Genomic DNA, 461373 nt, shown 5'->3' with positions numbered 1-461373 from the left:
GTCAACACTTTCCTGCGTCGCAAAGCCCTGGGCGTGGAAGCGAATATCATTAACAGCAACAATCCCACCAATGCCAGCTTCAAGTTGCGGCCATGGCTGGCAGTGGCTTCCTTCGTTAATCCACATGATATTGGTGCTTATCCTTTCCCTTGGCAGCCAGAAGTAGAATCAGCAACCACACCACCCACATTGGGTGAAATCATTGCGCCTTACGGTGCCCCTGTAAAGGGCACAATGAGCCTGCCACCAACCTATGGCAAGGCGCCCAATCAATTCAAGGCTACCTATTGTGTACCGCTGAACCCAGGCGGCTTCAAGCTGGGTGAAGTCAAACTGCCTGCCAGTTGGCGCGGTGACTTGTCCAGCAAACCAGATTGCCAGTACGATTATTCCTACAAATTCCAACTGGCGCTGACCACCTTGCGCGGCCAGCATGCCGTCATTCCTTCGCCCTATCCCTTCAAGATGCAAAGCAATGCCGAAGACTGGTATCGCAACTACCTGGCGTTTTATTTGTATCTGCAATACCTGGTGAATATCGAAGTCAGCAGCATACTTGAGCGCCTGTATGAATCCGGTCTCGATCAAAACACCATCGTCGTCTTTACCTCTGACCATGGCGAGTTGGCCGGTGCCCACGGCGGTCAGATAGAAAAATGGTATGGTGCCTATCAGGAAAGCATACATATCCCCGCCATCATTTCTTCGCCATTGGTAAATGGCGACAAAACCATGCGCACCGTGCAATGCCACACCACCCATGTCGACTGGGTGCCGACTTTGCTGGGCCTGGCAGGGTTTGACAAGAACGATAGACAGGCCCTGGCCAAATTCATCCAGGGCCATGATGTCAAGCCCCTGGCCGGCGAAGACCTGGCCCCCGTCATACGCGGCACAGTACACGACACAGAACGCAAAGGCGTGCTGTTTGTGTCCGACGACAACATCACCGCACCGCTGGACACCAATTACCTGCCCGATAAATACCAATGGTATGTGGATATCACAGAACGCCTGACCGGCCCCGACGGCCGGCCGACAGAAAAACGGCCACTGACAGCACCCGGCCCGGTAGTGCAGCCCAACCACGTGCAATCATATTTTGAGAACCCCTGGAAACTGGTACGTTACTGGGAGCCGAAAAATCACACCAACACCCAGTGGGAACTGTACAACCTTGACGTCGATGCCAATGAAAATCACAACCTGCTGCATTGGGACACAGCCACTGGTGCACCAGTACTGCGTGTCAAGGTGCTTACGGAACTGGGTTTGACGGTGCTACAAACCGAACACGCCCTGCACCACCTGCGCCAGGAACTCAATCACGCATTGCTCCATGCCGGCTATACGCCGCAAAATATGCAGGACATGGGCATCGTCGCGGATGGACAGGCTCCTACAACGTAAGCACAAACAGCGTTCATACTCCTCTCCCTCCAAGGGAGAGGCAGGGTAAGGGATAGGTGCAATTGAATATCTCATTGCGACAAGGCAAATTCCCGCCCCAAAAACTCGCTCATTGCATCCACTGTCGGTCCCAGCCAAGGATCAAACAACCAGAAACTATGCGGTGTATCCGGTATCAGCACTACCCGCGTCGGAATACCGAGCGCAGTCATCTGTTGCACCATCTCATCTCGCCCAAGGCTGAAACGTTTCTGTGCGCTGCCTATGAACAGGATAGGAGGCGTATTCTTGCCAACATGGCTTAGCGGAGACGCTTCTTTCCATAACGCCGTTTTCTCGGCATAGGTGCCGCCAAACCAGGCACCGGCTGATGATGGCTTTTTGGCAGGATCATCTTCATAACGACGTGCCTGCTCTGACGTAAAGTCAGACAAGCCGTCAATATTGATGATCGCCTGCACGGCACTGGATATCTGGCTGCCTTGTGCCTGTGGATCAAACTGTGGCATGTCATTGGTAACACCCACCAGTGCAGCAATTTGCCCGCCTGCCGAACCGCCGGCAACGGCCATATGCGCAGGATCGATATGGTAGTCGGCTGCATGGGAACGCATCCAGCGTATTGCTGCTTTTACATCATGTATCGCGGCGGGGTATGGTGCCTCTGCCGACAAGCGGTAACTGATGGCCGCCGCGACGTAGCCGCGCCCGGCCAGACGGATTGCCATGGCCGCCAGATTTTCCCTGGAGCCGGAACGCCAGCCACCGCCATGCACCAGCACGATACCGGGCAGAGCCTTCGACGATGCCTGGGCCGACATGAACAAATCCAGTTGCACCTCTCTGTCGCCATAGCTGACATAGGGAATATCCTTGATCACCTTGACAGATGCAGGTGCTGCCTGGCTGGCGATGTGTATAAAAGGATAAGTTACAATCAGCTTTTGATAGGTGGATGCAGCCGTATAGGCATTCTCGGCAGATGCAGGCTTGCCCGTGGTCGTACACGCCATCAGCAGCATAGCGGCACAAAACATGACCAGAATTGATTTCAAGCTCCACTCCTTCAATTGTCACCTCTTTACGGGCGTGGCATGCCCCCACTGGCCGCACTACGATCAGGAATTATCCCATAATCAAATTATAATTGGCTAGTCCACATTGCATTATTGGACAGGCCAATTTAGAATGGTCTGGCCAATTAAAAATACAATATCCAGGTATCTCATCAAAGAATGAAGAAAACACTTGTACATGGAGACACCACCATCACACATGAGCCCAGACTCTATCGTATCGTGGCGCACAAGATAGAAGAATTTATCCGGGATGAAAACATCCCGGCTGGCGAGCGCCTGCCTTCAGAGCGTGATTTGGCGCCCAAATTGAAAGTCAGCCGCTCTTCCCTGCGCGAAGCACTGATAGCGCTGGAACTAAGTGGCGTGATCGAGGTGCGTAGCGGTTCTGGTGTGTATGTCAAAACCCCGGACAGTCAAGCCCCCCCAACGCGTGAATTCGGACCTGGTCCGTTTGAAGTGCTGGCGGCAAGGCGACTGATCGAATCCGAAGTCGCCGCCATCGCTGCGCGCAAGGCAAGCGATCAGGCCATCGATGCCATTTTTGACGCCGTACTTGAAATGGAGAGAAATCACGATAATCTTTCCAGCAATGAACAGGCCGACCGAAATTTTCATATGGCGATAGCACGCGCCACCGGTGACAGTGCCTTGCTCGGTACTGTTGAGTATTTATGGTCACAACGTAACGGCCTCTGGCACAGATTGAAAAGCCACTACCACACCGAAGAATTACGCCAGGAAACCCTGACAGACCATAGAAATATCGCCAATGCCATCGCCTGCCATGACCCGGCTGCTGCACTGAAAGCCATGCGCGATCACCTGGAACGCGTTACCCGTACATTCTCCAGGGGATAGACACCTACATAAACCCAATAAAAAAACAAAAAAATCGCTCAACAACCTTACTCATGTTCAATCCATATGAAAATTAATTCCATTCTTATTCATGCTGTCATCACCTCCCTGGTCTTGTCAGGTACAGCCTATGCTGAAGGCCCCTACCGTAACAGGGACAATAAAGATTTAAAAGATGTGGGTGAAGGGACTTATCCAGTGCCTTACCAAAAACCGGATGTGGCTGAAATTACCGAAGCCTTGCATCGTGTGCGCGCCTATATGGAATCAGTCACGCCTACCCGTGTGATACAAAAAAGTAACGGCGCAGAAGTGACAGACTTCAGCAAGCCTCCCGTTGCCGATGCCATTATTGAGCCTGCCAAGGGCGATTTTGGTATCCTGGTGTATGAAATGGGCGTGGTGCATGCCGGCTTGATCAAGGCAGCTGAAGTCACTGGCGACAAGACATTTACTGCAATGACCGAACGCCATTTGCAGTTTTTCTCGAAAACCATGCCTTACTTTGAGGCACAAGAAAAAAAGTTCCACCTGGAACGCGCGAACAGCTTTGCCCGCTTCCTCGACCCACGCTCGCTGGATGACAGCGGGTCCATGTGTGCGGCACTGATCAGGGCGCGTTTTGCCCATATCGGGCCAGACCTCAGCAATATGATCAAGGTGTGCAGCAATTTCGTTTCCAAGCAGCAGTACCGGCTGGATGATGGCACCCTGGCCAGAAAACGCCCACAAGCGGCTTCCTTGTGGTCTGATGACATGTACATGGGTGTTATGCCATTGGCTGAAATTGGGCACTTGACCAAAGACAGCGCCTATTTTGATGACTCTGTCAAAAATGTCTTGCAAATGTCTGCCTATATGTTTAACAAGCAAGCCGGCATCTACACCCACGGCTGGAATGCCAACAACCCCGATGCACCGCGTTTTTACTGGGCACGTGCCAATGGCTGGGCAGTGCTGACCATGTCTGACCTGCTGGATGTGCTGCCTAAAGATCACCCTGGTTATCCCAAGGTGCTGGCGCAATTGCGGGCCACCCTGAATGGCGTTGCAGAATTGCAATCTGGCCAGGGCCTGTGGCATCAGATGCTGGACCGCAATGACTCCTATCTTGAAACCTCTGCCAGCGCCATATTCGTGTATGTATTTGCCCACGCCATCAATCAGGGCTGGGTCAGCCCGGCCACCTATGGCTCCATCGCCCAGGCTGGCTGGAATGCACTATCCACCCGCATCAATGCCAAAGGCCAGGTCGAAGGTACTTGCGTAGGCACGACCTTCGCCAGCGATCAAGTCTATTACTATAACCGCCCTACCAGTGTGGATGCCCTGCATGGTTACGGCCCGATGTTGCTGGCTGGCGCTGAAATGATCAAATTGTTGAAAAATCCGTCTATTGAAATTCAGCACAAGGTGCGCACGTACCACTATCTGCCTGCTGGCAACAGCAAGACGGATTATCGTGAACATCCATAATCTTGCATAAACACACCATGGAATCCCTATCTATGAAACAGACTCTGCGTCTTCTTGCCATTCCACTTGCCCTGCTTGCTGCAGGCCTGGCCAGCGCTGCCGACAAACTGACGATACAAGTCAGCCACGACCTGAATGCAGCGCGCCCGTCAGAAACCATTACCCTGCCCTGGTCAGAAGTCAACAAAGCCTTGCCCGGTGCGCTGATACAGCGGATAGCGGTCAAAGATGCCAAGGGTAAAGTACTGGCACATCAGGTCACCAATATCGCCCCCTTGTCGAAAGACCCCAAAGGAGAAGGCATCGCTTATGGCGAACTGATCTTCCAATATGACTTTGCCCCCGGTGAAAAACAGGCAGTGTTCAGCGTAGAAAAAATCGACACCCTGGTGCCGGTATTTGAATCCAAAGCGTATGGACGCTATATCCCCGAAAGGCTGGATGACTTCGCCTGGGAAAATGACAAAATCGGTCACCGTACCTATGGACCGGCGCTGGAAGCACCTGCCCCTCCAGGCAGCAATAAAGAAGTCTTACGTAGCAGCGGGCTGGACATCTGGTTCAAGCGCGTGCCGTATTCCATCGTCGATCGCTGGTACAACAAAGGCCATGACCATTACCACAAGGATGAAGGTGAAGGCTTGGACATGTACAACGTCGGCAGATCACGCGGCTGCGGTGGAACCGGTATCTGGGATGGTCAGACCCTGTACACCAGCGCCAACTACGCCACCTGGAAAGTCATCGCCAATGGCCCGGTACGCACGGTATTTGAGCTGGCCTACAGCAACTGGGATGCGGCGGGTGTCAAGGTATCCGAAGTCAAGCGCTTCACCGTCGATGCCGGTCATTATTTCGACCAGATAGAAAGCACCTTCACGTTCGCCGGGCCAGCGCAGTTGAAAGTCGCATTGGGTTTGAACAAGACACCGACCGACAAAGGCCAGAATCCTGTCATCAAGCTGGCTAAAAACCAGTCGAATCCATCACTGACGCAATGGGTAGATCAGGCCAGCAACGGCTCTATCGGTACTGCCATCATATTGCCAAATGCTGAAGGCTATGCCGAAGACAACCTGAACCACCTCATCCTGGCGACAGTTTCATCCGACAAACCATTACGCTACTATGTAGGCGCTGCCTGGGACAAAGCCAGCCCTTACAATAGCGATGAAAAATGGCAAGCCTATGTCAAAGAAACGGCCGAAAGAATGCAACACCCTATCAAGGTAACGCTTGGCAAGCCTTGATAAATTTTAATCAGACGAACAACATTTATTGTTCGCGCTGATTAAAAAGTGTTCAGTTTGGTGTTCGATTGAACCAAAACTTCCGCCGTCTGTCTGCATAAAATACGGCTCAGGCGGAATAAGTTGGTTTAACTGAACCCCGAACAGGGCACCCAGATATTATCTGGCGGTTTCTTTGAAGGAGGCCGCCAGATTGACTAAAGTGACCTAATTTCTAACAATGACCCTCAAGCGAAAAATTAATTACACCCTCGCTTATGCTCACATTAAATCACTAGCAAATAGCATACCCGCGCCAACCAGTTTGACTATTAAGTCATTCCCCGTTACCGCAGTTGAATTGTTTATGTGCTCATAAAGATAAGTACCTGCAGCTGTACCAGAAGCGACGTTCACAATGAACGCTTTGTTGTCGTTACTCGTCAATGTACCTGCACTGGACTGAATATTGTTAGCAAGACTGGCTAAGTCAGAAGAGACTATATTCATCTTGTTCAAAGAACTCGCAGGAGCTCTCCAATGTATTTGGTCTAAAGGGGATGCTTTGAAGTTCGTTATTGTAACTAGAGCGGATGTAATTGCTCCAAGCTGCGCACTCCCATTGCTATTCAAGAAAATACTGGTCGACCCGTTTCCACTTGCAGTTAGGTTAATGTTCGTTAAGTATGCCCCATCAAAACTAATCATTGCGTTATCCGACGCGCCGTTGTACGTGATCTTGCCAGTACCTGTAACAGTTACAAAATTATCCACGCCATTGATAGCATTGATGGTTGTATTGTGGTTCGCATTTGTTTTAATGTTCGTACCCCCAGTTCCCCCTGCTGTAAATGTCACTGCTCCAATGCCAATACTCTCTTCAAAATATGAAACTAAATGGGAACCTGTCGTAACAACATTCAAATCACCTTTCAAACCACCATCGGCTAATTGCACTGTTTGCAGTCCTGCACCCATTACCGTGAAGTTACCATTACCTGCCAAGGTATAAAAATGAAAATCAGCACCTGGGTTGTTGGCATCGATTGTAGTTGGGAGTGAACTTGTAATAGTAAGATGACTGGTAATAATTCGATTATTAGGCGTATCGATTACCTTTAAAGAACCGCCTGTGCCATTGGCTGTAATTTCTCCGAAACCATTCGTTGTGAATGCGCCAGTTGAACCACCCGAAACGGTGTAGTTTGCTGTGCCCCCCAAGGTGATATCTGAATCCAATGCCTGATGTATCGCCACGTTTTGCGGAGTATTAACAATCAACGTCGCTGCTGCGGCAGCCTGATTGATTATCAAATCGGCACCAGGGCTCAATGTCAGTACTTCACCTGTGTTGGAAGACAGGTTTATAGTTCTCACACCTTTCAATGCCGCTGCAGACAAAGCAGAATGCCCCGCATCAATCAAAGAGATACTTGCTCCACCAATTGCGTTCGTGCCGTTGACAATAAGACCCGAAGTGTTGGCGTTCGAGGTAGTGACGTTAAGACTACCCGAAGTTATCGCTACCTGGTTAACCGATTGATTCGGTCCGCCAACGACGACGACGTCACTCCCTGAGGTGTTGTAGAGATTAGCTGTCTGCGTGCCAGTCCCCAAAGTGACGGTATCGCCACCAGTAAGTTTATAGCTATTCGTGGTTGTGGCTAAAACTCCAATCGCTGCTGCACCGGTTGACGCATCCACAACACCTGCCAACCATGCTTTAGCAGCTGAGAAAGACCCATTTGATGAGTTGTATGCTGCCTGTGCTGTGGTCGTCATAGAAGTTGTAAATGCGGTCGCAGCAACATTTTTTGCTTGTATTGTTGTTTGGTCGGCACCTGTTGCGCCCCCAAGAATAGCAATCGCCGCGGCACCAATACCGACCGCGCCACTATCAATCTGGCCGACCCAGTAGGCCAGGCCCGCAGAATCTGCGTTATGGTTAAACAGATTTGCATAAAGGGCGTTGACGGTTTGTTTGGTCGTAAAACCGGTAAAGGCACTCGCGTACTCTACTTGCTGAGAAAAACTTTGGGCAATCTGCACAAGAGGCATTGAGGAAGTTTGCCAGTAAGCCAAACCTGCAACGTCTGCAGGACGGTTGAAATAAGCGATGTAGAGATTTTGGATATCGTTAGCTGTTGTCATGTAGGACGCTGTTAAAGAATAATAATAATGAAAGAATCAGTGTTTCGCAGTAAAAATTTCAGGCCGGCATGAAGGAATTGGGAATACACCAGGAATTCAGCAAGCCAGGCAAGCCATGGCAGAAAGGCAGGATTGAACGCTTCTTTTTAACGTTGAAGCAAAAGCTGAATATGACCATACCTGTCAATGGCTTGATGCTGGATAATTTGCTGAGAGATTTTACGACTTGGTATAACGTAATCAGGCCGCATCATACCAGTATTTGCATTGCCGTACGCTTGCTGAGGTGTGGCATGGTGTTAGTCCTTATACTTGTGCACCAAAATCAGTTCAGCACTTTGGGAGCCTGTTACCGCCGCTTGTGCTCAAGCGCAATACAGCTACAAATATTGCTGCGAATGCCGCCACGAATGCAGTTAAGAACAACAGAACAAATAAGTCTAGCAATGAATTGTCCGCATCCAATAAAAGTAAATCAATCGCGCACTTACGCTTACTCGCCAACTCCCCCTGCAAGCGTGATGCAGCGATGAATGTAAAACAGATTTGCGAAATGAAACCGCAAGTCTGCCAGTCTCATAATGACATTACGCCAGGGAGGTTTTGCCTGGAACTTATAGCGCAAGTTCAGCATATTTAACGTCCTGTGACCTCGTTGAACATTACATCATTCTTGTTTTATCCGGGAACACGGGGGAAAATTCGAGTAAACACAACAAAAACAACAACAATTGGTCCTACCAATATTTTTTTGGTCGGACAATTAATTTGCAATTGGGCAGACCGGATATAATTTAAATTTCACATCAGCCATCGCTTCTGCAAGTGCTCAAAGCGACTATTCGACCCTATTCGTGTATGGCAATATCATGAAAATCATCCCTCGCCATCACATGCTGCCGTGTACGCTCCGGCAATCCGGCTTTACCTATGTGGGGGCAATGATAGTGGTCGCCATCATCGGTGTCGCCACGGTTGCAACGGCGACGGTTGCTGACACGGTCAGACGGCGGACTGCGGAAGAAGAATTGCTGACCGTGGGCCAGCAATACATCAAAGCCATACTCGAATACGAATTGAATACACCAGCAGGTAACGCCAATCGTGCCCCGTCACGCCTGGAAGATTTATTGCGCGATCCCAGGCAGGCAGGCGTAAAACGCTACATCAGGCAGCTTTATCCTGATCCCATTACCGGCAAACTGGATTGGCAACTGGTGGCGGCACCTGGTGGCGGCATTATGGGGATCAAAAGCAGCTCATGTGCGACCAGCATCAAACGCAGTTTTACCCATGGTGATTTTACTTATCTTGATGGACAAAAACGCTATTGCGACTGGATTTTTGCGTATGTTATGGCATGCGGTGCAAATTGCAAGGATGGCGAAAAACCGCAGCGTGAAAGCAGTGAAAGCAATTAAAAATTACACCCGCCAGTGCAGCATTCCATGTCGCAACGAAGCTGTACCACCGACAAAAAGACGCCATCATTACTTGACAGCGTCTTTTTTCATTCCTTAGTCACTGAATCTCACGAACAAAATCTCACTAAGCAAATCTTACCAAGCGAATCCTGCCGATCGATCACTTGGAGACTTTGCAGGAACGGGCTACGTTAGCTGCATTGGTATCGTCTTTAGGCTCATTCCCGGAAACAGTGCCTACACTGCCACTACAAACAGGCGTGATATTGGAGTTCAGATCCTTGATCGTAGCAACATCAAAGGCATCCTTCAGGCCCGGCAGTTTGCTGCTGTTAAAGCTGCTATTGACAAGAACAGGATGATTGACATTGAAGACCGTCACATTGCTGATATCAGCAAAACGTGCGCTTTGCTTTGACGCGCTACAATTACCGCAAGAGCGATACAGCTTGCCACCTTCTTCAGCATAAAAATTGGTGATGACAATTTTCCCGCCCTTACCATTATTCTGGAAAATTTTGTCCGCAGCTTTGTAGGCGGCACCGCCGGTAACCGTCATTGTGCCAGGGCCTTTCAGCGTGGCCGCGTCTTCACCGACATCACCCCAATATACATTTTCTATCCTGCAATTGCCACTGCAATGCACACCATCCGCACCACCTGCCTTCAGGTCCCGACCTGATCCAAAATCAGGGTCACCCAATACAACATTTTTCAGCGTCGCACCCTCTTCCAGGATGAAATGCGGGATTTGATTTTCACTTTGATCGCCAGCCATACTTTTGCCAGTACCTACCAGGCAAACCATCTTGCCGAATTTGACCAGGCCATCAAACACTGTGTTGGCAGGCACTGTCGTAGAGGATGAAACAGACTGCTTGGTACAGGCAGGTATCGCCCTTTTTCCTGGTGCAGCATAGGCATTGACAGCAAACGCGAATCCCAGGACCGCAAGGAGTAAACCATGTGATTTTTTCATTTGTATCTCTTTTCAAATTAGGTAGTCAAAAGCGCGACCCGGGCATTGTGAGTATTGTGCGTACTGTGAATACTGCCAATCAATCAGCGGCCCGAATCGGCTATGTCAACATTGTTGAATGAGGCTTATTGAGCCAGATTGGTACGCGCACCAGCCGTAGCAATTGCCTTGGCTTTCACGCCGGCCGCTGCTGCAGCGCTATAAGAATAACCGGTGGCCCCATATGCCTTGGTCGTCGTCCAGTCTGTCGCATTGACGTAAGGCTTGGAAGTACTGTCAGGTACAGTCCAGGTAATGCCACTGCCAACAAAATTGTTTTTCAACTCCCAATAGCCGATCGCACTACTGTCGCGAGAGGTGACAGGATTGGCGACATTTTCAAAATAATTGGACTCGACCAACACCTGGGCACCCATACGCGGATTGATGCCAGAGGTATGGACATTGCCGAAGTAATTATTGAACAGATGTGCCTTGCCGTAACGCAGCAAAGGCAGACGCGATTTGACGTTTTCGAAGCGGTTGTTGTGATAGGTGGTGCGTGAACCGGCATTCAGCGTATCGCTATCGCTGTAACCATTCAGTGCCACTTTTTGATAGTCATATATGTAGTTGTAAGAGACAGTGATATTGTTTGCCCCTTTTTTCATGTCAATGCCACCATCAAAGGAAGCATCACCAGCGCCCGAACACATCGTCAGCGAAGCGAAGATCGTGTTGTGATCAATCCAGACATTGCTGGGTTTGCCGGTAGAATTGCCTTCTATCGAAATGGAATCTGCAGCTTCACCACCTTGCAGCAGGCCTATGGTCATGTTTTGTATGATGACATTATGCGCATCACCGACAACGTGAATACCAAAATTGGCACTTGAATCGCCTGTGCCCTTAATCGTGACATCACTTTTGTTTTTAATCTCGACTATTTGCGCTGGCTTTTGCCATTGCGCGCACACGTCGGTGATGGTGGCATAGTTGAATTTACCTGTGTAGCTCAACACCAGGCCACCACTGCCAGAATACTTGTCAATCTCGGCCTGCATCGCAGCCATGGTAGCAACAACTATCGGTGTTTTGTTACCACCACCCGTGGTCGCCGCACCGTAACCAACCGGTCCGGCAATTGCATGTGCACCAGCGGCAATACTTGCTGCCAGCACTGTCAGCTTCAGAAAATTTACCTTCATTTTTATGTCTCCGTTTATATTGATGGATGATTTGCCCATGCTCTGGGCAAGCGATCATCTGTCGCGCGATAGGTAGATAATCGCTCTCGCTGCTCGTTCGGCAACGTTATTTCCCTGCATGGGAGAGACCAGACATGCCGCTTCAATTTCCTCACAAAACCCGACCTGAACATCGCTTGACACTACTTTCTGGCGGGATATTTAAAGATTTTTAACGTTTTGCCGATCTGGGTTGAGAATGCGCGCCAATATGGTGCCCTGTCAATCGGGTTCATAGCATGCATATGCGAAAAAATCATTAGTAGGCGCGTGCTTAAGCGACAATTTTAATGCTTTAAAAATTCACATTTAAATTAACATCGCCTATTTATCAATTAAAATCATTTAAATAAAGCATAAATTAATAAAATTCGCCCATAAGTAATTAAACAAAAATCTCTTATTTTTAACAAACATGTTGATTATATAAATAATTTGCACCCCAAATTTATCTTGCAAATAAGATCAAAAAACAACAATTGGTCTAGCCAATATTAATTTTGATCCATCCAATATTATTTTTTGGCTGGACCAATAGTTAAAGTTAATGGAACGAATTGAGAATTTATAGATACTTCCTATAATTTGGTCAGACCAATATATAGTGAAGCCACTTATAGAAAAATGCCTTGCACATGGCCCGGCATCTACACTGCTCGCAGACTATTCGTCGCTTATTTACAGCCGGTTGAACGGCAAGCCATCGCGCGTGATGCCTTGTGCGCCGCTTTGAATGTCGTACACGCCACCACCCTTTTCCGGTGTGATGAGTAGCCAGGTAGCAGTGCTATCAGTCACCGGATCCACGGGCAGGGATCGCAAGTATCTTCTTTCAACCAGTTCATCCAGCGATTGCGGATAACGGCCTGTGTCACCATAAAACTTGTCAATGACCTCGCGTGTCACATGCAGGTTTTTTTTGAGCACCGCTTCCTTGGATTGCTGGACGCTATGAAAATACCGTGGCACAGCGATAGTCAGCAGCAACGACAGTATCGCCAGCACCACCAGCAATTCAATCAGGGTAAAGCCACGCCTGTCAGCGCGCTTACCATAGTATTTACCAGCGCAGATAGGGAATGCCATTCAGACCGACCAGTTCAGAATTGGAATGTATATCGTAGACATCATCACCCGGCGTGGGTTTGTCAGCTTCGCTTTGATAGGAACGCAACCCCCAGGTTTGCTCGTCAGGCAGACTGCTGTCTTCAGAAAATGGATCACGCGGTATACGGCGCAAGAAAAATATCTTCTTTGGCCGGGCACTACGCTGATCTGTTACCCCCTTCACCAGTTGCAGCAAATTCGGCGGGTAGCCACTACTGTCCGGTGTCGAGGAAATGCGTCCCTCACCGCTAGCGCGCTTGTAATCATCCAGCGCATTGCGGATTTCACGCAGTGCCAGGCGCAGTTCCTGCTCTTTCTGACGTTGCACCGCCACTTGCGCTACCGGCAAGGCAATGGCGGCCAGCAAAGAGACAATGACCAGCGTCACCATCAGCTCTATCAGGGTAAAACCCTGGTTGCGCATATCAGCCCCCCACTTTCTCACCCGCTGGCGGGTACAACATTGGTGGCTGAGTTGGCTGGGTTGATTGAAGCGGCACAGACTGTTGCTGCAAGACCGGTTGCTGCCCTGGCACGCCATCACGCCCACGCAAACTGGCATCGGTGCCAGCATCAAATTCAATATCGCCTGATGCCCCCAGAGGCTGATTACGGATGACGCGTGGTGTAATGGACAAGACAATTTCTGTCTTGGTTCTTTCTGCACCACGATTGCCGAACAAGCGATCCAGCACCGGCAACTCACCCAGGCCGGGCACGGCATTGACAGAACGTTTGTCGTTATCACTGATCAGGCCGGCCAGCACCTGGTTTTCACCATCACGCAAACGCAGGACCGTGGTGGCATTGCGGGCACCGATGCGATAACCATAGGGCTGATTGTTGCTGTCATAGATGGTGCCCAGAATACTGCTGACTTCGAGATTCAGCTTGATTGAAATCTCGTCATCCAGATACACCACAGGTTCCGCTTCCAGCTTCAGGCCAACATCAAGATAATTCACCGATTGCGACGTCACCCCGGTCGCCGTGACATTGGAAGATACGCTGGGAACCCGCTCCCCCACCTTGATCTGTGCCTTTTCCCGGCTCTTGATACGTATGCGCGGATTCGCCAGTACGCTGACATTTTCGCGGTTGACCGTGGCCGATAATTTCATCGCATCCACGGTTGCCAATACGCTGCGCGAATTGATATGCATCAAATCATGCAAGGTGAAAGCACCGCTGTTGATGCTGCCATCATCCCCCACGCCCGACTTTGCCAATGGGCTCAAACCGATATTCCCAGGCCACTTGACGCCCAGCGCTTCCAGGTCACTGCGCTGCACTTCCAGTATCTCCACTTCCAGCATCACCTCTGGCTCGGCCACATCATGCAGCGCCACCAGCTTGGCCGCCATGCGTATGGTTTCCGGTGTATCGCGTATCACCAGCATATTCAGTTTTTCATCCACCACCAGATCACGGGTCTTCAGCAATGTCCTCAGGCTATTCGCTACCAGTTTGGCCTCGGCATTGGCAATTTTAAAACTGCGTATGCTTAATTGCTGATAACTGCGCTGCTTGGCCTGGTCACTAGGGTAAATCAGGACTGTGCGCTCATCGACCACACGCTGCTCCAATTGCACGCTCATCAGCAAATTACGCAATGCCAGCTCTACCGTGGTATCGCGCAAATCCAGATTGACCCGCACATCGGAAGGCACATCCCGGTCCAGTGTGAAATTGATGCCGGATGAATGCGACATGGCCTCCAGCACAGCCCGCACCGGGGCATCACGGAACTGTAAGCTCAAGCGTTTCTGAAATGCTGCACTCAACACGGCATTTTGCATGCGCGCTTCAGGCTCACCAATTTTTCGCTGCAGTTGCAAGCCTTTGGCATGACGCGGGAATTCGGTGAGAAAGGCATGCAATTCCTTGCGGGCTTCATCCTGCTTGCCAGCATCCCACAATTCATTGACATTCTTCAACAACCTGGACTGGTACTGGCTGGCAGCCAGCGTGCGCACGCCCAGCATGGCCTGTTCCACCTCGCCAAGCACTGCAGCCTGCCGGTAGGCAGCCTGCGCCTCATCCCAGGCTTCGCGCCGCGTATCTTGGGCTGCCTTGTTCAGGAATTGCATCGCCAACTGACGTCGGGCATTGACCAGCAAAACACGGGCTTCAACGTGACCTGGTGTTTGTTTCAACAGGTCTTCCAGTTGTGCAATGCCCTCCTCCAGCCTGCCGGCATCCAGCAATGCACGAATTTCTGTTGGTTTTGTCTGGACAGGGGTGATCGCACATGCCGCAAGGCCCAGCAATCCCCCTATCAACAACACATTTCTCGCCATTCGTTTCATTGATTCACCCTGAAGCCGATCCGGATTTCCTGACCAGACTGATTGTCCCTGATATGTACACTGTCTTGCTGCAAGCCCATGACGCGATAACGCTTTTCAAACGTTGTCCCTGAACGGGCGATCAGCACTTCACCATTTCTCATCAAAAAAGCTTCGCGCCGGCCATTTTCTTCCTTGAAACCAAGTAAACTGAATTGCTGTTCCGCCGCAGCATCTTTCCCTTCTGCGCCGGTACTTTGCTGGGGCTGCTGATTCACTGCCGGGACTGCATGATCGGCAAACAAGTCGGGTATAGCCGCATCTGCCACAGCCTTCTGTTTTCCTGTCTTTATTTCAGGTGTGGCAACTGGTATGCGTGGTGACGGCCGGCTTGGCTCGACCTCAGCAACAACCGGCGGCGGTGGCCGATCCAACGCAATCAGCAGGCCAACACCCGCCAGTACTGCCAGCATCAGCACCAGTCGTTTTGACATCAGGCTCCTCCTTCCATGGCGGTCTCAATCGACTTTTCAATCGGCTTTTCCACTTCAAACCATATGGAAAATGACAGTCGCGCTTCGACGCCAGTTTCGCTGCCACGCAAGCCAAGCTCATCCATCGACAGGCCAGGAATATCCCGCGTCGCCCGTATAAAACGACGTATCTGCGGGTAACTGGCAGTAACGGGCAATTGCAGTTGCCAGCGCCCTATGTGCCCACTTTCATGTCGCTTGTAGTCAGCCTGAGCGATGCTTAAACCATGTTTTTTCGCCAGTAGTAAAATACCTTGCACACCTTCATTCGCCGTAGCTTCCAAAGGCAGGTTCAAGGCATTTGCGGTCTGCACCGACCTCCTTTCAAGTGCACTTTCCGGCTGTGCTGACAGTTCCTGCAACGCGGACTGTACACGGGCCTCCTGCACCGGCAACCATACCAGCCACAACAACAAGCTCAACAGCAATACTGCGGCACCAGACAAGGGCCACCAGCCATAGCGCAATACAAAAACATCCACATGCCAGCGCCAGTCAGCAAATCGTTTCATGGTGACTCCTTCGCCTCTGCAACAGACAGGCGATACGGCTCCGCCAGGATGACTTCAAAATGAAAATTCACTCGTGCGTCCTGTGTTGCCTGCGTTTCATGGCGCAACAAGTTCACTCTCAAAAAAACCGGGCTTTTCTGCAATTCACGCAGATAGGCCTGCATGGCAACAACATCGGCAATATGCGCCTGCACCCTGACGACCCCACGCGTCAGTTCAGGCTCAAAAGCATCCAGCCCTGCGCCGGGTACCGCTTCAAATGCCTGAAAGATTGCTTCCCAGCGCAGGTTCCGTAAAAATTCTGATTGACGCAATAACACGGCCTCGTCATTGCCAAGCTGCTTGCGTGCCTGATCAGCGCCCTGATCCTGACCAGCCTGCATCTGTGCGCGTTTTTCGTCCAGACGGACAAGTTCACTCTGCATGTCTTGCCAACCACGCCAGACCAGAATGGCCACGCATAAAGCCAGCGACATCAAGACAAGAAATACCTGCACACCACGGTTGCGAACATCCCAGCGCCAGGGATTATTTTTCTCTGCAAAGTTGATTTGCACAGGTTTCATACGGCAGCTTTCCGTGCCAGCCAGTGCGATGGCCTGGCATCGCCGGTCCAGAATCTGTCGGCGGGCAATTGCTCGCCCAGTCTGAGTAACTCCAGCGACAGCAAGGCATCCACATCATCACAACGCAACTGCCGCACCAGCCGCAATACCCCCTGCTGCCAATACAACAAGGTGCTAATGCCATCCTGCACGAAACACCAGGTACCGGTTGGTGGCAGACTTGCGCATTGCTGCCGCCAAACCGTCACCAGTTGTGGTACCAGGCTGCGCAGCGCATACATCTCCAACGCCTGCAACAGGCTGCGTGGCAATGCACAGGCCAGCATGGGTTCGCCCTTATGCCAGTCGGCTTGTATCATCCAGTCAGCCGCTGCTTGTCCATACAAATTTTCGAAGCGGGCATTCAACAACAGGAAAGAATCATTCAAGCTGGAGATTTCTTCCGGCAATTCCAACAAGAAATAGCGTACCCAGCAATCTGCAACAACAACGATCAAGGCGGCCTTTGTTGTCAGCAAGCCTGGCAGTTCTTCACGCAACGCTTGCCAATCCCCCGGCTTTGCAGCCAACTTGTGCGGCGCACTGCCGTCAGCGCGACTTAACCATATCTCCTGACCACCGATGTTCAAATGATTTTTTTCAACCTGCCAAAGTGACACGCTTAACCTCTTCTAATGTAGTTTGACCATTGGCTACCAGTTTCAATGCATCTTCAAACAAGCTGCGCATGCCGCCGGCACGTGCCATTTCCTTAATCTGTCGTAAAGGACGGCGTTCTATTACCAGTTCGGCCAATGCATCATCCAACGTCAATATTTCTGCCACCGCACGACGACCGCGATAACCCGTGCCACGGCAATCACCACATCCAATCCCGCGCCGGAAAATATAATTTTTCACCATGGTGCGATCCAGTCCGCTGCGCAGCAATTCTTCATCATCTGGTTCATAACTGGTGCTGCAATGCTTGCAATTGAGCCTGACCAGGCGTTGCGCGATGACGCCATTGAGAGATGAAACAAATGAATACGGATCTATTCCCATATGTGCAAAACGGCCAAATACGTCAAACACGCTATTCGCATGCACGGTGGACAAGACCAGATGCCCGGTCAGCGCTGATTGCACAGCTATTTCACCGGTTTCCTGGTCACGGATTTCGCCGACCATGATGATGTCGGGGTCGTGCCGTAATATGGAACGCAGGCCGCGCGCAAACGACAAACCTTTTTTGTCATTCACAGGTATCTGCAAAATGCCTGATAAATGGTATTCAACCGGATCTTCTATCGTGATGATTTTTGCCCGGCCGGTATTGATTTCGGTAATCGCACCATACAAGGTCGTGGTCTTGCCAGACCCGGTCGGCCCCGTCACCAGCACCATGCCATAGGGCTCTGCCACCAGGCGCCGTATGGTGGCCAGGTGATCATCAGCAAAACCCGACGCGTCCAGTGTCAGGCCACCATGCGCACTGACCATGGCTTGCTTGTCCAATATCCGTATGACGGCATCTTCACCATGCACGCTAGGCATGATGGATACCCGCAAATCGATCTCGCGCCCTTGTGCCTCTACCCGGAAACTGCCATCCTGCGGCACCCGGCGTTCAGAAATATCCAGCTCGGCCAATACCTTGATACGGGACACAGCCTGTTCAGCCAGCGCCCTGCCCGTCACCTGTGCCGCCTGATCCAGCACACCGTCTATCCGGTATTTGGTCAGCATGCCATTCGGTGTTGATTCAAAATGAATGTCAGATACACCCGTCTTCAAGGCATCATAGAGTGTCGAATTAACCAGCTTGACCGCCGGACTGGAAGCATCGCTCAAGGCTGCATAACTAAGATTTTCCAACAGGTTCTTATGCTCGCCATCGGCCTGCTGGTCATGAATCAGTACGTCAATGGAACGCACCGATTCTTCCTGCTTGGCCAGGTAAGCATGTACCTCGCCCGGCAAGGCAAGCCGCCATTGCAGTGGTTCTGCAGCCAGCGTTTCCAGCCAGATTTGCAGATTCTGGTCATAGGGGTCGCAGACCACGGCTGTCAGCCCCAGTGCATTGCGCAGCAACACACACTGTCTTACCTGGGCCCGTGCCAACGGCAGGCATTCAAACACAGGCTCATAGGCAAGCATGCCTGCCATGTCGATCACAGCCATGTGAAACAAGGCCGCCGTCTGCGACAACAAGACACGCGGTTCAAGTTGCGTCAGGGTTTCCAGCTCAATAAAAAAGCTTCCTCCCGAAAGCCGGGAATTGAGATGCGCGGTATGCGCGATACGCATGCTGTCCATCATACTCACAAGCTCCTTTCCTGACTTCGGACCACGCCTCCACACTGGTGCACTGCGTCCGTACTACGATCAAATCTGCAATTCCTTTATTGCAAGGTACCTGCCAGATCAAAGATGGGCATATACAACAACACCACGATCAAGCCAATCACGATACCTATCAGCGCCATCAACACCGGCTCAAAGGTCTTGCTGAATTTCTCTATCCAGAGTGTCGTTTCGGCATCGTAAAAAAGTGCCGCCCTTGTCAGCATCAAACCCAGTTGCCCAGAATGTTCGCCCACGCGCAACATGCGCAAGGCAATCGGCGTAGTCAAACCGTTTTTTTCAAAGGCATCAGAAAAATTACCACCCTGGACTATGCTGTAACGCGCCGCCGCCAGGGCCCTGGCCCTGTGCGCAGACAAAGTGCCACTGACCATTTCCAGCGCATTAACAACCGCAATACCGCCTTCCAGTAACATGCCCAGCGTCAGGTACAAGCGCGCCAGTTCAAGAATATTCACGCGCTGCGACACCCCGGGCAAACGCGTCAACATCTGCATCAAACGGCCAGAGCGCTTTAGCCGGCGCCACCAGGCAAACAAAACGAAGAGGATGCCCATCGCAGCGGCCAGCAACAACTTGCCATGCGCAGCCACCGCAGCCCCCCAGGCAATCAGCCATTGCGACATCAGTGGCAATTCCCTGCCACTGCCCTGGTACACCACAGAAAACCGGGGAACGACATAACCAAGCAAAAACATGCTGACCACACCACCGACGATCAACAATATCGCCGGATAGATTGCGGCACTGACGATGCGGTTACGAATACCATTAATACGCACCTGATATTCAATGTAACGCGACAGGGCCTGCGGCAAATCACTGGTACGTTCTGCCGCTTTGACGATACCGATAAACAAAGGTGGAAAATGCTCAGGTTCGGCAGCGACGGCAACTGAAAACCGCAAGCCATCCCGCATGCGCAGCAGCAAACGGGCGACGATGTTTGCTGTCTCGCTTTGCGCATCTTTCTCACCCAGGGCTTCCAGGCTTTCTATCAAACCCAGTCCGGCTTGCAGCAGCGCCAATAACTCTTGCGTAAACAAAACCAGCGAAAAATTCTTGCCACGCCTTTGCACCTGTGCCGACAGGGGCCGCACATCCAGCACCGTCATCTGCCTGGCCACCGCTGCACGCGACGCACCATCTGCATCCATGGCTTCCAGTTCCAGCATGTGCACGCGATTATCACGGCCTACTGCACGAACGGCGTAACGCATGCCTGGCCTCAGTGATCAGTTGGTAACGTCTGCCGCTTCGCCGGCACCACCGGCACGGCCATCTTCACCCAACGATGTCAGGTCAAATTCCTTGCCACTGCGCCCGGGGATACGATAAATATAGGCGTTGCCCCAGGGGTCCATAGGTACGGCTTTCTGCAGATAAGGTCCATTCCAACGAGCAACACCAACTGGTCTGACCAATAAGGCGTTCAAACCAGCATCCGCTGCCGGATAACGCCCGACATCGAGCCTGTAGTTATCCAGCGCCTTACTGAATGACTCGATCTGCGCCTTGGCTACTTTCTGCCGCGACTCACCTACCTTGGAAAAATATTTGGGTCCGACATATGCACTCAGCAAGCCGATAATGGCAATCACCACCAGCAATTCCAGTAGCGTAAACCCAGAAATGCGTGATGAACTCTGCCCGGTCTTGCGTGAATCATTTCTCATATGCGTGAACCACCCTTAAAAATAAGGCAATGAAATACCGATGGATTTCACTGCCTGGGCCTGCTTTATCAATACAGAAATAGTCGTTTCAAACACTGGATTATTGGCCAGACCGAATCGAATTTCGGTCTGACCAGTTTTTATTCTACTATGCAAATTTTCTTTTGTGAATGTCAATTACCATTAAATTATGTGCGTTCGCACAAGAGAATCCGGCGCGACTTTAGTGCAGTGTCTGAGCGCACTGCAGCAAAAGTGTTACTTTATGGTGCATGGTTTTGCCTGGTTTCCTGTAGCCAGGTAGCTCCACAGGTCTGAGCAATGCGACCGGCACAGGTACAGCGGATACTTTTAGTCAAAATGAAAGAAAAATATAAATGGTATAAAAATTGCTCTTTGAAAATACTACTTATGAGAGCAACCATGAATCTTTACGACATGCATGAATTTGTCTCCCCACCTCTACCCGGGCCTATCTGCATGCCAGTGCGCCATATCACACCTGAACTGAGCGAGATTCTGGCAAATTCCTGCCGCTATGACCCTATCGAAAGTGCCGCATCTTTTGGTCGCTGGTGGCTGGATGTCGACAGTGGAGAACTTGTGCTGTCCCAGCACGCAGCCGACCTGCTTTGGGTGGGTGCTGGCTGGTACGCGAACCTGGAAAGCGGTCTCAGCCATGCAGTACTGGAAGACTTGAGTACGCTGACGAATGCCTTAAAAACACCGCAAGTGAACAATCGGCCGGCCGAGTGCGACATACGTGTGATCAGCGAAATCCATGGCATGCGCTGGCTGCGCATGGTCATCATGCCAGAAGCGGCTTTTCATTCAAGCTTGGTTGCTGGCGTCTTGCTGGACATTACCGCCAGCAAACATGCAGCAATGCGCGAAAGATTAAGCTTTGAATCAACCCGCTTATTTGTCGGCACAGATACCCTTGGCACTGCCGTCACCAAACTGATACAACTGGTCTGCGAAAACCTGGGCTGGGAATGGGGTGCCTATTGGGCGCTGCAAGCCGACAACCAGGGAGAGCAAAAACTCAGTTGCCAACACTACTGGCACGGCGCGCAGGATGCCCTGAGCAGCTTTACCCAGGAAAGTCTCAGCATGCACATGACGCCCGGCGATGGCCTGGTCGGTCAGGTATGGCAAAGAGGTGAAGCACGCTGGGTGGAAGACATGCAAAGTGACCGTGAATTTTTACGCAACAACAGCGCCAGTCAATGCAAGCTGCGTTCGGGCTATGTCTTTCCGGTCGCGTATGTCACCGACGAAGGTGATCGTCACAGCCCCGGCGTGCTGGAATTCTACAGCTGTCTGTCGCGCCAGCGCGAAGCCCAGTTACCCACTGTTTCGGCCAGTATTGGTGCCCTGATCGCGCAAACGGCACAAAGGCTGGAACAGCAGGAAACCATACGCCAACTGGCACAGATAGATGGCTTGACCGAGTTGGCCAACCGCAGTCATTTTTATCGCATGCTGGACAAGACCTGCCTGGACAATAGCCGGAACAAAGCGCCGTTCGGTTTGATCTTTATCGACCTTGACCGCTTTAAACCGGTGAATGACGCCTTTGGTCATGAAGCCGGCAACGTGGTCCTGAAAGATTTTGCCCAACGCCTGCAGTCACTGGTATCCGGTCGCGACCTGGTTGGCCGGCTGGGGGGAGATGAATTCGCCATCCTGCTGCACCCGGATAATTCATCCACGCCATTTATAGAGCAACTGGACGTGCTGGCCAAAAAGGTACTGGATGCGGCCCAGGTGCCGGTATTATTCAACCACCATGAAGTCGCCATCTCGGCCAGCATAGGAATCAGCATTTTTCCTGAGAATGGCATGAACAGCCCCGATTTGTTGCGCAGCGCCGATACCGCCATGTACCGCATCAAGAAAACCGGTCGCAATGCGCTCAGCTTTTTCTCCACCAGCACCACGCAGACACTGGCAATGCAACAGTCTGATCTGGCCCAACGCCTGACCATGGAAGTAGAGCTGTATCAGGCCATGACGAATCAGAGTCTGTTTCTTGAATATCAACCAATCTTCAACGGCAGCCGCAGCATCGTCGCAGTAGAAGCCCTGCTGCGCTGGCGCCGTTTGAACGGTGAGATGGTCAGACCCGATATCTTCATTCCCATTGCGGAACAAAGCCACCTCATCGTGCAGATTGGTAGTTGGGTAGTCAAACAGGCATGCCATGACCTGGCCATTTTGCATCAGGCAGGGTTTCAGGATTTGAAGGTGCATGTCAATATGGCGCCATCCGAATTTACCAGCAACACCTTGCCGGAAGAACTCTGCAACGTGGTTCAGCAGTCCGGCATTGCATCGCATCATCTGTGTCTGGAACTGACCGAGAGTATGCTGATGCAACAGCCGGACCGCGTGATACCCATCATGCATAGCCTGCGACAACTGGGATTTGGCATCAGTCTCGATGATTTTGGCATGGGTTATTCATCACTGTCACGCCTGAAAAATCTGCCCATTTCTTCCATGAAGATAGACCGTTCGTTCGTCAGCGGCTTACCAGATCAGGCAGAAGATCGCGCCATCGTCCGCACCATCATAGAACTAGGGCGCAACCTGCATCTGGATATCATTGCCGAGGGTGTGGAAACCGATAGCCAGCTCGCTTTTCTGCGCCAGTTTGGCGATACCCAGATACAGGGCTTTGTGATGTGCCGTCCGCAACCATTGAATGAATTGATACGCCTGCATCAACCCACGCCCAAGCTTGTCGGCGAGGTAGCCTGATGACACTGCCTGCGCAACGAATAATGTCCATGGTCAGGTCGCCGACATGGCCAAAGTTGTAGATGTAAAGAAAACTGTTGTAACCAGCCGCCATTCTGTAAAGGAGGACTGTACGATCAGGCTGACAGGCGATTACAATGAGCATCCCGCTGGCCGGATTATGCAATACGCTTTATCTACTGAATGCAATATGGATATCCAGATACAGGATTTGGTTTTTCACCGACAGATTGCCCAGCTCATCAGTGCGCTTGATAAGCCCAACTTCTGGTTACTGCTGGTGAGAAGCCTGAAAAATTTCATTGAATTTGACAACTGGGTCGTGCTGCGTTTTTCAAATAATGAAAAGCCGGTGGTCTATATAGAAAACCCAACCGCCGATGGCAGCGCCGACCTGCTGTTTCAAGATTATTTGAACGGGCTCTACCTGTTCGATCCTTTTTTTGTCGCCAGCCGCGAACATTCACAATCAGGTCTGTTCATGCTCGACGAAGTAGCGCCAGAAAGCTTTATCAGCACTGATTACTATCGCCTGTATTTCCAGCTCAATATCGTGGCAGATGAAGTCCAGTTCAATTATGCCAGCCATGACGGGCAAACACTGTGCTTTTCCATGGGCAGAGGCAGTAAATTCAAACCTGAAGAAATCGCCTTCCTGTCCATCATCGCGCCCTGGGTGATTGCCCTGATGCAGCAGCGTGAACATGTGGAAGAACACGCCGTCACGCCAACTGAAACAGCCAAGCACACCGACTGGCAAAGCGGTGTCGAACGCGCCATCAGCCTGACCAAAGGCACCAAGTTAACCAGCCGTGAAATAGAGATCGGGCAATTGATGCTGAGCGGCTTCACTTCAAAAAATATTGCCGCAAAACTCAAGATTTCTGTTGAAACCGTGCGGGCACATAAAAAGCACATCTATACCAAACTGGAAATCAATTCGCAGTCAGAATTATTTGCGATTTTTTACCAGGCGCAAAATAAAAACGCATAAAGTAACTTAACTGTCCCCTATGCTTTTGCACAGACAGGTCCGGTTTGGCTTGCTTCAGACCGGTTTTTGCAAAGGTCCCAGGCTCTTCAAGTAATCATCAATTTTTTCTGAAGTCTGCGCTGCCGCAAAATCGACTGATCTGTCACGATAGCTCTTCAGTGGCTGTCCCAGAGACATCAAACCGCGGTCACGTTCACGCCTTACCCTGCCCAGATCCAGCTCCACAGGAATGATTTCGCGCCCACTACCAGCCTGATGAATCACATCACCTGCTGGTCCAACCACGATAGACAAGCCATTGCCACAATCGCCAACGCCATTCACATCGATAAAATAGCACTGGTTGATGGCCGCATTGGTGCGTGCAATAGTCAGTTCCAGTTCCCTGTCTATGGTATCCGTCATGGTGGGTTGCAAAATCACTTCGGCACCCATCATGACCATGGTGCGGGTAGTTTCAGGAAACCATTTGTCGTAACAGATGGAGATACCGAAACGCCCTACTTTTGGCACATCAAACACACAAAAATCTGTACCCGCCTCGACCCCGGTTTCATACGGCAGAAATGGAAACATCTTGCGGTAGCGTGCAACGATATCACCTTGTGGGTTGATGACTGGCGTCATATTGTAAATACGTTCGCCATCCTGTTCATAGACAGAACCAGGTATCAGCCAGACATTGTGCTGCATTGCCATCTCGCGAAAACGCTGTTCCAGTGGACCACCTGCTGGCTGCGCGTGGGTTTTAGCAGGACCATAAGCGCACAACTCACTGAATATTACCATTCTTACTGCCGGAAAACGCCGCATGATCGCATCCAGATTTTGCGTCATGGCAGTCAGGTTTTCAGTACTGGATGAAACCGGCATCTGTACGGCTGCTATTGTAAAAAATGTCATTTGAAGCTTGCCTCTCGCATTGGTAAAATCTTTATATCATATTCATGCCAGCGCAGGCATGGATCTGGACTATGCCTGCGCTGCGCTTACTAGTGTAGTGCTGCACTAGCAAAGTGTGCGTATCTTGTTCAATTCAATCAGCGTTTGTTTGAAGCCATATTCCTTGTTGTCACTGACAAAGTAATACACCATATTATTTGGCAGCAACACCACACCTATACCGCCAAAACCTGACATATAGGGTATCCATTTGGCGCTACCGCAAAGGGCGGTACCGGTATCAGTGCTGGCAGCATTCCAGGCCCAGAAACCATGCAGGTATTTGGAATTGACGCCACCGGCATCCAGACCATGATTCGAAGTTTTTTGCATGGCCTCGTTATACAGAGTGGTATCAAGCATGGCAGTGCCATTGATGGAGCCATTGTTTTTGTTCAAAAATTCCCCCATCTTGACCAGGTCATCATGATGGAAAGTCAGGCCATAACCGGTGAAAGGATACGCCACGCTGTCGATGGTACGGGCCGTGGTGTAGGTGGTTGGACTCATTTTCAAGGGCTTCCACAAATCTTCGACCAGCATATCTGTGTAATAGTCCTTGGTGCTGCCCGCCAGCGCTTTATAGGTGGTATTCAAAGCCGTGCCAAGCAAGAAGCTGTCGGATGTGTGGTACACCCATTTGCTACCGGGCGTTACCTTGCGTGTATAAGCGCAGGCATGGGTCGCCTTGGCATTATAGGTATCGACCAGGAAGAAGTTATTCAGTGCGGCAGTTGAACCTTCATCCACTTCATAACCGGCAGAGGTGTAATTGCCGGTGGCCATATCCAGCGCATTCAGCAAGGTCACATCAGCCCATTGGCTGCCAGAACATTTGGCAATCTGGTTTTTGATGATCAGCGTCGACTGCACCCCTCCATATTTTTGTTCCAGGCGCATCAGGCCGATAGCACCCGCTACCGATTTAGACACCGAATAAGATGGCAGATCCAATACTTCACAGTAGGGATAAGTGCCGTAGCGCGTATTGCAGCCCCCCACATAATTGGTACCGTCAACGGCAACCCCAAACACGGTCATATACGAAGCGGTCTGCTCGCTGCCGATATTGGCGACAGTGATGCCGGCGGATGGAAAGTCCACCGCCAGTTGCGCTATCGCCTTGGTCGGCATGCGTGCAGCTACCTCTGCTTCATACGCAGTGATGGCTGTCGCGGCAGTGCTGATGGTTTGCGGCGTGTAGGTGGCAGTTGCCAGCCCCCACATATTGAACTGGAAGTACTGGCAGGTTTCGCTGGCGATCTGATAAGCCACCTTGGAGATGCTGCCATCTGATTTGAAGAGGAAGCTCAAGACGCCATTATGGGTACAGTTGGCACCATTTTCTTGCAAGGAAAAAGGAATGGCTACCCTGGAGTATCCATTGTCCCCAGTCTCTTTCCAGACCCGGCCCGGTTCCAATATGTAGTACCAGTCCGCATGGCTTGTGGTCAGCAAACCACGGTTGATGGGAAATATATGCGTGCCGTCCTGAATAAATTGATAGCTGAACGCTGGCAAATGGGTGGGATTGACATACGAAGATTGCAAATTTGTCCCCACTTCGGTAAAGCTGCCGGTGGTGTTGACATTCGTCAACGTCAACGTGCCCTGGAAAGTAGAATCAGGATTTGCCGCATTCGCAGGTACCGCAAACGCACTATAGTCAACCAGGCTAGCTGTCGTGCCATTCAGATAGCTGGAACTCAAATTGCTGCGGCTGACAGCGCCACTGCCTGTTAGTGGTGCATAGACTGCCAGTGCATTATCTGTGGCAATCATGCCAAAGGCAAGACACAGGGCTAGCAGATAGTTTTTCATCGCTTCTCCAATCAATTCATACATGGTTTAACTTGGAATGTAAGTCGTGAGTCAATTCTTGATGCCCGCTGCATATGCCTAAAATCTGCCGGCTTATCGCTGCATGCAGATGCCATTGCGCAAAACACGGTGGCAAGTAAATTTTTTGCCCGGATGAACTATAAAACTTTGGAGGAATACCCCACAATTCCACAATCTGAGTACCACAATGGGGTAATTGACCAGAAGTCAGGTCATCGCGGATAGTTTGATGCATGGGCCGTGCTTAAGTCCGGATAAAGATATAAAAAATATAAATTTTACAAAACATCAAACCGCAACAAAAACCCAACTTCATCCAGAGAGAGAAAAATGAAATCAGAGAGTTTGTTACAGAAAAAACGTCTGGCATCTGCCATCGCGCTGGCCTTCGGTGTCGGGCATGCGATGACACTGCATGCACAAACCGCCGGCAAAGAAGAGATTTCCACGGTGACGGTAACGGCGCAAGGGCGCAAAGAAAACATTCTTAAAATCCCTTACAACATCTCATCTCTGAGCGGACAAGACCTGGAAGAAAAGAATATTACGGACCAGACCGAAATGTTGCGCAGCGTCGCCGGTGCATCCATCGTCGATCGCGGCAATCGCAACTCTGGGGTGATCAGCGGCGTGACCATGCGTGGGCTGAACGTCAACGGCTCGGCCCTGGGTGACTTCCAGACGTCGGCCGTACCAACGGTGTCCACTTACGTCAACAATACGCCTCTGTTTGCCAATTTTTTGATCAAGGATGTCGACCGGGTTGAAGTCTTGCGTGGCCCGCAAGGCACCCTGTATGGTTCTGGCTCGCTCGGTGGTACGGTACGCTATATTACCCGCCGTCCGGAGCTGAATACCTATTCAGCCAAGATTGACAGCAGCATCAGCCGTACCAATGGTTCTGAAGGCACCAATTACACGGCAGATGGTGTATTCAACGTGCCGCTGGGTGAGCTGTTCGCGCTGCGTCTTGCTGCCGGCAAGGTCAATAATGCCGGCGTGATTGATTACCCGAATGTGTATGTGCTCGACAGTAAGGGCGCACCCGTTGCACCTAACGGTATTCTCGACAAAACTGCCAGCTATCGCTCGGTCAAGGATGCCGATACCGTCAAAATTGACTACGCCCGCCTGTCCCTGCTGGCCAAACCGAACACGGACTTCCAGGCCCTGTTCACTTACCAGACCCAAACCGATGATGTCGGTGGCCGCCGCCAACCAACGATTGGCAACAACGGCTATGGCGTGCCATATGGTCAGTATGAAAATGGTTCGGTGCAGTTGGAACCATCTACCCGCGACGTCAAACTGGCCGCACTGGAAATGGATCTCGACCTGGGTTTTGCCACACTGTCCAGCGGCACATCACACTACGACCAGAAAGGCAGCAGTCTGTCAGAAAATACCGGCTTCTATGCAAAAAATGCCTGGCTGGCCAATTACTACTACAACTACCCGCGGCCTATGGCACAGGCGGTGCGCAGCTATGGCGACAAAGCCTTTGTACAGGAAATACGTCTGGTGTCTAAAAAAGGCAACAGCGTTGACTACATCGTCGGCGCCTATTATCAAAACCAGGATCTGAACGCAGCACAATTCAGTTACTTGCGTGGCCTGAAAGCCTGGTCCGATGTAGCGCAACCCAAAGCCGGTGTCACCAGCGACAATGATTTCGTCTTCCAGCGCGCCCAAAACTTCAAGGAACGGGCCCTGTTCGGCGAACTGACCTGGAATCTTTCCCCCGCGTTGCGGGTGACTGGCGGTATGCGGTCATTCAAGACCGATTTCAACAACGACTCCATTCTTGGTTCCGGGGTGATTGCCCCCTACAATGCAACGACACATACCGTCATCGAGCAAAATGATTCCGGTAATTTATATAAGGGAAATATCTCCTGGGATTTTGCTGATAAACAGATGCTGTACATGACTGCGTCTCAGGGCTACCGCCGCGCAGGTGCAAATGCCGTGCCGCTGACCGGCAATTTTGCAGAGAATAAGGCCTGGCAAACCTTCAAACCGGACACCAATACCAACGTGGAACTGGGTATCAAAGGTGCCAGCGGGTCAATGCGCTATAACGTATCCTTGTTCCACATTGACTGGAAAAACATACAGATCGATACGACTACACCGAACTGGGGTTTCTATGTCGCCCAAAATGGTGGCAAGGCCAGCAGCCAGGGCCTGGAGGCCGAACTGAGTGGCAGATTTGGTGAAGGCTGGCGCTATACGTTAAGTTACGCCTATGTCGACGCCAAGCTGGATGAAGATGTCCGCCGTGCAGACAACCCGGCTGTCATCACCGCAAAAGCAGGCACAGTATTGCCCGGCACCGCCAAAAATACCTTGAGTGCATCGCTTGAACACACCATGACGTTTGACAATGGTCTGTACTGGACTAACCGCATCAATGCCTATTATCAGGGTTCAACAGAAAACGCGATTTCTTCTTCAGCCCTGGTCAAAAAAACCTGGGACAGCTTTTCGCAATGGGGTCTGTCTTCTACGCTGATGGGTGGAAAATGGAGCGCCACCTTCTTTGTCAAGAACCTGACCAATAATGCTGGCATCACCGGCGGCTTCCTGGAAGCATCCATGGGAACCAGCCCATCGCAGAATTATTACGGTAATGGCTCAAAAGTATTGATTTCACAACCACGTACCATCGGTTTTTCTGCAAACTACAACTTCTGACTACAACTTCTAACTAACACTGCATTTTTCTTACCCCCTGTCCGGTGCTGTTTTCAGGCACCGGGCAAAAAAAACCATCGAAAAACCGTATCTACGAAATAAAGCCGCATAAACAATACACTGACAACACCATGACAACAGCCATGAATTCGCAATTGCAACAACTTGACCGGCACTTACGTCATGGTGAGCAGGCGGCAGCAGCCGTCTTGTGCCAGCAAATTATCGCTGCCGAACCACAATCACTTTCCCTGCATCTGACAGCCAGCCAGGTATGGCAACGACTGGGTAAGTTTGATGCCATGCTGGATATGGCAAGCAAGGCTGTTGCATTGTCCCCGTTTCACCCACCGGCGCTATTAAGGGAAGTGGAAAGCCTGGTGTATTGTGGACAGATTGCCGCCGCGCGTGAAAAAATAAAAACCCTGGAGCAGCTTGCCGACAATGACGCCGCCTTGTTGCAGGACGTTGCCCACATGTATCTGCATTGCGCCGCCCATCTTGATGCCGCGCGTTGTTATGAGCGCGCCGTTGCCTTGCAACCAGATCAGGCCCTGTATCTGTTCAACCTGGCGTCGTCCTGCGTTACTACTGGTGAGCTCAGCAAGGCAGAAACCTTGTTCAACCGTGTCATTGCACTTGACCCGGCAGACTTCGGTGCCTGTCTGAACCGCTCCATGCTCAAGACCTGGAAACCAGAGCAACACCATATTGCACAACTGGAACAACTGTTGCTGCGTCTGCCAAAACAACATCCGGGTGAAGTACCCTTATGTTATGCGCTGGCGAAGGAACATGAAGACCTGGGTGACGCCACCAGTTCATTTCAATACCTGAAACGTGGTGCCCTGCGTCGCCGCAATATGCTGGCGTATAAAGGAGAAAACGATGTCGCTGCCATGAAAAAAATCCGGCAGACCTTCACTGCCGAACTGTTCTCTTCCTTGTCATCGCCGCAGCCATCGCAGCTACCAACAACGACGGCAGAGCGCGCCCTGTTTGTTTTGGGCTTGCCACGCAGCGGCACAACCCTGGTAGAGCGCATACTCAGCTCACATAGCCAGGTCGGCAGCCTGGGTGAAATCAATAACCTCGCCTTCGCCATCATGCAAATGGCCGCTGGACCGGGCAATAAGCTGGACATGATAGAACGTTCGGCCCATATCAATATGTCACAACTGCGCGAGATCTATCAACATGGTATCGCGGGGTATGGCAATGACGCCCCCTGGCTGATCAACAAAACCCCAGAAAATTATCTGTATCTGGGGTTGATTCATCAGGCTATGCCACACGCCAGGATTATCCATTTGCGACGTCATCCGCTGGACAGTTGCTATGCCATGTACAAGACCCTGTTTCGCATGGGTTATCCATTTTCTTATAGCCTGGAAGACCTGGGGCATTACTACCTGGCCTACCATCAACTGATGCAACATTGGCGCGAAGTCTTGCCGGGCAGATTTCTCGACATCGACTATGAAGTGCTGGTTGATCAACAAGAAAGCAGCACCAGAGCCATGCTGGCCTACTGTGACCTGCCCTGGGAAGATGCCTGCCTGGATTTTCACAACAATACAGCACCCGCCGCCACTGCCAGTGCCGCTCAGGTACGTCAGCCTCTGTACCGCAGTTCAGTCCAGCGCTGGCGCAGCTATGAAGAACAGCTTGCACCACTGGCAGCATTCTTGACTGAACACGGTATCAACTGTGATTGACGCCGACATCGCTACCCACATCTCAACTTAAAATCAAACCAGACAGACCATGATCATTTCATCCCGCTTCCCCAAAGTTGCCCCCGACAGCATGACTGCGCGCGTGCTTTTGTCGTTTCTGGCAACTGCCGGTCTGTTTTACGTCAACATCATGCCGGCCCTGGTGGATGGGCTGAAGGAAGGCCTGGCATTCAGTAGCAAACAGGCGGGCATGGTAGGTTCTTTCAATATGTATGGTGGTGCCTGCGGTGCTTTTGTGATCGCCTTCATGGCCCGTCGCCTGAACTGGAAGCCGGCTGCGCTATGGATGCTGATTGGCTTGATCATCATGGATTTGCTTTCCATCCCCGTCAGCAAACCTGAGTTACTGATGGCCGTGCGTTTTGGCCACGGCCTGATCGGAGGTGCGCTGGTGGGCCTGGGGTTTTCCATCTTTGCCCGCACTGCTGCGCCTGATCGCACCTTTGGTGTATTACTACTGGTGCAGGCCGGTGCCGGCGGCCTGGGCGTCATGTGCCTGCCCTGGCTGGTATCGGTATTTGGTACGCCAGTCTTGTTTATCTGCCTGATTGCCTTTTCGATTGTCACGCTGCTGATGTTGCAGTTTTTGCCCGCCTATGAAGTCATCGCCCCCAAAGCCGACACAAAGGCAGCAGCACCCTTGATGCTAACACCCCTGCTGTTTGCGCTATGCAGCGTGTTTCTGTTCCAGGCGGCAAACATGGGCTTGTATGCCTTCATCATTGGCCTGGGGCGGCAAGCCGGACTGGAAATTGATTTCATCAGCGAAACCCTGGGCATCGCAAATTGGGTAGGCATGCTGGGTGCTTTGCTGGTGGTCATACTGTCCACCCACTACGGCATCTTCAAGCCTATCCTGGGCGGCATGTTGCTGGCCTTGCTGGGTAGCTGGGCCCTGGTCAGCAGTGATGTCAAATGGATCTGGATCGTTTCCAACCTGATTACCGGCATCACCTGGAATTTTGTCATCGCCTATTTATTGGGTATGTGCGCACGTTTTGATCAGACCGGGCAAACCGCAGTATGGGGTGGTTTTGCTTCCAAGATGGGTCTGGCTTCCGGACCGATGATAGGTTCCTTCATCCTGCATGAAACCCAGTACACCAGCCTGATCTGGGTGGCGTTGCTGATGCTGTTGTTGGCAAGCTTGTTTTCGGGCATACCCGCCTGGATACTGGACCGTGGGGTTGACAAAGAAGAACCTGCTCCCGTACCTGCACCTACGCCAGAGCCGGATAACGAAACGTACACAACGGCATCCTGATCAAAACCGCATTCGCCATCAAATCACGGTCACAAAAAATGCCCTTCAATATCAAGGGCATTTTCCTTTTCCGCTTATTTTCCTTTTCTGCTTATACACCGCCAACACACCAATACTTGATGACCAGATAGTCATCGATCCCGTATTTGGAACCCTCTCTCCCCATCCCTGATTGTTTAACACCGCCGAACGGCGCCACCTCATTCGAGATCAGGCCAGTATTGATGCCGACCATACCGTATTCCAGTTGCTCTGCCGCGCGAAACACGCGACCGATATCGCGGCTGTAAAAATACGATGCCAGGCCAAATTCCGTGTCATTCGCCATGGCGATCGCTTCTTCATCGGTCTTGAAACGAAACAATGGCGCTACCGGACCAAAGGTTTCTTCACGGGCGATCAGCATGTCTTGTCTGGCATCGGCGATGACCGTTGGTTCAAAAAAAGTACGGCCCAATACGTGGCGTTGACCACCAGTCAAAATCCGTGCCCCTTTCCCCACCGCATCTGCAATCTGCGTTTCCACCTTGCAGACAGCCGCTTCATTAATCAGCGGTCCTTGATTCACTCCAACATCCAAACCATTGCCAACGACAAGATTTTTGTTAACCGCTGCCACCAGTTTCCCGCTAAATACATCGTACACATCATCATGTACATAAATGCGGTTGACGCACACGCAGGTCTGGCCAGAATTTCTGTATTTCGATGCCAGCACGCCTTCCACTGCCGCATCCAGATCAGCATCACTAAACACGATGAAAGGCGCATTGCCGCCCAACTCCAGGGATAACTTTTTAAGATTGGGTGCCGACTGCTGCATCAGCAAACGGCCAACATCGGTAGAGCCAGTAAAGCTAAGCTTGCGCACCAGGGTATTGCTTGTGATTTCATGCCCTATCTCTTGCGGGTCACCAGTCACGACATTGAATACCCCTGGTGGCATGCCGGCGCGGCTGGCCAATTCGGCCAATGCCAGGGCAGAAAACGGTGTCAGTTCTGCTGGCTTCACTACCATGGTACATCCTGCCGCCAACGCCGGTGCCGCCTTGCGGGTAATCATCGCCGATGGAAAGTTCCAAGGTGTAATCGCTGCGCAAACACCAATAGGCTCTTTGCTTACCATAATGCGACGGCCATCTGCCGGTGACGGTATGGTATCGCCATAAATACGTTTGGCTTCTTCGGCAAACCATTCTATAAAAGACGCGGCATAGGCAATTTCCGCCCGCGCCTCGGCAATGGGCTTGCCCTGCTCTGCCGTCATGATATACGCCAGGTCATCGCTATGCTGCAAGATCAAGCCATGCCAGCGGCGCAATATGGCTGCACGCTCTTTCGCCAGCAGGTCGCGCCATTTCTTCAGTGCGACATGACTGGCGGTGATCGCCCTGCGAGTTTCATTCGCACCCATTTTGGGAACTTCACCAATCACCATGCCGGTTGCCGGGTTGATCACAGCAAAGCTGGCCCCCGTATCGGCAAGACACCATTCGCCATTGATATACGCCTGTTGCCGGAACAAGCCGGGGTCACGCAAGTTGGCAGTGAGGCTTTCGCTATGAATAAACATGAGAAAATCATTTTCAGGTGGGTACAGAATCAATCAGGCGCGCAAGGCTTCATCCAGAATATCCAGCGCTTCTGCCATGACGGCGTCGGGAATAGTCAGCGGATACAGGAAACGAATCACATTTCCATACACACCACAGGTCAGCAGCAGCAAGCCCTTTTTCATGGCGTGCGCCTGTACCTTCTTGGTGAATTCGGGGTTGGGCTTGCCTGAATCGGGGTGATGAAACTCCACTGCCACCATGCTGCCCAGACCACGCACATCTGCGATTTGTGCCACGCCTTGCTTCACCACCTGCAGACGTTCCTTCAATTGCGCACCCAACTGATTTGCTCTTGCACACAAGTGCTGTTCTTCAATAATGTCGAGCACAGCCAGCGCCGACACCACCGCCAGCGGGTTGCCCGCATAGGTGCCACCCAGGCCACCCGGTGCCGGTGCATCCATGACATCGGCACGGCCACAAACCGCCGACAACGGCAAGCCACCTGCCAGGCTTTTTGCCATAGTCATCAGGTCAGGCAAGACATCATAATGGGCCATGGCAAACATCTTGCCGGTGCGGGCAAAGCCGGTCTGAATTTCATCAGCGATCAGCAAAATACCGTGCTGGTCACACATATCACGCAAAGCCCGCATGAATTCTGGCGGTGCCACGTTAAAACCGCCCTCGCCCTGCACCGGCTCAAGAATGATGGCGGCAACCCGTTTCGGTTCAATATCAAATTTGAAGAGATGCTGAACCGCATCGATTGCCTGCTGCACACTGATACCATGTACCGCATTGGGAAACGGTGCGTGATACACCTCACCCGGAAAAGGACCAAAACCAATCTTGTAAGGTTCCACCTTGCCAGTCAGTGCCATGCCCATCATGGTACGACCATGAAAGCCGCCCGCAAAGGCGATCACGCCTGAACGACCAGTGGCCGCGCGGGCAATCTTGATGGCATTTTCAACCGCTTCAGCCCCGGTAGAAAAAAATGCCGTTTTCTTGGCATGTGTGCCCGGGCTGATCTGGTTGATTTTCTCCGCCAATTCAACGTAGCTGCCATACGGCACAATCTGATACGCCGTATGGGTAAACTGTTGCAGTTGTGCGCTGATGGCGGCGATGATCCTGGGATGTCTGTGCCCGGTATTCAAGACGGCAATGCCCGCCGCAAAATCGATATAACGTTTGCCTTCCACATCCCACAGTTCGGCATTCTCGGCACGCTCTGCATAAAAATCACACATCACACCAACACCACGCGGCGTTGCCTGGTCTTTACGGGTTTTCCATTCAAGATTGCTAGTCATCATTTGCCTTTATCAAAAACGCTGAAACACATCAAAACAGATTCATGGTGATTGCATGGTGGCGTATTTTGGCACCATTAAATAGTGCCAATTTCAAGTTTTTAATAGAACCACTTTGAAAAATATGGCTATAATGAATACAGCAAAACCCAGCAAAATCCAGGACCCACATCCTCACAAGCCAAGCCGCATGCAAACCTTCAATCTGTCTGACTACCTGCTGCAATATCTGGATAAAAATACCGCTATGCCGCGTAACCGCCAGTTGTACAGACTGATGCGGCAAGCCATCCTTGACCGGGTTTTACCTGTAGACACGCGCTTGCCGTCCAGCCGCGACGTCGCCAAAGAACTGGGCCTGTCACGCAATACCGTGCTGTATGCCTATGAACAATTATTGGCCGAAGGCTATGTAGAAACCCGTGCCGGCAGCGGCACTTATGTTGCAGACACCGTGCCCGACAGCGTTGAATTACCATCCGGCCTGATCCAGGCACCCAGGGCCAGCGTGCAATTGTCACGGCGTGGCCATGAACTGCTGGCGCAGGCCAGTGCATCCGCAAGGCAATGGGGGGCATTTGTGCCGGGAGTGCCAGACGTGACCCAGTTCCCCTACAAAATATGGAACAGCCTGCAAAACAAAATCTGGCGCAAACCACCGATAGCAGCCCTGACCTATGGTCAGGGTGGTGGTTACCACCCCCTGCGCGAAGCTGTGGCCGACTATCTGAAAGTGTCACGCTCAGTCGACTGCGACGCCAGCCAGGTCGTCATCACCAATGGTATTCATCAGTCCATCGATTTATGCCTGCGGCTGTTGAGTGATCCGGGTGATCTGGCCTGGGTAGAAGACCCCTGCTATTGGGGGGCGCGCAATTTACTCAAGGCATCCGGTGTCAACATACACCCTGTCAAGCTTGATGCAGAAGGCATCTGCCCCAATGCGGATGACCTGGCAGCCGTGCCGCGCTTCATTTTTGTCACACCATCGCATCAATATCCGCTCGGCATGGTCATGAGCCTGGCACGCCGCCGCAGTTTGCTTAACTATGCGCAAAGACATGAATGCTGGATCATGGAAGATGACTACGATAGCGAATTTCGCTATGGCGGCAGACCATTGGCATCCCTGCAGGGGATGGATAGTGGTGAACGTGTGCTCTACATGGGTACCTTCAGCAAAACCATGTTCCCCGGCTTGCGGCTTGGCTACCTGGTGCTGCCCAAAGCATTAAGCCAGCCCTTCATCACCGGCATGGAAGAACTGCACCGCTCCGGCCAGACAGCATTACATGCGACGATGGCTGAATTCATGACACAAGGCCATTTCAATTCCCATATCCGCCGCATGCGTCTACTGTATGGCAGCCGGCTTGAACTCTTGCAACAGCAAATCGCAAGACACTTTGATGCCGATCAGGTCTATGCATTAGGCAGTGATGCTGGCCTGCATTTGACGCTCAGGCTGCCAGCCAACTGTAATGACCAGCTTGTCGCCCAAGCGGCACAGGACAAAGGCATCGCGGTAAGGGCCCTATCCAGTTATTACCATGCACCCGCCCAGGCAACATCAGGCCTGGTGCTGGGTTACGCTTGCGTAGACAATAAGCAGATTGCCCCTGCGTTCGACCTACTCGCAGAGGTCATCAAAGCGCATTTATCAGCAGGCCTTGCTGGTGATAAAACGGGGTAGTGTCATGCAGTCAGCACCGCTATCGATACCCCTGATGTGCCAGCCAATAAATGTTTTTTTGCCAAGTCGACAATTTTTTTGCGCATGATCAATAGTGCGGCATGATGAAAGAGCTTATCTGCACATATAGGGCTACAATAGAAAGCATTCAGACATCATACCCGTGATGCCTTCTCCGCTTAAACTGTTACAGTCCACTGTTAAGGAGCAACGCGTATGCAACACTTGCATGACCGGTTCGGTGTACCAGATGAAAATCTGCTGGCAGCTCAAAATTCATCGTCAAAACAAAAAGGCCACACGTCCCAAACTTACGTCCCTACACGTAAGGAAGTTGCCAAACTGGGACGAAAAAAAATCACCTCAATATTAATCGACTGGATGTGCCGAAGCCCTACAGAAATCATTCCCAGCCGCACCCAGATTATCGAGGTAAGGGATATCCTGCTGACCAGAAAAGACGCCGACAAACTCAGCGGCTTGATCACCATGTGCAACTACTACATCACGAACGACTGACAGGCACACACCCATAAAGAAAAAAAGCAGCCCGAAGGCTGCTTAAAAAAACTTCAACACCGAGGAGATGTTTGGCGTAGTCTAGAGCAATAAGCTTACAAATTTGTGACATCGTGCGCGAATCGGTATTGTTCTCGTACGAAGAATAGAGTTATTTTTTACCAATATACGAAAATATCGTCAGCAAAAAATATCACTCAATGATTGCGCTGGCACGTACCTAGTGGACAATAACAGTTAAAAAATTCCTTCCGCTTGCGTGATGACAATAGTTGTGTTTATAGCTTCAGGTTACTTTACTACATTCACAAACAATTGTAGCGCTGCTCCATGATTGCGGTGTGTTGCCCAATCAATAGGCGATTGTCCTGCTGGATCGCATAAATATGGATTCGCACCAAACTCGATTAAAAGCCTTGAAATTGAAGCGCTTGGAACTGCGCCAAATTCTCCCTTATCGTATCGGCGGCATGACTCTTCACACTCGATATCAATTGAAAGATGTAAGGGCCGTGCACCACCAAATTCTGCATCTGGAACATTGGGATCAGCACCTGCTTCCAAAAGGCATTTTACCGAATCATAATCCATGGATTCAATGGCTTGATGCAGAGGATGCATGATCTATTTAATTTAAGGTAGATTTCATTGGAACTTCGCAAGTACAAACTGGGGGCCCATTTTATCTCAGAAGTAACCTGTGGTGACATAGCATTGGCCTTGCACAATCGAATGCATTTGGTGCGTGATACCAAAAATCATTAAACTCGCAGATCACTCCACATACTCAACCCGATTCCTGCCCTGCTGCTTGGACCGGTACAAAGCCTGATCCACGTTTGAGATTAGTTCAGCCGCTGTCATTGGTTTTTGTGGATCAAAGGCGATGACGCCGAAACTGCCGGTGACCCTGATTGATTGTTGTTCGCCAATGCTGATATCTTGTTCCCGGATTGATTGAAGCAATCGTTCAACCAGGCCTTTTCCATGGACTAAATCAAGCCCGGGGAGAATGATCAAAAATTCTTCGCCACCGTAACGGCCGACTGCATCATATTGACGTACCGTGGCATTCATGCGACGCACGACCTCTATCAACACTGCGTCGCCAGCAGGGTGACCATAGGTATCGTTAACCCGTTTAAAGTTATCCAGGTCCAGCAACACCACCAGCAAAGAGGTTTTCTGACGCCCCGCTTTTCCCAGTTCCATTTCCAGAATTTCCAGCATGGCGGAGCGATTCCAGGCCGATGTCAAGCCATCCCTCAAGGCGCGGACTTTGAGTTCTTCGCGAGAAAGCTCCAGTTCCCGTGTACGTTCTTTAACGATGGCTTCCGTCTTTGCCTGAAGTTCAGTCAGCTTGCGCAGTCGATAGGTATGAATGATAAAAACCAGAATCAGGAAAGCTGCACCTATCAACATATAAAACCATATGGTTTTCCACCATGGGGGCTGGATCACCAGTTCCAGATACTTGATAGCTGAAGATTGCTGGGCATCAGAATTGCTGACAAAATACTCAAAACGATAGCTGCCAGGTTCCAGCGCGGTATAGCGTATTTTTGGTGTCGTCGATGTTGACCAGGCTGTTTCCAGCCCACCAAGTCGGTAATGAAATTCAAGGGCACCACGATTGCTGAAATTGAGACTTGCCAACACAAACTCTATTGGCTGGTGTGACCAGGCCAGGTCAATCGGTTTGTTGACGGAATAGGATTCATCTTCCCGATGGACGCTTTCAATCAGGCTGCTGAGTTCCTGCGCATTAAATAACCGATCAGGACGAAGGATGTGTGAAATGCCGTTGCTTGTCGCAATCCACATTGCACCATCCGGGGCTTCAAAAAAACTGCGCCCATTGGTTTCATTCCAGACAAATCCATTACTTTGATTGAATACCCGCCACTGTTTCTTGTTTAAAACGGCGACACCGGCATCCGTACCCACCCATAACCAGCCCCGGCTATCTTCCTGCAAAGAAAATATGATCTTGTTTTTTAAGACGGGCGATTCTTGTTGCTGTAGTTGTAAATTTCCATTGTTGATGCTTGCGCGTATCAAGCCTGCCTTTAGCGTACCAAGCCACAAGTCATTATTGCCTGCACAACTCAGGCCTGCCATGTTAGGCGGCTCACCATTGAACCTCACCTGAAAATCATTCCAGACCTTGCCATCAAAGCGCAGTAACTGATTTCGCGCGAGAACCCAGATGTCTCCATTCGGGCTTTGGCACAAATCACGGAAATTCCCGGCTTTAGAAATTTCCAGACCATTCGGGCCAGCAGAACGCATCACATTCATTTTGCTGGCACTGGTATCAATGACAAACAAGCCATTGACAGTCACCACCCAGATATTGCCTTTGCGATCTGCCAGCATCCGAAAAATCTGGGGCAGCGTTGCTACCTGCGTATAGGTCCGGTTGGTCGCGTCGAAACGCATCAGTTGTCCGGAATAAGTACCGCCCCACACCGTACCAGTATCATCAACCACCATGCCTGACCACTGGTGGTCAATTTTCCCTAGCCCGTCTGTATTGGCGCTGAAATACTGTTGATCGGGCCCAAGCTGCGCCGGGCCAGAGCGCGTGCCTACATGCATAACCCCTCTCCTGTCCCTGGCCAGCGACAGCACAACGTCGTCAGGCATGCCCTGTGCCATGGTCCAGCTTTCCCAATTACCCGAACCCAGCCATTTGATCAGACCCAGCCCACGCGACCCCAGCCACATGCCTCCATCTTTATCAAAAAGAAGGCCAGTCAGTCCGCCGCCTATTTTCAATCCATTCTGCCTGTCAAAACTGTCCCAGTGATCCTCGTTCCAGCGTATCAGTGCCTGATCGGCATTGCTCAATATCCGGCCTTCGGCATCGGCAGATATCCAGATTACCAGCCCCTTCTTATGCAGGATATCGCCTGGAGGTGTTCTATCTTTGAAACGGTCATCGTTCGCCGGCAGGACGACAATATGTTGCTCGCCTCTCGCCCAAAGCTGTCCGCTACTGTCACGGTAAAAACTACGCCACTGGTCGTCCGGCACGCCCCGCGACGCATCCCACACACGCGTTTTTTTATCACTGTATTCACAAATTGATTGCCCACATCCCAGCCAGAAATCGCCGTTATTATCACGGTGGACACCAAACAAGGCATCGGGTGCTGGCTGCGCAAGGTTTTGCTGGTTAGGGAAAAGTACTTCAAACTGAGGTTTGTCGCCAGGCATGGTCAACGCATATAAGCGTTGCTGGCTGACGAAGAACAGCTTTCCATCAGGCGACGAGCTGAATGTTTGACCAGCAGAGATGGGAAGCTTCTTACCGTTATTCAAAATGGGAGCAAAACGCTCACCCGCCCTCACATACACGCTGTCACTATTGCCGACCCACAATCTATTTTGGGCATCCACATGCAAGGCTGTTACGAATACTTCAGCCAATCCTTCTTCTTTGGAATAGCGGCGAAATTCGGCACCGTTATAGCGAAATAGTCCATTTTCTGTACCAACCCAGATATAACCATCCATATCAGTCGCCATTGCGGTGACCGACAGATTACCTAGCCCATCTTGCTGCGTGAAGTAGCGCAGAGGCATTTGCTGTGACTGGGCTGGCGCAACCCACATCAGCACTACCAAAATTAATGGCATCCGGCGAGCAAACCAAGATAAAAATTTACCCACGTAACAATACAATTTCGCAGCTCCTTAAATTTGACGTAGTGTCATTTCGCTGAACACATAGTGCAATTTGAAATTCAAGCGAATTTTCTGGTAACGGTGAATATCATAGAGTTTGCCGGTACAAAACCTGCCGGTCGCCAGAGATTGGGAATTCAGCGCAGTGGGAGAAGCATGTCACAAAATAAACAAACACGCCATATACTTAGCGTCCATTTGATTAATAGGCGTGAAATGCCATCTTAGTGGACTTAAGCGCTTGTAGATGGTGACGAGGAAGGCACACTGAGCGTGACCTTGCTGGATAAGCTGGCAATCGATCGCGCAGACTTGCGGGGTGGTGAAGTGCATCATTGATGCGTAACCTGCTCGCGAGTGCCCTGTCCATGTTCCACAGGTCACAACGCACAGGCCGGGGCTAGCGTACCAGTCGCGCAAAAATCACACAAATATCATAAAAAAACAGTGGAAATTGGGAACAATCTGCCCCAATTTCCGCTAATAGTCATGTTCTTGCGCATGCCTTGACGTGCTTACATAATTTGTCTATTTTTTTTGGCATCACTGCTTTGCAGTTAAGTACGCGAGGTTTGAACTTGGATGTGTCGGCTACAAGGATATTTGCCTTATAGGTCGCAAGAATTTCTATGTCGCATATCTTCTTCACGGGAATAGCAGTCGGATCTTGACTCAGCATCACCATGTCCGCCACCATGCCTTCTTTCAATTTACCTTTGCTTGATTCTTCGTGGTACTGGTACGCACCATCAGATGTCAGCGCTTTAAGTCCCTGCATCACAGAAAGACGTTCGTTTTTACCGATGACCTTTCGATTGCGCGAGATACGATTGACCGATGTCCACAAAATAAAAATCGGATCAGGTGGTGTCACAAAGAAATCGCTGTGATTGGTCATATGCAAACCGAGCTTAGCCCCACTAGCCATTGGGGATAAGAAATTTGCACGTTCCCTGCCTAGATTCTTGACATGCAAGTCACCCCAGAAGTAGGTGTGATTGGTAAAAAACGAAGGTGTAAATCCGTATTCCGCGTAACTCTTTAACTGATCGGCAGTAACAAATTGCGAGTGAATCGGCGTTGTGCGCATATCTTTCGGTGCGCCGGCAGCTAGATGTGCGTCAAGCACCATCTGTACTGCTGCATCACCGTTAACGTGCGTCAAAACCTGCGCCTTGGCTTTATAGGCATCCGCAACATATTGATTTAAGTCGTCCTGCGAAGTGTTAGCCACCCCACCGCACCATGATTTTGCCAGGTTGGGGCCAGGGACCTTATAGGGTTGGCTAAATAGCGCAGTCAGCCCTTGCGGCGATCCGTCAACAATGATTTTGATGCCCGCGATTTTGAAATGATTGGTATAACTTGTCGTATATTGGTAGCGCGCTAAATCGGTCGGCACGGCGTAAGCAACGACATCCAAAAAGAGTGCCTTTTGTTCCGCGGCTTCCTGGTACGCCTGCATGACCTGCTTTGTGACGGGCGCATCATGTACAGTCGTGTAACCGTAACTTGCATACATCAACTGCGCAGCTGTCAGTTTGTCCTTAAAACTTTTTTCTACGCTTTGTAAATTCTGTAAGGCCTGCGCTTGACCTAATGCGTATTCCCATGCTTGTTCCATCAATAAGCCTGTCAATTCATTGCTTGGCTGATATTTACGTTCGCTATTGACATACAGTTTTTCGCCTGCTTCGGGCACTAAAGGGACACTCAGCTTTGCCATCGCGGCTTTATTGAGCAAACCACCATGCATGGAGACATGGATCAAGATCACAGGAATATCACCAAACACCTCATCGAGATCGTCATGCGACAAACCCTTCATACATTGCCCGGGGGGGGCGCCTACACTTCCTTCGCAAGTCATGGTCGTTGACGTTTGGTCATAGCCATAAGCGATTAAGAAATCCCCTTGTTGCAACTTGCTGAATTGATCGCTTTTTTTCAAGGCGTCGATGATGCTGCCCTTGTCGTTGCCAGTGCTGATGGGGGACGGTGAGATGTCAACAAAGCCAATACTTGCTGCAGCTTGCGAGAAATGGCTATGTCCATCAATAAAACCTGGCAAAACCGTTTTCTTGTAGAGATCAATGATGTCTGTGGGCTGATTTTTAAACTGCTCTTTGATATCTTTTGCCTTACCAACGCTAAGAATAATACCGTTCTTGATAGCCATTGCTTCGGCACGACTATTATCGTCGTCCATCGTAATCAGATTGCCGTTTGTATAAATGGTGATTTTATCTGCGGCCTGCTCATCTTGAAGTTTTTGCGCCATCGCCGTTGGCACTAATCCCGGTGATAAAAATAAGAAACTCACGAACAAGGTGACGCGCAGTGAAAAGTGGTTCTTTTTCATGTTTTATCCAGGTTAAAAGACGCAAAGCGTCGTGGGCGTGCGGTGAAGCAGACGTTCTTCTTAGAACGTGTTTACGATCTGTAGCGAGCGAGCGTCAGCGGGGTAAGGGTAACAAAAGCGCCGCGCAAAAAGCGGAATGTACTCTAAGTACATGAGCATTTTGAGCAGCACATGAGCCCCGCGTGGACTACGATCACGCTCGCGCAGTAAGATCGCAAACACGTTCTTATTCAAGATGATCAGGATGAAATCATCCGCGACGGACGACTCACACCTGTCAGCTATACGTTTTTTAAACGCAAATACCACCAACGGCCAAGAATGATTGACGCAAGTTCAACACGCCCTGGCACCTTAGTATTGGCAGCAAACAGAGCGTTGTAAATAGGGCAAAAGCACGAAGACTGGTACTAGTACTGTACCTAATACTGTACCTAACACCGCTGCCATGTTGCAATTTCGCTATCGTGCAGCGATAATGAAAGCATGAGTGCTACGCAACAACAATCCCGATGAAACTCTTGATCGTGGATGACCATCCAACGATGCGCGCCGGGCTGGCGGCGCTGCTTGGTCACGTCGAGGCGCACAGCACTATCCTGGAAGCAAGCAATGGCCAGGAAGCATTGACCTGTGTGGCACAACATCCGGATCTGGACGCAGCCTTCGTCGATTTGTACATGCCCGGCATGGACGGCATGCTACTGATCCAGGAACTGGTCAGGCATGATCCCCAATTACCCGTTATCGTCCTGTCGTCGTCAGAAAGTGCACAAGACGTGCGGCGTGCGCTTGCATTGGGTGCGCTGGGTTATTTGCCCAAATCCGCAAGCGCGCACACCATCCTGTCGGCGTTCAGGCTCGTCCTGTCCGGCGACATCTATGTACCGCCTTTCATGCTGGATTTCGTGACTCAAGATGCAGCGCCTCATGCACGCCAAGGCAGTTCCAAAAATGCCTTACGCCTGACTGCACGCCAATTAGAAGTATTGCTGTTGTTGCGCGATGGCCTGGTCAACAAGGAAATCGGCCGACGCTTAGGCTTGTCCGACAAGACCGTCAAGGCGCATGTGGCCAGCCTTTTTAAAGAGTTACGCGTCAACAACCGCGTGCAAGCAGTAAGCGCCGCAAGACAGGCTGGCCTGATTACCGATGCCAGCACATCGCCAAAGGACTAACCCTTCAGGCGATTGGCGTCATCACATTTTTTTCGTGCTCCCGTGTTGGCGCAGCAGCGCGCCAACAGTTGCACGCAACCTGGCATTAGGTACCGGCTTATGCAGCAAGACAAATCCGCTGGCCTGGGCTTCGCGCAAGCGATCGGTGGCCGTGTCGCCGGTAATCAACACACCAGGGATGTTGCGGTGGTAGTGCTGCTGCAGGTGATGAATCACATCGATGCCGTTTTCATCACCCTGCAGGCGGTAGTCGCAGACGATCAGATCAGGTGCTCTTGATAACGAAGACAGGCGTGTCAGCATGTCCTGGCCAGAGCCAGCCGTGACCACTTCCAAACCCCAGCCATGCAACAGGCTGAACATGGCGTTTTGAATCGAGTTTTCGTCGTCGATGACCAGCACCAGCCCTTGCAGATGCACGGCCAGCCTGTCTTCACTGGGCATCGCTGGTTCCGCCTCCGCTGCGACACGCAGGACATCGACGGCAAACATCGAACCCTGGCCAAGGCGCGAGCGAAATTGCATCGTGTGACCCAACAACTCCGTCAAGCGTTTAACGATAGGCAAGCCCAGGCCCATTCCCTGCGTGCGGTCATGACCGGCATTGGCGACTTGATAGAACTCCTGAAAAATACGGCCGTGATGTTCTGGCGCCACACCACGACCGCTATCCCACACCTGGATGCTGACCTGAGCACCACGGCTGCGGCAACCGATCACGATCTTGCCATGGTCCGTGTAACGCACCGCATTGGACACCAGGTTACCCAGGATGCGTCCCAACAACAGCGGATCACTATGCACGTAGTGCGAACAGGGGCGCACGATCAAGCGTACACCCTTGCTCAACGCTTCCTCCGCAAATTCGCGCTGAATGCGCTCCAGGATGGCTTGCAGGCGAATCGGTGCCGGGTGCGCCTCGACTATACCAGCGTCCAGCCGCGACACATCCAGCAGCGCGCTGAACAAGGCATTCATGGCCGCGATGGAATCATCCATATGGCCTATCATCTTGCGCGCCTCTTCATCCATCGCGCGTTCCTGCAGCGCGCCTACGAACATCCCAAGCGCGTGCATGGGCTGGCGCAAGTCGTGGCTGGCTGCCGCCAGAAAATGCGACTTGGCCAGACTGGCTTCCTCAGCCAGTTGCTTGGCAGCCCGCAAGGCATCTTCTTCAGCATGCCGGATAGAAACGTCGTGAGAACACATGATCAGGCAACGTCGCCCTTGATGCTCCAGAACGCGCAGCGAAACGGCCAACCACAAAACTGCGCCATCGAACGTACGTGCACGTATCTCGATATTGTCCACGCCCCCAGTCAATTGAACCTTGCCGATGATGTCGGACCGATCAGGCCGGTTTTCGTAAAAATCCGACGCCCTGGCTTCTTCTAATTGCGCAATGGACAAGCGAAACAGGTTCAAGAAAGCTTGATTGACCCGCAAGAAACGGCCATCATCGACCGTGGACAAGGCAAGCGGGATAGGTGTGACTTCAAACAACCGGGCAAGATATTGTTCACTTTCTGCAACCTGCGCATACAGCCGTTGGCGTTCAGCAATTTCCATCGACAATTGCGCATTGGCGGTACGTGCCTCAATCAGATGCGCATATTCCAGACGTCGCGAGCGCTCAAGATGAAACACCGCCAGGCTACCGACGACATTGACCATTACCATCGCCACCACGAAGGGCGTCATCTCTGCAACTGTATGGTTCATGGTCAGCACGGCGAGATAAGCAATGGCACTGCCTATCCCACAAATCAGACGATGCCGGTAGCGTAGCGGCACCACCAGATAGACGGCAAACAAGTGCGCCTGGTTGACCAGCACATGCAGCAAAAATACCGCAGGTCGCGTCGCGGCAACGGCCACCATGGTAAACAGCGTAAGCGATATCCACCAAAACATCGCAGCGTCAATCCAGCGATTGCTGGGTGTATGCCTGAAACCAGGCCATAAGCACAAGGTCAGCGTCAGGATAGACAGACGCAAAACAACGCAAAAAATCAGCAATCCAGTCGTTTTGACCAATAGAAAATCATTTGCAATCAGCATCAGATCAATCACCGTACCTGCGATGAGGACCCGGTAACCGCTTCTAACGGTATCCACGCGACCATGATCACGGTAAGCTTGTTCGTCCGCAGGCGAAAGAAACTCCGGTATTCGCCTGCGCAGAACCATCGTCATGGCATTTTCACTTGGGAAATTAAATTTACCCAAGTATAGCGACTCTGTTATTGCAAGCAAACAAGATTCATAACTGCCAGCAAAGCCCGCCCATCGTCGCGCTGGAACACCGCAGCAGCGATACACATCGCACTTCCCTGGACAGGCCAGACATGACGCCCATGATCAGCGTCACTATTCCGACCAATTTAAATGAGAAGGAAAATTTTGTAATTCAAGATTTGAATCTATCGAATGAAGTTCCGAAGCAACGACAATTTCGCCACCGTCAGCAACAGAGGACATTTTCCAGACACGTACTTTCTTAGGGCAACCACTTTCCTCATACGGACTTGGGCCGGTCTCATATTGCAGAGGAACACTTTGCACTACTCTAAAAAAGTACTCCATCTTAACCTGCTTGCCGCCGATTTTAACTAATAAGGTCGCGCGATCATTACCTATAAATCCTTTATTTGGAAGATATGAAAAATTTCCACCACCTTCGCTATTTAATATCCCGTTTGTTGGCATCTTTAAAACAGTTACTATTCCATCGCCACGAATAGTGGTTTTTTCTTTTGATAGATAATAATTTTTCAAATCTAAAACAGGACTCATACCATCCAATTCAGATAGCGTATTACCAGATTTTTCCAAATGACAGATACCAATAGTGCGGTCAATTTTCTCTACAGCTTGCGAAGCAGTTGTAATCGTTGAAGACTGAGTAGTCTCTTGAAATGAAGTAGTAGGTACGTCCATGAAAAACATCATAGTCTCCTGTTCTGAAGTAGATTGAATTTGGCCAAGCAATGTTTGCGCGTAACCGGTTCCTGAGCAGCGTTATTTTCAACGGAACCTAATACCGGCACAATCCCCATCACGGACAATAACGCGGAGTGTGGTGTGATATGGGCAAGCTAGTGTCAACGGTATCAAAAGAAACAACATGGCGCAATCACCTGACACGCCAAGCATCAAGCACGGATCGATTAGAATCGCGTAATCGTCCGCATGGTTGGAAATGTATGAATGTTGAGACCTGCCCGCGCCTTGGTTACCATTCTTGCTTCCGCCTCTGTCATTGCGAGCACTATTTTATAAGGACTAACACTCATGTCTGATAACTGGCTACAATACGTACCATGTGATCACTTGTATCAACCTGATCCAGATGCGGCAAAAAAAGCAGAAGAACGCCTGTATGCCTTTGTACCCGAAGCAGAAGAAGTAACGTCAACCTATCTGCAAGAGCCTGATTTATTTCACCCCGGTGCAAACTGGTCAGGCGTCAATTGCCCGGAATGTGGTACAGATGCAGAATCCTGGTGGAAAGACGCGGTGCAACTAGCCTCCGAAAGCAATTTCCGTCTATTGCAATGCCATGCCCCCTGCTGTCACAAACCAGTATCACTCAACCACATGCACTTTGCATGGCCTGCTGCATTCGGCAGCTTTGTACTGAAAGCGATGAACCCAAATATTAAGGGACTTGCTCAAACGCAGATTAAAGAACTGCAAGACATACTAGAGTGTGAATTGCGTGAAATCGCCCTGCATATCTAAGAGCATGTATAACCACAAAGAAATTCAACGGCCCGCATGGGAGCGATTAGAAGCGCGTAAAATGTATTAATGAAAGGCCGCCAGACTGCGCGCTCGCTCACGTGACGACTTTACACAGCCCACGTAGGTGCGAATAGCCTGCGTATTCGCACGCATTATTTCGTAATGATTATTGATATTTTTTAAGCTCGGTATATGTGCGACTACGTTTCACTAATCGCACAGCGGGCTAATACCCAATCAGGCGCCGCAGTGGCGAACGATACGCAAGGAAAGATCTCATTAACGCATTTACCAACAATTAAGTAGAGAATACATATGCCAATTTCATCTATTCGAATTAAGAACTACAAGTGTTTTTATGACTCTGGCGAAGTAGAACTCAGTCCCACATTTAATATCATTGTTGGTCGCAATGATGCGGGTAAAAGCGCTTTTGTCGAGGCACTAAGTTTGAACTTTAATTCGAGGCCAACCAAGATATTGGGAACTGTCAAGTTTAGAGGGGCAAATTTAGAACCAGATTCTCAAGTTTTCGTCAAATATAAATTGTCACCGGAAAATCTCCGCTCATTTTTTCTTTCACAGAGAACATTTTTTATACCCGAATCGATTTCAAATATTGCAGACCTAATTGAAAGCGAGCAAGAATATGTTACAACGTGGATCAAAGGCGGACCGCGCAATGGAAGATTCACGCATATAGACGACGATACGAGGCCCGAGCGTCGAGTCTTTGAAAATCGTGGTTGGCCGAACAATATAGAATTCGTTTTTGAGAGCATTACCAGAGAACAGAATCCTGACTACGCTCATTACTATGCAGTATTTCTGAAGGCAGCCTCCTATAGTTTTCGTGCTGAACGAATGTCATTAGGTGAGTGCAAAATTGCCGCTAGTTCTGAACTAGAATCCGATGCCAAAAATCTAGCAGATGTACTAAATCAACTGCATGGAAACCCTGGAAGATTGCAACGTCTAATTTCATTAGTAAAAACTGTCTTTCCTCACATTACCAGTATTACTGTCAAATCAGATAATGGAAATACAGTAAAAATATTTGTTTGGACTATTCCCGAGGAAGATGAGCGTGATGATCTTGCGGTGCCATTGAGCGAAAGCGGCACAGGTATCAGTCAAGTTCTCGCAATATTGTATGTTGTTGTTACGGCGGATACTCCTAAGACAATCATCATTGATGAACCGCAGAGTTTTTTGCACCCCGGTGCAGTTCGCAAATTACTGTCAATCCTGAGAAATCATCCGCAGCACCAATATATTATTACTACTCACTCTCCAGTGGCGTTGGACATTAATCCATCAGATAGGGTTCTTATGGTCCGACGTGGCGAGATGGGCAGCGAAATCAATACTATTGCATCTGATAACCAAGAAGCATTACGTGAGTTCATGGCTGAGGTAGGAGTGCGCCTTGGTGATGTCTTTGGAGCTGACTCCATTCTTTGGGTTGAAGGTAAGACGGAAGAAGTATGCTTTCCTCAATTAATTATGCGGCTTGGGAATCAACCGTTATTCGGTATTCAGATTCTGGGTGTTCATAGTACAGCCGACCTTACTCAAATTAAATTTAAGGAAAAGGTATACAACATTTATAGACGCTTATCTAAGGGATTCACTTTAATGCCACCGGCTTTATCTTTCATTTTTGACAGGGAAAATACTGATGAGAATCAACGCAAGGAAATTGAAAGCAAAAGCCAGAATCTGGTGAAATGGTTGCCTTGCAGAATGTACGAAAATTACTTAATTGAGTCGTTTGCAATCGAAAAAATTTTAAACCAAGAAGACACAGGCAAGACAGCACTCTACGCAAAAAATGCCATAGATGATTGGCTCCTGTTGAATGGTAAAAAGAATAAATATTTCCCAAAAAACCTGTCAAATGTAGCGTTCAATTCTGACGATTGGTTTGAAAAGGTGGATGGCGCTACTCTCTTGGCTGACATGTTTAACGAATTGACCAATAGTCGTGTGCCGTTCGACAAAGTAAGGCACGGCCTCTTATTGACAAATGAGTTAATTGAAAATCCATCGCCGAGAATTCAAGCGCTTTCTGCGTTTTTGGCTGAAATCGTTAGTTGATTAATTGTAGTTTTTTCTGGTCGATTGTTTCAGTTCGCATAGATGCGAATAGCCCCGTGTATTCGCACGCATGATTTAGTGATGGTTATTAATATTTTCAGTCTCGACATGCGTGCGATTAGGTTTCACTAATCGCACGCAGGCTACTGATCTCACGGTTTTAAGAAATAGGGTTCTAGTGAGCCCGTCAATACATGGGAACAGAGCTCGTCAATTTTCTTTTGCGGTTCTTGCAGTTCGAAATAATTCTCAAATCGCCCTTCAGGAATCACATACAATTTTTTGTCATGCGTGTTGTGATTGATGAGTACCAGATCATCCCATTCTGTCCAAATAATAATGTCGATATACTCAGGATCACCGAGTTCAGTGCGAATACGCAACAGGCGCTTCTTGGAAATTTTATAGTCTGAAGCAAAATCTGAGAGTCGTACCCATGTACCTACCTTAGCAGGTAAATTTAATGAGCAAAATGGCGAAATCACATTTTCGTATGACGCATGCATACCATTGAAATTCTGATAGTACCCATGCATAAATTCTGGTAAATCTGCAAAAATCCCGCTCCAATCTCGTAGATGAGCCCCTGGATCAAACCCTCCTATTTCTACCATCAAATCATTTGCAATCGTGTACGCCAGGTTCAAGGTCGGGTGTGTTTTAATCTGGGCAACAAATGGTGTCCCACATTGAAACATCAACGCATTCCAAGTCGCCGGCTGAGATAATCTTAGCGGCTCGAAAAAATAAGCAGCACCTTTTTCGAAGGCGTTTTTAAATTTAATCGTAAATTCATTTTTATTGAATAATTCTGCCGGTAGTGCTTGACCGATATCAGCAATCTTAAGATATTCGTCAGCACTATTACTCCATGTCCATACAACACTTCGTACTTTCATTATCGGCCTTTCAAGGTACTGGCAATCCAATCTTGCACTTTAGTCATAATCTCAAACTGAGTTCTCGATAAATTTCTCGGATATGTTGCATCCACCGCTTGCCCCTTATAGCCCGCAGGGCGATTAGCGGCGCGTATTCGCCCGTCGGGTTGGAAATGTATGAATATCAGGCCTGCCCCTGTGTCTCAGTATATCGATCCCGACCATCCGAAAGGACATATCGTAGAGCATCTTCAGTAACAGCACCAATGTTTTGGAAATTCTGCTGCGCATCACGTAGCGTCATATGATTTGGCCCACTGAGTCGATCAAATTCCGTTGTTCCGTCATCCTCCCAAAAACACACATGACAAATTTCATATGCTGCACTCACACGCAGGCTCTTGTATCTGCAACAGGGGCAAGCTGCTAGCACCTCAACGTCGCCTTCAATCGCGCCTTCCAACCCTAGAAGGGTAATCTGGTTTTTCAAATACGAGTTGATCACCCCTGTATAAGAATGTTTAAGAGCAATCTTTAGTAGAGGATCATATATCGCATTTTTCGTGTCGTCCGGCTCGTCAGTACCGGCAATCATCACCTTTAAAAGATCGGGAAGACCTTCATAGTCAGGATCACCTGCATCAATGGACCACCAATCTAGCAACAAGACTTCACGCTCCTCCTTGGAAAGCCGAGCAAGGTCGCGTCGCACTAAAAGATCAATTGCTTCATCTCTACCCATAGGAGTCACCATCTAAAATTATCGATCGTTCGCCGCGTCATCGCCCGCCGGGTTGGAAATGTATGAATGTCAGACCTGACCCCGCACCCCGCATCAATATGGGCTACGGGATAGGGTTGTGGCGGGTGGGGCTGAGGTGCAGTATGAAGAGAGGCGGTTTTTGGGGCTGCCAGATACAAGTGTCTTTGAACAAAATTTCATTTCTAAGTTGTATGAATTCAATCCGAAATGAACAGTTTTATTGTCAGGGGAAATTGCAAGGCGGTTAATTTCGATAGTAGAATGAAAATGATTCATCTCGCTTCTTTTGTAGACTCTGTTATACCGTCTATTTTTGAGGTATGACGGATTTGAGGCAGGCAACATCACGGTTTCCAGAGAAACGGAACGCTTGCTTTTGCGTGGCCAGTTTTGCGTGGCCAGTTAATTGACCATTTTAAAAAATTAAAACACGTTTGACGTCTAAAAATCATGTCCAGCGCAGTTAATGAAGCCAAGAGGGTGCTAGCCGAAAACTCAAGGGTCTTATTTGGTTTTTTTGGCGTAGTAGAAAACTCCGGGGTTTTCCCACCGCGGGATTTTCTAAACGAGTTCTTGTTAGTGGGTTACGATCCGTGTGATCAAGACGAGAGAATGGGAACCTGGTCTCCTTTCAGGCTCACTCGCGAAGAATATGCCCAAATCAAAGACTGGTGGCTTCAATTCCATCCTGGTGCACGCGAGGATTCGCTCGGGGAGTCTAGTTGGGACAACTGGGCTACTGCGCTACTGGAGCGTTTCGATTGAAATTGAAAAACCACCCTTATCTTTCTCGGCACACGCCTAACATGGCAGTCAAGACCGCCACGGCCTACGGCGTCCGATGGACCGCCCCCAAGCGGGCGTCCCCTTACCTGCAATGTTAAGCGCCGCATGAAACCAATCGTATCTCATCTATCCAGGTTCGATGTCTATCGTGATGGTGGCTCAGTCAGTGCTTCCTTCTTTGATCCATCTGGTAACGAATACATGCTGAGGTTCCCAGTCATTTTAGTATCCAGTTCATCAGGCCCCAAGCGTGTTGGCTATGGTGAGCCGATTGTCGAACACTTCGTGCCGTCTCAAAGGACAAGCCCGATAACGGGAATCACTCACACATCGTGGGATTCAGAGCAGTCTCCGACAAGCTGGCAAGAAGCAAGACAGTTGTTGGTCGAAATGCAACCGTTTGTCGATGGTTTCCTTACAGAGTACCAGGATGTCTACCCCAAGATGGTGAAGATCGCGGCTGCGGGCGGCGTGGAATGAATACATCTAGGTGCGAATAGCCCCGCGTATTCGCACACATAGTTTCAGGATAACTATTGAAATTTTTCAGTCTCGACATGCGTGCGATTACGTTTCACTAATCGCACCTACGCGGGCTACACATGATGGGTTTGGATATTAAATACAGTGTATCCAACACCCATGGCCAGCCGAAACCAGCAAGGAATTGGTAATAACCTATTGGGAGCCATCTATTATGGACAGCCTGTTCTAGGGCTATCGTGCTGAAGGGGACTAAGCCATTCTTGAGAGTAAAATGGCAACAGCAAAATTGCAGCTTACATTTACATAAAGTGTCGTTTTACTAACAAAATGCAATTTGTCTTTTATACTCGGAGGAAATATGACTAAGTCACCCCTGTTGGAAACTATTGATGCGCTCAAGAAACTTGACGATATTCGTAACGATATGCAGATTACTTTTGGTGGGCAAAAAAGACCTCGTCTGGCCACTTTACTTTTTGATATAGCATATGAACATTTTAAGGCAATTGTGACTCTGATTAATCATGACATGCCATCATCCGCAGCCGCTCTTATCCGAGTAATTTATGAGACGTATCTTCGGGGTCTCTGGTTGGCCCATTGTGCTACCGACAAGCAGGTAAGTGAGTTCTTGAAAGACAAATTAGAACTAAAAATGTCTGAAATGATTGCGGAGATTGAAAAGGTTGATGAATTTAACTCTGGAGAATTTTCTAAAATTCATAAGAAATACTGGGGGATGATGAATAGCTACACGCACTCTGGAATGTTCCAAATCAATTGTCGATGCACCGCTATAGATATCGGGCCAAACTTTACTGAAGAGGATAAAAAGGATGTCCTTGAGTACTCACTAATGATTGCCAAGCTAAGCGTTTATGAGTTTACAAAGCTAGCTAACGATTCAGCACGACTAGAGCGTATTAAACAGTTGATCTTGAATCATGGTGAGTAGGTAGTAATTTCAATATTGCGTGCAAACAAATGCAACGTTCGCTGCCGCCATACATTAGTGGTGGCCACCCAGGCGTAGTGACAATTAAGCCGCTAATTGAAGCGCTTCCCAGGGACAAAATTATTGCAAACGAGGGACAAAGCCGTCGCGCCCTTACAATATAAGAGAGAACTATGGAAAATTCATTTGGCCCATATGTGCCAGCATTGGCTACCCTTGCCGCAGCGCTCATTGCTGGAGTAATCGCACGCTCAAATTTAATTGCCTCCAAAGAAACGAAAATTTCTGAATTTCGTCAGGCGTGGATTGATTCCCTAAGAGAAGAACTTGCGATGTTTTTTTCAAGCGCACGGTTAATGGTGCGTTGGATGGAAGAGGCACGAGCTCGCCGCCCAGATGTAGTTCAAGAAAAATTTAATATAAGCTTAGAAAAAATAACAGAGATTCGGCATGCTGCTGCTGACACGTATTATAAAATCAAATTTCGTCTGAACTCCTCACAAGAAGGTCACGCACAATTACTTGGACTGATAGACGAGCTAATAAAGAAACAAAATAATTATCTGGTAGATGTCAATTCGAATATTGATGAAGTGTTTGAGTTGGCGGAAAAAGCTTCTCTGCAAGCAATAATAGTACTGAAGGGCGAGTGGGAAACGGTGAAAAGGGGTGAAAAAGAATATCAACAAGCGGTGCAAGCGACTAAGTCAGTTCCAACGGTAATTTGTGTTCTTCTTACTGCCCTCATGGTATACGTGTTTTTCGTGGATACCTCGCAGAAATCTAAAGGGGAGGTCAAAATCAATATACCTACCCCAGCATCTGCCTCCAAACCATTAACTTCGTCAAAGTGATTGGTACACTATCTCGTACAGCTAGAAAAAATAGCGCCCAAAGTGGGCTTAATTTAATTTTTAGAAATTCAATCTTGTTTGCAAATCTGTGCAAAGTTGTACGCGACCTTACACAAAGCCGCCGCGCCCGTACAACAGTAAGTCCTATCTATAATATACAGCACTGTGTTTGCGTTCAGTAATAAACGTAAGTCTTTGATTCAATTGGTCGGAGCGAGAGGATTCGAACCTCCGACACCGTGCGTCCCATGCATCAGTTTTTGCTACTCAACGCCTGCATGATCTCATTTGCCAGACATTCTGCCGCCGGTGAGCTGTTTTTTCGACCCTTGATGAGCACGATATCCAGCGGCTCTATCGATTTCAAGCCATCGGCTTTTCCCAGGCGCACCAGATGGGCGGGGGCGCTGCATTCGGCCAGGGCGGCTATTGCCAGGCCTGCTTCCACCATTGCCAGTATTCCCAGAAGGCTGGGGCTGCTATAGGTGGCGCAATAGGGACGGGCACTTTTCTCCAGTGCAGCAAGTGTTTGCTCACGGGCGACGCAACCTTTTTCATACAGGGCGATAGGAAGCGGGTTCTTCTTCCAGGCCGCATGCTTTTCTGCGCCTACCCAGACCATGGGTTCGCGGCGGATGAGCGTACCATCCAGGCCTTCACCACGGGTGACAAAAGCCAGGTCGATCGCGCCTTTCTTCAGCAAGGGTTTGAGCAAGATACTTTGCAGGCAAACCAGTTCTATTTCTACCTTGGCAAACCTCATCGCAAACCGCTCCAACACAGGAGGCAACAGGGACAATACATAATCGTCTGGCGCGCCCAACACCACTTTGCCAACCACTTCCTGCGTGCGCAAAGCGCTTAGTGCCGCATGCTCGATCTGCAATAACTGGCGCGCGTAAGGTAGCAGGGTTTCGCCTGCCAGTGTCAAGGCGATGCGCCGTGTATGTCTTTCAAACAGGGGCTGGTCCAGGCTGGCCTCGAGTTTGCTGATTTGCATGCTGACGGCTGCCTGCGATCTGTGCACAGTTTCTGCGGCGCTGACAAAACTCATGCGCTCTGCTGCAGCCACAAAGGTGCGCAACTGACCGAGGTTCAATTCAGGTAATTTCATGATTCAATTTTTCGAATGAATGACTTCAATTTAATCAGCTTGTCTGATGTGTGGCATAAGTCCATGATAGCGCAATAACCCAGAAGGGAGCAAAGCATGTCTGTATCACAAGTGATCTTTCCATACCAGCGTAATGCCACACTGGCCTACATCGCCGCCATGTTGATGCTGGCTACCTTAGGCATTTTTTTTCATGAGGCCGGGCTGGATGCGATTACAACTGTGTTCTTTCGCTGCCTGTTTGCAGCTATCGCGCTGGGGTTGTACTGCTGGTATCGCGGCATGTTCGTACGCGCCAATTTTTCTGGCAAGAACCTGGGGTTGGCTGTGTTTGGTGGCATGCTGATGGTCTTGAACTGGGTGAGTTTTTTTGCTGCGATAGAACGCATAGGCATTTCGGTTACTACTATCGTTTTCCACGTCCAGCCTTTCATTGTCTTGTTGCTCGGAGCAGTGTTTTTCCGTGAAAGAATTGCATCCAACAAACTGGCCTGGATGTGCCTGGGTTTTGCCGGGCTGGTGCTAGCCTGTGGTCTCCAAGGCAAAGGCATGCAGACGAGTCGGCTGTACCTGACAGGACTGTTGCTGACACTGACTGGCGCTCTCGCCTATGCCGGCGTCACCCTGACTACACGCGCCATGCGTGCCATGCCGCCGCATTTGATTGCACTCATTCATTGCCTGGTGGGAGTCATCCTGCTGGCAGGGTTGATTGCAATGCCCGCTGGCGGCTTGCGCACAGGGCAATGGGTTTGGCTGGCCGGGTTGGGTTTGCTGCCCACCGCACTAGCCTATGTGCTGATCTATGGAGCCTTGCCCAGGATGCCTACAAGTGCCATTGCCGTGCTGACATTTATTTACCCAGGGACCGCGGTCGGTTTTGATTATCTTGTGTATGGCCAACATATCAGCCTGGTGCAATTGGCAGGCTTGCTATTGATCGTGTTGGCCAGCCTGGGCGTCAATCTCAACTGGGGTTTGCGTTTCATCAGGAAAAAGCCGCTCATTGCTTAAGGAGAAAATATGTCTGAAGTTCCACATCCGTCCCACTACGCCGCCAGAAGAGCCAGGCTCATCGCCCACATGCGTGCTCAGGGTGGTGGTGTCGCCATTATTGCCAACGCGCCTGAGGTAATACGCAATCGCGATGTGGAATATCCGTACCGACATGACAGTTATTTTTATTACCTGTCTGGTTTTAGTGAGCCAGACGCGATCATTGTCATTGTAGTAGGTGAACAGGCGCAATCCATCCTGTTTTGCCGCGACAAAGATGCCGAACAGGCGATATGGCATGGCTTTCGCCATGGCCCCGAAGGTGCACGCGAGCATTTTGGTTTTAATGCTGCTTATTCCCTGTCCACACTTGATAACATGATGCCAACCCTCATCAAAAACGTTGCGGCGCTATACCATGCCCAGGGCAGCAATGCTGCACTTGATGCCCGCGTACAAACCTGGATGCATGCTGTACGCCTGCAGGCACGCACGGGCGTCCGGGCACCAGCCCACCTCCATGATGTGCATGCGGTATTGAATGAAATGCGCATCATCAAGGACAGTGCTGAGCTGGCGATCATGCGCCATGCTGCCAGTATATCGGCACAAGCACATTGCCGCGTCATGCGTTTTACGCGACCAGGGCAAACGGAATACCAGCTTGAGGCAGAGTTGCTGCATGAATTCCATCGCCAGGGTGCAACTGCACCTGCCTATCCAGCCATTGTTGCGGCTGGCGCACACGCCTGTGTCTTGCACCACAACCCCAGTGCCACACTGGCACAGGCAGGTGAGCTGATATTGGTTGATGCGGGTTGTGAATACCAGGGCTACGCATCTGACATTACCCGGACTTTTCCGGCTACGGGTAAGTTCACTGCTGCACAAGAGACCATGTATGAGCTGGTACTGGCCGCGCAATTGGCTGCAATTGCCGCTGTCAGGCCCGGTGCAAGTTTCATGGCGCCGCACGACGCAGCAGTGAGGGTACTCGCAGCAGGCATGCTCACTACCAGCCTGCTTGACAGCCAGCAATGTGGTACGGTGGAAGATGTTATCGCCAACGGTGATTATCGACAATTTTTCATGTGCAGGACCAGTCACTGGATAGGCATGGATGTACACGATGCTGGTGACTATCTTGAGCCGGTCAACGGCATTGCGCAAAGCGATAAAGAAATCCCCTGGCGCATCCTGCGTCCCGGCATGAGCCTGACCATAGAACCCGGTATTTACGTCCGCCCGACACCCGGCGTGCCTGAACAATACTGGAACATAGGCATTCGCATAGAAGACGATGTTGTCGTCACGGACGATGGCTGCGAAATATTGAGCAGTGCCGTGCCCAAGACAGTGGCGGCGATAGAGGAATTGATGGCGGGATAAACCTGCAACCGGGCTGGCTGGGGTGCAGCGTATGTTTAGCATTTGCCTAGGGCGTGTTGAATGTGTATTGCAGTGCTTTAAACTCTAATGCTTCGATACGGTTACAAGAGCGGCACTTCCATTCTAAATTCGCACCCTACTGACTGTTCCTCTGCGTTGAGTGGCCTTTACGTTTTGTGCGCACGGCATTATCAAGCAATCATATCCCAATACTTTTGCGCCATTGCATCGTCCTGCTCTACACCCTCGCCTTCTTCATACATGATGGCGAGTGTCTCGGCAGCTTTTGGGTGCCCGGCTTCGGCGGCGCGTTTGTACCAGGCTACTGATAGTGTCATGTCTTGTTCTACATAGCTGCCACTGGCGTGGAAAGCACCGAGGTTGTACATGGCACGCAGTTGTCCAGCTTCGGCTGCGCGGCGCAGGTAGATTACGGCCTTGTCGTCATTAACCTCTACGCCTATGCCCTGGGCATGGTAGATAAAGAGTTCAAACATGGCGTCGGTATTGCCCATGGAAGCTACCTTGTTGAGCATTTGCGCCGATCTGACCGGGTTTTCATCGGTACCAAAGCCGTGGCAGGTGACTAGCGCGAGCAGGTAGAGAGCATCGCTGTCATCCTGGTGTTGTATGCACCATCTACTGAGTAAGGTGAAGGATTGCTGCGCTTCTTCATCGCTACAGGTATCGCGCCGGTAAAACCAGCGATAGCGCATCAAGGTCTGACATGCTTCTGCTTTGCCTCGCGCTATCACTTCCAGCAAGACTTGTTCTGCCGCCGGGACATCGGCATCATCGGTAGGATTGCGCACCAGCCAGTCTGCCAGATGTATGCCCGCCTCTGCCAGCCCAAGATCAAACGCCTTACGCAGGGCCACCGGAACCTGGCGCGCTTCATCCAGTGGAAGGATGCCGATGTTGAGGTCACCGCGTTCTATCCTGGCTATCATGGAGATGGACCAGACTTGCAATTCATTGGCATCTTCCGGCGTGGTGCTGGATGCTATCCATTGCGGCACATCTTTGGGGGCTATATTTTTTTGCATTTTGTCTCCACCTTTAATTTCAACCCGCGTACAAGGGGCGATTAGCGGCGCGTAATCGCCCGTCGAGTTGGAAATATATGAATGTCAGACCTGCTCCTCGCACCCAGTTACGGGCCATCGACTGACTGAATTTTGTTATGATCGATAACCAATATTGATCATCCATCAAACCCATGTCAAACATACTGCTGGAAGGCTACACCACAGACGAAATCCTGAACCTTCCTGCTGAACTGATGCAATCCATCATACTCAGCGACGAAGCACTGGTCTTCAAGGCAGGATCAGCCAACATGCTGGGCCGCTTTTGCGTTTCTGGTGACACCCTCATTATGGAACTGGCGCACGTTGATGGCGGCGGCGAAGGCGCCTTACCCGCCCTGGCATCATTGGCTAACCGCTATGCACAACGCGAAGGTTTGCAGTTTCTCGAATGGCGTGTGCACGCCGTACATTGTGCCACGCCCAACCTGAAATTACGCCGCGTACTGGAAAGACGCGGCTTTGTCGTTCGTGAATTACCAGACGTGGGAGAATGTTTTTGGTTGAGGAGCGTGGTCAATACCTAACCCGCCTAGGGGCCATTAGCAGCGCATAATCGCCCGCCGGTTTGGAAATATATGAATGTCAGACCTGACCCCGCTCCCAATCGCGACTAAAGCCTGTATTCTACCTGCTATTACTATGGCGATCCGTCAAGACGGTGCTGATGAGGTGCTTACAAGTGAGCAGATCCATTCCAGTCGGCACAAAAAACAGATCAGCAAGTTAGCCGCTTCCCCTGCCTTAAAGCAGTTTTCAAATCAATACGGACTTGACGAAGCTTGCGAATTTTGAGCGATGATAAACCGACCCAAAAAAACAGCGAAAGAAAAATGACTGTATTCAGTATATCTGGGAAACCCCAAAAGGACAGTGTCAACATCACGGCTACGCAGCGTAATATGGTGTCCTTATGATAGCCAATACTTTTAACAGAAAATTCACCTGTATCGTGATTTATCCACCCTTGTATTGTCTTCCAGTTGCCTGACTGATCAAAAAACAAACTGATTAGGGCGCCCGCCTTTACGTCTGGCCAGCCTGGCACAACGACCTCATTTTGCTGCAACGTGTCCGATTCAAAACCGAATACCGTTCGTTGTTGATGTGCATGCATTGTGCGAGTCAGGTTAACAATCCTGACGAAACGAATGGTGATCATCGTCATCAATGAAGCCCTTAGAACCTGTTTACGATCTTATATTTCATTAAGTGCATATACGCCCCATTTCAGAGTGCATATTGTTGCATACTTTTATAAAAGACCACATTCCATCTTTTTGTTATGAAGTATCTGAAGTCATCACTTTGTCCCTGACAAACCAGCTATATTCCCGACAGCACGAGATTCATTTTTCGCCGCATGAGAAATCCGGGGTCACCCATTAGCTCCCGATAGTCGAGTAGTCGAACAACATACTCGCAACACACCGCGATCATATTAACAGTGCCATAACACGCCTTATTTTATGAGCATGTTGTTTATTACACACTTCATCAATCAATAATCATACACATTGCCAAGGCACAGCCCCCCGGCACCATGACCGTGGCAGACCGCCTGCGCGTACACCGCGCCCGCCATGACGTACTCAACAAACTAGAACCCACCACCCACGCCATCAAGCGCCAGGCGCTCTATGAAGAACTGACAGAACTCTCCACCCTTCTAGGCTACCCCGCGCCCGCACTGGCCGTCCTCGGCAGCACCGAGCCAGACGAACCCACCGTCATCACAGAATTCTGGGACGCCATCGAAGAACTCAACAACCTCGGCATAAAAACCAACCACGCCCGCGACAATGCCACCCTCGCCATAAACATCAACGAAGTGGTACGCCTGGCCCAAGAAAACAAAATCCCCCTCCCCGACCGCTAGGAGATCCGCCGCAACATCCCTCTGAGCAAATACAACACCTATCTAAAAAACACCGTCGTCAACAGCGCCATCGCTGGCAAGTCGATGAAGTGCTATATCTTCAAAGCGCGGGGGAATGGCTTGGTTGAGGCGTGATTCATCGATTGGCATTGATACTAGGTTTCAATGCCGGTCAAATTTTGTATGTTTTTTGCAAATTATCAAATTTTTAATGTTGTAAGTACTTGTAACATTGTAGCCATACACCTAATATTAAGTCATGCCTTAATGACATTTAATGAAGGCATACAAAGTGACATGAACTTTACGATCATACAAAGACCGTCACTTTTCATGCTCAATTAATAGATCCTATTAAGGAGAAGTGATGGCAACTGCACAATATCAGTGGAAAGCAAATAACGCATGCGTAGCCACATATAAGGTCCTTGAGGGCGATAATTTCTTGGATCAATTTGAAGACAAGGATATCCCTTTTGAAAAAGCTGGATCAGTCAAAATGGGGACACTCCGGTATTTCCCTAAAACCACAGGCAATATTGACATCATCGATGTCATATCAATGGGTATCGCCCGCGACTTCTTAAAAGGGGTTGTCAAAACGTATGTTGTTACAAAAGAAAAGCAAACAATCAATTCAGCAGACATTCTTACAGCAATCGCTGAAATATTTGGCGACGGGAAAAAGACTATATGCGACCTCGCCGAAGTTGTTGATGGATTGATTAAATTTCCAGATGAAATGTGAGATAAATAAAATGAAAAATTTTTTAATTTATGCAGCATTATTTTTCTTATCTCTCCCGGCGCATGCAGACGAAACTAAGGCAGCGCCAAATCCATCGTTGTCGATCAATCCTGTAATGATCGACTCTAAGAATGGGAGTGGTTCGACACTTGGGCTCGAATACGCGCTGTCAGGGAAATGGAAGAATCTAAATCTCGGTTCCAATGATGCGGGCACTGACAAAATTGACCCTGATGCTACAGTTGGTAACGCATTCGTCAATTACTCTGCAAAAGGCACAGTCGCAGCATCGAAAGATCGTAATCCCAAGAATTTGCTCGAGTTCGAGCTCAATGGAAAATATCGTTTTAGCGGTGAAATAGATGTACTTTCTGGTTTCTTTACAAAATATGAAACTGACCAAAGTTTCACAAACAAGCAGTTAGTGTACGGTGTCACTGCTACGATTGGGAAACGTAATCTCCTAGCTAAGAACGACGAGTTTGCATTCGATGCCTACTATGGACGCGTTGATCCAAAAGGTGACGATGAGAGGAAAAAAGCCCTAGGTACGACTGCGATGAATCCGTACAACAGATGGGATTTGGAACTTCTATATTTGGTTCAAGTTAAATCATCAATCATAGATACAGTTGAATTCAACTATAGATATTATTTGGAAAACGGAGCCTCAACTGCAATCAAAAATGCAGATCTGGACAAATTTCAACTAGCAACAATACGTATCGGATTACAAAAGGATTTATTCATAGCATATAGTGCCGGAAAACTTCCATTCAATAAAAAGAATGATCAAATTTTCCAGATTGGTTTGTCTTATAAATTTATGTGAATTAACAGCCTATGTGGTACGAATAGCCCCGCCTATTCGTACGCTTGTTACCTCAAAATATCTCACACCGCTCGCGCACGCGTAAAAGCCTCTGAGTTACTAAGCGTCTTAGCCCGCGTAGGTGCGAATAGCCCCGCGTATTCGCACGTATGATTTAGTGATGGCTATAGATATTTTCAGTCTCGACATGCGTGCGATTACGTTTCACTAATCGCACCTACGCGGACTGGCTGTAGTAGAATTCGCCGAAAAATATCCCACCCACACGCCTAAGAAATAAAGAACGAATTGGAGACTCAATTGGATGCTATAGACCTTCAGATAAAAATAGAGCAATCTGCAAAACTGGCTTTTTCGCAGGTCATGCATAAATATCCAAACGAAGATTTTTGCGCTTATGCACTTTATTCGGACGCCGATGCAACAACAATCTGCCCGTCAATGAATTCGACAAACCATTTGAGTATAAAAGTGGCCGAAGATGTTGATGATAAAGAATATTATCGATGGAGCCCGGCAGAATGGGCCTATGAGTTTGAGGGCGCAGAGCATTTTTCTAGGCTATCTCAATTCCTTTTGGCTGAGTTTTCGTCGATGAGTTCATCAACTGATCGAGATAAATTCAAACAGAAAGTTTACGAATGTTGTGTTTCGGCGCTAGAAAATTTAAAGAATGAGGGTTTTTTTGCCGCTGAAAAATTGTCGCCGATCGTCGTATTTTCTATCTCAGACTCAACCAACGAACAAGAAAATAATTGGATCTCGCGCTTGAATGATCCTGCTGCAGCGTCAGATTTTCGAAAGTGGTTGTCAAACACGTAGTATCGCATGCCTTGAGTTGATAAGCCGCATAGCAACCCCTCCCCGCGTGACTGGCTAGCCCGGTCACGTCACCATAGTAGGCATGGAATTCACCCTTGCCGACCTCTCCCGCCGCCTGCAAAATCTAGTTCGCTTTGGCACCATTGCCGAAGTCAAGCACGGCCGCGTACCGCAAGTGCGCCTGCAAATTGGTGATATCAAAACCGGTTTCTTGCCCATGGCAACGGCACGCGCTGGCAAAACAAAGACCTGGAACCCGCCGACTGTTGGAGAACAATGCGTTTTACTTTCGCCATCCGGTGAATTTGCGGGCGGCGTGGTCTTACCAGGCATCGCCAGCAACCACAACCCAGCACCAGACACCAACCCAGACAACACCCGCACCGAGTACCCAGACGGCGCGACGGCTGATTACAACCACGCCGAGCATCACTACATCATCACTTTGCCAGCAGAGGGCAAGTTTAGTTTTGTCGTTGGCGCAACCACGCTGGAACTGCGCAACGATGGCGTCACCTTGCGCACGCCTATGAAAAATGGGGTCAGGTCTTATATTACGACAATTCTACACTAATGAAATGTATGAATGTCAGACCTGACCCTGGCCTTGCGTTTGACCCTGGCCTTGCGTTAGGTCTGCACTGTATAGTACATCTGGCCCGGTTCATCCGTGGCGCCTACGAAGAGACATTATTTGAACCGCGTCTGCTTTGGATGAATGAAGGCCGGTTCATGCTCACTGGATTTCAAAGGCGTAAGACAGAAGATGGTATTGTAGAATATGCACAATCTTGGCTATGCCTCACTGAGGCTGCACCGAATTTGCCAGAGGGGAGATAGCAAACGTCTTATGCTGCAGATAGATTGCTGCCCTAATCACAAAGCATTTTGATTGCAACGGTAGTCTCATATAATTCCTATTTTTAAATGTTCTCCAAATCTGACTTAGACCAAATTGACATCAACATCTTCGGGCTTCATCGCTACCGGGGTCTATATTTTGTTACGTATCGTCAAGATGCATTTGCTGTACCGGACTCGGAAGAAAACATCTATATATCACGTGCCCCAAAATACCCCGGTGACAATGGCATACGCTTTTGGTTAGCTGCGGAAATGTCAAAAGGTGAAAAACTCTATGGACCATATTTACAAGAGGCGGAATTCAGGCCGATTCCCGAAGAGAAATTTAACGGATTAGTCGCGGAACAATGTTTTCACCTGATCCTCAAGCCCCAGCTCCCCCTGAATCAGTCAGGCCAATTTGTAGGCGCATTGCTCATGTACTCCATGGAAACCGAGTTTATCGTCGATCTTTTTGCGGAATATGAAGATGAATACATTCACTTCTACTGGCACACCACAGCTTGATTAGATCCCATTCCCCGCCCGAGCCCGTGCCGCCCTCTCCCTCTCAAAATCATCCCGACAATCCCGATCACAAAACAGCAGATCGGGCTTGACGGCTTCATCACAGAACCGACACCGCCCGGTCGTAAGCGTCCAACCGTCCCATCTATGAATTGATATTCAGTTTGATGATACTTCAGTTTTTTTAAACTGAGGAAATCAGGATGACACATGAAGAACGCAGAGCAATTTGGCAAGAGCGGATCAATCAATGGCAACAAAGCGGCTTGCGACCGGCAGCATTTGCCCGTCAGCATGCGCTTGATGTCAAACGGTTGGCCTACTGGCGCGCCCGGCTTAAGAGCAATGCGCCAGGTCCAGCACGGCGTCACAATCGTTGTTTTAACATGAGTCGTCTGCAATGCGAGCCACAAGGGGTTGGAACCGAATCCGGTAGCCACAGATCTGCCCATCACTTGGACGCAACGCGGTACTGAGATGCTTCTGGAGTAGCTGTGCTACTTGGGCGAAATCCAGGTTTGATGTTTCGCTAGATCCACATGGGTGACTGGTGCGATTCACGCAACCACACGTTGAAGCAAAAGGCACGACGGCATTTTGAAACAAGCGTGTGGTGGTGCAGTAAATATGATCGCACTGTGTTGCGAGTATGTTGTTCGACTACTTGACTACCGGGGGCTAATGGGTGAGCTTCCCCTGAAATTTAGTCTTCCATAGATGGCGTAAAATAACGTTACTTTGGAAGCACAAGAAATGAAGAAGATACCAAAACAGGCCTATACCGTCGAATACAAGGAACTCGCTATCAAACGGGTAGCAGAAGGAGATTCCATCCCGGCAACAGCCAAGGCACTCGGACTAAGTGACCAGACGCTACGCAACTGGGTGAAGGCTGCCGCTTCTGGCAAACTTAACGGTGTTGGCAGCAGAGTGGTGACTCCTGAAGAAATGGAATTGTCTCGACTGCGCGCTGAAGTTGCCCGTCTAAAACGGGAGAACGAAATCATAAAAAAAGCAGCGGCGTACTTTGCGAAGGATGTTCTGTAAAGTACGCCTGGATTGATGCGCAGGGTAAGTCGTTTGCGCTATCCGACATGTGTAAGATTCTGGAAGTCAGCATCAGTGGTTATCGTGCGTGGAAGCGTGGCGGCATACCTGACCGTAAGCGTTTAACAGACGAGCAAATGCTTGCATTGATACGCGCCATTCATGCTGAAATCAAGGGAGCCTACGGTAGTCCGCGTATGGTGCGGGAACTGCGATTACGTGGTTTCACGGCCAGCAAAGAACGTGTTGAGAGACTAATGCGTGAGAACAATATCCGAGCGCGCCACAAACGGCGCTACAAGGTCACTACAGACTCGAAACACCGCTTGCCAGTGGCAGAGAACCTGCTTGCCAGGAACTTCAGGCCAAGCACGCCTAATCAAGTATGGACGTCGGACATAACGTATTTGTGGACAGATGAAGGCTGGCTGTATCTGGCAATTGTTCTTGACCTGTTTAATCGCGAGGTGATCGGCTGGGCGCTCAGGCCACGCATGACAACGGATATCGTGACAGATGCACTGACCATGGCGTGGTTCCGGCGAAAGCCTGCAGCGGGAGTCATGCATCATTCAGACCGTGGCAGTCAGTATGCCAGCTACGCATTCCAGGAAAAACTCCAGCAATTCGGCATGACCTGCTCGATGAGTCGAAAAGGAAATTGCTGGGACAATGCCCCGACTGAGAGCTGGTTTAATAGCTTCAAGAATGAGCGTTACCATGGTCTGCGATACGCCAGCCACGATGAAATGAAATATGCGGCCTTCGATTACATCGAAGTATTTTATAATCGTCAACGGCAGCACTCAACGCTTGGTTACCGTTCACCAATCCAGTACCTCGAACAATGGGAAAGTGAACAAAGTCAGCAGAAACTGGCCGCATAGAATCCATCTGTTGGAAGACGAAATATCGAGGGAACCTCAGGGTGACCCCGCTCTCAACCATTTACTAAACCCAAAAACGTGGAAAATGGCTCTTCCACATTCCCCGCCCCCAGCAAATAATATTGCGGAACTTCTGGATGAAATGGATGCTCAATCCATGATTGCAGGCGTTTATGTAACTCAGTTTGAGATAAATACCCGAATTTCTCTAAAAGAATGCTATCTGAAACTTGTTCTTTCAATGAACAAATTCGCTTTTGTCTAGCTTCCTGAACAGCTTGTCGATTGAATTTATAAAAAGTTTCACACGTTTTCGATCTCACGTTTACATCGTCAATAGCTACATCCCATTTACTCAGAATATAACCAAGTTCATCGAGAGAAAAAAATTGCCAAATATCTTCATCAATCGGATTTATAAGAAGACTTGATCCATCAGAACTTAGGGGGAAATTATCCAATTTGCTTTGATTGCATACGCTACAAATCCAAATATAATTCTCCCACGCCATTGCTAGATGAGGGAAAGTTGCCTTAGGTTTAAAGTGATCTACCTGAGACGCTTCACTGCTGCCACAGAACATGCAGCGTTCACCTAATCCTGATAACTTTTTTAAAGAATCGACCACAGAACTCTTAAACCACACAGTGGTGCGTGATACTTTGTAAATTTCTTCAGCCCTTTTTTTCGGATCGTTGGAGGACGCAATTTCGGCAGTTTTGTCACTCAACTTATTTAAAGAAGTTAGTGACAGAGCTGGGCGAGGATCAAATTTTCTCATTAGCCCTCCAGTTCCGATACAGGCTCCAATGCAATTTCAAGTTGAGATTTTAAACTTTGAAGTTCCTCCTCTTCTGGTTTGGCAAGGGTACCAACGGCTTTCTTTTTAGCGGTTAATTTTTTCCATCTTTCAATTTGATCGTTCGCCCATTTAGATCTCGTAGTATCAAGGCCAAAGGCAGAGCCTAGAAGTGTCTTTTCTGCTCGTCCCCAACGAATCTTTTCGTACTCATCTTCGTCCAATAAACGCGGCTCACGATTTGTATCGAAAAGCGATGGCAGTACGAATATTCCATTTGGATCTGCCGCTTGAGCGACTAATGGGCTATGTGTGGTCACCAAGAACTGAATTTTAGGAAAATGTTTCCTTAACCAAATTGGAATATCTTTTTGCCAAGATGGATGTAAATGTGCCTCAATTTCATCTATAAGAACAACTCCTGGACGATCAATAAATATTTCGCCCTTTGCATTTTTTTTAAATAAGTTATCATAACCATATACTTCAAACAGACCATGAACAATATCGAGGATCGTCGCATAAATACTGCGGCACCCATCACTGATATCTCTCATTGGCAATTCGATTCCTCGATTATCGGACACATAAACATGATCAACTGAGAGGCGGCTAATTTTCATGTCGTAAGGGAGCAACCCGTCACCCAATAGCTCTTTAATTGATTCCAAAAGTTTTGAAAGATCTCCTATGTCTTTTTCAAGAGTTCTAGAATAATTTTTTCTCAACCACTCTTCACTTTCACTTAGTGCAGCATCTTCTCTGAACAAAGTTACAAAGCGCCCAACGGATCCGATTTCAGTAGCATATCGCATAGATTCAGAAGAGCTTCCAGACAGTCTTCGCATTGGCCCATAACCAGCCGAAAACCAACCTTTCGCCTTTGGATTCCATGGGCCACGGTCTGCAGGCTGAAGTCTGGTTCCTTGAGTAGTCCGCTTCTCTATAGGCTTAAATGTTGGTGAAGCATTTAGATCACTTGCATCCATTGTCCATTTCACACCTGCTTCAAACGATTCCTGTGGAGATTTCCCAGTAGATTTAAACCAGTCTTGACCAGTTTCCCAAGCGATGGAAACAATTGCCTCCGATTTCTTTTCCCCATTGCTTATCCATCCCAAGCTATTACCCATTAACTGACGACCTGAGTCCGGCCCCATTAGTGAAATCGCAATTGCTTTTAATAATGTAGATTTACCAGACGAATTCCCGCCCAAAAATACAGTCCAACCAGCAAATGATTTATCAGGTCTTTCAAAGTCAAAAGAAAGCTTTTTGAATGAACGCACATTTTCAAGTGTTAAGGATCTTACATACATAAATTGCTCCGAGAATGTCCGTCTGGACTTAAAAATTTATTGGGCCTAACGATTTACTTCACAAATCTAAAAGTCTTCGATGACTAGCGGATTCTTTCCCTCTTAAGCGCCCCCCACTGTGGCGCTCTATCCACTAATTGCACACATTCTTTATATTGACCGTTTTTCATTTTTGCAATGCTGCCGATTGAGTGCTGGTTATCATCAATATAGCAACTATCTAATAAACGATTTTCTTCTTTAGATTCTGCTAGTAAGGGTATAACTGTAATTTCTATCAAAGCAAAAAGCATTATTGCGCATAGAAAAATGGGGTCAGATCTCTTAAGCAAACATTCTAAGTCATTGATTTTCAATGAGTAAAAATCTCGTGTTTGCTTCGGGACGATTTTCGGCAGAGGCCGATTACAACGCTTATATTACGACAATTCTACACTGATGAAATGTATGAATGTACGACCTGACCCTGGCATTATTGATCCCAGCCTTACGATCCGCATCGCATGGATTTTTCAACGACCGCTTTGAATTCCTGAGCAAACAAACGCCCTATTGTTCTATGTACCTAGCACCAATTAATCCCGATCTTTAATTTCGGAAATCGCATAACTGATTCCGTTCAACGCAATAATTTAAGATTGAGGATTGCGTCTCTTATCTGTAGCGTATTTAAGGTAGTCATTGATAGAGGAATATACCCGATCGCATTCATGACGTTACCAGTCTGAAGATTCGCTACCGCAACATACATAGTATTGCCTCTTCCATCAGGTCCCGAGCCATCGCAAACACTTATGCCACCTTTAGTAGTTGTAAACGGCCCATCATACTTCTTTCCTGCGAACACGCGACTCAATGAATCTGTACACAATTTCGTAAATTCTGTAACGTTTAGCGCCCGAGAAAAAGGGAGTGCATTAACTTGAACGCTGGGTTTAGAGTCCCCAATCTCCCCAGTTTTATTGTAGGCCAACGCCCCAACTACTTTTTTTACCGGAACCATCCCAGGAATGGCGACCCTAGCTCCGAACGCGGTTTCACTGTCCAGCTTACTTTCATCCCATTCCAAATTGTCTAAAAAAAGTCGCATTCGTTTGAAGACTTCAGGCGAATCCTCTTGTGGGCCCTGGTTAAACACAATCAAGTCTAATTGCATATTAGATTTGGTGACGCTAAGCCAAATGCCATCCCAATTTCCAATACTTCCAACCCTAGAACGTTTATAGAGTTGCCCCTTCAATTTTCCATTTGTAAATAATTCCGGAGGATTCGGAAACGAATATTTCTGACTTTCGTGGAATCTATCGACATTGTTTTTGGTGATTTGCGCTGCAATTAATGTGACCCCGGCCGTACCAGTATCGTCTATTAGCAACGTTCCTAAACGCGGATACTTAAATCCATTAGGCAGAATTGATTTGATCCCCACCCCTTGCATTTCAATTTTTGAATTCGCTACATTGTCGGCAGCAGACAATTGGCCACTAAAAAATGCTAACAAGATTGAAAAAGTGAATATCTTCAAAATGATCTTTCGTTATTTTTGGGAGAAAATAATTTCATTTAGCGAATGAAAAAAAGAATCTAAAAAAAATACTACGCGTTAATGTGGCAGCTTTTTTTACCCAGCTCAAGATTGTAACCCGAAGTGATTTCAACTTACGCTTGAACAATTGTCATTTAAATTTACAGTGAAACTGTACATTTGATTTATCGATCGAACTGTCACGGAAATATTCAAACTCAACTCTTTCGAAGAAAATTTTTTCTTCGGATATTTCATAATAACTTTTCGGTACTGCAGGAAATGGGGCCGATGCTGCAACTACCTTTAATATATGACTATCTAATTCAGATACCCCACTTTTTCGAATAATTGTGTTGCTTACTAGACCTCCATCCTTGTCAAGTGTAAATCTGAGCATCCCACTGCCATATAATTCTTTTTCTTGAATTATCGAATAGTTCTCATTCATACAGTCCTCAAGCCTAGAATAAATTTCTTTCATATAGGCTTGGTATTCCTCATTTTTCGAAAGTGCTTTAACCCGACGGTTTGTATCAATAATGATTTCGTCCAACTGTTGTGGTGTCGGGCCATGCTCTGATATCGGATATGGTTTAGTTGTTAATAGCTCTAATAACTGACGCTGAATAGCCTCAAGCTTTTCAATTTTATCTCTTGTATGCTGATTATTTTCAGAAGTCTTCTCATCTGTACTTGCAGATATGTCTGCTGAAGTCACAACCATTGCTTGAAAGAACAGTACGCAGACGAGAATAACTTTTAAATTCATAATATATCGCATGAAATAGCAGATTCAAATTGATTGGAGAGTGTAACCCGAAGTGATTTCCACTTACACTTGAACGTTAAAATTAACACCCATACACGAACAAAAAAGCCCGCATGTAGCGGGCTTCAGAAATTAGGTATTAAACTCTTCAGACGTGTCTATCCCCTTTGAGGGGCAGACAGTAGGTGCGGGATACCGGCATGCGAGTCGTAGGTTCGAACTACAGCCGGACTTTTAAACTTTTCAAGCACTTGTTGAAACCGACCTTCGCACGGTCCAAAATCAAGCGCACGTTTTGTAAGCGACGCAGCCTCAATTTCTGCCTGATCTGCTCATCACCCCAGTGCATCACATACTTCAAGCGTAAAGCTCCTCAATATCGCGTAGCTTATATGGTTTCTCTTTTGGCTTTGCCGCCTCAATTTGTTTGGCAGTAAGTGACATCTTAGAATGTAGGTAAGTTTTTGTGCTTACCTACATTCTACCTATTTATCATTATTTACAATAGATTACGCAGAATTGCATAAAATCACGCTAAATCATTGATTTACAAAAGAAAAAGGGGTTAAACCTTACTAGATTTAACCCCTCTTTACATGTTATTGGCGGAAGCTGTGTCCGCCAAATTTAATTCCAACAGAGTCCAATTAAACACAATTAAAGCATACAAATCAATGACTTAACAATATTTCAGTCCAATACATTCCAACTTCATCTATTCAAATCCAGCTTAAAATGGCATACTGGATGGCATACCAGCTTTATTCATTTCAAGGATAGATTAAGATCATGGCTGTACTCACCGATTTAAAAGCCCGCAATATCAAGCCCAACTCAGCAGCCCTCGCCCATGGCGGAGTGACTGGTCTTGCATTACATCCATCCAATACAAAAGGAAGTGGCAAATGGGTGCTACGTTTCGTAAGTCCTGATTCGGGCAAACGTCGCAATGCCGGTTTAGGTAGCTATCCTGAAATTGGCATTGCTGAAGCAGCAAGAGTCGCCTTGCAAATGCGAGAGAAAATTGAGAAAGGGATTGACCCACTTGAGGAGAAAATTAAATCCAAAGCAAAATTGACCGTGCCAACATTTCAAGCGGCGGCTGAAGCGCTGCATGCAGAATTGTTACCTAGCTGGAAAAATGAAAAACATGGCCAGCAATGGATTAATACATTGACTGAATACGCCTTCCCTCTTCTGGGCGATCTGCCACTGGATAAAATCTTACCCAGGCATATTGCCGATACTTTGCGCCCCATCTGGTTAGAGAAAGCAGAAACGGCCAGCAGACTGAAGCAACGCATACATGCAGTGATGGCCTGGGGCTGGGCACATGAGTATTGCCAATCCAATCCTGTTACGGTAGTCAATCACTTGCTTCCTCAGCAACCGGGCAAATCGGTCAGGACAAAACATCATCCGGCCATGCCCTGGAAGGATATTCCTGCCTTTGTAGCGAAGCACTTACATAGCACTGAACGCTATGATGTCACAAGGCCGATGCTGGAATTCCTGATTCTGACGGCAGCACGCTCTGGGGAGGTCAGGGGCATGACCTGGTCGGAAGTGGATTGGGATAATACAATCTGGACAGTACCGGCAGAACGGATGAAAGCCAAGTTGTTACACAGGGTTCCATTGTCGGCATGCGCCATTGAGATTTTAAGGAAACAGCAAGGCTTGCATGACAAACTGGTATTTCCGTCACCGCGCGATCAGGTTGAATTGTCAGACATGACACTGACCAGTTTTTTGCGTCGTGTAAAAGCACTAAGCGACACACCAGGCCGTATAGCAACGGCGCATGGATTTCGGTCAAGTTTTCGGGACTGGTGCAGTGAGAATGGTCATTCACGCGATTTGGCTGAGCGCTCACTTGCTCATCAGGTGGAAAACAAAGTAGAGGCCGCCTATCATCGGACTGACTTATTGGACCAGCGTCGGCCATTGATGCAAGCTTGGGCAGATTTTCTGATGATTGCCTCGCCTATTAAAAGGGTGGATTGAAAATCCTTGTGTCGGTGGTTCGATTCCGCCCCAGGCCACCAAGTATTAGCATTAAAATCAAATGGTTACACTCTTTGGCATGTAACCATTTTTGTTTTGTCTTTCACTTTTTCTTTCCATGTAACCGCTGTGTAACCCAATCTCATCAACATCAAACCGCTCAAATCAACTTCTTATAAATTGAACAAACTGAGTCTTTCTTGATTGGAATGGTGAGATATGACTCGTCAATGCGCCAAATTGATTTTCTCACTGGCTTAGCCGGTTTATAAAATCGAATGTCACAACCAATCGCATAATGCAGCCTATCAAGGGGGAGGACTAATGACGCTGGGAGTTTAGCCAAGATTCTTGCTGTCGCACGATCTGGACAATATCCAATGAGGTAGCGGATAGAATAAGCAGGTTAGAACAGCAGAAGCAACAGTCAACTTAATAAGTTTGCAAAATGATACAAAATAAAGCTAGGATGATATCGACAACACTATATTAGAAATACTGATGGGCTATTAATACCAAATAGTTGAGGTTGCGTTACCGAATCCAAGACGGAATTGGGACCACATAACCATTGAGGTCAACAAATGAAAGTCGCTACGCTTAAGATTGAGAACTTTCGTGGAGTCCGGACTGGATTTGTGCGCTTTGGAAGGCATCCAGTTCTGGTTGGCGACAACAATACAGGCAAAACGACGCTGATCGAAGCACTTGCCTTACTCTTAGGGCGAGACCGACTGGTTCAGGAGTTGACCGAACATGATTTTTACGGGTCGTGCCCTCAGGCAACGGATCGCATCAAGATCATTGCCACCATAACCGATTTTAGGGATGACGACCCCGAACAAAGCAGTCAGTGGTTCCGAGAGGGGCGTGCTGTTGTCAAATGGTTGGACGAGGCAACCAGCGAAGTACATCCGCTTCGAAATTATCCGGCGTGGAAGCTATGTTGTCAGCTTGCCTTTCAAGCCAGATTTGATCAAGAATCACTTTCTGTTGAGACGTTCAGATATTTCCATGACCACGATGCTCCTCTCGATCCTTTCGCGGAGGACACACCTATTGCGGTGCCTGGAAAACTCATTCAAGAGATCAGTTTTTATCTCGTGAGAGCAAGCCGCACGTGGGACAAAGTATTTTCTTGGGGCAACGAATTGTTTAAACGTACAGTTCTTGCGGCTGCTGCCCAGCCCGCCGCTGCGTTACTGGCTGAACGGGATCGCCTTAGGAATCCCGTTCAACCTATCGACACAGATCCCGGTATCGAACCATTGATTCAAAACCTCAACAAGGAGCTTGCCCTCTCCTTCCCAAATGCACCACAAGTCCGCCTTCGATTAACTGGCACAGACAGCCGCTCAGTCATGGATGCCGTGTCGGCCCATTTCTCAACAACAGACGGGCTCAACATCCCAGCCGCGAGGCAAGGTAGTGGTTTGGTATCGATGCAAGGGTTGCTGCTGCTTCTCGAATTAGGGCGAGCGCGTGCAGCGGGAGGTGGTGAATTTTTGATGGCTTTGGAAGAACCAGAGCTTCATCTTCCCCCAGCAGCTCAGCAGCGTCTGATACAGCGTGTGCAGGCGCTCTCCACTCAGACTTTCGTCACCACTCATTCCCCACTTGTCGCGAGCATGGCGGACGCCACTTCCGTGCTGATCCTAAAGAAGCGCGACGGGATCCTATCCGCAGAACCATTTCTTGAAGCGCCTCTTCCAGCATCAGCACAGAACTGGCAGCGCAGATTCTTCCAGCACAGTCGGGTTGATGTACTCGGCGCGCTGATGCAACCGTCTCTACTCATCCCGGAAGGCAAAGCGGATTTCCATTTGTTTAGGTGCATCTTACGCCCCTTAGCATTGACATCTGGGTGGGTTGACTCCATGAGTCGGCCTTTTGGAATTGAGGTCGGGGTGGTTCCAACGGAAGACGCTAAGGTAATTGAAACGCATCAGCTGATGGCGCGACTGCATGGACACGTGTCCTGCTTGGTTGATGGAGATGAAGAAGGATTGCGCTACGTAGCGCGACTCAAGGCGACTCTAACCCCACCAGCAGCGATCATTCGCTGGAGCGATGGGGACATGATCGAGGATGCCGTCGGTTGGATTCTGATTGCAGACGAAACTGCCGTCATGGCCAAGCTCACCGACTTGTCCCAGGTACCACCCACCTCTGTAGCAGACGTCGTTGCTTACCTCAAGAAAAATAAGGTGGACATCATAGCTTACGAGCTTATAGCTGATGCAATTGCCACTACGTCGGCATGCAGGGAGCGCGCTGCAGATCTACTAAGCGGCCTTGCGTGCGCTTGTGCTGGATCTGCGGAGACACCGCGCTTTAGGCTTGATGACAATGGTGTATGGGTGTTTCAACCATGACGGTTCGTGCATTTATGGGTGGTGCTGGCTGCGGCAAAACGTATGAGCTGATGCGGTCACTGAGCGACCACTTGGTCAAGAATCCTCTCAAGAATGAACAAAAGGTTTTGGCATTGACGTTTATGCATGGCTCCCGAAGACGCTTGGAAGAGCGTCTGGGGCAACTGAAAGCCCTTAAGGGACGGACAGATTGCTCAACCATCGATAGCTTTGCATGGCACTTGGTGCGAAGGTGGGTAACTCTTGCCGCCGCGCTCGGATTTACGGACATTCAACCCAGTCAATACGAAAGAGTATGCGATGCAGCGGGAGCTCTCCTGCAGCTCACGCAGGTACGTAGTTGGGTGGCGGCCACATTTCCGATCCTCTTGGTAGATGAGGCACAGGACATGACTTCAAACCGTCTTCGGATAGTCGAGGGACTGGCGGGCTCGCTTGAGATCTTTGCTGCTGCAGACGAGTTTCAATGCCTCAAAGAGGAATTGCGCCCGAATCCCGCTTGTACATGGCTCAACCAAGTTTGCCAAGTGAAAGAACTCACTCAACCGCGACGTACAAACATCACTGAACTCCTTGATGCTGCGACCGCCATTCGCAGAGGAGAAGCGCCAAAATCGCAGAAGAATTTCATAGTTCAACTAACTTCGAAAGCACCGCTCGCTGGCGCTTGGCTGAATGGGAACTTGCAATGGTACGGTGGGGGTAAAAGCGTCGCCGTGATCACCCCTGCAGTCGGCACTTTTGCTCCGGCAGTGATGGCATGGGCAGCTCAGAACAAGACAAAAAGGGGATCTGGACCCTACTCGATCCTGTGGGAGAAATCTGAAGTAAAGACTGCAGCAAGTTTCCTTAAAAATATCGCGCTTGAGGATGAAAACGACGCTTCCTCCGTCATCGATCTTTTAACATTAGCCGGTGATTCCCGTGCGACACGAGATATTTCAAATTGGTTGGATATGCAACGTCGAGCCCGGGGCAAGACCGTTTTTTCCAAAGAAGAAATTGAACAAGCTATTGAGCACGGATTCTCTCAACGACAGCGGGACAGTAAAGGCGATGGAGGTGGCTGGAGGGGGATGACTGTTCACGGTGCAAAAAATCGCGAGTTTGATAACGTGATTGTGCTGTGGCCTGCAGCCATTGGAGGTAGTGACGATCAAAAGCGTAGACTCCTGTACAACGCAGTCACGCGCGCGAAGGAGCGCTGCCTCATTCTAGTGCAGGCCAAGGCCATATTTTCCCAAGCACCATTCGCATGACCGTTATTTATTCGCTTACCGGGGTCTATGATTGCAGCACAAATAGCACCGGACAGTGCTTCGAGAGATGCCCAGTCGTCTGGCGATCTCCCGTATTGGAATCTAGTCACGAATGTGCCAGCGTCAAATAATACCTAGTAATGCCACGTCAATCACTCCTACTCCCTACTCATCAAGATAAGTAGGATTGTGTGCTAAACGTGGGTCAATTTTAGATGCAAATTATCCAGCAAAGTGGGTCAATTTTCAGTGCAAATCAACAGCAGTTTTGCCAATTTATTGCTTTTAAACTAATTTCGACTTAAAATTCGAGCTAAATTTTGCTCTTCTTTGGATGTCACCAAGACCATGAAATTCTCATCCGGCGAACTCATGCCCTTCTCTGAGGTGCGCACTCGCATGCTCCACTCCTTGGTGAATAAAGAAATCATCATCACGCGACATGGCAAGCCGATAGCAGCACTAGTAGCTGCAACACAGTTATATCGCTACCGTGAACCAGATCGCATTGCCAATTAATTAACAATAGCAAATGCCATGGCACGCACGACAAGAAATAATAGTTTCAACGCTGTCTGCACTTGAAATTGCCCGACGGTTGCGAGCCGAAACACAACCAGCTATTGATACATTGTTGCCTTCAGTATTACAGAAGGCGCTATTCCAAACGAATGCTGTGAGGTAACAGATCAAGATGACCGATCAATCCGTACACACCTACAACGCTTCGGCCTCGATGCTGGGGTATTTATATCAAGTACGCGTCGCTCTGTTGTGGGCGCTGCAACAAGCAAAGGTTGGTGAATTTTCCGTCAGCTTGGAAACACTTGACGATGTGACACTTGAGGCGAATGGGATACCCATATCGGTACTTCAAACCAAGCATTCGATAGTTAAAAAGGCAAACCTTACTGACACGAGTGCTGACCTCTGGAAAACGCTACGAGTGTGGTTAGTCGGAAATGCCAGCGGGGAGGTTCCGATTGATACTTCTCTTTTCCTGATCACGACCGCCTCAATTACTGATGGCACGGCTGCACAAGCTTTGTGTGCTCATGCACCGGAACGCGACATAAAAATTGCAGGTAATCGATTAAGGCAAGCAGCCGCCAATTCGAGCAATGATGCGTTGAAGGACGTTTTTGCAGCGTTCCTTGCGTTGAGCCAGTCGGATCAAGAAAAGCTACTTAACCGGGTAGTGGTTGTTCCCGACGAAGGGAATGCGTCCGAAATACTGACAAAGATTGAACAGGAGCTTCATTGGATGACGCTTCACCACCAGAAGACAGCCCTCGAACTATTAGAAGGATGGTGGTTCAAGCGAGTTGTTCACGAACTGGTGAACGACGGATGTGGCATTTCCCGTACTGAGTTGGAAGCCCAGATATCTGATATTCAAGATTCACTCAAACCAGATGCACTGCCTATCGACGATGCGATTGAAAAGCTCATGGTTGCGCTGGATCAGTTACCAGAATTTTCTAGTCGAAACTTCTATCGTCAAGTCGAGTTGGTTGGGGCGGGCAAGAATAGAATTCTGAATGCCATCAATTCCTATCAGCGTGCTTTTGCACAACGTAGTCAATGGACACGCGACGAGCTTTTATTTGACACTGACATATCCAAGTACGAATGTACACTGAAAACGGAGTGGTTGCTCAAGCGTGACCAAATTTGCGATGAGCTTGGCGATTCACCTGCCGATGAAGCAATGGCAAAGGCCGGTCGAGAAGTTCTCAAGTGGGCAGAAGATGTCGTGCTTCCCATCCGGCCAAATGTTGCTACTCACTGGGTGTGCAGAGGGTCACTTCACATGCTCGCTGACGAATTGAAAATCGGATGGCACCCAAATTTTGAGGATCGTCTTTCTGAAATTCTTGCTGTGGAGAGCGGCCCTGTCGCTGGGACAGCATGACTCTTTGGAGTGAGAGAACTCTGGAAGAGCGCAATTTGCTGAATCCAGCCTTTGGTTCCATTCTTGTCTGGCATCTTGCGAAAGGCTATCAACAGGAAGCTACGTCGAATGGTGAACCAAAAAATATACCAATGGTTCTGACGTTTGTTGGGCTGAGTTTGGCGCTACGCGGCAAAACCAGGAACTCACTCCCATCTACAATCACAAGTTCGCTGGCGACTTGGGTAAATCAGAATCCGTTGCTTCGTTCGGCTGTCGCCAAGGGTGTCGGCGTCCTTCGTCCATACGTCAGGGAATCATTAATCTTTGGTGCAAATCATGCGTTGCTCACGTTTGATTCGGTTTCAGTTATTGGAACTACATCGAAGACGCGGCAAATCAATAAGTATTTAAAAACCTCTTCGGATGAGGTTCGTGAGTGTGCAAAAAAGGCGCTATTTATCGGTCGATGGTTGTACCGAAATGGTGATCCGCAAACTGTTATGGCAATGTTGGGAGTTTCCGCATGATTCAGATTAAAGAGATTGTGGCTTACAGCCATCACGGAGAAACGCGCAGTCTCCCGTTAAAACTTGGTGCTGTAAACATCATTTCAGGCGAATCCAAGGCTGGAAAATCCGCTGTACTGAAGATCATTGACTACTGCTTTGGTGCAAGCCTTTGTGATGTACCAGAGGGAAAAGTGCGCCGTAATGTGGCGTGGTTTGGCCTGCTACTTCAAACATCAAGTGGACAAGCATTTATCGCTCGCCAAGTACCATTGGGAGAAGCCAAGAGTTCTGAAGCCGTGTACACGTTAGTAGGCGCCGACATTACGATTCCCAATGGAGATATGCTACGGCAAACCACCAACGTTGAGGGATTACGGTCGCAATTAGCTTCGTGGACAGGCATATCTTCTTATCGGCACACTCCACCGGACGGTCAAACCAGAGATCATCTGGTTGCCTCAATTCGTCATGCTGTCGCTCTTTGTCTTCAGTCTCAGAATGAAATTGCTCAACAGAAGTGGCTTTTTCATGGAGCAAATGATCGAGATAAGGCACAGTCAATAAAAGATACATTGCCCTACTTCCTTGGTGCGGTATCCGACGAATATCTATCCCAACAAAGTGAACTGAAGGCTGTAAAAGCAGAAATTCGTCAAATTGAGCGGCGGAATAAGGAAGCGGCGAACATTCGAGGTGAAGGCACTACTCGCGCTGACACGCTCCTGTCTGAAGCGAAGGCTGTTGGTCTTTCCTCCGTATCTGATTTGATTTCATGGGCCGAAAAAGTTGCAGCCTTGACTGCCATTCAATCGACCCCGCTTTCCTTGTCCCTTGCAGAGGGCAATGATGCAACGGAATTCAATCGCCTAACTGGCATCCGAAATCAACTGCTAAAACAACAAAGCAATTTGCTCGGTACTTTAGAGCGTGCTCGTGCCTTTGAGGGCACAACCAAGAGTTATGCAATTGAAGCTGACGAACACATTGCCCGATTGAATGCAGTTTCTGTTTTTGATCCCAACTGTTCTGATCATTCATGCCCACTTTGCTTGCAAGAGCTGCCCTCAGAATCAGTTGCACCGTCTATCGCACAAATTAAGCAATCGGCAGCGCATCTTGGACAGGGTCGTGGCGCAGTAGATGCAACAACGCCTAAAATTGATTTCGCTATTGCAGAAGTTGAAACAGAATTAGCGTCTATTCGCCAGCAGCTTGGGCATAACCGAGAACTACTCTCTGCTGTTAAAAAGTCGAATGAGCGTCTCCAACTAGCCTCAGATGCGGATACCCGCAGGGCATTGATTTTGGGCCGAATTAGCCTATATCTGGAAAACATTCCTGCGGCGATCAACGTCTCAGTGCAGGATGAACGACTTCAAGCGTTGAAAATTCGAGAAACAGACTTGGAGATGTTACTCAGCAATGAAGCGATGCAGGAGCGTCTTGAGTCTTGTCTGTCTAACGTAAATAGAAACGTGTCAGCATTTGCCGGAAAGGTTAAGCTGGAATACTCAGATAGCCCACTACGCTTGGACACCAAGAATCTGACCATTGTTGCGGACACGCTTGAAAGGCCTGTGCCAATGTCTCAGATGGGAAGTGGGGAAAACCATGTTGGGTATCACATCGTCGCTCATCTAGCGTTGCATGACTGGTTCGCCCGACGCAAGCGGCCTGTTCCATCCTTCCTGATCTTCGATCAGTTATCCCAAGCCCACTTCTCACCGGACTCGGATGCGAAAGCGCCGAAGGAGAAAGTGGATGCAGACCGCTTAGCTGTTAAGGGTCTGTACGGATTGATATTTGATGTGACCAACGCATTGAACGGTGGGCTTCAAGTGCTGATTACCGACCATCCCTACTTCGATGACGATCAACGGTTCAAAGATGCAGTTGTAGAACGATGGATTGACGGCAAAAAACTTGTCCCTGATGCCTGGGCGACTGCCACAAAATAAATGCAGAGAGATTTTGATGGTTAGAAAACGGAAAACAAACCCCTTGGACGACATACTCGACTTGGTGTCGTTGTTGCCATGATGGGCAGGCATAGCAATTGCGGTGCAGTCTATTATTAGATTGGCTATCTGCTGGGCCGTTTTGGTTGAACAATACCGTCGAGAGATTTAGACACATCCGTGATCGGGGTGCACGGGCTCTGGCAGGACTAGAATAATGTCAGGTACATCATTGCTATCCGCATGGTGGACTTGTCGCATTTTCTGGACGAACTTGAGACAAAGAGCCGGGATTTTTGTTAGTCGCGTTGTCTTCGAGCTCAAGTCCGTGAAAAAAATCCACCTACGCTGTGCACTCAAGAAAAACAACCTCTGGCATTTGATCGACAATTTTAATCTGATGATAAAGAGTTGAGAAATACGGTGCGCGTCCCCAGTCTGCCACAGAGCCAATGACATAGATGCGTTTTTTTGCCCGTGTAAGTGCCACGTTGAGCAAATTAGGTTTTACCGCAGCAAATCCAGAAATGCTACCCGGACTCCCTCCCAACACAAGGATGACGACATCTGCTTCCTTCCCTTGGAACGTATGCACTGTTCCGTGTAAGCCCTTCAAATCATCCCGGTTCTGAATACGTCCACTCAGTCCTTCATAGAGCGCTTTATTGACATCCTTGAACGGAGTAATAACGTTGATGTTAAATTTACCTTCTTTCTTCAGGCCATAATGCCTCTCGAACTGCGCAACCATCTGTGTAGCAATCCGTATTTGCTCAGGTACGCAGTTGCCGCTCCTGGTTGTAGCTGGAACATCAATCCAGCAACTATCGCCAAACCACGAGTTACGCTTATCATCCTTTGCTCCATAAACCATCATACCGTCATAGGCAATCATGTTTGCCACAGAGAACATGGGATTGAGGCAACGCCGGTGCACGCGCAATGGACTTCCTACCCACTTGGCTTCGTCGCCTTTGCCAATGTGTGTACCGACATCATTGGCCATATCCGCAAGAACCTGAACCGAGTTGACTGCTGGATTATAGACGTGAGCTGCCTGACAACGATCTATCAGCGGTTCGATGATTTCAATAGGAAGCGAAACCACAGGCTCCAGTTGCTGAGGATCACCAACCACGACGACGCGCTTCGACCGCCAAATGGCACCGACAGCCGCCTGAGGCGTCGCTTGCCCGGCCTCATCGATCAACAGCCAACCAATAGTTTCCTTCTCCCATCCTGCAAACATGCGTGGGAAGGAGGCGAATGTGGTTGAGATTACTGGAACGACGAGAAACAGCGAATCCCACAACTGACTGACACCGCCTTTTATATTCTGCGGAGCGAGGTCTCCCTTGTTCAAAGCTTCAAGAACGGCCAGGTTGTTCTTAATTCGGCTCCATCCATGAGCAATGAAGCATTCATGTAGCTGCATCGCATGAGAAAAAAGCTGCTTTCGCGCGGAGAAAAATGCCTCATCAAACCATGGTGCACTGCGCTGAATGTCGTCCTCTGATAATCCAATATTGAGCCAGTTCTGTTCCTGCTGATCTGTCACGCCATAATTACCCAATATCTTCTGTGCACTGCATCTACCTTCTTCATGCACACGGAGTTGTTCTTCAATTTTTCGGAGCTGGGTCTGCGCTTGTCGCAGGGCTGTCTGAGATTTTTTCAGTTGATTGTTGGCCTCGTTCCATTGTTCTTTCAGCGCGGCAAGGCTTTTTTCATCTACGGGCACCAGAGCTGGATTGAGAATGCCAAGTGCTTTGCATTTTTGTGTTGCGTCCGCCAATTGGCTATCCAATTTCTCTTTCGCGGATATTAATTTTTCGCGGGATTTGATTTGAGTTCGAGTATTTTGCAATAGGTTTTCCGCCTCTGCCAACCTAACTAAGGCTCTTTTTAAATCGCCTTCTGCGATGCGCCCTTCTTCCTGCCATGCTTCTGTCTTTTTACCAAAGCTGAAAATTCTTGCGAATAAACCAGGCCTCCTATTCTCAACCCCAGTCAAAATACGCTGAGCAACATCCTTGGAATCTGCAGCTTGCTTTAGTTGAAGCTCTTGCCGCTCAACTTCGCTGTCAATATCTTGGTACTTGTCGCTTGCTATTTCTTTGGCCTTTTGTTGCGATTGAGTGTTGATCCATTGCCATTCAGTACATGTGGTGAAGATGGTATTGGCGTTAGTGAAATCGGCTTCAGCTTGTTTGAAAACCTGTTGCGCTTGCCGGAATCGATCTGACTCCAGTGAGACCTGCTCTTGCTGGGTAATACGCTGGGACTGCAAACGAGCGATTTCCTGTGTATCAATATACTTTTGCGCCACTGCCTCAGCAATCGCCTGCATCCGTGCTTGTGCTTTTTCTACCTTATTTAAAGCATCCTTGAAATTCGTGACTGCAACATCCCAAGACAATAGCGAACAGTCGCTTTGCTCCATCAAATCCCACAGCGAGAGAAGAGGTAATGAATTTTCATCTCTCTTGGCTTTAGGCGACCATCGGAGCCTATCAAAAAAAGCAGTGCGGTTGGCTTTACTTCCCATCACAGCCGCAATCATTCCCCAAGTTACGCCTTGCACTCTCGCTTTAGCATTCGGCGGGGAGGCAATAGAATCAGATAATTCGGATAAATAGCGTAATGGGTCCCCCTCTGGCAACGCTGCCATGGCAGGCAGTTCCTTGGTAATATTCTCGACAGCACCATTATTCGATGACGCAACAACGATACCTGTTTGACATAAGCTAGAATGGAGCGTCCAAAGCTTCCCATATTTCCAGCCTTCTGCCATTATCTGAGTCTGAAAAGCATCAAGAGGCGTCGAAAAACTGCTCAACGTCTTTGAGCGTTCGACCACAACGGCTGCAACAACATCCCGTAGCAGTGTTGTCTTCCCAGTGCCAGGTGGACCATTGACGGAAAAGATTCCTGCGGCATTGTGCAAACGCTTCATAAGCGTATTGACCGAAAACTGCTGCGCACGAACCAGACTGTGCTCGGACGGCCAGCACCCCAATGGCATCATATCCGGCATCACGCCACGGTGTACTGAAGAATTGCTTTTATCGCGAATGTCGTTGCGATGAGGAACCAACTGAGCGGTCAGAAAGGCATTTAGCGCCACACCGTAATTATTGGCCTTGATTTCATTGCGAATACAACCTAAGTCTTCAACATAAAAACTGTTTAGCAAATCAGTCGATGCAATTTCTTTTTCTGCTTGCTTGACAGAGACTATTTGCACCTGAAGCCGCATGGCGTTGGAGAACTTTTCTGGACGCCAACCACATCGCGCGTAGATTTGCTCGCACAAGAATTCCACCGCCCGCACATTAAACGGTTGTAGCTGAAAGTCATTTTCGCTGCTGGTGTCTGGTGACGTATTCTCCGTATCATTCACCTCTGGATTTTCTGCTTCAATCAATAGTAGATTTTCCATGGTTTGTCGCAACTCGGCTAGCATAGCCTCTTCTGTATTTTCCTTGCCGAAGAAGCCAGCAAAGTCCAGGCGTTGCTTGGGTTTCGTAGAAAGAATACGACCAATTGCCCAAGGTAAGCTACTGATGAACGGTTCGCCAACCACATAGCCTTGCGCATTGAGATTTAGGGAAAAAGTCGCAACCGGTTCTCCAGTACGGAGTTCGGCATATTTGTCTGCCTCACGTCCAAAATGATTGCGAATAGTCTCAATCACGTCTGGCATGGGAATCAGACCACAATATGCAGTGTACTGCGACGTCATATCGCCCCGATTCTTGGCTTTGGCCTCCTTCATGGCCTTAATCTGAAGCGTCTTGGACAAATCCACCCATGGCATCTCTGAATCAGTTGTAACCGCCCATGTCATGGGGCCTGTCGGCCCTTCCTTTTTGCATCGAGGAGCGCTGTTTGGACTTAAGCACTCAACCCCCATCCAGAATTCAGCCGCTGCAACGAATTCTTCTTGTTTTTTCTGAGTCATTACGATTGTTCTTCTTGCTTGTTTTTAAAGCGTCAACGATTAATTTGAGTAGTTGACTAAATACTCTTCTTTAAAGTTCTCACCACCCCGTAACGCGTCAAAAATATCTTGCTTGCCAGACATTCTGCGTTGAGCCACGTACAACGCGGAGATAGACCGTGCGCCTGTGTCCAAATTCAATCGGCAGCTATTAGCATGAGCCATCTTCCTTACGCTGCTTGGCTGTACATTTAGTGCTTAGACTATCGTTTTGCCGAAAAGTAGTAACTTCCCCGGCTTCTTACGCTTGACCGACTTTCGTAGCTTGCCGCAGCGACAAACCGGGCACCATGTCTTTTTGTATAAACATGTCCAGGTGTCGCTTGCCACTGATGGCCGTCTGCACACTCCCACAGCAGCTGCGTTTTGGTGTTGACATACGTAGTTGACAGACATCGACCGTCTCTGTCTAAAGCAATCTTTTGCATGTCCTCCAGCGTATACCTTGAACAGTGTTTGCACCAATGCCCTCGATTCTTCAGGTTGCCGAGGCGGAGTTCAAATAGGTGTCCTTGTCCACATCGGAATTGTAGGGGTGTCGTCTTTCCCCCATAGGCGGTACTCAGGCATACACCGCCTCGCGCTGCGGCCAATGCCTGTATCTCTGAAGCGGTGTCTTGCTCACAGCCCAGTAGCACTGAGGGCACCAGCCACCTTGTTGGATCTTATTTGGCGTCTCATCCCACACATGACCGTTTTTGCATTCAAACGTCAGCTTGGTTTGGAGATTGCGGTACGTCGTTGACAGGCACTTGCCGCTGTGCTGCGACGCCATCATCTGGACTTCCTCTAACGACCCTCGACGTGCATCATCGCGACACTGGCGACACCAGTAACCTTGCAAGACCTTATTGTAGGCCGCATCCCACTGATGACCATGAGCACATTGCAAAATGACCCTATCTCGACTGGTCTTGCATTCGGTTGATAAGCACTTGCCGCCCTTGGGTTCTACAACTGCACGGATTCTGTCAAGGTAGCGCTGACTGCGCTGTGTCACTTTCGAGGAAGTTTTTTGTGCATCAATATGGCAATGCCTGCACCACGCCCCTCTTAGTATGACTTGTGCAACAGTTTCCCAGGTGTGACCTTGCATACACTGCAAGATGACACGATCATGCGTAGTCTTACAATCAGCCGAAAGGCATTTACCGCCCCTAGCTTCTGCTGCCGCGCAGACCCGGGAAAGAGCGTACTCATTGCTTATTTTTTTCGTATCCATTTCCGCATACAACTGACTTGAATTTTTTATTCTGAAAAGTGATACGACAATCAGGCCCGTCTAGTGTTAAATCAGCTATCACAATTGTGACGCTCCGTATGCGACAAGGCAAACTCCCGCAATTCAGCCATTACATCATCTTCCAACCTGAATATATAAAACCGCCATATATAGCAACGAATAAAAAACCTACTCCAAATTTAGAATTCGGATTAATTGGAAGATAAAATGCAGAAATAAATCGTTCAATCTCGCCATCCCACACTTTGGCAAGAAATAAATTTCTCCAAAAGTTTCCTACGTCGAAGAAGAAAAGCCCAGCCCCTACACATAACAAAATCTGATTCAATATATCGCCCGCATTCATACTTCCGCCACTGAGAGCATATATTGGAAATAAGCAAATGAGAATTCGTTCAGATATCTTTGAAAAGAAATTTCGACCAAAGTCATTTTCCCAAATAATTACAAATGCCTTCGCAAGATAAAAAGGAACACCTGCCAGCATCAATGACAATGAAACGTCACTGGCAACATGCGCCCAATCGTCATGTGGAAATTGAGCGTGTCGATGCAATACGACACCGGCTATCATTGAAAGACCAGATAAAAGATTAATTAAAAATACCATACCATTGAATTAATTTTCCTTAGACAAAGTCAGAGGTTTATTGCTACAGACATCTCAAAGATGTTGACTACACGTGATCCATTTACGATGGCTACAGTGTCGTCTAGATTTGGCGATAACACTTATCTTCATGCCTTTTACTTCTGATGTTTACCCACGCCATTTCTTCATTTAGCCTGACTGTAGAGACAAAGTCGCTTCCTACCCAGCACACTACTCCTGTGTCAGTGAATGTGCCGTCCACACAACGCACTTCAGTCCAAGAAGTGTTTTGGAAAAGCGGTACTCAATCAAAAGGTTTTCTAAGGTTTGCCAATCCAACCTAAGAACACACTAAATGCCGTTGCCAACCATGAAGCAAGTTTAATATAGGTAACGCCAGCTATCTCGGGAATAAATCCCGCAGTCGTTGAAGACAATCCACCAAATAGCATCGCTGCAAGCGCGCCAAGAGCTTTAGTCGCAAGCAGTTGATTAAACTGGGTTGGATTAAGTACAGTTTTTAACCCCTGCAGTAGCCCAATATAATTCCAAACACCGAGACCAACCGCAATAACAACCCCAATCCCCGATGCAAGCAGAACTGCAGCATATGTCGCGACGACGATAAACGCAATTGCAATAACCAGCAACAGGAAGCCTCCATTTTCTCCGCTTGAAATTTTATAGGCTCCAGCCCCAGTGTCTGGATCAAACACGATGTAACCAGTAACTTTCCAGCCATTTACAGTGACATCTCGCTCGTGGACTGTGACCTCCTTACCTGCCGCCAACGCGTTTGCAATCTCATACTTGACGTCCATATCAATTTGCAGGCTTTGGAGCACAGAACTGTGTATGGCTTGATTGCTGGACTTGAGCGTATATATTTTTTGGCCTTCGTTCGCTGCGATCGCCAACGCTTTGACAGCAGACACCCCTTGTGGTTGACTAGAATCATTTATGTCCAAACTAATATTCTGGAATAAACTTTCTGGGATCAAATGTTCTGCTATTGAGCTTGCCAATCCAGATTGCCGCATGAAGTTAACACGTGATGTTTTGTCGGCGACCTTATCTTCTACACTCCCACTTAGATAGTCTACATCCATAGTTACACCAGGAAAATTGACTGCTCTGACCACCCCAAAAAAATAGCGTGCTTGAGCCGTCATCAAGAACCGCCCATAGCTCGGCTGGCGATAGCTCACAATAGTGTTCGACATAGAGGTACCGAGATTGTCACTTAAGTCAACCTGCGCAAAATAACTCAATATGCCAGTGTAAATAATATCTCCGGCAATGTCTTCTTTACTCACGCCACTAATGGATGCGGGATTGCCTGGGTTTTGTTGAAACAGACTAAATTTAGCCTTGGTCGCGGCAAGTCTGTCTTGCAAATCACTAAGCTGCTGTGGACTTATTCCCTGTAAATCCAGTCCAATAGCATCGTATTCACCAACTGTAATATCATTATCATCACCACCAACCCAGGCACCTGTACTTGGATTGAAATATTGATTTGCCTGCTTGACCGAGCTACCCATCGTGAAACTATTGTTGCTCGTAGCTATCACCTGCCCATCGACTCTAAACTCAGCCTTCATATTCAGCAAATAGCCTGGCAAAGAAGAAGGGAGTTCATTCGGTTGAATCGGCGTGCCGTCCGTATGTGCTTTGGGTACATAGCTGTTGATCAAATCCTGATCAGCTTGTGTCGCCGGTATAAAGCTTAAAGTGATTTTTTTGCCTGCCAGTTTTGGAGTGCTTTGATTCAGTTCAATGATGGCATTATCGCTGGAGCTGATGCCATCCGCCGGATAGATATTGGTCTTGAATTTCCAACGCAAATTATCTGGCAGCGTCTGGAATGAATTGCCTGTTGTGACAATCTGATATGGCAAGCTGCCCATCAAGATACTATAGGCTTCTGTCTTGATCTTTTGTGTACCAAGTACATCACCAATCGTGGCATTGGCTTTTTGGCTGCTGACATAGTTTTGTACTTGCGTCTGGTAGTTGTTCATCTGCGTTTGCAGATTGCCCTGATTCAGGTTTTGCACGTAACCACCAGCATCGTTAACGGTCGCACCTTGTTGTATCTGCGTCAGCAAGTCTTGGCTATTGAATGGGATTTTGTTCTTAATGTCCATACCTGCAGTAAACTCATACTGCTTAAAACTAGCATCCATAGGTACCCAGGTATTGGGATTTTTATTGATGGCCCCTCGGCTAGGCGTGTAATCCACAAATGCTTCCACCCACACATGCTCCATGCGGATGGTACTGATCTTGCCACCGCTGGCAAGTCCCGTGTTAGGTATGCCGCCTTGTCCCAACAGGCTTTGTGCTGCCTCTGCCTTGGTGACACCACCCACCCAGTTCATTACCTTATCTGCGGGCACGTCAATTGTCCCGTATACATAGCGTGCTGGCGTGCCTGCAGCTCTATATAAAGCGATGAGCAGGCTGGCAGTATCAAAAGCATTGCCGCGCCTATTTTGCAGCGTCAGCTCACTTCCTTGTATGCTGCCGTAGCTGGGGATGAAGCTGATATTGTTTCTAACCCAGTTGTAAATCTGGACGGGGTTGTTGTTTAAGGCTGCGGCTTGGGCTTTGACGGCTGGCGTCAGTTGTACGTCTTCTGTCTCTGCGGTGTCTTGGGCTGTTGGTACACCGGGCAGTGTCGCTTGCGCCAGTTGCAGGCCATCTGGTATTTTGCCAGCGAGCATGACTTTGTCGTATTTGGGCGGAAACAGGCTTGCCTGGTATTGGGCCTTGCTTTCGTTTGGTTTTCTGACTTTGTTGCTGGGGCTGCCAAATGGCAGTTTATTGGGGTCAGTATATTGATGTGGTTTCGCATTGGGATACTTGTCCATGAAGCTGCTCAGGTCTGCCAATGCTGCCTGACGATCACTGGACTGGCGTTTGTCATCGGCCTGGGCAACCCTATCCATAATTTTATCGAACTCGGCCTGGCGACTTTGATACAGTGCGACTGCCTTGCTATGACGCGCCAATATTTCAGGCGATAGCTTGGCATCTTTGAGGTGTTGCTCTGTGTCTTTGAAACTTTGGTCAATATCACTGTAGAGTGCTTTGATCTGGCTGTTTGCAGAACGGATAACATTGACGTGCTGGTTGACCAAGTCTGTGTTGTTGCTGGTTGCAGCGGCCAGGGCGAATAAGCCGGTTTTGGCTGGGGTGCTGATTGCAGTGTTAGAAGCTGGGGCAACAGCTTTGACTTCATCCTGGATTTGCTTGAGCAGTTGGCTCAGTCGTTCTTCTGAACTGTTGGTCTTTATGGCCGCCGTTGTATTGGTACTGCTTGCAAGCACCGGGAATTTGCTCGATATCCCGTTCAACGCGATGTCACTCTTTGCCTGACGGATGTTGTTCGCCAGGTCTGCGGCAGCGTGCACTTGGGCTGCTACAGCACAAGGGTACAGCGTCAGGCTGCTAAAGGTGATGAGAACCAGGCTGGAGATACTGCGTTGCACGGTGCTGTTGCGGAACATAGATTCACTCTTAATAAGGGGTGTTACTAACGGCATCATGCCGATATGTTGTTACTGGTTTATGCTGGCCGCTCTGGTACGGTGCAGTGCTGTGTGCTGTGCGCTGTACCGTAGCCTGTATTGCGTCCGTCCTGTCTAATTCGTCGGCACAAACAACGTCGACCCGACTGCCATGCCGGAGTCCCAACTGGCGGCAATGATGGTGCCTTCGATCTTGCCGCCGGAATTCTTGATGCAGGCATAGGGAGCCAGGATGCTGCCGAAGACACCTGCATTGTTGAAGTTGATCAACTCGGTGTCGTACATGTTGAACAGCACCTTGCTGTGGCGGTTGATGAATTCCGTCATGGTGATACCAAACTTGAGGGTGCGCTGGCTATCGCTGGCCACATTCAAGATGATATAGGCGCTGGGCTTGACGTTGACGAGGTCGAAGTCGTGGGTGTTGATGACATGGTCAGCAGTCAGGTTGAAGATCTCTATATCTTTGTTGCTGCCCGTCAGGGTGACCCTTGCATAGGTCTGGCTGACGGTGCCGGTTGCTGGTGTGGTGCGAATCTGCTGCGACAGGACACTCAGGTAGGTGCGCTCGGCATCGAAGTCGATGGGGCTGATGGCGACCTTGCGGAAGTCAAGATAGTTCGCGGCCTTGGAGCCCAGTGTACCTGCATATACGGCATAGCCGTTGCTTTGGCTATTGCCCAGGCTGCCGCCATAAGAGGTGAGGTTACCCGCTACGACTAGGACGGGGTTGGTGTCGTTATAGCTAACGCTACCACCAACGGTGCCACCGACGGTATTGAGGATGCCGCCGACTGCCATGCGGCCATCGACATTGGTGATGTTGCTGACATTGCCAAAGACGAAGGCGGCATATTGCCCGGCAACGCCCAGGTCTATTTGCTGGGCCTGGCCGGTGGTGGCTGTCAATAACAATCCCATGGCCAACCCCAGGCTCCGCCCTGCTCTCAAGACGAATCCCAAGACCCGACAGGTCGGGGAATTGGCTTTGCTGCGGCAGTGTGTGCTTACGTTCATGGTCATGATGAGTCTACTATTCTCTTTATTACGTCTGGTCGGCGTACCCTGTCTGCTGGGCGTGCTCTGTATCAAGGTGTCAATGCGCACTTTGTCGCTCCACCACGGCCATCAGGCTGGCCAGTGATTTGTTGACAGGGCCAACGCCGGTTTCTATATTTTTCAGCTTGGCCTGGACGGTGACCAGCAGGCGCAGGGCTTTGTCTGTGGTATTGCTGCTCAGGGCGGTGTTGACCTGGTTGAGCAAATCAATAATCGCGGTGCGTTGTGCAAGCTGTGCTGGTGTTGACAGGCTCAAACCCTGTATCAAAGTGATGGTTTGCGCATTGATCTGGCTGGCGCTTTGTACCTTGATGGCCTGGTCTTGTGATTTGTAAGGCGTGGCATTGCCACCGCTGACCATGCTGAGGGCGAGGTTGGCGTTGTAAGTACCAGCAGATACTGGTGCTTGCCAGCGCACTGATACCACGGTGTCGGCGGCAGAAGCGGCTGTCAGGTTCCAAGTGGCGGTGACGTCGCCATTGCCATTGCTGCCAAAGGTAGCGGCTGGCGTAGTGGACTTGATCACCGATCCGGCAGGAAAGCTTTGGACTATGCGCACAGGCTGGGCTGCACCGGCATTGGTGATGGTGCTGGTCAGTGTGCTGATGTCGCCTGGCAGCAATGCGTTCAGATCAACGGTTGCCGGGGTCAGGTAATCCAGGCTCTGCTTGATCATGGCAGGCCAGCGGCTTTCATTGGCTTGCGCTTTCAAGGTGTCATTCCAGTCAAAACCAAATGCCAGGGTTTTGCCATTGCCATAATTGGCGCTGACGATACCTGGGCTGGTGGTTGTGCCTTTCAGTGTTGCCTCTGTCGTGCCGCCTGCCGTTGCCAGTTTGGTCTGGGTAGCAGGCCCGGCCAGGTCAGCACCACTGAACACGCCACCAGCCAGGCTCATTTGTTGCAGGGCTGTGGCATAGGCACCGTTATTGGTGACGCCTGAACACTGCGCGAACTGGGTATTGGTTGCTGTCACCAGACTGTCAAGCATGAAGCCCTGACCACGTTTGATCGCGGCCAGCAATTCAGACGCAGCAGGCTCTGGCAATGCACTGGCACCGTTGCTGACCCAGTAGGTGCTGTAGTTACCGCTACGCAGTTGCGTCAGGAAAGTTACTGCATCAGTGCTGATAGTGTGGCTGATCCCCTGATTAGCCAGGACAGTGTCTAGTGCGCTTGCCCTGGTGGCATCACATTGTGCCAGGGTCGCCGCGTTTTCTGTCGGGAATTTGCTTGCCGCACATTTGCCCAGCAGTTCGTCAGCAGCGCGTTTGCAAGCGCTGTAGACAAGGACGTTTTGCCATGGGGCCGCGACTTGTTTGACGCTGAGGCTGACGACAGGTGCTGTCAGGGTGACGCTGACCTGCCCCAGAGTCAGGGTGTTGCTGCCGACTTTGGCGCTAAGAGTGGCCGTGTACTGACTGCCTGCTGTACCAGCAGTAACCCAGTCCGCTGTACCACTAAACTGTGCTGTCATGCCCAGATTAGTGTTATACGGGAAGCTGGTGAGCACTTTTTGCGTGCTGTCAGCAATGCTAATAGTCAGGGGAAGATTAGGCAAATCGGCATTACCCTGATTGCTGACAGTGAACGGGAAGCTGACTGTATTTCCAACTGGAACCTGGCTGGCAGAAGCGCTAATACTACCTTTGAGGCCACTACCGGTAGTGGCAGTTGAAGCGACCAGGAATCCACCACTCGCTTGTGCCAGAACAGTATTGCCCGCGCCACTGACAACAACTGATGTCGTGTATTGGCCAGCTGGCGCAGCACTAAGACTGATGCTGTAGTTATAGTCTTGTGCAGCATTGGCTGCAAGGCTAGTCAGGCTCTCTGTTTTGGTGAAGCGGGTACTTCCGTCAGGATTCTTGACGGTGACCTGTACTTGCAGGTTGCCCGCAGCAAGACTTGTCGAGAGGTTGCTGATTTTGTCGTGCAGCTTGACGGTATCAGTCGGTGCATAACTGGCTTTGTCATTGTCAATGACGGCACCGAGTTTGTACTGTGGAGCAGTTACGCTGATGTTGGTTTGGGCCAGTGTGATGGTATTGGCACCAAAACTGGCCGTCAGCGTAGCGACATACGTCGTATCATTGCTGGCGCCAGCCACCCAGCTAGTGCTGCCAGTGAAGATACCGCCTTTGTCGAGATTGGTAGTGTACGGGAACTGCACTATGACTTTTTGACCAACCGGATCAATGATGCTAACGCTGAGCGCCTGATTTGTCAGAGCGCTGTTACCCTGATTGTTAACACTGAAATTGAGCGTTAATGTGCTGCCCGCCTGTACCTTGGACGGAGTAACTGTCACAGTGCCAGTGAGGCCATTGCCGTTACTGGCAGAGGATGTCACTACAAAGCTAGTCGTGTATTGCACCGTGGTGGTGCCAGCAGTTGCAACTACCTTGACAACATACTGACCAGCAGGTGCCCCCGCCAGCGCAAGGCTATAGGCGTAATTTTTACTATTCGCTGACGACAGTTGTGCCAGAGTTTCTGTTTTACTGAAACGTACTGTGCCATCCGGGTTAGTCACGGTAGTGACAACCTGGATATTATCAACCGGCAGGTTTTGTGCAAGGTTGTTGATGGTATCGCTCAGTTGCACTGTATCTGACGGTGCGTAGCTAATCTTATCAACGGTGACTTTGGCACTCAGCACTGTGCTGGGGCTAACGATGTTCAATGCCGTCGCTGCCTGAACATACGGCTGACCATTGGCATCAAGGATCTGTGCCACCAGTTGGTACTTGCCTGAAAGGGTTGTACCTGTGTTCCAGACGGCATTGACGTTTGCCTGTGCGCCAGCCACAACTTTAATGGTCTGCGCAGGCAAACTCGCGACATTGATGCCATCTGTCGTTTGAATGCTGAATTGTATCTGCGCATTATTGTCTAGGCTGCCGAGATTGCTGACCACCGAGCTCACCTGCACATTGCTGTTGGATGAGTAGATGGGCTGATCGGACACTACTGTGATGCCGAATTTGCCAGGCAAATTGGCCAGATTCAAGGAAACGCTGTTATTGGTCGGATCAAAATCCTCAAAGGAGTGCGCGCCCGCGCCGTCATCATCTGCAACAACCACAAGTGTCTTGATGTCGGCAACTGCGCCTGTGAAACTGAGGCTGACATCCTGATATTCATTGACGTTCAGGTCAGCAGTGGTCACTGCTGTGCCCAGCAGGGTACCGCCTGCTCCAGCTTGTCCGCTGTAATAAGCCACTTTGGTGCCTGCCAATATAGGTAACAGGCCTGCATTGCCTATGCGAACAGTGAAAGTAGATGGTTTCGTAGCACCCTGATCATTCACCCGTATATAAGATGCAGTGATATCGGGCACTGCTGTGGCCGGCGCACCGACCCTGGCATTAAGACGATATGTATTGCTAACATCCCAGCTATTCTTTTCAAAACGCGGGACGCTGCCGTCGTCGTTAATATTGGTAATGTGATAGCTGTGCTGGTTCCAGATCTTACGGACGGCAACCCAGGAGTTATTCACATCACTAAATGCGCGCAGACCATGGAAGATGCCTGGACCATTAGGGAATGTCCATTGATTCGCAGCAATCAATATATCTGCATGTCCGTCACCGTCCACGTCAACGATGACGGGTTCTTCAAAGGCGGTACCGCTGGAATTGGGAGTTTCAAACAAAGATTTGCCGTCCGCACCACGAAATACGCGTAACGCTATCTCATCGCCATAGACAACCTGTGCCTGACCATTACCTGCAAAGTCAAATGCTGAAGACGAAGTGGCAGCAGAAGTCAGGTCTTGCACGCCGTTACTCCACAAGATCGAACCATCCGCCCGGAATACGGTATAACGAGTAGCAGACGCAACACCTATTTCAGGAATACCATCGCCATCAATATCGGCCACAATAGGCGCACCACCCTGCCCGCCACCAGGGATATTGACTGGTCCCCAGATGATGTTACCGTTGTGATCAAGCAAACTCAATTTACCATTGCCAACAACCGCAATTTGCGGGTACTTGTCGCCAGTAAAATTACCGACGGCATCAAGCCCGTCGCCAACCGTGGTGTTTTTCCATAAGGTAGCACCATCACTGCCGCGATAAGCTTGCGCACCAGCCAATACGACAGGATTACCGTCAACATTGATATCAGCCACGATAGACAGCGCACTGAATGAGTAGGCACCATAGCTGACACCCTTATAGTCACTACTACTGCCCTTCCAACGAGTAGAACCGTCCGAGTTGAAGACCATGTTACCAAGCACGATTTCAGGTTTACCGTCGTGATCAAGATCAGCAATAGATGCCCCCCCCCAGAACAGCCAGTCAGCGCCCATGGAACGGTCAGCACTGAGCCATTTGAGTTTGCCTGTGTTATCAATCGCCATCAAGCCGCCATTTTCTCGAACGGCAACGATGGACACTTTGCCATTGCCATCGAGGTCAGCACCGGCCAGTGTGGAATGTGGCATCGTGCGCAAGTTAGGGTCAGAAACTGTCCACAGATCGGAACCGTCCTTACCACTGACTGCACGCAAAACGCCATCGTAAAAACTGACACCCTTAAAGCTATTGAACACTACGCCTGGGATATCACGCTGGTCGTATTTTCCGTCACCGTTTGTGTCTTGTATCGGCAAGACGATGGGAGTGTTCATCACTTCCGTATATTCAGGCATGACGGGACTGCCTTTCCATTCCCATTTGATCTTGGGCTGGAACAAGTCAGGGTTAGGTTTGATTGCTGCGGCACTCGCAGTGGACCCTACGTTGTTGGCCTTGTTTGTTTCTATCAATACCTGATCACTGTCTGCCCAGACTGAAATAGGTGCATCCCTGAACGGCATCGTACCTTGTACCTGAAACTGGACAGTTTTGATTTCATTTACGGCAAGAGTCTCTGCAAAGACAATACTTCCTAACTGCTGGTCTATACCTGCATCGTAGTTGCCGTTCTTATTGGTATCCTGGAATGCCAGCAACTTCATACCTGCAGGAATATCAACAGCACCCTGATTCTGCAGGGAAACACTGACTTGACCCGTGAGTTTTAAGGACTGGGGATCGGTAATCGCAGTAACGCGACTGACATTGGTGACTACAACGTCAGGCAACAATTTGACTACCTTGACCTTGCGCAACCTGACCTGTCCCATATCGACGAGCGCGATGCCATCAATCAACACGTAATTGCTTGAATCAACATACTGTGCAATGGAGAATGTCAGGCCCACACCGCCGTTTTTATCTTTGACCAGATTGGAGAAAGTAAATTTACCCTGGGCATCGCTGGTTGTGGTGTGCGCGCCAGCGTTGTCAGTGGCAATAATAGCGACGCCAGGCAAAGGTGCATTTGTTCCGGCATCCAGCGCCAGCCCACTAACGGTAGAACTTGTTACAACTGGTGTCTCAACGGAAAGACTTGGAGAGAATACAAAATTAGAACCTGCACTGATACGAACCGGATTGGTGACTGGTTTAAATCCAGTTTTGCTTACTGTCAGTTGAATATCGCCTGGCGTTACACTGCTGATTTGATATGCGCCACTAGCATCTGTTGCAGTTGAAAACCCAGGACCTGAGACAGTCGCGCCCGCAATTGGCGTACCGTTTGCGGCATTGACAACCACGCCAGAAATACTGCCAGTAGCTGCATTACCTGCCTTTGTCAGTTTCAGTACACCCAAATCCATGGTCTGTCCACCAGCCAGAGTCAGTGTGGCGGTCAACGCGCCGTAATTCAGAGGAGCAATCGTCACCGTATAGCCACCCTGAGACTGCTGCCCGAACACAAAGCTACCGTCACTGCCTGTCACGATATCTACGTTGGCATTACCACTCAATACGACATGTACGCCCACTAACGGAGCGCCAGACTGGCTGTCCACAACCTGACCTTTGATGCTTGAAGGGGCAGACAACGCTGGCGAGAATGTCAAGGTTGCACCAGCGCTCGTATGCAGCGTACTGGTCATCGTCTGGAGTCCTGCATAACTGACAGTAACTACAATATCCCCAACTGGAACGTTCGCTATCTGGTAAGCGCCTTTTGCATCAGTGTTTACGGAGAAAGATGCGCCTGAAATTGTCGCACCAGCAATCGGTGAGCCAGTTGAGGCATTTGTCACAACACCATATATTGTTGCTGTTGTTGAGTTTCCGGCTTTAATTAATTTCAGAACACCCAGGTCCAGCGTCTGACCAGCTTTGAGAACAGTATTTGTGCTCAAGGGGCTATAGTTGGCCAGTGTGAAATTGACAGTGTAATTACCTGGTGCCTGATTATTGAACACAAACGTACCGTCGGCACTGGTGGTCAACTCGGCAGTTGCGGCACCGGACAAAGCAACTTTAACACCAGCAACCGGCAAACCTGTCTGACTTTCAAGCAACTGCCCTTTGATGATTCCCAGACTTGGATTTGTAGGACTCTGCTGGCTGGCACTCAGCGCACGCAAAGCCAAAGCCGTTTGATACGGGTCACCGCCCCAGCTACCATCGGGCATCTGCGTGCTTAAAATATAGTTTTGTAGCGCGCTCGCCATGGGCGCAGCAGGAATAAAGTCGTGGAGATTTTCGTAGGCAAGTGCACTGAGGAAGACTGAATTATTCCAGGCGCCAGGAGAGGACTGCTGACTCAGGAGGAAATCGACGCTGGACTGGATGGAACTGTTCAAAGCAAATGAGCTTGCATGCGCTCTATAGGCCGCAAGGGCATAAACACTACTATAGATATCCGTTCGCCCCATCAATTGAAACGATCCATCCATCTGTTGGGCCGCTTGCAGGTAGGCGATAGCATTTGCCACACCATCCGTTCGTCCGGCTCGTTTCAAGGCCAGCAAGGCAAGTGAAGTATCCAAAACAGAACTTGAATAGCCTGGTGCACTGGCAAAACCACCATCTGCATTAATACGGGTGGTCAATGCAGCTACTAAAGTAGATGTATCACCTTGAACAGCAGCCTGCGCGATGATTTTGCGTGTCAGATATTCTGTGCTGCCATCCTGATCGGAAACGATGAGGCTGTTCAGCGTACCGGGGGAGCTTGCCAATAATTGCAGAGTCTGCGCTGTCTCGCTACCAGCCTGCAGGGGTGTCGCGATAGAGGTCGTTTCAGATTTCAGGTGCCCATCAGTCTGTACTTGCTGATTCAGCCATTTAAAGCCGTTGGTAATAGATATAGAGGTTTGTGCTGAAGCACTACCTGCTGCAAAGAACATCAACACCGCAAAATAGACAAATACATTTCGTATGAATGTACGCAAAAATGGAAGCACAACAGACCCCTGGAGTAAACGATGTGAGTCTGAGCTTTAACTGAGGTGAAACAAGCGCGGCAGACGTCATTGAAAATTTGCAAACGCCGCATGGTAACAATTGCTACCAAAAGAGGCAAGTATTATTTAAAATGCCATCCAGGAAAATTGCCTTATGCTAAATGTTATTTATATTACATACAAATTTCTTTTATAGTATTTTTATAAGCTTTGCAATAATCGAAAGTCGCTTTTACGGCAATTTTTAAGGAGAAGGTTTGGTCGCATTATGTTTCCATGGCAAGAACGACATTATCATGGCAATAACACTTTAACTTGAAATGCTGCTTACCTGGGGTTTAGGGATTTCTAATTCATTCAGGTTGCACAAACCGGGGAGGTGTCTCAACATATCCTGATAATACGGATTGTTGAACATGCGTAGCTTGCCAATCAGGAGGTACAAGTTACGTTGAGGTGTCACACACAAATTTTCATAGCCAGCTTGCAAGATAAAACCACCCTCTTGTCTTGCTGTAGTTACTGCGTATAGCTTTAATATTGGATCGGTCATACGTTCATCACTAATCCAAGTCGCTGCAATGAGATCTGCTAGCGCATGTAGCTCTGTATGATCGCAACGGTTGAGAAATAAAACACCGTGAGGTGTCGGGATACCTATGCTGGGTGCATCCGTCGCGACTCCCACTAGCTCCATCAGTACAGGATACCAGGTGCTGACTGTACTTACCGCTGGCTTCAACTCAGTGAAAACAACCTGATGATCCAGATTTTTCAGGCGAAAGAACAAACGCCTGAGTGCATGGGCACTCATTTGCAACAAGCCCCCAGCGTCTCGGTATGCGCCATCCTGGGCTCACATAAGTCATCAACAAATCCAGGCGTTGCGACTGTGCCAGCGCGCGCCAATGCAAGACAGCGTATCCTGCGGCTTTGTCTAAACCTGTCTGCTTGCCGTGGCAAGCGTCCAGTATCAGTTGCCCAGGTGGCACCAGTCCTTTTGTGCGTTCACACAGCACGCGATAGGCCAGAGCACGCTTGCCTGGTAAACGCGGCAGGCACCGCTTCCCAGTCCGGTCTTTGCTGGCCAGATAAAGCTTGTCTTGCTCGTCCCATTCGGCCACCAGGCGAGCGACCAATCCACGTGCGAGTGAATCAGTCAGCGAAAAAGCTGAAGGTGGTCGATCAGGTTGAGTTCTCATGATGTTTTTATAAAAACTGCATTTCAATCATTTCATAAAGCAGATTTGTAAGCTTTAGTATACATTTCCTTCAGCTACTTCTTAAATAGCTCTGGGAAAAGAACCTCCAAAACAGGAAAGAACTTATCGTTTGAGATATAGCCTGGATCGTTTTTCTTAATAGCTGCCTTATAAATTTCCACGCGAACAGCCCAACGGCCAGATTTGTCTTCATCCATCAATTGCTGACCACGGTTGTAGACTTTCAGTGCTTCACGGAAAATCCACAAATAGGATTTGTATCCACCTGCAATTAGGTGTGCAACCTCAATAAAGCGAGTATATTTCCATCCAACCACGCGCCCGTACTTGGCAGAATAAATAGCATTGATCAAAATAGCGTGTAACTGATTGTGATATACAGGAAGCTGAACGCCCTGAGCACGGAACTCCTTACGAAAACTCCCCCACAATCTTGGCATTACTTCTCTATCGTCGAGAGAAGCCATCCACGCCTGCTCAAAGCGCTCACGCAGGCTGTCAGCGACTGTAGTTTTTTCTTTGGCTATTCTCTCGCACGCACCGGCATAATCGAAAAAGAAAGCACGCTGAGTCTGTCTGTTAAGTGTAAGTTCATTGAATAAAACCATCTTCCTTCTAAGCAATGAGCTTCCACCATTTGGTAATGGCTCAGACCAGACGCATGAAAGGCGAAATAAGCCTGCACTAATGGAAAATGCAGCACTTTCTTCATTCACGATGAATACGTTCTGATTGTTATTGTAAAACACGTCATCTTGAAGCAAACGGCGATTCTCATCATCAAATTCTGCAAAAATCCATATAAGTAACGCCCCTTCTCTCTGGTAAAAGAGCCTCCGCTCTACAATGACATCCAGGTAAGTCGTCGAAAGTTGAATTTCAAATACAATTTTTATTCCCCGATATGTCGCACAAATATCAGGCTGGCGCCATTCGCCGGACAGGCTTCCCTTCCACCTCTCTTCTACCTTGATGTCAGAAAATTCTTTGTCTGCCGCCAGAGATTGAGCTACTAAGGACTTCATTCTACGATGCAGTGCGCTTTCCTTTGCACCATTGTATTTGCGTGCATTGATCTCCTCTCTCGATAACTCACCGCGAGAAATTTGTGGACACCGCCCATCTTCCTTGACATGCCTAAAGAAAAAATGGCGACTAACTTTGTGCATGAGCAGGCTCACAGCAATTCCGCAAACTGAACAAGCATAGAGAGGCATCTCATTCTTTTGCATCTCTTTTATCTTCATACGAAGCTGGATGATTTTCTCATAGTCAGTACCAATGACTTGATGAGCTGACAGATGCAACCCAGACGACAAATCCAATACTTCCGGTATAGCCGGGTCTTCTACTGCGAGTATATTCATTGCGATTAAACAGAGTTTGAAAATTGCTGTCAGATTTCGTTATCAAGTGTTACTAGCGACTTCCAATACGCTTCATTTTTCAGAACTTTGGTCTTCCAGTAATCCTGCGCATAGCCAAGGGATGATTCTGCTTCCCCGAAAGAACTATTAAAATGAACCTGCTCCTCACCTACATCTGCTCCACGGATTGTTTGCAGGACTTCTTCCATATTTTTCAGTAAATCTTCTGGTTCGGTATTAAATATGTTGAGCATCTTCGGACGAATGGTTAAAGTTTGTTCCGTCAATCTAACTGCGTCACCATTTTCCGCACCTGCCCTCTGCAAATCACTGCTGTATTGTGTCAACAAACGGAGACAAGTATCGACAGCCTTATCCACCGGAAAAATAAGATCGATAAACACTGATCGATGCCAGGGCTGGCTGACTTCTTCCAGTTCTTCCGCAGACATTCCAATATCTGACAAATGGTTGAAAATTCTTTTAGCTTTCTCCAGGCTCTGCACTCTTGGCTCGGTTTCCCGCCGTCCAAGTAAAGACAATTGCTGAAACAAGAAGTTTGCATGAATTCGGGATGACTCAAGGAATTCTGCCTTTAATTGATCATGGAGATCATTCTTGGCCTCTCTCAATTTTGCTTCAAATCCTAAAGCCTTGAATGAATCGAATCGCTCTGGAATAGCCAATACTGATATCGCCATGCCTAACACAGCTAGGGCTGTGCCATTTGCTGTGAATCCATATAACAGATAGCCGATTCCGGCAACTAAAGCTATCCCACTGAGAATAAGCAGGAAGTACTTCCAGTAATTGGAAAGAACCCGATTGCTCATTTTATTTGAGCTCCTATTCTGTTTTGTATCGTTGTTAGCCATATCGCTTTTAATAACCTCAAATCAGTTCAACGGATATCTGCCAATTGCCGCCCTCACTGCGACGTCAAGAAACTATCGCGAGTGTGTACTAAATTATATCGCTGCCCAAATAATTTAGTAGCAGATTTCTAGTCGCTCCACGCTGTATTCTAAAAAATCTCAGTCACATATCACTGAATTGGAATCAGGCGTTGTATCTCACTGATACCCAGTCCCCTTCCCTCTTCAGAATATTCAATAAAGGAAATCCTCATGGATCACAACATTTTCTTCTCTATCATCAATGCCACACTCACCCTAGCTACTATTATCCTTTACCACCCGCTCCTTAATGCATCAAGCGCCGAGGCATTGCACGAAGTAATTAAGTCGCGCCCTGTCCTGGCAAGAGCCGTTGCCCGCGAGAGCAACCGCAGCTACTTCAGGGTCTGTCTGTATTTCTTTCTATCTTTGCCTGCCTACATGGCCATTGCTGTTGGAGAGTATGTCAATATGGACTTTGCAGCGTTCACGCTGTTTGTCTGGTTCCTAGTGTCCCTGTCCCGCGTCTGGATGCTGAGGATGATGTTGGGTAAGCCCTGAATCTGCTTTTGTTGACTGCTGTCCTGTAGTCCGCTCAGAGCATTTTTTCAGAGCTGCGTTTTTCCTCCTGATCTTACTGTTCCCTTTTATCTTTCTCTTTTTTCCAAAGGCATTTCATGTCAGAAATCAACACGTCCCTATCAGCTATTTCAACGTCCGGGCATGTATGTCCCTGTTGTCAATCATCACGCACCCGCATTAAAAATTACGGCAAGAAGACTGGCGGCACAGTCGGTGCAGTCGCTGGTGTCGCCGCAGGTACAGCCAGTTTGATTGGTGGCGCTGAAGTCGGTGCTTCCATTGGTGCTGCCGGTGGCCCTCTGGGTATCGCGCTTGGCACACTGGCCGGTGCCCTCATTGGCGGTCTGGTCGGTGGTGCCACCGGTTGCTCTGTCGGTGTCAAGCTGGGTCAGGTGGTAGATGACCGCATTCTGGACAATTACGAATGCAAGGATTGTGGTTATCACTTCAGTGCACAAACCCAGTGAAGCTGCCGTTTTTATTGCTGATCTGCTTTACCCTTCGCATTACCCTTTTCTTCATACCTTCATTTAATCCCCCTCGCGCATCGTCATCATTCAGCTGAATTGCTTCTGCTGCTCTGCTTTTCTGCCGTTCTGTCTCGGTTGCATGACTACGTGCGTTTATCTACTCTCAATTTAGGAAATCTCTTATGGCTCACCTCATCGAAACCATGGCTTACGTCAACGAAGTCCCCTGGCATGGCCTGGGCAATCAACTGACTGCCAAACAGCCCATTGAAGTATGGGCCAAACAAGCCGGTATGGCATTTGAAATTAAGGAATCCCCGGTACGCTTTATGACGGAAAGCGCTGGCAGTCTCGGTGCAATCATGACTTTCCCCGAGCAAAAGGTACTATACCGTTCTGATACCAAGGCAGCCTTGTCAGTCGTCTCCAACCGCTACCAGGTGGTACAGCCTCGCGAAATCCTTGAGTTTTACCGTGACCTGACTGAAGTATCGGGCTTCGAACTGGAAACTGCCGGTGTCCTCAAAGATGGCCGTAAGGTCTGGGCACTGGCTAAAACCAATCAGTCGGCCACGCTGAAGGGCAATGATGTCGTGAATGCCTATCTGTTGCTGGCAACTGCCTGTGATGGCAGTCTGGCGACCACGGCGCAATTCACCAGCATACGGGTGGTCTGCAATAACACACTGGCGGTAGCACTTAATAATAGCAGCGGTGCAGTCAAGGTGCCACATAACACCAACTTTGATGCACAGGCCGTCAAGCGTCAGTTAGGTATTTCTGTCGCTTCCTGGGATGCTTTCATGTACCGCATGAAAACCCTCTCTGAACGGAAAGTAAAATCGCACGAAGCCATGAACTACTTCCTGCGCGTCTTCACTGATCCCGGCAATACAGCTTCAGGCCTGACCAATGAACGTGCCATGAAGAAAGTGCAGGAGTTGTATGACGGCCAAGGCAAAGGCGCTGAACTAAGCTCTTCCAAGGGAACAGCCTTTGGTTTGCTGAATTCTGTCACCGAATATGTCGATCACCAGAAACGTGCACGTACCACTGACCACAGGCTGGAATCAGCCTGGTTTGGTCAGGGTGCGTCCCTGAAGCAGAAAGCGCTGGATCAGGCTTTGCTGATGGTGGCCTGAGCATATCCACGTCACTGGAAGAAACAGGCTTTGACAGAAAACTGCCAAGCAAGTGCATTTCATGGTAGTTCAGCAGTTCCAATAACAACAAGTGTCTTTGGGTGTTATGGGCACCAAAAACTGAAAACACCACTCCCCTGCCCGGCAGCATCCGCTTGCCGGGCTTTTTGCTGTTGATACCTGATTCTCCTTTATTCCTTTGTTTTTCTCTTCATCAATTCATCAAATTCAACCCGGAGCTTTTATGTCTGCCGCAGAAAAAACCGATGTACTCAAACCGAACCAGCCAGCCCTGAAACTGGTCAAGACCAAGGAACTCAGCCGAGACGACTGGCTGACTGTGCGCAAGCAAGGCATAGGCAGTAGTGATGCTGGCACAGCCGTAGGTCTGAATCCCTATCAGTCTCCACTGGAATTATGGATGGTCAAGACTGGCCGCGATGCAGGTTTGCCTAAAATTGATCCCAATGATGAAACCAGTCCCACTTATTGGGGAAGCTTGCTGGAACCTATAGTCGCAGCCCACTACACCCGGCGCACTGGCAACCGGGTACGCAAGATCAATGCCGTGCTCCAACATCCGGACCCGGACAAGTCCTGGATGCTGGCAAACATAGACCGGGAAGTGACTGGCGCACCAGATGTGCAGATACTGGAATGCAAGACCGCCGGTGAATTTGGTGTGCGCTTGTGGCGGGATGGTGTACCTGAATACATCGTCTGCCAGGTACAGCATCAACTGGCGGTCACCGGCAAGGCAGCAGCGGATGTCTGTGTATTGGTCTGCGGGCAGGAAATCAGGATTTACCGTATTGCCCGCGATGATGAACTGATTGCCCGCCTTATAGAACTGGAAAGGCAGTTCTGGCATTACGTGGAAACGGACTCCCCACCACCGGTAGATGGGTCAGAATCAGCAGATATGGCTTTGCGCTGCCTGTATCCGCAGGATTCTGGTAGTCATCTTGATTTCACTACTGATACGGAGATGTCTGCCATCTTTGCTGATCTGGTGAATCTGCGGGCGGATATCGACAGCCGCGAAGAACTGGCCGCTTTGCTGGCGCAGCAGATACAGCAACGCCTGGCGCAAGCGAGCACGGCCAGTTTTGATAGTGGGCGGGTCAGTTGGAAACGGGCCAAGGACAGCTTGCGTCTGGATGTGGAGAAGCTATTACAAGATCAGCCAGATTTGCTGGAGCGTTATCCTCTGGTCAGGCCAGGTAGTCGGCGGTTCTTGCTGACACCAAAACCAGTCGATGTAGAAGCTTGAATTGCTTTGTCACTCTGTGTTGAGCGACATAGTACGACGCCTCTCTGTACTGCAATGCAGCGCTGCTCACTCAAGTGTCTGCAACACTCTTTCCAGACATTTCTACAAAACATTTCCACAACCCAAACAAGCAGCCTGTTTCTGTCGTTAGCAGAGCAGGCTTTCTTTTTTATTTCGAGGATCACCATGATTAAAGGATTAGCCATCACGCCACCCATTCTGGGTCGCATTTCCATAGGCAGTGTCGTAGAGAAGAACGGCAAGCGTCTGCCAGTCAAGGAAGACTTTTTTACGATTACTTCCCAGGTGCAGGGGCGCAATGGCTGGGTCAATCACCCGCTGGATGAGGAATTGCGCAAGAAGGCTGGTACAGACAAGCTGCGTTCTATTCCTGTACGGGTCTTGTTCAATTCACCTGAATTGAATCTGCGGGCGGAATACAGTTTGTTTGACCGGCAGACCGGGCGACCTCTGTGTATGGGCAACGGAGAGACTTGCAGACGGTTCACAGACTCAGGCATGCAAAATCTGTCCTGCCCTTCGCCGGATAGCTGTGAGCTGGCGAAGGGTGGTGCTTGCAAGCCGTACGGGCGTCTGAATGTGCAGATCGGAGATGAGGATGAACTGGGTAGTTTTATTTTCAGGACGACCGGGTTTAACAGCATACGCACCCTGGCAGCACGTCTCAGTTATTACCAGGCAGTGTCTGGCAACCTGCTGGCCTGTCTGCCGCTGGAACTGCGGCTCAGGGGTAAGAGCACCACCATGAGCCACCGCTCTGCGATTTACTACGTCGATTTAACTGTGCGGGAAGGATTGACACTGGAGGCTGCCATTGCTGCTGCCAGAGAAACGGATCAGCGACGCAAGGAATGCGGGTTTGATCAGATTGCTCTGGATGAGGCTGCTGCGAACGGATTTGCCAATGGGGCCTTTGAGGAGAGTGCAGAAGAAATCTTGGAAACGCTGGAGGAATTTTATCCAGTGCCTGGGGATTCTGAATCCGCTGAGTCTGCTTCCTCAGTTGCACCACTTGACAGTCCGGCTGCGGGTAAGCCGCTTGCGGCACTGGTCAGGTCAAAACCCAGCCTGGTGGACAAGCTGGACAAGAAACTTGCTGCGCCACATTCTGCTTTGCTCACTCGGCCTTGAGCCGTGCACCTTTATATCAATGAATGATCAATGAATTCAAGGAGAAAATGCCATGGCAGGCATGGACATGACAGATTTTAGAATTGTGGATGACACGACGCTGTTTTTTGCGCCGGTGTCATCTGACCTGATTGATGGTCTGCTGGGGCAATACAACAATATGCGCCAGCGTATCACTCATATTGCTGGGATGATAGACGGCGAATTGTCGGCGGCTATGGAGTATTTTCTGGATGGAAATGGCGATGAACATAACCGCTTCACGCCCAGTGTCCAGAAGCTGTTCAATCCTGCAGGTGCGATTGCGGCCCTGAATGCAGCATATTGGTCAAAGACGCTGGCAATGACGGATGTGTTGAGTGTGATGCCGCAAAAGCGTCGTGATGAATGGAACAAGACCATCAGTGAGATGACAGCCCCCGATTTCACGGCTGAAGCAGTCCGTCCCACTATCGGTGATTTGCTGGCATCGCGCCAGAAGTTCTTTGCTGAGCGTGTGGAGGGAATATTCCGGGGTTTGTCCGGGGAGCACGTGACGAACTCGCCTGCGGGTTTCAGCAAACGGATGATTATTGGCTATGTCACCAGTGAGTGGAGTACCAATACCAGCAGGGCCGGGCTGATCAATGACCTGCGTGCGGTCATCGCTAAGTTCATGGGCAGGGATGAGCCTAAATGGAATGCGACTTCGGGAATTGTGAGCGTGGCGAGGCAGCGTCATGGTGAGTGGCTGGTCCTGGATGGAGGTGCATTGAAGATTCGTTGTTACCTGAAGGGAACAGCACATCTGGAGGTTCATCCTGAGATGGCCTGGCGGCTGAATCAGGTGTTGCATTCTCTCTATCCCATGGCAATTCCTGCACAGTTCCGCAAGAAGCCGGTGAAACAGGCGAAACACTATCAGTTGATGAACCGTCCATTGCCATTTGCTGTTATTGATGTGTTGTCTGAGTTGCGGGCCAGCCGACACTATCCGCTGGAGTTTCAGTTTGGTTATCAGCACTGCGGCTCTTCATCGGCCAAAGCGGAAGCAATCAGGGTATTGCAATATCTTGGTGGGGTCATCAATAAAAAGGGGAATGTCGAATTTGACTTTAAGCTGGATGGCGTACTCAATGAAGTGATTGCCAGCGGCTGCCTGCCTGACCGGGCGACCCATCAGTTTTTTGCGACTCCAGCAGAGATGGCAAAAGATGCGGCAACTGAGCTGGGCATCAACGAGGGGCACTTTTGTCTGGAGCCGAGTGCAGGTACAGGGAACCTGGCGACGCACTTGCCCAAAGAACGGACACGCTGTGTGGAGATCAGCAAATTACATGCGCACATCCTTGCTGAAAAGGGTTTTAGCGTGTTGCAGATGGATTTCCTGGAGTATGCCAGAACAACGGTAGAACGCTTTGACAAAGTGCTGATGAACCCGCCGTTTTCTGATGGGAGAGCGCTTGCGCATCTGGAGGCTGCGGCAAGTCTGGTGAAGCCGCAGGGGCGGATTGTGGCAATACTGCCTGCGTCAATGAAGGGGAAGGATGTGTTGCCAGGCTGGAATCTGAGCTGGGTGCGGGTTTATGAGAATGAATTCGCAGGGACCAGTGTTTCGGTGGTGATGTTGAGGGCAGAGAGGAAATAAGGATTCAATCCAATTCAATATCAAGACCCGGCGACCACCCGGAATCAAAACACTTTATTACATAATATCTTTTAGGAAAAGTTCAACGACTTTTCTGTCTTTTGGCTTCAGTTTTTCCAAACCAGTCGCAACCCTCCCCAAAAATTGAGTCAGTATTGCTCTTTGGCTGTCGGTCAGATTCTCCATTCTTCTCGCGAGTGACGATGCGTAATCAGATAATTCTGGGGAACTGTTTTTTAAAAGATCGCTCACATCACAGTCTAAAAACTTAGCTATTTGCGCCAGTCGGGCAAGTGTCGGCGAAATCACCCCAGTTTCCATACGGCTTATTGTTTCTTTCTCCACATCCATGTATTCAGCAAGCTGCGCCTGAGTCAATCCCTTCGCTTTCCTGTGCGCTGCAATAATTGACCCAACCATACGGGCAAATTGCTTTTCAGAATTCTCTACTTCTTGATTCATAAAACACTCAGCTTTGTAGCATAAAAGCAAAGTGTTATCTTTTTATGTCAACCATGGAATGGCGTTATACGTTATCAATTAGAATAACGTATTGCATCATTAAAAATATGACATTTAACATGCAATTACTTGGCCTCGTCCATTTTAGAAACAGTAGGAAATCACCACTGTGAACCACTTGATTAAAACTTTACGAAAGAGAAAATCACCATGAGCAAAACCGAAAAATGCCCTGAATGCAAAGGCAAAGGTGTCATCCCCTGCCCAATGGAATATGGCGATGACGATCACCCGAGTAACTGCCCTGTCTGTGCAGGCGATAAAAAAGCACGTGTCCCCTGCCCTGAATGCGAAGGCAGCGGCAAGGTGTAGCCGCCTTATTCAGCTTTAACCAGCTTTATTCCACTTAACCTTGACCAGGAGATAGTCACCATGAATGAAAGCGAAGAAGAAAAGAAACCCAGTTATTTCAATATGTCTGCTGCCGTTGACGAATTACGCTTCGAATCATTTGGCAAACGAGAGAAGGCAGTAGCCGGTCTCAAAATACTGGGTAAAGGATTGTTGAACGTCGTGAAATACACTGCCACGGAGGTACTGCCAGCGGTCACCAATGCTGCTGCGACATCAACGGCAAGACAGGCAGACAAGCAATTAAAAAACCCTGATCTCACAGACGCACAGCGGGCAAAGCTGGAAGACATTCGTTCAAAAGCATCTGATAAATCCAAAATCTAGTCACACAAGGGGATGGTGCATGTCACTCGCGTCATCCCTGGCATCCTACCTACATCATCTTTCATCGAGGGCGTTCTCTTGAAATCCACAATACAAAACATGGCAAGCATCGCAGTGGTGCTTGCCTTATCACTTCTCACGCAAGCCTGTTCACCTAAAATTGACTACCGACAAAAACAATCCATCAGCGGGCTGATCTACAAACTCAACGACAATGAGCCATTTAGTGGCACTGTCACTAACGAGCCCTGGGGAATTTCTGCTCCCGAACCTACGCATGGCACTTGTACCGTTGAATACAAGAAAGGCCTGAAAGACGGAAAAATGGTCTGTACCGCCCTGAACGGCACCAAGATGCTTGAATCTGAATGGGAGGGAGGTCAGAAAAACGGTCTGGAAAAAGTATGGGAATTCACGACTGGCAAGCTCTATTCCGAAATCCACTACAAAGCGAATCGGCGACACGGATTGGAAGAAATTCGCAATCCTTATCTTGACGTACTGATCAAGCGTGCCACCTGGGAAAATGATGAAGCGACTGAAATAAAACAATGGGACGTGACTGGCAAAACACTACTGGTCGATCTCACGTGGCGCGATGGGAAGAAATCTGGCTTTGAAAAAAGAAGCGGCAGCGAGAGCAATTATAAGGACGGTGCTCTTGACGGAGTCCAGCGAAGCTATTTATTACCACGCGATGAGTCACTCACAAAAACCGTTACAGATGGCATGAAAATGGTCGAAAAATTGCAGGCTGGTGCATATGACTGGTCAACCCTGCCTGGCGTCACGGTCAACAATGAGAAGCTCTATAAGGATGGCAAGTTTGTAGTCAAGCCAGAATTACAGCAATGTGTTAATCAAAAAATAGAGAAGCGTAATCAATTTGGCGGGAGTTATGATGATGAAATGATCGCCAGTTGGTCAGGAGAGTGTGAAAAAGAGAAATCCCTGAGTGCAACTGTCTCCCCGAATGAACAGGCTGCACCTGCCACCAGCAAAAAAGTCCAGCAGTGCGTTGATGCGAAAATAGCCAATTTCCATAAGCAGGAAGATGAAACGGCCCTCATCAATAACGATGTCCTGCAGGAATGGGAGGCAGCGTGTTCATCAGGGCTTTTCTGACAAACGCGGTTGGCAGCGCAGATGCCGCTTCATCTGTCACACTGGAGCGCATTAGCGATGGCAGGAAATAAAACCGTAACATTTCCAAAGAGCAATGCTGCGAAAATTGTTCCTGCTTATGGGAAAGGATTTAGCTGTAGCTGCAATTTGATGTGATATTGACAGGCTAAATCTGGTCGTGTGACATCTTCCGTTATCAACCTGCTGCAATTCGCTTGGTTGATAACGGTTTTTAGTATCACGACAACATTGACTCTTACCAGTGATGATGAAACCACCGCATAAAAATAGGAGTGCCTGATTTGCCATCCTCATTTATATGGCATTTTACGTTTGCCGCCAATGTCGCCATGGTTTTTGTGGGTCTGTCCACTGTCTTTTGGGGGGTGTTGCCCTGGTTTGGAGCAGTTAGTAGTTCGGTCTCCCTACTGGCTTGCATTGGGATGCATTACTTCAAATCGAAAATCCTATATGAAAACCCGACAACAGATACAGAAACTGTGGAACATAGCAAGAGGTGGAATGATACTTCACCAGGTTGATGATTTTTTTGCTGGCTGTGACTACAAATTGACATATTCCTGACGTGGCACGGACCATTCCTGCTGGCAGGCAGAGCATCGAATTTTAAGGCCTGACTGCGTTTCTACGAAATATCCTTCTGCCATACTGTCTTTTGATGTGGTTGCCCGCCAGACGTGGCCGCAAGAACAAGTGAAGTGTGCAGCCAGCAATCCGCCCTTTTTCTGCGCCTGCGCACCAGATATAGATGCATGGGTTGTGTAACTCCATTTGGCATCATCGATTTTCAGAGACATGATTTTTTACCTAAAAAGTGCTTCGCCTATCCCGCAACACTGGCGGCAATATTGATACTCAATCCAATAATTGCCACATTGAAAAAGAAACTGAGCACTGATTGTGCCAGTACTGTTTTTCTCATAGGGCGCGTTATCACTGCGACATCCGAGGTTTGCGCAGCAACGGCAATCGTGAATGAAAAATACATGAAATCCCAATAGTCGGGATTTTGTTCATCCTCCGGGAAGCGCAATGGATGCTGCGTTGCTGTCGATTTGTAAAACACGAGGGCATAGTGGAACGTGAACAAGATAGCGACTATCTGATTTTCGGATAACATTGCGCAATCGCAGTGCCACTTCCTGCAGAACTTTATCTCCTGCTGCATAGCCATAAGTATCATTGATTGGCTTGAACTCATCCAGATCGATAAACAGTATGGCGATGGATTGATTGTAGCGTTGATCCAGCGCTAAGGCCTGACTGAACAGATCTCCTCTCTCAATTTTGCTTGTTGGTCGTCGTACTTGGGGCAATCCCAGGCACGACGATCAGGTCAGGAATGTCGCAATGAAAGACCCCGGCTTTTGAATCCCCGTGACCTTGTCTGCTTATAAACCATTTTCCAGAAACAGCAGACCTTTTTTAGTAATGAAATACAGCGGCGCGGGGTAAGCCGGATCCAGTTTGGTCGCCAATAGACCCACTTTTATTAGTGCCTCAGCTTCAGCAACCGCATTCACCGTACCATCGCTCCCCCGACTAGTCAAAGCGCGTTCCAACTGATACCACGTCCACTTTCCGTTATTCTTCGCGATTAACTCAACGATAACTTTCTCAATATTCACTAGAACCCCATCAATTTGATTGCTTCAGGATGATAAGGGTGCGGAGTCATGTCTGGCCCACCAATACGATACTCCTCTAAAGTAGCTGTATGCGTGTTATTCCATAGAGTTCTTGATGCTGCCGAATCCATTGGCTGACCCGTTTCCCAACCTAGTCGTCGATAGCGAACAAATTCCCGTAATTCGTGAGTGTAGTAATTACGCTCCACTGCTGTTGCCTCTAGTTCTCCGTTGGCGATCTGCCGTATCCGATTACCCTACCTTTTTCAAGTGCAAGGTATCCTCTGCCCAGACCAAGTTACTCTCCACTGCACCTGCGTGAAAAATATGATCGGACTCTGTTTGATCGGTAAACTTTCCCGTGCTGTAGTCTGATCGATGAATAATTGGATCTCTGAACGCCTTTGCTGGCGGTCACGTTGGGCAATGTGTTCCCCCAAAAACAAAGGTCGGAAAAAATGGCAAGCTCGAATTTAAGAAGTCAGTTTTTCTGTTATCCAGTCCAAATTCAACAGACAAGCAAGAATTGAAGGGCTTTTCAACGTTTACTATCAAGGCAGAAGCGGACGGATACATTCAACTGGTGACTGTACCAGATTACGATCTGCCAGACCCGTCAAAAAGTGCAGGCAAGATCGTAGGCTGGGCCAAGCTTACTGATTTTGAATTTCAAGATTTAAGGAATTGTAACTAAGACAAACAGAGGTATTGGCCGCTATACATCGCGGCCAATACCTTCTTATTTTTTGAACATATTTCTTTGGTTGAGGGTAGATTTGACCAAAATCCACTTCATATTGCATATGGCATTGATCGCAAACATCAGCCTATAACATCTTGCATCATAGACTGTTAAGTTGTATTGCCTCCCCAGTCAGATACGCGCAGGCATCCACATATTGCTGGTACAAGTCAAATGCGCGACAATGAACAGCTTGTTGAAACGCTTTTAGGCGGTCTATATCCCATGTCCAATGGACATTATCGCTACTATCGTCTATTGGGTCAGGTGAAGCCCTGATCCAGAGTTCATTATTTTCAGGAAGCAGGCTGTCTGCTTCTTTCCATCCCACCTCTGGCTCCAATGATTTCTTTAATTTTCGTTCTAAGGGGTCGTCGCCAAAGCTTCTGTTGAGGCTGGAGTCGAGCACATGGAGATTGCCGATGCAATTACCCACATCCCCCCTGGCACGATAGAAGTGTTTTAACACCTCGACTTCACCTTTTAGCTTGCCATCTGAACTGCTTACTATTTTTCGCCAATCATTTCCCCAATGGTGTTGTGGACACAAATGGTCATAGTCGTAAGGAACGCTGTCTTCGTCGCCGTGTCCGACGACTTCATCTTTATATACCGAATACACATATCTTCTTTGTAGCCAAAGCAGACAGGTTTTACGGTTCCAGCCAAATCGTCGGTAGAGATTTCTCTCTTGCTCTGTAGCAATGAACTCACCTTCACGTTTGACAAAGATGTCTTCTCCTGCACGCAGGAAAGGAGATGGCTCCCCCAATAGTAATGACCCCTTTAACTTATCAGCAGGGATCAGAGGTAGTGCGATTCTAGTTTCACTTTCGGTGATTTTTATTAACTCATGATACATTTGTACCGCTGGGAAATTACCCTTCTTCACCAGAGAGAAACATAGTTTGCTGGCCTTGTCATCATGCAAGATACACAGATGCCAGAATAGAGAGAAAGTAATCAAATTGTGGCGGTTGTCATTAATTAAATTATCGTCGCTATCGTTGAGCACGAACCACCGCAGCATAACTTGGAGTAAGCCGCGTGACAGATGCGGCAACATCAGTCCAGGCAACCCTATGTCCTCGTCACCTTTAAATAGCAGCGTTTTATACAGTGCTTCAAAAGAACGCGATAGTCGTCCTTCTTTCAAGTAGCTGCGAAGAACGGACTGTGATGGAACACTATTGTCTTCTTTGAGGAGGGTAGTAAGATGGCGATGAAAATCACTCGCTTTGGGACGTGGCGAGTCTGCGATATCGAAGTGGGCATCAGCCGCAGCCAGACGATAAGCAGTCATAACATAATCGGTCGAACTCATCAAATGACCGGCTTTGCCTTCACGTATTCTTTCCACCAAGTCATGTGCTTCAGGCCACTGCTGTTTAATCATAGAGAACAACAAATCCTCAGCACTCAGAACGGCACCGTTACGGCCTATACGTTCAAATAACAGACTCAAGGGCGCTGGTGCGTCTTCTGGTACGTCTTGAGGTGTGCTGACATACTCAGGTATCAGGATCAGCGGCACTTCGATCTTGTCAAGGCGTTGAAAAGTTATATAGAGCTGATGTAACTTATCACTCAAATGCTTGTTCTCTGAACACGAGGTGTCGGGCAACAGACTACTCATGCAGCGGTCAGAAAAGGACGTCGCATCAGTATGTTGATCTTCACGATAAATTGCCCACAGATCCTTGATCGGTACGCAAAAATTGCGCCCTTGTCCTGCTTTCCATGGGAGCACTTTAGGGCTTGTAATCTCAAAAAACTCGAAATCACGTTTGTTTCTGCCGTTCGGGAATTGCAGATCGTACTGAATCCTAGCCTCTCTCCTATCATGCCTGGAAAGTTTGGTATGGTTATGTCGTTGATAACCAAACACTTGAGTCCTAGTGGAAATACGCAATTCAAAGGGAGAACCGTCCCGACCGTTCTCCCCCAGATCTATCCAAACACAATGATTACCCGCTGGCGCATTACTCCAACCTAGCAGCATGGCTAAGGTTCTTTGCTGACCATCTATGAGACCTATGGCATCACACACAAGTTCAGCCGTGTTTCGACTTACAGAACCAATATCGGTTGCTTTCTGCCCTTTGATTAATTTGCTCACCATTAGGCTGCCTATCGGCATACCGCGCAACAAAGAATCCCATAACTGCACGATCTGTAAAGGCTTCCAAACAAAGCCTCTCTGTATCGGTGGTAATAGCAATCTTTTCGTAAAGTTATTGCTACCCGCAGCCCACTCCAGATAAACGGGTAATGGCATTCCCATGACCTGGCTTTGATCTTTAAACGGCCAATTATTGTTTTCACTCATTGTGTATTTTAATTTTTAGAAGATGTCTTTTACTCGCGCTCATGAATTCCGATCCTAGCTACCCTTGCATTCCTTTGCAGAAATACCTTAGTCTATAACATGACTCAACCACATATTTCTTCATCTTGTTCGAAAGGTGCACAGGGATTCTCGGCCAGGTGAAATTAGCGGATGCGTTCAACATGAGATCACCCACTTTCCCAAGCAACAAGGCTTCTATTTTCTTCCATTGATCATCTCTTAACATCTTGCGGTCGCTTTGCATTTCGGTATCCTGTTTTTCAAATATCGAATATAAACACATTTTCTTGAATGTTAACAGCCCCTAGATTTTACTGGCACCAAAGCCATGACCACCACTTCCAAAAACCTTCGTCGCAGATTTGCATAGATAACTGGCCCGATAGAAAAACTCCGCGATGCTTGCGTTGTCATCGCGGCGTAAATGGTAATAGGGATTTTGTGGTATCTCAACCAAGCCTGTAACAGCGTCTGGAGAGAGTCCCAGAGCACTCGCCCAGGCATCATTCAAGCGATTGAACATGTTCTCCCTTCCAGTTGAGAATCTCCCCAAGGAACAGAAAGCATCGTAATTCAAAAGTATCGCGACATGATAGTGAGGTCGGCCTAGCTGTCCAACCTCTCTTGTCCACACGTATCGAACAACACTGTCGTGCGCATACTTGTTTTCACGGAATGCCATTTGTCGGTTATGTCTGATCTTTGCCTTAAACGATTCAATAAAGCGGTCAATAACTTCGTTTTCATAATTGAACGCACTGTGATTCATATCGGATGGAAAACGCAAATCAAACCGGAATGCAAATACACGGCTATATTGATTCATAGCCCGAGAGATTGTCTGATGCAGTCGATCAAGATATTCAACAATGAATGGACCTTTTTCTGCTTGTATTGGCATACCCAGATAAGTGTCTTGGTGCTGAAGTGTGAGATTTGTATTCAGTCGATGGCGGATCATTTTTAATACTCCTTGAGGTGAGGTTTCATACATTCATCACATGGAGTATTTTTTAATTTGATCTCCTCAGGAGATCATGAGATAAAGCAGATCACACATCTGACGCTGTAGCCAGCACTCTCTCCATTCAATCAGCATGATCAATGACGTATTCGTTGGCATGCAGGGTGGTGCTGCATCAGCAAGCTCCACAAATACACTTACACTAAGTCCTCCGTCTATATCAGATATTCGCTATAGAATGAGCTTCCCTCGGTAATTAGTTCACCATCAGGTGAATGTCATGCAGCCAGATTCTCTTGATTTTGTTTCTTCATCCAGTCGTCCATATATTGAACCGGCGAGCGATAACCTAATGTGGAGTGCTGGCGGGTTCGATTATAAAACACTTCAATATATTCAAAGCTTGCTGCCTTCATTGCGTCATGGGTTGCGTAACGAATTCCATGATATCGCTCATTCTTGAAGCTATTAAACCAGCTCTCGGTAGGTGCGTTATCCCAACAATTTCCTTTGCGGCTCATGGAACAAACCATGCCATATTCCTTGAGCTTGTTCTGAAACGCATTGCTGGCATATTGACTACCGCGATCTGAATGATGCATCACTCCGGCTGGTGGTCGGCGGCGGAACCATGCCATCGTTAAAGCATCCGTCACAATGTCGCTGGTCATGCGCGGTTTGAGGGACCAGCCAATCACTTCCCGGTTGAATAGATCAAGCACAATAGCCAGATAGAGCCAGCCTTCGTCCGTCCATAAGTAGGTGATATCAGAAGTCCACGCTTGATTCGGAGCTGTCGGCATAAAATTTCTATCGAGCAGATTGTCTGCGACAGGTAATGCATGTTTCGAGTCTGTCGTTACCTTGTAGCGGCGCTTATGCCGTGCGCGTATGCCATGCTCTCGCATTATTCTTTCGACACGTTCTTTGCTGGCTGTAAAGCCGCGCAATCTCAGTTCTCTGATCATGCGTGGGCTGCCATACGCGCCCTTGAGTTCAGCATGAATGGCACGAATGATTGCCAGCATCTGTACGTCCGTTAAGCGCTTTCTGCCAGGAATTCCACCTCGTTGCCAGGCGCGATAACCACTCACACTGACTTCAAATACGGCGCACATCTCTGCCAAAGAATAGGTTTTTCTGTTGCCAGCTATCCATGCATACTTCACAGAACATCTTTCGCGAAGTATGCCGCCGCCTTTTTTATGATTTCATTCTCCCGCTTGAGCCTGGCAACTTCTGCTCTTAATCGGGATAGCTCCATGGCTTCCGGTGTGATGACCTTCGTGCCTGCGCCTTTGAGTTTCCCGTCCGATGCAGCCTTGATCCAGTTTCGCAGCGTTTGGTCGCTTAAACCCAGTTCCTTGACGACTACGGAGATGGCTTCGCCGCCTGATACACGTTTGACGGCCAGTTCTTTGAATTCGGTCGTATAAGCTTTTTTTGGTATCCTGTTCATCATTTGTCTTTCCAACGTTACGTTTATTTTACGTCACCTTTGGGGAACTAAATTTCAGGGGAAGCTCAGAAAGCATATTACCAATACCGAAAACCCTCTGATGAAAAGCTGTACCCCTGACAGGAAAATGACGAACAAATGCATGTAATCAAGCAGATTGATTGCTCTGGCAAATTACCATCAAATTCTATCGAAAATTAAATCAACGAATGAAATATCTCAATTCAGTTGTCTGCTAATCGCAAATGCAAATATCGCAAAAAAAGACATTATGATCTGGAAAGAAATGAGAATCTAAAACATGCAGAAGCAACCGTAAGATTCACACAACATTCGAGAAATGGACTACTAAACTTGACTTGAGTCAAGTTTAGTAACATTGTTTCTTTGGTGAATACACATCAGGACTTTTCTGACAAACGCTATTTAGCCTGCCATCGCAAGCATTGGTGCGTTGCGCTGCTTGTCCTGTTCTTTACCCCGGCGCTGTACTTGGTTCTTTTAACTGGTAGTGCTTACTGGTCGATCTGAAATCGCAGCTTGAGTAAGGCTGGCTTGCTGGCCTTACTTCATGTCTGATTGCAAGGATGCGCCAGATTCACCACTCACCACCTGTTACGCCCCCTCGTCCAAATCGCTTGCCCGCATCACCCGCACCAAATCTCAGGTACTGATCCTTCATGGTCAAATAGTAGAATGCCTACCTTAGCTTGTTGCGCGATCCCTGCCGGGGTCATGTGGAGTTCGTATGAGCGGCCATTGCCCAAGTCCGTACAAATCTCAGAAAAAGATCACGAGGACTCAAGCTTGGATGTCCGGCGCAAAAGCCGCCAGGCCCTGAGTGATCGAGCGGTGGTGAGGTACTCGTGGACCAACGGCGTTAAGTCCACAGTGTCGGTATTTGCCTGCACCTCGCTCTGCGACGCCGTTTCATTATTGACTTCACGCAGATCAGGGATTTCTTCTACAGTGTGGACTTGCGACATTGACGCGCTCCAAAAAATAAACAACTTCTGCCGTGCGTATTTCACGCTTAAAGAAGATGGCTGACACGCGGACGCCTTCGTAGTCTTTAGCGGAACTGGCATAGCGCACCCTGCAATTCACATACGAACTGCGCCGGTTGCTCCATTGCCGCGAAATGGCCACCTTCCAGAATCTCGCTCCAGCAATAGAGATTTTTATAGGTAGGTTCGGCCCAAACCTTGGGTGGCGTAAAGGTCTCGCCCTTGAAGCTAGTGACCCCGACTGGTAGCCAGAGCTCCAGACTGTCCATGCTTAACCGCATAGAACGCAAACTGGTGAGGAATTAGGACGTCGGGCTCTGGATGACACGATTGACCCTATGCAATGAGGAACGCCAGTTTATTCATGCTCCCGTGCTTTTTCCTCTTGCTCCATCTCACGCGTCAGAAAATAGTTCAACGCTGTTCGAAGGACGGCGATCGCGCCTAGCTTTCCCAGCATGTCCCAACTAGGTGCGACGGACGTTGCGAGAATATCAGCGCCCAACTGAAATTCCAACGCGAGCGCCATGTATCGCGCCAGTGTCTGCCTCACCGAGTTGTTGTCACGAAGCTGATGCGCGACATAGCTTCGTGCGAACTCAACGAAAGAGGCTACCATCCCGATTCCGATAACGAGCGCACCCACACTCTCGACAACAAGCTTGAGCCACAAGACGCAATTGACGATAGCGTCTTCAGCGCCCACATCGAAAGGGGAAGGAATCATGATGATGCTTTCGCGTTTTATGTAACCGGAAATTTACGCCAAGCGCCCACTACGGAAATCGCTGACGGCCTGATTAATCTCTTCCTGGGTATTCATGACGAATGGCCCGTGTTGCACGATCGGTTGATGCAGCGGTCGTCCAGCGATCAGCAGTGCGCGGCAGGGTTCGGATGCCTGCAAGACGATGCCATCGCAATCTGCATCATTCCCGAATACCGCCATATGGCGAGCCGGTACGGTTTTCTTGCCAATCGATAATTCGCCGCGGTAGGGGAAAACAAATGCGTTGAATTCCGACGAAAGCGTCTGGGCAAAGCGCCCGCCAGCGGGCAGATGCAGGTCAAGATACAGTGGCTGCGTGATGTCGCGCTGTATCGTGCCCGCGACACCGTGACTGGCACCGGCGATGACGCGCACTGTCACACCTTCTGCGGTGACAAATTCCGGAATCTCGGTACTCTTGAAATCGCGGTACCAAGGCACGAGCATTTTGTCTTTAGCGGCGAGATTCAGCCAGAGTTGAAAACTCTCCAAGCGCCCTTCATGTTGCTCCGGCATTTCGGAGTGAACCACCCCACGACCGGCGGTCATCCACTGCATACCTCCGCTCTCAAGCAGGCCTTCGTTCCCGGCGCTGTCGCGGTGGCGCATACGCCCAGCGATCAAATAGGTGGCAATTTCAAAGCCGCGATGCGGATGATCGGGAAAGCCACCAAAGTAGTCTCCAGGATCATTGGAAGTAATGGCGTCGAGCATCAGGAAAGGGTCCAATCGGTGCTGCCACTCATGGGTCAGCACGCGCGTCAACTGCACGCCCGCGCCATCAGAAGTCAACTCACCTGTCACCAGATGCTCGACAGGGCGCGGTTTATGAACTATTTCCAAGTTGGGGGTAGTTTGCATGGTTACATCTCTTTAAAAAAATATTAATCGCTTATAGCTAACCTGGTAACAGGTTCCGCGGATCAGCAGTGCGTTTCGGATCGCTCAGGCAAACAGCCACCGCTTCACGAGCTTCGTATAGCGCGGCATGATGACGTAGACCATGAGCACAACGATGGTTCCTGTCACAACAAAAGTAGTGAACAAACGATGGTCGGGGATGCCCAGGAGCCGCAGCGCCGGCGAGACGATCATGGGAACGCCGAGGACTAGGGGATAAATCACAGACCAGGTCACCAAACTCTGCCGCCAACGAGCGGGCACCTTGGTCTTGGCTTCCATCGGGGCAAACCAGAAATCCAGACCGCTACTAATAAAGAAATCGTCGTCACTGGCAAGAAATGGCTTGACTCTTTCGATGAGCTGACTGCGAACTGGTGACTCCGTCCAGGCCCGCAGGTTGGCTGTCGTGTCAAACCGGATAATGACCGTGTAGGTCGAGGAAAAACCTGGAACCGGCGAGATGATCTGCCAATCAAGATTGCCAGCCGATGACCGGCAAAGCGGCCCGATTTCGCTCATCCATTTTTCATACTCACTCTGCCTGCCATCACGCACCCGATGAGTGATAACCACCGTTGCCCCCATGGCGTCATCGGTGCTGGTCAATTTCACGTTTGGCCTCATGGTTTCGTTAGCGTGATGTGGCATTCGTTTCAATCAATGAAGTGGTTTGGATATTTCAAATGCACAAGTGGATTCCATCTGAATTCTTGGCAATAAGCACACTGCTTTTTTTACAACTCACTCCAAGTTGAAGACTAAGAGGCCGCCTGCTCCCAGGTGGCCCAAGTTCAGTTTTTGCGTGGACTTATTTCACGCTTTTTTGTGCTGTGTCATAGCTCTCCATCAACGCCCCATAGGCGGGAACGATGTGATCGATCATGACCTTCGCGAAATCCATTGCTTCTGGGCGATTCCAAGTGTTCATCAACTCAGACATGACCGCGAATGTGTCAATCGGCATTGCTCCTGCCTGCGTGACCCGGGCAATGGTGAGGTCGGTTGCCATCTGAGAGTGGTTACCTGAGGCATCCACAATGCAGAACACCTTGTATCCTGCGGCAAGTGCGCTGAGTGCAGGGAAAGCCATGCAAATACTGGTAAGCGTGCCTGCGATGAGCAGTGTTTTCCGCTTGGTGCTTTCGATGGCTTCAACAAAGGGACGGTGATCCCACGCGTTGATCGGGCCGCTGCGCGGAACATGCACCGCATCGGGGTTGCTCTGATGAATCTCTGGAATGATTGGACCATTCGGACCTTCCGGAACCGATGCCGTTGTAATGGTTGGAATCTTTGCGATGTGCGCCACCTTCGCAAGCGTAGTCACGTTATTGCGAAGGGTCGTGTACTCTATATCGCGAACCAGTTGGAACAGCCCGCTCTGATGATCTATCAGCAGCAATACCGCATCCTTGGTGTCAATCATCCACTTGTTTGTTGTCATTTCATTTTCCTTTTGGCTTTGACTACTAAATTTGCTGCCCAAGGCAGCGGAGAGAGTCAGAAGATGGGGCTTGGCCTGATTCAAAGCCAATTCCGTATCCGAGTACTGTATTTAATCAGTTGCACAATGGAAGATAAACCCACAAAATATCAACTCATTATTTGATTTTCTAAAACAATATGACTATCGACATCGTAGTGAGCATGCGGGTCTTTACCGCAGTAGTGGATGCAGGGAGCTTTGCCGGTGCAGCGGACAAACTCGATCTATCGCGAGGCATGGCCACGCGTTATGTGGCGCAACTCGAAGAGCATTTGGGCGTTCTGCTGCTCCAGCGGACCACGCGCAAGCTCTCGCTCACGGAGGCCGGCAATGACTATTACGAGCGTGCGGTCCAGGTACTGACCATGATCGCGGAGGCCGAGAGTTCGGTGGCACAGGAAGTCTCTGTTCCGCGTGGAATTTTGAGAGTCAGTTCCTCGAATGCGTTTGGTGCCCGCCATTTGGGCTTGGCGATCACAGAATACCTGCAGCAATATCCGGGGGTTCAAGTCGATGTCACACTCAACGACCGGGTGGTCGACTTGGTTGAAGAAGGTTTTGATGTCGCGATACGCGTCGCAACAAAAATTGATCCAGGACTGGTTGCTCGCAAGCTGGCGAGCTCGCGCCTCGTGGTTTGTGCCTCGCCTGGCTATTTGAAAAAGCATGGAGTCCCCAAAGTGCCTGAAGATCTCGCCAACCACAAATGTCTTACCTACGCCTATGTGAGTTCACCAAACGAGTGGCACTTCAGACGCGAAGGTGTGGAAAAAAAGATTCTGGTTTCAGGTAGTCTATCTGGTAATAGTGGCGACATCCTGCGCAGTGCCGCCATCGAAGGCCTTGGCGTTACTCTGCAACCGGACTTCCTGATCCATGAGACGCTACGTGAACGGAAGCTGGTGCGCGTTCTCTCGGACTGGGAAACTGACGATCTCGCTGTATTTGCCGTTTATCCTAATCGCAAGTTTCTGCCGCCCAAGGTGCGCAGCTTCATCGATTTTCTCGTTGAGCGTTTCGGTCCCGAGCCCTATTGGAATATTTAAGTGGGTGCCCGCTAAAAGTTGATAGTGTGGACCTGCGAATAACTGAAGAAAGCTGGATTGAGTGTGCCCGCGAGTCTTTCGCGAAGGTCGGACACATTCTTATCGTCGCTTTGCCAATGGAGGCTGGAGGACTGTTTTTGCTACTCTAAGCTATTGCTTAAGCGCACGCTGAATGGATCATCTGCAATTGCCGTATCCTTACAAACCAAAACTCCATTGTTTTTTTGCATTTCCCTCTCAATCTTAAAGCCCGGCACTTTACTGCCAATCATTCTTTCTACCGTTTGTAGCACATTGCATCGTCGCCCGATCAGTCGCGATCAGCCGAGTAGGCGACGTCTGCCGAGCCTGACTTCTGGCACGTCAGGGTATTGGCCGCGACGGATCAGCTTGGCTTTGGGGAGTAATAAAGACCGGAAACACTGATCTTGTTTACAGATATAACCGACAACGTGCTCTAAAAGGTTATTGCGCAAATCCATTTCATTCCAGCGAATCAAACCCACACCCAGACGCCCCATCTTGTGGTAATTTTTAGCCTCCTTGTTGCAGTTCCAATAGCCACCACGTCCTCTCGTAACGACCTCGCTCCAGTATTGCCCAATCTGCATGGCATGAAAAATATGGCTGCTGCCATTCCGCGCTGACCCATTAAAAAACAGCACCAGATGAAAATGAATTCCCCTCTCTATGCCGTACTCAGTTTTGACAATATAGCCTTCCAGAGACTCAAATAGGTAGTTGTTGCGCATATTAGCAAATAGCCTATCCAAGTCAGCCAGCGCCATTTCCAGAGACATTTTGCAAGTCAGTTCTTTGCAATAAGCCAGGTCCACCCGTAATACGACTAACCGGTCACAGCAATCAAATAAAGCATTTACATAGTTGCAATAGTCCGTGTAACGCTCGTTCGCTTCCTTGGCTTGCAAACGCAATTTTGCCTTGAATTCAGCCGTCCTGCTTTTTGCATACATCACCTCCAATAACCGACAAAAACCATCCCAGTCAGGCACTACATAGCGCAGTTGAGTTGACGATGAATGAGGAACTTCCTTTACAACGCTCCCATTCTTTTTTGTCAATATCAGTAACTGAAGACAGCTTTCTATAAAGACGTTCAGATATTCGCTGTATTCAAACTCCATTGGCAAAAGGACGACCGTAGCCAAATAGACATCAATGCGTTCAAACATGGCCTGATACTTCAGGCACGAACTCAGTGAAATTGATGGGGCAACATGATTACCTGAAACATGGTCAATCTCCCTCATTCGACATAGTTGTTTAATCCAGTCCTGCAATTCTGCGAGACGTTCGCTGAAAAACAGTCGCGGCATTTGAGGTTCAGTGCCCAAGTCAGATTGCTGATAGAGCAATTGACCAGGCAAACCCTGGTTATTCAATTCAGGTAAAAAAGAAAGATGTCGGTACGGCATGATTATTACTCCTGAGAAAAATACTTAACCGGTCAAGCGAGATGAAAAAGTCATGACGACTCATCTGGTTAAAGCCAGATGAGCTAAGGTGAGTGAGGGATGGATACAGCTGATCTGAAAATTGAACAGATCAAACTTTGCAATTTTGTCTGTTTGATCAAAAAGTCAATATCGTCAGTGATTTGTCACTTACGCTACTTCATGGACTTGAATTGTCATTCAACTATGATGGACTGATATTAGAAAAACATTCTTTACCAATTAGTGAATTGGGATTTGATACGCTTTTAAGCTAGTGAAGACAGATTGATATTTGATCATCTTCCCCAGAGTAAATGTTTGGCAAGCTCACTGACGTTTGATGTGTCAGTTGCCTATTGGTTATTTAATTTCTTATTTAATAACATAAATAACCGAAATCTTGGATCAATGAAATCAGCGCGCTGGACACTCCTCTTGGCAAAAATACAGCATTTAAGCCATGTTTAAAGGACAGGGACAATATGCAGAGTTAGCTCCCAAAGTTAGCAGAATAAAAAATGATTATCTTACTTTGAACCTACCGCACCGCCACGACTCGCTGCTATACGTACCTCGATCCATGCCGTTACTTCCGACGCGACCCAGGCGACGCCGCCTTTGGCGCCGATCGATAAAGATATTGGCTTGGGGAAAGCCGGGTCGTATTGTTTGCAGTCAGGGTTAATCCTGCCATAGATACTACTGCGCTTAAGACCTGTCAAAATTTCTACTTGTTGACGACGCAGCAATAGGGGTTGAATTGGGGTTTGCATTGTTATGGCTCCAGGATTGAGTTATGCAGGTCGCCGGTGCGCTCTGCACATCATGGACTGAAGGCATATTTTTTAACTAATTCTGGGTTGATTTGGAAGCCTCCAATGAGCGTCATTTACCCTTACTAAGAAAGCAACTCTGTAGTTCAAAGATCAATGCTGAAGATATACAAACGTCCAGTTTTTGAAAGCTCATTACAATCAATGTACCGCTATTTTTCTGGAAGATAAGCGTCGAATCGTATGTTTCAAAAAGGAACGCATTGAAATCCCACCATTTCATATGTAAACCCACTCTCATTAATCATCTAAAGTTTCTCTAGAGACTCTCTAGAATAACTCTATATTTACTGCAAAATACCGCTAAAATAACACTAAAAAACATCTCAAACTTTAAGATAAAAATTACTAGGAAGTAACTTTTTGGTTCGATTTTATTTACTTGATTGGAAAGCAATATGGGGATAACGGACACAACTTCATCAGCCACCTTGGTGTACAAAAATCCAGTTGAGAAGCGCACCGATACTTGGCTATGGTTCTGGTTATTTAGCAAGGGATGTAGCCTCACGCAGGATAGCTATTTAGCACCGGACATGAGGGAGCAGATCACCAGCGCCCTAAACTCAAATCCCAACTTCGCGCAATCGAGTCGAACTGATCAAGGGCGCTTTTTACTACTAAATGAACGTTTAGCCTGGATCACCGGCGAAGTTAGACAGATCCAATGGTTGCTTTCACGCTTCTTTCGAATTACTAACTATCAGATACATATGCCCCCACCACGACTAGAGGGGCGTGATTTGGTAATTGCAACCATTGATACTTGGAATGTAGATCTCACCCACAAAAACAATGCGGTTGGTCAACTAGAGCGCGATTGGAATCAGCACACACAAAATGACCGACAGTTTGAATGGTTCAAGGGAGATGATGAAAATTCTCGTTGTGCGCTAGCCTGGGATTGGCTGAAAGAGAAGAACAATTATGCACTCTTTGGCTCAACTGCCCCCTCCAACCATGAAAGCTTGCTTATGCTCTTTGATCGCCTGCAAAAGAGTGATGCCGAGATGAAACTTATTATTGATGCAATTAAGAAGCGCTGGAGCCAGCAACAATATCGCAAGAAAAATAATGGCAAAAAGCAGTGTAACTTATTGCTATCACCTGAAGCTTTTGACAGCCTTGATAAATTGGCGATGAAATATAACTTAAGCAGAGCTCAAATCGTTGAAGTTCTAATTCGACTTGAAACAGAGCGAGGCGCTTATCTTCCAGAAAAAATGAAGGCGATGAAATTTGAATGGCGCCAAATGACTTCTTCTGACACCCAAAAATCTGCAGACGCAACAACGAACCAATAGCATCCAATTTATTCCAACACAAAATGGCATACTGGATGGCATACTGAGAAATATAGAAAAAGAAAAATCCCTTTAAAATCAAGGGCTTTTTCGTATTCCGTGGCGGAAGCTGTGAGATTCGAACTCACGAAGGCTATAACACCTCGCCAGTTTTCAAGACTGGTGCATTCAACCGCTCTGCCAAGCTTCCGAGCCGATGATTATACCCGGATTATGCTTCTTCAACAAGGCTCAAATTTCCGTATGAAAATTCTTGTCCAGCAGGTTGATAATCTGTTCCGGGCTGACGGGTTTGGAATACAGGTAGCCTTGCACCTCGTCACAGCCAGCCTTGATCAAAAAATCAAGTTGTTCGCGGGTTTCCACGCCTTCGGCGATGACTTTGTGGTGTAGCTGTTTGGCCATAAGGATGATGGCGCTGGCGATGGCGCAATCGTTGGGGTCGGTGGGGATGCTTTGTATGAAGGACCGGTCGATTTTAAGCGTATCAATAGGGAAACGTTTCAGGTACGACAAGCTGGAATAGCCGGTGCCAAAGTCGTCCAGTGCCAGCACCACGTCTTGTGCGGTGATTTGTTCCATGATGGCGATCACGCTTTCCGAGCTATGCATGAGCATGCCTTCGGTAATTTCCAGTTCCAGCCACTGGGGTGATATCTGGTAACGCTGCAAGGCTTCTTTGACGCGCACTGGCAGGTTATTGGTAAATTCCCTGGCTGACACGTTGACGGCAATGCGGAAAGGCGCAATGCCGCTGTCTTGCCAGGCTTTGGCCTGGGCGCAGGCGGTTTCCAGTACCCATTCATCAATTTGCAGGATCAAGCCAGTTTCTTCGGCAACGGGGATGAACTCTACTGGTGAGATGAAGCCTTTGTCTGGATGTTGCCAGCGCAATAGCGCTTCGGCACCGATGATTTTGCCGCTGGCCAGGTCTACCTTGGGTTGATACACCAGATAAAATTCCTGGTTTTCCAGCGCCTTGCGCATGGCGGATTCCAGGTACAGCCTGCCGGCGATGCTCTGGTTCATGCTGTCGCTGTAAAACAAGAAGCTGCCGGATACGTTGCCGGCACTGCGCTTGGCTTTCACCATGGCGATATCGGCTTTTTGCAGCAGGGTGTCAGCACCGCTACCATCTTGCGGGTAGACGCTGATGCCTATGCTGGCCCCTACCCGCAGTTCATGCCCATCCACTACGAATGCATTCTCTAGCGCGTGCAACAGCTTTTGCACCACCAGGCTGGCATGAAAATGCTGGCTGATATCCAGCAAGGCAATCGCAAACTCATCACCCCCCAGACGGGCGACGATGTCGTTTTCGCGCAAGGTGGTCAAAAACCGGGACGAGACCTGGCGCAGCAGTTCATTGCCTATATCATGGCCCAGGGTGTCATTGATGAGCTTGAAACGGTTCAGGTCAATAAAGATGATGGCGGCGCTGGTGTTATTGCGTTGTGACTGCAACAGGGCCTTGTCCACCAATTGCTTGAACAGGCTGCGGTTGGGCAGGCTGGTCAGCGCATCGTAATAGGCCAGGTAATTGATTTTGTCTTCGGCTTCTTTACGCGCAGTAATGTCGCTTAAATAGCCGATGATGCCGATGGGCATGCCATGGGTATCACACAAAGGTGACAGGCTGAGGCTGGCCCAGAACACTGCACCGGATTTCTTTTTGCGGCGCACTTCCATCTCGCGCCCGCCCTGCTCCAGAAAACTGTCATATAGCTTGAGGCCATCGATGTCTTCGTCGTCATACAGAAAAAGAATATTCTTGCCGATGACTTCCTGGGCGTCATAACCAAACAGTTTTTCTGCACCACGGTTCCAACTGATGATGAAGCCTGCCAGATCCATGGTAATGACGGATTCATGAATCTGATCAAGTATCTGCGTCTGTTGCAGTTGCGCCTGGGCGGATGCCTGGTATTGCTTGTCCAGCAAAGCACGGCGTGAAAACAGGCTGGCTGTCAGCGCAGCCAATATGTTCAGTTTTTGTATGTCTGCCTGGTTGATGCGTCCCATTTTGCCGGACAGCACATAGTAACTTTCGGCATTAGCGGCACAATGTATTGCGCCCTGCATCTGTCCTGGGTCGGGCAAACCGCGTTTGAAAGCGACATTGGCATCGTTAAAAATGGCACTGACGATACGGTTCAATTCTGCATCCAGCGCTTCGCCTTGCAGGCACAATACGGCCTCGCTCAGGCTGACGCCGATTTCCAGTTCGTTGATCGCGGGCGGCATGCTCATGGTCACATATCCTGGCAAACCTGGTTGACCCATGCATAGGCAGAGATCACACAGTCATAATACTCATCCGGCTTAAGGCCGATTTCGCCCATCAACGCCATGTCAAAGTGCGCATGCGCACGGTCGGCCCGCTCTACCAGGTCCAGGCATTTGCCCAGTTGCCCGGATTTGTGCAGCAAGGCATCCAGCACGTCGGTATGCAAGTTCAGCGACTGCAATACTTCCGCCAATGGGTTGCCAAACAGTTTGTCCAGCAATGAAAACATGCCGACCATGAAGGCGCAATCCAGTTGGTCTTTATTGCCACCCTGCTTGTGGCAGATAGCCTCCATCAGGCTGGCACGAAAAGCGGCGCGGGGCATCAAGGGGTTCAAACCACCACCGTTGTCATGCTGGCGCGCGTATAGCAATAATTGCAGCCATCTTTGCAACTGTCGTCGGCCCAGCAGGTTGATGGCCTGGCCAAAACTGGATACCCCAACGGTCTGCGCAAAGGCAGCCGAGCTGACCAGTTTAAACAACATGAAAGACAGGGTGGTGTCTTGCTTGAAAAGTTCTTCCAGTTCACGCGATTCGGCATCCCGGGCGACAAGACCCAGCAGCTTCAGCAAACGCGTCCTGACGCTAGCGTCGGCGGTTTTATTATTGGCAGGTGGATTAAATGCGTAATCGCCAGAAAACCATTTGAAACCGGCCTCACCAGCATGCTCTTGTAGTACGGCACTGGACAGGTTTTTTGCCAGATGCATGCCACCGTGCAAGCGCCCCAGCCAGGGTTTGACCTGGGCAGGTATGGCGGTGTGGCAATCAACCGCAAGAATTTTGGTGCCTTCCCAGGCGGGTTCACAACTGGCGGTAAAATCATCCAATAATACCGCCACACCCAGCGAAGAAAAATGCTTTAACCTGAGTTGTATCTCTTTATCGCTGGCATGCACTTCGGGTACGCACAGCTTCAACCTTGCGACAGGCAGGCGGGTATCCAGATCAACGGGGACCTGGGCGACGTCACTGATTTTTACCAGCAGCGAAATGGGGCTTAGCCTGGCAAAGAATTCGCTCTCATTCAAAAACTGAAGAATCGAAAACACTTCTCCCACAGGCATGTCACCAAAATCAGCCTGCAATGCCTGCAGTTGCTGTTTGCCGTTCATGACTGGCAAAAATGTGCCAATTCCTCGGTGTTGTGTCATAGCTGGAAGAGCAATTCAGATCAGAAATTGTTAAAGATATTAATTTGAGAATTTAGCAATTGCAACATAATTTAAAGCAATACATGAGGTATTTTGAATATTATCGGCAGGACTGTCTGTTTCCTTTAAAAACCAGGCCAGAACTTGCTATGTCGTTGCTATGTCGTCGCTATATCGTTGAGCAGGTGTCGCGAAAATGCTTCACTGCAAGACAGCGCGCGAATGGCTGTCTGATGAAAAGATGCACCAGTGGACTGTTACAGTTCACTGATATCTTACAAAGTGATGGGTGACGCACCTGCCAGGATCAGGTGGTTTTCAAGAAAATCTGCTGCAAATCGTTCAGGAAAAGTTTGCCCAAAGCCGTGGGCGAGATCGTCTGGTGATCGCGGTATAGCAAGCCCTTCTTTTCTGCCTCAAGCAACTCGCTCTCAATCGTATTGAGCAGCATGCCGGTACGTTCCTGGAACAGGTTGACGTTGAACCCACCTTGCAGGCGCAAGGCATTCAGCATAAATTCAAAGCCCATTTCATCCGGCTGGATTTCGGCAGCTTCCTGCACGGCATTGCCGCTTGCCACGGCATCCATATACGCTTTGGGTTGTTTGTAGCGCGCCTGCCTGACCACACGGTGGGGGAAAGACAGTTTGGAATGCGCACCGGCACCTATGCCCAGGTAATCACCAAAGTTCCAGTAATTCAGGTTATGTCGCGATTCGCGTTTTGTTTTGGCATAGGCAGACACTTCATAATTACCGTAGCCAGCAGCCGCCATGTTGGCATGGATAAGATCCTGCATTTCGGCACTGAGGTCATCATCCGGTATCGCGGGTGGGTATTTGGCGAAATAGGTATTCGGTTCCAGTGTCAGGTGATACAGGGACAAATGCGGTGGCGCAAAAGCGATGGCGGTTTCCACATCCTGCCTGACTTCTTCCAGAGTCTGGCCGGGCAAGGCAAACATGAGGTCTAGATTGAAGTTGTCAAAATTGGCCCTGGCTATATCGATGGCGCGACGTGCCTCATCGCCGTCATGGATGCGGCCCAGCGCTGCCAGGTGACGTGAGTTAAAGCTTTGTATACCAACCGACAGGCGGTTGATACCGCTTTGGCGGTAGGAGCGGAATTTTTCTGCTTCAAACGTGCCTGGATTGGCTTCCATGGTGATTTCAGCCGCACCGTCCAGTGGCAGCAAGGTGCGTACGTCAGACAACAGCCTGTCCAGCCCGGCTGCTGACATCAGGCTGGGTGTGCCGCCACCGATAAAGACGGTGTATATCTTGCGTCCCCAAATCAGCGGCAAGGCCATTTCAAGATCAGCCCGCAGTGCATCCAGATAGGCTTGTTCATCAAAGCTGCTACGCACTTCATGCGAATTGAAATCGCAGTAAGGGCACTTTTTTACGCACCACGGAAAATGAATATACAGTGACAGCGGTGGCAATTGCGTCAGGTTAAGGCTGCCGGGCGACAGGTATTGGCTGGCCACGTTTTGTGGTACCGCCGATAAATCGCGCTTGTTTGTTTGAACTGCGGGTGTCGCCGGAATAGGCTTGATCGGTATCATCTGAGTTTTTCAACCAGGGCACGTAAGGCCTGCCCACGATGGGATAACTGATTTTTTTGTTCTGCTGACAGCTCAGCCACGGTCTTGTTAAGACTGGGCAAGAAAAAATGCGGGTCATAGCCAAAACCGTTTTCACCGCGGGCATCGGCAATCAACTCACCAGCCCAGACACCGTCAGCAATCACTGGTTGTGGGTCAAATTCAGAACGCACAAAGACCAGCACACAATAATAATAGGCTGACTTGTCGCCAATACCAGCCAAATCGGCAATCAGCTTTTGATTATTCCTGAGGTCGGACTTGGGTTCGCCTGCATAACGGGCAGAAATCACGCCCGGTGCGCCGTTGAGGGCATTCACGCAGATACCGGAATCATCAGCCAGCGCCGGCAGGCCGGTCAGGCGCGACGCATGCCTGGCCTTGGTCAAAGCATTTTCTACAAAGCTGAGGTAAGGCTCCTCTGCTTCAGGCACCTGAAATTCAGATTGCGAGCATAGCGTAATACCCAGCGGGGCAAGTATCTGGTAAAACTCTTTCAGCTTGCCCTGATTATTCGATGCCAGGACGATTTTCTTGTTCATAGCCCCACCCTCTTCAGCTTGCCTGCAAGCCTAGCACCTGTTTTTGCAAGGCGATCAGGTCGTTGATACCTTCTTGTGCCAGGTCCAGCAAGCGGTTCATGGTGGCACGATCAAAAGTTTCACCTTCGGCGGTCCCCTGCACTTCGACAAAATGACCGTTTTCTGTCATGACCACATTCATGTCGGTATCGCATTGTGAATCTTCCAGATAATCCAGATCCAGTACCGGGTGTGACTGGTATACGCCAACAGAAATCGCAGCCACAAAATGCTTGACCGGCACCCGTGAAATCAGCCCGCGCTCCACCAGTTTGGAAAACGCATCATAAGCTGCCACCATGGCACCGGTGATCGAGGCGGTACGTGTACCACCGTCGGCCTGAATGACGTCGCAATCAATATGCAGCGTGCGTTCACCAAATGCATCCAGATCAAAAGCAGCGCGCAAGGACCGGCCTATCAGTCGCTGGATTTCCTGGGTACGGCCTGACTGCTTGCCCTTGGCTGCTTCGCGGTCCATGCGGCTGTGGGTGGAACGTGGCAGCATGCCATATTCGGCGGTCAGCCAACCCTGGCCTTTACCCTTTAAAAAGCCGGGCACCTTGTCTTCTATGCTGGCGGTACAGATAACGCGGGTGTCGCCAAACTCGATCAGGACTGAACCTTCTGCATGCTTGGTGAAATGGCGACTGATAACAACCGGACGCAAGGCGTCCGCTGTACGCCCACTAGGGCGAAATGGATTTGACATGTGGTTTAATTCTTAGTAGTAATGCGTGACGATTTATGTATCGCGTTGCGGATTTCGGCAATGGCCTTTTCTATTTCGGCGTCATTGAAGACATCGCCATCGGTGGCTTCCACTTCAGCATCCATGGGTGCCTGTATGGTCGTCGTGACAGACCCGATAGGCAGGGTATTGGTGGAAATGATGGTGGAATTATCCATCCTGTCATCGCCTTCCCACATCATGGCCAGGGCGGTGACATTGTCACTCTGCTTGCCGGCAATATCGACGGCTGAGCGTATCAGTTCAGGCACGGCCCGCACTATGGTATGGTCGTGCAGGCGCTGCGCCAGCATATGGTCAGGCAATACCGACCACAGGCCATCAGAACACAACAGCAGCAAATCACCCGGCTGCAACACCGCACGGCGCGACAATTCGACGATAGGTGCATTCGGCGCGCCCAGGCAATTGAAAAGTTTGTTGCGGTCCGGATGGGTATGGCGTTCTGCCGGATCAACCTTACCTTGCGCAATCAGGGTTTCCAGACGCGAATGATCTTTGGTACGCAGCAAAATCTGCCCCTGGCGTATCCAGTACAAACGTGAATCACCGCAATGCGCCCAGTAGGCATAACCATTCTGGATCAGGCAGGCGACGATGGTGGTACGCGGGGTTTCGGGCAAGTTGTTGATGGCGCGATAGCGATGTATCTCTTGATGCGCCGCCAGGAAACTGTCTTCCATAAACCGTTCCGGGCGCCCTATCATGGGATGCGCCTGCTGCTGGAAGAGATTGCCTATGGTCTGCATGGCAATTGCTGCTGCCATTTCGCCCATGATGTGGCCACCCATGCCATCCGCCAGCAAGAGCAAAATCGAATCCCGAGTGAAGCTATACCCCATTCGATCCTGGTTGACCTTGCGGCCACCAATGTGACTTTCTTGATAAACGGAAAAACGCATGTGATATAAAAGTTAATTCTGATTAAATTCTGTTAATGGGAACTTCTGTTCATTTGAACAACAGGTGGCGTCAAAGACACTGTTATTTGCAAAAATGCAAATCTAATGCAAGGTGCTCTCTTGTATTGTTGTATGGTCGCTTTCGACCTTTTTTCTTTTGCCATTGATGAAGGTGGTGATCTTCAAGCGCATTTTTTCAATGAAACTCAGTTCTCTCTGCGGCTGCGCCTGTATTGCCAGTGCTTTTTGCAGGGCAAACACACTTTGCGGACGCTCCAGCGCATCCAGTTGCAGGCACCAGCGCACCACTTCTATTAATTCACTAGAGTATAAACCTTCCAGCTTACGATAATGCCCGTCCATCTTGTCATTGGTCTTGCGCTGGTCAGACGGCTGTGGCGGCGCGCCTACCATACAGGCAAAAATCGAAGCACCTATGCTGTAAATATCAGTCCAGGGGCCAAGATTACCATTTTTTTGATATAACTCTGGTGCTGCAAAACCTGGCGTGTACATAGGATAGAGCTTGGGTATATCTGTTTTCAGGGTTTGTCTGGCGGCACCAAAGTCCAGCAAAATCGGCGTCCCATCCAGGCGCAGGTAAATATTCGCCGGTTTCAAATCCAGATGCAGCAGCTTATTGGTGTGCACTTCACGCAAGCCATTCATGACCTGGTTGAACATGCGCCGGATAAAGCGTTCTGACACCAGCGGTTTTTCACCCTTGTCGCGGCGACGCAAGATATGCTCCTGCAACGAACGCCCCGACTCATAGGCCATTACCATATAAACCGTTTCGTTAGCCCGGAAAAAATTGATAACGCTCACCACATTGGGGTGAGAAATGCGGGCCAGCGCACGGCCTTCTTCAAAAAAACACTTCAAACCGATACGATAAATCGGTAAATTCTCGTTCGAGATAGCAGGTACCAGCTCCCCCTGCTGGCGCAAGGCGAGTGAACTTGGCAAATACTCTTTGATGGCAACGGCATTGCCATCTTCATCAGAAGCCAGGTATACAATACTAAAGCCACCGGACGCAATTTTCTTTACAATGCGGTATCCGGCAATTTCCAGTCCATCTGGTAGAGGTGCGTTATTTTGTGCGGCCATCAATCTTCCAATTCACTATACAAAACGGATTGTGTTGATTATTGCGGTATTTGTAAAGAATATCCTAGTGTCTAACGCGCAATTTTGGCAATCTGATACACAGTTCATCCCTTTTAGAGGAAATACTTTGAGCATTTTTAGCATGACTGGCTACGCCACCAGCACCAACGAAACCGATGCTGGCACCATTACCATTGAAATTAAAAGTGTCAATTCCCGCTTTTTGGACCTGCAATTCAGGATTAATGATGAATTTCGCGCGGTCGAATCGCAATTCAGGGAAGCGCTGACACGCAAGCTGGCCCGTGGCAAAGTCGAATGCCGTTTCAGCTTTGGTAAAAAAGTCGCAGAAACCAGTCATAAATCGCTCAATGCCAGCCTGCTGACACAATTGGTCGGCTTTCAGGCTACGCTGAAATCTCAGTTTCCTGACGCTGCCCCCTTCACCACGAATGAAATCCTGCGTTGGCCAGGTGTGATTGAAGAAGCTGAAATCAATGCCGAGTTTTTTCAGACCGCCATCAACGACACCATCAACAAAACGCTGGAAGCCTTTGTCACCAGCCGTGAACGTGAAGGTGCCGCGCTGGAACAGGTATTGATCAGCCGGATCACGGCCATGGAAGAAATTGTCACCCGTATCACACCGCTGATGCCACAAATCGTGCAACAGTTCCAGCAAAAAGCCACTACCAGGCTGGAAGAAGCACTGGGGCTGGCCTTGCAGTCTGGCGGCTCGAATGCCGGCCAGACCATCACCCGCGAAGAAGCGCTCGACCGTATACGCCAGGAAGTCACCGTGTATGGTATCCGCGTCGATGTTGCAGAAGAACTGGCACGTTTATCTGCCCATCTGACCGAAACCCGGCATATCCTGAAAAAAGGTGGGCAGGTCGGCAAACGACTCGATTTCATGATGCAGGAACTGAATCGCGAGGCGAACACCCTGGGCTCCAAGGCTGCCTCGAAAGAACTGTCGGATGCATCCATGGAATTAAAATTATTCATAGAACAGATGCGCGAGCAAGTGCAAAACCTTGAATAAGCAGGCACATTTGCTTATACTCCCGCCACTATTTTCTCTGGGAAATGAATGAAAGCGAGACAGGCAGCCCTTTTCCGCCTGCTTCTTGAGCCCCAAGCGCTTTGTTATTGACCAGAATAACCACACCGGAGGACCGACCCATGCAAGCCAATACTTCGACTGCCGGCAGTCTTTTCGTGGTCGCCGCGCCTTCAGGTGCGGGTAAATCGACCCTGGTGAATGCCCTGCTTTCTCAGGAACCGGCGATCAAGCTGTCGATTTCCTACACGACACGACCGCCACGCCCGGGTGAGCAAGATGGCCGCGAATACCATTTCACGACACCAGATGACTTTTTGGCGCGTAAGGCGCAAGGTGAATTTCTGGAATCTGCCGAAGTGCATGGCAATTACTATGGCACTTCACGCATCATTATTGAAGACCAAATGCGTTCAGGCACCGATGTGTTGCTGGAAATAGACTGGCAAGGTGCACAACAGGTCCGCAAGCAATTTCCTAGCGCTGTTGGTATTTTTATCTTGCCGCCGTCAATTCCAGCGCTGGAAGAACGCCTGAAAAAACGCGGCCAGGATGAGCCGCATGTCATTACCAAGCGTATTTTGGCCGCCGGCGGTGAAATGGCGCACTCTCCTGAGTTTGAATATGTTATTATTAATCAAGACTTTGCGACAGCCTTGTCAGAATTAAATGCAATCGTGAAAGCAACACGCTGCCGATTTGCACAACAGGCAACTCGCCACTACGAGCTATTTGCCCAGCTTGGCATTCACGCCAATCCGAATTAATTCTCGAAACCCCAATTTGGCAGCATTGGCAATTTTTAGTATTTTGTAAATAATTTAGTATTTAGGAAAAAACATGGCACGTATCACCATTGAAGACGCTTTGAAACAAATCCCTAACCGCTTCCAGTTGACCCTGTGTGCTACTTATCGCGCCCGCCAATTGCTGCAAGGCCATACACCGAAAGTAGATTCCAAGGACAAGCCTACCGTGATCGCCCTGCGCGAAATCGCTGAAGGCAAAATCGGCATTGAAATGTTGAAGAAGGTACCTGTTTAAGCGTCGTTCTGCGATAGGTTTTTTTATATCGTTGTCCAACACGCTCACAACAAGCCCGTATTCATCGGCCGGGACCACTCAGAATGAACCTAAATGACAGTTATTCATCTCTGGAAATCAAACCGGCCGAATCAGCATCAGTCGCGCTTCCTCCTGCGCGCACCATTCCCGCAAGGCACACTTCACCGCTGGACGATCTGAACGGTATGCGTACGCCTGCCAATAGCACAGGTGTCGCATCCATCACAGCACTGACCAGTCGCATCGGCGAATACATGTCGGCCAGCGAATTGAAGCTGGTCAAGGAAGCCTATCGCTTTTCAGATGAAATGCACCTGGGACAGGTACGCAAGTCTGGCGAACCCTATATTTCCCACCCCATCGCTGTGGCAGAAATCTGCGCTGAATGGAAGCTCGACGTGCAAGCCATCATGGCGGCACTGCTGCATGATGTCATGGAAGACCAGGATGTCAAGAAAGATGAATTGATAGAGCGCTTTGGCGCGCCGGTGGCAACCCTGGTGGACGGTTTGTCCAAGCTGGAAAAAATTGAATTCCAAAGCCAGATCGAAGCCCAGGCAGAGAATTTCCGCAAGATGCTGCTGGCAATGGCACGCGATGTCCGCGTCATTCTGGTCAAGCTGGCTGATCGCCTGCACAATATGCGCACCCTGGGCGTCATGTCGTCTGAGAAAAAACGCCGCATCTCGCGTGAAACCATGGATGTGTATGTGCCCATCGCGCACCGTCTTGGTTTAAATAATATTTACCGTGAACTGCAGGACCTGGCGTTTTCGCATCTGTACCCCATGCGTTACCGCACACTGTCAAAGGCTGTCAAGGCAGCACGCGGCAATCGGCGTGAAGTGGTCAACAAGATCATGGAAGCGGTGAAGTCTTCCCTGGCCGATTCTGGCATCAAGGCAGAGGTCTATGGCCGCGAAAAAACCCTATACGGCATCTACCGCAAGATGCATGACAAACACCTGAGCTTTTCCCAGGTGCTGGATGTGTATGGCTTCCGCATCGTTGTCACTGACCTGCGTGACAGTTATTACGCCCTGGGCAGCCTGCACGCCCTGTACAAGCCCATGCCCGGCAAGTTCAAGGACTATATCGCCATTCCCAAGACGAATGGCTACCAGTCCCTGCACACCACCCTGATCGGCCCCTATGGCACGCCGGTCGAATTCCAGATCCGTACCCGCGACATGCATCATGTGGCGGAATCCGGTGTTGCCGCACACTGGCTGTACAAGAACGAAGAAGGTAGCCTGACCGACCTGCAGCAACGCACACATGCCTGGCTGCAATCACTGCTGGACATCCAAAAACAGACTGGCGATTCAGCCGAGTTTCTGGAACATGTCAAAATCGACCTGTTCCCTGACTCTGTGTATGTCTTTACGCCAAAATCCAAAATTATTGCGCTGCCACGCGGCGCAACAGCTTTGGACTTTGCCTACAACATCCATACCGATATCGGTGACCAGGCGATTGCCACCCGCATCAATCATGAACCGGTACCTCTGCGTTCAGAATTGAAGAATGGCGACATCGTTGAAATTATCACCTCACCCAATTCGCGTCCTACACCGAACTGGCTGACATATGTGCGCACAGGCAAGGCCAGGTCCGCGATCCGCCATTACCTGCGCACCATCAACCTGAATGAATCGACCGAACTGGGCAAGCAATTGCTGGCGCAGGCATTGCTGTCAGTGAACCTGAACCCGGATCTGCCCACACCCCTGATCGACAAGCTGCTGAATGAATCCAGTGCCAAGTCGCTGGATGAAATCCATACCGACATCGGTATAGGCAAGCGCATGGCTGCGCTGGTCGCCCGACATATCCTGGATCTGGTCGAGGATGATTCGCCCTCCATCCCTTTCCAGCAGTACGGCGACAAGATGGCCAACAAGCGTGACCCTGTCATTATCTATGGCAGTGAAGGTCTGTCGGTGCAACTGGCTGCCTGTTGTCTGCCGATTCCCGGCGATGGCATCGTTGGCCAGTTGAAACGCGATCAGGGTCTGGTGGTGCATACCGACGATTGCGAACACGCCAAGCGCCTGCACATCAAGGAACCGGATCGCTGGATAGACGTCAATTGGGGGGAAGACCTGAACCGTCGTTTTGATTGCCGCATTGCCGTCACCGTTACCAATGAGCGTGGCGCGCTGGCACGTATCGCTGCCGAAATTGGCGAATCCGATGCCAATATCAGCCATGTGAACATGGAAGATGGCGACGCCAACGACATGACCAATATCCATTTCACGATACAGATAGAAGGCCGCACCCACCTGGCCAGAATCATGCGCAACATCAAGCACCTGACCGGTGTCACACGCATTATCAGGGAACACGGTTAAACCGCAGTTCGGCTAGTGTAGTGTTGCACGCAGATTGCCGCTTATAAAATCGCGAATTTTTCGTTGAGACAAGGAAAAAACCGCAGCAATACAAAGGTATTGCGAGGATTTTTGACGCAGTATCGGCGGAAAAGGCGCATTTTATAAGTGGCAAGAAGAGTGCAGCACTACACTTGCCTATCATCAAGACCACATCAGTGCATGCCTTGATGCAGCTTACGCAAACCCCACCAGACCAGCCCGGCGATGACCGGCAACAGCAAACCAGTCATCAGATCCGGGTTCAGCGGCACCCCCATGGCTTTCAAGCCCTTGCCGGCATATTGAACCAGGCCTGCCATGTAATAACTGATCGCGACCACTGACAAGCCCTCTACTGCCTGTTGCAGGCGCAATTGCTGGGCCGCGCGGGCATTCATGCTCTGCAGTATCTTGCGATTTTGCTGTTCCTGCACGATACCCACCCGGGTACGCAACAAGTCATTGGTGTGGGCGATCCGTTCTGCCAGGCTTGCTTGCCGCCGCACGATGGCTTCGCAGGTATTCATCGCTGGTGCCAGCCGGCGATCCATGAATTCCTGTATGGTGGGCACTCCTTCAATGCGTGCTTCGCGCATTTCGTCGGTACGTGACTGCACCAGCTTGAAATACGCCTTGGATGCAGCGAAACGATAACTGTTTTCCAGCGCCAGTTTTTCTATGCGGGCAGCCAGATCAATAATCTGACGCAACAGACTTTGCTCTGCATCGGCATTCGCCATACTGCCATGGCCGTTACCACTGCTGGCCATGGTCATGGCTTCGGTCAGCGTCACCAGCTCACTTTCTATGGAATTCAAGATGGGGGAAGCACGCTGCGCATGGGGCAAACCCAGCAAGGCCATCATCCTGTAGGTTTCAATTTCCAACAAACGCTGGATGATGCGGCCTGCCTGCTGCTCAAGAAAGCCCTTGTCCCTGACCACAAAGCGGCTGAAACCATCGGCCTGTATCAGGAAATCGGTCCATATCTCGCCACGCTGCAGCACTTCGCTGCCGACCAGGACATCTCCTTCAAAAATCTGCCTGGATGGCAAGGCAGGCAGGCTGTTGTCCTGGGATGGCAGCAAGGCCACATGGGCAGCCACCATCACCTTGCCCTGCAATTCAAATAACCATTGCTGCGGCAAATGCTTTAGTGGCACATCAGCAAACATCTGCCCGGGCACGGATTCTGGGGCATGCTGTTCTGCTGGTGCGACCGGGTTGGCAACGAAGGTATAGGTGGCAAATTCGGTATGACATTCCCACTGCAGACGAAAGCGGCCAAAATCATGGAAAAAGTACTTGCCCTGTCCCGCCGGACTGGCAACGCCGAAATGACGGCAAAAATCTTCCAGTATCACCTGCTGGGTCAGCAGGTTGTCACCACCGAGGTGGGCATCACTGCGGGCATAAATGGCCAGATGGGTCAGTGTTTCGGGTGCCCGCAAACGTAATGATGGCCGTGAATGCATCTCGGCTGCCAGCGGCACCCTGAGCGGGTGATACAGTTTCGTGTAGGCGATGGACATGGTGGTCAGCAAAGGATGGAAAAGCTTCAGGCAGGATAGTCAACCTCAAGAATCGTCAGCTCATCGACGCCACCAGGGGTGCGCAAGGTCACCGTATCGCCGACCCTGGCCTTGATCAGGGCGCGTGCCACCGGTGAAATCCAGCTGATCTTGCCTTGCAGAGGATCAAATTCATCCACCCCGACGATGCGGACAGTCACTTCATCGCCATGCTGGTTCTCATAGGTGACGGTCGCGCCAAAAAATACCTGATCCGAACCATGGTGCATGCTGGAATCAAATACTTCTGCAATGTCGAGACGCTTGGTCAGAAAACGTATACGCCGGTCAATTTCGCGCAGACGCCGTTTGCCATAGATATAGTCACCATTTTCTGAACGGTCTCCATTTGACGCCGCCCAGTGCACGATATTGACGACTTCGGGCCGGTCAACATCCATCAGATGCAAAAACTCTTCCTTCATGCGCTGATGCCCTTCCGGCGTCATATAGTTTTTTACGCCCGCAGGAATAGCCGGTGCGCCGAATTCTTCGTCGTCATCGGAGTCTGACTCTTTGATAAATGCTTTGCTCATTGCATTATTGTAACGGACTTGATGGATTTAATTTTCTTTATAGCACCAAAATCTGTGCATCCCTTATAAAATAGCTGAGACGCTACATGCCGGACGAAATTAAATTTAAAGCAACTATGCCGCCTGCACCACCACGATCTGGTTCAAACTGAGCCATCTACCGGTGCAGCAACCAATGGTAAGTCATGGGAAGCTTTCGGTCCGTCGGTAATGACCAGATGCCTGAACAAGAAATGGATTTTGCATGACAGAAAAAGCAGCAATTAATGTACTCATCGTAGACGATCATGCGGTTGTCCGCGAGGGCATTAAAAGCATCATAGCGACCAGTACGGATATTGCCGTCATTGCCGAAGCGGAAACCGGCCTGGAGGCTATACGCCTATGCCGTCAGCATGAGTTGCAAGTGATTCTGCTGGATATTTCCCTGCCTGACAAAAATGGCATCGAAGTACTGAAACAGATTAAATCAGAAAAACCTGGAGTCGCCGTCCTGATGTTTTCCATCCATAGAGAAGACCAATATGCAGTGCGTGCCCTGAAAGCCGGGGCAGCGGGTTTCTTGAACAAACAATGCGGCGGCAGCCAGATTCTTGAAGCCATACGCCAGATTTCACGCGGCCTGAAATACATCAGCCCGCAACTGGCGCAGGAACTGGCCAACAATCTCAATCAGGAACATGAAGATGCCCTGCACAAGACCCTGTCGGACCGCGAGTTTCAAACCATGACACTGATCGCCTCTGGCAAATCGGTTAGCGACATAGCAAAAGATTTGTCACTTTCTGTAAAAACCATTAGTGAATACCGTTCGAGAATTCTTTTGAAGATGAAATTGCGGCACAATGCAGAGTTAACGCACTATGCCATCAAGAATCAACTTGTAGACTAGATGGCAATATTGATGTGTGATCCGACCAGAACTTCAATCAGTCTTTTCATTGCAGCACCTTTGTTGGTAACGCCATTGGCAGAGCACCATGTCAAAAACTCCAAATAATTCGCAATTCAAAACCCCGACTGACATCGCGCGCGAAACCTTCCGGCAATTGGCAATACAAAGAATTGCGCCTACCCCTGATGCATATCGCAAGTTATATAACGATATTTCAGGCGTCATTGAACCGACACCAGAAGTAGTTGCCGAAGTTACCGCACCGGTATCGGAAGCTGAAAACCTGTTGAGCAGTTTTGCCACCAGCCTGCAAGCCTCACAAACCGATTTATCGACTTTTGGCCTGCGCTTCAATCGCGCCATTAAATCCGGCAACTGGCCTGACCTGAGCCGGGCACTGACACAACTGACAGAACGCATTACCGCTCCCCCGCCCCCTGCGTCCAGCAGTAGTAACATCAGCCTGGTCGACCCAGCCCCGGTGCCGCAGACGAAAAATATTTCGCTGGTGGATGATGGACCAGTTGAAGACCCGCGTGTGCGCCTGCTTAAGGATTTGCTGCACCGCACACTGGCACTGGCACTGACATCTCTGCTCAAACCCAGCCCGCCCCTGTCTGGCGAATCTGAAAGCCTGGCACAGGCGGTTAAAGTCGCAGGCAACGAAAGTGAACTGAACCACATTGCGGCACGCCTCAAGCAATTATGCTTTCAAATAGAATTGCAAAGTGGCGACAGCGCCGAACAGCAAGAATTACTGCTGCGTCTGTTTGATTTGTTGTTGACGAATATTCATGATCTGCTCGACAACGACAACTGGCTGCGCGGCCAGATTGAAGTGGTACAGAACCTGATAGCCGGCCCTATAGATCATCGCGCCCTGCAGGAAGCCACCCGCAGCCTGAAAGATGTGATCTATAAACAAGGCGTACTGAAAACCAGCATCGCAGAGTCGAAAACTTCCGTCAAGAACATGATGGCGGCGTTTATCGACAGACTGAATGCCATGGCTGACAGTACCGGTGCCTACCAGCATAAAATGGGAGCGTATTCCCAGCAATTGAGTAGCGCCAAAGATGTCGCCGAAGTCACCGGTCTGATCGCCAGCATTCTCAGCGAAACCAAGGAAGTGCAGTTCGAAACCCTGCGTTCCCGGGATATGATCGTGGCGGCACAAAAAGAAGTCGCCGAAGCAGAAGCACGCATCAAGGAACTGGAAAACAAACTGGCACAGATGAGTGAACTGGTAAGGGAAGATCAGCTTACCGGCAGTCTTAACCGACGCGGCATGGATGACGTGTTCGAGCGTGAAGCAGATCGTGCAGACCGCCGTAGTACGCCGCTGTGTGTCGCCTTGCTCGACCTGGACAATTTCAAGAAGCTGAATGACACCCATGGCCATGCCGCAGGTGACGAAGCACTGGTACATCTGGTGCGTATCGTCAAGCAAACCCTGCGTTCCATCGATATGGTCGCCCGCTATGGAGGTGAAGAATTTGTCATCATCATGCCAGAAACCGAACTGGAAGAAGCAGCTCAGGCGATGATACGTGTACAGCGTGAGCTAACCAAGCACTTCTTCACGGCAAACGAACAAAGACTGTTTATCACCTTCAGTGCCGGTGTCGCCTTGCGTAACCCGAAAGAGCCGCAAGATGCCACCATCAAACGGGCGGACAAAGCCATGTACGAGGCCAAGCAATCAGGCAAAAACCGGGTGATCAAGGCACCCTGATCTGTCAAATGTATTCCATCAATAACAAAACGCAGGCCCGATGCCTGCGTTTTGTTTGGTAGCGAGTAGTACAAATTATTGTATGCGCTTCAGGAAACCATCCGGTGCGACGGTGATCTGCAATTTGTTATGCATACTCTTGTCGATGACAAATTCCGGGTGTGTCTTCAGGTATTCATGGACTGCCGTCTTGGGGCTGTTGCCTGGCTGCCAGGGGCGGTTATCAAAGACATCTGCCGGCACATCTTCTACAAAGGTATCAAACACCACGCAATAACTGTCTTTGCTGACCAGGGGTGCATAGGCCTGCAATTCTGCCAATACATGCTCATGCGTGTGGTTAGAATCAAGAAACACCACGATACGCTGCTTGCCGCGCGCGATTGCCTGCACCTGCTGCACGATGTCGGGCGAAACGCTGGAACCTTCCAGCATTTGTATGCGTCTGGCCATGGGGTGCTGCAAGATCGCATCCTTGTTGTGCTGGCGGATATCGATATCTATACCCACCACCAGAGCATCCGCACTACCGCCACAGGCGGCATTCAATTCCAGCAATGAAGCAGAATAAATAATCGACCCACCATGGGCAATGCCAGTCTCGATGATCAGGTCGGGCTGCACATTCCAGATGATTTCCTGCATGGCGACCATGTCGATGGGGTTTTGTATGATGGGCCGCCCCAGCCAGGAAAAGTTGTACACATACTGGCGTCGCATGCTTTGTTCCAGCCAGCTGCGCGACTGCTCCTGGAATTCGCTATCCTGGCCCAGTTGTTCTATGCGTTGGTCGCGTTCAGCTTCGAATTGTTTGATCGGGTTCATGGCATCCTGGCGTAGTAGTTAAAAAGAACCGGCAGTTCAGTATTCAAATCACCCTGCATGGAACCACACAAGGCATTCAGTTTGGTCGTGGATATCTGGGGAAAGCGTAGTTCGGGTGCCTGGTCTTCAAATGCACACGCCACTCCTAGCGCTTGCAGTTGCGCAGCCAGGCTGGCATGAGAAGTATTATGGCCACGGGCCAGATTGTAAATACCTGTTTCACCCGCCGTTGCAATCAGCGGCAGGCAACGGGCCACATCAGCCACGGCAATATAATCTTTTTCGGAACTGGCGGCAGAGCGAAACAGCAGTTTTTTACTACCCGCTGCATCGCGCAATATGTCAGATAAAAAATTCTGCTCAGGCATGCCCTGCCCATATACATTCGACAATCGCACTACCCTGACGTTGCGCTGGCTGCTCAGGCATAAACTTTCTCCCATCAGTTTGGAGATATTATATAAATCGCCCGCAAGTTGCGGGTTCACCGTCAATGCTGCCTGCTCATCAGTCGATGTGGCCCCGGCATACACACGGGTGCTGGACAAATAAGTCAGACTGGCAAACCGGCTGTGCTGCAATATGCCGGAAAGCAGATGGACATGCGCATCCACGGTTGCATACGGTCGCTGGCGAAAATCAGCCGTCAGACCAGCGCAGTAAAAGACGTGTCCCAGGTCTTCATCCATCAAGCGCGGATCTGCTTTTTCAGCAACATAACTGTTCCAGCCCGTGGCTTGCAGGGCCTGATACAAATGCCGCCCAATGAAACCCCGGCCCCCGATCAGGGTCGCACGTGGAGCCAAATTCAGATCCCCTGTCACTGCCGTCCCCCTATCTGTCGCAAGGGATTGCCGACCTGTATCGAGTAAGCAGCGATTTCGCCACGGACGATGGAACCGGCGCCGATAACACAGCCCTGGCGCAGGATAGCGCCGTCGAGAATGATGCAATTGGCACCAATCCAGACATCATCCTCAATCACTATGCCACCCTTGCTGGGCAAAAAGCCCTGCTGGTTGATGCGTCTGTTTTTATCCTGATAGGCATGATTGACAGGGGCAAACGTGCAATTGGCAGCGATAGCCACGTCATTGCCGATGTGAATACCATTCCCGGTGTACAGCACACAGCCGGAATTCACCACGCTGCGCTCACCAATGACGACATCGCCAGAACCGCCTGCGGGTTTGATTTTAACGAAGCTGTCTATACTGGCAAATGCGGCAATGACGATACGCGTCCCCCTGACTGAATCTTCGATATCAGCCAGCCTGGATACACGTGCATCGGGATGTATGTCTATCACGCCTTCACCACTTTCTGTGTGATCAAATGATGATTAAATCTTCATCAATTCGGGAACTGCCACGACAAAATGCCCGCCCCATTCTTTGACTGCGGCCAGGTCACGCATGATTTCCGCTTTCAAATTCCAGGGCAGGATCAGGATGTAATCTGGCTTGTCTGCCAACAGATAGGCGGCATTGACAATCGGTATGCGGCTGCCGGGCATGTATTTGCCTTGTTTGTGCGTGTTTATATCGACCACATAGGGCAGCAGGTCCGGACGTACACCAGAAAAATTGAGCAGGGTATTACCCTTGGCTGCCGCACCATAGGCGGCGACGCGCTGGCCCTTGCGTTTGGCATCCAGCAAAAATTCCAGCAGCCCAAACTTGGCTTCTTCTGCCCTTTCCTGGGCGCGCCGGTAAAAATCCAGGCTTGTCATGCCGGCTTCGTGTTCCACCTGCAGCAATTGGCTGACACTGTCTTTTTCGGGATAATGGCGGATATCGGCTCTTTGGGCCAGCACCCGCAAGCTGCCGCCATGGGTTGGCCATTCCTGCACATCAAATATGTGCAGGCCATTGCGTTCAAACACGGCCTTGACCGCGTGCAGGGACAGGTAAGAATAATGCTCATGGTAGGCAGTATCAAACTGGTTTTGCTGCACCATGTTCAACAAGTGCGGAAATTCAAAGCTGGCCACACCCTGATCGCTGAGGATGTCGGTAAAGCCACGGACAAAATCATTGATATCCGGTACATGCGCCAGTACATTGTTTGCCACCGCCAGATCGACCCGTCCCTCGGCGGCCAGCAACTCATGCGCCAGTTCAGTTCCAAAGAAGCGTTCTATGATGCGTATGCCTTTTTCGCGCGCTGCTGTCGCGGTGCTGGAAGTAGGTTCCACACCAAAACAGGGGATGCCAGCTTCCATCACATATTGCAGCAGGTACCCGTCATTGGCGGCCACTTCCATGACCAGGCTTTGTTCGCCCAGCTTAAATTCCTTGCGCATGTCTTCCACAAATCGTTTGGCATGCTGCAACCAGCTTGACGAGCATGAACTGAAATAGGCGTATTCGGCATCAAACAGGCTTTCACGACCGGTAAAGTCTATGGTTTGTACCAGCCAGCAGGCATCACACACCATGAGCTTCATGGGTAGCCAGATTTCTGAGGTGTTCAAGGTATCCGGGCGCAAGTAAGCGTTGGATGGAGGAGCAGAACCCAGATCAAGAAAGCTCTGGGTCAATTCATGGCCACAATGCCTGCACTTCATACATTTACTCCTTGAAAATCTGTATCCAGCAATATTCCACGATTGTCCCGGTCTGACATGTCGCTCACCGCCAGGGGCCAGGTGATGGCCAAACGGCTATCCATGGGGTGCACGCCCATTTCACTGGCTGGCATGTAAGGCTGGCTATGACAATACAACATTTCCACCTCATCCGTCATGGTCTGGAAGCCGTGGGCAAAGCCAGCCGGTATCAGGTAAGAGCGCTGATTTTCGGCAGACAGCAAGACGGCGTGCCAGTGCAGGAAATGCGGTGAGCCTGCGCGCAAGTCCACTGCGACATCCCACACCTCCCCTTTCATGCAACTGACCAGCTTCATCTCGGTAAATGGTGGCAATTGCAGATGCAGGCCCCGTAATGTTCCCTTGCGGGCGGTATAGGTGTGGTTGATTTGTGCTATTGGTGTTGTCCAGCCAAGCTCTTGCATATCGTCGGCACAAAATAGCCTTTGCAGATAACCGCGCTGATCGCCACGCGGCTTCCTTTGCACTATTTGCAAACCCGCTATCGGTGTCGGCAAGAAATCAAATCGCCCGGACATGCTCATCGACCTTTTGTGATTAACAACTTCATACCGGCTGGCCTGGCTGGAATTGTGCAGTAGATTGCGCTGCTTGCAAATAAGCATCCATATCGCGTGCGCACAGCACCTCCGCCGACATGCCATTTTCAAAATCACGGTACCAGCGCATGCTGTGCTCTACGGCAGCATCCAGTTTCCAGCGTGGGACTATCCCCAGTGCCTGCCTGAGCTTGCTGGCATCCAGCGCCAATAATCCGGCTTCATGCGGGCCACTGATTTCGGTAGCGAATGCTATCTGCCCCTTGCCATACGCGGTATGCGCCAGTTGCACCACTTCCCTGACGCTGGCAGCACCATCCGGGCCTATATTCCATGCCAGGCTGGTCGCCGGATTGCTCCAGGCATATTGCGCCAGACATAAATAGGCCGCCAGTGGCTCCAACACATGTTGCCAGGGGCGCACTGAATCCGGCCGCCTGATTTGCAGGGTGTCACCATTACGCCAGGCCCGGACTGCGTCCGGCAACAGGCGGTCTTCTGACCAGTCGCCACCGCCGATGACATTGCCAGCCCGTGCCGCCAGTATGCTGGTGCCCTGCGCTTGCAGGAAAGAAGCGCGATAGCTGGCCAATACCAGTTCTGACGCCGCCTTGCTGGCGCTATACGGGTCATGCCCGCCCAATTCTGCGGTTTCGGGATACGGTGCCAATTGCTCGCGGTTGCGGTATACCTTGTCGGTGGTCACGATCAGCGCAACTTTCACGTCCGTGCGGCTACGCAATGCTTCAAGCAGGTTGGCGGTGCCAATCACATTGGTTTCAAAAGTCGCCAGTGGTTGTTTATAACTGGCTCTGACCAGTGCCTGGGCCGCCAGATGAAACACAATGTCAGGCTGGGCCGCATCCACCGCCTGTTTGACGATGTCAAACTGGCGTATGTCACCAAAGTGGCTATGTATCTTTTTATCAATCTCCAGCGCATCAAACAGATTCGGGCGCGACTCTGGTGGCAGTGCCAATCCATGCACTATCGCCCCCATGCGTGCCAACCAGTTGGCAAACCAGGCACCCTTGAAACCGGTATGCCCGGTCAACAGCACTCGTTTACCGCGCCAAAACCCGGCATCGGGCACGGCATGCTTACTTTGCACACTACTTTGAACACTGTTTTGAACGCTATTTTGCATGCTTACCATCATGTTTACTCATGTTTACCACACGCGCCAAGGCGCATTCCCTGACTGCCACAAATCTTCCAGCAGATTTTTCTCACGCAGGGTATCCATGGGTTGCCAGAACCCGGAATGCTCAAAGGCCATCAATTCCTGCCGCGCCGCCAGGCCGTTTAAAGGCTCGGATTCCCAACTGATGGGGTCGCCATCGATCAAATCCAGTACTTTAGGAGACAGGACAAAATAGCCACCATTGATCCAACCACCGTCACCGCGCGGTTTTTCGGTAAAACCAGCAACCAGGTCACCTTCACGCTCCAGCGCACCATAGCGCCCCGGGGGCAAGACCGCAGTTACGGTAGCCAGTTTGCCATGCGCCTTGTGAAAGGCGATGGAAGCAGCAATATCCAGATCCGCCACCCCGTCGCCATAGGTAAAGCAAAAAGCCTCTTCATTTTGCAGATAACGGGCAACCCGTTTGAGCCTGCCACCGGTCATGGTATCTTCACCGGTATCCACCAGCGTCACCTTCCAGGGTTCGGCATGATGCTCATGCACTTCCATACTATTGTTTTGCATGTTGAAGGTGACATCCGACATATGCAAAAAATAATTGGCAAAATATTCCTTGATCAGGTAACCCTTGTAGCCGCAGCAAATGACGAACTCATTCACGCCGTGGGCCGAATAGGATTTCATGATGTGCCAGAGTATGGGGTGGCCACCAATTTCTATCATGGGTTTAGGCTTGAGATGGGTCTCTTCGGAAATCCGTGTCCCCAAACCGCCCGCCAGGATAACTGCTTTCATTGCTCGGGTCCTTCACAATAGATATTCCACATCTGACGATAGGCTTTTTCTACTGAACGGGCAAATGCCGGTTCATCCATCAGCAGCGACTGTTCCATTTCTGTACGCAAACTGCCACGCAGATGGCGCAAGGCGTCAAGATCATGCGCCAGGATGATTGCTTTCTGGGCGTATTCGTCTTCCGTACTGGCAATCCACTCTTCATGCCCTGCCGCTGTCAGGATACTGGCACCGATACGCCCTACCGATGGCCGGTCCGTCAGAGAGATGAAAGGAATCCCCATATACAGAGATTCCAGCAAAGTCGTCCCGGAATTATGCGGGAAGCAATCCAGGCCGATATCAATATGCTTGAGCACTTCCCACGAAGGTGTACTGAAGCCAATCAGCAGCCTCGATCGGTCGATGCCATAGCGCATGAAGCGCGATGCCATTTCATCCTGCACCTGGGGATCCTTGAAATCGCCGCTATTGATGATCAGTTGTGAATTTGGCATGGCATCAAGTATGGTTGCCCACACCCGCACCACCCTGTGGTTGATACGTGTCGAACGTGACAGACTGCCAAAGGTAATCACCCCGGTTGATTCAAATGGTGGCGGGCCCAGTTCTGCCCTTCTGGTATCCGGCCTGTATACATAAGCAGGCCCATCCAGGCACCAGACTTTTTCGGCAAACAGATGCGCGCAATTGTCGGTGATGGTCGGTTTGTCGGTCAGGTAATAATCGATGGCACTCAGACCGGTGGTATAGCCATATTCCAGCCAATGCAGGGACACCGGTGCGGGCTTGCGGGCAAATACCGGCAGGCGGTTACCATTGGTATGGCCGGCAACGTCGACCAGGATATCGATGCCGTCCGCCCGTATTCTGTCAGCCAGCACATCATCGGTCATGTCACGCGTTGACACCCAATGGTCGATCTGTTTTTTATAATAGGCAGTGACATCGTCTTCAAATGGGGGATTGGCATAGGCGTAGACCTCCACCTGTTCCTTGTCATGCCCTTCCAGCAGCGGCAACAAGAAATATTTACACACATGATTATAGAAAGCCTGGGTCACATAACCCACCTTCAGGCGCTTGCCAGGGATGCGCGCATTCTCAAACTTCTTCCACTGGGCTTTCAGCGGTGCGGCAAAGCGCAAGTCAAATTCATGGTAGGCGTTATAAATCACCTCTGGCGTCAGGTCCGGGTGGTAATTCAGGCAAAACAATAAATTGGTGTAGATCTTGCGATTGAAAGAAGACTGTCCGTCTTCCCTGAACGACAAGGCCTTGATATAAGCTTCGATGGCTGCATCCAGGTGGTTGGCTTCCCGCAGGGTGTCACCATAGGCCGCCCAGATTTCAGGAATATCCTGGGTCAGTGTCAATGCATGCTGACCGCATTCTATCGATTCCTGTACCTGGCCATTCTGGCGCAAGGCATCAATCAGGTTAGGATAAACCTGCAACAGATCCGGTTGCAGCTCCAGGGCATGCCGGTATTGCACAATGGCGAAGCTGTACATGCCGTGTTCACGGTAGGCCAGTCCCAGATTATTAAACAGGTAAGGCAGACTTGGGTCGATCTGTATGGCCCTGGATATATTTTCTATGGCTTCTTCAGTCCTGCCAATAAAGCGCATGGCATTACCCAGGTTATTCAGGCCGACCACCATGGTCGGCTGTATCGCCAGGGCTTTTTCCAGATAGACGATGGCATCGGCACAGCGTTCCAGGGAAATCAGGACATTACCCATATTCACCAGGATGTGCGGATTGGTCGGCAACAGCTCCAGCGCCTTGGTCAATACTATGAGTGCTTCGGGAAATTTAGCCTGCTCGATACGGGCTACACCCAGGTAATCCCAGACTATGCCGTCACGCGGCAGGTATTTGGACAGCCACAAACTGATCTCTTCCAGTTGCACATATTGTTTACTGAGCAGGTATTTATTAAAGATACCGAAAGCGATTTTCCGGTTATCCGGAAAATGTGGCATCACGTCGAATGCCAGTTTCAGGTACTGGACGCCTTCGTCGCACTGGTTCAGGTCACCGCATATCCTGGCCAGGGCATACAGCGCATCCGGATGACGGGGGAAATGCCTGATGATATTCAGGCAAACCTGTTTGGCCTCGGGCAAAGCACCTGCATCAAAGTGCTTGTTAACTTCGCGCATTGCCTTTCGTGCATCAAAACTGGATTTGCTCATGCCTGCGCCCTGATAAGGTGTAATTATTATTCAATAAATAGCCGATATGTTGATCAGCTAAGCTGATTTTGCATTTCTGCTCATTTCCCGGCATTTTTGCGCTGCAATAAAGGCTGCCTTGCCTGCGCGCTGCCTTTTTAAACAGGAAAATACCAGAAACTACTAGCTCAGGCTTATTGTATAGCTAATGAATTCGTTTCCATATGTTAAATAAGGCCCTAAAACTAAATCAAATTTAGCCCTAAAGTATTTAAAAAAAGCGCCGACAAGCGGAAACATCTTTAAAACTTGAGCGAAAAAAATAACATTTATTTTCAGAAACACGCTAAAACTTTTTTAGTCTCTACCGATACCCTTTACAACGGCGGTCCAATAGTCAGCACGAAAGACCAAAGTTTCAGGCTACTACGCCAATTTGAATAACTTAGGGAGAATTACCATGGCTGTCATTAATACCAATATTGCATCGCTGAATGCACAACGCAACTTGACTACATCGCAATCTGCGCTGAACACTTCCCTGCAACGTCTGTCTTCCGGTCTGCGTATTAATAGCGCGAAAGATGACGCTGCTGGTCTGGCAATTTCCGAACGTCTGTCTTCTCAAATCGGCGGCTTGAACCAAGCTGCACGTAATGCGAACGACGGTATCTCTCTGGCGCAAACCGCTGAGGGCGCTTTACAACAGATCGGTGCCAACTTGCAACGTATCCGTGACCTGGCCGTGCAATCTGCCAACGGCTCCAACAGCGTTTCTGATCGTGCCGCTCTGAACAACGAAGCAGGTCAGTTGATTTCTGAAATTAACCGCGTTGCCAGCAGCACCAACTTCAACGGCGTGAACCTGCTCGACGGTAGCTTCTCTGCACAAACTTTCCAAGTTGGTGCCAACGGTACATCAAACGATCAAATCAGTATCGCCTCCATCACCAGCGCAAAATCTAGCGCCCTGGGTGTGGGTGCATCTTCCAGCTACGCTACCACAGTAGCCGGTGCCGGTTCAGTTACCACGACAGCCCTGGCTGCCGGTGACCTGTCCATCAACGGCTTCCAGGTTGGCGCATCTGCAGCTGACGGTGTATCTTTCTCCAACTCCACAGGCAGCGGCATTGCAAAAGCAGCAGCAATCAATGCGATCAGCGGCAGCACAGGCGTAACTGCAACTGTAGGTTCGACAACCATTGCCGGTACAGCCAGCACATCCGCAACAGCGATTGCCTCCGGCGACGTCACTATTAACGGCGTGAATCTGGGTGCCTTGAATGCTTCGACTTCCGGCGCACAACGTGGTGCACAGGTAGCAGCTGCTGTAAATGCGATCAGCACACAAACTGGCGTTACTGCTACCTTCAATACAGCAACTGGTGCAGTTGCACTGGCTGCCGCTGATGGCCGTAACATCACTATTACAGCCAGCACCAACGCTGCTGCCGCTGCTGCCAACACAGGTATTACTGTATCGGCAACTGGCGCAACTGACGTCAGCACCTCGACACTGTCCCTGACTTCCACCAGCTCTGCCGGTATCACCCTGGCAAACGGTACTGGTACTGGTCTGACAGCTGCCAACCTGACTGGTGGTTTCACTTCTGCTTCGGTCACGGTCGGTGCGGGTGTCTCTTCACTGAATCTGGGTACCGCTGCCGGGGCCACCGCCGCGTTGTCGACCATTGATGCGGCGTTACAATCGATCAATAGCTCCCGCGCTTCTCTGGGTGCGTATCAAAACCGCTTCTCTTCCGCGATTGAAAGTTTGCAGACTAACTCTGAAAACTTGACAGCATCCCGCAGCCGTATCCGTGATGCAGACTTCGCCCAGGAAACAGCGGCTCTGACACGCGGTCAGGTCTTGCAACAAGCTGGTACAGCGATTTTGGCTCAGGCTAACGGTTTGCCAAACGGCGTTCTGGCCCTGTTGCGTGGCTAATAGCAGTAGGCTTATGTAAATTAGGTCTATACTTAAAGCATAAAGCATGTCCCCCTGGTCAACATTTTGACCAGGGGTATTTTTCTTGAAGGAAAAGATCATGGACATCCGATCGATAGGGAGCACTTCTCAATCTGGACAACTGATCACGGACAGACCAGCAGGAACTGACGCCAGTGCATCGGTACACAAGTCAGCGGCTGCTTCAACGCAAACCATCGATGCCGTCAAAGCTGCATCATCTGCATCGTCACCGCCAAGCATCGATAAAGTGACCAAGGCAGTCGACGATATCAATAAAACTATCCAATCTCTGTCACAGTCTCTAGAATTCAGTGTTGAGGAACATAGTAATAAAGTAGTCGTAAAGGTAATTGACCAGCAGACTAAAGAGGTATTGCGTCAGATTCCTTCCGAAGAAGCCCTTGAAATATCGCGTTCGCTAGATAAACTGCAAGGTCTCTTAATCAAACAGCAAGCTTAATCATTTATTTATTCAGTCTTACACCTAAATTTTAAATTGGCACGTAAATTCCCCTCTAAAGTCTAGTTTGCCTTAGCCGATAATTTAGTACAGTACGGTCTGACAAGGGGGAATAACGTGGGCATACAATCAACAGGCTTAGGCGCCAATCTGGACGTCAACGGTCTGATTTCAAAGTTAATGACGGTCGAGAGTCAGCCCCTGACCACATTGGCAACAAAAGAAGCCAGTTTTCAGGCCAAGCTGTCTGCGTATGGCACGCTGAACAGCGCACTCAGTGTTTTTCAGTCAAATGTTACCGGCCTCAGCAATCTGGGCACCTTTCAGTCACTGACTGCATCTGCTGGCGACAGCACTATCCTGTCAGCCACCACCACCAGTGTTTCCACCCAAGGCAGCTATAACGTCAATGTGACCAAGCTGGCACAGGCACAAACCATTTCCAGCGCAGGCCAGGTCAGCTCTACGGCCAGCATAGGCAGTGGCACCAGCACCACCATCAACTTCGAGTTTGGCACCATTACCGGTGGCACTTCGGCAAATGGTGTATATACAGGCTCCACCTTCACCCAGGATGCGACACAGTCGATAGGCACAGTCACGATAGATGGTGCCAATAATTCACTACAGGGCATACGCGATGCCATCAATGCCGCGAATGTAGGCGCAACTGCAGCCATTGTTGGCGACGGTAGTGCCACCCCTTACCATCTGGTTCTCACATCAGCCAAGACTGGTGCGACATCCAGTTTGAAAATCACGGCCACTGGCGATGCCGCCATACAAAGCCTGGTCAATTATGATCCGGCCGGCACCCAGAACCTGACAGAAACAACAACAGCACAAAACGCCGCGCTGACGGTCAACGGCATTGCCATTTCCAGCACGTCGAATGCAGTAACCGGTGCGATACAGGGCACCACACTGAATCTGAGCAAAGTCGGCACCACCAGTTTGTCACTGAGCGCCAATACCAGCGGTATCCAGTCGGCCATCAATGGTTTTGTAAAAGGTTTCAATGATTTCCAGTCAACATTAAAATCTCTGACTGGTTATGATGCCAGTACCCAGAAAGGTGGCATCCTGATCGGCGACTCTACCGCCAGGAACGTGCAAAGCCAGATCAGGTCGACATTAAGTGCAGCCGTCAATGGCCTGGGCGGGAACATTACCACCCTGTCCAGCATAGGTATCAGCTTTCAAAAAGATGGCACGCTTTCAATTGACTCATCCAAATTGCAGACGGCCCTAAGCAACAATTATTCAGAAATAAGCGGCTTGTTTGCTTCCGTCGGCAAAGCTACGGACAGTCTGGTCGGGTATAGCAGCTCGACTACGGCAACCAAGCAAGGTGCATATGGTCTGGAAGTAACCGCAATTGCTACTCAGGGCGGCTTAACGGGTAATCTGGATCTGACTACGGGCAACACGACCATTGCAGCCAATACCACCATCAATGTCACGCTGAATGGAAAAACCGCTGCCGTCGCACTGGCAGCAGGCTCGTACACTGCATCGTCGCTGGCGACGCTGTTGCAAACATCGATCAATGGCAATTCCACCTTCAAAGACAATGGTTCCACCGTCACTGCAACTATTGATGGCAGTGGTTTCCTGAAATTGCAATCGACCAACTATGGCAGTGCATCCAATGTCACCCTGGCGGATGGCACTGGCACTGGTGCTGCCAGCCTGACAGGTACTGTTCTTAACGGCACTGCCGGGGTGGATGTTGCGGGCAAACTGAATGGCATTACTGCCGCCGGCTCAGGGCAATACCTGACGGGTGCCACCGGCTCCGATGCAGAAGGCTTGAAAATACTGATCAGCGGTGGCGCACTCGGCGCACGCGGTACGGTCAATTTCTCCAGGGGTTATGCGTCGCAGGTAACTTCCCTGCTTTCCACGGTGGTCGGCACCTCTGGTTCAATTTCCAGCGCAACCGATGGTATCAACCGCAGCATCAAGGATATCGGCAAGCAGCGCGATATCCTGAACAGCCGCCTGTTTGACACAGAAGCACGTTATCGCGCGCAATTTACAGCCCTGGATACGATTGTGAGCAGCCTGAACAATACAAGTTCATTCCTGACACAGCAACTGGCGGCATTGACGTCCAGTACGAAGTAAAAGTAGTTAGCAGAATAGAAAATATCAGAGAGGATTAACCGCTATGTTTGGCTCATCTCAAGTACGTGGTGCAAATGCCTATGCCAAGGTCGGTATAGAGACTGGCGTGGTTGCTGCCAGCCCCCATAAATTGATCGTGATGCTTTTTGAAGGCGCAATCGTGGCGATCTCCAATGCTTCACAGCACTTAAGCAATGGAGAAATAGCCTCGAAAGGCCAGTCGATTTCCAAAGCAATTGCCATTATCGAAAATGGTCTGCGCGCCAGTCTCGATAAAAAAGTGGGGGGTGAAATAGCCGACAACCTTGACTCCCTGTATGAATACATGACCGCCCGCCTGATTAAGGCGAATCTGGAAAACAATGACGGCATGCTCAACGAAGTCAGAAATCTGTTAAAAGATCTGAAAGCCTCGTGGGAAGCAATCGCACCTGCCAGTGAAGCCGTCATGGAAGCGCCAAAAATGAACGTTGACCCACTGTCTCCTCGTCCTGCCAACTTTGTTGAGGCTTGAATCAAGATGAATAGTCTGGAACTGATTACATTGTACGAAAATGTTGCAACGATTACGGGCAATATGCTGGAAGCCGCCCGTTCGCGCGACTGGGAACTCTTGGGGCGACTGGAAAGCGATTGCTCAAGCCGTGTCCAGTTATTGCGTGAAAATGAAATCCCTTCCGATCTACCAGCCGATATGCGTGACAAAAAAATCCGCATCATCAAGCAGATACTGGCAGACGATAAGGAAATTCGCGATATTACCGAACCCTGGATGGCGCAATTATCGGACATGATGAAGAGCTCCAGCACCAGCCAGAAACTCTCCCGGGCTTACGGCGCTGGCAATAGCGCCTGACGCATATGCCTGCGCGGCTCGATATACTCACCAAACCCGTAGCCAATATCGAGGCACCGGCCGCCACGGCCGCGATTACCGAAACCAAGCAGGACATCACCCCAAGGCTGGCACAACTGGTCACGGGCCAGCTACTCAAGGGTGAGGTCCTGTCAAAACTGATGGATGGCAGTTTTACCGTCAGGGTAGCGGGTATAACAGCAAAAATGTTGTTACCCGAAGGTAGCAAGACCGGGGACCAAATCCCCTTGCGCCTGATTGGCACTGAACCACGCCCTACCTTTTTACTGGAAAGCGATACCGACGCCCACCTGTCCGGCAACCTGCCGCAATTATTGACACCCACCCCGGGCAAGCCCGGACTGCCTCCTACTTTACAGAATTATGTTGCGCCACAGCCAGCAGAAGCAGGCAAGGCAACACCTTTGCCTGCTACCGGCAACAACACCCCGGCCACAATTACTGAAGCCCCGTCCGAAACAGATGCCTCGGCAGTGGTCACCCTGTCCGGCAACAAAAGTACGTCACAAACCGGCAATGCCTTGCTGGACAAGGCGCTGACACCAGCGCTACCGCAGTTGGCAACATCAAAAATAACCGGAGCCATCGGCAACACCAATGCTGTCGACACCACTCCCGATCATTTGAGCAGTGCGCCCACCTCATTAAGCAATACCGGCAAATTAATAGACCAGATTTTGCAAACCGGACGCCAGACCGGCACCAAAACCAGTATCAGCAGCGATGTACCCATTCTTGCCAGTCCTGCAGAATTAAAAGACGGCATCAGGACTGCCGCCAAACTGCAAAATCAAATCAGTGCCAGCGGCCTGTTTTATGAATCGCATGTCGCGGAATGGGCGCAAGGCAAACGTGATATTACCGACATCCGCAATGAGCCACAGTCACAACTCGGTACATCCAGAGCAGCCGACAGTCTGCAGGCCGGCAATGCGACGCCCGTCAACAAGGAAATGGGGCAAATTATTCATCAGCAGCTCAATGTTTTGGAGCAAAATGTTGTACGATGGCAAGGAGAGCTTTTTCCCGGTCGGAAAATCGATTGGGAAATCCGGAAAGAAAGCGAACAAGCGCGACACAATCAGGTAGACAGTGAAGATAGCAGTTGGCAATCGGTCGTCAGCTTCGATCTCCCCAACCTGGGGAAAGTAACTGCAACCATCAACTTGCAGTCGAACAGCGTCGGTTTATCCTTGCGCGCCGCACAAAGTGACACGGTAACAGCATTAAAAAGCCATGCGAACGAGCTTGCCTCTGCATTGCAGATGGCCGGTTCGCCACTGATGTCTTTCGTTGTCAATCAAAATGAATGACCCCAAACCGCAGATTCAAAACGCTGTCGCCCTCGCCTATCAGAATGGCGATGCGGCACCACGTGTGGTTGCCAAGGGAAAAGGGCTGATCGCGGAAGAAATCATTGCCCGCGCCAAGGAGCATGGTGTGCACGTGCACCAATCCAAGGAACTGGTCTCATTATTGATGAAAGTCGATCTGGACCGAGATATTCCACCGGCTTTGTATCGCGCAGTTGCAGAACTTCTCGCTTGGCTTTACCATATTGATAAAGGAAATTCAGAAGCAATTTCGGAGACATCAGGGCAAAAACCGGTTTGATTGCCCATTTACTGAATGTGATTATAAAAATATGCCATCCTCACCTCCGAGCCTAGGTACAGAAAATCAGAGCCCCTTCCAGGTTGACTCCCGGCGGGAGATCGTCGGTTTGTTGCGTGGTTTAAGGGAAAGCAAACAATTGATCAGCATGCTGATCAATAGCGGTTCCGAAGTTTTTATCACATCCATCCTGGACGTTGACGACGCCAACAACTTAATCATTATTGACAGTGCACCAGGCCACCTGGCAAATCAGCGCATTATCGAGGCACCACGGGTGTCTTTTGAAGGCTTGCTGGACAAGATCAGCATACAGTTTTCTTCCGACAATGTGGAGTTGATCACATTTGAAGACCGCCCAGCCTTGCAGTTTACCATTCCGGCTACGATGGTACGTCTGCAAAGGCGGGAGTATTATCGTATCAACACCCCACTGTCGACGCCGATACGCGCCATGGTGCCGGTAAAGGTCGATACCCGGCAAGAAACCCTGAAACTGTCACTGGTCGACATCAGTTGCGGCGGCATCGCCATACTGGATGAAAAGAAAGCCATGGATAGCACCATAGGCGTTATCTATGAACATTGCAAACTTGATCTGCCCACCATAGGCTTAGTGGACGTGGTACTGCAAGTCAGAAATTCCCAGGACCTTATATTATTGAATGGCAAAACCAATCGCCGTCTGGGCTGCCAGTTCATCAACATGTCGAACAATGTACTGGCCAGTGTTCAGCGTTACATCATGAAACTGGAACGTGAGCGCAATGCCAAAATGACTGGCATACGGTAGTAGTAAAATACGTAGGCAGCAAAATACTATCCGCAGAAATACCAGGGGCAATTTGCCCCTTTCTTTTTTTGCACGGTCCCATCAATAAACAAACACTATCAGACTTAAATCGGACTTAAATCGGACTTAAATCTGCATATTCATGATGTCGTGATAGGCAGACACCAGCTTGTTTCTGACCTGGACCGTAGTCTGGAAAGAAATATTCGCTTTTTGCATGGAAATCATGACATCCGACAAGCTGACCTTGTCGTCGCCCATGGCAAATTTTTCACCCAGTTGTTGCGAACTCATCTGCGCCTGATTCACGCTATCCAGCGAGGCTTTCAGCGCATCTGCAAAATCGAGCTTGCCAGGACTGAGATTTTCCGCCTGATTGACTCCTAAACCTGCGCCGGCTTCCATTTTTGCCGCAGTTGCCTTCAACTGTGCCACCATGGCTTCTATGCGACTTGCGTCAATTCCGCCCATTTTCATCACATCACCTTTTTTTCGGACTTCTATGACTGCTACATTAGCACTTTGAAAATAAAGGCGAAGCTGGAAAAGAGCTGGAAAACCAGTGTTTTTCCTGCCTTTGATTTTGCTAATTCAGTGGAAAATTGGTATCAAGGAAAAAACTCAGCTCCGGACGTGCAAGCATGCAACTCATCGACACATTTATTGGTACAAGGTAATTTATGGCAACCGCAGAAAATACCGTACTTGCCCCACCAGGCCCTGCTCTGCCGAATATCTTCGGATTGCAGCAAACACCAGCCATTCGCAATGTATTCCTGGCGGTAGGTGCCGCTATTACACTGGCCATCATGGTAGGCGTATGGCTATGGAGCCAGCAACCCGATTACAAAGTCCTGTTTTCCAACTTCAATGACAGAGATGGCGGTGCCATCGTCGCCTCGCTGCAGCAATTGAATGTGCCCTACAAATATTCAGATGGCGGCAATGCCATCCTGGTGCCGGCCAACCAGGTCCATGATGCACGACTGAAACTGGCGGCACAGGGCTTGCCCAAGGGGGGCAATGTCGGTTTCGAGTTGATGGAAAACCAAAAACTGGGCATTTCGCAATTCCTGGAACAAGTCAATTTTCAACGTGCATTGGAAGGCGAACTGGCACGTTCCATACAGGCTGTTTCTGCAGTGCAGACGGCGCGCGTGCATCTGGCCATTCCCAAATCATCCGTATTCATCCGTGATCAGCAAAAACCCACGGCTTCGGTATTGCTGAACCTCTACCCCAGCCGCGTGATGGATCAGCAACAGGTTAGCGCCATCATCCACCTGGTCGCCAGCAGCGTACCAGAACTGTCTGCCAAGAGCGTCACCATCGTTGACCAGAATGGCAACTTGCTGTCCGACCCCAGCAAACAGATGGCGAATAATAATCTTGACCCTTCGCAATTGAAGTATGTACAGGAATATCAGGAAAACATCGTCAAACGCATAGAATCCATCATTTCACCCATCGTAGGCCCCAGCAATGTCAGGGCCGAAGCGACCGCGGATATCGACTTTTCCAGGACTGAACAAGCGGCCGAAAGCTATCGCCCCAACTCACCACCGGAAGCCTCGACCATACGCAGCCAGCAAACCAGCGAGTCTTACAATAAATCCGCCAATGCTTCCGGCATCCCTGGTGCATTGAGCAATCAACCACCGGTGCCTGCAACTGCACCCATCGTTGCCAGCGCAGCGGCTGCCGGTCAGGCTGGGGCTGCCGCAAACAGCGGCTTGATGCAGAAAGACTCGACCACCAACTTTGAGGTGGACAAGACCATCAAATATACTCAGCAGCCTATGGGTGGCGTCAAGCGGCTCTCGGTTGCCATCGTCGTTAATTACAGGACAGAAACCGATAAGGCAGGGAAAACCTCAACCCGGCCTTTGACTGACATAGAAAAAACACAAATCACTGATCTGGCCAGAGAAGCCATGGGCTTCAACAAAGATCGTGGTGATACACTGAATGTGGTCAATAGTCCATTTGCCAGCCCCGAAAAAGAACCTATAGTGGAATTACCGCTGTGGAAACAGCCAGATGTCATCCAGATGGCAAAAGAAATCGGGAAATATATCCTGGCGTTTATTGCCTTGGCTTACCTGTTTTTCGGTTACCTCAAACCCATGTTGTATAAAATGATGGGCAAGGATAAGGAAACACTGGAAGCGCTGGAAGCGGAAAAACAAAAAGCCCTGGAAGAAGAGCGCGAGGAAGAAGAAGCCGCCATCGTCAATCTTTCCAAAGAAGCAGAGCAGCAGAATACGCGCCATGGTTCTAGCTATGAGATGAACCTGGAAATGGCAAAAGCCTTGGCAAAAGAAGATCCAAGGATAGTCGCAAACGTTGTAAAGGCATGGGTCAGCAATGAGTGAAGACGGAATTCAAAAAGCAGCCACCCTGATGCTGGCGCTGGGTGAGGACGGTGCGGCCGAGGTCATGAAATATCTTGGCCCGCGTGAGGTGCAAAAGATCGGTGCCGCCATGGCTGCGATCGGCCCTATCCCGCATGAAGCCATCGCCAAAGTCCTGGATGACTTCAAGTCGGCGGCCGACCTCAGTTCTTCGGTCGGACTGGATTCGGATGAATATATCCGCAATGTGCTGACCAAGGCACTGGGTGATGACAAGGCAGCCTCTCTCCTGAACCGCATCCTGGGCGGCAAGGACGCCAGCGGCATAGAAAGCCTGAAGTGGATGGATTCACCTTCCGTTGCCGAACTGATCAAAAACGAGCATCCACAGATTATTGCCACCATCCTGGTTCATCTGGAAAGTGACCAGGCCTGTGAAATCCTGAACCAGTTCACCGAACGTTTGCGCAATGATATCGTGTTGCGTATCGCCACTCTGGATGGTATCCAGCCTACTGCCCTGCGTGAACTGAATGACGTACTGACCAAACTGTTGACCGGCAATGAAAGCCTGAAGAAAAAATCCATAGGCGGTGTGCGTGCAGCGGCTGAAATCCTGAACTTCATGAGCGGCGAAAACGAAGCCTCCGTCATGGACAATCTCAGGAAATATGACGGCGACATGGCCGAGAAGATCATGGATGAAATGTTTGTCTTTGATAATATTCTCGAGATTGACGACAAGGGCATACAACTGTTGCTGCGGGAAGTCCAGTCCGATTCACTGATCGTGGCCTTGAAGGGTGCGAATCAGGACATGCGTGAAAAAATATTCAAGAACATGTCACAGCGTGCAGCTGAAATGATGCGCGAAGATCTGGAATCCAAGGGACCGGTACGTCTGTCAGAAGTGGAAACACAGCAGAAACAGATCTTGCTGATCGTCCGTCGCCTGGCCGACGAAGGCCAGATCATGTTAGGCGCGAAAGGCGAAGACGCTTATGTCTAACCCGGTGCGTAGCGGTGATCTGACCGCCTTTCAACGCTGGGAAATGACCTCGTTTGGCGATAACCGCCCGGCCCAGGTCGAAGAGATCAAAGTGGCGACCGCCCAGGCCGCCGCCGTCGGCCGTATAGAAGCCGACAAACTGCGTGAGACTGCCCGGCAAGAAGGTTTCGCCGCTGGCTACAAGGAAGCCTATGAACGTGGCCTGAAAGATGGCCAGGAAACCGCCTATGCCGAAACCATGGAACAGGTGCAGGGTGAAATTCAATCCCTGCAGCAGATGGCGCAGGGGTTTTCGCAACAATTGCAGGCAGCCTCCGGACAAATGAGCAATGAAGTGCTGGAGCTGGCAATTGATCTGGCTAAAGCCATGCTAAAAACCAAATACGATACTGAACCGGAACTCATCCTGCCTATCGTTGAAGATGCGATTAACCAGATAAGCACGGTACAACAACCGGCACAGGTCTTGTTGCATCCGGATGATGCCGTCATCGTCAAAAACCATCTGGGTGAGTCACTGGCTGAAAACGGCTGGCGTATCGTCGCCGACCCGCATATGGAACGTGGCGGCTGCAAGCTGGAAACCCAGCACAACCTGCTGGATGCCAGTTATGCGACACGCTGGCAAAAACTCATGGATAGCATGCAACACAACTTTGTGAACGCAGTGTAGGTAAGCAGGCATCATGCAAGAAGCATATATCAGCGATTGGAAAGCCAGGCTACACAACAGCCGCGAGCAGCTATCGCATGTCAACACGACCTCGCTGTCAGGACGCGTCACCCGCGTCACCGGCCTGGTGATGGAAGCAGTTGGCCTCAGGCTGCCGGTAGGCAGTGCCTGTGCCATCCATTTACAGAGCGGTGCCAAAATCGATGCTGAAGTGGTCGGCTTCGAAGGTGAACGCCTTTTTCTGATGCCGCACAGCGATCTTGACGGCGTCACCCCTGGTGCCCCGGTGTTTCCGGCGGAACCGGAAGCCCATGAAGTAGTCAATCATCCACGCCGCCGCCCCAGCGACAGGAGCAGGCATTTACCGGTAGGTTATGAATTACTGGGTCGTGTTCTGGATGGCAATGGTCGCCCACTGGATACACTGGGGCCGCTGGGCACGCATGAATCCGCACCGCTGGGTGCGCGCATTTACAATCCGCTGGAACGCGCTCCCATCGTCGATACCCTGGATGTGGGCGTTAGGGCCATCAACAGCATGCTCAGCGTCGGCCGCGGGCAGCGTCTGGGTCTGTTCGCCGGTTCTGGCGTCGGTAAAAGCGTGTTGCTGGGCATGATGGCGCGCTACACGTCTGCCGACATCATCGTGGTTGGCCTGATTGGTGAGCGGGGTCGTGAGGTCAAGGAATTCATAGAACAAATTCTGGGGCCGGAAGGTCTGGCCCGTTCTGTGGTCGTGGCCGCCCCGGCGGATGCCCCGCCCCTGATGCGCCTGCAAGGTGCGGCCTATGCCACCACCATCGCCGAATATTTCAGGGACCAGGGACGCAGCGTACTACTGATCATGGATTCCCTGACCAGGTATGCCATGGCCCAAAGGGAAATCGCGCTCGCCATCGGCGAACCGCCAGCGACCAAGGGTTACCCACCATCCGTCTTTGCCAAACTGCCTATCCTGGTGGAACGTGCTGGCAATGGTAAAAGCGGCGGCGGTTCCATTACCGCTTTCTACACGGTCCTGACCGAGGGTGACGATCAGCAAGATCCGATTGCTGATGCCGCCCGGGCGATCCTGGATGGCCATATCGTATTGAACCGTACCCTGGCAGAAAGTGGCCATTACCCCGCTATTGACATAGAGCAATCGATCAGCCGGGCCATGCACAGCATTACCTCGCCAGAACATCAGCAGCTATCGAGAAAACTCAAGCAATTGTATTCGCGCTATGAACGCGCCAGGGACCTGATCAGCGTCGGTGCCTATTCGCCAGGCTCTGACCCCTTGCTGGATGAAGCAATCAGGTTGCATCCCAAAATAATTTCATTTTTACAACAAGATATCACGGAAAAAAGCAGCATACCGGAGAGCTTGGGGGCACTTCAGGCCCTATTCAACGGATAGAAACCTCCGATACCTACTATACTTGAATCACCATGGCACTAAAATCTCCCATCACCACACTGATCGAAATTGCAGAGAAAGAAGTTGACGACGCCGCCAAACTTCTGGGAAAGGCAATACGCGCTCATGAAGAGACGGAGAAAAAGCTCAGTTTGTTGCAGCAATACCGGGATGACTATGCCCAACGACTGCAGGATGGGGCAACAAAAGGTTTAAGTGCCGCGCAATACACGAATTTCCTGTCCTTCCTGGGTAAGCTGGATACTGCCATTGAAGGACAAAAGCAGGTGGTCATGGATGCGCAACACCGTATCATCATGGCAAAAAAAGAATGGCAATCGACAGAAAAAAAGCGTCTTTCCTATAACACTTTGCAAAATCGGGCCCATAACCTGATGCAAAAAAAAGAAGCCAAGCGCGACCAGAAGCAAACCGATGAAATGGCTGCCCGCGCCCTTTTTTATAAGCGTTAGTCAAAAATTTAACAGGTACTCCACATGCAAGCGACAACCTTACTGACTTCCCTGGACACACAGGCTGGAAGCGCTAGATCTGCCAAGACCACCACATCCAGCGACGCTGGAAACAACTTCAATCAACTGTTGAACCAAGAAATTTCCAACGTCAGAAAACCGGACAGCGACGCCAATCGCAATGTGAGCAAGCCTGCCGCTGCACCCAAGCCCAATAATCCCAATGCCAATACCAACGCCGCTGCCAGCAATTCCGGCAACAACGTTAACAACAATAACAATGCCAACAAACAAAATACTGCCGACAATGCCACCGGCACACCGGTAAAAAACAGCTCGCCAGCTGATGGTACCGATGACAGCAGCAAGCTCAGCAAAGAAGATGAAAACAACACAGCGCCTGCGGAAGATCTCAGCACCCAGATTCTGGCACTGGTAGGTAATCTTGCCCCTGCACCAGCAGTCACCGATGCCGGCAAGGCCAGCGCTGCGTCCGCCGATACCAAGGCCACTGACGCCTTGGCTGGTGTGGATGCCGGCGCACTCACTGCCGGCAATAACCTGGCTGCCCTGGCTGGCGACAGCAAGTCTGCCGAAACAGCCGACAAGCTGTTGGCCGCTAACGGTGCCAAGGCTGGTGGCACGGATCAGGCAGCCAGCGAAGCCGCAGCGACGGCAGCTGATTTCAATGCCATCGCTGCGCAGTTAATTGCTGGCAAGGCAACAGAAAAAGCCGGAAGCAAGGCCACAGACAAGACAGGGACCAATACCGGCCTGGACAACAAACTGGCAAGCAGTGATGCCGTACTGACCGCCGCTCCAGTGCTGGCTCCGGCACCGAAAGATGCCGCCGTCAAACCTGATAGCCCAGCACTGGCAGATGCAGGTAAAACGGAAGTGACTACCAGCGACCTGGCACTGGGTAGCAAAGCCTCAGACAAGGCTGCCAATGCCACTGCGACTACCGCTGCCGACACGATCAAAACTTTCGCCAGCGATGTCGCACAAGCCCGCGATACGCTGACAGACAAGCTAGCCGACATCAAGCCTGCTGAAAGCAGCAAGGAAACACCGCAGGTCATCGCCCCGATACCCATTGCCACTCAGGCCGTCAGCAATGCGCAAGCCAATGCGGCGAATGCCATGGCAATCGACCATATCAGCCCACGCGTCGGCAATCCCGGCTGGGATAAGGCGGTTGGCCAAAAAGTGGTCTGGATGGTCGGTGAAGCCATGCAGTCTGCCGAATTGACGCTGAACCCGCCCGATCTTGGTCCTCTGCAAGTCGTACTGAAACTCAGCAATGACCAGGCCAATGCCAGCTTTACTGCTGCCCAGCCAGAAGTCAGGGAAGCACTGGAAGCAGCCATACCCAGACTGCGCCAGATGCTGAGCGATGCCGGTGTACAACTGACAGGTTTTTCAGTCAATTCACAGGCTGCCGGTCAGGGGCAAAACTTTGCTGAGCAACAAACCCGGAGTACAGGCACCTCACGTCAGAGCAGCGATCTTGGCGACAATACAACGGTAGCCGCAACCGGCAGCACCCAGGCTAAAGTCCGGGTTAGCAATGGCGTGGTCGATACCTTTGCCTGATCACGGTAAAAACCGGGACACCATCTCACTTCCGGCCAGGCAAGGCTTGAGACCTTTCCTGGTTTGCATGTCGGCTTACATATCGGCTTGCCCTGCATATCCAGAACGCTGAAGAAGCTGACACCTGGTTCCAGCAAGCATCTGTTGAATATCAGCTAAATTCACGATCTCCCCGTGTTTCGCTGGCGCGTGTCTGGAAAAAAACACCTACATGCATGTAGAATGATTGCCAAAGGCTAAATCCATGAAGCTAAAGGTAGTTGGCAATAGCTGACTGTAGCTGACGGTGAATAGATGCATGCCCTTGTTTTCATCACGCAAATGACAGAGCTAAGCTGAAATACACCTTCTTTTTCTTGGATATTAAAAGCCTCTTATCAACGATAATACCTATAAATCATGGCAATAAGTGCCCATCGAGAGGAAAACCATGGCGAAAGCACCAGCAAAAGCAGCGACTGAAACAGGTGATGCCCCACCAGCGGGCAAATCTAAAAAGAAACTCCTTATCATGATCGCCGCCGCCGTTTTTCTATTGGTGGTAATTGGTGGTGGAACGGCTATTTTTCTTTCTAAAAAAGGTTCCGCCAACAAAGAAAAAGAACACAAGGCAGAACCTGCAAAAGCACCTGTATTCCTGGCGCTGGAAGCATTCACCGTCAACCTGCAATCGGATGGTGGCGATAAATACCTGCAAATCAGCATGACACTGCAGGTACAGGATGAAGAACAGGTCAACCTGATCAAGGCCAACATGCCACAAGTACGCAGCCGCCTGCTATTGCTGCTGTCGAGCAAGGATGCAACAGAGATTTTGTCCGCTGAAGGCAAGGAAAAACTGGTCAATGAAGTCATTGAAAAAGTCAGCCTGCCGTTTGTAGCCAAAGGGGAGCCGCAAAAAGTGAGTGGCGTATTCTTTACTTCTTTCGTCGTTCAATAAACCATGTCAGATAATTTTCTCTCCCAGGAAGAAGTTGATGCCCTTTTAAAGGGTGTCACGGGAGATCAGGACGATTCGCAGTCACTGGAGGATACCTCCGGTGTCCGGCCCTACAATCTTGCCACGCAAGAGCGTATCGTCCGCGGCCGCATGCCGACACTGGAAATTATCAACGAACGTTTTGCCCGCCTGCTACGCATCGGTTTATTTAATTTCCTGCGTCGCAGTGCAGAAGTATCGGTAGGTACCGTCAGGGTTTCCAAATACAGTGAATTCATCCGTAACCTGGTGGTGCCGACCAATCTGAACCTGGTTCACATGAAGCCTTTGCGCGGCACCTCGCTGATCGTGCTTGATCCTGGCCTGGTGTTTTTGCTGGTGGATAATCTGTTTGGTGGCGATGGCCGCTTCCACACACGCGTGGAAGGTCGTGACTTCACCCAGACCGAGCAGCGTATTATTCACCGCATACTGGAAATCATTTTTGAAACCTATTCCAAATCATGGGAGCCGGTCTATCCCATCGAGTTTGAATACATACGTTCAGAAATGAACACCCAGTTCGCCAATATTGCCACCCCGAATGAAGTGGTGGTGTCCACCACCTTCACGATAGAACTGGGGCCGGTCAGTGGTGAGATGCATCTGTGCATGCCCTATTCCACCATAGAACCTATCCGCGACATCCTGACCAGTAGCCTGCAGGGTGAAACGCTGGAAGTGGATAAGCGCTGGGTGCGCCTGATGACGCAGCAGATACAGATTGCCGAAGTAGAAATCGTCGCCGACCTGGGGACCACCCGCGTCACCCTGGGTGACATTTTGAACATGAAAGAAGGTGATGTGATTCCTTTAACCATCCCCGACATCATTTCAGCCAAGGTGGATGGCACCCCGGTGATGGAGTGCAAGTATGGAGTATTTAACGGACAATATGCTTTACGCGTTGAGAAACTGATCAGTTCCAGCGTACAGGAAGTAGCACAAGGAGAGAACCATGGATGATAACGGCGACGCACCAATCAGTGAAGATGATTGGGGTGCTGCAATTGCAGAGCAGGAAAAGGCAGAAGCCGCGGCCGCAGAAAAGAGCGAACCACAGCCCAGTGCTGCCATTTTCAAGGAATTCAGCGGTAAAAGCCAGGCACCGGAAACCCATAATGACATCGACTTCATTCTGGATATCCCGGTACAACTGACCGTGGAATTGGGTAGGACCAAAATCGCCATCAAGAACCTGCTGCAATTGGCACAGGGTTCGGTGGTGGAACTCGATGGTCTGGCTGGCGAACCGATGGACGTGCTGGTCAATGGCTGCCTGATTGCCCAGGGCGAGGTGGTAGTTGTGAATGACAAGTTTGGTATCCGCCTGACCGATATCGTCACGCCTGCCGAGCGCATACGCAAATTGAACAAATGACGTATTTACCACGTATTTATGCTGTGCTGGCAACAGCAGCCTGGTCGGGCACTGTGCTGGCCGCAGACACGCCTGCTGTTTCACCCAGTGGTGGACTGCTGCAGATCATCATGGCCTTGCTGCTGGTACTGGCACTGGTGGTCGCTGCTGCATGGGTCATGAAGCGCCTGGGCCCGATACAGGGTGGTAACAAAATCCAGGTCAAGATCATCGGTGGCATCAACGTTGGTAACCGTGAACGCGTGATGGTGGTGGAAGTTGCCGATCAATGGTTGATCCTCGGTGTCACAGCCAACAATATCAATAATCTGGGCAGCATGCCGAAACAGGAAGAGTTGTTACTGCAGGCTGCACAGGCACAGACCAATGATCCCTTTTCTGCATGGTTGAAACGAACGCTGGATAAACGTTCCACCGAACGATCTGAAAACAAGTAATTACATCTGCATGAAAACTTTGCGCTCTTCCCTGCCACTGGTATGGCTTGCCATTTTCCTGAGTGGCCTGCTATTGCCTGAACTGGCTTTTTCACAAACGACGGGTGGCTTGCCAGCCATTACGACAAGCCCTGCTGCCGGCGGCGGGCAGAATTATTCGCTGAGTATTCAAACCCTGCTGTTCCTGACGGCGCTCAGCTTTATCCCGGCAGCATTGCTGATGATGACGAGTTTCACCCGCATCATCATCGTATTGTCCTTGTTGAGACAGGCCCTGGGTACGCAGTCAGCGCCACCGAATCAGGTAATGGTCGGGCTGTCACTGTTTTTGACCCTGTTTGTCATGGGGCCGGTGTTTGACAAAATCTATGCTGAAGCCTATTTGCCATTCACTGAAAACAAAATCACCATGCAAGTGGCGATGGACAAAGGTGTCACACCGCTCAAGCAATTCATGATGAAACAGACCAGGCAATCGGATCTGGCGCTGTACGTCAAATTATCGAATACCCCACAATTGCAGGGGCCCGAAGATGTGCCGCTGCGCATCCTGATACCCGCCTTCATCACCAGTGAATTGAAAACCGCCTTTCAAATCAGCTTTGCCATTTTCATCCCCTTTCTGATCATCGATATGGTGGTTGCCAGTGTGCTCATGTCCATGGGTATGATGATGGTATCGCCTGCGATTGTCTCCCTGCCCTTCAAGTTGATGCTGTTTGTCCTGGTGGATGGCTGGCAATTATTGATAGGCTCACTCGCACAAAGTTTTTATTAAGGCTTTATTAAGGCTAATTATGACCCCGGATAGCGTAATGACACTCGGCCGCCAAGCCATGGAAGTGACCCTGATGGTTTCGGCCCCTTTACTGCTGGTAGCACTGGGCATAGGTTTGATCGTCAGTATTTTTCAGGCCGCCACCCAGATCAATGAAACCACCTTGTCTTTCATTCCCAAGCTGATAGGTATCTTTGTCACCCTGATTATCGCCGGCCCCTGGATGCTGACCATCCTGACGGATTACATGCGCCAGATGTTTACCAGCATCGCAACCATGGCGGGATAGGTACCGACATCCATCGCGCTGACATGTCACACCCATGATTTCCTTTTCCAGCAATGAGCTGATCGCACTGATCAATTCTTTTATCTGGCCGCTGACCCGCATACTGGGCATGATTGCTGTTGCCCCGCCTTTCGGCAACAATACCATCCCGGTGCAGATCAAGCTGGCGCTGGGCATCGTGCTGTCACTGATCGTTGCCCCCACCCTGCCCGCCGTTCCCGCACTGGATCCGGTATCGCTGAATGGCATACTGGTGCTGTCACAGCAATTGATCATCGGCATGGGCATGGGTTTTGTCATGCGCGTCGTGTTTTCTGCCATAGAAATGGCAGGCGAGGTAGCGGGCCTGACCATGGGCCTGGGTTTTGCCACATTCTTTGATCCGCAGACACAGGGGCGCTCCTCGGCAATCGCCCAGTTTCTGGTGCTGACAGCCACCCTGCTCATGCTGACTGCGAATGTACACCTGTCCATGCTGGCCACACTGGTTGAAAGCTTCCAGACCATACCGATTTCTACCACTTTTCAGACCGGGCTGAATTATCAGAAAATGGCGCTATGGGGTGAGCAGATTTTCAGTGTGGGCATGCACTTGTCCCTGCCTATCGTGGCCGCCTTGCTGGTCACCAACGTGGCATTGGGCATACTGACACGTGCCGCCCCGCAGTTGAATTTATTCGGTATCGGCTTCCCGATTACCATAGGTGTCGGGTTTTTGATGCTGGCGCTGATCCTGCCTTATCTGCTGGTGCCGCTGGAAAACCTGTTTCAGCAAGGCATAGAAGCCATGCAGGCCGTGGGCCAGCCGAATGTTCAGCCGCCTGCTAAACCTTCGACCTTGCCACCAGCCCTCCAACCCAAATAGATAATTATGCAAACCATGGGCAATCAGGATGACAGGCTGAATTGCCTGTACAGCGTGGCAGAAATTCGCGCGATAGAAACGCATGCCCTGGCCACGCAACTTGATCAAGGCAAGCAAGATACTTTATCGCTGATGCAGAAAGCCGGGCTGGCCGCCGCCAATCTGGCCACGGAACTGCTCGTTCAGCCACAGGCGTCGCCACATGCGCAACCACCTGCCCAGGCACCAGCAAAAATCCTGAAAGTACTGATATTGGCTGGCCCTGGCAATAATGGCGGCGACGCCTTCGAAGTCGCTGCGATTTTGTCAGCACGTGGCCATGCTGTGTATGTCGTGCAATGTGGTGATACGGCAAATTATTCCAGCGATGCCCTGTCCAGCCTGCACAAAGCGCAGGGGCACAAGGTGCAATGGATCGATGCAGCCAGCCTGGCGACCTTGCCTGCCGATTGGGCACTGATCATCGATGGCCTGTTTGGCATAGGCCTGAAACGCGCGCCCGCAGGCAACATCGCCAGTCTGATACGGGACATCAACAAGCTCGCTGCAGAGACTGCAATCCCATTGCTGGCACTGGATGTGCCCAGCGGTTTGAATGCCGATACAGGACAAGTTACCGGTGTTGATGGCAGCGCTATTTGTGCAACGCATACCATCAGCTTCATCGGCAATAAGCCGGGCCTGCATACCGGCGCAGGGCGAGATTATGCTGGTCAGGTCAGCGTGGCGACACTGGATATTCCGGCGAATTTTTTTCCGCCCGCCAGGGCCTGCCTGAATACTGCAAAATCACTGCAGGCCATACTGCAGCCGCGCCGACAAAACAGCCACAAAGGCAGTTACGGTGATGTCGTCATCATAGGGGGTGCCAGCGGCATGGTGGGTGCCGCCATCCTCGCTGCGAGGGCGGCACAATTTTCTGGTGCCGGACGCATTTATTGCGGCATTCCTGATGCAGCACCATTAGCACCGCCAGCACCACCAGCGCCACCGTATGACAGCCTGCACCCGGAAATCATGTTTCGCGTTCCCGAAGAACTGGATTTTAATCACCGTCATGTCGTCATCGGCCCCGGACTGGGCATGTCGGCATCCGTACAGGCTTTGCTGACCAGGGCCATCAATACCGCCCAGACACTGGTGATCGATGCCGATGCACTGAACCTGATCGCTGCGGATCAGGCGCTTGCCCGACTCCTGGCAGCCAGGACTGCAGCCAGCGTGCTTACCCCGCACCCGCTGGAAGCCGCCCGGTTGTTACAGCAAGATGTGACCGAGGTACAGGCAGACCGTCTGCTTGCGGCGCGCAAACTGGCACAGCAATTGAATGCCGTTGTCGTATTGAAAGGATCGGGCAGCATCATTTGTGAAGCAAATGGAGATTTGTCCATCAACACCAGCGGCAACCCGGCACTGGCCAGCGGCGGCACTGGTGACGTATTGGCTGGTGTCACCGGCGCTTTACTGGCACAGGGCTGCACTGCCACAGAAGCAGCAAGAATTGCTGTCTGGGCACACGGTTACGCGGCAGATGAACTGGTGGCGCAAGGGATTGGCCCCATAGGTCTGACTGCCAGTGAATTGCTGCCTGTCATCAGGAAAAACCTGAACCGACTGGTAATGGCTTGACCAAAAAACTGACCAAGAAGTCTGATCAATCAACCAGGCTATTGATCTGTTCGGGATTGAGTTTCTCAGCTTTTTGTGCCGCATCACAAACGATACCTGCACCAGACAGTGCTGCCGACAGTTTTTCTATCTGCTCCTGCTGGGATGCAGCATGATCTATCAGCTTGTGCAATACTTTGGAAATAGGGTCATCACTATTCTGCGTCACGCCATAGGCAGTAAATAATTGCGCCGCTTCGGAATCTGCCGATGCCACTTCTTTCTTGATGATATGGGCCGGATTACCAACCGCCGTGGCACCCGCAGGTACCGGTTTCAGTACCACGGAATTGGAACCGATTTTAGCGCCTGCACCTATAGTAAAACCACCCAGCACCTTGGCACCGGCACCAACGATGACACCCGTCTCCAGCGTAGGATGGCGCTTGGAACCTCTGGATAAAGAAGTACCACCCAGTGTCACGCCCTGATAAATCGTGCAATCGTCGCCGATTTCTGCCGTTTCCCCTATCACCACGCCAAAGCCATGGTCGATAAATACCCTGCGGCCCAGCTTGGCCCCCGGATGTATCTCTATGCCAGTCAATACCCTGGCGATATGGGAAATAAAACGTCCCAGCCACTTCATGCCGCGCGTCCAGCACCACTGTGCCCATCCATGCATGAGAATCGCCTGAAAACCAGGATAACAAGTGATCACCTCCCAGGCATTGCGGGCTGCGGGATCTTTTTTGATGATACTTGCGATATCTTCTCTTAAGCGGCTAAACATGGATTTTAAAAATGTTCTGGCGGGAGCTAGATAGTAGCGTATTTCACAAAGGCCCGTGGAGAGCCCCTAATGCCCGCCAGGGAATGGCGGGCAGCAAACCTGGAGTTACGAGGCTTCAGCTTCTTACCAGACGCTGGCGACGCGCTTCATACAGGCACACGCCGGAAGCCACAGAAACGTTCAGGCTTTCAACAGAACCAAACATGGGAACACTGACCAACACATCGCAGGTTTCACGGGTCAGGCGACGCATGCCTTCACCTTCAGAACCCATGACGATGGCAGCACCCGTTTTAAAGTCTACATCATAGATATTCTTTTCCACTTCGTCGGTCGTGCCAACCAGCAAGATGTCCCGTTCTTTCAGTTCACGCAGGGTGCGGGCCAGATTGGTCACGGTAATATAGGGCACGGTTTCCGCTGCACCGCTGGCGACTTTGGCTGCAGTTGCATTCAAACCTACGGCCCTGTCCTTGGGGGCGATCACGGCATGCGCACCGGCACCATCAGCAACCCGCAGGCAGGCACCCAGGTTATGGGGATCGGTAATGCCATCGAGTACCAGCAACAAAGGCGGGCCATCGATGGCATCCAGCAATTCATCCAGATTACGGGCCAGTGACAGTTCACTGGCTTTCGCCACCACACCCTGATGACGGCGCGTACCGACGATATTGCTGAGACGCTGGTCATCTGTCAGGATAATGCGCACACCGGCAGTTTTTGCGGTACTCAGCAAATCCTGCATGCGTCTGTCCACACGGGCGGAATCGACATAAATCTCGTCGACAGAAGAGGCTTCATGGCGGATACGTGAAGTCACCGCATGGAAGCCAAATATCATTTTACTTTTCATCTTGTTCTTTTCAATTATCTACTAACGTCTTTTCTTTGCAGCCTTGCCTGCAGTGCTGGTGGTTTTTTTCTTGGCACTGGCAGGTACAGCAGCAGATTTCTGGCGACGCCCCCCAGAAAAACTGTCCTCACTTGCTTTTACACTTCCCTTTTTCACCGCCGTGGTTTTAGTCGCCTTGGAAAAAACAGGCGCTAATTTTTCTTCCGGCTCCAAAGCAGGTTTTCTTGTATTGGTGGAATTTTTGCGGCCTTTATCTGTAGCTCCGACACTTCTTTGCTCGCCTGGGCCACCAGGCAATTTGCTGGATGCTGGCTGCACGATGCTCAGGTCAATTTTCCTGGCATCCAGATCAACCCGGCTCACCTGTACCCGAACTTTATCCGTCAGTTGATAACGCTTGCCTGTGCGTTCGCCACGCAATTCATGACGTGCATCATCGAACTGGAAGTAATCTGCACCGAGTTCAGTCACATGCACCAGGCCTTCGATATAAATCTCGTCGAGTTGCACAAAAATACCGAACTGGGTGACGCCGGTGATCATGCCGGTAAACTCTTCCCCCAGTTTGCCGCGGATGAAATAGCATTTCAGCCAGGCTTCCACATCACGCGATGCTTCATCTGCCCGTCTTTCATTGGCAGAGCAATGTACGCCGAGTGCATCCCAGATTGTCAGGTCTTTTTCGACTTTCTTCTTACCGGCAGCCTTGTCAGCAACCATCTGCTTGCGTGCGGCATTGGATACGGTGGTATTCAACAGGCTCAGGTCTATGCCTTTGGGTTCGTATTTACGCCCCTGCAAGATGGCCTTGATGGCCCGGTGCGTCAGCAGATCGGGGTAACGGCGTATCGGGCTGGTGAAATGCGCATAAGCATCATACGACAAGCCAAAGTGGCCGATATTATCCGGACTGTATACGGCCTGCTGCATGGACCGCAGCAACATGGTCTGCAACAGCGGTGCGTCTGGCCTGCCTTTGATTTTTTTCATCAACTCGGCATAGTCAGATGCCGACGGTGAATCACCACCGTTGAGGAACAAACCTACCTGCTTCAGGAAATTCCTGACCTGGGTCAGTTTTTCTTTGGTAGGGCCGGCATGGATGCGATACGTGCCAGGATGCTTATAGGTTTCCAACAAATTGGCAGCACAGACATTGGCTGCCAACATGCACTCTTCTATCAGCTTGTGTGCATCATTGCGTGTGCGTGGCAAGATTTTTTCTATCTTGCCGGATGGGTTGCAAACGATATAGGTTTCTGTCGTTTCAAAATCGATCGCACCACGCACCTGACGTGCCTTCAGCAATGACTGGAAGACTTCATACAGATGCAACAGATGCGGCACCAGCGTCAGGCGCTTGCCTGCTTCCGGGCCCTTGGTGTTACCCAGGATGGCCGCCACTTCGGTATACGTGAAACGCGCTGCCGAATGCATGACTGCCGGATAAAACTGATAGGCAGTGACTTCACCATCCTGGGTTATGACCATGTCGCAAACCAGCGTCAAACGATCAACGTCAGGATTGAGCGAACACAGGCCATTCGACAGGCGTTCCGGCAACATGGGGATGACGCGACGCGGGAAATACACGGATGTACTGCGCAATAGCGCTTCTTCATCCAGTACATCATTAGGGTGAACATAGTGACTGACATCGGCAATCGCCACGATCAGGCGGTGCCCTCTGCTGCGGCCGATCTTGATGGGCTCGCAATACACGGCATCATCAAAGTCACGCGCATCTTCACCGTCAATGGTCACCAGCGGGATATCGCGCAGGTCTACCCTGTCATTCAGATCAACGTCACGCACTTCGGACGGCAGTTTCGCTGAAGCCTTTTTGACTGCTTCAGAAAACTCATGCGGCACACCAAATTTCCTGACCGCGATTTCGATTTCCATTCCTGGATCATCGACATCACCCAGCACTTCAACAATCCTGCCTACCGGCTGCGCATAACGGGTGGGTTGTTCGGTCAACTCGACGCTGACAACCTGGCCAGCTTTTGCCTTGCCGGGTGCACCGGTCAGCAGAATGTCCTGGCTGAAGCGTTTGTCTTCAGGCGCAACGATCCAGACCCCGTTTTCATTCAACAGACGCCCGATGACATGGGTATTGGCTCTTTCCAGGATTTCCAGGATGCCGCCTTCCAGGCGACCACGCCGGTCCGTGCCAACCACGCGTGCCATGACACGGTCACCATGCAGTACTTTCTGCATTTCACGTTCTGGCAAAAACAAGTCTTCGCTACCGTCATCCGGTATCAGGAAACCATACCCTTCACGATGGCTGCTGACTTTTCCGCTGATGAAATTGTCTTGATTGGCGATGGTGTAACTTCCACCTTTGTCCACTTTAATCTGCCCATCCCTTTCCATCGCGTTTAATCGTCGTGTCATGCCATCTAACTCCTCAGGTTTAACCGACAACCCGTCCGCAATGGCGGAGGCCGTCATTTTTGCCTTGTTAGTACGTAGAACGCCCAGTATCTCTTCGCGGCTGGGAATGGGGTATAAATGCTTATTCAAATCTTATATTTCTTCTTTAAATGTTAATCTGGCCCGTGCCAGAACCATAGTCAGGCATTAGTTTACCGGAGCAAACCTCTTTCGCCTAACAATTCTTGTATTCATCAAGTCACGCATCTTGACAAATCCCCGTATTAATTTATAATATTGTTCTCCGTTGCCCACGTGGCGGAATTGGTAGACGCGCATGGTTCAGGTCCATGTGCCTTCGGGTGTGGGGGTTCGAGTCCCTCCGTGGGCACCACCAAATTGAGGGCCCGCTGATTCGTCAGCGGGCTTTTTCATTTCCGCTATCACCTGCACTTCCTGTTTTCCCGCTGCCGCTTTTACTGCTGTGTTGGCCATTGCACTTCATCATCCCTGATTTTGCCATTGTTCATGGCATTTTTTCCATCTCCACAGAAATCAATCCCAGTCGATTTGCGTGGTTTCAATTTCGTTTTGAAATACTCACCCAAAATACCGCAAATGCTCTATAATTACGCCTTCCGTTGCCCACGTGGCGGAATTGGTAGACGCGCATGGTTCAGGTCCATGTGCCTTCGGGTGTGGGGGTTCGAGTCCCTCCGTGGGCACCACCGATTTGAGAGCCCGCTGATTCGTCAGCGGGCTTTTTCATTTCCTGCTTCTTTATCCGCATTGCCCTGCATTCCCGCACCACTATCAAGCATCACCATCTGCACTTCCATCAAAGCGCGCATAAAAAAACGGAAGCCTATGCTTCCGTCTTTGGATACGCTTACTTCGCGCCTTTTTTCAGCCAGGCATTCAACTGATGCGGTCTGATACTGTCATATTCTTCAAAAGGTTGATGTATCCATGGATTGCTCGCCAGGTGTTCGAGATAATAGTCCGGTGCCACGGATGAACATGCCTTGTACCAGATCACAGCCGACTTGACTTCAGTCACTGCCGGGAAATTCTCGCGCAAATGCACCAGCACCTTCTCCAGTGTCACGCCAGAATCTACCAGATCATCCACTACCAGCACACGACCTTCCAAAGCGCCTTTGGTCATGGAGATATACTTGCCGATGTCCAGCGCGCCCTGCACGGTGCCGGATTCTTCACGATAGGAACTGGTCGACAATATCGCCAGCGGCACATCAAAAATACGCGAGAAAATATCACCTGGACGCAAACCACCACGCGCCAGGCACAGTACCTGGTCAAATTTCCAACCGGTTTCATGCACTTTCAAGGCCAGTTGTTCGATGGAGCGGTGATAGGCTTCCCAGGAAACCCATAAATCCTTGTCTGTTGATGCGGGCATATTCATATTCTTATTTTCCTTCTTAAATAAATGGATGCCTTAAAACGATCGTTTCTTCACGATCCGGGCCGGTAGATACCATATCGACCGGAACACCGACCAGCTCCTGAATCCGCTGGATATAGTTGCGGGCGTTGACGGGCAAGGCATCCATGCTCTTGGCACCGACCGTGGTCTCGGTCCAGCCTGGCATTTCTTCATAAATGGCTTCGCAGCGCGCCGCTTCTTCAGCGCCGACCGGGAAAATGTCAACGACTTTGCCATCCACTTTATAACCAGTACACAGGCGCAGCGTTTCCACACCATCGAGTACGTCCAGCTTGGTCAGGCACATGCCGGAAACACCATTGATCTGCACCGAGCGTTTCAACAAGGCTGCATCAAACCAGCCGCAACGACGCGCACGTCCGGTAACGGTACCAAACTCATGGCCAACACTGGCCAGATGCTTGCCGACACCGGCGTCCGTTGGCAGTTCAGACGGGAAAGGACCGGAACCGACACGGGTGGTGTAAGCCTTGGTAATACCCAGGATGTAATGCAGCATATTGGGGCCGACACCAGAACCGGCAGCGGCATTACCGGCTACGCAGTTACTGGAAGTCACAAAAGGATAGGTGCCGTGATCAACGTCCAGCAAGCTACCTTGCGCACCTTCAAACAACAGGCTGGCACCTGCCTTGTGGGCGGCATACAGGGCGCTCGACACGTCGGCCACCATAGGGCGGATACGCGGCACATTGGCCAGCGTGTCGTCCAGGGTTTTCTGGAAGTCAACAGCCGGTGCCTTGAGATAATTGGTCAGCACAAAATTGTGATAATCGAGATTATCACGCAGCTTTTCTGCAAAGCGCTCTTCATTGAGCAAATCCGCGACACGGATCGCACGACGTGCCACTTTATCTTCATACGCCGGGCCTATGCCCTTGCCAGTGGTACCGATCTTGGCAGCGCCACGGGCAATTTCACGCGCTGCATCGAGTGCAGTGTGGTAAGGCAGGATGACTGGGCAGGCTTCCGAAATTTTCAGACGCGATACTACTTCCACGCCATTTGCCTGCAGCTTGTCAATTTCCCTCAACAGGTCGGGCACGGACAACACCACGCCATTGCCGATATAACAGGCAACGCCGGCGCGCATGATACCGGAAGGTATCAGTTGCAAGGCGGTCTTTTGGCCGCCTATCACCAGTGTATGACCGGCATTGTGTCCGCCCTGAAAGCGCACCACACCCTGTGCGTGATCGGTCAGCCAGTCAACAATTTTCCCTTTGCCTTCATCGCCCCACTGGGTGCCGATTACAACAACGTTTTTTGCAATTTTAGTTTGTGTCATCACTCAACCTACATTTTGAAGAATCCATTTACCACCATCGAAAGTGAGTGCGCGATTGCAATCAAATTCGTCTTGTTCACTCTCGTGTCCGGGCATGCTTTGAATCACGATCTCGCCTTCGCTACGCAATTGGGCAATTTTCTCGCGCAAGAGCTGTTCGCTACCCCAGGGTGCGCGTATCGCCCCTTTTCTTTCGGCAGTAGGCAGCAGACGTGCCAGCTCACGCAAATCCAGAGAAAAGCCGGTGGCAGGTCGCAGGCGGCCAAAAGCCTCGCCAACGTGATCATAACGCCCGCCACGCGCGACAGCATTCGGCAAACCAGGCACAAATACATTGAACATAACGCCGCTGTGATAGTGGTAGCCGCGCAAATCTGCCAGGTCGATGGTGACATGGGCACCACCAGTCAGATTGACCAGATAGTCCAGCTCATCCAGCGCAACATCAATGCCCTTCATGGCTGGCAAGACAGAACGTGCTTTGGCAATCACGGACGCATCGCCGTACAGGCCAGGCAAAGCCAGCAAGGCTCCCCGGACTTCGGCAGAAAAATTCTGGCTCAGCTTGTCTATGCTCGGCAGGTCTTTTGCTTCCAGCAGGGCGAACAGGGTGTTTTCCTGGGCCTTGGCCAGCGGATCTGCCGCCAGCAAGGTACGCAAGACGCCCACATGGCACAGATCCAGGCGCACATCACGGATATTTGCCAGCGCCAGGCAACCCAGTACCAGCTCCTGGATTTCAGCATCAGCCTCGAGGCCGGCATGGCCATAAATCTCGGCACCGATCTGCAAAGGCTCGCGCGTGGCATGCAGGCCAGACGGCCTGGTCTGCAACACGCTGCCGGCATAGCACAGGCGCGTGACAGAACGGCGGTTCAGCAAATGGGCGTCAATACGGGCAACCTGGGTCGTCATATCCGAGCGCAGGCCCATGGTACGGCCTGACATCTGGTCCACCAGCTTGAAGGTACGCAGGTCGGTGTCCTGCCCTGCCCCGGTCAGCAAGGATTCTATGTATTCCAGCAAAGGCGGCATCACCATTTCGTAACCGAACAAACGGAAGTGATCCAGCAAGGCGCGGCGCAGCTCTTCTATCTTGCGCGCTTCAGAGGGCAAGATATCCGCAATATTTTCAGGTAAAAGCCAATTTGGCATGGGGAATTATGTAAAAAACAAAAAAATTTGGCTTGGCCAATCCGACAAACAGCGACCTGCACCTTGAGGTGCAGATCGCTGTCGAGAAAACGAATAAATTACTTGCCTTTTACTGCAGGCGCACTACTGCCAGAAGCACCAGAGCCTTTAAAGTATTTGAAAAAGTCTGAGTTAGGATCAACCACTAACACATCGCTCTTATTCTTGAAGCTGTTGCGATAGGCTTCCAGGCTACGATAAAACTTGTAGAACTCAGGATTTTGCCCAAACGCCTGCGCATAGATCTGTGAGGCTTCAGCATCACCGGCACCGCGCATCTTTTCTGCTTCGCGGAAGGCTTCTGCCAGTATCACTGTTCTTTGTTTGTCAGCATCCGCACGAATCTGCTCGGAATCGGCAGCACCGGTAGAGCGCAATTCATTGGCAACACGAGCCCGTTCTGCCTTCATGCGGTCATACACGGAATTATTGATCTGTTCGACATAATCAACCCGCTTCAAACGCACATCCAGAATTTCCACGCCTATCGGCTTTGATTCTTCTGCGACTTTTTTCTTGATCGCATCCATGACATTGCCACGTTCCCCGGAAATCACTTCACGCACGGTACGCTTGGTGATTTCATCATTCAAGGCCGCCTTGACGATCTGCGACATGCGGTCCGTGGCGCGGCGTTCTTCACCATTAAAGCTGACGTAATACAGTTTCGGTTCCTTGATGCGCCATTTGACATAGGAATCGACCAGGATATTTTTCTTTTCAGCGGTAATGAAACGATCAGCTTCAGGAGAATCAATAGTCAATACCCGTTTGTCCAGGAACAGCACGTTCTGGAATGGTGGCGGCAATTTGAAATGCAAGCCGGGTTCGCTGATGACAGAACGTACTTCACCCAAAGCAAAAACAATCGCGTGTGAGCGCTGGTCAACCACGAAGATGGTGGAATACGCTACCAGAATAGCTGCAAGCAGGGCAACAATGACAGAAATGAGCTTATTCATTTATCGTACCTCCCTGTCACGAGAGTCGCGGGTATCTCTTGATCTTCCATCTTTGCTGTAACGCATCTCCACAGTAGGAATCTGTTCGGCAGACGGTGCCGTTGGCTGCACGGTCGCTGTTGCTGCTTTGCCAGCGGACGAATCAGAGGGCGCCATCATTTTGTCTATCGGCAAATACAGCATGTTATTGCCGGATTTGGTATCCACCATCACCTTGCTGGTGCTGGCAAAAATCTGTTGCATGGTTTCCAGGTACATGCGGTCACGGGTGACACCCGGCGCTTTCTGGTATTCGGTCAACACCTGCTTGAAGCGTGAGGCATTACCTTCAGCATTGGCCACGATACGCGACTTGTAGGCTTCTGCATCCAGCAGCAAACGGGATGCTTCACCGCGCGCCTTGGGAATCACGTCATTGGCATACGCCTGGCCTTCATTCTTTTGACGTTCCTTGTCCTGCCCCGCCTTGACGGCATCATCAAATGCTGTCTGGACTTGCTCTGGCGGCTGCACGCCCTGCATGGTCACATTGGTGATCTGCACACCAGCGGTATACACATCCAGGATTTTCTGCATGCTGGTGCTGACATCCAGCGCGACTTTTTCGCGGCCTTCATACAAGACGAAATCCATCTTGTTTTTACCGACGATTTCGCGCACGGCAGTCTCGGCGACCTGACGTATCATGTCTTCCTGATCACGGTTGTTGTACAGCCAGTCAGCCGCGTTATTTAATTTATATTGAACTGCAAATTGAATATCAACGATATTTTCGTCATCAGTCAGCATCAGGGATTCACGGGCCTGCTTGTTCTTCACATTTGAACGATAGCCGACTTCAATGGTGCGTACCTGGGACACATTGACGATTTCATGGCCCTGGATAGGGTAAGGCCAGCGCCAGTTGAAACCGGCGGAGGTTTGATGGCTTAATTTGCCGAAGGTCGTGATGACAGCCGTCTGGCCTTCCTGCACGATGAAAAAGCCACTCGCCAGCCAGATCATGACAAAAATACCAACAATCAGTGAAGCGCCTATTTTGGCACCGGAAGAGTCAGGCGAAAACCCGCCGTTATTATCACCGCCATTGCCTTTTTGGCCCAGCAGACGACTCAGCTTCTGGCTAAAGTCCTTCCATAGCTGATCGAGATCAGGCGGCCCTTCGGGCGGCTTTTTATTGTTATTATTATTCTGATTATTGTTTTGTGAACCACGTCCCCATTGAGGGTCGTTCAACGACATGGTCAAACCAATTCTTTTGAGAAGTGAAACAAGCATTCTGTCGCTATCCAATGAATAGTGGGTTGGACTACTGAAGATTAAAGCGTGCGTCATTATCTTCCGGCAATACGGCCTGCCCAGAAGCTGACGCTTTTTCCAGCGCGAATTGAGCTATCGATTCACGCAACAAACTGATCCCTGCCCCAGTCCGGGCGCTCAAAAAAACCCGTTGGATTTTATCACACTCATCAAGGTCAACCGATGGTTCTATACCCGCCAGGTCTATCTTGTTCCAGACCAGCATCTGCGGAATATGATCAGCACCGATTTCTTTCAATACTTCATTCACTTGCTGTATCTGGTCGAATCTTACCGGACTACCGGCATCCACGACATGTAAAAGCAGGTCGGCATGTATGGTTTCTTCCAGTGTGGCACGAAATGCGGCAACCAGTTGATGTGGCAACTCACGAATAAAGCCTACCGTATCCGAAATTACCACACTACCGGCATCTCCCAGGTAAAGGCGACGGGATGTGGTATCCAAAGTAGCAAATAACTGGTCGGCTGCATAGGCACCAGCCTTGGTCAGGGTATTAAATAAAGTTGATTTCCCGGCATTGGTATAGCCAACCAGGGAAACCGACAAGGTATTGCTGCGACCTCTTGAGCGACGCTGGGTTTCACGTTGCTTGTGCAGTTTTTCCAGCTTCTGCTTCAGCATTTTCACCCGCTCACCCAAAAGGCGGCGATCTGTTTCCAACTGCGTCTCACCCGGACCACGCAAGCCGATACCACCCTTTTGTCGTTCCAGATGGGTCCAGCCGCGTATCAGGCGCGTTGCCAGATGTTGCAACTGAGCCAACTCCACCTGCACCTTGCCTTCGTGACTGTGGGCACGCTGAGCGAAAATATCGAGAATCAGGCTGGTACGGTCTACCACCCTGACTTTCATATGACGTTCAAGATTTCTTTGCTGGGCTGGTGACAATGCGTGATTAAAAATCACAATCTCCAGCGCGGCATCAGCGACAGCATGTGCTATCTCATCCGCCTTGCCGGAGCCGACAAAAAACGCAGCATCAGGGCTTGCCCGCTTGCAAGTGATGGTTGTAACCGGCTCCGCCCCCGCAGATTGCGAGAGCAAAGACAATTCTTCTAAACTAGCGGCAAAGTCGTCTTTGCCAAAATCCACACCGACTAGAGCGGCGCGCATAGACGACTTCTTTCCAATGATTCAGCGTTCAAATATTACTCTGCTTCAGACTCGGTGTTGATGCTGACTGCACGTGCTGGTACAACAGTCGAAATAGCATGTTTGTAGACCATTTGTGTCACTGTATTACGCAGCAGCACGACATACTGGTCAAATGATTCAATATGGCCTTGCAGCTTGATGCCATTGACCAGATAAATTGATACAGGGATGTGTTCTTTACGCAATGCGTTCAGAAACGGGTCTTGTAGTAGTTGCCCTTTATTACTCATAACAGCTCCATTGTGTTGTTGTGATCAGGAGTTGGGGACTACTTGGCAAAATACAAGTAATCCAAGAAGTTGATTACAAAGTAATGTAATCTATTTTTATCTTTATTGCCTATCCAGCACCAAAATTTTATCGGAACTGGCGTTATTTCCATTATTTTGATTTGTCGAACGGATTTTTGCCCGATCGCATTTCTATCCTTAATGGAGTCCCCGTGAGAGAAAAAGTTTCACGGAAATGTTTTTCAAGGTAACGCTTGTACACATCGCCCACTGCTTCCAGTGCGTTGCCATGAATAACAATAATAGGTGGATTTTGCCCGCCCTGATGCGCATAACGCAATTTTGGCCGGATCGAACCCTTGCGCTTCGGTTGCTGGTGCTCTACCGCTTCGATCAGGGCACGGGTCAGTTTTGGTGTCGACAAATTACACATCGCCGCTTCATAGGCAGCATCTATCGATTTCATCAAAGGGCCGATACCGGTCGATTTCAGTGCAGAGATAAAGTGAAACTTGGCGAACGTCAGGAAATTCAGCTTGCGCTCAATATCCAACTTGATTTCATCCCGTCTGTCACTCTGCAGCCCATCCCATTTGTTCACGCCAACCACCAGCGCGCGACCGGATTCCAGAATAAAGCCGGCGATATGGGCATCCTGCTCTGAAATATCCTGCTGCGCATCCAGCAGCAGCAAGACGACATTGGCTTCTGACACCGATTGCAGGGTTTTCACCACCGAAAATTTTTCTATCGCTTCAAACACCTTGCCGCGTCGGCGTATGCCGGCGGTATCAATCAGGGAATAATGCTTGCCCTCACGCTCGAAAGGAATCTCGATGGAATCACGGGTAGTGCCCGGCATATCGAAGGCGATCACGCGCTCTTCGCCCAGCAAGGTATTCACCAGCGTCGATTTACCGACATTGGGGCGGCCGACGATGGCAATCCTGATGCCTCTGACATTCGGTTCAGGCTCTTCCAGTTCTGGCGGACGTTGCGCAAACGCGATGTCCACCATCTCTTCGACCAGATCAGTCACACCATCACCGTGGGCAGCGGAAATCACATATGGATCACCCAGGCCCAGCTCGTAAAAGTCAGCGGTCACCGAGGTGTATTTCATACCCTCGGCCTTGTTGACCACCAACATGACAGAACGGCCAGACTTCCTCAGAAAATCGGTGATGGTCTTGTCATGCGGCGTCAGGCCCTGACGGCCATCGACAATAAACACGACAACATCGGCCTCAGCCACGGCCTGCTTGGTCTGTTTGGCCATTTCATGCATGATGCCTTCCTTGGCAACAGGCTCGAAACCGCCTGTATCAATCACCAGGAAAGGACGCTCACCAACACGGCCTTCACCGTAATGGCGGTCTCTCGTCAAACCTGGCAAGTCTGCTACCAAAGCATCACGAGAACGGGTAAGCCGATTGAACAGCGTGGATTTGCCGACATTAGGTCGGCCTATAAGTGCGATAACCGGCTTCATTATTTATTACTCGGGTGCTAGCGCAACCACTGATCCTGATTTTGTTTGGACGATCAGTTTAGCATCCACCACCAGCGGTGCTGCTAAAATCTGACTACCATCGGTAGTTACCCGTCCTATGAACGAACCATCTTCCCTTGACAGGAAGTGGACATAACCTGCCATATCACCCACCGCTACTGCGCGGTCGTATGAAATGGGGGCAGATAAACGACGGTTACTCAATTTATCATTACGCCACGCACTGGTACCACCGGTGCGGGCATAGGCATTAACTGCGCCATTGACATCAGCCGCGAAGACGAAACGTTCGTCAACACTGACACCAACCTCACTGGACAAGTTCTTGTTCCAGCGCAAAGCGCCTGTAGACACGTCAAAACAGGCTACACGCCCCTGGAAGGAACTGGCACATACGTCACGACCCATGATCACTGGGATCCCGGATACGTCTGCTACGCGCTCCAGTTCGGTCGCGCCTTTCGGTTCACCAACCACGGCTTCCCAACGCAGGCCACCGTTATTCAATGCCAGTGAAGACATGCGTCCACCTGGCAATGCCACAAGTACCTGTTGTTCTGTGATCACGATCCCAGGTGCCAGACGCAAGGTCAAAGGCGGCAAAGGTCTTTCTACTGACCATTTGCGTTCACCGGTATTGGCGTCATACGCGGATATCTTGTTGTCAATACTGCGTACCACGACCAGACCCTGGCCGACCGCAGGCGCAGACAATATTTCATTCGTGCCCGGTGCCTTCCAGCGCAGCTTGCCATCCTGATCAAATGCCAGCACCTGACCTTTTTCACCAACCACTGCAATCGTGTTTGCATCAGCCCCGACACCAGCAGTCAGGTGCATGCCTGCATTGATTTTCCAGACTATACGGCCACTCGCCACCTCAAGCCGGACCAGCGTGCCATCAGCAGCCGCAGCATACACGTTCTGCGCCACCGAAGCTGGCGTAAACAGGTAATTGCCAGCAGCGCCGACAGGTACCGTCCAGCTGGTCTTGATGGACATCGTGGTTTTAATTTCCGTCAAAACCGCAGGGGTGTTTTTTTCTGATTTGGAAGAAAAGGGATTCAGGGATGACAGTGTAGAACAGCCACTCAAGGCAAAAAGTGCAGATGCCGTAACCAGCAGCTTGGCAGAAAATTGCATGTATGGCTCCTGTTATTTACTAACAACTTTTGTTTCAGCGGCACCGCCAACGGCATCCAGCTTGGTTTGCAAAGACTGACGCCCCGGATTTTTTTCCGACATCTTGTCCAATGCAGCTTTATAGGCAGTACGTGCTTCTGCGATATTGTTCTGGGCAACATAAATATCACCCTTGGCATCGAGTACATCCGCTTCCAGCTCTGCCGGGAAACTGCCAGACAATTGCTTCAGACCTTCGTCATAGGCTTTTTCATCCAGTGCAATACCGGCCAGACGGATTTTGGCAAGCGCCTTGTATTCGTCTACCTTTGCCGTATCCACCACCCATTGCAACTGGGTTTTGGCGACTTTCAGGTCACCGGCATCAAATGCGCTCTTGGCAGCGACCAGTGCCGCCATGGGGGCATATGCTGCGCGTGGAAACTTCTCTTTCAAATCTTCGGCAGCCCGCTGCACTTTGGCATTGTCCTTGGCAGTCACCGATTTTTGCATTTCTTCATACAACTGCGAAGCCTGCAGCGACTGGTTACCCTGATAGGTGTTCCAGTATGTCCAGGCAGCATAGCCGCCCAGACAAACGATCACCAGCCATGTCACCATATTGCCGTATTTTTTCCAGCTATCTTTCAGGCTGTCTAACTGCTCTTGTTCTTCTAAATCGTATGCCATAGTGTCTATTGTTATCTATATGATTAACGTTATTAATATGATGAATGCGTAGTAACGAGTATTAATGATGAATATGGATGTGGTTGGGGTCGTCGCAGCAATGATCATCATCTTCCACACCGGCAATCTGGTCGACCAGATAATCCACCGCTGTATCGAATGGCACGTTGACCTGATTGTTTTCAGCATCGTCGGCACGCATGGCCTTGATACTGACGGTATTATTACTGGCCTCATCCTCACCAATAATAACGGCATAGGCAGCGCCGCTGCCATCTGCCTTTTTCATTTGCGACTTGAAACTGCCCGTGCCTGCCGCCGTTGCGCAATGTAACACAACATCCAGCCCGGCATCACGCAATCGTTCACCAAGTACCATGGATTGCATCTGTCCAGCATCCCCCTGGTGTACCAGATACACATCGCACATTGCCGGCTGATGCAGATCACCATTGAGCTTCATCAATTCCAGCAAGCGCTCTATTCCCATTGCAAATCCGCAAGATGGTGTAGGTTTGCCACCAAAAATACCGAACAGCGTATCATAACGACCACCGGCACAGACTGTACCCTGGGCACCCAGCTCATCCGTCACCCATTCAAACACGGTGCGGTTATAGTAATCCAGGCCACGTACCAGACGGCTATTGATGGTAAATGGAATACTGTTATCGCGCAGGATTTTTTGCACCCCTTCAAAGTGGGCGAGCGATTCTTCACCAAGATAGTCCAGCAACTTGGGTGCAGCATTGACCATTTCCTGCATCGCAGGATTTTTGGTATCCAGTATGCGCAAAGGATTCGTATGCAAGCGACGTTGCGCTTCTGCATCCAGGATATCCATATGCTGTTCAAAATAGGCAACCAGGGCCGCACGGTGCTGCATTCTTTCGGCAGCGTCGCCAATCGAGTTCAGTTCCAAGCGTACATTCTGCAAGCCCAGATCATCCCACAAACGCTGGCACATCATGATCAGTTCAGCATCGATATCCGGACCGCTGAAACCCAAAGCTTCGGCACCTACCTGATGGAACTGGCGATAACGCCCACGTTGCGGCCTTTCATGACGGAACATGGGGCCGGTATACCACAGGCGTCTTGGGCCGTCGTACACCAGATTATGCTCAACGGCAGACCTGACCACACCAGCAGTTCCCTCTGGGCGCAAGGTCAGCTTGTCACCGTTCATGGAATCTTCGAAAGAGTACATTTCTTTTTCAACGACATCCGTTACTGCGCCCAGTCCACGCGCAAACAACGAGGTCGATTCGACGATAGGGGTACGAATTTGCTGAAAGCCATAGCTCTTCAACACCGATTGCACGGTATTTTCAAACAACTCCCACAAGGGAGCGTCGTCCGGCAACAGGTCATTCATACCTTTGATGCCTGCAATTTTTTCTGCTTTTTTATTTTCCGACATGCTTGCTACCTGATTCAATGATTTGACACGCCATTCGCCGGCGCATAGTGACTTTTTACATAATCCAGAACGATAACCTGGAATTCTTCAGCGATCTTGTCGCCCCGCAAGGTAAGTGCCTTGGCCCCATCGATAAACACCGGTGCCGCCGGGGATTCCCCCGTACCAGGCAGGCTGATACCTATATTGGCATGCTTGGATTCGCCCGGACCATTCACGATACAGCCCATGACCGCCACATTCATGTTTTCCACACCCGGATATTCCAGCTTCCAGCTCGGCATCTGATTACGCAGGAAAGTCTGGATATCATCCGCCAGCTCCTGAAAGACGGTGGATGTGGTCCTGCCACAACCCGGGCAGGCGATCACCATGGGGGTAAACTTGCGCAAGCCCATGGTTTGCAAAATTTCCTGGCCAACGATGACTTCGCGGCAACGATCGCCACCTGGTTCCGGGGTCAGCGAAATACGGATGGTGTCGCCTATGCCTTCCTGCATCAGCACAGCCAGTGCAGCAGTCGAAGCGACAATGCCCTTGCTGCCCATACCGGCTTCAGTCAGACCCAGATGCAAGGGGTAATCGCAACGGCGCGCCAGTTCACGATAAACGGCGATCAAATCCTGTACGCCAGACACTTTACAAGACAGGATGATCTTGTCACCGCCCAGTCCCAGCTCTTCCGCTTTCTGGGCACTTTCTATGGCAGACGTGATCAATGCCTCATACATGACTGCCTGCACACTCCAGGGTTCAGGACGTAGCGCATTGGCATCCATGATGCGGGCCAGCAAGGCCTGGTCGAGACTGCCCCAGTTCACGCCTATGCGCACCGGTTTATCATAGCGACAGGCCATTTCTATCATTTGCGCGAACTGCGTATCGCGCTTGGCACCCTTGCCTACATTGCCAGGATTAATCCGGTATTTGGACAAGGCTTTGGCGCAATCGGGAAAATCATGCAGCAGCGTGTGACCGTTGTAGTGAAAATCGCCCACCAGGGGAACGTCAATGCCCATCCGGTCGAGTTGTTCACGGATCGCCGGCACCGCGGCGGCGGCTTCAGGATTATTCACGGTAATGCGGACCAGTTCGGAACCGGCACGCGCCAGTTCCTTGATCTGGATAGCGGTACCTATCGCATCTGCCGTGTCGGTATTGGTCATGGACTGCACCACCACTGGCGCACCACCACCGACGATCACTTCACGGCTGCCATAACTGACACTGGCTGAACGGGATTTGCGCCTGAACATGGGGCCAGAAGCAATTTCCGATAAAAAATCCGTCATCTTTACTTCACATTCAAATTAACTACGTTGCTGTCCTTGCCCGGCACTATGGCCATTGCATTGCCACGCACCCAGCCTTCCACGCCGACGGCATTGCCTATCCTGACTTGCAAGGCATCTTTCAGGTCAAAGAATTCTTCCGTACCAGCCTTGGCCAGATGCGAAGTAATGATCGTGCCATTCTCGCGCTTTACCTGTATCCAGGAATCCTGCTTGAACTTCAGCTTGAACTGGTTATTCCCAGTCTGTACGGTGGCTGGACTGGCGACTACCAGCGGGGTGCTCAGAGAAGCTACACTGACGGGTGCCGCAGCAACTGCGGCTACTGAAGCAGCAACTGAGGTAGCGACAGGCGCCGGCACTTTGACAGAGGTAGTGATTGGCGCTGGCGACACATCCTGAGGCAATTTGGCGGCGGATGCAGCCTGCTCCTGATTTTCCAGTCGGGTACTGCTACCCGCCAGGCTGACGCTTGATGCCGGAGCATCCATTTTGTTTTCAGCCGCCGACTCATTGCCAACACTGGCAACACTGGCAGGTGCCGCTTCCACACTGGCGTTAAGCTCTTCCGGCGTTTTGGCAACGGATGCTGGCGTCAGCAAGCCCTTGAAGTAGCCAGACTGTTCCAGTTTTTGGCCACCCACAAACAACATGGCAAACACGGCCAGCAAGGCTGCGCCTATCAGGTACTTGCGATTGTTATTTTCCTGGCGCCCCAAAAACGGTGTGCGCGACTCCATGAAAGGGGTCGCCAGTGTAGGACGCAAATCCGCATCCAGACCAGGAGCCACCGCTTCCGTCGGCAGGCAGGCGACCATCGGAGCCGGGTCGAGTCGCAGCAATTTTGCATACGAACGCACAAAACCACGCACGATTACCATCTTCGGCAATAGCTCAAACTGGTTATTCTCAAGCGCCAGGATCTGACGCTGCGACAGCTTTAACTGCTCAGCCACCTGCTGCAGGCTCATGCCCTGCTGGATACGTGCAGCCGACAATTGTGCGCCGGCAGTCTGCACGACCGACAGCGCGACCTTATTCTCGGATTGTTCAGGCGCCATCGGTTCGACAGGCGAATTCATTCCCGCTTCACTCATTGAACACCCCGCGCTGATACAAGGAATACTCTTTGGAATTAGCATGGCGACGACGCAATTGCGTTGCCAGACCACTGACCGCAGCTTCATCCCCCATTTTCTTTTCTATCTTGATGGCGAGCCACAGCACATCCGCCGTCAGCACGTCAAATTTCAATACGCGATTGATATAAAAACGTGCCTGCGAATATTCGCCACGGTCAAACAATATCTTGGCCAGGTTGGCATTGATTGCCGGACTGCCCGGATCTTCGCGCAAGCCTTGCAGGAAATAGCGTTCGGCACCCAGCGGATCTTTCAAACGCAGACTGCACAGGCCAGCGTTGTTCAAGGCCTTGCCCGGTGCCCCGTAGGCCGGGTCCTTGATGACCTTATCCAGATAAGCCAGGCCCTGCTTTTCACGGCCATTCAGGCACAGGAACCAGCCATAGTTATTTTCGATATCCGAATTCCCCGGTGCCAGCTTCAGGGCATACAGGAAATTTTCTTCAGCCAGTTGCTTCTCGCCGAGATCCATGAAAATCAGGGCGCGCACGCTGTAACCATCAACCAGGTCAGGCGAAATCAGCAATGCCTGACGTATTTCTTCCAATGCGACTTTTTGCTGGCCCTGCTTGTAGTAGTCAATTGCCAGTTGCATCCTTATGGAAGCACGCTTGCGCATTTCCATTTTCTCACTTGAGACGTTCTCTTCAGGCTGCTCACCTTCAAGACGCGGTTTCGACCCACACGCTGACAGGCTCAATGCCAATACCATCAGCATGCCGGTCAACAGGTGGTGACGCATTTGAAAAATTTTCACTGATTGATCTCCACGATCTTGCCAAAATTTTCGCCAAACTTCTTCTGATACTCCGCCATCTTTTGCATGCGTTCCTGCACGCGTGTTCTGTCCTGCACTTCGCCGGCCAACTGCCCACAAGCCGCATCGATATCATCGCCACGGGTTTTACGCGTGGTGGTAACGATGCCTGCATCAAGCAATATCTGTGCAAACGCTTTGATACGCGGATTGGCAGAACGCTTCAAGCCTGATTCCGGGAAGGGATTAAACGGGATCAGGTTGAACTTGCAAGGCACGTCACGCACCAGTTGCACCAGTTCCCGCGCATGTTCATCGGTATCATTGACACCGTCCAGCATGCAATATTCAAAGGTAATAAAATCGCGCGGCGCAAATTCAAGGTAACGCTTGCAGGCAGCCTTCAACTCTTCCAGCGGATGTTTTTTATTCAGGGGAATGAGGCTGTCACGCAAGCTATTGTTCGATGCATGCAGCGACACCGCCAGGGCTACCGGGCATTCCTGCGCCAGCTTGTCTATCATCGGCACCACGCCACTGGTGGACACCGTCACGCGACGGCGCGACAGACCATACGCATTATCATCCAGCATCAGGCGTAATGCAGTCACCGTAGGCTCAAAATTCAGCAGGGGCTCACCCATGCCCATCATGACCACATTGGTGATTTGACGCTCACCTTTAGGGCCGGGAGCGATACCTTTGGTCTTGCGCAATTCAAATTCAGCCATCCACAACTGGCCAATAATTTCGGCCACACTCAAATTCCGGTTAAAACCCTGTTTGCCGGTAGAACAAAAACGGCAGTTCACTGCACAGCCTGCCTGGGTGGAAATACACAGGGTGCCGCGATTTTCTTCGGGAATAAAAACAGTCTCTACCGCATTGCCCTGCCCGACATCAACCAACCATTTGCGCGTACCATCGGTAGATGTATGGTCGCTGATAACGGCGGGAGCGGTAATAGTGGCACGCGTTGTGAGCTTCTCGCGCAAGGATTTCGCGAGGTCAGTCATTTCTTCAAACGAACTGGCACCAAACTGGTGTATCCAGCGTTGCAATTGCTTGGCACGAAACGGCTTCTCACCCAACGCGCCGCAATAAGCGACGAGTTGCGCTGGATCCAGATCCAATAAATTTGTGAGCACCGTCATGATCTTTCTTTCACACCCCATACAGCACAGCGCTGCATGGGGTGAAGTCTTAAAACGTCAAATTCAGATAAAGTCCGAATTAACGTGAATACACGTTCAACGCTGGGAAGTAGTAAGCGATTTCCACAGCAGCTGTTTCAGCAGCGTCGGAACCATGAACAGCGTTTGCATCGATAGAATCAGCGAAATCTGCACGGATTGTGCCTTTTTCTGCCTTCTTAGGATCCGTCGCGCCCATCAGGTCACGGTTTTTCAAAATTGCGCCTTCGCCTTCCAGAACCTGGATCATGACAGGGCCGGAGATCATGAAGTCAACCAGATCCTTGAAGAAAGGACGCTCACGGTGAACAGCATAGAAACCTTCTGCTTCAGCGCGGGACAATTGTGTCATGCGAGCAGCGATTACTTTCAGGCCAGCGCCTTCAAAGCGACTGTAAATTTGACCGATCACGTTTTTTGCAACGGCATCAGGTTTAATAATAGACAATGTACGTTCAATAGCCATCTAAAAACTCCAATAAAAAGAAAGGGTTAAGAAAAAATTCGGGAATTCATCTAACCTTAGATTTTAACATGAAACCATAGTATCAGATATGTCTTTCAAGAAATACAATTGACGAAATGACTTCCGGGTGTTGCTTCGAAAGTCATTCGCGGTGTTGACAAACTTGCCAAAAGCCGCAAGCCTGCACCGACATTGCTTCAAGATATACTTAGCTGACCTGGTTAGTGCTAAATAAGGTCAAATACCGCCATGGATTCCACATGGGAAGTATGTGGAAACATATTGATAACGCCGGCGCTGCTGAGGCGATAACCAGCCTGATTGACCAGCATGCCGGCATCCCTGGCGAGGGTTGCGGGACTACAGGATACATACACCAGGCGCTTGGGCAGCAGTTGCGGTGCACTCTGGCGCAGGTCCATCAATGCCTGGCAAACAGCCATGGCACCATCACGTGGCGGATCAATCAAGAAACGGTCAAACTTACCCAACTTTACAAAATCATCCGCAGTGACTTCAAACAAATTCCTGGTACTGAAGGAAGTTTTTTCCGCCAGTCCGTTATGGCGTGCATTTTCCAGTGCGCGCTCAGTCAGGGTATCACTCCCCTCTATACCGACCACTTCTTTTGCCAATGTAGCAATAGGTAAAGTGAAATTACCCAAACCACAGAACAGGTCAGCGATGCGCTCGTCTTTTTGCACATCCAGCAAACGCAGGGCGCGCGCCACCAATACGCGATTGATATGATGATTCACCTGGGTAAAGTCAGTTGGCTTGAATGGCATTTTGACACCAAATTCTGGCAACAAATAATGCAAGTCGCTGCTAGCTGGGTAATACGGCGTTGCCGTTTCCGGCCCCTTGGTCTGCAACCACCATTGCACCTGGTATTGATCGGCAAAGGCCTTGAGCTTGACTTCATCCTCTTTGGACAGCGGGGCCATGATACGCAACACCATGGCAGTCACACCCTCGCCTATCGCCAGTTCGATTTGCGGCAATTCTTCGACGATGGAAAGCGACGCCACCAGGCCACGCAAAGGCATCAGCATGGCCGAGACATGGGCGGGCAAGATTTCACAGGTTTCCATATTCGCAACATAGCGCGATTTTTTCTCATGGAAACCGACCAGTACCGTGCCTTTTTTAATCACATGACGTACTGACAAACGGGCGCGATAGCGATAACCCCAGGTCGGGCCAATGATGGGACGCATCATGATATCTGCCTTGACCTTGCCGATATGCCATAGATTGTCTTCCAGCGCGCGCTGCTTCATCGCTACCTGGGCATTGGCATCCAGATGCTGCATGGAGCAGCCGCCACAAGTACCAAAAAATTCACATTTCGGTTCCACCCTTTGCGAAGATTCGCGCACCAGAGTAGTCAGGGTTGCAGCTTCCCAACTGGCCTTCTTTTTATAGGTGCTGAATTCAACCAGTTCGCCCGGCAGCGCGCCATCCACGAAGACCACCTTGCCGGTCGAGCCATCTTCATTTTGCAAATTACCGACGCCGCGTGCGTCCATATCTAAAGAGCGAATTTCTATTGTATTCATGGAAATTGACAGTGCGACATACCCGCACCGCTAAGAAGTGGAATTTTAAAAGACGGAATTATAAGAGATGCACAGACATGCACCCAGAAATAGTTGAAATGAACTATTTAAGCCTATCTACAGCACGGAATCACGTCCGACACCACGCGAGGCAAATGAACGCTTCAGCTTGATCAGGGCCTCTTGCTGGATCTGGCGCACGCGTTCACGGGTGATACCCATTTCATCGGCCAGGGTTTCCAGGGTTGCCGGATCATCATTATCCAGGCCAAAGCGCCGCACGATGACAATACGTTGTTTGTCAGGCAATTTGGACAACCAGTCGCGCACCAGGATAGTCATTTCATGCTGTTCTGCACGTATATCCGGCGCATCATCACTGTCGCCAGGCAACATGTCCATGAGACTGGATTGCGGATCATTATCCAGCGGCGTATCCAGCGACGTTGCATGTTCGGACAGGGTGAGGATGTCTTGCACCTCATCCACCGGCCTGTCGACCAGCAGGGCAATATCTTCCAGCGCCGCGTCACGGCCATCCCGCCTTTGCGATTCCAGGTGGTATTTGGCACGCAGTATCTGGTTCAGTTCCCTGACCATGTGTACCGGCAGACGTATGGTCCTGGCCTGGTTCATGATGGCGCGCTCTATGCTCTGCCGTATCCACCAGGTTGCATAGGTGGAAAAACGAAAGCCGCGCTCGGGTTCAAATTTGTCTATCGCATGCATGAGTCCAAGATTGCCCTCTTCTATCATGTCGAGCAAGGCAACACCGCGATTGATGTAATGCTTGGCAATCGATACCACCAGACGAAGATTGTGTTCTATCATCTTTTGCCGGGCTTCAAAATCCCCCTGCTTCGCCAGCGTTGCATAATGCAATTCTTCGGAAGAAGCAAACAGGGGACGGGTACCAATCTGGTTCAGGTAATACTGTGTGGTGTCGGTAGACAGCTCTGCCGCCAGCACCGTTTTCAATTCATCAATAGGCGCAACAATCAGGGCCGCCGGATCATCGCCCTGTTCTTCCTGGCCTTCGCGGGCAACTTCGCCTGCGTCATCCGCCATGTCGTCGGTCGCATCACCCTGCAAACGCACGTCCGCCTCTGCCTCTGCGGCTTCACCGGCAACATCCGGGTCGTCACTCGCGGCAGGATTTCCCAGCTTGTAGGTACTTAAGTTGTTGTGCATGATGACCTGTATTAATTCACGTATCCGGTAAATTCATTCCGTCTGGGCATTTATTTTCTGGGGAATCTTCCTCCCCCTCAAAGACAGGGACTCCCGGAGATATCTTACAGCGCTTATCAACTTTCTTAGAACCTGTTTACGATCTTACTGCGCGGGCGTGATCGGGGCTCATGCGCTGCTCAAAATGCTCATGTACTTAAGTACATTCCGCTTTTTGCGCTGCTCTTCACCCCGCTGACGCTCGCTCGCTACAGATCGTAAACAGGTTCTTACATATATCAGCTTAACGTCCTGGCAAGTATTTCATCGGGTCCAGCGGTTTGCCCTGCAAACGGATTTCAAAGTGCAGTTTCACCGCTTCGCTGTCAGAATTACCCATCTCGGCTATTTTCTGCCCCTTGGTGATGGCTTGCCCTTCTTTTACCAGAATCGCCTTGTTATGCGCATACGCAGACAAAAGACTGCTGTTGTGTTTAATAATGACGAGATTACCATATCCGCGTATACCACTACCGGCATACATGACTTTACCTGCTCCCGCTGCCAGAATATCCTGCCCCATCTTGCCGGCAATATCCAGGCCTTTATTTTTTGCATCATCATAGCTTGCCACGACCTTGCCTTCGGCTGGCCACATCCATTCCACGGCATCGGATTCTGGCGCTACTGGCTCTGCCGCCTTGACTGGTACGGGCACATCTGGCTTGATGCCCGGAGCAGGCGTCACAGCGGCAACGACTGTTGCATCTGTTTTCTGCAACTCAACCAGATTGCTTTCGGAATACAGGCGTTTATCGCCGCGCGGGTTATTCTTGTTGGTCGCAGGATTCGTCAGCGGCTTCACCTCGACTGAAGAATTGGCAACACCGGAAGTTTGTACAGTTGGCGAACCATCTGGCGGTGCCACGCGCAACACTTGCCCTACCTTGATGTCATTTGGATTTTTAAGATCATTCCATGCAACCAGGTCGGCATAACTTTGCCCATGATCCAGCGCGATACGGTACAAGCCATCGCCACGTTTGACGACATAAGTGCCGCGTGTATTATCCGGTGCCTTGACCGGCGGTTTGACAGCTGCTTCGACCACAGGAGTTTCACTTGGCTTCTGCTCGACACCACGCTCTACCACCGGTGCGCGATTGGGTAAATTGGTTGTTGTACAGGCACTTAATGCCGCCAGTACGGTAAGCACGACACCTGCTTGTAATATCTGCTGTATTGTCTTCATTTCTCTTTTTAATCAGTTAAATTCGCTGCCACCTGACAACACGCCCTAAATGACGCCAGAATGCAAAGGTACAAAATGGCATTCTTCCATGACTGCACGAGTCCATTCATAATTGGAAACCCGTTCTATCAGTTGCAGCACCTGGTTTCTGCCACCTACCGGTGCCACCAGTCTTCCGCCAACGCGCAATTGCTGCAACAGGGCCTGCGGCACTTCCATGCCTGCAGCAGCCAGTATAATACCGTCAAACGGTGCCTCTTGAGGCAAACCCAGCATGCCATCACCATAATGCAGGCGTATATTGGCAATCCGCATGGGGCGCAAATTGGTTTTTGCCAGTTCATGCAGCGCCTTGATGCGCTCTATCGAATACACTTCCTTCGCTACCACCGACAGCACCGCCGCCTGGTAGCCACAGCCGGTGCCAATTTCCAGTACACGTCCCAGATTTGTGCCATTGCGCATGATCTCCAGCATGCGCGCCACGATATAGGGCTGGGAAATAGTCTGGTGATGACCAATCGGCAAGGATGCATCCACATACGCCTGGCTTGCCATTCCAGATTCCAGAAACAAATGGCGCGGCACCGCCTGCAAGGCAGCCAGTACTGTGGCATCCCTCACGCCCTGTTGTGCAACTCTGGTCACCATGGCCCGCCGCACACCTTCTGACACCAGTGGGCCAGATAACAAGGAAGGCGACAAACCTGCCGCGCCTTCATTACCCCCATGTAAAAACTTGGGATCGACCCTGGGCGCCACCTTGTGTGCCGCCTTGCCGCTCAAGTGATGGGCAGCATTGCGCATGGCCGTCTGCGGCATTGCCGTGCGGTTCAGTGAGCGGTCGCCGGGTTTGTCTTTCTGGTTGACGACCGATGACAAGGGTAAGGGAAAGCGCTTGTCTTTCGTTGTCATGCGAAATCCAGATTCAGATGTGTCAACTGCCGGGTATTTGTCAGATCAATCTGCAAGGGAGTGACTGAAACAAAATTTCTTGTCGTCGTATCAAAATCAGTTCCGGCACTGGCATCGCTGGCAGCCCCCGGTGGGCCTATCCAGTAAATATCCCTGCCGTGCGGGTCTATCATGTGAATCACCGGTTCTGAGGTATGGCGCTTGCCCAAGCGTGATTTGCGTATTCCCTGAATATCCTGGTATGGCAGGTTGGGAATATTTACATTCAGCAAAAATGCTGCAGGCAGTTCAGGGAAACCACGTTGGACGATCTCTTGCGCTACTCTTGCAGCGGCATCCAGATGTTGCCAGCCTTTCTCGGTTTGCGAAAAAGCAATCGATGGAATGCCAAATAAAAACCCTTCAGTCGCAGCAGCCACTGTGCCTGAATACAGGGTGTCATCGCCCATATTCTGTCCCTGGTTAATGCCAGATACGACCAGATCAGGTTTGTCTTTCATAATGGCAGTCAGGGCGATATGCACGCAATCAGACGGTGTACCATTAACAAAATAAAATCCATTTGCAGCCCGCTGCACGCTCAGGGGCCGGTCCAGGGTCAGGGCATTCGATGCACCTGAGCGATTGCTGTCGGGTGCCACTACCGTCACCTCGGCAAATGCAGACATTGCAGCCGCCAGTGCAACGATACCAGGGGCCAAATAACCATCATCATTACTGATCAGAATTTTCATGTTTTGTATTCTACCTGATGCTGAAATATAAATTTCTACAGAGAATAGATTTTTGCGGCATAATCACAAAATCAAACGGTCGTACTATTTTATGGAGACATCAAAATGAAAGCTGTTGTTTGCAAAGACTGGGGTTTACCCGACACGCTGGTGATCGAAGATCTGGCGGATGTAGTCCCCGGACAGGGTCAGGTTGCGATTGACGTCAAGGCGGCGGGGGTAAATTTTCCTGACGTGTTGATCATACAAAACAAGTACCAGTTCAAGCCTGAACTTCCTTTCACGCCTGGCAGTGAATTATCCGGGGTCGTCCGTGCGGTCGGCGAAGGTGTCAGCAATGTCAAAGTGGGTGACAAGGTCATTGCCTTTATCGGCAATGGTGCGTTTGCACAACAGGTGGTGGCACCAGCCCATGCCATCATGCCCATGCCACCCGGCATGGACTTTGACACGGCAGCAGCAATCACGCTGACTTATGGCACTTCCCACCACGCCGTTGTAGACCGCGCACAACTGAAGGCTGGCGAAACCATGCTGGTATTGGGCGCAGCCGGTGGCGTTGGCCTGGCCGCGATAGAAATCGGCAAGGCCCTGGGTGCCCGCGTGATTGCCGCCGCATCAACCGATGAAAAGCTCGCCATTTGCAAACAGCATGGTGCAGATCTCACCATCAATTACAGCAAAGAAGATTTACGGGAAGCTATCAAGGCGGCAACCGAAGGCAAAGGCCCTGATGTGATTTATGATCCGGTTGGCGGTATTTATGCCGAACCGGCATTCCGTTCCATAGGCTGGCGCGGGCGTTATCTGGTGGTTGGATTTGCCAATGGCGAAATCCCTAAATTGCCTTTGAATCTGAGCTTGCTAAAAGGCGCATCACTGGTGGGTGTATTCTGGGGTGAATTTGCCCGACGCGAACCCAAAGCCAACCTGGCAGCCATGCGCGAATTGATGACCTGGCTGCATGAAGGAAAAATCAAACCGCACATTTCCGGTCGCTATGCACTGAAAGATACCGCCATGGCCCTGAATGACCTGGCGGCACGCAAAGTCACCGGCAAAGTCGTGATACAGCCTGAAAAATAATTGGACCGACGCTAAGGGCAAGCGTAAGGGATTCGGATAAGGACGCCCTTATGGTTGCCCTTATGCTTATCCTTTAGTTTGGCGTTGCTGGGGCCGTGCAAGCATCCCTCAAGCATCACTTAGCGAGTGACCGCAGCATCACCCAGCCAGTAACGATCAATATCCTTGAGCCCCCATTTGGCCGCATCTTCACGACTGACAATCTTGTCATTCATGCCTGGCCTGGATAAATCAATCAACTCGGTCGCGATATAGGCCATGGAACGCAAGGAAAAAAATATCCTCACCTTGGGTAACAGCAAGGATTTGCCTACCTGCTGTTCAACCACCACACCTAACCTGCCCGACTCCAGACGAACCAGGGTGCCAACCGGGAAAATACCTATGCTCTTCACAAAAGCCTGAAAGATTTTTTCGTCGAAATGGCCGCTACTCCATTCAGCCATCTTGCGCAGCGATTCAGCCGGGCACCAGCCTTGCTTGTAAGGGCGGTTCGAGGTAATCGCATCATACACATCACATACCGCCCCCATGCGGGCATACAGACTGATCTCTTCACCCTTGAGGCGATTCGGATAACCAGAACCATCCATCTTTTCGTGGTGATGCAAACACACGTCCAGCGCAACTGCACTGACTGCTTCAGATTCTTTCAACATCTTGTAGCCAGCGGCAGGATGTTCCTTGACCGAGACAAATTCAGCATCGGTCAGCTTGCCCGGCTTGTTCAGGATATCTGCCGATACCATCATCTTGCCGATATCATGTAACAAGCCCGCCAAACCTGCCTCGCGGGTTTCTTCCTCATTCAAACCAAGTTGTTTGGATAAGGCCACCATCAATGCGCACACTGCGACCGAGTGCATATAGGTATAGTCATCCTTGGTCTTCAATCTTGCCAGTCCGATCAGTGCCCCTGGATTACGCATGACAGAGTCAGCTATTTCTTCCACCATGTTTTGCGCATTGCCAACGTCAACAGCCTTGCCCATGCGCGCTTCATGGAACATGGTGTACACCGCCTGCTTGGTCTTGTTCACGATCTGTGAAGCACGTCCCAGTTCTTCATCCATGGACACAACTGCCACCTGATGTCGCGCGGTTGGCGCAACCGGTGCAGTTGGTACGGAAGGTGGCAAGGGTACGGCGGCAGGAGGGGATTCTGCTTCAGGCTTGCTACCCGCTTCCAGCAATACGTCCAGCCCCTTGCTGGTATCTATCCAGGCCTGACGAATGCGCGTAGCCTGAATTTTTTTTAATTCTTCAGGATCAATCAGCATGAAGGATTTTTGCCAAAACGGTGTATCTATCCAGGAGCTACACAGCTCCTGTACGTACATGCCGACCCTCAGCCGATCAATTTCAATTTTTTTCAACATGGGCGGGAAATAAGAAAATTTACGAGACTAGGCTTGGGCGTGTTGACCTGTCTTTTGGGCAACGTCCATATCATCCGTCAATTATTCTACAAAGACGGATTGCAAGCCAGCGCTTCTAGCAGAATCTCACAAAAATTTCTTTTGGGCAACTCATTTAGCAAGCAAATTCATGGGCCGGAAGAAATCCTGCATGATTTGATTGGCAATAAAACTCAAATTATACGGATGCTCTGCACTGATTTGCGGATAACTGTTGACGACAGGCATCTGTCGCAGTTGCTCTGCGATCTTGCCCCATAAGACCAGTGATGGCATGGACGTATGTTCATGCTGACGCTGTTGCAACAGCTTGGATAGCAGCTGTTCCAGGAAGGGTTGCCAGGCTCTAGCATCTTTTACCGGCGCAGTATCGGCACGAAATACCAGGCTGGCATTGAGCAACAGAAAACCCTGGGCCATCATGTTGCTTTGCAAAGCTGCCAAGGTCTGTATGAAATCGGAATCAGGATGGCGGGCCTTTTCTGCAATGGCTGCCATGGCATTGCCAGTCGTCGCATCTACCTGCAACTCCCCGGCTGCGACCAGCAGCATTTTCATGAAATTGCGTAGCGAGGTGGCGCGGTTCACTTTTTTCGACAGGCCACCGCCCTCTTCATCCGACCATAAATTCTTGACAGCGCCATCCATGAAGCAATAACCAGTGGCACTGTCGGCGCGAGGATAAGGACCCTCACCCACGAGAATATAACGAACGCTATCCATCGGCATGGAAAAAGCAGCAAACAGCCTGCCCTGCTCCGGCAAATAGGCGCTGGACTTCAGACCCGGTAAATAATCCGGGTTGGTCCCATGCACGGCAGCCAGACCGGCATCTATGACTTCAGCCCAGGATGGATGCACCTGCGCCAGCGACAGACGTACATCGTCTGGACATACATCTGACCAGTGACTCATTGCGGATTGCCAGGCATCGCTGTGGGTAAAGAAGCCGTAGGCAAACCTGGGGTCACCATGGGCGCAACAGGTGCAATTGGTCCGCCTGGTGCTGGCATGCTTCTGCGCGCGGCAAAAGAATTTGGTGGTGCTACCTGGGGAGAGACAGTATTTCCCTGATTCATATTGGCTTGGTTGGCTTGATTCGGCTGATTGACTTGATTAATGAGCACAGGTGCTGTCTGTATCCGGCTGACTTCCTGAACCTGAGGTAAATCAATACGACGCTCGGCACCTGCATCGACAATCACGACATACAGATCATGCACTTCCTTCAGGGTCACGCCAGGCATGACTTCCTTGTTCAAGGCCACTGACAGGCCAGGCTTGCCGTTGGTACTGATGATGGCGAGGCTTTCTTCCGTGCGTTTGGCCAGGACCACACCCTTCAGTTGAAAATTGCTGTCATTCGCCTGCATGACCTGACTGATTCCGAAGATGCCGCCCCATTGACCTGCACCTGGCTCATAACTGCCCTGCTGAAATGCGGCAGAGACACTTCTGGCCTGAGGCTTGAACAAACGCAAACCCCAAAAACTCAAGGACATGCACAAGGCCACAAAGGCCAGAAAAGTAACCACTATAGGCAGGCGTTTCATTTTTATCCTTATCAGCGTACCAACTGATTTATTTCTATGATAGGCATGAGTACGGCCAGCACAATCAACAAGACCACTACCCCCATCGTCAAGATCAATACCGGCTCCAGCAAGCCGGCCATGGTCATGGCACGACGTTCCAGATCCTGCTCCTGCGTATTCGAGGCACGTTCCAGCATGGCAGGCAATTCACCCGTCACCTCACCAGCCCGTATCATGTGAATCAACATGGGAGGGAAATGCTTGTGGGCAGACAAGGCACGCGCCAGGCCCACACCTTCGCGTACGCTGGCAGTCGCATCTTCGACCTGGGCACGCATGGCCACATTCGACAGGGTTTCTCGGCTGGTCTGCAAGGCGCGCAAGATAGGCACGCCAGAACCCGTGGTAATCGCCAGCGTACTGGCGAACCTGGCTGTGTTCAGGCTGCGTTCAAATTTGCCATACAGGGGTGCGGTCAATAACCAGCGATGCCAGCGCATCTTGAATTCCGGATTGCGCAAGGCCATGCGCCACAGGAAAAAAGCAGCTACCAGTAATAGCGCCACCAGCCAGCCATAGGCCCGCACAAAATCCGAAATGGCCAACATCATGAGTGTCAGGAAAGGCAGTTTCTGCTTGGTATTGGCAAACACCGAGACAATTTGCGGCACCACATAGGTCAACAGGAAAATCACAATGGCAAACGCCACCACGGTGACGATGGCCGGATAGGTAAATGCCAGCCGGACTTTTTGCAGCAAGGCGTTACGGCGCTCGATATAGTCAGCCAGCCGTGACAAGACCCGGGACAAATGACCTATCTGCTCGCCAGAAGCAACCAGCGCGCAATAAATATCAGCAAAATCATCGGGATGCTGTTTCAGCGCATCTGACAGGGCTGAACCGGCCATGACTTCAGAACGGATAGACCCGATGAGGTCACGCGCATAGGAGCGCTCAGACTGTTCAAGCAGGGCAGACAAGGATTGCTCCAGCGGCAAGCCAGCCTCCAGCAAACTGGCCAACTGGCGAGTGAACAAGGCATTTTCCACGGTCGACAGGCGGTCACCAAACAGGGCGCGCTTGCGCTTGCCCGATGCATCTCGTTGATGGTCTATGGATTCGACGATGACCGGCACCAGCCCCTGCGCACGCAAGTCACTGCGGGCGGATCGGGCGCTGTCGGCATTCACCACGCCTTTGCTGGTCAGGCCGGTCTTGTCTACCGCTTCATATCGGAATGCAGGCATACGACTTCTTCCTTATTCCTTGGTTACGCGCAGCAATTCTTCTGGCGTAGTCACACCCGCCTTCAGCCAGCGTTCGCCATCTTCACGCATGGTTTTCATGCCATCAGCCTGGGCTGCCGTGCGAATTTCTGCCTCTGCTGCCTGGTGATGAATCTGTGCCCGTATGGCATCGGTGGTCTGCAATAACTCATACACACCAACCCGGCCCTGATAGCCGGTATGGCCGCAATGCTCACAACCCACTGCACGCCAATTGCCATGATCTTCAACCCGGCAATGAATACACAGCTTGCGCACCAGCCTTTGCGCCACGACACCCAGCAAGGATGAGGACAGCAGGAAGGGCTCGATACCCATATCCAGCAGACGCGTGACCGCCGCCGCAGAATCATTGGTATGCAAGGTTGCCAGTACTAGATGGCCAGTCAGCGATGCCTGCACGGCAATCTGGGCTGTTTCCAGGTCACGGATTTCACCGATCATGATGACATCCGGATCCTGGCGCAAAATCGCGCGCAGGGCCTTGGCAAATGTCATGTCGATTTTAGGATTGACCTGGGTCTGGCCGACACCACCCAGTTCATATTCGATAGGGTCTTCTACCGTCAGGATATTGGTGGTACCGGCATTGACACGCGACAAAGCCGCATACAGAGTGGTAGTCTTGCCGGACCCTGTCGGGCCAGTCACCAGTACGATGCCATGCGGTTGCGCAATCAGTTTATCAAATTGGGTCAGCACGTCTGCACTCATGCCCAGATGACTCAAGTCCAGCCGTCCGGCTTCCTTGTCCAGCAAGCGCAGTACCGCTCTTTCACCATGTCCGGTGGGCAGGGTCGATACCCGCACATCTACCGGCTTGCCACCGATGCGCAGGGTAATGCGGCCGTCTTGCGGCAAACGCTTTTCAGCGATATCCAGTTGCGCCATGATCTTGATACGCGAAATCAAGGAAGCGTGTATCGCCTTTTTCGGACGCACTACATCCCGCAGCGAACCGTCAACGCGGAAGCGGACTACGGATATCTGTTCAAACGGTTCCACATGGATATCCGATGCGCCATCGCGCAAGGCCTGGGTCAGCAAGGCATTGATCATGCGGATAACCGGTGCATCGTCGGCCGATTCCAGCAAATCCTCAATGGCGGGCATATCCATCATCAACTTGGCGAGGTCCAGATCGGATTCAACTTCACCCACCACGTCGGCAGCATCGCCACCAGACCCGGCATAGGCTTTCGCAATTGCCTCGGACAATTCAGGATGCGGCAACACCACCAGTTTTACCTTGCCAAACCTGCGCCCCACTTCGGCAATCGCCGCAGAGGGTGTCAGCTTGGACACCAGTATTTCAACCGCGCCATTGACGACCGCATTGTCCCTGACTGCCAGGACAGAAAAATCGCGGGCAAAACCGTAAGGTAATAAACGATTCTCAAGCATGGTTCAATTATTTCCCTTGCTTGTTGTTGCCGGCTTCTGCCGGTATGGTCAAAGGCGTGGACAGCAATTTGCCTTTTTCTATATTCGGCAACAAGGTGTCAGTCAAACCTTCTTTACCCGGTGCCAATTGGGTGCGCATGTAGTCATAGCGGTCAACAGAGACATTATTGCTTTGCTCTGCGCTGCGTATCACGGTCGGACGCAAGAACACCATCAGATTGGTTTTGCCACGTTTGGTGGACTGGTATTTGAACAGGTTGCCCAGAATCGGTATATCACCCAGACCAGTCACTTTTTCCACGCCATCGGTGGTGCTGTCTTCTATCAAACCACCAAGCGCGATAATCTGGCCGTCATCCACCAGCACATTGGTGGAAATGGAACGTTCTTTGGTGATGATGCCAGACACATTGGTGGTGTCATCAATGCTGGAAACTTCCTGATAAATCGCCAGTTTGACGGTACCGCCTTCAGAAATCTGTGGTTTGACCCGCAACTTCAGACCTACGTTTTTGCGCTCTATGGTCTGGAAAGGATTGGCACCAGCAGTACCCGACGTGGCCGTGGTGAACTGCCCCGTGATCAGCGGCACATTCTTGCCGACGATGATGTTGGCCTCTTCATTATCCAGCGTCACGATGTTAGGAATCGACAAGACATTGGCATTGCCATCGGTCTGCAATATATGCGCCAGCGCACCCAGACCCAGTTGGCCATTGATCTGCTTGAAGATACCCAGCGACAGGCCTTTTCCTGGCAAGACCGAACCGGCGCTGGTCGCATTACCAGCGGCCAGTGACAGCAGATTATTCCCAGCTGTTGAAAAGGAAGTACCCCCGCCTACCCGATAATTGCTGGTGCTGTCCCCTGACAAGCCCATCCACTGCACACCCAGCTCATTGGCTTTGTCTGCAGTAATCTCAACGATAAGTGCCTCTACATAAACCTGGGCGCGACGCGCATCAAGCTGGTCTATGACGGTGCGCAAATTGCGATACACGGGCTCGCTGGCAGTGATGATCAGGGTATTGGTTGCCGTATCTGCCTGGATATAACCGGCAGCACCGCCGCCCGTAGACGAGGTGGATGTGCTGGACGTTGGCAAAGACGGTGTGGGGGATGCACCACCGATAGCACCTGCATTGGATGAGGCCAGCGGGCTATTCGTACCATTTGCCGAGCTACCAAAATTCGATACGCTGGAACTTGAGCGTGCGCTGGATGTGTCGCCAGTGACGATGGAACGCAGGGTCTGCGCCAGTTTCTCGGCCTCGGCATTTTTCAGATATACCACATGGACATTGCCTGGCATGGTGGTTGGCTGATCCAGTTTTTCAACGAGGGATTTAATCTGGTTAGCCCTGGCAACAGACGGTGCACGCACCAACAGGGAATTGGAACGGGGATCAGACATCAGTATGGCACGGGCAGGATCCGCACCGGTACCAGAATCCATGATCTTGTTGATCAGTGCCGCCACGTCAGAAGCAATGGCGTGCTTGATAGGAATGACATCCATATCTACCGAAGCCGGTACATCCAGCGCCGCTATGATCTTGTTCAGACGCTTGAGATTATCGGCATAATCGGTAATCACTACCGTGTTATTGCCCGGATTGCCGTTGATGGTGTTATTCGGTGAAATCAGCGGACGCAGGATGGTCACCACATTCGCCGCAGATTCATAATTGAGCTTGTAAATCTGGGTAGCCACCTGGTCACCCTTGGCAGCGTCATTCTTTTCTGCGTGCATGGTCTGGGTCGGACCTGGCTGCAATTTGGCGTCAGACTCCGGCACCACTTTGGAATAGCCATCCGCTGTCACCACAGCATACCCCTGCAGGCGCAAGGTGGATGTCAGCAGTTTGAAAGCCTGATCCTTTGTCAAGGGCGTCTCTGACACCAGGTTAATCTGGCCCTTGACGCGTGGATCAATGATGAAGGTGGTACCGGTATAGTGACCGATCGCCTTGATGACGGATTCAATATCGGCACCGACAAAATTCAGGTCCGCCGTATTTTTTGCTGGTGCTTGCGCCATCGCCGCTGGCGTCAGCAGGAAGCCAGCCGTCAATACCGCAACACCTGTGATGGCAGACAATTGCTGTATAGGTTTGCGTATCGAATTTCTTGTCATGGCGACCCTGTGCTTTAATGGAAATGTTTTCATTTGAACTCTAACGCAATTACATCTTTATCGCCGTCACTGCGGCGCTGTCCCAGCAAATTCAATAAATTTGCCAATTTAGCCTCTTGCCCTGCCTGTGCCCAGGCTTTCCCTGAAAACTGGAAACGTCCTGACAACATCTTACCTGCCCCCTCCAGCATCATCGGCCCTTTCATGGTCGATAACTGCATGTCGGCTTCTGTCCCGCGCAAATCAAACGCCATCTGATAACTGCCCAAAGGCTTGACGGGTGACAGGCGCGAGGCCATTTCTGCCATTTCCAGCTGTACATGACCAGTCACACTGAGCGGCCCACTGGTACGCGAAAACAGCAAATCATTCCATGATAAATGCAATATCCCGGTTGGCCCTATGGTATTTAAGGGCGCACCCAATCCCTCCAGGCGTTCTGGTGGCAATAACAACACTGCCGGGCTCAGTTGCCACTGGCTGAAATTGCCTGCCAGTTTGACCGGTACACTCAGGGAAGCCGGGTTTTCCAGCTCCAGCCTGATCTGCCCCAGCAACAGCATAGGTGAAATATGCCATTGAAAGCGTCCCGGAAACAAGGGTGTGACCGGGCCACGGCCATCTGCGGCAACACCGATAAAAGCCGACCCCTGCCAGAATGTCCCCTGGATATCACCCAGACTAAGGCGACCCCGGCTTTGCTTTTCCACTACCAGACCCAGCCAGCTGGCCGGCAAAAACAGCATCACCGTAACCAGCACACTGATGATCGCGGCAACAATCCAGCCTAAACGTTTAACAATGGGCATCTGTTCAACCTGCCATCACTGGCCGTTTCTTTGCTGCTTTAACGTCAGTGTGGCACTGACCTGGCCACTTTCCAGCAAGGCAACCAGTTTTGCTTCTTCCACTGTCAATCTCGACGCTTTTTGCATTTCCACCATCCATTCCATCAAATTGGCATAACCGGCGGCAGGGATTTGCACCCTGACGATGTCATCATTCACGCCTATGGTCTGGGGCTTGATGCCACGTCTAGTCAGCGACTGTTCCAGTTGTTCCTTGCTGACCGGTGAAATCGTTTCGGACAGGCTGGCGGTAAGTTGTGACTGCTGATTGCTCAATTCGGCCATTTCCGCCAGTTGCTGATTCAACACCGGGATACTGGTTTGTAACTGTTTCAGCCCGCCCAAAGCCGGTGCCAGAAAAATTGCATAGATCAGCGCCAGGGTAATCACCAGTACGCATATCAACAGCATACGGCGTTCACGCTCGGCGCGGGCCAGCCAAAAGAAATTGAATTGTTCCTTCAGTGCATAGATCATCAGTGCTTACCTCCTGCTGTCACGCGCAAGGTACCGTCGGTGGCGGAACTGATTTCCAGTGATTGCTCTGCCAATCCTGTGCGCAGTTTATCCAGCGGCACCTGGATGCCGGGTTTGGTCCTGATGAACAAGGCACGCTCCTTATACTCTATGCCGGCAATCCCGCCCGGTGGACCGAATCTGTCCCAGATCTGGGCAAACTGGGCGGCCATGACGGCAAAATCATTAGCAGCAAATTGTCCCGCTGCGCGTTTGGACACATTCACTTTTTGCTGCATCTGCAGCAGCGGATCAAGTATCGCGGTCTCTTTCGGGAAGCTGTTCCTGTAAGTCTGCGTCAGGGATTTGCTGATGTCCTGGGCTTCTTTGCGTTTGCTCAACCATTCAAAATTCAATGCTGCCAGATTCACTATCAACAGCGCCAGCGCCAGACGCAAGGGCCAGCGCCACTTGCTCCAGTCAAAACTGGCCATGTGTTCGGCTGCGATAGCCGTCATCAAATCCGGTGTCGTCTGGCTGATGCCGGCGACTCGCGTCACCCAGCTGATAGCGGACAGATTGATGCCCTCTTCCAGACCAAGCTGGCCAACCAGTAGCTGATAGGCATCCAGCTCAGCGGCAGGCACATGGACATCTACCTTGGGTAGTTCGCTCAGGTGTCCCAGCATGGCCAGCGCATCCGCCTGCCCGGTCAGGTCCAGGCTCAGGCCTATGCCTTGTTTTTCACCATTGCGCAGACAGAGTTCAAGTGCATTATCTTTTTCTTCTATCAGGGCGCAGGCTGCTGCACTCTGCCCATCCACAGCGGGATGAAAGGCCAATGCCAGTTGTGCCGGATACGCAGACAATTTGCGTGCTGGCCAGTCCTTGACGCGCTTGGCGACGTCTTCCAGCCACAGGCGGTCGGCCACGGCCACGCTGATTTCGCCATCGATCACGGATGAGGCAACCAGTAGCAAGTCCGCCGGATCGCTGACAAGTTGCTCTTCCAGCAAATTCGGCAAGGCGGTTTTGAGTTTGGCCGCCGACATCGGTGGTACTTTGACTGTCAGCAAACTGGCATCGGTCGCCGCCAGCAAAAATGCGACTTGCTTTGCGCCTGCGGCCAGTGGCTTCAGATCGGCCAGCGGCATCTGCCCCTGTTGCTGCAGCCGCCCTTCTGCCGTTATCAGCGCAAAGGACAAGGCTTGTCCGGCCCATTCAGGCCGGTTCTGTGCTGCCGCCCTGGAGGGCAAAGAAATATACAGTGTGCTTGCCATATTTTTATTCAGTTTTCCCGTACCCAAAGCACCGATGTTGTCACGGGCGTCGTCGTTGTTGCACTTTCTGCCCGCTCTATCAAGGCACTGACATCCAGTGCCGAGCGATTCATTTTCACTTTACCATTCACAATAAAAAAATTGGTATAGACCTCCACGTCCTTGTCGTTCATGGTTTTAGTCTTATCCTCAAAACGCCGCTTGAAATCAGCCACCGTCAGGAAATATGCCCTGTCACGGCTGGCGATCATCATCGCGGCATCACTTACGCTAAGGCCCTCTATCCTGGCGGCAAGGACTTCTGCCGTCGTGGTATTGATGTTAATCGTGGTCTTGCGTGGCAATACCGTGACGGCAGTTTTCAGGCGATTCAGCATTTCCGGATTGAATCCGCTGACTGCCAGCAAATCATCAATCTGGGTGAAGCGCAAGAATTGTACTTCAGGAAACGACTCTTCTGACGAGGTTTTTCCAGTTCCGGACTCGGCCGCGCTTGAACCAGGGGCCGCCGCGACCCTGGCCTGGGTTTTTGCCACCATGGCTGCAACCGGCTCGGCCAGTTGCGGATCCAGACGCAAATTGGTCAAAAGACGGGCAAACACGGCCAGTTCGCGCGGATCAACAATACCATCGGTTGCCAGGTTATTCAGGTTAAACATGGCCTGGGCATCACTGACCTGACCTGACAGGGTGGCATCACTATCCTCCCCTTCGGCGCGGGCATTTTCCACATATTGATCAAGCCGGGTGTCGGCCAGTGCCACTGCCCAGGGTTCGCCCAGGTGATCCACATTCGCCGATTGCTTGCCGTCTTCCCGTAAGATCAGCCTGGCCCAGTCGATGGCACCGCGCAAAATCCATTTTTTCTGCAACTGCATGCGCTGATTTTCTATGGACCTGACCTGCACCTGTTGCTGCCAGAACAAACTGGCAACGATGGTAATGGCCAATGTCGTCAGCAGCAATGCCGTGATGACAGCTACCCCTGTTTGCTTGCCAGAATAGACTGGTAGAGACTTCATACTGCCCCCAGCAAGAAGACTTTGGTGACAGGCAGTTCACGCCCGGTCAGTTGCACGGACAACTCCAGTCCAGTCAGTTTATTGCCTTTGGCGACGGGCGCCGACCCTGTTCCTGATTGCGCTGTCGCCGCACCATCCGCTTCAGTGCCCCCCATGCGCCAGCCATTTTCACCATTTCTCCAGGTCCGCATATCCAGGCTCAGTATCTGGCTTTGCAAGGCAATGGCAGGACTGCCATCAACATCAGACATGGCATTTTGCCAATCCTGCTCCAGTGTCGCCAGCTCACGCGTTGGCGACATTTCACTGCGGCTTAGCACTCCTTCCTTGAGGCGATAGGCAACCACCTGCAAGCGGCTGGGCTGATTTTCTTCAAATACCGTGCGTACCAGTACCAGCCTTGAACCAAGTGCGCTCAAGATTTCTCTTCCGGGTAAATTATTCGGGTCGACCAGATGCGCGCAGTCGTTTTCTATCTGGGCAAATGCCAGTTGTATGCCACGCGTCTGTTCCATTTCAGCGGTCAGGCCAGCCCTGGCCCGCACTATGCTGTCCAGCCCGCGCCAGCCCAGCACGGCAATAATCGCCAGTATGGTGATTGCCACCAGCAGTTCTATCAGCGTGAACCCGGTTTGATGGCGCAGTTTGCTGCTACTTCTACAGCGCATTCGGCACCACCTGCGTCAGCTTGATGATGCGGCGCTCAGGCTTGTCAGCTTCAAAGACAAACACTTCGACCCGCCGGAATGAGGGATTGGGTGTGGCAATCACATGTTCTTCACACATCAGGTGCAAGTCACCCTGCGGGCAGGCAAAAGTGCGTTCGCCAAATTCTGGCCATTCATGCGCCAGGCGGATTTGTGCCAGCCGGTTTTCGGCTGACCAGGTCGCCATCATCGAACCGCGCAAATTATTGCTGTTTTGCGTCAGACTGCCTACAGCACGCAGGCTGGCACCGAGTGCCGTACCAACGATGACCAGCGCCACCAGCACTTCAAGCAGGGTAAAGCCGGATTGATTGGATGAGTGTCGCATCTTATTCCACAGAAAAATGGCCGACACCATCGGCCCGCACACTGACTTGCTTGTCGGCAGATTTGATGCTCAGGATAAAGGGTTTGTCCACCGGCTCGCGCCCGAAAATGATGCGTATGGTGGCGGCATCGGACGACTGCGGCTGCAGCGACAATTGCACCGGGGCCAATTGAAAAAAACGCTCGCGCAACATCTCATCCTTGATCGGCGACCAGATCCGGTCTTCGCGAACATAGAAACGGTAGCCGTTTTGATCAACCTCAAAAGCCACCGGCAGGTTGCGCACGATGGCTTCATCACGGGCCAGTTGCAATAGCAGGGAAATGCGCTTGGCATCGTTTTCCAGTCGCTGCTGCGCACCCGGCATGGCGTTAATACTCACGGCCCCCAGAATGAGGCCGAAAATAACCAGCACTACCAGCAACTCCAGCAGCGTGAAACCACGCTGCCTGCCCTTGTTTGTCATGTAAGCGTCTTACAAATCCCAGGAACCGATATCGGCATCGTCACCGGCACCGCCGGGCTGGCCATCAGCTCCCAGAGAAAACACATCCACTTCGCCACGTATACCGGGCGACAGGTATTGATAAGGCTTGCCCCAGGGGTCATTACGCAATTTTTCTATATAACCGCCTGACTGCCAGGAATTCGCCGCCGGACCGGAAGTCGGCTTCTCTATCAAAGCCTGCAAACCCTGCTCCGTGGTCGGATAGCGCTGGTTATGCAGGCGATACATTTTCAAGGCTCCCATGATGGTGGAAATATCCTGTTTGGCCGCCGTCACCCTGGCTTCATGGGTAAAACCTGTCAGTTTGGGCACCATGAATGCCCCAAGAATGGCAATAATCGTCACCACCACCATGATTTCAATCAGCGTAAAGCCGCGTGACGAAGCAGAGGCAGGGCGAACACGTGGAACTGCAAATGTATTGGACATAGCTAAAATCAATAATTAAAAACGTTCAAAACCACCCGGGCATGACAGGTATCATGCGCATGCAGTATAAATCCTGGAATCTGAATTAAGGCTGCTTTCTGTATCCAATCGTAACAGAAAGATCAGAGAAATAATGCTGCACCTCAAAACCAATCTCAAGCACCCATTTTGCCATGTTCTAAATGGACCTGGCGGCGGGCCACGCCGACGCAAAAAAACGCCAGCTACTACCACCAGTATATTTCAACTCAATTTCAAGGGCAAACTGCGCAGACGCTTGCCGGTCAGCTTGAATACGGCATTGGCTACCGCAGGCGCAACTGGCGGCACCCCGGGTTCGCCTATGCCCTGCGGTGGCTCCGCACTCTTGATGATCACGGTTTCCACCTCTGGAGCCTCATTGATGCGCAAAACCGGATAATCACCAAAATTGGTCTGCACCACCTTTCCATCTTTGATCAGGATTTCGCCATACAATGCAGCACTCAGGCCGAATACGATGGCGGATTCCATTTGCTGGGCAATGATATTCGGGTTGACGGCAATACCGCAATCCAGCGCACACACGACCCGGTGTACCCGGATCTGGCCATCCTGTACTGACACTTCAGCAATCTGGGCCACGATAGTACCAAAGGATTCATGCAGGGCCAAGCCATGTGCCCTGCCAGCCGGCACTTGCCCAGCCTTGCTGACGGCGGCGTCAAGCACAGCAAGATGACGCGGATGGCGCACCAGCAAGGCACGCCGGAATGCCGCGCCATCCTGGTTGGCGGCATGGGCCAGCTCGTCGATAAAACTTTCCTTGAAAAATGCATTGTGCGAATGACCGACCGAGCGCCAGAAACCTATGGGTACCGCACTGGGCACGATGACATGGGCAATGCGCTGATTCGGTATTTCATACGGCATGTCAAACTCGCCTTCTGCCGTAGTCTTGTCCGGCCCGGCACCGGCAAAGCCGAAAGCGCGTTTCAAAAACTGATGGGCAATTGCCCCAGATGCTGATTTATTGTCATAGGCAAGCAACTTGCCTGCACTATCCAGGCCAGCCCTGAAGCGTGCCAGTGCCGCCGGGCGGTACATGTCATGGCTGATATCTTCTTCGCGGCTCCAGATCAGTTGCACTGGCAAACCCTTGGTTTCCATGGCGATACGCACCGCCTGGGCCACCATGTCGGCCTCCAGCCTGCGACCAAAACCGCCCCCCAGGTAAGCCATATGCAAGTTGACATTTTCCGACTTGGTATTCGCCACCTTGGCCGCAAGATCAACGGAAATGCCGGGCACCTGGGTAGATACCCATACGTCGACCTTGCTATCCCCAACCTGCGCCGTACAATTGATCGGCTCCATCGCTGCATGTGCAAGAAAAGGGGCGCGGTATTCGGCTTCCACTGTTTTCGCCAGGTTTTTCCCGGCCAGTGCTTCGGCTGCATCACCGGCCTGGTAATAGGCGTGACCACTTTCCTTATCCAACTGGCTGGCAAATTCCTTGAATATGCCTTCACTGGACAAGCTGGCATTCTCACCCGGCTCCCAGACTATCGTCAGTGCAGCCATGGCCTGCCTGGCCTGCCAATAAGATTTGGCAACCACCGCCACACCTGCCACCATGTCCGGCATGGAAAAATCCACGACCTGCGTTACACCAGGCATGTTCATGACACTGGCTGCATCAAACTGTTTTACTTTCCCACCGATGGTGGGACTTTGTTTCAGTGCGGCATACAGCATGCCCTCGGGTCGCGCATCAATCCCGAAACCTGCACTGCCATCCACCTTGGCAAGTGCATCGGTACGTGGCTGGGGAGTGCCTATCAATTTGAAATCGCGCGGATTTTTCAGTTGTACTTCGCCCGGCTGGCTGTGGACGGCATCCACGGCCAGTTCAGCATAGCTGGCGCGCTTGCCGGACGGGTGCAGGACAGCACCATCCTGGGTTTTGCATTCGGCAACGGCCACCTGCCATTTTTTGGCTGCAGCAGCGACCAGCATGGCACGCGCCGTGGCACCGGCTTCCCGCATGGGCAGCCATGCATCCTTGACGCTGGACGAACCGCCCGTCATCTGCACACCCAGTTCTCGCGCGAATTTCAGCGTGATCCAGTGGGCAACGCGCTTCAGGCTACCCTGATCATCCGGATGAAAAGGCAGGCCATCCGCAATCGCAGCCAGATTGCCGTAGATCTTGTCAGCCGGCACATACATGGGCTTTACCTGGCTCAGAGGCACATCCAGCTCTTCCGCCACCAGCATTTGCAAAGCAGTATGAATACCCTGCCCCATCTCGCTTCTGTGCATGACGACATTGACGCTGCCATCCGCGGCGATGCTGATCCAGCCATTCAGCGCTACTTCGCCATCAAGCACCGGCAAATCATGCGCGGCATTCAGGCGCTGGCGTGGCGGCAAGAAGCCCCAGCCAACCAGCAAGGCACCGGTTAGCCCCAGGCCACCAAGAATAAAGCGGCGCCGCGATTTCTTTTTGGGTTGCGACATGCAAGTCTCCGTTATTTTTTGCTGGTACAGGCAATGGCAGATCAGGCTCAGTTCAAGTATTCCTGCGCGGATAACCTTCTGCCAGGATGCGGGTCCAGACAATTTCTTTTTGTTCAGGCGTCATAAACACCCACTCCGCCACTTCTGCCACCGTGCGGCCACAGCCGCGACACACGTCATCAAACGTTGTTGAACAAACAGCAACACAGGGTGTATCCGGGCGTTCTTTGCCTTCCATCTTTATCACTGTCATTATTCAAACGTTCCTGCATCATTAAAGGATATTGCGGACAGAATATACACTGCATACCAATAATAAGACGGGTGCTCGCCTTTTGCTGCCCAATACCGTGCAATAGTAAATGGTTTTTATATAAGTCCAGCTAAAACCAATTGGTACAGACACTCTATTTTTTGTGCGCGGAAGGGTTCTGTTGACATGCGGCAGGCTTCGGCAGGAAAATTATGCTCCCAGCCTTTATTCACTTCAGGAAAGCACATCATGAAAGTTGCCGTCATATTGTCAGGTTGTGGAGTTTTCGATGGTGCAGAAATTCACGAGAGCGTCCTGACCATGCTGGCCCTGGTCCGGGCAGGCGTGGAGCCCGAGTTTCTGGCACCGGATATGCCACAGCTGCATGTCGTCAATCACCTTACCGGCGAAGTGGCAGTTGGCGAAACCCGCAATGTGCTGGTTGAATCCGCACGCATAGCACGCGGCAAGATCAAGGACATAGCACAAGCCAATGTGGCGGATTATGCTGCGGTTTTCTTTCCGGGTGGTTTTGGCGCAGCCAAAAACCTGTCTGACTTTGCTATCAAAGGAGCAGATTGCCAGATACAGGCTGACGTATTGCGTTTTGCCAAAGGCGTTGCAGCAGCAGGCAAACCTGCCTGTTATATCTGCATTGCGCCCGCCATGATCCCACAGGTATACGGCAGCGGCACCGCCGTCACCATAGGCACAGATGAAGCGACTGCCGCCGCCATCACGGCCATGGGTGGACATCACATCAGTTGTCCGGTCAAGGAATTTGTCATCGACAAAGAAAAAAAACTGGTCAGCACACCCGCCTACATGCTGGCGGAAAATATTGCAGAAGCCGCCACTGGCATTGAAGCGGCAGTCAAAGCCACGCTGGCACTGATCTAGTGTAGTGCTGCACTAGACGCTGGCCACTGGCTGCACCGTTAGTTGTTCAGCCAAATTACTGATTCATTTTTTGCCTCACCATAAGGCCCGCATGACACAAGATTTTTTCCAATCACTGATTTTACTGGTACTGGTGACTGACCCGTTTGGCAATGTCCCGATTTTTGTCAGTGCCTTGTCGCATGTCGCCCCGGAAAGACGCTGGCGCGTCGTGGTACGTGAATGTGCAATTGCTTTCGCCCTGTTGTTGCTGTTCATGTTTTTTGGCAAGCATTTCCTGACGGCGCTGCAATTGACAGAGGTATCATTGCGCATAGGTGGCGGCGTCATTTTATTCCTGATCGCCTTGCGCATGGTATTCCCGCAGGAAGGCGGGATTTTCGGTGACGTGGAAGATGGCCATGAGCCATTCATCGTCCCGCTGGCCATCCCTGCCCTCGCTGGGCCGTCCGCATTGGCAACCGTGCTGCTGTTTTCATCCGACAGCAAGCAAGACATGATGGTTCATCTGGCCGCGCTGACTGCGGTTGCGGTTGTCTGGCTGATCGTATTACTGAGTGCCGAACGCATGCAAAGAGTATTGGGCGTGCGCGCCATGACGGCATTTGAACGCCTGATGGGTTTGATACTGACGGCGATGTCAGTAGAAATGCTGCTGGCAGGGATCAGGGATTATCTGAAAACCCTGTAGTAGTTTATGCGCCAGCAGTGTTTTTGAATCAATGCTCAGCGCTCAATCCTCAATGATTGAAGGTAAAGTAACCAAGCAAAAACAGGGCGAGCGCTATCAGGAATTGTTTCAGGTTCTGGCGGTTCATTGTCTTCCTCATCCTATGATTTTATTCGCGCTCATGCTGGCGATGTCAGCATCACTGTAACCCAAACTGCGCAAGACTTCATGATTATGCTGGCCCAGGCGTGGGCCCAGCCATTGCGTCTGGCCTGGCGTTGCTGACATTTTGGGTGTAATGGCGGGTAATTTGACGGGCGTACCATCTTCGAACGCATGTTGCTCGAACATCTGCCGCGCCAGGAATTGCGGATCACTCATCATGTCACGCACAGAATAGATCTTCCCTACCGGCACATCTGCTGCCTTGAGTATCTGCAAGGCAGCATCTATATCACGACCCGAACACCAGTCCTGGATTGCTGCATCGATTTCTGCCGTGCGCGGGACACGGCCATCATTGCGCACCAGCCCGGGGTCTTGTGCCAAATCATCCCTGTCTATGGCTTTCATGAGTCTATGGAAAATAGCATCACCATTACCCGCAATGACGATATTCTCGCCCTCTGCCGTGGTATAGGTATTCGATGGCACAATGCCGGGCAAAGCACCGCCAGTGCGTTCGCGCACCACACCGGCATGATCAAATTCCGGCACCAGCGATTCCATCAGGTTGAACACGGATTCATACAGGGCAACGTCGACCATCTGCCCCTGCCCCGCCACACAGGCATCACCTTGCTTACCATTCCAGCGACCACCGCTGACATCGCGATGACGCAATGCCATCATGGCACCAATCACGCCATGCAGGGCGGCCACTGAATCGCCAATGGAAATACCCACCCGCACCGGTGGCCGGTCTGCATGGCCAGACACATAACGCAAGCCGCCCATCGATTCGCCAATAGCACCAAAGCCTGGCAAATCCTTCATGGGGCCGGTCTGGCCATAACCGGACAGGCGCACCATGATGGTGGCCGGGTTGATGGCCTTCAAATCTTCATAACCCAGCTCCCATTTTTCCAGCACGCCGGGGCGGTAATTTTCGATGATGATGTCAGCTTCCAGCGCCAGCTTTCTGGCAATTTCACGCGCCTGCGGCTGCTTCATGTTCAGGGTAATGCTTTTTTTATTGCGTGCCTGCACGCTCCACCACAGCGAGGTTCCATCTTTCAGGACACGCCACTGACGCAAGGGGTCGCCGCCATCCGGCGCTTCCACCTTGATCACTTCAGCCCCGAATTCGGCCAGCATGCGTGAACAAAAGGGCCCGGCAATCAGCGTGCCCAGCTCCAGAACCTTGATACCCGCCAGAGGGCCATGTGTATTTGCTTGTGGCTTCATGCTTGTAAGTTCATCCCTTGGCATCCCTTAGAAAAAGGTCAGTTTCTTGATTTCCCAGAGCAAATTGGCACGTGCCTGTGCGTCGAAACGACTTGCCATGTTGGCAGTGAAGAACAATTGCTCACGCTCGGCAAAACGTTTCAGCACCTTGACTCTGCCGATCCGGTACGAAGGTGCCGTCACCCAGCGATATTCATGACGTATGGCCTGGCTGTACTGCTGATAGATATCCGACGCAGCACCAAGTATGGCCAGGTCAATATCGAGAAAAAGCGGTAAATCATGTGCCTGGTTTTTAAACTGTGGCACTTCATGTCTGGCCGTTGCCAGAATGCATTGCTGTACCTTAGGTATCACAAGCACGTCAATTTCAAGACGACTCAAGATCTCGCCAGCCAGTTCAGCACTCTTGAGTTCATTATTGCTGGCATGGGTGTCATAGATAATGTCATGAAACCAGATCGCCAGCGCGACAACCGCAAAGTCACGGATGTCAGCCTTCATCTGGTCTGCATGCAGCAGCAAGGCCCAGACATGAGATAAATTATGGTAGCTGCGATGTGGTTCCGAGTAATGTTTGTCCAGCACCGTCCAGGCTTTCGCTGCCTGATGGGGGCTGCCGGCCAAGCCCTGGATCAAATCCAGCCATTGTTGCCGCAACTGTTTCTTTTGCTCATTGGAAATCAGGAACATGGCCGTTACCGTCAGGTTGTTCGACGATCCAGCATGGCACGCGCAATGGTGCCTGCATCAACATATTCAAGCTCACCGCCCACTGGCACACCGCGCGCCAGGCGGCTGACCTGCAAGCCACGGGCCTTGAGGTTTTCACTGATGTAGTGGGCTGTTGCCTCGCCTTCATTGGTGAAATTGGTGGCCAGCACGACTTCTTTGACGACGCCGTCAGTCGCCCGTGCGATCAGTTTTTCCAGGTGTATGTCTTTCGGTCCTATGCCATCCAGCGGAGACAAACGGCCCATCAGGACGAAATACAAGCCCTTGTAAGTCAGGGTCTGTTCTATCATCATCTGGTCAGAAGGTGTTTCGACCACGCATAGCATGCTGGCATCGCGTACCGTATCAAGGCAGGTTTCGCAGACTTCGCTTTCCGTGAAGGTATTGCAGGATGCGCAATGCTGTATGCGCTCTACCGCATGGGTCAGCGCCTGCCCAAGCAGGGCCGCACCTTCGCGGTCATGCTGCAGCAAGTGATAAGCCATGCGCTGGGCAGACTTTGGCCCTACGCCAGGCAAACGACGCAGCGCCTCAGACAAGGCATCCAGACTACCGATTTTCTTCACCCTCAGAACGGCATTTTAAAGCCAGGTGGCATAGGCATGCCGGCGGTCAGCGCTGACATTTTTTCTTGCGATGTTGCTTCTGCCTTGCGTACCGCATCATTGAAAGCAGCGGCGACCAGATCTTCCAGCATGTCCTTGTCATCACCCAGCAATGACGGGTCTATCGTGACGCGCTTGACATCGTTTTTGCAGGTCATGACGACCTTCACCAGACCGGCGCCAGCCTGACCTTCCACTTCAACCAGACCCAGTTGATCCTGTGCTTTTTTCATGTTGTCTTGCATGGCCTGGGCTTGTTTCATCAAACCGGCAAGTTGATTTTTCATCATAAAAATTTCTCCGAAAATATAAATTAAATAAGTGTCCAGATAAGTTGTTCGCTGCATACCACCGAGTTAAATCGGCCGAACGCTACCTGTGACGATAGTGGCACCAAATTCGCGCATTAAACTCTGCACGAAAGAGTCAGCTTGTATGGAAGTTTCGGCCTGCTGCTGACGCACTCCGCGTTCAGCCACAGCCTGGGCATTGGCAGTTTGTTCAACTGCACCGATTTCGGTTTCAACCCGGATATTTTTTTCAAAGCGCTCAGTCAGGGCAGCAGTAAGCTTGTCCAGGCTACCAGCCGACAACAAGGTCGGCAAAGGAACGCGCAAACGGAACACATGGGCATTGCCATCCTGCCTGCAACTGACCAGTTCGCTTTGCTGCGCCAATTGCTGTGCCACTCCGCGCACAGGCAGGCTGGCAGCCAGATTGGGCCAGAAACCGTCCCAGTTCAATTCTGGTACGGGGGTGTTGGATATCTGCCGGTCTGCCACGACGGCACCAGGCGCTTCCGGTTTGACCACCATTTCCGGTTTGGCTTTGTCTGCCGGCCTGACATCGTCGTCCTGGCGGACGGTCTTGCCAACGGCAAGCATGAGTTCATCTTCCTGCCTGGCGTCTGCCCCTGCAGGCATGGCAGAGATGTTGGAGATGTTGGAGATGTTGGAGATGTTGGAAATGTTGGACGTGGTTGGCCTGGAAGCCGGGCTGTCTGCTCTGGCCGGTGCCGACTCGAAGAACATTTCTTCATCCCATGGTGGCGGCATGTCATCCATACCGGCAGATTGTGCATCCTGCTCGGCAATCATGGGGGCTGGTGCAGATACTGCTGCTCTGGCTGTAGATGTAGGTGCAGGTATTACAGCTACTGCCGGCACCGGCATTGCTGCTGGCACGGGTCTGTCTTGTGCTGCGGCCGGTACCGGCTGGGCAGCGACCAGCGGCCTGACTGGTGCCGGTGCAGATGCTGCAGTCGCAAGCGTTGGTACAAGATCTGCAGAAGCTGCTGGTTTTGTAGTCGACCCAGTTTGCGCCGTTTGTTTGCCGCTAGCTGCACGGGCAGCTGCCAGCGCCGCCATCGCGGGGTTTGGGCGCGTGCCAGCAGCAGGTGCTGCCGGAATCGCCGCTGCGGGTGGGCTTGCCGGTGCTGGAGTTGCAGCAATAGCTGTCCTGCTCACTACGGGCGGTGCTGATGCCAAGGGGGCGATACTCATGCTGGCTTGCGATGATCCGCCAGCGAGGGGGGCGCCCTGGCCACCGGCATGCGTAGTACGCACTGCCATGCCATTTGATGGCAATGCCTGTGGTGCAGACGGCCTGCCACCGGCTGGTGGAATCGCATCCTGCTCGCCAGTTGCCGGCTTGAATGCCAGCATACGCAACAAGGTCATGCTGAAACCGGCATATTCGTCCGGTGCTAGTGCCAGTTCATTGCGGCCATAGACGGCAATCTGGTAAAACAATTGAATTTCTTCTTTGGCAAAACATTGCGCCAGACGCAAGACTTGCTCACGTTCAGGAATATCATCTGCCACTGCTGCGGGTACCAGCTGCGCAATAGCAATCTGGTGCAACAAACTGCCCAGGTCTTGCAAGGCAGCCTTGTAAGACAGGCTGCGGGCAGCCATTTCATCTGCCACATCCAGCAAGGCCTTGCCATCTTGCGCGGCCAGACCGTCAAGCAAGCGAATCAGATACGATTGATCAAGTGCACCCAACATACCCTGCACTGCATCCAGCGTTACTTTGCCGGCAGCATAGGCAATTGCCTGGTCGGTCAGCGACAGGGCATCACGCATGGAACCATGCGCCCCTTGCGCCAGCAGACGCAAGGCAGGTAATTCAAATTCGATCTGTTCCTGCCCCAGAATATTGTCCAGATGACCAACGATATGGCCAGGCGGCATTTGCTTGAGATTGAATTGCAGGCAACGCGACAAGACCGTCACCGGGATTTTTTGCGGGTCGGTGGTTGCCAGAATGAATTTGACGTGCTCAGGTGGCTCTTCCAGCGTTTTCAACATGGCATTGAAAGCGTGGTTGGTCAGCATGTGCACCTCGTCGATCATATACACTTTAAAACGTGCATTCGACGGGGCATAGATAGCCTGCTCCAACAACGAGGCCATTTCGTCAACGCCGCGATTGGACGCGGCATCCATTTCTATATAGTCAACAAAACGACCCGCATCAATGGCGGTACAAGCTTCGCAGACACCACAGGGATGGGCAGTGATACCCGTCTCGCAGTTAAAGGATTTGGCCAGTATGCGCGATAAAGTGGTTTTACCGACACCACGTGTACCAGTGAATAAATAGGCGTGATGCAGCCGCTGCTGCTCAAGCGCATGAGATAAGGCACGAACCACGTGCTCCTGCCCAACCAGCGTTTCAAAGCTCTTTGGGCGATATTTTCGGGCGAGGACTTGATAGGACATCTTGCGATTTTACCTTATTCAGGCTGACTGACCACTGATTTGCAGATATCCAAGCACCAAGTTTTTCATATGCACGCGAAAATCAGCGTCCTGCAGGCTTTGCGGGGACAACATCAGGGTTTGATACAACACACCGTAAATGGCAGCATGCACCACTTCCGGGCTGGCCTTCAGGTAGTTGGCGCGGTCACTACTGGCAGCAAAAGCCTGTTCCCAGATAGCCACGATCTGGCCGTACAGGATGCTATAGGCCTGGATGTCGGATATTTGCCGCTCCAGAAAAATCAGGGCAGACCATTCATCGGTTTTCTCCGCATGCAGTTGTATGATTTTTTCTATCATGAACTGCACCAGGTCTGGCAGGCGCTGGCCACGTTGCAAGTCTATCCACAGACGCATTTGCGTGCCTATATTTTTGAAACGTTCATGTATGCAATGTGCAGCAATGGATTTTTTTCCGGGGAAATATTCATATAAGGTACCCAGCCCTACCCCTGCCACCAAAGCAATATCGCGCATGGTCAGGTCGGCATAGTTTTTTTCAACCAAAAGCCGAACAAAGGCATCCAGAATCGCCACTTGCGTCATTCTGGACCGTTGCTGAACCGGCTTGCGCCTTAATTTCAATGGGCTGGCAATCTCTGTCATCTGTTTTTAATTACCGTTTGACGGCGTGGTTGGAAAGGCGAACATCTGAACGCAAACATCACGCTACACTAATAGAACTCATTTCATAAATAGGGGTGAGATGCGTTTGCCTCATAACGTGGGCTGGCAAGGCGGACGAGGCAGTCAATAGCGGGTCTATTGACAACGAGTCCAACGCAGTCCAGCACGCGTTATGAGGCAAACCCTTCGGGAGCTGACGATTCGGGCGCATTGCAGCGTTGCGCCGCTTGCTAAGGCACTAGCCTTAGCTGCGCGACGACGCCTTGCACTGCATCCCGAATCGCCTTGCTCGCACTCATCCCTATTTATGAAATGAGTTCTAATGAAATCAATAAGATAACGAGGCGCATATGCAATGGCAAACTCACGAAATCAGCAATCAGGTTCCAGACCTGCAAGACTACAATATTTTCTCTAGTGATGCTGTTCTAATGACAAGCAGCAGTCATTACCATGCGGACTGGCATCAATCTGCCCTGCGGGAAGCCGGGCAAGAACTGGGTAGCCGTGAAGTGCTGGAACTGGGTGCGCTGGCAAATACCCATCTGCCTGAATTACATACCCATGACCGTCATGGCAAACGCATAGACCGCGTCGATTTCCACCCCAGTTGGCACCAGTTGCTGGGTTTGTTGCGCAAACAGGGCCTGCATGCCAGCCCCTGGCGTACACCTCGCCCGGGCGCCCATGTTGCAAGAGCCGCTGGTTATTTCATGCAAGCACAGGTGGAGTCAGGTTCCCTATGCCCGACCACCATGACCTTTGCATCGATACCTGTGCTGCAAAATGAAGCGCGCCTGTTCGCCAGCTTAAAGGACAAACTGTACTCAAATGAACATGATGCCCGTGACCTGCCCATTGCCGACAAGACATCGATGCTGATAGGCATGGGCATGACGGAAAAACAAGGTGGCTCGGACGTCCGCACCAATACCACCACAGCAATCGCCACCGGTGCTGGCGGGCGTGGCGCTGACTATGTCATCACCGGCCACAAGTGGTTTTTTTCTGCCCCCATGTGCGACGCCCATCTGGTATTGGCGACCACCGAGGCAGGCTTGTCCTGTTTCTTTGTGCCGCGTTGGCGACCAGATGGCAGCAAGAATGCTGTCATCGTACAAAGACTGAAGGATAAGCTGGGTAACAAATCCAATTCCAGCAGTGAAGTGGAATTTCAGGATGCCTACGGCATCCTGGTCGGCAATGAAGGCCGGGGCATCCCCACCATCATAGAAATGGCTAACCTGACGCGTCTTGATTGCGTGATAGGCAGTGCTGCGCTGATGCGCCAGGCGCTGGTGCAAGCGATACATCATGCACGCCATCGCCATGCCTTTGGCAAGAAACTGCTCGAGCAGGCACTGATGCGCAATGTCCTGGCCGATATGGTAATGGAAAGCGAAGCTGCCACCCGCCTGATGCTGCATCTGGCAGCAACGCTGGACAATGCCGATGACCCGCTGCAACGCGCCTGGAGACGCATAGTGACGCCTGCCGCCAAATTCTGGGTCTGCAAGCGTACCCTGGAATTCACTGGTGAATGCATGGAAGTCTGGGGTGGCAATGGCTATGTGGAAAGCGGCCCCATGGCCCGTCTGTATCGCGAAGCGCCGGTCAATTCCATCTGGGAAGGTTCGGGCAATGTGATGTGCCTTGACGTACTGCGGGCCATGGAACGCGATCCTGTGGGTATGCAATTGCTGCTGCAACAATGGGCTGGATCACAGTCGCAAGAAGTACGACAGATGGTGCAACAATTGCAAACCGATTTACAGTTGCCGGCAGAACAGAAAGAAATGAGCGCCCGTCGCATTGCGCAACAACTGGTGCTGACCGCCCAGGCTTTTCTCATGTGTGAACATGCCCAGTCCGATAGTGCCTGCGCATTTGTGCGTAGCCGGCTGGATGGAGCAAATGGCAGGATTTATGGTAGCCTGGATAGCGGCATACCAGCTGCATTACAGGAAAGCATCATCGCCAATGCCTTCACAAACTGATCTGCTGCTCGTGTCCTTCTTTGTTTGCTCTTTCATATTGCATGAATGAGTGAACCGGGTCCAGAAACGCTTAGTAACGGGAAATTTCATCGGTCTTCACCCAAAACATCTACTTCGCATGCAAAGTCTGACCGAAGTTGCTACTTAAAAGCTAAGCACATTCAGCGCAACCAATACGACTCTTAACACCAGCCCCAAGATAAACCAGAAGAAAAACGATTTTTTAAGAAACTTCCCTATCAAACCAATCACCAGGGCAAATCCGAGCAATTTGCCGATATGTTTCCAGAAGTCTTTCTTTGATACGCCCTGGGTGTCAATAGCAGGGGCAGAAGCGGGAGTATTTTGGGCAGCCGCAACTTCTGCCGGAACTACAGCAACTGGGGCTTGCCCTGAATTTGGTTTCTCATATTCGATGGTATTGACGCTGGTTCCCTCAGTGCCAGGCGCACAGGGTTCTCTTTGGGGGTTCGATTTTCCGTCAGCGCCCTTGCACCAATTTAATGGTTTCAGCGGTGGTGTTTCTTTCAATTCAAGCGTAGGTACGCCTTGCGCTGATGCATTCAAGCAGATGAAAAACAAAATAGCGGCGATTACTTTCATTTTCGTACAACGTCCTTATTAATAAACCAAATTTTGCCAAGCTCGAGCTAGCGCTATCTTTTGATTGCGTAAATTTTATGCAAATAAGAAAATGCAGCGGGATCGGGCGACAATGTCGTTAACGCCGCCGTCCGGCCCTATGACCAAAGCAACGGCATTATGTTGTTGATACCTTAGAAAGCAGCAATACCGGTCTGCGCACGTCCCAAAATCAGGGCATGGATATCATGTGTACCTTCATAGGTATTCACGACTTCCAGATTCACCAGGTGACGGGCAATGCCAAATTCATCGGAAATACCATTGCCACCCAGCATATCGCGCGCGGTACGGGCGATGTCCAGTGATTTTCCGCAGGAATTACGTTTCATGATGGAAGTGATTTCCACCGCAGCCGTACCTTCATCCTTCATGCGTCCCAGACGCAGGCAGCCTTGCAGGGCCAACGTGATTTCGGTCTGCATATCAGCCAGTTTTTTCTGTACCAGTTGATTGGCGGCCAGCGGGCGGCCAAATTGCAGGCGGTCCATGGTGTACTGGCGTGCAGTATGCCAGCAGAATTCTGCCGCACCCAACGCACCCCAGGCAATACCGTAACGGGCAGAATTCAGGCAGGTGAACGGGCCTTTCAAGCCTTCCACATGTGGCATCAGGTTTTCTTCGGGTACGAATACTTCATCCATGACGATTTCGCCAGTGATGGAAGCACGCAAGCCAACCTTGCCATGAATGGCCGGTGCTGTCAGGCCTTTCCAGCCTTTTTCCAGGATAAAGCCACGGATACGGCCATCATCGGTTTTTGCCCAGACCACGAAAACATCAGCGATAGGGCTATTGGTGATCCACATCTTGGCACCACTGAGGGAATAGCCGCCCGGTACGGTCTTGGCACGGGTGACCATACTGCCAGGGTCAGAACCATGATTCGGCTCGGTCAGGCCAAAGCAGCCTATCCATTCGCCCGTAGCCAGCTTGGGCAGGTATTTTTGTTTTTGTGCTTCGCTGCCGAATTCATTGATGGGCACCATGACCAGAGAGCTTTGCACACTCATCATGGAACGGTAGCCCGAATCAACACGTTCCACTTCACGTGCCACCAGGCCATAGCATACATAGTTCAAACCGGCACCACCATATTGCGTGGGGATCATGGAACCCAAGAGGCCAAGCTCACCCATTTCGCGGAAAATGGCGGGATCAGTTTTTTCATGACGGAAAGCTTCCAGTACGCGTGGCGTCAGCTTTTCTTCACAATAGACGCGCGCGGCATCCTGCACCATGCGCTCTTCGTCGCTCAACTGTGAAGACAATAACAAGGGATCTTCCCAACTAAATACAGCCTTGGCCATCTGTTTCTCCTGATTGTATGAATTGCTTTTTGTATGAACTACTTTTTGTATTATTTACTTTTATAAGTTACTTTTATGTATTACTTTTATTTACTGGCGATCGCACCAGCCAGTCATAGGGTGCCATGCAGGTTTAATTTAATTTGCCGTGTGTTTTTCAGTATGCAACAGCGACAAACCTAGTTGCGCCCGGCGTACCAGCCATGGGCTGGGACGATAGCGTGGATCACCTGTGCTGCTCAACAAATTTCGCAAAATACCTAGTATACGCGAAGCACCCAGTTTATCACCCCAGGCCAGTGGTCCCACCGGATACGCCAGGCCCAAAGTGACGGCTCTGTCCAGATCTTGCGGGCTGCAAATACCCTGCTGCACGATGTCGCTGGCAATATTGATGATGCATGCCAGCATGCGCTGCACCACGAAGCCACTGCTGTCCTGTATCAGGCTGACACCTTGTCCACTGCCTAACAACAATGACTGGCAGCGCGCAGCAATAAGTGCATCCGTAGCCGGATTGGTCATCAGGGTCAAATGTCCTTCGCAAGCCAGCAAGGCATCAATGCCCAGTGTACGGCGGGCATCCAGGCCCGCACTGGCAACACTGCTGCTGACATCTGCACCATACGGGCTGACGATGCACAAGGCAGTGTCCGACGGTTGCGCACCTGTTTCCACGTTTGCACCACAACGCTCAAACAAGGCAGTCAATGCAGGGACGGCATCCGGGTTGGCCTGGCTAATCCAGACGGTGTCAGTCCATGCCGGATAATTTTCTGCTGGCGCTGGCAGCGTATTCTCAGCACTGTAAGAATAAAATCCACGTCCGGTTTTACGTCCGAGCACACCGGCGTGTACACGCTGTGCAGTGATGACGCTGGGTCGATAGCGTGGCTCTTCATAATACTGGTGATAAATTGCTTCCATCACCGGATGCGATACATCCAGCCCGGTCAGGTCCATCAATTCAAATGGTCCCAGCTTGAAGCCAGCGGCTTCGCGCATGATCTGGTCGATCTGGCGGAAAGTGGCGACATTTTCTTGCAGGATACGCAGGGCCTCGGTGCCGTAAGCGCGACCGGCATGATTGACGATAAAGCCAGGTGTGTCCCTGGCACGTACCGGCAAATGCCCGGTGCGGCTGGCAAACGCCATGAGTTGCCCGGCCACATCGGCACTCGTCAATAAGCCATCAATGACTTCCACCACTTTCATCAGTGGCACAGGATTAAAAAAATGCAGGCCCGCCACGCGCTCGGGTATTTTGCTGCCCGCCGCAATGGCAGTGACGGATAAAGACGACGTATTTGTCGCCAGTATGCAGGCATCACTGACAATGCCATCCAATTGCTGGAACAAGCCGCGCTTGGCATCCAGCTTTTCGATAATCGCTTCCACGATCAGATCGCAATCAGCCAGTTCCTGCATGTCATCAACGACTTGCAGGTTTTCCAGTGCATCCTGGTATTCTTCTTCGGTGAGTTTTTCCTTGTTCAGCATTTTTTGCCATTGCTCAGCAATCAGTTGACTGGCTTTACGTGCAGCATCAGGCTGTACGTCGAACAAAAGAACAGCAAAGCCGGCCTGGGCTGCAATCTGGCCGATACCACGACCCATTGCGCCTGCACCAACGATACCAACTACACCTATGTTTGCTTTCATATTCGCTCCGGCACGATGGCAGTGACTTCTATTTCGACCTTCGCCCTATCTTCGATCAGGGCAGCTACCTGCACTGCAGTCATGGCCGGGAAATGGCGACCTATAATAGCGCGGTATGCTTCACCCACTTCCTTGTAGGCGCCAACATATTCTTTTTTATCCACGACATACCAGGTCATGCGTACTATATGTTCGGGACCGGCATTAGCCTCGGCCAGAACCTCAACAATATTCTGCAAAGCCTGTCTGACCTGGGTGGCAAAATCATCGGAATGAAATACGCATTGCGCATCCCAGCCTATCATGCCGCTGACACACACAGTGCGGCCACTGGCAACAACACCATTGGAATAGCCGCGAGGCTTGGCCCAACCCTGGGGTTGCAAAATATCCATCGTCTATCCTTTCAACCATGACTTTTCATGCTTTTCAACACAAAAAGTCTGTTATTTATATCTCAAACCGGGCTTATCTGCTTAAGCTGAAGCAAGCTTTTCATCTTTAGCAGCACAATAATGCAACATGGCAGCACGCAATTCATCCGGTATCGCTATGGCCTGGCGCAATGTCAGGTCCATCATGACCAGAACCAGACGGGCTTTCAGGCGTACATCCTGCTGCTGGCCACTGAAGCTTACTTGTATCTCTACTGAGGTATTGCCAAGCTTCAGCACAGTCAATTCCGCCATTAAAGTTTCGCCAAGCTGCGCAGGCCTGATGAAATCTGTTTCCAGGTGTACCGTCGGCAAACCTATGCCACGTTCAATATGCATTTCACGGAAACTACAGCCCAGTCCTTGCGCACACCAGTCTTCCACCACGCCATTCATCATTTCAAAATAGCGCGGATAAAATACGATGCCTGCCGGGTCACAATGGGCAAAGCGTATCGGCAATTCAGCCGTGAAGTTCATTATTAATGCTCATACTGCGGCAAATTCCTTCAATAATTCACGGCCAATAATCAATTGCTGTACTTCTGTCGCTCCCTCATAGATACGCAGGGAACGGATTTCACGATACAGGCGTTCTACCGGGACTTCTGAAACCACACCCAGACCACCAAACATTTGCAACGCCGCATCGATCACTTGCTGCGCGCCTTCGGTCGCAGTCAGTTTTGCCATGGCAGCTTCTTTGGTGACTTTCTTGCCCTGGTCTCTTTGCCATGCAGCGCGGTATATCAGCAGGGCTGAACTGTCTATCGTGGTAGCCATCTGTGCCAGTTTGGCCTGGGTCAATTGAAAGTCGGCCAGGGTCTGCCCAAACATTTTGCGTGTCGTCACTCTATGCATGGCTTCATCCATGGCGCGCCGGGCAAAACCCAGAGCCGCTCCCGCGACAGAAGTGCGGAAGATATCCAAAGTCGCCATCGCCACTTTGAAGCCCTGCCCTGCTTCACCCAGTCGCTGCGCAGCCGGTACACGACAATTGCTGAACTTCAAGCGAGCCAATGGGTGCGGGGCAATCACATCGATACGTTCGGCAATCTCAAAGCCCGGCAAACCGGCATCGACGATCAAGGCAGTGATACCACGCGCACCCGGCGCTTCGCCAGTGCGGGCAAACAGCACATAAAAATCGGCAATGCCACCATTGGAAATCCAGGTTTTTTCACCGTTCAGGACATAATGGCCGCCATCTGCATCAGCAACAAACTCTGCTGCACATTGCATGGCCGCCACATCGGAACCCGCTTCAGGTTCAGACAATGCGAAAGCAGCAATCGCCTCGCCTTTGGCTACCTTGGTAAGATAATGTTGTTTTTGTACTTGCGTGCCATGCAGGCTGATGGCACCTGAACCCAGGCCCTGCATGGCAAAGGCGAAATCCGCCAGGCCAGAATGGCGCGCCAGTGTTTCGCGTATCAGGCAAATGGCCCGGGTATCGATGACATCGGCATTGCCGCCGTAGGCGCTACCGCCGATGGCGTTTTTGAGCCAGCCAGCCGCACCCAGCAGTTTTACCAGATCGCGGCAAGCCTGATCAACATCCGCTATGTGATGATCAGGCAGGTTTTGTGCAGCCCAGGCATCCAGTGTGCGTTGTAACTCGCGGTGTTTGTCATCAAAGAAGGGCCAATCGAGGTAGCTGGTATCAGACATGCTATGTGTCACGGTCAATCCCCTTCAAATACTGGTTTTTGTTTGGCCACGAAGGCATGGTAGGCACGATGAAAATCATTGGTCATCATGCATATCGCCTGTGCCTGGGCTTCAGCCTCTATGGCTTCATCGACACCCATATTCCATTCCTGCTGCAGCATTTTCTTGGTCATGCCATGGGCAAAATTAGGGCCTTCCGCCAGGTTTTTTGCATACGCCTGCGCTTCTGTCAGCACATCTTCTGGTGCCGCGAGACGATTGAAAAAGCCCCAGCGTTCTGCCTCATCACCCGACATGGAACGACCGCTGTATAGTAAATCCGCAGCCCGTCCCTGCCCGATGATGCGCGGCAGGATGGAGCAGGCCCCCATGTCGCAACCCGCCAGACCGACGCGGGTGAACAGGAAGGCAGTTTTGCTGCGCGTCGTACCTATACGTATATCCGAAGCCAGCGCCAGAATGGCACCTGCCCCGGCACATACGCCATCAATTGCGGCAATGATCGGTTGTGGACAGGCACGCATGGCCTTGACGAGATCACCCGTCATACGGGTAAAACTTAGCAGCCCCGGCATATCCAGTTTGGTCAGCGGGCCTATGATTTCATGCACATCACCACCTGAACAAAAGTTTTCACCTGCACCGGTAATGACGATGGCCTTGACATCATCTGCATAAGACAAAGTACGAAACAGGTCGCGCAGCTCTGCATAAGAATCAAAAGTCAGCGGGTTTTTACGTTCAGGCCGGTTCAGGGTGATGGTGGCAACACCAGCCTCTACGGCATAGGTAAAATGCTGCGCTGTATAGTCTGTCAGTTGCTGGCGATTACCAGGCAAATCCTGGGGCTGACCGGATAGGTATTTCATGTTGATTGTTCCTGCGAAAGTTTGTCGTCTGCGATTGTGTCTGTGTTGTTGTCTGTGCTGTTGCCAGCGCTGTTACCTGCACTATTGTCAACGCCAGGGGCATGCAAGTGGGTTTTCACTTGCGACAATAATTCAAATAACTTACTTTTCTGTTCCGTCTGCAAGCCGGAAAACATATCGGCGATCCATGCCTCATGCACGGCAGCCATGCGCTTGAAGGCGCGGCGACCGGCGGGTGTCAGCTTGACGCTGTAAGCACGGCGGTCTTTCAGGTCGGCGACGCGTGTCACCAGTTTTTCTTGCTCAAGCTGATCGGTAATGCCGGTGATATTGCCGCCGGTGACCATCATACGCTTGGATAACTCGCCCATGCGCAAACCTTCGGGATGTCGTTCCAGTTGCGCCATCAGGTCAAAGCGCGGCAAGGTAATACCAAACTCGCTGCGCAAGCGGCTACGGATTTCACCTTCTATCATCACGGTGCAAGACAACATGCGCAACCACAGGCGCAAGGACTGATGGTCATCTTGCGTCAGGCGGGTTTCCATGTCGTACACGGGGTTACTGTCTTCTTTCATATTTGATTTTGTCTGTTCTTCAGATTTCATCACATCACTTCGCCACCAGCGACAGCAATGGATTGCCCATTCATTGCCGATGCACCGTCCATGCACAACCACAGCACCGCATCTGCCACCTCTTGTGGCTGCACCAGGCGTTTTTGCGGATTGCCAGCCGCCAGTTCAGCTTTCGCCTGTTCTTCAGTACGACCGGTTTTGGCAACGATATTGGCGATTGCATCCTTGACGATATCGGTCTCGGTGTAACCAGGGCAAACCGCATTCACGGTTACACCTTTGGCCGCGACTTCCAGCGCTACTGCCCGTGTCAGGCCAATCACTGCATGCTTGGCAGCGCAGTAGGCAGAGACATAGGCATAAGCCTTCAGCCCTGCGGTACTCGCCACATTCACGATACGCCCCCAGCCTGCTTCCAGCATGGCGGGCAAGGCTTGTTGCATGCAAATGAAACTGCCATTCAGATTCACGTCCAGCATGTTTTTCCATAGCCTGGCATCAGTTTTCAGGAAAGAAGCCGAACTGGCTTGCCCGGCATTGTTGATCAGGATATCGATACGCCCATCCCTAGCCTGCGATAACTGAAAAGCTGCATGCACTGACTCCACATCACTGACATCCATGACTACATACTGCACTTTGGCATTGGCTCGCAATTCATTAAGCAACATTACCTGTGCCTCTTGCAGCGTCACTTCGTTACGACCTGCCAGCGTCACGGTTGCCCCTTCACTCAATAAGGCTTGTGCTATCGCCAGGCCTATACCCTTGCCACCGCCAGTAACCAGCGCATGCCTGCCTTGCAATCGTCTTTGATAGCTTGTCATGCTCATCCTTCCAGCAACTTGGCAGCAACTTGCTGCGGCGTCAGGCCAGCGCTGGCTGCTGCGACCTGTCTTTCACGTTCCAGATTACGTTCCAGTTGCATTTTTCCAGCGACATATTGTTTGGGCCAGGGCATGTCAGCAAAGCCCAGCCTGGCTGCTTCATGCAAGGTCCAGGCAGGGTCTGCCAGATGTGGTCTGGCAATGGCACACAGATCAGCGCGGCCAGCGGCGATGATGCTATTCGCATGATCAGCTTCAAAAATGGCACCGACGGCAATCGTGGGGATGTGTGCTTCGTTGCGTATGCGATCAGCAAATGGGGTTTGGAACATGCGGCCATACACAGGTTTTTCCTGCTTGCTGACCTGTCCCGAAGAACAATCTATCATGTCAGCACCGGCAGCCTTGAACAGCCTGGCGATGGCGACTGCATCATCAGGCGTAATACCGCCCTCTACCCAGTCATGTGCAGAAATGCGTACAGAGATGGGTTTCTGCGCTGGCCAGGCGGCGCGTAGGGCAGCAAACACCTGCAAGGGGAAACGGCAACGGTTTTCCAGCGAACCGCCATATTCATCTTCACGCTGATTGGTCAGTGGCGAAATGAAACTTGATAACAGATAACCATGGGCGCAATGCAGTTCCAGCCAGTCAAAGCCTGCCTCTTCCGCTGCTTTGCTCGCCTGCACAAAATCATTCTGGATACGCTGCATGTCTGCCGTTGTGACTGCACGCGCACGTTGCGAAATGCCAGGCAGGTATTCTTGTTCAGATGCAGACACCAGCGGCCAGTTACCCTCTTTGAGGGGCTGGTCTGTTCCTTCCCAGGCCACGCAGGTAGAACCTTTGGCTCCGGCATGGCCAAGCTGGATGGCGATCCTGGCATCCGTATTGGCATGGACAAAATCGACGATACGTTTCCAAGCTTGCGTATGTTCAGGTGCATACAGGCCAGGGCAAGCGGGTGTAATGCGCGCATCGGCAGATACGCAGGTCATCTCGGCAAACACCAGGCCAGCACCGCCCATGGCACGGCTGCCCAGATGCACAAGATGATAATCGCCCGCTACACCATCAGTCGCAGAATATTGCGCCATCGGTGATACAACGATACGGTTTTTCAACACGACGTCACGCAACTTATACGGCGTCAGCATTGGGGGAATTTCTGTCTTGGTCCTGGGCACAGGCAAGCCAGCTTTGGCATAGGCTTGTTCGGCTATCCAGTGTTCAAAACTGCGTACATAAGCCGCATCCCTGACGCGCAGGTTTTCATGCGACAAACGCTGGCTGCGTGTCAGCATGGAATAGGCAAACTGCGGCGCTTCCATGGCGGTATAACGTTGGACGTTTTCAAACCATTCCATGGAATTGCGGGCGGCGCTTTGTATCTTCAAGACTTCAATAGAACGCAAGTCCTGATAAGCTTCCAGCACGGCGTCCATCCCTTTCGTGCCATGTTTCTCAAAACTGCGCGCCAGTTCTATCGCATCTTCGAGTGCCAGCTTGGTACCGGAACCTATGGAAAAATGCGCCGTGTGGGCAGCGTCGCCCATCAGGACTACCGGTACACGTATGCCATTCAACTGGTTCCAGTGCACCCAGTTCTTGCAGATAATGCGCGGAAACTTGATCCAGTTGGCCGAGCCACGCAAATGCGTGGCATTCGACATCAGGGCATTGCCATCCAGGTATTTGGCGAACAGCTTTTCACAAAAGGCAATCGCCTCTTCCTGGTTCATTTTATCTATGCCAGCTTTTTCCCAGGTTTCTTCCGGGGTTTCGACAATAAAGGTCGCGGTATCACCATCATATTGATAGGCATGCGCCTGAAACCAGCCATGTTCGGTTTCTTCAAAGGCAAAGGTAAAAGCTGAAAACAGCTTTTTGGTGCCCAGCCAGACGAAACGGCATTTGCGCGTATCGATATCGGGTTGATAGCTTTGCGCATAGCGTGTGCGCACGCGGCTGTTCAAGCCATCGCATGCGATAACCAGGTCAGCATCATATTCCAGTGCCAGTGCCTGGTCGTCGGTCACATCCGTTTCAAAGACCAGCTTCACATCCAGTTCTTCACAACGTTCTTGCAGGATGTTCAGCAGTCGCTTGCGACCTATGCCACAAAAACCATGACCGCCCGAGGTGACAACCTGGCCCTTGAAATGGGTATCAATATCATCCCAGTGATTGAATGATTGCAAGATGGACCGTGCAGTCTGTTCATCGGCATTCACCAGATTCCCCAGCGTCTGGTCAGAAAACACCACGCCCCAGCCAAAGGTATCGTAAGCGCGATTGCGTTCGACGATGGTAATTTGATGAGCCGGGTTTTGCTTTTTCATCAGCAGGCTGAAGTACAGGCCAGCCGGACCACCACCGATGCAGAGGATATTCATGGAAATGCCTTGAAAATTTTAATATTTGAGATAAAGCTGATTGCTGACTGTAATCAGCAACCAGCTTTTTACGCCTACTTGTCTATTACATTTTGCAGGACGCCACATAGGCATCCGGGTGATTGGTAAATACAGCACTCAGCGTTTTGTTGGTAACCCTGCCCTGCGCATCCTTGCTGATGATGCGTGCATAATAATTTTGTATCGGGTAATGATTGCTGTTGAACTTGAAGTCCCCCCGTACTGATTTGAAATTGGCAGCCTTGATGGCCTTGCCCAATGCGTCCTTGTCTTCTATCTTGCCTTTGACGCCTCGCACGGCACTGTCCATCAGCATCGCTGCGTCATAGCCTTGCGATGCATACAGGGATGGCAGACGGCCATATTCTTTCTGGAAGTCGGCAACGAAACGTTTGTTTTGCGGATTATCCATGTCGTGCCCCCACTGCGAAGCGTTGAACATGCCCAGCATGGGTGCGCCGACTGCCTTGATGATGTCTTCATCGGCAGAAAAACCCGGCCCGAAGAGTTGTGTACTCCTGGACAAACCGGCATCCACGAACTGTTTGATGAAATTGATGCCCATGCCACCCGGCAGGAAGATGTACACGGCATCCGGTTTCAAGCCACGTATCTGCGCCAGTTCAGTCGCATAATCGAGTTGACCAAGCTTGGTATAAATCTCATCAGCAACCTTGCCCTTGTAATAGCGCTTGAAACCCGTCAGCGCATCTTTGCCTGCCGGATAATTGGGCGCTACCAGGGCGACATTTTTAAACCCCTTGTCATTGACTTGCTTGCCGACTGCCTCATGCAGGCTGTCATTTTGCCAGGCCACATTAAAGAAATAAGGATTGCATTGCTCGCCCGCGTATTGAGAAGGCCCTGCATTGGCGCTGATGTAATGGATCTTGGCGTTGAAAATTGTCGGCCCGACAGCCAGCATCAAATTGGAAAACACAATGCCGGTCATTAAATCGACCTTGTCTTTCTTGATAAGTTTGTCCACCAGTTGTTTGGCCGCATCGGGATTTTGCTGATCATCACCTGTAATGACTTCGACTGGCAAATTGCCGAATTTATTGTCCAGATGTTTCATGGCCAGGGAAAAGCCATCGCGTATATCCACACCCAGACCAGCACCCGCCCCAGACAAGGTGGTGACCATGCCCACTTTGACTTTGTCTGCGGCAAAAGCGTTGGTTGCATTGGTCGCAGCAATACTGGACAACAATAAACACAGCAAGGTCTTTTTCACGGGCGTCTCCTTCGGGTTAATGGGCATGGGCGAAACTTTTACAAGTAATATCTAGCTGGCAGCAGACATACGCAACTTATAGCGTTGCAATTTTCCGGTTTCAGTTCTGGGTAAACTCGTCATGAATTCTATGGCGCGCGGGTACTTATAGGGGGCAATGCTGTTTTTGACAAAATCCTGGATTTCCTTGCTCAATGCTGCTGATGCCGGTGCATCTGCTTTCAAGACCACAAAAGCTTTGACGATCTGGCCGCGCTCTTCGTCAGCCAGGCCTATGACTGCGCATTCTGCAACCGATGGATGTTTTAGCAAAGCCTCTTCCACTTCCGGCCCGGCGATGTTGTAGCCGGCAGAAATGATCATGTCATCGGTGCGGGCGCGATACCAGAAATAACCGTCTGCATCCATTTCATAGGCATCACCTGTCAGGTTCCAGCCTTGATGCACATACTTCTTTTGCCTGTCGTCGGCCAGGTAGCGGCAACCTGTCGGCCCCTTGACTGCCAGGCGGCCAACCACGCCAGGGCCTGCGATGTCACCCTGTTCGTCAAATATGCATGCCTGGTAGCCAGGTATAGGCTTGCCGGTTGCCCCTGCCCTGGTGGCATCGCCGGCGGCAGAGATAAAGATATGCAGCATTTCGGTTGCACCTATGCCATCTATCATGACCAGGCCCGTCGCTTGCCGCCAGGCTTCACGTGTTGATGCTGGCAAGGCTTCGCCAGCAGAGACAGTTTTCTTCAGGCTGGACAGATCGAAATTCCTGGCCAACGGTGCCATCTGGCGATAAAAAGTCGGTGCTGTGAAACACACCGTGGCCTTGAAATCGGCAATGGCTGTCAGCAAGGATTCTGGCGTCAGTTTTTCCAGCAAGACCGCTGTCGCACCGACGCGCAAGGGAAATAACAGCAAGCCGCCCAGGCCAAACGTAAATGCCAGCGGCGGCGTACCGATGAAGACATCATCTTGCGCAGACTTCAAGGTAGAACGCGGAAAACAATCACAGATTGCCAATACATCCCTGTGAAAATGCATGGTGCCCTTGGGCATGCCGGTAGTGCCAGAGGTAAAACTGATCAGGCAGACATCTTCCGCCAGGGTATCGACAGCAGCAAATTCAGGTGATTTGTCAGCCATCAGCGCTTCCAGACCGTCGTCACTCTGATGATTGAAGTAGATGACCTGCGTCAATATGGGATTGGCTTGCACCGCCAACTCCATCTCTTCGCGCAGATTGTCCGAGCACAGGGCAGCAGCGATTTCAGCCTTATTGGCGATCACACCCAATTCTTTGGCACGCAATAGCGGCATGGTGGGAACAGCAATGCAACCAGCCTTGATGACGGCCAATACACTGGCCGCCATCATGGGATTATTGGCACCGCGCAACAAGACCCTGTTACCAGCCTGCAAATGCATATCTTCCAGCAAGACATGGGCAATGCGATTGACGGTTGCCAGCAAATGGGAATAAGTCCAGCTTTCAGTCTGGTTACGAATGGCGATACTGCCTGCATGGCCAGATGCACACATTTTGTCGAGCAAGTCGGCGACACAATTCAGACGTTCAGGATATTGTAATTCAGGCAAAGAAAAAACCAGTTCAGGCCATTGCTCGCGTGGAGGCAGATGATCAAAAGCAAAGGTATCCAGGTGGGCAGATACTGGTCGGGCAGTTGAATTCATTTCTTCTCCGGCTTAGGGCGTGTTGCAGTAATCAATATTGATACAGTAAACCCTGAAAATACCAAACTACTTTAAACCTAAACTATTTTTTGGTAAAGTGTTTTTTCGTATCAAAATTCAGATTTCCATAAAGAAAATATCTGCACTTGCGACATGTATAGTATATTTTAGACCTAAAGTAATTTCATATCTGTATCATCATCAAGAATTAGGGATCAGGGAATGAACATCACGCTTTTACTGGAACATGGCTTAAACGGCCTGCAATTTGGTCTCATGCTTTTCCTGCTGGCGGCGGGCCTGACGCTGATCTTTGGCATCATGGATTTCATCAATCTCGCGCATGGCTCCTTGTATATGGCGGGTGCTTATTTTGCTGCCAGCTTTACCAGCCTGACAGGTTCTTTCTGGCTGGGCCTGCTGGCAGCGGTGGTGGCGACCGCACTGCTGGGGGTGATACTGGAGCTTGTGATTTTCCGGCACTTATACCAGCGCGATCATTTGTCCCATGTGCTGGCGACCTTTGCATTGATACTGATATTCAATGAAGGCGCGCGCATGATCTGGGGTGCGCAGCCGCTGATGCTGAATATACCGCCGCAACTGGCGCAACCGGTGGAGTTGCTGCCTGACTTTTTTTATTCTTCTTTCCGTCTGTTCATTATCGCCACCGGGCTGGCTGTCGCTGGCCTTCTGTATTTTGTCGTCAGCAAAACCCGCATCGGCATGCTGGTGCGGGCCGGTGCTTCGAACCGTGAAATGGCGATCACCATGGGCGTCAATATCAAGCTGGTGTTCACCTTGCTGTTTGCCTTTGGCGCAGCCCTGTGCGCCATCGCGGGTGCCCTGCTCGGTTCCATACTGGCAGTACAGGTGGGCATGGGCGAAAGCATCCTGATACTGGCATTTGTGGTTATTGTCATCGGTGGCATAGGCTCAATACGCGGGGCACTGGTTGGCGCACTGCTGGTGGGGTTGGTAGATACCCTGAGCAAAACTTTACTACCTGGCGCATTGAAACTGCTGATGCCGCTGGAAATGGCAGCCAATCTGGGCCCTGCCCTGGCATCGATACTGATTTATATATTGATGGCAGCGGTTTTGTTTTACAAACCCCAGGGCCTGTTCCCTGCACGCGGCTAAATAACAAAAAAGGGCAATCATGCAGAGCAGCCTACATCACACTATATCGCGCAAGTCCAGCATGACCATCTTGTGCCTGCTGATTGCATTCCCCATGCTGGCGACCTACTTCGCCCAGGAATTTTATATAGGCTTGCTAAGCCGCCTGATGATTTTTGCCCTGGTGGCCAGCAGCCTGAACCTGATACTCGGCTTTGGCGGCATGGTCAGCCTGGGGCATGCTGCCTTCTTTGGCAGTGGCGCTTACGTGGTGGGTATATTGATGCAGCATGGCATCATGTCTGCCTGGATCAGTTGGCCGGTGGCGATGCTGACCGGCTTTTTTCTGGCGCTGGTCATTGGCAGTATCTCGCTTCGAACCCGGGGCGTGTATTTCATCATGATCACGCTGGCGTTTGCACAGATGCTGTACTTCCTGTTTGTGTCACTGAAAAACTATGGTGGTGACGATGGCCTGAGCCTGGCGCAACGTTCGGTGACGGGGCTGGACATGGGGAATGACAGTCATTTTTACTATCTGGTGTTGGCTATTTGCGCCGCATTTCTGTTCATCCTGTACCGACTCATCAATTCCCGTTTTGGACGGGTGATTCAAGCCATTAAGGAAAATGAAACGCGTATGGAAGCCATAGGCTACCCGGTGTTTCGCTACAAGTTGCTGTGCTTTGCGATTGCCGGTAGCATCGCCAGCCTGGCCGGTGCCCTGCTGGCAAACCAGAACATGCTGGTCAGCCCGAATCTTTTACACTGGACCCAATCCGGCAGCCTGATGGTGATGGTGATACTGGGTGGTGTTGGCTATCTGTCGGGCGGCATCCTGGGTGCCGTGGTCATGTTGATGCTGGAAGAAATTCTGTCTGGCTACACCATACACTGGCAACTGTATCTGGGCATTATCTTGCTGCTGGTCGTCATGCTCTTGCCGAATGGTCTGGCCAGCCTGCCACAAAAATTCATGTCTGCAAAAAAACCGCAAAGGGATCAGACATGAGCGTTTTACAGTTAAAAGACCTGGTCAAACGCTATGGCGGCCTGGTGGCGACCAATAAGCTGAGCCTGGATATATTACCCGGCGAAATCCATGCCATCATAGGCCCGAATGGTGCAGGCAAAACCACGCTGATACACCAGATATCCGGGGCCATTGCACCCGATCAGGGGCAGATCATTTTCAATGGTGTGGACGTTACCGCCCTCAGCATGCATGAACGGGTCAGGCTTGGGCTGGCACGCTCTTACCAGATTACGAATATCTTCCAGTCATACACTGTCATCGACAACCTGAGCCTGGCGCTACAGGCGCACTCTGGCAGCAGCATGCGTTTCTGGCGCAAGGCGATAGATGACAAAGCACTTTTTGAACAAGCCCGGCAACTAGCCAGCGATATAGGGCTGGCACAAGTATGTAATAACAAGGCCTGTGAATTGGCGCATGGTGAGCAGCGTCAGCTGGAACTGGGACTGACGCTGGCAACACAACCCAAACTGCTGTTGCTGGATGAACCCATGGCAGGCACAGGACATGAAGAATCAGGCAAGATGCTGGAGTTGATTGCCGCCCTGCGCGGCAAGGCAGCCGTGATCTTGATCGAACATGATATGGATGCAGTATTCAAACTGGCTGACCGTATCTCTGTTTTGGTGGCAGGGTCCATCATCGCCACTGGCACGGCAGAACAGATACGCAAGAACCCGGAAGTCAAGAAAGCCTATCTGGGTGATGAAATGGACAGCGCATTCAAGGAAGTCGCATGAAGACCATACTGGAAGTCGAGCACATCGCCACCGCCTATGGTCATAGCCAGGTCTTGTTTGGGATAGACCTGCACATCCGTCAGGGTGAAGTTGCCAGCCTGCTGGGTCGCAATGGCGCCGGCAAGACCACGACCTTGCGTTCGATACTGGGCTTGACGCCAGCGCATAGCGGCAATATCAGTTTCATGGGGCAACGCATAGAAAAAATGTCGACGGATAAAATTGCCAGGATGGGCATTGCCCTGGTGCCGGAAGGCAGGCAGATATTCCCCAACCTGACCGTCAAGGAAAACCTGGTCGCCTTTGCCGCCAATCGCAACAACAGCAAGACACCGTGGAGCCTGAAAGAAATTTACCAGCTCTTTCCACGGCTGGCAGAACGTGCCGGCAATATGGGTAATCAGTTATCTGGTGGTGAACAGCAAATGCTGGCCATCTCGCGCGCATTGATGACCAACCCGCACCTGCTGATACTGGATGAAGCAACGGAAGGTTTATCGCCACTGGTGCGCGAAGAAATCTGGGCCTGCCTGAGAAAACTACGTGATCAGGGGCAAACCACCCTGGTCATCGACAAATATGTAGAAAAACTCATCCCCCTGGCCGATCAGCACAACATCATGGAACGCGGCAAGATAGTCTGGCATGGCAATAGCGAAGGCTTGACGCAGTCACCGGAGACCTGGCAAAAATATGTCGGTGTATAGGCTACAGGTACTGCAGCAGATTTTTAAAACATGTAATGGATTTGCGCTACGGCAAATAAACAACTAAGGATGTAAGCGCAGCGCACTGGCTACCAAGTTACATCACAAACGACCATCTAAGGCTTCGGTGTTTCCTGAACAGGGTGATCAGGTTTGTTTGGCATGACGGCATTCGCGTCCAGAATCTGCACGAAAATTTCGTTCTTCTTGATCATGCCCAATTCAAAGCGGGCACGTTCTTCGACCGCATCGGTGCCGTTTTTCAAATCCTGCACTTCAGATTCCAGCTTGCCGTTGCGTTCTTTCAGTTTATCGTTATTGGCCTTGACTTGCGATACCTGCCGGTCCAGTTCCCAAACGCGCAGCCACCCTCCCTTACCCAGCCACAAGGGGTACTGGATCAGCAGCAACAGCGCAGCAAAGGAAAGAGCTATTAAACGCACAGGCGTAAGGCTATCGGTTCAAAACTTGTCACTCAGAAGAAAAAAGGGGAACGGCGTTTCCCCTTTTTCACAAAACTAAATTACTTCAGGTTGTAGAAGGCGTCACGACCAGGGTAGCTGGCAATTTCACCCAAATCTTCTTCAATACGCAGCAATTGATTGTACTTTGCCATACGGTCAGAGCGGGACAGCGAACCGGTCTTGATCTGCAGAGCATTGGTGCCAACGGCAATATCTGCAATCGTGCTGTCTTCCGTTTCACCGGAGCGATGCGAAATCACTGCTGTGTAACCGGCACGCTTGGCCATTTCAATGGCAGCAAAAGTCTCGGTCAGGGTACCGATCTGATTGATCTTGATCAGGATAGAGTTGGCGATACCTTTTTGTATGCCTTCTTTCAGGATCTTGGTATTGGTAACGAACAGGTCATCACCAACGATCTGGACTTTCTTGCCCAGTTTTTCAGTCAGGATAGCCCAACCGTCCCAGTCGCCTTCTGCCATGCCATCTTCGATGGAGATGATAGGATATTTGTCTACCCAGGTAGCCAGCAGGTTGGTGAAATCGGTGGAAGACAGGGTCAGGCCCTCTCCTTCCAGATGATATTTACCGTCTTTGTAGAATTCGCTGGCGGCGCAATCGAGGCCAAGTGCGATTTGTGTACCTGGTTCATAACCAGCTGCTTCAATCGCCTGAATAATCAGTTTGATCGCTGATTCGTGGTTATCAACCGAAGGGGCAAAACCACCTTCATCACCGACCGCTGTCGTCAAACCCTTGTCATGCAGGATTTTTTTCAGGGCATGGAAAACTTCTGCACCGTAACGAACTGCTTCACGGAAAGTCGGCGCGCCCACCGGGATAATCATGAATTCCTGAATATCCAGATTATTATCAGCATGTGCACCACCATTGATGACATTCATCATTGGCACTGGCAATTGCATGGCACCGGAACCGCCGAAATAACGGTACAGGGGCAGACCTGCTTCTTCTGCAGCGGCTTTTGCTACTGCCATGGAAACGGCCAGCATGGCATTTGCACCGAGACGACTCTTGTTTTCAGTACCGTCCAGATCAATCAGGGTACGATCGAGGAAAGCCTGTTCATTGGCATCCAGACCCATGATGGCTTCGGCGATTTCTGTATTGATATGTTCACAGGCTTTCAACACGCCTTTGCCCAGATAGCGGGATTTGTCGCCATCACGCAACTCTATCGCTTCGCGGGAACCGGTTGATGCACCAGAAGGCACAGCAGCACGACCCATGACACCGGATTCCAGCAGGACATCACATTCAACAGTTGGGTTACCGCGTGAATCCAGGATTTCACGACCGATAATGTCAACGATGGCACTCATTCAATTCTCCTAAAACAATCAATATTGCGAACAAAGTAAAAACGAATCTGACTTGTGTCTGCGTCTGCTGACCGGATACGGCCTGCAGGCAAATAAAGCTGCATATGATTTTTGATACTGGCAAGATGATGGCGCAGGTAATACGCCAACATCTTAAAACCTGTTTACGATCTTAGTGGGCTGTTAAATTCCACTAGTTCGATAAATTCGACAGAACCTTACTTTTTACCTCCCTGCTCTGGTAAGCAGGGACGTGACTTCCATCACACGACAAATCCGGAACCGGATTCCAGGAACCCATCTTTCTGACCACGCAATCACATTGCACACACTGCGTCACTCAGCAACAACGTGGCCAACAACCACTTCAATCCTTGCTAGCCAGCGCATTTTTATGCGCAATAGCTGCCTTGGCAAACGAGATAAACAAAGGGTGGCCATCCCGTGGTGTGGATTTGAATTCCGGGTGGTATTGCACACCCAGGTACCATGGATGCACGTCACGCGGCAATTCCATGATTTCACACAAATCTTCTGTCGGTGTACGGGCAGAAACGATCAGGCCGGCAGCTTCTACACGACCAAGGTAATGGTTATTTGCTTCATAACGATGACGATGACGCTCGGTCACGACATTGCCATAGATTTCTGCAGCCAGTGTGCCGGGGCGAATGGCGCAGGTTTGTGCGCCCAGGCGCATAGTGCCACCCAGATCAGAATTTTCGTCGCGTGTTTCCACTTTACCGTCATGGTTTTGCCACTCATTGATCAGGGCCACCACAGGCTGTTCGGTTTCCGCATCAAATTCGGTGGAATTTGCCACGCTCAGACCGGCCTTGTTACGCGCATATTCAATCAATGCGACCTGCATACCCAGGCAGATGCCCAGGTAAGGGATCTTGCTTTCACGGGCATAACGGGCTGCCATGATCTTGCCTTCGACACCGCGCTTGCCGAAACCACCCGGCACCAGGATGGCATCGTATTTTTCCAGCGACTTGGTACCATGGGCTTCAATTTCTTCAGAATCCACGTACTCGATATTCACCCGGCTTTCGGTATGGATACCGGCATGGCGCAAAGCTTCTGTCAGGGATTTATAGGATTCTGTCAGGTCTACATATTTGCCGACCATACCGATAGTGACTTCTTCTTTCGGGTTTTCCAGCGCATAGATCAACTTGTCCCACATGGTCAGATCGGCTGGTTTTGGTGACAGGCCCAATTTATCGCAGACAATTTTATCCAGGCCCTGATCATGCAACATCTGTGGAATCTTATAGATGGTGTCAGCATCCCATACAGAAATCACGGCTTCTTCAGGCACATTGGCGAACAGCGAGATTTTGGCACGCTCATCGTCCGGGATAGGACGGTCAGCACGGCACAGCAAGGCGTCCGGGAAGATACCGATTTCGCGCAGTTTTTGTACGCTGTGCTGGGTAGGTTTGGTTTTCAGTTCACCGGCAGCGGCAACATAGGGCACCAGTGTCAGATGAACGAAGGCCGCTGCATTGCGACCGGCACGCAGACTCAATTGACGTGCTGCTTCCAGGAAAGGCAGGGATTCGATATCGCCAACAGTACCACCGATTTCAACCAGAGCAACATCTGCACCGGCAGCGCCACGATGGATGAATTCCTGGATTTCATTGGTGATGTGCGGGATGACCTGCACAGTCTTGCCCAGGTATTCGCCACGACGTTCTTTGCGGATAACGGATTCATAAATCTGGCCAGTAGTGAAATTATTCACCTTTTTCATTTTGGCCGTAATGAAGCGCTCATAGTGACCCAGATCCAGATCAGTTTCGGCACCGTCGTCGGTAACGAATACTTCGCCGTGCTGGAAAGGGCTCATGGTACCTGGATCAACGTTGATATACGGATCCAGTTTAAGCATAGTGACTTTGAGGCCGCGCGATTCGAGAATCGCAGCGAGAGAGGCAGCGGCAATACCTTTGCCCAATGAGGAGACTACGCCCCCCGTAACGAATACAAACTTAGTCATTGCAGAAGGTGCCGAACGGCACAAGCGGGAAATTCGAATTATACATCACTAAGCCGTGAATGCGCGAATTCCCGCCAGCAAATCAAGGGAAAACAGGATGCCTGCTTTTACATGGCATAAAAGAATTGCAGCCTGGCAAAATTTTGTGCGCCCTGTCCATTACTTAATTCCCGGATTTCATTACTGCGACGGATGATGGAGGCAGAAAGCCCGTATTGATCATTGCGCCACAGATAACCCATTTCCATTTCCCCCACCATGGTTTTGGGGCTGACTGCATTCGCCTGTTTGTTGAAATAGCCACCCTGTATGCTGGCGTTATAGGCAACTGCCTTCACCTCTGTACGCAGGAAGCCGTAATTCGCCGCCTGCTCGGGCAAGGCATTCAGGCTGCCGGCACGGAATAACAATTCGGCACTGGCATCGGTAAATATATTGCCGAAATGGCCTTTGAAACGAGGTGCCACATCAACGCCACTAAAAGGCAGCAAGCGCCCTGGTGAAAATTCACCGGTCAATACCATCCCCCATTCATTCCTGAGCTGGGTACTCCAGCCTTGTGGCAAGGGTTGATTAATAAGACGGTGCAAATGCGTCTGTGACCATTCGCCGCCAGCGCAAGGGCCCAGGCAACCCAGGTCCAGGCCCAGTTTCAGACTTTTGCCGGTCGCTTCGCTTTTTTCACGGAACATGCCTGCATATAGCCAGCCAGCATAGGGGTGGTCTATTTTTGCAAGCTGGCGTGGCAAGAGCTTGATGTCCGAAGCAGTATACAAATCCTGCCCAAAGCGCCAGCCATACGTCAGCGACTGCAAGGCATCCGCCTGTGTAGTCGTCTGTCCTATGCGATTGCCGCTGGTATAGAAACCGTCATCTTTTTTTAGCAACAGGCTGTCATTGTCGATATCAAGCTGCAAGACGGTCTTGCCAGTTTGCCTGACCTGCTTGAATTCATCCCAGGATGGCATGCCAGCATCGGCCAGTACCGGACGGGCCAACAATGCGGCCAACAGCAACGAGAACTTGGCAATGCCAGCGATATGCGGTGAATAGCTCATGAATAAGAAAACCTTAGAAAAACTGCACCGTGGTGCAAAAACAAGTCAAATCAGGGCTGCTCACAAACCCGGCTTACTTTAAATGAAAGCCGGTAATCATGGCATGCACGGCCGCAGCCGTAGCTGCCGGCACTTCCAGCGGGATCAAATGCCCGCCTTCTATTAGTACGTAATTATCACCCATTAATTTTTTGGTCGCTACCGGCCCTGCCTGACGGCATTCTATGGATTCGGTGCCACCGACAAAACCTATGGGCATGGTGGGTGGACGACGCAACAGGCGCCCCAAACCATGTGGCAAGCTGCGATAGATGGCAGTTTCAACTTCCCGCGTAAAACGCAGGGTGACGCCTTCAGGATGGGGTTTCAAGCCTGCCCGCATATAGTCACGCAAGACCTGGGGTGGCCAGATGGCAAACATTTCCTTGGAAGCGAAATGCTGATAGGCCTCTTCTTCATTCTTCCAGATATGACGGCGTTTTTCTGAAAAACGGGCGGGCGAAAACTTCCTGTCCAGCCCCAGTATTTTAAACGACCGCAAGAGCATGGCACGCCAGCCCGCCACCACTGGCGAATCCAACACCACTACGCAACGCACCAGATCGGGCCTGGCGCGTGCTGCCATCAGTGACAAAATCCCGCCCAGCGAATGACCGACCAAAATAACAGGCTGCGAATACGACTGCTGCAAGGCGTCGATCAGTTCCTGCACCAGATGCTTCCAGCCATCCCTGACGGGATAGGCAGGGTTATGTCCTACCATATCGGTCGCATGCACATCATAATGACTGCGCAAATGATCCAGGAACATGTTGTAGGTACCTGAAGGGAAGCTATTGCCGTGGACAAAATGAAGCAAGGGTTTTAGGGTAAGTTCGCTCATAACTGCAAGTCATTACCGGTCAAACCAGTAACGCGCATTTTCCTGTCTGAATTGTGAAGTCGTCAATGATGCGCCAAATTGTAATGTGATTGCACCTGATTCGTCGCTTCTTAGACGTTTTATTCCAAAATCCGCATAGCGCGCATACACCTCTGTCTTGGGATGATGGTAGCGATTCAGGTAGCCGACCTGGAAAACCGCAAGTGCCGGATGCACGGCGCGTAAAAATGCCGGTGTTGATGAAGTACCGCTGCCATGATGCGGTGCCAGCAAGACATCGGCGGGCAGTTTTTGTGGAATCATGTTGACCATTTCATCTTCCTGAATTGCCTCAATATCGCCTGGCAACAGCATGGAATACCGGGCAGTCGATACCCGCAACACACAACTGCGCGCGTTGGGCTTCCATTTGTTGCTGTCATAACTGGCAGACACAGGTTGCAGTATTTCAAAGTGCACACCATCCCAATCCCACTGTTGCCCGGCTTTACAACGCTGATGTTTGCTGGCTGCCTGAACGATGGGGCTATCCGGATGCAATGAACTTCTTACCACATCCACCGGCAATTGCTTAAGTATAGTGAGTGCGCCGCCGGAATGATCGCTGTCATTGTGCGACACCATCATGCCATCCAGCTTATTGATGCCACGTGCATGCAGATACGGCAAAATCACCCTGCTACCACTGTCCGATTCGGGCGAATACGTGGGGCCGGTATCGTACAGCAGGCGATGCTGCGAGGTTTCCAGCAACAGCGCCATGCCCTGCCCAATATCCAGCGCAGTCACCTGCAATTCCCCTTCAGCCGGTGTTGCCGGTGTCTGAAAAAACAATGGCAGACAACACAGCACACCCAGCCAGCGCATGGGCCAACCCCTGGGTGCCAGCAACCAGACCGCGCCCAGCATGGCCAGACAAAACAGCCAGAACGACGGTAAAGGTGCATTCCAGACTGCCAGCGGATAAGCACTCAGATAAGTCAGCAAGCGGGCCAACAGATCAACAAAAACGTGGGCAAGCCGTAATAGCCAGGCTGACAGAGGAGCAGGCATGACACTGCCCAACAGCGCCAGTGGCGTCACAATAAAACTGACCAGCGGTATCGCAATCGCATTCGCCAGCGGACTGATCAATGAAATTTGCCCAAACAAGAGCATGGTCAAAGGAACCAGGCCAACCGTCACGGCGTATTGGGTCAGGCCCTCTGTCCGTAATATATCTGGCAGTGTTTCAAACAAGGTCTTACGCAGGGCAGTGGTCTCTTGCTCAGCCTGCTTTTGATGCAGATAACCATCACTGGCAAACACGATCATGGCTACAGCAGAAAAAGATAACCAGAAGCCCGGTGACAATACCGCCCAGGGATCAAGCACAACCACACTCCCCAGCGCCAGACAAAGTATCGAAGAAAACTGGCTTATCCGGCCATGCCAGACCGCCAGCGCCACCACGATCAGCATGAACATGGTTCTTTGCGCTGGCACCCCAAACCCGGCCAGGGCAACATAGACCAAGGCCATGACGGCACCCGCCAGCGCCGCTGCTTTTTGCGCTGGCAGGCGCAAGGGTAAAGGCGTGGCCATGCTGAGGAAAAAAGAATGTCGCCACAAGTAATAAATCAATGTGGCAAACAGACCGGCGATCATGGTGATATGCAGGCCGGAGATACTGATCAGATGACCGATACCAGCACGATTAAATACGGTCCAGTCGGATTGGGGAATTTCCCGCTGATCTCCCACCACCAATGCCACCAGTACCCCCGCATACGGATGATTTGGCAGTGCGGCATGAATACGGTCACGCAAACGTGCACGCCCCAACTCGATCAGATTTCCCAGACTCCAGACAAAGGCATCGAGCCGTCGGTTTTTCACCGCCTGCGTTTCTGGCCGGACCATGCCGGTGGCGCGCAGTCTTTGCTCTAATAACCAGGCTTCGTAATCAAAACCGTAGGGATTGGCATTGCCATGCGGACGCTTCAGCCGCACCCGCAACTGCCAGCGTTCGCCCGGCTGGATGTCCGCCATCTTGCCTGCGGCATTGCTATCGGCATCCTGGCCATCGCTATCAGTAATGTGATCAACACCGTGACCTGTACTGCGGTCCATGCCGCGTTCACTGGCATACCAGGACAAAGTCAGTTTGGAAGGCCAGTCTTTGTGATCCGTCATACCGTCGGTAATAACCTGCTCAACCGCAAAATTAAAACGTACGCCCTGCTCAAAACGAAATGGCAAACTATCTACCGTACCAATCAGCACGATGTCTTTGTTTTCCCATTCTACGGGTAAAGATTCACTCAGATAAACATGGGCAAAGCCGCTGGCCCAGACAAAGCCAAGCACGACAGCCAGACTGGTGCGTGCTGGTAAACGCAGGCGCTCGGAAGACGTAAAACGATATAGCAGGATACAGGCACAAGTCGAAACGCCAGCGACTATCAGCAGTGAGGTCCAACTCAATAAACGTGCCTGTTGCTGCAATAAGGCGACGCCAACTACCAGGCCCAACATCACCGCCCGCACGATTTATGCCCTTTGCATGCGCGGCAAGATATCCAGCGCATTGGCACTGGTGGCAGCCGCCAGTTGCGCCTTGTCCATCTGACGCAATTCTGCCAGCACGCTGCCTATCTGCGGCAATTGGGATGGACTGTTGGCACCGGCATTCAGCCAATGGGGCGGGATATCTGGCGCGTCGGTTTCCAGGACGATGCTCTCCAGCGGTAATTCGCTTGCCAGACGCCGTATTTGCAAGGCACGGGTAAAGGTCATGGCACCACCGAAGCCCAGCTTGATTCCCAGCGCAATAAATGCCTCTGCCTGTTGCTGGCTGCCGTTGAAGGCGTGGGCTATCCCACCGCGGACTTTGATACGACGCAAATGCTTGAGTATGATGTCTTGCGAACGACGCACATGCAGCAAGACCGGCAAATCAAAATCGCGGGCGATTTTCAATTGCTCCACATAGAAATATTCCTGTTTTTCCCGCAGCGGACTTTCAGTCAGGGCAGGCACAAAATAATCCAGGCCGATTTCACCTATGGCGACCAGTTTTTGGTCGGCATCTTCGCCAGCCATCAGACTATCGACTTTTTGACGCAAGAGCAGCAAGTCTTCTTCTTTGGACGTGGGAACATACATGGGATGTATGCCCAGCGCATAAAAACAGTCACTGCGCTGCTGGCCAAGCTGTATGACCGTCTCGAAATTGTTTTTATGCACGGCTGGCACCACGATGCCTGTCACCCCAGCCCGGGCAGCCTGTTCGGCCACCTGTAGCGAAGTGCCGCCAAATTCAGCGGCGTCGAGGTGACAGTGTGTATCTATCCACATAAAATCAGTCAGGGTTGGTTTAAAAATGAAACTGCCAATCTTCCCCTGCAATTATGAAGCAGATTGCCAGAATCCTTCAGCTTTTTGTATTTTCCACCTCCAGAACATCGCGCCTGCTCTGTTTTGAGTGCAAATCAAGCACGATCAAACCGGCTGCTGCCGCTGCCAGCAAATGCTTGAGGCTGTGGCCGCTGATAATGTGCAAGGCATGTAGTATTTCAGCGTCCAGCAGCTCAGTCACTTTTGCAACTACGTACAGCAGCATGGCACAGCCAAACAGTAACCTGGTCTGGCGTGCGCTGCCCCATATGGCCTGCCATATAGGTATCAGTATCAGACTCAAGAGCTGTATCAGCAAATACGGGCGCAAATCACCCGAGTGCTGCCACCACAATACAGAGGCAAAACCGGCGAACAAGAGCACTGTCAGTTCGGTCAAAGCACGCCTGGCATCCATGCCGGGCAGATTGTCGGCCCGCACTGCCGCCAGCAGGCTGCAACAAGCCAGTGCTATTGGCAGACGGTCCCAAAACAGGCGGGCATCGTCCGGAGCCAGATGATAATGGCTTGACCCTATGGTCGTTGCCAGCAAAGCCAGCACAAACACGCAAAGAGCAGGAAAAGCCCTGTCCGCACCGCCTTGCCTGAATTGTTCCAACAGCACCACCACACCGGCTAGCGCTGCCAGGGCAAAACCGATATTCGACAAGACATCCATGGTATGCGAGATGCCCCTCCATGCCGATTGATCAGCAAAATCATGATAATGCGCGAATTGCAAAATGGGCCCGTGTACCAGCATGGCGACTACCGCGAGCGCGATAATTGCCCAGGGCAAGGCAGTTGCCAATTGAGATGGACGTAAGGTATGCGATGCATGCACGGTATGAACTGCAGGGGTTTCCATTTATTTCACCTGTTCTTCAGTAACAAAGCAGCAAGCTTGCCCAGAAGGATAGAAAAATGAAACTCCTTATCGAAAAGTAGCGGACCATACTGACAAAAGTATTATTTTCTGCCACCATCTATTCTCTTATCGAGATAACGACGACCATGACTGAAATCCGGCAAATTCTGAACAGCATCAAATTTCAGCTTAAACAGCAAGGCAAGACCTACCGGGATGTCGCACTGGCGCTGGATTTATCCGAAGCCAGTATCAAACGGCTGCTCAGTGTCGAGAATGGCGCCTCTATGAGCGTAGAGCGGCTGGCACAGTTGTGTCATTTCCTGGGTTTTAGTCTGATGGAAATCACGCAGGAAGCCAATGCCAGCAATGCGCGCATCCATACACTGAGCGTGGCGCAGGAAAAAGAACTGGTGTCAGACAGCAAACTCTTGCTGGTCGCGGTATGTGCCATCAACCACTGGCAATTTGAAGATATCTTGCGGGTGTATCAGATCAGTGAAACCGAATGTCTGAGCAAGCTGCTGAGGCTGGACAAGCTACAACTGATCAGCGTATTACCGGGCAATCGCATACGATTGAATGTCGCCCGTGACTTTGACTGGCTGGTGCACGGCCCCATACGTGAGTATTTTCGCGAAAGTGGTATGCCGGATTTTCTGAAAGCCGCATTCCATCAGGAAAATGAATCCCTGTATTTCCTGCATGGCATGCTGACTGAACCGGCAATGCAGAAATTTCATGCCGAATTGCGGCAGTTGAAACAGAGTTTTGCAGAACTGCATACAGAAAGCCTGGCCAGCCCCTTGAAGAAAAGACGTGGCACAGGTTTATTAATGGCGATGCGGGAGTGGGAACCTGCAAGCTTCACGGCCTTGCGCAGGAAGCACTGAAGGGGAGCGATGCCCCTATCACTCAGCTATCACCCACCTATGGTCGCGGGTTTGGGCAGGCTTACCGACGACGGGATGACGATATCATCGCGCAGGCGCAAGAATTTAAAGCCCAGCAGTTTTCTTGGATTAGGCAGCTTGCTGGTCCTGGTGCGTTCATGGGTACGATTGATGAAGGCATCAAAACTTTCTTCCCTGACTTGCGGCTCGGCAGAGTTCAGGAAATTTCTTTTGCCATCGGCATCAATCACCACCAGACCGACATGGGTCACTGACTGATAACCATCCTTGTCGGACACAACATTGACGAAATCACCGTTCTGTAACTGCGATAATACCGCATTCACCTGCGCCGTTTTCACATAAGACTCGCGGCTATTCTGGACCGGGATGTTGGTGACCGTATGGTGCTGCTCCTTGAGGAACTTTGCCCTGTCCACGCTGACGTCAAAAGTGCTGGCCGTGCCGGGCAACAAGTTGCCAGAGACATCCCTGAGCAGCCAGGCGTTATTGATATTCCAGTCCACTTCGGTGTAATGATTGCGGGTCGCTACACCGATCTGACCATCCTTGTATCGTATGCGCTGCAATATCCAGAAAAACTCTTCCCATGAACGGCTTAATGCCATGGCATAGGTATGTTCAACAAATACCAGGCAATCGCTATGCGTCAGGCTATACATGGGTAAAGTGTCATGCAGCTCGAAAGGAAATTCACCCAGCAAATTCAGGCGATAAGGCTGGCCAATATTCTTCCTGGCGATGATGGCTATTCTCTGGCGCAGGTCTGGCACGCTGGCATGCAGAAAAGCCAGGTACTTATCAAGCTCTTGCGGCGTCATCTGGTGGATTTTTTTTGCCGGAAAAGGATCAACTTCCAGCTTGCCAGCAGTTGATGGGACAGCGACTCTATCCTGCGCCTGAAGTGGTGCGGCGAAGAATAGCGCGGCTACCGCCAATGACAGTGGCGCAGATAGTGAAAAAAGTAAACGAGAAAACATAGACAGGTAAAAGAAAACGGTATTAGTCAAACTTATACCATGGGAAAAGGTTCCAATAAAAATAAACGCATCGCCACCTATGTGACCATGCATTTCCTGTCTTCGCCCATGATCGACTAATGATACTGAAATAGGACTTACGCAAAATCGTCCCAGCAAGGCGCAGCGACGAAGACAGTACTTTAGTACGGCAAGGAGTTGCAACGCAGCTGGGGCGGTTTTGCGTAAGTCCTATGAAATTCAGATCAATGCATGCCTGGCGACTAGCACACCATCTATATCCGCATAAATCCAGTCACCCTGATGAATCGCGACACCGGCGATATTGATCAGCAAATTTTTCATCCCACCACCGTGTTTGGCGCTGCGCAAAGGCATGGATGCCATGGCCCGCACACCGATGTTGCATTGGTTGATTTCATCCACATCGCGGATACAGCCATGCACAATGATGCCCGACCAGCCATTTTTTTCACCCAGTGCCGCCAGGTTGCCACCCACCAAAGCACAACGGAAGCTGCCACCACCATCAATCACCAGGACCTGGCCGTTTCCCGGTGTCTCCAGTGTAGATCTGACCAGTACATTGTCTTCAAAGACTTTCAGTGTCACGGCCTGTCCACTGAATTTGCTGGTTTTACCAAAACGCATGAAGATGGGTGGCACCACAGACAACTCATTGGTGGCAATCTTGCCCTCATTGGCATCACAGATATCACAGGTCGCAAAGCTCATGATTTTTCCTCAGTTGAACTTGGTTAGGATGAGGTCTTATTCTAACCAGCAAAGCTCAAACTGCCAATGCACGCGTCTTGGTTCCGACATTGACGGCCGTCAATATTGCTAACACCTGGAACACGCCTATGCAGACAAAAATCCAGGAAGGATGATGCGCATCCATGATGGCACCAAAAATCAGCGGCGCCACAGCCAGACCGGAATCCAGGCCCGAATAAACAACGCCATACACACGGCCAGTCGCATTCTTGGGTGCGGCTGCCCGTATCAGCAAATCACGTGAGGGACCAGCAACGCCCGATCCAAAACCTATCGCCGCCATCAACACGATGGCTATCGGCACATTCACCACGCCACTGGCCAATATCAGGGAAAATATTCCGGCGAAGCTGAAGGCCAGCGTGATCGTCCTGTCATGTTGCGATGTTTTTGCTGCCAGAAAGCCGCCCCACAGCATGCCGGCAGCAGACGCCAGCATATACCCGGTGTAGGCAGTGGTCGCTTCACTCAATTTCATGCCATACATATCGCGCAGACCGGCAGAAGAGAAGCTTTGTATGCCGCCCAATGCCATTGCGGTCACGAAGAAAAATCCAAAACACATCCAGACAGCCGGTATGCGCAAGAAATCCGTGGTGCCACCTGCCGTTTTCACGCCCGAAGTGTGTGCATTGTGGTGATGTACTGGCTCGGTATGCAATAAATCACGATAGAAAAACAGAATCGCCAACACGGCAAACGGCAGAAAAGCGGCAGAAAACAGTGCAGTGCGCCAGCTCGTCAAGCCAGCGATGGTTACCAGAAACACCGGTGCAGTCGCCCAGCCCAGATTACCCGATATGCCATGCACAGAAAACGCATATCCCAGACGCGCAGTGGAAACCTTCTTGTTCAACAAGGTGTAATCCGACGGATGAAAAACGGCATTACCAACACCAGCCAGCATGGAGCCGGCCAGCAGCATCGCGTAATTTTGTGCAGATGACAATACCAGCGCGGCAAACCCCAGGCAGCTAATACCAAAGAACAAGATCGCCCTTGCCCCCAGTTTGTCGACAATAAAACCCGACAAGGCCTGACCGATGCCGGAAATGACAAAAAACACCGTCATCAACAGACCCAGCTCGGCATAACTCAGGCTGAACGCATCCTTAATCCAAGGGAACAAGGGGGCCAGTATCATATGGAAAAAGTGGGAAATACCATGCGCCAAGCCAACCAGGCTGATCACCATGGCATCCTGTCTGAGATTCACCGGTGGGCTTACTGCTGTAGTCATACTAAGTCCTTTCGCTATTGATTTGGCGCATATTGGCGCATGACAGCGCCCGACCTGATGAGTGTATGCAAAATCGCTCAGTCTGATTTAAGATAGATAGACAAACTTTGTCGAAATTACGACAACTCAACAACAATAATTAATTGATAATATTCGTGACAATATCCGTGACAATCTCAGTATGGCAATAGAAATCCTGACCGACACCCGCCCGCAATCAGCGGACAAAAGCCCCACCCCGCAACGGCCAGTGCGCCTGGCGGCGCGCGACCTGCCGACTGAAGAAGTGATACGCACACATCATCACCAATGGGGGCAACTGACCTACACGCCGCAAGGCATGATGCAAATCCTGGCCAACGACAATACCTGGTTCGTGCCGCCATTACGGGCTATCTGGATACCGGCGGGGGTAGCGCATGAAGTCAGGATTATCGAACCATCGCAATTGCGCCTGCTGAATTTTCATGCTGACCATCTACCTTTCAAAGGCGACAATTGCCTGGTACTGGAGGTATCACCATTACTGCGCGAACTGATCGCCGGCATGGAGCAGATCGATCACGCCGGCCCACGTGAAAATCATCTTGCTGCCGTCATCACGGATGAATTGCAGGCAGCCAAGCACCTGCCCATACGCCTGCCCATGCCACGTGACAAACGCCTGAAAAGCCTGTGTGAAATATTGCTGGCCGACCCGGCATCCGGCCTGACACTGGAAGATTATGCCAGCCAGGTAGGTGCATCGTCACGCACGCTGTCACGCCTGTTTGAGCAGCAACTGGATATGTCCTTCACCGCCTGGCGCCAGCAAATGCGCTTATCAAAAGCATCACCACTGATCACCAGCGGCCTGCCCTTGTCGCAAGTGGCGGCTGAACTGGGCTATGCCAGCCAGTCAGCTTTCTCTGCCATGTTCAAGAAAACATTTGGCGAATCACCGAGCAGTTTTTTTCGTCAGAAATAAAAAAAGGGCAACGTTTGCACGCTGCCCCAACTTGCTTCCTACATCCCTATAGACCAGCAACTGGTCTCAAAGTTCAATTTTTCTATTCAATCAAACACTGGCTTTGGTGAACACCAGTCCATGTTCTTTGGCGTCAATGGCAATCACATCCTTGGGTCCGAACTGGCCTTGCAATATCATTTTCGACAAGGGGTTTTCGATTTCCTGCTGAATGGCGCGTTTCAATGGCCTTGCGCCGTACACAGGATCAAAACCAGCCTCGGCGATCTTGTGCAAAGCGGCGTCGCTGACCTGCAAGCCCATGTCCATCTGATGCAGACGCTGCTCCAGCGTTTTCAACTGTATCTTGGCGATTGCACCGATGTTTTTGGCATCCAGCGCATGGAACACCACGATCTCGTCAATACGGTTGATGAACTCGGGGCGGAAATGGGTTTTCACTTCGCCCATGACAGCCATCTTGATCACTTCAGGGTCACTGCCCTCCATCGCCTGTATCTGGTGCGAGCCAAGATTCGACGTCATGACGATCACCGTGTTTTTAAAATCCACGGTGCGCCCCTGCCCGTCGGTCATGCGGCCATCATCCAGCACCTGCAGCAAGACATTGAAGACATCGTGATGGGCTTTTTCCACCTCGTCCAGCAAGATCACGCTATAAGGTTTGCGACGTACCGCCTCGGTCAGGTAACCACCCTCTTCATAGCCGACATAACCCGGTGGCGCACCGATCAGGCGGGCGACTGAATGTTTTTCCATGAATTCACTCATGTCAATACGGATCAGTGATTCTTCGGTATCAAACATAAAGCCAGCCAAGGCCTTGCACAACTCGGTTTTACCGACGCCAGTTGGCCCCAGGAACAGGAAGGAACCATACGGACGACCCGGGTCGCCCAGACCTGCACGCGAACGGCGTATCGCATCGGATACAGCAACAATGGCTTCATGCTGACCGACCACACGCTGATGCAATGCGTCTTCCATTTGCAAGAGTTTTTCACGCTCGCCCTGCATCATGCGCGATACCGGGATACCGGTGGCGCGCGAGACGATTTCGGCAATTTCTTCGGCACCGACCTGGGTGCGCAACAATTTCATCTTGCCATGGTCTTGCTGGTTTTTATCTGCCTGGGTGTCGGCCTGTTTCAGTTGTGCTTCCAGTTCAGGCAAGCGGCCATACTGCAACTCGGACATGGTTTGCCAGTCACCCTTGCGCCTTGCATCATCCATTTGCAGGCGAATTTTTTCTATCTCTTCCTTGATATGGGTGCTGCCCTGCACGCTGGCTTTTTCTGCCTTCCAGACTTCTTCCAGGTCAGCATATTCACGCGCCAGTTTGTCGATTTCTTCTTCGATCAGCACCAGACGTTTTTTCGAGCCTGCATCCTTCTCGCGTTTGACGGCTTCCTTCTCTATCTTTAACTGTATCAGGCGACGGTCCAGCTTATCCATGACTTCCGGTTTGGAGTCGATTTCTATCTTGATCTTGGCAGCGGCCTCATCAATCAGGTCAATCGCCTTGTCTGGCAAGAAGCGGTCGGTGATATAACGGTGCGACAACTCTGCCGCCGCGACGATGGCCGGGTCAGTGATGTCGACACCATGATGCACTTCATACTTTTCCTGCAGGCCACGCAAAATCGCTATCGTCGCTTCGACACTGGGTTCATCCACGATGATTTTCTGGAAGCGACGTTCCAGTGCGGCATCTTTTTCTATGTACTTGCGGTATTCATCCAGGGTGGTTGCACCCACGCAATGCAATTCACCGCGTGCCAGTGCAGGTTTCAGCATATTGCCGGCATCCATCGCGCCCTCGGCCTTGCCAGCACCAACCATGGTGTGCAATTCATCGATAAAGACGATGGTCTGGCCTTCATCCATGGCGATTTCTTTCAGCACGGCTTTCAGGCGCTCTTCAAATTCACCACGGTATTTGGCACCCGCCAGCAAAGCAGCCATATCCAGCGACAAGACGCGTTTGGATTTCAGGCTGTCTGGTACTTCACCATTGACGATACGCTGCGCCAGGCCTTCGACGATGGCGGTTTTACCGACGCCAGGCTCACCAATCAGCACCGGATTGTTCTTGCTGCGACGCTGCAAGACCTGGATGGCACGACGGATTTCATCATCACGCCCGATCACAGGGTCAAGCTTGCCCAGACGGGCGCGTTCGGTCAGGTCGAGGGTATATTTTTTCAGGGCTTCACGCTGGCCTTCAGCATCCTGGCTATCGACATTGCCACCACCGCGCACGCCAGCGATCGCCTGTTCCAGCGCTTTACGCGTCAGGCCATTTTCCCGCGCCAGCTTGCCGGCTTCCGATTTATCGTCTGTCAGGGCCAGCAAGATCATTTCGCTGGCCAGGAACTGGTCGCCGCGCTTCTGGGATTCTTTATCTGCTAGGTTCAGCAAGCCCACCAGTTCACGCCCGGCCTGTACCTGGCCGTCAGTGCCAGACACCTTGGGCAACCTGTCCAGGGCCGATTTCAAGGCATTGCCAAGCGCAGTCACATTCACACCTGCCCTTTGCAACAGCGAACGGCTACTGCCATCATCCTGGTTAATTAATGCCAACAATACGTGCACAGGCTCTATGTATTGGTTATCATTGCCAACTGCCTGGCTTTGCGCGTCGGCGAGGGCTTCCTGCAATTTAGTGGTTAATTTGTCGAGCCGCATGACTCTCTCCTGAAGAATTATTTAGTTTCTCAATTTGGGGCAGCAAAGCCAATTTCAAGAATATTAAAAAAACAGATGCACGCTTGTTTGCTTTACATCAAAAGAAAGACATGGATTTACAACAATTACAAATAAGTTACCTGCCAGTTCAGGACAGGCTGCTGGTCAAGTTTTCCTTTTCCGAAAAATCAGCCAGCGCCAGGCAAGAGATTCACCTGCTGTTTACCCGTCGGCTGACCATGCAATTCTGGCCTACGCTGCTGGAAGCCATGGCCAAGCAGGTAAAACTGGGCAAGCCAGCGGCTGCCCATGCCAGTGCAGAAATGGTACAGATGGAACATGAAGCTTCCGTCGCCCAGATGAAGGATGGCGGCAATTTTGACGCCCCTTTCCCCAGCAAGGTCGAAAGCTGGCCCTTGGGCGAACAGGCTTTACTGCCAAACGACATCCAGTTTCACGTGCATGCCACCGCCGCCTTCCGTATGGAATTCATTATCGCTGATGGCAAAAACTTTGAAGTGGCGATGGGACGCCGCCTGCTGCACGGCTTTTGCAAGCTGTTTCAGGATGCGGTAGAAAAAGCCGATTGGGGATTTACGCTGGAAATGCTGGGCGGCAGCAGTAGTACATCCGAAGATGCACCGCCGCGCCTGCTTAATTGATACCCTCGTGATACTTATTGATGCTTATTGATGAACTGAGGCTTACTCAAACCTGCCGCTTTGCCGGAATTGCTCGGTAGCGCGCACCAGCGCTTCCGCGATCCCTGGTTCTGACCCTGAATGCCCGGCATCTGCAATCATTTGCAGGCTGGCTTCGGGCCAGGCCTGATGCAGGCGATACGCACTGACCGGTGGACAGACAACGTCATAACGGCCCTGCACGATCACTGTCGGCAGGTGGCGTATGCGCTCAATGTCATGTATCAGTTGATCTTCACGCATGAAAGCCGCATGGAGCATGTAATGCGCTTCCAGCCGGCCCAAGCCTATACAGATGGCATCTGATTCAAAGTCGGCAATGGTGTCGGGCTGCGGTTTAAGAAAAATACAAGAGCCTTCATAACGACTCCAGTTACGGGCAGCCTCGATATAGACCGCCGGATCATCCGAAAACAGGCGCTTCGTATACGCTGTCAGCAAATCGTGGCGCTCTTCTGCCGGTACGGCTTCAGCAAAACGCTGATGCACTTCGGGGAAGAAGAATTTCATGCCATTCACAAACCATTCCACTTCAGCCTTGGTGCACAGGAATATACCCCGCAGCACAAAGCCCAGGCAACGCTCAGGATGTGCCTCGCCATAGGCCAATGCCAGTGTCGAACCCCAGGAACCGCCAAAGACCAGCCATTGTTCTATACCCAGCATGACGCGGATTTTTTCTATGTCATTGACCAGCAAGGGCGTTGTATTGTCACGGTATTCGCCCAGAGGCAGGGATTTGCCAGCGCCACGCTGATCAAACAACACGATGCGGTAGTGGACAGGGTCAAAAAACCGCCGGTGAGTGGGCGAAGTGCCTGCACCGGGGCCGCCATGCAAGAACAGCACTGGCTGCCCTTGCGGATTACCACTTTCTTCCCAATACAGGGTATGGGTGTCATCCACCTTCAGCATGCCACTGCGGTTTGCCTCGATGGCTGGGAATAAGGGAAAAGTGTCAGCAGTCATAGATGAATGATATAAATTTGTCCAAAAGTAAGATGATTAGGCCTTACGCAAATCCGCCCCAGCTGCGTTACAGCTCCCGCATTTAGCAAGATTCGGTACTATTCGTACTGTCTTCGTCGCTGCACCTTGCTGGGACACTTTTGCGTAAGGCCTAATGATTATACTCAGAATGTCAAGAATGAGCATGTTGACATCAATTTGCTATTTTTTACACAGTTTGCGATGATATTTCTTTTTTACGCCTATTCGTCATGCCCCTGACCGACGCCCATACAGACCTGAATGACCTGAATGCCCCAGTGCGCATCAAGCTGCCGCATCTGAAAAACTATTGGTCACGCATGATGGCCGCGCGTCGCGGAGAAAAAATCGACCACCACACTGATTTTCACACCGACCGGCTGATGCTGCATACCCTGGGCGTCGGCCTGGAACAGGTTACGCAATTCATCCTGAACGAAGCACCTGATTTCGCCCAATTTGAAGCCTGGCTCATCCACACTGCAGGCATGCCTTCGGCAGACAAGGTGGCGCGCATCAATGCCCTCACCCAGCAAACGGCGCAAGCTGCCAGCGTATTGGCATGGCAAGCAAAACTGGCCAGCATGCCGGACGTGCTGTCCGAAGATGATTTGCATCATTGGGATGAACAGGGTTTTGTCATACTGCGGGAAGCCGTGCCTGCGCACGATAGTGCAGCGGCAGCACAAGTGATCTGGGATACACTGAACGCGAGGGAAGATGATGTTGAATCCTGGTATCACGGTAAACATGCAAACATCATGGTGCAATTATTCCAGTCCCCGGCATTCGATGCCAACCGCCACTCGCCACGTATTCATAAAGCCTTTGCACAATTGTGGCAAACCACAGATTTATGGGTCAGCACCGACCGTTGCGGCTTCAATGTCCCGGAAAGACCGGGGCACAGATTTCGGGGGCCAGATCTGCACTGGGATATGAGCCTGCACCCCCCCCTTCCATTTGCCACGCAAGGAATTTTATATTTGACGGATACACCACCCGAACAAGGTGCACTGACGCTGGTACCCGGCTTTCATCGCAGGCTGGATGCCTGGCTGGCCAGTCTGCCGGCTGACGCCGATCCGCGTGAACAGGACTTGCATGCGCTGGGTTCCACGTCGGTAGGTGGCAAGGCCGGCGATATGGTGATCTGGAATCAGTTACTGCCGCATGGTAGTCGCCCCAATCGCGGGCCCAAGCCTCGCCTGGTGCAGTACATCAATATGCTACCCAGCAGATTGACGATTCAACAGACCTGGCGCTGAATACCGGGTCCGGCAAGAAATACTATACAAACAACGCACGGTAAGTGGCAAAACCGGCAAAGCAGCAAACAATGGAACCGATCAGGTGTGCACCGCTATGCATGAGGGCCCAGCCATAGTCACCGCGATGCAGCAAGCTCATGGCTTCGGCTGAAAACGTGGAGAAAGTGGTCAATCCCCCCAGGAAACCCGTCACCAGAAACAAACGCCATTCAGGTGACAACTGTGGGTAGGCAGAAAAAAAAGCCACGCAAAAGCCGATGACGTAACCACCACCGAGATTGGCGATCAGCGTGCCCAATGGCAATAAGGGATAGGTGGTATTCAGCCACAAACCCAACACCCAGCGCAGCCAGGCCCCGAAAGCGGCACCCAGGCCTACTGCCAATGTACCCAGCCAGGTCATGCCTTACCTCCGGCATCCGTATCCATGTCCGTTCCTTGTGTCCATTTTTGTAAAGCCTGATCATCGGTTTCTCTGGCATCTACCCAGCGAGCACCTTCCGGCGTCTGCTCTTTTTTCCAGAACGGTGCCTGGGTTTTAAGGTAATCCATGATGAATTCGCAAGCAGCAAACGCCTCGCCACGGTGGCGCGACGCCACGATCACCAGGACTATCTGGTCCAGCGGCATGAGCGCGCCGACCCGGTGAATGACCAGTACATCCATCAATTGCCAGCGTTGCTGCGCCTGCTGCACGATCTGTTCCAGCGATTTTTCCGTCATGCCGGGATAGTGTTCAAGTTCCATGGCCTGAACCGACTGTCCCTCATTCATATCGCGCACGACGCCGACAAAGCTGACCAGGGCACCGATGGCCGGTTTGCCCTGACGCATGTGCGCCATCTCTGCATTCAGATCAAAGTCTGCAGTCTGTACCCTTACGGTCATCGGTCAGCCCCCGGTCACAGGTGGAAAGAAAGCGACCTCTGCCCCTTCACTGATGCGCCTGTCAGGCTCGCACATTTGCTGGTTAAAGGCCATGCGCAAGGCACGGTCAGGTGCCAGCACGTCTGCCCAGACATCACCACGCTGTATCAGCCATTGCCTGACATCGCCCACGGTCTGCACCTCTCGCGGCACCTCGACCTCTTGTGAAGACAAACCCAGTTTTTCGCGCACGCTGGCAAAAAATCGTAATTGAATATGCATAATCAATCTGAAAAAAGCTTAGCCCATCAGGCTACTGAAAGGAATGAATTTGACCACATCACCGGCATGAATACTTTGACCTGGTGCAAGGTCAATCAAACCGTCACCCCAGACTGTCGAAGTCAACACAGCGGAACCCTGGTTGGCAAACAGCCCCAGGCCGCCTTCGGCATTCATGCGGGCACGCAGGAATTCATTGCGGCGGTCTGGTTTCAACCAGTCGAAATCGGCACGCACAGAATACGACTGCGGGCTGACTTTTTGCACGCCCTGCATACGCAGCAGGAAGGGACGCACGAATAACAAAAAGGTCACGAAACTGGATACCGGATTGCCAGGCAAGCCAATAAAGAATGCCTTGCCCACTGCGCCAAAAGCCAGCGGTTTGCCAGGTTTGAGGGCGATCTGCCACATATCCAGGCGGCCTTCTGCTTCAACAGCTGACCTGACATGATCTTCTTCTCCGACCGATACACCGCCAGAAGTGATGATGACATCATGTTCCTGGCTGGCCAAACGCAGTGTGGAGCGAGTGGCATCCAGTTTGTCCGGTACGATGCCATAGTCGGTGACGTCGCAACCCAGGTCTTGCAATAAGGCTGTCAGGGTAAAACGGTTGGAGTTATAAATCGCCCCCGGTTTCAAGACATCACCCGGCATGGCCAGTTCATCACCGGTAAAAAATACCGCAACCCTGGGTCGGCGCAACACAGGCAACTGCGCCAGCCCGACGGAAGCTGCCAGGCCCAGTTCCTGCGCCCTTAGCCTGGTTCCGGCAGCCAGGATAGTCGCGCCAGTAGCAATATCTTCACCCTGCCTGCGTATCCATTCGCCAACCCTGGGCTGGTGCCTGATGGTCACAAAATCACCATCAGCAACACATTGCTCTTGCATGATGACGGCATCAGCACCTGCGGGGATGATGGCGCCGGTAAATATGCGTGCAGCAGTACCCGCCTCCAGCGCTTCGCCAATATAACCGGCGGGGATGCGCTGACTGACGCGCAGGCGTGTTTCGGCATCCACACAATCAGCGGCACGCACGGCATAGCCATCCATCTGGGTATTATCCAGCGGCGGCACATTCAACAGGGAAGTCTGGCTCTGCGCCAGCAGCCGGCCATTGGCGGCCAAGGTAGCGACTGTTTCCACATCCTGTATGGGACGGACAGCAGACAATAAAAATTCCAGCGCCTCAGCCACGGTGAGCATAGGTTTTGACATGAAGTATTCCCGGATTGAGCAAATTGTTAATTGTTAATTGCTATCAGGCGATATTGTAGCCTGTATGTTCCTATCCGGTGACTGCTGCCGGCATTCACAAAATGCCGCGTCAGGCAAATAGCTATTTCGCAAGAGAATGTCGCACCATGACAGACATATCTGCAAGGTGTTCACAAAACAAAACCCCCGGCACTAGCTAAAGTGCCGGGGGTGAATATAAGTAGGACTTACGCAAAACCGCCCCAACTGCGTTGCAGCTCCTTGCCGTACTATTCGTACTGTCTTCGTCGCTGCGCCTTGCTGGGACAATTTTTGCCTAAGTCCTAAAAAGAAACTGTTGTCAACTACAAATCCATGCCATGACCAGCCTTAGGGAGCCAGTGCCAATTGCCCGTTCTGGAAAGTGACCCTGATCCTGTCACCCATGCGGTAGTAATTATTCGGCTCCACCAGCACGGTGCGCTGCTCACCATTTTGCAGGCGTACTGTCAGTTCCATCTTGTTTTTGGGTGTGGATGAACGTTCCATTTCATTGCCAACCAGGCCACCGGCAATCGCACCGCCTATGGTTGCCAGATCACGCCCATTGCCCTTGCCAACCTGATGTCCAAGAACACCGCCTATCAGCGCACCAACTGCCGCGCCAGCACCGGACGAACCACCGCTACCGACATTGACTTCACGGATGCCGACGATAAGCGCCGTATCCACATACGCATTCTGATTCTGATATTGATTTGGATAAGGTGTCTGATTCTGCCCGTATGCTGGATACTGGGTTGGATATTGCTGGTACTGGGTCGGATACTGCGTTGGATATTGACCCTGTGTATTGGCAGGATAACGCTGCACCGCACATCCTGCCATCGAGCAAATGAGTGCAATGGAGGTCAGGATAGTAAGCTTGCGCATGATGTACTCCGAAAAAGGTAATGTACTCAATCAACGCGACAGGCAATAGTTTGTTGACGCGACAGGCGTAAAAACAAAGCCTCGTAACAATCCCTTGCATTTCGGAGACTTAGCTTAAATACCTTGCATCGCTTACAACCATTTAAACTTTATCAATACAAGCAAGCCCGGCTTGTTCAATGCGCATGCATTTTCTTGTGCATGCGTCGCAGGCTCAGCCATACTGCCCCCACTACCAGTGGCACCATGATCCCGGTGAACAGGTCAGTATTCAGATTAACACCAGTCTGCTTGATGGCTTTGCCGACATAGGAAAACAAGCCGGTCACATAATACGAAATGGCGGCTACCGACAGCCCTTCTACCGCCTGTTGCAGGCGTAATTGTTGTGCAGCGCGGGCATTCATGGATTGCAGTATCTGGCGGTTTTGTGCTTCTTGCACGATGCCCACGCGAGTACGCAACAGATCATTGGTATTTGCAATTCTTTGTGCCAGCGCTTCTTGCCGGTTAAGCATGGCAACGCAGGTATTCATGGCTGGCGTCAAACGTCTGTCCATGAATTCCTCTATGGTGGGAATACCTTCTATCCGAACTTCACGCAATTCTTCTATGCGCGCTTCGATGATCCTGAAATAAGCCTGGGAAGCAGAAAAACGATAGCTATTATCCAGCGCCAGTTTTTCTATGCGTGCAGCCAGTCGCATGATCTGGTCCAGCAGATCATGGACTGATACACCGTCCTGCTCTGGTGCTTTGCCCTTGGCTGGTTCACCTGCCTTGACCATGGCTGCCGACAAGGCAACCAGTTCATTTTCTATGCTGTTCAGTGAAGCTGCTGCCTGATGGGCATAGGGCAGGCCCAGCAAGGCCATCATGCGATAGGTTTCGATTTCCAGTATGCGCTGCACCAGGCGTCCTGCCTGCATCGCCCGCATGTCGATGTCACGTATCACGAAACGGCTGAAACCGTCCGCCTGAATGACGAAATCCGACCACAGTTCGCCCCCTAGCATGACATGGCTGCCAGCCAGCACATTGCCTTCAAACACCCGCGCCAGGCTACGCGAAAACTGCTCGGTACTTTCACCATTGCGGCACAAGGCAACGTGCGCTGCCACCAGCATTTTCCCCTGCAGGCGCAATAACCATTCACCTGGCAACTGGGTTACCGGCATGTGTTCAAACATCTCACCCAGGGCCGGTACTTCCGCCAGGCTTTCGGCAAAGGTATAGGTGGCAAATTCGGCATGACATTCCCACTTCAGGCGAAACCGCCCAAAGTCGTGATAAAAATATTTGGCCGTACCCGCCGGTGCCGCCACGGCAAAATGGGCGCACAGTGCCGCCAGCAAGGCATGTTGTTCATGTGCAGTGGATGTGGCTGCCTTGCTTTCAGCACCGGAATACACGGCAAGATGCGATATGCGTTCGGGTGCCTGTAATTTCAAAAAAGGACGGGAATGGATTTCCGAAGCAAGCGGAACCCGCAATTGATGATTAAGTGTGGAATAAATGATGGACATGAACGTCGGAAAAGTAAGCGTCAGCAATAATTAACGATAAGCATAGAGCGTGCCAGATCAATACAACTCTGCGGCCACGGCGCGTACGGCCTGTAACAACAGGTCGGCACCGGGTGACAGCAAATGGTCACGCTGGCGGATAATGCCGAAGGCGTCCATCTTGCATGGTAATTCTATTGGCAAGATACTCAATACATTCAGCGAAGCATAGTAACGTGCCACATCCACCGGCATCACGTGCAGGCTATCCGTCTGCTGCAATAAGGCAGTGATCAACAATAAGGCCGTGGTATCGACCACATTCACCGGTGGTTCCAGCCCTGCCCGCCTGAACATCATGTCGAAGCGGTGGCGCAAGACGCTGCCTTGCAACGGCAATATCCAGGGGCGGGTATTCATGTCCTGCAATTGCAGACTGGGGTGTTCCAGCAAGGGGTGGCCAATACGGGCCACGACACAGGCGGGTTCTTCGGTCAATTCTTCATAGCTCAGGCTGGCACTGTTTTCCTGATCAAGGATACGGCCTATCATGAAATCCAGGCTGCCGCGCTGCAAGCGCTCCAGCAAGATATTGCTTTGCTCCATATGCACGCCTATGCGCAGTAACGGAGCCTGTTGCTTGATGCGCGCAATGGCCTTGGGCAGCAAGGCCATGCCTGGGGTCATGATGACACCCACTTCCACCTGCCCCAGCAAACCAGACCTCAGGGCGACAATATCATCATGGGCAAGTGCCAGGCTGTTCAGTGCCATGCGTGCATGACGTATCATGGTTTCGCCAAAGATGGTGGGTTCCATTCCACGTGGCAGGCGATCAAACAACTGCACGTCGAGCATTTCTTCCAGGTCTTTGAGTTGCTTGGACGCTGCCGGCTGCGTCATGTGCAGGGCTTCGGATGCGCGATGGATATTGCGATGCTCATCGAGTGCAATCAACAGCAATAATTGCCTGGTCTTCAGACGTGCGCGCAAAAACCAGTTGGGATTGGGTGTATCCATAAATGAGCAATGCCGTAATCAATATTGAATTCGCCGGGGGCATGTTGCCACATATTTTTCTGGATGTTTGATATTCCCAAAATATATTATGACGTACTGACCTGGAACGCCTCCCTTCAAGAAGAGAGGAATGCGTTCTCGCAAGCCCCGCATGATTCTAGCGATATTTCATCCGGACGTATGCTTTGTTTCAACTTTTCGCGTTTCTGTAACAACACACTGCTTATGCTGAGTACCCAATCTTCAATATCAAGTCTTGCCAGCGATTGCAGTCGCCGCGGGTGCTTTTGCAGCACTGATCACCATGATCCTTTGCACCAAGCAGAATACAAACAACAAGCTGCCTATGACGATCTTGGTCCACCATGAGCTTAGTGTGCCGTCAAAGGCAATCAGGGTTTGTATGGTGCCCAATACCAGCACGCCGGTCAGCGCACCGGCCACATAACCGACACCACCGGTCAGCAGGGTGCCGCCGATGACCACGGCAGCGATGGCGTCCAGCTCTGTACCCTGTGCATGCAGACCATAGCCGGATAACATGTAAAACGAAAACAATAATCCAGCCAGCGCCGCACAAAAGCCACTGAATGCATAAATCATGATCTTGGTCCGGGCAACCGGCAAGCCCATCATCAAGGCGCTTTGTTCATTCCCACCTATGGCATATACCGCACGCCCAAATTCACTATAGTGCGCCAGATAAATCGCCAGGCCCAGCATCAGCAAGGCAATCACCACACCCGGCGAAACAAAGACATCAAGAAACGCCAACTGGCTTTGCGACATGCTGACAAACCACGGATCATCAATGGTGATGGAATTGATACTGATCAGATAGCACAAACCACGCGCCAGGAACATGCCAGCCAGGGTGACGATAAATGCCTGCAGTTTAAAGAAATGAATCATGGCCCCCATTACGGCACCAAACAGGCTGCCCAGCAGCAATACCAACGGCACCACTACAATGGGTGGCCAGTGCCACATCTGCAGCATCCAGGCCGTGATCATGGTGCTCAGGGCCAGTACCGACCCTACCGACAGATCGATACCGCCCGACAAAATGACAAAACTCATACCGATGGCGATCACCAGCAAGAAGGCATTATCGATGAGCAGGTTGCAGATCACCTGCAAGGACAAAAACCCGGGATAAGCCACTCCCCCCAGCACCAGCATCAGCAATAACAGGCCCACTGTCACCAGCGAGATGAAATACGCGCCCTGCGTGAGCCTGCGCAAAGTTTGGAAAAAAGGATTCATGTCGGGGAAGTCGTATTGTGCTTGGAAGGACGTTTGACGCGTGCCACGGCACGTTGCCAAATGACTTTGAATTCGGCGGATTGCGACAGGCACACCATGAATACGACGATGGATTTGACCACCATATTCACCTCTGGCGGCACGCCCATGGCATAAATCGTATACGTCAGCGTCTGTATGATGAGTGCACCGATCACGCTGCCTATCAGGCTGAACTTGCCGCCATTCAGCGACGTACCGCCCAGCGTCACCGCCAGAATGGCATCCAGTTCCAGCAAGAGTCCGGCATTATTTGCGTCAGCACTTTTGATATTGGCGCTGATCATCAAACCGGCAACACCGGCGCACAGGCTGCAAAACAGGTAGACGAAAAATATCAGCGCAGCAGTTCTGATGCCGGCCAGCCTGGCAGCCACCGGGTTGATACCGATAGCCTGTATAAACAGGCCCAGTGCTGTTTTGCGCATGATCAGCGCAGTCAGCAAAAACACCAATGCGACTATCGTCAATGAAAAAGGCAACCCAAACAAATAGCCGCTGCCTATGAAAAAATAAGGCTGGTAATACACAGTAACGATTTGCCCATCTGTCAGCAACTGCGCCAACCCACGCCCTGCCACCATCAGTATCAGCGTCGCCACGATAGGTTGCAGGCCCAGCAAAGCCACCAGCGCGCCATTCCATACGCCACACAGCACCGCAGCACCCAGGGCTGCACACAAGGCCCACACCATGGGCGTGTTACTGACATATTCGGGCGTGCCGTTTTTCATGCTCAGCGTACCGCCTATCAGCATGGCAGCAACCGTACCAGACAGCGCCACCACGGCACCGACAGAGATATCAATACCACGGGTAGCAATCACCAATGTCATGCCCACCGCCGTCAACATCAATGGTGCGGCACGGTTCAGGATATCAATCACGCTGCCATACAGATGGCCGTCTTGCAGCCTCAAATGAAAGAAACCGGGAATCAACAGCAAATCAATGATGCACAGCACCAGCAATGCCAGTATGGGGCGGGACAAGGGATGCTGCAGCAAGATGGATAATCTGTTTTTCATGGACAAGGTCGGTACAGGACTGGATAGCGTTGGTGCAACTTGTGCTGGTGGTACAGACGGCACATCGGGTACATCGGCTTTCGCTGACATCGTCATCACGCGCCCCCTGCTATGACTTCCAGAACGGATGTTTCATCCAGTTCACCTCTTGCATATTCGCCGCAAATCTTGCGGTCACGCAGGACCAGCATGCGGTCGCTGCAACGCAAGACTTCCGGTAACTCGGACGAAATAAACAAGACTGCCAGGCCCTTGCGGCACAGGGTGGAGACGAAATCCATGATTTCCTGCTTGGCTTTTACATCTATGCCACGGGTAGGCTCATCCAGTATCAGCAAACCTGGCGATGTCAACAGCCAGCGCGCCAGCAAGACCTTTTGCTGGTTACCACCAGACAGCGTGCCTATCGGGGTATCGATATCGGCGGTTTTAATGCCCAGGCTTTGCACATATTCCAGCGCCAGCGCCTGCTGCTCTTTCATAGGCATGGCACGTAAAATACCGGTCCTGGCCTGCAAGGCCAGCATCATGTTTTCACGCACGGACAAAGACAATATCGCGCCTTCATGTTTGCGGTCTTCAGAGCAGAAAGCAATACCGGCAGCAATCGCATCCCTGGGAGATGAAAAATGCTGGTCCTTACCGCCGATACGGATATGACCGCTATCAGCCTTATCGGCACCAAACAGCAGGCGCGCCGCCTCGGTACGGCCAGCACCCAGCAATCCACAAAAACCGAGTATCTGACCGGCATTAATTTTTAAATCCATGGGCAGGATGGCCCCCTTGCGTCCCAGGCCATGCGCTTCCAGAAAAGTGACTGCTTCATTGCTTGCGGATGTCGTTCTGCTTGCGTCATCCATGCTGGATTGCAACTGCTCGGCTTCGTCCGGTGCACCTATCATTTTATTCACCAGTGCCAGCCGCGACAGATCCTGGCACAGGTATTCACCTTCCAGCATGCCATTACGCAGCACGGTAATGCGATCAGAAATCGCATAGGTCTGCTCTAAAAAGTGGGTAACAAACAGGATGGCCAAACCCTGTTCACGCAAGCGCTTCAACACGCTGAACAGTAACTGCACTTCAGCTTCGTCCAGGCTGGAAGTTGGCTCATCCAGTATCAAGACCCTGGCCGACACACTGATAGCCCGCGATATCGCCACCATTTGCTGTATCGCCAGGGAATAATGTGCCAGCGGTGCTGTCACATCGATATCAATATGCAATTGCGCCAGTATGGCTGCCGCCTGCTGGCGCATGCCGCGCCAGTCTATGCGGCCAAAACGTTTGGGATAGCGACCAATGAAAATATTTTCAGCGACCGACAGATTGGTACACAGGTTCACTTCCTGATAGACGGTACTGATACCCAGGTCTTGCGCGTCTGAGGTCGATTGCGGCTGCACCGCCTTGCCATCCAGCAAAATGCTGCCGCCATCTGGTGTATAGACACCGGTCAGCACCTTGATCAGGCTGGATTTTCCGGCACCGTTCTGGCCCATCAGGGTATGTACTTCACCGGCAAACAGGCGCAAGCCAGCCTGGCTCAGCGCTTTCACGCCGGGGAAACTCTTGTCTATACCACGCAGTTCCAGCACAGGCGTGGCAGATGCTCCGTTATCGGATACGCTCATAATCATCAACAGGTTGGGGTACTGCAAAGGCCGTACTGTCTCCTGTCCTGCTAACCTAAGTCAGGTATACAGCGGGCAGGCAACGCTGGAAGGCGGAAAATATCCCCTCCCCGCGCATTTTCAGCAATGGCCTGCAGGCTTCAGTATTTGCGATTTGGGAATTCTTTGGCCGCAACTTCAGCCGGGAATACGCCTTCTTCTGTCGTAATCCGCTTGGGTACCGGCTTACCCGCCAGCACATCGCGCGCCACCTGCATCAGTTGCGGGCCCAGCAAAGGGCTGCATTCCACCGTGACATTGAGCTTACCAGCGATCATGGCTTCGAAAGCACCTTTCACACCATCAATCGAAATAATGATTATGTCGGTACCCGGCTTCAGGCCAGCTTCTTCTATCGCCTGTATGGCACCGATCGCCATATCATCATTGTGCGCATACACCACATTGATGTTCTTGCCCTGGGATTTAAGGAAGGCTTCCATCACTTCCTTACCCTTGGCACGGGTAAAGTCACCGGTCTGGGAACGGATAATTTTCAATTTAGCATTGCCAGCTATGGCCTGTTCAAAGCCATTCTTGCGGTCTATCGCCGGGGCAGAACCCACGGTACCCTGAAGTTCAACGATATTCAGGCTGCGGTCTGGGGTTTTCTTGGCCCGTTCCAGCAACCAGCGACCAGCACGACGGCCCTCTTCAACAAAATCGGAACCGATAAAGGTCACATACAGCGAAGTATCGGTGACGTTAACAGCCCTGTCAGTCAGAATAACCGGTATTTTTGCAGCCTTGGCTTCACGCAGGACAGTATCCCAGCCGGTTTCGACCACGGGTGAAAAAGCGATTACATCCACTTTTTGAGCGATAAAGGAACGGATGGCCTTGACCTGGTTTTCCTGTTTTTGCTGGGCATCAGCAAATTTCAGGTTGACCCCTTCTTTTTTGGCTGCATCCTTGATGGACAGGGTATTGGCGGTACGCCATTCACTCTCGGCACCCACTTGCGAAAAACCCATCACGATAGGTTTGGCTGCCAGGGCAGACACGCTACCCAATCCGGCTATGGTGATAATGGCAAGCTGAATTGCATTGCCCACGAACGATCTACGGCTGAATGTCATGCTGGTCTCCTGAGTATTAGTTGTACCCTGCTATGTGCCCTGCTGTGTTTGAATGCATGAATGCATGGCTACAGATTCAACGGGCCTATCTTATCTGCGTAGTATAAAAGAAACAGGTATAGCCATCCAATGACTTATTTCTGGGTTGCGATACCGTTTTTGATATCCCCAAAAAAAAATCCAGTACATGGCTGAAACTACCTCAAAAATAACACGAGGCAATCATAGACGCATTAAAGGGACGCAGGCTGACAAGCATTATTGACAGCCCCATTCATCATTCACTCTTACAGAACGCCCAACTCACCCAGTATTTTCTCTTTCAATTCCTGCAATACAGGGTTCGACAGCTTGCGCGGATGGGGAAATGGTACGTCGAAACTCGCCTGTATCACGGTCGGGCGTGGAGACAGCACCAGTATCCTGTCGGCCATGAACAGGGCTTCTTCTACATCATGCGTGATCAGTAACACCGTATGGCGCTCTTCCGTCAGGATACGTAATAGCTCAGTACGCATGCGCAGATTCATTAAAGCATCGAGTGCCGAAAATGGTTCATCCATGTACAAAATTTCTGGTTTGACCACCAAGGCGCGCGCCAACTCTACGCGCTTGATCATGCCACCGGAAAGTTCGTGCGGGTAACTCTTTTCAAATCCTTTCAGACCAACCATCGCGGTATAGTGATCAGCCAATGCGGCCTTATCGCCAAGGCCATTACCATTTAAGCCGAACATCAGATTTTGTTGCACCGTCATCCATGGAAACACCGAGCCATGCTGCGAAATAACAATACCTTTTGGGCTTGGACCATGGCGTTCTGCACCATCTATGCTGACGCTGCCGGAATCAGGTTTTTCAAAACCTGAAATAATTTTCATCAGCGTCGATTTACCGCAACCGGAAGGCCCGACGATGGCAACAAATTCACCATCGGCGACATTCAGACTGACACCGCCCACCACAGGCAAATTAAGTTTTCCCGACGTAAAACTTTTTTTGACATCCTTGACGACGATCTTACCGTCCATAACGCCACCTGACTGATTTAAGACTTTCCAGAAAGCGCATCAAGCCATCTAACACCAGGCCGATAACACCAATAATCAACATGCCCGCGATCACCAGGTCGTAGCGATTGCCTGCATTGCGTGAATCCATAATCAGGTAACCAAGACCCGAGCGCAAAGCGATCATTTCTGCCGCCACGACCACCAACCAGGCAACACCCAGCGCAATGCGCATACCAACGATAATTTCTGGCAGCACGGCGGGAATGATGATTTGACGGAATAGCGTAGATCGCGAGACGCCAAAATTTTCAGCAGCGCGCAGATAGCGTTTTTCTATGGTATGAACGCCTGAAGCGGTCTGCACTATCATGGGAAATACCGAGGCAAGAAAGATCAGGAAAATCGGTGACACATTACCCACGCCAAACCAAAGTATCGCCAGCGGTATCCAGGCTATCGGCGAGATGGGACGCATGATCTGAAACAAGGGATTGAGGGTGCGGTAAGCACCTTCCACGCGCCCCATCCACAAGCCCAAAGGCAGTGCAACCAGACTCGCCAGCAAAAAACCCGCGCCCACCCGCAACAGGGAAGCGACGATATGCTCCCACAGCGTGCCGTCTGCCGCCAGTTCCAATGTGCCTGTGATTACCTGCAAAGGCGTAGGGAAGATCACGCTTTCAGACTGCACTACCACTACCCACCAGAGCGCAATCAGGCTCGCGATCAGGGCTAATGGTGCCAATATTTTCTTGAGTTTTTCCATAGGGGTTTTTCAGTTTCTACGACAGATTTCTCGATAGTATGCTGGTGTTGAACTTGTTCCAATACCATTGCAGGCGCCAGCGCAAGCGTGTCCAACCTTGCTCTGGCATCGCTGTAACGATGATACTCATTTGCCCGCTGGCGTGCGCCGAACACTCAAACTGGTAATCCGACGCCAGCGCAAACGGCAGTCGAAAACTCTGTCCCGGCATGATCAGCACAGGGCCAAAAATTTGTGGCACATCATCCAGATTTTTCAGCAAGAGCACATCGTTCACACCTAAGGTCAGATACACTTTGGCGGGCAATATGTCCACCTTGTCGCCCGCCATACGGCGCGCCCAGGTTCCCTTGGGTATCGCAAAAAGTTCATCACGCGTGGAAGATTGAATAGTTGCAAATGCGCCCCAGCCCACCGCACTGCAAACCATCATGAGTAAAAACAGCACAAGCCAGAAGCGCCACTGGTGGAGTAATTTCATAGTCGGCACCGGGCTATTTCTTTTGCGCGCTCAACAAAACACGCACGTCGTGCGCGACGTCGTCGACACTACTGCCAAACGGCATCATACTGCGCAGGCTACCTTGCCTGTCTATCAGATATAAGTATGACGAGTGCGACATGGTGTAGGCAGTTTTACTTCCTGGCACCATGTTTTTACTGGCGCTGATGCCATAATCTTTACGTACCCGCGCTAACTGTTCAGGGCTGCCGGTAGCACCAACAAAGCTGGGATCAAATGCGGCCAGGTACGGCTTCAGGATAGCGACAGTATCGCGTTCAGGATCAACCGTCACATATACAATCTGTACATCGGCCGCCAATGTGCCAAGTTTTTTGCGCACCTGCGCCAGCATAGCCAATGAGGTAGGGCAAACGTCAAAACAAGAGGTATAACCAAACTCAAGCACGACCAGCTTGCCGCGATAGCGACTCAGCTTAAGTTCCGTGCCATCTGATCCGCGCAAAGAAAAATCGGGGGCGACGCGTGGCGGATCAAATGCCCCACCCTTTAGGGTGGCATCTTCTGCGGCATTCGCCATATCAATACTGCTGGAAAACAGAAGGAAAAACAGGGCGAAAAATGCTGCTTTCAATTGATCATCCTTAATGATGCAAAGCTTGCGATGGCAGAACTTAGTCAGCTCTGTATCAATTCTTGTTCAATTTTTTAGCCCATACTTAAAGCGTAATTACGACAGGCTTGATGTTCTTGACGAAACTTTCGTCAACATAAGATTCGTAGGCAATCGGGCGCTTGATGGTACTGGCTTCGAGCGAGAGCTTCATCAGATCATCGAACTCTGCCTTGATCATGCGCAGATCGCCGTAGGTCACGCGGTCGGCCGGGTTTTCCATCACGAAGCGGATGATATTCGGATCTTGATTGAAGAATTTTCGCCCGGCGGCAATCGCCACCGCCTTGTTGCGGCTGACTGGCCCGGTGTCTAGCCAGGTACCGGCGGCCTGTACGTAATTCACCAGTTCTTGCACCAGCGGACGGTTTTCTTTAATCAGCTCTTCACGTACTGTCAGTACACAACAAATATAGTTACGCCATTCGTCGCGCGTCATCGCCAGCGGCCGGGCATAACCTGCCCTTTGTGCAGCAGCACCGAAGGGCTCGCCGGTACAATACGCATCCACCGCTTTGGCATACAGGGCGGCTGGCATGTCGGGCGGTGCCATCTCCACAATCTCGATGTCTTTGGGCGTCATGCCATCACGCGCCAGCATCTTGCGCAGGAATAAAAAATCGACGGCGAAGCGACTAGGGATGGCAATACGCTTGCCTTTAAGATCAGAAAAACGTTTATGTGCAGAGTCGGTACGCACCATGATCACGGCACCGGAGCGATGGCCCAGCGAGACAATCTTCAGCGGTATTTTCTTGTCGACCAGATCCATCACCAGCGGTGCCAGCATATACGCTGCCTGTATCCGCCCTGTCATCAGGGATTCTTTAATTTCTGGCCAGCCACTATATTTGCTGTATTCGAACTCAAACAAGGGGCCGCCCGCTTTGCCGCCACTAGTGTTATTGGTCGCGTTGGCCACGCAAGCGATAGGCAAGGTCAAATTACAGGTGACAGGCAAGCCACCCACTACGATGGATTTGCTGGCAGCAGACGCAAGCTGCGGAGCGGCCAAAGGTAAGGCAGAAGCCAAGCCCGCACCAAGCAGTTGCCTGCGCCGGAGAGCGTGCGAAGTCAATCTATTTTCCTGAGGCATTTTTTCTACCTTCCTTGACATGCCGGTCTGACAGCGATGTGAATATGCTTCTATTTCGGAAGGAAACAGTCTACATAAGAAGCATGATTATATAGCAAGTGCCCCTTTCACCTGGCAGATTTTGCGTGGATTCCGCCGTATCAATAACGGCGTCAAACTTTCAGAATATTGGTAATTCAGATACTTATTTTGAAATAATTGATCCACAGCATAACAGGCGATTCCGCAGCCTGTTTTCGATACAGGCAAGAACCCGGTGGTGATTGGTTTGGTTTATTTTTGGCGCAACACCAGTGCGTGTTGACCTGGTGAGCGCCTGATGTGAAAACGTGGAAACACTACTGACCAGGAATACCGTGCAAGAAGTGTTCTCGACAATCCCGACATCAAGACTTCGCCTGCCATGGCTACCAGTGCATTTTTTCCTTGAGAAATGCGCTTAACTTGTCGGCATTGCGAATGTGCTGCGCTACGCGTGGATGGGCAGCGTAGCCAGTAAATTCGAAGAATATGGTATCTATCCTTTCTTCCGGATTGGCCTGTTTGAGACGGGCCACAGCACTGCTGACGTAGCCTGGCCATTTCGAGCCTGGCCTCATCGCATCCATGCTACCCAGTGCACACACGAAATAGGCAGATGGATAAATGGCCCGAATGGTCTTCACAAAATTCACATACGCCTGCACCCGTTGCTCATCATCAGGTTCCGGCTGCAAGCGATGTTCACGATCGATCAGCCAGGCGTCATTCTGGAACAGATTGATGACGACGACATCGGGCGTCCAGAGTGAAAAATCCCAGCGGCTATCATTTTTTCCTACCGCACTGAGCTGCTTGTAAAACTGCGGCATGGTGAATGGAAACCAGCTGATCATCAAGCCTATGCCACTTTGGGAAGTCACGTGCAATTCCGCATTTACATTACGTGCCGTAATAGCGTCATAGGTCATGAAGTTATTTTTGTCTTTGGGGAAATGGTCGGGGCCATTGTCGGGTGCTTCATTGCCAGCCCCACTAGTTATGGAGTCGCCAAAAAATTCTATGCGCCGTGTTGGCCGCGTTGGTGGCGTCAACAGTGTCTCAGAATCGGCTAATTCCAAACCCTTGAATGCCGTGGCACCTTCTTCCCCTTCAGTACGTTTAGTCAGCAGAAACTTATGCTGACCATTCTTTAAGTTGGTAGTGATGACATATTTTCGCTCCCCTTGTTGAGTCTGGATAATCAGGGGATGGACATAGTCATCGTCAATAAAGACATTGAAATAATTATGACCAAACTGGTCATCGAGCGTCACGGCGACCGATGGGCCGGTAAAGTTGGCGGCAATGCTGGTGCCTGGCCAGCTAAGTTGCGGTGCCTGGCGGTTGCTGAAATCGACTCGCCCTGTATATTGCAGCTTGGGATCTGAGGCGGGAATGAAGGTACCAGCCCACACAGCGGGTGCATTCAGTGCGCCAAGAAAAAACAGCGATGCGATTTTCAGTACAGGCAGTAATTTCATATAAGTCCGTTTTGCATTTTATTGGAGCGGTTTTAGGGCCTAGGCACAACCGAGAAATTTTATATCACAATTTTCAATAAATTTTATGAAAATATTATTTACGCAAAAGTCGCAAGCCGTACAAACCACCTGCAATCGACCCTGGCTGCGCGACAAAACGTACTGTCAGCTTGCCTGCTGACTTGGCCACGATATCAGCCGCAATTGGTATGTCCAGATCATAAACATCTTCGGCATGGTCGGCAGTGAGCACCAATGTCTTGAGCAAATGGTCGTTGATATAAATATCAAATTTGCGCCCGGCATCGGTCCTGGCGAAACTGAGGCGCAAGCTGCCTGCCTTGCCGTCCTTGTCATTCAATTCGTAACTGAACCAGCCGCTGGCATGACGCCAGTGCCGTCCCAGATGAATACCGGCATCAGCGCCCTCAGCTTTAAAGAAATGATCAGATTCAGGTTGTTGCTCACCCGGTGCGACCTGGTCTATGGTCTGCGCATCCAGTGCCAGGCGTCCGGCTTCGGCTGCTGCAGCTTCTGAGCGGCGGTTAGCAAAGTTCTCTACACTGGTTTGTGGCCAGTAAATCGTGTATCGCGCTTCGTGCAGGCGGAAGAAGGGAAGCAGTGTGACATCTTGCACACCCTGCACACCCCGCGCACCCTCCTCACCTTGCCCGGGCATCATCACCGGCGCCGTAAATTGCAAGGGCTTGCCTTTGATTGGCTTGATCTTGCGCATGAAATTATCCACGTCGTCCACCAGCACAGGTGCGGCTTCCAACGGACATACCGGTCCTTTCGCAATATGCCCCATGCGGCTATCGTCAGCGAAGAAATTCAGGTTTTCATTGGCAAACAGACTGGTTTTTGCAGCAAGTACAATGGGGCCATGCAGAATTGCATAATAATTGCTGGCATCAGGCATGCGTTCCAGCGTAGTGGTCATGGGCAGGCTGATATCGACCTGGTCACCTTTTTTCCATGTCCGCCTGATATCGATATAGCTGCCCGGTGCGGCAGTGACCCTGACCGGCAGATGATTGACGCGCAATTCCAGCTTGCCCGCGACCACCCATGCCGGGTAGCGGATTTTCAGCGTGAAGTCCTGCCCCTTCTGGATGACAATGCGCGTGCGCCCCTGATCCGGGAAGTCTGTGCTTTGCGTCAGTTCCACCTTCTTTTCACGCCAGTTCAATGTTGAAGGAATAAACAGATTGACATACAGGCTGTCGGCATCATGGGCATAAATAAATTCGCCATACTTGGCATGACTTTCTATGCCGGACCCCACGCAACACCACATCGCCTGGTCTACCTGTGAATACACGCGGTAATGATTGGGGCGCATGGGCGTGAAATACACCAGCCCACCCGTATCCGGATGCTGTGATGACAGGATATGGTTATACAGCGCACGCTCGTAATAATCGCTGTAACTGGCTTTCGGGTCACTCAAGAACAAGAGCTCAGTCAGTTTCAGCATATTGTAGGTGTTACAGGTTTCCGGCCCTTCCACTTCATTGATCATGGACGAGAAATTCTTATCGTCATGAAAATGTTCCTTGACGCTGTTGCCACCTATGGCCACCGTGCGATGGTCATGTACCACCTGCCAGAAAAATGCTGCTGCCTGTTGCCAGTCTTGTTGCCCGCTTAAGTCACCTATACGTTTGAAACCGATGACTTTGGGGATTTGGGTATTCGCATGCAGGCCATTGAGTTTATCTTCCTTGCGCAGCAAAGGCTGCAAAATCGCCTGATGTGAAAAACGTATTGCCAGGTCCAGGTATTTCTTGTCGCCGGTCATTTCTGCCACATCGGCAAACACTTCATTCATGCCGCCATGTTCGCTGCGCAACATGGTTTGCATTTGCTCCTGGTCAAGGTGCGTGGCAAGCTGGCCTGCCCAGTCGGCCAGTGCGATCAGCATCTGGCGCGCATCCTGATTACCGGCATAGCGATAGGCATCACGTAAACCGGCATAGGTTTTATGCAGGTTGTACCAGGGCACCCACTTACCATTGACCGAAAAATTATCCGCCTTCAGCTTGCCATTTGCGATGGCTTGCCACGCGTCTGCCCCACCGGGAATACCGCCCAGATACCCTGTCTGTTGCGCTTGCTGGCATTTTTTTAGTTCTGCGACAAAATAACTCAGCCGCTCAAGCACCTGTGTGTCGCCAGTGGACGCATACATCAGCGCCAGGGCAGATAAATAGTGCCCGCCCATATGCCCGTCCAGTCCGCTGGATTCCCAGTTGCCATAGCTGGTAACCGGCACCGGCAAACCGGCTTCGCGCCGGAAAGGTGCCAGCAGTTTATCCGGGTCCAGTGCCATCAGATAATGCAGATTATTGGTTTGCGCCTTTAGAAAGGGGCTCGCCGTCAGCCGCACATCGGCCAGGGGGAACAACTGTGCAGCCGATACCCAGCCAGACGCCAGCATCAACGACACGGTAAAACGTGCTGCTAACGTCGATACAGGCTTCCTGTGCATCCACCTAGCGAACAACTTGTCGAATCCGGGAATATTCATATTATTTGGCAGGCAGCAGCACGCTGCGATAAGTGTTGAGCTGGCCTGCATCCACCACCGGCCATAAGTCGGCATCCCATTGTATGTCGAGAATTTTCAGTTTTTGTAGGTAGTTGTCGGCTGTTTCATAGGCGTGCAATACCAGGTAATCCTTGCCATCCATGTGATAGGCGCTATTGTGTCCCAATGCCTTCCATTCCTGATTGCCGGCTAAAAACAGGGAACCACCGCCTTTCGCCATATCCTTGCCAGCCTTGTCCAGATAGGGTCCGGTCACGGTTTTGGAACGTCCAACGACCAGGTGGTAAGTGCTTTTTTCTTTTTGACAGCACAGCCCCCAAGAGACGAACAGGTAATAATAATCGCCTCTCTTGAAAATGAAGGGGGCTTCTATTTCTGCCGGCCCACCCGATCCATCCGGGGTCAACGCCGACCTGGCGCGCTGCGCAATCGCATGCCATTCTTGTGGTTCTGCCAAACCTGTCCATGCCTGGTTCAGTTTCACCAGCTTGATGCCTGACCAGAATGAACCAAAAGCCATCCAGGCCTGCCCCTTGTCATCGGTAACAATATTCGGGTCGATGGCATTCCATAAATCACGTCCGGGTATGGACTGCAGGATCATGCCCTGGTCTTCCCAGTGATAGTCTGGCGAGCGCGGATTCAGTGTCTGGTTAACCGTAACACCAATGCCAGACGTCATTTGGCCAAAACTGGATACAGAATAATACAGATAGTATTTCCCATCATGAAACTGGATATCTGGTGCCCAAATAAAACCTCTGAAGCCGGGTGCTGCCTTGCGTGCCCAGACAGGCTCGCCAGCAAAAATCCGCCCCTCGGGACGCCAGTCCTGCATGTTGGTGGAACTATAAAAACTGATTCCATGCCCGGTCCCAAACAGATAGTAAATCCCTGCCTCTTTGGCCATAACCGGGTCATGCACAGACACTTCGGCGGCCATCAGTTGCAAATGCACCGACAGAAAAAATACAGCCAGCACACCGGCGATGAGCCTTAGCTGATAATCGGACCAATAGCCGGACCAATAGCCAGACCAATAACCGGGGCGCTTCATGGTATTCCTGCCTGTGGACATTTTTAGCCCTTGCATCCAAGTCTGGCAACAATCATCTGGCAAATCATTGCCAGATGATTGACACTGCCATTATTCAAGCGTCACGACAACCACCGCTTTGGCAGGGATATTCAAGGTCAGCTTACCCGCCTTGGCACTGGCATTAAAGCTGGCAGGTTGTACCGCCTGTGGTTGCGCAAAGGTATTGTGCGCATCCATGGCCTTGGCCGTCAATATGCGCCCTTTGGCAGCGCTCAGCTTTTCACCAGCGACATTAATGTCAACACTGACATCCTTGTTGGGATTGGTATTGACCAGGGACAGATACAACTTGCCATCCTGCCCACGCGCAGCAGACGCACTGACTTCGGGGATGCTGGTGCTGCCAAAACTGTATTCAGGGTTATTAGCAATCGTCAAAGGCAAAGCTGTCGCATTTTGAAACGGCACATACATTTCAAATGCATGATAGGTCGGCGTCAGCAACATCTTGTCTTTTTCGGTCAGTATCATGGCTTGCAGGACATTCACCATCTGGGCAATATTGGTCATGCGCACACGATCCGCATGGGCATGGAAGATATTGAAATTCAATGCCGCCACCACCGCATCGCGCAGACTGCTTTGCTGGTACAGAAAGCCAGGATTGGTGCCAGGTTCCACGTCATACCAGGTACCCCATTCATCGACATCGAAGGAAATCCTGTTCTTCGGATCGTTCTTTTCCAGCTTGGCGACGTTGTTCTTGATCATCGTATCCATACGTAAGGTGTTTTTCAGCGTGGATATCCATTGATCTTCGCCAAAGCCGATGGCGAGTCCTTTCTTTTCCCATTTACCGGTAGGCAGGGTGTAATAATGGAAACTGATGCCATCGACCCGCGTACGAATGTTTTTAGACAGGTAATCAGTCCAGGTAGTGTCGTCATCATGGCCACCGCTGGCGATGATTTTTGGCATGTAAGTCTTGGGGGCTTTCAGGAAACTGACGCTTTGATTGTACAGATTGGTGTAATACTCCGCTGTCATGTTGCCACCACAACCCCATGCTTCGTTACCGATCGCGAAGAAGTCAACCTTGAACGGCTTGTCATGCCCGTTTTTACGGCGCAGTTCTGCCAGTGTCGATTTGCCGTCGCCGGTCATGTATTCCAGCCATTCCGCCATTTCCTGCGCGGTGCCAGAACCCAGGTTGCCGTTGACATAGGAATCCGCACCCAGCAAGTCAACCAGATCAAAAAATTCATGGGTACCGACGGCATTGCGTTCTTCCACATTGCCCCAGTTGGTATTCATCTTGACCGGACGGCTTTCACGGGCACCGATGCCATCACGCCAGTGATATTCATCAGCAAAACAACCGCCTGGCCAGCGCACCAGCGGCACATGCATTTTCTTCAAGGCACCGATGACGTCATTGCGCCAGCCCTTGGTGTTAGGGATGGGGGATTCTGGCCCTACCCACATACCTTCATACACACCGGTGCCCAGATGTTCGGCAAACTGTCCGTAAATATTTTTGTTGATGACCGGCCCGTTTTTTTTTGCATCGATGCTGATACTGACTTCATTCGCCGCGTAAGCCGGGGCAGTGATCGCAGCAAAGGCAAGGACTGCCGCAGAAAATACGCCTGCTTTAAAACTGGTTTTCAATGTGTGCATTCTTGTCTCCTGGTTTTTATAAGAGGTACTGATTTATTCAAAAACTGCGACAAAGCCGCCTTGAGGCTTGATCGTGATTCGGGTTTCCTTCGCTGCCTGTACTGGTTGCTGCACAAACGCCCTGTTGCTGTCGCCATCGATCATCATTTGCGCTTTCTTGTCACCGATAAATGACAGATCCAGATTCAGTTGTTTATCGCTGCCAGTCGCATTGATGCCGGCCACATACCAGGCTTTGCCAGCACGACGGGCAATCACCACAAACTGGCCCGGGTAACCATCCACAAAACGGCTGTCATCCCATGACACTGGCAAGGTCTGCAAAAAGCTTTTGACATAAGCAGGTACCGTTGCCATGCCTTCGGGTATTTCAGCAAAGTGCTGGATGCCAGACAAAAACAGGACAGACTCCGCCAGTTCAAAACCGTTGCGGGTCTTGCGTTCTATCTTGGGAATATCGGCAAATACCATGGGGGTGAAATCCATGGGATCAAACAGATTACGGGTAAAGGGCAGCATGGCCGCATGGGTGGCAACGGCATCCTGGTCTTTTTGGTCGAATGTCGTAAATTCCAGCCCCCTGACGGCTTCCATACTCATCAGGTTGGGATAGGTGCGTGCCCAGCCGCGTGGCAAGGTCGCCCCATGGAAATTCACCAGCAAACCCGCATCTGCCGCATCTTTGAGAATAGCGATGTAATACGCAATCATGGACTGGCCATCACCGGCAAAGAAATCCACCTTGACACCCTTGACGCCGATGCCGCGCAAACGGGTAAATTCCTGCTTGCGCTGGGCAGCCGTCAGCAACTGCCCTTTGGGGCTGTATTTGGTCGTATTCCAGGCACCAGAAGAGTTATACCAGACCAGTACGCCGACATTCTTTGCTGCACCATATTCCACCAGTTGCCTGAGTTTTTCATAGCCTATTTTTTTATCCCAGTCGGCATCAATGAGCGTGTATTCCCAATGCATGTCGGCGGCATAATCAATAAATTTTTTCTGTACCTCAAACGTCGTAAAATCATCCTTGAGCAAAGCCCAGCTCCAGGATGCATGGCCAGGCTTGACGATACCGGCATCGACTTTAATGGCGGGTGCAGCCAGGTCAGAACCCAGGCTTGAATTCATGATATCAGGCAAACTGCCTATGCCGATAATGCGCCAGGGTGAACGCAAGCTATTGCTGCTTTCTGCCAACAATGCGCCAGCAGTCTTGCCGTCAGTGAAAACTTCTGCCGCCATGGGTGTGCCAAGCTGATAAACACCACCTGCCGATGCTGCCTGCAAACGCGATGCATGCCAGCTGCCATCCATATCCGCTTCGGTCAGCACTACCCAGTTATCGCCGCTATTGAACAAGGCAGGAAACACCCATCCCGCCCTGGATGGCGAGGTAGTTCCCACCGGGATATTCATCAAATAATGTTCTTCGTAAGATGGATTGGTATTACTCCAGCCGGTCTGTGCCACCGCAATAGGTTGCAGCCATGCCCTGGCTTTGTCATCGAAGGAAAATGCAGTCGCTTCCTTGATGAATTTCTTGAATTTGACTGCCGGGTCGCTGACGATATAACGGAAAGCCACACCGTCATTTGACACCCTGAACACCACATCCATTTTTTGATGACGGGCATTTTCCAGCGTCAGTACCTGCTCATTGGCAGCATAGTGATTGATGCGACGTTTACCCACCAGCATCTCATAGGTATCTGTCACCAGCTTGACAGAAGACGCCTGCTTCAGCTTCAACTGTTGCGTAAAATCGGCGGTATCCAGTTGCAGCCCCAGCGCAGACGGCAGGATCACGGTTTGCTTGTCACGCGTCACGCTGTACACCAGTTGCTGTTGCGCTGACAGTTCTACTGTCAATTGCAAGTGCTGGTCGGGGCTGGACAAGGTGCTTGCTGCTAAAGAGCTTGCCGCCAAACTGTTACCAGCCAACCAGCCAAACAGTACAACAAGGCTACATCTGATTATCATAGTCATTCCCATCTGAAGATAAGGCATGAGTTCACCCTGCCACCTGTTTTTCCACAGGCGGGACACGATGAATCGGAGACAACAGGTATTGCTAAACGCTGTAAAAACTTAGAACCAAGCCTTAGAACCAAGTCTGAGAACAGCCGGGATCAGACCCAGCCGCCATCGACGATAAATTCCTGCGCGGTACACATGGCGCCGTCATCTGCCGCCAGGAACAACACCATGGAGGCAATATGGGCAGGCATCAATTTGCTGGGCAGGCACTGGTTACGTTTGATTTCCTGCTCGGCCGCTTCATCCACCCATAAATCAATTTGGCGCTGCGTCATCACCCATCCAGGTGACACGGTATTGACCCGTATGCCATGCTCGCCAAATTCGCGCGCCAGACCACGTGTCAAACCGACGACTGCCGCCTTGGCCGTGGCATATACAGGGTAACCCGCACCCTTGATGTGCCAGGAAATAGAGCTGACATTGATGATGGAACCCGCTCCTTTTTTCTTCATGCCAGGCAATACCGACTGGCAGGTAAAAAACATAGGGCGCTGGTTGATGGCGATACGTTCATTCCAGTATTCGACACTGACTTCTTCGGTCTGATGGCGCTGGTCATTGGCTGCATTGTTGACCAGCACATCAAAGTCACCGTTCTCTGCCGCCAGTTCAGCCATGATTTTTTGCAATGCCGGGATATCAGTGATATCGCAATAGCGGAACAGGGGAGCAGGCAAACCAGCAGCAGCCAGTTTGTTGCATAGTGCTTCGCTGGCATCTTTGGCGATATCTACAAACGCCACCTTTGCCCCCTGGTGGGCGAAAGCCATGACCAGTTCTTCACCGATGCCGGTGCCGCCACCGGTAATAAACACTGACCGCCCCTTGAGGCTGGCGTAGTGTGCCAATTGATTCATGCTATCTCCTGCTTGGTGTTTTATGATGCTGCTATTTTAAATCGACTGTGACGATTTCCTGTACTTATTGCATTTTCAGTTTACTTTTTTCCTAATACGCCATCATGGCGACGCCATATATTCGCGGCATTTTCATCACGCAGACCAACTGGCAATAAGGCTTGCGGCAAGTTCTGGTAGCAGACCGGGCGCAAAAAGCGATGTATGGATGCCGTCCCCACTGAAGTACTGCGGCCATCCGCAGTGGCCGGGAAAGGGCCGCCATGCACCATGGCCGTGGCAACTTCAACCCCGGTAGGAAAACCGTTGGCCAGTATCCGCCCTACCTTGCGTTCCAGCACTGGCAGCAATGTGCTGACCTGTTCAAAATCGGCTTCTTCTATCTGTACCGTGGCAGTCAACTGTCCTTCCAGCTTCTCAGTCACGGCGCGCATCTGGTCCACATCGCGGCAAACGACCAGCAATGAGGTCGGGCCAAACACTTCGTTCTGCAATGCATGCTGGCTAAGGAAGGTATCTGCACTGCTGACAAACATGGCTGGATTAGCCTTGCCTTCTTCGGCATCGACCCTGACCAGGGTACTGACTTCTTCCGCGTCGGCCAGGGCTTCTACCCCACGCTGATAGTTGGCTGCAATACCTGGCGTCAGCATGGGCGCGGGTAATACACCGGATATGATCTGGGTCGCCGATTTGACAAACCTGTCAAGGTCAGGCCCGTCCACTGCCAGCACCAGGCCGGGGTTGGTGCAGAACTGGCCAGCACCCAGAGTCAGTGAGGTAACAAAATCTTTGGCAATCTCTTCTGCCCTTTGCGCCAAGGCTTGCGGAAACAGAAACAGCGGATTGATACTGCTCATTTCTGCATACACGGGTATCGGTTGCGGGCGTGCTGCTGCCACCGCCATCAAGGCCAGCCCACCAAAACGTGAACCGGTAAAACCCACGGCCTGTATGGCAGGATGACGTACCAGTTCCTGGCCGATTTCATTGCCGGTACCTGTCAGCAAGGAAAACACACCGGCAGGCAAACCGCACAATTGCAAAGCCTTGACGATGGCACGCCCTACCAGCTCGGATGTACCCGGGTGAGCAGGATGCACTTTCAATACCACCGGGCAGCCCGCTGCAAAAGCCGCTGCGGTATCACCACCAGCCACGGAAAACGCCAAGGGAAAATTACTGGCTGCGAATACCGCAACCGGCCCCAGGCCGATTAATTGCATACGCAAATCCGGGCGGGGTGGCTGGCGATCAGGCAAGGCGCTGTCGATACGAATATCCGGCCACGAACCTTCGCGCAAGAGATCGGCAAACAATTGCAACTGACTGATGGTGCGGCCCCGTTCGCTTTCCAGGCGTCCGCGCAGCAAACCGGTTTCGGCCATGGCACGCTCGATCAGGCGATCACCCAAGGCCATGATTTGCTGACCTATGGTCTCCAGCAAAACCGCTCTTTGTTCGCCAGCGCAGGCACGAAACGGGTCAAATGCTGCCTGCGCCATACTGCAGGCGGTATCAATCTGTTGCTTGTCCACCGTATAAAAAGCCGGTGCCATGCTGACCATTTTGGCAGGATCAAACGCCAGGAAAGAGTTGCCACTCCCCTTTTCCGCAATGCCGCCTATCAGGGCTTCGCCAGTGATATTCATAGGGTTTTGACCTTGGTAAATTCAATCTTCCTGACAGCCAGGCGATTGCGTAATGCTGGCCCGAATGCGGGCGCTTCAATTTCAAAGGTTTCGCCAGCCTTGACACTGACGCCGTCGGCAAAGCTGAGTGTCGCCGTACCAAAGAAATGGATGTGCACATCCCCCGGACGATTGAACAAGGGATATTTGAAGTGATGGTATTCAAGATTGGCGATGGTATGCGACATATTCTGCTCGCCACTGACAAAGCTCTTTTCCCATCTTGGCTTGCCTTCGACATCATAAATGCGGGACGTACCGGCCACATGCTGCGGCAAATCACCTACCAGCAAAGCTGGCCCCAGACCACAGGCACGCAGTTTGGAATGGGCCAGATACAGATAATTCTGACGTTCAGTCACATGATCAGAAAATTCATTGCCGATAGCAAAACCTAAGCGATACGGTAAACCGTCATCACCGATGATATACAGACCGGCGATCTCTGGCTCTTCGCCACCATCCAGTGCAAAATCAGGCATATCCAGGCTTTGACCACTGGCACGCACAACCGAACCATCGCCTTTATAAAACCATTCAGGCTGCACGCCAGTAGCACCTTCGGCTGGCTTGCCACCTTCAACACCCAGGCGGAACATTTTCATGCTGTCACTCAGGTTTTCAACATCGCCGCCAATTTTCTTGTGCATGGCATCGCGTGCATCAGCACTGCCCAGATGCGTGAGACCGGTGCCGGTGACATAACAATGTGCATGATCGCGATGATCCAGCGGCGGCAACAAACGCCCTTCTTTGGCGATGTCTTCGTAGTTGTAGACGACCTTCCCCAGCGCCGCTGTCGCCAGCTTTTTCAGCCCTGTGCCAGACCCGATTGCAGTCTGTGCCAGCATATAGGTACTGGCATAGCCATCAATCACACGAATCTGGTCTTGCTCCAGTGCGCCCACCAGACGTGTACCGGCTGGATTGGTAAATTGTACGATTAACATATTCTCTCCTGAAGCGAATTGTTGACTCAGACTGATGGGTTCACGGTATTAATGGTGATACATAGTGGGAATACTTAGTGGGAATGCTTGGGCACTTCCGAACCACGGCTACCCACCAGGAAATCAAAATCACATCCCTGGTCCGCCTGCAAGACGTGATCAATATACAGTTGCTGATACCCGGTTTTGTTGGATGGTTGCTGCTTTTCTGCGCGTTTGGCCAGACGTTGCTGTATTTCTTCATCCGTGACACCCAGGTCCAGCTTGCCATTGCGGCAGTCCAGCGTGATCCAGTCGCCATCCTGCACGATACCCAGGGGGCCGCCAGCCATGGCTTCAGGTGCCACGTGCAATACCACGGTGCCATAAGCGGTGCCGCTCATGCGGGCATCTGAAATCCTCACCATATCCTTGACACCTTGTGCCAGCAGTTTTGGTGGCAAGCCCATATTGCCTACCTCGGCCATACCAGGGTAACCTTTGGGTCCGCAATTCTTCATGACCAGCACAGAATCTGCATCGACATCCAGATCAGGATCAAGTATGCGTTGCTTGTAATGTTCAAAGTCTTCAAACACCACGGCCTTGCCGCGATGCTGCATCAGCGCCGGTGTTGCGGCAGATGGCTTCAGCACCGCACCCCGTGGTGCCAGATTGCCGCGCAAGATGCAGATACCGCCATCGGCCAGCAAAGGGTTGTCCAGTTGGCGTATGACTTCATCGTTATACACCGGTGCATCCTGGCAGTTTTCCCAGAAGCTTTTACCATTCACCGTCAATGCATCCTTATGCGGGACCAGACCACCTTCGCCCAGGCGACGCACGACACCTGGTAAGCCACCGGCATAATAAAATTCTTCCATCAGGAAACGACCTGATGGCATCAGATCCACGATCGTCGGTGTGCCACGGCCAACCGTGGTCCAGTCTTCCAGTTCCAGCGGGACGCCGATGCGACCAGCTATCGCTTTCAAATGGATGACGGCATTGGTAGAACCGCCAATCGCCGCATTCACACGTATGGCATTTTCAAATGCTTCACGCGTCAGTATTTTGGACAGGCGCAAATCTTCCCGCACCATTTCAACGATGCGTATGCCAGACATGTGTGCCAGCACGTAGCGGCGTGAATCCACTGCCGGAATTGCTGCATTATGTGGCAATGTCGTACCCAGCGCCTCGGCCATGCAAGCCATGGTGGATGCCGTACCCATGGTATTGCAGGTGCCAGCAGAACGCGACATGCCCGATTCTGCCGCCATGAACTGATGCATGGTGATAGAACCCGCCTTGACAGCTTCATGCAATTGCCAGACCGCCGTACCAGAACCGATATCCTTGCCATCCAATTTGCCGTTCAGCATGGGGCCGCCGCTGACGACGATAGTCGGGATATCACAGCTTGCTGCACCCATCAGCAAAGCAGGCGTGGTCTTGTCACAGCCGACCAGCAACACCACTGCATCCATAGGGTTGCCACGGATGGATTCTTCCACATCCATACTGGCCAGATTGCGCGTCAGCATCGCCGTAGGACGCAAATTGGATTCGCCATTTGAAAACACCGGAAATTCAACCGGGAAACCGCCCGCTTCCAGAATGCCGCGTTTGACATGTTCCGCCAGCTTGCGGAAATGCGCATTGCAGGGTGTCAGTTCTGACCAGGTATTGCAGATACCGATAATCGGTTTGCCTTCAAACTCGTGATCAGGGATACCCTGATTCTTCATCCAGCTACGATACATGAAACCGTTTTTATCCTGGGTTCCAAACCATTGCGCCGAGCGTAAAGTAAGTTTTTTCTTTGTTTCAGACATCCGGTATCTCCTTGTTTTTATGACGCAGGGTCGCAACTGAACCACGCACCCGCGCTTAATATAGAGATACTAATGACTCCAACGATGTCTTTCCAATGACTTTTTATTTGCAACTGATACTGCAATTGATATCGCAGCAAGTCTAATTTTAGCCAACCATGAAAATAGCCAGGCCAACAGTCCAGCCTGGGAGACTGCGGCACCAGCTTCTGGCGCGATTAAAAATCCCGCACCTTCAAGCCTGCGCTGAGAATCGATAAATGGAGTTCGAACGATATTCCTCACCAGGCCGCAATATCGTCGAAGGAAATGCCGGCTGATTCGGTGAATCAGGAAAATGCTGGGGCTCTATGCAAAAACCACCGTGTAAGGCATACGTTTGCCCCTTGCCGCTAAGACTGCCATCCAGAAAATTCCCGCTATAAAACTGCAGACCAGGTTCGTCCGTCCATAATTCCAGCACGCGACCCGACACCGGTTCATGAACACGCACCGCCAGGCTGACTTCTTTTGCCGCTGCCTTGTTCAAGACAAAATTATGGTCATAGCCCTGCCCATAGGCCAATTGCGGATCATCGTCAGCGATGCGCGCACCAATAGCCGTGGCCCGACGAAAATCAAAAGCAGTACCAGCCACCGGCGCCAGTACACCCGTTGGTATCAAACCGGCATCCACAGGCGTATAGGCATCTGCATTGATCATCACCTCATGCCCCAGTATAGCCCCGCGCCCCGCCAGGTTGAAGTAAGCATGCTGAGTCAGATTGACTGGCGTAGCCTGGTCAGTGGCTGCGTGATAACGGATGTGGAATTGATTATCATCATCCAGTTCATAAGTGACCGTCACATGCAGGTTACCGGGGTAACCCTGTTCACCATCTTCACTGAAGTAACGCAGGCTAAGGCCGACACTATTACGCTTCTGAAACGGCGTCACATCCCACTTCACCTTATAAAAGCCACCACTGCCACCATGCAAATGATTGTCGCCATTATTGCGGTCCAGCTGATACAGCTTTCCATCCAGCGCAAAGCGCCCTTGCGCAATGCGATTGCCATACCGCCCTATCAGCGCCCCAAAAAATGAGGATTCACCCGTATAAGGCTGCAAATCGGCAAAACCCAACGTCACGTCCGCCAGCACACCATGCCGGTCAGGCGCATGCAGTTCCGTAATGATGGCACCAAAATCCGTCACCTTGACCAGCATGCCCTGGCGATTGCGCAAGGTGTACAGATGAATGACCTGCCCATCATCCAGATGACCAAAAACGCTTTGTTGCAGGCTTAAGTCCTGGATTTCATTCGTGAATTGTTCGGCAGACATCATGAGAGTTTATAAACTATGGCGAGGAAAAATCAGATTACCAGCGATGGCAGGCCGAGTCGCAACCATGCGGCACGGCGATGACTTCGGTATTTTGACAAAACGCAGCAAAAACACAGTGCTGCGCAGATATTGTTCCAATGGGCAAAATAACCCGACTGCATCATAAGCCGTGCCTAAAAATCCATCCAATCACATTTTTAACACTTTTGATATTGGTTTCGGTATCGCACATTGATCATCTGTAAACCAAAACCTGGCATGATATGGCGGCCATCAACGGCGCAGCAGTCAGGTAAGCGCGGGAACTTCTGGCAAGGAGGAAAAGTAGCTATTTTGAATTGAGCCATTTCTTTGCTATAATCACAGGCTTCGCTTGCTAAGCGAACAACCAAGCCGGAGAGGTGGCAGAGTGGTTGAATGTACCTGACTCGAAATCAGGCGTAGTAGCAATACTATCGGGGGTTCGAATCCCCCCCTCTCCGCCAAGACATAGTTGCAAGTAGTTTCAAAAAGCCCCACTCGGGGCTTTTTTCATAGGCGAAACGCCTTTTTATCGTTCCAACACATTCCAATCAATTTCCCCGTAGCCCGCCGCTCGGTGTGGTATAAACCATGGTACGCAAATTTACGTATACCATGACCCATGAAACTGACTATCAAAGCAGTGGTGGCGGCTAAGCCGCAGGACGCAGCCTATAAGCTGTCTGATGGCAACGGCCTGTATTTGTACGTGTCCCCGGCCGGCACGAAAGTGTGGCGGGCGAACTACGTGCACGATGGTAAGCAAAAGACTGCAACGTATGGCCAGTACCCTGCAGTCAGCCTGGCTCAGGCCAGGCAGATAAACGCTGATCGTAAAGCGGGTATGGCTGCCCAGGCCAAGGCCGTGCCGACGTTTAAGCAGATCGCAGAGCGATGGTTGGTTGTTAAATTGCAGTCGCTGAGTAACGACAAGCATAAAAAACAAATTCCTTCGACACTGGAAGAATATGTCTATCCGGATATTGGTGACAGGCCCATCGATCAGATTAAGCGGGCTGACCTGGTGGCGGTCGTGCAGAAGATATCGCGGATACCTGAAACCGCGCATCGGGTCGCCGGCAGGATTTGTTCGGTGTTTGATTTTGCGCAGGATTCGGGTGTGATTGAAAATCACCCGGCCGCTGGACTATCCCGCGTGCTGCCCAGCAATAAGGTTAAAAAGCCCCGAGGATGCATCCCGCCGACCCAGGGTGAGGTCAAAGCGCTGTTTGCGGCTATCGATACCTACGAAGAGTCGGTCACGTTGCTGGCCCTGAAATTCATCGCCCATACGTTTGTGCGGACTATTGAGCTGCGCGGCATGCGATGGTCAGAAGTTGATTTTGCAAATATGGTGTGGGTGATACCTGAAGAACGGATGAAACTACGCATACCGCACGTGGTGCCGCTGACCCGGCAGACGGTTGCGATACTTGAAGAGCTGAAAAAATATTCGTCAGAATCTGACCTGGTGGTTGAATCGCCCATCGTGCGCGGGTCAACGATCAGCGAAAACACAATGCTGTTTGCGTTGTACAGGCTGGGGTACCGTGGCCGGATGACAGTGCATGGCTTTCGCGTGCTGGCCAGTACGGTCTTAAATCAGCAACCACAGTTCAGCGCGGATGCTATCGAGCGGCAATTGGCGCACAAAGAAAGCGACGAAGTCAGGGCAGCATATCATCGTGCTGAATACCTGCCCCAACGCCGCGACATCATGACGTGGTGGTCGGACTGGTTAGACGCTCAATGTAATTGTTGATTTCTGACTCTGCCCACTTGTTCATCCGGCCCAGCTTCACCGGCAGTGGAATGGTGTTGGCTTTGATCAAACGCCACAGCGTTGTGTTGCTGACGCCCAGTTTTTTGCGGACATCAGCGGAACTGATCAGGCGGGTTGTTTGTTGTATTTGTGTTGTCATTATTTTCTACTCCGGAAATCCATCGTGTTGCACGCCATCCAGCAGGCGGCCGGCTACCTTCTTCCCGACTTTATGCATGATGGTCACAGGGAAAGTTCTAAAAACATGTGCATCCATCATGTCGCGGCCTGATTTTAGTTCGGTGCCATCCTTATCAAGGCAGATACCACCATTTATCCATTGGGGTTTACTGATCCATTGTTGGTAGTTGTCGTATTGACGGAATACTGCTGCGCCTGTTGATATTTGAAATGCTCTGGTATGCCACTCTCCCCATTGCTTAAATAAAAATGCTACTCCAGCATTGACGCATTGGTCGCGCAGATCGAGTACCCAGTTGGGGTTCATTGGGCGTGCGCCTGGTCCAGATTCACCGCCAACGATCACCCAGTCAATGCCTCGCTCAAAATCACCTTTCGTATCGAAGCCTTCGCCAGCGGTCCCGTTGAGTGCATTCACGATCACTCGGTCAGTTTGCGTTGCCAGCACTGACAAGTTGACGGGACCAAGCAGCGGCTCCATGCTCAAAAAACGTTTTGAAGCTGGTATCTCAAGCAGTTTAGGGATGTCGCGGTTTGCCTCTTGCTGGTTGACGATAGTTGCGCCTATCCAGACGTTTGGCCATGGGGCATCTTCCCAGCGCGTAAGCCCTTCAGACAGCATGCCGACTGCCTCATCCAGCATGGCACGAGCATTGCCAATCCGCTTCGTAAGCAGCAGCCAATCGAGATACGGTGTTTTCGCGATCAACTCAAACAAGTCTGCACGCCAAATGGGGTCAACAGCATTATCAAACACATCAGCCAGGCTGGCGCAAAACACGCGGGGTCGTTTTGGTTTGACGAAACCAGCTGCAAGCAATTGCTCGTCGCTCATGCCTGGATGTGCTGATACAAATTTATCCCAGGCCGCTTGCTTGATCGCAGATTGTTGGTTCCACTTTATCGGCAATTGCCAGTTGGCTGCGCTTGTCCTGCGGCGTGGTGCACCTGGTCCCCAGTTGATAGCAACCCCGCCACCGAACCGCGCATTGCGCGTCTCTGCATAGCAATGGTCGCAGCCTGGGCCTACTTTCTGGCATCCTTCCCAGGGGTTGAATGTGTGGTCGCACCATTCGATTTTGGTATTTTCGCTCATGGTTTCGCCTTCATTTCAGCATGTTCTTTAGCTATTTCAATTGCTGCTTCAATCTCTGATGCGATGTCATCATGACCGTCATCAAGCTGAATTGCATCACTGTATTTGTCAAGCAAATGAACAGTACCAGCACCATTTTCAAGATAGATGACTACCTCATATCCATCAGGCAATTCACCAGCGGCCCGTTGCATTTGCTGCCCAGTCTTCAAGCATCCTTCATCAAACTTTGATAGCTGTGGGGTGGCAATTTCCCGCATCTTTTCACGCATTCTCATGATGTCATTGCCACGTGTACCGTTTGCTTCCGTGCGAACATAATCAAGAGCCGTCACAACATTCGGAAATTCAGCAAGCCACCTATCTGCTTGGCTACAGAAAGTTCTCCAGCGATGAAGCTCTTCCAACTCTTTGCCTGCAATCCACCATTTTAGGTGATGAAGTATCCATTTTTTCATAGGTTAATCCTCCGAACTCAAAGCATCAATCACATAAGCAAAATGCTGATCAGGTGAAAGCTGGTGGCGGTCAAAATCAAAGTGAAAATCAACGCCACGGCGACAAACGCTGCAAGCATGAATGCTGCCTTCTTCCATTTTTTGCATGATTGTCACGACAATGCCGGTGCACGGTGTGTGGTGATATTCCAGTGCGGGCATGTAATATTCTTGGCCTGGCCCATACTGTTCAATTTCACGCATGATGATATTGACGTCAGCAACAGGGTAGCTTTCTCTCCCGCCTTTATCGCTGCGCGGGCCATTGTGGCTGATCAGTAAATGGGTGCCAGTTCCCGGCTTTACGACTTCCAGATCGCAACGTTGATTGACTTGCACACCCTTCAGCACGCGTGAGCGAAAAGCGAAGCGGTGATTATGCACGGCGGAATGTTCAAAGCAATCCCGCTTTGGTAAGTCTGGGTGCCATACATGCATGCGCTGGCCACCGCCCAACACCAACTGTATAAAACCAAGGCCGTGCAGGCTGATTGCTTCTTTGGTTGGGGTAAAGTCTTTTACTGTCGATATCATGTTCATGCTGCCCTCCTAAAAGTCTTAGTCAATTGTTTATCCACCGCAAATCCCCTGCGCAATGCCAGCCGGGCCAGCAAGGCGCGGTCGTGGTGGCTGGCGGGGCTTTGGCGTAGCAGGCCAAAGTAGCTGTTGGCGGTGGTGTGGAAATCTGCGTCTGGTGCTACGCGTAGGCGGGCCTGCGCTTCGCGTACTGTCCTGCGGCGTGTTGTTGTGTGCCATGGCTTAATGACGTGGCCGACAAAGTCCACTCCCCTGGTAACTGGCTGCAGGATGGTTTTACTGTGGTTGAGGCGTGCGCCTAAATTGTTGGGCAGCCACGCGTCTATCTTTGCCAGTACATCGTTCAGCCAGGGCGCTGATTCGTGCAGGATGATGAAGTCATCCACGTAGCGGATGTAATGCCTGGCCCTTAGCTGGTGCTTGGCGTATTGGTCCAATGCGTCCAGATAGACGTTGGCAAAAAACTGGCTGGACAGGTTGCCGATAGGCAGGCCCAGGTGTGCCGGCTGGTGGGTCAGGCGTTTGTGCGGCGGCACCAGTGCTGCCAGTTGGGCTGCGCCGCGCAGCTCGTAATTTTGGCGCGGATCGTGCCATAAGATGAGCTTGGCCAAGTCCATCCAGAAAGGCTCATCGATGCGTTTTGCGAGCTGGGTCTGCACGATGGATTTGTCGATCTGCACGAAGAAGTTGGCGAGGTCCATTTTTAAGTAGTAGACCGGCTTAGACCAGTTCTGCGATGTGCTGCGGATTTTTGCTTCCAGTCGCCGGGCGGCGTACAGGGTGCCGCGACCTGGTATGCAGGCGCAGCTATCGGCAATAAAGCTGGCGTAAAAGCGCGGGGCGATGTGGTTGTACAGCAGGTGGTGCACAATGCGGTCGCGAAAGTCCGCTGCCCACACTTCGCGGGCTTTGGGTTTGGTGACGACAAAACAAATAGATTTGCCGGGTACGTAGGTGCCTGCGGCCAGTTCGTCGTGCAGCTTGATCAGGTTGCGTTCAAGGTTTGCTTCAAATGCCAGCGCGCTGGGCGTGTTGCGCTTGCTGTGGCGGCAGTCGAAGTAGGCTTGTGCCAGTGATTCAAAAGAAAAGCCAGCACGGCCCTCGGTGGTACCATTTTTATCTGCGGACTGCGCGAGCGCGGTACGTGTTCGACTTGTTGTTTGTGTTCTGGTTGCCATTGTTGAAGTTCTGCATCCATGCGTAGTCGGGGTTGCCCGCGTTCTGCGGTAATTCATGCTATCCACGTCATCAAACCGAAGATCAGAGTCGATCAGTGAGACAACTGCGCCAGACCTGTCAGCATGTGCTGGTGGTGTCTGTGGTGCGCTTGGCGGTGGGCTTGTTGCGTACCCAGCGGCATGACCAGATTAAATTAATGAGCTCTGACGAGACTGCCTTGGCACTCCCGTATCTGGCTCTGGTACTACTGCGGACTTTCGCCACCCGTTTGCCTGTTTGCCGACCGCGTCTGTCAATTGCACTGCCTCTGCGTACTGTTTCGTTGATATGAAGCGCATGTCTTTACACAGGCGAAACAGAATCTCAGCGGCGTGGATATGCTCCAGCAAATTGGTCAGATGCACGGCCTTGTCCTGTGCGGCATTGGCGCGAGCGATCAAGATCACGCTTTGCACGCACAGCCCGCGAATTTCGCCACCAATCGAGCCTTTAAAATCTTTCGGCATGTTTTTGGTGACGTTAGTCGCGAGTTTCAGAAGCTCGTAAGCTTCTTTGTAAATGGGTAACTGGTGGTGTAGGGCCATGCTGGTAAAAAAACGTTTCGGGCTACGCCCGGTTAATCGAAATTATTCAATTACTCAATAATTAATCTGCGGACTGCGCGAGCGCGGTACGTGCACGACTTGCTGAGTGTGAACTGGAGGCCAGTGCCGAAGCCCTGCATCCAAGCGTAGTCGGGGATGCCCGCGTACTGCTCATTAGACCAGTACCATGCAGCCTCGAAATGTTCTTTGACATTGGCAAACAACAGGGATTGTTCGCGTCGCGTCGGCAAATCGCCGCCCACTGATTCCGCCCAGGCCTTGGCCGCTTCCCAGTTGAGTTTGTCGTCCGGTTTGGCTGGCAGCAATGCCAGGTGATAATCTGGCTGGCCGTCTTTACCCAAAATCAGGCCTGCGTAAATTTCGCCGGGCTTCAGGTTTTCTGCTAAAAATTGCGCTTTGCTCATGGCACTATTCCTTAAAAAAATCGAATCGGGCTACGCCCGGTGGCTGTGGAAATTATTGAATTATTCAATAACTAATAATCTGCGGACTGCGCGAGCGCGGTACGTGTTCGACTTGTAGCTCGTGAACTGGCCGCCATCGTCGAAGAGCTGCACCCAAGCGTAGTCGGGGTTGCCCGCGCCCTGCGTAGATGTCCAATACCACGCCAGTTCAAACGCTTCCTCGCCGCCATCCTGAAAGGCCGCGTCATTGGTCTGCGCTGGCAAGTCGCGTGCGTACGCATAGCCTGGCGGCACGCTGCTGGGGTTGTCGCCGCGATAGCAATAATTTTGATGGGCGGACGGCTTCAGGTTGCGGTAGCACAGTTCCAGTTCATCACGGGATGGCAGGTACCAGTCGCTGAATCCGTTGATGTCCAGGCCTTGAATATGTTGTGCAAGATCGCTACCGGCTTGCGCCATGGCCATGGCCTTGGTATTGGCAGCGCCATCGAAAAAGCTGGTGGCTGGAATGCTGCGGCTGGATTCGTTCCACGGCATTTCAATTTCGGTGGCTTTTGGCGCGACGATGATGGCGAAAATGTCGTCATTGATGCGGATGCGGCCAGCGTAAAAGCCGCCGCCGAAAGGTGTACCGGATACTGTGGGTGTTTTGATTGTTGCGGTGTCCATGGTTGCTCCTGTTTGGTTTATGCTGCTGGTTTTGACTGCTTTAAAAAGGCTTTTACGCTGCGGTCTCGGAATAAACTAGGCCACTATCCACGCGCTTTTGTACGTCGCGTATCACGTGCACCATCGTCCCTTGATTAACTTGTCCGCATTGTTCGTCGTGCGCTACCAGCGCATTGCGGATGGTGTCGATGTCGCCGCCGTCATAGCGCCACACGCCTGTGCGTTCGCCGCGCTGCTTGGTTTTAAAGCTGGCGTCCAATGCGCGCTTGAATAAGTCTGTGGCTTCTTCGTTAATGCCTTCTTCGCACATCACTATCCCAATGTTTAGACTGCCGGTGACGATGTTCCAGTCGTATTCGGTGCTGGCGCGTAGTGTCATGTTGTCGAATGCTATCCAGTAGCCCAGGGCGAGGTCAGTCAACTGGCCGCCGCTCATGGGCTGCTTGTCTGTCAAAATTCGCAGGCCGCCCATAGGGTCTAGCGTGCGCTGGCGGTACGGGCTTTGGCGTTTCTGTTTGGCGCGTTTGCTCATGCTGTCACCTGAGCGCGGGTGAGGTTATAAAAGCGCGACAGGAATTTCATTCGGGCTGTTCTGGCGTCCCACGGGACGATCTGTTCTTGCAGCGGCTGGATGTCGGTACCGGCAAACCAGTTGTCGTCATGCGTCGGCATCAGGTCGCGCTGTTCTGTCGCCAGCATGATCAGGTCTGCACGCTTGATCCATGGGTCGTTCTGCCGGGTCAGTCCGAAGTGTTTGTTGATGGCGTCTTCGACTTGGGTTTCAATGACCGCGTAATCGGGCAACAGACATTTGAGGGGTTTCGACACATCGCCGATGTATGCTTCTGCTGCGTCGTGCAACAAACCATCCAGTGCCAGGTGAGGTGGTACGACAAATGACACGTGGTAGCAGTGTTGCGCGACGCTGTAAAACTGCGATGAATGGCCGGTGAAGCGGCAGATATGCGACAGCGCATGGGCAATCGTGTCGATGCTGATGATGCTTTCACCTGGCGCTGTGAAATTGAAGTACGTGCCGCCAGATGTCAGGATGGTTGGTGTCATGATACTTTCCTCAAATTTACTACCGGCTCACTGCACATGCAGCCTGGCAGATGTGCGCCATGCAGTTCAATCACTGCATGGCGCTGGCCGTTGCTGATGTCGCTGGTAAAAGTCTTGATCACGCCGTGTACCTGCCCAAGGATGTGGCAGGTAAAGGCGACGTGATCGCCTTCGGTAAAGCTGGTGGTCATGCTTTACCGAGTAGTACTGTGTAGCCTGAATCGTCCCGAACCTTTTGTACGTAGTCTTCAAAACCCGATTCGATGACGTTTTCAACGCGGTCCAGCTCATACCAGAATTTGACCTTGGAATGACCCAGCCGGTATTTCAGCCTTGCGCGGACTTTGAAGCCTTCACCGTTTTTGAACATGCGTATGCCGATGGTGAAGCCGACCGGTATTTCAATAGTGCCGGCACCCGCGCTGGCGTTGATTGTTTCGTTGTACAGAAACTGCACCTGGCCGTTGTCCAGGCGAAGTGCTTTGGAAAAAGCGACTTCTTTCTTTGCTTGCAGGGTCAGGGCAACAGCCAGCAAAGCATCGCCAGATGGTTCGAAAATATCCGCGATGTTGTCTTCCAAGAAATCGGCAAATTCTTCTTGCTCCATTTCTTTTTTATTGCGGTCAAGCCAGATTTTTGCCTCGCGGCTCAGCTCGGCATTGTAGGTAGCGCGATGGTCTTGCCAGCCGCCCACGACATCTTTCTGGTGATTGAATACGGCAGTCAGTCTGCGGGCGTCCACATCGGCAAATATGTAGCCCGTTGCTTCGCTGGCCTGATCGCGCACAAACTGCAGGAAGCTAGCCGTGTCGTTTAAAACAGTTGTGCCTTTCTTGCGGTTCGGATTCGCTTGCGCTTTCTCTATGATGTCGGTGACATCTTCGTGGCGGTACTTGTCCGGATAAATCAGATGCGTCGTACCGCCGATTTCTTGCGACGACACAGAAGCATGTGCCAGTTCGGTAATGCGGTCGATGGTGTCCGCGCTGATGTGCAACTGATCCGCTGTGGTAGTGATCAGAGCCCCAGGTTGTGCTGTTGGTTGGTCAGACATTATTTAGCTTCCTTAAAATTGATTGGTGCTGGTTGAGATGCGTCACGCAATTCGAGATTGCCTTGACGTGGATGGTTGCGGGACAGTTCGCCGTCTTCTGTCAGCCAGAACACATCTTCGCCCCGGTCTGGCTTGGGCATAGTGACGGTGATAGCGTCGGCGATGAAAATCTTGTCTACGTCCTGGCCACGACCGGTCGGCTTGACCTTGAGTTTTAAGGTGACTTCGCCACCTTTGCCGGTCGCTTTGACGCTGTCTATCAACTCGCCAAATACTTTTGACAGTTCGGCATTGACGCGACCGTCGCGTAGGTCTTGCAGGGTGACTGCAAATGATTTGTTGCTCACGGTGACTCCTTTGGTTGGCAAAAATAAATCGAGCGCTTCGCGCTTGGTTGTGGATGGTTAAATTATTGAATTATTGAATGATTAATACTCTGCGGACTGCGCGAGCGCGGTACGTGCCCGACTTGCTGAGTGTGAACTGGTCGCCAACGTCGAAGTACTGCACCCATGCGTAGTCGGGGTTGCCCGCGTTCTGCTCAGAAGTCCAGTACCAACCATCTTTGTCAAAACCTTCGGGTGTATTAATTGCCAGCAGCCTGCCTTCACGGCGGTTGAATAATGACCAGTCTTCGAAACCGTTGATGGTCAAAGTGGCTTGTGTGATGGATTGTTGCCAGTTCACATTGATCAGTTCGTTTTCTGCTGGCGCGTGGATCAGGTGGTAGTCGGGCTGGCCGTCCATGCCCGCGATGACGCCGGCATAGATGCCGCCCAGCCAGGCTGTGCCGATTTTTGGGGCGATTTCTGGGGCTTGTACTACTTGCAGTGCTGTTTGCATGATGCGTCCTTAAAAAGTGGTGATTCAATCGTCGTTGTCGTTGGCCTGCAGCTTTTTTAAATCAAACATGGCGCGCTGCTGCATGTGTTTTCTGGCGCGCATGCGTATTACCTTGGACCAGACCGGGTGCTTGATCGCGTCGGCATACGGCAGCTTGGTCGCCAGCAAGCTATAGGCGATTTCCAGTGCGGCGGCGTCGGGTTCAATGCGGGCCATGGTGGCGGTTATTGCGGAATGAATGCCGTCAGCGCTTTGGCAAGCGCAGCGCGGCGGCTGTGGCCGAAAGCGCGTTGCACGCGGTACAGGCTGCGGGCGATGGTGTAGCGGGCTGATAGGCGCAGCATCATGCTGACACCACGTGGTCGTCCACTTCCTGGGCTTTGGCTATTTTGCTGGCCAGTATGCGCAAGGCGGTTGCTTCAATGAGTAAGTCGGCCGCATCTTTGTTAGGGTCGTCCAGGCTGATGATTTGCATCATCCGTGCGTGCGCCTCTTTATGATTCGCCTGATCGCGCAGCGCGCTGAAAATCATGTTGCTTTCATGCTCGGTGATTTTCATTTGGCACCCCGCACCTGGTCACGACTGGCCAGCGCCTGCGCCATGGCTTCTTTGCGCTGCTCTGCCGCGTCAAGCTGGGCGATGTAGATGGCATTGGAAACCACCTCAGCCGATTTGATTTCGTCGTTCATTTGGTCGTAACCTGCCCAGCACAGGACGCCCAGAACAGTGGCGATGCAGAGGGTGATGGCTATCCAGTCGATGATGTCGAGGTCGGCGGCGGTAAGGGTGTGCGCGTCGTCAGCTTTGGTAAGCGGATCTGTTTTGCTGACGAGTTGATCTTGGTCGCGGTTACGTCTATTGTGTAACTGGATTACTTTTTTGCTGGCGGGTTGCATTGTTGTCTCCATCGGGGCGATGGAGAAACTTTAGCAGACTAAAGTTTAAAATGCAAAGAGAAATTTAGTACACTAAATAAAATATTTATTTAGTTGATTTAAAAGAAATTGTTCTTTTTGATGAATGTTGCTTTAATGATAGGTTGTCAGTTACATTATCTGTTGCGATACTTGGGGGTAATAACGATGAAATGCAGCGCTTGTGGTGTTGGGTTGGTGAGTGATTCAAAAACGTGTCCAGGGTGTGGCAAAAAACAGTCCAAGCAATACAGTTTGCTTTCTTTGATTATTTTGGGAGTAGTTTGCTTTGGTATCTACAAGGTGTATGACGTTGCGGTATCCCCAGCCGGTGGCGCACAGTCGCAACAGCCGGCAAACTTGGCCTGGCAATATTCGTCATACAAAGACAAGATGAGCGGAAAAGATGTGCAAGTGGCTGAGGTTAATGCTGAAGAGGAAATGCAGTTTGCATTTCCGTACGCTGGTAAGAATCGACCAAGTTTAACAGTGCGAAAATCAGCAAATGGCACGTATGACGTAATGATTGAAATTGAAAAAGGCCAATTTGTATGTATGCCGGAATGCACGCTGCCGGTTAAATATGACCAAGGTGAGATAGTAAAGGTAAAGGCGGTTTTGCCGTCGGATGGCAGCTCAACTGCACTGTTTTTTAAGTCTTCGCCAGCAATGTTGCAATCTCTGAAATCGTCAAAAAAAATAATGATTCAAGCTACCTTCTACCAGGAAGGCACTCATGCTTTGACGTTTAACACCGCAAACCTCAGATTGAAATAACTGAAATCTAGCGCTCATAAGAGGCTAGATACGGTCGCTTTGCTTATGTATTACGCGACCGACAATAATGCAGTCATTACCCTGGCATATCTTCCGTGAGTATTTTCGTTGATCTGTATTGTCAGAAACGAGCCACCATTTCCCGATGTCACGCACGAGCCTCTTTACGACTGCTTCGCCTTCGTAGTTGATTGCATACACTTCACCATCAATCGGTTTGCAGTCGGCCGTATTAATTACAATCACATCGCCATCATGTAGCGATGGTTCCATGCTCTCGCCTTTTACGGTCAAGGCAATCAACTTCCGCGGCGTATAGCCATTCTTATCAAACCATACACGATTAAAAGTTAGCGGCGGCCCTTCATCGTGCTGTTGGTCAAATGACACGCCTGATATTCCGGCCGATAGCTTCAGGGTCACTCTTCGAACATCAACGAAGTCTGGGTGATTTTGTTCTGCGACGATGACTTTATGGTATTGCGTGCTGTGGCCATATTCTTCTTCTGTATCTTGCGGCCTGTATTTGGGGAGTGTGCCGTCAGCGATCCAGTCAATATTGAAATGCGTTCTGGCGAATGCTTTAAGCGGTTTGGGTCCCAGCTTGGTTTGCCCGGAAAACCACTGCGTAACAAGGCCTTCCGACACGTCGCAGAAAATAGCCAAGTCCTTCGCTTTTGAAAGATGCAATTCTTTCATTACCTCCGAGAGGCGGTCTTTCAAGGTTTCCATGTTTAGCACTCTAAAGGTTTTTTGCTTTAGCACGTTAAAGACGCTTGCGCATTTATCTTTAGTGAGCTAAAGTTTTGCATATGGACGCAACTAAATTAATTGAATTGCTCGGCGGTACGACAAAGGTTGCTGAAATATGCGACGTCACTCCGGGCGCTGTCTCTCAGTGGAAAACCAACGGTGTGCCTAAGCCATGGGTCTGGTTTTTCGAAAGTAAATATCCTGACATCTGTAGGGCCGCAGTCGTGGTGCCTACTTCAACACCTCCCCCGCAACCGGCCTGATGCCGTTGCCCTTGCGCAATCTCAAATTACGAGGAAAAAGACCGTGAGAATTAACCAGTTATCTATGGATGCAGCAGACGTGGCGGCGACTGAGGTTAGGCAGTATTCAACATCTGAGATAGTAGGTGCGAACCAGTCGCCTAAGCAATATCCCGAGGGCGAGTTTTCTGTGTATGCCATTGACCCGCCGACAGCGCGGGCTCGTATCGCAGCAGCCTGCATCACTCTGGCCTGCGGTGGCAAGAGAGTTGGCATGCATCCTAAAATGATTCTGATGCACCCAGAAGTCGCCCCGCCGCCGATGGATGAGGAGCGACAGGCATTTTTTGCTGACAGCGCCCAAAAAGAGGCTGCTGAAGTCCTGTTTGAGGTGCTTATGGCGGCATGTGAGGTGCAGCCGCTTCTGATGGCGAAGATTGAGCAAGCTCTAGCACGTCGAGTTGCTTGGCGGACCGAATAAGTCTGACGTGGTGAAAGTGACCTGTATCTAGCTTGATGACGTCTCCTACCTTGACTTGCGTTTTGCTCTCGTAGTGTTTTTGCATCGCGTCGTCTTGGTCGAGTAGGTAACGAATTTTGTATTTGTATGGAAAGTCCATAGGAGATTCCTTTCATTGAAATCATGGTTGTGGGACTTTGATTGTACATGGTTGGAATCTCCACCCTTTATTTTTTGGCACTGGTAACAGTGTCCGTTTTTTTTGCCCAAACAGGGTACACAACCGGGTTCAAATACTATGAATCGCATTGATAACCAGAATGAACTGGCTTTGGCCAGGCCGCCGCAACAGACTTCTGTGCCGGTGGAAATGATACGGGCCAAGCGCAACAGTGGCGCGGCGTTTTCGCTGGCGTGCGATGCGTCTGGGCTGGACGACAAAGAAATTTATCTGGCTTTGGAAATTGATGCCGGGTATTTCAGCAATATAAAAAAGTCGAAGGCGACATTGCAGGGTGACCTGGTGCGCGATTTCTGCCGGGTAGTGGGCAATACGATTTATCCGGAGTGGTTGGCGTACCAGGTGGGCTGCACGCTGGTGATGCTGCGGTCAGAGGCCGAGCGTCGTGCAGACGATGCGGAGCGTCGTGCGAGGGATGCCGAAGAAAAGTTGTTGTTTTTGACAAAAATTATGCAGGGTAAGGTGACGCCATGAAGAACTTACGGACTGATTCAAGGGCGTTTCAACTTCTTGTGTTGATTGTAGAAATGGGTGGCCGGGTGCCATTGCGTGATATTCCTGAAGCGGATAGTGAGCAGGTTGTGTATTGGCTGGATGTGTTGCGCTATTACCCGTACACGATTACTAGTAATGACGTGATCACGGTCACGCCGGTTGGCCGTGAGCGTGTCGATGAATACCGGCTTGAGCTGGGCCTGCCGATTATCGAAAAGATTGAGGCGGTGCCGCTACCGGATGCGATGACGGTGCGGCCCTATCAGTCGTTGCGCAAAACTGGTAATGCCCGGCCTTGCCGCCCTGGTATGGATGATTATCGGTCAATACCGTCATTGATTGGTGGTGTACGTCGGTTGCCAGGTGGTGAGGTGATCGAATGAGCGGGCAGGATGTGCGTAGCAGTATTTTGCGCAAGTTGGCCGGGTGCCGTGGGCAGCGGGCTTATGGTGTGTCGTTGTTGGGCTGCTTGCCGGACGAGCCGCGCACTGAGCGGCGTTTGCATAATGTGTGCGTGCCGCTGTATGGCGCTGGCCTGATTGAGCGCCAAGGCCAGATGTATGCGTTGACGACGGCTGGTGCACAGGCTTCGGGGGTTGAATGAGTATTGCCTTGATGACGGCGGCATTCAGATCGCCCATTCAATCGACACACAAGTTTGTGCTTGTGGCATTGTGCGACAACGCGAATGACCAGGGTGAGTGCTATCCATCGGTGTCTATGCTGTGCGAAAAGACCAGTTTGAGTGATAGGTCTGTGCAAAAGTCGTTGGCATATTTGGAAGAAAAACAGTTCATTCAACGACGCGAAAGGCATGGTCGCAGCAACTACTATTACATTGCTGACCCCCGAACGTGGTTCACCCCCGAACAATATTCACCCCCGAACGACGTTCACCCCACCCCCGAACGTGGTTCACCCCCACCCCCGAACGTGGTTCACCCCACCCCCGAACGTGGTTCACCTATAACCATCAATGAACCATCATTAGAACCATCAGTTAACCAGAGTGGTCGCAAAGTTCGCGGAAAAACGATTTTGCCGAAAGACTGGATTCTGACGAAAAAACTTGGCGATTGGGCGTTGGAGGAATTTCCGCACTGGAAGGCAGATGATGTGCGTCGCATTGCGGACAAGTTTCGAGACCACTGGGTGGCGAATGGTAAGCAGATGAAAGACTGGGAAGCGACGTTCAGGAACTGGTGCCGCAATGAGAATCGACCGTGGACAGCGAATGCAAGAGCGTCTCCTGCAAAGCAATTGTCGGCAAAGGATCAGGCGCGGCAGGCAGTATCGGAGGCATTGACAGGCAACGGAGGTGGGCAGCATGGACGAATTATCGATATTTGAAGCTGATGTACCGGATGTGTGGATGGACTGGACCAGCAAGTTGTTTAAGTTCATGGAAGCTTGCTACGGCAACAAATTTTTGGACATGTGGGCAAGTGCGGATCTGGTCGCTGTGAAGCGTGTGTGGGCATTGACGCTGATGACGTTGACCAGAGATGAGCTGATGCGCGGGCGTCAAGGGCTGATGACACGTGACTGGCCTCCTGCCTTGCCTGAGTTTGTGAAGATGTGCAGACCTGGCATTGACCCGGCAACGGCATTTTATGAAGCGCAGGAGCAAGGTAGGGCAAGGGAGGAAGGCCGGCCAAACGTATGGTCTCACCCTTCGATTTATTGGGCATGGCGAACAATTGGCGCATTTGAGTTTCGTAATCAGAATTATCAGACGTTGCGGTCGCGTTGGGAAAAAGCGCTTGCAGATGAGATGGGCAAGGGTAAGTGGGATGCCGTGCCAGTAACTGCATTGCAGTTGACGGCGAAGATGAAGACAACAGCAATATCGAAGCGTGGTGCTGCTGAGCTGAGTAAGGCTGTCGCATCGGTCAATAAGCTGGGTGACCAGCAGGTTGATCATAAAGCCTGGATGAAAAAAGCGGCAACCAAGATAGCAAACGGTGATGCGTCTGTGCCGTTGTACGTGATGGACAGTTTGCAAGAGATGATGGGCGGCAAACAAGCGAGGGGTAGATGATTCAATATATCGATAAGTTGATGCAGGACTGGGCGCGCTGGTCAAAGGTGCGGCGTGATGGTGGGTTGGGCTATCCGTCAACGGCAAGTGGGTGCCGGTTGATGGTGTGCCATGGTGGTGGGCATGGTGACATTGTCGGCATTGATGAGCAGTCGATGGAGATTGAGCAGATTGTTGTTAGGTTGAGACAGGATAAGGCGGATATGTATCGGGTTGTTGAGTGGTTCTATCTTGCAGGCAATATGACGATTGATCGTATAGCGCGTGAGCTTGGATGTCATCGTGACACGGTATACGTTCGCCTCCATAGCGTGCATCAATATGTGATGGACGCGATGCATGATAATGATCTGGCAAAAACGACATCGGTATAAAAAATATTTATGAAGTGGGTTGACGTATTCCGACACTTTCAATATGATTCAGCTATTCTTGTTGTTGTTGCGACCAAAACGCTTGTAAATTTGAGCCCTGCCCACCCGGCGGGGCTTTTTGTTTTGTGCTTTAGCCGTGCTCCTAGGTGGTAGTTACCCCGCCCTACCCAGGGTGGGGTTCTTTTATTTAAATTATGGCAAAGCGGTCGCAAAGTGTTTGCCAGCATCCTGGCTGTAATGTACTTATAGCGATGCCTGGTAAGTGCGCGACACATAAGCGCACTGAGAATGTTGTTCGGGGCTCATCAACTGAGCGTGGTTACGACAGTAGATGGCAAAAGGCCCGCGCATATTACTTGCGTGCGCATCCACTGTGCGTATATTGCCAACGGGTCGGACGGCTATCTGCTGCGAGCGTAGTTGATCACATCACTCCGCATAAGTTGAAGCAGGCAATTGATAGTGGCGATGCACAGAGAATCGCCATCGCCCGTGCCTTATTCTGGGACAGCGCGAACTGGCAATCATTGTGCAAGCTATGCCATGACAGCGCGAAGCAGGCCGAGGAGGCCGCCGCTGGATTTCGCTAGCCACGCCGGTAGGGGCGGTCCAATCCCTGGGCCGCGATTTTGCTAGACCGGCCTTAGCCACTTTTTTTGTGCGCGCAGGTTTTGAGGTGGGGGGTATTAAAGGAGTACGTTATGGGACAAAGAGGGCCAAGGCCAAAGCCGCATGAACTGAAGGTGCTTGAAGGTAACCTCGGTCACCGCCCTATCGATACAAACGGTACATGGCGACCGCTAGTTGAAGTGCCGGATCCACCAAAATACCTGGGCAAAGAAGCGCGCAAAGAATGGAAGCGCATCACCGTCGAGCTTTCCAGAAACAACATCGTTGCAAAACTTGACCAGCACATGCTTGGCATGCTCTGCCAATGTGTTGAGCGACTGGTGATGTTTGAAACTGCTCTCTCCCGCCGGGTTGCCGCGATGGTGACCAAAGGTGAAGACCCAGAGAAAGCCTACCTGATGGTGACGGCTACCGGGTATGAGGCAAACACCGGCATCTACAACATGCTCAACAAAGAGCGCGAGATGCTCATGAAACTGCTGGGCGAGTTTGGCTTATCCCCCGCACTGCGCGCCAAAGTAGTCCAGGGTACCAGGGCGGCGCAACTAAGCCTGTTCACTGGTGGTAAATCTGACGACAAGCCAACCACATTCGACCAATTTTGATGTAAATGACCTTTGTAGAACGCGCAATCCGATATGCCAACAGCGTAATCGGAGGGGAAATTGCAGCCTGCAAATGGGTAAAACTGGCCTGCCAGCGCCATCTTGATGATCTGCAGCGGGCTGAAACCGGGTGGAAATATGTTTTTGATGACTACGCAGCCAACCGCGTATGCCAGTTTCAAGAGCTACTGCCCCACGTAAAGGGGGATTTTGCCAGGCCAAAACTCATCAACGGTGAGATGGTCTACCCCAAAATCCAGCTCGAAGACTGGCAGTGCTTCATCCTCTGTGTGATCTTTGGATGGAAGCACAAAGAAACCGGAAAACGCAGGTTCAAGCGCGTCTACATCGAAGTCCCGCGCAAGAACGCCAAGTCAACGCTCTCCAGCGGTGTGGCAAACTACATGCTCACCGCCGATGGCGAGCCAGGCGCAGAAGTCTATTCGGCGGCGACAACAGGCGAACAAGCCCGCATCGTCTTCAATGATTCATGCGTCATGGCACAGCGCGAATCATCCTTCATCGCTCGCTTCGGTGTCGATGTCGGCAAGCACAGCATGTCCGTGCCGGAATCAGCAAGCGTATTCCGGCCGCTTAACGCTGAAGGCAGTACGCTCGATGGGCTCAATGTCCATTGCGCCATCATTGATGAGTTGCATGCCCACAAAAAGCGCGACCTGTACGACGTATTGGACAGCGGTACCGGTGCCCGGTCCCAGCCAATACTGTGGATGATCACCACCGCCGGCAGCGACCGCAGCGGCATCTGCTACGAACAACGTATCCACGTCACCAAAATACTGGATAACGTTTTCCCAGACGACAGCTTTTTCGGAATCATCTACACCATCGACGATGGTGATGACTGGCGCGACCCATCAACCTGGGCAAAAGCCAATCCGAACTTTAACGTCAGCGTTCTGCCAGACGACATGGAAGAAGCCTGCCGCAAAGCGATGTCAATGGCATCCGCGCAAAATGGTTTCCTCACAAAGCGACTCAACATCTGGGTCAATGCCGATACGGCATGGATGGAAATGCGGGCGTGGGACGCATCAGCAGATGCAAACTTAAAACTCACCGACTTCTTGGGCCAAGAATGCATCATTGCCCACGACCTGGCCAGCAAAGTCGATATCGCCGCAAAAATGCGCCTGTTCTGGCGCGACATAGATGGAACCCGGCACTACTACGCATTCGGTGCCTATTTCCTGAATGAGCAGGCCATCGAAGATGGTAGAAACAGCCAGTACAACGGCTGGGCAAGGCGTGGATTGCTGACATCAACTGAAGGCAACGTCACCGATTTCGGCATCATCGAAGACGATTTTCTGGATGATGCAAAACTATTCGTCGTGACAGAAGCACCCTACGACCCGTTCCAGGCGACGCAATTCAGCCAGCGAATGGTCGCAGAAGGCCTGCCAATGATCGAAGTCGGGCAAACAGTAAAGAACTTTTCAGAGCCAATGAAAACGCTCGAAGCACTGGTACTGCAGGGCCGGTTCCACCACGATGGCGACCCGATACTGACTTGGATGATCAGTAACGTAGTCTGCCACCGCGACGCAAAAGACAACATCTACCCCCGCAAAGAACGCGAGGAAAACAAAATTGACGGCATGGTTGCACTCGTAATGTGCTTAAACCGCGCCGTCGCAAACGAAACAGCCGGTCTGATCTATGACGGCAATCTAACGGTCGTATAAAAATGAACTTCCTCACCTATAACATCAGCCTTGCAACCGGGCTGATATGCCTGACTGTGGGCGCGACTTTGCAGTGGGGGATTGGCATCGGTCTGCTGACAGCAGGCGTAACAACAATCAGTTTAACCATCGTCAGCGCCATGCTGACCCGGGGGCGTTAATGTTCTTGACTGGACGAAAAGCAAGCGCCAGCGGCGACCGTTCGCCCTATGGCAGCTTCTGGTTTGAGCCAGTAGGCATGCGTTCATCAAGCGGCATTCGTGTCACCGCCGATGCTGCAATGCGTTTGTCAGCAGTCTATTCCTGCATTCGTATCCTGGCGGAGACATTTGCTGTTCTGCCTATTCGCTTATATAAGCGAAAAAAAGATGGCTCACGCGAAATGGTCACTGATCATTGGCTCTACAAGTTGCTGGCCAAGCGCCCAAACGATTGGCAAACGCCCTTTGAATGGCGCGAAATGATGATGGGCCACCTTGCATTGCGTGGCAATGCCTTCAATCAAATCATCGCCAACCGGCAAGGGCAAATCACTCAGCTTATCCCCCTGCACCCAGACCGCACCAAAATTGAACCACTTGGTAATAATAACTATCGCTATGCAATAGCGCAGCCAGATGGCACGACCCTGCGTCTGGCGCGGGGCGAAGTTTGGCACATTCGTGGCTTGTCCAGTGACGGCTACATGGGCCTGTCACCTATTCAGGTTGCGGCAGATGTGTTCGGTTCTGGTTTAGCGGCGCAACAGTATGGTGCTAATTTCTTTGCCAACGATGCAAAGCCCGGCGGCTGGATAGAGCTCACAGGCAAATTTGCAGACCAAGCCGCCCGCGAAACCTTCAAAGAATCATGGAAAAAAGCCCAGTCCGGGGCGAACCGTGGCAGTACAGCAGTGCTTGAAAACGGAATGAAGTACCATGAACTGTCGCTCAACAATGGTGACGCGCAATTCATCGAAACGCGCAAGCTCAGCCGTTCAGAAATAGCCAGTATTTTTCGCATTCCACCGCACCTGATTGGCGACCTTGACCGCGCCACCTTCAGCAACATCGAACAACAATCCCTAGATTTCGTCATGCACACCATGACACCAATCGCAGAACGGTGGGAATCCAGCATTGAATACAACCTGTTGCCAGATGATGACGGCATTGATATTGAATTTGACTTTGCAAACCTGCTGCGTGGCGATCGCGCAGCAAGAGCTGCATTCTACAATTCAGGAATTGTAGCCGGATGGATGAAGCCGAACGAAGCTCGCATCAGTGAAGGAATGAACCCTGAACCCGGCCTGGATAAAACGCTGCGCCCATTGAACATGGTTGAAGTAGCTGACGATAATAACGAACAAGCAGAAGAAAATACGAAGCCATCCCAGCCAACCGATGCCCGCATGACAGCCCTGGCCGAAGCAGCAGCCCAGCGCGTGGCCCGCAAAGAAGCAGTGCGCCCGGTTGATGAATCGCACGCAAAGTATGTCATGCAAGTGCTGTCAGTCAGCGCAGACGTGGCACAAACCTATTGCCAGCAACGCGCATCCATGACCGATGCGCAAGCCCTGGAAGCACTCACCAGCATGGCCCTCAAAGGTACATTATGAAAAGACAGCTACTCATAGCGGAATTCCTTTCCACTCCATGGGCGCTCATGCCAGAACGCATGAACGCCTTTGCCAGCGTGCTGGCACGTTGGCAAGCCGGTATATCCGCATCTGATGATGTTATCGCTGGCGTCCATGCTGACCGTGAAGCCCGCGACAACAAACGTGCGCAAAACACCCGTGCTGGTGGTGGTGCCATTGCCGTCATCCCCATGTATGGAGTCGTCACACAGCGCGGCAATATGGCCGACGACATCAGCGGCCCCGGCAGCGTCAGCACACAGCGTTTCTCTGCCTGCTTGGCAGATGCCCTGGCAGATGATGCGGTCGGTCAAATCTTGATTGATATCGACAGCCCCGGCGGCTCTGTCTATGGTGTATCCGAGCTGGCCAACGAAATCATGCAAGCCAGATCGTCAAAGCCGGTAATCGCCATTGCAAACAGCCTGGCAGCAAGCGCTGCGTACTGGGTAGGCTGCGCCGCCTCTGAATTTTATGTCACCCCAGGCGGCGAGGTCGGCAGCATTGGTGTATGGCAGGCGCACCAGGACTACAGCGCAGCTATGGAAGAGGCAGGCATCAAAACCACACTCATATCCGCTGGAAAATACAAGACAGAAGGTAACCCTTACGCCGCCCTTGATGAAGATGCGCAAGCCTTTATGCAATCCCGCGTCAATGACTATTACCAATCCTTCGCCAAAGCCGTCGCAAAAGGCCGTGGCGTATCTATCGATGCTGTCCGCAATGGCATGGGGCAAGGCCGTGTCCTGGGTGCTGACGCGGCCCTGGCTGAAGGTATGGTTGACGGCATCATGACCTTTGACGAAGTCATCAAAAAAATGCAGAAATCCAGCAAACAAGGTCGCACCGGTGCTTCCAGGCTGGCGCAAGCACAAAACGAACTCAAGATACTGGGGTAGCACAGCCCCGCCATGGCACTCCAATGAGTTGCTGTGTATGGCCCCAAGGCCAGTGCAGCCCGTAGCAAATATCAACCAGCCGCGTGCTGGTTTTTTTATACCTATCTAACCCGCCCACAGCGATGTCGGCGGGTTTTTTATTAAGGAAAATTATTATGAGCAAGAAACTCCGCGAGCTGCAAGCCCGTAAAGCCACACACATCACTGCCATGCGCGCCATCACCAGCAAAGCTGAAAAAGAAGGTCGTGACCTGACAGATGCAGAAGCGACTGAATTTGACGGACTCAAAGCCCAAATCGATTCAACTAACGCCGCCATTGACCGCGAACAACTGCTGGCAATGGAAGAAGCATCCGCCGGTATTGATATCCCTGAAGATGCTGTAATTACGGTCTCTGACCGTGCTGCTGCTGACCCTAAAATGGGCTTCCATACTTTCGGTGAGTTTGCTAAGGCAGTCAAAGATTCTTCTTCTGCAAATGGAAAAATTGACAAGCGCTTTGCTGCCGCCCCTTCCACCTTTGGCTCTGAAGCTGTAGGCGCAGATGGCGGTTTTTTGGTGCCGCCTGAATACAGTAAAGAAATCTTCAATCTCGCCTTCACTGAAGATTCGCTGTTGCCTATGACAGACAACGTGCCGATTGATGGTAACGGCATGGTGTTTCCAAAAGACGAAACAACCCCATGGGGTACCGACGGGGTGCGTGCATATTGGCAGGCAGAAGCATCTACTGCTAACGCAACTAAGCCTAAATTTGGTGCAGCAACATTGCGTTTGCATAAGCTGATGGCACTCGTTCCATTGACGGACGAATTGTTGGGTGATGCATCCTCACTCAATGGCTACCTGCCGAACCTTCTTGGCCGCTCCATCCGCTGGAAAACCAACGAATCACTGCTGAACGGTACCGGCGACGGTCAGCCTTTGGGAGCACTGAAAGGTGGTGCCGCCGTTACCGTGGCAAAAGATTCGGGTCAGGCCACGCTGACAGTCAGTACAACCAACATCCTCAACATGATTGCCCGGTTGCCGCCTGGTTCTTTCCCAAATTCTGTTTGGTTGATCACGCCCGATGCACTGCCGGCGGTGTTTGGCCTGACATTGGGTAACTACCCAATCTACCTGCCAATGAATTCTGGCATACAAGGCAACCCCTACGGCACACTGATGGGTCGCCCCATCATGGTCAGCCAGCATGCATCGGCCTTCTCATCTGCCGGCGATATCCAATTGCTGGACATGAGTTACTACCGCACTATCACAAAAGCGGGCGGTATCGACATGCAATCGTCCATGCACCTGTACTTTGATGCAGATGCAACGGCGTTCCGTGCTGTCTTCCGTGTTGATGGCCAGCCAAAAATCGTCGCGCCAATCACCCAGGCAAAAGGCAGTAACACGTTGTCACCGTTCCTACAACTGGGCGCTCGCTAATCACTCGTTCTGCCGGTGAAAACTGGCAGAAACAATCCAAATTCCATCATTGAATAGGAAAAAATCATGACACCAAATAAGTTATTGAGTGAAGGCCTGACCGTGCTGACAACGATCGATCCGGCATCACAGGCAGCTAGCACAGTCACATCCGGCTGGGTCAGTGCTGCAAATCACCTGGCATTCCTGGCACTGGTACAAACCGGTGTGCTGGGTGCATCCGCGACGCTCGATGCAAAAATCGAACAGGCCACAACTAGCGGTGGCGCAGGCGCTAAAGCGATTACCGGCAAAGCAATAACCCAGATCGTCAAAGCAACGGGCGATAACAAGCAGGCGCTGATCAATTTCAAATGTGCTGACCTGGATACAGAAGGCGGCTTCAGCTTTGTGCGCGTCAGTCTCACAGTAGGTACGGCAGCCTCCATTGTCGGTGCCGTCCTGCTGGGCGGTGCGCCGCGCTATGAGCCTGCAAACAGCTTCAACCAGGCTGCTGTCGCGCAAATTGTTTAAACGCTGTACAACACATAGGGCGGGTGCTTCGGCACCCGTTTTAGCATGGGCTATCAATTAATCACGCCACCGTCAGCAGAACCGGTATTGCTGGCAGAGGCCAAATTGCATCTGCGTGTCGATATTGCCGACGATGATTTGCTGATTGGCATGCTCATCACAGCCGCACGTCAATACGCAGAACAATTAACTGCCCGTAGTTTCATCACCCAGCAATGGCGCTGCACAATAGATTCATTCCCTGGCCAACAAAATGCATCCTATGTGCCGTGGGGTTCCACGTTTTCCTTGCCAGACAATGCCATATTGCTTGAAAAAGGGCCGTTTCAGTCCATTGATGCCATTCAATATGTGGATATGGCCGGAATCACCCAGACCATGCCAAGCAGTGACTACATAGCCGATTTAACAGGCCCATTGGCAAGAATCACCCCAAAATTCGGCAAGATCTGGCCCATTACCTTGCCGCAAATTGCCAGTGTCAAAGTTGATTTCACCTGCGGTTACGGCGCGACAAGCACCAACGTTCCCGAAGGCCTGCGCAATTGGATGAAGTTACGCATGGCCGCCCTGTATGAAAACCGCGAAGAACTGTCTGTCGCGCAGCGCGTCAACGTGCAAGAGCTGCCCTACGTAGACAGCCTGCTTGATCCCTACAAAGTGCTGAGGGCCTAATGTCAATCGGCAGCAGAAGAAAGCGCGTAACCCTGCAAAACAGAAGCGCTACGCTTGATGAATTCGGCCAGCGGCTCAACACCTGGGTTGATGTCGCCACGGTGTGGGCAGCCATAGAACCTATCAGTGGCAATGAGCGGTTGCATGGGCTGCAAGTGAACAGTGAAATATCAAGCAAAGTAGAAACCCGGTACCGGCCAGAATTTGCAGACCCGACAGTCATTGATAACTGGCGGCTTCTGTACGGAACAAGAAAGTTGAATATAAAAGCGACGCTCAACGAAGATGAGAGAAACAGATTAATCTCATTTTTGTGTAGCGAAGGCCTCAACGATGGCCAGTGACCTCAACATCAGCGGCCTGTCAGACCTCAACGCCGCGCTGCAACAGTTCACGGCAAAGCTCGAACAAAACATCCTGCGTGGTGCTTTGCGTGCCGGCCAAAAGAAAATACTCGAAGCGGCCAAGTTTGGCATCCACTCCATTGATGGCGATCTCGCAGACAGCCTGCGCATCAGCGTGAGGGTAAAGGATGGCCGCGTTGTAGCGTCCCTCAAGGCGGGTAACAAAAAAGCGTTTTACGCCCACTTTGTCGAATTTGGCACCCAGGCCCACACCATCAAAGCCAAAAATGGTGGGGCCCTGGTGTTTGGTAATAAAGATTATGCGTCCCTGCATCACCCTGGGGCAAAGGCAAAGCCGTTTATGCGTCCTGCCATGGATGGCCATGCGCAAGAAGCCGTTGAGGCAACTGCTGACTACATCAGCAAGCGCATCACCAAAGAACTGATTAATCAAAATAGCGAATCCTGATGCGTGCTGAAAAAGTCACCTCTGCCTTGCTTAACGTGGCAGGTATTACCGCGCTTGTCGGCACCCGCGTGGCGCTCACGCGCCTGCCAGAAAACACGCCCTACCCGGCGATAGTGTACGAAGGCATCAGCGGCACACCTATATTGCCCATCACCGCCAATGCCGGCGGCAGCTTGATGCGCACGCGCATGCAAGTCACCGCCATGGGCCGGGCCATTGGCGAAGTAAAAAACATCCTGGAGCAAGTGCGCATCGCGCTCAGCTACCAAAGCGGACTCATCAATGGTGTGCAAGTCGTGGCTGTCGTGCCAGACATGATGGGGCCAGACCAAAAAAACGACGAAGCGGCCGTGTTTATGCAAAGCCGTGACTTTTTGATTACCTATTACGAAACCTGATTTTTGAACAGACGGCGCGACCGTCTTTGTCAACCACAACCCCGCCCATTGCGGGGTTTTTTATTTGGAGAAAGCAATGCCACAAGCAACCGGTATTTTTAAGCAGGTCGCGCTCAAGCGTGAAGTAACCTTTGGTGTCGCCCCTGCCGCATCCGCAGCGCAATTGTTGCGCCGTGTCACCTCAAAAATCGACCTCAAAAAAGACAGCTACCAGTCTAACGAAATCCGCCCAGATTTCCAGGTGGCTGATTTCCGTCACGGCGTGCGCCGCGTCAAAGGCACCCTGGCGGGCGAGTTGTCGCCTAAAACCTATTCTGACCCGTTCGCCGCCATGCTCAAGCGCGACTTTACGGCAGGCGCGTCTGCCTCTGCGGTGTCTGTCACCATCGCTGGCACCGGCCCCACCTACACCGTCACCCGCGCGGCGGGCTCGTATCTGACGGATGGCTTCAAGATTGGCGATGTCATTCGCCTGACGGTCGGCACCCTCAATGCCGCCAACATCAACAAAAACCTGTGGATCACCGGCCTGACAGCCACCGTCGCCACCGTCATGGTGCCCAATGCCAGCGCCCTGGTTGCAGAAGGACCGATAACCAGCACCACTGTATCCGTCTTCGGCAAAAAAACCTTCATCCCCACGACGGGCCATACCGATGTCTCGTTCTCGCTTGAACACTGGTACAACGACATTTCGCAATCAGAGCTGTTCACCGGCATCAAGTTTGACAAGGGCGATGTCCAGTTGCCACCCACCGGCATGGCCACCTGTAATTTCGATGTCATGGGCCAAGGCATGACCCCGGCGCAGGCGCGCTACTTCACCTCGCCAACCGCTGTCAGTACCACTGGCGTGGTGGCGGCCGTCAATGGCCTGCTCATGGTCAACGGCGTGGCACAAACCGTCGTCACGGGCCTCAATTTCAGCCTGGACCCCAAGTTCAGCGGCGACCCTGTTGTCGGTGCCAACGTCGTGCCTAACCTGTTTGCTGGCCCTGTTGGCGTAACCGGGCAATTCACTGCCTACTTCACCGACAACACCCTGCGCGACCTGTTCATTTCGGAAACAGAAATCGCCATCATGGTCGTGCTGACCACAGACAACACCGCCACCGCCGACTTCATCAGCTTTGTCATGCCCCGCATCAAACTCAGTGACGCAGCAAAAGACGACGGCACCGGCGGTACCGTCCAGACCTTCCCCTTCCAAGCGCTCATCAACATCAACGGCGGCGCAGGCATCGCAACAGAACAAACCACGCTCTCCGTTCAAGACTCGGCTGCGTAATCAATTCGTAGCCAATACCCAGCACTGACCAGGTCACCGTCGTCATCTTCGCGGATGGCGGGGTGACTTGGCACAGGCATTTTCATTGTCCAATTGTCCAACTATCCGCGAGGAATACTCATGTCATTCAAAATCAACAGCATCAAAGACGCACAAACAGCCGACGTAGAACTGAAGCACCCAGAAACCGGCGCACCACTGGATGCCACCGTTACATTGATGGGGCCAGAACACCCAAGCCGAAAAGCGCTCGAATTTGCCCGCCAGCGCGAACTGCGCAAAGGCCTGCAAAAAACCGGCAAAGTGCAATTTGGTGACCCGGTCGAAGACGAGCAAGACGCCATCGACGAGCTGGTCGCCATCACCACCGGCTGGTCTGGCATCTGCAATGACGACGGCAGCGCCATCGCCTTCAGCGCCCAGGCAGCGCGTGACCTGTACACCAAAGAAGACCTGGGTTGGCTGCGCACACAACTGTTCACCGCCAAAAACGAACGCGAACGTTTTATCAAGAGCTCCGCGCCTGCCTGATCGCGCATGCGGAGCACCACTTCGGTCTGGCCAAGTCCACTAAAGACGGCCTGACCGAACGCGATCACCTCATTGCCCTGGCAAATATAACCGGCATCACCCCGCCAGAACTGCTGACCCCACCACTACCACCCGGCTGCGACATCCTGTGGCGAACCTTCTGCGTGTTGCATAACTCGCGTGGCGGTGGCATGGGGCCAGCAGCCATCAGCCCGGCCAACATCGTCGCCTGGCAACAGCTTTACAAAGTGCAGTTATCACCCTGGGAACTCGACACCATCGAGCGCCTTGACAACATCGCTCTTGCGTTTTTAAACGAAAGTCAAAAAACGGGGTGATGGAAATTTTATTGCACCAGGCTAGGGTCATTCCCGAAAGTGCGCTTCGTAACCGCATTGCCTTGGTGTTCCAGTTACGGCTCAATACGGGAGTCAAAATGAATGAATTGTTATTGATTGAAAAACTAAATATTTCTATTAGCGTAAACGAAGCTTATGAAAATTTAATAGGGTTATTGCATAAAGCTTGTCAGAAAGCGATCAATGTAAAAGGAAGGCAATTTTTGGCGGGAATGTTAGTTGACTATTTTTGGTTGGATGATTTTCTAGATAGTCTGAATCTATGTATGTTAGGGGCAGCCGGTGATTCAAAAATCATCGAAATGTGTCAGATTTTTTTGGATGTCGCAGGCATTCAAAAGTCAGAGTGTTTTATTGATTCCACCGGTGTAATTAATAGGCGAAAAGTCTATTTTGCACAAAAAAGCGATGGAAAGATAAAGATAGGCTCATCAATCAATGTTGAGGAGAGGTTGTCCCAACTTAAAACTGGTGCTGGAGAGAATCTGGTACTGCTTTATCAGATTGATGGAAGCACAGTAAGAGAAAAGCTTATCCATGAAATTCTCAAAGACGCAAGGGTGCATGGTGAATGGTTTTCCCCAGGGCCAGTACTAGAGTTTATTGCGAAGTCTAAGTCAATAAAAGATGGTGGGATTTTGAGTGAAAGCGAAAATAGTATTTCGCTAATTCATTAGCATTTTTTTCCAAAATCAGCCAAATGCAGCCCACGTTGCTGCCAAATTAACCTAAGTCAATAAATCATGAATATCGGTACGCTCACTATTGAGATGGCCGCCAATGTTGCGCGCCTGCAAAGCGACATGGAACAAGCCAAGCAGGTCGTCACCACCAGCATGGATCACATCAGCAAAGCGGTGGATGTGGCCAAAAATGCTCTTGCTGGTCTGGGTGCCATCACGTCCATTGCCGGTTTTGGCGCGTTGATAGAAAAGACTTTGCAAGCAGCAGCAGAAATGCACCGGCTTTCTGAGCGTACAGGCGTGACAGTGGAAGCGCTGTCCGCCTTGCGTGGTGTCGCAAGAATGTCCGGTACTGACATGGCCGAAGTCGCCACCGGCATGCAAAAATTGTCGAAAAATATGGTCGAGGCGCAGGACGGTACAGGTAAAACGGCAGAGGCGATGAAACTACTTGGCATCTCCCTCAAGGACAGTAACGGCCATCTGAAAAGTGCCGACCAAGTGACGCTTGAGGTCGCAAAGTCGATGCAGCAATACCAGGATGGTGCTGGTAAAACAGCCGTCGCCATGAATATTTTTGGTAAAGCTGGTGCCAACCTGTTGCCTATGCTGGCTGAGCTGGCAGAGAAAGGCAACCTGAACGGGAAAATGACATCTGAACAGGCGAGGCAGGCGCATGAATTTGAAAAGGCAATCACCCGGCTGAAGATGCAATTTGAAGGTGTCTTTAAGACGCTGGCGCTTGACCTCATCCCGGTTATCACAAAACTGTCTCAACTTTTCTCTACTGGCATTGAAATCGCCGCAGCTTATTGGGCCGTTTTTTATGGGCTGCCTGCTGTTTTTGGTCTGGCGACTGCGGCTCTTGGCTCTTTGCAAATGACAATTGCGCTGGCAAAACTCGAAATGGCGCAAGGGGCAACGGCTGCAAGCCTGTTCGCAAGCAGTGTGGCCGGCATAGTTGCACCTGCTGAATGGGCTGCAGGCGCGTTGGGCAAGCTGCAAGTGGTTCTTGGCGTGCTGTTTGCCGCCGTCGCTGGTTGGAAAATTGGCGAATGGCTCAGAGATAACTTTGTGGAAGCCCGCCTTGCCGGGCTGGCCTTTGTTGAAGGCACGCTGGTGCTGTTCGAGGCGCTTAAATATGGCGCAGGTGTCGCCTGGGCTTACATGAAAGGTGGCGCTCTGACAGCATTTGAATCCATCGGTACCTTCTTCGCCGATCTGATGGAAAAAATCGGCAACGGACTAAATACTTTGGGTGCAAGTGGGGTCGGCCAATCCATGCTTGCCATGGCAGAACGCATGCGTACTGCTTCTGCCAGTACATTCAATTTATCAGAAGAAACAGCCCGTCTCAGTGCTGAATATGAGACAAATAAAGCCGCTATCCACACAAATGCAGGCGAACTGGCAGAGTATGAAATCGCCAACGCAAAAGCAAAATCAGGTACATCTGAGCATAAAAAAGAACTGGTCATGGCGGCAGAAGCTGCACGCGGTGCTGAGAGCGACTACAGCAAATTCACCAAATCCATCAACGAAAAAATCGCAATGACTGAGGCAGAAATTGCTGCCGGTCATGCCTTGAGTGCGGCAGAGCAGGCCCGCATAAAACTGCTGCTGGATCTGCGCGAAGGCACTGTAAAAATGACGGCGGCCGAAGTAGAAGCCGCCAAGAAAAAGATTGATACCTACGAGGCCGATTTAAAACTACTCGAATCCCAAAAAGAAATACAAAGATACCGCGACGAGTTGGCCGCCAAGGCCAAACAGATTATCGATGCGGCCACGCAAGAGGCAGAAGGTCTTGAGCGTCTGGAAGCTACCTATGGCATGACAAAAACCCAGATCATCCAGTATGACATCGCCCGTCTGCAATCCAGGCTGGTGTCGGATGAAGTGCTGGTGATGACGGCGAAAGAAATTGCCGCGCTTGAAAAACTCATCGCGACCAAGCAGCGCAGCGCTGCCGTGCAATCTACGCTGGATGGCTATGCAAACAAAGAGCAAGACATTCGCGATGCCGAAACCCTGCAGAACGAGTTGGACAAGATGTTTGATCCAACTAAGGGTCGGGAATTTGGTTTGGCAATCAAGGGGGCAGTAGGCGAAGCCATCAGCGCAGTCGTCAAACTCGATGCTGCCATGCGGTCATACTCAAAAAATCAAGCGACGTATGACAAGGAAGTCGCGATTTCGCAGGCTAAATTGCGAAAAAATGGCGACATGGCCCAATTCGCAAAGAACATAGACAACGCGAACCGTGAATTGGCAGAAAACCAGCTCGCCAACTATGCGCAGATGGCCGGTGCCGCAAAGGGGTTCTTCAACGAAAGCAGCGCGGGTTATCGCGCCATGTACGCGATAGAGCAAACTTTCCAGGCATTCCAGCTGGCAATGACCTTGTCCGTGACGGCTGCAAAATTGCTGGGATTAAGTACCGTTGATGCGGCGACTGTGAAATCAACAGGTGTGCAGGTAGCCTCTGACGAGGTTAAAGGTCTATCAGCAGCCGCCCTCGCCATTGCAACGCAGGCGCAGGGTGAACCTTACACGGCCTGGGTACGCATGGCAGCAATGGCCGCAGTGATGGCAGGCTTGGGTTTTGCGATTGGTGGTGGTGGTACATCTGGTGGCGGGGGGGCATCTGCTGCCGATGTGCAAAAGACGCAAGGCACCGGCTCAGTCTTTGGCGATGCCACAGCAAAATCAGATTCCATGCGCAAGTCGTTGGAAATTCTAAAAGAAAACTCCAACATCCTGCTGCCGGTGAACCAGAGCATGCTGGCCTCGTTGCGCAACATCGAAGCGTCAATGACTGGCCTGACGAACCTGCTTGTACGCACGCCTGGTGTGATCGAGGGCGATAACATGGGCATCGCCACAGGTGTGCTGAGTAAGACACTGGGCGGCATCTTTGGCTCTACCACACAAAACATCGTAGATTCTGGTATCCAATACGGCGGTTCATTGTCTGGCCTGCAAAACGGCCAGGGCTACAACCAGTACGCCAGCGTCAACACCACCAGTACCGGTCTGTTTGGCTGGTTTGGCAGCACATCCAATAGCGTGCAGTCGCAAAAACTGAGCTCAGAGCTGTCCGCGCAACTGGGCCTGATATTTACCGGCCTTGAATCGACGCTTAAATTGGCTGCCAACAGCCTGGGCTCTACTGTTGGCGATGTCGAGTCTGTACTGAGCAACCTGTCCATCACCGACACAAAAGTGTCACTGAAAGGATTGTCCGGCACGGCCCTGACTGACGCCCTTAACGCCGTCATCAGTAAGACTATGGACGAAATCGCCATGACGGCGCTGCCGGGTCTGGATGCCTTCCGTCAGGTCGGCGAAGGTTATGCGCAAACTATCATGCGGGTGGCCAGCGGCATTGAAGTTGCCAAAGGCGCGCTTGAAAAATTCGGTATCAGCGCGGTTGATTTTAAATACATCACCAATAAACAGGGTGATGTTGGTGCTGAAATAGTCCGCCAGTCGATTATGAACGTCGAGGTCATCAAAGCCCATTACGACGCTGGCGCGACCGGTGCCACCGTCTACGCGTCGACGTTGAACAGCGTTGGCGAGATCATGCAAAACATGTCCGGCACCGCTTCCGAACTCATTGCCGAATACCAGTCTTTGCTCGACATCCGCAAGCTGCTACGCGCTGCCGGCACCGATGAACAAAGCCTTGGCGTTAACATGATCAAAGGTGCTGGTGGCCAGAATGAATTGAGCAATGGCCTGCAAACCTACGCCGATAAGTTTTTCACAGATGCCGAAAAACAAGCGGCAGCAATGAAAGAGCTTGACGCGCAGTTTGTCAAACTGGGCATCACAGACATTCCAAAAACACATGACGAATTCCGCCAGCTTGTCGAAAGTATTGACCTTACAACTGCAGCAGGACAGTCCTTGTACGGCGGTTTAGTCGTCCTGAGCGACGCCTTTGACAGTGTGTCAACCAATGCCGAAAAAGCAGCGCAACTGGTAGCTGGCAACGCCGGCGCAGATCGCCTTGAAAGTATTTCTGCCCGCCGGTCCGCAGACGAAGCTGCGATGGCTATTGCCAAGGCATCGGCAGATGCCCTGGCAACCTTGACCAAAGCCGCGCAGGACAGCATCCCGGCCTTGCTGCGGGCTGGCAGTGTGGTGGCTGCGCTGTCCGCCAATACAGCGGGCGTGTTCAATGACCAGACCTTCTCCAACGATGCGACAGCCAGGTTCAACGCCAAGGCAAGTCTGAAACTAGCCGGCCAGGTCAGTGCTGATGCGCTCAATACGCAAGATGCTGGCAAGGTAATCGCAGACATGCTGGCGCAAACGATGGGCAGTAGTTTTAATGCGAGCATGGTTGCGGAAGTAAAGAATGGCCTGGGTATCACCATGGGCAAATCTTTGTCCGAAGCCTTGGATGGCATGTTCCAGACCGCTGGCCGAATGCTGGCCATGCGCGACTATTCAGTGCAGGGCAATGGCATCGCCAACGTCATTGCCGCCCGCAGCAAACTTGCTTTTGACAGTGATGCAAAATCATATGGGTCAGCAAGTAGCGTATCAACCACGTTTTACGGCAAAGACATTCAGGCCTACAAGGACGGTATCGAATCGCTCAATTACGCCTTAAGAACCGGCCACATCACGCAAGATGACTATGCCAGCGGTATGGCGATCATCGACACAGTGATGAAAGATGCCAAAGACCTGGCCGGCGACATGGCAGCGCAACTGAGCCGCATCAACGACGACGCGCAACGCCTGGTGTTCAGTGGCCTGAGTTCGATAGGTTATTACTTCGGCGAGATTACCAAAGCGGCAGACGCGCTGGCGGCATCCGCTGCTGCAGCCAATACGCCACTTAGCCAAACCGAATCTGCCATAGGTCGCTTGACTTCATTGGCCACGGTGATGGGCCAATCAGTATCAGCAGTGGCAGAAGGCCTGAGCGAACAAGCCAGCACGCTCAGTAAGCAAATGCTGCTGACGCAGGACGAAGACCAGCAGCGCATTCTTGCCGCGCAATTGAAATCCGTGCAAAGGGATCAGGCAAGTATTCTGGCCCCCGGGTCAGATATCGGCAATGCAGATTTGATTGCCCGTTCGGCAGCGGCCGCAGCAGCGGCAATGACAACGGCTGACGGTAGCAAAGCGGCAGCAGCACTGGCCGGTACCGGCGCATTTGCCGGTAGCAGTGCCACACAGTTGCGAGACTTTGCGCTGCTGCTTGATGGGGTTAAGCAATTTGACCCTACCGCTTTTGAAAATTCGTTCACAAGGATGAATGCTGCTTTGATCAAAGGCATCATCAACCAGGACCAGTACAACGCGCTCTTCGGCGAAGGTCTGGGAATATTCAACACCGGCAAGACATCGCTCGAAGCGGCGCAAGCTGCAGCAGCGCAAGCGGCAAAAGTCACCACGGCCGCAACGTCAGCGCAAACCACAGCGGCGCTGACGCTGGCAAATACGTTTGCGACCTTGCAAAAGGCAGCGCAAAGCCTGACGGACAGCCTGCTGTTGGACAACAAGTATTCGCCGCTCACGCCAGAACAAATGATCAGCGAAGCAGCGCGCCAATATTACGCCACGCTGGATGCTGCAATGGGCGGTGATGCATCAGCCGCATCGCAATATCAATCGGTCGCACAAGCATACCTGTCCACGCTGGAAGCCAATGCGTCCAGCCAATCGCAGCTTGATGCGGGTGTCGGCAATGTCCTTGCAAACGATTCGCTCATTACCCGCTTTGATACTGCGAACAAAACGAACGAGGCAATACTCAGCGCGATTGAAGATCTGAAAAAAGAAACAGCGAAATCTCGCGCAGCGAATGAATCAAGCGCAATGAGCGACAACACAACTGCATCGATATTGACGCAATTCCGCGCAGAAGGCATCCCACCTTATGTGACGACCCCATGAGAATAATCCGACCTACAATTATTACTGACGCAACACTGGTCAGCAGCAGCGTGTCTGAAACCGATGCGCCGGTGTATGTTTCAACCACCACCTACGCAATCAACGCACTGGTCATTTACCAGCACAGGGTCTACAAGTCCCTGCAGGCGTCCAACGTTGGCAATACACCTGGCATAACGGCATCGGCTGCCTGGTGGTCCGATCAAGGCCCCACCAACATGTGGGCCATGTTTGACGGCGTCGTCAGTACACCAACGGTGGCAACTGGCTCACTGACTGTAGTCCTGCAACCCGGCATCACGGATTCAATCGCGCTGCTTTCCATCATCGGGACATCAGTAACGGTCAGCATGACGGTCAATGGTGTAACCGTGTATTCGGTGACCGAATCGATTATTGACGTCCGCGAAAAAACCAATGCATATGCCTACTGTTTTTCGCCATCGCGCCAAAGAACAAAATTTTACAAGACGGATTTACCGCCGTACTTGAAGGGTGTCATCACCATCACCATCAGCGGCAATGCAGCAGTGGCGTGCGGCATGTTAGTCGTCGGCAAACAAATGCTGATCGGCGGCACGCAATACGATGCAGCCCCTGGCATAGACGATTACTCGGTTGTGTCTTTCAATGCGTTTGGAGTCGGCTCTCTGATTGTGCGTAACTTTTCGCCAAACCAGTCGGTGCAGGTCATGGTCGATAACGTAAATCTTGATTTCATCTATGCACAAATGGCCGATCTGCGCGCACAGCCCCTGGTCTGGTTGGGCACAGATGGCGTATTCGATTGCCTTGTCACCTACGGCATTTACCGGCAGTTCAAGCCGGTCATCAAATATTTATCCAACTCGATATGTTCACTAGAAATTAAAGGGATGATATGAGTATTTCGCAGTTTTCAGTAATACCCAACCAGCAAAGGCCCACGACGTTTTCAAATGACATGGACCAGTTTTTGTCGGAATTTAATCCGATTATCATCCAGCAAAATGCGGTTAATGCAGCGTTGTCTCCCTTGTCTGATGCGGCCGCTACTATCATCGCAACGGCGAACTATAAGGGGCTGTGGACTTCGTTGACTGGTCCACTGAACATCCCCGCCAGCGTGTACCACTTAGGTAAGTTTTGGACACTCACGCAAAACATCGCGGATGTCACAACTAAAGTACCAGGCACTGCGACAGAGTGGGCGCAGCCTGTCGCAAGCCTGGGCGGCAGCCAGACGACTACCAGCGCCACCAGCGTTACCATCGCCCTACCAGCGTTTCGTGTGCAGTCTATTGCTATGACAGCTTCAGGGCAAAACGTGAATCTACCATCGGCTACGCTGATGTCTACAGGCTCAGGTTTGTTTGTATTTCGCAATGCCGGTTCCATACCCTGGAACCTGCGCGACGGTGCCAGCGGTCTGAAAGCGGTCGTTGGGCCAGGTCAGATACTTACTCTGAGCCTGATCGACAACACCACAGCGGCGGGAATTTGGGCAGTAGCGAACGATTCTCCTGTGGGTACATATGGACGTATGCTACCTGGCACCAATACCACACACAACGCTCTGTCCAGTTCGTCCCCACGTATAGTGCTGCTTTCTGCTACCAAGGGTATCGTCACGCATTACCGTGGCACCACCATGTATGGGGCTGTGGCCACTGTCTCAGGTCTGTCTATCAGCCTGGGGACTGAAATGACAATCGCTACCAGCGTCACTAGTGCTGTCCGCGTTGTGGGCGTATCCGCTACCCAGGCAGTGATACTGACAATATCAGGTAACGTACTGAGTGCGCAAACGCTTGACGTGTCCGGGACAACGCTGACAACAGGTACGCCGCTGAGTGTGTACGCCACAGCTTTTGTATCGTCAATGTCCATTGACATAGCTATAGTCACGCCAACTAAAGTGATGATCGCTTACACTGACAATAGCAGTTACAGCATCTCTGGCGTCATTGTCGATATTTCAGGAACTACCTTAACGCTGGGTACGGCTATTAACTTTGGGACCAGCTCAAGTTCTGGCTCACGCGTAGGAATTATCGTCAACTCGACAACCAAAGTAGGCATAGTAAATAGGAAAAGTGCGACAGGTAATGGCACTACGAATATTTACCTGGCTACTTTGTCAGGCAGCACCTTGACAGGTACAAACAATTTACAGACCACTGCGAATGGCAGGTTTGTAATACCGCAAGGCAGCATGGGCTGCACTCTCGGTAACGGACTTGGCGTTTTTGTGTACACAGGCGAACCCACTTCCACTACCGCTTTTTCAGGCACGGCATTCATTTTGCTGTTCGACATCACTGGTAGTTCGCCAGTGCTGGTAGGACAGTATGAGTATGGCTGCAGCATACGCATAGCAATCTCGGTCACGCCTGTAGGCAGTACTGGATTTGCTTTACGGTCTACCAATTTATCTACTGATGCAGTAGACATTACTCTGTTCGACGCAGCCAACAACATGATTAACCTCATCACTAGCATTGTGGTGCCAATTGTATCTACAGGTACATCGACAGAATATTCCGGGTCGCTTGCGTATAACTCTGGCGTGCTTGCCGGTGTTTTTCCAGACAACAGCAATTTCCTTACGTCTAAGGTGATGGAGGTTGCCCAATGAATCTCATAAAAAATATCTCAGACAACGTTGTCATTTGCGTTGGTGAATTCGTCTTTACTGACGAGGGGGCTAAGAACGGGGTGCATGTATTCCCGAATCTGACGCGTGACAACTCTGTGATAGAGACCATACAAGATGTGCCTGACGACTTCGTCGGTGGGATGTATACCTATCTGAACGGTGTTTGGACTGTGACAGCTCATGGCTCGGCGTTGCGATCTGAAGCCCTGGCCATTCAAAAAGTGGCCAAAAATGCGCAGATCAATGAATGGCGGTTGGCCGCAAATCTGGATAGTTTTACTTACTTGGGTAAGCACATCGCTTCAGACTTATTGTCCTTGCTAGATATCTATGGTGCAAACGGCGAGATTCTGAATCACGGCGTACTACCGGTAAGTTGGAAGGGCGGCTGGAAGGCAAAGGACAACACCTATGTGCCTATTGCCACGACTGCAGATTGGTTGAAATTCTACAGCGCGATGTACAACCAGGGCTCTACCAATTTTGATCATTCTCAAATGCTTAAAGCTACGCTGGCTGCTGCAACAACAACAGCCGATATCGATGCAATTGTTTGGTAATTTTCCAAGGGGCGGACATGCAATATGCAAGCGTCAGAGACAAATTCCGGTCGGGTGATTTGATCGCCTTTACTCACAAAAAATGGGGCAGTTTATACGACCTGGAAATTCAGGTGGTACGGGCGGGAACGCAGTCTGAATATTCGCATGTAGCTGGCGTGATCGTATTTGCTGGCAGGGTCTTTATCGTCGAATCAGTTGTGCCGGTCATCCGGCTGGTCCCCTTGTCGAATTATGCCGAAGAGGGCTTTTACTGGGTGCCGATGAATTATGAAATTTCCAATGAAGAATTGGAATTCAGTCTGTCAAAAGTAGGTAAGGGACAGTACTCGAAATGGCAGGCCATCAAAGCGCAATTCCGAAGACTGAAAATCGGCGAAGACGACCTGTGGGAGTGCGCAGAATTTATGATAGCTGCGAAGCGACTGTCAGGTATTGGCCTGGGCGATAAGGCCACGCCGTCGGCAGTCATCGAGCATGTTTTGCAAAAGTACGACACTTCAGTGAGCCTGGTAAAAGGTTAGCCACTGAAAAAACAGAAAAACGCGATCCGCTGATGCGGATTTTTTTACGTCTTAAGAAAAGGAAAACCGATGCCCGACAACCATTTACCGGCGTGGCTGGATGCAATTTCAATCGGCACCATCGCCGCCACGCTTGCCGGTTGGTTGCCTGGCATGGCCGCACTGGCGTCACTGGTGTGGTCTTTGATTCGCATTTATGAAACGAAGACAGTTCAAGGATGGATTAAGAGAGGAAAGAAACGATGAACAATTTTGAATTATGCATTGCCCCCTTGCTGGCAAATGAAGGCGGCATCACCAATCACCCGCTTGATAAGGGCAGGCTGACCAAATACGGTATCAGCCAGCGCAGTTACCCGAACCTGGACATCGCAGCGCTGACTGTCGACCAGGCAAAGGCGCTGTATAAGCGCGACTTCTGGGATCCGTACCAGTTGGACCGCTTCGCTGCCGTCGTGGCGTTTGAATTCTTCGATTGCGCCGTGAATTGCGGCACCGGCACGGCCGCCAGGCTCTTTCAGCGCGCCCTGGGTGTGGCTGAAGACGGGATTGTCGGCTCCATCACGTTGAGCAAGGCATTGGCAAGCAATCCGGACAAGCTGGCCAAGACCATGGCAGCACACCGCATCAAGTTTTACACCTCGCTGTCGCAGTTCGACACGTTTGGCAAGGGCTGGATCAATCGCATGGCCAATAACCTGCTTTGGGAGACGCAAAATGTTTGAAAAACTAGGATTGTTCTACAACGTATTCCGGCAGGGCCAGGCTGTTGCTGATGCTGTGAAACTCAAAAACAAGCAGATGTTGGGCAACTTGATTGCCGTGTTGCTGGGCTCTGTATTTGCGATCGGGAAATTGTATGGCTACGACTTTCACATCTCGCCTGATGACCTTACCCATATCGGCGCTGTTGCTGCTATCGGCTTCGGGCTGTTCAACGGTGCAGCAACTGTTGCAAGTTCCGACAAAATTGGATTGCCGCCCAAGCCCGAACAAGGTAGCGCAAGCAATACAGTCAGCGGAACCCCGGTGCCAGGCATACCTGAACCACCAGCACCCGAGCCAGTGCAGCCTGAGCATCATGCCTTTGCACGAATCGCTGGCGAACTCGTCGACTCAGATAACCCCCTCGCAGGACTCGATACAACGTATCGCGGCTGATTACCTTCACCGCGTCAACGGCATCAGTTTATCCACCCACTGTCAATATTAAGGAATCATCATGCTACAAATCGCCGCCGCAATTCTCTCTATTATCAACTTCCTCTCCCAAAACAAGGACCAGATCAAGCAACTGATCACCAGCATCGAAAGCCTGATCCCGGATGCACCAGGCGGCCAAAAAGCCATGCAAGTGCGCAATTTCATTTCTGCCAGTCTGGGTATCGAAGACCAGTTTGAAAAAGCCTGGGATCTGGTATCGCCGCTGTTTAACAGCTTGGTAGCCGCTACTAAATCGGGCAAATAAGAAATCGGCCAGGCACCGCACAATCGCGCAGGCCTGGCCGAAGTAGTAATTAGACTGGCTTGCTGTTGGTCAAGGCAACTCTGATCCCAGATGAGACATTGCCTTGACCAAGTTGCTCAGCGATTGCCAGGCTTTCCGCATCCAGATAGACGTTTACACGTTTCCCACCTTCAATAAGGTTCGGCCTGCCAACGGGGTTGATAGGCAAAGAAAACTTTGGGACAAGCTCACCGCCCAGATACTCTTGACCTATCATTTCGACTTCCTGTGGGCCGCGCATCCCCATGACGTTGCCGCAGGTGCATCCTTTGATTCCGCAAAGCGTATTCCAAGATTTTTTTACCTGCGCTTCTGTTGGGCAGGAACTTTTCATTCTCAGGGTGACTTCAGTGTTGTGGAAATCATTTTTTAAAGTGATGATGGTCATGTCAATCTCCAGTTGAGTTTGCCTGATTGCAAACCGTTGAAGATATTATATACACACATATTTAATTAATCAAGAAATATGTGTGTATATATTTAAGACTGTATTTAATAAAATCTATTTTACTGTTTCGCAGCAAGCATTATACTGAATGTTTAATCAGTATTTTGCATATGAAAGCGTCCATCCTAAAAATGCGCAAGGCTGGCATCGAATTGCCTAAACGTGTTCTCTTTGACCGTTTCAACAGCCCCAGACCGGGCGACCTGGTCATCGGCGAATCAAGCGACCAGGGCCTGCATCGCATGTGCATGCGTGCCCACTTCCAGCGTGATGGATCGCCGGTTGACGGTGAGTATTTGTTTGACTGCCGAATCTTGTGGATGCACGAAGAGCGAATGATGCTCGCTGGATTTGAAAAATTTAAAACAGAGCAAGGCGAAGTCTGCTACGCGCAGTCCTGGCTGTGCCTCTTCGGCGATGTGCCGCCCATACCTGAAGGCGGATAAATTTCTAATGGTACAAAACATGGTATACATTCTGGAAACCGTTGCTACGTCTATGGTTTTCGCTCCCCCCCTCTCCGCCAAAATACGAAAAAGCCCTTGAACATCAAGGGCTTTTTCTTTTTTCAGGGAAACCACATTGATTTCAAATCGAATATTGCTTCATAAAATCAAAAGGGTCTTCGTAAGAATCCAATGAGGAAATAGGTAGCCAGGCTTTCGGAATATAAGGGCTATCCACTTCAACTTGATAGCCGTGTCGCCACGCCAGCTTGCTATACAAGATTGCAGGCGTACAAATCAAATCTGCAGTATATCCACCTTCTATGGGCTCACGTCTCGCAATTAATTTTGGCGTAACTAATTCCTTGATAACAGCTTCCATGCCGCCAATATCACCTTTTGCCAGCGCAAGGTAAAAGCAATGATCAGGCATGAATTTTCTTTCCCTTGAGCGACTTGGCGGGCTCGCCAATATGCGTTCGCAGCGTTCAATCAGAACATCCCATTCCCCGCGCAGAGCAATAAAAAATTGCTGCGTCCAAAAACCGGCGGCTGCAGTATTTTCTGTGCGTTTTTTGTTAAATCCACTATCAAAATTTGAATACCAATTAATTAAGCCAGGATGGTCAGATACTAAATAAAACATACCAAATAATGCTTGGTTTTCATATGCCAATGAACCTCCCGTTTGATTATATGGTGGACTCCCAAGGATAAATTCCAATTTATTTCTGACATAAAACCAATTTTTTAGCGCAGATAAATCTTCAGTATGAAACCACGCTGACATCCCTTTCGCCATCACGTAGCTCTTCAATTGAGAAATACATTGAGCAGCACTCGACTCGCCAGCGGCAATTCTATTAATCAAGCGCAAAATTCGTTCAGGTTGAAATGAATCACCATCAAGATGGGAATCTATATGCACCAAACGAATATGGGCTTTTTCGGTATGAGTAATCAGCATAAAAATGGTGTATTTGAATAGTTAGCGTGCACAGGAACCGTTATAGATGTAATTACAATACTTCCAGCATTTTGTCCACTCAGGTCTATCAAAACAAATAACCCCTCCCCCTTGACATGAACATGTCACAAAGCAACCTTATATTTCGGTAATGTCAGGCATCGTGCGTGGATTGTGGCGGCGGTGCTGGTTGTTTGCTTGCTGTTGCTTGCTTAATGGGAATTCGCCTCGATGGAAAGTAGTTTAGCGGGAGATACTGTGGATTATCTGTCTACGCATACGTCTCAGCCTGGCATCCAGGCGGGGGCACCTGTCGGTCAATTAGGCTCCCATACTGATGTGCTGATGCTGACGCAATTGCAGCGCATTATTGACCAGCGTTTGCTGACGGCGCGTTTCCAGCCTATCGTGCAAATGCATAATGGCGATATTCTGGGTTATGAAGGTTTGATACGTGGGCCGTCTGACAGTCCTTTGCATTCGCCGGTTAACTTGTTCAAGGCTGCCTGGGAAAATAATCTGACGGTGACGGTAGAACATCTGTGCCGCCGTATCGTGCTGGAACAGTTTGCTGCCCAAAATCTGCCGGGCAAACTGTTTTTGAATGTCAGCCCGGAATGTCTGCTGCAAAGAGATGTGGTGTATGGCGAAACGCTGGATTATATCCATGAGCTGGGCATCAACCCGGAACGTGTCATCATAGAACTGACCGAATACCAGCCCACCCACGATTATGCCTTGCTGTGCGAGGCTGTCATCCATTATCGCGAGATGGGTTTTGAGATTGCCATTGATGATCTTGGAGAGGGGTTTTCCAGCCTGCGCCTGTGGTCGGAACTTAAGCCTGAATACGTCAAGATTGACATGCACTTTATTCAGGGCATAGACCATGATCCGGTAAAGGCGCAGTTTGTACGGTCCATACAAAGCATTGCCGAAAAATCTGGCACACGTGTGGTGGCGGAAGGTATAGAAACCCAGGCTGAATTGATGGCCGTGCGGGATATGGGGGTGGCCTGTGGCCAGGGTTATCATATCGCCCGCCCACACCCGACACCGGCGCGTGCGGTGTCTGCCGAAGTGGCACGTATATTGACCAGCAACCAGTACCAGGCTGGACGCCGTTCCCCGACCACGTTTGAACGGTCGGCCACTGTAGAAAAAATACTGAAAACCCCGCCGACGATTTCTTCGCGCATGCTGAACAATCAGGTCGATGACGTTTTTTTGCAAAACCCGAAACTGCAGATCGTGCCGGTGGTGGACGATGGCATGCCGGTCGGCCTGATCAATCGTTACCACATGATAGATCGCTTCGCCCGCCCCTATCAGCGCGAGCTGTATGGCAAAAAGCCGTGCACGATATTCATGGATGCGCACCCTATCATCGTCGATAAAAATACCAGTATGCAGGATGTCAGCCACATCATTGTGGAAGCCAATCCCGATCACCTGATCAACGGTATCATCATCACTGACCAGGGCCGTTACATCGGTCTGGGAACCGGCCCGGACCTGATGCGCGAGATCACGCAGATGCAGATCAACGCGGCACGCTATGCCAACCCGCTGACGCAATTACCGGGCAACGTGCCCATCAATGAACATATTGATCAGTTGCTGCAAAAGGAGCAGGTATTCTGCGCCTGCTATTGCGACCTGGATCATTTCAAACCTTTCAACGATGTGTATGGCTATCGTCGCGGTGACGACATCATACAGATGACCAGTGAAGTGCTGAAGCAGCATTGTGACCCGCAGATGGATTTTATCGGCCACATAGGTGGTGATGATTTTATTATTCTGTTCCGCAGTGAAGACTGGGAAGTACGTTGCCAGGAAATACTGCACAGCTTCGCACAAGCCATCCACGATTTCTACAGCAATGAAGACCGCGAAAGAGGCGGTTATCTCAGTGAAGACCGTCAGGGTAAAAAGGTCTTTTATCCACTGGTCAGCCTGTCGCTGGGTGTGGTGAAATCGCGGGCGAATAAATATTATTCGCACCACCAGATTTCAATTGCCGCATCAGATGCCAAGAAGCAGGCGAAAAAGATACACGGGAACAGCCTGTTTGTTGATCGCCGTTCCGAGATGGAATTATTACTGGCGCAAGCCTGAAGACGTTCTGATGCGGGCTTAAAAACACCGGCATTAAAAAACCCGCATCGTCTTTTTAGGACATGCGGGTTTTTTTATCGGCGTGCAGAATCAGCCAGCGATCTGCAATTTTTCTATGCCGCCCATGTAGGGGCGCAAGGCGGTCGGGATGACGACGGAACCATCTGCCTGCTGGTAATTTTCCAGCACGGCGACCAGGGTACGGCCCACTGCCAGTGCCGAGCCATTCAGTGTATGTACCAGTTCCGGCTTACCCTGGGCATTGCGGAAACGGGCCTGCATGCGGCGTGCCTGGAAATCAAACATATTCGATATGGATGAAATTTCGCGGTAAGTATTTTGTGCCGGCAGCCATACTTCCAAGTCGAAGGTCTTGCAGGCACCAAAACCCATGTCGCCGGTACACAAGCTAAGCAGGCGGTAAGGCAGTTCCAGTTTTTGCAGTACGGCTTCGGCATGGCCTACCATTTCATCCAGGGCTTCCATGGATTTTTCTGGGTGGACGATCTGTACCATTTCCACTTTGTCGAACTGATGCTGACGTATCATGCCGCGTGTATCACGGCCATAACTACCCGCTTCAGAACGGAAGCACGGCGTGTGTGCTGTCAATTTCAACGGCAATGCGTCAGCCGCCAGAATTTCATCGCGCACGGTATTGGTCAGGGTCACTTCGGAGGTAGGGATCAGGTACAGGGTTTCGCCCTCGCCTTCCTGGCCGCCTTTTTTTACGGCAAACAGGTCTTCTTCAAATTTTGGCAACTGACCGGTACCACGCATGGAATCTGCATTCACCATGTAGGGTGTATAGACTTCGGTATAGCCATGTTCTTGCGTCTGCATGTCGAGCATGAACTGGGCCAGTGCGCGGTGCAGGCGGGCCATGCCGCCCTTCATGACGGAAAAACGGGAACCAGTCAGCTTGACGGCAGTATCAAAATCCAGGCCCAGGGCAGAACCGATATCGACGTGGTCTTTGATTTCAAAATCAAAGCTGCGTGGGGTACCAAATTTGCGCACTTCAACATTGCCGCTTTCGTCATTACCAACCGGCACCGATTCATGCGGCACATTGGGAATGGTTTGCAGGAATGCTGTCATTTTTGTCTGTATTTCAGACAGGCGCACTTCGGATGCTTTCAACTCTTCAGGAATGCTGGCAACTTCAGCCATGATTGCGGAAGCATCTTCGCCCTTGCTTTTGAGATTGCCGATCTGTTTGGACAAGGTATTGCGCTTGCCTTGCAGTTCTTCAGTACGGGACTGGATTTGCTTGCGTTCTGCTTCCAGTGCGTTAAAGCTGTCCACATCCAGCTGAAATTTACGGGTAGCCAGGCGTGCTGCCACGTTGGCGATGTCTTTGCGCAGGAGTTGAATATCTATCATGGTCTATTACTGGTTAAATGCTGATTGAATGCCGGAAAAACAAGCTAGTCGGCTATTGTATCAAGGGACGGGCGTTTTCCCTAAAATTAGCCCATGGCAAAATGGAAAAGCTTGGGTTTATCGGTTACAAAAGATCAATAAAACAATCAAATAGCCGATGTACAAGCTGGCAACTTTTCCTTGTCGCAGAGTTGTTGCAACCAGATTTTGGCCTGTTTATTGTAATTTTGGGTGGCCTTTTTATACCATTCCACCGCAGTTGAAGCCTGCTTGTTGACGCCGCCCACACCCAGCTCATAAGCACGGCCATACAAACCCTGTGCCGTGCCATTGCCTTTTTGTGCCGCCCTGGAAAGCCACAACACGGCCTTGTCTTCGTCTTTTTTCAAGCCAAACTGCCCAAACCAGTATAACTGGCCCAGGGTACTTTCTGCCCCCACCTGCCCCTGTTCTGCGGACAGCGTCAGCATTTTGACGGCTTCGGCCTTATTGGCTTTCACGCCTATGCCTTTTTCATACAGGGCTGCCAATTTAAGTTGCGCAATACTGCTGCCTTTGTCTGCGGCTTTTTTATACCAGTTAAAGGCTTCTACGGAATTTTTAGCTACACCTTCGCCGTTGAGTAAATCGTCGCCCACCAGTACCACTGCACTTTCCTTGCCTTGCTCCGCCGCCAGCGAAAACCAGCCATGGGCTTTCGTCGCATTTTTTTCTACTTTATTGCCAACAAAGTAGAGCCAGCCCAGTTGATATGAGGCTTCCTTGTCACCTTTGTCGGATGCCTGCGTCCACAGCTTGATGGCTTCATCCACATTCACCTGCAGACCGTTGCGACCCAAAAAGTAATCCGTTGCATGCTGCGACAAGCCAGCTGCCTTGGCATGATCGTAAGCTGGTTTTTGCTGTGCATATTGCGCAGGATTACTGGATGGCGTAGACCAGTTAAATAAAGTCACCACCTTAATCAGCGCAAAGAAAAGGCAAAAGAAAATGGCCTTGTTATCGAATAGCCAGTTGGAAGCGGAGGCTGGCGGTTTACCGATAACGCTGCCTATGTTTTTTGGCTGCCCACCTTCCAATACAACAGACACATCGCGGTACTGCGTCATTTCATTGTAGGTTTTACGCCATTCGCGAATATTGCGGACCTTGGTCACCAGCGACATCCAGCCCGGGAACAGGTTCATCATCTGTTCCATCTGCGGCAAATTAACTTCCAGATAATCAACACCAGGAAATTCATCCGACCTGGCCTTGCTGATCAGGGCTAGCTGTTTATTCTGGATTTTTTTGCTTTTTTCGTTAAAGACGGCCAACTCTGTCAGGGCACGATCCAGAATGAAAGCACGCGTGTCCAGGCTGAACAGGCGCTGCTTGTCTTTGTTCCAGTCAAACTGACGGACGGCGGCATCAAACAATTCGCCATCACCATCATGCCAGCCGCCCAGAAGATACCGGGCCATGCCGCATTCAAACAGATGACGCGCTTCCACCTGTATCAGACGGGCATCATTCAATGCCGCTTCCAGCGCGAGGCTGGCATGGTCTGCTGTGCCTGCGGTATCCTGCAATTGCTGGCGCATTTGCTCAAACACGGCTTCGGCCACGGCTTCGGGGCTGGGCAGCGAAGGTGCGTCGGCCTGCGCTGCTGTCCGGATGCGCGTCAGCGCTTCTGCGTCTGGCCAGGGTTTGGTCTTGCTATCAGGATGATCTGGCTCTGGTTCGCTTTCTTCGGGATATGCCTTGGCGACGGGTTCAATTTCCTGTTCAACTACAACCGGCGTCAGTAGCGCAGCCTGATCTGATACCGGCGTTGCAGGTTGTGCAGGGATGACTGCATCTGCAGTTTCATCCTCATCCTCAATGTCGTCTTCAACATCTTCCCAGCGTGCGTACAGGCTTTTGTTTTGCAGCCATTGCAAGGCATGTTCATAGGATTCGCGTAGCGCCTGAAAACCGCCAGGGTCATTTTCCTGGTCGATTTTTTTTAGCGCTTTGGCATAGGCACGTTTGATATCGCGCTCATCCGCTTCACGGGCAAGCGCATGCTGATTGAAAAAAGAAGGCAGATACGACATGGCTTAATTGGGTTGCGGGTCAAAGTCGGTATGCAAATGCGTGTCTTTTTCGATCTGGTGCAAGAGTTCGGAGAATTTTTTCAAGGCCGGGTCAATCATGCGCGCGTTCTGGCTTTCGATCACGCCTTCAAATTCACTGATCTGTACCGCCAGCCAGTGGCGTGCATTGCCACGCAAGGTTTCATAGATACGGTCGGCACGTGCCAGTGCGGTGCGCACTTCCAGCGTATCGCGTGGATGCATCTTGATTTTTTCCAGCTCGGCAAAACGTCGCTTGATTTCTTCGTCCGTCAACATGCCGGGGTTACCCTGGATGACGATGGAATGCGTTTCCTGGGTCTTGACCAGGGTCGCCTGCACTTCCAGCAAGCCGTTGACGTCATAGGTGAAACGCACGTCAACACCGTTTTCATCGCGTGGCAAGGGTGCCAGTTTCAGGTTCAGGGTGCCAAGGTGGATATTGTCTTTCACCAGACGTGATTCGCCCTGATAAATCTCCAGGGTCAGCCTGACCTGTCTGTCTTCGATAGGGAAAAAACGTTGTACACGACTGACAGGTACTGCGGTATTGCGCTCAATCACGGGCGAGAAATGTCCTTTGGCATTGCGGCCATCGGCCAGCGAAATGGCTACTTCCACACCCAGGGAATACGGCGAGACATCCGTCATCACCACTTCATCCAGTGCGGCATCTTTCATCTTCAGGCCAGCCTGCACGGCGGCACCCATGGCGACCACTTCATCCGGATTGATGTCGCTGGCAGGGAAGCGACCAAACATCAGCGTCACCAGGCGCTTGATGATAGGCATGCGGGTGGCGCCACCGGCCAGCACGATGCTGTCTAGCTGGTTGCTGCGCAGATTGGTGTCACGCAGGGCGCGTTCTACCGGATCACGCATGCGCTTAAGCAAGGGCGCACAAACTTTATCCAGCGCGGCTTCGTCCAGTTCCAGTACCAGGTCACGCTGGTCTACATGCATGCTGACTTTTGCAGTCTGTGCCGTGGTCATGACGCGCTTGGCGTTTTCAGCGGCAGCGGTCAGGCGCTGCATGAAAGCAGCATCATTGCGTTTATCTGCATTTAAATCATGGCGCTGGAAGAACAGGTCAACGATGGCATTGGTAATATCTTCGCCACCCAGAAAATTATCACCGGCAGACGCCCTGACTTCCATGACACCTTCAAACAATTCAAGTATGGAAACGTCAAAGGTGCCGCCACCCAGATCGAATACCAGGAAGCGTGATTCACCATCTATCTGGTGCATGCCATAGGCCAGAGCCGCCGCCGTTGGTTCGTTGAGCAGGCGATCAACCTTCAACCCGGCTAACTGTCCTGCTGCCCTGGTGGCCTTGCGCTGTGCATCCGAAAAATAGGCGGGAACAGTGATGATGGCTTCGGTGACTGGTTCACCCAGAAAGGCTTCGGCATCGGCCTTCAGCGCTTTCAAGACAAAGGCCGACAATTCTTCGGCACGAAACTCGCGTTTGCCCAGCTGTATTTTCTTGTCGCTGCCCATATAGCGTTTAAACACTGCCACCGATTTATCGGGATGTGTTTGCAAACGCTCTCTTGCGGCTTTGCCGACCAGTATCGTTCCATCCTGGTCCAGACTGACGCAGGAAGGTGTCAGGGTGTCACCCAAACCATTTGCTATCAATTGTGCCTTGCCATCACGCCAGACAGCAACCAGGCTGTTGGTGGTTCCCAAATCAATACCAATGATCATACGCAATCAACCCCAATGATGTAAAACGCGTCCATGCCAAACCAACAAAGCCTGAACAACTCGCCAAAGCCTCATAAAATAAACCAGATTGCCTGTTTGTGGCAAACAAAACAAGCAAACAGGGTCCATTTCTGCCTTACCTAAAGACAGAAATGGACCCTGCGGATTCACAAAGAACAACAAAGAACAACAAAGAACCAGTATTGGTAACGGTTCAGTGACGGATCAGTAACGAACGACGCTACGGTAGACCAGCTTGGTACTGCCCTCGGCCGGTACACTGATCTTCCAGACTGCGGCATTGCTGGCAGCTTTGACATAAGGATGGCTGCTGCTCAGCACTTGCCAGTCACCTGGCATAGGCTCTTGCACAGTCACCACGACGGCTTCTTTCTTGGCATTTTTCAACACCAGTTCATAGGCGCTTTCAAATACATAATTGTATTTTCCCGTACCTGAGAGTTTTTTAAAATCTGTCTGCTTCTTGTCTGCTGTCACATCAAAAGCGTCGCCCAGTTTCAGGCGTACTTTTTCATTCTTGGGTGTGTGATCAACACTGTCTTCACCGATGAACTGGGCATTGCCCGATGCATCCTTTTTATACACGCGCACTATGCCTTTTGGCAGCGGCATGCCCAATTGCGAAGCTTCTTTATTGTCGAATTCGACAAAGACACCTATCTTCATTTTCTGGCCAAGATCGCCATAGCTGCTTTGGTAGTAATAATCATTGCCGGCCAATAGCAATTCCTTGCGTGCGGGTACACCAGATGCGGTCAGCAAGGCCACCTGCTTGGTCTGGTTTTCTGCGATCGTGGTGGGTCTGTCCAGGGTATACAGGTGGTATTCAAACAAAGACTCTTCGGCCATAGTCTTTTTTGCAAGCATTGGCTTGGCGCTTTCCATTTTGACCGAGCTACCCGTTATTTCCACCCTTTGGCTTACCTGATTGACGTCACCGGCCACCAACTGTAGTTTGGCATTGCGGTAGGTGGTGCCGCTGGTATTGCCCAGTGTGACCCAGCCAGAGATATCCAGCTTGTCATCTGCAGGATTCAGTTCCACCACGTAATCAGCTTTCCATGACAGGCCACCGGTCAGGTAACTGAGTTCTACATCCTGCTGTTGTGCACCTGTGTTATCCAGTGCCATCACCAGGGTTGGCCGGTCACGCAGATTGGCTGGTACATCAGGGTAAATGATGCGCCCACCGGGCAAGCCGGTTTCTATGCGGTCACCGATCTTCAGCACCACTCCGCTATTGGCAGACAAGACCTGTGCTGTCTCGCTAGTCTCGACACCAGTGGCCGGGTTGGTGCGCACGATATTGACATTGCGACCCACATATTTTTCCAGCAATTTTTGCGGTGTCAGCAAATCAAAATTAAAATTCTGTTCAACGACGGACAAACTACCGGGTGTAGTCAGGCTGCGCAGCAAGGCAGTTTCTGGGCGCATCCTGGCGCTGACATCACGAAACGCCAGCGCCGTTGCACCCCGCTTCAGTTGCAGCTTGCGCTGGTCTTTGACCAGGGCCAGGTTTTCATTGTAGATCGTGACGGCCACTTCTTTCTGGTCTGCCAAGGTACTGCGCTGCTCTTCTGTCTGGGCATACGCACTGCCCACCAGGGACAATAACAACAGGCTGGCAGTGAATGAGTGCACAGCAGTTGGGCTTACAACAGTTGGGCTTACAACGAATGGACTTACAACAAATGGTTTAAGCATGACGAATCCTTGATAAAAATTGTTGGCACAATGGATGTAGCTACGGACAGATGCAAGGACCTCTACTTGGCCTGATCATCCAGGCTGCGCAGATAGGCGAGCTTTTCTGCAATCTTGATTTCCAGACCGCGTGGTACCGGGTGGTACCAGGATTCATTTTCCAAACCTTCAGGCAGATAGGTTTCACCAGCGGCATAGGCATCTGGCTCATCATGCGCATAGCGATACAATTTGCCATAGCCCAGCTCTTTCATGAGCTTGGTTGGTGCATTGCGTAAATGTTCGGGCACCAGGCGTGACTTGTCTTTGGCAATCAGCGCACGCACGGCGTTGTAGGCGTTATAGACGGCATTCGATTTGGCGGCGCAGGCCAGGTAAATCACGGCTTCTGCCAAAGCCAGTTCGCCTTCGGGCGAGCCCAGCCTTTCATAGGTTTCTGCCGCATCCAGGCAAATGCGCAGTGCACGTGGATCAGCCAGGCCTATATCTTCTGACGCCATGCGTACGATACGCCGGGCCATGTAGCGTGGATCGGCACCACCATCGAGCATGCGTACCAGCCAGTACAAGGCAGCATCGGGGTTGGAACCACGCACCGATTTATGCAGGGCAGATATCTGGTCATAAAAGGCATCGCCACCTTTATCAAAGCGGCGCAATGCATCACCCAGGCATTCACCCAGCAAACCCTGGTCTACAGTATCCAGATGCTTGGCCACCGCTGCATGGGCGACGATGTCGAGATTATTCAGTAATTTGCGGCCATCGCCATCGGCGCTGGACACCAGGCTGGCCATTGCTTCTGGTGTCAGCGTCAGACCATCCAGTTCACGCTCGCAGGCACGCAACACCATGGCAGACAGGTCTTCATCCGTCAGTGATTTCAATACATAGACTGAAGCACGTGACAGCAAGGCGCTATTGACTTCAAACGAAGGGTTTTCAGTAGTGGCACCGATGAAGGTGAACAGACCACTTTCCACATGCGGCAGAAAAGCGTCTTGCTGGCTCTTGTTGAAGCGATGGACTTCATCGACAAACAGGATGGTTCTGCGATGTGAAGTCGCCTGCAAGATCTGGGCGCGTTCTACCGCTTCGCGGATGTCCTTGATGCCGGACAATACCGCCGACAGGGCGATGAATTCACACAGGAAAGCGTCTGCCATCAGGCGTGCCAGCGTGGTCTTGCCTACGCCTGGCGGGCCCCACAATATCATCGAATGTGGCTCACCCGACTGGAAAGCCACGCGCAACGGCTTGCCCTCGCCCAGAATATGCTGCTGGCCGATGACATCATCCAGCGTGGCCGGACGCATGCGTTCAGCCAGCGGTGCAGGTTTCTTGCGCGGATTGTTTTGCAGCGTATTCATTTACTGGCGAAATACGTCGGCACCGGCGGGTACAACAAACTTGAACTGATCAGGTTTCAGCGCCGGATTTTTTTCCAGGTTCTTCAAGGTCAACACAGAAAACTGGCCAAAGTTGTCACGCAATTCCAGCGCCACGGGCATACCATCTTTCATGCCTATGCCGATATGTTCAAACTGGGAATCCTTGGCCTTGGGTGTGGCTTCCAGCCATTCCAGCCCCTGCTTGTTACCGACTTCCTTGAAGCTGAAGTTTTTGTCCAGGTCGGCGGCACCAGCGCTGCCAAACAGGATGGCGGCGGGACTGGAACCCAGGGCATTGCCCAGGGGACGTATGGTGACCTGATTCAAGTCCTTGTCATAGATGTAGAGCTTGTCGCCATCGGCCTGCAAAATTTGTTCATACGGCTTGACGTAAGCCCAGACAAATTTGCCTGGCCGCGCGAAGATGAAATTGCCAGTGGCAGTTTTGCTGATCTTGGGGCTTCCATCAACCATTTTGACTTGCTGCTGGGTAAATTCACCCTTGGCGCTTTTATTATTGCTGACAAATGCCTTGAACTGCTCAACCGCAGCAGCCGATGCCAAGGCAGGCATGATGGCAAATGCCATCGCAGCTACCGACAATTTTGCCAGTTTTGCCAGTTTTGCCATCATGCTAGTGTGTTTCTTCACTGAATATCCTATTCTGCTATGCCGTTACCATGCTGTTTTATTCTGTGCTTATTCTGCGCTTATTCCGCGCTTATTCCGTATTCCCGGCCGGAACCAGAATTTCGCGGTTACCGTTAGACTGCATGGTAGATACGACACCACTTTGTTCCATTTGTTCCAGCAAACGGGCGGCGCGATTGTAACCGATACGTAAATGTCTTTGCACCAGCGAAATGGATGCGCGACGGTTCTTGAGTACTATAGCTACCGCCTGATCATACAGGGCATCGGCTTCACCGCCACCAGCACCGGCACTTTCGCCGCCCACTTCACCGCCCTCTTCCAGCGTACCGCCTTCGAGTATGCCTTCGATGTAATTCGGCTCGCCCTGGGATTTTAGATATTCAACCACGCGATGTACTTCTTCATCTGACACAAAGGCACCGTGGACGCGGATAGGCAGGCCCGTGCCTGGCGGCATGTACAACATGTCACCCATGCCAAGCAGGGCTTCAGCGCCCATCTGGTCAAGAATCGTGCGCGAATCGATCTTGCTGCTGACCTGGAAGGCGATACGGGTAGGAATATTCGCCTTGATCAGGCCGGTAATCACGTCCACCGACGGCCTTTGTGTCGCCAGGATCAGATGCAGACCGGCTGCGCGGGCCTTTTGCGCAATACGGGCAATCAGTTCTTCCACCTTCTTGCCGACGACCATCATCAGATCTGCCAACTCATCGATGATGATGACGATGGTAGGCAGTTTTTCCAATGGTTCTGGCGCATCGGGCGTCAAGCTGAAGGGATTGGGGATATGTACTTCCTTGCGTGCGGCTTCCGCAATCTTGGTGTTATAGCCAGCCAGGTTACGCACACCGAGCTTGGACATCAGCTTGTAGCGGCGTTCCATCTCGCCCACTGCCCAGTTCAGGGCGTGGCCTGCCTGGCGCATGTCAGTCACCACTGGTGCCAGCAAATGCGGTATGCCTTCGTACACCGACATTTCCAGCATTTTTGGATCGATCAAAATCATGCGCACGTCGTTTGGATCTGATTTGTACAACAGCGACAGGATGGTCGCATTGATACCCACCGATTTACCGGAACCAGTCGTACCCGCCACCAGCAAATGCGGCATCTTGGCCAGGTCGGCGCAGATGGGGTGACCACCAATATCTTTACCCAACGCCACAGTCAGGCTGGATGAACTGTCGTTGTACACTTTGGAACCCAGTATTTCTGTCAGGCGCACGATCTGGCGTTTGGGGTTGGGCAATTCCAGGCCCATGAAATTCTTGCCGGGTATGGTTTCGACCACCCGTATCGATGTCAGCGACAGGGAGCGTGCCAAGTCACGTGCCAGATTGACGATCTGGCTGCCCTTGACGCCGGTTGCCGGTTCAATTTCATAGCGGGTAACCACAGGGCCAGGATAGGCGGCCACCACCTTGGCATCGACGCCAAAATCGGAGAGTTTTTTCTCTATCAAGCGACTGGTAAATTCCAGCGTCTGCACGCTGACGGTTTCCTGTACCGGTGGTGGTTCATCCAGCAAGGACAAAGGTGGCAGATTGGTATCTGGCAGCTCATTGAACAGTGATACCTGCTTTTCTTTTTCTACCCGTTCGGAACGCTGCACGGCCACCACTTGCGGTTCTATGCGTATCGGCTGTGCTTCGACGATCTTGGCGCGTTCTTGCACCACGACTTCTTCGCGCTTGACTGCGGCGGTCTGGCCGACGCGACGGTCTTGTGCATCCGCACGTTTGCTTTGCACAAAGACAAACGCTAACTCAATGCCACTGCCTATGCGTTCGGCAATTGTCAGCCACGACACATGGAAATACAGGCTGATACCCAGCGCAATCATCAACAGCAGCAACAGGGTCGCCCCGGTAAAGCCTATGACAGCAAAGGCGGCATTGCCTATCAGCTCACCCAGCACTCCACCGGGTGCCAGTGGCAAGGCAACTTTCAAGCTGTGCATGCGCAGAAATTCCAGCCCCATGCTGCCAGCCAGCAGCAAGGCAAAGCCGATAGCCTCGGTCAGGATTTCCGGGAAACCGATTTCCGGTTCAGGTTCCGGGTTCAGCTTCACTCTTTGCGACAGCTTATGGTACGACTTCCAGACCTGGCGGCAAGCCCCGACACACCACCACCATGCAGAGACACCAAATACATAAAACAGCACGTCAGACAGCCATGCACCAAACTTGCCGGCGATATTGTGTACCTTGGGGATGTCGACCGACCTGGACCAGCCAGGATCACGGGTTGAATAGGTGGCCAGTATCAGCACCAGGCACACGCAAAACGCAGCCAGTGCTATCCACCTGGCTTCCATCAACAACACGACAAAGCGGTTGGGAGGTGCGGCAGGTGCTGCGGTTTTACTGCTTCGCGTATAAGCTTCGTTACTTGTAGTCATAAAACGGGAAAAACCTCATCCAGACAGCTATCGAAAGCTGACAAGATAGCATGATAGCCTGTCTGCGCCAAACAAGTCGGCTGTAACAGTTGAAACAAAGTTGTCCCTCCTGAACTACGCCATCCCCCTATGCTGCCTGACGACCCTGTCATGGATAGTCTATAATTTATACTTATCACAGAATAGCGATGCAAAATAGGCAAAAATACTTGAAATTAGCCTGAAAATCGCCATCTCACCAGCATATTAAACATCTAATCATCTACCTTTCGGTTAACTTTTTATCAGGTCTGCTATGTCCACACCAGCAATCGCACCAAAGCACGCTCATGTATTAATTCTTGGCTCTGGCCCCGCAGGCTATTCTGCTGCCGTGTATGCAGCCCGTGCCAACCTGAACCCGGTGTTGATCACCGGTGTCGAGCAAGGCGGCCAACTGATGACGACCACGGACGTGGAAAACTGGCCTGCGGACCCCATGGGCGTGCAAGGCCCGGAATTGATGCAGCGTTTCCTGCAACATGCAGAACGCTTCAATACTGAAATCATTTTTGATTACATCCACACTGCCAAGCTGGATGAAAAACCGATACGCCTGATCGGTGACCAGGCGCAATACACCTGTGATTCATTGATCATCGCCACCGGCGCATCGGCCCAATACCTGGGCCTGCCGTCTGAGCAAGCCTTCATGGGCAAGGGCGTATCTGCCTGTGCTACCTGTGATGGTTTTTTCTATCGCGGTAAAGAAGTAGCCGTCGTTGGTGGTGGCAATACGGCGGTGGAAGAAGCGCTGTACCTGTCGAACATCGCCAGCAAGGTGACGGTGATTCATCGTCGCGACAAGTTCCGTGCCGAAGCCATTCTGATCGACCGTCTGATGGCTAAAGTGGCCGAAGGCAAGATTGAAGTCAAATGGAACCACACACTGGATGAAGTGGTAGGTGATGAATCTGGCGTGACCGGTATCAAGGTCAAGGCAGCCGATGGCGCGGTGACACCCATCACCGTGCATGGCGTTTTCATCGCGATTGGTCACAAGCCCAACACCAGTATTTTTGAAGGCCAGTTGGAAATGCATAATGGCTACATCAAGACCCGTACCGGCACTGAAGGCATGGCAACGGCCACCAATGTGCCTGGCGTGTTTGCGGCTGGTGATGTGCAGGATCATGTGTATCGCCAAGCCATCACCAGTGCCGGCACCGGTTGCATGGCAGCGCTGGATGCGCAGCGCTTTTTGGAAGAATAAGACCAGCCAGGTCAGGAAAGTATCAGATGTCGTCTTTTAAAAGCCTTGCTGACCTGAAGTCACTCAGTCAGCAATTAAAGCAGCAAGAAGAAAGCCGGCAACGTGCAGAAGCAATACGCCTGGAACAGGAAAAAAAAGCCAAAGAAGAGGCAGACATTTTCCGTTCCAGCGTGGGCACGATCGCACCTTTGAAAATTGCTGCGAAACACAGCCCGATACCCACTCGCATCGCACCCCTGCCCTTCCAGCACCTTGCAGATGAGCAGGCAGCATTGCAGGAATCGCTGTCTGATGAATTCGATGCCGATTCCCTGCTGGAAACCGATGAAAATCTCAGCTATACCCGTGCCGGGGTTGGCCAGGACGTCGTCAGGAAGCTCAGGAAAGGTCATTGGGTGATACAGGCCCAACTGGATCTGCACGGCCTGCGTCGCGACGAGGCCAGGGATAGCCTGGGAGAATTCTTACGCAAGTGCATGCGCAATGGCACCCGCTGCGTACGCATCATTCATGGCAAGGGTCTGGGATCAATCAATAAAGAACCCGTACTCAAGCAAAAAGTCAGGAACTGGCTGATACAGAAAGATGAAGTATTGGCGTTTAGCCAGGCGACTGCTGCAGATGGTGGTTCTGGTGCGCTGATCGTGTTACTGAAAGCCTGAAAGTGTCAGCAGACGTTGAGTCCGGGACCGGGCTCAATGTCTATGCAACTTATTTGCTCAACTTATTTATTCAATTATTTGCTTAGCTCAATTGTGGAACTTCTTGTCTTTCGTAATAACGGTCATGTCAACATACTTTGAACCACTATGATTGGAAGACGAGAAGCTGACATCAAAGCCGCCCGTATCATAGCTGGAGCGATTGATCGTTTCCAGCGCAGACAGCAGTTTTTCCCTCGTCAGTGCAGGCCCGGCGCGTTTCAAGCCTTCGACAAACACCTTGGCTGCGATATAGCCTTCAAAGCTGGAGAAGTTAAGACTTTTGACACCTGCCTTGTCCAGGCTTTTGGTGTATTCGCCCACCAGCGGGATCGATCCTGACCATGGGAATGGCGTCACCTGAGAAATCACCACCCCTACACCATCCTTGTCCAGCGCATCAGCCAGTGCCTGACTACCCACAAAGGACACATTGTAGAACATGCCGGTGTACGACGCCTTGTGCATTTCCTTGATCAGCGCACTGCTGGCTGCGTAGGTACTGATTTGTATGATGGCATCAGGGCGATTGGGCAATAACTTGGCAACTGCGGCGGTCACATCAGTGCTGTTTCTTTCCACAGTCGCCAGCTCGACAACGCGCAAATTTCTTTTCTTCATTGCCAGTTCAACACCGGCAAGACCTGCTTTGCCATAGGCATCATTCTGATAAAAGACAGCGATACTTTTTGTACCCAGGTTGGCGAGACGGTCTACCAGATATTCGGTCTCGTCATAATAACTTGCCCGGATGTGGAAGATTTGCCGGTTGAATGGTTCCCGCAGGGATTGCGCGCCAGTGAAAGGGGCAAAGAAAGGGACTTTCGCTTGTGAAAAAATCGGCAAGGCAGCATTGCTGGTTGGTGTACCTACATAACCAAACAAGGCGAATACGCCGTCGTTTTCAATCAAGGCCTTGGTATTGGCAGCAGCGAGGTCTGCCTCATATTTATCATCTTTCTGGATGATTTCAATCTTGCGCCCATACACACCACCCGCCGCATTGACCTGATCAAAATAAATCCTTGCACCCAGGTTCAACTGTATGCCAAGTTGTGCCGCCGGCCCGGAAAACGCCGCAGACTGGCCCAATAAAATCTTCTTGTCTGTAACACCGGTTTCGGCATGGGCATGCGCCATCACCGTCAGCACCAGTGCCACGGCTGCTTTTGCTCTTGCTTTTGAAAAACCTGCAAATCCAAGTTTTACCAACCGCTTTACTGTATTCAACTTCTTCATATTAAACCGCATCAGATCCCGTCTCGCCAGTACGAATTCGTATCACTTGCTCAACATTTTGTACAAAAATTTTGCCGTCACCAATCTTGCCGGTGTGGGCTGCTTTGATAATCGCGTCTACAACATTATCTGCAATATTATCATCGACCACAACTTCTACCTTGATCTTGGGCAGAAAATCGACGACGTATTCTGCGCCACGATACAGTTCTGTATGTCCCTTTTGACGACCAAAACCTTTTACCTCAACCACGGTAAGTCCTGTGACGCCAACGTCAGCCAGGGCTTCACGTACTTCGTCCAGTTTGAACGGTTTGATAATAGCGGTAATCTGTTTCATTTCCCTCTCCTTAGTTAATACCAATTAATTTATCGTGAGCTTAACAGTTGAACCAGAATGGAACCAGAATGCAGCAAGCAGCCCTGATCACCGGGCAAGCGCCTTTCATTTCTGTTTCAAAGTTGCAATCCATTAGTGGACTGTAACTTTGAAACAGAGTGCCTTCCGCTTGCGCGACGACCATGGCTGCGTTGCAAATGCTCGCGATAGTTCACTATCGCTGTGCATAAGTGTTAACCTTGCCTTGCCCTGATCGCCGGGCAAGCACCTTTCACTTCTGTTTCAACTGTTACAGTCCACTAGTCTCTGAACTTCGAAGTAATAGGATAACGCCAGTCACGCCCAAAGGCGCGATGGGTAATCCTGATACCTATGGGCGCTTGACGCCGCTTGTATTCATTAATCTTGATCAGGCGCGTGATGCGCTCTACATCTTCTGTCTTGTATCCGGCTGCAACGATCTCTGCCCGTGCCTTGTTTTCTTCCATGTACATGGCCATGATGCCATCCAGGATGTCATACGGCGGCAGGGAATCCTGATCCTTTTGATCGGGTCGCAATTCAGCTGACGGTGCCCTGGTCAATATCCTTTCGGGTATCACAGCTGACAGCGTATTGCGATAAGCACACAGGCGATATACCAGGGTTTTGGCAATGTCCTTGATGACCGCAAAGCCACCCGCCATATCACCATACAAAGTGCAGTAACCAACCGCCATTTCACTCTTATTACCAGTCGTCAAAACGATGGAACCATATTTGTTCGACAAAGCCATCAACAAGGTGCCGCGTATCCTGGCCTGAATATTTTCTTCTGTCGTATCTTCTTTCAGCCCGGCAAATTCCTGGCTGAGCGTAGAGCGGAAGGCATCAAAACAGTCGCTAATGGCAATCTCATCATAGCGCACACCTGTACGTGCCACCATGTCGCGTGAATCTATCCACGAGATATCTGCCGTATAAGGTGACGGCATCATGATGGCCCTGACCTTGTCCGCCCCCAGCGCATCCACGGCAATCGCCAGCACCAGAGCCGAATCCACACCACCCGACAAACCCAGCAAGACGCTGGGAAAGCCATTCTTGCCTACATAATCACGTACTCCCATCACCAGCGCCTGATAGACCTCGGCTTCGAGTGACAAAGCGGGTTCAATACGGGCCATGAGAGGCGAAGGCTGAGGCAGGGCACCATCAAATTCAATCACCTGCAAATCGGCTTGGCAATGTTTCAGTTGCGCGCATACCTGGCCTTGCGCATTCATGACAAAAGAATTGCCGTCAAAAATCAATTCGTCCTGCCCGCCCACCAGGTTTGCATACACCAGCGACAGGCCTTGCGAAGTCACATTGCTGCGCATCACGTCGTAACGCTGATGCTGCTTGCCCATGTGATAGGGGGAACCATTAGGCACCAGCAAGACTTGCGCGCCAGCCTGTCTGGCGAGGGCAGGTGCATCAGGCAACCAGGTATCTTCACAGATATTGATACCAAAGCAGATGCCTTTTACGTCAAATACACAAGCCTGGACCGAGGATGAAAAATAGCGTTTTTCATCAAACACCATGTCATTCGGCAAATCGCGCTTGAAATAAACCGCTTTTACGACACCATCTTGCAGCACGGAAACTGCATTATACCGCCTGCCATCTGATTCCGCCGGATGCCCTACCAAAACAGCAAGTCCCGGAAATAGCGTAAGCTGCTTGCCAAGCGCTGTCATTGCTTGTGCAGTTTCCAGGTAAAACGCCTGCCGCAGCAACAAATCTTCAGGCGGATAACCGACCAGGGATAATTCTGGCGTCACAAGTATGTCTGCCCCCTGCTCTGCAGCGCGACGGGCATACTCTACAATCTGTGCAGCATTACCGGCAAGATCACCGACAACACTATTCATCTGGGCAATGGCAACTTTTACTGTCATAGTGGCAAATCTGTTTTAAATCGAAAATGAAATTTGAATCTATTGCACCGCATTATCGCATGCGCATCATCACTTCACTGTCTGACATAGCGCAGTTTCAATGGGATACGCTGATTGCCGCGCAATCACATCCCAATCCGTTTTTATCTTATGCATTTTTACATGCCTTGCATGAATCGGGTTCGGCATCCGCCCAAAGTGGCTGGCAAGCCCGTTTTATCACTCTGTGGGACGGTGAGCAACTGATCGCTGCCCTGCCCCTGTATGAAAAAGACCATTCCTACGGTGAGTATGTTTTCGACTGGGCCTGGGCCGAAGCGTATCAGCGCTATGGCTTTGCCTATTATCCCAAATTGCTGTCGGCAATACCATTTACCCCGGTCACCGGCAATCGCCTGCTGGCCTATACCACAGAAGCGCAAGATGCCCTGGTGGCAGCCCTGCAGGAACTGCAAAGCGCCGGTGAATTCTCATCCAGCCACCTGCTGTTCCTGCCGGAAGAACAGGCGCAGCGCTTGGGTCAGGCCGGTTATCTGTTGCGCACGGGCGTGCAGTTTCATTGGGAAAACCGCGACTACCGCTGCTTTGAAGATTTTCTGGATGGGCTGGACAAGAAGAAGCGCAAAAATATCCGTGCCGAACGCCGGAAAGTCAGTGACGCCGATATACAGTTTCAGCATGTCAAGGGCAGCGATATGCAAGAAGAAGATTGGCTATTCTTCAAGCGCTGCTATGACCACACTTACCGGGAGCATCACTCCACCCCTTACCTGAACCTGGATTTTTTCTTGCGTATAGGCAAAACCATGCCTGAGCACATCCATTTGATTTTCGCATTGCGTTCAGGCAATAGAATTGCTGCCTCACTACTGATTCATGATCAAGACACGGTGTATGGCCGCTATTGGGGCTGTCTGGAACATCATCCCTGTCTGCATTTTGAAACTGCCTATTACCAGGCTATAGAATTTTGCATACAGGAAAAAATTAGCATCTTTGAAGGCGGTGCTCAGGGTGAGCACAAGATGGCACGTGGCTTTTTACCCACCAGGACCTGGTCTGCCCATCACTTGAGCCATCCGGATTTTGCGAATGCGGTGTCAGATTTCCTAAAAAGAGAAACTGGCGGGGTCGAGCTGTATTTCAACGAACTCAACGAACATTCCCCTTACAAATCTTCACAGTCTGGTACGGGTACCCCTACTTGAAATTTTGCCTAGATCAGGGCATCCTGTGGCCATGCAAAATAATTTCATTTCCACACCGAACTTGCCCCCTGCTCCGTTACCGACCAAGCGTGTGGGCCGCTTTTATCTGAGCGAAAGAATAGGTATGGGATCCAATGGCGCTGTCTACCTTGGACACGATCCCGTCATTGACCGTGATGTTGCCATCAAAATATTTAGTGCAGGCAACAATGCAGCTGACAAGAAGCAGCGCGAGCAGCAGTTCATCAATGAAGCGCGCGCTGCCGGTCGCCTGTCCCATCCCAATATCGTGACGATTTTTGATGCCTCCAGCGAAGGCGGAAGCACCTTTATTGCGATGGAGTTCCTGCAAGGCAAAGATTTACGGCATTTGCTGGCTGACGGCAGGGAGTTTGACATCATAGAAACCGCCAACATCATACAAAAAATCGCTGATGCGCTGGAATACGCGCATGGTAACGGCGTAATACACCGTGATATCAAGCCTGCCAACATCTTTGTCTTGCCAAGCCAGCAGCCCAAAGTCGTCGATTTTGGGATTGCCCGCGCCCCCAACCGTATGCTGGATGAAACCAGGGAACAGTCACATACCTTGTTCAACAACAACATCATGGGTACACCGAACTACATGTCGCCGGAACAGGCGAACGGCAAGCAGGTCACGGCGTTGACAGATGTATACTCACTGGGGGCAGTGATGTATGAGATGCTGACCGGGCAAAAGCCTTTTCAGTCGCAAGATGTAGACAAATTATTGCAACAAATTGTAAGTAAGCCACCCAAGAATCCGTCTGAAATTTGCGCCAATATTCCGGAATCCTTATCCAGAATCGTCATGAAAGCCATGCAAAAAGACCCTTCTGCGCGATATGAAAGTGCCGCCGAGATGTCGCTGGCGCTGGAAAAATTCCTGGATCGCGACAAAAAACTGAAGCGCAAACGCATGAAACAGGGAAGCAATAGCGATATCGATTTCGATAAGGCAAAAAGCAGCCACTCCAATTCCTGGCTGAGCTGGGTTGCCGTGGTTCTGGCCGGTCTGGCAGTGGCAGGTTATTTCCTGAATAAATCGCAGATGCTGCAGTAGATAACCGTTGAAGACGAAAAAAAAGGGGCGATCTGACATCGCCCCATTTTTTAAGCCACAAGCAAATTACGCATGGGACTTGTTGTAGCTTTCTACGCCAGCCATGATTTCTGCTTTGGCATCATCCGGGCTACCCCAGCCTTCAATTTTCACCCATTTGCCTGGCTCCAGGTCTTTGTAATGTTCAAAGAAATGCTGGATTTGACGCAAGCGCAGATCATTCAGGTCTTCCGGTTGTTGCCAGTGTGTGTAGATAGGCAGAATCTTGTCTACTGGAACTGCCAGTACTTTGGCGTCATCGCCGCCTTCATCCTTCATTTTCAGGACGCCGATCGCACGGCAACGTACCACCACACCAGGAATCAGTGGGAAAGGTGTGATCACCAATACATCTACCGGATCACCGTCACCAGCGATAGTGCGTGGAACATAACCATAGTTGCACGGATAATGCATGGCTGTGCCCATGAAACGATCAACGAAGATTGCGCCACTTTCCTTATCCACTTCATACTTGATCGGATCACCGTTCATGGGGATTTCGATAATGACGTTGAAATCATTAGGCAGATCACGACCTGCCGGGACTTTATTCAAGCTCATGTTGCACTTTCTGTATAAGTATCAATAGAAGAAATCAATCTGGTGAGATTATATCGGCTTTCGACACACAATTGTGCATCGCAGCAGCACGCCCATGCTTACAGCATGGTGGCAATTGCACACTGACGATAATGGCTGGCAGCCTCTGCTGCCTGGCCAAGTGCCTCATGTAATTGCGCCAGTTTCAGATTGGCTTCACGCACCGTGCGCGGATCAACCGCATCCGACAGGGCCTGTTCCATATGTCGCTGTGCCTTACCCCATAATTTTTGTCTCAGACACAGTGTACCAAGTGTCAGCGCCAGTTCGGGGTCGGTGGGATGTTGCTCTGACCATTTTTCACAATGTTCAATTTGTGACAACAATGCGGCGGAGCCTTCTGAAGCAGCGGCGTCACGATAGGCACGCATCAGGCGTTCATCCCAGTCTTCGCTCAGGGCTTTTTCCACAATGCCACGTGCATCATCAAACAAACCGTGGGAATTGAAGGCACTGGCAGCGACGAAGGCAACGAAAGCAGATTTGCGTTCTGCCTGGGGAATTTCAAACCATACCCGGCGTATCGATTCGGCATCATGCCCCTGGTTGGTCAGAAAATCTTCATAAGCCAGTTCACGCAGGCGTTGCGACAAGGCCGGGTGCAAAGCGCGATGCTTGTCCAGCGTGCGGACCAGCTTCAATACTTCCTGCCATTTCTGCGCTTGCTGATTGGCTTTCAATGCCCAACGCAATACCTGGATATGGCGCACACCACTGGAATTCAACTCACGCACGGCTTCCAGCGCCTTGCCGGATTGATGCTGATCCACCAGCAATTCTGTCATGCTGACCAGGCGTGCGACTTTAAAGTTCTGGTCTGCCTCGATACCGGAGAACCAGGAATCACGCCGCTCAAACTGGCCCATGTGATGGGCAGCACGGGCACCGATCAGCGATGCCACGCTGGCATTTTCTGGCAATTCAGTGGCACGCATGGCGGCTTTTTCTGCATGACCAAAACGTCCTTCGAACAAGGCCTTCAAGGCTTCACGCAAGGCCTTGTTACTGTCTTTTTCACGCTTGTTCTGACGATACAGCGCGACCTTGCGCGGCATCTTGCGGGTGGTGACGATGGCCCGTATCACCAGGTACAGCAGCACAAACAGCACCAGCACCAGGAACAGGAAAAAATTCAATGACAGGTCTATCCGGTAAGGCGGATAAAACAAAACCACGTTACCGGGGTTGTAGCGCGCACCGACAGCAAGACCGACGGCAAGCGCAAACAAAATCAGAAGCCGGATAAAAATTCGCATACTGTTAAGGCTTCACTTTATAGTTACGTACTGCGTTCAGACTCTCGGCCAGCGTCGGCATTTCTATCGACAGATTGCTGCCCTGCACCTGACGCAACAAATCCTGCACCTTCTGGGTCTGCTTGGCACGGGTATCAAAATATTTGGCGATGGCATCCTGGGCAGCGATCAGGTCGCTCCTGAATATACTTTCGTTGCGCGACATCAGCGCCAGACGCGCATTCAGTAATCTCAACTTCAGGTTTTCACGCGCAAAATACGATTGTGTGGGGCTCAGCAACAAGACGTCCGGTGTTTCCACATTCCGCACGCGTATCAGTTGTCGTACCTCATTCCACATCTCGCTGGAAAAACTCTGCCAGGCATCCTGCAGGCGCATGCTCCAAGTATTTTCTACTATTTCTTCTGCCGGTTGCTTGGCTGTTTTTGTGCCTGGCAGTGATTTCGGCAAGGATTTAGGCAATACGCGCAAAGGTGCTTTCGGCGGCGTCGCAGAGACCACGGATTTTTCATCTGCCCATAAAGGGATATGGTCTATCTGTGCAATCACGCTATCCAGACGCAGCGCCACACCGGGCAAATCCAATGCCGGCAGGGATTTCAGTCTTTCTATGTCTTTCGCAATTGCACGACGGATGGAGATGAATTGCGGTTTTTCCGATTTGGCCAGACGGCCATCGGCATTTTGCAAGGCAATCAAGGCACCCTGTACATTACCAGCCAGTTGCAATTGCTGACTGGCGGTCGCCAATACCTGCTCAATTTCGGCCAGTGCCCAGTCATCACGGTTCCTGGACAAGTCCTGATACAGCTGTTCAAGTGCCAGTTGCTGACTTTGCGCCTCGGATTGCTTGCCTTCCAGCAGAATCACCTTGGATTGAACTTCCTTGGTGGTTTCTTGCACATTGCGCGCCAGTACCTTGGTTTCACTGCTATTGGTATCGGCGCTCAGCAGGCGGCGGGCGACTTCTTCGCGCAGGCTGTTGATCTGGTTTTGCGATGACCACCAGTTAACCGCCAGCAGCACGGCTAACACGCCGGAAGCCAGATAAGCCGGATTCCCCCAGACCATGGACTTGGGGTTTTCCTGTGAGGCAGGAATTATCGGCTGGCGAGCAGCTGGCTCGACAGGATTTGCCGTCATTGCGGCTTCAGAATTTGGTTGCTGTTCACTCATAGACGAGATTGTAACGCGACAAGCAGTTGTTCGTCGCCAGAAGCTGTTAAGGTAATAAATTGAAATCCCAGGGATTTCGCGGTTTCTTCAATGCGACTGTGCGGAACCAGCAGCGCTTGCCGTTGCATTTTTGCCACGCCATCAGGCAAACCCAGTGCATCAACATCATGCAACAGATTGCGCAATGCTTCAGAACTGGTGACAACCCACTGGTTTTCCTGTTCCAGCAAGAGGCGCAATTGCTGCGCCCTGCCGGCATCCAGTTGCGGTGCCACCCGCCGGTAAGCAGCCAGTTGCCTGACTTCGATACCGCGTGCACGCAAGGCATCGGCCAATAATTCACGTCCGCTTTCACCACGGACAATCAAGACTTTTTTATCCTGCAAGGCCGCGCAGTCCAGTTCGTCCAGCAAGGTTTCGGAATCAGTCTTGAGTTGATTGCGGGGACGTATGATGGTCGCGGTCTGGTCATTCAAGCCATATTCTGCCAGACGCTGACGACTCCCCTCGCCCATGACCGCAATCGGGATTTCTTTTGGATACTGGCTGACATGGCGAAAGAAAGCATCAATCGCATTCGGGCTGACAAAGGCCAGCAAGGCATACTCCTGCAAATGCGCGATTTCAGCGATCAAATGACTTTCATCCGGCAAGGGCTGGATTTCCAGCAAGGGGTACAGTACGCAATCCCGCCCCATAGCCTGCAGGCGGCGCGCAAAGTCATCTGCCTGGGCAGCGGGCCGAGTGATAATCACTGCCCTTCTGTCCCTGCCATCACCGCCATTCCTGCTGCCAATGTGATCAATGCGATCAATGTGATTCATATCGCCCATATTTTGCAAAAATTTTGCAGAAAGGATTATTCCGTGATCTGGGCTTTGCATACCGCCAGGATACCTTCTGCATCCTGTGCCGACAGGGCGCGTGCCAGTTCCTGCCCCAGACTGAGCGCCTGGTCCGCATCACCGCTTGCTTCTGCACGTGCAATGCGGCTGCCGTCCGGCGTTGCCACCATGCCGCGAATGAACATCTTGCCCTGGCTAACGGTCGCAAACGCCGCCAGCGGGATTTGGCAACTGCCACCAAACGCCTTGGATACGGTACGTTCTGCAGTCACAGCCTGATCGGTTTCGAGATGGTTCAAGGCAGCCAGCATGGCTTGCAGTTCGGGCCGGTTATCGGGTATTTCTATCGCCATTGCGCCCTGACCTGCGGCTGGCAGGCTTTGTTCCGGGTCCAGGCAGGCACGTATTCTTTCTGGCAAACCCAGACGTTTGAGGCCAGCTGCTGCCAGGATGATGGCTGCATATTCACCGTTATCAAGCTTGCGCAGACGGGTATCCAGATTGCCACGCAAGGGACGGACGACCAGATGCGGGAAACGGGCAGCAATCAGGGCCTGGCGTCGCAGGCTACTGGTACCTACTATCGCACTGGCAGGCAGGCTATCCAGATCGGCATAATCATTCGAGACAAATGCGTCCCGCGGGTCTTCGCGTTCCAGTATCGCGGCCAGGGCAAAACCTGCCGGCAAATCCATGGGGACATCCTTGAGCGAATGGACGGCCAGGTCAGCACGGCCTTCGGCCATGGCGACTTCCAGTTCTTTCACAAACAAGCCTTTGCCACCGACTTTTGACAGCGCCTTATCCAGAATCTGGTCGCCGCGTGTCGTCATTCCCAGTATTTCTACCTGCCAGTCGGGGTACAGTGCAATCAGGCGATCGCGCACATGTTCAGCCTGCCACATCGCCAGACGGCTCTCACGTGAGGCAATAATCAATTTTTTAACGCTTGAGCTGGTCAAAATAAGGCTACTTTCAACTGTATAAAAACGAACCGCGATTTTATCATTTTGGGAAATGACTTTATAAGTAATTCAGATGACAAGATGATAGTTTTAAGTGAATTAAGGCAAAATATCGGATAGATCAAGCTGGGGAAGCCTGCAAATCTGGTCAAACTTGACACATCCAGCCTGAAAACGGCATCATAGCCATAGAACACGCCTTGATATCCGTCATGCCGCTCATAGCTCATAACGCAGCGGCATTTTTTACGTATACTCCAGGTTCTGTCAGCACTTTCACCGTATTACCCAACTGGATTTAGCATGCTCCCTGGTACCGAAAACAAAAAACACCTGATATTGACTGGCGATCGCCCTACCGGCCCCTTGCACCTCGGCCATTTTGTCGGCAGCCTGCGCAACCGCGTCAAATTCCAGCATCAGTATGAACAGTACATCATGCTGGCCGATGCCCAGGCATTGACCGACAATATGGAAAACCCGGCCAAGGTGCATGACAATGTCATGGAAGTGGCGCTTGATTACCTGGCCGTCGGCATAGACCCCGCCAAGTCAACGATACTGATACAGTCACAAATTCCTGAACTGACAGAACTGACCTTCTATTACCTGAACCTGGTCACCGTAGCCCGCCTGGAACGTAACCCCACCATCAAGCAAGAGATCGTCTTGCGCAATTTCGAGCGTGACATCCCTGCCGGCTTTTTGACTTACCCGGTCAGCCAGGCATCCGACATCACTGCCTTCAAGGCCAGCCTGGTGCCAGTTGGTGAAGACCAGATACCGATGATAGAGCAGACCAATGAAATCGTGCGTCGCTTCAACCGTCTGGCAAATAAAGATATCCTGGTGGAATGCCAGGCCCTGGTGCCAGAAATTGGCCGCCTGCCCGGCGTCGATGGCAAGGCCAAGATGAGCAAGTCACTGGGCAATGTCATCAACCTCAGTTTCACGCCCGCCGAAATCAAGGCAGCGGTGCGCAATGTCTACACCGACCCGTTGCATCTGCGTGTGGCCGACCCTGGCCATCTGGAAGGCAATGTCGTCTTTATTTACCTTGATGCCTTCGACGAAGATAAAGCTGGCCTGCAGGAAATGAAAGACCATTACGTGCGCGGCGGCCTGGGTGACAGTATCGTCAAGGCGCGCCTGGAAGGTATCTTGCAGGATTTGCTGAAACCTATTCGCGAACGCCGCGAAGAATTTGCCAAAGACCGTGGTCAGGTTTTGCAAATACTGAAAGAAGGTACACGCAAGGCACGCGAAATCGCCGCGCAAACTACCGATGAAGTCAGGGCAGCCATCGGCTTGAAGCACTTCTGATCTGCGGGGGGATTCGAACCCCCGTCCCTGCCTCCTACCCCCCAGTTATTTTTTTACGGCGATGACTTTATGAGCGCGACTGATTTCCATCTGACACTCAGTTCCGCTCGCGCCCTGCATCTGGCGGCACAGGGCTTGTTGAATCCTGCACCGCGCAAAGCTGGCAAACTGGATGTGCTGGCCTGCATACGCAATATGTCTGCCCTGCAGATTGACACCATCAGCGTGGTGGCGCGCAGCCCCTATCTGGTGCTGTGGAGCCGCTTGGGAAACTATCCGCATGCATGGCTGCACGAATTGCTGGAAGAAGGCCATCTCTTTGAATACTGGTCGCATGAAGCCTGCTTTTTGCCGATAGAAGACTATGGCCTGTATCGCCACCAGATGGTGTCGCCACAGGGCCTGGGCTGGAAATACAATCACAAGTGGCTGAAAGAAAATGCTGTGCAGGTTGACACCGTGCGCAAACATATCCATGCAAATGGTGCCAGCCGCTCAGCAGATTTTGAACGTACCGACGGCAAAAGCGGTGGCTGGTGGGAATGGAAACCAGAAAAACGCTCGCTCGAAGTCTTGTTCACCACTGGCGAGGTGATGGTCGCCAAGCGCCATAATTTCCAGCGCATTTATGACTTGCGTGAACGCGTGCATCCCAAATGGAATGACAAAAAACATCTGAAGCCCATCCTGCATTGCGAGCGCACGCAAATCTTGCAATCGGTCCGTGCGCTGGGCATCTGCAAGGCAAACTGGATCAGCGATTATTTCCGCATGGGTAAACCTGATATCAACAACCAGCCTGCGCAACTGGTCAGGGAAGGCTTGCTGATACCGGTCACTGTCGATCAACACGATGCCCTGTTTTATGTGCATCCGGATCGCCTGAATTTGCTGGAACGGGCCAGCGAGAACAAACTGAAAGCCACCGCAACCCGTATTCTGTCACCATTCGACCCGGTGGTCTGGGACAGGAAACGCGCCATAGACCTGTTTGACTTTGACTATAAACTTGAATGCTATACACCAGCGCCGAAACGGCATTATGGTTATTTCACCCTGCCCATCTTGCGCCGCGGTGTCTTGATCGGGCGCATGGATGCCAAGGCCCATCGCAAGCAAGGCATACTGGAAGTCAAGGCCCTGCATCTGGAACCGGGCGCGCGCGTTTCGCAAAGCATGGCAACGGACCTGGCCAAAACCCTGCGCGAATTTGCCCTCTGGCACGAATGCAATGATCTCCAGTTAACATGGAGCAATTCATCAGAGCTGACACCCTTATTGCAGGCACTGATCTAGGGCGTGTTGCCCTAGCCAGGCATCAACGATCTGAGCCCTTGAGTGCCCAATGCGTGCTGAATAATTCATCAAATCCCTTGTTTGAAATCAAAGCCGGTGCAACAATCAAGATGCACTATTAGTGGAGTGTTGTAACAGTCCACTAATCTCAAGTTCAACGATGAAAGGCACAGGATATGTACTCCAGAATCTTGTTACCCACCGATGGTTCCGAACTGTCACACGCCTGTGTCACTGCCGGACTGGAATTTGCGCTGCAATTGAAAGCGGAAGTCATCGCTGTGTTTGTTGCCAGCAATTATCAATATCCACTGTATGTCGATATCGTGCCCCCCAACGGTCCGACTGAAGATGAATACAAGGCAGCCATGCGGGCCATGGCTGAAAGCTATCTGCAACCGGTCAGGGAAGCCGCTGCGGCTGCCGGGCTCGCCTATCAGGAAGTCATACAGTTCAACGACTCTACCGCCAGGGAAATTGTTCATACCGCACAAGAGTATGGTTGCGACCTGATCTTCATGGGTTCGCATGGCAGGAGCGGCCTGGGCCAGTTCCTGCTGGGCAGTGTCACCACCAAAGTATTGTCCCTGTGCCTGATTCCGGTACTGGTGCATCGTATCAAGCATCACTGATTCGCGCTGATTCAGCATCACGGATTGATCATCACTGCGCACGCGCCAGCGGGCGCTTGCAGTACAATAGCGTTTCACCTTGCCGTGGCACAACACCGGGCAAGTTTCACCATGACTAACGCCTTGTACACAAACGATGACCCGCATTCTGATTGCCGACGACCATACCATCATGCGCGAGGGCTTGAAGCGCATACTGGAAGGGATAGAAGATATACAGGTCATCGGCGAAGCCATTGATGGATTTGATACCCTGGAAAAAGTCCGCAGCCTGGAATTTGATGTCTTGCTGATGGATTTGTCCATGCCAGGCCGCAGCGGTGTGGACCTGATACGCCAGATCAAGGACGAATACCCGAAACTGCCGATACTGATACTGACCATGCATGAAGAAGAACAGTATGCAGTAAGGGCCATACGCGCCGGTGCACGTGGTTACCTGACCAAGGAAAGCGCAGGCACGCAACTGGTTACCGCCCTGCGCAAGGTCGCGTCAGGCCGTCCCTATATCAGTATAGAAGTGGCGGAACAACTGGCCATGAACGCCATGCCTGCCGATGACAGCCTGCCACACACCAGCCTGTCTGACCGTGAATTTGAAGTGTTCAGCCACCTGGTCAAGGGCAAGTCGATTACTGAAATTGCTGACCTCCTGCATTTGAGTGTCAAAACCGTCAGCACCCACAAGACCAGAATCATGCAAAAAATGAACATGAATAATCTGTCTGATCTGGTGCAATATGCAGTAGCACATCACCTTCTGCAACCGCAAGCCTGAATATCCTCGCGCAGCCCGGGCTGCGCCTTCCCCCGCCATACCATACCCTCTTCCATCCTGCCCTTCCCCTCTCCCTGATTCCGGACTAGGAATATTCCTACATGTCAGGCTGTAAATCTGACACTCCGAATCAGCATTGGCTGATTTAAATCAAGCTTCATGTTCACGATAATAGAGGCTAAGCAAACACAGCAACACAAACACAGTAGCACCAACCACTTAACTCCACATCATGAACCTGTACATCGTAGAAGATTCGGCCCTGATTCAACAACGCCTGATCCAATTCATAGAAGAAGTGCCAGGCATGCATGTGGTCGGGGTAGCCGGCGATATCAGTCACGCCATGCAGGGCATTCTGGATGAACATGCGGATGCCATGATTCTCGATATCCAACTGACCGATGGCAATGGCTTGCAGCTACTCAAGAACATCAAGCAAAGCAATCCAGAAATTAAAGTTGTGGTGCTGACCAATCATGCAACCGAAGACAACCGTGTACATGCAATGCGTGCCGGTGCCGATGGCTTTCTCGATAAATCTACCGATTTTGGCCTGCTTCAAGAGTACCTGCTGCGCTGGCAGCAACCGAATTCAAATCATCAAATCAATTAATGTCGTTTACCTTAAGGGGATTACCATGACTACAGTAGCATTCACAAGCGGCAAAGCCAGCCTGTCATCGACAGCTGCCAAAAGAGCATTCCCATCGGTTGCCGGTGAAGCAGGCTGGCGCTGCCATGGCAACCTGTGGTCGAACCTGCAGGAAGTCTGTGAGCTCTTGCGCATCCCCGCACCAGCCGCATCTGCCGATGAAGAACAATTGTTCCAGCATGTACGCTTCAAGGCTGGCCAAAGAGTGCATACCATAGGCCAGGATTTTGAAACACTGTACATCGTCAATTCCGGCTTCCTGAAAACTGTACTGATCGATGAATATGGCAATGAACAGGTGTTGAGTTTCCCCATGAAAGGTGATTTGCTCGGCATCGACGGCATCCATAACCTGCATCATGCGTCCGAAGCAGTGGCACTGTCTGACTGCGACATCATCTTGCTACCTTACAAAACTTTTTCTGCCCTGGGCCGTTGCTATGCCGAACTGGAACAAGCCATGTTCAGCGTCATGAGCCGCGAACTGGTGCGTGAACAATTGATGATAGGAATGCTCAGCGCCCTCAGTGCTGAAGCCAAGGTGGCGCGTTTCCTGACCAATCTGGGTGAACGCTTCAGCCTGCTCGGCTATTCCGGCAAATCATTCAACCTGCGCATGACCAGGCATGAAATCGGCAGCTATCTGGGTCTGACACTGGAAACCGTCAGCCGCACCCTGTCTGCCTTCAATGAACTGGGCCTGATCAGTGTAGACCAGCGCCAGATCGCGCTGCTGGACATCCATGCACTGAAAACCCTGCGCCGCCTGCCGCCCGCCAAAACACGCATCAAAGAAAAAGTCAGCGAAAAGGTATCCGCCCTGGTTGGCAAGAATTTATTGCCGCAATGGACCAAAGAGGTTGCCGTTGCCTTAAATTAGTATAAGCTGGAATTGTACATATGCTACGTTTGCTGGCAGACATCTTGTCGGCGGCCATGATGATGGCTTGATGTTTTTCCACGATAATTCAATCAAGGAGTACAGACATGACATATAAAACCATACTGGTTCATGTAGACGAGTCAGAACGATCCAATTTTCGCGTACGACTGGCGGCAGAAATCGCCAAAGGGGATGCTGCCCACCTGATAGGCACTGCTGTCACCGGGGTATCCCGTTTCATCTATCAGGATGGCAATATCAGCGCGAATGATCCGAATCTGACCATACACCTCAAATACCTGCGGGAACGGGCAGAAAAAGCCGTTGCCAACTTCAACCGGCAAGCAGAATCGGTGGGTCTGGATTCTTATGAAAGCTTGATCGCCAATGATGAAGCTGGCGGCGGCATAGGCTTGCAGGCACGCTACAGCGATCTGGTGATCATCGGCCAGACCAATCGTGATGAACCCTCTCCCTCTGTCCTGCCCGATTTTCCTGAATACCTGATCATGAATGCAGGCAGGCCAGTACTGATTATTCCCTATGTCGGTGATTTCACTTCGGTAGCCAAACGTCCGCTGATCGCCTGGGATGCCAGTCGGGAAGCGACGCGCGCCATCACCGATGCAATCCCCCTTTTGAAGCGTGCCGAGCTGGTTCAGGTTGCCATCTTCAATTCCAAATCGGTACCTGATGCGCATGGTGAACAGCCGGGCAGCGATATTGCCCTGTACCTGGCAAGACATGGTATCAAGGTGGAAGTGTCTGTCCACAAAACCAATACTGATATCGGCAATGCCCTGCTGTCGCTGGCGCATGATGTCGATAGTGACATGCTGGTCATGGGTGGTTATGGCCATTCACGCTTCCGTGAAATGATCATGGGTGGCGTCACCAGAACCATACTTGAAAGCATGACCGTTCCCGTACTGATGTCGCACTAAGAACCTGCTTACGATCTTAGCGCATACAAACAGGTGGCAGCACAGCCTGCCACCATGTAAACGATAGAACCGAACTTAGCTGAACTAAACTGAGCTAAGCTGATCTGCACTGGAATGCAGCTTTCGTCACTGGTATCAAACACCTCAGACAATTAAATCAGCTCATTTGAGAATCGGGTATGCATTCCGCTTTAAAATAGTGGAATCCATTGTTACCGGTCACGCACAGCGAATCACTCTTCCATGGCAACTGATTACACCAGGTTTTTCCGCGCGCGCTGGATGGCCGCGCTGCTCTTGCTCATATCCCTGTTATTGTGGGCTGCACATGGCAAGCTGGGCCATCTCAGGGTGGCAGCGCCATTACCCGTGCATACCTTGCTGGAAACCGTCACGGTCGTGATATTTACGTCTGTCTTTATCGTGTGCTGGAATGCATTTGGCGGTGCCCGCAAAAAAAGCAGTGTCATCCTGGCAGTGGCCTTTCTCTGTACCGCTATACTGGGCTGCATGCATGCGCTGTCCTTTCAGGGTATGCCCGGTTTCCCGGATGCCAGCGATATGCACAAATCCCTGCTGTTCTGGATACTGTCGCGCTCATTCATCGCTACCACCCTGCTGGGCCTGGCATTATCGCCAGAAGATTCGGATGTCAGCCCGCTACAGGCCTACCTGGTACTGATCGCCGGTTTGCTGGCCACCGCAGGCTGGACTTACACCGTGTTTGCCTTTTCCGATCTGCTGCCGCTGACCTATATTGAATCGGTGGGCCAGACTTCATTCAAGATTGCCTGTGAGGCGGGACTGATAGGCATCAACCTGATCACCGCCTACCTGTTGAATCGCGATGTCAAACAGGAACAGGATGCCGAAAAAAACATTCAGCGTCTGCAGATAGATCGTGCATCGATGTTTCTGGCAGCGATGCTATTGGCGATTTCAGAAGTGTACTTTGCCTTGTACACAGACAGCAGCGACCTGTTTGTCGTGATTGGTCACGTGTTTCAACTTTTTGCGGCGACCGCAATTTATCGTGGCATGGTCGCGGTGAATATCCATACGCCCTACACCAACCTGGCAGAAACTAGCCAGAACCTGGCGCGTTCGGCAGAAGAACTGCACTTGCAACGCGAACGCCTGAGCCGCATGATCGATACCGCCATCGACGGTATCATCACCATTGACGACACCCAGACCATCATCCTCGCCAACCCGTCTGCAGCCACGCTGTTCGGCTATGAAGTCAGTGATTTGCTGGGTATCTCACTCAATACCGTGTTACCGGAACGGCATCGCAAGGTGCATGGTGAGCATGTCAGGAAATTTGGCGAAACCGGCGCCACCCGGCGCCGGATGGGCGGTGGCTTTGACGATTTTTACGTCACTGGCGTGAAAGCCAATGGCGAAGAATTCCCGATAGAAGCATCCATCTCCAGCCAGGTTGAGGTCGGCAGGCGCTATTACACCGTGATCTTTCGTGATATCAGTGAACGCAAGGTCGCCAAGGAAAAAATGGCCTTGTACCATGATGAGTTGACCCAGCTTTCTGCCACCCTGCAAAGCATACGCGAAGAAGAACGCAAGCATATCGCCCGCGAATTACATGATGACCTGGGCCAGTTGCTGGCCGCATTGCGCATGGACTTATCGCTACTGCAAAGAGATAGCATGCTCACCGGCAAATCACAGAAAACCGTCAGCAGCATGGATCAGTTGATACTGACCGCCATCACCACCCTGCGCCGTATCGCGACCGACCTGCGCCCGCGCGCGCTGGATGAAGGCGGCCTGTATTTTGCGCTACAGACTTTGCAGAAAGATTTCTCCAGCCGCCACGGCATCCATTGCGAACTGGTGGCGAATGAAGAACAACTGGCACTGGATGACGCCCGCAGCACAGCCATTTTCCGCATCATCCAGGAATCGTTGACGAACGTGGTCAGACATGCCGACGCCACAGAAGTAGACATCCGATTTGAAAGAAATGCACATCTGATGCGTTTCACCATTTGCGATAATGGCAAGGGAATGGATGCTGACGACACACGCAAGGCACGCTCATTCGGTCTGGTCGGGATGCGTGAAAGAGTCAAGGCCATGCAGGGTGAATTCAAGGTTGAGAGCCAGCCTGGTGAAGGCACTTGCCTGGAAATTCAATTGCCATTGGTGGATTCCAACATCTGACGATTTGTAACGCTTCTCCCTGTCTGTACAAATCAGGTTTCCGCTATAATCCCATGCATCGCGCTTGGTCTTCAGGAAAATGTCATGTCAGTTTCAGCACTCAATAGCGGCCTGTCCGGGCTGAAGGCGTATGCCAGTGCACTAGACAGTTCTGGCCATAATGTCGCCAATGCCAGCACCGCCGGCTTTGTGCCGCAGCAAGTCAGCTTTCAGGAACAACCAGCAGGTGGTGTCATCACCACGATCAGCAAAGAAGGGGCCAGCCTGTCGTCACAAGAATCGCAAGATAGTAGCGGCACTGAACTCGCATCAGAAATCGTGCAATCCATCCAATTCAAGGCAGGTTTTGATCTTTCTGCCAAGATAATCAAAACCGCAGATCAGATGCTTGGTACCCTGATCGATATCCAGGCTTAAGCACCCAGAACCGTTTCAGGATTCATGCTGCCGGCACCACACATAAAAAGGCTGGCATGTTTTTCATATCAAAATACCACAAGCCCAGCAAGCCTACAGCAATCAGAAAACATGCCCCTGCCAATCTGATTGCGCGCATGGTGGCAGTCTTGCTGGCGCGTTGAAACACCGCCTGCGTGAACAGCAGATGGGGCAAGGCACTCAGGCCAAACAGGAGCATCAGGGCAGCCCCCGACCAGGCATCACCCGACAGCAAGGAAAACGGTGCCACTGCATACAGTAAGCCACAGGGCAGACAAGCCCATCCCATGCCCATTAAAAACGGATAATCTGCGGCCTTGTTTAAAGGTGCAGTCAGCCGGCTCAGCATACGCTGCCACGCCCCCATCCATTGCTGCATGAACTGCAGGTGCGGCATGAGGCCCAGCAGGCGTACGCCAAGAATAATCAATGCCAGATTACCTATCGTAAACATCAACTGCTGGACAGGTATAAATGGCTTGAATACCAGACCTGCTGCACCGATACCACCGAGTACAGCACCAGCCAATCCATACGTGAAAATGCGACCGCCATGCAACCAAACCTGATACAGCAAGTTATTCGTCGCAGCCACAGATTTGACATCGGCATTCGCCAGCATGGTAATCGGAATGACCTTATTGCCGACACCGTTGCCGACATCATTACCAACGCCCTTGCCACGCTTTTGCCCGGCCTGGGTCAATAGCATGGATATGCCGCCGCACATGCCTGCGCAATGTATGCCGCCCAGTGCTCCGGCAGTCAATGCAGCAATCACCAGGGGCAAGGTCAGCATGTCAGATCAGTTTTGAATAGTTGGCCGTGGTCTGGCGTGTCAGGTAATGGTCGAATGCCATGCCAATGGCACGCACGAACAAGCGCCCCCTGGCTTCGACAGTGATGGCAGCGGCACTGAGAGTAATCATTTTTTCCTGCGCATAATCAGCCAGTTGCGTCAGTTCATCCGCAAAATAATCAGGGAATGAAATACCGTATTGCTGTTCCAGCGCACCAAAATCAACGGTACTGCTGCACATCAGGCTCATGATGATTTGACGACGCAGCACATCATCCATGCGCAGATCAATCCCCTTTTCCACCGGCAATTCGCCACGGTCAAGACAGGCATAATATTCATCAAGCGTACGCATGTTTTGCACATAGGATGCGCCGATCTTGCCTATGGATGACAAGCCCAGCCCGATCAGGTCACAATCAGCACGGGTGGTATAGCCCTGGAAATTCCTGTGCAGGCTGCCATCATCCATCGCCCTGGCCAGGCTATCATCCGGCTTGGCAAAATGATCAAGTCCGATGTACACATAGCCTTCTGCCTGCAAGCGGCGCAGGGACATCAAGAAAATTTGCAGACGCTGCTCGGCGGATGGTAAATCTGCTTCAGCGATACGGCGCTGCGGCTTGAAACGGGTAGGTAAATGCGCATAGTTATAGAGTGCTATGCGGTCTGGCGACAAGGCAATGACCTGATCCAGTGTCTCAGAAAAACTGCCCAGATTTTGTTTCGGCAAGCCATAAATCAAATCAAAATTGATCGACTGAAAACCGGCAGCCCTGCTGGCCTGCACGGTGTTATCCACCAGCTCAAATGTCTGCAGGCGGTGTATCGCTTTTTGCACATCAGGATTAAAATCCTGCACTCCCAGGCTGGTGCGATTAAAACCCAGGTCAGCAAGCAATTGCAGGGTCGCAGCATCGACTGTACGCGGATCGATTTCTATGGAAATCTCGGCATCGTCAGAAAAATCAAAATGCGCCCGCAGCATCTGCATCAGGTGACGCAATTCTTCGTGACTGAGAAAGGTTGGTGTGCCACCACCAAGGTGTAACTGACTCAGCACTTCGCGGTCATGCAGGTGTGCCGTCACCAGCTTCAATTCTTTTTCCAGATATTCCAGGTATTTTGCCGAGCGTCCGTGATCCTTGGTGATTACCTTGTTACAAGCACAGTAATAGCAAAGCGAAGCACAAAACGGGATATGAATGTACAGTGACAGTGGCGGCTTGCTGGCAAGACGGCTGCGCTCCTTCAGATACCGGATATAGGATTCTGCATTAAAGCCGGTATTGAATCTGTCTGCGGTCGGGTAAGATGTATAACGTGGGCCTAGCTTGTCGAAACGACGTATCAGTTCTTCTGGTATTTCCGGCAAAGAAAACCTGGCTGGTTCGTTCATTTTCATGATTATCTCGATTAATGTGCTTTCTGCACAAGTAAAGCGGTCAAACCACTAGACAGAATTCCGAGCAGCCAGAAGGCAAAAAAACCGACTGTATACACACCTGACGCGTGCATTTGCAAACGATGGTCCAGTACGATCAGTTCCATCGGATCTACCAGACTGAAAAATAAACCAGTCGCAGCACAAGCCATCAAAAAAGCTGGCCACAACACTATCATCAACATCGGTCGCAGCAGCGGTTTGTTGTGGCTATTATTGTGTTGTTCCAATTCTGTCCCCTTCTAGTGATTATTCAGCTTAAGGTCAATAAAGCTTTAGAACCTGTTTGCGATCTGTAGCGAGCGAGCGTCAGCGGGGTAAGGGTAACAAAAGCGCAGCGCAAAAAGCGGAATGTACTTTAGTACATGAGCATTTTGAGCAGCGCATGAGCCCCGATCACGTTCGCGCAGTAAGATCGCAAACAGGTTCTTAGGGAAACAGCTTTATTTTGACGCATATAACTGCACCGGCTTTTGTTCTGGGTCAAACCAGTCACCTGTCATGCGCCAGTCGCTGGTTTCCAGTTTAAGATGAAACAATTTTACCGAGCCTGCCGTAAAATTGCTCAGTGTTTTCATATCCCCTTCATACAGACCGGGGCTGATCTGCTGCAAAGGCAGGCGTCGTATCACTTCGCTGACGGTATTGCCGCCAGTTGCCGCGTTGGCCAGACTCAGCTGTATGGTATCGGGCAAACGCCCCTTGCCACTCAGTTGCAACTGCATTTTCCCTGTCAAAAAATCCGCCTTGATTGTGGCTTGCAGTTGCAATTCCCTGGCTTTGGCATCGCGCTGTATGTCCTTGTTGATCATCAAACCCTGTTTATAATAATCTTCGGCGACGACCTTATCAGCGCCGTGCATGGCGATATATCCTGTAATCAGACTGGCGCAGACCACGATGGCAGGTCCGCCGGCCACCAGCAACAGCCATGGTTCTTTGTACCAGACGTCATGTGTTTTTTTGGGAGGCAATAAAGCAGCGTCCATGAATTTCTCCTATCGTGGAACTATAAATACAGCTTTTTCGGTGACATTGATTTCTGGCGCATCCAGGTCTTTGATGATGAAGCGTATGCGGTTGGAGCCGGTTTCCAATACCCCGGCAGGAACCCGCACCCGGACAGGAAAAGCCTTGGTCGTCGCAGCCCCCATGTCGATATCAGCATTATTCAGGATGACTGCACCGGCAGCGCCTTTCACTTCTATGCTGTAGCGACGTGGTGATTCCTGGGTATTCATCACTTGCAGGCGGTAGACATTTTCTATCGCGCCTGTTTCTGTGATTTTCGGCATGCCGCGATCACGCAGCACATCCACTTTCAGGGGCATATGCAATGCCAGCGAAATGGCAGCCAGCAAGATGATCAGACCCAGTATGCCGCCATAAATCAGGGTACGCATGCGGAATACGCGTTTCCACATGGCCTTGTCATCCAGCTTGCGGGTCAGCGCATGTTCAGTGGTGTAACGTATAAGACCACGCTCATATCCCATTTTATCCATGACCTGGTCACAGCCATCAATACACGCTCCGCAGGCAATACATTCGTATTGCAATCCGTCGCGGATATCAATCCCGGTTGGGCAGACTTGCACACAAATGCCGCAATCAACGCAGTCACCAAGACCTGCTGCCTTGTAATCGACTTTTTTGTTCCTGGACCCACGTGGATCACCACGGGCAGTGTCGTAGGTAACAATCAGGGTGTCCTTGTCAAACATGGCGCTCTGGAAACGTGCGTAAGGACACATGTATTTGCAGACCTGTTCACGCATCCAGCCGGCATTGCCATAAGTGGCAAAACCATAAAACAGGAACCAGAAAGTTTCCCATGGACCCAGCGTGAAATTGCCAACACCCATCGCCAGTTCACGAATCGGCGTGAAATAACCGACAAAGGTGAAGCCTGTCCATAGTGCCAACGTAATCCACAGAAAATGCTTGAGGAATTTCAGTGAAAATTTGCGCGCCGACAAGGGGGAGGCATCCAGCTTGATCCTGGCATTGCGCTCACCTTCAATCTTCGCCTCTATCCACAGAAAAATTTCGGTATAGACCGTTTGCGGACAGGCATACCCGCAAAACAATCGCCCGGCCACGGCAGTAAACAAGAACAGGCTCAGTGCAGAAATCACCAGCAAGATAGCCAGGTAAATAAAATCTTGTGGCCACAACACCAGGCCAAAAATATAAAATTTGCGGGCTACCAGATCGAACAGCACAGCCTGCCTGTCATTCCAGCTCAGCCAGGCCGTACCATAAAATAGTATCTGGGTAAAAAATACCAACACCCAGCGCCAGGAAGAAAACCAACCTTTCTGTGCACGTGGATAAATTTTCCGACGTTCTTCAAATAAAGCCAGCTCAGCTTCTTCTATGGGTACCGGGATGATGGGTATGTGCTTCATTGTGATTCTATTTTTTATCCAATTTCCTGCTTGCTCATTGCGCGCCTCATTGCGTGCCTTACCTGGCTGACGATGCAGCCTCAGATCCAGCTACGGCATTTGACGCGGCAACTGGTGCAGAAGTAGTGGCTATCTGCTGGATAGCTCCAGCATCTGCACCACTGACCGTAGCCGTCGCACCGTTATTCGACAAACCCCATACATAGGCAGCCAGCAGATGTATCTTGCCATCGCTCAACAAGGTTTTATGTGCAGGCATCTGGTTGTTACGGCCTTTATTGATGGTTTCCATCACCGTATCGATACCGCCGCCGTACAGCCAGATCTTGTCGGTCAGATTAGGCGCACCCAAAGCCTGGTTACCCTTGCCGTTGCTACCATGGCAGGCTGCACAGGCAGCAAACTTGGATTTGCCGATTGCAGCCTTGATCGGGTCATGCGCAGATTCTGACAGGCTCAACACATAGTTAGCCACATTACGCACGTCATCGTCAGTACCCAAGACAGCACCCATAGGTGGCATCTGGCCATGACGACCTTCACGTATAGTAGTCAGGATAGTCTGTGGATCGCCACCATACAACCAGTCTGTATCAGTCAGGTTAGGATAGCCCTTGCCCCCCTGTGCGTCAGAACCATGGCATTGTGCACAGGTGTTGAGGAACAGGCGCTGACCAATTTCCCTGGCTTGCGGATCTTTGGCAACCTCTTTGATATCCATGGCCAGGTATTTGTTGAAGATGGGACCATATTGCGCCTCGCCATCCTTCATTTCCTTTTCATAGGCACCGGCCTGACTCCAGCCAAATGTACCCTGCCATTTACCTAAGCCGGGATACACCACCAGATAGCCTGCACTGTAAATAACCGTCAGGTAGAACAACCACATCCACCATTTTGGCAGTGGATTATTTTGCTCCATCAAGTCGCTATCCCAGACATGGCCGGTGGTTTCTGCCGGCAAGGGCTTGCCATCGCTACCGACTTTGACCTTGACCTTGGATTGCGACCACAACAGCAACACGCAGGCCAGCATGGACAAAGCAGTGATTATGGCGATCCCTATACTCCACCATTCGTTAAAAAAGTCTGCCATGGCTAATTTCCATCCTCATTATCAATTGGCAAGCGTGCCAGTTTCTCGAATTTTTCCTTGTTACCGGCGCTGAAGGCCCAGTAAATAATCCCCAGGAAAACGATGAGACTGATGACCGTCACTACGCTACTCAGTATTGTGAAATTCATGTTATTTCTCCCTGAAAGGCTGAACCGCCAAGGGCTCAGCATCCCTGTATCAATTCTTGTTCTTGATGGCCGTACCCAGTACTTGCAGATAGGCAATCAGCGCATCCAGTTCGGTCTTGTTGGTCAATTCAGCAGGGCCGGCCTTGATCTGCTCTTCGGTGTAAGGAACACCGAGGGTTTTCATGGCCTGCAGTTTGGGTGTGATGGCAGCCGGATCAAGCTGAGTCTTGCCCAGCCAGGGATAGGCGGGCATATTCGATTCCACCACCACCGAACGTGGATCGGTTAAATGATCCCTGTGCCAGTTGTCGCTATAGTGACCACCTACGCGTGCCAGATCAGGACCGGTACGCTTGCTGCCCCATTGGAAGGGATGGTCATAGACCGACTCACCCGCAACGGAATAGTGACCATAGCGTTCGGTTTCAGCACGGAACGGACGTATCATTTGCGAATGGCAGCCATAGCAGCCTTCACGCAAATAAATATCCCGCCCCGCCAGTTGCAGCGGCGTGTAAGGCTGCATGCCCTGCACTGGCTGGGTGGTGGATTTCTGAAAGAACAGCGGAACGATTTCCACCAGGCCACCAAAACTGATGGTCAGGATCACCAGCACCAGCATCAGGCCCACGTTTCGCTCAATCAGATCATGAGTAAAATTACGCATCAAATTTCTCCTTTGATTTCTCTGCTATCTCTGATTTATGCATGGGCCACAGCGGCAGGCAATGCAGGAATCGTGTTGTTGACGGGTTTGGCAGCCATGAGCGTTTTTGTGACGTTGTAGGCCATGACCAGCATGCCGCTCAGATACAGCAAACCACCCAGCATGCGTATCACATAGTAGGGATACGTTGCTTTCACGGTTTCGACAAAGGAATATGTCAGGGTGCCGTCTTCATTCACGGCACGCCACATCAGACCCTGCATCACACCGGCAATCCACATGGAAGCGATATACAGAACCACACCAATAGTCGCCACCCAGAAATGCACTTCGATCAGGCGTTTGCTATACATCTGGGTTTGGCCAAACAGGCGCGGAATCAGGTAATACAAACTGCCGATGGTGATGAAACCCACCCAGCCCAACGCACCAGAGTGCACGTGACCAATTGTCCAGTCCGTGTAGTGCGACAGTGCGTTCACGGTTTTGATCGCCATCATCGGGCCTTCAAATGTTGACATGCCGTAGAAGGACAAAGACACGATCAGGAAACGCAGGATAGGATCAGAGCGCAACTTGCTCCATGCTCCTGACAGTGTCATGATGCCGTTGACCATACCACCCCATGATGGAGCCAGCAAAATCAGCGAGAACAGCATACCAATGGATTGCGCCCAGTCAGGCAAGGCGGTGTAATGCAGATGATGCGGGCCCGCCCACATGTAAGTGAAAATCAGGGCCCAGAAGTGGACGATGGACAGACGATAAGAATAGACAGGACGTTCAATCTGTTTCGGGATGAAGTAATACATCATGCCCAGGAAGCCCGCAGTCAGGAAGAAACCCACCGCATTATGTCCGTACCACCATTGCACCATGGCATCCTGCACGCCCGAATAGGCAGAATAGGATTTCATGAAAGATACAGGTATGGCAGCACTGTTGACGATATGCAGTATGGCGACGGCGATGATGAAGGCACCGTAAAACCAGTTGGCCACATAAATGTGTTCTATCTTGCGCTTGACCAGGGTGCCAAAGAAGACCACGGCATAGGCTACCCAGACCACAGCAATCAGTATATCAATAGGCCATTCCAGTTCGGCATATTCCTTACCCTGGGTGTAACCCATGGGCAGGCTGATGGCTGCCGCAACGATGACCAGTTGCCAGCCCCAGAAAGTGAATTCAGCCAGTCCGTCAGAAAACAGGCGCACATTCGAGGTACGCTGAACGACATAGTATGAGGTTGCAAACAAGGCGCAACCGCCAAAGGCAAAAATCACGGCATTCGTGTGCAAGGGACGCAAACGTCCGTAGCTGAGCCATGGTATTCCCCCGAGAAATTCTGGCCAGGCAAGCTGAGTTGCAATCACCACGCCCACGAGCATGCCGACTATTCCCCATACCACTGCCATGACAGAAAATTGCCGTACAACCCGATAGTTGTATGTGTTTTCTTTAGTTATCGTCATGATCTCACTCTGTTATAAAAATACACTGCAAGAATAACAATCGCACTACCCGGTTACATTGATTCAAATCAAAAGTTGCCGGATTCAAAGACAATTGCATGCGAAAGGCAACATCTGAAAGCATAGGTAACAATTGAATAAAACACAAAAAAAAAGACACCCGAAGGTGTCTTTTTTTATACGCGTGAAAAATACTACGCAATACGTCTATCCATGATGTTATTGCGTCGTAGCAGGTGCAGGTGCCGTCAAAGCTGCCTTGTTCACTGTCACTTTGGCTTTTTGCTTCAGGACATCAATATACGAATACAGATTTTGCTGTGCCAGCACATTCGCCTGCTGCTGCGCTTCTGCAGTACGGCGTGCCTGGTCAGGCGTACCAGCGCTGACCTTGGAGATACGGAACACGATATAACCGTTATCGCCCAGGCTGGTACCGACAAACGCCGGCAGCTTGCTGGTATCCGCACGCATCAGATCAACGAAGGCAACATCTGGAATATCCTGATTTTTCAGACGCGACACCACTTTCGATTCAGTGAATCCGGCGGTAGAATCAGCCGCCTTCAAGGCCGCCAGTTTTGCCTTACCTTCTTTTTCAGCCAGTACAGCCGCTTCTTTGTGAGTGACGACGGCGACGATGGAAGCCTTGACTTCCTCAAACGGACGCCTGGACGCCGCTTTGTATTCCACGATGCGACCCGCTATCAAGGTATTTGGTGCCACTTCCACGGCTTCCGTGTTGTGCTTTTTCTTGACTACGTCGTCAGCAAAAAGCGCTTTCAAAAACTTGGCGTTATTGGTTTCCACGGTAGCCGGCACCCCTGGCTTGCTCTGACGCGTCAGGCCACTCGCGGTTTCTATTTTCAGCTTCAGCTTTTCTGCCACTGGTTTCAGGCTGTCAGGCTGTTCATAGACCAGATTACCAAAGGAATCGGCAGCTTCTTTATAGGCGTTGACTGCCTTCTGCTTTTTGATGTCCGCCGTAATTTGTGGCTTGACTTCATCCAGTGTCTTGATCATTGCTGGTTTAATGCCTGTCACCATGATGATGTGGTAACCGAAATCGGTCAGCACAGGCTCACTGATTTCACCCTGCTTCAGTTTGAATGCCGTTTCATCAAACTGTTTGACCATGGCACCATGCGCAAAAAAGTCCAGGTCACCACCTTTTTCGGCAGAACCAGGGTCCTGGGAATTTTCCTTGGCCAGCTTGGCAAAATCTTCCGGCTTTTTACGCAGTTGCGCCAGAATGCCGTCAATTTTTTCTTTCGCTTTGGCTTTGTCAGCACTGCTGCTGTCCTTGCCTGCGGCGATCAGGATATGGCTGGCACGACGCTGTTCATCTGTACCGTACAGCTTCTTGTTTTGCTCATAGTAAGACTGCACGTCAGCATCCGATACCGTTACCTGCGCTGCCAGTGCCTCGCTATTCAGGATCACGTACTCGGCATTGATCTGTTCAGGGATTTCATACTGAGCGGCATTCTTTTCATAGTAAGCCTTCAGCATGTCATCGGTGATTTTGACGCGAGATGCAAAGTCATCGGTTTTAAGCATCATGGCCTGCACTTCACGTTCCTGCTCATTGATGGCAGATAAACGGGCAGTTACAGTTTTAGGTACGAAAGCACTGCCCTGCACGGCGCTCAGCAATTGCTGCAAGGCCATATCCTGACGCAGGCGCTGCTCATACCCGGCTGGGCTCAAACCCTGTGCTGCCAGCAAGCTCTTGTAGCGATCAGTATCAAAAGTACCGTCTGCCTTGGTCAGGCCAGATTCCTTCAAGATTGTCTGCTGCAAGGTCGCATCAGAAATCATGAGCTTCTTGCGTACCACTTCGGCAGTCATGGCCTTGCGCGCAATTAACTCATCCAGGATGTTTTGCCTGGCTTCTGGCGTACTCAGCATTTTGGAATCAAACTGCGGGCCATACATCTGACGCAAGCGGTCCAACTGGTCGCGCGTAGCCTGATCCAGTTCCAACTGCGTAATGGATGTGCCGGCCACGGTAGCCACTGCAGTGTCGCCACCGCGCGAACGGGTATAACTTTCTATGCCGAAAAATGCAAAGGAAGGGAAAATAATCAGCAGCAAAAGAAATTGCATCAACCGCTGATGGGTACGAATATATTCAAACATGTTCAACCGATCACATGGCTAAGTATGACAAAACACTCACGAATACAAAAAAAGGCGAACTTTCGTTCGCCTTTTCGATTTTCTGGCGGAGCGGACGGGGCTCGAACCCGCGACCCCCGGCGTGACAGGCCGGTATTCTAACCAACTGAACTACCACTCCTTTTTTACTGCTTTATGTTTGCTGCGTGGTGGGCGCTGAGAGGCTCGAACTCCCGACCTAAGCCTTGTAAGGGCTCCGCTCTACCAACTGAGCTAAGCGCCCCACTCGTACAATCAAACACCGTAGCGCTAGTCACCGCGCCACGAAAGAGCATTAGTTTACCGCATCTTTCAATGCTTTGCCAGGTTTAAATTTAGGAACCTTGGCAGATTTGATCTTGATGGCTTCGCCAGTACGTGGATTACGGCCAATTCTGGCGGCACGTTTACCGACAGAAAAAGTACCAAAACCAACCAGGGTTACTGTACCGTTTTTCTTCAAGGTCGATTTCACTGCACCAATCAGGGCATCCAGCGCACGCGACGAAGCCGCTTTAGAGATATCCGCTGTTTTAGCAATATGATCGATCAACTCAGTCTTGTTCACTTATAGCCCCCTCACAAAAATTTGAATTTCGCAATGATGTCTTCGATTATTTTAATGCTCGCACATCCATCACCGCCAGCAGGAAATCTGCATCCGGTATTAGAGCAAGCCGCAAAGCCTTGTGTCAAGCGGTTTGCAAGCTTTCTGACCAAGTTTGACGAAATGTGATTTACTTATTTGTTTTTTCAGCTAACTGGCAGTAAAGCCACTGTGCAAAAAATCAGGTAGCTGAGTGTTTTTGCTATGCAGAAAAGCTACCTGCTGCTTCATCCTGATTTAGAATATGACAGACCTGAAAAACAAGACCCTGACATCAATGAGACCCGGAAGCGCATCTGCCGCCCATCCTTCATGCAAACAGCAAACTGCAACGGTATTCCTTGTTAGGCATATAGTATGGCTTTAAGTTATAGGCAAAAGCTCAGTCCCAGGCATGATATGCCAGCCAGCATGCAGACACTGACTGACATCGCCTGATCATCATTACACTCATCGACACTCACCTATATTCACATCAGACAATGAAGAATTTTGACGTAGCAATTGTTGGTAGCGGACTGGCCGGCCTGTCTGTCGCCCTGCATCTGGCACAGACACGTAAAGTCGCCATCATTTCCAAACGCGAATTACTCGACGGTGCCAGTAACTGGGCACAGGGTGGCATCGCAGCCGTACTGGATTCCCATGACAGCCATGAACAGCATATTTCCGACACGCTGATTGCAGGTGGTGGACTATGTGACGAAGGTGCCACCCGGTATATTATCGAACATGGCCGTGAAGCCATAGACTGGCTGATAGAGCAAGGCGTTCCATTCACACGCGATGAGGAAGCCGAACTCGGTTTCCACCTGACGCGCGAAGGCGGACACAGCCAGCGCCGCATCATACATGCAGCAGATGCCACTGGTCACGCGGTCCAGGTCACGCTGGAACAGAAGGTGCGCAACCATCCCAATATCAGTCTGTTTGAACATCACTATGCAATCGATGTCATCACCTCAGCCAAGCTGGGTGATACCTCCCCCACACCACACTGCCTGGGCCTGTATGTGCAAGATGTCAAAAGTGGCGAAGTACACACCTTCGCTGCCCAGCATACCGTGATGGCAACCGGTGGTGCCGGCAAGGTATACCTGTACACCACCAATCCCGACACCGCTACCGGCGATGGCATCGCCATGGCCTGGCGTGCTGGCTGCCGGGTTGGCAATATGGAATTCATACAGTTTCACCCTACCTGCCTCTACCACCCATTCGCCAAGTCATTCCTGATTACCGAAGCGGTGCGTGGTGAAGGCGGCATATTGAAATTGCCAGCCGAAGCCGGCACCTCAGCTGGCAAGCGTTTCATGACCAGTCACGATCAACGCATGGAACTGGCACCACGCGATGTAGTCGCCCGTGCCATCGACTTTGAAATGAAAAAACGCGGCCTGGACTATGTAGAACTCGACATCAGCCACCAACCGCCTGAATTTCTCAAGGAACACTTCCCGACCATTTACGCGCGCTGCCTGGAACTCGGTATAGACATCACCAGACAGGCGATACCGGTGGTGCCAGCTGTGCATTTCACCTGTGGTGGCGTGGTCACTGATACCGATGGCCGCACTGATTTGCCTGGCCTGTATGCGGTAGGTGAAACAGCCTACACCGGCCTGCATGGCGCGAATCGTCTGGCCAGCAATTCTTTGCTGGAATGCCTGGTGGTTGGCCGTGCTGCCGCCAAGCACATAGAATCACAAGAACGTGCCAGCGTGATTGCCCTGCCCGACTGGGATGAAAGCCGTGTATCCGATGCAGATGAAGAAGTCGTCATCGCCAATAACTGGGATGAGCTACGCCGCTTCATGTGGAATTATGTCGGCATCGTACGCACCACCAAACGCCTGGAACGCGCCAAGCATCGCATACGTTTATTGAAGGAAGAGATAGACGAATATTATGCCAACTTCCGCATCTCGAATAATTTGCTGGAACTGCGCAACCTGGTGGAAGTCGCCTCGCTGATCGTCAATAGCGCCCTGTCACGCCGCGAAAGCCGTGGCCTGCATTTCAGCCGCGACTATCCTGACACCCTGCCCAAGGCCTTGCCTACGGTACTCTCGCCCAAGCGCAAAAAATAAATACCACCCGCACTCGCCATCAAGTTGCCTGCATCCGCATCTTGATGGCCGCTCCCCTGCAATTTATTCCTGCCTCAGAACCAGTTTACGATCTTACTGCGCGTGCGTGATCAGGGCTCATGCGCTCGCTACAGATGGCAAACACGTTCTCAGTCACCTGATTTTTTGTCGTACCAGCGGATAGTCGTTTGACAAATAAATTTATCACAGTGATACTGCCCGACGCCGCCTTTATTTCATGCGCCATAGCGCAAAAAAATGTAGTGCCGCCGCCAGATAATTTTTCACGCACAGATAAAAATTCGAATGATAAAACTGAATCAGGTACGCAAAACCTATAAACAGGGTGGGAATGAAATCCGGGCGCTGGATGGCATAGACCTGCATATCGCCACCGGTGAATTTGTCGCCATCATGGGGCCTTCTGGCTCAGGCAAATCCACCTTGCTGAACGTACTCGGTGCACTGGACAAACCCGACCATGGCAGCTACCTGCTCAACCAGGATGAGATCAGTGCCATGGATGACGATGCGGCTTCAGAAGTGCGGAACCGCAACATAGGTTTTGTGTTCCAGTCTTTTCATTTGTTGCCACGCCTGACCGTACTGGAAAATGTATTATTGCCACAACGCTATAGCAAATCACCCGATGCCCAGGCAGAATCCAGAGCGCGCCAGTTACTGGAACGCATAGGCCTGGGGCAGCGCATGGACCACAGACCCGGTGAATTATCCGGCGGCCAGTTGCAACGTGCGGCAATTGCCCGCGCCCTGCTGAACCAGCCAGCCTTGCTACTGGCAGATGAACCTACCGGCAACCTGGATTCCAAAAGTGCCGCTGATGTATTGAGCCTGCTGGGTGAACTTCACACAGGCGGGCAAACCCTGGTGCTGGTCACCCATGACCCGGCAGTGGCGGCAAAAGCGCAAAGAACCATCCACCTTGCCGATGGCCGTGTTGCAGAGGTGAGCGCATGAAGAATAATCCAACCATGACCGTGCGCAACCTGGCTGCATGCTGCCTGCCTGCGGCGATACTGATCGCCTGCCCCTTGTTCACCGATTCATCGCTGGCGCAGACCAAGGCACCGTCAGCGTCCTCGGCAACATCAACAGCCACAGCAAAAACCCGTCCCGTATTACTGACCGGTGAAGTCATCGCCAAAGATTCGCAAGCCATCTTTGTACCGCCATCCAACTCTTCTCCTGTGGTCTTGCGCAATTTCGTGGCAGAAGGCAGCAAGGTCAAAAAAGGCGATTTGCTGTTGCGTATAGAAACACCCAACAGTTCCAACATCGAACAACTGATCATAGGCATAGACCAGACACGCGCAAAAACCGAAGCTGAAGTCGCCAAACTGGAAGTGACTGCACTGGAAGCCGAGAAAAACCTGGTCACTGCCAAAGCCGCACTGGCCAAGGCGCTGGTCGATGCGGCGCTGCCAAAATTACAGATTACAGCACTGGATTTCGATAAATACCAGGCAGAAAAAGAACGTGCCGAACGCGATTTGAAAGTCAAGCAACTGGCCTTTGACGATGGCGCAGCCGCCGTCAGCAGAAGAAAATCTGACGGCGATCTGGAACTGCAAAAACAGCAGGTCAACGTGGCTTACCTGAAAGCACAACTGGCGCGTTCGGAAGTACTGGCCAGCCAGGACGGCATCGTCGTACATGGCTACAGTGTCTGGCGTGGCGAAAGGCTGGAAGAAGGTTCCAGCGCGTTTCCGGGCAATATCGCCGGTGAGGTCATGGGGTCGGGACATATGGAAGTCAAGGCCTGGGCGCTGGAAGCCGACAGAATCTATCTGGCCGAAGGTCAGCCTGTGCAACTGACATTCGATGCCCTGCCCGGTGTGACCATCCAGACCACCATCACCACTATCTCGCATGCGCCGGAAGAACATACGCGCTGGGGTTATGGACGTTATTTTCGGGTAGATATCAAATTACCGGCGCAACTGGGGAATTATGTCCTGGCCCCCGGCATGAGCGTACTGGTAGAACCTTTACAGGCAGCGAAAAAATCTGCCACGCCATTACTGCCAGTAGCCAGGACAGCGAAAAGCGAAACCGCCAATGAAATCACCATAGAGGGTGACATACAGTCACGCGTGGTCACCCCGATCGGGCCGCCTTCCATTCCCTACATCTGGCAATATACCCTGGCGCAAATGGCACCTGAAGGCAGTCTGGTCAAAGCAGGTGACGTGCTGGTGATGTTCCAGGCATCCGAGGTACCGACGCAACTGGCCAGCCAGAAAAGCCAGTTGAATGAAAAACAAAGGGCCATGGAAAAACTCAAGCTGGAACACGCTGAAGCAGAAAAAGCTGCCGACCTGGCCGTCGCCGAAGCACAAAGCAATGCTGAAAAAGCCGCCAGAAAAGCCACCATGCCGAAAGAGCTGATACGTCGCATTGACTACGACAAACTGGTGATAGAAAAATCCCTGAATGCCGATCTGGCAAGCTTGTCAGTCAAATTGCGCGCCACCCAGATTCGCGCCCGCAAGGCAGAAAAAATCGGACTGGAAGCAGAAATCGCCCAGTTGCAAGGCAAGATAGATGTGCTGCTGAAAGGTCAGAAGAACCTCACCGTGGTCGCCCAAAAACCCGGCATGATGATTTACAAAACCAATTTCAGCGATGACAAATTCACTGTCGGTAGCCAGGTCTGGGTGGGTATATCGGTAGCCAGTATTGCTGATCCGGATAAATTATTTGTCTCGGCCAAAGTACCAGAAGCACAATCCAATGCGATACGGGTGGGGCAAACAGCACGCATCAATATCCCCGGCGCAAACTTGACCCTGCCTGCCCGCGTCACTGGTTTAAGCACGGTCTTCCACAGCAAATCCACCACCCAGCCTATCATCGTGCGCGATGTGGAACTGGAGTTTGAACACGCACCCAAAGGCTTGAAACCTGGTGCCGCCGTGCAGGCGACTCTCTCAGTTGCTGGCTCAACTGCTGGCACCAACCCGGCCATCAAACCTGCTGTGGAGAAAAAATGATGCGCGCAAAAATAATCTCTTGCCTGGCGCTCACCCTGATGACATGTGCCGCCTGCAGCAACCAGCCAGAATCAGCGCCAGTGGCCACTGAAAATTTTGCCCCGCGCAACTGGAAAGAAAGCATCGTCGTCGATGGCGAAATCATTGCCGCCAACAAGACGCCGCTGACCGTACCAGGCGAAGGCTGGGATAGCAGGACATTGATAGAAATGCTGCCCGAAGGCAGCCTGGTCAAAAAAGGCGAAGTCATCGCCCGTTTTGATGCCCCCAGATCACGCATGGAACTGTCGCAGGCCGAGCTGGAATTGTTGCGCAAGGCCCTGGCCGAAGAAAACATACAGGCAAGCGATGCCAGCAGCCGCTCCAGCCTGTCCGCTGACAGTGCCAAGGTACAAAACGACCTGAGTCTGAGTGAACGCTATGCGAACGCTGACCTGGCTATTTTTTCACGCAACAAAATACTGGATGATCTGCAAGACGCAGGTTTCCTGAAAACCAAGCGTGGTTACCTGAACTGGAAAACCAGCCAGGTACAGGCGCGCAGCGCCGCCGAACAGGCAGTACTGGGCTCGCAAAAAGAAAGCGTCACCCTGAATGCCAACCAGCATCGAAAAAATCTGAGTGCACTGGATTTGCTGGCTCCCCATGATGGTGTATTTTTATTGCAGGCTGGCTGGGACGGCAGTAAACCACAGATCGGTGCCAGCAAGCGCCCGCGGGAAGAATTTGGTTCCCTGCCCGACCTCGAACAACTGGTCGCCAATTTCAATATCGAAGAAGGCCGCACTTTTGGCCTGAAACTTGGCCTGCCTGTGAAAGTACGCCTGGCCGGCAGCGGCAAGGAAATTGAACTCAGCATCACCAAGGTAGGCAATAGTGCCAGCGTCATGTCGCGTGAATCCCCGGTGAAATTCATCAACTTCGAAGCTGCATTCAAAAAAGAACAGGCGCAAGCGCTGGGGCTAAAACCCGGCCAGGCACTGATAGGCACCGTCAGTCTGATCAACCAGGCCAATGCCATGACCCTGCCGAATATCGCACTGGTCCAGGACGGCCCCAATTTTACCGCCTATGTCAAGGAGGGTGATCAGGTCAAAAAACAGGCCGTGACGCTGGGCTTGCGTGGCCCGGCCCGTAGCGAAATCAAGACTGGCATCAGCAACGGTGCACAAGTGGTTTTGCTGCCTGAGACCAAAGCAAAAGACAAAGACAAAACCAAAGAAACAGCCAAGGAAAAGAATTCATGAACCGTGCCCTGATCCTTGAAGCAGTCAACGAACTGCAAAGACGCAAATTACGTACCGGCCTGACTTTGCTGGGCATGATATTCGGCGTCGCCGCCATCGTTGCCATGCTGGCGGTGGGCGAAGGTAGCCGCCGTGAAGCATTACGCCTGGTGGCCGAACTGGGGCTGGATAATGTCATCGTCGAAAGCAAGCAAATCGATGACAAACGCCTCAAAGAAATCCGTACCCGTTCGCTGGGCCTGTCCGCCGCCGATGCCGACGCTGCCCTGTCTGTCGTGCCTGGTGCCAAAGCGGTGGCACTCAAGAAAGAAATCAAGGTGGACCAGCTTGCCAGCGGCAGCCTGGTGGTCACGGCACGCGCTTTTGCGGTATCCAACAGTTACGCCGAACTCGGCGGCCTGCAAGTCGGCCAGGGACGCTGGCTGAATGAGGATGACGATGCCAGCCTGGCACCGGTATGCGTGCTGGGGCCGCGTCTGGCACATAAATTATTTGGTGACAGCAATCCCATAGGCGAGCGTATCAAACTCAATCATGCCTGGCTGGAAGTGGTGGGTGTGCTGGCCGACCGTGCACTCAGCAAGACCGAATTTGAAGGCGTGAAACTGGGCCTGGATGATGAACGCCTGTTCATGCCCTGGCAAACCGGACGTGCCCGTTTTCACTTCACCATGCTGGAAGATGAAGTCGACGGTATCAGCCTGCGTCTGGATGGCAAAACACCACCCGATATCGCCGCCCGCGTCCTGCAAAACCTGATAGAACAAAGACATGCCGGCACCGATGACACCAACCTCATCGTGCCTATGGGCCTGTACCGCCAGAATCAGCAAACCCAACGTATCTTCACCATCGTCATGAGTTCCATCGCTGCTGTTTCCCTGCTGGTAGGCGGCATAGGCATCATGAACATCATGCTGGCGAATGTGCTGGAACGCCGCCGTGAAATCGGCCTCAAGCGCGCCCTGGGCGCACGCCGACGCGATGTGATTGAACAGTTTCTGGCAGAAGCCCTGGTGATTGCCTTTAGCGGTGCCATCCTGGGGGTGATACTGGGGGCCATTGCCGCCTACAGCATTGCCGCGCTGGCGGGCTGGTCAGTCGCCTGGTCACCAGTCAGCCTGATCGTGGCGGTCAGTCTGTGTATCGCCGTGGGGCTGGGCTTTGGTGTATTCCCGGCGCGACAGGCTGCTGCGCTGGACCCGATTGCTGCTTTACGGACGGATGGTTGATGCGGGATAATCGGGTGCTGACTGATTTGTTCAGCCCTGATTACTTCAACAATACCGACAACAACTTTTTCGCACACATCATCATGGCAAGAACCATCAATGGCATAGGCACGACTTTCTACGGAAAATGCAAATTTAACGCAGATGACTCCTTCATCACCACCAAGTGGGTGGTATTGGTCTTTATTCCAATTGTTCCATTGGCCAGCTATCGCTTCATTGAAGAAAGCAGTTCCAGTTTCGAAGTAGTCGATGCAGATATTCCTCTGGAGATCATGCAAGTGCTGCGAACCTGGCTGTTTGTCGCACTACTGGTCTTCGGACTTAATCTGGCTGAAAAACAAAAAATGAGCGGTGCCGGCCTGTTTTTGCTATTCGGTATGATTTGCGCCATTCCCTTTGTGATGCGCTGGTTTGCAAAGCGGAATGTTGACATATAAAGATACGCTGATGTTGAGAACAGCGACAACAACTGTTCCCATCAAAATCGCAGGTCTTTGCAAATATTGAGTTAATGCCTGATGCTCAATAAATACGCATTAAATTATTCTTAAAGAATAATCCGTCGCCTTGATATCCTTGGTCAGGCTACCGATGGAAATGCGGTCGACACCGGTTTCGGCGATTGCCCTGACCGATGCATGATCAATCCCGCCAGATGCTTCCAGCAGTGCACGGCCAGCGGTGATGGTCACGGCTTCGCGCATCATGGTGGTGTTGAAGTTGTCCAGCAAGATGGAGGTGGCACCAGCATTCAGTGCGGTCTGCAATTGCTCCAGGGTTTCCACTTCTATTTGTATAGTCACACCGGCATTCAGGCTCAGGGCCTGCTGCATGGCGGCGGCCACACCACCGGCAGCGGCAATGTGGTTTTCCTTGATGAGGATGCCATCGTATAAAGCCAGGCGCTGGTTCTTGCCACCACCTACACGGACTGCATATTTTTGTGCCAGACGCAGACCCGGCAAGGTTTTGCGGGTATCCAGTATCGCTGCTTTTGTACCTGCGATGATGGCGACATATTTGCTGGTGGCGGTTGCCACGGCAGACAATAATTGCAGGAAGTTTAAAGCAGAACGTTCGGCTGTCAGCAAGGCTCTGGCAGGTGCCTTGATTTTGCAGACGATGGTGTTTGCCTTCATCTGTGCGCCTTCAGCGTATTGCCAGTCCACTTCAATAGTTGCATCCAGGGCCGTCATGACGGCATCGAACCAGGGGGCGCCACACAACATGGCGTCTTCACGCACGATGACTTGCGCCTGCACCACTTCGTCGTCTGGCACCAGCAGACCTGTCAGGTCGACAGCACCGACATCTTCGGCCAGTGCGTCGCTTATATTGCGTTCAAATGCTGTTTGCAAATCCGTGTCAAAGGGGAAATGCGTATTCTTTAAATTATCAGGCATATCTAGTAAACCTCAATTAATTTGATTATTCTTGCGCAGTATTCAGGCTGGGCCTATGCCAGAAAACAGTGTGGCTTCTTTCGCCAGATCAGCGGAAGGACGCACATTGGCTTTTTTGGCCGCTGCAAAATCCAGCATGCGGTCTATGCAGACCTTGGCTTTTTGGCCGACAGCAGGATCAACCTGGATTTCATTATTGCCGTTTTCCAGCACCTGCACCAGATTGCGCAAGCCATTCATGGCCATCCAGGGGCAATGTGCACAGCTCTTGCAAGTCGCGCTATTGCCTGCGGTAGGGGCAACGATAAAACGTTTTGTCGGTGCTGCCATCTGCATCTTGTGCAAGATACCATTGTCGGTGGCGACGATAAATTCATCGGCATCCAGGGTCTGGGCTGCGTGGATCATTTGCGAAGTGGAACCAACCATGTCAGCCAGGGCAACCACGGCTGCCGGTGATTCAGGGTGGACCAGGATTTTGGCATTCGGGTGTTCTGCCTTCAGCAAATCCAGCTCTACTCCCTTGAATTCATCATGCACGAGACAAGAGCCCTGCCACAGCAACATGTCAGCACCGGTCTGTTTCTGGATATACGCCCCCAGATGCTTGTCCGGTGCCCAGAGTATCTTTTTACCCTGCGCATGCAAATGTGCAACGATGTCCAGGCCTATGCTGGATGTCACCATCCAGTCAGCACGTGCTTTGACAGCAGCGCTGGTATTGGCATAGACGACCACGGTACGGTCAGGGTGGGCATCACAGAAGGCGGCGAATTCATCTGCCGGACAACCCAGATCCAGCGAGCAGGTTGCATCCAGGTCGGGCATTAAAATGGTTTTTTCAGGGCTGAGTATTTTTGCCGTTTCACCCATGAATTTGACGCCGGCCACGACCAGGGTTTTGGCGGGGTGATCCCGGCCAAAACGCGCCATTTCCAGCGAATCGGACACACAGCCACCGGTTTCTTCTGCCAGATCCTGCAATTCGGCATCGACATAATAATGCGCAACCAGCACCGCCTGTTTTTCTTTCAACAACTGGCGCACCCTGGCTTTCAGTTCCAGTCGCTCTATGGCTGAAGGTACATCAGGCACGCGTGCCCATGCGTTGGCGGTACAGCTACTGCCCACATCCATTTGTGGACGTTCAAATTCAACAACTTTGGTTTCCATATGGTCCATATCGCCCTACATATCTGGAGTGCACGCATGGTGCGACACTCTGATGACAAGAAATATCTGGCAGCTCAGGGGCATCCCCAAGCTGCATTCCAGGCCATAGTATACGCTCTTACCAGATATTTACCCGGGTCGCCGCTGGACGCAGAGGAGAACGTTCTCCCTTGCACTGGAAAGCTTCAGAAAATTCAGGCATGTTTGCCAGTGGCGCAATGACGCGGTATTTGTCTGGTGCATGTGGGTCTATTGTCAGTTTCATACGCAGCATCTCGTCGCGTATCAGGCTGCGGAAGCTTTGTGCATTGGCAACAAAGAAGCGTTGATCTACCGTCAAGCCATCAATCTCTTTGGCTTGTGGTTTATGTTCCAGCGACTTGTGCAGGGCTTGCAGGGCGACTTTCATCCCGCCCAGATCGGCAATGTTTTCACCGGCTGTCAGCTTGCCATTGATATGTAATTTGTCGATAGGATTAAATTCGTCAAACTGTTTTTCTATGGCTTTGACGCGCAGCAGGAATTTTTTCTCATCCGGCTTGGTCCACCAGCTTTTCAGGTTGCCTTCGGCATCATACTGGCGGCCTTCATCATCAAAGGCGTGCGTCAGTTCATGGCCGATGGTGGCACCGGTATTGCCATAGTTGGCCGCCGGGTCGGCATTCACATGGTACAAAGGCGGTTGCAAAATACCCGCCGGGAACACCATTTCATTCATGGTGGGATTGTAATAGGCATTCACCGTCTGTGGTGTCATGCCCCATTCATTCCTGTCTATGGGCTTGCCCAGTTTGGCCAGGTTGCGCCTGAATTCAAATTCTGCCGCGCGCGCCATATTCGCTGCATAGGGGCCGGTGTCGATTTGCAGATTGCTATAATCACGCCAGACATCGGGATAGCCTATCTTGACGATCAGGGTATCGAGCTTTTTGTAGGCCTGCTGTTTGGTCGTATCCGACATCCATTCCAGCTTGCTGATACTGTCGCGCATGGCCAGCTTGATGTTGCCCACCATTTCCAGCACACCCGTCTTGGCTTCGGGACCAAAGAATTTCGCTACATACAATTCCCCCATGGCTTCGCCTGCCATGACATCGATTGCACCCAAGACGCGCTTCCAGCGTGGTTGCAACTCTTTGGTGCCCGCCAGGGTTTTGCCGTAGAAATCGAAGTTGGCGTTGACAAAGTCTGCACTCAGGTCGCGGGCAGCGGCATTGGCCAGTTGCCAGCGCAAATAGGTTTTCCATTGATCCAGGCTAACACTCTGCATCATGCGCCCGGCTTCGGCGATGAATTTGGGGTGTGCCAGATTGAACTGCCCTGGCTGGGCCAGACCCAGCGCATTGAAATAAGCCGCCCAGTCGGTTTTCTTATCGCTCTTTTGCAAGGCATTCAAATCTGTCAGGTGATAACTGGCTTGTGGATCACGCAGTTCCACCTTGGTCAGCGATGCCTTGGCCAGACGGGTTTCCAGCGTCATGACGATAGCCGCATGACGTTTGGCCTGATCTGGCGCATCACCCAGCAAGCTAAAAATCTGTGCTACATAGGCCAGGTATTTGCTGCGTATCTCTTTGGTTTTGGCGTCATTCTTCAGGTAATTGTCGCGGTCCGGCAAACCCAGGCCGCCCTGCATGATTTCTGGAATATAACGTGTGGTGTTTTTTGCGTCCTGATCAACAGCAAAACCAAACAGTGGCATGACACCCTGCTTATGCAGGCCAGCGATGACGATCAGCAATTGCTGGCTGTCCTGAATGGCATTGATTTTTGCAAGCTGTGGCTCCAGCGGTTTAGCGCCCTCTTTTTCTATCTGCGCCTCGTTCATGCCACTGGCATAAAAAGCGCCAACGAGTTGCGCTGCACGGCTCTTGCCTTCGCCGGTGGTGGCAGCTTCCGCAATCTGTTTCAGCGCAGCCAGATTTCTTTCCGTGACTTCGTCGTAGGCGCTATAACGTGCGCGATCCACAGGAATAGGATTGGCTTTCAGCCATTCCCCATTTGCATACTGAAAAAAATCCTTGCAGGGATCGGTCTTTTTATCCATGGTCATGGATTCCAGCACCAATTGATTGGAGGTGGCAGTTTCAGCCATCGCCAGATGGCCCATGCATGCCAGGCCCACCAGACTGGCCAGCAGACTGCGTTTGAGAATATTTTTTGTTTCCATTTTTTATTTCCCTCTTTTTTTATATTTATTGCGGCAACACCTGTACGGCTATCCCTGAATACTGGCCAGGGGAACGATACACCCGTTGCGTCGCTTTCGTGAAATCTTCCGGATTGGCCTTGGGGATATCCATGAATTTTTGCGGATTCAAATCCACCAGCGGGAACCAGGTGCTTTGCACCTGCACCATGATGCGATGGCCGCGCCGGAAAGTATGCTGGATGTCCGGCATGGTATAGCTGATGGCGGCTACCTTGCCCGGCTCAAAAGGTTCGGGTTTTTCGAAGCTGTTACGGAACTTGCCGCGCAAAGGCTCTCCCCGCACCAGTTGCTGGTACCCCGCCATGGTGACTACAGGTGGCTGCACGTCGTTGGCCCGGTCGCGCACCACCTGCTTGTCTGGATAGGTGGATGGATACACGTCGATCAGTTTCACGATCCAGTCAGCATCCGTACCCGACGTGGACACAAACAATTTTGGATTAACCGGCCCGACCAGGGTCACATCTTCTTCCAGTGGCGCGGTCTGGTATACCAGCACGTCGGGGCGACTGGAAGCAAAGCGCTGGTCAGACACCACATATTCACGCGGTGCGCCGGTTGCTGCGTAAGAAATGAAAGGCACGGGCTTTTTGGGGTCGCTGATGTATTCGTCAAAGGTATTGAATTCGGTCTGCGGTTCTTTCCAGCTCAGGCTGCCATCACTGCCAAAATACAGCGTGCGCTTTTGTGCCTGCTGTGGCGGCCAACTGGCATATTCACGCCAGACATTGGTGCCAGTTTCAAACACGGTCACCTCTGGCAAAGCCTTGCCGCTGGCGCCTTTCAAATACTGCTCGAAGAAAGGGAAAACAATATTCTTGCGGTAGTATTCGCCGGTCTTGGTGTCGAAATTCACATTCCCCAGCGACTTGCCGTCGGCACCACTCCAGGCACCATGCGACCACGGCCCCATCACCAGGCCGTTGTAATAGCCCTTGTTATTGTTTTTGATGCTGTGATAAGTCGTCAATGGCCCTTGCGGATCTTCAGCGTCATACCAGCCACCGACAGTCAGCACGGCAGCCTTGATGTTTTTCAGGTGGGCAGCGATATTCCTGCTTTTCCAGAAATCGTCATAACTCGTATGTTCTATCGTCGGTATCAGCAACTCGCGCTGTTTGTCTGTCAGTTGCGCCGTGATGTTTTTCAGGCTCATATGTTTGAGGAAAAATTCATAGCCATCGGATGTACCAAAATCGAATGATTCCCAGCGCTTGGGCAAGGTCGTCGGATTTTTTTCTATCGTAAAGCTGGAATAAAAACCAAAATTGGCCGCCAGCATGAAAGCGCCACCATGGTAGGAATCATCCCCCATGAACAAGTCTGTGACCGGTGCCTGTGGCGATGCTGCCTTGATCGCGGGATGCGAATCGATGATGCTGGCCGAAGTATAAAAACCAGGGTAAGAAATACCCCAGATACCAACCTTGCCGTTATTACCTCTGACGTTTTTCAACAGCCATTCAACGGTGTCATACATATCCTGGCTTTCCACGCCTTCGCCCGCCTGTTTGCTGGCTTTGACGTGAGGTGTCATTTCTTGCCACACACCTTCCGACATAAAACGACCACGCACATCCTGCTTCACGAAGATATAACCGCTTTGATCAAATTCTTTCGACGGCCCCAGTGAAGAAGGATAAAAATCCACTCCATAGTGTGACTGGTCACCCTCGTGTACACCACTGCCATAAGGCGAACGGTTCATCAGGAAAGGATAGGTCTTGCTGCTGTCCTTGGGTACATAGACAACCGTGAACAGGCGCGCACCATCACGCATGGGGATTTGGTATTCGTACTTGGTATATAGCTCGCGTATGGCAGGCTTGGCAGCTTCAGGGGCATCCGCCATGGCTGATTCGGCATAGGCCGGGAAGCTGGCAAATAAGGCAAGCGCACACAAGCTTGCACATTTTTTCATCAGAAATTGCATAATATCCTGTATAAACGGGGGTCTGGTTTAGAGGCTTGTATCAGGGTTTATTTCTGGGCTTGCTGCAAAGTTTCAATCCAGACTAAAGTGAAGACTACTGCAGGACACAATCAACGACTCTGGCGGCTATCTGCGGTTGCTGCGTCGCCGTCGCGCTGATTTTGTCAAGGAAGCTCAAGAATAGTAACTGAGTGTAATTCCAGCAATAAGTTTCCTGTTTTCGTCCTAAGCTATAGAATCACCCTGAAATTTATCATTATATTGTCAGAATATCATGAATACACTGAAAAGAATTCTTCTGGTCTGCAGTTTGCTGGCTGTTAGCTTCCCGGCTATGGCGCACTCCAGCCACTTCCGCCCACGGGTCAGCCTGGGGATTTCGATTAACCCGTTTCCGATTTATTACGGCGCACGTTATTCCTACGGTTCGCGCTACTATCCATATGACTATGGCTGGCCGTATTACAGCAGCGTGGTGATTGCCCCTTCGGTCAGTTATGTTGCACCGGTCACCCGCTACACAGAGGTGATAGAGCAGCCCTACGGCAACGAAAGCAATGTCATCAGCCAGCCAGACGTCAATCCGCAATACAATGCGGGCAAAGACTGGCTGTATTGCCATCAGCCTGATGGTTTTTACCCTGCAATCAAAAACTGCCCTGGCGGCTGGCAGCGCGTGCCGGCAGCGACTTCCAGATAGCTGATACCGGGATAAGAAATAAAAAAGGGTGCAATCATTAATTGCACCCTTTTTACTTACCCTGCATCTGCAAAATATCTGCAAAAACCTTGCTTTTCACACTTTATTTTGCCAATACAGCGCGTATGGTTGCGGCCAATTCTTCGGCAACAAATTTGGCAACGTAGGCATCCGCCCCCACGGTCTTGATATGGTCTTCGTTGGTGGCGCCAGACAATGAAGAATGAATCACTACCGGCAAGAACTTGAAGCGGTCATCGCTCTTGATTTTACGTGTCAGGGTAAAACCATCCATCTCCGGCATTTCCAGATCCGTCAATACCATCGACACCTTGTCGCGCACGCCCTTGCCTTCTGCCTGTGCCGCTGCTGCCAGGGACTGTAATTTCTCCCAGGCTTCCTTGCCGGTCTTGGTCATGATGAACTGGGCACCCATTGCCGTCAGCGCCTGCTCAATCAAGCCACGGGCTACTGCAGAATCATCGGCTGCCAAAATAGCAGAACCAGGTATCATCTGCAGCTTGGCACCAATAGTTTCCGGGTCGACATCCTTGGTATCAGACGGCGTAATCTGGCGCAAAATCTGCTCCACGTCCAGCACCTGTGCCAGACGGGTATTTTCCGTATCGCCATCCAGACGGGCAATGCTGGTCACCATGCCACCCGCCGCACTGCTTTCAGCCGACAAGACCTGGCTCCAGTCCAGGCGGACGATTTCTTCCACCGATTCCACCGCAAAACCTTGCGTGGTACGGGCATATTCAGTCACCAGCATGATATTCAGGCCAGTCTTGGGCTTCAGCCCCACCACTGCCGGCAAATCGATCACAGGGATGATTTGCCCACGCAAATTCACTACCCCCAGCATATGCGGCATCGCCCCGGCCATGCCGGTGATGGTAGGCATGGCAACTATTTCGCGTACCTTGAAAACGTTGATGCCAAACAACTCAGATCGCTCGCTACTGCCATCCGTACCCAGACGGAACAGCAACAGCTCAAATTTGTTCGACGCGGTGAGGTTGGTACGTTCGTCAACTTCCTGTTGTACGGAACTCATGTCTGTTTTCCTCAAAAGTGATAGGACCAAGCCTATTATCCTACGGTTTGACTGCCACGCATTACTTTATAACACGGTAGCAAGGGGTATAAGCCTTGCCCGGCAACTTCATACGGCTTTGGGCTACAAAGGATGCCAGCAAGGTATCCATTGATGCCATTATTTCACTATCGCCACGAATTTCAAAATGTCCATGCTTTTCTATCGCCCGTATGCCCTGGTTCTTGACATTGCCGGCCACCACCCCCGAGAAGGCACGCCGTAAATTGGCTGCCAGCAAATGGGTTTCCTGGTTTTTGTGCAAAGCCAGATTACGCATGTTTTCATGCGTGGGTTCAAACGGCCTCTGGAATTCGGCATCGATTTTCAGTAACCAGTTGAAATAATAGGCATCGCCCCTGGCCTTGCGGAATTCGCGTACCTTCTTGATACCGGTATGTACAACCTGTGCCACGCGGGCCGGATCATTCACTATGATCTGATAACTCTTTTGTGCTTGTGGGCCCAGGGTTGCCGCAATGAACTGATCAATCTGGCGGAAATAATCTGCCGCGCTTTCCGGCCCGGTAAAGATCAATGGGAAAGGCAATTCAGCATTGTCGGGGTGCAGCAAAATCCCCAGTAGGTACAAAATCTCTTCTGCCGTACCGGCACCACCAGGGAACACGATGACAGCATGGCCCACGCGCACAAATGCTTCCAGTCGTTTTTCTATATCCGGCAAGATCACCAGATCATTCACGATGGGGTTAGGTGCTTCAGCAGCAATGATGCCAGGCTCGGTAATCCCCAGATAACGCCCGGTGGTCACCCTTTGCTTGGCATGACCGATGGTTGCCCCCTTCATCGGGCCCTTCATGGCACCTGGGCCGCAACCAGTGCAGATATCCATGCCACGCAAGCCCAACTGGTAACCTACCTGCTTGGTGTAATCATATTCTGCACCCGAAATCGAATGCCCGCCCCAGCACACCACCATATTCGGGTTCACTTGCGGGCGCAGCAGATTGGCATTGCGCAAGACATGGAACACGGCATCACTGATACCTTCCGTGGTGTCCAGATCAAACTTGCTGTCATCGCCAATTTCAGCCTTGATAAACAGAATGTCGCGCAACACGGCAAACAGGTGTTCCTGTATGCCCCTGATCATCACGCCATCCACAAAAGCACTGGCAGGTGCGCCCTTGACATCAAGCTTGATGCCACGTTCGCGCTGTACGATGCTGATATCAAAGCTCTTATAGCGTTCCAGCAATTCCTTGCCATCATCGAGGCCACTGCCGCAATTCAGTACAGCCAGCGCGCAACTGCGAAACACCTGGTACAAACCGCCATGACTATTGTCCAGCAATTGCAGCACTTCGGCCTTGGATAGCACTTCCATCCGGCCTTCCGGGGAAATCTGGGTGTCGATTACTTCAAATTCCATGACTACTTTTTCACTCCTGAAAATAGCGCACAGGCTTGCTGCGCATGACTATACTGCCAAGCATACCGTACATCCATTATGCATGGATTTCTATCCAACTTCCGCAATAGCGATGTTTTTTTGATGCAAGAATTTGCGAACAATTGTTGCGGTGCTAAATCGTATAAAAATATTTACACATATAGATTGTAAGCCACACCGATGCCATGTACAATTCGCTTCCTTCAGACGCGGGGTGGAGCAGTCTGGCAGCTCGTCGGGCTCATAACCCGAAGGTCGTAGGTTCAAATCCTGCCCCCGCAACCAAATTGACAACACGCCACCGGCTGCGTTTAGCAGCTTTTAGGTGGCGTTGTTGTATTCAGCATGGGTATGCCATCGTTACTGAGAATATCGCGCATCGAGCGATCAAGATGCGTGTCAGATGAAATAACTGCGGATAACAGCGGACGGCAGCGCCTGAATAGAAAAATCAGGCCCCGGGTTCGTGGTATACCGCTTCGATGTTGTGGCCGTCTGGACCAATGACAAAAGCGGCATAGTACCTGCCCTGATATTGCGGTCGCAGACCAGGCGCACCATTGTCTTTGCCGCCAGCTTCAAGCGCTGCGTGATAGAAGGCGTCCACTTGCTGGCGACTCGCGGCCCGGAAGGCCAGGTGAAGATGCGCCGGCTTCTGCTCGGTTTGATACAGGCACAATGAGACTTCGTCTTTTGCGCAAAGCTCGACACCATACGTCGGAACTCCCTCAGATACCACAGCGACGCCGAGCGGTTCCAGCGCCTTGAGGAAGAAGGCTTTGCTCGCAGCATAGTCGCTGACTCCGAATTTAACGTGATCAAACATGGCTTATCCTAAATTAAGTGTGTGCTTGCACGAGGAAAGACTTGTCTTAAAGAGGCAAATGGCAATTTATCCATCACCATGCCTACAGGCACATCTTAGTCAAAAGAATATTCTAAATGGCCCGATAGTAGATTACAAAAGTGTAGGCAAGTAGCATAATCCTACTCCCCCTAACACAACCAATATTGCTATCGCAGTAAATTTCCAAGATGGGTCATCGGAACCGGTCTTCATTTCCTTTTTCAGCTGTTTAACTGCATAAACAGCTACATACAATAGAGCCAGTCCACCGACAAACCACCAAAAAGAACTACCTTTAGCGGCTATTACAAAACAACAAAAAGACATCGTAAACAACAAGCCGATAAAGAACAAACTCCCCATACTTCCTCCAATATTGATTGTTCAATAAAAATCAGACCCAAATGTTATCGCAGGCAAACGGAAAGACATGATCGAAGTCGCAGAAAAATCACCCACGCCAATTGGCATCGCAGTTGCGCCAACATGAACATAACAGCGATAATGGGTTTCGCAAAAAAAACTAAGCTGTTAGCATTGACTGAATGCCGAAGTCAAAAAAGTCTGCGCAACTGACTTGTAGCCGAAAAGTTCAGCAACTCACTGATCGCCAAACATTCTCGTTCGTTTGCAATCGATATGCGATTGTGTTACTGAAAGACGAGAAGTAAGCTCTCTCTCAAAAAAACCCGGATTAGCAATTTACCTTTAAACACCTTCATGAAAATCCTTAAAGCCTGCTACATTTTTGCCTTCATCTTAATTGCATGTCCGGTGCAAGCTCAAACAAAAGATGTTGAGTTGTTATTCGAAGCAGTCAGCCGAAACAACATGGTCCAAATAGATAAATTGCTTGCCCGTGGCGTCAACATCAACGTCCATGACAACGTCGGCTGCACCCCTTTATATGTCGCAACGCTAAACGGAAATAAAGATCTCGTCAAAAAGCTTCTGGACGCTGGAGCAAGTGCCAACGCCAAAAACGATGATGGCAAAACGCCTTTATTTAGTGTTCCTGAAGGAAGAGAAGACATCGCCGAGATTCTACTGGCAAAGGGCGCCGATGTGAACGCTACAGATCAGCTGGGCTCGACACCACTGCTTTGGGCATCGTACTCTAGAGGAGGTAAAAAACGCATTGCTCAATGGTTACTGCAAAAAGGTGCTCGGATCGATGCAAAAAATTCTCAAGGCTCGACGGCTTTGCATGAGGCGACTGATTCTGAGAACAAACCCTTGGTTGCGTTGCTGTTGACGCATCGGGCAGATGTAAATGCAAAAGATAATAAACAACGTACCCCGTTGCATGTGGCACTGGAAACTGGGAGGAAAGATATTGTAGAGCTACTGCTGACGAAAGGGGCAAACATTAACGCCAGAGACGAACACGGCCAATCGCTGTTAATGCTTGCTCTTTTTGATGAAAAAGCTGAAATTTCACAATTATTGCTCGCCAGAGGGGCTGATGTCACTCTTCGCTCGAATGAGGGTAAAACTGCACTCCATATGGCCGCTGAGTATGGCACCCTCAGTACAGTAAAACAGTTATTGAAAAAAGGGGCAGATGTAAATTCAGAAACCGACTACGGATCATCTCCACTTGACAAAGCCAAAGGCAGTCACAACGAAGACATTGTTAAATTTCTAATATCGAAGGGAGCAATTGTTGAATCCTACCGTTGTGTATCCTATGGCAAGAATTCAAAAAACGTAAACAAACGCCACGGCCCTTGCCCATCCCCATCTGACCAGAGAGAACTGATTCCCGAACCACCAGCACGACCTTCAGAACCCATCGAAGCAATTGCGAAAAAAACCAAAGTAGATGTAGCAGCCAAAAATACTCAAAGTTGGAAATATGTCAGATGTACGTCCCCTGACGGCAGATCAAGTACGATCCAGCACGGGAAATGCGCGTCGCCAACCGATATTATGACACCCGTAACTGCCGTAAAACCTATACTGGAAAGGTCGGATTCCAATACTCGTTTAATAAAATGCACATCCCCCAAAGGCAAGGTTAGCCTCCAAATGGGAAATTGCGCGTCACGGGATGACATTCAACAGTTGGCACAATGAGGGGCTAGCCCCTCATATCAAACCAGTACCGACGCAGTATTTACGTGCCTAATTTTTACGAGACTATTCCGGTGTTTACTTGAATTTTAGCAACCTAAGGCGCAAGCTATCCAGTCATACTTTATTTCAAAACCGTTTGGCTATTTTGCTGCAAATTGTTGATTGGCATGCTATTCTCGCGCCTCAGTTTTGAGTGTAATCGCAGTCCTTTATGCGGGTATGGATGCACAGGTGAAAACCTGAATCAAAGCAGATGACTGTATTTTCTTCTGGCAAATACATATCCAGCATTGTCGAAGTATTTTCACTCCTTCTAACAGTCACGACTGGCAGCCTGGCAATTTTCGACAAATGCCTTTTCATTTTTTTTAGACAACAACATCACAACACCTGCCGGCCTCACTCATTTAGCCTGATGAAAGACAACAAAGATAACACCACCCTGGAATTGCCTGGCTTTGGTGAACCACTGCCGGTAGCACGCGAGCCAAGAAAAGTGGTTCAACTGGTGCAGCGCCAGGGCAAGAAGCAGGAACAACTGGAATTGCTGGAGGTACTGGGGCCGACGGATTGCAGTGGCTTGCCAGCATGGGTGCATGATGAAAATACGGATCTGACTGGTTTGCCGGTCTGGCGCTAAGCCACCAAACTGCGACCACGAACTACAACCACCACTACATACGCACCAGCGCCTTGATGACCGGCCATTGCCGGCGTGAGATGGGCAGGCGTTCGGTAGCGCCGGACACAATCACCTGCCAGGATTCGGATACTTTTTCCTGGCCGGCTTCTGCATCAACCACCTGCACTGCTCTTTCCACACCACTGATTGCAGCCCGTGCCACCAGGGCATTGCGATGCACCCTGACCAACAGGTCGCCGAGTTCAGTTTCGATGGATGTCAGCGATTCTTCCACCAGATATTCACGCTGGCTGGTATGCAGGGTGACGTATTTCTGCTCGGCTTTAAGGAATAGCACCTCGGCTACCGGCACCAGCAAAATGCGCCCTCTTTCCAGCACAGAAAAATGCTTGCGCCTGGGGATGGCATTATCACCACCCACCACCGGCAAGGTGGCAGGACGGCCATCGCGAATCTGTTCGGCGACGCGCTGGATGGCATCCTGCAAACGGCTGGCGCGCACGGGTTTCATCAAATAATCCAGCGCATGCACTTCAAACGCCTTGACGGCAAATTCGTCATACGCTGTCACAAATATGATGGAAGGCTGACGGAAACCAGCCTGATGCCGCCCCAGGTGCTGTGCCAGTTCTATGCCGCTCATGCCTGGCATTTGCACATCCAGCAACAAGATATCAGGCTGCAGACTGGCCAGTTGATCCAATGCAGAGATGGCATTTTCTGCTTCACCCAGCACTGCCGTCGGACAATCTACCTGTATGTCGGACAAAAGGGTCATCAACCTTTGCCTGGCGGGGGCCTCGTCGTCAACGATCAGTATCTTGGGAATCATCATCTCTTGGCTGGAAAATGCAGTCTGATTTCAAATTGCGCGTCCTTCACACCGTACTGCAATTGCGCTTCAATATCATAGAGCAAACTTAATCGCTGCCTGATGTTTTCCAGCGCCATTTGGTTACCAGATGTTAAATTGGCGTCAGCATGATACGGGTTAGTAACAATTATTTCGATCTTGTCCAGCAAGCGTCCCAGCTCCACTTTTATCCTGGCTGGAATGACTGAGGGCTCGACGCCATAATGCACGGCATTTTCCAGCAGTGGCTGCAACAGCAATGAAGGTATTTCGATATCCTTCATGTCTTGCTCACTCAGCCGGTCACTGGCCCACTCTACCTGCAGGCGATCACCCAGTCGTATTTTTTCGATTGCCAGATATTGCTCGCACAGACGCACCTCTTCGCGCAAGCTGGTCATGATGCGGTTGTCACGCATCAGTACCCGGAACAGGTCAGCCAGATCTTCCAGCATCAGTTCTGCCCGGCGTGGCTCGGTACGGATCAGCGCCAGTGCTGTATTGAGGCTATTGAACAGAAAATGCGGGCGGATGCGTGCCTGCAAAGCCTGTAGCCTGGCTTCGCCCAGCGCGGGTGAAAATGCACGGGCGCGCAATTCAAAATACTGCTGGAACGCCAGCCCCAGCAAGAAGCAACTGAACATCGCGAAATTGATATCAAAATGCGGGAAAGAGTATTCAAACCATTCCATGTTTTTCAGATACATCAAATACAGGCCGGCAATTGCCGCTGGTAACAAGCCGCATAGCAAGCGCTGCAACCAGGGCTGAAAGGGAAAGCGCATGGCCAGCCTGCGCAGGTTACACAGCAATAACAGCGACACCAGGCTGATGGTTTCCAGCAGGATGGCACTCTCCAGGAAATTCTGCAGCACGAGATACCAGTTATCGCCACGCGCCCACAACACCAGCATGCCCACTATATTGACCGTCACCAGCACACGGGATATCACGCCGACATTGCAACAATCGGGTATCAGGGGTTCATCTTGTGGCAAGGTGTTTTTTTTCGTCATTCTTGTTTCATTGAGGTGGGCCACACATGCATGAGGTGCTGACTATGTCCCATGCCTGACCAAATTGCATAAAAAACTGCAAAACCTGCGATATTGCACCGGGATTATTGGCATTTTGCGCAAGTCAAGCTCCAAGTCACAGGGTATTGCAGGCCAAAATCTGGGATAATCTGCACCAATCTTTAAGCAAACGCAGCCAAATTGGCAAACTATTACTATGACATCACAATTCAATAAAAAAAGCGAGGCATGGTCTGCCCGCTTCTCGGAACCTGTCTCAGATCTGGTGAAACGCTATACCGCCTCGGTGTTTTTTGACAACCGTATGGCTGCTTTTGATATCCAGGGTTCGCTGGCCCACGCAGAGATGCTGCAGGCACAACACATCATCAGTGCCCAGGATTATGCCGATATCCAGCGCGGTCTGGCACAGATACAGTCAGAAATCGACAGTGGCAAGTTTGAATGGCTGCTCGACCTGGAAGATGTCCACCTGAACATAGAGAAACGCCTGACCGAACTGGTAGGCGACGCCGGCAAACGCCTGCACACTGGCCGCTCACGCAATGATCAGGTCGCCACCGACATCCGCCTGTACATGCGCAGTGCCATCGACAATATCGTGGTGTTGCTGGCCGACTTCCGCAGTGCCTTGCTGGACCTGGCCGAAAAAAACGCCGACACCATCCTGCCTGGTTTTACCCACATGCAGGTGGCGCAGCCGATCACCTTTGGTCATCACATACTTGCCTACGTTGAAATGTTTGGCCGTGACAGCGAACGCATGCTCGACTGCAGAAAACGTGTGAATCGCCTGCCGCTGGGTGCCGCTGCCTTGGCTGGCACCACCTTTCCTATTGACCGGGAACGCGTTGCCAGGACGCTGGGTTTTGATGAAGTCTGCTATAACTCGCTGGATGCGGTCTCTGACCGCGATTTCGCCATTGAATTTTGCGCGGCTGCTGCGCTGATCATGACGCATATTTCCCGCATGTCGGAAGAACTGGTGATCTGGATGAGCCCACGCGTCGGCTTCATCGATATCGCTGATCGTTTCTGCACCGGTTCGTCGATCATGCCGCAAAAGAAAAACCCGGATGTGCCAGAACTGGCGCGTGGCAAGACCGGTCGTGTCAATGGCCACCTGATTGCCCTGCTGACCCTGATGAAAGGCCAGCCACTGGCCTACAACAAGGATAACCAGGAAGACAAGGAACCCTTGTTTGACACCGTGGACACCGTGATCGACACCCTGCGCATCTTCGCCGACATGGCTGGCGGCATCAGCGTCAAGCCAGAAGCCATGCGTGCAGCAGCGCTGCAAGGCTATGCCACAGCAACCGACCTGGCCGATTACCTGGTCAAGAAAGGCCTGCCTTTCCGTGATGCCCATGAAGCCGTGGCACTGGCGGTACGCACCTGCGTTGACAAGGCTTGCGACCTCAGCGATATGTCACTGGAAGAATTGCGCGCCTTTTCCAGCCTGATCAATGAAGACGTGTTTGAAGTACTGACACTGGAAGGCTCGGTTGCAGCCCGTAACCATATCGGCGGCACCGCACCAAACCAGGTCAAGGCAGCGATTGCCCGCGTGCGCAAGCAACTGACATAAGAACCTGTTTCCGATCTTACTGCGCATGCGTGATCGGGGCTCATGCGCTGCTCAAAATGCTCATGTACTACAAGTACATTCCGCTTTTTGCGCTGCGTTTTTGTTACCCCGACCCCGCTGACGCTCGCTCGCTACAGATCGCAAACAGGTTCCAAGCACCAATAGCCCCACAAACAACAGTCCCCGCTCATGCCAGCGCACCTGCTTACGCAGTCGCTGGCATGCTCGCCCCCTCTTTGGCCCAGCATTTCCGGGCCCAAAAACCAGCCTCGTCAGTAGTACTACTTAAGTAATGGATATTGCATCGCAGCATGGCGTTTTATTGCTGCTGCGGTTGCCAGCCAATACAATCCTTCGTGACAATAAACATCCAATAAGTTTAGCGATCTCGCATTCCTTGCATCTGGACAGGCAAATTCGTTCTGAATAGCAAGGGATACGAACAACACAATTCATCTGTTCCGTGTTGCTCATTGCGAATCGCAAGAGTCATCATAATTTTTCAGGAGATCACCATGTCGTACCGTCTTAAATTATTAGCTGCTGCCACCCTCTTGGCCTATTCCACATTGAACCAGGCTGCTGATATCAAAATCGGCGTTGCCGAAGCCCTGACCGGTCCTGCAGCCAAATATGGTGTTGCCATCAAAAATGGTTTCACGCTGGCGGCAGACCAGATCAATGCCAAGGGTGGTGTGAACGGCAACAAGATACAACTGGTGGTTGAAGATGAACAGGGCAAAAAGGAAGAAGCAATCAATGCCTTCAAAAAATTGCTGTTCCAGGAAAAAGTATTGATGATTTTTGGCCCTACCCTGTCCAATTCGGCCTTTGCTGCTGACCCGATTGCCAACGCCACCAAAACTGTCGTATTTGGCACCAGCAACACCGCTGACGGCATTACCAATATGGGGCCTTTCACTTTCCGCAACTCCGTCATGGAAGCGGACGTATTGCCAGTCACCACACGCGCAGCGGTCAAGCAATTCAATATCAAGAAAGTGGCTATCCTGTACGGCAATGATGATGCCTTTACCAAGAGCGGTTACGACGTTTTCAAAAATGCCCTGGCCGAACAAAAAATCCCGGCCACGGATACAGAAACCTATGCCAAGGGTGACGTGGATTTCAAAGCACAGTTGACCAAGATCAAGGCATCCAATCCAGACGCCATTGTCTGTTCCTGCCTGGCAGAAGAAGCGGCGAATATCATCCTGCAAACCCGCTCTCTGGGCATGAAGCAGCCATTCATAGGTGGCAATGGATTCAACTCGCCAAAACTGTTTGAAATCGCCAAAGACGCTGCCGACAATACCCTGATGGGCAGCCCATGGTCTGCCGAAAACCAGTCTGCTGCCAACAAGAGCTTCATGGCTGACTACAAGGCAAAGTTTGGTTCAGATCCTGACCAGTTTGCTGCACAGGCATTTGACGCGTTGCAAATCGTTGCCGAAGCACTGAAAAAAGTCAGCCTGAGTGGTAACCTGGAAAAAGATCGCCTGGCATTGCGCGACGCCTTGCCAGCCGTGAAGATTGAAGGTGCTACCGGCAAATTCGCTTTCCGCCGTGCCGCCCCCAAAGATGGCAAGGAAGCCGGCTACGATGCGCAGCAAGATGCCATCGTCAATATTGCCAAAGGCGGCAAATTTGTATTATTAAAATAAATAGCCGCTGTATTGCTGACCCACACTGCCACACTGGGTCAGCAATACACGTTGCATGATTTCTCTTGCCGGGATGATTTTCATCCGATAGAAATATACACATGTGCACATGTGTCGGTGACCTGCCCTGCATCTGCACAGGCAAGCAAAGCAATCCTAATCATCTGGATACCCATGCTGGAACAACAACTCATTAACGCTCTGACCCTTGGCAGCGTGTACGCGCTTTTCGCCTTGGGATTCACGCTGGTGTTCGGCGTCCTTGGCGTCATCAACTTGTCGCACGGCGCGATTTTCATGCTGGGCAGCTATATTGCCCTGCTGTTGGTCAGTTCTATGCAGATGCCCCTGTGGGTGGCCATGCTGCTGGCCATGCTGGCCTGTGGCTTGCTGGGGGTCATCGTCGATTTTCTGGTCTTGCGGCCATTACGAAAACGCAATGCCCCGCATCTTGCCCCGATGATTGCGACCATAGGCGTGGCCATCATGATCACCAATATATCCCAGGGGATTTTTGGTGCAGAAAACAAACGCTTCCCATTTGGCACCATACCGGAAGAAAGCTTCAGCCTTGGCAATCTGCACCTGACTGCGGTACAACTTGCGATTGTCGTCATCGCCTTCGTCCTGATGCTGGTGCTGCTGCAAGTCATGCGTCGCACGCAAATTGGCCGCGCCCTGCGGGCGATTGCCGAATCGCCCAAAGCTGCTTATTTGCTGGGCATCAATGTTGAAGGCCTGTTTTTCCTGACTTCATTTGCCGCAGCTGCGCTGGGCGGTGCTGCCGGTGTACTGGTCGGCCTGTCGTTCAATGCGATCTCCCCATTCATGGGGCAACCCATGCTGCATAAGGGCATTGCCGTGATTATCCTGGGTGGCATGGGCGATATACGTGGTGCCATGATAGGCGGCCTGTTCCTCGGTTTTGCTGAAGTGATGAGCGTTGCTTATCTGTCGAGCGATTTCCGCGACGCGGTGGCTTTTGGTCTGTTATTTATCATCTTGCTGGTACGCCCTTCTGGTATGTTCGGCAGAGTACTGGAAAGAAAGGCGTAACACTATGCTTGAATGGTGGGATAGTTTTTGGGCTATTTATAGCACTGTCATTTTTGGCATAGGCATCAACGCCATGCTGGCACTTTCGATTTACCTGACCTTGTCTTGCGGCTTGCTGTCACTGGCCAATGCGGCATTCATGGGCATCGGTGCCTACACCGCTTCCATGATCAGCATGCAGACCGGCTTGCCCTTCCCATTGGCCTTGCTGGCCGGTGCCATCATGCCTGCCATCGTCGCGCTGATCATCGGCATACCGACATTGCGTCTTTCCGGTGTCTACCTGGCCATGGCGACGCTGGGCTTTGGTGAAGTGGTACGTGTCATCGTGTTGAATATGGAAATCACCGGCGGCCCCATGGGCCTGAACGGTATTCCCCAAAAAACCGAGTGGTGGCACATCGTCATCCTGCTGGCGGTGATCTTGTTCGTACTGGCCAGGATGCGGCGTTCAAAAATAGGCCGTGCCTTTGAAGCAATCAAGGAAGATGAGATTGCCGCCCGTCTCATGGGTGTGAATGTCGGTGGCTACAAGCTGCTGGCGTTTGTGATGGGGGCATCCATCGCCGGTATTGCTGGCGGCCTGAATGCGCATTACACCTTCACCATAGGCCCAGGCAACTACGCATTTGAAAATGCGGTGGACATATTGACCATGGCAGTTTTCGGCGGCACCAGCAACTTGATCGGCCCGCTGATAGGCAGCAGCAGCCTCAGCCTGTTACCGGAACTGATGCACTCTTTAAAGAATTTCCGCCTGGCTGCCAACGGCCTGATACTCATACTGGTCATCCTGTATTTACCCAAAGGTATCTGGGACCCGGCAAGAATCAGAAACTTTCGCAAAAAGTTAACATCATCACGCTCCGGAAAGGTTAGCTAAATGCTGGAATTACGTTCTGTCAGTAAAAATTTTGGCGGCCTGCGGGTATTGCAGGATGTCAGCTTCACCATGCCGCAAGGCAGTATCTATGGCTTGATTGGCCCCAATGGCGCTGGAAAAACCACCATCGTCAACCTGATTACCGGCCTGCTGCGCCCCAGCAGTGGCGAGTTGCGTTTTAATAGCCAGGACCTGACCACGGTGGCCAGTCACAAGATTACCCAGTTGGGCGTTGCCCGCACATTCCAGAACATCCGAATTTTCAAGGAAATGAGCCTGCTGGAAAACGTCGTGGTCGGCATGCATGATCATCTCAACTATGGCGTGGCCAGCATGTTGTTCAATTTGGGCACATACAAAAATGCCGAAAAACAGGCCAAAGAACGCGCACACGAATTATTGTCATGGGTCAGGCTGGACCATAAAGCACATATGCTGGCAGACAACCTGTCGTATGGCGAGCAACGCAAACTGGAATTTGCGCGCGCCCTGGCCACCCAGCCCAAGCTGCTCTTGCTGGATGAACCGGTAGCAGGCATGAATCCGGCAGAAAAAACTGAACTGATGGCAGAAATCAAGAATATACGTGAGCGCGGTTTTTCGATTTTCATGATAGAACATGACATGCGCTTTGTGATGGAATTATGCGACCGCATTGCCGTGCTCAATTTTGGCAAAATCATCGCCGAAGGCACGCCCGAAGAAGTCCGCAACAACCCGGATGTGATTGAAGCCTACCTTGGCAAGGAGGATGCGGAATGAGCCAGAGGATGAGCCAAATCCTGCGCGTCCAGGACCTGCATGTCATGTACGGTCATATCGCTGCCGTCAAAGGCATCAGCCTGGCCCTCAATGCCGGTGAAATCACCGCCCTTGTCGGTGCCAACGGTGCCGGCAAAAGCACCACCCTGCTGGCTATTTCCGGCTTGTTGAAATCAGCTTCCGGGCAAATCTTCCTTGAAGATGAAGACATCAGCCAAAAGTCGCCACACCACATCGTGCAAAAGGGTGTGGTACAGGTAGCCGAGGGCCGCGCCATTCTGACTACGCTCACCGTCAGAGAAAATCTTGAGCTGGGTGCCTACACCCGCAAGGACAAGACACAGATAGTGCAGGATATGGAATGGGTGTACACCCTCTTCCCTGTCCTGAAAAACCGTGCGACTGGCCTGGCAGGAAATTTATCGGGTGGCGAACAGCAAATGCTGGCCATAGGCCGTGCCCTGATGGCAAAACCCAAAGTGCTGCTACTGGACGAACCCTCGATGGGGCTGGCCCCACTGGTGGTACAGGAAATTTTCCGCATCCTGAAGGAAATCAATCAGACCGGCCTCAGCATCCTGCTGGTAGAACAAAACGTCAGGCAGGCGCTGAAGATTGCCAAACATGGCTATGTGCTGGAAAACGGTAATATCGTTCTCAGCGACACGGGGACCAACTTGCTCAGCAACCCCAAGGTCATCGAAGCTTATCTGGGCGCATGATCAAACACACGCCAACAAAAAAAAGACCATCTGCATCAGATGGTCTTTTTTTCAAGGTGAACAACGTCGATCAGCCACCGGCAATCGTCATGTTCTCGATCAGGATGGAACCTGTCTGTTTGGTGCCTCTGATCAGGGTGTCGTTACCGATGGCAACAATCTGCTTGAACATGTCTGGCATATTGCCGGCGATGGTGATCTCTTCAACGGCGTACTGAATCACACCGTTTTCCACCCAGTAGCCAGAAGCGCCGCGCGAATAATCGCCGGTCACATAATTCACGCCCTGCCCCATCAGTTCAGTCACCAGCAAGCCACGCCCCATCTTTTTCAGCATAGCGACAAAATTATCCGAACGCTTGGTCAGCGATGATGTCATTGACAAATTATGCGAACCGCCAGCATTGCCGGTAGTCTGCATGCCCAGCTTGCGGGCTGAATAAGTGGACAGGAAATAGCCTTGCAATACCCCATTGCTGACGATGTGACGTTTCTGTGTTTTCACGCCTTCATCATCAAACGGTGAAGAACCGACCGCACCGATGACATGCGGGTCTTCCATCACCTGTATATGATCCGGGAAAATCTGGGTACCCAGCGAATCCAGCAAGAAAGTGGATTTGCGATACAGTGCGCCACCCGAAGTTGCCTGCACCAGCGAACCCAGCAAGCCAGCCGCCAGCGGTGCTTCAAACAAGACCGGGCATTTGCGGGTATCCAGCTTGCGTGCATTCAGCCTGGCCAGTGCCCGTTCAGCAGCATAACGCCCTATGGATTCAGGGTCGGCCAGTTTTTTTGCATTGCGCTGGGATGAATACCAGTCATCCCTTTGCATTTTTGCACCCTTGCCGGCAATCGGCGCAACAGAAATGGTATGGCGCGAAATCGGATAACCACCCATGAAACCGCGTGAATTGGCCGCCACAAAATGCGATTGCTGGGCATGCACGCTGGCACCCTCGCTATTCGTGATGCGCTTGTCCACCGCAAACGCGGCTGCTTCCGTGCGTTTTGCCAGTTCTATGGCTTCTTCGGCACTGATCAGCCATGGGTGGCACAGTTTCAGGTCACGTGGTGCCAATTCCAGCAATTCTGGCTCTGGCAAGCCGGCACAATCATCTTCTGCCGTAAAACGGGCGATATTGTAGGCAGCGTCGACCGAGTCACGCAGTGCCTGCTCGGAAAAATCCGAGGTACTGGCATTGCCGCGTCTTTGGCCGATATACACAGTGATACCGATGCCTTTGTCACGGTTTTGCTCTATGGTTTCCACCTTGCCCTTGCGGACACTGATGGACAGGCCACCGCCCTCACTGATCTCTACCGCAGCATCAGATGCCCCTTTTTCACGGGCAAAACGCAACATATCCTGCGCGATTTGTTTTAACTGGTCTTGGGAATGGGTGAAAACTGGTTTGCTCATAGATGGGGTTTCTGTGGGAAGCTAAACGAAAAAACTGCCATGGAATTACCGCAATAATACCCCCTTGCCAATGCAAAGCTTGCCCTGACGTGGGTGTTTTTGGGTATTTCCTAGCTAAAAGGGGTATCATAGCAGCCGTTTCATTAAGTTAATAGTAAAGGCGCAGAATTATGCCAAATCCAAATCGTGGCTCATGTGGCTACCAATCCAATGAGTTCGAGCCAGAATACGATCGTCCGTCCAAGTCACAATTAAAGCGCGAAATGACCGCCCTGCAAAAATTGGGGCAAGAACTGGTCGAACAAGCGCGTGAACGCGTCAAACGTGTCCCCATGCCAGAAGATGTGCGCGAAGCCATCCTGATTTGCCAACAAATCAAGGATCATGAAGGCCGCCGCCGTCAGATGCAGTACGTGGGCAAGAAGATGCGCACCCTGGATGAAGAAGAAGTCGCATTGATCCAGAGAACCATCGACAGCTGGAAAGGTGCCTCCAAATCGGAAACAGCCGCCATGCACGCGCTTGAACGTCAGCGCGAAAAACTGCTGGCCGACGACAATGTACTGACCGAGTTGCTGGCAGAAAATCCGCAACTGGATGTACAGCAATTGCGCACCCTGATACGCAATGCCCGCAAGGAACAGGCAGAAAACAAGCCGCCCAAGGCCTATCGCGAGATTTTCCAGATTTTGAAAGACCTGCAAAAATCCAAAGCTGGTGCCAAGGCGGATGATGCTGACGAGTCTGACGAAGAAGATGACGACGAGTACGATGACAGATAAGTCTGCAGATCAAAGCAAGCTGAAAATCGGCCTGGTCTCCATTTCAGACCGGGCTTCTGCCGGTATTTATCAGGACCAGGGCTTGCCAGCCTTGCAGGAATGGTTTGGCAAGGCAATGACTACCCCCTGGGATATGGTCACCCGCCTGATACCAGATGAACGTGCAGCGATAGAACAAGCCCTGATTGCCCTGGTGGATCAAGAAGAATGCCATCTGGTCATCACGACTGGTGGTACCGGCCCGTCCCGGCGTGATGTGACGCCAGAAGCCACACTCGCCGTTGCCACCAAGGAAATGCCAGGTTTTGGCGAACAGATGCGCCAGATCAGCCTGAAATTCGTGCCCACAGCGATTTTGTCACGGCAAGTCGCCGTCATACGTGAAACGGCTACCCATGCAGCCCTGATTCTGAATTTGCCAGGCCAGCCGAAATCCATCAAGGAAACCCTGGAAGGCTTGAAAGATGCTGACGGCATGCAACAGGTTGCCGGTATTTTTGCAGCCGTCCCGTATTGCATCGATTTGATCGGTGGCCCGTATATCGAAACCGATGATGCGGTCTGCAAGGCATTTCGGCCCAAGAACGCCCTGCGCCCTAAAAATCCGGCCTGAAGTCTGGTGGCACCTGCTCAACCGTAGCCATGGCAACGATACTCACCCACCCCATCATCCCGTTGACCTGCGGCCTGTTGCTTGGCCGCCAGCGTATTTCATGGCCATTGTTAATCCTGGGCATGTTGTGCGCCATCTTGCCAGATCTGGATGTCATCAGCTTCAAGCTGGGCATCGCCTATGAATCGGCATTTGGGCATAGAGGCTTCAGCCATTCGCTGCTGATGGCAGCACTGGTGGCGACTGTCGCCTGCGCTTTTCATACGCGCCTGGGCAGCCGCCGCATGCGGGTTTGGTTGTTTATCGCATTTGCCACCGCATCCCACGGCATGCTGGATGCCTTGACCACCGGTGGGCTGGGCGTGGAATTTTTCTGGCCGCTGAATGAAGAACGTTATTTCTTTCCCTGGCAATTCATCAAGGTATCGCCAATAGGCGTGAACCGTTTCCTGACTGCACGCGGCTGGCAAGTCATGCAATCTGAATTGTTGAGCGTATGGTTGCCCTGCACCTTGTTACTGCTCGCAGTAAAATCTGTCACTTATTTTAATTTTTCCAGAAAACCATCATGACACAAGACATTCTAGAAACGATAGAAATAGAAAGCAGCCCCAACCCCACAGTCGCTGTCATCTGGATGCATGGCCTGGGTGCCGATGCCAATGATTTTGTGCCCATCGTCAGGGAACTGGATTTGAGTGGCAACCCCGGCATCCGCTTTGTCTTCCCGAACGCACCGACCATGCCGGTGACCATCAATGGCGGGTATGTGATGCGTTCCTGGTATGACATACTGGGCACTGACATCGCCAGACGTGAAGATGAAAAGGGTCTGCGCGTATCGCAAAAACGCATAGAACAATTGATCGCCCGCGAAAATGCACGCGGCATTCCATCGGAACGCATCTTGCTGGCAGGCTTCTCGCAAGGCTGCGCCATGACCTTGCAAACCGGCTTGCGTTACCATGAAAAACTGGGTGGCCTGCTGTGCCTGTCCGGTTATGTTCCCTTGCGTGACCTGATTGCCGCTGAACGCCATGCGGCCAACCAGGATACGCCTATCTTCCAGGCCCATGGCCGCTCCGACCCTGTCATCCAGATACAACGCGCCGAAGAATCACGCGATCTGCTGAAGCAACTGGGATACCAGGTTGAATGGCATGAATACATGATGCCGCATTCCGTCTGCCCGGAAGAAGTGGACGATATCAGCCTGTGGCTGAAGAAGGTTTTGCAGGGCTGATCTGAAAGTCTGATGTTAGCTACATCAAACAGTTATCCAGGTATGGCTGAGGGTTTGAGTCAGCAGGGTTTTGCCCTGTTGCCCGGCTTTCTCAACCCGGCTGAACTATGGCAACTGGAACAGGCCTGCCAACCCATCGCCCATGACTATGGCGTGCGGCTGGTCTTGCAAACCCATCCGGCTATCGCGCTTGCCCTACCGTGGCAGAAAATACAGGCAGTATTACTGGCGGCCGGCATGCCGAATGCAAAGCCGGTACGCAGCCTGTTCTTCAACAAAAATGCGGAACACAACTGGCTGGTGCCCTGGCATCAGGACATGACGATTTGTGTGAGCCAGAAAATGGATGCGCCCGCTTACGCAAAATGGACGTTAAAAAATGGCGTGCATCATGTCGAGCCGCCAGCAAATGTATTGGAAAGCATGTTGACCCTGCGCATCGCCCTTGACGCAGCCAACCATGACAATGCCGCCCTGAAAGTGATAGCCGGCAGCCATCGCCACGGCAAACTGCAAGGTGCACAGGTAGATGCCTATATTGAGAATTCCGCGCAAACCGATGTGCAGGTCTGCGCCATGCAGGCGGGGGATGTCTTGCTGATGAAACCACTGCTATTACATGCATCGGACAAGGCCAATCATGCCAGCCAGCGCCGGGTTTTGCACCTGGAATTCAGCGCCGCCATGCTGCCCACGCCCATGCAATGGGCAGAAGCAGCGAATACCGTGACGGTCTGAATTTAAGAAAAGTCTTTCAAGGTTTCCAGGTCAATCTGCACCGAAGCATCACCGGCAGACATCCAGATTTGCCCATCCTGTATCGTGCATTGCAATTGCATATTGCGCTGGGCGAGTTTTTCCAATGCCTGGCTTTGCTCTGAAGGCACATTCATGACACGCAAATTCTTGGCGCGATCGAGACGGCTGTTCATTGCCTTCCACCAGATATCACTGGCGCTGGCAAAGCTGTAGACGATGACTTGTTCTGAACGACCACAGGCTTTCAGCAAACGCCTGTCGTCCGGCTGGCCAACTTCTACCCACAATTGTATGGCATCGGTGTAATCCTTGAGCCAGATATCGGGTTCTTCGGTATCAGATATACCCTTACCGAATTCCAGGCGTTCTGCCGCATGGATGGCAAAGGCCAGCACACGTATCATCATGCGTTCATCGGTTTCGGATGGATGGCGGGCGATCGTCAGGCTATGGTCGGCATAATAGCCACGGTCCATGTCTGAGATATTCAGGTCGGCCTTGTAAATGATGGATTTGAGTGCCATTACTTGAACACCACCGTCTTGTGGCCATTCAATAAAATGCGATGTTCCACAAAGCATTTGACGGCACGCGCCAGCACCACGCATTCCACATCACGACCGATGGCGGTCAGGGTTTCCGGTTCCATGGAATGATCGACACGCTCTACATCCTGTTCAATGATAGGTCCTTCATCCAGGTCACCAGTCACAAAGTGCGCGGTAGCGCCTATCAGTTTGACGCCACGCTCATGCGCCTGGTAGTAAGGCTTGGCACCCTTGAAGCTGGGCAGGAAGGAATGATGGATATTGATCGCCTTACCCTTCAGCGCATCGCATAACTGCGGCGACAGTATCTGCATATAACGCGCCAGCACCACCAGTTCAATATCATTGGCAGCAACGATATCCAATACTTTTTGTTCCTGCGCACGCTTTGCTTCTGCCGGTGCACCGGCTGCCAGCGGCAGGTGGTGGAAAGGAATGTTATAGCTGGCCGCCAACTGATAAAAATCAGTGTGGTTGGACACGATGGCCTTGATCTCTACCGGCAACAAGCCACTTTTGTAGCGGAACAGCAAATCATTCAGGCAATGGCCGATCTTGGATACCATCAACATCACCCGTGGCTTGTGATGTGCATCATGCAATTGCCAGTTCATTTGCATGCTGCCACCGAGCACGGCAAAGTCGTCCCTCAACGCGCCATCACTGACCGCTGTGTCTTCCACGGCGAAATGCACGCGCATGAAAAAGGTGGCCGACTGCGCATCACCAAACTGGGCCGAGTCAATAATATTGCAGCCATGATGGGCCAGGAAACCCGATACGCTATGCACAATGCCGCGTTGATCGGGACAGGATAAAGTCAGGATGTATTCTGGTCGTATGCTCATGATTTCAGTGGTAAGGCCCGGATATATAGCTACCTGGGGCCGGAAACAAATTAAATTCGCTAAACTACTATTAAAGCTTAAAGATTAACCGTCTATTGTCGCATGATCGGCGGCATAATTCATAGAACCTGCTTTCAATTAAATAATCACAAAAAAAAGCACGTTCGTTCTAATTCATGTATAGTCACTCTTCTGACACCCCCATTTTGATTCAGACGCATTCAGATGCGTTCAAACATATTCAAACGCAAACCGCACCAACATCAAGGAGACAGCATGAGCACACTCAGCAACCAGCAATACCGCCTCGCCGCCCGTCCGGTAGGCAACCCCAAGCATAGTGACTGGAACTTCACCACAGAAACCGTACGCGACATCACCGACGGTGAAATTGTCGTACAGACCATTTATATCTCGCTGGACCCGGCCATGCGTGGCTGGATGAATGAAGGCAAATCCTATATCCGCCCGGTCGCCATCAATGAAGTCATGCGCGCCGGTGGCATAGGCAAGGTGGTGGCATCCAAATCCCCCAAATTTTCGGTGGGCGATTATGTATCCGGTGGTACGGGTGTGCAGCAATACTGGGTAGGTGCAGCCGATGACAAAACGGCTGGCTTTTATAAGGTCAGCCCTAAGCTGGCGCCCTTGCCAAAATTCATGAATGCCCTGGGCATGCCTGGCATGACGGCCTATTTCGGCTTGCTGGATGTGGGTCAACCCAAGGCAGGTGAAACCGTGGTGGTATCCGGTGCCGCTGGTGCCGTTGGCCAGACCGTGGGCCAGGTCGCCAAGCAAAAGGGTTGCCGGGTGGTTGGTATCGCTGGCGGCAAGGATAAATGCGATTTCGTTGTCAATGAACTGGGCTTTGATGCCTGCATCGATTACAAGACCGGCTCGGTCAAAGATGGCCTGAAAGAACATTGCCCGAATGGCGTTGACATCTACTTTGATAATGTCGGCGGCGATATCCTTGATACCGTACTGACCCGTATCAACCTGAAGGCACGCATCATTATCTGTGGCGCGATCTCCCAGTACAACAACACGACACCGGTCAAGGGCCCGGCCAATTACCTGTCACTGCTGGTCAACCGCGCCCGCATGGAAGGTATCGTCGTGTTTGATTACGCCGCCCGTTACGGCGAAGCCGTGGCTGAAATGGGTAAATGGATGGCCGAAGGCAAGTTCCAGACACGTGAAGACATTGTCAAGGGTATAGAAACCTTCCCAGATACGCTGATGATGCTGTTTGAAGGTAAAAATTTCGGCAAACTGATCTTGCAGGTCAGCGAAGAATAAGCACGCTGCCTGATTGGTCGCACATTAGCCGCACAACAGAAAAGCAGTCATGATGACTGCTTTTTTGCTTTGGCTGAATCCATCACCAGCAGCATCACCGTCACCACCATCACTTCAGCCAGGGCTTTAACCAGGACAAACCTTCCGACGTACCTGCACGTGGGCGGTATTCGCAACCTATCCAGCCTTCATAGCCCAACTCATCCAGCAGGCCAAACAGGTAGGGGTAATTGACTTCCCCCTGATCCGGCTCTTGCCGGTCTGGCACACCGGCAATCTGCACATGGCCAATACCGGCATGCTGGAGTGACATATCCCGGCGCAGCTTGGTGGCGACATCGCCTTCGACAATCTGGCAATGGTAAATATCAAACTGCACACGCAAGTTTTCTACCCCGGCTTCCTGGCAAATTTCCTGCGCTTCGTCTTGGCGGTTTAAAAAATAGCCCGGTATATCACGGGTATTAATGGGTTCAATCACGATGGTGATGCCATCCCTGTCAGCCAGCAAGGCCGCATAGGCCAAATTGCGCAGATACACGGCGCGGTGCTTTGCCCTGTCTTGCTCTGGCTGTATCAGCCCGGCCATCACATGCAGAGTACGGTTACCCAGGGCGCGGGCATAATCCAGCGCCTGATCAAAACCCAGCTTGAACTCTTCTTCACGTCCGGGTATCGACGCCATGCCACGTTCACCCGCTGCCCAGTTACCCGGCGGGGTATTGAACAATACCTGTGTCAAACCGTTGTCCTGCAATAGCTTTTGCAAGTCCTGCACCGGATAGTCATAGGGAAACAGGTATTCCACTGCCTTGAAACCATCTTTCGCTGCAGCAGCAAAGCGCTCGGTAAAAGCTAATTCGGTATACATCATGCTGAGATTGGCAGCAAAACGTGGCATTTTTGGCTCCTTATCTTTTTGCGTAACGTTGCGCCATCACGGCACATACCATCAACTGTAATTGATGGAACAGCATCAATGGTAATAAGACCATACCTACGGCATGGCTGGCAAATAAAACTTTGGCCATGGGCACACCGCTGGCAAGGCTTTTCTTGGAGCCGCAAAACACGATGGTGATCTCATCTTCCTTGCTGAAGCCGAAACGGCGACTGATAAACATGGTCAGCCCCATGATGATAGCCAGCATCAGTCCGCTGACGGCCAGCAGGCTCAATAGCATCAGCGGCGGCAATTGTTGCCACAAGCCCTGTACCACCGCCTCGCTGAAGGCGACATACACCACCAGCAAGATTGAACTTTGGTCCACCATTTTCAATATGCCTGCATATTTTTCCAGCCAGGCCTGCAACAGCGGGCGCATCAGTTGGCCGGCAACGAATGGCAGCAATAACTGATAAACAATTTTCAGCATGGCATCAATGGAGGAATGACTTTCGCCATGCGCCACCACCACCAGGCTGACCAGCAAAGGGGTAATGAAGATGCCCAGCATATTGCTGGCCGACGCACTGCACACCGCTGCCGGCACATTGCCGCGTGCCACCGAGGTAAATGCGATGGATGACTGCACGGTAGAAGGCAGGACGCACAAAAACAGAATGCCGACATATAGCTCAGGTGTCAGCAAGGGTAACAGCAACGGTTTCAGGCTCAAGCCCATCAAGGGGAAAACAGCAAAGGTGAATATCATGACCAGCACATGCAGGCGCCAGTGGGTAAGGCCGGCCAGCACAGCCTGGCGTGATAATTTGGCACCGTGCATAAAAAACAGCAAGGCAATCATGCCCGTCGCCAGATGATCAAAACCTGTTGCGACGAGCCCTCTGGCAGGAAAAAGACTGGCCAAAGCCACAACACTGAACAACAACAAGGTCATGTTGTCGGGTAAAAAACGAGGTCGCTTCATGATGGATGCGAAAATTCGGATAAAAGGTTTAAGTTTGATGCCTTGATTGTACTTGAATAATGCATGCCGGCATGGAGGTATGGCAACACAGGGCCAGCAAAACACAGCCGATTGCTTTTATCTGGCTTGACACTACATTAATGACGCTACAATACGGCCCCACACTGGCATCTGCCTTGCAGGCCAGACGAACACCCACCAGTAACCTGATAAAAAGCTTATGACCAATTCTTCCGCCCTGCATTTTCGACCGGCTACTGCTGACGATGTCAGCACCATCATGCGCATACGTCTGGAAGTAAAAGAAAATACCCTGTCCAACCCCAACATCATCACGCGCCAGATGTGCCTGGATTATCTGGATACCCTTGGTCGTGGCTGGGTGGCAGAACTGGATGGTGAAATCCAGGGCTTTTCATACGCCGCCCATGAAGATAGCAGCATCTGGGCCTTGTTTGTCGCGCCCGGGCATGAGGGCAAAGGCATGGGCAAGGTCTTGTTGAAGCTGGCAGTCGATTATCTGTTCGGGCTGGGCAACCAGGAAGTCAAACTGGGTACCTCCCCCGACACCCGTGCCGACCGCTTTTATGCGGCCCAGGGTTGGAAGCGGGGCGAAATGAAGAGTGCGACCGAGGTCGCGTATACATTAAGCAAGCGTTCTTAAGCCTCGGCAAACAGCATCACACAGAAATAGTTGGGACCACAGCTGGAACCAGAGCTGGAACCACAGCCGGCAAATAGATATCGCAAAACTCCGTCGGCATGCGGCGTGCGCGGCCACTGCTCAATTCTATGCAGACCAGGTCCCAGCGACCCCGAAGTACGGTGGCACCGTCACTATCGCGTATCAGTTGAAAACGCCGGTCCATGGTGAGTTTGCCATCACTGGCAAACAGCCAGGTGGCCAGCGTCATTGATTCACCCAGCAAGCTTGGCAATACATAATCATATTCGCCACGCCGTATCGCCATGGCCCTGTCCAGCCTGTGGTAATCAGCCAGGTTCAGGCCCAGGGCTTCTGAATGCCCCCACGCGACTTCTTCACACCAGCGCACATACACGGCATTGTTGGTGTGGTTCAGCCCATCGATATCACTGCCTTGCGGTGTAACAGGCCGCGTGAACGGCTGCGGATAATCCCAGATCATTAAACCACTCATATATATAGGGGGAGGTAGAGAGGATAAAAAAAGCCGATAGCTAAAACAGGTTTAAAGCAGGTCAATCACAAACCCAGCTCTTGCCAGATCTGATCTACCTTCGCCTTCACTTCTGGCGTCATCTGTATGGTGCTACCCCATTCGCGGCTGGTTTCACCCGGCCATTTATTGGTCGCATCTATGCCCATCTTGCTGCCCAGGCCACTGACCGGAGAGGCAAAATCAAGATAATCGATGGGCGTATTATCTACCAGGGTGGTATCACGCAAGGGGTCGACGCGGGTGGTAATCGCCCAGATGACTTCTTTCCAGTCACGGATATTGACATCTTCATCCACCACCACGATGAACTTGGTATACATGAACTGGCGCAAAAAGCTCCAGACACCAAACATGACCCGCTTGGCATGGCCGGCATAGGCTTTTTTCATCTGCACCACGGCCATGCGATAACTACAGCCTTCCGGCGGCAAATAGAAATCTGTAATTTCGCTGAACTGCTTTTGCAGCAAAGGGATGAAGACTTCATTCAGCGCCACACCCAGCACCGCTGGTTCATCTGGCGGCTTACCTGTATAGGTAGAGTGATAAATGGGATCACGCCGCATGGTAATGCGGTCTATAGTAAACACAGGGAACCAGTCTTGCTCATTGTAATAGCCGGTATGGTCGCCATACGGGCCTTCCAGCGCATGTTCATAACCGCTGGGATGATTGGCATCTGGATAGATATGCCCTTCCAGCACAATTTCTGCCGATGCCGGCACGCGCAATTCGCTACCTATGGCTTTGACCAGCTCGGTACGGCTGCCACGCAAGAGGCCGGCGAACTGGTATTCAGACAAACTGTCGGGCACTGGCGTCACTGCACCTAATATAGTAGCCGGGTCGGCCCCCAGGGCAACCGCGATGGGATAAGGCTGGCCTTTATTGACGATGCCATGCTCACGAAAATCCAGTGCGCCGCCACGATGGGCAAGCCAGCGCATGATGACTTTATTGCGTCCCAGGACCTGTTGTCTATATATACCCAGGTTTTGCCGTTTCTTGTTCGGACCTTTGGTAATCACCAGCCCCCAGGTAATCAAGGGCGCGATATCACCGGGCCAGCAATGCTGTATCGGTAAACGCGCAAGATCAACATCATTGCCTTCCCAGACGATTTCCTGGCATTTGGCACCGCGTAATTCTTTGGGTGACATATCCCAGACGGCCTTGACCAGTGAACCCAGGCCCAGTATTTCCTTGAACCCTTTGGGTGGTTCTGGTTCTTTCAGGGCAGACAGTACATGCCCTATCTGACGCAATTCACTCAGGCTTTCTGCCCCCATGCCAAGCGCGACACGGCGTGTGGTACCGAACAGATTGCCCAGCACTGGTATGGTATGACCTGTAGGTTTGCTGAATAAAAGAGCAGGACCTTCGGCCCGCAAAGTGCGGTCGCAAATTTCTGTCATCTCCAGATAAGGTGAAACTGGCAGGTCGACCCGCTTAAGTTCGTTTTTTTCTTGCAATTGAGAAATAAAATCTCTCAAATCAGAATATTTCATGATTTTTCGCTTTTTTGTATCTTTACACTAGGAACACTAGCATTTTCAGGCAAGTGCTTGATTTTATTGAACTTTGCTGCGATGCAGCACGTTTCATCAGACATAAAAGTAATTAAAATTCGTTTTGATAGTGTTGACTTGATATAAAACCGCCCCTACAATTCGCCCAACTTGATGAAGAGGTTAATGACTTCCGCCACTTTCGATACGAAGAAAGTTTCGCCAAACGGTAACATCATTCAAGGGGATCGGGCCCCACATAACATTGTAAGGATTGTTTTCAAAAGGCGTCTGCCTTATCCCGAAAATAGTTGTTTGTCACTGGACACACCATGAACAGGTCCGACTGACCTGGTTTGACAAACAGCTCCGGCGTCTTGCGATCACACACTGTGACGAGGACGATGTTTCTGATTCGCGGAAGTAGCTTTTTACGTTTGGCTTTTAAGTAAGTTGAATGACTCATCGCGGAGATTCAGGAGGTAACATGTTTCAACGTTTTATTTTAGCAGTACAAAGAAGCAGTATCGCTTCCACCGACAAGCGCCAGACGCTGTCCCTGGTAGCACGTGACACTACAAATGGTTTTATGACTATCGTTCGTCAATTGTTCATGATGTCTGGCGTTATTGCCATGTCAGCATTGGCGATGATGTTTATCAAACCGGAACTGACTGACAAATTCAAAGACCTGTCCCCCTATGCCGAAGCAGAAGAGGAAGAGACAGCAACACCAGTACCTGCCCCCAATCTTGCAGCCTTGATGCATGCACCGGGCCAGGCAGGCAGCAACCCGTATAAGCAGGCCGGTTTGTCTGAAGAAGACTCCAAAATGCTGGGTAACCAACGTCAACAACAATGGGTCACCAACTGGCTGGCAAAACGCTATCACATTGCCAACGATGCCACCAATATGCTGGTATCTGCCGCTTATCTGACGGCCAAGGAAATCAAGCTTGATCCTTTGCTGATTCTGTCTGTTATGGCGATAGAATCCGGCCTGAATCCGTTTGCGGAAAGCCCGGTTGGTGCACAAGGCCTGATGCAGGTCATGTCCAAGGTTCACCATGACAAGTTCCAGGAAATGGGTGGCGTCAAAGCTGCCCTGAACCCGGTCGCCAACATCAAGGTAGGCGCCCTGATCCTGAAAGACTATGTCACCCGTGGAGGTTCTGTCGAAGCAGGCCTGAAGATGTATGTCGGCGCAGCCGATGCAGAAAATGACTCTGGCTACGGTTCTCGCGTCTTGAATGAGTACAAACGCCTGAAAGACGTTTCTGCTGGCAAGAACGTGCCTACCTTCTTCAGCCCACCGGCTCCGGTAGCCCGTCCGGTGGAAGCAGCAGCCAAACCGGAAGCAGCCGAAGTCAAAGCACCGGTGGAAGCGAAAAAAGACCAGATCGCCACGCTGTAATCCTGTCAGGATATAGTGCAGCACCTCTCTTCAAGTATAAGAATGCCGTCAGTAGGAAAATACTGGCGGCATTTTTATTTGTGCTATCCTCCCCGCGCTACTTTTTGACCAGGAACTTCTTCAGACGCCGGACTGCCTCCTCCAGGTTTTCCAGAGAATTGGCATACGAAATCCTGACATGGGTATGTGCAGTTGCCGGACCAAAATCCAGGCCGGGCACGATCACCACCCCGGCCTCATTCAACACCTGCCGCGCAAACGCGTCTGCATCGTCAGAAAAAGCCGAGCAATCTGCATAGACATAAAATGCACCATCCGGGGTAACTGGTATGCCAAAACCCAGTTCACGCAAGGCAGGCACGATATAGTCACGCCTGCGCTTGAATTCTGCCTTGCGTTCTTCATATACCGCGATGGTGGCTGCTTCAAAACAGGCCAGTGCCGCATATTGGGCAACCGATGAGGGGCAGATGAACAGGTTCTGCGCGAGTTTTTCCAGCTGCGGCACAATTCTTTCCGGCACCACCAGCCAACCCAGACGCCAGCCTGTCATGTTGAAATACTTGCTGAAGCTGTTGATGACCACCACATCATCATCTAGCGACAGGGCAGAAAACGGTGCTTCGTCATAGGACAGGCGCTGGTAGATTTCATCGACGATGGTAAAGCCGCCCAGTTGCTTGACGGCCGCCACGATTTTCTTCAACTCGGCATGTGCGATTGAGGTGCCGGTAGGATTGGATGGCGATGCCAGCAAGACACCGCTGCTTTGCGCATCCCAATGCTGACGTACGATGGCTTCCGTCAACTGGAAGCGATGTTCTGCCCCGCTGGCGATTAATTTGGCCTTGCCTTCAAAGGCTGCCACGAAATGGCGGTTACACGGATAGCAGGGGTCAGGCATCAGCACTTCCCTGCCCGGCTCTACCAGGGCAGCACAAGCCAGTAACAAGGCGGCAGAAGCACCGGCAGTCACAATAATGCGGCCGGTCGGCACTTCAATGCCATAGGTGCGCAGGTAATCATCGGCAATTGCCTGGCGCAGGGCTGGTAAACCCAGGGCCGAAGTATATTGCAGGCGACCATCTGCCATGGCTTTGGTGGCTGCATCAATGACCGGCTGCGGTGCGGTAAAGTCTGGCTCGCCTATTCCCATATGGATGAGATGGCGTCCCCCGGCTTCCAGCGCCGCTGCCATTTTCATGAGTTCCATCACGTGGAAAGGGGCAATATTGTCGAGCCTGGAGGCAAGATGATTGTGCATGCAGTATCCTGAAAAAACGGGCTAAAAAACTTGTTGAAGCATAGTTATATAGGGCTTACGCAAAATTGTCCCAGCAAGGCGTCAGCGACGAAGACAGTACTTTAGTACGGCTAGGAGCTGCAACACAGCTGGGGTAGTTTTGCGTAAGCCCTGTTATAAAAAAACCGTCTTATTTTCAAAAAATAAGACGGCATTCACTCTATACAATAGTACTTTCGCGCTATTTGCCGGCAGCCACCTCGGTAGCACGCAATTTGGCAGCAACCTTGTCCAGCACGCCGTTCACATATTTATGACCATCCAGGCCACCAAATGATTTGGTCAGTTCTACCGCTTCATTGATGACGACGCGATAAGGGATTTCAATGTGGTTCTTCAACTCATAAGTACCAATCAGCAAGGCCGCATGTTCAATCGGTGACAGTTCGGCAATACTGCGGTCGATCAGGGGCGCGATTTCTTCACGCAGGGCGATGGATTGTTTGATCGCGCCATGCAGCAGGGAATCAAAATGCTCTCTGTCAGCCTTGTCAAACCCGTGGGCTTCACGGATATGGGCTTCAATTGAACCCGAGTCTTCATTGTTCAACAACCATTGATACAGGCCTTGCAAGGCAAATTCGCGCGCACGATGACGTGGCGAGCGGGTCTTGCTTGGATTGGCATGTGGGGATTTAGTATTCATATCTTCTCTTACATTTTTTAAAGCTGGGGTGATCGTTGCAAGAACGATCAGGCATCATAGTGCACGTCTTCCGTGGCTTCTGCCAGTTCTTCCAGTGCCAGGGTAAGGTTGGCCATTTCTACGGCAACGCGGGCGGCGTCACGACCTTTTTCTTGCATGCGAACTTCTGCCTGCTCATCGTTTTCGGTGGTCAGGATGGCATTCGCAATCGGGATACCGGCATCCAGGCCAACGCGGGTAATGCCAGCGCCGGATTCATTCGATACCAGTTCAAAGTGATAAGTTTCACCGCGGATGACGGCACCCAGGGCGATCAGGGCGTCAAACTGGTTGGTTTCTGCCAGTTTTTGCAGGGCCAGCGGCACTTCCAGTGCGCCTGGTACGGTCACATGCAGGATGTCTTCATTTAACACGCCCAGCAATGACAGTTCAGCCAGGCAGGCATCCAGCAAACCCTTGCCGACGTTTTCATTGAAGCGCGCCTGTACGATACCGACGCGTACACCTGCACCATCCAGATTTGCTTCGTAATGTCCTACTGTCATGATGTTCTTTCTTGCGCTGCTGCGCTTGATAATTGAATTGAATTGATATGGGGATGAGGACAGCATATCAGGCCGGCAGCTCAGCCGCCGGTCTTTCGCTCCCATCACTGTTTGTCAGAGCAAGGCTTGTCCAAATAACCAACAACTTCCAGATTAAATCCTGTCATGGATGGCATTTTTCGTGGATTGGCCAGCAATTTCATCTTGCCGACACCCACATCCTTCAAAATCTGTGCACCGATACCGTAATTGCGCAAATCCATGCGGGCCGCACGACTTACCGGTTTGGCTTCTGGCGTATCGAGCGCCTTGAACTGGTCAAACATCTGTTCTGCAGTTTCTTCGCAATTGAGCAGGACGATCACGCCGGAATCCGATTTCTTGATGGCGGCCATGGCTGCTGCCACATTCCAGGAATGCGTGGTGGCCTGGCTTTCCAGCAAATCGAGTATGGATACTGGCTGGTGCACACGCACCAGGGCTGCTTTTTCATGGGTGATATCGCCATGCACCAGGGCCAGATGGGCCGAGCCGCTAGGCTTGTCACGGTAGACCAAGGCCTTGAAAGTGCCATGCACGGTATGCATTTCACGTTCGGCAACACGGTCAACAATGCTTTCTGTCTGGCTGCGATAATGGATAAGATCGGCAATGGTGCCGATTTTCATCGCATGTTCACGGGCGAATTCTATCAGGTCAGGCAGACGGGCCATGGTGCCGTCATCCTTCATGATTTCGCAAATCACGGATGCCGGTGTCAGGCCAGCCAGTTCTGCCAGATCACAGCCAGCCTCGGTATGCCCGGCACGCATGAGGACACCACCTCTTTGCGCCTTCAGCGGGAAAATATGACCAGGCTGGACAATATCGGCCGCAGTAGATTTTTTATCAACGGCAACTTGCACGGTACGGGCGCGGTCTGCTGCCGAGATACCAGTGGTGACACCCTCTGCCGCTTCGATGGACACGGTGAAATTGGTACCAAACGACGTGCCATTGCGGCTGGTCATCATGGCCAGGTTCAATTGCTCGCAACGTTCTTCTGTCAAAGTCAGGCAAATCAGGCCACGGCCAAACCTGGCCATGAAGTTGATGGCTTCTGGGGTAACAAATTCGGCAGCCATAATCAGGTCGCCTTCGTTTTCACGATCTTCTTCATCAACCAGTATCACCATGCGGCCAGCGCGCAATTCGGCAACGATTTCCTGGGTAGTAGACATGCTCATAGGGGGAATATCCTGAACCGGGCCACCAACGCAAGCACAGAAGCATTTTGCGTCGTACCACGGATTTTTCAGTGCAAATGAATGAAGTCGCTATTTTAAAGGATTTACGCCTGCTCTTCCCGTGCTTATATTGATTTATAGCGGATTTCTTGCCGATACCTGCGGGCCTGGTGCTGGTTTATTCGATTTGTACCTGCCCCTGGGCGATTTCCCTGACTCTGCCGCCTACCCGTATCGCTTGATCTTTTGTCACCTCAAGATATAAGCGGCAAGGCCGCCCCATCTGTACACCCTGGGCAATCACCATGCTGACCGGCACATCCCGCCCCTGCGCCATCCACCAGCCACCCAGGTTGGCACAAGCGGAACCGGTGCCAGGGTCTTCGCTAAAGCCACCATCCTGCCTGGCAAAGACGTAACGCGCAGTGACCGGTCTGTGCCCTGCATTTGGCGCTGTTGCTGCATCAAAGGCAAACACATAGGCCATCCTGCGACCTACCCGGTTGGCTGGCCATATTGCCAATTGCGCACTGTCCGGCTGTACTTTGGCCACGGCAGTGGCAGACTTCAGCGGCACCAGCAATTGTTCGCTGCCGGTATTCACCCATACCGGGTCGGACAGTAAATCAGATTCCTGCAAACCCAGCATGCCTGCCACCTGCGCGGGTGACAGTTCACAAGGCCGGGTCAGTACCTGACCACGCTGTACTTCACCACGATGCGGTGCCACCAGGATCCAGATGCCCTGCTGATCCAGCATCATCGGAATCAGGCCCGCCTTGCATTCCAGGGCAAACTGCGTATCGCCTTGCAACTGCTGGACGACGTGGGCCGTACCCAGGCTGGGATGACCGGCAAAGGCCATTTCCATGTCCGGCGTGAAAATACGCATCCTGGCGCTGGCACCGGCCTGCTCTGGCGGCAGGATGAAACTGGTTTCCGACAAATTGAATTGTTTTGCCAGCGCCAGCATTTCGGCATCCGTCAAGCCGTCTGCCTGCTCAAACACACACAGGGGATTACCGCCAAACTGGCTTTCAGCAAACACATTCACCAGACGGAAAGCATACTTCCTCATGCCATGGCCGCCTTGGCATGGGCAACATTGACTTCTGCCGGCAACAGCACATTGTTTTTCACTGCCGTCAATTCAGCCAGGATGGAAATGGCGATTTCAGCCGGCGTCTTACTACCTATATACAAACCTATGGGTCCATGCAATTTGGCCAGGTCGGCATCGGTCAGATCAAATTCCTTCAGTCTTTCCCGGCGCTTGGCGTTGTTGACGCGGGAACCAATGGCACCAACATAGAACGCCTCGGATTTCAGGGCTTCCATCAGGGCCAGGTCATCCAGCTTGGGATCATGCGTCAGGGCCACGACCGCGCTGCGGCTGTCGAGTTGCATGTCCAGTATCAGGTCATCCGGCATGGCGTGGACCAGTTTGACGCCATCCACCTGCCAGCCATTGGTATATTCTTCACGCGGATCGCAAACGATCACCTGATAATCCATACCCAGCGCAATACTGGACAGGAAGCGCGACAACTGCCCGGCACCAATGATCAGCAGCCGCCAGCGCGGGCCATGCACGGTCAACAGCATGTCATCGCTTGCCACCAACTGCTGCGCGGGCGTAGCCGTATCCAGCCTGACTTCGCCGGTGCGCAGATCCAGTTGCCGGGACAGCAGTTCATGCTGTTCCAGCCTTTGCAACAATTCGCTGATACGGCTGCGGGCAGAAAGTGGCTCTATGCACAACTGTATGGTACCGCCGCAGGGCAGACCAAAACGATGGGCTTCGTCAGCGGTGATGCCATAGGTGACCAGTTCCGGCAGTTCCCGCACAATACCTTCGCGCTGCACGCGTTCTATCAGGTCATCTTCTATGCAGCCACCCGATACCGAACCAACCACCTGCCCATTGCTGCCTATCGCCAGCGTCGCGCCTTCGGGTCTGGGGCTGGAACCCCAGGTTTTGACGACAGTCACCAGTTCACAGGCCATGCCGGCACGTATCCAGGCATCACAGGTTTTCAATACTTCGAGGTCAATACTATCCATTGCTTTACATTCAAAATTAAGGAGCTGCTTGCCGTGCCCATGCACAAAAGTGTCAACATACCAGAATATTGTCTTACATGCAGCGCCGGAGATCTCCATTACACCGGTATGACATCTGTATGACATTTAGAGGACTTAGACGAGATTCTTTGCATTACAATGCCTGCCAAACCTATGTACTGGAGGCCACTTGTCAACAATTAAACAAAAAATAGCAGCCATACCGGAAGGTGCTGGTGCCCTGTTTTTCATACAGATTTTCGCCACACTGGGTTTCGCCGTCTTGTATTCCACCCTGGTGTTATATGCCACCAAGAAGCTGAACTTCACTACCAAGGATGCAACTGCCATCATGGGCGTGTTTGGCGCATTCAATTATGGCCTGCATCTGTTTGGCGGCTATCTGGCGGGCCGGTTCATCAGTAACCGCAACCTGTTTGTCGGTGGCATGGTGTTGCAAGTCATCGGTTGTGCCACCATTTCCATCGGTACATCCGGCATGCTGTACTGGGGCCTGGCTTTCTTCCTGACTGGCAGTGGCTTGAATGTCACCTGCCTGAACCTGATGCTGACCCAGCGCTTCAAACCGGAAGACAATCGCCGCGAAAGTGCCTTCCTGTGGAATTATGCCGGGATGAATCTGGGTTTTTTCATCGGCTTCACTGCAGCCGGCTATTACCAGTTGCTGGAAGATTATTACAGCCTGTTCATTTTTGCCACCATAGGCAATTTCATGGCGATCGTGCTGGCAGCCCTCAACTGGCGCGTCCTTTCTGATCTGAACACAACGCTGCTGGATGCAACACCGCGCCAATTCCGCTGGCGCTTCCTGGTGGGCCTGCTGGTCATGGCGGGCCTGGTCCCGCTGGTCGAATTCATGTTGCACAGGGCAGAAGGCACCGGCGATCTTGTGATGATAATCAGCGTCATCATCGGCCTGATCCTGACTGCCCTGACCGTCGTTCATAAAGATGAGCGCGAACGCAAGAATATGTCCGCCTATCTCATGCTGACCCTGGGTTCACTGGTATTCTGGACTTTGTATCAGATGGCCCCGATGGGCTTGCAGCTGTTCGCCGTCAACAATGTAGACCGCATGGTCTGGGGCTATGAAGTTGCACCGCAGTGGATACAAAATATCAACAGCTTCGTCATCATGTTTGGCGGTCCGCTGATGGCCATGCTGTTTGACAAGCTGCGCGCACGCGGCTGGAATATTGATGTCCCGCGCCAGTTTTCTGCCGCCCTGATATTGATAGGTATCGCTTTTCTGGTGCTGCCGCTGGGTATACAAACGGCAGCCGCCAATGGCCTGGTCGCCTTCAAATGGATCTTCATCAGTTATCTGCTGCAAAGCGTGGCCGAATTGCTGATCTCACCCATAGGTTATGCCATGATAGGCAAACTGGCCCCGCGCCAGTATCAGGGTGTGATGATGGGGTCCTGGATGTTGGTGACCGGAACAGCCTCCATCCTGTCCAGCAAATTTTCCGGTCTGATACCGGAAGCGACCGAAGGCCTGCCTTCCCTGACCAATCCTACCTACCACTACATCTTTTCGGTTCTGGGCTGGGGCAGCGTCGGTGTCGGCATCGTGCTGGTCGCCCTGATCCCGGTATTGCGCAAGCTGATTACCGATGGCCCAGGGAAGAAAGCAAAAGCCTGAACCACATTCTGCCCTGCCCCTATCGTGGCAAATCAAGGCAAATCAGGGCAAGCTGAGATGAATTATTCTGCAATGGGCGTGAAGCGCTGCACTTTCACCCCATTGATTTCCAGCGTTTCAAAGAACACTGCCTTGGGCCGGGTCCAGATGCTGCCGTCATGTGAACGATAGACGATCACCGGGCTCAAATCAGATTCCTGCGTCGCTTCGCATACCAGTTCGTAAATACCACCCTTGTAGTGGCGGTAGCGCTGTACCTTTGCCCTGTTGGCAGCGACATTTTTGCCCGTCTTTGCGGGTACCACCTCAGCCAATGGTCCGGCACTTTGCTGCTTCAGAAAGGCAGGTACCTTGGCTGCCGTCAGTTTGTTCACATCTTGCAGCAGGCGTGGGTCTATGCCATTAAAGCCATAGCGTTCACCGAGTTCAGTGGCAATCCGCAGCATGAGTTTGGAGGCCACTTCAGCATCTGCTTCCGCCCTGTGGGCCGAACCTTTAAAGCGTATGCCCAGCGACGACGCCAGCGGCCCCAGGGAATAACTGCCCAACCCCGGAAATACGCGACGCGACAGTTTCACCGAACAGATGACGCCATCGTAAGATGGCCACAAGCCCAGGCGATCACTTTCTGCCAGCAAAAATTTCTCGTCAAAACTGGCATTATGGGCTGCCAGCACATCGCTACCGATAAATTCCAGCAGTTCGGGCATGACTTCCGATACTGGTGGCGCATGGTCCACCATGGATTGGGTAATACCTGTCAATTCGGTAATGAAGTACGGTATGCGCACACGGCAATTGATCAGGGATACATAGCGATCCACGATTTCACCACCTTCTATACGCAAGGCGGCCACTTCTGTCACACGTCCGCCCTGCTCTGGCGTCATGCCGGAAGTTTCAAAGTCAATCATCACTACTGGTTTTTCAAACATCATTTTTTTCACTGGCGGGAACTAATCAATATCAATACAATCTATTTACAGGTCGCGTCAATAAAAACATGCGAAAGCGGCCCCGGAGCTGCTCTATCTTGCTCCAGTCTCCTGACTTATCCTGATGACCGTATTGTAAACGCTGGCCGATCTGGCCCAGTCTTTACACTCATTTTGTCATCCAACAGCATTTGGCACTTCTTGGCTGACATCGTCGCCACCGTCTGTCCATCCTATGCGCGATGTATCCATCATCATGCATGCAGCAATGAACAGGCAGCGCGCAGGCAGCACATTGTGTTTGTTAACTATGATAAATAAAATCTTTGACTTGTTTTCGCTCCCGACACGGGATTTATTACGCGATCTGATCTATCGCCGTTTGTGGACATCGATACTAATCAGTTCCTTCGGTGCCCAGGTCACCATGCTGGCATTGCCACTCACAGCGGCGATACTATTGCACGCCAGTCCTTCGCAAATGGGTGTACTGACCTTTATGGAAGTGCTGCCCTTTGTCTTGCTGTCCCTGCCATCCGGCGTGCTGCTGGACCGGGTGCGCAAGCTGCCGGTATATATCGTTGGTGAAATCACGATATCGCTGGCGGTTGCCAGTGTGCCGCTGGCATGGTGGCTGGGTTATCTGAGCATGAGCTGGCTGTATGTGGTTGGCTTCATGATAGGCATGGTCAACACTACCGCCGGCTCAGCCTCACAAATCGTGCTGACGCAAATCGTACCGCGTGACCGGCTGGTTGAAGCCCATGCCAAAAATGCCCTGGCCACATCCGGGGCTGAAGTCGCCGGCCCGGCCACCGCCGGGGCCCTGATTAAATTAATGGGTGCACCGCTGGCCTTGCTGGCAGATGCCCTGCTGTTGCTGACATCTGCCGTCATCTTGCGCGGCATCCATATCAATGAAGTACGTCAGCCACGGGAAGACGCGCATTTCTGGCGCGACCTGAAGGCTGGGCTGTCCTTTGTCACCAATAAGCCCTTGCTGATCGCACTGGCAATGACGGTCGGCGGCTGGCAACTTTGTTATAACGCTGCCCTGGTGGTGCAGATTTTATTTGCCACGCGTGAACTGGGCCTGTCCGAACAGGCCATCGGCCTGAGTTACATGGGCATGGGTATAGGTACCATTATTGCCAGTGTGTATGGCTATCGCATCAGCCGCCGTCTTGGCTCTGGCCCCTGCATGGTGCTGGGGGTAGCCGTCTGCGGGGTGGGCTGGAGCTTGCTGGCGCTGGCACCGGCCAATAATTGGGGTATCGCTGCCTTTAGCTTCATGCTGATGTGCTTTTCCATCGGTGGTGTACTGATTTTTATTAACTTCCTGGCATTGCGCCAGGCAGTGACGCCCGAAGCCATGCTGGGACGCATGACCAGCACCATGCGCTGGCTGATCCTGATACCGGCCGGCCCCGGCGCGCTGATCGGTGGCTGGATGGGCGAACACCTGGGCCTGCGTTATTCGCTGGGTTTTGCCGGTGCCAGCGCCCTGTTGCTGGCGTATATTGCCGGTAGAAACCCGATAATCCGGGGCATTACTGCCCTGCCAACACTCAGTAAACAGGAAGAGATGCAGCAAGTGTGATCACGGCATTGCAAATTGACGGAAAAAAGCGAGATAATGCGCGATTATTTATGTTTTTTCATCGGCCTTTTCCGGCAGTCAGGAGACGGGATGGGCCGGTAATTCGCCAGGCTGAAAAAATATCCGCCTTTTTCTACCTCAATTTGACAACAATACAGGTACACCAATGCCAAAAGAAATGTCAGCCGCCAGTTCCAAGCCCGGGTTTAAACCCTACATCCCCGATTCGGCCGAATTGCCCGAATTGACCGCACGCGCCCTTATCATGGGCGTGGTGCTGGGGATGATCTTCGGTGCGTCTTCACTTTATCTGGTTCTTAAAGTTGGCCTGACTGTCAGCGCCTCGATCCCGGTCGCGGTGATCGCCATTACCCTGTTCCGGCTCAGCAATAAACTGGGTGCCAAAGACGCCACCATCCTGGAAAACAGTATTACCCAGACTGCCGGTTCGGCGGGTGAATCCCTGGCCTTTGGTCTGGGTGTGACCATGCCAGCGATTCTGATTCTGGGTTTTGATCTGGAAATCTCGCGTGTGATGCTGGTTGGCTGCCTTGGTGGCCTGCTGGGTATTTTGCTGATGATCCCCATGCGCAGAACCATGATCGTGGAAAAACACGATGAGCTGAAATACCCGGAAGGCACGGCCTGCGCCGAGGTATTAAAGGCAGCCGCAACGGATTCATCGCGCGAAGCAGCCGGTGAAAAAAATAACCCGAATGCGCTGGATGATGCCAGCAAACGCGCTGCCATTATCTTTGGCGGCTTTGGTATCGGCCTGCTCTACAAAATCGCCAACGTCGCATTGAAAGGCTGGAAAGATACGCCCGAAGTCGTGTTTGGTGCGCCACTGAAAGGCGGCTCGCTGGGTGCGGAAGTATCGCCAGAATTGCTGGGTGTTGGTTACATCATCGGCCCGCGCATTGCTGCCGTCATGGCTGCAGGTGGCGTCATGTCTTACCTGCTGCTGATCCCCATGATCAAGTTTTTTGGTGATGCATTGAGTGTGCCCCTGGCCCCCGGCAACAAGCTCATCAGCCAGATGAGCGCGCATGATGTCCGCGGTGCCTACATTCTGTACATAGGCGCCGGGGCAGTTGCTGCCGGTGGTTTGATCAGCCTGGTGCGTGCCATGCCGACCATCTGGCGCAGCCTGTCGGCTGGCTTGTCTGGCCTGGGCAAGGGTGCGGCTGCCGTCACTGCACCAGTTCGTACCGACCAGGATATACCGATGAAATGGGTGGTCATCGGTGCGTTGGCGATCATCGCCATCATCACGTTTGCCACGCCGCTGCACATGAACTTCCTGGGTGCCTTGCTGATCCTGGTATTCGGCTTCCTGTTTGCGACCGTGTCTTCCCGTCTGACAGGTGAAATCGGCTCTTCTTCCAACCCCATCTCTGGCATGACGGTGGCGACCCTGCTGTTCACTTGCCTGATTTTCCTCATCATGGGCTGGACTGGTGGTCAATACTATGTCACTGCCCTGTCTGTCGGCGCTATCGTCTGTATCGCTTCCAGCAATGCCGGTACCACCTCGCAGGATTTGAAGACCGGCTACATTGTCGGCTCCACCCCGCGCCTGCAACAGTATGCGATTCTGGCTGGCGCGCTTTCTTCTGCCCTGATCCTTGGCCCTATCCTGCTGAAACTGAATGATTCCGGCACCGTGTATGTACCGGCAGCCCAGGTCGCCCCGGCGCTGGTGACCGATGTCTCCAAACTGACCGACACCGCTCAACTGCAAGGCCCGCAGGCCGAAACCGACAAAGGCACCTACAAGGTCTGGCACAAGAATGACAATGTGGGTGGCCCAGCCGGTAAATACTTTGTCGACAATGCTGGCAAAGCAGTGTATCTGGTTGACCCGGGTATCAACGGTGCTTACAACAAGCGCCCTGACGGTACTGAAGTCAAGAAATATGATGCGCCGAAAGCCGTGCTGATGTCTTACATCATCAAGGGCATACTGGATCGTCAACTGCCATGGACCCTGGTCTTGTTTGGCGTGATGATTGCCGTCGTGCTGGAAATGGCAGGCATACCGTCGCTGGCCTTTGCCGTCGGCGTGTATCTGCCACTGTCTTCGTCTGCCCCGCTGTTCGTTGGTGGCATGATACGCTGGGCAGTGGATCGTCGGAATAGCAAGCTGGAACACAATCAGCACCTGAGCGAAGATGAGAAACAGGCTGCTGGCGACCGCAGCTCAGGCGTCCTGCTGTCTTCCGGCTACATCGCTGGCGGTGCACTGGCAGGTATCGTGATTGCCTTTACCGCAGGTATATTGACAGATTTCGACAAGAAAATAGGTGACTGGGCAACGGTCAACAATCCTTTCTTTGAAGGGGCGAATGCCGATGCACTGTCACTGATCCCTTACGTGTTGATCGCATTTGCACTGTACTGGGTCGCCCGCGAAAAGAAAGCCAGCTAAACCGGTAAATCAATAAGCTGTTCCTGATTTCGATTCAAGAAAAAAGACAGGGTCTGAATGCCAGGTGCGATCAGACCCTTTTTTCTTGGCTATCCTGTGGCAAGCGGGCCATTGGAAGTACAATATCCGTCAATAATTTATACTGGAACCACCATGTCAGCACCCCACACCGCCGTCGATTGCAAGAATCAGCCCGTAGTCGTCGGTGACATCGTCCGCGTCGTCAACCTGGACAAGCAATTTATCAAGAGTTTCCCGCCAGATGAACGCATCCTGATCGAATCAATGATAGGCCAGTTCTTCAAGGTCATCGACCTGGATGAAGAAGGCCAGCCTTGCGTAGTCCGCGAATGGCATGACGAACACGGCATCATGCAGACCCATGTGATTGCGCTGGATTCGGAAGATATGGAAAAAATTTGAGCAGCCGTAGCTGCTCATTTCAATTTACCCCAGATGGCTTGCTATCAGCGGATATAGTCAAACAGCGACAGACCAGATGTCTTGACGAATGACTGCTGGGCTGCCTGCAAGGTGGTTTGCTGCTGGTTCAGTTCGGTAATGGCCTTGGCGTAATCAAGATCAAGCAAGGCTGACAGATCCTGCTTGTAGGACACACCCTTGGCATCGCCTTCGCTATCGAGGTCATCGATTTCTTTCAGGCTGGTACCCAGTTGGGCGCGCGCCGTCAGCACATTATTCAGTGACTTGTCGATATTATTGTTGCCCTGGGTCAGCGCTGCATTCAGGTCTTTTTTGGCAGCGACCGTATTGGCTGGCGTGTTCAGTGCAGTGATGATGTCAGTCAGCGTCTCAAACAGATTCTGGTTACCGGGCTGTACCGAGAACTTGTCGCCCGGTCCAGGTGCCGCCACAGGCGGACCACCGGCATTAGTGACCTGCATATCGATACCATCAAAAGTGATGGTTGCACCGCTGACGTAAGGGGTCAGTGGGACAACCACGGCACCCGTGGTTTTATTGGTCACGGTAAAAGAAGTGCCAAGATTATCGAATGCAACTTCGTAGTTGTTGCCGGTCAAATTTCCTGACGTGGGTACATTGATCGAAGCAGTAGCCAGTGCAGTGCCGACATTCGAGGGATTGGACTGTACATTGAACTGCCCGGGGGACGTGCGTATATTTTCAAAAATTGCCGTACCAGCCCCACTCAGCGGGATTTGCCGGGACGTATCCACCTGCAAATACCGTTGTCCCTGATCACCGTTGTAAGTCGCGCCACCCAGTTTTTTGCTGTACGGCGCAACGGTCGTCGCGAAACCGGAAAACAGGTAATTGCCAGTACCGTCAGTGGAATTGGCCAGGCCCATCAACTGGTCCAGATTACCTTGCAGTTCTTGTGCGACATAACCGCGTTCAGCATCAGAAAAAGTACCGTTGCCAGCTTCGACTATCAGTGACTTGATATTGTGCATGGTGTCAGTCACATTCGACAACACGCTCTCTGACACGCTGAGATTGTTTTTTGCACTTTGACGGTTGGTCGCGAATTGGGTATTCAGCGAATCAGACTGAGAAATCACCAGGGCACGGGCCGATGCAATGGGGTCATCTTCCGGTGTCAATACGCGTCTGCCAGCAGCGATTTGTTGCTGGGTCTTGTTCAAACCGACCTGAAGATCGCTGATCCTGGCGCCGCCAGATTCATAAATGGTACTCGTACTGATACGCATGATAGCCTCTATCCACCCAATTGAAGCAGGGAGTCAAACAATGTACTTGCAATTTGCATCAATTTGCCTGCCGCCTGGTAAGCCTGTTGATAGCGCAATAAATTCGTCGCTTCTTCATCCAGATTAACACCTGACTCCGACTGTTGTGCGGTTACCGCCTGGGTCAACAGCTTGCCTTCCGAATCACTGGTGATTTTTAATTCATTGGCCTTGTTACCCACCGCGCTGACAAACTGGGCATAAGCACCCTGGAAAGTCGTGGTCTTGCCGGCCAGGGTATTTTGTGTTTGCAGACTGCTCAGTAAAACGGCATTACGGTTATCGCCTGAACCATTGGTATTGGGAGCAACATCAAACACGTCACCATTTGCCGGATTACCCGACAATGAAAAACTGATGCCGTTGTAACTGATGGTCGCGCCAGTCGTATATGGAATTGCTGTACCGGCTGGATAGGTCGTCGATTTACCATTATTGGTGACCGTCACATTCGCCGTAGCCGGGAACCCTGTCAGGGTATTACCCGCAGAATTGTAGGTCAACCTTGTCGCCGCCACCGGCAAAGCGGCCGCCAGGGTAAAGGTGTCGCCATTCGCAGGTGGCGTGGCACCATCGCTGACAGCAAAACTGACACCACTGAAACTGATCGTCGCGCCACTGGTGTACGGCACAGTGGCCGGCGGTGGATAAGTGGTCGTGACCGCACCAACCTTGACCGAAACGGTCGCCCCCGCCGGGAAGCCGGAAATCGTATTCGCAGCAAAAGTCAGCGTGACCGGCGCAGCCAGGGTCGTGCCGACATAGGAATCATCGGTGGTAGCCGCGCTGATGGTTGCAGTCGCAGAAGTGCTGCCAGATGCCACCAGGGAATTGGTAACGCCGACGCTGACCTGGCCAGTACCCGTATTGGTGGTCGGGAAAGACGTTGTCACTGTCGCCGCAGCTGCCAGTTTTGCCGGGTCCGTGATGGCGATCGCTATGCTGGAACCGCCGGCCGCTGTCGGCCTGATCAGGAATTCATCACCAGCATTCGGTGCTGCTGCCGCAGGTGGTGGTGCCAGTTGGAAGTTCACCCCATCCATCTTCAATGGCAAGGTAGCCGAAGTCTGTGTTGCACCATCCGACAGGCGGGTAATTTTGTAGTTACCGCCGATAAACTGCAGGCGGTAATCACTGGTCGTCAGCGCGCTGGCGTCGGTAATCGATGCATTGATGGCGGCGGTAGAGGTATTCAGGGCACTCGGTGTCGATATTGGAGTGCCTATCGTAAAGAAGTTACCACCGGCTTGCCCGTTCAGGTCCAGCCCCAGCTTTTGCTGATTATTGAAATCCGTCGCCAGACCTATCGAGATACGACCTAAGGAATTGCGGGCAGCATCGAGCGTGCTGGCGCGAAAATCAAACAAGCCGCCAAGCTTGCCGCCAGCAAAACTGTTTTCTGGCAACAAGACCGACGTCCCATTTGACACATACGATACTTCGGAACGGCTAGGATCAGTCAAGGATTGGCTGACCGACAATTGATTGACAATGCTGCCCAATACCAATGGCTGGCCATTGCCGATAAATACATTGTATTTGGCACCCTGTGGCACCACACTGACCTTGGTCAGTTGGCTTAAATTAGTAATCAGTTGATCACGCTGATCCAGCAAATCATTCGGGCCACTACCGTTGCCACTCACGCCCTGCGCTTTTTCAATGACATCGTTCAGGTTAGCCAGCTCGGTTGCATAGCCGTTGATGGAACCAACCACGGATGAAATCTGGCCATTCACATCGGAAGATATCTGGTCCAACCTGCCCTGCAAGCTATTCAAACGTCCCGTCAGCGACTCACCAGCCGACAAAGCGGCCTGACGCGCTGCAGCACCGGCAGTACCATTCGGGCTGGATGCCAGATTCTGGAATGCCTTGAAGAAGTCCTGCAATGCAGGTGTCACGCCTGCGGTAGGGTCAGCAACCAGGTTATTGATCGAACTGATTTGCGAATAATACACATCGGCCTGATTCTTGGCAGACTGGGAAGAATTCACCTGTCCAGCCAGGAAAGAATTGTATTGGCGCTGTATGTCGGTGACGGAAACGCCCTGTCCGACAAATGAACCGCCCAGATTCTGGGGTGCATTGGCGGCTTGCAAGACAACCTGGCGGTTATAACCTGGAGTTGACGCATTGGCAATATTATGCCCGGTCGTCGCTATACCCAACTGCGCCGCAGACAAGGCCGATTGCCCGATGCCAAAAATATTTGAACCCATAATTGAACCTGCTTTTTTGCTAAGTTAGCCGCCTGTCGTGGCTGATCTCTGTCTGGAAGAACAAACAATGTCTATGCCAACAGATACCAGCACACCTCGTGCCATCAATCATGTTTTCGGTGCGTTTCGCCAAAACTTTAATCTGATGCACTTTCACAGGGGAAACTTAAGTTGAAAGAGACTGCTTGATGATTTTTGTCAGCTTGTTAGCATACTCAGGATCAGTGGCATACCCTGCTTTTTGCAAGCCATAAGCAAAACTTGTTGCATCTTTCGCGTTAGCCATGACATTTTCATAACGCGGATTCTTGGTTATCAATTTGGCATAATCCTTGAAGGCCTCGGCGTAGGAATCATAGGCCTTGAACTTTTCCACCTTGCGCTGGGCTACGCCATTCACATATTCCGTTGTTACCGCATCAACAGTTTTACCCTTCCAGCCCTTGGTGGCTTTCATGCCAAATATGTTATGACTGGCAGAGCCATCGGCAGACTTGATCTCGCGACGGCCCCAGCCACTTTCCAGCGCAGCCTGGCCCAGCATGAACTTGGCGGGAATACCGGTTTCCTGGCTGGCCTGCTCTGCATGCGCTGTCAGTTTTTCCTGGAATTCTCGTACATGGTTAGGGCCGGTGAACGCGGTCTTCGGCGCATTGGCTGGCTGCTGCTCAAATTTCAGATTGTCCAGGTAAGAGTTCAAGCCGCGTATGCTGCTGGCACCGCTGGCGCTACCTGTATTGCCGGGGGTATCCGACTCCAGCGCCTGGTTCATGGCATTGTTCGATAATTGCCTGACCAGCACATCCGCCAGGCCCACACCTTTTTTGGCCATGGTCTGTGACAATTGCTGATCCAGCATAGAGGTGTACATGCGGCTTTGTTCATTGTCCATGGGGCCATCCTGGCCACCGGCCTGGCGCATGGACTTCAGCATCATATTCATGAACAAGGCTTCAAATTGCTTGGCTGCACCCTTGATGGCATCAGGTGAATTATTTCTTGCCGATTGCTTGAGTTCGTCCAGTGATTTGCTGTCGAAGGCAGTTTTATCAGAGAAATCGGTACGGCCTATCATAACGATCCCTTAGATGATTTCCAGGTCGGCACGCAATGCGCCCGAGGCTTTGATGGCTTGCAGGATAGACAGTAAATCTTGCGGCGTCGCGCCGATTGCATTCAAGGCCTTCACCACCTCTGACAGCGAGACACCCGCCTTCAGCATCAGTAACTGACCGGGGTCCTTGGTGATGGTGACGGTGGAATTGGCGGTAGCTGCCGTTTGGCCTGCGGCCAGTGCATTCGGCTGGCTTACCGCATTATCGGTATTGATGACGACCGACAGGTTGCCATGCGCGACCGCACAGGTTTCCAGAGTCACCGCCTGGTTCATGACGATGGAACCGGTCCTGGCGTTCAGGATGACCTTGGCTGCCATTTGTGCTGGCGTGACATCGATGTTTTCCAGGTTGCCCAAAAAGGACACGCGCTGATCAGTACTGGCTGGTGCCTTGACCTGAATCACACGGCCATCCATGGCGGCAGCCGTATCCGGACCAAAGCGGCGATTGATGGCATCCACCACCCGGCTGGCGGTAGAAAAATCGGAGGTATTCAACTCCAGCTGTATGGTCGCCCCCTGGGCCACAGAATTCGGCACGGCTCTTTCCACTGTTGCCCCGCCAGAAATTTTACCCACGCCCAAATGATTGATCTGTGCCTTGCTGCCATTCGCGGCAGCGCCCACGCCACCGACCAGCACATTGCCCTGTGCCATGGCATAAATCTGGCTATCTGCACCTTTCAGCGGTGTCATCAGCAAGGTACCGCCACGCAGGCTTTTTGCATTCCCCATCGAAGACACCGTGATATCCAGCGTCTGGCCTGGTTGTGCAAATGCAGGTAAAGATGTCGTGACCATCACCGCTGCCACATTCTTCAATTGCAAACTGGTACCGACCGGGATAGTGACACCCAGTTGCTGCAACATGCTGATGATGCTTTGTACCGTAAACGGTGTTTGCGTAGTCTGGTCACCACTGCCATCCAGGCCCACGACCAGGCCGTATCCCAGCAACTGATTCTGACGCACGCCCTGTATGCCAGCCAGGTCCTTGATGCGTTCGGCATGTGCCTGTGACACCCAACCGCTACCCATGACTCCCAGCACGATGCAGAGCGCCCTGATCCATCTGGAAGATGAGGAAGCGGAGGAAGATGAGAGGGAGTTCATAAACCTGTCCTTGTCTTTCACTATAAAGGAAGGAAACTGAGGAAAAACCGGGTCAGCATGGAATTCAGCTCTGCCCTGTCCACATTCGACGTGGAACGGTATTCAAAACGTGCATCTGCCACCTGAGTGGATGCCACAACGTTACCGGCTGCAATGGTGGTGGGACTGACGACACCGGAAAAGCGAACAAATTCCGCGCCCTTGTCAAACGCCAGCTGTTTCTCGCCACTGACCAGCAAATTACCATTGGGTAGCACATCAATCACCGTCACAGCGATGGTGCCGGTAAAGTTATTGCTGGCGGCTTCAGCCCCTTTTTCATCAAATTTGGTGGACGATGACGTGGCCAGACCTGCCTGTGCGGTAGTCGTCGCTTTTACACCGAATATAGTCGGTGCAGCAAAAGCTGCCGCCCCGGATTTGCTGCCGGATGTAGCAGCCGTTTTGCCAGCAGAAGTTTTTTCGCTGATGGCAATCGTCAATACGTCCCCCACCATACGCGCCTTGGAATCTTCATACAAAGGACGATAAGTCGCTTGCTGAAAAATCGCCCCGTTGGCTTCGCGCATGGGCTTGGCAGTTTGCGCCGGCAAAGTGGTCGGCTGATGCACGATGGGTGGCGGCGTCACCGCGCAGGCAGTCAGCAGCAACAACAGCGGCAGCGGCAACAAGGTCGATAATGTGAAATTTTTCATGATGCACTCATTCATCTGTCGTCATCAATGGCTTACAGTTGTGACAGGCGTTGCAACATCTGGTCTGATGTGGTGATCGCCTTGCTATTGATTTCATAGGCGCGCTGGGTCTGTATCATGTTGACCAGCTCTTCCGCCACATTCACGTTAGAAGTTTCGACAAAAGCCTGCATCAGCAAACCCGCACCATTGGTACCCGGCGTATTGGTGCCAGGGTTACCGGATGCGGCGGTTTCCACATACAGGTTTTCACCCAGGGCCATCAGGCCGGCTGGATTAATAAAGGTCGCCAATTGCAAAGTGCCAACCTGCACCGGAGCCACCGAGCCAGGCTGGGTCACCGACACCGTGCCGTCCCGCCCCACCGTAATGGATTGTGCATTGGCCGGTATGGTGATGGCAGGCTGTATCACATAGCCGCTGGATGTCACCAATTGCCCCTGGCTATCGGTCTGGAAGGAACCATCCCTGGTATAGGCCGTGGTACCGTCTGGCATCAATACCTGGAAAAAGCCCTGCCCCTGAATCGCAACGTCCTTGCTATTGCCGGTCTGTTGCAAATTACCCTGGGTAAAAATCTTTTCTGTCGCTACCGGACGCACACCGGTACCCAGTTGCAAACCGGAAGGCAATTGTGTCTGCTGGGAACTCTGGGCGCCGGGCTGGCGTATATTCTGATATAGCAAATCTTCAAACACTGCACGTGAGCGCTTGAAACCGTTGGTGCTGACGTTGGCCAGATTATTACTCACCACGTCCATCTGCGTTTGTTGCGCATCCAGGCCAGTTTTGGCTATCCATAATGAACGTATCATTGTTCTCCCCTTTTTTCGCCTCAACGGCAAATTCTCACACTTGCCATTTTGCGGCAAAAGGCATCAACTCAAAGTCAAGATCTGACTGGCTTTACTGGCGTTATTCTCGGCATTCTGCAACAGCTTCATTTGCATTTCGAAACTGCGCGCCAGGTTAATCATGCTGACCATGGATTCCACCACATTGACATTGCTGTTTTCCAGCATGCCGCCAGCGACGGTCACAGCCGCATCCGCATCGACTGCCGTGCCATCCTTGGTTTTGAATAAACCATCGTCGCCGCGCACCAGATTATCTTCTGGCGGATTGACCAGTTTCAAGCGGCCTATGACCTGTACCGCACCGGGCTTGGTGCCCATGGGTATGGTCGATACCGTGCCATCCTTGGCAATTTCGATAGACACTTCTGGTGGTATGGTGATTGGTCCGCCATCCCCCACCAGATTCAAACCACTTTGCGTCTGCAAGATACCGTTTTCGCTGACCTTCAAACTGCCATGGCGGGTATAGGCTTCTGAACCATCTGGTTTTTCCACTGCCAGCCAGCCCTTGCCCTGCACTGCCACATCCAGCTCACGCCCGGTAACCTGCATGCTGCCGGTAGAAAAATCCGTACCGACCGTTGAATCCACCACAAAGGCCCGCGTTGGCAAACCATCACCCAGCACAGGCACGGCACGAAAAGAATCCAGCTGCGCCCGAAAGCCGGTGGTGGTCACATTCGCCAGGTTATTCGACGTCGTCGCCTGCTGTTCGAGGATGTGCTTGGCACCTGTCATCGCGGTATACACTAACCTGTCCACAACATCCTCCCTGTCTGCTTAATACGGGCCATAAAAAATCGTTTCAGCTTAGTTTCAGCTTAACTTCAGCTCATTAACGCAGGTTGACCAGCGTCTGCAATACCTGATCCTGGGTCTTGATGGTTTGCGCATTGGCCTGATACACGCGCTGGGCGGTAATCATATTGACCAGCTCACCCGTCAAATCGGTATTCGAATCTTCTGTCGCGGAGGAAGTCAGACTACCCAGGCTGCCGGAATTTGGCGCTCCTACCAGGGCAGCGCCTGAAGTTGCGGTTTCTATCCATTGGTTATCACCGGTCGATTGCAAGCCGTTCGGGTCGGTGAAATTAGCCAGCACCACCTGGGCCAGCACGGCAGTTTTACCATTGGTGTAACTACCAACGATAGTGCCATCCTTGGACGTATTGAACTTCGACAGTTTGCCGGAAGCGTATCCATCCTGGGTATTCTTGCTGACGCTGAAATCAGAACCAAACTGTGTCGTACCAGTGAAATCATATTTGATATCCACAGCAGTATTGATTGGCGTTACCGCGCCAGTACTGACCGGCACGACCAGTTGCATGGCTTTGGGGTCAGTGAGAGAAAAAGCTGGCGTTGCAACAGTCAATTTACCCAAATTATCAAAGCCGATACGACCAATAGAGTTGGCAGTTGCACCAGGACCTGCAATCAATACCCCATCCACTGTTGCAAACACATCCCATTCTATGGTGGCAGGTGCAGTAGGTGGCGTGGCCACATTCAGGTTATCCACTTTCACAAAGAAAGACTGCACCACGTGTGAGTTACCCAGACTGTCAAAGACGGCAATCGAGGTCGAGCTATCGTACGTGGTCGGATCGGTCGCGCTAAAAGCGACTGGCGTAATCACTGGTGGAATGGTAACCGGTGTCTGTGTACCAGGGACAAGCTTACGCGAATCCAGGTTCATGACCGCATTGATAACTGAGGTTTGTGCCGGCGCAATATCAGAGGTATTGATGTTAATCGGCGCAGCTGCACCGGTAGACAAAACACCCGCGGCATTGGCAACATAACCAGTTAATTGCGCCCCCTGGGCATTCACAATATTGCCAGTTTTGTCCAACTGGAACTGACCGTTACGCGAATACGTGACGGCACCATTGGTGGACATACGAAAAAAACCGCCGCCATTGATCGCGATATCGAGCGGGTTATTCGTCGAAGTGATATTTCCCTGCGTGAACTGCTGCACCACCCCGGATACCTTGGTACCAATACCCACAGTGCCGCCGGAAGAACCATTGAGCGAGTTGGCATAGACGTCAGCAAACTGCGCCTGTCCCTGTTTGAAACCGACGGTACTGGCATTGGAAATATTGTTACCAATGACGTCCAATGATTTGGAAGCAGCATTCAGTCCGCTCAAGCCTTGTTGAAAACCCATGATTTTTCTCCGTTACTTTGTATAGTTCATTGACACTGTTTGATTCGGGATCGCTCCAGACATCAATAGATTTGTTTCACATCACTCATGGCGACATCACCTACATTAGCCACATTCAATTTCACCCCCGAAGAACCCGAAGTAATACTCGATACCACACCAAAAGCCAGATTGGTACCCGCCAGCTTCGTGTCACCCGATTTCGCAGTCACGTCAAAAGTGTAGACGCCATTGGCGGCAGTGGTACCGGCATCGGTTTTACCGTCCCAGGTCAATGTACTCACACCCTGCGGCAAGGCGTCCACGCTCATTTTCCTGACGACGGCACCAGCACTGTCGCGTACTTCAACATCAACCTTGGTCGCCGACTGTGGCAAGTCCACCGCATAGATGCCCTTGCCGTCAGTAACCGTCATCGTATTACCTGGGGCGATCACGCCATGGCCTATCATATTCGCCGCCTGCAGGTTCTGGCTGGCCAGAAAATTGGCATTCATCGCTGTGACTGTGGTATTCAACTTGTCGATACCACTCACTGTTGACAATTGCGCCATCTGGCTGGTCACCTGAGCATTGTCCATGGGGTTCAGCGGATCCTGATTTTTCAACTGGGTGACCAGCAAGGTCATGAAGCGATTTTGCGCATCATCGGTAGCGTTGGCAGCGGTCTTGCTGGCATTCATCGTCGCCAGCAAAGTTGGATCAACGGTATCAGTCTGTATGGTGGTCATTTTCTATTCCTTTACACTAAACTTATTGACCCAGAGTCAATGTTTTCAACAACATGGTCTTGGCCGCATTCATGACTTCCACATTATTCTGGTAAGAACGCGATGCTGATATCATATTGACCATTTCTTCCACCACATTCACGTTGGGCGTGGCGACATAACCCTTTTCATCAGCCAGCGGATGCTTGGGGTCGTACATCAGTTTAGGCGGATTACTGTCTTCTACAACCTGATTCACCTTGACGGCGGTGGAAGCCGTACCCGCCATAGGCACGGCACTGAATACCACCTGCTTGGCTTTATATGGCTGGCCGTCCGAACTGGTGACACTATCGGCATTCGCCAGGTTGCTTGACACCACGTTCAGACGCTGCGATTGAGCACTCATGGCTGAACCGGCAACATTAAATACATTAAAGAGTGACATGATGATGGTCCTTGTATCTATGCTTCTATTCTGTGTTTCTGTTTAACCCTGAATTTAGCCCCAATTCAACCCTGAATGGCTGCCAGCATATTTTTAATCTGCATATTGATGATGGTCAGGCTGGCCTCATAACGCAAGGCATTGTCGGTGAACTGATTGCGTTCCACATCCATATCCACCGTGTTGCCATCCACACTACCCTGTATCGTAGGCCGGTACTGGGCTGCCACACCGGCTACCATGGTCGATGTATCCATATGCTGACTTGCCGTTTTATTCAGCGCCGTTGGCGACTGCGTCAGGTTCTGATGCAGGGCATTGCTCAGCGCTGCCGAAAAATCAACATCCTTGGCCTTATAATTCGGCGTATCAGCATTCGCAATATTCGATGCCAGCAATTGCTGACGCTGCCCTCTGACGGACAAAGCCGCTTCATGAAAGCGCAAGAAATCATCCAGTCCACCAGCCATCATTTTCTCCTTTACCACCGGTCAGGCATGCCCACGGTTTGCTATACCTTGCATATTATTCGCCACCGGGCAAGTTTGATCAGGCAATCAGAACGAGAAAAACCTGCTTATTCCCGCTTTCAAAAACCTGCAGGAATCCTAAAATGGAATCCAGAACAGATAAACGCAGGAATCAGGATGAAACTCCCACTACTCCCACTACAAACAGGCAAACGCTGGTCGGCATGGCTCTTGATGGCGCTGGTGGGCGCGAGCGGGGTGGCACAGGCAGCCAGCGCTGCTACAGCGCAAGACCCGGCCCAACTCAAGCAGGTGGCTCTTGATTTTCTGACATTGCAAACCAGCGGCTTGAACGGCGAAGTGCAAATCACCGTCGCCGACGTTGACAAACGCCTGAACCTACAGGCCTGTGACGCCCTCAACCCCTATTTACCGCCAGGCAGCAAGCCCTGGGGCAAGGTGACCCTGGCCATCAAATGCGGCGCACCCGCCACCTGGCTCATCTATTTGCAAGCCAATGTGCAAGTGACGGCTGATTATTATGTGACTGCCAATGCCATTTCCCATGGGCAAGTCATTACCATGGCCGATCTGAGCAAATTACGCGGCGATATTTCAAAATTGCCGGCCGGTGTCGTCACCAGCCCTGAACAGGCTGTCGGCAAAAGCATGCAGATGTCACTGGCTTCCGGCAGCATATTGCGGGCAGATGTCCTGAAGAGCCCGGCAGTAGTACAGCAAGGGCAATCGGTACGGGTAATCAGCACTGGCCCTGGCTTTCAGGTGGCTACCGATGGGGTAGCGCTGAACAATGCTTCGGATGGACAAGTTGCCAAAGCGAAAACAAGTTCGGGACAGACCATTAGCGGCATCGCCAAAAATGGTGGCATCATAGAAATAGTTTACTAGCAAAAAAACAAGCAAAAAGAATGCCTGAAAGAAACATTATTAAGATGGTGCAATATTTTTTTGAGGTAAGGTTAAAGTTTAAAATTACACAGCCGATAAACTGGATGTAGATGTTTGTAATTCCCACACTGAGGGTATCGCTGTGAAAATTGATGACGCACTTAACAAGACCTCAGGGCTTCCCGTAAGCCCGCAGCAGGCACGCACGGAAAAACCGGCAGATAACACGCCGGCACCTGTTGCGAATTCGTCGAAGGTGCAAATTTCGACCCTGTCCACGCAATTGCAGGCTCTGCAAAGCACACAGGCAAGCAATGCTGTATTCGAGACGAAGAAGGTGGAAGAGATCAAGCTGGCCATTTCTGAGGGACGCTTTCAAGTGAACTCGGAAAAAGTCGCTGATGGGCTTCTGGAAACAGTCAAAGACTTACTTAACGCAAGAAAACGCTAGCCATGAGCCCAACAAGTTCCGGACATACCGCAATTGAACAATGCCTGAAGGAAGAAGTCGTCACCATGTCTTCCCTGGCTGAATTGCTGAAAAAAGAGCAGTCCGCACTTGTTGATAGCGATGTCAGCTTACTCAACGATTACACCCAAAGCAAAGGGCAACTGGTAGGCAAGATGTCCGAGCTGGAAAAAAAGCGCAATGCGTTTCTGACACAACTTGGTTACCGGGCAGACCTGGATGGCATGAAGGCGTATTTGCAGCAAGCTGGCCGTGCCGATGATGCAGGTACACACTGGGATCAGCTTCTGCAACTGTCGATGCAGGCAAAAGAAGACAACAAGACCAATGGTCTGTTAATTAATCGCCGCCTGGCACAAAGCCAGGCCATGTTAAGCGTATTACAACAGGGAAACCAGAACGCTTCCCCCATGTATGGCCCGAATGGCCAGTCCACGATCAGGGGCACATCAGGCAAGGGCTATATCGCCACCTGATACGGCCGACAGATGCTTCCCATAAAAAAAACAGACCCTCGGGTCTGTTTTTGTTTTAGCGTGCCAAACACAATGCAGTCTCGCATCAAAATCTCACATCTGAGTCCAGCATCAAAGTCTAGCATCACCGTTCGCATCACAATTTTATCGCAGAGGCGTCGTCACAGCAGCCGGCACCGATACCGGCGCTGGTACAGCCACAGAAGCTGGCGCCGCTGGCGAGATGGGCACATCCACTACCGGCTCTGGTAATACCGCCAGTATGGTCACCGATACCCGGCGGTTCCTGGCCCGGCCCTCGGTCGTGTCATTGTCACTGACCGGCAATTTCGCCCCCTGCCCTACGGCTGTCACCCTGATTTCATCGACACCGTTTTCAGTCAGCAACCTGGCCACCGTGCTGGCGCGTACCGCCGACAATTCCCAGTTGGAAGGAAAAATCGGGTTCTTGATGGGGATATTATCGGTATGCCCCTCGACCTGTATGGCATGGGTATCGGCCTTGAGGACGCCTGCAATCGCTTTCAAGGCCTGCACCGAATCTATATTCAGGCGTGCCTCGCCTGGTGCAAACAACAGGCTGGCATTGATTTCTATGGTGATGCCGCGACTGGTCTGACTGACCCTGACCTTGCCTTCCCGCACCAGCGGTTCCAGCACTGTCATGATATCCTTGGCCATGGTCGTCATTTGCGCCTTTTCTTTACGCAAGGCTTCATTTGCGCGGCTGTTTTTTACCAGAGGCAGCGGGTCAAGCTTGACAATGGGTTCATTCGGCCTATCCACGGTCTTGGGATTCACCATGACCTTGCCAAAAGCCCCGGTCAGCGAATTCGACAAGACCCGGTATTTGCCCTCATTCAGAGAGGAAATCGCATACATCACCACAAAGAACGCAAACAACAGGGTAATAAAATCGGCGTAAGAAACCAGCCAGCGATCGTGGTTCTCGGGTTCTTCGTGGTATTTTCTTCTGGCCATAGGGTTCTTTAAGGCATCACAGCAGGCAAGCCATCAATTTCTATGATTGGTTAATCGCTCTTCCACCACGCGTGGGCTGTCGCCCAGGGCAATACTGTAAAAAATATCAGACAACATTTCCCGCCGCGTGACTTCCCTGTTGATGATCTCTTTGAGCTTGTAACTGACCGGCAAAAACAACAGATTGGCCATGCCCACGCCATAAATCGTTGCCACAAAGGCCACCGCAATGCCGCCGCCCAGCTTGGATGGGTCAGTCAGGTTTTCCATCACATGTATCAAGCCCAGCACCGCACCCAGAATACCGATGGTGGGCGAATAACCGCCCGCCGCTTCCCAGATCTTGGCAGCCTGGCGCTGTTCCATCTCATACAGCGAAATATCAACATCCAGGATATCCTTGAGCCGGATCGGGTCGATGCCATCGATCACCAGGCGCAACCCCTTGCTGATGAAGGGATCGATTGACGCATTCATATAGCGTTCCAGGCTGAGAAAGCCCTCTCTCCTGGCGACCACACTCCAGACCAGGGCTTCTTCAACATTCTTTTTGCTGTTGTCCGGCGGCTCTGACACCACCCAGCGCAACATGCGTACGCCCCGCATAAAGGCCTTGATGCGGCTTTGCATCAGCACCGCACCGATAGTACCCACCACTACGATGACAAAAGCGGCTGGCTGCACCAGGGAAGAAAGACGGCCACCTTCCAGCAACTGACCAGAAACGATGCCGACAACTATCAGTAAAAGTCCGACTATGCTAGCCCAGTCCACGCCTTCTCCCTTAAGTACGCCCTGAGCCTGGCTACCGCCTGACTATGCAATTGCGACACCCGTGATTCGGAAACACCCATCACGGCCCCGATTTCCTTCAAGTTCAATTCTTGCTCATAATACAAGCCCATCAGCAATTTTTCACGTTCGGGCAAGCTGTCAATCGCCCCGATCACGGCATCACGGAAATCATCATTCAACAAATCCTGCAGGGGATCGCCCGACAGGTCAGAACAATAATGATCGAGGAAATGCTCTTTGGTGTCGGCGTCATGAAAGTCTTCGTAATACACCAGTTGATGGCCGCCACTATCGGTCAGCATGTCCTGGTATTCCTCCAGCGACAGCTTGAGTGACTTGGCGACCTCGGTTTCCAGAGGTGGCCTGCCCAGCTTTTGCTGCAGGGTATTCATGGCATTTTCTATCTTGCGCATGTTCTGGCGTACGCCGCGCGGCAACCAGTCGCTGCTGCGTAACTCATCCAGCATGGCGCCACGTATGCGCTGCACAGCATAGGTTTCAAACTGGGCACCATGCGTGTCTTCATAGCGGTTAACTGCATCCAGCAAACCTATCATGCCCGCCTGCACAAGATCATCCACCTCCACACTGGGAGGCAGACGCGCCTTCAACTGGTAAGCAAGGCGCTTGACCAGTGGGGCGTGCTCCCGGAGGAGGAAGTTTTTATCTGACTTTCCGCTAGCGGTGTACATGTGATTATATTCCGAGACCGACACCCAGCTCAGGGACTCCCTCTAAACATAATGTCGAACGCGCAGTCGTCGCCAATTGTTCCGCCAGCCGGGAAAAAGCCAGCGAAGCACGCGCTTTTGGAAAAGCATCAATCACGGAGCGTCCCAAATGCGCAGCCTTTCTTACATGTTCATCTTCCGGCACATGGCCGACATAGTGCAAAGGCACAGCCAGATAACGGCTGGCAGCCTGCGCCATATTTGTGTAAATCAATCTCGCCTCATTTTCTGATGCGCCGGATACCAGAATACCGTAACCGCGCCTTCCTACCCTGTTGCTGACCCGCTTGATCAGTCCGTATGCGGCCTTGATCATATGCGGATCGGCAGAAACCTGTATCACCAATTCACTGTCATCCAGTGATGCCAGCGCAAATGCGTCATTCGCATTGATGTCGCCATCGACCATCACCAGGTCTGCCTGGTTTGCCACGACATCAAACACTTTGGTCAGTTGCCGTGCACTTTCTGGCGGCAAAGCCGACGACAACGACGCCTGCCTGGTCAGCATCGTCACCGACAAGCCAGCAGCCACCATTTTGATCGCTTCCTTCATTGTACGCTGTTGTCTCGCTACATCCAACAAGGTACGATCATTGCTTGCATTCAGCCAAGCACCCACGCTATTGTCCGAGGCCCGCGCATCGATCATCAATACCTCACTACCCTGCTTTGCCAGCGATACACCCAGATTAACCAACATGCCACTTTTTTCATCTTCCTTCAAGGCCGACAGGAAAGTGAACACCCTGGGTTTGGGGCTGGCCAGCATGCGGCGCAAGCCTTCTGCCTGATCAAAACTAGCCAAGGGACACCTCCCTGGACACAGCAGCACGCGCACCATTCCCGGCACCCATGGTGCCAGCCATCAGCAAAGGCAATTCTTCATACAGCAGGCGGAAGGCGGCTGTCTCGCGTTTCAGTTTAAAGGCACGGTCTATCAGGTACAGCTTATTGGCGATATGCAGATCTTCTGGCACCCGCTGGCCGCTGGCAACGTAATACACCATGAGTTTCTGACGTATCGCAATATCCAGCGCACCACCTATGGTGGCAGCTTCGTCCAGCTTGGTGAAAATACAACCCGCCAGACCATTACCCTGGTAAGCGCGTACCACTTCGCTCAGGGTTTCGCCGGTGGAGGTAGCATTCAGGCACAGCAGGCGCTTTACCGGAGTGTCTGTTCCTGACAACATGGCAACCTGTTCGGTCACCATTTTATCGCGCTGACTGACACCCACAGTATCAATCAATACCGTATGCTTGTTCTTGAGTTCGGACAAGGCGATGCGCAAATCTGCCTCATCCTTGACGGCATGCACCATGACGCCGAGTATCTTGCCGTAAATGCGCAATTGTTCAAAACCGCCAATACGGTAGCCGTCAGTAGTGATCAAGGCCAGTTTGGAAGGCCCATGGCGCATCACGCAACGCGCCGCCAGCTTGGCCGTGGTCGTGGTCTTGCCGACGCCGGTCGGCCCTACCAGCGCATACACACCGCCTTTTTCCAGCATTTCGTTTTCATTGTCGATGGTGGACAGATTACGCACCAGCGTATTCTTGATCCATTCCAGGCCATTTTCGACCTTGCCAGCTTCCGGCAATTTTTCTACCAGATAGCGTGACAAGCCTGCACTGAAACCCGTGGCCAGCATTTCACGCAGGATTTCTGCCTTCTGCGGATGCCGCTTCTGGGTCTGGGTCCAGGATATTTCTGCCAGTTGTGACTCCAGCATGCTGCGCATGGAGCGGATTTCCGACATCACATTATTCAATTCACCAGCGCTGACAGCAGCTTCAATATCGGCATCCAGGGCGATCGCCGGTTTCAGCGGTCGACGGATGACGGCCGCTGCTTCAACTTGTGCTTCAGCCTGATAGCGCGGTGCAAAGCGTGGTGTATCGGGTATGCGTGGCACTGGTGGCGCTGGCGACACTGATGGTGACACCAGTGCTGGCGCTTCATCACCGGATGAAGGTGCAATGGCACTGATGGCTTCATCCGCCATGGCCAGTATCTCGACCTTGCCGCCGACATTGCGGTTGGACAAAATCACCGCATCAGCGCCCAGGGCATCCCGCAACATGCGCAAAGCTTCGCGAGAAGTATTTGCGGTAAATTTTCTGACGTTCATGATTGCGCTCCAACCAGGCTGGTGACTTTAATTGTTTTTGTTTCAGGTAATTCTGCGTGCGATAAAACTTTCAGTTGCGGCACCGTGCGACGCAAGAAGCGCGACAGCAAGGCCCGCAGCGGTGCTGGCACCAGCAAGACCGGTGTCAGGCCCAACTGTTCCTGGTGCTGGGCAGCGGCTTCGGTCTGGGTCGCCAGTGTGTCGGCCAGACCCGGCTCAATCCCGGCACCATCGGCACCACTGGTCTGCAGGGCTTGCATCAGCAGGCGTTCCAGACGGTTATCCAGCGTCATGACGGTCAGTTCATTCCCGGTCGGGAAGATCTGCTGCACGATGGCACGGCCAAGCGCAATCCGCACCTGGGCAGTCAGCTCAGCGGCATCCTGGGTATGCATGGCCTGCTCTGACAGGCATTCGATGATGGTACGCATATCGCGGATATGCACGCCTTCAATCAACAGGTTCTGCAAGACTTTTTGCAACACAGACAAAGGCAGGATTTTCGGTACCAGTTCTTCCACCATCTTCGGCATATCCTTGGCCAGGTGATCCATCAGCAACTGCACTTCCTGACGACCCAGCAACTCGGCAGCATGTGAAGTGATCAAGTGATTCAGATGCGTGGCGATGACGGTGCCCGAATCGACGACGGTATACCCCATCGCCTGCGCCTGATCGCGCATGCCGCCATCGATCCATACGGCAGGCAGGCCAAAGGCCGGATCATTCGTGACCGTACCAGGCAAATTGCCAGTGACCATACCCGGATTAATCGCCAGATACTGGCCGCTAAGGGCTTCACCAACACCGACTTCCACCCCTTTGAGAGTGATGCGATAGGCCGAAGGCTTGAGTTCAAGATTGTCACGGATATGTACAGGCGGTGACAAAAAGCCGACTTCCTGCGCAAATTTTTTGCGTATACCCTTGATACGACGCAGCAACTCGCCTCCCTGATTTTTATCCACCAGCGGGATCAGGCGGTAACCCACTTCCAGGCCCAGGGTATCGACCGGCAAAATATCCTGCCAGGTGGCTTCTTCCATCTCTTGCGGTGCGGCTGCGGGCGCATCCTGTTTTTCATCCATGGAGGGCGGCATCTGATTGCGTTTGTTCAGCAGATAACCACCGCCGCACAAGATTGCAGCCAGCAAGATAAAGGCGATGTGCGGCATGCCGGGTATCAAACCCATGCCACCGATAATACCGCCGGTAATAATCATGACCTGCGGTTTGGCAAACAACTGGCCGATCAACTGGCCACTGATATCCTGGTCACTGGCAACACGCGATACCACCACACCGGCTGCAGTAGAAATGATCAGGGAAGGAATCTGTGCCACCAGGCCATCACCAATCGCCAGCAGCGTGTAGTTTTTCAGCGCAGCGGCAAAATCCAGGTCATGCTGGACCATGCCGACAATCAGGCCGCCGACAATATTGATCACGGTCACCATGATGCCGGCCACCGCATCACCACGTACATATTTACTGGCACCGTCCATGGCACCATAAAATTCGGCTTCTTGCGCGACTTCAGTACGGCGGCGGCGAGCTTCCTGTTCGGCAATCAGGCCGGCGTTCAGGTCGGCATCAATCGCCATCTGTTTGCCTGGCATCGCATCCAGGGCAAAACGGGCACCGACTTCAGCAATACGGCCCGCACCCTTGGTCACCACGGTAAAGTTAATGATGGTCAGGATGATAAACACCACGATACCGACAGTGTAATTGCCACCAATCAGAAAGTGACCAAAAGCCTCAATCACCTTGCCCGCTGCATCCGGGCCGGTATGGCCCTCGGTCAAGACAACCCGGGTAGAGGCCACGTTCAGCGACAGGCGCAACATGGTACTGACCAGTAAAACGGTTGGAAACACCATGAAATCCAGCGGCTTGATGGTGTACAGGCTGGTCAGCAAAACGATAATCGCAATCGCAATATTGAAGCTGAAAAACACGTCCAGTACAAAGGCCGGCAAGGGCAAGATCATCATTGCCAGCATCAGGATAATCAGGAAAGGCGCGGCCAGCGCCCGGGTATTCATACCGTTCATCCAGGCAGGTAATTTGAGGCTATTCATACTGCGGCTCCTGCTTGATTATTCGGGTCCAGCTCAGGTGGTACATATAAGTCATTCGGTTCCATCGGTTTGTTTCCTGCGCCTGGGCGATAACTGCGTAACTGGTAGACATACGCCAGCACCTCGGCCACGGCGGCGTACAAGGCTTCGGGAATTTCATCGCCCAACTCAGTGTGCTTGAACAGTGCACGTGCCAGCGGTGGTGCTTCCAGCAAAGGCACCTTGTGTTCCTGTGCCAGTTCACGAATCTTGGCGGCCACTGCATCTGCCCCCTTGGCCACCACTTTCGGTGCGCCACGGCCACCCTCGGTGTATTTCAAAGCCACGGCAAAGTGGGTCGGGTTGGTGACCACCACGTCAGCAGTCGGGATTTCAGACATCATGCGGCGGCGTGCCATCTCGCGCTGCTGGGCACGGATTTTTGCCTTGATTTGCGGATTACCGTTCGCCTCTTTTGATTCCTGGATCACTTCCTGATGCGTCATCTTCAGTTTTTCAGCGTATTGCCACATCTGGTAAGGCGCATCAATCGCCGCAATCACCACCAGCGAACCGACAATGGCCAGGAAGCACACACCCATCATGTGGCCAACGTGGGCCGGCCCGGTTTTCAGCGATTCCAGTGGCAGGGCAAAAATCGCATTCTTCTGGTTCATGATGACTATCCACGCCACCACCCCGACCAGAACGGTTTTAATGATCGCCTTCAGCAATTCCACACCGGCACGGGTGGAAATCATATTGCCCAGGCCGGAAATAGGGTTCATGCGTCCAAAATTGGGCTGCAGGGCTTTGGCACTGAAC

The 461373-nt window shown here is 51.4% G+C and carries 427 protein-coding genes, 7 tRNA genes and 1 pseudogene (2 of these 435 running past the window's edge); 171 read left to right on the top strand and 264 right to left on the bottom strand.

The genetic code is table 11. The features are described 5' to 3' along the window. Window positions 1–1410: the 3' portion of a sulfatase-like hydrolase/transferase gene (locus ACO0K9_RS02465; protein ID WP_422981410.1), read on the top strand. It extends 546 nt beyond the left edge of the window; the window shows 1410 of its 1956 coding nt (coding positions 547–1956); its start codon lies beyond the left edge, outside the window; it ends in the stop codon at window positions 1408–1410. A 71-nt stretch (window positions 1411–1481) separates the two neighbouring features. On the opposite strand, the gene ACO0K9_RS02460 is transcribed toward ACO0K9_RS02465, so the two are convergent. Then, on the bottom strand, window positions 1482–2465 hold the full coding sequence (locus ACO0K9_RS02460; protein ID WP_422981408.1) for an alpha/beta fold hydrolase: 984 nt from the start codon (window positions 2463–2465) through the stop codon (window positions 1482–1484). A gap of 180 nt (window positions 2466–2645) precedes the next feature. On the opposite strand from ACO0K9_RS02460, the gene ACO0K9_RS02455 reads away from it, so the two are divergent. The 3 genes from ACO0K9_RS02455 to ACO0K9_RS02445 all read left to right on the top strand — a co-directional run bounded on the left by ACO0K9_RS02455 (window position 2646) and on the right by ACO0K9_RS02445 (window position 6073). Next, complete coding sequence (locus tag ACO0K9_RS02455; protein ID WP_422981406.1) at window positions 2646–3347, top strand: FadR/GntR family transcriptional regulator; 702 nt, start codon at window positions 2646–2648, stop codon at window positions 3345–3347. Window positions 3348–3413: 66 nt separating this feature from the next. Beyond that, window positions 3414–4823, top strand: a complete 1410-nt coding sequence (locus ACO0K9_RS02450; RefSeq protein ID WP_422981404.1) for a glycoside hydrolase family 88/105 protein — start codon at window positions 3414–3416, stop codon at window positions 4821–4823. Window positions 4824–4855: 32 nt separating this feature from the next. Beyond that, the gene (locus ACO0K9_RS02445) at window positions 4856–6073 is read left to right on the top strand and encodes a DUF4861 family protein (RefSeq protein ID WP_422981402.1); all 1218 of its coding nucleotides are present in this window, start codon (window positions 4856–4858) and stop codon (window positions 6071–6073) included. 261 nt (window positions 6074–6334) lie between these two features. Here ACO0K9_RS02445 and ACO0K9_RS02440 read toward each other — a convergent pair whose 3' ends face one another. Beyond that, the gene (locus ACO0K9_RS02440; protein WP_422981400.1) at window positions 6335–8203 is read right to left on the bottom strand and encodes a DUF4214 domain-containing protein; all 1869 of its coding nucleotides are present in this window, start codon (window positions 8201–8203) and stop codon (window positions 6335–6337) included. A gap of 68 nt (window positions 8204–8271) precedes the next feature. Between ACO0K9_RS02440 and ACO0K9_RS02435 the strand changes: the two genes are divergently transcribed. Beyond that, window positions 8272–8736, top strand: a complete 465-nt coding sequence (locus tag ACO0K9_RS02435; RefSeq protein WP_422981398.1) for an integrase core domain-containing protein — start codon at window positions 8272–8274, stop codon at window positions 8734–8736. 336 nt (window positions 8737–9072) lie between these two features. Beyond that, the gene (locus ACO0K9_RS02430; protein WP_422981396.1) at window positions 9073–9624 is read left to right on the top strand and encodes a type II secretion system protein; all 552 of its coding nucleotides are present in this window, start codon (window positions 9073–9075) and stop codon (window positions 9622–9624) included. A 163-nt stretch (window positions 9625–9787) separates the two neighbouring features. Here the strand turns inward: ACO0K9_RS02430 and ACO0K9_RS02425 are convergent, their stop codons facing one another. The 12 genes from ACO0K9_RS02425 to gspG (ACO0K9_RS02370) all read right to left on the bottom strand — a co-directional run bounded on the left by ACO0K9_RS02425 (window position 9788) and on the right by gspG (ACO0K9_RS02370) (window position 20860). Continuing rightward, the gene (locus ACO0K9_RS02425; protein ID WP_422981394.1) at window positions 9788–10606 is read right to left on the bottom strand and encodes a pectate lyase; all 819 of its coding nucleotides are present in this window, start codon (window positions 10604–10606) and stop codon (window positions 9788–9790) included. 125 nt (window positions 10607–10731) lie between these two features. Beyond that, on the bottom strand, window positions 10732–11793 hold the full coding sequence (locus ACO0K9_RS02420) for a pectate lyase family protein (protein WP_422981392.1): 1062 nt from the start codon (window positions 11791–11793) through the stop codon (window positions 10732–10734). 717 nt (window positions 11794–12510) lie between these two features. Further along, complete coding sequence (locus tag ACO0K9_RS02415) at window positions 12511–12918, bottom strand: type II secretion system protein (protein WP_422981390.1); 408 nt, start codon at window positions 12916–12918, stop codon at window positions 12511–12513. Further along, the gene (locus ACO0K9_RS02410; protein WP_422981388.1) at window positions 12893–13363 is read right to left on the bottom strand and encodes a type II secretion system protein; all 471 of its coding nucleotides are present in this window, start codon (window positions 13361–13363) and stop codon (window positions 12893–12895) included. Before ACO0K9_RS02410 ends, ACO0K9_RS02415 begins: the two co-directional genes overlap by 26 nt. A gap of 1 nt (window position 13364) precedes the next feature. After that, entirely contained in the window at window positions 13365–15248 is a 1884-nt protein-coding gene (locus tag ACO0K9_RS02405) for a secretin N-terminal domain-containing protein (RefSeq protein WP_422981386.1), read from the bottom strand. Continuing rightward, complete coding sequence (locus tag ACO0K9_RS02400) at window positions 15245–15721, bottom strand: hypothetical protein (protein WP_422981384.1); 477 nt, start codon at window positions 15719–15721, stop codon at window positions 15245–15247. The genes ACO0K9_RS02405 and ACO0K9_RS02400 overlap by 4 nt, the downstream gene beginning before the upstream one ends. Continuing rightward, window positions 15721–16272, bottom strand: coding sequence for a hypothetical protein (locus ACO0K9_RS02395; protein WP_422981382.1), 552 nt, complete (start codon window positions 16270–16272; stop codon window positions 15721–15723). The genes ACO0K9_RS02400 and ACO0K9_RS02395 overlap by 1 nt, the downstream gene beginning before the upstream one ends. Then, window positions 16269–16838, bottom strand: coding sequence for a hypothetical protein (locus ACO0K9_RS02390; protein ID WP_422981380.1), 570 nt, complete (start codon window positions 16836–16838; stop codon window positions 16269–16271). Before ACO0K9_RS02390 ends, ACO0K9_RS02395 begins: the two co-directional genes overlap by 4 nt. Continuing rightward, entirely contained in the window at window positions 16835–17497 is a 663-nt protein-coding gene (locus tag ACO0K9_RS02385; protein ID WP_422981378.1) for a hypothetical protein, read from the bottom strand. Before ACO0K9_RS02385 ends, ACO0K9_RS02390 begins: the two co-directional genes overlap by 4 nt. Beyond that, window positions 17478–19139 (bottom strand): GspE/PulE family protein, encoded by a 1662-nt coding sequence (locus ACO0K9_RS02380; RefSeq protein WP_422982502.1) that lies wholly within the window; start codon window positions 19137–19139, stop codon window positions 17478–17480. The genes ACO0K9_RS02385 and ACO0K9_RS02380 overlap by 20 nt, the downstream gene beginning before the upstream one ends. A gap of 83 nt (window positions 19140–19222) precedes the next feature. Next, on the bottom strand, window positions 19223–20404 hold the full coding sequence (locus ACO0K9_RS02375) for a type II secretion system F family protein (RefSeq protein ID WP_422981376.1): 1182 nt from the start codon (window positions 20402–20404) through the stop codon (window positions 19223–19225). A 15-nt stretch (window positions 20405–20419) separates the two neighbouring features. Continuing rightward, window positions 20420–20860 carry a type II secretion system major pseudopilin GspG gene (gspG, locus tag ACO0K9_RS02370; protein WP_422981374.1) on the bottom strand — a complete coding sequence of 147 codons (441 nt, stop codon included), beginning with the start codon at window positions 20858–20860 and terminating at the stop codon, window positions 20420–20422. Window positions 20861–21283: 423 nt separating this feature from the next. Between gspG (ACO0K9_RS02370) and ACO0K9_RS02365 the strand changes: the two genes are divergently transcribed. Together ACO0K9_RS02365 and ACO0K9_RS02360 are read left to right on the top strand one after the other, a co-directional pair. Next, the gene (locus tag ACO0K9_RS02365; RefSeq protein ID WP_422981372.1) at window positions 21284–23626 is read left to right on the top strand and encodes an EAL domain-containing protein; all 2343 of its coding nucleotides are present in this window, start codon (window positions 21284–21286) and stop codon (window positions 23624–23626) included. 160 nt (window positions 23627–23786) lie between these two features. Next, window positions 23787–24620 carry a response regulator transcription factor gene (locus ACO0K9_RS02360; RefSeq protein WP_422981370.1) on the top strand — a complete coding sequence of 278 codons (834 nt, stop codon included), beginning with the start codon at window positions 23787–23789 and terminating at the stop codon, window positions 24618–24620. 54 nt (window positions 24621–24674) lie between these two features. On the opposite strand, the gene ACO0K9_RS02355 is transcribed toward ACO0K9_RS02360, so the two are convergent. Then, window positions 24675–25523, bottom strand: coding sequence for a carbon-nitrogen hydrolase family protein (locus ACO0K9_RS02355; RefSeq protein WP_422981368.1), 849 nt, complete (start codon window positions 25521–25523; stop codon window positions 24675–24677). A gap of 105 nt (window positions 25524–25628) precedes the next feature. Continuing rightward, window positions 25629–27383 carry a hypothetical protein gene (locus ACO0K9_RS02350; protein WP_422981366.1) on the bottom strand — a complete coding sequence of 585 codons (1755 nt, stop codon included), beginning with the start codon at window positions 27381–27383 and terminating at the stop codon, window positions 25629–25631. A 351-nt stretch (window positions 27384–27734) separates the two neighbouring features. On the opposite strand from ACO0K9_RS02350, the gene ACO0K9_RS02345 reads away from it, so the two are divergent. The 3 genes from ACO0K9_RS02345 to ACO0K9_RS02335 all read left to right on the top strand — a co-directional run bounded on the left by ACO0K9_RS02345 (window position 27735) and on the right by ACO0K9_RS02335 (window position 33104). Continuing rightward, window positions 27735–30101 carry a TonB-dependent receptor gene (locus ACO0K9_RS02345; protein WP_422981364.1) on the top strand — a complete coding sequence of 789 codons (2367 nt, stop codon included), beginning with the start codon at window positions 27735–27737 and terminating at the stop codon, window positions 30099–30101. Window positions 30102–30232: 131 nt separating this feature from the next. Next, a complete protein-coding gene (locus ACO0K9_RS02340; protein ID WP_422981362.1) occupies window positions 30233–31819 on the top strand; it encodes a tetratricopeptide repeat-containing sulfotransferase family protein in 1587 nt (528 codons plus the stop codon). Window positions 31820–31868: 49 nt separating this feature from the next. Continuing rightward, window positions 31869–33104 (top strand): MFS transporter, encoded by a 1236-nt coding sequence (locus ACO0K9_RS02335; protein ID WP_422981360.1) that lies wholly within the window; start codon window positions 31869–31871, stop codon window positions 33102–33104. 91 nt (window positions 33105–33195) lie between these two features. Here the strand turns inward: ACO0K9_RS02335 and ACO0K9_RS02330 are convergent, their stop codons facing one another. Together ACO0K9_RS02330 and ACO0K9_RS02325 are read right to left on the bottom strand one after the other, a co-directional pair. Continuing rightward, a complete protein-coding gene (locus ACO0K9_RS02330; RefSeq protein ID WP_422981358.1) occupies window positions 33196–34677 on the bottom strand; it encodes an NAD-dependent succinate-semialdehyde dehydrogenase in 1482 nt (493 codons plus the stop codon). 33 nt (window positions 34678–34710) lie between these two features. Continuing rightward, the gene (locus ACO0K9_RS02325) at window positions 34711–35979 is read right to left on the bottom strand and encodes a 4-aminobutyrate--2-oxoglutarate transaminase (protein ID WP_422981356.1); all 1269 of its coding nucleotides are present in this window, start codon (window positions 35977–35979) and stop codon (window positions 34711–34713) included. Window positions 35980–36169: 190 nt separating this feature from the next. Between ACO0K9_RS02325 and ACO0K9_RS02320 the strand changes: the two genes are divergently transcribed. Further along, entirely contained in the window at window positions 36170–37672 is a 1503-nt protein-coding gene (locus ACO0K9_RS02320) for a PLP-dependent aminotransferase family protein (protein WP_422982500.1), read from the top strand. A 216-nt stretch (window positions 37673–37888) separates the two neighbouring features. Further along, window positions 37889–38191 (top strand): hypothetical protein, encoded by a 303-nt coding sequence (locus ACO0K9_RS02315; protein WP_422981354.1) that lies wholly within the window; start codon window positions 37889–37891, stop codon window positions 38189–38191. A gap of 291 nt (window positions 38192–38482) precedes the next feature. Here ACO0K9_RS02315 and ACO0K9_RS02310 read toward each other — a convergent pair whose 3' ends face one another. The 3 genes from ACO0K9_RS02310 to ACO0K9_RS02300 all read right to left on the bottom strand — a co-directional run bounded on the left by ACO0K9_RS02310 (window position 38483) and on the right by ACO0K9_RS02300 (window position 44246). Beyond that, the gene (locus ACO0K9_RS02310; RefSeq protein WP_422981352.1) at window positions 38483–38812 is read right to left on the bottom strand and encodes an ankyrin repeat domain-containing protein; all 330 of its coding nucleotides are present in this window, start codon (window positions 38810–38812) and stop codon (window positions 38483–38485) included. Window positions 38813–38965: 153 nt separating this feature from the next. Further along, a complete protein-coding gene (locus tag ACO0K9_RS02305; protein WP_422981350.1) occupies window positions 38966–41812 on the bottom strand; it encodes a diguanylate cyclase in 2847 nt (948 codons plus the stop codon). Between the two features lie 559 nt (window positions 41813–42371). After that, window positions 42372–44246 (bottom strand): amidohydrolase, encoded by a 1875-nt coding sequence (locus ACO0K9_RS02300; protein WP_422981348.1) that lies wholly within the window; start codon window positions 44244–44246, stop codon window positions 42372–42374. 512 nt (window positions 44247–44758) lie between these two features. Here ACO0K9_RS02300 and ACO0K9_RS02295 point away from each other — a divergent pair. Next, on the top strand, window positions 44759–45424 hold the full coding sequence (locus ACO0K9_RS02295; protein ID WP_422981346.1) for a response regulator: 666 nt from the start codon (window positions 44759–44761) through the stop codon (window positions 45422–45424). Between the two features lie 21 nt (window positions 45425–45445). Here ACO0K9_RS02295 and ACO0K9_RS02290 read toward each other — a convergent pair whose 3' ends face one another. Both ACO0K9_RS02290 and ACO0K9_RS02285 read right to left on the bottom strand, forming a co-directional pair. Further along, on the bottom strand, window positions 45446–47620 hold the full coding sequence (locus ACO0K9_RS02290; RefSeq protein WP_422981344.1) for a hybrid sensor histidine kinase/response regulator: 2175 nt from the start codon (window positions 47618–47620) through the stop codon (window positions 45446–45448). 174 nt (window positions 47621–47794) lie between these two features. Then, window positions 47795–48373, bottom strand: coding sequence for a hypothetical protein (locus tag ACO0K9_RS02285; RefSeq protein WP_422981342.1), 579 nt, complete (start codon window positions 48371–48373; stop codon window positions 47795–47797). A gap of 345 nt (window positions 48374–48718) precedes the next feature. On the opposite strand from ACO0K9_RS02285, the gene ACO0K9_RS02280 reads away from it, so the two are divergent. Both ACO0K9_RS02280 and ACO0K9_RS02275 read left to right on the top strand, forming a co-directional pair. Then, on the top strand, window positions 48719–49168 hold the full coding sequence (locus ACO0K9_RS02280; protein ID WP_422981340.1) for a hypothetical protein: 450 nt from the start codon (window positions 48719–48721) through the stop codon (window positions 49166–49168). A 318-nt stretch (window positions 49169–49486) separates the two neighbouring features. Continuing rightward, window positions 49487–51271: an AAA family ATPase gene (locus ACO0K9_RS02275; protein ID WP_422981338.1), complete on the top strand. Its 1785-nt coding sequence runs from the start codon at window positions 49487–49489 to the stop codon at window positions 51269–51271. A 152-nt stretch (window positions 51272–51423) separates the two neighbouring features. Here the strand turns inward: ACO0K9_RS02275 and ACO0K9_RS02270 are convergent, their stop codons facing one another. Next, window positions 51424–52170, bottom strand: coding sequence for a hypothetical protein (locus tag ACO0K9_RS02270; RefSeq protein ID WP_422981336.1), 747 nt, complete (start codon window positions 52168–52170; stop codon window positions 51424–51426). Window positions 52171–52336: 166 nt separating this feature from the next. Then, window positions 52337–52894 (bottom strand): CPCC family cysteine-rich protein, encoded by a 558-nt coding sequence (locus tag ACO0K9_RS02265; RefSeq protein WP_422981334.1) that lies wholly within the window; start codon window positions 52892–52894, stop codon window positions 52337–52339. 912 nt (window positions 52895–53806) lie between these two features. On the opposite strand from ACO0K9_RS02265, the gene ACO0K9_RS02260 reads away from it, so the two are divergent. From ACO0K9_RS02260 to ACO0K9_RS02250, 3 genes are all read left to right on the top strand, one after another. Further along, a complete protein-coding gene (locus ACO0K9_RS02260; protein ID WP_422981332.1) occupies window positions 53807–54181 on the top strand; it encodes a hypothetical protein in 375 nt (124 codons plus the stop codon). 364 nt (window positions 54182–54545) lie between these two features. Then, window positions 54546–55142: a DUF6988 family protein gene (locus tag ACO0K9_RS02255; protein ID WP_422981330.1), complete on the top strand. Its 597-nt coding sequence runs from the start codon at window positions 54546–54548 to the stop codon at window positions 55140–55142. A gap of 173 nt (window positions 55143–55315) precedes the next feature. Then, window positions 55316–55996, top strand: a complete 681-nt coding sequence (locus ACO0K9_RS02250; protein WP_422981328.1) for a hypothetical protein — start codon at window positions 55316–55318, stop codon at window positions 55994–55996. Between the two features lie 253 nt (window positions 55997–56249). Here the strand turns inward: ACO0K9_RS02250 and ACO0K9_RS02245 are convergent, their stop codons facing one another. Further along, complete coding sequence (locus ACO0K9_RS02245; RefSeq protein WP_422981326.1) at window positions 56250–57110, bottom strand: LysR family transcriptional regulator; 861 nt, start codon at window positions 57108–57110, stop codon at window positions 56250–56252. A gap of 96 nt (window positions 57111–57206) precedes the next feature. On the opposite strand from ACO0K9_RS02245, the gene ACO0K9_RS02240 reads away from it, so the two are divergent. Further along, window positions 57207–58124 carry a DMT family transporter gene (locus ACO0K9_RS02240; protein ID WP_422981324.1) on the top strand — a complete coding sequence of 306 codons (918 nt, stop codon included), beginning with the start codon at window positions 57207–57209 and terminating at the stop codon, window positions 58122–58124. Window positions 58125–58133: 9 nt separating this feature from the next. After that, the gene (locus ACO0K9_RS02235; protein ID WP_422981322.1) at window positions 58134–59495 is read left to right on the top strand and encodes an aminopeptidase P N-terminal domain-containing protein; all 1362 of its coding nucleotides are present in this window, start codon (window positions 58134–58136) and stop codon (window positions 59493–59495) included. Between the two features lie 191 nt (window positions 59496–59686). On the opposite strand, the gene ACO0K9_RS02230 is transcribed toward ACO0K9_RS02235, so the two are convergent. After that, on the bottom strand, window positions 59687–60541 hold the full coding sequence (locus ACO0K9_RS02230) for a tetratricopeptide repeat protein (protein ID WP_422981320.1): 855 nt from the start codon (window positions 60539–60541) through the stop codon (window positions 59687–59689). A gap of 173 nt (window positions 60542–60714) precedes the next feature. On the opposite strand from ACO0K9_RS02230, the gene ACO0K9_RS02225 reads away from it, so the two are divergent. Beyond that, window positions 60715–61110 carry a hypothetical protein gene (locus tag ACO0K9_RS02225; RefSeq protein ID WP_422981318.1) on the top strand — a complete coding sequence of 132 codons (396 nt, stop codon included), beginning with the start codon at window positions 60715–60717 and terminating at the stop codon, window positions 61108–61110. A 191-nt stretch (window positions 61111–61301) separates the two neighbouring features. Here ACO0K9_RS02225 and ACO0K9_RS02220 read toward each other — a convergent pair whose 3' ends face one another. Further along, window positions 61302–61751 carry a hypothetical protein gene (locus ACO0K9_RS02220; protein WP_422981316.1) on the bottom strand — a complete coding sequence of 150 codons (450 nt, stop codon included), beginning with the start codon at window positions 61749–61751 and terminating at the stop codon, window positions 61302–61304. 375 nt (window positions 61752–62126) lie between these two features. On the opposite strand from ACO0K9_RS02220, the gene ACO0K9_RS02215 reads away from it, so the two are divergent. The 8 genes from ACO0K9_RS02215 (at window position 62127) to ACO0K9_RS02180 (ending at window position 68169) form a co-directional block, all read left to right on the top strand. After that, window positions 62127–62462: a hypothetical protein gene (locus ACO0K9_RS02215; RefSeq protein ID WP_422981314.1), complete on the top strand. Its 336-nt coding sequence runs from the start codon at window positions 62127–62129 to the stop codon at window positions 62460–62462. Window positions 62463–62829: 367 nt separating this feature from the next. After that, entirely contained in the window at window positions 62830–63210 is a 381-nt protein-coding gene (locus tag ACO0K9_RS02210) for a hypothetical protein (RefSeq protein ID WP_422981312.1), read from the top strand. Window positions 63211–63220: 10 nt separating this feature from the next. After that, window positions 63221–64042, top strand: a complete 822-nt coding sequence (locus tag ACO0K9_RS02205) for a hypothetical protein (RefSeq protein ID WP_422981310.1) — start codon at window positions 63221–63223, stop codon at window positions 64040–64042. Between the two features lie 300 nt (window positions 64043–64342). After that, a complete protein-coding gene (locus ACO0K9_RS02200) occupies window positions 64343–64864 on the top strand; it encodes a DUF4303 domain-containing protein (protein ID WP_422981308.1) in 522 nt (173 codons plus the stop codon). 82 nt (window positions 64865–64946) lie between these two features. After that, entirely contained in the window at window positions 64947–65438 is a 492-nt protein-coding gene (locus tag ACO0K9_RS02195; RefSeq protein ID WP_422981306.1) for a phage baseplate assembly protein V, read from the top strand. A gap of 353 nt (window positions 65439–65791) precedes the next feature. Continuing rightward, on the top strand, window positions 65792–66235 hold the full coding sequence (locus tag ACO0K9_RS02190) for a hypothetical protein (protein ID WP_422981304.1): 444 nt from the start codon (window positions 65792–65794) through the stop codon (window positions 66233–66235). A gap of 203 nt (window positions 66236–66438) precedes the next feature. Further along, window positions 66439–66711, top strand: coding sequence for an IS66 family insertion sequence element accessory protein TnpA (gene tnpA / locus ACO0K9_RS02185; protein WP_422981302.1), 273 nt, complete (start codon window positions 66439–66441; stop codon window positions 66709–66711). 277 nt (window positions 66712–66988) lie between these two features. Beyond that, window positions 66989–68169, top strand: a protein-coding gene (locus ACO0K9_RS02180) for an IS3 family transposase (RefSeq protein WP_422981300.1) whose coding sequence is annotated in 2 segments (ribosomal slippage) — window positions 66989–67241 and window positions 67241–68169 — 1182 coding nt in all. Because the reading frame shifts where the segments join, the coding sequence is not laid out codon by codon here. 53 nt (window positions 68170–68222) lie between these two features. Here ACO0K9_RS02180 and ACO0K9_RS02175 read toward each other — a convergent pair. The 5 genes from ACO0K9_RS02175 to ACO0K9_RS02155 all read right to left on the bottom strand — a co-directional run bounded on the left by ACO0K9_RS02175 (window position 68223) and on the right by ACO0K9_RS02155 (window position 72585). Then, window positions 68223–68951 (bottom strand): HNH endonuclease, encoded by a 729-nt coding sequence (locus ACO0K9_RS02175; RefSeq protein WP_422981298.1) that lies wholly within the window; start codon window positions 68949–68951, stop codon window positions 68223–68225. Further along, window positions 68951–70288, bottom strand: a complete 1338-nt coding sequence (locus ACO0K9_RS02170; RefSeq protein WP_422981296.1) for an AAA family ATPase — start codon at window positions 70286–70288, stop codon at window positions 68951–68953. Before ACO0K9_RS02170 ends, ACO0K9_RS02175 begins: the two co-directional genes overlap by 1 nt. A gap of 83 nt (window positions 70289–70371) precedes the next feature. Continuing rightward, entirely contained in the window at window positions 70372–70644 is a 273-nt protein-coding gene (locus ACO0K9_RS02165) for a hypothetical protein (protein WP_422981294.1), read from the bottom strand. 263 nt (window positions 70645–70907) lie between these two features. Beyond that, window positions 70908–71813, bottom strand: a complete 906-nt coding sequence (locus ACO0K9_RS02160; RefSeq protein ID WP_422981292.1) for a hypothetical protein — start codon at window positions 71811–71813, stop codon at window positions 70908–70910. 151 nt (window positions 71814–71964) lie between these two features. Further along, window positions 71965–72585 (bottom strand): energy transducer TonB, encoded by a 621-nt coding sequence (locus ACO0K9_RS02155; RefSeq protein ID WP_422981290.1) that lies wholly within the window; start codon window positions 72583–72585, stop codon window positions 71965–71967. Between the two features lie 789 nt (window positions 72586–73374). On the opposite strand from ACO0K9_RS02155, the gene ACO0K9_RS02150 reads away from it, so the two are divergent. From ACO0K9_RS02150 to ACO0K9_RS02140, 3 genes are all read left to right on the top strand, one after another. Further along, window positions 73375–74592, top strand: coding sequence for a tyrosine-type recombinase/integrase (locus tag ACO0K9_RS02150; RefSeq protein WP_422981288.1), 1218 nt, complete (start codon window positions 73375–73377; stop codon window positions 74590–74592). Between the two features lie 584 nt (window positions 74593–75176). Further along, on the top strand, window positions 75177–76967 hold the full coding sequence (locus ACO0K9_RS02145; protein WP_422981286.1) for an ATP-dependent nuclease: 1791 nt from the start codon (window positions 75177–75179) through the stop codon (window positions 76965–76967). After that, a complete protein-coding gene (locus ACO0K9_RS02140) occupies window positions 76949–78226 on the top strand; it encodes an ATP-binding domain-containing protein (protein WP_422981284.1) in 1278 nt (425 codons plus the stop codon). Before ACO0K9_RS02145 ends, ACO0K9_RS02140 begins: the two co-directional genes overlap by 19 nt. Window positions 78227–78241: 15 nt before the next feature. On the opposite strand, the gene ACO0K9_RS02135 is transcribed toward ACO0K9_RS02140, so the two are convergent. Beyond that, window positions 78242–78328: a helix-turn-helix domain-containing protein gene (locus ACO0K9_RS02135; protein WP_422982498.1), complete on the bottom strand. Its 87-nt coding sequence runs from the start codon at window positions 78326–78328 to the stop codon at window positions 78242–78244. Between the two features lie 297 nt (window positions 78329–78625). Between ACO0K9_RS02135 and ACO0K9_RS02130 the strand changes: the two genes are divergently transcribed. The 4 genes from ACO0K9_RS02130 (at window position 78626) to ACO0K9_RS02115 (ending at window position 82590) form a co-directional block, all read left to right on the top strand. Next, entirely contained in the window at window positions 78626–78745 is a 120-nt protein-coding gene (locus ACO0K9_RS02130) for a type II toxin-antitoxin system Phd/YefM family antitoxin (protein WP_422981282.1), read from the top strand. Between the two features lie 175 nt (window positions 78746–78920). Continuing rightward, window positions 78921–80141 (top strand): ABC-three component system protein, encoded by a 1221-nt coding sequence (locus ACO0K9_RS02125; protein ID WP_422981280.1) that lies wholly within the window; start codon window positions 78921–78923, stop codon window positions 80139–80141. Next, a complete protein-coding gene (locus tag ACO0K9_RS02120; protein WP_422981278.1) occupies window positions 80138–80650 on the top strand; it encodes a three component ABC system middle component in 513 nt (170 codons plus the stop codon). The genes ACO0K9_RS02125 and ACO0K9_RS02120 overlap by 4 nt, the downstream gene beginning before the upstream one ends. Next, window positions 80647–82590: a DUF3732 domain-containing protein gene (locus tag ACO0K9_RS02115; protein ID WP_422981276.1), complete on the top strand. Its 1944-nt coding sequence runs from the start codon at window positions 80647–80649 to the stop codon at window positions 82588–82590. The genes ACO0K9_RS02120 and ACO0K9_RS02115 overlap by 4 nt, the downstream gene beginning before the upstream one ends. Before the next feature lie 343 nt (window positions 82591–82933). Here ACO0K9_RS02115 and ACO0K9_RS02110 read toward each other — a convergent pair whose 3' ends face one another. From ACO0K9_RS02110 to ACO0K9_RS02070, 9 genes are all read right to left on the bottom strand, one after another. Further along, complete coding sequence (locus ACO0K9_RS02110) at window positions 82934–86554, bottom strand: DEAD/DEAH box helicase (RefSeq protein ID WP_422981274.1); 3621 nt, start codon at window positions 86552–86554, stop codon at window positions 82934–82936. 1391 nt (window positions 86555–87945) lie between these two features. Further along, window positions 87946–88446 (bottom strand): hypothetical protein, encoded by a 501-nt coding sequence (locus tag ACO0K9_RS02105; RefSeq protein WP_422981272.1) that lies wholly within the window; start codon window positions 88444–88446, stop codon window positions 87946–87948. 302 nt (window positions 88447–88748) lie between these two features. Continuing rightward, entirely contained in the window at window positions 88749–91943 is a 3195-nt protein-coding gene (locus ACO0K9_RS02100) for a transglutaminase domain-containing protein (RefSeq protein WP_422981270.1), read from the bottom strand. 135 nt (window positions 91944–92078) lie between these two features. Continuing rightward, the gene (locus ACO0K9_RS02095; RefSeq protein ID WP_422981268.1) at window positions 92079–92987 is read right to left on the bottom strand and encodes a choice-of-anchor A family protein; all 909 of its coding nucleotides are present in this window, start codon (window positions 92985–92987) and stop codon (window positions 92079–92081) included. 73 nt (window positions 92988–93060) lie between these two features. Continuing rightward, window positions 93061–100236: a carboxypeptidase regulatory-like domain-containing protein gene (locus ACO0K9_RS02090; RefSeq protein WP_422981266.1), complete on the bottom strand. Its 7176-nt coding sequence runs from the start codon at window positions 100234–100236 to the stop codon at window positions 93061–93063. A gap of 367 nt (window positions 100237–100603) precedes the next feature. After that, window positions 100604–101107, bottom strand: coding sequence for a hypothetical protein (locus ACO0K9_RS02085; RefSeq protein ID WP_422981264.1), 504 nt, complete (start codon window positions 101105–101107; stop codon window positions 100604–100606). Continuing rightward, on the bottom strand, window positions 101037–101495 hold the full coding sequence (locus ACO0K9_RS02080; protein ID WP_422981262.1) for a hypothetical protein: 459 nt from the start codon (window positions 101493–101495) through the stop codon (window positions 101037–101039). The genes ACO0K9_RS02085 and ACO0K9_RS02080 overlap by 71 nt, the downstream gene beginning before the upstream one ends. Window positions 101496–101569: 74 nt before the next feature. Further along, the gene (locus tag ACO0K9_RS02075; protein ID WP_422981260.1) at window positions 101570–102883 is read right to left on the bottom strand and encodes a DUF6035 family protein; all 1314 of its coding nucleotides are present in this window, start codon (window positions 102881–102883) and stop codon (window positions 101570–101572) included. Between the two features lie 29 nt (window positions 102884–102912). Then, entirely contained in the window at window positions 102913–103716 is an 804-nt protein-coding gene (locus ACO0K9_RS02070) for a hypothetical protein (RefSeq protein WP_422981258.1), read from the bottom strand. Between the two features lie 294 nt (window positions 103717–104010). Between ACO0K9_RS02070 and ACO0K9_RS02065 the strand changes: the two genes are divergently transcribed. From ACO0K9_RS02065 to ACO0K9_RS02040, 6 genes are all read left to right on the top strand, one after another. Beyond that, on the top strand, window positions 104011–104340 hold the full coding sequence (locus tag ACO0K9_RS02065; RefSeq protein ID WP_422981256.1) for a hypothetical protein: 330 nt from the start codon (window positions 104011–104013) through the stop codon (window positions 104338–104340). A gap of 116 nt (window positions 104341–104456) precedes the next feature. Next, on the top strand, window positions 104457–104828 hold the full coding sequence (locus tag ACO0K9_RS02060) for a hypothetical protein (protein ID WP_422981254.1): 372 nt from the start codon (window positions 104457–104459) through the stop codon (window positions 104826–104828). A gap of 185 nt (window positions 104829–105013) precedes the next feature. Beyond that, window positions 105014–105973, top strand: coding sequence for a DUF932 domain-containing protein (locus tag ACO0K9_RS02055; RefSeq protein ID WP_422981252.1), 960 nt, complete (start codon window positions 105014–105016; stop codon window positions 105971–105973). Between the two features lie 244 nt (window positions 105974–106217). Then, window positions 106218–107246: a YqaJ viral recombinase family protein gene (locus tag ACO0K9_RS02050; protein WP_422981250.1), complete on the top strand. Its 1029-nt coding sequence runs from the start codon at window positions 106218–106220 to the stop codon at window positions 107244–107246. Between the two features lie 186 nt (window positions 107247–107432). Beyond that, a complete protein-coding gene (locus ACO0K9_RS02045) occupies window positions 107433–108398 on the top strand; it encodes a hydrolase or metal-binding protein (RefSeq protein WP_422981248.1) in 966 nt (321 codons plus the stop codon). Between the two features lie 52 nt (window positions 108399–108450). Then, window positions 108451–110025, top strand: a complete 1575-nt coding sequence (locus ACO0K9_RS02040; protein ID WP_422981246.1) for a DUF4942 domain-containing protein — start codon at window positions 108451–108453, stop codon at window positions 110023–110025. A gap of 57 nt (window positions 110026–110082) precedes the next feature. Here the strand turns inward: ACO0K9_RS02040 and ACO0K9_RS02035 are convergent, their stop codons facing one another. Next, window positions 110083–110487 (bottom strand): helix-turn-helix domain-containing protein, encoded by a 405-nt coding sequence (locus tag ACO0K9_RS02035; protein ID WP_422981244.1) that lies wholly within the window; start codon window positions 110485–110487, stop codon window positions 110083–110085. A 210-nt stretch (window positions 110488–110697) separates the two neighbouring features. Here ACO0K9_RS02035 and ACO0K9_RS02030 point away from each other — a divergent pair, with 210 nt between their 5' ends. The 3 genes from ACO0K9_RS02030 to ACO0K9_RS02020 all read left to right on the top strand — a co-directional run bounded on the left by ACO0K9_RS02030 (window position 110698) and on the right by ACO0K9_RS02020 (window position 112350). Beyond that, the gene (locus ACO0K9_RS02030) at window positions 110698–110859 is read left to right on the top strand and encodes a hypothetical protein (protein ID WP_422981242.1); all 162 of its coding nucleotides are present in this window, start codon (window positions 110698–110700) and stop codon (window positions 110857–110859) included. 60 nt (window positions 110860–110919) lie between these two features. After that, entirely contained in the window at window positions 110920–111225 is a 306-nt protein-coding gene (locus ACO0K9_RS02025) for a hypothetical protein (protein WP_422981240.1), read from the top strand. A 99-nt stretch (window positions 111226–111324) separates the two neighbouring features. Next, the gene (locus ACO0K9_RS02020) at window positions 111325–112350 is read left to right on the top strand and encodes a toxin-antitoxin system YwqK family antitoxin (protein ID WP_422981238.1); all 1026 of its coding nucleotides are present in this window, start codon (window positions 111325–111327) and stop codon (window positions 112348–112350) included. Window positions 112351–112913: 563 nt separating this feature from the next. Here the strand turns inward: ACO0K9_RS02020 and ACO0K9_RS02015 are convergent. The 12 genes from ACO0K9_RS02015 to ACO0K9_RS01960 form a co-directional block, all read right to left on the bottom strand. Beyond that, window positions 112914–113168 carry a hypothetical protein gene (locus ACO0K9_RS02015; RefSeq protein ID WP_422981236.1) on the bottom strand — a complete coding sequence of 85 codons (255 nt, stop codon included), beginning with the start codon at window positions 113166–113168 and terminating at the stop codon, window positions 112914–112916. 26 nt (window positions 113169–113194) lie between these two features. After that, window positions 113195–113491 (bottom strand): DUF1345 domain-containing protein, encoded by a 297-nt coding sequence (locus ACO0K9_RS02010; RefSeq protein ID WP_422982496.1) that lies wholly within the window; start codon window positions 113489–113491, stop codon window positions 113195–113197. Next, entirely contained in the window at window positions 113385–113687 is a 303-nt protein-coding gene (locus ACO0K9_RS02005) for a GGDEF domain-containing protein (RefSeq protein ID WP_422981234.1), read from the bottom strand. The genes ACO0K9_RS02010 and ACO0K9_RS02005 overlap by 107 nt, the downstream gene beginning before the upstream one ends. 75 nt (window positions 113688–113762) lie before the next feature. Continuing rightward, window positions 113763–113999 carry a hypothetical protein gene (locus ACO0K9_RS02000; protein WP_422981232.1) on the bottom strand — a complete coding sequence of 79 codons (237 nt, stop codon included), beginning with the start codon at window positions 113997–113999 and terminating at the stop codon, window positions 113763–113765. An 842-nt stretch (window positions 114000–114841) separates the two neighbouring features. Then, window positions 114842–117070, bottom strand: a complete 2229-nt coding sequence (locus ACO0K9_RS01995) for a DUF262 domain-containing protein (protein WP_422981230.1) — start codon at window positions 117068–117070, stop codon at window positions 114842–114844. A 325-nt stretch (window positions 117071–117395) separates the two neighbouring features. Then, window positions 117396–118052, bottom strand: coding sequence for an inovirus Gp2 family protein (locus ACO0K9_RS01990; RefSeq protein ID WP_422981228.1), 657 nt, complete (start codon window positions 118050–118052; stop codon window positions 117396–117398). A gap of 281 nt (window positions 118053–118333) precedes the next feature. After that, window positions 118334–119514, bottom strand: a protein-coding gene (locus ACO0K9_RS01985) for an IS3 family transposase (RefSeq protein ID WP_422981226.1) whose coding sequence is annotated in 2 segments (ribosomal slippage) — window positions 118334–119262 and window positions 119262–119514 — 1182 coding nt in all. Because the reading frame shifts where the segments join, the coding sequence is not laid out codon by codon here. Between the two features lie 1072 nt (window positions 119515–120586). Continuing rightward, window positions 120587–120790 carry a hypothetical protein gene (locus tag ACO0K9_RS01980; protein WP_422981224.1) on the bottom strand — a complete coding sequence of 68 codons (204 nt, stop codon included), beginning with the start codon at window positions 120788–120790 and terminating at the stop codon, window positions 120587–120589. Window positions 120791–120879: 89 nt separating this feature from the next. Continuing rightward, window positions 120880–121248: a DUF1622 domain-containing protein gene (locus ACO0K9_RS01975; protein ID WP_422981222.1), complete on the bottom strand. Its 369-nt coding sequence runs from the start codon at window positions 121246–121248 to the stop codon at window positions 120880–120882. 33 nt (window positions 121249–121281) lie between these two features. Beyond that, window positions 121282–122151: a pirin family protein gene (locus ACO0K9_RS01970; RefSeq protein ID WP_422981220.1), complete on the bottom strand. Its 870-nt coding sequence runs from the start codon at window positions 122149–122151 to the stop codon at window positions 121282–121284. Between the two features lie 84 nt (window positions 122152–122235). Continuing rightward, window positions 122236–122805, bottom strand: a complete 570-nt coding sequence (locus ACO0K9_RS01965) for an antibiotic biosynthesis monooxygenase (protein WP_422981218.1) — start codon at window positions 122803–122805, stop codon at window positions 122236–122238. A 196-nt stretch (window positions 122806–123001) separates the two neighbouring features. After that, window positions 123002–123637, bottom strand: a complete 636-nt coding sequence (locus ACO0K9_RS01960; protein ID WP_422982494.1) for an isochorismatase family protein — start codon at window positions 123635–123637, stop codon at window positions 123002–123004. A gap of 179 nt (window positions 123638–123816) precedes the next feature. Here ACO0K9_RS01960 and ACO0K9_RS01955 point away from each other — a divergent pair, with 179 nt between their 5' ends. Next, window positions 123817–124725 (top strand): LysR family transcriptional regulator, encoded by a 909-nt coding sequence (locus ACO0K9_RS01955; protein WP_422981216.1) that lies wholly within the window; start codon window positions 123817–123819, stop codon window positions 124723–124725. 320 nt (window positions 124726–125045) lie between these two features. Here the strand turns inward: ACO0K9_RS01955 and ACO0K9_RS01950 are convergent, their stop codons facing one another. Continuing rightward, on the bottom strand, window positions 125046–126161 hold the full coding sequence (locus tag ACO0K9_RS01950) for a hypothetical protein (protein WP_422981214.1): 1116 nt from the start codon (window positions 126159–126161) through the stop codon (window positions 125046–125048). 548 nt (window positions 126162–126709) lie between these two features. Then, entirely contained in the window at window positions 126710–126955 is a 246-nt protein-coding gene (locus ACO0K9_RS01945; RefSeq protein ID WP_422981212.1) for a helix-turn-helix transcriptional regulator, read from the bottom strand. Between the two features lie 458 nt (window positions 126956–127413). On the opposite strand from ACO0K9_RS01945, the gene ACO0K9_RS01940 reads away from it, so the two are divergent. Next, window positions 127414–128319 carry a hypothetical protein gene (locus tag ACO0K9_RS01940; protein WP_422981210.1) on the top strand — a complete coding sequence of 302 codons (906 nt, stop codon included), beginning with the start codon at window positions 127414–127416 and terminating at the stop codon, window positions 128317–128319. 100 nt (window positions 128320–128419) lie between these two features. Here ACO0K9_RS01940 and ACO0K9_RS01935 read toward each other — a convergent pair. From ACO0K9_RS01935 to ACO0K9_RS01900, 8 genes are all read right to left on the bottom strand, one after another. Next, window positions 128420–128509: transfer RNA gene (locus ACO0K9_RS01935), tRNA-Ser, on the bottom strand. Window positions 128510–128550: 41 nt separating this feature from the next. Next, entirely contained in the window at window positions 128551–130569 is a 2019-nt protein-coding gene (locus ACO0K9_RS01930; protein ID WP_422981208.1) for a putative bifunctional diguanylate cyclase/phosphodiesterase, read from the bottom strand. A gap of 2 nt (window positions 130570–130571) precedes the next feature. After that, a complete protein-coding gene (locus ACO0K9_RS01925) occupies window positions 130572–131723 on the bottom strand; it encodes an EAL and HDOD domain-containing protein (protein WP_422981205.1) in 1152 nt (383 codons plus the stop codon). Between the two features lie 346 nt (window positions 131724–132069). Further along, the gene (gene hemW / locus ACO0K9_RS01920) at window positions 132070–133329 is read right to left on the bottom strand and encodes a radical SAM family heme chaperone HemW (RefSeq protein ID WP_422981203.1); all 1260 of its coding nucleotides are present in this window, start codon (window positions 133327–133329) and stop codon (window positions 132070–132072) included. Beyond that, complete coding sequence (gene rdgB / locus ACO0K9_RS01915; RefSeq protein ID WP_422981201.1) at window positions 133326–133910, bottom strand: RdgB/HAM1 family non-canonical purine NTP pyrophosphatase; 585 nt, start codon at window positions 133908–133910, stop codon at window positions 133326–133328. Before rdgB ends, hemW begins: the two co-directional genes overlap by 4 nt. A gap of 13 nt (window positions 133911–133923) precedes the next feature. Next, on the bottom strand, window positions 133924–134661 hold the full coding sequence (rph, locus tag ACO0K9_RS01910) for a ribonuclease PH (RefSeq protein ID WP_422981199.1): 738 nt from the start codon (window positions 134659–134661) through the stop codon (window positions 133924–133926). Between the two features lie 5 nt (window positions 134662–134666). Then, window positions 134667–135602 (bottom strand): PP2C family protein-serine/threonine phosphatase, encoded by a 936-nt coding sequence (locus ACO0K9_RS01905; protein WP_422981197.1) that lies wholly within the window; start codon window positions 135600–135602, stop codon window positions 134667–134669. A gap of 102 nt (window positions 135603–135704) precedes the next feature. Beyond that, a complete protein-coding gene (locus ACO0K9_RS01900; RefSeq protein ID WP_422981195.1) occupies window positions 135705–136715 on the bottom strand; it encodes a serine/threonine protein kinase in 1011 nt (336 codons plus the stop codon). A gap of 142 nt (window positions 136716–136857) precedes the next feature. Here ACO0K9_RS01900 and ACO0K9_RS01895 point away from each other — a divergent pair, with 142 nt between their 5' ends. The 4 genes from ACO0K9_RS01895 to ACO0K9_RS01880 all read left to right on the top strand — a co-directional run bounded on the left by ACO0K9_RS01895 (window position 136858) and on the right by ACO0K9_RS01880 (window position 141200). Continuing rightward, complete coding sequence (locus ACO0K9_RS01895) at window positions 136858–137760, top strand: YicC/YloC family endoribonuclease (protein ID WP_422982492.1); 903 nt, start codon at window positions 136858–136860, stop codon at window positions 137758–137760. A gap of 140 nt (window positions 137761–137900) precedes the next feature. Next, window positions 137901–138545 carry a guanylate kinase gene (gene gmk / locus ACO0K9_RS01890; RefSeq protein WP_422981193.1) on the top strand — a complete coding sequence of 215 codons (645 nt, stop codon included), beginning with the start codon at window positions 137901–137903 and terminating at the stop codon, window positions 138543–138545. A gap of 73 nt (window positions 138546–138618) precedes the next feature. After that, window positions 138619–138822: a DNA-directed RNA polymerase subunit omega gene (gene rpoZ, locus ACO0K9_RS01885; protein ID WP_186946559.1), complete on the top strand. Its 204-nt coding sequence runs from the start codon at window positions 138619–138621 to the stop codon at window positions 138820–138822. Window positions 138823–138905: 83 nt separating this feature from the next. Then, window positions 138906–141200 carry a RelA/SpoT family protein gene (locus ACO0K9_RS01880; RefSeq protein WP_422981191.1) on the top strand — a complete coding sequence of 765 codons (2295 nt, stop codon included), beginning with the start codon at window positions 138906–138908 and terminating at the stop codon, window positions 141198–141200. Window positions 141201–141394: 194 nt separating this feature from the next. On the opposite strand, the gene ACO0K9_RS01875 is transcribed toward ACO0K9_RS01880, so the two are convergent. Both ACO0K9_RS01875 and greB read right to left on the bottom strand, forming a co-directional pair. Further along, window positions 141395–142753, bottom strand: a complete 1359-nt coding sequence (locus tag ACO0K9_RS01875) for a DUF3422 family protein (protein WP_422981189.1) — start codon at window positions 142751–142753, stop codon at window positions 141395–141397. Between the two features lie 26 nt (window positions 142754–142779). After that, window positions 142780–143328 (bottom strand): transcription elongation factor GreB, encoded by a 549-nt coding sequence (greB, locus tag ACO0K9_RS01870; RefSeq protein ID WP_422981187.1) that lies wholly within the window; start codon window positions 143326–143328, stop codon window positions 142780–142782. Between the two features lie 244 nt (window positions 143329–143572). Between greB and ACO0K9_RS01865 the strand changes: the two genes are divergently transcribed. Together ACO0K9_RS01865 and ACO0K9_RS01860 are read left to right on the top strand one after the other, a co-directional pair. Then, window positions 143573–144220 carry a response regulator gene (locus ACO0K9_RS01865; protein WP_422981185.1) on the top strand — a complete coding sequence of 216 codons (648 nt, stop codon included), beginning with the start codon at window positions 143573–143575 and terminating at the stop codon, window positions 144218–144220. Window positions 144221–144308: 88 nt separating this feature from the next. Continuing rightward, on the top strand, window positions 144309–145958 hold the full coding sequence (locus ACO0K9_RS01860; RefSeq protein WP_422981183.1) for a GGDEF domain-containing protein: 1650 nt from the start codon (window positions 144309–144311) through the stop codon (window positions 145956–145958). Window positions 145959–146033: 75 nt separating this feature from the next. Here the strand turns inward: ACO0K9_RS01860 and ACO0K9_RS01855 are convergent, their stop codons facing one another. The 8 genes from ACO0K9_RS01855 to ACO0K9_RS01820 are packed head-to-tail and all read right to left on the bottom strand — an operon-like array spanning window position 146034 to window position 154076. Next, entirely contained in the window at window positions 146034–146783 is a 750-nt protein-coding gene (locus ACO0K9_RS01855; protein ID WP_422981181.1) for a cephalosporin hydroxylase family protein, read from the bottom strand. Next, window positions 146780–147589, bottom strand: coding sequence for an NAD-dependent epimerase/dehydratase family protein (locus ACO0K9_RS01850; RefSeq protein ID WP_422981179.1), 810 nt, complete (start codon window positions 147587–147589; stop codon window positions 146780–146782). Before ACO0K9_RS01850 ends, ACO0K9_RS01855 begins: the two co-directional genes overlap by 4 nt. A gap of 14 nt (window positions 147590–147603) precedes the next feature. Then, window positions 147604–148092, bottom strand: coding sequence for an acyltransferase (locus ACO0K9_RS01845; RefSeq protein WP_422981177.1), 489 nt, complete (start codon window positions 148090–148092; stop codon window positions 147604–147606). Window positions 148093–148125: 33 nt separating this feature from the next. Then, a complete protein-coding gene (locus tag ACO0K9_RS01840) occupies window positions 148126–149352 on the bottom strand; it encodes a methyltransferase domain-containing protein (protein ID WP_422981175.1) in 1227 nt (408 codons plus the stop codon). Next, entirely contained in the window at window positions 149349–149912 is a 564-nt protein-coding gene (locus ACO0K9_RS01835; RefSeq protein WP_422981174.1) for a dTDP-4-dehydrorhamnose 3,5-epimerase family protein, read from the bottom strand. The genes ACO0K9_RS01840 and ACO0K9_RS01835 overlap by 4 nt, the downstream gene beginning before the upstream one ends. 28 nt (window positions 149913–149940) lie before the next feature. Next, a complete protein-coding gene (rfbG, locus tag ACO0K9_RS01830) occupies window positions 149941–151080 on the bottom strand; it encodes a CDP-glucose 4,6-dehydratase (RefSeq protein ID WP_422981172.1) in 1140 nt (379 codons plus the stop codon). A 24-nt stretch (window positions 151081–151104) separates the two neighbouring features. Beyond that, complete coding sequence (rfbF, locus tag ACO0K9_RS01825; protein ID WP_422981170.1) at window positions 151105–151875, bottom strand: glucose-1-phosphate cytidylyltransferase; 771 nt, start codon at window positions 151873–151875, stop codon at window positions 151105–151107. Then, on the bottom strand, window positions 151872–154076 hold the full coding sequence (locus tag ACO0K9_RS01820) for a tetratricopeptide repeat protein (protein WP_422981168.1): 2205 nt from the start codon (window positions 154074–154076) through the stop codon (window positions 151872–151874). The genes rfbF and ACO0K9_RS01820 overlap by 4 nt, the downstream gene beginning before the upstream one ends. A 439-nt stretch (window positions 154077–154515) precedes the next feature. Here ACO0K9_RS01820 and ACO0K9_RS01815 point away from each other — a divergent pair, with 439 nt between their 5' ends. The 8 genes from ACO0K9_RS01815 to ACO0K9_RS01780 all read left to right on the top strand — a co-directional run bounded on the left by ACO0K9_RS01815 (window position 154516) and on the right by ACO0K9_RS01780 (window position 161901). Continuing rightward, window positions 154516–156003: a flagellin gene (locus tag ACO0K9_RS01815; protein WP_422981166.1), complete on the top strand. Its 1488-nt coding sequence runs from the start codon at window positions 154516–154518 to the stop codon at window positions 156001–156003. 100 nt (window positions 156004–156103) lie between these two features. Beyond that, window positions 156104–156487: a flagellar protein FlaG gene (locus ACO0K9_RS01810; protein ID WP_422981164.1), complete on the top strand. Its 384-nt coding sequence runs from the start codon at window positions 156104–156106 to the stop codon at window positions 156485–156487. Between the two features lie 117 nt (window positions 156488–156604). After that, complete coding sequence (gene fliD / locus ACO0K9_RS01805; protein ID WP_422981162.1) at window positions 156605–158617, top strand: flagellar filament capping protein FliD; 2013 nt, start codon at window positions 156605–156607, stop codon at window positions 158615–158617. A gap of 43 nt (window positions 158618–158660) precedes the next feature. After that, on the top strand, window positions 158661–159131 hold the full coding sequence (gene fliS / locus ACO0K9_RS01800; RefSeq protein WP_422981160.1) for a flagellar export chaperone FliS: 471 nt from the start codon (window positions 158661–158663) through the stop codon (window positions 159129–159131). Window positions 159132–159137: 6 nt separating this feature from the next. Then, window positions 159138–159473, top strand: a complete 336-nt coding sequence (locus ACO0K9_RS01795; protein ID WP_422981158.1) for a flagellar protein FliT — start codon at window positions 159138–159140, stop codon at window positions 159471–159473. A gap of 5 nt (window positions 159474–159478) precedes the next feature. Then, window positions 159479–160807 carry a flagellar hook-length control protein FliK gene (locus ACO0K9_RS01790; protein WP_422981156.1) on the top strand — a complete coding sequence of 443 codons (1329 nt, stop codon included), beginning with the start codon at window positions 159479–159481 and terminating at the stop codon, window positions 160805–160807. Continuing rightward, a complete protein-coding gene (locus ACO0K9_RS01785) occupies window positions 160800–161108 on the top strand; it encodes an EscU/YscU/HrcU family type III secretion system export apparatus switch protein (RefSeq protein ID WP_422981154.1) in 309 nt (102 codons plus the stop codon). The genes ACO0K9_RS01790 and ACO0K9_RS01785 overlap by 8 nt, the downstream gene beginning before the upstream one ends. 31 nt (window positions 161109–161139) lie before the next feature. Then, window positions 161140–161901 (top strand): flagellar brake protein, encoded by a 762-nt coding sequence (locus ACO0K9_RS01780; protein WP_422981152.1) that lies wholly within the window; start codon window positions 161140–161142, stop codon window positions 161899–161901. Window positions 161902–162027: 126 nt separating this feature from the next. On the opposite strand, the gene fliE is transcribed toward ACO0K9_RS01780, so the two are convergent. Further along, the gene (gene fliE / locus ACO0K9_RS01775; protein WP_422981150.1) at window positions 162028–162378 is read right to left on the bottom strand and encodes a flagellar hook-basal body complex protein FliE; all 351 of its coding nucleotides are present in this window, start codon (window positions 162376–162378) and stop codon (window positions 162028–162030) included. Window positions 162379–162581: 203 nt separating this feature from the next. Here fliE and fliF point away from each other — a divergent pair, with 203 nt between their 5' ends. The 14 genes from fliF to ACO0K9_RS01705 all read left to right on the top strand — a co-directional run bounded on the left by fliF (window position 162582) and on the right by ACO0K9_RS01705 (window position 175766). After that, window positions 162582–164276 (top strand): flagellar basal-body MS-ring/collar protein FliF, encoded by a 1695-nt coding sequence (gene fliF, locus ACO0K9_RS01770; protein ID WP_422981148.1) that lies wholly within the window; start codon window positions 162582–162584, stop codon window positions 164274–164276. After that, complete coding sequence (gene fliG / locus ACO0K9_RS01765; protein WP_422981146.1) at window positions 164269–165264, top strand: flagellar motor switch protein FliG; 996 nt, start codon at window positions 164269–164271, stop codon at window positions 165262–165264. The genes fliF and fliG overlap by 8 nt, the downstream gene beginning before the upstream one ends. Continuing rightward, complete coding sequence (locus ACO0K9_RS01760; protein ID WP_422981144.1) at window positions 165257–165937, top strand: flagellar assembly protein FliH; 681 nt, start codon at window positions 165257–165259, stop codon at window positions 165935–165937. The genes fliG and ACO0K9_RS01760 overlap by 8 nt, the downstream gene beginning before the upstream one ends. 13 nt (window positions 165938–165950) lie before the next feature. Then, entirely contained in the window at window positions 165951–167339 is a 1389-nt protein-coding gene (gene fliI / locus ACO0K9_RS01755) for a flagellar protein export ATPase FliI (protein WP_422981142.1), read from the top strand. A gap of 32 nt (window positions 167340–167371) precedes the next feature. Beyond that, the gene (gene fliJ / locus ACO0K9_RS01750) at window positions 167372–167812 is read left to right on the top strand and encodes a flagellar export protein FliJ (protein ID WP_422981140.1); all 441 of its coding nucleotides are present in this window, start codon (window positions 167372–167374) and stop codon (window positions 167810–167812) included. 24 nt (window positions 167813–167836) lie between these two features. Beyond that, complete coding sequence (locus ACO0K9_RS01745; protein ID WP_422981139.1) at window positions 167837–169408, top strand: flagellar hook-length control protein FliK; 1572 nt, start codon at window positions 167837–167839, stop codon at window positions 169406–169408. A 430-nt stretch (window positions 169409–169838) separates the two neighbouring features. Next, complete coding sequence (fliL, locus tag ACO0K9_RS01740; RefSeq protein ID WP_422981137.1) at window positions 169839–170348, top strand: flagellar basal body-associated protein FliL; 510 nt, start codon at window positions 169839–169841, stop codon at window positions 170346–170348. 3 nt (window positions 170349–170351) lie between these two features. Beyond that, complete coding sequence (gene fliM, locus ACO0K9_RS01735) at window positions 170352–171353, top strand: flagellar motor switch protein FliM (protein ID WP_422981135.1); 1002 nt, start codon at window positions 170352–170354, stop codon at window positions 171351–171353. Continuing rightward, a complete protein-coding gene (fliN, locus tag ACO0K9_RS01730; RefSeq protein WP_422981133.1) occupies window positions 171346–171768 on the top strand; it encodes a flagellar motor switch protein FliN in 423 nt (140 codons plus the stop codon). Before fliM ends, fliN begins: the two co-directional genes overlap by 8 nt. Then, the gene (gene fliO, locus ACO0K9_RS01725) at window positions 171765–172205 is read left to right on the top strand and encodes a flagellar biosynthetic protein FliO (RefSeq protein ID WP_422981131.1); all 441 of its coding nucleotides are present in this window, start codon (window positions 171765–171767) and stop codon (window positions 172203–172205) included. The genes fliN and fliO overlap by 4 nt, the downstream gene beginning before the upstream one ends. Window positions 172206–172215: 10 nt before the next feature. Next, window positions 172216–172983 carry a flagellar type III secretion system pore protein FliP gene (fliP, locus tag ACO0K9_RS01720; RefSeq protein WP_422981129.1) on the top strand — a complete coding sequence of 256 codons (768 nt, stop codon included), beginning with the start codon at window positions 172216–172218 and terminating at the stop codon, window positions 172981–172983. A 19-nt stretch (window positions 172984–173002) separates the two neighbouring features. After that, window positions 173003–173272, top strand: coding sequence for a flagellar biosynthesis protein FliQ (fliQ, locus tag ACO0K9_RS01715; protein WP_422981127.1), 270 nt, complete (start codon window positions 173003–173005; stop codon window positions 173270–173272). 34 nt (window positions 173273–173306) lie between these two features. Continuing rightward, the gene (fliR, locus tag ACO0K9_RS01710; RefSeq protein WP_422981125.1) at window positions 173307–174137 is read left to right on the top strand and encodes a flagellar biosynthetic protein FliR; all 831 of its coding nucleotides are present in this window, start codon (window positions 173307–173309) and stop codon (window positions 174135–174137) included. A gap of 6 nt (window positions 174138–174143) precedes the next feature. Next, window positions 174144–175766, top strand: coding sequence for an NAD(P)H-hydrate dehydratase (locus ACO0K9_RS01705; protein WP_422981123.1), 1623 nt, complete (start codon window positions 174144–174146; stop codon window positions 175764–175766). 25 nt (window positions 175767–175791) lie between these two features. Here the strand turns inward: ACO0K9_RS01705 and cysE are convergent, their stop codons facing one another. The 3 genes from cysE to rnr all read right to left on the bottom strand — a co-directional run bounded on the left by cysE (window position 175792) and on the right by rnr (window position 179926). Further along, window positions 175792–176538, bottom strand: coding sequence for a serine O-acetyltransferase (cysE, locus tag ACO0K9_RS01700; protein WP_422981121.1), 747 nt, complete (start codon window positions 176536–176538; stop codon window positions 175792–175794). A 115-nt stretch (window positions 176539–176653) separates the two neighbouring features. Next, window positions 176654–177394 (bottom strand): 23S rRNA (guanosine(2251)-2'-O)-methyltransferase RlmB, encoded by a 741-nt coding sequence (gene rlmB, locus ACO0K9_RS01695; RefSeq protein WP_422981119.1) that lies wholly within the window; start codon window positions 177392–177394, stop codon window positions 176654–176656. Window positions 177395–177415: 21 nt separating this feature from the next. Next, window positions 177416–179926, bottom strand: coding sequence for a ribonuclease R (rnr, locus tag ACO0K9_RS01690; protein WP_422981117.1), 2511 nt, complete (start codon window positions 179924–179926; stop codon window positions 177416–177418). A 159-nt stretch (window positions 179927–180085) separates the two neighbouring features. Between rnr and ACO0K9_RS01685 the strand changes: the two genes are divergently transcribed. Both ACO0K9_RS01685 and ACO0K9_RS01680 read left to right on the top strand, forming a co-directional pair. Then, window positions 180086–180170, top strand: a tRNA-Leu gene (locus ACO0K9_RS01685). A 249-nt stretch (window positions 180171–180419) separates the two neighbouring features. Then, window positions 180420–180504, top strand: a tRNA-Leu gene (locus ACO0K9_RS01680). A 161-nt stretch (window positions 180505–180665) separates the two neighbouring features. Here the strand turns inward: ACO0K9_RS01680 and ACO0K9_RS01675 are convergent. The 21 genes from ACO0K9_RS01675 to surE form a co-directional block, all read right to left on the bottom strand. Next, window positions 180666–181199, bottom strand: a complete 534-nt coding sequence (locus tag ACO0K9_RS01675) for a phosphoribosyltransferase (RefSeq protein ID WP_422982490.1) — start codon at window positions 181197–181199, stop codon at window positions 180666–180668. Between the two features lie 22 nt (window positions 181200–181221). Then, window positions 181222–182535, bottom strand: coding sequence for an adenylosuccinate synthase (locus ACO0K9_RS01670; RefSeq protein ID WP_422981115.1), 1314 nt, complete (start codon window positions 182533–182535; stop codon window positions 181222–181224). A gap of 3 nt (window positions 182536–182538) precedes the next feature. Further along, window positions 182539–183690, bottom strand: coding sequence for an ATP phosphoribosyltransferase regulatory subunit (locus tag ACO0K9_RS01665; RefSeq protein ID WP_422981113.1), 1152 nt, complete (start codon window positions 183688–183690; stop codon window positions 182539–182541). Window positions 183691–183788: 98 nt separating this feature from the next. Then, complete coding sequence (hflC, locus tag ACO0K9_RS01660; protein WP_422981111.1) at window positions 183789–184691, bottom strand: protease modulator HflC; 903 nt, start codon at window positions 184689–184691, stop codon at window positions 183789–183791. After that, the gene (hflK, locus tag ACO0K9_RS01655; protein WP_422981109.1) at window positions 184692–185969 is read right to left on the bottom strand and encodes an FtsH protease activity modulator HflK; all 1278 of its coding nucleotides are present in this window, start codon (window positions 185967–185969) and stop codon (window positions 184692–184694) included. A 31-nt stretch (window positions 185970–186000) separates the two neighbouring features. Next, entirely contained in the window at window positions 186001–187128 is a 1128-nt protein-coding gene (hflX, locus tag ACO0K9_RS01650) for a GTPase HflX (RefSeq protein WP_422981107.1), read from the bottom strand. A 35-nt stretch (window positions 187129–187163) separates the two neighbouring features. Continuing rightward, window positions 187164–187400 (bottom strand): RNA chaperone Hfq, encoded by a 237-nt coding sequence (gene hfq, locus ACO0K9_RS01645; protein ID WP_186946602.1) that lies wholly within the window; start codon window positions 187398–187400, stop codon window positions 187164–187166. A 151-nt stretch (window positions 187401–187551) separates the two neighbouring features. Continuing rightward, window positions 187552–188892: a ribosome biogenesis GTPase Der gene (gene der, locus ACO0K9_RS01640; protein WP_422981105.1), complete on the bottom strand. Its 1341-nt coding sequence runs from the start codon at window positions 188890–188892 to the stop codon at window positions 187552–187554. Window positions 188893–188898: 6 nt separating this feature from the next. Then, a complete protein-coding gene (gene bamB / locus ACO0K9_RS01635) occupies window positions 188899–190056 on the bottom strand; it encodes an outer membrane protein assembly factor BamB (protein ID WP_422981103.1) in 1158 nt (385 codons plus the stop codon). 12 nt (window positions 190057–190068) lie between these two features. Then, window positions 190069–190725 carry a YfgM family protein gene (locus ACO0K9_RS01630; RefSeq protein WP_422981101.1) on the bottom strand — a complete coding sequence of 219 codons (657 nt, stop codon included), beginning with the start codon at window positions 190723–190725 and terminating at the stop codon, window positions 190069–190071. Between the two features lie 61 nt (window positions 190726–190786). Beyond that, window positions 190787–192148, bottom strand: a complete 1362-nt coding sequence (gene hisS, locus ACO0K9_RS01625; RefSeq protein ID WP_422981099.1) for a histidine--tRNA ligase — start codon at window positions 192146–192148, stop codon at window positions 190787–190789. Window positions 192149–192162: 14 nt separating this feature from the next. Further along, on the bottom strand, window positions 192163–193440 hold the full coding sequence (gene ispG, locus ACO0K9_RS01620; protein WP_422981097.1) for a flavodoxin-dependent (E)-4-hydroxy-3-methylbut-2-enyl-diphosphate synthase: 1278 nt from the start codon (window positions 193438–193440) through the stop codon (window positions 192163–192165). Between the two features lie 2 nt (window positions 193441–193442). Then, window positions 193443–194522, bottom strand: coding sequence for a helix-turn-helix domain-containing protein (locus ACO0K9_RS01615; RefSeq protein ID WP_422981095.1), 1080 nt, complete (start codon window positions 194520–194522; stop codon window positions 193443–193445). Between the two features lie 7 nt (window positions 194523–194529). Continuing rightward, on the bottom strand, window positions 194530–195339 hold the full coding sequence (gene pilW / locus ACO0K9_RS01610) for a type IV pilus biogenesis/stability protein PilW (protein WP_422981093.1): 810 nt from the start codon (window positions 195337–195339) through the stop codon (window positions 194530–194532). After that, a complete protein-coding gene (gene rlmN, locus ACO0K9_RS01605) occupies window positions 195336–196496 on the bottom strand; it encodes a 23S rRNA (adenine(2503)-C(2))-methyltransferase RlmN (protein WP_422982488.1) in 1161 nt (386 codons plus the stop codon). The genes pilW and rlmN overlap by 4 nt, the downstream gene beginning before the upstream one ends. Before the next feature lie 76 nt (window positions 196497–196572). Then, complete coding sequence (gene ndk / locus ACO0K9_RS01600) at window positions 196573–196998, bottom strand: nucleoside-diphosphate kinase (protein WP_090444571.1); 426 nt, start codon at window positions 196996–196998, stop codon at window positions 196573–196575. Between the two features lie 227 nt (window positions 196999–197225). Further along, entirely contained in the window at window positions 197226–198560 is a 1335-nt protein-coding gene (gene rlmD / locus ACO0K9_RS01595; protein ID WP_422981091.1) for a 23S rRNA (uracil(1939)-C(5))-methyltransferase RlmD, read from the bottom strand. Between the two features lie 117 nt (window positions 198561–198677). Continuing rightward, on the bottom strand, window positions 198678–199751 hold the full coding sequence (gene rpoS, locus ACO0K9_RS01590) for an RNA polymerase sigma factor RpoS (RefSeq protein ID WP_422981089.1): 1074 nt from the start codon (window positions 199749–199751) through the stop codon (window positions 198678–198680). A gap of 283 nt (window positions 199752–200034) precedes the next feature. Then, window positions 200035–200982 (bottom strand): peptidoglycan DD-metalloendopeptidase family protein, encoded by a 948-nt coding sequence (locus ACO0K9_RS01585; protein WP_422981087.1) that lies wholly within the window; start codon window positions 200980–200982, stop codon window positions 200035–200037. 45 nt (window positions 200983–201027) lie between these two features. Next, on the bottom strand, window positions 201028–201897 hold the full coding sequence (locus ACO0K9_RS01580; protein ID WP_422981085.1) for a protein-L-isoaspartate(D-aspartate) O-methyltransferase: 870 nt from the start codon (window positions 201895–201897) through the stop codon (window positions 201028–201030). Then, window positions 201894–202631, bottom strand: a complete 738-nt coding sequence (gene surE, locus ACO0K9_RS01575) for a 5'/3'-nucleotidase SurE (RefSeq protein WP_422981083.1) — start codon at window positions 202629–202631, stop codon at window positions 201894–201896. The genes ACO0K9_RS01580 and surE overlap by 4 nt, the downstream gene beginning before the upstream one ends. Before the next feature lie 105 nt (window positions 202632–202736). Here surE and ACO0K9_RS01570 point away from each other — a divergent pair, with 105 nt between their 5' ends. Continuing rightward, window positions 202737–203717 (top strand): NADPH:quinone oxidoreductase family protein, encoded by a 981-nt coding sequence (locus ACO0K9_RS01570; RefSeq protein ID WP_422981081.1) that lies wholly within the window; start codon window positions 202737–202739, stop codon window positions 203715–203717. A gap of 119 nt (window positions 203718–203836) precedes the next feature. Here ACO0K9_RS01570 and ACO0K9_RS01565 read toward each other — a convergent pair whose 3' ends face one another. The 16 genes from ACO0K9_RS01565 to ACO0K9_RS01490 all read right to left on the bottom strand — a co-directional run bounded on the left by ACO0K9_RS01565 (window position 203837) and on the right by ACO0K9_RS01490 (window position 219833). Next, window positions 203837–205096: an HD-GYP domain-containing protein gene (locus ACO0K9_RS01565; protein ID WP_422981079.1), complete on the bottom strand. Its 1260-nt coding sequence runs from the start codon at window positions 205094–205096 to the stop codon at window positions 203837–203839. A gap of 150 nt (window positions 205097–205246) precedes the next feature. Further along, window positions 205247–206050, bottom strand: coding sequence for a uracil-DNA glycosylase (locus ACO0K9_RS01560; RefSeq protein ID WP_422981077.1), 804 nt, complete (start codon window positions 206048–206050; stop codon window positions 205247–205249). Further along, on the bottom strand, window positions 206047–206688 hold the full coding sequence (locus tag ACO0K9_RS01555) for a type II secretion system protein N (protein WP_422981075.1): 642 nt from the start codon (window positions 206686–206688) through the stop codon (window positions 206047–206049). Before ACO0K9_RS01555 ends, ACO0K9_RS01560 begins: the two co-directional genes overlap by 4 nt. 11 nt (window positions 206689–206699) lie before the next feature. After that, complete coding sequence (gspF, locus tag ACO0K9_RS01550; protein ID WP_422981073.1) at window positions 206700–207920, bottom strand: type II secretion system inner membrane protein GspF; 1221 nt, start codon at window positions 207918–207920, stop codon at window positions 206700–206702. 12 nt (window positions 207921–207932) lie between these two features. Further along, entirely contained in the window at window positions 207933–209363 is a 1431-nt protein-coding gene (gene gspE, locus ACO0K9_RS01545) for a type II secretion system ATPase GspE (protein WP_422981071.1), read from the bottom strand. Between the two features lie 7 nt (window positions 209364–209370). Then, window positions 209371–211533, bottom strand: coding sequence for a type II secretion system secretin GspD (gspD, locus tag ACO0K9_RS01540; protein ID WP_422981069.1), 2163 nt, complete (start codon window positions 211531–211533; stop codon window positions 209371–209373). Then, complete coding sequence (gene gspN / locus ACO0K9_RS01535; protein WP_422981067.1) at window positions 211530–212309, bottom strand: type II secretion system protein N; 780 nt, start codon at window positions 212307–212309, stop codon at window positions 211530–211532. The genes gspD and gspN overlap by 4 nt, the downstream gene beginning before the upstream one ends. 15 nt (window positions 212310–212324) lie before the next feature. After that, entirely contained in the window at window positions 212325–212825 is a 501-nt protein-coding gene (gene gspM, locus ACO0K9_RS01530) for a type II secretion system protein GspM (RefSeq protein WP_422981065.1), read from the bottom strand. Continuing rightward, complete coding sequence (gspL, locus tag ACO0K9_RS01525) at window positions 212825–214084, bottom strand: type II secretion system protein GspL (RefSeq protein WP_422981063.1); 1260 nt, start codon at window positions 214082–214084, stop codon at window positions 212825–212827. The genes gspM and gspL overlap by 1 nt, the downstream gene beginning before the upstream one ends. Window positions 214085–214092: 8 nt before the next feature. Beyond that, the gene (gspK, locus tag ACO0K9_RS01520; RefSeq protein WP_422981061.1) at window positions 214093–215106 is read right to left on the bottom strand and encodes a type II secretion system minor pseudopilin GspK; all 1014 of its coding nucleotides are present in this window, start codon (window positions 215104–215106) and stop codon (window positions 214093–214095) included. Further along, window positions 215103–215774 carry a PulJ/GspJ family protein gene (locus tag ACO0K9_RS01515; protein WP_422981059.1) on the bottom strand — a complete coding sequence of 224 codons (672 nt, stop codon included), beginning with the start codon at window positions 215772–215774 and terminating at the stop codon, window positions 215103–215105. The genes gspK and ACO0K9_RS01515 overlap by 4 nt, the downstream gene beginning before the upstream one ends. Then, entirely contained in the window at window positions 215764–216141 is a 378-nt protein-coding gene (gene gspI / locus ACO0K9_RS01510; protein WP_186946624.1) for a type II secretion system minor pseudopilin GspI, read from the bottom strand. The genes ACO0K9_RS01515 and gspI overlap by 11 nt, the downstream gene beginning before the upstream one ends. Before the next feature lies 1 nt (window position 216142). Beyond that, window positions 216143–216607, bottom strand: coding sequence for a type II secretion system minor pseudopilin GspH (gene gspH, locus ACO0K9_RS01505; protein ID WP_422981057.1), 465 nt, complete (start codon window positions 216605–216607; stop codon window positions 216143–216145). Between the two features lie 9 nt (window positions 216608–216616). Then, complete coding sequence (gspG, locus tag ACO0K9_RS01500) at window positions 216617–217078, bottom strand: type II secretion system major pseudopilin GspG (RefSeq protein WP_186946626.1); 462 nt, start codon at window positions 217076–217078, stop codon at window positions 216617–216619. Between the two features lie 243 nt (window positions 217079–217321). Then, window positions 217322–219580 carry a molybdopterin cofactor-binding domain-containing protein gene (locus ACO0K9_RS01495; RefSeq protein ID WP_422981055.1) on the bottom strand — a complete coding sequence of 753 codons (2259 nt, stop codon included), beginning with the start codon at window positions 219578–219580 and terminating at the stop codon, window positions 217322–217324. Between the two features lie 52 nt (window positions 219581–219632). After that, window positions 219633–219833, bottom strand: a complete 201-nt coding sequence (locus ACO0K9_RS01490; protein WP_422981053.1) for a DUF1289 domain-containing protein — start codon at window positions 219831–219833, stop codon at window positions 219633–219635. Between the two features lie 249 nt (window positions 219834–220082). On the opposite strand from ACO0K9_RS01490, the gene elbB reads away from it, so the two are divergent. Together elbB and ACO0K9_RS01480 are read left to right on the top strand one after the other, a co-directional pair. After that, window positions 220083–220733: an isoprenoid biosynthesis glyoxalase ElbB gene (elbB, locus tag ACO0K9_RS01485; protein WP_422981051.1), complete on the top strand. Its 651-nt coding sequence runs from the start codon at window positions 220083–220085 to the stop codon at window positions 220731–220733. A 91-nt stretch (window positions 220734–220824) separates the two neighbouring features. Continuing rightward, window positions 220825–221424, top strand: coding sequence for a MarC family protein (locus tag ACO0K9_RS01480; protein ID WP_186946629.1), 600 nt, complete (start codon window positions 220825–220827; stop codon window positions 221422–221424). Window positions 221425–221559: 135 nt separating this feature from the next. On the opposite strand, the gene ACO0K9_RS01475 is transcribed toward ACO0K9_RS01480, so the two are convergent. The 6 genes from ACO0K9_RS01475 to ACO0K9_RS01450 form a co-directional block, all read right to left on the bottom strand. Continuing rightward, the gene (locus ACO0K9_RS01475; RefSeq protein ID WP_422981049.1) at window positions 221560–222810 is read right to left on the bottom strand and encodes a CaiB/BaiF CoA transferase family protein; all 1251 of its coding nucleotides are present in this window, start codon (window positions 222808–222810) and stop codon (window positions 221560–221562) included. 27 nt (window positions 222811–222837) lie between these two features. Next, entirely contained in the window at window positions 222838–223503 is a 666-nt protein-coding gene (locus ACO0K9_RS01470; RefSeq protein ID WP_422981047.1) for a hypothetical protein, read from the bottom strand. A gap of 11 nt (window positions 223504–223514) precedes the next feature. Next, complete coding sequence (recR, locus tag ACO0K9_RS01465; protein WP_422981045.1) at window positions 223515–224111, bottom strand: recombination mediator RecR; 597 nt, start codon at window positions 224109–224111, stop codon at window positions 223515–223517. Window positions 224112–224113: 2 nt separating this feature from the next. Continuing rightward, window positions 224114–224440, bottom strand: coding sequence for a YbaB/EbfC family nucleoid-associated protein (locus ACO0K9_RS01460; protein WP_422981043.1), 327 nt, complete (start codon window positions 224438–224440; stop codon window positions 224114–224116). A gap of 66 nt (window positions 224441–224506) precedes the next feature. Further along, window positions 224507–226876: a DNA polymerase III subunit gamma/tau gene (locus ACO0K9_RS01455; RefSeq protein WP_422981041.1), complete on the bottom strand. Its 2370-nt coding sequence runs from the start codon at window positions 226874–226876 to the stop codon at window positions 224507–224509. Window positions 226877–226894: 18 nt separating this feature from the next. Then, entirely contained in the window at window positions 226895–227524 is a 630-nt protein-coding gene (locus ACO0K9_RS01450) for a TetR/AcrR family transcriptional regulator (RefSeq protein WP_422981039.1), read from the bottom strand. A gap of 371 nt (window positions 227525–227895) precedes the next feature. Here ACO0K9_RS01450 and ACO0K9_RS01445 point away from each other — a divergent pair, with 371 nt between their 5' ends. Continuing rightward, the gene (locus tag ACO0K9_RS01445; protein WP_422981037.1) at window positions 227896–229542 is read left to right on the top strand and encodes an isovaleryl-CoA dehydrogenase; all 1647 of its coding nucleotides are present in this window, start codon (window positions 227896–227898) and stop codon (window positions 229540–229542) included. Between the two features lie 144 nt (window positions 229543–229686). Here the strand turns inward: ACO0K9_RS01445 and ACO0K9_RS01440 are convergent, their stop codons facing one another. From ACO0K9_RS01440 to ACO0K9_RS01385, 12 genes and pseudogenes are all read right to left on the bottom strand, one after another. After that, a complete protein-coding gene (locus ACO0K9_RS01440) occupies window positions 229687–230145 on the bottom strand; it encodes a hypothetical protein (RefSeq protein ID WP_422981035.1) in 459 nt (152 codons plus the stop codon). 173 nt (window positions 230146–230318) lie between these two features. Next, window positions 230319–231494 carry an acyl-CoA dehydrogenase gene (locus ACO0K9_RS01435; RefSeq protein WP_305262009.1) on the bottom strand — a complete coding sequence of 392 codons (1176 nt, stop codon included), beginning with the start codon at window positions 231492–231494 and terminating at the stop codon, window positions 230319–230321. A gap of 138 nt (window positions 231495–231632) precedes the next feature. Further along, window positions 231633–233156 carry a 3-hydroxyacyl-CoA dehydrogenase gene (locus tag ACO0K9_RS01430; protein ID WP_422981032.1) on the bottom strand — a complete coding sequence of 508 codons (1524 nt, stop codon included), beginning with the start codon at window positions 233154–233156 and terminating at the stop codon, window positions 231633–231635. Beyond that, on the bottom strand, window positions 233153–233551 hold the full coding sequence (locus ACO0K9_RS01425; RefSeq protein ID WP_422981030.1) for a RidA family protein: 399 nt from the start codon (window positions 233549–233551) through the stop codon (window positions 233153–233155). Before ACO0K9_RS01425 ends, ACO0K9_RS01430 begins: the two co-directional genes overlap by 4 nt. Before the next feature lie 81 nt (window positions 233552–233632). Further along, the gene (locus ACO0K9_RS01420; protein WP_422981028.1) at window positions 233633–234070 is read right to left on the bottom strand and encodes an acyl-CoA thioesterase; all 438 of its coding nucleotides are present in this window, start codon (window positions 234068–234070) and stop codon (window positions 233633–233635) included. A gap of 9 nt (window positions 234071–234079) precedes the next feature. Next, a complete protein-coding gene (locus ACO0K9_RS01415) occupies window positions 234080–235261 on the bottom strand; it encodes an acyl-CoA dehydrogenase family protein (RefSeq protein WP_422981026.1) in 1182 nt (393 codons plus the stop codon). Window positions 235262–235275: 14 nt separating this feature from the next. After that, window positions 235276–236130: an enoyl-CoA hydratase family protein gene (locus tag ACO0K9_RS01410; RefSeq protein ID WP_422981024.1), complete on the bottom strand. Its 855-nt coding sequence runs from the start codon at window positions 236128–236130 to the stop codon at window positions 235276–235278. Window positions 236131–236228: 98 nt separating this feature from the next. Continuing rightward, window positions 236229–236708, bottom strand: a pseudogene (locus tag ACO0K9_RS01405) (MarR family winged helix-turn-helix transcriptional regulator); the annotation flags it as partial. Between the two features lie 29 nt (window positions 236709–236737). Further along, window positions 236738–237535, bottom strand: a complete 798-nt coding sequence (locus ACO0K9_RS01400; protein ID WP_422981022.1) for an SDR family NAD(P)-dependent oxidoreductase — start codon at window positions 237533–237535, stop codon at window positions 236738–236740. Window positions 237536–237537: 2 nt separating this feature from the next. Beyond that, window positions 237538–239931 (bottom strand): bifunctional salicylyl-CoA 5-hydroxylase/oxidoreductase, encoded by a 2394-nt coding sequence (locus ACO0K9_RS01395; protein ID WP_422981020.1) that lies wholly within the window; start codon window positions 239929–239931, stop codon window positions 237538–237540. An 85-nt stretch (window positions 239932–240016) separates the two neighbouring features. After that, the gene (locus ACO0K9_RS01390) at window positions 240017–241216 is read right to left on the bottom strand and encodes an ABC transporter substrate-binding protein (RefSeq protein WP_422981018.1); all 1200 of its coding nucleotides are present in this window, start codon (window positions 241214–241216) and stop codon (window positions 240017–240019) included. A 24-nt stretch (window positions 241217–241240) separates the two neighbouring features. After that, on the bottom strand, window positions 241241–242875 hold the full coding sequence (locus ACO0K9_RS01385; RefSeq protein WP_422981016.1) for a benzoate-CoA ligase family protein: 1635 nt from the start codon (window positions 242873–242875) through the stop codon (window positions 241241–241243). Between the two features lie 222 nt (window positions 242876–243097). Between ACO0K9_RS01385 and ACO0K9_RS01380 the strand changes: the two genes are divergently transcribed. From ACO0K9_RS01380 to ACO0K9_RS01365, 4 genes are read left to right on the top strand one after another with little or no spacing between them, the layout of a single operon-like run. Beyond that, the gene (locus tag ACO0K9_RS01380) at window positions 243098–244018 is read left to right on the top strand and encodes a branched-chain amino acid ABC transporter permease (protein ID WP_422981014.1); all 921 of its coding nucleotides are present in this window, start codon (window positions 243098–243100) and stop codon (window positions 244016–244018) included. Window positions 244019–244037: 19 nt separating this feature from the next. Further along, window positions 244038–245009: a branched-chain amino acid ABC transporter permease gene (locus ACO0K9_RS01375; protein WP_422981012.1), complete on the top strand. Its 972-nt coding sequence runs from the start codon at window positions 244038–244040 to the stop codon at window positions 245007–245009. After that, window positions 245006–245773 carry an ABC transporter ATP-binding protein gene (locus tag ACO0K9_RS01370; protein ID WP_422981010.1) on the top strand — a complete coding sequence of 256 codons (768 nt, stop codon included), beginning with the start codon at window positions 245006–245008 and terminating at the stop codon, window positions 245771–245773. The genes ACO0K9_RS01375 and ACO0K9_RS01370 overlap by 4 nt, the downstream gene beginning before the upstream one ends. Continuing rightward, on the top strand, window positions 245770–246480 hold the full coding sequence (locus tag ACO0K9_RS01365) for an ABC transporter ATP-binding protein (RefSeq protein ID WP_422981008.1): 711 nt from the start codon (window positions 245770–245772) through the stop codon (window positions 246478–246480). Before ACO0K9_RS01370 ends, ACO0K9_RS01365 begins: the two co-directional genes overlap by 4 nt. A 116-nt stretch (window positions 246481–246596) precedes the next feature. On the opposite strand, the gene ftsB is transcribed toward ACO0K9_RS01365, so the two are convergent. From ftsB to ACO0K9_RS01325, 8 genes are all read right to left on the bottom strand, one after another. After that, window positions 246597–246923, bottom strand: a complete 327-nt coding sequence (gene ftsB / locus ACO0K9_RS01360; RefSeq protein ID WP_422981006.1) for a cell division protein FtsB — start codon at window positions 246921–246923, stop codon at window positions 246597–246599. An 80-nt stretch (window positions 246924–247003) separates the two neighbouring features. Then, on the bottom strand, window positions 247004–248287 hold the full coding sequence (gene eno / locus ACO0K9_RS01355; protein WP_422972949.1) for a phosphopyruvate hydratase: 1284 nt from the start codon (window positions 248285–248287) through the stop codon (window positions 247004–247006). Window positions 248288–248654: 367 nt separating this feature from the next. Then, window positions 248655–250298, bottom strand: a complete 1644-nt coding sequence (locus ACO0K9_RS01350) for a CTP synthase (RefSeq protein WP_422981004.1) — start codon at window positions 250296–250298, stop codon at window positions 248655–248657. Between the two features lie 107 nt (window positions 250299–250405). Beyond that, window positions 250406–251356, bottom strand: a complete 951-nt coding sequence (locus ACO0K9_RS01345; RefSeq protein ID WP_422981002.1) for a lipid A-modifier LpxR family protein — start codon at window positions 251354–251356, stop codon at window positions 250406–250408. 73 nt (window positions 251357–251429) lie between these two features. Next, window positions 251430–252239, bottom strand: coding sequence for an alpha/beta fold hydrolase (locus ACO0K9_RS01340; protein WP_422981000.1), 810 nt, complete (start codon window positions 252237–252239; stop codon window positions 251430–251432). 12 nt (window positions 252240–252251) lie between these two features. Next, window positions 252252–254768, bottom strand: coding sequence for a DNA internalization-related competence protein ComEC/Rec2 (locus ACO0K9_RS01335; protein ID WP_422980998.1), 2517 nt, complete (start codon window positions 254766–254768; stop codon window positions 252252–252254). Window positions 254769–254771: 3 nt separating this feature from the next. Then, complete coding sequence (locus tag ACO0K9_RS01330; RefSeq protein ID WP_422980996.1) at window positions 254772–255578, bottom strand: TatD family hydrolase; 807 nt, start codon at window positions 255576–255578, stop codon at window positions 254772–254774. A 76-nt stretch (window positions 255579–255654) separates the two neighbouring features. Further along, window positions 255655–256485 carry a hypothetical protein gene (locus ACO0K9_RS01325; RefSeq protein WP_422980994.1) on the bottom strand — a complete coding sequence of 277 codons (831 nt, stop codon included), beginning with the start codon at window positions 256483–256485 and terminating at the stop codon, window positions 255655–255657. Window positions 256486–256631: 146 nt separating this feature from the next. Between ACO0K9_RS01325 and ACO0K9_RS01320 the strand changes: the two genes are divergently transcribed. After that, window positions 256632–257378 carry a transcriptional regulator gene (locus tag ACO0K9_RS01320; protein WP_422980992.1) on the top strand — a complete coding sequence of 249 codons (747 nt, stop codon included), beginning with the start codon at window positions 256632–256634 and terminating at the stop codon, window positions 257376–257378. Window positions 257379–257407: 29 nt separating this feature from the next. Here the strand turns inward: ACO0K9_RS01320 and ACO0K9_RS01315 are convergent, their stop codons facing one another. The 3 genes from ACO0K9_RS01315 to ACO0K9_RS01305 all read right to left on the bottom strand — a co-directional run bounded on the left by ACO0K9_RS01315 (window position 257408) and on the right by ACO0K9_RS01305 (window position 260396). Next, window positions 257408–258409 (bottom strand): N-acetylmuramoyl-L-alanine amidase-like domain-containing protein, encoded by a 1002-nt coding sequence (locus ACO0K9_RS01315; RefSeq protein ID WP_422980990.1) that lies wholly within the window; start codon window positions 258407–258409, stop codon window positions 257408–257410. A 210-nt stretch (window positions 258410–258619) separates the two neighbouring features. Then, window positions 258620–259114: a ribonuclease E activity regulator RraA gene (gene rraA / locus ACO0K9_RS01310; protein ID WP_422980988.1), complete on the bottom strand. Its 495-nt coding sequence runs from the start codon at window positions 259112–259114 to the stop codon at window positions 258620–258622. Between the two features lie 55 nt (window positions 259115–259169). Then, entirely contained in the window at window positions 259170–260396 is a 1227-nt protein-coding gene (locus ACO0K9_RS01305; protein ID WP_422980986.1) for an MFS transporter, read from the bottom strand. A gap of 181 nt (window positions 260397–260577) precedes the next feature. Between ACO0K9_RS01305 and ACO0K9_RS01300 the strand changes: the two genes are divergently transcribed. After that, window positions 260578–261363: an AraC family transcriptional regulator gene (locus tag ACO0K9_RS01300; protein ID WP_422980984.1), complete on the top strand. Its 786-nt coding sequence runs from the start codon at window positions 260578–260580 to the stop codon at window positions 261361–261363. Between the two features lie 90 nt (window positions 261364–261453). Here the strand turns inward: ACO0K9_RS01300 and clpB are convergent, their stop codons facing one another. After that, window positions 261454–264051, bottom strand: coding sequence for an ATP-dependent chaperone ClpB (clpB, locus tag ACO0K9_RS01295; protein WP_422980982.1), 2598 nt, complete (start codon window positions 264049–264051; stop codon window positions 261454–261456). Window positions 264052–264161: 110 nt separating this feature from the next. Here clpB and ACO0K9_RS01290 point away from each other — a divergent pair, with 110 nt between their 5' ends. Continuing rightward, complete coding sequence (locus tag ACO0K9_RS01290) at window positions 264162–264713, top strand: hypothetical protein (protein ID WP_422980980.1); 552 nt, start codon at window positions 264162–264164, stop codon at window positions 264711–264713. A gap of 42 nt (window positions 264714–264755) precedes the next feature. Here ACO0K9_RS01290 and pip read toward each other — a convergent pair whose 3' ends face one another. After that, window positions 264756–265721 (bottom strand): prolyl aminopeptidase, encoded by a 966-nt coding sequence (gene pip, locus ACO0K9_RS01285; RefSeq protein ID WP_422980978.1) that lies wholly within the window; start codon window positions 265719–265721, stop codon window positions 264756–264758. A gap of 251 nt (window positions 265722–265972) precedes the next feature. On the opposite strand from pip, the gene ACO0K9_RS01280 reads away from it, so the two are divergent. Then, a complete protein-coding gene (locus tag ACO0K9_RS01280; protein ID WP_422980976.1) occupies window positions 265973–267010 on the top strand; it encodes a phytanoyl-CoA dioxygenase family protein in 1038 nt (345 codons plus the stop codon). Between the two features lie 22 nt (window positions 267011–267032). On the opposite strand, the gene crcB is transcribed toward ACO0K9_RS01280, so the two are convergent. From crcB to ACO0K9_RS01150, 26 genes are all read right to left on the bottom strand, one after another. Next, window positions 267033–267416 carry a fluoride efflux transporter CrcB gene (gene crcB, locus ACO0K9_RS01275; RefSeq protein WP_422980974.1) on the bottom strand — a complete coding sequence of 128 codons (384 nt, stop codon included), beginning with the start codon at window positions 267414–267416 and terminating at the stop codon, window positions 267033–267035. Continuing rightward, complete coding sequence (gene moaE / locus ACO0K9_RS01270) at window positions 267413–267901, bottom strand: molybdopterin synthase catalytic subunit MoaE (RefSeq protein WP_422980972.1); 489 nt, start codon at window positions 267899–267901, stop codon at window positions 267413–267415. The genes crcB and moaE overlap by 4 nt, the downstream gene beginning before the upstream one ends. A 3-nt stretch (window positions 267902–267904) precedes the next feature. Beyond that, window positions 267905–268162 (bottom strand): molybdopterin converting factor subunit 1, encoded by a 258-nt coding sequence (gene moaD, locus ACO0K9_RS01265; RefSeq protein WP_422980970.1) that lies wholly within the window; start codon window positions 268160–268162, stop codon window positions 267905–267907. An 18-nt stretch (window positions 268163–268180) separates the two neighbouring features. Continuing rightward, complete coding sequence (glp, locus tag ACO0K9_RS01260) at window positions 268181–269386, bottom strand: gephyrin-like molybdotransferase Glp (protein WP_422980968.1); 1206 nt, start codon at window positions 269384–269386, stop codon at window positions 268181–268183. A gap of 369 nt (window positions 269387–269755) precedes the next feature. Continuing rightward, window positions 269756–270298 (bottom strand): glycine zipper 2TM domain-containing protein, encoded by a 543-nt coding sequence (locus ACO0K9_RS01255; RefSeq protein ID WP_422980966.1) that lies wholly within the window; start codon window positions 270296–270298, stop codon window positions 269756–269758. Window positions 270299–270474: 176 nt separating this feature from the next. Next, complete coding sequence (locus ACO0K9_RS01250) at window positions 270475–271824, bottom strand: DUF3422 family protein (RefSeq protein ID WP_422980964.1); 1350 nt, start codon at window positions 271822–271824, stop codon at window positions 270475–270477. A gap of 57 nt (window positions 271825–271881) precedes the next feature. Then, window positions 271882–272823 (bottom strand): LysR family transcriptional regulator, encoded by a 942-nt coding sequence (locus ACO0K9_RS01245; RefSeq protein ID WP_422980962.1) that lies wholly within the window; start codon window positions 272821–272823, stop codon window positions 271882–271884. Window positions 272824–273072: 249 nt separating this feature from the next. After that, a complete protein-coding gene (gene yjfF / locus ACO0K9_RS01240; RefSeq protein WP_422980960.1) occupies window positions 273073–274089 on the bottom strand; it encodes a galactofuranose ABC transporter, permease protein YjfF in 1017 nt (338 codons plus the stop codon). After that, window positions 274086–275156: an ABC transporter permease gene (locus ACO0K9_RS01235; protein ID WP_422982486.1), complete on the bottom strand. Its 1071-nt coding sequence runs from the start codon at window positions 275154–275156 to the stop codon at window positions 274086–274088. The genes yjfF and ACO0K9_RS01235 overlap by 4 nt, the downstream gene beginning before the upstream one ends. Window positions 275157–275251: 95 nt before the next feature. Then, a complete protein-coding gene (locus tag ACO0K9_RS01230; protein ID WP_422980958.1) occupies window positions 275252–276793 on the bottom strand; it encodes a sugar ABC transporter ATP-binding protein in 1542 nt (513 codons plus the stop codon). Window positions 276794–276933: 140 nt separating this feature from the next. After that, window positions 276934–277911, bottom strand: a complete 978-nt coding sequence (locus tag ACO0K9_RS01225; protein WP_422980956.1) for an ABC transporter substrate-binding protein — start codon at window positions 277909–277911, stop codon at window positions 276934–276936. Window positions 277912–278198: 287 nt separating this feature from the next. Then, the gene (locus ACO0K9_RS01220) at window positions 278199–278942 is read right to left on the bottom strand and encodes an ABC transporter ATP-binding protein (protein WP_422980954.1); all 744 of its coding nucleotides are present in this window, start codon (window positions 278940–278942) and stop codon (window positions 278199–278201) included. Beyond that, the gene (locus ACO0K9_RS01215) at window positions 278932–279690 is read right to left on the bottom strand and encodes an ABC transporter permease (RefSeq protein ID WP_422980952.1); all 759 of its coding nucleotides are present in this window, start codon (window positions 279688–279690) and stop codon (window positions 278932–278934) included. The genes ACO0K9_RS01220 and ACO0K9_RS01215 overlap by 11 nt, the downstream gene beginning before the upstream one ends. Before the next feature lie 16 nt (window positions 279691–279706). Further along, window positions 279707–280171 carry a cupredoxin domain-containing protein gene (locus ACO0K9_RS01210; RefSeq protein ID WP_422980950.1) on the bottom strand — a complete coding sequence of 155 codons (465 nt, stop codon included), beginning with the start codon at window positions 280169–280171 and terminating at the stop codon, window positions 279707–279709. Window positions 280172–280184: 13 nt separating this feature from the next. After that, complete coding sequence (locus ACO0K9_RS01205; protein ID WP_422980948.1) at window positions 280185–280787, bottom strand: SCO family protein; 603 nt, start codon at window positions 280785–280787, stop codon at window positions 280185–280187. Between the two features lie 85 nt (window positions 280788–280872). Further along, the gene (locus ACO0K9_RS01200; RefSeq protein WP_422980946.1) at window positions 280873–281922 is read right to left on the bottom strand and encodes an ABC transporter substrate-binding protein; all 1050 of its coding nucleotides are present in this window, start codon (window positions 281920–281922) and stop codon (window positions 280873–280875) included. A gap of 407 nt (window positions 281923–282329) precedes the next feature. Beyond that, window positions 282330–283424, bottom strand: a complete 1095-nt coding sequence (locus ACO0K9_RS01195; protein WP_422980944.1) for an SGNH/GDSL hydrolase family protein — start codon at window positions 283422–283424, stop codon at window positions 282330–282332. A 94-nt stretch (window positions 283425–283518) separates the two neighbouring features. Further along, on the bottom strand, window positions 283519–285957 hold the full coding sequence (locus tag ACO0K9_RS01190) for a beta-L-arabinofuranosidase domain-containing protein (RefSeq protein ID WP_422980942.1): 2439 nt from the start codon (window positions 285955–285957) through the stop codon (window positions 283519–283521). A 1-nt stretch (window position 285958) separates the two neighbouring features. Next, complete coding sequence (locus ACO0K9_RS01185) at window positions 285959–287035, bottom strand: arabinan endo-1,5-alpha-L-arabinosidase (RefSeq protein ID WP_422980940.1); 1077 nt, start codon at window positions 287033–287035, stop codon at window positions 285959–285961. Between the two features lie 90 nt (window positions 287036–287125). After that, on the bottom strand, window positions 287126–288697 hold the full coding sequence (locus ACO0K9_RS01180) for an alpha-N-arabinofuranosidase (protein ID WP_422980938.1): 1572 nt from the start codon (window positions 288695–288697) through the stop codon (window positions 287126–287128). Window positions 288698–288730: 33 nt separating this feature from the next. Beyond that, a complete protein-coding gene (locus ACO0K9_RS01175; protein WP_422980936.1) occupies window positions 288731–290680 on the bottom strand; it encodes a glycoside hydrolase family 97 catalytic domain-containing protein in 1950 nt (649 codons plus the stop codon). A gap of 149 nt (window positions 290681–290829) precedes the next feature. Further along, window positions 290830–291597: an SDR family NAD(P)-dependent oxidoreductase gene (locus ACO0K9_RS01170; RefSeq protein ID WP_422980934.1), complete on the bottom strand. Its 768-nt coding sequence runs from the start codon at window positions 291595–291597 to the stop codon at window positions 290830–290832. Window positions 291598–291677: 80 nt separating this feature from the next. Beyond that, window positions 291678–293249 (bottom strand): aldehyde dehydrogenase (NADP(+)), encoded by a 1572-nt coding sequence (locus ACO0K9_RS01165; RefSeq protein ID WP_422980932.1) that lies wholly within the window; start codon window positions 293247–293249, stop codon window positions 291678–291680. After that, window positions 293246–294238, bottom strand: a complete 993-nt coding sequence (gene araD1 / locus ACO0K9_RS01160) for an AraD1 family protein (protein WP_422980930.1) — start codon at window positions 294236–294238, stop codon at window positions 293246–293248. Before araD1 ends, ACO0K9_RS01165 begins: the two co-directional genes overlap by 4 nt. A 74-nt stretch (window positions 294239–294312) precedes the next feature. Then, complete coding sequence (locus ACO0K9_RS01155; protein ID WP_422980928.1) at window positions 294313–296055, bottom strand: IlvD/Edd family dehydratase; 1743 nt, start codon at window positions 296053–296055, stop codon at window positions 294313–294315. A gap of 235 nt (window positions 296056–296290) precedes the next feature. Beyond that, a complete protein-coding gene (locus tag ACO0K9_RS01150; protein ID WP_422980926.1) occupies window positions 296291–297382 on the bottom strand; it encodes an aldose epimerase family protein in 1092 nt (363 codons plus the stop codon). Between the two features lie 398 nt (window positions 297383–297780). On the opposite strand from ACO0K9_RS01150, the gene ACO0K9_RS01145 reads away from it, so the two are divergent. Further along, window positions 297781–297870: transfer RNA gene (locus ACO0K9_RS01145), tRNA-Ser, on the top strand. Between the two features lie 158 nt (window positions 297871–298028). Then, on the top strand, window positions 298029–299168 hold the full coding sequence (locus ACO0K9_RS01140) for a tyrosine-type recombinase/integrase (protein WP_422980924.1): 1140 nt from the start codon (window positions 298029–298031) through the stop codon (window positions 299166–299168). On the opposite strand, the gene ACO0K9_RS01135 is transcribed toward ACO0K9_RS01140, so the two are convergent. The 17 genes from ACO0K9_RS01135 to ACO0K9_RS01055 all read right to left on the bottom strand — a co-directional run bounded on the left by ACO0K9_RS01135 (window position 299122) and on the right by ACO0K9_RS01055 (window position 308215). Beyond that, on the bottom strand, window positions 299122–299328 hold the full coding sequence (locus tag ACO0K9_RS01135; RefSeq protein WP_422980922.1) for a helix-turn-helix transcriptional regulator: 207 nt from the start codon (window positions 299326–299328) through the stop codon (window positions 299122–299124). The genes ACO0K9_RS01140 and ACO0K9_RS01135 overlap by 47 nt on opposite strands. Before the next feature lie 6 nt (window positions 299329–299334). Next, a complete protein-coding gene (locus tag ACO0K9_RS01130) occupies window positions 299335–300465 on the bottom strand; it encodes a phage Gp37/Gp68 family protein (protein WP_422980920.1) in 1131 nt (376 codons plus the stop codon). After that, on the bottom strand, window positions 300462–300923 hold the full coding sequence (locus ACO0K9_RS01125) for a hypothetical protein (RefSeq protein ID WP_422980918.1): 462 nt from the start codon (window positions 300921–300923) through the stop codon (window positions 300462–300464). Before ACO0K9_RS01125 ends, ACO0K9_RS01130 begins: the two co-directional genes overlap by 4 nt. Window positions 300924–300926: 3 nt before the next feature. After that, window positions 300927–301502 carry a hypothetical protein gene (locus tag ACO0K9_RS01120; RefSeq protein WP_422980916.1) on the bottom strand — a complete coding sequence of 192 codons (576 nt, stop codon included), beginning with the start codon at window positions 301500–301502 and terminating at the stop codon, window positions 300927–300929. Then, entirely contained in the window at window positions 301499–302677 is a 1179-nt protein-coding gene (locus tag ACO0K9_RS01115; RefSeq protein ID WP_422980914.1) for an RNA-directed DNA polymerase, read from the bottom strand. The genes ACO0K9_RS01120 and ACO0K9_RS01115 overlap by 4 nt, the downstream gene beginning before the upstream one ends. Window positions 302678–302866: 189 nt before the next feature. Beyond that, complete coding sequence (locus tag ACO0K9_RS01110) at window positions 302867–303262, bottom strand: four helix bundle protein (RefSeq protein WP_422980912.1); 396 nt, start codon at window positions 303260–303262, stop codon at window positions 302867–302869. A gap of 50 nt (window positions 303263–303312) precedes the next feature. Then, window positions 303313–303687: a DUF1566 domain-containing protein gene (locus tag ACO0K9_RS01105; RefSeq protein WP_422980910.1), complete on the bottom strand. Its 375-nt coding sequence runs from the start codon at window positions 303685–303687 to the stop codon at window positions 303313–303315. 60 nt (window positions 303688–303747) lie between these two features. Next, window positions 303748–304356 (bottom strand): DUF1566 domain-containing protein, encoded by a 609-nt coding sequence (locus ACO0K9_RS01100; RefSeq protein ID WP_422980908.1) that lies wholly within the window; start codon window positions 304354–304356, stop codon window positions 303748–303750. A gap of 52 nt (window positions 304357–304408) precedes the next feature. Then, window positions 304409–304888 (bottom strand): hypothetical protein, encoded by a 480-nt coding sequence (locus ACO0K9_RS01095; protein WP_422980906.1) that lies wholly within the window; start codon window positions 304886–304888, stop codon window positions 304409–304411. After that, entirely contained in the window at window positions 304885–305421 is a 537-nt protein-coding gene (locus ACO0K9_RS01090; protein WP_422980904.1) for a metal-dependent phosphohydrolase, read from the bottom strand. Before ACO0K9_RS01090 ends, ACO0K9_RS01095 begins: the two co-directional genes overlap by 4 nt. Next, window positions 305418–305612, bottom strand: a complete 195-nt coding sequence (locus tag ACO0K9_RS01085) for a hypothetical protein (protein ID WP_422980902.1) — start codon at window positions 305610–305612, stop codon at window positions 305418–305420. Before ACO0K9_RS01085 ends, ACO0K9_RS01090 begins: the two co-directional genes overlap by 4 nt. Next, the gene (locus ACO0K9_RS01080; protein ID WP_422980900.1) at window positions 305609–306475 is read right to left on the bottom strand and encodes a DUF2303 family protein; all 867 of its coding nucleotides are present in this window, start codon (window positions 306473–306475) and stop codon (window positions 305609–305611) included. The genes ACO0K9_RS01085 and ACO0K9_RS01080 overlap by 4 nt, the downstream gene beginning before the upstream one ends. After that, complete coding sequence (locus tag ACO0K9_RS01075) at window positions 306475–306822, bottom strand: hypothetical protein (protein WP_422980898.1); 348 nt, start codon at window positions 306820–306822, stop codon at window positions 306475–306477. Before ACO0K9_RS01075 ends, ACO0K9_RS01080 begins: the two co-directional genes overlap by 1 nt. A 70-nt stretch (window positions 306823–306892) precedes the next feature. After that, entirely contained in the window at window positions 306893–307318 is a 426-nt protein-coding gene (locus tag ACO0K9_RS01070; RefSeq protein WP_422980896.1) for a DUF1566 domain-containing protein, read from the bottom strand. 24 nt (window positions 307319–307342) lie between these two features. After that, a complete protein-coding gene (locus tag ACO0K9_RS01065; RefSeq protein ID WP_422980894.1) occupies window positions 307343–307534 on the bottom strand; it encodes a hypothetical protein in 192 nt (63 codons plus the stop codon). Between the two features lie 127 nt (window positions 307535–307661). Continuing rightward, entirely contained in the window at window positions 307662–307877 is a 216-nt protein-coding gene (locus tag ACO0K9_RS01060; protein ID WP_422980892.1) for a hypothetical protein, read from the bottom strand. Beyond that, a complete protein-coding gene (locus ACO0K9_RS01055) occupies window positions 307874–308215 on the bottom strand; it encodes a hypothetical protein (RefSeq protein WP_422980890.1) in 342 nt (113 codons plus the stop codon). The genes ACO0K9_RS01060 and ACO0K9_RS01055 overlap by 4 nt, the downstream gene beginning before the upstream one ends. Before the next feature lie 216 nt (window positions 308216–308431). Here ACO0K9_RS01055 and ACO0K9_RS01050 point away from each other — a divergent pair, with 216 nt between their 5' ends. Continuing rightward, window positions 308432–309010: a hypothetical protein gene (locus ACO0K9_RS01050; RefSeq protein ID WP_422980888.1), complete on the top strand. Its 579-nt coding sequence runs from the start codon at window positions 308432–308434 to the stop codon at window positions 309008–309010. A gap of 24 nt (window positions 309011–309034) precedes the next feature. On the opposite strand, the gene ACO0K9_RS01045 is transcribed toward ACO0K9_RS01050, so the two are convergent. After that, a complete protein-coding gene (locus ACO0K9_RS01045; protein WP_422980886.1) occupies window positions 309035–309742 on the bottom strand; it encodes a S24 family peptidase in 708 nt (235 codons plus the stop codon). 80 nt (window positions 309743–309822) lie between these two features. On the opposite strand from ACO0K9_RS01045, the gene ACO0K9_RS01040 reads away from it, so the two are divergent. The 32 genes from ACO0K9_RS01040 to ACO0K9_RS00885 all read left to right on the top strand — a co-directional run bounded on the left by ACO0K9_RS01040 (window position 309823) and on the right by ACO0K9_RS00885 (window position 336891). After that, window positions 309823–310026, top strand: a complete 204-nt coding sequence (locus tag ACO0K9_RS01040) for a Cro/CI family transcriptional regulator (RefSeq protein ID WP_422980884.1) — start codon at window positions 309823–309825, stop codon at window positions 310024–310026. Window positions 310027–310069: 43 nt separating this feature from the next. Beyond that, window positions 310070–310486 (top strand): hypothetical protein, encoded by a 417-nt coding sequence (locus ACO0K9_RS01035; protein WP_422980882.1) that lies wholly within the window; start codon window positions 310070–310072, stop codon window positions 310484–310486. Between the two features lie 277 nt (window positions 310487–310763). Next, entirely contained in the window at window positions 310764–311180 is a 417-nt protein-coding gene (locus tag ACO0K9_RS01030; protein WP_422980880.1) for a transcriptional regulator, read from the top strand. Further along, on the top strand, window positions 311177–311584 hold the full coding sequence (locus ACO0K9_RS01025; protein ID WP_422980878.1) for a hypothetical protein: 408 nt from the start codon (window positions 311177–311179) through the stop codon (window positions 311582–311584). Before ACO0K9_RS01030 ends, ACO0K9_RS01025 begins: the two co-directional genes overlap by 4 nt. Beyond that, complete coding sequence (locus tag ACO0K9_RS01020; protein ID WP_422980876.1) at window positions 311581–311805, top strand: hypothetical protein; 225 nt, start codon at window positions 311581–311583, stop codon at window positions 311803–311805. The genes ACO0K9_RS01025 and ACO0K9_RS01020 overlap by 4 nt, the downstream gene beginning before the upstream one ends. Beyond that, window positions 311802–312551, top strand: coding sequence for a helix-turn-helix domain-containing protein (locus ACO0K9_RS01015; RefSeq protein ID WP_422980874.1), 750 nt, complete (start codon window positions 311802–311804; stop codon window positions 312549–312551). The genes ACO0K9_RS01020 and ACO0K9_RS01015 overlap by 4 nt, the downstream gene beginning before the upstream one ends. Then, entirely contained in the window at window positions 312529–313242 is a 714-nt protein-coding gene (locus tag ACO0K9_RS01010; RefSeq protein ID WP_422980872.1) for a hypothetical protein, read from the top strand. The genes ACO0K9_RS01015 and ACO0K9_RS01010 overlap by 23 nt, the downstream gene beginning before the upstream one ends. After that, a complete protein-coding gene (locus ACO0K9_RS01005) occupies window positions 313239–313616 on the top strand; it encodes an antiterminator Q family protein (RefSeq protein WP_422980870.1) in 378 nt (125 codons plus the stop codon). Before ACO0K9_RS01010 ends, ACO0K9_RS01005 begins: the two co-directional genes overlap by 4 nt. A 701-nt stretch (window positions 313617–314317) precedes the next feature. After that, window positions 314318–314851 carry a phage terminase small subunit P27 family gene (locus ACO0K9_RS01000; protein WP_422980868.1) on the top strand — a complete coding sequence of 178 codons (534 nt, stop codon included), beginning with the start codon at window positions 314318–314320 and terminating at the stop codon, window positions 314849–314851. A 5-nt stretch (window positions 314852–314856) separates the two neighbouring features. Continuing rightward, entirely contained in the window at window positions 314857–316560 is a 1704-nt protein-coding gene (locus ACO0K9_RS00995; protein WP_422980866.1) for a terminase large subunit, read from the top strand. A gap of 2 nt (window positions 316561–316562) precedes the next feature. Further along, window positions 316563–316721: a hypothetical protein gene (locus ACO0K9_RS00990; protein ID WP_422980864.1), complete on the top strand. Its 159-nt coding sequence runs from the start codon at window positions 316563–316565 to the stop codon at window positions 316719–316721. Next, on the top strand, window positions 316721–318160 hold the full coding sequence (locus ACO0K9_RS00985) for a phage portal protein (RefSeq protein WP_422980862.1): 1440 nt from the start codon (window positions 316721–316723) through the stop codon (window positions 318158–318160). The genes ACO0K9_RS00990 and ACO0K9_RS00985 overlap by 1 nt, the downstream gene beginning before the upstream one ends. Further along, window positions 318157–319083: a S49 family peptidase gene (locus ACO0K9_RS00980; protein WP_422980860.1), complete on the top strand. Its 927-nt coding sequence runs from the start codon at window positions 318157–318159 to the stop codon at window positions 319081–319083. Before ACO0K9_RS00985 ends, ACO0K9_RS00980 begins: the two co-directional genes overlap by 4 nt. A gap of 155 nt (window positions 319084–319238) precedes the next feature. Continuing rightward, a complete protein-coding gene (locus ACO0K9_RS00975; protein WP_422980858.1) occupies window positions 319239–320519 on the top strand; it encodes a phage major capsid protein in 1281 nt (426 codons plus the stop codon). Window positions 320520–320585: 66 nt separating this feature from the next. Beyond that, a complete protein-coding gene (locus ACO0K9_RS00970) occupies window positions 320586–321032 on the top strand; it encodes a hypothetical protein (RefSeq protein WP_422980856.1) in 447 nt (148 codons plus the stop codon). 45 nt (window positions 321033–321077) lie between these two features. Beyond that, the gene (locus ACO0K9_RS00965; protein WP_422980854.1) at window positions 321078–321707 is read left to right on the top strand and encodes a head-tail connector protein; all 630 of its coding nucleotides are present in this window, start codon (window positions 321078–321080) and stop codon (window positions 321705–321707) included. After that, on the top strand, window positions 321707–322051 hold the full coding sequence (locus tag ACO0K9_RS00960; RefSeq protein ID WP_422980852.1) for a phage head closure protein: 345 nt from the start codon (window positions 321707–321709) through the stop codon (window positions 322049–322051). Before ACO0K9_RS00965 ends, ACO0K9_RS00960 begins: the two co-directional genes overlap by 1 nt. Further along, window positions 322041–322520, top strand: coding sequence for an HK97-gp10 family putative phage morphogenesis protein (locus ACO0K9_RS00955; RefSeq protein ID WP_422980850.1), 480 nt, complete (start codon window positions 322041–322043; stop codon window positions 322518–322520). The genes ACO0K9_RS00960 and ACO0K9_RS00955 overlap by 11 nt, the downstream gene beginning before the upstream one ends. Next, entirely contained in the window at window positions 322520–322918 is a 399-nt protein-coding gene (gene gp17, locus ACO0K9_RS00950) for a tail completion protein gp17 (RefSeq protein ID WP_422980848.1), read from the top strand. The genes ACO0K9_RS00955 and gp17 overlap by 1 nt, the downstream gene beginning before the upstream one ends. A 76-nt stretch (window positions 322919–322994) precedes the next feature. Then, window positions 322995–324206, top strand: coding sequence for a phage tail tube protein (locus ACO0K9_RS00945; protein WP_422980846.1), 1212 nt, complete (start codon window positions 322995–322997; stop codon window positions 324204–324206). 120 nt (window positions 324207–324326) lie between these two features. After that, window positions 324327–324737 carry a hypothetical protein gene (locus ACO0K9_RS00940; RefSeq protein WP_422980844.1) on the top strand — a complete coding sequence of 137 codons (411 nt, stop codon included), beginning with the start codon at window positions 324327–324329 and terminating at the stop codon, window positions 324735–324737. After that, complete coding sequence (locus tag ACO0K9_RS00935) at window positions 324665–325075, top strand: phage tail assembly chaperone (protein ID WP_422980842.1); 411 nt, start codon at window positions 324665–324667, stop codon at window positions 325073–325075. Before ACO0K9_RS00940 ends, ACO0K9_RS00935 begins: the two co-directional genes overlap by 73 nt. Window positions 325076–325173: 98 nt before the next feature. Next, window positions 325174–325773: a GIY-YIG nuclease family protein gene (locus ACO0K9_RS00930; protein ID WP_422980840.1), complete on the top strand. Its 600-nt coding sequence runs from the start codon at window positions 325174–325176 to the stop codon at window positions 325771–325773. Between the two features lie 66 nt (window positions 325774–325839). Then, window positions 325840–331701: a hypothetical protein gene (locus ACO0K9_RS00925; RefSeq protein ID WP_422980838.1), complete on the top strand. Its 5862-nt coding sequence runs from the start codon at window positions 325840–325842 to the stop codon at window positions 331699–331701. Then, window positions 331698–332585, top strand: coding sequence for a hypothetical protein (locus ACO0K9_RS00920; RefSeq protein WP_422980836.1), 888 nt, complete (start codon window positions 331698–331700; stop codon window positions 332583–332585). Before ACO0K9_RS00925 ends, ACO0K9_RS00920 begins: the two co-directional genes overlap by 4 nt. Continuing rightward, a complete protein-coding gene (locus ACO0K9_RS00915; RefSeq protein WP_422980834.1) occupies window positions 332582–334318 on the top strand; it encodes a hypothetical protein in 1737 nt (578 codons plus the stop codon). Before ACO0K9_RS00920 ends, ACO0K9_RS00915 begins: the two co-directional genes overlap by 4 nt. Then, complete coding sequence (locus ACO0K9_RS00910) at window positions 334315–334899, top strand: DUF4376 domain-containing protein (RefSeq protein WP_422980832.1); 585 nt, start codon at window positions 334315–334317, stop codon at window positions 334897–334899. Before ACO0K9_RS00915 ends, ACO0K9_RS00910 begins: the two co-directional genes overlap by 4 nt. Before the next feature lie 17 nt (window positions 334900–334916). Further along, on the top strand, window positions 334917–335423 hold the full coding sequence (locus ACO0K9_RS00905; RefSeq protein ID WP_422980830.1) for a hypothetical protein: 507 nt from the start codon (window positions 334917–334919) through the stop codon (window positions 335421–335423). A gap of 69 nt (window positions 335424–335492) precedes the next feature. Then, the gene (locus ACO0K9_RS00900; protein ID WP_422980828.1) at window positions 335493–335669 is read left to right on the top strand and encodes a hypothetical protein; all 177 of its coding nucleotides are present in this window, start codon (window positions 335493–335495) and stop codon (window positions 335667–335669) included. After that, window positions 335666–336148: a glycoside hydrolase family 108 protein gene (locus ACO0K9_RS00895; protein WP_422980826.1), complete on the top strand. Its 483-nt coding sequence runs from the start codon at window positions 335666–335668 to the stop codon at window positions 336146–336148. The genes ACO0K9_RS00900 and ACO0K9_RS00895 overlap by 4 nt, the downstream gene beginning before the upstream one ends. Then, complete coding sequence (locus tag ACO0K9_RS00890; protein WP_422980824.1) at window positions 336141–336584, top strand: hypothetical protein; 444 nt, start codon at window positions 336141–336143, stop codon at window positions 336582–336584. The genes ACO0K9_RS00895 and ACO0K9_RS00890 overlap by 8 nt, the downstream gene beginning before the upstream one ends. Window positions 336585–336645: 61 nt before the next feature. Beyond that, window positions 336646–336891: a hypothetical protein gene (locus tag ACO0K9_RS00885; protein WP_422980822.1), complete on the top strand. Its 246-nt coding sequence runs from the start codon at window positions 336646–336648 to the stop codon at window positions 336889–336891. 49 nt (window positions 336892–336940) lie between these two features. Here ACO0K9_RS00885 and ACO0K9_RS00880 read toward each other — a convergent pair whose 3' ends face one another. Beyond that, a complete protein-coding gene (locus ACO0K9_RS00880) occupies window positions 336941–337318 on the bottom strand; it encodes a hypothetical protein (RefSeq protein ID WP_422980820.1) in 378 nt (125 codons plus the stop codon). 170 nt (window positions 337319–337488) lie between these two features. Here ACO0K9_RS00880 and ACO0K9_RS00875 point away from each other — a divergent pair, with 170 nt between their 5' ends. After that, the gene (locus ACO0K9_RS00875) at window positions 337489–337824 is read left to right on the top strand and encodes a hypothetical protein (RefSeq protein WP_422980818.1); all 336 of its coding nucleotides are present in this window, start codon (window positions 337489–337491) and stop codon (window positions 337822–337824) included. Between the two features lie 142 nt (window positions 337825–337966). Here the strand turns inward: ACO0K9_RS00875 and ACO0K9_RS00870 are convergent, their stop codons facing one another. Next, the gene (locus ACO0K9_RS00870; protein WP_422980816.1) at window positions 337967–338791 is read right to left on the bottom strand and encodes an Imm49 family immunity protein; all 825 of its coding nucleotides are present in this window, start codon (window positions 338789–338791) and stop codon (window positions 337967–337969) included. A 345-nt stretch (window positions 338792–339136) separates the two neighbouring features. On the opposite strand from ACO0K9_RS00870, the gene ACO0K9_RS00865 reads away from it, so the two are divergent. Then, window positions 339137–340912 (top strand): GGDEF domain-containing protein, encoded by a 1776-nt coding sequence (locus ACO0K9_RS00865; protein WP_422982484.1) that lies wholly within the window; start codon window positions 339137–339139, stop codon window positions 340910–340912. Window positions 340913–341002: 90 nt separating this feature from the next. Here the strand turns inward: ACO0K9_RS00865 and serS are convergent, their stop codons facing one another. From serS to ACO0K9_RS00830, 7 genes are all read right to left on the bottom strand, one after another. Then, window positions 341003–342298 (bottom strand): serine--tRNA ligase, encoded by a 1296-nt coding sequence (gene serS, locus ACO0K9_RS00860; protein ID WP_422980814.1) that lies wholly within the window; start codon window positions 342296–342298, stop codon window positions 341003–341005. Between the two features lie 146 nt (window positions 342299–342444). Next, window positions 342445–344376, bottom strand: coding sequence for a hypothetical protein (locus tag ACO0K9_RS00855; protein WP_422980812.1), 1932 nt, complete (start codon window positions 344374–344376; stop codon window positions 342445–342447). A 3-nt stretch (window positions 344377–344379) separates the two neighbouring features. Next, window positions 344380–346107: an Hsp70 family protein gene (locus tag ACO0K9_RS00850; protein ID WP_422980810.1), complete on the bottom strand. Its 1728-nt coding sequence runs from the start codon at window positions 346105–346107 to the stop codon at window positions 344380–344382. Window positions 346108–346332: 225 nt separating this feature from the next. After that, the gene (locus ACO0K9_RS00845; protein ID WP_422980808.1) at window positions 346333–347772 is read right to left on the bottom strand and encodes a DUF4139 domain-containing protein; all 1440 of its coding nucleotides are present in this window, start codon (window positions 347770–347772) and stop codon (window positions 346333–346335) included. 125 nt (window positions 347773–347897) lie between these two features. Continuing rightward, window positions 347898–349205 (bottom strand): replication-associated recombination protein A, encoded by a 1308-nt coding sequence (locus tag ACO0K9_RS00840; RefSeq protein WP_422980806.1) that lies wholly within the window; start codon window positions 349203–349205, stop codon window positions 347898–347900. Next, window positions 349206–349859, bottom strand: a complete 654-nt coding sequence (lolA, locus tag ACO0K9_RS00835) for an outer membrane lipoprotein chaperone LolA (RefSeq protein WP_422982482.1) — start codon at window positions 349857–349859, stop codon at window positions 349206–349208. An 88-nt stretch (window positions 349860–349947) separates the two neighbouring features. Continuing rightward, window positions 349948–352284: a DNA translocase FtsK gene (locus tag ACO0K9_RS00830; RefSeq protein ID WP_422980804.1), complete on the bottom strand. Its 2337-nt coding sequence runs from the start codon at window positions 352282–352284 to the stop codon at window positions 349948–349950. Window positions 352285–352579: 295 nt separating this feature from the next. Between ACO0K9_RS00830 and trxB the strand changes: the two genes are divergently transcribed. Together trxB and ACO0K9_RS00820 are read left to right on the top strand one after the other, a co-directional pair. Next, a complete protein-coding gene (gene trxB, locus ACO0K9_RS00825; protein WP_422980802.1) occupies window positions 352580–353536 on the top strand; it encodes a thioredoxin-disulfide reductase in 957 nt (318 codons plus the stop codon). 26 nt (window positions 353537–353562) lie between these two features. Then, the gene (locus ACO0K9_RS00820) at window positions 353563–354198 is read left to right on the top strand and encodes a Smr/MutS family protein (protein WP_422980800.1); all 636 of its coding nucleotides are present in this window, start codon (window positions 353563–353565) and stop codon (window positions 354196–354198) included. An 87-nt stretch (window positions 354199–354285) separates the two neighbouring features. On the opposite strand, the gene ACO0K9_RS00815 is transcribed toward ACO0K9_RS00820, so the two are convergent. From ACO0K9_RS00815 to ACO0K9_RS00805, 3 genes are all read right to left on the bottom strand, one after another. Then, window positions 354286–355377: an ABC transporter substrate-binding protein gene (locus ACO0K9_RS00815; RefSeq protein ID WP_422982480.1), complete on the bottom strand. Its 1092-nt coding sequence runs from the start codon at window positions 355375–355377 to the stop codon at window positions 354286–354288. A gap of 100 nt (window positions 355378–355477) precedes the next feature. Continuing rightward, on the bottom strand, window positions 355478–355816 hold the full coding sequence (locus ACO0K9_RS00810; RefSeq protein WP_186946701.1) for a P-II family nitrogen regulator: 339 nt from the start codon (window positions 355814–355816) through the stop codon (window positions 355478–355480). 299 nt (window positions 355817–356115) lie between these two features. Further along, window positions 356116–357741, bottom strand: a complete 1626-nt coding sequence (locus ACO0K9_RS00805; protein WP_422980798.1) for an NAD+ synthase — start codon at window positions 357739–357741, stop codon at window positions 356116–356118. A 26-nt stretch (window positions 357742–357767) separates the two neighbouring features. On the opposite strand from ACO0K9_RS00805, the gene ACO0K9_RS00800 reads away from it, so the two are divergent. Together ACO0K9_RS00800 and ACO0K9_RS00795 are read left to right on the top strand one after the other, a co-directional pair. Then, the gene (locus ACO0K9_RS00800) at window positions 357768–358949 is read left to right on the top strand and encodes a GNAT family N-acetyltransferase (protein ID WP_422980796.1); all 1182 of its coding nucleotides are present in this window, start codon (window positions 357768–357770) and stop codon (window positions 358947–358949) included. 31 nt (window positions 358950–358980) lie between these two features. Beyond that, a complete protein-coding gene (locus ACO0K9_RS00795) occupies window positions 358981–360036 on the top strand; it encodes a serine/threonine protein kinase (RefSeq protein ID WP_422980794.1) in 1056 nt (351 codons plus the stop codon). A 66-nt stretch (window positions 360037–360102) separates the two neighbouring features. Here ACO0K9_RS00795 and ppa read toward each other — a convergent pair whose 3' ends face one another. From ppa to hemC, 5 genes are all read right to left on the bottom strand, one after another. Beyond that, window positions 360103–360639 (bottom strand): inorganic diphosphatase, encoded by a 537-nt coding sequence (gene ppa, locus ACO0K9_RS00790; RefSeq protein ID WP_422980792.1) that lies wholly within the window; start codon window positions 360637–360639, stop codon window positions 360103–360105. 98 nt (window positions 360640–360737) lie between these two features. Next, entirely contained in the window at window positions 360738–361934 is a 1197-nt protein-coding gene (locus tag ACO0K9_RS00785) for a heme biosynthesis HemY N-terminal domain-containing protein (protein ID WP_422980790.1), read from the bottom strand. Between the two features lie 4 nt (window positions 361935–361938). Next, complete coding sequence (locus ACO0K9_RS00780) at window positions 361939–363078, bottom strand: uroporphyrinogen-III C-methyltransferase (protein WP_422980788.1); 1140 nt, start codon at window positions 363076–363078, stop codon at window positions 361939–361941. A 29-nt stretch (window positions 363079–363107) separates the two neighbouring features. Next, window positions 363108–363935: a uroporphyrinogen-III synthase gene (locus ACO0K9_RS00775; protein ID WP_422980786.1), complete on the bottom strand. Its 828-nt coding sequence runs from the start codon at window positions 363933–363935 to the stop codon at window positions 363108–363110. Between the two features lie 35 nt (window positions 363936–363970). Then, window positions 363971–364918, bottom strand: a complete 948-nt coding sequence (gene hemC, locus ACO0K9_RS00770; RefSeq protein WP_422980784.1) for a hydroxymethylbilane synthase — start codon at window positions 364916–364918, stop codon at window positions 363971–363973. A 306-nt stretch (window positions 364919–365224) separates the two neighbouring features. Here hemC and trpS point away from each other — a divergent pair, with 306 nt between their 5' ends. The 9 genes from trpS (at window position 365225) to ACO0K9_RS00725 (ending at window position 374033) form a co-directional block, all read left to right on the top strand. Next, complete coding sequence (trpS, locus tag ACO0K9_RS00765) at window positions 365225–366244, top strand: tryptophan--tRNA ligase (RefSeq protein WP_422980782.1); 1020 nt, start codon at window positions 365225–365227, stop codon at window positions 366242–366244. 69 nt (window positions 366245–366313) lie between these two features. Further along, window positions 366314–367540, top strand: a complete 1227-nt coding sequence (locus ACO0K9_RS00760; protein ID WP_422980780.1) for a winged helix-turn-helix domain-containing protein — start codon at window positions 366314–366316, stop codon at window positions 367538–367540. A 176-nt stretch (window positions 367541–367716) separates the two neighbouring features. Further along, on the top strand, window positions 367717–368172 hold the full coding sequence (locus ACO0K9_RS00755; protein ID WP_422980778.1) for a universal stress protein: 456 nt from the start codon (window positions 367717–367719) through the stop codon (window positions 368170–368172). A 136-nt stretch (window positions 368173–368308) separates the two neighbouring features. Beyond that, entirely contained in the window at window positions 368309–368950 is a 642-nt protein-coding gene (locus ACO0K9_RS00750) for a response regulator (RefSeq protein WP_422980776.1), read from the top strand. A 232-nt stretch (window positions 368951–369182) separates the two neighbouring features. Then, complete coding sequence (locus tag ACO0K9_RS00745) at window positions 369183–369566, top strand: response regulator (protein WP_422980774.1); 384 nt, start codon at window positions 369183–369185, stop codon at window positions 369564–369566. A 25-nt stretch (window positions 369567–369591) separates the two neighbouring features. After that, window positions 369592–370485 (top strand): helix-turn-helix domain-containing protein, encoded by an 894-nt coding sequence (locus ACO0K9_RS00740; RefSeq protein ID WP_422980772.1) that lies wholly within the window; start codon window positions 369592–369594, stop codon window positions 370483–370485. A gap of 107 nt (window positions 370486–370592) precedes the next feature. Then, a complete protein-coding gene (locus tag ACO0K9_RS00735; RefSeq protein WP_422980770.1) occupies window positions 370593–371432 on the top strand; it encodes a universal stress protein in 840 nt (279 codons plus the stop codon). Window positions 371433–371675: 243 nt separating this feature from the next. Next, entirely contained in the window at window positions 371676–373616 is a 1941-nt protein-coding gene (locus ACO0K9_RS00730; RefSeq protein ID WP_422980768.1) for an MASE3 domain-containing protein, read from the top strand. An 84-nt stretch (window positions 373617–373700) separates the two neighbouring features. Next, window positions 373701–374033, top strand: coding sequence for a flagellar basal body rod C-terminal domain-containing protein (locus ACO0K9_RS00725; protein WP_422980766.1), 333 nt, complete (start codon window positions 373701–373703; stop codon window positions 374031–374033). 22 nt (window positions 374034–374055) lie between these two features. On the opposite strand, the gene ACO0K9_RS00720 is transcribed toward ACO0K9_RS00725, so the two are convergent. The 13 genes from ACO0K9_RS00720 to ACO0K9_RS00660 all read right to left on the bottom strand — a co-directional run bounded on the left by ACO0K9_RS00720 (window position 374056) and on the right by ACO0K9_RS00660 (window position 384823). Beyond that, entirely contained in the window at window positions 374056–374853 is a 798-nt protein-coding gene (locus tag ACO0K9_RS00720) for a sulfite exporter TauE/SafE family protein (RefSeq protein WP_422980764.1), read from the bottom strand. Window position 374854: 1 nt separating this feature from the next. Beyond that, window positions 374855–376258 carry an oxygen-independent coproporphyrinogen III oxidase gene (gene hemN, locus ACO0K9_RS00715; RefSeq protein WP_422980762.1) on the bottom strand — a complete coding sequence of 468 codons (1404 nt, stop codon included), beginning with the start codon at window positions 376256–376258 and terminating at the stop codon, window positions 374855–374857. 11 nt (window positions 376259–376269) lie between these two features. Further along, window positions 376270–376527, bottom strand: coding sequence for a hypothetical protein (locus tag ACO0K9_RS00710; RefSeq protein WP_422980760.1), 258 nt, complete (start codon window positions 376525–376527; stop codon window positions 376270–376272). Window positions 376528–376740: 213 nt separating this feature from the next. Beyond that, entirely contained in the window at window positions 376741–377286 is a 546-nt protein-coding gene (locus ACO0K9_RS00705; RefSeq protein ID WP_422980758.1) for a FixH family protein, read from the bottom strand. 9 nt (window positions 377287–377295) lie between these two features. Continuing rightward, window positions 377296–378708, bottom strand: coding sequence for a cytochrome c oxidase accessory protein CcoG (gene ccoG, locus ACO0K9_RS00700; protein ID WP_422980756.1), 1413 nt, complete (start codon window positions 378706–378708; stop codon window positions 377296–377298). 58 nt (window positions 378709–378766) lie between these two features. Then, on the bottom strand, window positions 378767–379804 hold the full coding sequence (gene ccoP / locus ACO0K9_RS00695; protein ID WP_422980754.1) for a cytochrome-c oxidase, cbb3-type subunit III: 1038 nt from the start codon (window positions 379802–379804) through the stop codon (window positions 378767–378769). 2 nt (window positions 379805–379806) lie between these two features. Beyond that, entirely contained in the window at window positions 379807–379953 is a 147-nt protein-coding gene (locus ACO0K9_RS00690; RefSeq protein ID WP_422980752.1) for a cbb3-type cytochrome oxidase subunit 3, read from the bottom strand. Window positions 379954–380002: 49 nt separating this feature from the next. Further along, the gene (ccoO, locus tag ACO0K9_RS00685) at window positions 380003–380620 is read right to left on the bottom strand and encodes a cytochrome-c oxidase, cbb3-type subunit II (protein ID WP_422980750.1); all 618 of its coding nucleotides are present in this window, start codon (window positions 380618–380620) and stop codon (window positions 380003–380005) included. A gap of 35 nt (window positions 380621–380655) precedes the next feature. Next, entirely contained in the window at window positions 380656–382095 is a 1440-nt protein-coding gene (gene ccoN, locus ACO0K9_RS00680; protein WP_422980748.1) for a cytochrome-c oxidase, cbb3-type subunit I, read from the bottom strand. 219 nt (window positions 382096–382314) lie between these two features. After that, window positions 382315–384237 carry a SurA N-terminal domain-containing protein gene (locus ACO0K9_RS00675; protein WP_422980747.1) on the bottom strand — a complete coding sequence of 641 codons (1923 nt, stop codon included), beginning with the start codon at window positions 384235–384237 and terminating at the stop codon, window positions 382315–382317. 83 nt (window positions 384238–384320) lie between these two features. After that, window positions 384321–384397: transfer RNA gene (locus ACO0K9_RS00670), tRNA-Asp, on the bottom strand. 26 nt (window positions 384398–384423) lie between these two features. Then, window positions 384424–384499 (bottom strand) — tRNA-Val (locus ACO0K9_RS00665). 51 nt (window positions 384500–384550) lie between these two features. Further along, window positions 384551–384823: an HU family DNA-binding protein gene (locus ACO0K9_RS00660; protein ID WP_422980746.1), complete on the bottom strand. Its 273-nt coding sequence runs from the start codon at window positions 384821–384823 to the stop codon at window positions 384551–384553. A gap of 521 nt (window positions 384824–385344) precedes the next feature. Between ACO0K9_RS00660 and nadB the strand changes: the two genes are divergently transcribed. The 6 genes from nadB (at window position 385345) to ACO0K9_RS00630 (ending at window position 392885) form a co-directional block, all read left to right on the top strand. After that, window positions 385345–386952 (top strand): L-aspartate oxidase, encoded by a 1608-nt coding sequence (gene nadB / locus ACO0K9_RS00655; RefSeq protein WP_422980745.1) that lies wholly within the window; start codon window positions 385345–385347, stop codon window positions 386950–386952. 306 nt (window positions 386953–387258) lie between these two features. After that, the gene (locus tag ACO0K9_RS00650) at window positions 387259–387930 is read left to right on the top strand and encodes an ABC transporter ATP-binding protein (RefSeq protein ID WP_422980744.1); all 672 of its coding nucleotides are present in this window, start codon (window positions 387259–387261) and stop codon (window positions 387928–387930) included. Further along, the gene (locus tag ACO0K9_RS00645; protein ID WP_422980743.1) at window positions 387927–389966 is read left to right on the top strand and encodes an HlyD family efflux transporter periplasmic adaptor subunit; all 2040 of its coding nucleotides are present in this window, start codon (window positions 387927–387929) and stop codon (window positions 389964–389966) included. Before ACO0K9_RS00650 ends, ACO0K9_RS00645 begins: the two co-directional genes overlap by 4 nt. Beyond that, window positions 389966–391213 carry an efflux RND transporter periplasmic adaptor subunit gene (locus tag ACO0K9_RS00640; RefSeq protein WP_422980742.1) on the top strand — a complete coding sequence of 416 codons (1248 nt, stop codon included), beginning with the start codon at window positions 389966–389968 and terminating at the stop codon, window positions 391211–391213. The genes ACO0K9_RS00645 and ACO0K9_RS00640 overlap by 1 nt, the downstream gene beginning before the upstream one ends. Then, window positions 391210–392445 (top strand): ABC transporter permease, encoded by a 1236-nt coding sequence (locus tag ACO0K9_RS00635; protein WP_422980741.1) that lies wholly within the window; start codon window positions 391210–391212, stop codon window positions 392443–392445. The genes ACO0K9_RS00640 and ACO0K9_RS00635 overlap by 4 nt, the downstream gene beginning before the upstream one ends. Beyond that, entirely contained in the window at window positions 392445–392885 is a 441-nt protein-coding gene (locus tag ACO0K9_RS00630) for a hypothetical protein (RefSeq protein WP_422980740.1), read from the top strand. Before ACO0K9_RS00635 ends, ACO0K9_RS00630 begins: the two co-directional genes overlap by 1 nt. A 99-nt stretch (window positions 392886–392984) precedes the next feature. On the opposite strand, the gene nadC is transcribed toward ACO0K9_RS00630, so the two are convergent. The 4 genes from nadC to ACO0K9_RS00610 all read right to left on the bottom strand — a co-directional run bounded on the left by nadC (window position 392985) and on the right by ACO0K9_RS00610 (window position 399157). Beyond that, entirely contained in the window at window positions 392985–393851 is an 867-nt protein-coding gene (nadC, locus tag ACO0K9_RS00625) for a carboxylating nicotinate-nucleotide diphosphorylase (RefSeq protein ID WP_422980739.1), read from the bottom strand. A 42-nt stretch (window positions 393852–393893) separates the two neighbouring features. Further along, window positions 393894–395033: a quinolinate synthase NadA gene (nadA, locus tag ACO0K9_RS00620; protein WP_422980738.1), complete on the bottom strand. Its 1140-nt coding sequence runs from the start codon at window positions 395031–395033 to the stop codon at window positions 393894–393896. A gap of 109 nt (window positions 395034–395142) precedes the next feature. Then, window positions 395143–397194, bottom strand: a complete 2052-nt coding sequence (locus ACO0K9_RS00615; protein WP_422980737.1) for a M13 family metallopeptidase — start codon at window positions 397192–397194, stop codon at window positions 395143–395145. Window positions 397195–397219: 25 nt separating this feature from the next. Then, window positions 397220–399157 carry a CocE/NonD family hydrolase gene (locus ACO0K9_RS00610; protein WP_422980736.1) on the bottom strand — a complete coding sequence of 646 codons (1938 nt, stop codon included), beginning with the start codon at window positions 399155–399157 and terminating at the stop codon, window positions 397220–397222. Window positions 399158–399443: 286 nt separating this feature from the next. Between ACO0K9_RS00610 and ACO0K9_RS00605 the strand changes: the two genes are divergently transcribed. Beyond that, entirely contained in the window at window positions 399444–399869 is a 426-nt protein-coding gene (locus tag ACO0K9_RS00605) for a hypothetical protein (protein ID WP_422980735.1), read from the top strand. Between the two features lie 103 nt (window positions 399870–399972). On the opposite strand, the gene ACO0K9_RS00600 is transcribed toward ACO0K9_RS00605, so the two are convergent. Both ACO0K9_RS00600 and ppnN read right to left on the bottom strand, forming a co-directional pair. Further along, entirely contained in the window at window positions 399973–400929 is a 957-nt protein-coding gene (locus ACO0K9_RS00600) for a chemotaxis protein (RefSeq protein WP_422980734.1), read from the bottom strand. Between the two features lie 61 nt (window positions 400930–400990). Beyond that, on the bottom strand, window positions 400991–402361 hold the full coding sequence (gene ppnN, locus ACO0K9_RS00595) for a nucleotide 5'-monophosphate nucleosidase PpnN (RefSeq protein ID WP_422980733.1): 1371 nt from the start codon (window positions 402359–402361) through the stop codon (window positions 400991–400993). 229 nt (window positions 402362–402590) lie between these two features. Here ppnN and ACO0K9_RS00590 point away from each other — a divergent pair. Then, a tRNA-Met gene (locus ACO0K9_RS00590) sits at window positions 402591–402667 on the top strand. A 166-nt stretch (window positions 402668–402833) separates the two neighbouring features. Here the strand turns inward: ACO0K9_RS00590 and ACO0K9_RS00585 are convergent. Together ACO0K9_RS00585 and ACO0K9_RS00580 are read right to left on the bottom strand one after the other, a co-directional pair. Beyond that, entirely contained in the window at window positions 402834–403208 is a 375-nt protein-coding gene (locus tag ACO0K9_RS00585; protein ID WP_422980732.1) for a VOC family protein, read from the bottom strand. Window positions 403209–403340: 132 nt separating this feature from the next. Next, complete coding sequence (locus ACO0K9_RS00580) at window positions 403341–403592, bottom strand: hypothetical protein (protein WP_422980731.1); 252 nt, start codon at window positions 403590–403592, stop codon at window positions 403341–403343. A gap of 357 nt (window positions 403593–403949) precedes the next feature. Between ACO0K9_RS00580 and ACO0K9_RS00575 the strand changes: the two genes are divergently transcribed. Both ACO0K9_RS00575 and ACO0K9_RS00570 read left to right on the top strand, forming a co-directional pair. Continuing rightward, a complete protein-coding gene (locus ACO0K9_RS00575; protein WP_422980730.1) occupies window positions 403950–405308 on the top strand; it encodes an ankyrin repeat domain-containing protein in 1359 nt (452 codons plus the stop codon). Between the two features lie 415 nt (window positions 405309–405723). Then, window positions 405724–405948 carry a hypothetical protein gene (locus ACO0K9_RS00570; protein ID WP_422980729.1) on the top strand — a complete coding sequence of 75 codons (225 nt, stop codon included), beginning with the start codon at window positions 405724–405726 and terminating at the stop codon, window positions 405946–405948. A 34-nt stretch (window positions 405949–405982) separates the two neighbouring features. On the opposite strand, the gene ACO0K9_RS00565 is transcribed toward ACO0K9_RS00570, so the two are convergent. Further along, entirely contained in the window at window positions 405983–406783 is an 801-nt protein-coding gene (locus ACO0K9_RS00565; protein ID WP_422980728.1) for a LytR/AlgR family response regulator transcription factor, read from the bottom strand. Further along, window positions 406783–407820, bottom strand: a complete 1038-nt coding sequence (locus ACO0K9_RS00560) for a sensor histidine kinase (RefSeq protein ID WP_422980727.1) — start codon at window positions 407818–407820, stop codon at window positions 406783–406785. The genes ACO0K9_RS00565 and ACO0K9_RS00560 overlap by 1 nt, the downstream gene beginning before the upstream one ends. Window positions 407821–408037: 217 nt before the next feature. Between ACO0K9_RS00560 and argH the strand changes: the two genes are divergently transcribed. The 6 genes from argH to ACO0K9_RS00530 all read left to right on the top strand — a co-directional run bounded on the left by argH (window position 408038) and on the right by ACO0K9_RS00530 (window position 414519). Continuing rightward, window positions 408038–409432, top strand: coding sequence for an argininosuccinate lyase (argH, locus tag ACO0K9_RS00555; RefSeq protein ID WP_422980726.1), 1395 nt, complete (start codon window positions 408038–408040; stop codon window positions 409430–409432). 515 nt (window positions 409433–409947) lie between these two features. Continuing rightward, window positions 409948–411096 carry an ABC transporter substrate-binding protein gene (locus ACO0K9_RS00550; RefSeq protein ID WP_422980725.1) on the top strand — a complete coding sequence of 383 codons (1149 nt, stop codon included), beginning with the start codon at window positions 409948–409950 and terminating at the stop codon, window positions 411094–411096. A gap of 174 nt (window positions 411097–411270) precedes the next feature. Beyond that, window positions 411271–412152, top strand: a complete 882-nt coding sequence (locus ACO0K9_RS00545; RefSeq protein WP_422982478.1) for a branched-chain amino acid ABC transporter permease — start codon at window positions 411271–411273, stop codon at window positions 412150–412152. A gap of 4 nt (window positions 412153–412156) precedes the next feature. After that, window positions 412157–413035, top strand: coding sequence for a branched-chain amino acid ABC transporter permease (locus tag ACO0K9_RS00540; protein WP_422980724.1), 879 nt, complete (start codon window positions 412157–412159; stop codon window positions 413033–413035). Continuing rightward, on the top strand, window positions 413036–413797 hold the full coding sequence (locus ACO0K9_RS00535; RefSeq protein ID WP_422980723.1) for an ABC transporter ATP-binding protein: 762 nt from the start codon (window positions 413036–413038) through the stop codon (window positions 413795–413797). 8 nt (window positions 413798–413805) lie between these two features. Then, window positions 413806–414519: an ABC transporter ATP-binding protein gene (locus tag ACO0K9_RS00530; RefSeq protein ID WP_422982476.1), complete on the top strand. Its 714-nt coding sequence runs from the start codon at window positions 413806–413808 to the stop codon at window positions 414517–414519. A 70-nt stretch (window positions 414520–414589) separates the two neighbouring features. Here ACO0K9_RS00530 and pmbA read toward each other — a convergent pair whose 3' ends face one another. Beyond that, window positions 414590–415942: a metalloprotease PmbA gene (pmbA, locus tag ACO0K9_RS00525; protein WP_422980722.1), complete on the bottom strand. Its 1353-nt coding sequence runs from the start codon at window positions 415940–415942 to the stop codon at window positions 414590–414592. Window positions 415943–416112: 170 nt separating this feature from the next. On the opposite strand from pmbA, the gene yjgA reads away from it, so the two are divergent. Genes yjgA through ACO0K9_RS00500 form a run of 5 tightly spaced genes read left to right on the top strand, consistent with a single transcriptional unit; the run spans window position 416113 to window position 419318 of the window. Continuing rightward, window positions 416113–416724, top strand: a complete 612-nt coding sequence (gene yjgA, locus ACO0K9_RS00520; protein WP_422980721.1) for a ribosome biogenesis factor YjgA — start codon at window positions 416113–416115, stop codon at window positions 416722–416724. Then, complete coding sequence (gene mog, locus ACO0K9_RS00515) at window positions 416714–417337, top strand: molybdopterin adenylyltransferase (protein ID WP_422980720.1); 624 nt, start codon at window positions 416714–416716, stop codon at window positions 417335–417337. The genes yjgA and mog overlap by 11 nt, the downstream gene beginning before the upstream one ends. 29 nt (window positions 417338–417366) lie before the next feature. Next, window positions 417367–417909: a metal-dependent hydrolase gene (locus ACO0K9_RS00510; RefSeq protein WP_422980719.1), complete on the top strand. Its 543-nt coding sequence runs from the start codon at window positions 417367–417369 to the stop codon at window positions 417907–417909. After that, complete coding sequence (locus ACO0K9_RS00505) at window positions 417906–418580, top strand: alpha/beta hydrolase (protein ID WP_422980718.1); 675 nt, start codon at window positions 417906–417908, stop codon at window positions 418578–418580. The genes ACO0K9_RS00510 and ACO0K9_RS00505 overlap by 4 nt, the downstream gene beginning before the upstream one ends. A gap of 12 nt (window positions 418581–418592) precedes the next feature. Continuing rightward, window positions 418593–419318: a phytanoyl-CoA dioxygenase family protein gene (locus ACO0K9_RS00500; protein WP_422980717.1), complete on the top strand. Its 726-nt coding sequence runs from the start codon at window positions 418593–418595 to the stop codon at window positions 419316–419318. A gap of 2 nt (window positions 419319–419320) precedes the next feature. Here the strand turns inward: ACO0K9_RS00500 and ACO0K9_RS00495 are convergent, their stop codons facing one another. Further along, window positions 419321–419863, bottom strand: coding sequence for a YaeQ family protein (locus ACO0K9_RS00495; RefSeq protein ID WP_422980716.1), 543 nt, complete (start codon window positions 419861–419863; stop codon window positions 419321–419323). Next, complete coding sequence (purU, locus tag ACO0K9_RS00490; protein WP_422980715.1) at window positions 419863–420735, bottom strand: formyltetrahydrofolate deformylase; 873 nt, start codon at window positions 420733–420735, stop codon at window positions 419863–419865. Before purU ends, ACO0K9_RS00495 begins: the two co-directional genes overlap by 1 nt. A 276-nt stretch (window positions 420736–421011) precedes the next feature. Between purU and ACO0K9_RS00485 the strand changes: the two genes are divergently transcribed. Beyond that, window positions 421012–422037, top strand: a complete 1026-nt coding sequence (locus tag ACO0K9_RS00485; RefSeq protein WP_422980714.1) for an NADP-dependent oxidoreductase — start codon at window positions 421012–421014, stop codon at window positions 422035–422037. Between the two features lie 109 nt (window positions 422038–422146). Here ACO0K9_RS00485 and otnI read toward each other — a convergent pair whose 3' ends face one another. Together otnI and ACO0K9_RS00475 are read right to left on the bottom strand one after the other, a co-directional pair. Continuing rightward, entirely contained in the window at window positions 422147–422938 is a 792-nt protein-coding gene (gene otnI, locus ACO0K9_RS00480) for a 2-oxo-tetronate isomerase (RefSeq protein WP_422980713.1), read from the bottom strand. A gap of 10 nt (window positions 422939–422948) precedes the next feature. Continuing rightward, entirely contained in the window at window positions 422949–423908 is a 960-nt protein-coding gene (locus ACO0K9_RS00475; protein ID WP_422980712.1) for a bile acid:sodium symporter family protein, read from the bottom strand. 220 nt (window positions 423909–424128) lie between these two features. On the opposite strand from ACO0K9_RS00475, the gene ACO0K9_RS00470 reads away from it, so the two are divergent. Continuing rightward, entirely contained in the window at window positions 424129–424572 is a 444-nt protein-coding gene (locus ACO0K9_RS00470) for a GNAT family N-acetyltransferase (RefSeq protein ID WP_422980711.1), read from the top strand. 16 nt (window positions 424573–424588) lie between these two features. On the opposite strand, the gene ACO0K9_RS00465 is transcribed toward ACO0K9_RS00470, so the two are convergent. Next, complete coding sequence (locus ACO0K9_RS00465; RefSeq protein WP_422980710.1) at window positions 424589–425068, bottom strand: acyl-CoA thioesterase; 480 nt, start codon at window positions 425066–425068, stop codon at window positions 424589–424591. 65 nt (window positions 425069–425133) lie between these two features. Next, window positions 425134–426618 carry a 4-hydroxy-3-polyprenylbenzoate decarboxylase gene (gene ubiD / locus ACO0K9_RS00460; protein WP_422980709.1) on the bottom strand — a complete coding sequence of 495 codons (1485 nt, stop codon included), beginning with the start codon at window positions 426616–426618 and terminating at the stop codon, window positions 425134–425136. A 487-nt stretch (window positions 426619–427105) separates the two neighbouring features. Here ubiD and ACO0K9_RS00455 point away from each other — a divergent pair, with 487 nt between their 5' ends. Further along, entirely contained in the window at window positions 427106–428032 is a 927-nt protein-coding gene (locus tag ACO0K9_RS00455) for a transglycosylase SLT domain-containing protein (RefSeq protein WP_422980708.1), read from the top strand. Between the two features lie 97 nt (window positions 428033–428129). Here the strand turns inward: ACO0K9_RS00455 and ACO0K9_RS00450 are convergent, their stop codons facing one another. From ACO0K9_RS00450 to ACO0K9_RS00425, 6 genes are all read right to left on the bottom strand, one after another. Beyond that, the gene (locus ACO0K9_RS00450) at window positions 428130–429296 is read right to left on the bottom strand and encodes a pyridoxal phosphate-dependent aminotransferase (protein ID WP_422980707.1); all 1167 of its coding nucleotides are present in this window, start codon (window positions 429294–429296) and stop codon (window positions 428130–428132) included. Window positions 429297–429516: 220 nt separating this feature from the next. After that, complete coding sequence (gene nusB / locus ACO0K9_RS00445) at window positions 429517–429981, bottom strand: transcription antitermination factor NusB (protein ID WP_422980706.1); 465 nt, start codon at window positions 429979–429981, stop codon at window positions 429517–429519. 47 nt (window positions 429982–430028) lie between these two features. Continuing rightward, on the bottom strand, window positions 430029–430526 hold the full coding sequence (gene ribH, locus ACO0K9_RS00440) for a 6,7-dimethyl-8-ribityllumazine synthase (RefSeq protein ID WP_186945612.1): 498 nt from the start codon (window positions 430524–430526) through the stop codon (window positions 430029–430031). Window positions 430527–430630: 104 nt separating this feature from the next. Beyond that, window positions 430631–431752, bottom strand: coding sequence for a bifunctional 3,4-dihydroxy-2-butanone-4-phosphate synthase/GTP cyclohydrolase II (ribBA, locus tag ACO0K9_RS00435; RefSeq protein WP_422980705.1), 1122 nt, complete (start codon window positions 431750–431752; stop codon window positions 430631–430633). A gap of 178 nt (window positions 431753–431930) precedes the next feature. Continuing rightward, window positions 431931–432830, bottom strand: a complete 900-nt coding sequence (locus ACO0K9_RS00430) for a PhzF family phenazine biosynthesis protein (RefSeq protein WP_422980704.1) — start codon at window positions 432828–432830, stop codon at window positions 431931–431933. Next, window positions 432827–433816 (bottom strand): XdhC family protein, encoded by a 990-nt coding sequence (locus tag ACO0K9_RS00425; RefSeq protein WP_422980703.1) that lies wholly within the window; start codon window positions 433814–433816, stop codon window positions 432827–432829. Before ACO0K9_RS00425 ends, ACO0K9_RS00430 begins: the two co-directional genes overlap by 4 nt. 190 nt (window positions 433817–434006) lie before the next feature. Between ACO0K9_RS00425 and ACO0K9_RS00420 the strand changes: the two genes are divergently transcribed. After that, window positions 434007–435482, top strand: coding sequence for a peptide MFS transporter (locus ACO0K9_RS00420; protein ID WP_422980702.1), 1476 nt, complete (start codon window positions 434007–434009; stop codon window positions 435480–435482). A 62-nt stretch (window positions 435483–435544) separates the two neighbouring features. On the opposite strand, the gene ACO0K9_RS00415 is transcribed toward ACO0K9_RS00420, so the two are convergent. Beyond that, window positions 435545–436417 carry a DUF1653 domain-containing protein gene (locus ACO0K9_RS00415; RefSeq protein WP_422980701.1) on the bottom strand — a complete coding sequence of 291 codons (873 nt, stop codon included), beginning with the start codon at window positions 436415–436417 and terminating at the stop codon, window positions 435545–435547. A gap of 310 nt (window positions 436418–436727) precedes the next feature. On the opposite strand from ACO0K9_RS00415, the gene ACO0K9_RS00410 reads away from it, so the two are divergent. The 3 genes from ACO0K9_RS00410 (at window position 436728) to ACO0K9_RS00400 (ending at window position 440871) form a co-directional block, all read left to right on the top strand. Further along, window positions 436728–438017, top strand: a complete 1290-nt coding sequence (locus tag ACO0K9_RS00410; protein WP_422980700.1) for an MFS transporter — start codon at window positions 436728–436730, stop codon at window positions 438015–438017. Between the two features lie 166 nt (window positions 438018–438183). Further along, window positions 438184–440448 carry an OPT family oligopeptide transporter gene (locus ACO0K9_RS00405; protein ID WP_422980699.1) on the top strand — a complete coding sequence of 755 codons (2265 nt, stop codon included), beginning with the start codon at window positions 438184–438186 and terminating at the stop codon, window positions 440446–440448. 153 nt (window positions 440449–440601) lie between these two features. After that, window positions 440602–440871 (top strand): hypothetical protein, encoded by a 270-nt coding sequence (locus tag ACO0K9_RS00400; RefSeq protein ID WP_422980698.1) that lies wholly within the window; start codon window positions 440602–440604, stop codon window positions 440869–440871. Window positions 440872–440915: 44 nt separating this feature from the next. Here ACO0K9_RS00400 and flgL read toward each other — a convergent pair whose 3' ends face one another. From flgL to flgB, 11 genes are all read right to left on the bottom strand, one after another. Next, on the bottom strand, window positions 440916–442142 hold the full coding sequence (flgL, locus tag ACO0K9_RS00395; RefSeq protein WP_422980697.1) for a flagellar hook-associated protein FlgL: 1227 nt from the start codon (window positions 442140–442142) through the stop codon (window positions 440916–440918). Window positions 442143–442150: 8 nt separating this feature from the next. Continuing rightward, window positions 442151–444403: a flagellar hook-associated protein FlgK gene (gene flgK / locus ACO0K9_RS00390; RefSeq protein ID WP_422980696.1), complete on the bottom strand. Its 2253-nt coding sequence runs from the start codon at window positions 444401–444403 to the stop codon at window positions 442151–442153. A 166-nt stretch (window positions 444404–444569) separates the two neighbouring features. Then, window positions 444570–445478 carry a flagellar assembly peptidoglycan hydrolase FlgJ gene (gene flgJ / locus ACO0K9_RS00385; RefSeq protein ID WP_422980695.1) on the bottom strand — a complete coding sequence of 303 codons (909 nt, stop codon included), beginning with the start codon at window positions 445476–445478 and terminating at the stop codon, window positions 444570–444572. Between the two features lie 9 nt (window positions 445479–445487). After that, the gene (locus ACO0K9_RS00380) at window positions 445488–446558 is read right to left on the bottom strand and encodes a flagellar basal body P-ring protein FlgI (RefSeq protein WP_422982474.1); all 1071 of its coding nucleotides are present in this window, start codon (window positions 446556–446558) and stop codon (window positions 445488–445490) included. 95 nt (window positions 446559–446653) lie between these two features. Continuing rightward, window positions 446654–447328 carry a flagellar basal body L-ring protein FlgH gene (locus ACO0K9_RS00375; protein WP_422980694.1) on the bottom strand — a complete coding sequence of 225 codons (675 nt, stop codon included), beginning with the start codon at window positions 447326–447328 and terminating at the stop codon, window positions 446654–446656. A 32-nt stretch (window positions 447329–447360) separates the two neighbouring features. Next, window positions 447361–448143: a flagellar basal-body rod protein FlgG gene (gene flgG / locus ACO0K9_RS00370; protein ID WP_422980693.1), complete on the bottom strand. Its 783-nt coding sequence runs from the start codon at window positions 448141–448143 to the stop codon at window positions 447361–447363. Between the two features lie 63 nt (window positions 448144–448206). Next, a complete protein-coding gene (gene flgF / locus ACO0K9_RS00365) occupies window positions 448207–448947 on the bottom strand; it encodes a flagellar basal-body rod protein FlgF (RefSeq protein WP_422980692.1) in 741 nt (246 codons plus the stop codon). 73 nt (window positions 448948–449020) lie between these two features. Further along, window positions 449021–450361: a flagellar hook protein FlgE gene (gene flgE, locus ACO0K9_RS00360; protein WP_422980691.1), complete on the bottom strand. Its 1341-nt coding sequence runs from the start codon at window positions 450359–450361 to the stop codon at window positions 449021–449023. A 62-nt stretch (window positions 450362–450423) separates the two neighbouring features. After that, complete coding sequence (locus ACO0K9_RS00355; RefSeq protein ID WP_422980690.1) at window positions 450424–451092, bottom strand: flagellar hook assembly protein FlgD; 669 nt, start codon at window positions 451090–451092, stop codon at window positions 450424–450426. Window positions 451093–451114: 22 nt separating this feature from the next. After that, window positions 451115–451519 carry a flagellar basal body rod protein FlgC gene (gene flgC / locus ACO0K9_RS00350; RefSeq protein ID WP_422980689.1) on the bottom strand — a complete coding sequence of 135 codons (405 nt, stop codon included), beginning with the start codon at window positions 451517–451519 and terminating at the stop codon, window positions 451115–451117. 65 nt (window positions 451520–451584) lie between these two features. Beyond that, window positions 451585–451989: a flagellar basal body rod protein FlgB gene (flgB, locus tag ACO0K9_RS00345; protein WP_422980688.1), complete on the bottom strand. Its 405-nt coding sequence runs from the start codon at window positions 451987–451989 to the stop codon at window positions 451585–451587. A gap of 177 nt (window positions 451990–452166) precedes the next feature. Between flgB and flgA the strand changes: the two genes are divergently transcribed. From flgA to ACO0K9_RS00330, 3 genes are all read left to right on the top strand, one after another. Next, entirely contained in the window at window positions 452167–452898 is a 732-nt protein-coding gene (gene flgA / locus ACO0K9_RS00340) for a flagellar basal body P-ring formation chaperone FlgA (protein ID WP_422980687.1), read from the top strand. Window positions 452899–453040: 142 nt separating this feature from the next. Beyond that, window positions 453041–453349, top strand: coding sequence for a flagellar biosynthesis anti-sigma factor FlgM (gene flgM / locus ACO0K9_RS00335; protein ID WP_186945632.1), 309 nt, complete (start codon window positions 453041–453043; stop codon window positions 453347–453349). 2 nt (window positions 453350–453351) lie between these two features. Beyond that, window positions 453352–453843, top strand: coding sequence for a flagella synthesis protein FlgN (locus ACO0K9_RS00330; RefSeq protein ID WP_422980686.1), 492 nt, complete (start codon window positions 453352–453354; stop codon window positions 453841–453843). Between the two features lie 144 nt (window positions 453844–453987). On the opposite strand, the gene motD is transcribed toward ACO0K9_RS00330, so the two are convergent. The 7 genes in view from motD to flhB are tightly spaced (at most 33 nt apart) and all read right to left on the bottom strand, a layout consistent with a single transcriptional unit that may run on beyond the window. Then, window positions 453988–454824, bottom strand: coding sequence for a flagellar motor protein MotD (gene motD / locus ACO0K9_RS00325; protein WP_422980685.1), 837 nt, complete (start codon window positions 454822–454824; stop codon window positions 453988–453990). A gap of 33 nt (window positions 454825–454857) precedes the next feature. Beyond that, window positions 454858–455598, bottom strand: coding sequence for a flagellar motor protein (locus ACO0K9_RS00320; protein ID WP_422980684.1), 741 nt, complete (start codon window positions 455596–455598; stop codon window positions 454858–454860). Beyond that, window positions 455580–456311 (bottom strand): RNA polymerase sigma factor FliA, encoded by a 732-nt coding sequence (locus tag ACO0K9_RS00315; protein ID WP_186945636.1) that lies wholly within the window; start codon window positions 456309–456311, stop codon window positions 455580–455582. The genes ACO0K9_RS00320 and ACO0K9_RS00315 overlap by 19 nt, the downstream gene beginning before the upstream one ends. A 4-nt stretch (window positions 456312–456315) precedes the next feature. Then, window positions 456316–457158, bottom strand: a complete 843-nt coding sequence (locus ACO0K9_RS00310) for a MinD/ParA family ATP-binding protein (RefSeq protein ID WP_422980683.1) — start codon at window positions 457156–457158, stop codon at window positions 456316–456318. Beyond that, the gene (flhF, locus tag ACO0K9_RS00305; RefSeq protein ID WP_422980682.1) at window positions 457151–458485 is read right to left on the bottom strand and encodes a flagellar biosynthesis protein FlhF; all 1335 of its coding nucleotides are present in this window, start codon (window positions 458483–458485) and stop codon (window positions 457151–457153) included. The genes ACO0K9_RS00310 and flhF overlap by 8 nt, the downstream gene beginning before the upstream one ends. Continuing rightward, window positions 458482–460569, bottom strand: coding sequence for a flagellar biosynthesis protein FlhA (gene flhA, locus ACO0K9_RS00300; RefSeq protein ID WP_422980681.1), 2088 nt, complete (start codon window positions 460567–460569; stop codon window positions 458482–458484). The genes flhF and flhA overlap by 4 nt, the downstream gene beginning before the upstream one ends. Next, a protein-coding gene (gene flhB, locus ACO0K9_RS00295; RefSeq protein ID WP_422980680.1) for a flagellar biosynthesis protein FlhB crosses the window boundary here: on the bottom strand, window positions 460566–461373 show its 3' portion. 344 nt of this gene lie beyond the right edge of the window; 808 of the gene's 1152 nt are visible here — the last part of the coding sequence; its start codon lies off the right edge, out of view — the gene reads right to left on this strand; the stop codon is at window positions 460566–460568. Before flhB ends, flhA begins: the two co-directional genes overlap by 4 nt.

The sequence above is a fragment of the Undibacterium sp. Ji50W genome (assembly GCF_049340445.1).
Taxonomy (GTDB): Bacteria; Pseudomonadota; Gammaproteobacteria; order Burkholderiales; family Burkholderiaceae_D; genus Undibacterium.
Note: the sequence above shows the minus strand (reverse complement) of the source record. Positions and strands in the feature narration are given on the sequence as shown.

What these genes read in the sequence shown, in the direction of transcription:
- ACO0K9_RS02025 (WP_422981240.1), top strand. Translation starts at nt 110,920, where the DNA reads ATGAATGAAAGCGAAGAAGAAAAGAAACCCAGTTATTTCAATATGTCT.
- ACO0K9_RS01140 (WP_422980924.1), top strand. Translation starts at nt 298,029, where the DNA reads ATGAAACTGACTATCAAAGCAGTGGTGGCGGCTAAGCCGCAGGACGCA.
- ACO0K9_RS01130 (WP_422980920.1), bottom strand. Translation starts at nt 300,465, where the DNA reads ATGAGCGAAAATACCAAAATCGAATGGTGCGACCACACATTCAACCCC.
- ACO0K9_RS01095 (WP_422980906.1), bottom strand. Translation starts at nt 304,888, where the DNA reads ATGAGCAAACGCGCCAAACAGAAACGCCAAAGCCCGTACCGCCAGCGC.
- ACO0K9_RS00470 (WP_422980711.1), top strand. Translation starts at nt 424,129, where the DNA reads ATGACCAATTCTTCCGCCCTGCATTTTCGACCGGCTACTGCTGACGAT.
- surE (WP_422981083.1), bottom strand. Translation starts at nt 202,631, where the DNA reads ATGAAAATTCTGATCAGTAATGATGATGGTTATTTGGCCCCTGGTATC.
- gspF (WP_422981073.1), bottom strand. Translation starts at nt 207,920, where the DNA reads ATGCCTGCATTCCGATATGAAGCGGTAGACAAGACCGGCCTGACCAGC.
- lolA (WP_422982482.1), bottom strand. Translation starts at nt 349,859, where the DNA reads ATGATGGCAAAACTGGCAAAACTGGCAAAATTGTCGGTAGCTGCGATG.
- ACO0K9_RS01125 (WP_422980918.1), bottom strand. Translation starts at nt 300,923, where the DNA reads ATGAAAAAATGGATACTTCATCACCTAAAATGGTGGATTGCAGGCAAA.
- ppa (WP_422980792.1), bottom strand. Translation starts at nt 360,639, where the DNA reads ATGAGCTTGAATAAAGTCCCGGCAGGTCGTGATCTGCCTAATGATTTC.
- ACO0K9_RS02455 (WP_422981406.1), top strand. Translation starts at nt 2,646, where the DNA reads ATGAAGAAAACACTTGTACATGGAGACACCACCATCACACATGAGCCC.
- ACO0K9_RS01675 (WP_422982490.1), bottom strand. Translation starts at nt 181,199, where the DNA reads ATGCCCGCATCAACAGACAAGGATTTATGGGTTTCCTGGGAAGCCTAT.
- ACO0K9_RS00875 (WP_422980818.1), top strand. Translation starts at nt 337,489, where the DNA reads ATGAAAGCGTCCATCCTAAAAATGCGCAAGGCTGGCATCGAATTGCCT.
- ACO0K9_RS01225 (WP_422980956.1), bottom strand. Translation starts at nt 277,911, where the DNA reads ATGACATTCAGCCGTAGATCGTTCGTGGGCAATGCAATTCAGCTTGCC.
- ACO0K9_RS01100 (WP_422980908.1), bottom strand. Translation starts at nt 304,356, where the DNA reads ATGGACACCGCAACAATCAAAACACCCACAGTATCCGGTACACCTTTC.
- ACO0K9_RS02215 (WP_422981314.1), top strand. Translation starts at nt 62,127, where the DNA reads ATGACCGTGGCAGACCGCCTGCGCGTACACCGCGCCCGCCATGACGTA.
- fliR (WP_422981125.1), top strand. Translation starts at nt 173,307, where the DNA reads ATGATTTCCTTTTCCAGCAATGAGCTGATCGCACTGATCAATTCTTTT.
- ACO0K9_RS00570 (WP_422980729.1), top strand. Translation starts at nt 405,724, where the DNA reads ATGAAAGACAACAAAGATAACACCACCCTGGAATTGCCTGGCTTTGGT.
- ACO0K9_RS00840 (WP_422980806.1), bottom strand. Translation starts at nt 349,205, where the DNA reads ATGAATACGCTGCAAAACAATCCGCGCAAGAAACCTGCACCGCTGGCT.
- ACO0K9_RS02300 (WP_422981348.1), bottom strand. Translation starts at nt 44,246, where the DNA reads ATGAAAAAGAACCACTTTTCACTGCGCGTCACCTTGTTCGTGAGTTTC.
- ccoO (WP_422980750.1), bottom strand. Translation starts at nt 380,620, where the DNA reads ATGCGTAATTTTACTCATGATCTGATTGAGCGAAACGTGGGCCTGATG.
- ACO0K9_RS01165 (WP_422980932.1), bottom strand. Translation starts at nt 293,249, where the DNA reads ATGAATATCACTGGCGAAGCCCTGATAGGCGGCATTGCGGAAAAGGGG.
- eno (WP_422972949.1), bottom strand. Translation starts at nt 248,287, where the DNA reads ATGAGTGCCATCGTTGACATTATCGGTCGTGAAATCCTGGATTCACGC.
- ACO0K9_RS02065 (WP_422981256.1), top strand. Translation starts at nt 104,011, where the DNA reads ATGGATCACAACATTTTCTTCTCTATCATCAATGCCACACTCACCCTA.
- fliI (WP_422981142.1), top strand. Translation starts at nt 165,951, where the DNA reads ATGCAAGAAGCATATATCAGCGATTGGAAAGCCAGGCTACACAACAGC.
- ACO0K9_RS01975 (WP_422981222.1), bottom strand. Translation starts at nt 121,248, where the DNA reads ATGATTCCTTCCCCTTTCGATGTGGGCGCTGAAGACGCTATCGTCAAT.
- ACO0K9_RS02425 (WP_422981394.1), bottom strand. Translation starts at nt 10,606, where the DNA reads ATGAAAAAATCACATGGTTTACTCCTTGCGGTCCTGGGATTCGCGTTT.
- ACO0K9_RS01375 (WP_422981012.1), top strand. Translation starts at nt 244,038, where the DNA reads ATGCAGAGCAGCCTACATCACACTATATCGCGCAAGTCCAGCATGACC.
- trxB (WP_422980802.1), top strand. Translation starts at nt 352,580, where the DNA reads ATGTCCACACCAGCAATCGCACCAAAGCACGCTCATGTATTAATTCTT.
- ACO0K9_RS01780 (WP_422981152.1), top strand. Translation starts at nt 161,140, where the DNA reads ATGCCATCCTCACCTCCGAGCCTAGGTACAGAAAATCAGAGCCCCTTC.
- ACO0K9_RS01795 (WP_422981158.1), top strand. Translation starts at nt 159,138, where the DNA reads ATGAATAGTCTGGAACTGATTACATTGTACGAAAATGTTGCAACGATT.
- ACO0K9_RS02400 (WP_422981384.1), bottom strand. Translation starts at nt 15,721, where the DNA reads ATGTCAAAACGACTGGTGCTGATGCTGGCAGTACTGGCGGGTGTTGGC.
- ACO0K9_RS00830 (WP_422980804.1), bottom strand. Translation starts at nt 352,284, where the DNA reads ATGACTACAAGTAACGAAGCTTATACGCGAAGCAGTAAAACCGCAGCA.
- ACO0K9_RS00915 (WP_422980834.1), top strand. Translation starts at nt 332,582, where the DNA reads ATGAGTATTTCGCAGTTTTCAGTAATACCCAACCAGCAAAGGCCCACG.
- ACO0K9_RS02355 (WP_422981368.1), bottom strand. Translation starts at nt 25,523, where the DNA reads ATGACATTTTTTACAATAGCAGCCGTACAGATGCCGGTTTCATCCAGT.
- ACO0K9_RS02030 (WP_422981242.1), top strand. Translation starts at nt 110,698, where the DNA reads ATGAGCAAAACCGAAAAATGCCCTGAATGCAAAGGCAAAGGTGTCATC.
- ACO0K9_RS01445 (WP_422981037.1), top strand. Translation starts at nt 227,896, where the DNA reads ATGCAATGGCAAACTCACGAAATCAGCAATCAGGTTCCAGACCTGCAA.
- gspD (WP_422981069.1), bottom strand. Translation starts at nt 211,533, where the DNA reads ATGAAAACATTTCCATTAAAGCACAGGGTCGCCATGACAAGAAATTCG.
- greB (WP_422981187.1), bottom strand. Translation starts at nt 143,328, where the DNA reads ATGAGCAAAGCATTTATCAAAGAGTCAGACTCCGATGACGACGAAGAA.
- ACO0K9_RS01230 (WP_422980958.1), bottom strand. Translation starts at nt 276,793, where the DNA reads ATGAGCGTATCCGATAACGGAGCATCTGCCACGCCTGTGCTGGAACTG.
- ACO0K9_RS01810 (WP_422981164.1), top strand. Translation starts at nt 156,104, where the DNA reads ATGGACATCCGATCGATAGGGAGCACTTCTCAATCTGGACAACTGATC.
- gspN (WP_422981067.1), bottom strand. Translation starts at nt 212,309, where the DNA reads ATGCCCATTGTTAAACGTTTAGGCTGGATTGTTGCCGCGATCATCAGT.
- ACO0K9_RS01345 (WP_422981002.1), bottom strand. Translation starts at nt 251,356, where the DNA reads ATGAGCTATTCACCGCATATCGCTGGCATTGCCAAGTTCTCGTTGCTG.
- rlmB (WP_422981119.1), bottom strand. Translation starts at nt 177,394, where the DNA reads ATGAAAAGTAAAATGATATTTGGCTTCCATGCGGTGACTTCACGTATC.
- ACO0K9_RS01210 (WP_422980950.1), bottom strand. Translation starts at nt 280,171, where the DNA reads ATGAAATTACTCCACCAGTGGCGCTTCTGGCTTGTGCTGTTTTTACTC.
- ACO0K9_RS01060 (WP_422980892.1), bottom strand. Translation starts at nt 307,877, where the DNA reads ATGAAAATCACCGAGCATGAAAGCAACATGATTTTCAGCGCGCTGCGC.
- ACO0K9_RS01380 (WP_422981014.1), top strand. Translation starts at nt 243,098, where the DNA reads ATGAACATCACGCTTTTACTGGAACATGGCTTAAACGGCCTGCAATTT.
- ACO0K9_RS01955 (WP_422981216.1), top strand. Translation starts at nt 123,817, where the DNA reads ATGACTATCGACATCGTAGTGAGCATGCGGGTCTTTACCGCAGTAGTG.
- ACO0K9_RS00775 (WP_422980786.1), bottom strand. Translation starts at nt 363,935, where the DNA reads ATGAATCACATTGATCGCATTGATCACATTGGCAGCAGGAATGGCGGT.
- ACO0K9_RS01120 (WP_422980916.1), bottom strand. Translation starts at nt 301,502, where the DNA reads ATGAACATGATATCGACAGTAAAAGACTTTACCCCAACCAAAGAAGCA.
- ACO0K9_RS02220 (WP_422981316.1), bottom strand. Translation starts at nt 61,751, where the DNA reads ATGACGATGATCACCATTCGTTTCGTCAGGATTGTTAACCTGACTCGC.
- ACO0K9_RS00540 (WP_422980724.1), top strand. Translation starts at nt 412,157, where the DNA reads ATGCTTGAATGGTGGGATAGTTTTTGGGCTATTTATAGCACTGTCATT.
- flgE (WP_422980691.1), bottom strand. Translation starts at nt 450,361, where the DNA reads ATGGGTTTTCAACAAGGCTTGAGCGGACTGAATGCTGCTTCCAAATCA.
- ACO0K9_RS01615 (WP_422981095.1), bottom strand. Translation starts at nt 194,522, where the DNA reads ATGAATTCGCCTGTCGAACCGATGGCGCCTGAACAATCCGAGAATAAG.
- ACO0K9_RS02085 (WP_422981264.1), bottom strand. Translation starts at nt 101,107, where the DNA reads ATGAGTGCCCATGCACTCAGGCGTTTGTTCTTTCGCCTGAAAAATCTG.
- gspH (WP_422981057.1), bottom strand. Translation starts at nt 216,607, where the DNA reads ATGACAAACAAGGGCAGGCAGCGTGGTTTCACGCTGCTGGAGTTGCTG.
- ACO0K9_RS01940 (WP_422981210.1), top strand. Translation starts at nt 127,414, where the DNA reads ATGGGGATAACGGACACAACTTCATCAGCCACCTTGGTGTACAAAAAT.
- ACO0K9_RS00610 (WP_422980736.1), bottom strand. Translation starts at nt 399,157, where the DNA reads ATGAAAAAATGTGCAAGCTTGTGTGCGCTTGCCTTATTTGCCAGCTTC.
- fliG (WP_422981146.1), top strand. Translation starts at nt 164,269, where the DNA reads ATGAGTGAAGACGGAATTCAAAAAGCAGCCACCCTGATGCTGGCGCTG.
- ACO0K9_RS00455 (WP_422980708.1), top strand. Translation starts at nt 427,106, where the DNA reads ATGTTTCAACGTTTTATTTTAGCAGTACAAAGAAGCAGTATCGCTTCC.
- ACO0K9_RS00805 (WP_422980798.1), bottom strand. Translation starts at nt 357,741, where the DNA reads ATGACAGTAAAAGTTGCCATTGCCCAGATGAATAGTGTTGTCGGTGAT.
- nusB (WP_422980706.1), bottom strand. Translation starts at nt 429,981, where the DNA reads ATGAATACTAAATCCCCACATGCCAATCCAAGCAAGACCCGCTCGCCA.
- ACO0K9_RS01250 (WP_422980964.1), bottom strand. Translation starts at nt 271,824, where the DNA reads ATGTCCATCATTTATTCCACACTTAATCATCAATTGCGGGTTCCGCTT.
- ACO0K9_RS01080 (WP_422980900.1), bottom strand. Translation starts at nt 306,475, where the DNA reads ATGTCTGACCAACCAACAGCACAACCTGGGGCTCTGATCACTACCACA.
- ACO0K9_RS01000 (WP_422980868.1), top strand. Translation starts at nt 314,318, where the DNA reads ATGGGACAAAGAGGGCCAAGGCCAAAGCCGCATGAACTGAAGGTGCTT.
- flgC (WP_422980689.1), bottom strand. Translation starts at nt 451,519, where the DNA reads ATGTCACTCTTTAATGTATTTAATGTTGCCGGTTCAGCCATGAGTGCT.
- ACO0K9_RS02175 (WP_422981298.1), bottom strand. Translation starts at nt 68,951, where the DNA reads ATGAGAAAATTTGATCCTCGCCCAGCTCTGTCACTAACTTCTTTAAAT.
- hemW (WP_422981203.1), bottom strand. Translation starts at nt 133,329, where the DNA reads ATGATACCGATCAAGCCTATTCCGGCGACACCCGCAGTTCAAACAAAC.
- hflK (WP_422981109.1), bottom strand. Translation starts at nt 185,969, where the DNA reads ATGCTTGTTTCACTTCTCAAAAGAATTGGTTTGACCATGTCGTTGAAC.
- ACO0K9_RS01925 (WP_422981205.1), bottom strand. Translation starts at nt 131,723, where the DNA reads ATGAACGGCAAACAGCAACTGCAGGCATTGCAGGCTGATTTTGGTGAC.
- ACO0K9_RS01875 (WP_422981189.1), bottom strand. Translation starts at nt 142,753, where the DNA reads ATGTCCATCGCCTACACGAAACTGTATCACCCGCTCAGGGTGCCGCTG.
- ACO0K9_RS00330 (WP_422980686.1), top strand. Translation starts at nt 453,352, where the DNA reads ATGAGCCCAACAAGTTCCGGACATACCGCAATTGAACAATGCCTGAAG.
- ACO0K9_RS02045 (WP_422981248.1), top strand. Translation starts at nt 107,433, where the DNA reads ATGATTAAAGGATTAGCCATCACGCCACCCATTCTGGGTCGCATTTCC.
- rpoS (WP_422981089.1), bottom strand. Translation starts at nt 199,751, where the DNA reads ATGCACAACAACTTAAGTACCTACAAGCTGGGAAATCCTGCCGCGAGT.
- ACO0K9_RS02060 (WP_422981254.1), top strand. Translation starts at nt 104,457, where the DNA reads ATGTCAGAAATCAACACGTCCCTATCAGCTATTTCAACGTCCGGGCAT.
- ACO0K9_RS01515 (WP_422981059.1), bottom strand. Translation starts at nt 215,774, where the DNA reads ATGCGCTGTAGAAGTAGCAGCAAACTGCGCCATCAAACCGGGTTCACG.
- ACO0K9_RS01330 (WP_422980996.1), bottom strand. Translation starts at nt 255,578, where the DNA reads ATGTGGATAGATACACACTGTCACCTCGACGCCGCTGAATTTGGCGGC.
- ACO0K9_RS02320 (WP_422982500.1), top strand. Translation starts at nt 36,170, where the DNA reads ATGCAAACCTTCAATCTGTCTGACTACCTGCTGCAATATCTGGATAAA.
- ACO0K9_RS01245 (WP_422980962.1), bottom strand. Translation starts at nt 272,823, where the DNA reads ATGGATACACCCAATCCCAACTGGTTTTTGCGCGCACGTCTGAAGACC.
- ACO0K9_RS01235 (WP_422982486.1), bottom strand. Translation starts at nt 275,156, where the DNA reads ATGAAAAACAGATTATCCATCTTGCTGCAGCATCCCTTGTCCCGCCCC.
- ACO0K9_RS02145 (WP_422981286.1), top strand. Translation starts at nt 75,177, where the DNA reads ATGAAAGTCGCTACGCTTAAGATTGAGAACTTTCGTGGAGTCCGGACT.
- fliS (WP_422981160.1), top strand. Translation starts at nt 158,661, where the DNA reads ATGTTTGGCTCATCTCAAGTACGTGGTGCAAATGCCTATGCCAAGGTC.
- fliF (WP_422981148.1), top strand. Translation starts at nt 162,582, where the DNA reads ATGGCAACCGCAGAAAATACCGTACTTGCCCCACCAGGCCCTGCTCTG.
- ACO0K9_RS00855 (WP_422980812.1), bottom strand. Translation starts at nt 344,376, where the DNA reads ATGTCGTATCTGCCTTCTTTTTTCAATCAGCATGCGCTTGCCCGTGAA.
- tnpA (WP_422981302.1), top strand. Translation starts at nt 66,439, where the DNA reads ATGACACATGAAGAACGCAGAGCAATTTGGCAAGAGCGGATCAATCAA.
- ACO0K9_RS01460 (WP_422981043.1), bottom strand. Translation starts at nt 224,440, where the DNA reads ATGATGAAAAATCAACTTGCCGGTTTGATGAAACAAGCCCAGGCCATG.
- gspM (WP_422981065.1), bottom strand. Translation starts at nt 212,825, where the DNA reads ATGATCTATGCACTGAAGGAACAATTCAATTTCTTTTGGCTGGCCCGC.
- ACO0K9_RS00945 (WP_422980846.1), top strand. Translation starts at nt 322,995, where the DNA reads ATGCCACAAGCAACCGGTATTTTTAAGCAGGTCGCGCTCAAGCGTGAA.
- ispG (WP_422981097.1), bottom strand. Translation starts at nt 193,440, where the DNA reads ATGACGGATTTTTTATCGGAAATTGCTTCTGGCCCCATGTTCAGGCGC.
- ACO0K9_RS01040 (WP_422980884.1), top strand. Translation starts at nt 309,823, where the DNA reads ATGGACGCAACTAAATTAATTGAATTGCTCGGCGGTACGACAAAGGTT.
- ACO0K9_RS01090 (WP_422980904.1), bottom strand. Translation starts at nt 305,421, where the DNA reads ATGACACCAACCATCCTGACATCTGGCGGCACGTACTTCAATTTCACA.
- ACO0K9_RS00930 (WP_422980840.1), top strand. Translation starts at nt 325,174, where the DNA reads ATGAATGAATTGTTATTGATTGAAAAACTAAATATTTCTATTAGCGTA.
- ACO0K9_RS00815 (WP_422982480.1), bottom strand. Translation starts at nt 355,377, where the DNA reads ATGGCGCATGCCCATGCCGAAACCGGTGTTACAGACAAGAAGATTTTA.
- moaE (WP_422980972.1), bottom strand. Translation starts at nt 267,901, where the DNA reads ATGACCGTAAGGGTACAGACTGCAGACTTTGATCTGAATGCAGAGATG.
- ppnN (WP_422980733.1), bottom strand. Translation starts at nt 402,361, where the DNA reads ATGGAATTTGAAGTAATCGACACCCAGATTTCCCCGGAAGGCCGGATG.
- ACO0K9_RS00990 (WP_422980864.1), top strand. Translation starts at nt 316,563, where the DNA reads ATGAACTTCCTCACCTATAACATCAGCCTTGCAACCGGGCTGATATGC.
- flhF (WP_422980682.1), bottom strand. Translation starts at nt 458,485, where the DNA reads ATGAACGTCAGAAAATTTACCGCAAATACTTCTCGCGAAGCTTTGCGC.
- ACO0K9_RS00885 (WP_422980822.1), top strand. Translation starts at nt 336,646, where the DNA reads ATGCTACAAATCGCCGCCGCAATTCTCTCTATTATCAACTTCCTCTCC.
- ACO0K9_RS01300 (WP_422980984.1), top strand. Translation starts at nt 260,578, where the DNA reads ATGGCAATAGAAATCCTGACCGACACCCGCCCGCAATCAGCGGACAAA.
- ACO0K9_RS01370 (WP_422981010.1), top strand. Translation starts at nt 245,006, where the DNA reads ATGAGCGTTTTACAGTTAAAAGACCTGGTCAAACGCTATGGCGGCCTG.
- ACO0K9_RS01990 (WP_422981228.1), bottom strand. Translation starts at nt 118,052, where the DNA reads ATGATCCGCCATCGACTGAATACAAATCTCACACTTCAGCACCAAGAC.
- ACO0K9_RS01350 (WP_422981004.1), bottom strand. Translation starts at nt 250,298, where the DNA reads ATGACTAAGTTTGTATTCGTTACGGGGGGCGTAGTCTCCTCATTGGGC.
- ACO0K9_RS00910 (WP_422980832.1), top strand. Translation starts at nt 334,315, where the DNA reads ATGAATCTCATAAAAAATATCTCAGACAACGTTGTCATTTGCGTTGGT.
- ACO0K9_RS02295 (WP_422981346.1), top strand. Translation starts at nt 44,759, where the DNA reads ATGAAACTCTTGATCGTGGATGACCATCCAACGATGCGCGCCGGGCTG.
- ACO0K9_RS02075 (WP_422981260.1), bottom strand. Translation starts at nt 102,883, where the DNA reads ATGAATATACTCGCAGTAGAAGACCCGGCTATACCGGAAGTATTGGAT.
- ACO0K9_RS01390 (WP_422981018.1), bottom strand. Translation starts at nt 241,216, where the DNA reads ATGCCCATTAACCCGAAGGAGACGCCCGTGAAAAAGACCTTGCTGTGT.
- ACO0K9_RS00940 (WP_422980844.1), top strand. Translation starts at nt 324,327, where the DNA reads ATGTCATTCAAAATCAACAGCATCAAAGACGCACAAACAGCCGACGTA.
- ACO0K9_RS02020 (WP_422981238.1), top strand. Translation starts at nt 111,325, where the DNA reads ATGGCAAGCATCGCAGTGGTGCTTGCCTTATCACTTCTCACGCAAGCC.
- ccoP (WP_422980754.1), bottom strand. Translation starts at nt 379,804, where the DNA reads ATGGCAGACTTTTTTAACGAATGGTGGAGTATAGGGATCGCCATAATC.
- ACO0K9_RS01970 (WP_422981220.1), bottom strand. Translation starts at nt 122,151, where the DNA reads ATGCAAACTACCCCCAACTTGGAAATAGTTCATAAACCGCGCCCTGTC.
- ACO0K9_RS02035 (WP_422981244.1), bottom strand. Translation starts at nt 110,487, where the DNA reads ATGAATCAAGAAGTAGAGAATTCTGAAAAGCAATTTGCCCGTATGGTT.
- gmk (WP_422981193.1), top strand. Translation starts at nt 137,901, where the DNA reads ATGCAAGCCAATACTTCGACTGCCGGCAGTCTTTTCGTGGTCGCCGCG.
- hflC (WP_422981111.1), bottom strand. Translation starts at nt 184,691, where the DNA reads ATGAATAAGCTCATTTCTGTCATTGTTGCCCTGCTTGCAGCTATTCTG.
- ccoG (WP_422980756.1), bottom strand. Translation starts at nt 378,708, where the DNA reads ATGAAGCACATACCCATCATCCCGGTACCCATAGAAGAAGCTGAGCTG.
- ACO0K9_RS01010 (WP_422980872.1), top strand. Translation starts at nt 312,529, where the DNA reads ATGGACGAATTATCGATATTTGAAGCTGATGTACCGGATGTGTGGATG.
- ACO0K9_RS01960 (WP_422982494.1), bottom strand. Translation starts at nt 123,637, where the DNA reads ATGACAACAAACAAGTGGATGATTGACACCAAGGATGCGGTATTGCTG.
- ACO0K9_RS02170 (WP_422981296.1), bottom strand. Translation starts at nt 70,288, where the DNA reads ATGTATGTAAGATCCTTAACACTTGAAAATGTGCGTTCATTCAAAAAG.
- ACO0K9_RS02230 (WP_422981320.1), bottom strand. Translation starts at nt 60,541, where the DNA reads ATGCAAAAAAATATAGCCCCCAAAGATGTGCCGCAATGGATAGCATCC.
- ACO0K9_RS01180 (WP_422980938.1), bottom strand. Translation starts at nt 288,697, where the DNA reads ATGCACACATTGAAAACCAGTTTTAAAGCAGGCGTATTTTCTGCGGCA.
- ACO0K9_RS02325 (WP_422981356.1), bottom strand. Translation starts at nt 35,979, where the DNA reads ATGACTAGCAATCTTGAATGGAAAACCCGTAAAGACCAGGCAACGCCG.
- ACO0K9_RS00870 (WP_422980816.1), bottom strand. Translation starts at nt 338,791, where the DNA reads ATGCTGATTACTCATACCGAAAAAGCCCATATTCGTTTGGTGCATATA.
- ACO0K9_RS01450 (WP_422981039.1), bottom strand. Translation starts at nt 227,524, where the DNA reads ATGACAGAGATTGCCAGCCCATTGAAATTAAGGCGCAAGCCGGTTCAG.
- rlmD (WP_422981091.1), bottom strand. Translation starts at nt 198,560, where the DNA reads ATGAATACAATAGAAATTCGCTCTTTAGATATGGACGCACGCGGCGTC.
- ACO0K9_RS02310 (WP_422981352.1), bottom strand. Translation starts at nt 38,812, where the DNA reads ATGCATCCTCTGCATCAAGCCATTGAATCCATGGATTATGATTCGGTA.
- ACO0K9_RS02290 (WP_422981344.1), bottom strand. Translation starts at nt 47,620, where the DNA reads ATGACGATGGTTCTGCGCAGGCGAATACCGGAGTTTCTTTCGCCTGCG.
- ACO0K9_RS01395 (WP_422981020.1), bottom strand. Translation starts at nt 239,931, where the DNA reads ATGAATATCCTCTGCATCGGTGGTGGTCCGGCTGGCCTGTACTTCAGC.
- ACO0K9_RS01175 (WP_422980936.1), bottom strand. Translation starts at nt 290,680, where the DNA reads ATGATAATCAGATGTAGCCTTGTTGTACTGTTTGGCTGGTTGGCTGGT.
- ACO0K9_RS00900 (WP_422980828.1), top strand. Translation starts at nt 335,493, where the DNA reads ATGCCCGACAACCATTTACCGGCGTGGCTGGATGCAATTTCAATCGGC.
- ACO0K9_RS01490 (WP_422981053.1), bottom strand. Translation starts at nt 219,833, where the DNA reads ATGACAGTGATAAAGATGGAAGGCAAAGAACGCCCGGATACACCCTGT.
- ACO0K9_RS02140 (WP_422981284.1), top strand. Translation starts at nt 76,949, where the DNA reads ATGGGTGTTTCAACCATGACGGTTCGTGCATTTATGGGTGGTGCTGGC.
- ACO0K9_RS02225 (WP_422981318.1), top strand. Translation starts at nt 60,715, where the DNA reads ATGTCAAACATACTGCTGGAAGGCTACACCACAGACGAAATCCTGAAC.
- ACO0K9_RS01855 (WP_422981181.1), bottom strand. Translation starts at nt 146,783, where the DNA reads ATGAACCCGATCAAACAATTCGAAGCTGAACGCGACCAACGCATAGAA.
- hfq (WP_186946602.1), bottom strand. Translation starts at nt 187,400, where the DNA reads ATGAGTAATAAAGGGCAACTACTACAAGACCCGTTTCTGAACGCATTG.
- cysE (WP_422981121.1), bottom strand. Translation starts at nt 176,538, where the DNA reads ATGTTTAGCCGCTTAAGAGAAGATATCGCAAGTATCATCAAAAAAGAT.
- ACO0K9_RS01760 (WP_422981144.1), top strand. Translation starts at nt 165,257, where the DNA reads ATGTCTAACCCGGTGCGTAGCGGTGATCTGACCGCCTTTCAACGCTGG.
- ACO0K9_RS02095 (WP_422981268.1), bottom strand. Translation starts at nt 92,987, where the DNA reads ATGACCATGAACGTAAGCACACACTGCCGCAGCAAAGCCAATTCCCCG.
- ubiD (WP_422980709.1), bottom strand. Translation starts at nt 426,618, where the DNA reads ATGAAATATTCTGATTTGAGAGATTTTATTTCTCAATTGCAAGAAAAA.
- ACO0K9_RS02285 (WP_422981342.1), bottom strand. Translation starts at nt 48,373, where the DNA reads ATGTTTTTCATGGACGTACCTACTACTTCATTTCAAGAGACTACTCAG.
- ACO0K9_RS01325 (WP_422980994.1), bottom strand. Translation starts at nt 256,485, where the DNA reads ATGGAAACCCCTGCAGTTCATACCGTGCATGCATCGCATACCTTACGT.
- ACO0K9_RS02380 (WP_422982502.1), bottom strand. Translation starts at nt 19,139, where the DNA reads ATGATGGACAGCATGCGTATCGCGCATACCGCGCATCTCAATTCCCGG.
- ACO0K9_RS02245 (WP_422981326.1), bottom strand. Translation starts at nt 57,110, where the DNA reads ATGAAATTACCTGAATTGAACCTCGGTCAGTTGCGCACCTTTGTGGCT.
- ACO0K9_RS00675 (WP_422980747.1), bottom strand. Translation starts at nt 384,237, where the DNA reads ATGTTTGAATATATTCGTACCCATCAGCGGTTGATGCAATTTCTTTTG.
- fliE (WP_422981150.1), bottom strand. Translation starts at nt 162,378, where the DNA reads ATGAAAATGGGCGGAATTGACGCAAGTCGCATAGAAGCCATGGTGGCA.
- ACO0K9_RS01480 (WP_186946629.1), top strand. Translation starts at nt 220,825, where the DNA reads ATGACACAAGATTTTTTCCAATCACTGATTTTACTGGTACTGGTGACT.
- ACO0K9_RS02205 (WP_422981310.1), top strand. Translation starts at nt 63,221, where the DNA reads ATGAAAAATTTTTTAATTTATGCAGCATTATTTTTCTTATCTCTCCCG.
- ACO0K9_RS00725 (WP_422980766.1), top strand. Translation starts at nt 373,701, where the DNA reads ATGTCAGTTTCAGCACTCAATAGCGGCCTGTCCGGGCTGAAGGCGTAT.
- ACO0K9_RS02190 (WP_422981304.1), top strand. Translation starts at nt 65,792, where the DNA reads ATGTTCTCCAAATCTGACTTAGACCAAATTGACATCAACATCTTCGGG.
- ACO0K9_RS02150 (WP_422981288.1), top strand. Translation starts at nt 73,375, where the DNA reads ATGGCTGTACTCACCGATTTAAAAGCCCGCAATATCAAGCCCAACTCA.
- fliM (WP_422981135.1), top strand. Translation starts at nt 170,352, where the DNA reads ATGTCAGATAATTTTCTCTCCCAGGAAGAAGTTGATGCCCTTTTAAAG.
- ACO0K9_RS00995 (WP_422980866.1), top strand. Translation starts at nt 314,857, where the DNA reads ATGACCTTTGTAGAACGCGCAATCCGATATGCCAACAGCGTAATCGGA.
- ACO0K9_RS01865 (WP_422981185.1), top strand. Translation starts at nt 143,573, where the DNA reads ATGACAGAAAAAGCAGCAATTAATGTACTCATCGTAGACGATCATGCG.
- ACO0K9_RS01745 (WP_422981139.1), top strand. Translation starts at nt 167,837, where the DNA reads ATGCAAGCGACAACCTTACTGACTTCCCTGGACACACAGGCTGGAAGC.
- ACO0K9_RS02450 (WP_422981404.1), top strand. Translation starts at nt 3,414, where the DNA reads ATGAAAATTAATTCCATTCTTATTCATGCTGTCATCACCTCCCTGGTC.
- ACO0K9_RS02100 (WP_422981270.1), bottom strand. Translation starts at nt 91,943, where the DNA reads ATGTTCCGCAACAGCACCGTGCAACGCAGTATCTCCAGCCTGGTTCTC.
- ACO0K9_RS01015 (WP_422980874.1), top strand. Translation starts at nt 311,802, where the DNA reads ATGAGTATTGCCTTGATGACGGCGGCATTCAGATCGCCCATTCAATCG.
- ACO0K9_RS00890 (WP_422980824.1), top strand. Translation starts at nt 336,141, where the DNA reads ATGTTTGAAAAACTAGGATTGTTCTACAACGTATTCCGGCAGGGCCAG.
- ACO0K9_RS00530 (WP_422982476.1), top strand. Translation starts at nt 413,806, where the DNA reads ATGAGCCAAATCCTGCGCGTCCAGGACCTGCATGTCATGTACGGTCAT.
- gp17 (WP_422980848.1), top strand. Translation starts at nt 322,520, where the DNA reads ATGCGTGCTGAAAAAGTCACCTCTGCCTTGCTTAACGTGGCAGGTATT.
- ACO0K9_RS01440 (WP_422981035.1), bottom strand. Translation starts at nt 230,145, where the DNA reads ATGAAAGTAATCGCCGCTATTTTGTTTTTCATCTGCTTGAATGCATCA.
- ACO0K9_RS01860 (WP_422981183.1), top strand. Translation starts at nt 144,309, where the DNA reads ATGTCAAAAACTCCAAATAATTCGCAATTCAAAACCCCGACTGACATC.
- bamB (WP_422981103.1), bottom strand. Translation starts at nt 190,056, where the DNA reads ATGCAATTTTCTGCCAAGCTGCTGGTTACGGCATCTGCACTTTTTGCC.
- ACO0K9_RS00585 (WP_422980732.1), bottom strand. Translation starts at nt 403,208, where the DNA reads ATGTTTGATCACGTTAAATTCGGAGTCAGCGACTATGCTGCGAGCAAA.
- ACO0K9_RS01420 (WP_422981028.1), bottom strand. Translation starts at nt 234,070, where the DNA reads ATGAACTTCACGGCTGAATTGCCGATACGCTTTGCCCATTGTGACCCG.
- ACO0K9_RS02260 (WP_422981332.1), top strand. Translation starts at nt 53,807, where the DNA reads ATGAAACCAATCGTATCTCATCTATCCAGGTTCGATGTCTATCGTGAT.
- trpS (WP_422980782.1), top strand. Translation starts at nt 365,225, where the DNA reads ATGCTCCCTGGTACCGAAAACAAAAAACACCTGATATTGACTGGCGAT.
- ACO0K9_RS01665 (WP_422981113.1), bottom strand. Translation starts at nt 183,690, where the DNA reads ATGCCAAATTGGCTTTTACCTGAAAATATTGCGGATATCTTGCCCTCT.
- ACO0K9_RS02210 (WP_422981312.1), top strand. Translation starts at nt 62,830, where the DNA reads ATGGCAACTGCACAATATCAGTGGAAAGCAAATAACGCATGCGTAGCC.
- ACO0K9_RS01895 (WP_422982492.1), top strand. Translation starts at nt 136,858, where the DNA reads ATGACTGGCTACGCCACCAGCACCAACGAAACCGATGCTGGCACCATT.
- flgA (WP_422980687.1), top strand. Translation starts at nt 452,167, where the DNA reads ATGAAACTCCCACTACTCCCACTACAAACAGGCAAACGCTGGTCGGCA.
- ACO0K9_RS01110 (WP_422980912.1), bottom strand. Translation starts at nt 303,262, where the DNA reads ATGGCCCTACACCACCAGTTACCCATTTACAAAGAAGCTTACGAGCTT.
- ACO0K9_RS01475 (WP_422981049.1), bottom strand. Translation starts at nt 222,810, where the DNA reads ATGAAGCCACAAGCAAATACACATGGCCCTCTGGCGGGTATCAAGGTT.
- ACO0K9_RS00795 (WP_422980794.1), top strand. Translation starts at nt 358,981, where the DNA reads ATGCAAAATAATTTCATTTCCACACCGAACTTGCCCCCTGCTCCGTTA.
- ACO0K9_RS00895 (WP_422980826.1), top strand. Translation starts at nt 335,666, where the DNA reads ATGAACAATTTTGAATTATGCATTGCCCCCTTGCTGGCAAATGAAGGC.
- ACO0K9_RS01410 (WP_422981024.1), bottom strand. Translation starts at nt 236,130, where the DNA reads ATGAAATACCTATCCGGTCAGCCCCAGGATTTGCCTGGTAATCGCCAG.
- ACO0K9_RS00315 (WP_186945636.1), bottom strand. Translation starts at nt 456,311, where the DNA reads ATGTACACCGCTAGCGGAAAGTCAGATAAAAACTTCCTCCTCCGGGAG.
- flgL (WP_422980697.1), bottom strand. Translation starts at nt 442,142, where the DNA reads ATGCGTATCAGTACGAGTACCATTTATGAATCTGGCGGCGCCAGGATC.
- ACO0K9_RS01115 (WP_422980914.1), bottom strand. Translation starts at nt 302,677, where the DNA reads ATGGCAACCAGAACACAAACAACAAGTCGAACACGTACCGCGCTCGCG.
- ACO0K9_RS02280 (WP_422981340.1), top strand. Translation starts at nt 48,719, where the DNA reads ATGTCTGATAACTGGCTACAATACGTACCATGTGATCACTTGTATCAA.
- ACO0K9_RS01055 (WP_422980890.1), bottom strand. Translation starts at nt 308,215, where the DNA reads ATGCAACCCGCCAGCAAAAAAGTAATCCAGTTACACAATAGACGTAAC.
- ACO0K9_RS00535 (WP_422980723.1), top strand. Translation starts at nt 413,036, where the DNA reads ATGCTGGAATTACGTTCTGTCAGTAAAAATTTTGGCGGCCTGCGGGTA.
- ACO0K9_RS00705 (WP_422980758.1), bottom strand. Translation starts at nt 377,286, where the DNA reads ATGGACGCTGCTTTATTGCCTCCCAAAAAAACACATGACGTCTGGTAC.
- ACO0K9_RS01020 (WP_422980876.1), top strand. Translation starts at nt 311,581, where the DNA reads ATGAGCGGGCAGGATGTGCGTAGCAGTATTTTGCGCAAGTTGGCCGGG.
- ACO0K9_RS02405 (WP_422981386.1), bottom strand. Translation starts at nt 15,248, where the DNA reads ATGAAACGAATGGCGAGAAATGTGTTGTTGATAGGGGGATTGCTGGGC.
- ACO0K9_RS00550 (WP_422980725.1), top strand. Translation starts at nt 409,948, where the DNA reads ATGTCGTACCGTCTTAAATTATTAGCTGCTGCCACCCTCTTGGCCTAT.
- ACO0K9_RS00730 (WP_422980768.1), top strand. Translation starts at nt 371,676, where the DNA reads ATGGCAACTGATTACACCAGGTTTTTCCGCGCGCGCTGGATGGCCGCG.
- moaD (WP_422980970.1), bottom strand. Translation starts at nt 268,162, where the DNA reads ATGCATATTCAATTACGATTTTTTGCCAGCGTGCGCGAAAAACTGGGT.
- purU (WP_422980715.1), bottom strand. Translation starts at nt 420,735, where the DNA reads ATGAGCATACGACCAGAATACATCCTGACTTTATCCTGTCCCGATCAA.
- ACO0K9_RS01435 (WP_305262009.1), bottom strand. Translation starts at nt 231,494, where the DNA reads ATGGCCAAGGCTGTATTTAGTTGGGAAGATCCCTTGTTATTGTCTTCA.
- ACO0K9_RS01945 (WP_422981212.1), bottom strand. Translation starts at nt 126,955, where the DNA reads ATGCAAACCCCAATTCAACCCCTATTGCTGCGTCGTCAACAAGTAGAA.
- ACO0K9_RS02360 (WP_422981370.1), top strand. Translation starts at nt 23,787, where the DNA reads ATGCAATACGCTTTATCTACTGAATGCAATATGGATATCCAGATACAG.
- ACO0K9_RS00850 (WP_422980810.1), bottom strand. Translation starts at nt 346,107, where the DNA reads ATGATCATTGGTATTGATTTGGGAACCACCAACAGCCTGGTTGCTGTC.
- ACO0K9_RS02105 (WP_422981272.1), bottom strand. Translation starts at nt 88,446, where the DNA reads ATGGTATTTTTAATTAATCTTTTATCTGGTCTTTCAATGATAGCCGGT.
- gspG (WP_422981374.1), bottom strand. Translation starts at nt 20,860, where the DNA reads ATGAGAAATGATTCACGCAAGACCGGGCAGAGTTCATCACGCATTTCT.
- ACO0K9_RS01200 (WP_422980946.1), bottom strand. Translation starts at nt 281,922, where the DNA reads ATGCCTCAGGAAAATAGATTGACTTCGCACGCTCTCCGGCGCAGGCAA.
- rpoZ (WP_186946559.1), top strand. Translation starts at nt 138,619, where the DNA reads ATGGCACGTATCACCATTGAAGACGCTTTGAAACAAATCCCTAACCGC.
- fliP (WP_422981129.1), top strand. Translation starts at nt 172,216, where the DNA reads ATGAAAACTTTGCGCTCTTCCCTGCCACTGGTATGGCTTGCCATTTTC.
- ACO0K9_RS02315 (WP_422981354.1), top strand. Translation starts at nt 37,889, where the DNA reads ATGCAACACTTGCATGACCGGTTCGGTGTACCAGATGAAAATCTGCTG.
- mog (WP_422980720.1), top strand. Translation starts at nt 416,714, where the DNA reads ATGACAGATAAGTCTGCAGATCAAAGCAAGCTGAAAATCGGCCTGGTC.
- ACO0K9_RS00800 (WP_422980796.1), top strand. Translation starts at nt 357,768, where the DNA reads ATGAAATTTGAATCTATTGCACCGCATTATCGCATGCGCATCATCACT.
- ACO0K9_RS02010 (WP_422982496.1), bottom strand. Translation starts at nt 113,491, where the DNA reads ATGTTATCCGAAAATCAGATAGTCGCTATCTTGTTCACGTTCCACTAT.
- hemN (WP_422980762.1), bottom strand. Translation starts at nt 376,258, where the DNA reads ATGAAAATGAACGAACCAGCCAGGTTTTCTTTGCCGGAAATACCAGAA.
- ACO0K9_RS01670 (WP_422981115.1), bottom strand. Translation starts at nt 182,535, where the DNA reads ATGACACAAACTAAAATTGCAAAAAACGTTGTTGTAATCGGCACCCAG.
- ACO0K9_RS02305 (WP_422981350.1), bottom strand. Translation starts at nt 41,812, where the DNA reads ATGTGGGTTGCGCCAGCCCAGTCACAGCAAATGCCTCTGCGCTACTTC.
- ACO0K9_RS00740 (WP_422980772.1), top strand. Translation starts at nt 369,592, where the DNA reads ATGACTACAGTAGCATTCACAAGCGGCAAAGCCAGCCTGTCATCGACA.
- ACO0K9_RS01415 (WP_422981026.1), bottom strand. Translation starts at nt 235,261, where the DNA reads ATGTCTGATACCAGCTACCTCGATTGGCCCTTCTTTGATGACAAACAC.
- ACO0K9_RS01425 (WP_422981030.1), bottom strand. Translation starts at nt 233,551, where the DNA reads ATGGATATTTTGCAACCCCAGGGTTGGGCCAAGCCTCGCGGCTATTCC.
- gspE (WP_422981071.1), bottom strand. Translation starts at nt 209,363, where the DNA reads ATGCTTGAGAATCGTTTATTACCTTACGGTTTTGCCCGCGATTTTTCT.
- ACO0K9_RS01835 (WP_422981174.1), bottom strand. Translation starts at nt 149,912, where the DNA reads ATGTCCGGGCGATTTGATTTCTTGCCGACACCGATAGCGGGTTTGCAA.
- rfbF (WP_422981170.1), bottom strand. Translation starts at nt 151,875, where the DNA reads ATGAAAGCAGTTATCCTGGCGGGCGGTTTGGGGACACGGATTTCCGAA.
- ACO0K9_RS02050 (WP_422981250.1), top strand. Translation starts at nt 106,218, where the DNA reads ATGTCTGCCGCAGAAAAAACCGATGTACTCAAACCGAACCAGCCAGCC.
- ACO0K9_RS01995 (WP_422981230.1), bottom strand. Translation starts at nt 117,070, where the DNA reads ATGAGTGAAAACAATAATTGGCCGTTTAAAGATCAAAGCCAGGTCATG.
- ACO0K9_RS01430 (WP_422981032.1), bottom strand. Translation starts at nt 233,156, where the DNA reads ATGAAAGCAAACATAGGTGTAGTTGGTATCGTTGGTGCAGGCGCAATG.
- ACO0K9_RS01005 (WP_422980870.1), top strand. Translation starts at nt 313,239, where the DNA reads ATGATTCAATATATCGATAAGTTGATGCAGGACTGGGCGCGCTGGTCA.
- ACO0K9_RS00380 (WP_422982474.1), bottom strand. Translation starts at nt 446,558, where the DNA reads ATGGGTAGCGGTTGGGTGTCACAGGCACATGCCGAACGCATCAAGGAC.
- rdgB (WP_422981201.1), bottom strand. Translation starts at nt 133,910, where the DNA reads ATGAACAAGAAAATCGTCCTGGCATCGAATAATCAGGGCAAGCTGAAA.
- fliO (WP_422981131.1), top strand. Translation starts at nt 171,765, where the DNA reads ATGACGTATTTACCACGTATTTATGCTGTGCTGGCAACAGCAGCCTGG.
- ACO0K9_RS02415 (WP_422981390.1), bottom strand. Translation starts at nt 12,918, where the DNA reads ATGGCATTCCCTATCTGCGCTGGTAAATACTATGGTAAGCGCGCTGAC.
- ACO0K9_RS00485 (WP_422980714.1), top strand. Translation starts at nt 421,012, where the DNA reads ATGAGCACACTCAGCAACCAGCAATACCGCCTCGCCGCCCGTCCGGTA.
- yjfF (WP_422980960.1), bottom strand. Translation starts at nt 274,089, where the DNA reads ATGAATCCTTTTTTCCAAACTTTGCGCAGGCTCACGCAGGGCGCGTAT.
- ACO0K9_RS01705 (WP_422981123.1), top strand. Translation starts at nt 174,144, where the DNA reads ATGCAAACCATGGGCAATCAGGATGACAGGCTGAATTGCCTGTACAGC.
- ACO0K9_RS01030 (WP_422980880.1), top strand. Translation starts at nt 310,764, where the DNA reads ATGAATCGCATTGATAACCAGAATGAACTGGCTTTGGCCAGGCCGCCG.
- ACO0K9_RS02155 (WP_422981290.1), bottom strand. Translation starts at nt 72,585, where the DNA reads ATGAATTTAAAAGTTATTCTCGTCTGCGTACTGTTCTTTCAAGCAATG.
- ACO0K9_RS01290 (WP_422980980.1), top strand. Translation starts at nt 264,162, where the DNA reads ATGGATTTACAACAATTACAAATAAGTTACCTGCCAGTTCAGGACAGG.
- ACO0K9_RS00400 (WP_422980698.1), top strand. Translation starts at nt 440,602, where the DNA reads ATGTCAGCACCCCACACCGCCGTCGATTGCAAGAATCAGCCCGTAGTC.
- ACO0K9_RS02040 (WP_422981246.1), top strand. Translation starts at nt 108,451, where the DNA reads ATGGCAGGCATGGACATGACAGATTTTAGAATTGTGGATGACACGACG.
- ACO0K9_RS01190 (WP_422980942.1), bottom strand. Translation starts at nt 285,957, where the DNA reads ATGAATATTCCCGGATTCGACAAGTTGTTCGCTAGGTGGATGCACAGG.
- ACO0K9_RS00960 (WP_422980852.1), top strand. Translation starts at nt 321,707, where the DNA reads ATGTCAATCGGCAGCAGAAGAAAGCGCGTAACCCTGCAAAACAGAAGC.
- ACO0K9_RS00985 (WP_422980862.1), top strand. Translation starts at nt 316,721, where the DNA reads ATGTTCTTGACTGGACGAAAAGCAAGCGCCAGCGGCGACCGTTCGCCC.
- ACO0K9_RS00920 (WP_422980836.1), top strand. Translation starts at nt 331,698, where the DNA reads ATGAGAATAATCCGACCTACAATTATTACTGACGCAACACTGGTCAGC.
- ACO0K9_RS01085 (WP_422980902.1), bottom strand. Translation starts at nt 305,612, where the DNA reads ATGACCACCAGCTTTACCGAAGGCGATCACGTCGCCTTTACCTGCCAC.
- ACO0K9_RS01555 (WP_422981075.1), bottom strand. Translation starts at nt 206,688, where the DNA reads ATGAAACGCCTGCCTATAGTGGTTACTTTTCTGGCCTTTGTGGCCTTG.
- ACO0K9_RS01580 (WP_422981085.1), bottom strand. Translation starts at nt 201,897, where the DNA reads ATGACAACGAAAGACAAGCGCTTTCCCTTACCCTTGTCATCGGTCGTC.
- ACO0K9_RS02440 (WP_422981400.1), bottom strand. Translation starts at nt 8,203, where the DNA reads ATGACAACAGCTAACGATATCCAAAATCTCTACATCGCTTATTTCAAC.
- ACO0K9_RS01185 (WP_422980940.1), bottom strand. Translation starts at nt 287,035, where the DNA reads ATGAAGCGCCCCGGTTATTGGTCTGGCTATTGGTCCGGCTATTGGTCC.
- ACO0K9_RS00425 (WP_422980703.1), bottom strand. Translation starts at nt 433,816, where the DNA reads ATGGATAGTATTGACCTCGAAGTATTGAAAACCTGTGATGCCTGGATA.
- fliJ (WP_422981140.1), top strand. Translation starts at nt 167,372, where the DNA reads ATGGCACTAAAATCTCCCATCACCACACTGATCGAAATTGCAGAGAAA.
- ACO0K9_RS01195 (WP_422980944.1), bottom strand. Translation starts at nt 283,424, where the DNA reads ATGAAATTACTGCCTGTACTGAAAATCGCATCGCTGTTTTTTCTTGGC.
- ACO0K9_RS00690 (WP_422980752.1), bottom strand. Translation starts at nt 379,953, where the DNA reads ATGAATTTCACAATACTGAGTAGCGTAGTGACGGTCATCAGTCTCATC.
- ACO0K9_RS00785 (WP_422980790.1), bottom strand. Translation starts at nt 361,934, where the DNA reads ATGCGAATTTTTATCCGGCTTCTGATTTTGTTTGCGCTTGCCGTCGGT.
- ndk (WP_090444571.1), bottom strand. Translation starts at nt 196,998, where the DNA reads ATGGCTATTGAACGTACATTGTCTATTATTAAACCTGATGCCGTTGCA.
- ACO0K9_RS02240 (WP_422981324.1), top strand. Translation starts at nt 57,207, where the DNA reads ATGTCTGTATCACAAGTGATCTTTCCATACCAGCGTAATGCCACACTG.
- ACO0K9_RS01930 (WP_422981208.1), bottom strand. Translation starts at nt 130,569, where the DNA reads ATGAGCATGCCGCCCGCGATCAACGAACTGGAAATCGGCGTCAGCCTG.
- yjgA (WP_422980721.1), top strand. Translation starts at nt 416,113, where the DNA reads ATGCCAAATCCAAATCGTGGCTCATGTGGCTACCAATCCAATGAGTTC.
- ACO0K9_RS00495 (WP_422980716.1), bottom strand. Translation starts at nt 419,863, where the DNA reads ATGGCACTCAAATCCATCATTTACAAGGCCGACCTGAATATCTCAGAC.
- ACO0K9_RS00865 (WP_422982484.1), top strand. Translation starts at nt 339,137, where the DNA reads ATGCTGACGCAATTGCAGCGCATTATTGACCAGCGTTTGCTGACGGCG.
- glp (WP_422980968.1), bottom strand. Translation starts at nt 269,386, where the DNA reads ATGTCAAAACCTATGCTCACCGTGGCTGAGGCGCTGGAATTTTTATTG.
- fliQ (WP_422981127.1), top strand. Translation starts at nt 173,003, where the DNA reads ATGACCCCGGATAGCGTAATGACACTCGGCCGCCAAGCCATGGAAGTG.
- ACO0K9_RS01320 (WP_422980992.1), top strand. Translation starts at nt 256,632, where the DNA reads ATGACTGAAATCCGGCAAATTCTGAACAGCATCAAATTTCAGCTTAAA.
- ACO0K9_RS02250 (WP_422981328.1), top strand. Translation starts at nt 55,316, where the DNA reads ATGGAAAATTCATTTGGCCCATATGTGCCAGCATTGGCTACCCTTGCC.
- ACO0K9_RS02390 (WP_422981380.1), bottom strand. Translation starts at nt 16,838, where the DNA reads ATGAAACCTGTGCAAATCAACTTTGCAGAGAAAAATAATCCCTGGCGC.
- pmbA (WP_422980722.1), bottom strand. Translation starts at nt 415,942, where the DNA reads ATGAGCAAACCAGTTTTCACCCATTCCCAAGACCAGTTAAAACAAATC.
- ACO0K9_RS00925 (WP_422980838.1), top strand. Translation starts at nt 325,840, where the DNA reads ATGAATATCGGTACGCTCACTATTGAGATGGCCGCCAATGTTGCGCGC.
- ACO0K9_RS01900 (WP_422981195.1), bottom strand. Translation starts at nt 136,715, where the DNA reads ATGGCCGCACAAAATAACGCACCTCTACCAGATGGACTGGAAATTGCC.
- ACO0K9_RS00410 (WP_422980700.1), top strand. Translation starts at nt 436,728, where the DNA reads ATGATAAATAAAATCTTTGACTTGTTTTCGCTCCCGACACGGGATTTA.
- crcB (WP_422980974.1), bottom strand. Translation starts at nt 267,416, where the DNA reads ATGACCTGGCTGGGTACATTGGCAGTAGGCCTGGGTGCCGCTTTCGGG.
- ACO0K9_RS00430 (WP_422980704.1), bottom strand. Translation starts at nt 432,830, where the DNA reads ATGAGGAAGTATGCTTTCCGTCTGGTGAATGTGTTTGCTGAAAGCCAG.
- ACO0K9_RS00780 (WP_422980788.1), bottom strand. Translation starts at nt 363,078, where the DNA reads ATGACGGCAAATCCTGTCGAGCCAGCTGCTCGCCAGCCGATAATTCCT.
- gspK (WP_422981061.1), bottom strand. Translation starts at nt 215,106, where the DNA reads ATGAAGTCTCTACCAGTCTATTCTGGCAAGCAAACAGGGGTAGCTGTC.
- gspG (WP_186946626.1), bottom strand. Translation starts at nt 217,078, where the DNA reads ATGTCCAATACATTTGCAGTTCCACGTGTTCGCCCTGCCTCTGCTTCG.
- ACO0K9_RS00605 (WP_422980735.1), top strand. Translation starts at nt 399,444, where the DNA reads ATGAATACACTGAAAAGAATTCTTCTGGTCTGCAGTTTGCTGGCTGTT.
- ACO0K9_RS01070 (WP_422980896.1), bottom strand. Translation starts at nt 307,318, where the DNA reads ATGCAAACAGCACTGCAAGTAGTACAAGCCCCAGAAATCGCCCCAAAA.
- ACO0K9_RS00755 (WP_422980778.1), top strand. Translation starts at nt 367,717, where the DNA reads ATGTACTCCAGAATCTTGTTACCCACCGATGGTTCCGAACTGTCACAC.
- ACO0K9_RS00355 (WP_422980690.1), bottom strand. Translation starts at nt 451,092, where the DNA reads ATGACCACCATACAGACTGATACCGTTGATCCAACTTTGCTGGCGACG.
- ACO0K9_RS00505 (WP_422980718.1), top strand. Translation starts at nt 417,906, where the DNA reads ATGACACAAGACATTCTAGAAACGATAGAAATAGAAAGCAGCCCCAAC.
- fliL (WP_422981137.1), top strand. Translation starts at nt 169,839, where the DNA reads ATGGCGAAAGCACCAGCAAAAGCAGCGACTGAAACAGGTGATGCCCCA.
- ACO0K9_RS00565 (WP_422980728.1), bottom strand. Translation starts at nt 406,783, where the DNA reads ATGATTCCCAAGATACTGATCGTTGACGACGAGGCCCCCGCCAGGCAA.
- ACO0K9_RS00635 (WP_422980741.1), top strand. Translation starts at nt 391,210, where the DNA reads ATGAACCGTGCCCTGATCCTTGAAGCAGTCAACGAACTGCAAAGACGC.
- ACO0K9_RS02350 (WP_422981366.1), bottom strand. Translation starts at nt 27,383, where the DNA reads ATGAAAAACTATCTGCTAGCCCTGTGTCTTGCCTTTGGCATGATTGCC.
- ACO0K9_RS00975 (WP_422980858.1), top strand. Translation starts at nt 319,239, where the DNA reads ATGAGCAAGAAACTCCGCGAGCTGCAAGCCCGTAAAGCCACACACATC.
- clpB (WP_422980982.1), bottom strand. Translation starts at nt 264,051, where the DNA reads ATGCGGCTCGACAAATTAACCACTAAATTGCAGGAAGCCCTCGCCGAC.
- ACO0K9_RS01820 (WP_422981168.1), bottom strand. Translation starts at nt 154,076, where the DNA reads ATGAGCAAATCCAGTTTTGATGCACGAAAGGCAATGCGCGAAGTTAAC.
- nadC (WP_422980739.1), bottom strand. Translation starts at nt 393,851, where the DNA reads ATGCCTGATAATTTAAAGAATACGCATTTCCCCTTTGACACGGATTTG.
- hflX (WP_422981107.1), bottom strand. Translation starts at nt 187,128, where the DNA reads ATGCGCGCCGCTCTAGTCGGTGTGGATTTTGGCAAAGACGACTTTGCC.
- ACO0K9_RS00820 (WP_422980800.1), top strand. Translation starts at nt 353,563, where the DNA reads ATGTCGTCTTTTAAAAGCCTTGCTGACCTGAAGTCACTCAGTCAGCAA.
- ACO0K9_RS02435 (WP_422981398.1), top strand. Translation starts at nt 8,272, where the DNA reads ATGAAGGAATTGGGAATACACCAGGAATTCAGCAAGCCAGGCAAGCCA.
- ACO0K9_RS02090 (WP_422981266.1), bottom strand. Translation starts at nt 100,236, where the DNA reads ATGTTCTTTGCAGCAGGTAGTGCTTCAGCACAAACCTCTATATCTATT.
- ACO0K9_RS02335 (WP_422981360.1), top strand. Translation starts at nt 31,869, where the DNA reads ATGATCATTTCATCCCGCTTCCCCAAAGTTGCCCCCGACAGCATGACT.
- rfbG (WP_422981172.1), bottom strand. Translation starts at nt 151,080, where the DNA reads ATGCAAAATAGCGTTCAAAACAGTGTTCAAAGTAGTGTGCAAAGTAAG.
- ACO0K9_RS02235 (WP_422981322.1), top strand. Translation starts at nt 58,134, where the DNA reads ATGTCTGAAGTTCCACATCCGTCCCACTACGCCGCCAGAAGAGCCAGG.
- ACO0K9_RS00580 (WP_422980731.1), bottom strand. Translation starts at nt 403,592, where the DNA reads ATGGGGAGTTTGTTCTTTATCGGCTTGTTGTTTACGATGTCTTTTTGT.
- ACO0K9_RS01790 (WP_422981156.1), top strand. Translation starts at nt 159,479, where the DNA reads ATGCCTGCGCGGCTCGATATACTCACCAAACCCGTAGCCAATATCGAG.
- ACO0K9_RS01950 (WP_422981214.1), bottom strand. Translation starts at nt 126,161, where the DNA reads ATGCCGTACCGACATCTTTCTTTTTTACCTGAATTGAATAACCAGGGT.
- ACO0K9_RS02255 (WP_422981330.1), top strand. Translation starts at nt 54,546, where the DNA reads ATGACTAAGTCACCCCTGTTGGAAACTATTGATGCGCTCAAGAAACTT.
- ACO0K9_RS01470 (WP_422981047.1), bottom strand. Translation starts at nt 223,503, where the DNA reads ATGTTCCTGATTTCCAATGAGCAAAAGAAACAGTTGCGGCAACAATGG.
- rraA (WP_422980988.1), bottom strand. Translation starts at nt 259,114, where the DNA reads ATGAGCTTTGCGACCTGTGATATCTGTGATGCCAATGAGGGCAAGATT.
- flhA (WP_422980681.1), bottom strand. Translation starts at nt 460,569, where the DNA reads ATGAATAGCCTCAAATTACCTGCCTGGATGAACGGTATGAATACCCGG.
- ACO0K9_RS00980 (WP_422980860.1), top strand. Translation starts at nt 318,157, where the DNA reads ATGAAAAGACAGCTACTCATAGCGGAATTCCTTTCCACTCCATGGGCG.
- ACO0K9_RS01495 (WP_422981055.1), bottom strand. Translation starts at nt 219,580, where the DNA reads ATGTCGCAACCCAAAAAGAAATCGCGGCGCCGCTTTATTCTTGGTGGC.
- ACO0K9_RS01155 (WP_422980928.1), bottom strand. Translation starts at nt 296,055, where the DNA reads ATGTCTGAAACAAAGAAAAAACTTACTTTACGCTCGGCGCAATGGTTT.
- ACO0K9_RS02265 (WP_422981334.1), bottom strand. Translation starts at nt 52,894, where the DNA reads ATGGGTAGAGATGAAGCAATTGATCTTTTAGTGCGACGCGACCTTGCT.
- flgB (WP_422980688.1), bottom strand. Translation starts at nt 451,989, where the DNA reads ATGGCTGGTGGACTGGATGATTTCTTGCGCTTTCATGAAGCGGCTTTG.
- ACO0K9_RS00475 (WP_422980712.1), bottom strand. Translation starts at nt 423,908, where the DNA reads ATGAAGCGACCTCGTTTTTTACCCGACAACATGACCTTGTTGTTGTTC.
- ACO0K9_RS01560 (WP_422981077.1), bottom strand. Translation starts at nt 206,050, where the DNA reads ATGAGTCACTGGTCAGATGTATGTCCAGACGATGTACGTCTGTCGCTG.
- ACO0K9_RS02055 (WP_422981252.1), top strand. Translation starts at nt 105,014, where the DNA reads ATGGCTCACCTCATCGAAACCATGGCTTACGTCAACGAAGTCCCCTGG.
- ACO0K9_RS01045 (WP_422980886.1), bottom strand. Translation starts at nt 309,742, where the DNA reads ATGGAAACCTTGAAAGACCGCCTCTCGGAGGTAATGAAAGAATTGCAT.
- ACO0K9_RS02410 (WP_422981388.1), bottom strand. Translation starts at nt 13,363, where the DNA reads ATGCGCAACCAGGGTTTTACCCTGATAGAGCTGATGGTGACGCTGGTC.
- gspI (WP_186946624.1), bottom strand. Translation starts at nt 216,141, where the DNA reads ATGCGACACTCATCCAATCAATCCGGCTTTACCCTGCTTGAAGTGCTG.
- ACO0K9_RS02120 (WP_422981278.1), top strand. Translation starts at nt 80,138, where the DNA reads ATGACTCTTTGGAGTGAGAGAACTCTGGAAGAGCGCAATTTGCTGAAT.
- flgK (WP_422980696.1), bottom strand. Translation starts at nt 444,403, where the DNA reads ATGGGTTCAAATATTTTTGGCATCGGGCAATCGGCCTTGTCTGCGGCG.
- ACO0K9_RS00375 (WP_422980694.1), bottom strand. Translation starts at nt 447,328, where the DNA reads ATGAAAAATTTCACATTATCGACCTTGTTGCCGCTGCCGCTGTTGTTG.
- ACO0K9_RS00810 (WP_186946701.1), bottom strand. Translation starts at nt 355,816, where the DNA reads ATGAAACAGATTACCGCTATTATCAAACCGTTCAAACTGGACGAAGTA.
- ACO0K9_RS02275 (WP_422981338.1), top strand. Translation starts at nt 49,487, where the DNA reads ATGCCAATTTCATCTATTCGAATTAAGAACTACAAGTGTTTTTATGAC.
- flgJ (WP_422980695.1), bottom strand. Translation starts at nt 445,478, where the DNA reads ATGATAGGCCGTACCGATTTCTCTGATAAAACTGCCTTCGACAGCAAA.
- ACO0K9_RS02080 (WP_422981262.1), bottom strand. Translation starts at nt 101,495, where the DNA reads ATGAGAACTCAACCTGATCGACCACCTTCAGCTTTTTCGCTGACTGAT.
- ACO0K9_RS02270 (WP_422981336.1), bottom strand. Translation starts at nt 52,170, where the DNA reads ATGAAAGTACGAAGTGTTGTATGGACATGGAGTAATAGTGCTGACGAA.
- ACO0K9_RS01905 (WP_422981197.1), bottom strand. Translation starts at nt 135,602, where the DNA reads ATGCGTTTTTCCGTTTATCAAGAAAGTCACATTGGTGGCCGCAAGGTC.
- ACO0K9_RS00640 (WP_422980742.1), top strand. Translation starts at nt 389,966, where the DNA reads ATGCGCGCAAAAATAATCTCTTGCCTGGCGCTCACCCTGATGACATGT.
- ACO0K9_RS00650 (WP_422980744.1), top strand. Translation starts at nt 387,259, where the DNA reads ATGATAAAACTGAATCAGGTACGCAAAACCTATAAACAGGGTGGGAAT.
- ACO0K9_RS01785 (WP_422981154.1), top strand. Translation starts at nt 160,800, where the DNA reads ATGAATGACCCCAAACCGCAGATTCAAAACGCTGTCGCCCTCGCCTAT.
- ACO0K9_RS01400 (WP_422981022.1), bottom strand. Translation starts at nt 237,535, where the DNA reads ATGACAAGCTATCAAAGACGATTGCAAGGCAGGCATGCGCTGGTTACT.
- ACO0K9_RS00615 (WP_422980737.1), bottom strand. Translation starts at nt 397,194, where the DNA reads ATGGAAACAAAAAATATTCTCAAACGCAGTCTGCTGGCCAGTCTGGTG.
- ACO0K9_RS00880 (WP_422980820.1), bottom strand. Translation starts at nt 337,318, where the DNA reads ATGACCATCATCACTTTAAAAAATGATTTCCACAACACTGAAGTCACC.
- ACO0K9_RS01065 (WP_422980894.1), bottom strand. Translation starts at nt 307,534, where the DNA reads ATGGCCCGCATTGAACCCGACGCCGCCGCACTGGAAATCGCCTATAGC.
- ACO0K9_RS02195 (WP_422981306.1), top strand. Translation starts at nt 64,947, where the DNA reads ATGGAATTCACCCTTGCCGACCTCTCCCGCCGCCTGCAAAATCTAGTT.
- pip (WP_422980978.1), bottom strand. Translation starts at nt 265,721, where the DNA reads ATGACTGCTGACACTTTTCCCTTATTCCCAGCCATCGAGGCAAACCGC.
- rph (WP_422981199.1), bottom strand. Translation starts at nt 134,661, where the DNA reads ATGTCAAATCCATTTCGCCCTAGTGGGCGTACAGCGGACGCCTTGCGT.
- ACO0K9_RS02340 (WP_422981362.1), top strand. Translation starts at nt 30,233, where the DNA reads ATGACAACAGCCATGAATTCGCAATTGCAACAACTTGACCGGCACTTA.
- araD1 (WP_422980930.1), bottom strand. Translation starts at nt 294,238, where the DNA reads ATGTTAATCGTACAATTTACCAATCCAGCCGGTACACGTCTGGTGGGC.
- ACO0K9_RS00500 (WP_422980717.1), top strand. Translation starts at nt 418,593, where the DNA reads ATGTTAGCTACATCAAACAGTTATCCAGGTATGGCTGAGGGTTTGAGT.
- motD (WP_422980685.1), bottom strand. Translation starts at nt 454,824, where the DNA reads ATGGCCAGAAGAAAATACCACGAAGAACCCGAGAACCACGATCGCTGG.
- fliN (WP_422981133.1), top strand. Translation starts at nt 171,346, where the DNA reads ATGGATGATAACGGCGACGCACCAATCAGTGAAGATGATTGGGGTGCT.
- argH (WP_422980726.1), top strand. Translation starts at nt 408,038, where the DNA reads ATGACATCACAATTCAATAAAAAAAGCGAGGCATGGTCTGCCCGCTTC.
- ACO0K9_RS01105 (WP_422980910.1), bottom strand. Translation starts at nt 303,687, where the DNA reads ATGAGCAAAGCGCAATTTTTAGCAGAAAACCTGAAGCCCGGCGAAATT.
- gspL (WP_422981063.1), bottom strand. Translation starts at nt 214,084, where the DNA reads ATGGCAAGCACACTGTATATTTCTTTGCCCTCCAGGGCGGCAGCACAG.
- hisS (WP_422981099.1), bottom strand. Translation starts at nt 192,148, where the DNA reads ATGTCGGAAAATAAAAAAGCAGAAAAAATTGCAGGCATCAAAGGTATG.
- ACO0K9_RS00955 (WP_422980850.1), top strand. Translation starts at nt 322,041, where the DNA reads ATGGCCAGTGACCTCAACATCAGCGGCCTGTCAGACCTCAACGCCGCG.
- ACO0K9_RS00415 (WP_422980701.1), bottom strand. Translation starts at nt 436,417, where the DNA reads ATGTTTGAAAAACCAGTAGTGATGATTGACTTTGAAACTTCCGGCATG.
- ACO0K9_RS00760 (WP_422980780.1), top strand. Translation starts at nt 366,314, where the DNA reads ATGAGCGCGACTGATTTCCATCTGACACTCAGTTCCGCTCGCGCCCTG.
- ACO0K9_RS01215 (WP_422980952.1), bottom strand. Translation starts at nt 279,690, where the DNA reads ATGGAAAAACTCAAGAAAATATTGGCACCATTAGCCCTGATCGCGAGC.
- ACO0K9_RS02430 (WP_422981396.1), top strand. Translation starts at nt 9,073, where the DNA reads ATGAAAATCATCCCTCGCCATCACATGCTGCCGTGTACGCTCCGGCAA.
- ACO0K9_RS01280 (WP_422980976.1), top strand. Translation starts at nt 265,973, where the DNA reads ATGCCCCTGACCGACGCCCATACAGACCTGAATGACCTGAATGCCCCA.
- ACO0K9_RS01880 (WP_422981191.1), top strand. Translation starts at nt 138,906, where the DNA reads ATGAACCTAAATGACAGTTATTCATCTCTGGAAATCAAACCGGCCGAA.
- ACO0K9_RS00450 (WP_422980707.1), bottom strand. Translation starts at nt 429,296, where the DNA reads ATGCACAATCATCTTGCCTCCAGGCTCGACAATATTGCCCCTTTCCAC.
- flgG (WP_422980693.1), bottom strand. Translation starts at nt 448,143, where the DNA reads ATGATACGTTCATTATGGATAGCCAAAACTGGCCTGGATGCGCAACAA.
- ACO0K9_RS01150 (WP_422980926.1), bottom strand. Translation starts at nt 297,382, where the DNA reads ATGTCTGCCGAACAATTCACGAATGAAATCCAGGACTTAAGCCTGCAA.
- ACO0K9_RS02115 (WP_422981276.1), top strand. Translation starts at nt 80,647, where the DNA reads ATGATTCAGATTAAAGAGATTGTGGCTTACAGCCATCACGGAGAAACG.
- ACO0K9_RS02445 (WP_422981402.1), top strand. Translation starts at nt 4,856, where the DNA reads ATGAAACAGACTCTGCGTCTTCTTGCCATTCCACTTGCCCTGCTTGCT.
- ACO0K9_RS01570 (WP_422981081.1), top strand. Translation starts at nt 202,737, where the DNA reads ATGAAAGCTGTTGTTTGCAAAGACTGGGGTTTACCCGACACGCTGGTG.
- ACO0K9_RS01815 (WP_422981166.1), top strand. Translation starts at nt 154,516, where the DNA reads ATGGCTGTCATTAATACCAATATTGCATCGCTGAATGCACAACGCAAC.
- ACO0K9_RS00575 (WP_422980730.1), top strand. Translation starts at nt 403,950, where the DNA reads ATGAAAATCCTTAAAGCCTGCTACATTTTTGCCTTCATCTTAATTGCA.
- ACO0K9_RS02110 (WP_422981274.1), bottom strand. Translation starts at nt 86,554, where the DNA reads ATGACTCAGAAAAAACAAGAAGAATTCGTTGCAGCGGCTGAATTCTGG.
- ACO0K9_RS01025 (WP_422980878.1), top strand. Translation starts at nt 311,177, where the DNA reads ATGAAGAACTTACGGACTGATTCAAGGGCGTTTCAACTTCTTGTGTTG.
- ACO0K9_RS02070 (WP_422981258.1), bottom strand. Translation starts at nt 103,716, where the DNA reads ATGAGCAATCGGGTTCTTTCCAATTACTGGAAGTACTTCCTGCTTATT.
- ACO0K9_RS01135 (WP_422980922.1), bottom strand. Translation starts at nt 299,328, where the DNA reads ATGACAACACAAATACAACAAACAACCCGCCTGATCAGTTCCGCTGAT.
- ACO0K9_RS00560 (WP_422980727.1), bottom strand. Translation starts at nt 407,820, where the DNA reads ATGACGAAAAAAAACACCTTGCCACAAGATGAACCCCTGATACCCGAT.
- serS (WP_422980814.1), bottom strand. Translation starts at nt 342,298, where the DNA reads ATGATAGATATTCAACTCCTGCGCAAAGACATCGCCAACGTGGCAGCA.
- elbB (WP_422981051.1), top strand. Translation starts at nt 220,083, where the DNA reads ATGAAAGTTGCCGTCATATTGTCAGGTTGTGGAGTTTTCGATGGTGCA.
- otnI (WP_422980713.1), bottom strand. Translation starts at nt 422,938, where the DNA reads ATGCCACGTTTTGCTGCCAATCTCAGCATGATGTATACCGAATTAGCT.
- ribH (WP_186945612.1), bottom strand. Translation starts at nt 430,526, where the DNA reads ATGACAGTAGGACATTACGAAGCAAATCTGGATGGTGCAGGTGTACGC.
- nadA (WP_422980738.1), bottom strand. Translation starts at nt 395,033, where the DNA reads ATGGACCATATGGAAACCAAAGTTGTTGAATTTGAACGTCCACAAATG.
- ACO0K9_RS01455 (WP_422981041.1), bottom strand. Translation starts at nt 226,876, where the DNA reads ATGTCCTATCAAGTCCTCGCCCGAAAATATCGCCCAAAGAGCTTTGAA.
- ACO0K9_RS01840 (WP_422981175.1), bottom strand. Translation starts at nt 149,352, where the DNA reads ATGAAGTGCAGGCATTGTGGCCATGAATTGACCCAGAGCTTTCTTGAT.
- ACO0K9_RS00600 (WP_422980734.1), bottom strand. Translation starts at nt 400,929, where the DNA reads ATGAGTTCCGTACAACAGGAAGTTGACGAACGTACCAACCTCACCGCG.
- der (WP_422981105.1), bottom strand. Translation starts at nt 188,892, where the DNA reads ATGAAGCCGGTTATCGCACTTATAGGCCGACCTAATGTCGGCAAATCC.
- ACO0K9_RS00545 (WP_422982478.1), top strand. Translation starts at nt 411,271, where the DNA reads ATGCTGGAACAACAACTCATTAACGCTCTGACCCTTGGCAGCGTGTAC.
- ACO0K9_RS00510 (WP_422980719.1), top strand. Translation starts at nt 417,367, where the DNA reads ATGGCAACGATACTCACCCACCCCATCATCCCGTTGACCTGCGGCCTG.
- ACO0K9_RS01340 (WP_422981000.1), bottom strand. Translation starts at nt 252,239, where the DNA reads ATGAGCGAACTTACCCTAAAACCCTTGCTTCATTTTGTCCACGGCAAT.
- ACO0K9_RS00965 (WP_422980854.1), top strand. Translation starts at nt 321,078, where the DNA reads ATGGGCTATCAATTAATCACGCCACCGTCAGCAGAACCGGTATTGCTG.
- ACO0K9_RS02395 (WP_422981382.1), bottom strand. Translation starts at nt 16,272, where the DNA reads ATGAAACGATTTGCTGACTGGCGCTGGCATGTGGATGTTTTTGTATTG.
- ACO0K9_RS01255 (WP_422980966.1), bottom strand. Translation starts at nt 270,298, where the DNA reads ATGCGCAAGCTTACTATCCTGACCTCCATTGCACTCATTTGCTCGATG.
- nadB (WP_422980745.1), top strand. Translation starts at nt 385,345, where the DNA reads ATGAAGAATTTTGACGTAGCAATTGTTGGTAGCGGACTGGCCGGCCTG.
- ACO0K9_RS00750 (WP_422980776.1), top strand. Translation starts at nt 368,309, where the DNA reads ATGACCCGCATTCTGATTGCCGACGACCATACCATCATGCGCGAGGGC.
- ACO0K9_RS01220 (WP_422980954.1), bottom strand. Translation starts at nt 278,942, where the DNA reads ATGGACGGTAAGATCGTCGTCAAGGATGTCAAAAAAAGTTTTACGTCG.
- ACO0K9_RS01585 (WP_422981087.1), bottom strand. Translation starts at nt 200,982, where the DNA reads ATGAAGACAATACAGCAGATATTACAAGCAGGTGTCGTGCTTACCGTA.
- ACO0K9_RS00905 (WP_422980830.1), top strand. Translation starts at nt 334,917, where the DNA reads ATGCAATATGCAAGCGTCAGAGACAAATTCCGGTCGGGTGATTTGATC.
- ACO0K9_RS01170 (WP_422980934.1), bottom strand. Translation starts at nt 291,597, where the DNA reads ATGAATCAATTGGCACACTACGCCAGCCTCAAGGGGCGGTCAGTGTTT.
- ACO0K9_RS02125 (WP_422981280.1), top strand. Translation starts at nt 78,921, where the DNA reads ATGACCGATCAATCCGTACACACCTACAACGCTTCGGCCTCGATGCTG.
- ccoN (WP_422980748.1), bottom strand. Translation starts at nt 382,095, where the DNA reads ATGACGATAACTAAAGAAAACACATACAACTATCGGGTTGTACGGCAA.
- ACO0K9_RS02015 (WP_422981236.1), bottom strand. Translation starts at nt 113,168, where the DNA reads ATGTCTCTGAAAATCGATGATGCCAAATGGAGTTACACAACCCATGCA.
- ACO0K9_RS02365 (WP_422981372.1), top strand. Translation starts at nt 21,284, where the DNA reads ATGAATCTTTACGACATGCATGAATTTGTCTCCCCACCTCTACCCGGG.
- ACO0K9_RS02420 (WP_422981392.1), bottom strand. Translation starts at nt 11,793, where the DNA reads ATGAAGGTAAATTTTCTGAAGCTGACAGTGCTGGCAGCAAGTATTGCC.
- ribBA (WP_422980705.1), bottom strand. Translation starts at nt 431,752, where the DNA reads ATGAGCATGTCTACTACCCAGGAAATCGTTGCCGAATTGCGCGCTGGC.
- ACO0K9_RS00465 (WP_422980710.1), bottom strand. Translation starts at nt 425,068, where the DNA reads ATGAGTGGTTTAATGATCTGGGATTATCCGCAGCCGTTCACGCGGCCT.
- ACO0K9_RS01365 (WP_422981008.1), top strand. Translation starts at nt 245,770, where the DNA reads ATGAAGACCATACTGGAAGTCGAGCACATCGCCACCGCCTATGGTCAT.
- ACO0K9_RS00645 (WP_422980743.1), top strand. Translation starts at nt 387,927, where the DNA reads ATGAAGAATAATCCAACCATGACCGTGCGCAACCTGGCTGCATGCTGC.
- ACO0K9_RS02130 (WP_422981282.1), top strand. Translation starts at nt 78,626, where the DNA reads ATGCTCCACTCCTTGGTGAATAAAGAAATCATCATCACGCGACATGGC.
- ACO0K9_RS01630 (WP_422981101.1), bottom strand. Translation starts at nt 190,725, where the DNA reads ATGGCATACGATTTAGAAGAACAAGAGCAGTTAGACAGCCTGAAAGAT.
- ACO0K9_RS01305 (WP_422980986.1), bottom strand. Translation starts at nt 260,396, where the DNA reads ATGACTACAGCAGTAAGCCCACCGGTGAATCTCAGACAGGATGCCATG.
- ACO0K9_RS00405 (WP_422980699.1), top strand. Translation starts at nt 438,184, where the DNA reads ATGCCAAAAGAAATGTCAGCCGCCAGTTCCAAGCCCGGGTTTAAACCC.
- ACO0K9_RS00745 (WP_422980774.1), top strand. Translation starts at nt 369,183, where the DNA reads ATGAACCTGTACATCGTAGAAGATTCGGCCCTGATTCAACAACGCCTG.
- ACO0K9_RS02330 (WP_422981358.1), bottom strand. Translation starts at nt 34,677, where the DNA reads ATGTTTATTCATAGCGAAAGCCTCACTGCCAACTTGCGTGACCCCGGC.
- ACO0K9_RS02345 (WP_422981364.1), top strand. Translation starts at nt 27,735, where the DNA reads ATGAAATCAGAGAGTTTGTTACAGAAAAAACGTCTGGCATCTGCCATC.
- ACO0K9_RS00735 (WP_422980770.1), top strand. Translation starts at nt 370,593, where the DNA reads ATGACATATAAAACCATACTGGTTCATGTAGACGAGTCAGAACGATCC.
- ACO0K9_RS00720 (WP_422980764.1), bottom strand. Translation starts at nt 374,853, where the DNA reads ATGCTGACCTTGCCCCTGGTGATTGCTGCATTGACTGCCGGAGCACTG.
- ACO0K9_RS01980 (WP_422981224.1), bottom strand. Translation starts at nt 120,790, where the DNA reads ATGGACAGTCTGGAGCTCTGGCTACCAGTCGGGGTCACTAGCTTCAAG.
- ACO0K9_RS01385 (WP_422981016.1), bottom strand. Translation starts at nt 242,875, where the DNA reads ATGAATTCAACTGCCCGACCAGTATCTGCCCACCTGGATACCTTTGCT.
- ACO0K9_RS02375 (WP_422981376.1), bottom strand. Translation starts at nt 20,404, where the DNA reads ATGCGTTACGCCGTTCGTGCAGTAGGCCGTGATAATCGCGTGCACATG.
- ACO0K9_RS01565 (WP_422981079.1), bottom strand. Translation starts at nt 205,096, where the DNA reads ATGTTGAAAAAAATTGAAATTGATCGGCTGAGGGTCGGCATGTACGTA.
- ACO0K9_RS00970 (WP_422980856.1), top strand. Translation starts at nt 320,586, where the DNA reads ATGACACCAAATAAGTTATTGAGTGAAGGCCTGACCGTGCTGACAACG.
- ACO0K9_RS00630 (WP_422980740.1), top strand. Translation starts at nt 392,445, where the DNA reads ATGCGGGATAATCGGGTGCTGACTGATTTGTTCAGCCCTGATTACTTC.